This window comes from Corynebacterium endometrii, assembly GCF_004795735.1.
GTDB lineage: Bacteria > Actinomycetota > Actinomycetes > Mycobacteriales > Mycobacteriaceae > Corynebacterium > Corynebacterium endometrii.
In genome coordinates, this window is the sequence record NZ_CP039247.1 from 2,070,862 (window position 1) to 2,477,061 (window position 406,200).

Below are 406,200 nucleotides of genomic sequence, written 5' to 3' on the forward strand. Positions count from 1 at the left end.
TTGGTGTTAGAAGCAAAAATCAAAGGAGCATCCTTCATCTTCAGCTCCTTGCCGTTCATGGCCCTTGCCTCCACCGTAATCTGCGGTGGCGTGCGCCGGGCGCGCAGGTAGCCGCGGACGGCGACGGACAGGTAACGCAGCGGCGTGGCGGAAAACCCTTTTTCTCGGGCGCGGTCCACGCGGGCCAGGACGTCAGCATCGAGGCCGAAGCCCGCATTTACCGCAAACCAACGCTCATTCCACGTACCCAGGCAGATCTTGCGTGTCTGGTTACGTTCCAGCAGGCGCGCCAGCACGTGCGTCGCCTCCACCGGTGACGCCGGGAATCCCAGCGCACGAACGAAGACGTTGGCTGAGCCGGTTGGGATAATGGCTAATGCCGGAAGCTGCTCCGGTTGCGGGCGGTCACCGGGCGCGACCTTGCCGTCTTCATCCAGCTCAACGGGGCCAAGCATGCCGTTGATAATTTCGGCAACGGTGCCGTCACCGCCCACGGCCACAATGGCGTCAAAATCATCACGCGTAAGCCCGCTAACTATCTCTTCGGCATGGCGTGGATAATGCGTGTTTTTAACGAGCATCTCAACGCCTTCCACGTCCCTTAAGACTGGAATGATTTGCCTAAACAGGCCCTCATTCTGGCTGGTGGAGTTTGGATTACAGATAAGTAGGATTCGCACGGGACCATTCTAACCATGAAATACCACGCATGAATGCTTTCCCCGTCTCACTAACTGCCGCCTTCAACGCCCTCGCGCGCCTTCGCGCTGGTTTAGCGTCTTGCCCTAATCAACTACTAGGCTGGTGCGCATGACTGAAAGCAATGACAATACCCCTCGCACCGCCGATACCGCCGCGGACGCGGCGGCCGCCAATACCGGCGCTAATGGCAAGCTCAACGGCAACGACGCCGTGAACATGGCCGCGGAGGCCTGGAAGGACGCCTCCAGCCGCAATATCCCCGCCATTGATTTGGGTGATACCCCTCTGGAGGAAGACACCGCAAACCTGCGCCAAGGACCTTCCCTTCATGACGGTCTGCTTGCGCTGCTCCCGCTCGTCGGCGTGTGGCAGGGCGAAGGCCAGGCCCATGACGCCGAAGGCAATCAATACACCTTTGGCCAGCAATTGATCATTGCCCATGATGGCGGCAACTACCTCACCTATTCCTCCCGCACGTGGAAGATCGACGAGGAGGGCAAGCCATCAGGCGCCGACGTTCGCGAAAACGGTTACTGGCGCGTGTCCCTCAAGGATGAAATTGAGATGACCTACACCTCCTCCAATGGCATCGTGGAGATCTTTTACGGCGAGCCATTCAACGAGCGTGCATGGTCCCTGCAGTCCGCATCCACCATGGTCACGGAAACCGGCCCAAAGACCTTGGGCCCAGGAAAGCGTATGTACGGCCTGATGCCTAACAACAACCTTGGTTGGGTTGATGAGCGCATGGTTGACGGCGAGATGCGCCCATACATGTCCGCCGAGCTGGTGCGTATCGCCGGCTAGGAGTTCAACGCCGCGTCGATAAGGTCCCGGATTTCTTGTTCGTTATCCGGGGCCTTAAATTTATGCCCGCCCAGCTGCTTGACCCGCGTCGCTACGCGCACGGAGGACACCAGCCAGACGGAATCGGCGCCTTCCAAGTCCTTGATGGTCATCTCCTTGGACTTGCAGCGCCACCCCTCGGCAGTGGCGTGCTCGAAGAGCGCAGCTTGGGTGGTGCCTGGCAGAATCCCGGGGCTTGCCGGGGTGCGCAGCTTCTTTCCCTTGAATGACACGACGGTGGAGGTGGCCCCCTCAAGGACGTTCCCGGTTCGAGGATCCGTGAAGATCACATCATCGAAGCCCTTTTTCAAAGCCTGACGCATGGTGGCCATGGTCGCCGCGTAATTCAAGGTCTTTGCGGGCAGGTCCGCGGGAACCAGCCACCCGCGCTCGGTGACGTGGGCTTTTACCCCCTTTTCCCGCTGGTGGAGTACCTCCTCTGCGATTGGCTGAACCACGACCCAGCAGCTTGGATGCCCGGTGGATTTCCGGCCGCGGGTATACGTCCACGTGCATTTAGCCTCACCATCGCCATACTCGGCAATCGCCAGACTCGTGGCTTCTTCCCACTTTTCAAAGCTGGGAGCGGCCAGGTCCATAACCTCTGCGGAATTGCTGAAGCGTTCAAAGTGGCGTTGCAGGTTGACCGGGTGTCCATCTCGGACCAGCAGCGATTCAAAGACCCCATCACCGCGGGTTACTACCGCATCATCGAAAAACACCATGGGGAGGTTGGGGTTGTGCCAGCGGGCGGAACCACCGTATGGCTCTACGATGTAAATGACCGGCTGCTTATTGTTCATGGATCTCATTATTCCCCAAAAGGTAGGGTTGAGTCCGTGATTTACACTTCTCCTCTCCTGTCCCGCCCGTCTGCAACGGAACTCGCCGAGCCCGGCCCCCTTGATGCCGCCGGTGTGGCATGGCATTACGGCAACCCCCTGGGTGAGCAACGCGTGGTTGAACGCGGCTCCGCCATTATTGACCGTTCCCACCGCTTCGTCATCTCCGTCACCGGCCAGGACGCACCGGAGTTTCTTAATAACCTGCTCAGCCAGAAGCTCGACGATGTCCCCTCCGGTTACAGCGCCGGCGCGCTGGACCTTGACATGCAGGGGCGCATCCTGCACCACGCCAAGGTCAGCCGGACCGCCGAGGGGTTCTACCTCGATATGCCGTCCGCCCAGGGGGAATCCTTTTTGGACTTCTTAACCAAGATGGTCTTTTGGTCCCAGGTGGAAGTCAGCCAGGCCGAGGTTGCGGTCATCACCGTGCTGGGCGCGCCCTTAGACGCCCCGGACGGCGCGCTTGTTGCCCGTGACGTTGAGTGGTTGGGCAGCCCGCGCCAGGATTTTCTAGTTCCCAGCGGTCAGTTGGAAGCCAGCGTGGCGAATCTTGAATCCCAGGGTGGCAAGTTAGCCGGGCTCATGGCTTTTACCGCCGAGCGGGTTAAGGCCCTGGAGCCGGAGCGGGAAGCGGATTTGGACGATAAATCAATTCCGCACGAGGTTCCGCACTGGATTGGCCGCGGCGAGCGCCTCGGCGCCGTCCACCTGAACAAGGGCTGTTACCGAGGGCAGGAAACGGTGGCTCGCGTAGACAACCTGGGGCGTTCCCCCCGCCTGCTGGTCATGCTGCAGCTCGACGGCTCATGCCCCGTTGTGCCCCAGCCCGGCCAACCCGTCACCGCCGGCACCCGCACCGTGGGGCGCTTGGGCACCGTGGTGGAGGACTGCGACAATGGCCCCATCGCGCTCGCCTTGGTGAAGCGTTCGGCGCTGGATTCTCAGCTTAATATCGGCGAGGTAGCGGTCAGCGTCGACCCCGATTCCATCCAGGACGATGAGGGACCGAAGGCCGGCCGGGCCGCCGTGAACCGCCTTCGCGGACTTTAAAATCCCACGTCATCGCCGCCGCACCACTTTCATCTGGGGGTGGTGCGGAATTTTTTGGGGTAACAGGCTATTGTGTTCTACAGGAAGAAACTAAAATTTATAAGCCGATGGGGCATCCGAATTACCCTGGATGTGCCCTAGAACCTCAAGGGGGTCATGCACATGGGACGCGGACGCGCGAAAGCAAAGCAGACCAAGGTTGCACGCCAGCTGAAGTACAACACTCCTGACATGGATCTGGATTCTCTCCAGAAGGAGCTTGCCGCTCAGAAGCCACACCACGGCTCCGACTATGACTCTGAGGATGATGACTACAGCGACCCATACGCCGATTATGTCGACAAATGGGACGATGAGGATGAGGGTTACTCAAAGCGCTAGGCGCTAGCCCTCACTTCCGCTCACAGCTTTAAGCACCGCCCGCCTGATATTCAGGTGCAGGCGGTGCTTTTGCGTGCAAAAAGGCCCTCCCCCGCGGGGAAGGGCCAGTTGCTTAGCGCCGGTGCCGGAGCGTGATTGCTAGTAATTAGGGTGGGACCCCAGCATCTGCACGCGGGATGTATCCTCCTCGCGGCTAATGCGCACGGTGCCCAGCTCCCAGGCATCGACGTGGCGCGCGGTGAGCATGGCCATGGCGCGGTCACGGTCCTCATGGGAAACCACGGCGATCATGCCGACGCCCATGTTGAAGGTCTTTTCCATCTCTTCCAGCGCCACCTTGCCCACGGAGGAAATGGTGCGGAAGATAGGCCCTGGGGTCCACGTCGCGCGGTTGACCTCGGCTACGAGGCCCTCCGGAATGACGCGCTCCAGGTTGCCCGCCAGGCCGCCGCCGGTGACGTGGCAGAAGGTGGACACGGAGCACTCGTTGGCCAACGCTAGGCAGTCCTTGGCGTAGATGCGCGTTGGCTCCAGCAGTTCCTCGCCCAGGGTGCGGTCAAGGTCCTCCATGTGGCCGTCGAGCGGCAGGCCGGCCTGCTCCAGCAGGATGTAGCGGGCTAGGGAGTAGCCGTTGGAATGCAGGCCGGAAGACCCCATGGCGATAAGCACGTCGCCGTCTCGGACCTTGTCCGGGCCCAGCAGCGCATCCGCCTCAACGACGCCCACCGCCGTGGCGGATACGTCATATTCCTCGGGATCCATCACGCCTGGGTGCTCGGCAGTCTCGCCGCCCAGCAGCGCGCAGCCGGCCTGCACGCAGCCCTCGGCGATGCCGGCCACGATGTCCGCCACCTTTTCCGGCACCACCTTTCCGACGGCGATGTAATCCTGCAGGAACAGTGGCTCCGCGCCGCAGACCACCAGGTCATCCACGCACATTGCGACGAGATCGATGCCAATGGTGTCATGCTTATCCATCGCCTGCGCCACGGCCAGCTTGGTGCCCACTCCATCGGAACCGGCGGCGAGGATTGGCTCCTTGTATTCGCCCAGCTTGAACAGGCCGGCAAAACCGCCCAGGCCGCCCAGGACCTCCGGGCGGGTGGCCCGCTTTGCGTGGGGTGCAAACAGGGTGACCGCGCGGTCCCCCTCTTCGATGCTCACGCCCGCAGCTGCGTAGGTGTTTTCTTTGTTTTCAGCCATGTCTATCTTTCTAGAGTTGAGTTGAAGCTAGTTGTCTTCGCCGGCTTGAGCGTCCTGGTGGCCCTGGAGGGTGCGGACGGCCGCCGCGTTGGGATTGCCCTCCGGCAGGCCCAGTGGGTACTTGCCATCGAAGCAGGCGCAGCAGAGTTCGGCGCGCGGCTGCTCGGTGGCCGCGACCATCTCATCGATGGTGACAAAGCCCAAGGAATCCGCGCCGATGGCCTCACGAATGGTTTCGCAGATAACGTCCGGATCATCGCTAGGGATGACGTTGGCGATCAGCTCGCCCGGGGACGCGAAATCAATGCCGTAGAAGCATGGCCACTTAACCGGTGGCGATGCGATGCGCACGTGCACCTCGGCGGCGCCGGCCTCACGCAGCATGCGGATAAGCGCGCGCTGGGTGTTGCCGCGGACGATGGAATCATCCACGACCACCAGCTTCTTGCCCTCAATGACCTCACGCAAGGGGTTGAGTTTGAGGCGAATGCCCAACTGGCGCAGGGTCTGGGTGGGCTGGATGAAGGTGCGGCCCACATAGGCGTTCTTCACCAAACCGTGGGCAAAGGTTAGGCCCGACTCGCGGGCGTAGCCCACGGCGGCGGGGTTGCCGGATTCGGGGACCGGGATGACCATGTCCGCCTCCGGCGCCGGGTATTCGCGGGCCAGGCGCCGGCCGATGTCCACGCGGGTGGCGTTGACGCTGCGGCCCTTGATGGTCGAGTCGGGGCGGGCCAGGTAAACGTATTCAAAGACGCAGCCCTTGCGTTCGACCTCGGCGAAACGCTCGGAGCGCACGCCGGCCTCATCGATGGCAACCAGCTCGCCCGGCTCAATTTCGCGGATGAACTGCGCGCCCACAATGTCGAGTGCACAGGTCTCCGAGGCCACGACCCATCCCTGCGGCAGACGCCCCAGGCATAGCGGGCGGATGCCGGCGTTATCGCGGGCGGCATACAGCGTATGCCCATCCGTGAAGGTCAGGCAGAAGGCGCCCTTGATCCGCGGGAGGAGTTCCTTTGCGCTGGTAAAGACGTCCTTGTCCTCATCCACCCCGTGCGCGAGCAGCAGGGACATGATGGAGGAGTCTGAGATGGATTCATCGCCGCGCTTGGTCAGGCCCAGCTCGTAGACCTCTTCGCGCAGCTCCAGGTAATTGACCAGGTTGCCGTTATGCCCCAGGGCGATGTCAATGCCGGTGGAAGACGTATTGAACACCGGTTGCACGTTGCGCCATTCCTTGCCGCCGGCGGTGGAATAGCGCGTGTGCCCCACGGCCACGTTTCCCTGCAGGGAGCTTAGGATGGACTCATCGAAGATGTTGGAGACCAGGCCCTGGTCTTTGAATACCACCAGGTTGTTGTCATCGCCCACGGCGATGCCGGCGGCTTCCTGGCCGCGGTGCTGCAGGGCGAAAAGGCCAAAGTAGGTAAGCTTCGAAACTTCCTCTCCAGGCGCCCATACACCGAAGACACCGCACTCCTCGCGCGGTTCCGTCTCGCCATGGTCGTTCAGGTCAGTGATTCCGGTCGTGCCGGGAAGGTTTACTGCTACCACGGCCGCAATCATAGCCGGTTTATGCTTTCGAAACTACAGTTTGAGCCCTCCAATTACCGGTAGCCACTTTCCCACTTCGCCGACGCGCGTTCCAGAGGCGTCCACCAAGCCCCCATCCTGCGCCTCATCGAAGCTGACAAAGCCCAGCGCTAGGCGCAGCCACACGCGCGGCGCGCATTCGATGACATTGGGCGGCGTGCCGCGGGTGTGGCGCGGGCCCTCGATGCATTGAACCGCCACGAACGGCGGCACGCGCACCTCCACGCTGTGGCCGGGGGCGTCGGCTTCCAGCAAACGCGCCGTGCCCCGCACCGCGGCGGCCAGCTGCTGGCGGCTTGGGGTAGCCGCGGCCTCTTCATCACGCACCCAGTCCAGGACTTCGAGTACGGCTGCGCGGGCTGCTGCTGGGTCCACTTTCTTTTTCATAAGTGCCCATACTATCTGCATTCCCCGTTACTCTTGAGCCATGCCAAATTCGCCTGAGCTTCAAGAAAATCTCAAGTCTCCGTCCATCACGCTGCGCTTTATGGCCTCCCCCACGGATTTGCTTATCGCGGGCGCGCGCGGCATTTCCGGTGGACGCGTGCTGGAGTGGATCGATAAGGCCGCATACGCCTGCGCCGTGCAGTGGTCCGGCACCTATTGCGTGACCGCCTATGTGGGCCATATTCACTTCACCCGCCCCATCCCGTCCGGACACATCGTGGAGGTGCGTTCGCGTATCGCCATGACGGGACGCTCCTCGATGCACATTGTCAATGAGGTGCTGTCCGCGGATCCACGCGAGGGCATTTTCACCCGCGCCTGCGATTGCCTGGTCATTTTCGTGGCCATGGATCCCGATACCAAAAAGTCCCGCCCGGTTCCTCCGTTCGTTCCACAGACGGATGACCAGCGCCGCGTCATGGAGGCCGCGGAGTCCCGCATCGAGCTGCGCAAGGCCATTGAGCAGGAAATGAACAAGCAGACCTACGACGGGCCCTCGGACGCCCCGCGCATGATTAACCGCTTCCTGGCCCAACCGATGGACGTCAACTGGGGCGGTAACGTCCATGGCGGCACCGCCATGGAGTGGGTGGATGAGGCGGCTACCGCGTGCACCATGGAGTGGTCCGGCGAGCAGACCGTCGCGGTCTATGCCGGCGGCATTCGTTTCTACAACCCCATCCACATTGGCGATCTCATTGAGGTAGACGCCCGCATGATGCGCACGGATGCGCGTTCCATGCAGATGAGCGTCCACGTGCGCGCGGGCAACCCGAAGGGCGGCCGCGAACACCTCCAGACCGCCATGCATGCCACCGTTTCATACATGGCGGTGGATCATGACTGGAATACGGTCGAGGCTCGCCAGTTCACCCCGAAGACCGAAGAGGACATCCGCCTGGCTGAGCACGCCCAGACGCTGCGCAACCTGCGCAGCAAGTACACCCCTAAGCCGCTGATCGTGGCCCCGTCCGCGCAGCACATCGACTAGCGCCGCCATAGGCCCCATGGCCGCGGCGCCGGGGGAAGTCAAAGTAACTCACGGCAACCATATTTTGAGGATTCTTCAGGCCGGCTGCCGTGGGTTATTCCCGTTTTAAGCCCCCACTACCACCATCCATACGGCCACCAGGTGGACCGCGGCGGCGGCCACCGTCGCGGTGTGGAAGTGCTCATGGTAGCCATAGATGCGGGCGTTGCGGCCGGGCCACTTGAAGCCGTACATCAACGCACCCAGTGAGTAGGTGACCCCACCGGCGAAAAGCAGCCAGACCACGGTTGGGCCGGCGGAGCCCCACAGCGTGGGCAGCAAGGGCAGGATGAGCCAGCCAAGCGTCAGGTAGACCACCACGTCCAGCCATCGTGGATGGCTAATCCAGACCAGGTTCAAGATCACTCCGGCAACGGCCCCGCCCCAGGCCAGGGAAAGCATCCACGCGGCGGTGGACGGCGGCAGCACAATCAGGCACAGCGGCGTGTACGTGGCGGCGATAAAGACCGCGATTGTGGCGTGATCCGCGCGCCGCCACCACTGGACCGTCGCAGACGAGGCCCACGGGTAACGGTGATAGGCGGCGGATACGCCGAAGAGGCTCACGAATCCCACGCCGTAAACGGTTACGCCCAGCGCCTGCCACCACGGCAGGGTCATCCAGGCATACGTCGCTAGGACCGTGGAGGAAATGATAGACAGCAGCGCCGCCACCAGGTGCGTCCAGCCACGGGTAATGGGCCGCGGTCCGCGGTCAGCCACCCAAAAGGTGCGTTGGATGCGCTTGTCAGACATGACGCTCACGAGTCTCCAATCGTTGTTTTATTCCGCAAAGTTACGGTTGCGTAAGTAAGTGTATGCTGCCGAAAATCTACAGGCAATAATTTCCCATCCCCCACCCGACCCGGGCACGGAGGGCGAGCCGCCGGAATGGTCACCGGGCGGGCGGACTCCACGGCGGGTGCACCCAAGGCAAAAATGACAGGCACCCCCCTTTACAGATTGTTGAACAATCCTTAGGATGATGTGAATCACACAGAAGTGGGATACCCGTCACGAAAGGGGCGCGAAAGTGAGCGCAGAGACAGCCGCAGCGGCAAAGAATCCTCCCCGGGGCCTGGGCGCCATGGCGGGCGCCATGTTCCTCATGGCCACCTCCGCCATCGGCCCGGGCTTTTTGACCCAGACCAGTGTCTTCACGGTCCAGATGGGCGCCGCCTTTGCGTTCGCCATCTTCCTGTCCATCATCGTGGACATCGCAATCCAGCTCAATGTGTGGCGCGTGCTGGGCGTGTCCGGCCTGCGCGCCAATGAGCTGGGCAATACCGTCCTGCCTGGCCTCGGCTGGGTCATGGCCGCGTTCGTATTCATCGGCGGATTGGTGTTTAACATCGGCAACATCGCCGGCTCCGGCCTAGGCATCAATGCAATGCTGGGCATCGACGCGCGAATCGGCGGCGTCATTGCTTCCGCAATCGCCATCTTCATCTTCCTGTCCAAGCGCGCCGGCGTTGCCCTGGACCGCCTGGTGGCCGCCTTGGGCGCGATCATGATCCTGCTCATGCTTTACGTGGCCATCGTCTCCCAGCCCCCACTGGGCGAGGCATTGAAGCAGACCGTCATGCCCGAAGAGGTGGACTTCTTCGTCATCACCACCTTGATCGGCGGCACCGTCGGCGGCTATATCACCTTTGCCGGCGCGCACCGCATCATCGACAACGGGCTGACCGGCCCCGAGCATGTCAAGACCATCACCCAGACCTCCGTGTGGGGCATCGTTGTCACCGGCATCATGCGCGCGCTGCTATTCCTGGCGGTGCTGGGCGTTGTGGCAACCGGCGTTACCCTCTCCGAGGACAACACCGCCGCCGACGCCTTCCGCGTGGCCGCCGGCGAATTTGGCCTTCGCGCCTTTGGCGTGGTCCTTTTCGCCGCCGGCCTGTCCTCCGTCATTGGCGCCTCCTACACCTCCATCTCCTTCATCACGAGCCAGCAAACCAACCCGCGGACCCGCAACTTCATGACCGTGGGGCTGATCGTGGCCTGCACCATCTTGTACGTCGCCCTGAACTCGGCTCCCCAGAAGCTGCTCATCTTCGCGGGCGCCTTCAACGGCCTCATCCTGCCTATCGCCTTCGCCGTGGTGATGTGGGTTGCCTTCAAGCGCCGCGACCTGCTTATGGGTTACGCCTACCCCAAGTGGCTGCTCATCATCGGCTTCCTGGCGTGGCTGCTCACCATCTTCATCGGCGTCAACGCCTTCTCCGGCATCACGGATCTCTTTGCCTAATGCGCACGCCCGAAGAAGTCCGTAGCGCCGCCCGCGCGGGAGGCCTGCGCACCACCGCCGGCCTAGCGCCGGGGTACATGCAGGCCAACCTGATCGCGTTGCCCAGCAAATACGCCTTTGACTTCCTGCTCTTCGCCCAGCGCAACCCCAAGCCATGCCCCGTTGTGGGCGTGCTGGAGGCGGGCCAATTTACCTCAGAGCTCATCCCGGGCGGCGATATCCGCACGGATATCCCCTCCTACCGCGTCTTCCGCGACGGGATCTGCACGGAGGAGCCCACCTCAGTGGAGGGCCTGTGGGATGAGGACATGGTGGGCTTCCTCATTGGCTGCTCGTTCACGTTCGAAACGCCGCTGCTGGAGCACGGAATCCCGCTGGCCCACATCGAACAGGGCCGCAACGTCCCGATGTATAAGACCACCATCGAGACCACGCCGGCCGGCGCATTTTCCGGTCCCATGGTTGTTTCCATGCGCCCAATCCCCGCGCATCAGGTCGCGGACGCGGTGCGCATCACCTCCCGCTACCCCTCCGTCCACGGCGCGCCCGTGCACGTGGGCAACCCCGAGGAGATTGGCATCACCGATATCAACGCCCCCGACTTCGGGGATGCCGTGGACATCCCAACCGGCACCATCCCCGTGTTCTGGGCGTGCGGTGTGACCCCTCAGGCGATCGTGATGAACTCCAAGCCGGAGCTGGCCATTACCCACTCCCCCGGCCAAATGCTGGTCACTAACGCAAGGGACGCGGATTACCAGGTCCCCTAAACCCCAGAATCTTCGGCCGGGGCTTAAGGTACCTACGGCAGGTAGTGCAGGATCGCCCGGCACGTGCGCAAGAGGCTGTCACGGATGAGCGTGGCGGCCTCTTCGCGATCCCCCTCATCGATGAGCCGGGCTACGCGCGCGTTAACATCGACGTGATCGTCGTGGATCCGCGGATACTCGGGAAGCACTAGGAGGAATGTGAGCCGCATCTGCGCGAGCAGGTTCCCCATGGTCTTATCCAATGTGGGCGAGCCGATTGCCGCGACCAACGCGCGGTGGAAACGCTGATTAATGGCGCTGACTTCGGCCGCATCGCCCGCATCGCGTGCCGCGATAGCGCTTCGTGTCAGCTCCACCAGGGCCTTGCTATCTATCCCCTCTCCCCAGCGGACGGCGGAAGGCTCAATGGCTGCGCGCGCACGGTAGAGATCCCGGACGTAATCGGCGTTAGGGGTGGCGATGAAGACTCCACGGTTTTTGATGCGTTCTACCAGCCCCTCCGAATGAAGCATGGCAAAGGCCTCGCGCAGGGTATTGCGTGAGCATTCAAAGCGCTGGGAGATCTTAATCTCACTCAGCTGCTGGCCGGGCTGGAAATCGCCGTCGGAAATTGCCTCGCGGATCGCCGAAGCAACGGTCAGTGCAAGCATGCCGCTAAGCATAACCCACGCCGCCCGGTGCCCTTGACCGCGCCTTGTGGCTCCAGGTGCACGCCTTTGGCATCCCCGTCGCGCAAAGGCCGCGCGCCGGACCCGGAGCCCAGACACCCGGGCGCTAGCCGATGGTCGCGATGACCGTATCCGGATTTACCCGCTGGCCGGCCTCGACCTCGATCTTAAGGGTGCCGGACGCCGGGGCCTTGATTTTGGATTCCATCTTCATCGCCTCGATCGTGGCAATCTCCTGGCCCTGTACTACCTCGGCGCCGTCCTCGACGTCCCAGGCAATCAGGTTGCCCTCATACGGGGAGCTGACCGCCCCCTCGCCGGCGGCGCCATTGCCACCGCCTGCGTCCTGGCCGGCCGGGGCCGCGCCGCCGGCGGAGCTAGCCGCGGCCAGCAGCTCAACCGGCAGACCCAAGGTGTGGAGCTTGCCGTCTATCTCGATGGCCATGGTCTGGCGCTTGGAATAGATGGCCTCGACATGGTCGCCGCCGGCTAGCGCGGGGGCACGCCAGTTTTGATCAACCCAGTCCGTGTACACGCCAAAGCTTTCACCGTCCGCAGCCAATACGGGGTTGTCCAGCATGTCGCGGTGGAATGGGAGCACGGTGCGCACCCCGGTGATCTCGAATTCCTTGAGGGCCTGGCGGGCGCGCGTGATTGCCACCTCGCGGGTTGGGCCCCACACGACCAGCTTCGCGATCAGCGAATCGTAGTACGGCGGCACGATGGATCCGGAGCGCACGGCCGCGTCCACACGGATGCCGGGTCCGGTGGGCGGCTCAAAGGAGACCACGGTGCCCGGGCACGGCGCGAAACCGTTGAGGATGTCTTCGGCGTTGATACGGAACTCGAAGGCATGGCCATGGGCCGCGGGATCCTCGGTAATGCTCAGCGGTTCGCCGGCGGCAATGCGGAATTGCTCGGCGATGATGTCCACGCCGGTCACGGCCTCGGTCACCGGGTGCTCTACCTGCACGCGGGTGTTGACCTCAAGGAAGGAGATGGTGCCGTCCTCGGAGACTATGAACTCCACGGTGCCCGCGCCGGTGTAGCCGGAACGGGCGCAAATGTCACGGGCGCCTGAAATCAGGGAAGCGCGCTGCTCGTCGGTCAGAAAAGGGGCCGGGGCCTCCTCGATGAGCTTCTGGAAGCGGCGCTGGGTGGAGCAATCACGGGTGCCCACAACCACGACGTTGCCGTGGTTGTCAGCCAACACCTGGGCCTCCACGTGGCGCGGCTTGGTGAGGAATTTCTCTACGTAGCATTCGGCGCGGCCAAACGCCTCCATGGCCTCGCGGCCGGCGGAGTTAAAGGCCCCCTCAATCGCCTCGAGGTCATCAACCACCTTGAGCCCCCGGCCGCCTCCGCCGTACGCCGCCTTGATGGCAATGGGCAGGCCGTGTTCCTCGGCGAAGGTGCGCGCCTCCTGCCAATCATCGATGGGGTCAGAGGTTCCGGGTGCCAGCGGGGCGCCCACCTCCTCCGCCACGCGGCGGGCGGCGATCTTGTCCCCGAGGAGATCGATGGCTTCGGGGGACGGGCCAATCCAGGTCAGCCCCGCGCCGATGACGGTGCGGGCGAATTCGGAGTTTTCAGATAGGAAGCCATAACCCGGGTGCACGGCATCGGCACCGGCGCGCACGGCGATATCCAGCAGGGCGGGGACGTTCATGTACGTCTCACCGGCGGAATTGCCCGGCAGGGCGTATGCCTCATCGGCCACCACGGTGTGCAGCGCGCCCGCATCAGCCTCGGAATAAACGGCGATGGATTTGATGCCAAGGTCGCGGGCCACACGCGCGATGCGCACGGCAATCTCGCCGCGGTTGGCAATCAATACGGTTGAAATAGCCATGTCTTACTCTCCTACTAGGTCAAAAGTCACGCGCGCACCCGGCGGAAGCTGGGCCGCAATGTCCATATCCTCATCCAGCACGGTGGCGATCACCGGGTATCCTCCGGTCACGGCGTGGTCACGCATGAAAACCACGGGTTTTCCGTTCGGTGGCACCTGGATAGAGCCGGCCACCATCCCCTCAGAGGGCAGCTCTCCTTCGCGGCTGCGTTCGATGACCGTCTCGGCATCGAAGCGCAGGCCCACGCGGTTGGAATCCGGGCTGACGGTCCAGGTGGATTCCGTCAAAGCGGCGGCCCCCTTGGCGAACCAGTCATCGCGCGGGCCGGCCACGCAACGCAACACCGCCGTGGTGGTGCGCCCCTCCTGCCGTACCCGCAGGGGGTTGGACAGCTGGGTGTCCGTGTTGCCCCGGCTAAAGGGCATGGTGCCTATGACGTCCCCCACCTTGACCGGGTCTGGGCCCAGCCCGGAAAGAACGTCCGTGGCGGATGAGCCAAGTTCGATGTCCGCGACGATGCCGCCGCGCACCGCCACGTAGGAGCGCATCCCGGCCTCGGCGCGGTGGATCCTCACGGTTTGCCCGGCGGTCACCAAGATGGGGCGCGCCAAGTGAACCGGGTATCCGCCCAGCGTGACCTTGCACAACGCGCCGGTAACCGCGATGACGGTATCCGTCAGTGCGGTCAGCGTCATGCCGCCGATGTTTTCTAACACCGTGTCCCCGCGCGCGTTGCCCACCGCGATATTCGCCGTTGCCGCCGCGGCGCGATCGGCAGCGCCGGACGGGCTCACGCCAAGGTCCCCGCGGCCAGGGCGGCCTAGGTCCTGGTAGAGGGTAAGAAGGCCGGCATCCTCGACGCGCAGGCGCGGAAGGCGCGGCGGGGTCCGCTGCGCGGCGGCATCATCATCGATGAATTCGGGGAGGGAGTCCACGGCGCGGTAGCGCACGCGATCCCCCGGCTGCACCAGCGCCGGCGGCTGGGCGTGCGAGTTCCACATCGGCGTGGAGGTGCGCCCCAGCAGCTGCCAGCCGCCCGGGGAGGTACGCGGGTAGACCGCGGAGAATTCCCCGGCGATTCCCACCGCGCCGGCGGGCACCGCGGTGCGGGGGTTGGAGCGCCGCGGCACGGACCGCGCATCCTTACCGTCCGCCGCCACGCAATACGTAAAGCCCGGGGCAAATCCGCCGAAGGCGGCGGTCCACGTGGTGGACGTGTGCCAGTCGATGACGCCCTCGCGGGAGATTCCCATGAGCCCCGCCACCTCATCGAGATCCTCACCGTCGTAGAGGACGTCGATATCTACGGTCCTTGGTTCCTCGACTCGGTGCGCGGGCGGGGTGAAGTCCTTCAGGTGCTCCGCCGCCGCGGTGGCCGACATGGGCGCCTCGAAGGTCAGCAGCACGGTGGTGGCCGCCGCGATGCAGTCCACCTGGTTCTTCAAGGGGCGCTGGCTCAACGCCGCGTGCCACGCCATCACCTGATCCAGTCCGTCAAGGTCAAGCAGCAGGGCGCGGGTGCCTACCGGGTGAATACGCATCTAGGCAAAGCTCCGAATCTCAACGCCTTCCTCGGCGAGCTTGGCCACAACCCCGCGGAGCATCTCCACGGCGCCCGGGGAGTCACCATGGGTGCAGACGGACTGGGCATCGACTGACAAAACCGTCCCGTCAATCGCCGTGATGGAGCCGTTATCGGCGATCTGGAGCACGCGCTCAACCACCGCCTGCGGATCGTGCAGAACCGCCCCTTCCAGGCGGCGGGAGACCAGCGTTCCGTCCGGGTTGTAACCGCGATCGGAAAAGGCCTCGCGGATAACCGTCAGCCCCGCGGATTCCGCGATGTCTACGGCCACCCCGCCCGGCAGGAGCATGACGGGCAGATCACCGAAAGCCTTGATGCCCTCTACCACGGCCTGAGCCTGTTGCTTGTGATGGACAATCGCGTTGTAGAGCGCGCCATGCGGCTTGACATACTTAACCCGCGTGCCGGCCGCGCGCGCCAGGGCGTCCAGGGCACCGATCTGGTAAAGGGTCTCCGCGGCCAGCTCCGCCGGATCGTAGTCGATGAAGCGGCGGCCGAAGGCCGCTGGATCCCTGTAGCCGATGTGCGCGCCTACCGCTACCCCATTGTCCACGGCCGCCTTGACGGTTTGAGTAATGGAGAACGGGTCTCCGGCGTGGAAACCGGTGGCCACGTTGGCGGAGGAGACCATCTCCAGCATCGCCGCATCGTCGGCCACGGGATTGCCGGCGGTGGTCTCCCCAAGGTCAGCATTCAAATCAATAAAGGCCATAGCCGTCACTCCTCCGTACGTCACTTCAGCGTCACCGCCGCTCAGGCGCGGGACAAGCCAGGATTGTTCAACAATCTCAGGCCAGTGTAATAGTGATGCACGTCATTGTGAAGGGCAGCCTAGATACAGGCCACGCCCGCTACCCCCGCGAACCCCAGATACCCGCCGCCTACGCCACGGGCCAGCAAGCTGGCCACGCCCCCATACCGCTTACGCTAGCCAGCCTGGGAATCGCCCTATCCTCGTGCAGTTTTAGGCTATAGCTTGCGAGGAGTTGCCGGCAAACACCGCGTTAATGATAAAGATTCTTGATAGCATTTAGAGCATGAATAAACCCCGTTCATCGGTGCTATCTATCGCTACTGTTGCGGCAATGGTTATGGGCATACTCTCACTGGGTTGTGGCGCCAGCCTAGTCACGCCCGAATTGACGGGTACCGCGGTGGCCTCCGCCCAGCAAGCCCCGGCCTCGGGTGCTCGCGTGGTCTCACGCCAGCACATTGCTGGAAATTACTGGAAAATCCGGGTCTGGTCACCAGCCAACAAACGCGTAATAGTCAACAACGTCCTGCTTCCTGCCGGGGACCAACCCCGCTCAACCCTGTACCTCCTACCGGGACTTGAGGGCGGCATGCAGGGACAGAATTGGATCACCCACTCCGACGTGGAACAATTCTTCGCCGGGAAAAATGTCAACGTAGTCATGCCTTTGGGTGGCGCGCATTCCCTCTACACAGACTGGCAGCAGCGTGACCCTATTTTGGGCATCAACAAGTGGAACACGTACATGGCTGAAGAATTGCCATCTGTCATGGAACGCGAGTTCCACGGCAACGGACGCGACGCAATCGCCGGTTTATCCTCAACCGGCGCAGCCGCCCTAGATATTGCGGGGCACGCGCCACACCGGTTCAAGGCCGCCGCGTCATATTCCGGTTGCCCCATTCGGTCCAGCGGTTTTGGCCTGCCCGTATCCGCCGCCATGATGCTCTACGGCGGTGGCAATCCGCTAAACGCGTGGGGCATGCCTGGTTCCGATGCCTGGCGCGACCATGATCCGAATGCCAACCCGGCGCGGCTGCGTGGGGTCAATGTCTTCCTAGCATCCGCTTCAGGTACGCCAGGCCCCATTGACGGCCCGGTAAGCTCATCCCAGTGGGGTGGGCCGCGTGCCACGGAGATAGTTGCCAATGAGTGCACCAGGCTCTTCGCTCAGCGTGCCCGCGCGTACGGGGTCAACGTCAACCGTTACTACACCTCCACTGGTTCCCACAGCTTCCCACTGTTTGCCCATCAGCTCAAGGTCAGCTGGGCGCAGACGATTGCCCCTACGCTGGGCCTGAGCTAGCACCTGGACATCGGCTTTCCGCATCCGGCGCCCCTGGCCCGGGCAAGTCACCTACGGGCGCTTAAGAAGATGGCAGCACCGTCTCCCGCGAGGCGCGCAAAGCGCAACCCAGCTTTGCCCGCATGCACCGCCCGCACTGGGGGCGCAGGTGCACAACGACCCGCTAAACACGTACGTGGCTGCTATTTCGTCAGCCCCGTGGCCTGATTGATGGTCCAGGCGTACTCAAAAGCGCCCTGGCGCCACTTGGCGTAGCGGCCGGAGACGCCGCCGTGGCCGGCAACCATTTCGGTCTTGAGCAGGAACTCGCCGCCGGTGGCGGTGGCGCGCAGGCGGGCTATCCACTTGGCCGGCTCCACGTACAAAACCCGGGTGTCGTTGAGAGAGGTTATGGCCAGGATATTGGGATACTTCTTGGCCTCAACGTTTTCATAAGGCGCGTAGGAGGCCATGTAGTCATAGGCCTCCGGATCCTCGTACGGGTTGCCCCACTCATCCCACTCCGCCACGGTCAAGGGCAGCTCCGGCTTGGTCATGGAGGTCAGGGGATCCACGAAGGGCACCACGGCTTGGATGGCCTTGAACTTCTCCGGCGCCATGTTGGCTATAGCCCCCATGAGCAGGCCGCCGGCGGACCCGCCCTCCGCCACGAGCTGGCCATGCGTGGTCAGCCCGCGGGCCACCAAGTCATCCGCCACGTCGATAAAGTCCGTAAAGGTATTCTTCTTCTCCAGCATCTTACCGTGGTCATACCAACCGCGGCCCATTTCTCCACCGCCGCGGACGTGGGCGATGGCATAGATCATGCCCCGGTCCATCAATGACAGGCGGGTAACGGAGAATCCGGGATCGATGGAGGACTCATAGGAACCGTAGCCGTAGAGCAGCGTGCCGTGGGGTTTAGAGGTATCCAAGTCTGCGCGGTGGATGATGGAGACGGGGATGGCGGTGCCGTCGGACGCGTTGGCCCACACGCGATACGCCGTGTAGTCCGCTGCCTCGTAGCCGCCCGGAACCTCCTGCTCTTTCAGCAGGACAAATTCGCGGGAATCCACCCAGTACTGGAAAAGCTGCGAAGGCTGCGTGAATGAGGTGTAGGAGACGCGAATGACGGGGCAGTGCCATTCTGGGTTGCCAATCGGGGCCACGGTGTAGAGCTCCTCATCGAACTCCATCTCCTCGAATTCGGTAAAGCCCGCATCATCGAGGCGCATCACGGCCGCCCGGCCAATACCACCGCGGCGGTACGCCGAGACTATGAAATCCGCGTAGGTATCCACCCCCTCGATGCGCACGTCGTCACGATGGGGGATCAGCACGTCCAGCTCGCGGATGGGCACCAGGTTATCCACCGGGCATGAGCCCACCTCAAAGTTGGGGCCGGACGCGTTATGCGTAACTATCCAGCGCTCTTCACCCGCCACCACGGCATGGTCAACGTCATATTCCAGGCCCTGTTCGCGGCGCCACAGCAACTCAAATTCGCCCTCCGGATTATCCTTGTCCAACACCCAGTATTCGGAGGTGACCTTGGAACCGGAGGCAATAAGCAGGTAGCGGCGGGAGCGGGTCCCGCCCACGCCTACGTTGAAATATTCATCGTCCTCTTTAAAGACACACACGTCCTCTTCCTGCGGGGTTCCAACCTTGTGGCGCCACACGGTATCCGCCCGCCAGGCGTCATTAACGCGCTGGTAGAAGATGTAGTCCTCACCGATCCACGTCGCGCCGTAGAAGATGCCGGTGATTTTGTCCGCAAGGTGCTCCCCGGTCTCAAGATCCTTGATGACCAGGTCGAAGCGTTCGTCGCCCGTGGTGTCCGTGGAGTAGGCCAGGTAGCGGCCGGAACGGGTAACGGACGAGGCTCCTAAGGAGAAAAACTCGTGGCCCTCCGCCAATTCGTTAAGGTCCAGCAGAATCTCTTCATTGTCTGGCGCGCCGACTTCCGGAATGACCGGCGGGCGCCACGGATCCTGCCCCTCAGCCACCGGAATGCGGCAGGAGTAGCCGTAATCCTTGCCCTCTACGGAACGCCCGTAGTACCAGTAGTCACCGGCGCGGGATGGTACGGACATGTCCGTCTGCTTCACGCGGGACTTGATCTCCTCGAAGATATTCTCCGTCATCTCCTCGAGATGCGCGGTCTGCTGCTGCGTGTAAGCATTCTCCGCGTTGAGGTAATCGAGGGTGCCCTGGGATTGCTTATCCCTCAACCACTCGTAATCATCCACGAACGTCCGGCCGTGGAACTCGCGGTTAATGGGGCGCACGGGGGCCACTGGGGGCTGGATTGGTTGCTCAGTCATAGCCACCCAGTCTACGCGCTGGTCCCGCGCGGGCTCTTAGCCGCCGAGGTAATCCTCAAACTTCGCGCCGGAGAGGCGCTCGTAGGCCTCAATGTAGCGCAGGCGCGTGGCGGATACCACCTCGTCCGGAAGGCGCGGCGGGGTGGCATCGGAGGTTTGGTCCCAGCCGGATTCATCGGAGGTCAGCCAGTTGCGCACGAATTGCTTATCGAAGCTTGGCTGAACCTCTCCCTCGACGTAGGTATCGGCCGGCCAGTAGCGGGAGGAGTCCGGGGTTAGGACCTCATCGCCGAGGGTCAGCGTCCCGTCCCCGTCCAGGCCGAACTCAAACTTGGTATCGGCCAGGATGATGCCGCGTTCCTCAGCGATCCTTGCCGCCTCGGAGTAGATGCGCAGGGTCGCCTCGCGCAGCTGCTCGGCACGCTCCCGCCCCAGCCGGTCCACGACGCGATCAAAGGACACGTTTTCATCGTGCTCGCCCTGCTCTGCCTTGGTGGCCGGGGTGAAGATTGGTTCCGGCAGGCGGGAGGCTTCCTTGAGCCCCTCCGGCAGCTCGATGCCGCAGACGGTACCGGATTCCTTGTATTCCTTCAGCCCGGATCCGGTGAGGTAGCCACGGGCCACGCACTCGAAGGGGAGCATCTCGAGCTTTTTGACCACCATGGCGCGTCCCAGCACCTCTTCCGGGATCCGCTCATCATCGAGCGGCCCGGCCAGGTGATTGGGGAAATCGATGGCATCAAAGAAAAACTTGGAGGTGGCGGTGAGAACCCGCCCCTTGTCCGGGATTGCCGGGTCCAGGGCGTGGTCATAAGCGGAGATCCGGTCCGTGACCACCATGAGCAAGGTGGATTCATCAACCTCGTAGATATCGCGAACCTTGCCGGATGACAGATGCTTGTAATCATTAAGCTGTGGGCGCATGACAAAAAGCATACTTCAGCTTATGCTTCCAACGAGCTGTTTTATCAACCCATCAGGGAACTCATAAGGATTTTCATATGGCCCGCACCCGGCTTACCGCCATTGTCACCGCCACCGCCGTAACGCTCGGCGCCGTGACGGTCCCGCCCGCCACCGCCGCACCAAGCGTGACGGTGCGCGAATCCGCCCACGGCCAGCCCCTGTGCACGGTCACCCACTCCGACGAGGACCACCGCGCCGCCCAGGAGCTGGAGGCCGCGTATATCGCCACGGTGCGCCGCGCCTCGGAGCTCGGGCAGGCCGCGCTGCCGGAGCACAAGGCCGCCTTTGATGCGGTTGCCAAGATTACCCAAGCGGATCTCAACGCCGCGCTTGCCCTGCCAGACGTGACCGCGGCCGCCGCGGACCTTAAGGCCCGGGGCTATACCGACGCGGACATCACCATCATCATTCTCGGCGCCTCCCACCCCGAGCTCCTGGTGGCGGACACAGCGAGCGTGCTACTGGAGGCCTACCCCGAATCCTCCCTAAGCCGCGCGGATAAGTACCTTAAGCGGGCGCAGGGCATGAGCGGCAACCGCGCACCACAGCTGACGGATGGTAAGAATTTCTCCGAGACTTTCAGGGCCACCCTGGCCGCCGCGGAATCCGAGGCGCGGCTGCAGGAGGCCATCGCCGCATTCGAGGGCGCGGCGGGCAGGGACGCGCTGGTTAGCGCGTGGAGCGAATGCATCGCGGAGCTCGAGGCCCGCGGCGCCACCCGCGGCTCTACCCCGCTGCCGGATATTGAATACACGGTCCCCGCCCCTTCGCAGGGTGGTTCCAGCGCCGGCATCGATCCAACCACCGGCGTGATCATCGGCATCGTCGTCCTCATCATCGCGGCCGGCGTGGGCTACGTGGCACTTAACGGCGGCGAACAGTTCTCCCAGCTCATCCCGTACGCCGGCAACCTCGGCGGCAACGCAAAGCCGGTCCTGCGCCTGCCGCTGCCGGGTTTCTAGGGCTGGTTGATGACGGTGACAAAACCTCAGCAGCCCCGCCGGCGCGGGCGGAACGGCCGGCGCCCGCAGGGCATGCCCGCCGGGCGCCCTGTAAGCCTGCCCTCCCCCGGGACCGGCGCCACCTTTGGGGACCCAGGCCTCATGGTTGAATTAGGCGCGGTCCGCGAGCTGCTCGCGCTCATCCCCGCCGAGCAGCGTGATGAGGCCAGGCGGATTCTCCAGAGCGCGGCCCGGCAGCTACGTGCCCTGGCCTAAGCGGCCAGGCACGAACCTCAGCCCCCAGGCGCGCCGCCTCGGCGGGGCCTGGACCCCTTAGAGAATCTCGCCCGGGCGGTAGGCGGCCGCCTCGGGGTGGGTGTCCACGAGCTGCTTGATGCGGCCCAGGACCGCGGAAACCTGGGACTCGGCGGCACCGATGAAAGCGTGCTTATCCTCCAGCGCGGCGTCCAGGGCCGCCTTGTCCATCGGCAGGCGATCATCGGCGGCGAGGCGCTCGATCAGATCCTGCTCGCCACCGTTTTCGCGCATATTCAGCGCAACCGCCACGGCGTTTTCCTTGATCACCTCGTGCGCGGTCTCGCGGCCAACGCCGGCGCGCACGGCGGCCATCAGGATGCGGGTGGTGGCCAGGAATGGCAGGTAACGCTCCAACTCGCGGTCAATCATGGCCGGGAATGCGCCAAACTCGTCCAGGACGGTAAGGAAGGTCTCAAACTGGCCGTCGATGGCAAAGAAGGCATCCGGCAGGGCCACGCGGCGGATGACGGAGCAGAATACGTCACCCTCGTTCCACTGCTGGCCGGCCAGATCCGCGACCATCGTGAGGTATCCGCGCAGGATGACCTGGAGCCCGCCGACGCGCTCGCAGGAACGCGCGTTCATCTTGTGCGGCATGGCAGAAGAACCAACCTGGCCCTCCTTGAAGCCCTCCGTGACAACCTCGTTGCCGGCCATCAGGCGGATAGTGGTGGCCAGGGAGGACGGCGCGGCGCCCAGCTCAACCAGGGCAGAGACCGCGTCAAAATCGAGGCTGCGCGGGTAAACCTGCCCCACGGAATTAAAGATGCGGGAAAAACCTAGGTGGTCGGCGATGGTGGTCTCCAGGGAGGTCAACTTGTCCTCGGAGCCGCCCATGAGATCCAGCATGTCCTGGGAGGTGCCCATTGGGCCCTTGATGCCGCGCAGCGGGTAGCGGCCCAGCAGATCCTCAACGCGCTCGATTCCCATCAGCATTTCATCGGCGGCGGTGGCGAAACGCTTGCCCAGGGTGGTTGCCTGCGCGGCCACATTATGGGAGCGCCCCGCCATCACCAGGGACTGGTAGTTGGCGGCGTGCTCACCGATGCGGGCCACCACGGCAATCGCCTTGTCCCGGATGAGCTCCAGGGAACGGTAGATCTGCAGCTGCTCCACGTTCTCCGTCAGGTCACGGGAGGTCATGCCCTTGTGGATGTGCTCGTAGCCGGCCAGCGCGTTGAATTCCTCGATGCGGGCCTTGACGTCATGGCGGGTGACCCGCTCACGCTCGGCGATGGAGGCAAGGTCAACCTGGTCAATGGCCGCCTCGTAGGCGTTAATCGCCTCGATGGGAATGTCCACCCCCAGGTCACGCTGGGCGCGCATCACCGCGATCCAGAGCTGACGCTCCAGGACAATCTTATGTTCGGGGCTCCAGAGGTTGGACAGTTCCGCGGAGGCGTAACGGGAGGACAGGACGTTAGAAATCTTTTTCTTCTCTACCACGGCGCTTATTATTGCACGCCTAGCCCCAGCTGGAAACGGCTTCCACGATTTCTTTCACCTGCGCCACATCGGTGTCCATGACGGCGTCCTCGCCCCCGCCCGGCCCGGCGCTGCCGTAGGAATGCAGCCGGGCAGCGCAGGAGGAATGCACGGCGTCTAGCCCCAGATCCCGCAGCGCGCCCAGGTTGTGCGGGCGCACCCCGCCGCCGGCCATGACCTCCAGGTCAAGTTCCACGTAGCGCCGCAAGGCCGCCTTTCCTTCCGACGCCGCCTTTGCCCCTCCCGAGCTCAACACCCGCTTCACCCTCCCCTGCAGCTTTTCCACCTCCGGCAGCGGATGGGCCAGCGTGTCGATGACGCGGTGGACCGTGAAGTCCTTGCCCGGCGCGGCCGCCACCATGGCGTCGATCGCCTCGAGGTCGAGGTGCCCATCTGTGGTCGCCGCGCCGATGACAAAACCGGCCACCGGCAGCTCCGCGAGCTTGGCGATGTCCTGGGCCATGAGCTCTACCTCCTCGCGGCTGTAGACAAAACCTCCGGGGCGGCAGCGAATGAGCACGTGGACGGGAAGCCCCACCTCACACACTGCCTTGGTCACGGCCCAGCTTGGGGTGATACCACCCGTGGTGTGGAGGGCCTGGGCGAGCTCCAGTCGCTGCGCGCCGCCTTCCTTGGCCGCGCGGGCCCCGGCCGGATTCTCCACTGCTATTTCTACGATTGGTGCGTTCATAGCCCCCAGGTTACGCGCCAGTTTTCGAGCGGCCCTATCGCAAGTACTCGCCGAGCCTGCGGCAGGCCTCCCTCGTGTCCTCCACCGAGGCGCAGAGGGATACGCGCATCCAGTGCTTGCCTTGTTCCGGATCAAAGTCCACGCCGGGGGCGAAGGCCACGCCTATCTCGTCAATCAATTGGCGGCAGAAGGCCTCCGAATCGTCGGTGAGATGGGCGATGTTGGTCCACAGGTACAGCCCCCCGTCAGGGTCCGCGAAGGTGTCCAGGCCCATCGCGGGGAACTCCTCCAACAAGATTTCACGGGACTGCGCATACCGGGCCACGTGCCCGTCTAGTTCAGCGATGGCCTCTGGGGTAAAGGCTCCAACTGCGGCTTTCTGGGAGATAGCGGGCGGGCACAATGATAGTGAGCCCTGAAGATCGGAGAATCGCTGCACGTGCTCCTCTGGCAGGATGAGCCAGCCTACGCGCCAGCCGGTCATGGAGAAGTACTTAGATAGCGTGCCCGCCACCACCGCCTTGTCAGAAAACGCACGGGCGGTGGCGGTGGGGCGGCCGAAGGAGATGCCGTGATAGTCCTCATCGGACAGCAGCACGCATCCATTGGCCTCACACCAGCGCGCAATCTTCTCCAGTTCACCCGGATCGATAATCGTGCCCGTTGGATTGCCCGGGGAGGTCACGATGAGCAGCTTCGGGCGCTGTTCGGCCGGCAGCGCCTTAAGCATCGCCGCGGTGGGCTGGAAGCGTGTCTCCGCGGTGCAGCGCAGGTCCACGATGTTTGCGCCCAGTGACTGCAGAATTGCCCGGTACGCCGGATAGCCCGGGCAGGCAAGCGCCACATTGTCCCCGTGCTCCAGGTACACTAGGAACGCCGCCACGAACGCCGCCGAGGACCCCGTAGTAATCACCACGTTGTCCTGGCGGGTATCTACGCCATACTTTTCCCGGTGCCACGCGGCCACCGTCTCGCGCAGTTCCAAGTCACCAATGATTTCCGTGTACCCCAACGGATCGGAGTATAGGACTTTCGCGGTGGCTTCGAGGGCCGGGCGCGGCCCGCCGGTTGAGGGCTGGCCCACGCACAGCATGAGCGTGTCCAAGCCGCGGTGCTTGCGCTGATGAATAATGTCCAGCATTTGCATGACCCGGAAGGGCTCAACGTGGCTGCGGGTGGAAAGCGGGTTCATAGGACACAGATTACTCCGCGCGCCCGCCGCCACACGGCGCTGCGGAAGAAGCATTCGGGGGTACCGATAACCTTTCCCGCTGACAATTAGCATCCGCACCTATAGGTTGGTTGTTACCACCGCACCGCACGCCCACGCAGGAAAGGAACTTTCCCATGTTTTCCCCAGCCCGGAAGATAACCGCCGCCCTGGCCTCGGCCGCGGCCACCGCGGCACTATTGACCATTGGTGCAGCGACCGCCCCCGCCGCGGCCGCCGCCCCCGCAATTACCTGGGAGGACTGCCCCGAGCAGGTTACCGTGCCCGGCGCGGAATGCGGCCGCGTTGAGGTGCCTACCTACTATGACCACCCGGAACGCGGAACCATCTCCGTGGGTTTTGTCCGCGTGAAGGCTTCTAACCCCTCCGCTAAACGCGGCACATTGTTTACCAACCCGGGCGGTCCGGGCGGCGATGCGTATAGCTACGTGGGCCATGACTCGATCCCTTGGCCCGATGCGGTTACCGCCGAGTGGGACCGCGTGGCCGTGCAGCCGCGCGGCTTGCCGGGCTCCACGCCGCTTGATTGCACCAAGCCGGGCAAGGGCGCCACAGTACTAGACCAGTTGTTCCGCGGCGGCGCGTGGAACCGCGCCTCGTGTGAGGAGGGCACGCCGGGCTACACCCGCGCCATAACCACGGAAAATACCGCCCGCGATTGGGAGATGGTCCGCCAGGCGCTGCAGCTGGAGAAGATCTCCATTGTGGGCCTGAGCTACGGCACGTTCCTGGGCAGCGTGTATGCAACACTATTTCCGCACAACACCGACCGCGTGGTGCTTGATTCCGCCATGAGCCCGTCCCTGGCCTGGAACGGCGTGCTTGTTTCCCAGCAGCGCGGATACGAAAAGGCGATGGAGGATTTCTTCTCCTACGTAGCGCGCAACAATGACACCTACAAGATGGGCACCACCCCGCTCCAGGTCTACGAGCGCTGGAGTTATAAGGTTGCCAGCGAATCCGGCGTGCGACCTACCGCGCTGCCGCCGCGGGCCAAGATCGGTGACCTACCACCGGGGCTGGAGTTTGCCGGCCAGCCCGGCGTGCACATCATGAATGCCACGGGCCAACTGCGCGTTGAGGCGGAGCACCTTGCTGACAAGGCCGCCAACCCGGCCGGTAACCAGATCCTCTCCACCACCCTGTCCCTGACCCGCCAGATCATTCCCCAGCCAACCCAGTGGGAAATGCTAGCCAACCACATATCCAATCGTGAGCCGATTGACCTGGGCACCCCCAGCCAGGAGCAGGCCCTGGAGGCCTTCATGGCCCAGGCGCAGGCAACGTCCATGCAGGCCATGATCCTGTGTAATGAAAACACCGTGGCCGGCAACCCTGCGCTGTTGCCGGAGTACTACTGGTCCGCGCTGGTCACCTATGACCCGTTCCGCAGTCTTAACGCCGCCTACGGTTCCGGCCAGATGTGTGAGGGAACCCCGCCGCACACCAAGGCGCCAGCGCTGAATGGTTCTCAGCTGGCGGTGCGTCCGCTGCAGATTAGCGCCACCGGTGACCCGCAGACCCCGTACGCCTACCATGGGGAGATGGCCCGGCAGATGGGCGCCTCGGTAGTCACCGTGGACGGCCCTGGTCACGGGCACTTCGCCAACGGCAACGCCACCGTGGACGCCATCGTCACCGAGTACCTGCGCACCGGCAGCGCCACGGCCCAGACCGTACCGGGCGTCATTTAGCGCACTGCGCTCATCAAAGTCCCCCACAATCCGCCGGCGAATCCGCTGGCGGATTCTTCTTCGCCGGGGAACCAAAGGCCGCGGGCGCCGGGGATGGCGTGCGCCCGCTGCCGGGCTCACGCTGGGCTTACGCTGGGCTTACGCCCGGCCGATACTCAGCGCTTGTTTGCCTCGAGGCCGGGCGAAACGCATCGCTAGATGGAGATGCGGCCGTCCTCGGCGGCCTGGCCAATGTCCTTGCGGTAGAAGCCGCCGTCTAGCTCGATTCCTTCGAGGGTTTCATAAGCGGCGGCCCGGGCCTCGGCAAGGGTAGCGCCGTGGCCCAAAATGTTGAGGACGCGGCCGCCGTTGGCTACGACCTTGCCATCCATCACGTTGGTGCCGGCATGCAGGACCTTGTCCAGGTCACCGAGGCCGGCGCCGGTGATTGGATCCCCCTTGCGCGGGGACGCCGGGTACCCCTCGGCGGCGAGTACTACCGTCACCGCGTAGCCGTCCTTCCACTCCAGCGGGGCTAGTTCCGCAAGGCTTCCGGTGGCCACCGCGTTTAAGGTCTCGGCCAGCGGGGAGTCCAGCATGGAGAGCACCGCCTGGGTCTCCGGGTCACCGAAGCGGCAATTAAACTCGACCACCGCCGGCCCCTCCTTGCCCCACGCCAGGCCGGCATAGAGCAGCCCGGAGTAAGCACATCCACGGGCAACCAATTCCTTTGCTACCGGGACGCAGACTTCATCGACGATGCGCTGGACCCCATCTTCTGGCAGCCATGGCAGCGGGGTGTACGCGCCCATGCCGCCGGTGTTCGGGCCCTCATCGTTGTCATAGGCGCGCTTGTGGTCCTGGGCTGGCAGCAAAGGAACCACGGTTTCACCATCAACGAGGCAAAACAGTGAGACCTCCGGGCCGTCCAGGAAGGACTCCAAAAGGACCGGGCTGCCAATCTCATGCACGGCCTTTACGTGGGCTAGGGCCTCGGCGCGGTCTTCGGTGACCACAACGCCCTTGCCGCCGGCCAGTCCGTCATCTTTGACCACATAGCGCGGGCCAAAGCGGTCCAGGGCCGCGTCAATGTCTTGTTGGCTGGCTCCGGGTTCGAGCTGCTCGGCACGCGCGGTCTTGACATTTGCCGCGGCCATGACGTCCTTGGCAAAGGCCTTGGAGCCCTCAATCCGGGCGGCGTCCTTGTTGGGGCCAAAGACGGCGATGCCCTCCCCGCGCAGGGCATCGGCCACGCCGGCGACCAGCGGGATCTCCGGCCCCACGACAACCAGATCGGGCCCAAGTTCGCGGGCGAGCTCCAGCATCTGCTCAGGGTCATCGACCTTGGAGTAGTCAGGGTGCACCGTAGCGATGGTGCTCATCGCCGGGCTGCCGGGGGCCACGTGGAGATCGGAAGTTAGCTTATCGGCCGCAAGGCCCTTCAACAGGGCGTGCTCACGGCCTCCGGATCCAATAACTAGAATGCGCATGCCCCACATCTTAACTAGCCTTAGGGGCATGTCTTCTGTATTTACGAAAATCATTAACGGCGAACTCCCCGGCCGTTTCGTCTACCGCGATGAAACCGTCGCCGCGTTTTTAACCATCGAACCGCTGGCTTATGGCCACACGCTGGTGGTCCCCATTGAGGAAGTAGACAAGTGGACGGAGCTAGATTCCGCCACGTGGGCCCACCTCAATGAGGTTGCCCTAGAGGTGGGCGCCGCCATCAAGGAGGCATTCGATGCGCCGCGTTCCGGCTACATCATCGCCGGCTTCGACGTTCCGCACACCCACATCCACCTGTTCCCCACCTCCACGATGGCCGATTATGACTTCTCCCAGGCCATGGCCATGGACGCCACGGATCCGGAAAAGATGGACAAGGCGGCGGAAGCTATCCGCGCACAACTGGGCACGGACGCCGAGGGGCGCCGCTAGTCCCGCCCATGTGACGTTTCGTCATAGGCCGGCAGGCGGACGGTAAAGACTGAGCCCTCCCCCTCGGTGGACTCCACGGAGATCTCTCCCCCGTGGAGTTCAACCAAGGACTTGGCGATGGCCAGCCCCAGGCCGGAGCCGCCGGTATCACGCGTGCGTGACGCATCGGACCGGTAGAAGCGCTCAAAGACGTGGGAGGCCACCTCGGCGCTCATGCCCTTGCCGTCATCAGCCACCTCAACAACCACGCCATCCGCGCCCTCGAAGGCCTCATCGCGCAGCGTGATGCATACCTTGGCCTCGGGGCCGCCGTGGCGAAGCCCGTTGGAGACCAGGTTCAAAAACACCTGGTGAAGCCGGTCCGCATCGCCGTTTACCAATGGAATGCCCTTGGTCTTGGGGGTCACGTCGACCACGCGTTCAGGAAACGCCGCGCGCGCGGATGAAGCCACGGACATCGTAAGTTCAAGCAGGTCTACCTTGGTCATATCCAAGCGTGAGCCCTCGGCGCGGGTCAGGGCAAGCAGGTCTTCTACCAGCAGGGACATGCGCTTAGATTCGGCATCAACCTTGCCGAAAACAAAGCCCGCATCATCGGTGGCGCCGGAGCGATACAATTCCGTGTAACCCCGCAGGCTGGTCAGGGGCGTGCGCAGCTCATGGGAGGCGTCACCGACGAAGCGGCGCATCTGTTCCTCCTGGCTTTGCGCCTGCTCGATGGATTTCTGCAGGCGGGTGAGCATGATGTTCAGTGCGCTGGCCAGGCGCCCAACCTCGGTGTGCAGCGGCCACTCGGGCACGCGGCGGTCATAGTCACCACCGGCGATAGCGGAAGCGGTCTGCTCCACCACGCGCAGCGGTCTCAAGGACAGCTTAATGAGCCAATAGCCCACCGCTGCGATAACAGCCAGCACGACCGAGGAAATGATGATCTGCAGCATCACCAGGCCGCGCAGGGTAGCTTGATCATCATCCAGGCGCTTGGCGACCACGGTGACCACGCCGTTATCCTCCACGGCAAGCACGCGCCATTGGGAATCCACGGGAGAGGTGGGGATGGAACCAATGGTGGACGGCGCGGCGCCGATGACTACGTTATCCACCGCCGGGGTGGCCTCATTGATGTTAAACCAGCGCAGCGAGCCATCCGGATAGTAGTTGAGCACCGCAAAGTCCGTGGGCGGGCGCTTGGTCACGTCCGCTTCGAAGAGATCACTGCTTTGCGCCCAACCGCCAAGGGCCTCATAGAGCTCCTTATCGACCCTGTTGTAGAACACGTCGCGCATCACCGTGGATACGGCCAGGGATGAGGCGCCCATCCCCAGGCCCGAGATGATGACCAATAAAATCATCAACCAGGTACGCAGCGGCATAGCCTTGGGCTTTGACCGAAACGTGCGGCGGCGGTGCGCGGGCACGCCGGGGCCGCCCGCTGCGGTAACGGCGGACGGCCCCGGCGATGGGTTGGAGGGCGATTCTTTAGTCATAAGCTACGGAAGAGACCTTCCCCAATAGAGGACCCGCGGCGGGCAAGCGCCGGGCGGACAAGTGCTTCCAGTCTAGGCGCTTCAGCGCGGGAAGAAGACCCGCGGGGTCTAGGTGCGAGGCTTGCGCAGGACGTAGCCCACGCCGCGGACGGTGTGGATAAGAGGGGTGTCACCGGTGTCAATCTTGCGGCGCAGGTAGGAGATGTAAGACTCCACCACGTTGCCGTCACCGCCGAAATCGTAGTGCCAGACGTTATCCAGGATCTTGGACTTGGATAGCACCACTTCCTTGTTCTGCATCAGGTAGCGCAGCAGATTGAACTCCGTTGGGGAAAGGTCAATGATTTGGCCGGACTTGGTGACCTCGTGGGTGTCATCATTGAGCGTCAGATCGGCATAAGTGATGGTTGCATCGCCGCGCTCCTGGTCAGCGGACTGACTGCGGCGCAGGATGACGCGCAGGCGGGTAATGACCTCCTCGAGGCTAAACGGCTTTGTCACGTAATCATCAGCGCCGATGGTCAAACCATGGATGCGCTGGTCCACGGAATCCTTGGCGGTCAGGTAGAGCACCGGCCCATCGAGCCCCTCGGCGCGCAGCTTGCCGAGCAGCTCGAAGCCATCCATTCCCGGCATCATGACGTCCAGGATGTAGGCGTCAGGGTTGACCTCACGCGCTACGCGCAGCGCTTCGGTGCCGGAGTTGGCGCTATGAACCCTAAACCCCTGAAATTTCAGGGACACGGTGAGGAGTTCAACGATATTCGGCTCATCGTCTACCACGAGAACCTTTAACTGCTCGCTGTGCATCTCGTCCATGTGGGACACCACTTCCTTGGTTCAACGGTTTTGCTCAATGGATCTCTTAAGGATCTCTAAAGATGTTGTCTCCATTTTGGCACTCGCATCATCGAGCATACTGAACGTTAACTGTATGATTCCTGTAAACCATCGGACGGGGATTCCGGCATCACCCGCGCGGCCGGCTAGCTCACCATCCTCAATCGTGCCCGTGCTAAAACTCCCGCCCTAGCCGCGCTTTCTCGAGGCGGTGCACCGGGTAAGGCTCACGCGTCCACCGGCCAGACCCGCTCACAATCGCCGTCCACTGCGATGACCCGGGATGCCAGCGCCGGCACGAGGCACACGTGGTTGGGGATAATTTCCACGCGGCTGCCTAGGGCGGGAAGTTCCTCTTCCCACCTCACCGTCGCGTGATGTTCGGACAAAGCTACGATGCGGGCCGAGGGATGGCCCTTGATCCTGCCCATGCCATCAACCCAAGCGGGCTTGTCCGAACCAAGGTTCTTAGAGCCCGCATCCAGGATGAAGGTGCCCAGGTCCTCACGCTTGGATACCACCGTCGCCACCACGGTCAGGGCGATGTCCGCCTCCGTGCAGCGACCTAAGGCCAGCTGCTGGGCATCATAAAATGGGTAAACGCCCGGGCGGATCTCGTCGAGTTCCTCGCTCGATTCGAAGGCCGAGGGGGTGGACCCGCCAGAGATAACCAGCTCTTCAAATCCGGCATCCCCCAGGCAGGTGCGGGCGGCGGTGAGTGTGGCGAGCTCGTCCTTGGACGCGGAATGCGCCGCCACTGGGCCGTAGGAGTGGCCGGGGAATGTGAACACGCCCGCCACGCGCACCCCGCCAACCTGCGCCACGTGGGCAATGGCCGGCGCCCTTTCCGGCAGGGTTCCGGAGCGGTGATGGCCGGAATCCAGTTCAATCATCAGCTCAAGGCCCTCTACCCCGGCCCAACCGGCCGCGGCCTCGGTGGAATCAACCCCCACTCGCACCGAGCACCCCTGGTCAATGAGCGCCGCGATGCGTTCCTTGAGCTGGGCCGTGGGCCACAGCGGGAAGGCGATGAAGAGGTCCTTAAAACCGCCGGCGGCGAACACCTCGGCCTCGTCCATGGTGGCCACGGTCAGCCCGTGCGCCCCGGCGTCAAGCTGCATGGCGGCTATGGGCAGCAGCTTGTGTGTCTTTGCGTGCGGGCGCACGTGCAGGCCGCGTGCAGTGGCAAACTCCGCGAGCCGCAGCAGGTTGGCGCGCACGGTGGGCAGGTCGATACGCACGTACGGGGTTGGATATTCCATGGTGTTAAACGATAGCCTGCCCGCCCCGCACTACGTGAGCGCCGCCTAGGGCTTCGGGATGTTGCGCAGGTTGGACGCCGCCAGGCCCAGCATCTGGCCCACGCCACCGCCGAAGACCGTGCGGGTTGCGGCCTTAGAGAATCCCAGCAGCTGCGCAAGCGTCAGGCTTGGCGGGATGGACAAGGCGTTTGGGTCGGTGACCACATCGACTAAAACCGGGCCATCGTGAGCCAGTGCTTTGCGCACCGTGCTGCGCACATCCTTGGGCTTTTCCACCCGGATGGATTTGATGCCGGCGGCTGCGGCCACCGCGGCGTAATCCACCTGGGCGTGGTCCGTCTCATGCTCCGGCATCCCCTCCACCAGCATCTCCAGCTTCACCATGCCCAGCGAGGAATTGTTGAACACGAACATCTTCACCGGCAGATCGTGCTGCGCCACGGTGAGTAGCTCACCGAGCAGCATCGCGGTGCCGCCGTCGCCGGAAAACGTCACCACCTGGCGCGAGCGGTCAGCCGCCTGGGCGCCGATGGCCTGCGGGATGGCATTGGCCATGGTTCCGTGGCGGAAGGAGCCCAGCTGCTCGCGCTGCCCGTTCGGCGTGATATAACGCGCTCCCCACACGTTGCACATGCCGGTATCGACGGTAAACACGGCATCCTGCGCCGCCTCTTCATCGATGATATTGGCCACGTACTCCGGGTGGATAGGCGTGTGCTTTTCCACCTTGCTGGTGTAGGCCTCCACCACATCGGTGAGCTTGTCATGGTGAAGTTTCAGCATCCTATCCAGGAAGCCGCGGTCCGTCTTTTCCTCCACATGGGGCAGGATATTGGCGATGGTGGCGCCCACGTCACCGACCACCGGATAGCTAATCTTTGTGCGTCGGCCGATGTTGCGTCCCTCAATATCTATCTGCGCCACGTTCTTAGAGGGCAGGAAATCCGCGTACGGGAAGTCCGTGCCCACGAGGATCACCAACTCGGCCTCATCCATTGCGTCATGGGCCGCACCGTATCCCAGCAGGCCGGACATGCCCACATCGAATGGGTTGTCATACTGGATGTACATCTTGCCGCCCAAGGCATGCCCCATGGGCGCCTTGATCTTCTCGGCCAGCGCCAGGACCTCCTCACGGGCGTAGCGGGCACCGGCGCCCACAAAAAGCGCCACGGTCTTTGCCTCATTAATGGCCTGGGTCAGCGCGGCCGCCTCGGCGGGATCCGGGAAGACGATGGGCCTGCCGCGGGAGATGACGGACTCCGCAAACTTTTCCCCCTCGGCCTCAAGGGTGAACATATCGCCGGAGACCACCAGCACGGACACGCCGTTACCGGCCATCGTGGATTGGAGCGCGTGGTGCGCGACCACGGCCCCCTGCTCCGCGGAGTAAACCGTCTCACAATAGCCCGAACATTCCCTAAAATGCGCCTCCGGACGGGTCTCCTGGAAGAACTGGGAACCAATCTGGCGCGATGGAATATGGCTGGCGATGGCTAAGACCTTGCCACCGTTGCGATGGGCATCATACAAGCCCTGGATAAGGTGCGTGTTTCCCGGTCCGCACGATGCGGCGCACACGGCAAGCTCGCCGGTGATTAGCGATTCGGCGCCGGCGGCGAAAGCGGCGGATTCCTCATTGTGAACGTGTACCCATTCGATCGACGAGGTACGCACCGCGTCCACGAATGGATTCAGCGAGTCACCCACCAACCCGTAGATGCGTTTAACGCCTTGGGCTTGAAGCATTGCCACTAATTGCTTTGCAAAATTATCCGCCATGAAATTTCTCCTTCACGCGGCTTCCGTGGTGGGCCATCAGCGTGGATTTCACGCCTGAGAAAAGGCCACCTACCCAGCCATACGGCCCCAGTGTGCCACTAAACCCGTGCGCACCGCGGGGCCACAGCTCAGGCCCTAATTCTGGGGCGTGGGGCGGGGATATTGGATAACAGGGGCGGGGATTGTCCCCCTACCGAACGTTTAATACAGTTATTAACCGTGTCATCATCATCTCCCACCGAGCGCCGCATTGAGGTCAACAACCTCACCGTGGCGCACAGCACCCACACCACGGCCAGGCAGCGCTGGACCTTTTTCCTGGTCATAGCGCTGGGCCTGTTCATGATTGCGCTGGATAATTCGATCCTTTACACCGCGCTGCCGGAACTCAACGCGCAATTAGGCACTACCCCTACACAGGCGCTGTGGATCATCAACGCTTATCCCCTGGTGCTGGCGGGCCTGCTGCTTGGCACCGGCACACTGGGGGACCGCATCGGCCACCGCCTGATGTTTCTTAGCGGCCTCGCCGTCTTCGGCGCCGCCTCCCTTGCCGCGGCGTTTAGCCCCAGCGCGTGGCTGCTTGTCGCCGCCCGAGCCCTCCTGGGCGTTGGCGCCGCCGTGATGATGCCCGCCACCTTGTCACTTATCCGCCTGACCTTTCCGGATGAACGCGAACGCAATACCGCCATTGGCATCTGGGGGTCCATCGCCGTGGTGGGCGCCGCCCTGGGCCCGGTCATTGGCGGCGCGCTGCTGATGACTTTCTGGTGGGGTTCAATCTTCCTTATCAATGTCCCGATCGTGGCCGTGGCCATCATCCTGACCGTTGCCCTGGCCCCACCCAACATCCCCAACCCGGCTAAAAGCTGGGACGGGCTTTCCTCCCTTTACGCCCTGGCCACCCTGTCCGGGCTAACCATGCTCATCAAGGAGGCGGCCAATGCGCAGCGCTCCTTCATACTCCTGGGCGTTGCCGCGGCCTCCTTCCTCCTCGGCGGCGCGCTTTTCGCCGCTCGCCAAAAGCGCCTGGAAGACCCGCTGCTTACGTTCGATATATTCCGCTCGCGGATCTTTGCCGGCGGCGTCCTGGCCGCCGGTGGCGCCATGTTTGTCATGATTGGCGTTGAGCTTTTGACCACCCAGAAGCTGCAACTGGCGGACGGTTTTAGTCCGCTTATGGCCGGGCTGACGCTTGGCGCCATGGCGATTGCGGCCTTCCCCGCCTCCGCGTGGGGCGGGGCAAACCTGCACCGCGTGGGGTTCCTGCCCTTGATAGGCGGCGGCTTCGCGCTGGCCGCGGTTGCCGTTTGGACAACCGCTTGGGCAACGAGCCGGGACATCTTTGGCCTCGCAGTGGCGAGCCTCATGGTGGGCGGCCTGGCCTCCGGATTCATCATGAGCGTGTCCTCCATCGCCATCATTGGCTCCGCCCCGCTCCACCGCACCGGCATGGCCGCGGGAGTCGAGGAAGTATCCTACGAGTTTGGTTCGCTGCTTTCCGTTGCCGTCACCGGCTCCCTCATCCCCGCGTTCTTTATTGCTAACCTTCCGGAGGATCTCCGCGGGCTGGGCATGAACGCGGTCTATGACCCCGCGGCCAATGCAGCCGGCGCGGGCGCGGCCTACGAGGATGCGTACGTATCCGTGCTCTACGGCCTGTGCGCCGTGGCGGTGCTCTTGGCCCTTCTCACCACGTGGTGTTTCCGCGATAATCCTAAGTCAGGAGGCAACAGTGGCTCGCATTAGCAAGAAACAAAAGGTCCTTGACGAGGCCTACAAGCTCATCGATTCCGAGGGCTTTGAGGCGGTTACCTATGACCGCCTCTCCGCCGTGACCGGCATGTCAAAATCCGGGCTTATCTATCACTTCCCGTCGCGCCACGCGATGTTAGTCGCCATCCACACCATGGCCGCCGAGCGCTGGGAATCTGAAATCATCGACACCCTCCCTGAGGGCACCGATCTGGATTCGCTCACCGATAAGCAGCGCCGCAGGGCGGCCGTGAAATCGATGACCAAGACGGGCCCGCTGGCGGAGATGTCCCTGCAGATCCACGCGCGCACCCACCCGGATTTCTCCGCGCCGTGGCGCGCCGTGGAAGGCCGCTGGATGGTAGACCCCAGCGCGGACGCCAGCCTGGAGGAGTTAATGCTGACCATCGTGGCCTCCGGCCTGTGGTCCCATGACCACATCTTCCAACGCACGCTCTCAGACTCCAACCGCGCCAAGATCATCGAGGCCATACTGGCCCAGGAATCACAGGGCTAAGCAGGTGGCGGCCAATCGGGGCGTGCGGGCCAGCAACCGCGGATATAACTAAGCCCCTTTGCCCGGGTATCCAGGCAAAGGGGTTCTTTTCTGAGCTGGAGACGAGACTTGAACTCGCAACCTACGCATTACAAGTGCGTTGCGCTACCGATTGCGCCACTCCAGCACGCATTACCGCAAGTGGGTCCCGTACCTAAACGGGCCAGCAGCGATGCTCCGGTAAATGCTACCCGAATTCCTGACCGGTGTGGAACTTTTGGGCCTGGACTGCGTAAATGCGGCGGAATAAAAAGCCAACTAGAGTGCCCACTACAAGGTTTCACACTCGTTATAAGGACGCGATTTTGTCAATCCTCGACCGTCTTGCCGCATGGACCGGAAAGGCTCGGCCGGCCAGCGCTGCAGCGGACGCTGCCCCAACCACTTCCACGCCCGCGGTTGACGCGCTCAACTCTGAGGCCATGGGCCATGACACCATGGGCAATATCGCAACCATTGACGCCGCCAAGGCCGCTCCGCCGCCATCCCCACTGGCACCGATTGATCTCACGGACCAGTCCCAGGTAGTTGGCGTCATGGACATCGCTGCGCGCATCGGCGTCATCCTTATTACCTCGGGCACGTCCAACCCGGATGCGCGGGCGCAGGTCCACTTGGCGGCGTCGGCGTACGGCCTGCATTATTGCCACATTGACATCCTGACCTCTACGGTGACCATCCATGCAAACATGGTCACCCCGGATGGCCGCCAGCAGCCGCTGCACGTGTTCCGGGTGGCCCCGCGCATCTCCCTGAACTTCCAGAAGCTCGCCGCAGTGGATAAGCTCATCCGCTCCATACACTCCGGTGCCACCCCGCCGGCGATGGCGGAGAAGATTCTCGATGAGATTGAGTCCATGGACCCGCCGATTTCCACCTTCACCACGTTGGTTGCGTGGGGCGCCATGGGCGGATTCTTCTCCCTCATCCTGGGCGGCGGCGCCTTTCAGGCCATCGTCTCCTTCTTCGTGGCCTTTACCATCATGGGGGTCAACACGTACCTGGAGAAGTACAGGTTGCCGATCTTTTACCAGAACATCGTCGGCGGCTTCATCGCGGTGCTGCCCGCCGCCGTCCTATTCCACTTGGCCACCTATTTGGATGTGGACTTTAGCCCCAGCCAGGTAATCGGTATGGGCATCATCGTGCTGGTCGCGGGCCTCACCCTCGTCCAGTGCATCGTGGACGGCATCACGGGCGCGCCCGTGACCTCAGCCGCGCGGCTGTTGGAAGCCGTGTTTTATACCGGGGCCATCGTGGCCGGCGTGGGCATGGGCATCCAGTTCGTGGGATACATCGGATTCGAGCTGCCCCCGCTGGCCACCGTCGCGCCGCCGGTATACCTGGAGGTACCTTTTCTGATCATCTTCGGTTCCCTGGGCTCGGCCGCGTTCGCCTACGCCTGCTACGCCTCCAAGAAGGAGACGGTCATTGCAGGCTGCACCGCGGGCGCCGGCATGATCTTCTACTACTTCCTGCTGCTGGTGCTGGGCATTGGCAACGTGGTGACCGCGGGCATCGCAGCGATAGCCGTGGGCCTTGCCGGCGGTTTGATGTCCCGCCGCTTCGGCATCCCGCCGACGGTGACCATGATCATTGGCTACACCCCCATGCTGCCCGGCCTGACGCTCTACCGCGGCATGTACGCATCGCTTAATGACCAGACCATTACCGGCTTCAGGAACCTGGCCACCGCGGTTGCCATCGCGGGCGCATTGGCCGCCGGTGTGGTTTTGGGCGAGCGCGTTGCCCGCCGCCTGCGCAGGCCGCAGCGTTTCCGCCCTTACAGCGCCTTCCGCAAGATCAGCCGTTACTCCTACAACCAGGCCACCCGCTTGGCGGTGCGCACCCGCAGCATTCCTCGCGTTCCCATGTCACCGTTCGCGCCGCGCCACAACCGCCCGGTTCCGCCGCCGGAATTTGCAGGCGAACACGCGGGTGTGCGCCAAACGCTCAGCACCTCCTCTTCCCTGCCGTCCCCCACGGAGGACGCGTTCCCCGCGACCACCAGCTGGCCGGCGCAAACCCCCACGACGTATACCTCCCCGGGCACCGGCGAATGGCCCGAGATAGATCTCGAGGGGCTCGCCGCGGAGCAGCCCGGCGAACGGGCGGATGGGCAGCGAGACGATTCATCGAAGGCGCAGGACAGGGCGCAGGATACGGGGCGCGCGGACGCGTAGGGTTCCACCGGGGCCGCACCCGGGACCTAAGTGAGCGCAGCGGGGACTTTTAGCGTAAACTAGGAGATTTGTAAACGCTTATATCTCTTTCTCGCAGGAGGATTACGTGCCACCTAAGGTCACCGATACTCAGCCGGTCGCTGAAAACGCCCACGCCCTCGAGGAGAAAACCGCCCTCGATGCTCAGCGCGTGGTTGCTACTTACGCCCAGGATTTCCTGGACGGCGTGACCTTGATGTGCATGCTTGGCGTGGAGCCGGAGGGGCTCATTCACCGCAAGGTGCTGGCCGAGCAGGCGGAGTCCGAGCCCAAGAAGACCCGCAAGAAGTCCACCAAGAAGGCGGCAAAGAAGTCCTCCAAGAAGACCACTAAGAAGGCTTCCAAGAAGGCTACGAAGAAAGCCACCAAGAAGGCGACTAAGAAGGCCACGAAGAAGTCAACCAAGAAGACTGCTAAGAAGGCGTAGGCAATCCTCATGACCGGAACCACCAATACAGAAAACACTGCCAATAACAGTTTTGTTGTGGTGGCCAACCGGCTGCCTGTAGACCTGACAATCAAGCCGGACGGCTCCCTTGAATGGACCGCCTCCCCGGGCGGACTGGTCACCGCGCTTACCCCCGTCCTTGCCGCCCACCAGGGCTGCTGGGTGGGCTGGCCCGGCGTGGCGGATGAGGCCCCGGAACCGTTCCGCACCGAGGACGGCGTGCTCTTGCACCCGGTCAGGCTGTCAGATCATGACTATGAGGCATTTTATGAGGGCTTTTCCAACGCCACGCTGTGGCCGCTCTACCACGACCTGATAGTCACGCCGGTCTATGAGCGCGAGTGGTGGGACGTCTACCGCGAGGTCAATCTCCGCTTCGCCGAGGAGGTCGCCGCGGTTGCCGCCGAAGGCGCCACCGTGTGGGTGCAGGACTACCAGCTGCAGATGGTGCCGGGAATCCTGCGCCAGATGCGCCCGGACCTCACCATCGGGTTCTTCCTGCATATTCCGTTCCCCTCCGCGGATTTGTTCCGCCAGCTGCCATGGCGTGAGGAGCTGACCCGCGGCCTGATGGGGGCGGACCTGATAGGTTTCCACCTGGAGTCCAATGCCCGCAACTTCCTCGACCTTGCCCGCGAGCTGGGCCTCGAGGTAGAGGGCGAGGCGAAGATTCGCGAGGTTGGCGCCCATATCAATATGAGTGACGGCCACCGGGTGGGAGTGGCGGCCTTCCCTATCTCCATCGATTGCTCCGGACTGGTTAATTTCACCCTTGAGGACCTGGGACGCGTCGAACAGATCCGCTCTGAACTTGGCAATCCTCAACGCGTCATCCTGGGCGTGGACCGCATGGATTACACCAAGGGCATCCTGCAGCGCCTCACCGCGCTCGAGGAAATGCTAGAGACGGGTGCCGTGGACGCTGAGGACATCACCTTTATCCAGGTGGCCACCCCATCCCGTGAGCGCATTGACCACTACCGCGCCACCCGCGCGCAGGTGGAAGAGGCCGTGGGACGCATCAACGGCCGCTTCGGCAGGGTAGGGCGCCCGGTTGTCCACTACCTCCACCGCGGCATTCCCAAGGACCTGCTACGCATCTACTACCGCCTCGCGGACGTCATGCTGGTGACCCCGTTTAAGGACGGCATGAACCTGGTGGCCAAGGAGTACGTGGCCTGCCACAACGATTACTCCGGAGCGCTGGTGCTGTCCGAGTTTGCCGGCGCGGCGGACGAGCTGGTCGACGCGCACCTGTGCAACCCGTTCGATATCGAGAACATCAAGCGCACCCTGTGGACGGCCCTCAACGGCCTTGACACCGATCCGGAGGGCATGGCTGAGCGCATGAAGGCCATGCACGAGCAGGTCACTACCCATGACGTTGATTTCTGGGCTAGCTCCTTCCTGGACTCTTTGGGCGTGAAGGAGCAGGCCTAAATGGGCCTTAGCCGCGCGGCCCGGGTAAGTGCCGCCGCGTGCGCGCTCATGCTCGCGGGAACCATTGCCGCCTGCGGTTCGGACGAGCCGGCGGAACCTCAAGCACCTGGTGACGAGCGCCTGATGGACAAGACATGGCACGCCATTGGCATCTACACCTCCCCGGATGCCCCAAGCACCATCCCCGAAGAGGCCACCGACGCGCCTACCATTGTTTTTGGCCGGGATGCCGCGGTGGGCAGCACCGGCTGCGCGCGCTTCCGCGCGGACCTGTCCTTCAGCGCAAACAACCAGAAGGCCTACCCGGAGGACGCTGACACCCTGGCGATTAACGCCATTGAGTACGATGAACGCGCCGAGGGCTGCGAGGGCGAGGTGGCCTGGGCGCACTCCCGCCTCACCCAGCTGCTCACCGCCGATCATGAGTTTGGCATCACCATCGACAGCAATAATCAGCTGGTTCTCACCTTGCGCGATGGCCGCGTTGATTCCCCCGCCATCCGCTACGCCTCGTTCTAACGCGTACCCTGGATTGCATGAGTTCTGGAGACATTTTCACGCCCCCTGAGAAGGCCGCCGCCCTAATTGAGGCGGTGGCATCCACGGAACGGCTCCTGGTGGTTTCAGATTTTGATGGGACGCTGGCGGATTTTGCGACCGATATTTACGCCGTAACCCCGCACCCGGACTCCATGAAGGCCCTGGCGGCCCTGGCGCAGGCGCCCGATACTACCGCCGCGCTGCTGTCCGGGCGCCACATCGAGGGCCTCCGCAAGGTCTCCGGGGTGGATGACGCTTTCCTCCTGGGCGGGTCCCACGGCGCGGAGTCTTCCGATTCCACAGAGAACCTCACCCGGGCCATGGCCGCGCACCTGGAGCATATCGAACAACAACTACGGGAGGTCTGCGAGCGCTATCCGGGCGCAGAGGTAGAGGTCAAACCCTTCCAACGCGTATTCCACACCCGCAAGTTGGCCGAGTCCAACCCCCTAGCCGCGCAGGAGGCCCTGGCGGAGGTTGCGGGCATCGATCCGGGTGACTACCCCATGACCGTGGGCAAGGGCGTCATTGAGTTCTCGGCCACCGCGGCCACCAAGGGCACGTGGATTCAGGAGCGCCGGGAGCTATCCAGCGCCACGGCGGTTGTGTTCATTGGCGATGACACCACCGATGAGCATGGCCTAGAGGTCCTCAACCAGCCGCCGGACCTGGGCGTCAAGGTTGGCCCCGGTGAAACCGCGGCGATCATGCGCGTCGACGGGATCGAAGGCGCCGCCGCGTTTTTCACCCAGCTCGCCGAGGCGCGCTTAAGCCACCTCGCGTCAAGGAGCTAGCCTCTGGGCGGGCCCACGGTTGAGCCCGGCTCGAACTCCGTGTCCAGCAGGCGCCTGACGGGGCTGCCCTTATCCCACGGCCCGCCCTCACTGGCGGCGATGAGCTGCCTGAGCACCTCGCCCGCGGCGCGGCCCTTTTCCTTATTGGGCTGGATGACGGTGGTCAGCCCGCGAAACAGCGCGGGCTCAATGCCATCGAAACCGGTGACGGATAAATCCCCCGGTACGCTCAGCCCCTTTGACCGGGCGTATTCAAGCACGCCTAGCGCCATGGAGTCCGTGGTGCACAGCACCGCGGTGAGATCCGGGTACGCCCCCAGCAGTTCAGCGGCGGCGTCCGTGGCGTTGTCCGGGTCATTGATGTGGCGGGTGACGATGGGGATATCTGCGCAGCTAAGCCCGGCCTGTTCAAAGACATCCAGCGCGCCGAGCACGCGTGAGCGCTGCACGTGCATGTCGGCGCCGCGAAGCTCCTCGCAGCTAATCTGCCCGTCCCGACGCGCGCGCATCAGGCGGATGGCCAAGATGCCAATCCTGGTGTGCCCGGCGTCCACCAGCGCCTGCGCCGCCGGGGCGATAGCCTTGCGGTCATCGATCCCCACAAACGGCAGGCCGGTGTCCGTGGGCTGATCGCAGACCACCATCGGCAGGCCGCGTTCGCGGGCGGCTTTCAGGTACGGGTCATCCGCGGCAACGGAGTAGACCACGAACCCGTCTACCGCCGCCCCGCCAATCCGCGACGGGGCGGCTTCCGTTCCCCCATCGGGGCCCACGGGGATGAGCGTGAGGTTGCTATCCCCCGACTCGGCGGCGGCGGACATGCCCGCTAGGAAGTCGACGGTGGCCATGTCCTCGAAGGCATACGTTAAGTGGTCCGTGAGCAGGACGCCCACCGATCCGGCGAAGCGCCGGCGCAGGTTGCGCGCCGTGGGGTCCGGCCCGGAATAGCCGCGGGCGCGGGCGGCGGCAAGGATGCGTTCACGGGTCTCCGGCGCCAATTGGTCCGGGCGATTATAAGCGTTGGATACCGTGGTGCGTGAGACCCCAAGTTCCGCCGCCAGTGACGCAAGTGTTTTGCGGCCAGCACTGCGTTTTACCATGCACCCAACCCTACCCGTTGCCCTGTCTGCACAGGCGGGAACTACCTCCCATCAACCATTACGCATGTATGACTTAAGTCCTCTACCTCGATATTCAATCCTTTCCCGTTAGCATTTTCAATTCATTTTCAATTGACAACTGTTTCCATTAAGTCCAGAATGGGGACCATGAAATTTAGCCCTAGAACTTCCGCAGCAGTATTCGCGGCAGGCACCCTGGCTTTCACCACCGCCTGCTCTTCTGACACCGCAGCCGCTCCGGGCGAAGGGGGCGGCGAGGAGGGCGCAATTGAGATTGTTACCTCCACGTCGATTTGGGGCGATGTGGCCCAGGCAGTAGCCGATACGGCCACCGGCGCCAATGTCACCGTGACCCCAATCATCACCGGCAACGCCGTGGACCCCCACTCCTTTGAGCCAACCGCGGCTGACATTGCCCGCGCCGATGAGGCTGACATTGTCGTAGCCGGGGGCGGCGGCTACGACGCCTGGCTTTATGAACCACTCAGCGACCAGGACAAAGTCATTGCCCCACTGCCCCTGATCGGCCATAGCCACGATCACGACCACGGCGAGGAAGGCCACGATCACGAGGCGCATGATCACGAGGGCCATGATCACGAGGGACATGACCATGAAGGCCATGATCACGAGGGCGCCGAGCACGAATCCCACGAGCACGGCGAGGAAGGCCACGAGGGCGAGCATTCCCACGAGGTGGAAATGCTCGATGGCAATGAGCACATTTGGTATGACACCACCGCCATCACCGTGGTCGCGGAGAAGGTAGCCGAGCAGATTAATGCGGCGGTACCAGAGGCAGGCGCCAACGCGGATGCCGTCATCGAGCGCGTGGACTCCCTGCACGAGCGGATCCATGAGCTGCCAGAACTTAACTACGTGCAGTCTGAATCCATCGCGGATTACATCACCTCCCACGCCCCGATGGAGGACGTAACCCCGGAGAGCTACCGCATGGCCATCCTGAACCACGCGGAACCATCCGCAGCGGACCTCGCGGAGCTTCTGGATACCATCAAGGGTGGTGACGTCAGCGCACTTATCTACAATCCACAGACCAAGACTGACCTGACGGAGCGCATCCTCGCCGCCGCCGAGGAAGCCGATCTGCAGGTAGTAGAGATCGGCGAGACCCCGCCGGAGGATACCAACTTCCTGGATTACTATGACCAGGTGCTAGGCGAGCTCGAAGCGCTTAATCCTTAGGGCGGTTTCCGGCACTTTGGGCCGCAGGTTTACAGTATCCCTCAGTGCTTTAATCGCTTGCCACCATCGCGCGGCCAAGTAGGCAGCCGGCCTTCCGGGCCGGTTGCCGTACCCGTATCAAATAAGAAAGTCATTCATGCTTGTATCGTTTAGCGATGCGGCAGTAGAACCTCTCTGGTCCAACCTCAACCTTGAGATTGGCCCCGGAGAGTTTCTGGCCGTTTTAGGACCTAACGGGGTGGGTAAGTCCACTCTGCTGGGTAACATCCTGGGCACGCGCCGCCTAACCGGCGGCCGCGTTGATGTCAACGCACGCTTGGGATACATCCCGCAGCAACGCATGTTTCCCGCGTCCCTGCCAATGCGCGCCCGTGACCTAGTTTCGCTATCCGTAGCCCACGGCACGCTGTCCAAGCGGCGCCCGCCGAAGGGCCGCGTTGATGAACTGCTCGCCGAGGTGGGCGCTGAGGGCATCGCGGAGCGCCGCGTGGGTCAGCTCTCCGGCGGCCAGCAGCAGCTGGTCCGCCAGGCCCAGGCGCTCGCCAACGATCCGGAGCTCATCCTTGCCGATGAACCGCTGCTTTCCCTCGACCCCGCCAAGCAGCAGGCAACGGTGGCCAAGCTTGACCGCTGGCGCCGCGAGAAGGGCACCTCAATCATTTTTGTCACGCACGGGATCAATCCGGTCTTGGAGGTGGCGGACCGCGTGCTGTACCTAGCCCCGAACGGCCACATGCTGGGGACGGTAGGGGAAGTCATGCGCTCCGAGGTGCTTTCTGAGCTATATGGAACCAAGGTCACCGTGGCCGAGGTTGAGGGGCGATTGGTGGTTATCTAATGACTTTGCAGACTTTCATCGAGGACACCCAGTACCTGCTCGAGGTGGATTTTGTCCAGACCTCCATCATCGCCTGCGCGCTTCTAGGCATCCTCTCCGGCGTGATGACCTCGCTCATCGTCCTGCGCCAGATGTCCTTTTCCGTCCACGCCACCTCCGAGCTCGCACTCATGGGCGCCTCCGCGGCCCTGCTGGCCGGGCTAAACCTTGGCTTTGGAGCGGTAGTGGGTGCCATCGTCGCCGCCATCGTCCTGGCGGTCCTGGGACTCAAGGGCAACCAGGATTCCGCCATCGGCGTGGTCATGAGCTTTGGCTTGGGCCTATCCGTGCTGTTTATCCACCTATACCCAGGCAATTCCTCCACCGCGATGAGCCTGCTAACCGGCCAGATTGTGGGCGTGGGCAGCAGCAGCCTCTGGCTGCTCGCCGGAATCACCATCATCGTGGTCGGGGCCGTGGCGCTATTCTGGCGCCCCATGCTCTTCGCCTCCGCCGATCCGGTGATGGCGCAGGCGGCCGGCGTTCCGGTTCGCGCCATCGCCGTAGGCTTTGCCGTACTCGTGGGCCTTGCGGCCGCCCAATCAGTGCAAATCGTGGGCGTCTTGCTGGTCATGGCGCTGCTGATCACCCCGGGCGCGGCGGCAGTGCAGATAACGTCCTCCCCGTTTAAGGCAGTGCTGTGGTCCGTTGCCTTCGCCGAGATTTCCGCCGTGGGCGGCATTCTGTTGTCTCTCGCGCCAGGCCTTCCGGTGTCTGTCTTCGTGACCACCATTTCCTTTGTAATTTACCTTGCCTGCCGCATCATCGGCTGGGCGCAGAACCGCACCGCGAAGCGCGATGACATTGCCGCGTCGCGCTCCGGGGCACTGCCGGCCGGCGGGGCCCATATTCGCTCCCATGACCACGACTGTGAGCACCCCACCGTAGAGCCAGTCAGGGACACCCCACGCCGCTAAAAGCCGCGGCGTGACGGGCGGCTATAAGGCCGCGATTTCCGGCGCGCGGCCCGCATGGTTTTACCATCGCGTGTGCGCCCGAGTGACAGGTAGCGCCTAGAATAAGGCCTATGGAATACACGCTGCACCGCCGCACGATTGAACACCAGGGCATAGCCCGCAAGTACATTGTGGTGGAGCCGTCCACGCTGGACGCCGGGCGCGATTGCGCGCCCAACCTGTTGATTTACTTCCATGGCTCTCAGCAATCCGGCAGCGTGTCCCGCCGCTTTACGAACGGCACCTTTGATGACATGGCCCAGCGCACGGGGACCCTGCTGGTCTACCCGGACGGTTACCACAATCACTTCAATGACGCCCGCGGCATCCTGCCCGCCAAGGCGCGTGAGGAAGGCATTGATGACGTGGCCTTCACCCAACTGCTGGTTAACACCCTCCGCAAGGATTATGGGGTGGGTAACGTCTACGCCTGCGGTTATTCCAACGGCGGCCAGATGACCCTGCGCCTGCTCTTTGATGCGCCGGGGCTGCTTTCGGGCGCGGCGGTGTTCTGCTCCACCCTGGGCGCGGGCGACAATCATGCGCCAACCAATCCGGATTCCATGTATGAGCCCACGCCGGTGATGATGATTGCCGGCACGGATGATCCCATCACCCCGTTTGGCGGCGGCGCCATCGGAGCCGGCACACGCCACTACCGGGGCGAGGTGTTGTCAGCCCCGGCCACCGCAGCCCGCCTGGCGGAGCTCAACGGCGCCTCGGCATCCGATGTCTCCCGCCCCTACCCCGACGTTTCCATCACCCGTTACGGCGGCACCAACCCGGTAGAGCTCTGGGCGGTGGAGGGCATGGGCCACCTCGTCCCGTGCGGGAAAACCCTAGACCCGCGCCTGGGCACTCCCACGGAGTCCTTCCTCGCCGCGGATGCGGTTGCGGCATTTTTCGGCTTTGAGGCCCCGGCCACTAGATAACCCCGTGCTAACGCGCTGCAGATCCCCACTCCACCCGGCTAACGTTTTCATTTAGTTAAGGCTATTGAAAACGCCGAGGGAACGTTCTATAGTTAGGGCAGTTGTTGAAAATGGAATGAAAACGCCATTTGTCGAGCAGCAAACTTGAGCAGCAAACTCTCGCCCGCATCACCCCTGCAGTCAGCAGCACTGCAGGCCGTTTCCCCAAGGAGAACATCATGACTCACACCACCCACGACAATCACGAGCACGTCCACGGCGAAGGCTGCGGCCACGTCTCCTTCAAGCACGGCGATCACATCGATTACGTCCATGACGGCCACATCCACCGCGAGCATGACGGCCACTGGGATGAGTGCGAATCCGAGGCCCACGAGGTGCACGAGCACCCAGACCATGTCCACGGCCCCGATTGCGGCCACGTGGCAGTCCCCCACGGTGACCATGTTGACTACATCCACGATGGCCACCGCCACGCAGCACACGGCGATCACTACGACGAGCACTAAACCGCCCGTCACGTGACGCACGCCGCGCCGCGGCACAATAAAGGCCGGGGAGGCCCGGTACCTATTGGTACTAAGCCTCCCCGGCCTTTGGTTTTACCCCCATCGGGGATCTACCGCGCGGATTAAACGGTATTAGCGCTTAACCCGCGGGTGCAGCATTGCGGAACGGTCCGCGCGCTTGAGCTGAGACTCCTGATACTCACGGTAGATGCGGCGCTCGCGGGCGAGCTTGCGCTGGAACTTCTGGGATTCGCGGTACTCGCGGTAGATAACGTCCCCTTGCAGATCCTTAACAATCGCGAACATCAGCGCGATGATGATGATCAGGAACGGGGAGGCCGCCACGATGGTGACGTTCTGCAGGTTATCCAGCGCGTCCTCATTGGCAATCAACAGAGTCAGGCCTACGGCCGCGGTCAGCAGGCCCCAGATGGCGCTAAGCCACGGGGTAGCTACGGTGCGGCCGTTCTGGGACATGGACCCCATCACGGTCGACGCGGAATCCGCCGAGGTGATAAAGAACGTGGCCAGCAAAATCATTGCCACAACGGCGGCGATAGAGCCCATAGGCAGGGCCTGGAGCAGGTTAAACAACTCACTCTCGGTGCTCTCACCGGAGATGGAATTGCCCTGCTGCTCCATGTGAATGGCGGTGCCGCCGAAGATGGCGAACCAGATGGTGGAAACACCGGCAGGGATCAGCATGACACCCACGCAGAACTCGCGGACGGAGCGGCCGCGGGAGATGCGCGCCAGGAACATGCCTACGAATGGGGACCAGGAGATCCACCATGCCCAGTAGAAGATGGTCCAGCCAGAGAGCCACTCGCCGGCGGTGGCATCCGCAGACTCCGCGGTGCGGCCGATCATCTCCGTGAAGCTGTTGAGGTAGTTACCAATGGAGCCCGGAATCAGGTTCAGGATGGAAACGGTAGGCCCCAAGACGAACACGAAGATAGCCAGCAGCGCCGCCAGCAGCATGTTGGCATTGGACAAGTACTGAATGCCCTTGCCCACGCCGGAGAGCGCGGACAGGATGAAGGCCAGGGTCAGCACCAGGACGATGCCCACCACGACGGACTTGGTTGGGTTATCGATCAGCCCGGATGCCTGCAGGCCCGCCTGAATCTGCAGCGCGCCTAGGCCCAGGGAACATGCGGTGCCGAAGACCGTGGCAAAGATGGCCAGGATGTCGATGAGTTTGCCCAGCGGCCCTTCGGCCGCGCGCTCGCCGATGAGCGGCACGAACGCCGCGGAAAGCAGCTGCTTGCGGCCGATGCGGAAAGTCGAATACGCAATGGCCAAGCCAACAATCGCGTAGACCGCCCATGGGTGCAGGGTCCAGTGGAACATGGCCTGTGCCATCGCGGTTCCCACCTCGCGCGGCTCGTGGCCGGGCACGCCGTCACGGTAGAAGGCCAGCGGCTCCGAAGCGCCGTAGAACATCAGGCCAATGCCCATGCCCGCGGCGAACATCATCGCAATCCATGAGGGTGTGGAAAACTCAGGGGCCTCGTCAATCGCGCCGAGGCGAATGGTGCCGAATTTAGACAGCGCGATGGCCGCCACGAAGGCCACGAAGATGGTGGTAAACAGCACAAAAGCCCAACCGAAGTTGTTGACCACCAGGTTCAGCGCATTGCCTGCGAAGTTCGCGAAGTTATCCGGTGCGAACAACCCCCACGCCACGATTGCGGCGATAAGAACGCCGGTGATACCCACGATGGTCCAGTCAATCTTGGTGTCCTGGTTTTCGGCGGCGAGCTGGACCTCGTCTTCCTTGTACTCGGCCAGCGCTGCGTCGAGGGAACCGGACGTGCCATTGGTCTTATCCAACATGCCGGCCAGCTGGCCGGTGGCGGACTGGGCGCGTTTGTCAGCGCCCCGGGCGGGCACCCCGGTGCCGCGTGGTTCATCTCCTTGAATGTTCTGCTTTGAGTTCTCAGGTGTCATAGTTACTTAGGTTGTAACTGACGGCCAGCAAAATCAAACCGAAACGGGCAGAAAATCACAGGAATTCACCCTCGCGCGCCGCGGGGACCCTACGAAAAGGAAAAATTCGGGCGGTAAATACTCCCCGAATCCGCTCAAAAGCCAAGCTCATTACGCCACTGTGACCCACCGGGGCCCGGGCGGGTCCCCGAGGTACCGCCCGGGCTAACCCCCGGTCACAAAAGATTAACAATTAGCGTTTTATGAGTTGGCTCACTTTTTGGCAATGCGGCGCTGGCGGGCGAACTCTGAAAGCACGGCACCGGCGGCCACGGAGGCGTTGAGGGACTCAACCCACGCGGTCATGGGGATGGACATAATCTGATCACAGTTCTCACGGACCAGGCGGGAAATTCCCTTGCCCTCGGAGCCGATGACGATGACCACGTTCTCGGTGCCGCCGTCATAGGTATCCAGGGTGTGCTCGCCCCCAGCGTCCAGGCCCACCACCTGGTAGCCGGCCTTCTGGAACTGCTGCACGGTGCGGGTGATGTTCGTGGCGCGGGCGACCGGCAGGCGTGCCGCGGTGCCTGCCGAGGTACGCCACGCCACCGCGGTTACGGAGGCGGAGCGGCGCTCCGGGATTATCACGCCGTGGCCGCCGAAGGCGGCGACGGAGCGGATGACCGCACCTAGGTTTCGGGGATCGGTGATGTTATCCAGGATGACGAACATGCCCGGCTCGTCATTCTTGCGGGCCTCATCGATCAACGTGTCCACGTCCGCGTACTTGTATGGCGGGATCTGGAGGCCAATGCCCTGGTGCAGGCCGTTGCCGGTCATCCGGTCCATCTCATGGCGCTGGACCTCAAGGATTGGGATGTTGCGGGTGTTGCACATCGCCACGGCCTCGCTCAGGCGCTCATCGTTGCGGGTTCCCTGGACGATGTACAGGGACGTAGCCGGCACCCTGGCGTGCAAACACTCGATGACCGGGTTGCGGCCCACCACCATCTCAGCGGTTTCCTTCTGATGGCGGCCGGAGTTGCGGCGCTCGCGGGCCAGCTTGGCCTTGTGCTTCGCGTGGTAGACGCGGTCCTCAGCCTTGGGGGTAGGGCCCTTGCCCTCCAGGCCCTTCTTCTTCTGGCCACCGGTGCCCTTGATGGCGCCCTTCTTGTTGGTCTTGCGCACTCCTGCGCCGCCACGGCCGTGAATTCGTGCCATGTGTTACTTCCTTATCACAATGTGTTTGTAGAGGTGAACCGGGGTTTTCCTCTAAGACAGCTGCCAGGTGGCGCCATCAGGGGTGTCAATTACGATGATGCCTGCCGCAGCCAGGCGGTCACGGACCTCATCCGCGGTGGCCCAGTCCTTTTCGGCGCGGGCGGTGGCACGGCGATCCAGCTCGGCCTTGACCAGCGCGTCGAGGGCGGTGGCGGCGCCATCGCTGTCCGCGGAACCGGCGGAGGTCCCGCGCCATTCCAGCGGGTCTACGCCCAGGACCCCGGCCATCGCGCGGACGGACTCGGCAAGCTTACGCGCTTGCTCCTCGTTACCGCTAGCCAGGGCCTTGTTTCCGGCGCGAACCGTGGTGTGAATCTCAGCCAATGCCTTCGGAACGGCAATGTCATCATTCATGGCCGCCTCAAAGCCTTCGGTCCACTGGCCTACGGCAAGGTCCTCGAACTTACCCACAAAGTCCTCGATGCGCCGATAGCCGGCGGCGGCCTCCGTCAGAGCGCCCTCGGAATATTCCAGCACGGAGCGGTAGTTCGCGGAACCGAGGTAGTAACGCAATTCAACGGGCCGGACTATCTCCAGCATGTTGGAGATGGACAGCACGTTGCCCAGGGACTTGGACATCTTCTCGCCGGCCATGGTGACCCAGTGATTGTGCATCCAGTAGTTGGCGAACTTGTCCCCCGCGGCGTGTGACTGGGCTATCTCATTTTCATGGTGCGGGAACTGCAGATCCAGGCCGCCGCAGTGAATATCGAAGTTTCCGCCCAGGTAGTAAGTGGACATCGCGGAGCACTCGAGGTGCCAGCCTGGGCGGCCATCCCCCCAAGGCGTTGGCCAGGAGGGCTCGCCCGGCTTGGCGGCCTTCCACAGCGCAAAGTCCTGCGGGGAGCGCTTTCCGGCGTTGTCCGTCTCCCCCTGTTCCATCTCCTCGACCCGGTTGCCGGACAGGGCCCCGTAATCGGAGCCCTCAGCCTTGCCCCACGCGGCGACGTCAAAGTAGACGGAACCGTCCACGGCGTAGGCAAAGCCGTTGTCCATCAGCCGCTGCATGTAGTCAACCATCTGCGTCACAAAGCCGGTGGCGCGAGGCTCCACGGATGGCGGTAGCACGCCCAAGGTGTTGTAGGCCTTAGTGAATTCGCGCTCGTAGGTGGAGACCCACTCCCACCACGGGCGGTTATTTTCCGCCGCCTTGTTGAGGATCTTGTCATCGATATCCGTGACGTTGCGCACGAAGGCCACATCAAAGCCCTGCGCGCTCAGCCAGCGGCGCAGGATGTCAAAGGCGACACCGGAACGCAGGTGGCCAATGTGGGGCTGGGCCTGCGGAGTGGCACCACACAGGTAGATGGAGGCGTGGCCCGGCCTAATCGGCTCAAAGTCACGCAGGCTGCGGGATGCGGTGTCATAGATTCGAAGCTTTGAAGTAGTCACGCCTTCACATTCTAAGGTACTGGCTGGCTTTATTGGCACTCCCAGCAGCGTCTTTTTGCTTTCCCCCGACCAGCCGCTGGATTTAACCACGCAGACAGGCCCGCGGGGATTCGGCGGATTCCAATGAAACCCGATGGATCCACGCAATCGGGCGGGCGAATGGCTAGTCTTCCTTCCAGACCACCGCGGTGGCGATGGCGGCGCGCCCCTCGGAGCGGCCGGTAAATCCCATGTGATCGGTGGTGGTGGCGGAGATGGACACCGGCGCGCCCAGAACATCGGTCAGAACCCGCTCCGCCTCCTCGCGGCGTGGCCCCATCTTCGGGGACTGGCCAACCAACTGAGCCGCGGCATTGCCGATGACAAAACCATTAGCCTCGAGCAGCTCGCGGCACTCGCGCAGCAGCCGTTGGCCGGACACATTGTCATATTCCTTGCGCCCTACCCCCACAAAGGAGCCCAGGTCCCCCAGCTTGGAGGCGGACAGTAGGGCATCGACAAGGGCGTGGGAGACCACGTCACCATCTGAATGCCCCTCGCACCCATCCACTCCCTCGAACAATAGGCCGGCGATCCAGCACTCCTTGCCGGGTTCAATTTGGTGGGCATCGGACGCGATTCCTACGCGAGGGATAATCATTTATTCTCCAACGATGTTGTGCGAATCTCAGCAAGCAGGGCGTTAGCCAGGGTTAAATCTAGCGGCGTGGTGATTTTAAAGGCCATCACGTCACCCTCCACGCAGGCAACGGGGGTTCCATGCCATTCCATGAGGGACGCGTCATCCGTGGCAATAAAGCCCGGGGAAGGCGAGGCAAAATAAGCCTCATTCGCCGCGCGCAGGGCCGGCAGGGAAAAACCCTGCGGCGTCTGCACGGCCCGCAAACCCGCGCGGTCAGGGGTGTCCACCACCTTGGAGCCCTCAACCCGCTTGATCGTATCGGCGACCGGAATGACGGGAATTACCGCATCGTTGCCGTCCGCCACGGCCTGTGCCACCCGCGAAATCATCCCGGCCGGGGTCAGCGCGCGGGCGGCATCGTGGATGAGCACCACGGCGTCCTCATCCCCTATGGCCTTTAGGCCCGCCCAGACGGAATCCGCGCGCTCACCGCCGCCATGGACTAAGCGGACGGGGATGCCCTGCCCCATGAGGCCGCGGGCCTCCAGCAGATCTGCGGCGAAGGCCTCCATAGACGGGCTAACCGTCACGATTATCTCGTCCACGCAGCGGGAGGCGAATATGGCGCGGATGGAGCGCTCCAGCAGGGTCTGGCCCTGCAATTCAACGTAAGCTTTGGGGACCTCGGCCCCCAGCCGCGTGCCCTTGCCCGCGGCTGCAATCAGGGCAACAACGCGGCGGGGCATGGGTGATTAATCCTCATCATCGAAGGACAAATCAGCCACGTCAACGTCATTGTCCTTATCCACTTCCGTGGTCACGGAACCGTCATCCACCAGGCCTGCTGCGCGGTGACGCTCAATGGTGGCCTTAATCTCCTCCGCCATGGTGTCAGCCTTCTTCTCATCTACGGGCTGAGCCAGGGCTAGCTCACCCACCAGAATCTGGCGGGCCTTAGCCAGCATGCGCTTCTCACCGGCGGACAGGCCGCGGTCCTGGTCGCGGCGCCACAGGTCGCGAACAACCTCGGCGACCTTGTTGATGTCACCGGAAGCCAGGCGCTCCTGGTTAGCCTTGTAGCGGCGGGACCAGTTTCCGGCCTCTTCAACGTCAGTCTCACGCAGGACGGAAAAGACCTTCTCCAGGCCTTCCTTGCCAACAACCTCACGCACGCCAACGTTTTCAGCATTCTTGGACGGCACGCGGACCACAAGGTCAGACTGGTTGATGTTCAAGACCAGGTATTCCAGCGTTTCACCCATCATCTCGCGAGTTTCGATATCCGCGATGGTTGCTGCACCGTGGTGCGGGTAAACAACTACCTTGCCAACCTCAAAATCCATTGCCGCTCCTTTTATATGGCTCTCATTGCAGCGTCTTGGCTATAACGTCTTGCGTATATACGCGCTTGTGCCGCGCGCCATGCGCCGGGATCATGAGGGCCGTGCCCCCATTAGCGCACACAGACAAACAATTCTACCATGCATTACCCCAGCCTGTTCCGCCCGGACCCGGTCGCCGGGCCTCAGCCCCACCGGGTACCCCAGTTGGCGGCCCCACCGAGGGCTATACCTGTTAACGGTGAAGCCCCAAGTGATGGATGTGAAATTTCCCCGCCCGCCTCCAAACCCCCTCACCAGGCATCCCTTTGATTACCCCCGAATGGCTACTGACAACCACGCTAAATAGGGTGAAAATCCTATTAAACAGGCAGGAGAGGCAAATGTGGGGCGTACCTCACCACAGAAACTGTGTGTTAGCGGCGAAAAAATACTAGGCTAACTGGTTGATAAAGCTAACGTTGTCTCGATCAATGGAGGACGCCCGAAGTGAAGTCCCTGAAGGCCGCCGCACGCCGCGGTGCGTTAATTTCCGCCACCGCCGCTGCCGCACTGGCTCTGGTCGCCTGCTCCGGCGGCCAGGTTACCCAGACCTCTAGCCAGGTTGCCCCGGTTGACGGCACCTCTGCCGCCACTGAGGATGGCATTGTCGCAGTTCGTGACGTTGCCATTCAGGTTGACCCAGCCTCCGGCGAGGCGTCCCTGAAGTTCACCGCCGTGAACCAGGGCTACAAGGAAGAAACCGTGACCCTGGAGTCCATCGACGTTGATGGCCAGGCCGTCGCCTTTGATTCCGTGGAGCCAATCAACCGCGATGAGCGCATCGTGGGCAACTCCGCCGCCGAGCTCGAAAAGCACGAGCAGTCCGAGGGGGACTACGTGCAGTACGTTGAGACCTCCCTGGAGGATGATGATTACGGCTTCGCCGGCTACCGCCCGGTGACCTTCACCTTCTCTAACGGCACCCTGACCATGGACGCCGCCGTCACCGCACCGCAGATGGAGGCGGGCCAGTTCAACCGTGACCCAGAATCCGCTGAGGGCTACACCACTGAGGAGCCTTCCGCCCACGACGAGCATCACTAAAGCCCCCTTCATCAGGCCCGTCGGGCCCGCACGGCTTTACCCAGGTACCGCAAGGTACCTGGGTTTCTTCGTTTAGCCACCGCCCCGAGCCGAATAATGGCGTGTCCGGTGGGTGGTTTAGGGTGGAGTCTATGGCTAAGAAACAGCGCCCCACCCACCAGTGCACTGAGTGTGATTACATCTCCCCCAAGTGGCTTGGCCGCTGCCCGGAATGCGGGTCATGGGGAACGTTGAAGGAATCCCTGCCCGCCACCGCGTCCACCGGCACGGCCGCCACCGCCGCGGTGACCGGCCAGCTGACCAAGGGACTGACTCCGGCCACCCCCGCTACGCCCATCACCAAGATTGGCGCCTCTGCCACCACAACCATCCGCACCGGCATCGGTGAACTGGACCGCGTGTTGGGCAAGGGTATTGTCCCGGGCTCCGTGGTGCTCATGGCCGGCGAGCCGGGCGTGGGTAAATCCACGCTGCTGCTGGAGGTGGCCTCCCGCTGGGCCCAAGAGCAAACGGATGGGAAAAACCGCAGGGCCCTCTACGTCACCGCCGAGGAATCCGCGGGGCAGGTCCGCGCCCGCGCTGAACGCACCGGGGCGCTGCATGAGACGCTGTTCCTCGCCGCCGAATCCAATCTGGACGTGGTCTTTGGCCACGTGGAACAGGTCAAGCCCTCGCTTATCATCGTGGATTCCGTGCAGACCATGCATGCCGCGGGCGTGGAGGGCGTGGCCGGCGGCGTGGCCCAGTCCCGGGCGGTCACGGCCGCACTGACCACCCTCGCAAAGACCACCGGCATCCCGGTCATGGTCGTGGGGCACGTGACCAAGGACGGTAACGTTGCCGGGCCACGCGTGCTCGAGCACCTCGTGGATGTGGTGCTGAACTTTGAGGGCGACCGCCAGTCCAGCCTGCGCATGCTGCGCGGCATCAAGAACCGCTTCGGCGCAACGGATGAGGTGGGATGCTTCGAACAAACCGCCGGCGGCATCCGCGAGGTGACTGACCCCTCCGGCCTGTTCCTCTCCCACCGTGGCTCCACGCCCGATGGTTCAGCCGTCACCGTTGCCATGGACGGCGTGCGGCCCATCGTGGCCGAAGTCCAGGCGCTTACCGTTGACCCGGTCGCCAAGAACCCCCGCCGGGTGGTCACGGGCCTGGATAACAACCGCGTGCCCATGGTCCTCGCCGTCCTGCAGGCACGCGCCGGCCAACGCACCAATGACAAGGACGCGTACGTGGCCACCGTTGGCGGGATGCGGATCATGGAGACCGCCACCGACCTGGCCGTGGCCCTGGCCACCTGGTCCGCGCTCCACGAACGGCCCCTGCCCGCCAAGACCGTGGTCATAGGTGAGGTGGGGTTGGCCGGCGAACTAAGGCGCGTTCCCAATCTTGAACGCCGCCTCAGTGAGGCCGCACGCCTAGGCTACAAGCACGCCATAACCCCCGCGGTGGGTGACATTGACGCCGCCGGGATCCACGTCCGCCAGGCCGCCACCCTGCGCGAGGCCATTTCACTATTGGAGGGATAGGCCCGGCGCGCTGCCACCAGCGCGTGCCGGGCTACGCGAAAAGCCCAGCGAGTTTAAAAAAGACCACCACAGGCGAGTGCCTGGGGTGGTCACGTGTCTAACGCGCGGGGGAGGCTACGGCCCAAGGAAGGCCTGGGCAGTTTTTTAAGCGTCCTCACGCAGGTTGAAGGTGTGTGCGTTGGATACCTTGTCACCGATGGCGGCATAAACCAGGTAGCTATCCGCTGCGGCTGGCTGGCGGCCGTTGCACTGCTCCGGCGTGGATTCAAGGCGCGACCAGACGGCCTCGAATGCCCGTTCATCCCCCTTGGGGAAGATCTCGCGTCCGGATTCTACCGGCGGGTAGCAGTTGACGTCCGCCCAGACTGGAGAGTAGTCCTCCAGGCGGTAGACCTCGAAGCGCAGCTGATCCTCATCGAGGTTGATGTCACAGTCCGCCCCCGTTGGGTTGTCCACCGTGGCGTAGAAGGTGGGGAGCTGGCCTTGGCCGTAGGACGGGCGGTCACTTGAGACAGTGATGTCCAGATCCTGAAGCTCACAGGTGCTCTTCGGGGCCTCGCTGGATTCTTCCGGCGCCTCGGATTCCGTGGTTGACTCGGCGGCGGACTCTTGCGTAGGTGCCGCCGATTCGGATGTAGTGGGCGCCGGGGCCGGGGCTTTGGCCTCGCCCTTGCCGGAGGCTGGTTCGTCAGTACCCGGCGCGGAGGTGGCCGTTTCGGCGGCTTGGGAGGTTTGTTCCTCGCTGCTGCCGCCGCCAAGCGAGGTCAGCAGCCAGATGATGAGGGCAACTACAACTAGTACGCCGATTAGCGCGGCGACTCGGCGGCGCAAGTAGATTTCCTGGGGGAGCTTGCGCGGTTGCTCCGGGTGGGGGCGTGCGCTTTTAGCTCCCTCACTACGGCGTGGGGGGCGCGATGGTGGAGTTTGGTTAGACACACTTCACACTTTAGGCGGCATAGTGGTCTACCTGCGTGAACCTTGGCCGCGTGTCAAATACACCATGTTGAACATAAGAAACACCCGCCACATAAGTAGCGGGTGCGGTGCGAAAACCGGGTTGCTTAGCGTACGCCGTGGAGTACCAAAGGTTCTACGGATCCGTCACCAATTCCGTAGTACAGGCCAACCACGCCCAGGGAGCCCTCAACGATCTTGGTGTTCAACGCCGGCATGGAGGCTAACAGCTGGCGCACGGTCTCCTGGGTGTGCTGGCGCTCATAGTCAGCCACCTCGGCGCTGCCATTCTGGCGGGAGACCAGCGCGGACAGGGAAACCTTTTCCACGATGGTGCGCTGGAAGCCGGAAGGAAGGCGCTGGCCGTCATTGATCACGGACGCGGCGGCACCCACCGCGCCGCACGACTCATGGCCCATGACCACAATCAGGTTGCAGTCCAGATTCTCAATCGCGTACTCCAGGGAGCCCAGCACTGAATTATCGATGATATGACCCGCGGTGCGGATGACGAAGGCGTCACCCAAACCCAGATCGAAGATGAGCTCAACCGGGGAACGGGAGTCAGAGCAGGCCAGCACCACTACGCGCGGCGATTGGCCATCACGCAGGGACATGCGGCGTGAGGAATCCGCGTTGGGGCGCTGCGCGCGGTCCTCGGTAAAACGCTGGTTGCCCTCCTTCAGGGCTTCCCATACTTCCTGTGGTGATTGTTTACTATCTGTTAAAGGCACGGGCCAAATTTTACTCCCACGCGGTGCAAAGAAACAGGCTTTTGCCGGTTAAACTTGCAGGAATGAGTTCTCCCCTGGATCCCGCCCGCCTGCTCGCCTGGTTTGATAAGGCCGAGCGTCCGCTGCCCTGGCGCAGGCCAGGAACCAGCGCGTGGGGAGTGTTGGTTAGCGAAGTCATGAGCCAGCAGACCCCGGTGGCCCGCGTGGCCCCACAGTGGGAGGACTGGATGCGGCGATGGCCCACCCCCAAGGACCTCGCCGCGGCCTCCCAGGCGGAGGTGCTGCGCGCATGGGGCAAGCTAGGTTATCCCCGCCGCGCGCTACGCCTGAAAGAGTGCGCGGCGGAAATTGCCGCCCATCACGGCAACGTGGTGCCGGACGATGTGGATACCTTGCTTAGCCTGCCCGGCATCGGTGAGTACACCGCCCGGGCCGTGGCGTGCTTCCACTACGGCCAGAACGTGCCGGTGATAGATACCAACGTCCGCCGCGTCTACGCGCGGGCCGTGGATGGCCGTTTCCTGCCACCCCAGGCATCCAAACGCGAGCTTGGCCTGCTGGCGGCGCACCTTCCTTCCGGCGCTCTCACCGGCCCCCGTTTCTCCACCGCGCTGATGGAATTAGGGGCCCTGGTGTGCACCGCTAAGAACCCGGCGTGCGGCGAGTGCCCGCTGCTAGCAACGTGCGCGTGGCAGCGGGCCGGCTGCCCGCAACCAAGCGACGAGGAACTGCGCAAGGCTAAAAAGCGGGTGCAGAAATTCGCCGGGACGGACCGCCAGGTCCGCGGGCTCATCATGGACGTGCTGCGCGCGGCGGATAAACCCGTGGACAAGTCCGCGATAGACATCGTGTGGCCAGACGCAGCTCAGCGCGAGCGCGCGCTGGCCAGTCTTTTGGAAGACGGCCTTGCGGACTTCGATGATGCAGGCCGCTTCCACCTGCCCCACTAACCGCGCGCCCGCCAGGCGGTAACCGCGCTAGCGCACGTTAAAGCCTTGGGCCTTCGCGAGGGAAAAGAAGCGGTTGCGGGATGGCCGCTCCACTAGATTGTTGACCACCTGTGAGGTAAACCCGTCATCGCGGTTGTTGGTTTCACGCTGCCCGTAATACTCACGCATGGTCGCGTCATAGCCCGTCAGTGCCTCAACCCACGAATCGGGTTCGGAATACGTATCCTCCATGATCCGCAGCTCCTTGGGCATCCTGGGCTTTAGGCCAGGCTGGCTTGCCGGATGGCCGAGCATCAGGCCCACCACCGGGAAGGTGTACTCCGGGAGCTTGAGCAGGTCGATGAGCGTTTCATACTCGTTGAGCACGCAGCCTAGGTAGCACGCGCCAAGGCCCATGGATTCTGCGGCCACGGTGAGATTTTGCGCCATGATAACCGCGTCCGTGAAGCCTTCGCGGAACACGTCCGCGGACCTGGCCACCTCCGGGTCCTGTCCGAGTTCCTCCCGGATGCGCACGCTGCGGCGCGCGTCAACAATGAACACCATGAGTTCCGGGGCGGTGGCCACCCGCCGCTGGTTTCCAATGCGCGCTAGCTCCTGACGGATAGCGGGGTCCTTGATGCGGATGACCGATGCGTGCTGGAACCCCCGGGACGTGGATGCGTGCATGGCCGCATCAAACAGCGTGCCCATGGTCTCTTCCCCGACCTCTTGCTCGGTGAAGTCACGAATAGAACGGTGATTGAGCAAAGTATTCAGCGTTTCATTCATGCGGACCATGCTAACCCCGCCGCCCTATCACGTTGCTACCGGGTGCAGGTATTAGGCGCTGGCTTTCCCAGAAACCGGTCCGCGATGTAGCCCAACGCGGATACCGCATCCGTCAAATAAGGCACAACGTGATTGCCTCCAGAGCCAGGCAAAATGGACGGCTGCTGAATGCTTACCAACTGCACCGCACCGCCAGCGGCGCACATATCCGCAGCCATTTGAACGGCCTGCCCGTGTGGAATCACATCATCATTGACCGAAATGGCCACACGGATTGGCGCGCTTATGGGCGCATTATTGCCTACCCGATGTGCATCGAAAATCGCGTGCACTTCCGGATCCCTCATAGCCACGTCGTAGAGTGAAAGGCCGGACTTGGTCAACGCAGAGGTCTCCGTCCCCGCCCACCGCAACGCGGCGTCAGCGAGGCACGAATGCTTAGTATCCTCAAGGAAGGCCTGACCGCGCGCGTTGAGCACCCTATCAAATACCGGCTTCGTCCTATCCGGATCCGATTCGATGAAACTATTGATAGCGTATCCCAGCACCGCCATGATGTTCCCTCCGTCCACCGCTTGCAAAACCTGGGTTGGATGTGCCGGCGGCGCACCAGCATACGTGCCCACTACATTGAGCTCAGAACCGTAACGCGCAACCAATTCAGCTGCTGAAGCCGCGGCACCCCCACCTTGGGAATAACCAAAGAATCCCACCGGAGCCCCTTCCGGGGCTTGGCTAACGTTCAAAGCCGCACGGGCCGCGTCAATGAGGGCATGCGCCTGCTCAATGCGGTTGAGATAGGTGTGAACCCCAGGGGTGCCTAACCCTATGTAATCAGTCACCACAACGCGCATACCCTGGGCCGCAGCGGCCTGGTACATCGGAATCTCATAGTTGAGGCCAAGCGCGCCACTTGCAGGATCAAATTGTCCCGCAAGGCCCACTCCCCGGGATGGCGCGCACGCATCAGCCTGCCCGCGGGTGCCTGGGGCAAACGCCACTGTCGGAGTAGGCCCCGGCCCATCCCACTTCACGCTTGGCTCAATGACAAAGCCGGACACAGCCACCTTGTCTCCATTTTGTTTTGTGGAGGTGTATAGGATTTTTTGGGCGTAGCCAGGAAACTCAGGCCCCAGTACGTTGAGCAAATGCGGTGCCGGCTTAGTGCGAATCACCGATCCGGGTTGCTGCGGGATCTGCGAAGGCGGAATATAAAAAGCGTCATTCGCATTGTGAATACCGCTATCACCAGGGTGAGATGAAGCCCAACGAGCGCCGGCGCTCAACTGTTCAACTGACGCAGTTGGAGCCGTGGGCGGCACGGCACTTTGCGCATTTACAGCTGGGACACCGGCACCAGCAAGAACAAGTGTCACGGTCACTGCGGCGACCAATGCGCGGGCAAATGAATTTTTCACAGCAAAAAATACTAAACCACAAGCCGTACTCACCACCCCCAACGCGGACCTAGTGGAAACCGGCTAGAATCGTGGGCAACCAACCGGAGGAACCACGCAGATCGTAAGGAGTTTTAATCCCCATGGGTTTGACCTACCGCTCACGCAAGAAGCTGGGCAAGAATAGCTGGCTTAACATTTCTGGTTCCGGCGCCTCCGCCTCGACCAAGATTGGCCCGGTCACCATCAATTCCCGCGGTGGATTCTGGGTGAACCTGCCGGGCGGCTTTAACTTCCGCGGCCGCTGGCGCTAAACCCAGCCGCAGAACTTCCTTGAAGAAACAGGCGAGGCGGGTTTTCCTTATGAGAACGTGCCTGTCTCCACGCTGTTGAAGGAAGAGGGCATAAGCGTTGAGTTCCTCTATGACTTTGGCGATCATTGGGCACACACCCTAACTAGGGTTGCACTACCCACGGAGCTACCTGAGTTGACGGCTAATACCCTTCCACACGTGCATGCCGGCACCGGCGCGTGCCCGCCGGATGATATTGGCGGCGTGCTTCGCTATGACGAGGTGTCCCAGCTGTGGCGGACCAAGAAATCCATGAAGGCACTTCGCGGCACGGACCATGAAGACCTCATTGACTGGTTACCTGCTGATTTCAACCCAGATCACTTTGATGTAGAGCACGCCCAGGAGTAGCTCACACTGATTACCTCCTCCCCGTCTCCTCGGATTACCGGGTGGTTTGGGCGGAAAGTCGGCCCCGTGCTGATTGACTTCTTTGAAGAGTTGCCCGGGTATTCTGAGTCTGCCCTTGCTGTTGAGGCCGCCGCCTTGCGCCTTGGCATCACTACGTTCCCCGGTAGGGTCAATCCCCCGCAGCCTCTTACCCCACCGCAGGCCAAGGCCTTCCCATTTACCGATGAAGATCTTGAACCCAAACTGCTAGATACCCTTTGGCACCCTTTCAAGACTTTCTTGACTCTTGCCAGTGAAGGCCAGCTTGCTTTGACCGCCACGGGCAACCTGAATGGCCAGTCTATTGATTTGCTAGTCAAAGACATTGGGCCGGCCCAGTTCAATGAAAAGCGCACGCGCTATACAGAGGACACGGTCTACGCCATTGCCGAACTCCATCAGCAACTGCGTGATGCCTAGCGGGTGCACAAGTACCGCAAGGAGCTACGAATTACCCCGGCTGGCCGTAAGGTCCTCGAAAACTGGCCAACCCAAGCCAGTACACTCAAGCCAGGCATCCGCCCTACCGATGCCGTCATCACCGCGGCTTCTTCCATTACCCCGCTACTTCTGCCTAAAGAGAGCCGAAATTATGAACGTTACCTGCTTGGTCTGGGCACAGCCCTCCTTGTAGCAGGCAAGGTCCACGAGCCGCAGATCCCCTACTTACGTGCGTTTATAGACTTTGACGGACTCGGTGATTACAAGCCCTTTACCTCAATGGCGGAATATAATTCTGTAGCTCAGAGCTATGTCCACCGCGACGGTTGGCACACTGATTACGGCAATGGCCGCACTGTGCCGGCTAAGGTTTATCAGCACAGCGACCATGCCAATCTGATCAAGCTATTTTCCCGCCACGAATACGCTGATTCTTTTGCGCGAGTCATTGATGATGGTATTTTCGCCAGCCCCACAGTGGGACTGATTGCCGCTGAGCTGCTGTGGCCACGCTCTTAAACATTTTGCATACCATGGCATATAAGGTTGCATGCATATGGGTGCAGTAAACCGCCAAGGAGATTGCATTAATGTCTTTTAAGAAAAACCTCACCATCACTTCTTCCCTCACAGCGGTCACCGCAGCCGTGGGCACCGCAGTAACTGACCCGGACACACTCTGGTACAAGCTACAGCGCAAGCCACGCTGGCAACCACCTACTTGGCTCTTCCCGGTCGCATGGACCGGTCTTTATGCCAGCATTGCCGGCAGCTCCGCCCGTGTACTCACGGATATTGAAGAAAACACCCCGTCCCCAGCCAATCAGGCTCCCGAGGAGGCAAACCAGCGCGAGCGCCAAAAGTTCCTCGCCGCACTGGCCATTAACCTTGGACTTAATGCTGGCTGGTCCGCATTGTTCTGGAAAGGCCAAAACAACACGGTATCCACCATTGAGGCCGCGGCTCTGGCTGCATCCTCCATTGACTTGGCCCGCCGGGCCGGCAAGGTCAACCCCAAGGTCGGGCTCGCCCTAGTCCCTTATGCCGCGTGGACTTCTTTTGCCACCGTGCTCACCGGAGCTATTGCAAAGAAGAACTAACCCAATTACTCATCCCAGTGGACTGCCTCCGGGTGGTCCACTTTTTGCGTTCTGGACCTTCCCGTTTTCTTAACCGCCCGCTCTACACGCAACGGCTAGGAAGTTTCCAGGACAATTTCCTACACACGGTACTTTCGATAAACCGGCGAGATTTCAGCCAGCACGCCATCAAGCACCACAACCTCGTGGAATGGCTCCTCCACACCCCTAGGACTCACACTAAAGCCTCGGCCCAAAACTCTTCTAAGCTGGCGCCTTTAACGTAATCTCATTAACTGTGCGTACTAAGAAGCTTTCTCATTCCCTATCCCCTGCTAAGCGCAAACTAGCCGCGCAAGAGTTCGCCGATAAATGGGCCGGCCGCGGCTATGAAAAGGGTGATACCTCTTCCTTCTGGCTCGAGCTGCTGGAGCACGTGGTGGGCATGGAAGATGTCACCACCAACGTGCGCTTTGAAAAACGCACCGTCACCCGCGGCTTTATTGACGTGGTCATCCCGGACGCCAAGACTTTCATCGAGCAAAAGTCCCTAGGCGTTGATCTCGATAAACCGGACACCCGCCAGGGCGAGCAGGTCACCCCGTTCCAGCAGGCCCGCAATTACGCCAATACGCTGCCTAATTCCCAGCGCCCAGATTTCATCATTGTTTGTGATTTCAACATCTTCCGCATCCACGATCTCAACAAACAGGACGCGGAAAATGATTACATCCAGTTCACCCTCGAGGAGCTGCCTGAGCAGCTGCACCTGCTTGATTTCCTCATCGATCCGCAGCGCGCCCGCATCAAGCGCGAAACGGAAGTCTCCATTGCCGCCGGTACGCTCATCGGCAAGCTCTACACGCTCCTGCGCGGCCAGTACCAGGACCCGGATAGCGAGGAAAGCCAGCACTCCCTCAACGTGCTCTGCGTTCGCCTTGTCTTCTGTCTCTTCGCTGAGGACGCTGGCCTGTTCCCCAAGGATGCTTTCTACCATTATCTCAAGACCATCCCTGCCCAGCACGTGCGCAATGGTCTCAAAGAACTCTTCACGGTTCTCAACACTCCGCTTGACCAGCGCGATCCTTACCTGGCAGAAGATCTCACCCGCTTCCCATACGTCAATGGCGGCTTGTTTGCGGAAGAAGAAGAAATCCCGCCGTTTACTCAAGACATCTGTGACCTGCTCACGGACCAGGCCAGCCAGGACACGAACTGGTCCACGATCTCGCCCACCATCTTCGGCGGCGTTTTCGAGTCCACCTTGAACCCAGAGACCCGCCACGCCGGCGGCATGCATTACACCTCCCCGGAAAACATCCATAAGGTCATCGACCCGCTTTTCCTGGATGATCTCACGGCGAAACTCAAGGCCATCCTGGAGGATCCGCAGCTGTCTGAGACCAAGCGGCGTAACCGGCTGACCAAGTTCCATGACAAGCTGGCCTCCCTCACGTTCTTCGATCCGGCCTGCGGTTCCGGCAACTTCCTGACCGAGACCTACATTTCGCTGCGCCGCTTGGAGAACAAGATTGTCTCGGAGCTCCAGCGCCACGGCCAGACGGAGCTGGGCTTCCAAGACATCGAGGTCTCCCCGCTGAAGGTCTCTGTCAACCAGTTCTATGGCATCGAGATCAACGAGTTCGCCGTGCGCGTAGCCTCTACCGCCCTGTGGATTGCCCAACTCCAGGCCAACATCGAGACGGAGATGATCATCACCTCCAATATCGAGGATCTCCCGCTGAAGGATTCCCCGCACATCCACCACGGCAATGCACTCACCATGGATTGGAATGCAGTTCTGCCGCCCGACGCCGCCTCCTACGTCATCGGCAACCCACCCTTCTTGGGCGCCCGCAACCAGTCCAAAGAGCAAAAGGCGGAGCTTGTTGCAGTGTTCCCACCCAAGACCAAGAATGTGGGCAACATCGATTACGTAGCCGGCTGGTACATCAAGGCGGCTGAGTACATCCAGAACTCTGACACCCGCTGCGCGTTTGTGTCCACCAACTCCATTTGCCAGGGCGAGCAGGTCGCCAACATTTGGTACCCCATCAACCAGCTTGGCATCAAGATCAACTTTGCCCATGACACTTTCCGCTGGGCTAACGAGTCCAACGACCAAGCTCACGTGTTCTGCGTGATCGTTGGCTTCTCACGTCAGGACCTCCCGGCCACCCTCTATCACTATGCATCTCCCGACGCCCTCCCCGAGGTCCAGCGCCCCGAGCGCCTCAACGCCTACCTCGCAGACGCGCCCGACGTCTTAGTGTGGAGCCGCAGCAAGCCGTTAAGCGACGTGCCCAAGATCGGCATTGGTTCACAGCCAATCGACGGCGGTAACTTCCTCTTCACCACCGCCGAGAAAGACGACTTCCTCGCCGCTGAACCTCAAGCCGAAAAGTACTTCCACCCGTGGGTCGGCTCACGGGAGTTCATCAACGGCGAACACCGCTGGGTGCTGTGGCTCGGGGAAGTTTCTCCGGCGGAACTAAAGAAAATGCCGCTGTCGCTTGAGCGGGTCAAGGCTGTTCGGGAATTCCGACTGGCATCAAAGCGCAAACAAACGCTAAAGGCCGCTGATTCGCCAACCCGCTTTGGGACCGAAATCATTGCCGAAGGAACCTCAGTACTGATACCAAAAGTTTCTTCTGAACGGCGCCGTTATGTACCCATGGGATTTATCGGTCCCGAAACATTCTGCTCTGATCTGGTCTTTCTACTCCCGAACGCCGAGTTCTTCCACTTCGGCGTTCTCCATTCCCAGATGCACAATGCATGGATGCGCACTGTTGCTGGCCGGTTGAAGAGCGACTACCGCTACTCTGGTGGCGTCGTTTACAACAATTTCGTCTGGCCCTCCCCGAGTGAGGGGCAGCGGGCGGCGGTGGAGGCGGCGTCGGAAGAAGTGCTCGCGGCCCGGGCCGAATATGACGGTGCCACACTCGCGGACCTGTACGACCCGGACAATTACTGGCTCTACCCGCGGCTGACCACGGCACACCAGGCACTCGATGCCGCAGTGGAAGCCGCCTACGGCGTGGACTTCGGCGGCGACGAGCAGAAAATCGTAGCGCACCTGTTCGAGCTGTACGCGCAGGCCACGACTTAGGCTGACTTCTTGGCACAAGAACAGGCTGGCACAGTTTCCGCAAGGAAGGAAGGCCCCAGATGATCACAGAAGAACAGCTCAGATTAAATGTTGAGGAGGCAAAGTACTCCAATTTGTTGGAGGGACTCGTCACCGGCAAGGCCTATGACGCTGACGCCGAGCGCTATATCGCCGGCGAGATTTCTTCAGCCGAACTCGTTGAGCGAAACCGGGCGCGCTACGGGCTTGTGTAAATAATGTGAACTCGCTAAATCCGTGGCACTGCCCCAGAAGGATAAAGCAGAAATCGAGGTAGTTCAGGCCCTTGCGCTGTCCCAGCTGAAAGGGACCTACCCGTCGAGTTCTCACACTTCTGCCCACAATGACGCCCAATCTGGACAGCGCGGCAGCATCGACAGTGAGCGCCGTGCGCGCAGTGTTGTACGGTAGGCGGTGATAGATCCCCGGTCAGGCCTCTTCCCCTCGAGGATAAAGCATAAATGACCGGGGCCTTTCGTTTCTGTAGAGGCGGTTGAAGGACGCCATCACTCGAAGAGCCAGCCGCGCCCACATAGTTGCCCTCAAATTCGAATTCAGCTACCTCATGGCGGCCGCCGAAACACGGGAGCGGGAGTTCACCGCACTTGCGAACATCCCCGGCAATTTCCCTAAGACCGTACTTTCCCGGGAAAAACAATGACTTTAGCCAGCTGGGGGTTGACCACCGCAACCTCATCAACTGGCTCCTTGACTCAAGCTTCCCACTTAACTTCCCACTTAACATAACAATGTGGGAAGTTAAGTGTTAAGTTGAGTGGGAAGTTCTATCGGACCGGATTCGATAACGCTGTTTCGGGCTTCTGGCCGGTTCAGTCCTCTCAGCGAGGCCTTCTTTTATTAGGGAGTTGATGGCTTGCTGTACTGCTGAACGGCTGAGCTTTGTCTGCGCGACAATCTCGGTGGTCGATGCCGATATTGCAGTCTCAAGTCGAGCAAGCACTAGGTCACGCGCAGTACCGTATTCCTCTTGGGGAGCTACTCTGCGGCGATAAAAGGTCACGGTAAAGCTATCTAACCGGTTGGAATAATGAGGTGGAGGCATCAGAGCATCTGTCAAAGCCTTATTCATCGTGTCTATTCCGGTTCCACGATTTTCTGCAACAACTCCTCCACCGGGGAACGAAACATCCTCCAGGAGGGTAGCTATACGTTGATTACGAGTGGAACTAACCCCTGGTTCGCCGAGACTGCGCAGGGTAACACCACCATATAATCCGCCCGGATTAGATATTTCGAGTCGATCAACAAACATGTTGATATGAACTGGACTGCCCAACGATGTTGGCGAGTAGTCGCGGTGCATGAGCGCGTTGACTACAGCCTCCCGTACTGCCACGGGCGGATAGTCCGGTAAATCTCGCCGAAAAGCTCCTTCTATGAGTGCACCGGTACGCATGTTTGCTGATACTGCCTTGATAGCGGCATTCACGATTTCAGGGATACTACCGGTCAAGGTGCGACTATCGAGAAGTCGCTGCCCTTCTGTAATTTCCCCCTTTCTCGTTCCGGGAAAGAGAGCAAATGAAGCCGTAAGTCGTGGATAAAACTCTTGCGGATACTCGCCTAATACGAGAAGTGAGGCCAGAGTTGGATGGTTTTCCCTAAGGATACGGAGGCGTTTAAGTGCGGCATCATTTCCCCCGGAGAAGGTCTTGGGTCGGCGTTCACGCTGCAGGTCTAGGTAGCGTTCCAACTGTTCTGAATCGAGGTCATCAATGGTGGATTCGACCACGGGTTGTTCGTCCCACCGGGGTTGGGTTTTCTCTTCGAGGAGGCGATCAATTTCATACTTGGAGAGATGAACATCTCCATCACCCGTCCGAATATAACTGCCATTGTACTGCCCCTTTACAGTCACATAGCAGGGCTTATCGATGCTCGCTAGTTCCGGCACCTTCGCTACAAGCACAGTGGAACCTTCGAATGGAAGTAGATCAATTATTGGTCGAACGGGCGGGGATAATTGGTCACACCGTGTCTCCAATTGATCTTGCGCCCGCTTCACCTCGAAGTGCGGAACGGGTTGGAAACCATCCTTTTCGCTCAACCCAACGATGATGAGTCCACCGCTACCATTCGAAAATGCACTTAACGTCTCGAGAATATCTTTACCAACGCCACTTTTGACCTCAACGGATTGCTTATCGGTGCCAATTATGCGCAGCCCGCTGACAATCTCATCGATCGATTTTGGAGACATTGCTTCCCTTTCGGCCGCGAGCTTCATATCTAACTTCCCACTTAACATAACACTTAACTTCCCACAGTGTTATGTTAAGTGGGAAGTTGAGTGGGAAGTTGGAATAAGCCTTCTCGAAAAAGCCATTTTTAAGTAGATAAACCAGGCTTTCTACAACCGCATGACCTGTTCGGATGGTCATGACTTTTACGGAAGATGAAGAAGCCATGGCTGTTGTCATTCGGGAGAAAGAGCCCATTGGTGAGAACTTTGAGCTAGGCTGCCACATCGCCTGGAATCAGCCGATGTTTACCCATCATGACACGTTCATCATTGGGTTTAGCCACGCGAAAAAGCACATGGCCGCGGCATCGAACAATTCACGAACGAGTTCGCCAAGCACGGTATCTCCCACGGGACAATAATGTTCCTCCTGCCCTGGGATAAACCAGTGCCCTATGACCTGCTCCAGGAGATCATCGAATTCAACATTGCCGATAAGAAGGAGGTAACCACCTTCTGGCGAAAGTAGGTGCTGGTACCTGTCAGCGACGGTTAAAAAGTAGCCCAAAAACGACGGTTGAAAAGTAGCCCATCCGAGAACAATTGGATGGGTGATTTCCATGGATGATTGGGCGCAGATCAGAATCTTGCGCAATGAAGGTATGTCGATTCGTAAGATTGCCAGCACCGTTGGCTGCGCGAAGAAAACCGTCGAGCGGGCTTTAGCTTCGAATACTCCGCCTTCCTATAAGCAGCGTGTTCCTCGAAAGACAGCGTTTGATGAGTTTGAACTTGATGTACGCGCTGTGCTTGATGATGTACCGGATCTACCGGCTACGGTGCTAGCTCAACGAGTCGGTTGGACAGGGTCTATGTCTTGGTTTAGGGAAAATGTTCGCCGTATCCGGCCTGAATACATGCCAAAAGACCCGGTTGATGTGTTGGATCATAAGGCTGGTCAGCAGATTCAATGCGATCTCATGTTCCCGGATGACGGAATCACCAATGATATGGGCGTGCCAGCAAAGTTTCCGGTGTTGGTGATGGTCTCGTCTTATTCACGGTTTATGGCAGCATGCGTGCTGCCGACTAAGACCACGGGCGATTTGGTATCTGGGATGTGGATGCTGCTCCACGATCGTTTCCAAGTCGTGCCCCAGCACCTTTTATGGGATCACGAGTCGGGTATTGGGAACAAAAGGCTGGTGGATCAAGTCGTTGGTTTTTCTGGCACGTTAGGACTTAGAGTCCGCCAAGCACCGCCACGAGATCCCGAAACCAAGGGCATTGTTGAACGCCATAACGAGTACCTGCAGACTTCATTCTTTCCGGGACGGCGGTTTACCGATCCCATCGATGCCCAAGCTCAGTTGGATTCCTGGATTGATAGCATTGCTAATAAGCGTATCCACGCCACGTTGAAACAACGCCCAGTAGATCGGTGGGCAGCCGATAAGGAAGCGATGTCTGCCCTGCCGCCCTATGCGCCGCAGACTGGGCTTCGGCGCCAAGTGCGCTTGCCAAGGAACTACTATGTGTCTGTTGACTCCAACCGTTATTCGGTATCACCTGCAGCAATCGGAAAAATTGTGACTATTTTCGTTGAGCTTCATAGGGTCGTCATCACCGATAGCGCTGGAGTTATTGTTGCCGATCACCGGCGGGTGTGGGGTAAAAACGAGCGTGTCAAGTTGTTTGTGTGTGGGGTTGATTTCTTATAGATATAGGTCGAAGCGCTCGGGGTAGGCTACAGCCATTTGGTTGATGGCTTGTTTCCAGCCAGCAACTCGTGCGCCTTCAACGAGCCTGCCGGCGGTTGCTGAGGCGCGTTTTCCTTCTTTATCGCGACGAGCAGCGCGTTTGTCTTCAATGTTGCAGATCATCAACCACAGCGTCTTCAGCGCTGATTCATCGTTAGTAAACTGCACCCTGTTACGGGTGGCTTTACGCAACTCGTTGTTCAACGATTCGATGGAATTAGTCGTATAGATGACTTTCCTGGCTGCCGGCGGGAACTGCAAAAACGGCACAAACCGCTCCCACGCGTCCTGCCAGACCTTGACTGACCTTGGGTATTTCTCGCCAAGCTCAGAGGCCTCAAAATCTGCCAAGGCTGCAGCAGCACTGGATTCATCTGGGGCAGTGTAGACCTTTTTGAGCGCGGCTGATACTGCTTTGCGGTCACCGTAGGACACCCAGCGGTTAGCAGCCCGAATCAGATGCACTACACAGGTTTGAACCATTGAGCCTGGCCAGGTTGCCTCAATAGCCTCAGGCAGGCCTTTAAGCCCGTCACAGCAGACGATAAACACATCACGTACGCCGCGGTTAGCAAGGTTGGAGCATACCTGCGCCCACAACGATGCGCCTTCTTCTTTGGCAATCCACAAGCCCAGAATATGCTTAACACCGTCGATGTCCACCCCGATGGCCATGTAGGCGGATTTGTTGACCACTCGGCCGCCGTCACGGACTTTAATGCGTAGCGCATCGAGGAAGATGACGGGGTAGAACTCGTCAAGCTGGCGGTTTTGCCAGATCATGACCTCGTCAAGCACAGCGTCGGTGATTGCGGAGATGGTTTCATGAGAAATATCGACTCGCATCGCAGTGGCCAGGTGATGCTGGATATCGCGGATGGTCATTCCGCCAGCATACAGGCTAACGATCATGTCATCGACGTCTGTTAAACGCCTGGATCCTTTAGGGACCATGGTTGGGATATAGGTCCCGGCCCTGTCCCTGGGGATATCTACGGTGACCGGCCCGTAGTTAGAATCAACAGTCTTTGGATACGAGCCGTTGCGGTAATTGTCCGTACCAGCAGCGGCTTTACCATCCCGGTCACCAGCCTGGTATCCCAGGTGAGCGTCCATCTCGGCTTCCAACCCCCGCGTGATAGAAGCTTGCAACATGCCTCTGACTAGGTCATTGGCATCCGTAGTGGAGGTTCCAAGCTGATCAATAAGCTTGGCGATCTCGGGGTTGGCTAAAAGCTTTTTCTCAATCGCGTCAATCTTGGCCTTATCAGCCGGATCTCGTCGTGCCATAGTTGTCATTCTGGCTCATCTCCTTATGCGGGATAGATTCCCACACACAAACCATCTGACACTCTCGTAAAAACGTCACAGTAACCGATCCTGACCATCAACGCTTGGCTAAACAGATGCGTCAAAGCTTGGCAGCGCCGAAACCACGAGCGTGCGATATTGCTGTTGAAGCTGCTGACTTGAGTATCTACGACAAGATTGCAGGATGGGAGCAGTCAGCATGACGACTAAAGATCATCGCCAGATTGATTCTGAGTTAGCCCACATTTCCAAGGTGTTAAAAGCTCCTCGTATTCGCGCTACCTATTTCGAAACCGCCGAACAAGCTCGTGAAGATGGGTGGAGCTTTGAAGAGTACTTAGCTGCGGTGTTATCAGTTGAAGCTTCTGCCCGACAAGAATCCGGAGCCAATGCACGAATCAAGCGAGCAGGGTTTCCCCAGGTGAAGACGATTGAAGAATTCGATTTCACCATCCAGCCCAGCATCGACCGGGCAAAAATTGCGCGCCTAGAAACCTCAGCATGGATAAGCCAAGCAAGCAATGTCATTTTCCTCGGCCCACCTGGTACCGGCAAGACCCACTTAGCAATTGGACTAGGAGTAATCGCTGCCAGGCAAGGCTACAGGGTTTTGTTTGACACCGCTGCTGGCTGGGTGCAGAAACTTACCCAGGCGCATGACCAGGGGGAACTGCCAAAACTGCTGACCAAGCTGGGGCGCTACGATCTTCTTGTCGTCGATGAAGTCGGATACATTCCCATCGAGGCTGAAGCGGCCAACCTGTTTTTTCAATTGGTATCAACCAGGTATGAAAAAGCGTCGCTGATTATGACTTCGAATCTGCCGTTTTCGCGATGGGGTGAATGCTTCGGTGACCAAACAATCGCCGCAGCCATGATCGACCGCGTAGTCCACCACGCAGAGATTCTCACACACAAGGGAACCAGTTACCGCATCAACGGGCACGAAGATATCCTGCCTTCGGTAAACGCAGAACGCGGCAAAGCACTAAAGTAAACCACAAGCACAATTGGGCTACTTTTCCACCGTCAGAAGTGGGCTACTTTTCGACCGTCGCTGACAGGTACCTGTGGGTTTGTACTCCTCGGTCTGGTCTAGGCCATGCTGCTCCGTGGGCCGCGACTGTCTCCCGGTCACCCTAGGCGGTGCACAAGGCCGGGAACTATAATTGAAAACTATGTTGAATAAGACAACGTCAACGGCTACTAATTCCGTAACCAGCACGGTTGATTCCCCCTCCGGCACAGCTCATTCGGCAACCGGCACGGCCCGGGCGCGGGGGCGTGTATCCACACCAAAGTCGCGGTGGGCAGCCGGTGTTATCACATGGACGGTACAATTAGCGGCTCTGTGCCTCATTATCGGCCTGCTCCTGCGGCCGGTGGCACCCACCTTCGTGGCAGATGTTTCAGCGCTCTTTGCCTTCTTCAGCCTCCCCAGCTTCCCCACACTGTTGACCACCGCTTATACCGTGGTGGTGGCCTCAGGAATCCTGCGCGGGCATCGCGGGGCACTGCTGCTTTACCTGCTCACGCTGCAAGTACCGTCAATAATCTCCGGCGTGCTTACCCCCGTGCTGTGGTGGGAACCGGGGTATACCTCCGATCCGTGGCTCATCGCGTGGACAATCGTGCCATTCGTCTTCGCGGTATTCTTCTTCGTCATAGGGCTCATCGCCCTGCCGGAATTCCCGGCGCGCATCCACGGTCAATGGCTCATCGCGCTTGCCATCCTACTGGGTTCATTACTGGTCTCAGCGGTGGCGACATGGCTACTCATTACTACGTTTGTGCATGTCAACGGCAAAGACGTCATTGATTCTGCGCTCGCAATCGCCTTTGGTGTCTCCGAGAGGCAAGCGCAGGTGGGCCAGTCGCTCATTCCGGGCTGGATCCAGATTGTTGGTGAAGTAATCTCCGCTGTTGGTTTCATCGTGGCGCTCGCCGCTCTGCTGCGGTCGCGCCGCGTGCAGGCCACCACCCCGGCAGAACACATGTTGATTAGGCGGTTGTTGTTGCAGCCGGCGTCGGAAGATTCGTTGGGCTACTTTGCCACTAACTATGACCGCAACGCCGTAGCCAGCCCGGATGGCAAGGCCGCGGTGACCTACCGGGTCGTGGACGGCGTGGCACTCGCGGCCGGGGACCCCATAGGTGAGAAACAATCCTGGCCACAAGCCATCGCCGCCTGGCGCGAACACGCCCGCACCCACGGATGGATTATGGGCGCTGCCTCTGTGTCCGAGGAAGGTGCGCGCGCCTACGCCGAGAGCGGCATGCGCGTGATCAGCCTAGGCGATGAAGCCGTTATCGCCACGGACACGTTCCGGCTCAAAGAACTCGCCGATGTACGCCACGCCATCGCCGGGCCCAAACGCGCCGGCTATACCGTTGAGGTCCGCCGCCAAGCCGCCATCCCGCCGGCAGAACTGCAGGAGTTGGCCGCTCTGGCCAACCGGTGGCGCCGCGGCAGCGAACGCGGCTTCACCATGGCCTCAGGCCGCGTGGGCGATCCGCGCGACCAGCGCACCGTCCTGGTAGTAGCCCGGGATGCGGACGGCACACCCCAAGGCCTGCTGTCCTTCGTCCCGTGGGGGCGGGCCGGCCTGTCCCTCGACGTAATGCGCCGCTCCCCGCACGCCCACGGCGGCGTCACCGAGCTGATGGTGGCGGAACTCGCCACCCAAGCCGGCAACCTCGGCGTGGCCCAGTTCTCCCTCAACTTTGTCCCCGCCCGTGACGCCTTCTCCCGCGGAGACCGCGTGGACGCCACCCCATGGCAGCGGCTAATGATCAAGCTACTGACCTTTACCTCCCGCTGGTGGCAAATCCGCTCCCTGTACGTCTCTAACCTGAAGTACCAACCCAGATGGCAGCCACGCTACCTGTGCTTTGACTCGGGCTTCTTTGCCACCCGCGTCATCATGTCCTTCGCCGCCGCCGAGGGCTTCCTGCCGGATTTCTCCCCCGAACCACAGCCCGTAGGCGACCCAGCAGAAATCAACGCGCTCGAAGCCGAACTGCTCGCTCGCGCCCCTGAGCCACCGCGCCTGCCGGAACCCCGCCGGGCACGGCTGCGATCCCACGATGCGGCCACGCATGCCGGGGTGGTCACGTACCCGCCGAGCGTGCCGCGCACGCTGAGCATCCGCGACTTGGGACACAGGGACGAGCCGACTGGTGAGTTCTCCATCACCGGCCGTATTCTGCGGCTGCGCCGGCAGGGTGGGGTAATTTTCGCCGACGTTGCCGAGCAGCACCACCAGGTGCAGGTGCTCTGCGAGCGCTCAGCGATGGCAGATGCAGGCCCGGGGAGCTTCGAAGCTTTCCGACGTCACGCCACCCGCGGCGATATCATCTCGATTACCGGACACATGGGGGCTTCCCGCACCGGTACCCCATCCGTGGTAGCGAGCAGCTGGGCGATGGCCGCGAAATCCTTGGTACCGCTGCCTAAGGCACCGCTAACACACCCACACCAACGGGCGAAGTTCCGCCACATCGATTTTGCGCTTAACTCCACCTCCTATCACCTTTTTGAGGCGCGCGCGAAGGCCGTGGCGGCCGTGCGCCAGGAGCTATACTCCCAGGATTATTTGGAGGCCGAGACGCCGATTCTGCAGACCATTCACGGTGGCGCGAATGCCCGTCCGTTTAACACCCACATCCGCGCCTATGACCAGGATTTATACCTGCGCATTGCCCCAGAGCTCTACCTCAAGCGCTTGGTGGTGGGCGGATTCCCACGCGTGTTTGAGATTGGCCGGAACTTCCGCAATGAAGGCGTGGACGCTACCCACAATCCTGAGTTCACCGCGCTAGAGGCCTACGAGGCCTACGGCGACTGGGACACTATGCGCGAGCTGACCCAAAAGCTCATCACCGTCGCCGCACGCGCGATCCACGGCACCGCCACCTTTACCGTGCCGGGGTTGGATGGAAAGCCGGTGACCTTGGATTTGGAACAGCCGTGGCCGGTCGTGCCCGTCTATGAGGCCGTGTCCAAGGCCGTGGGTGAGACCATTTCCCCGGACCGGCCGCTGGCAGACTATGCCCACATTGCTGCACGTTTTGGCATCGACGCAGCCAACACCGGCGATTTAGTCACTGAGCTCTACGATGAGCTGGTGGAATCCACCACTGTCTTCCCTACCTTCTATACCCACTTCCCGGTGGAAACCTCACCGCTGACCATGGCGGATCCGCAGCAGCCGCTGGTGGCCCAGCGCTGGGATTTGGTGGGCCTGGGCATGGAGCTAGGCACCGCTTATACGGAGCTGGCTGACCCGATTGAGCAGCGCAAGCGCCTTACCGAGCAATCCCTTTTGGCCGCCGGCGGGGATCCTGAGGCGATGGAAATCGACGATGCCTTTCTAGACGCCCTGGCCTTCGGCATGCCGCCGACGGGCGGGCTAGGCATCGGCGTGGATCGCCTCATCATGTTTTTGACAGGCACCCAGATTCGCGACGTGCTGGCCTTCCCGTTCGTCAAGCCGGATAACGCCTAGCCGGATAACGCGTGGCCGGCCGGGCGGCGTAGCCCCAGCGGCGCAGAGCCGGCAGGCCCCGACCTTGTGGCGGAGGGATTTAGCCGGCCGCGTGGAGGCAGTGCCAGGCCGTCCACTCGGGCGCGGTCATCGGAAAGTGGTGACCGTGCCCCATGATAAGCTCCACACTCGCGCCCAGCTCGGCACCTAAGTGGCGTTGCTCGGCCACGAAATCCGAGGAATCATCATTGCCCGCCCCGACCAGCACGCGGGTGTATACATCGACTGGGACACCGGCACGCTGCCAGGCATCACGCACGCGGCGCTGCCGGGCCGCGATTGAGGCATTCTCCGCCAGAATCCGGTTGACGTCCTCCCCGGTGACGGTGACCGGCACGCCGAAACTCACCCGGGCCGCCACCGTGGCCGCAGGCGATAAAGCCCCAGCCAACCAGCCCGGCACGTGCGAGGGCGGGCGGGATACCCCGAAGACAACGTCGGGATGAAAGGGCGAGGTGGCGTCGGCAAGAATGAGCCGGTGTACCCGCAGCCCGTTGAGCACCGCATCGAGGGCTACCAACCCGCCCAACGAGTGGGCAAAGATATCGACCGGCCCGTCCGGTACCAGCTCCTCGAGATACGCACGCACCTGCGCGGCCGACGCAGCCAGCGGCACCTTCCGCGGTGAATACGCCACCGCGCCCCCATCGCCGGCTAGCACATCCCGCAGGCTATCGTACGCCTGGGGCGGGCACGCCAGGCCCGGAATGATCACCCACGTCATGACGCACGCCCACCTGCTGTGCGACTAGGCGAACTCAATATGAAACCGCTCAGTCCAATGAGCACGGCCGCCAGGAAAGTCTGCACGCGCTGGCCCAGCCCAAACAAGCGTTGGATCTCAATCTGGTACATCAACACCGCCGTGGTCACGATGAATAGAACCCCTGCTGCCGCGGCCACTGCACGCACAACCCCCGTCCGGGCGCCTTCTACCCCACGGACCCAGCGCATACGCCGGATAAACCACAAGATTGCCCCCACCGCCAACACTGCCTGGAATGTGCCCGCCAGCGAGGAACTAATGTCATGCCGGGTCAATTCCTCAGCCACCGGGCAATGGGGCAAAGACTCCGCACAACGCATGGGGCTGAAAGAATCAAACACCGTTGCGGCGGCTGAACCCACCACGCCCACGGCCGCAATCCACTGCACCCAGCTCCAACGCCGTGCCCCGGCATGCACGCCCCGGGCCCCACGGGCGGCGCGATAGAGCACAACTGCGCCCACGAAAACCAGCGCGGAGGAAGCCAAATCCGTTGCCACAAACAGCGGCCGCACCGGGCTGGCTTGCGAGGTGTACTCGGACAGGTAAGACACTGTGGGGTCAAGCGGAAACCCTAGTAGGGCCTCGGTAATAAATGAGGCATAGAAAATTCCTGCCAGCACCATCAGTACCCGGCTGAGGCGGGCCTGGCGCTTCAGCCGGTCCCGCGGCTGAGTTGTAGTCATAGCTAGACTCTAGTCCCAGCGCGAAACACCCAGCAATAATCAAGGAACTTCCATCCACGTACACAGCCACGTGGTAACTGCCTTTTAGCACGTTGCCATGCGAGGCCTAATTCTGAACCGCGCTGCCCCGAGATGTAGTGCTTCTTACCCACACGTCAGCGAGTACAGTGTCACGCCCGGGGTGGGCCGCAGGGTACTTCACCCGACACTTTCCGGATTTAGGGACAGTTTTCACCGGTCGGCGAGCGCTGTCAGCGTCGGGTCATCGCTGGTGGGTTGTTGGCGCAAGAACTGCGCGCTAGAAGCGAGATGCCGAGACGAGATGGGACGGGGATAGACGGCACGACTGCGGGACGAGGGCCTGGAAGGTTGGCAGTGGGACGGGGATAGACTGCATGAGTGCGGGACGGGTTGTTGGGATGCTAGCGGGATGGGTTGTTGGGATGGTGGTAATAGGCATGAGAAAAAGGGCTGTGCCCGGTGGGTCCGTTGAAGGGACTTACCGGGCACAGCCCTTGTTAGTGCTCGTAATGCTTAGAGCGGCTGGCCGGCGCCGGCAGGGCCGGCGGCGGGGCCGTTCGGGTTATCATCATCCGGCGCCTGAGTACGTGGGGTATCCGGGGTCAGGGTATCGCCCGGCTCATCGTCGACAGGGTCGCCCACTGGCTCGCCACCGGCGGGACCGTCAGAATCCTCACCCGGCTCGGCTGGGCCCTCAGTCTCCTCAACTTCGCGCACCTCGGCATCGTCCAGCTCCTCATCGAAGATGCCCTCCGGCAAAGGACGTGGGCGCGGGGTGAAGGTGAACGTTGCGTTTTCGTGGTCCTTGGACTCGCCATCCCAGTTCTCCACGTCAACGGTGACAATCTCGCCGGCGCCAAGCTCGCCGAAGAGAATCTTCTCAGACATGACGTCCTCGATCTCGCGCTGAATGGTCCGGCGCAGCGGGCGTGCACCCAGCACCGGATCGAAGCCACGCTTAGCCAGCAGGTCCTTGGCCTTCTGGGTCAGCTCGATGCCCATATCCTGAGCCGCCAGGGCCTTCTCGACCCGGCCAACGAGCAGCTCGACCATCTGAACGATCTGTTCCTGGGTGAGCTGATGGAAGACCACGATCTCATCGATACGGTTGAGGAACTCGGGGCGGAAGTGCTTCTTGAGCTCATCATGGACCTTGTTCTTCATGCGGTCATACTGAGCATCGGTGTCAGTCTCAGAGGAACCGGAGAAGCCCAAGCCCACGGCCTTGGAAATGTCTTGGGTACCAAGGTTGGAGGTGAAGATAAGAACGGTGTTCTTAAAGTCCACGATGCGGCCCTGGCCATCGGTCAGGCGGCCGTCCTCCAGCACCTGCAGCAAGGTGTTGTAGATCTCCTTGTGTGCCTTCTCAATCTCATCGAAGAGCACTACGGAAAATGGCTTGCGGCGGACCTTCTCGGTGAGCTGGCCGCCCTCTTCGTAGCCAACGTATCCCGGAGGGGCGCCGAAGAGGCGGGACGCGGTGAAGCGGTCATGGAACTCACCCATATCGATCTGGATGAGGTCATCATCGGAGCCGAACAGGAAGTTAGCCAGCGCCTTGGACAGCTCCGTCTTACCAACACCTGATGGGCCGGCGAAGATGAAGGAGCCGGACGGGCGGCGTGGATCCTTCAGGCCCGCACGGGTGCGGCGAATAGCACGGGATACCGCCTTGACGGCTTCTTCCTGGCCGATGATGCGCTTGTGCAGCTCATCTTCCATGTGCAGCAGACGGTTGGATTCCTTCTCAGTGAGCTTGAGAACCGGGATGCCGGTCCAGTGCGCAAGGACCTCAGCAATCTGATCCTCGCCCACCTCGGCGATGTCCTCTAGCTCACCGTTTCGCCACTGCTTTTCCTTCTCGGCACGCTCCTCACCCAGCTTGCGCTCCTTATCGCGCAAGCCGGCTGCCTTCTCGAAGTCTTGCGCGTCAATCGCGGCTTCCTTCTCACGGCGAACCTCGGCTATGCGGTCATCAACCTCACGCAGGCCCTCTGGCGCGGTCATGCGCTTGATACGCATGCGGGCGCCGGCCTCATCGAGCAGGTCAACGGCCTTATCCGGCAGGAAGCGGTCATTGATGTAGCGGTCAGACAGGGAGGCCGCAGCCTTTAGCGCCTCATCCGTGTAGGACACGCGGTGGTGCGCCTCATACTTGTCACGCAGGCCCTTGAGGATCAGGATGGTGTCCTCCATGGAAGGCTCTTCCACCTTGACCGGCTGGAAACGACGCTCCAGCGCGGCGTCCTTCTCAATGTGCTTGCGGTACTCATCCAGGGTGGTTGCACCAATGGTCTGCAGCTCACCACGGGCCAGCTTTGGCTTTAGCAGGGAGGCCGCGTCGATTGCGCCCTCGGCGGCACCCGCACCAACGAGGGTGTGAATCTCATCGATGAACAGGATGATGTCACCGCGCTGGTTAATCTCCTTGAGCACCTTCTTCAGGCGCTCCTCGAAATCACCGCGGTAACGGGAACCCGCTACCAGGGAGCCCAGGTCCAAGGAGTAGACCTGCTTATCCTTCAGGGTCTCCGGCACCTTGCCGTTAACAATGTCGAGGGCCAGGCCCTCAACAACGGCTGTCTTACCAACGCCCGGCTCGCCGATGAGCACCGGGTTGTTCTTGGTGCGGCGGGATAGGACCTGCATGATGCGCTCAATCTCAGACTCGCGGCCCACAACCGGGTCCAGCTTGCCCTCCTTGGCGGCCTGGGTCAGGTTCCGGCCAAACTGGTCAAGAACCAGGGAGTTGGAGCGCTCGCCGGGGCCACCCTGGCCCCCGCGGCCGCCCTGTGCGGCACCGGCGCCCACCGGACCGGCACCCTTGCGGCCGGAATCGCCGCCCTCTTGCTGATTGCCCTCATAACCGGACAGCAGTTGGATAACCTGCTGGCGAACGCGCGGCAGGTCCGCACCAAGCTTGGTCAGTACCTGTGCGGCTACGCCCTCACCCTCGCGGATAAGGCCCAGCAGGAGGAACTCGGTTCCGATGTACTTGTGCCCCATCTGCAGGCCCTCACGCAGGGAAAGCTCTAGAACCTTCTTAGCGCGCGGGGTAAAAGGAATATGACCGGTTGGCGGCTGAGTGCCCTTACCGATGATCTCCTCGACCTCGGTGCGCACGTCATCCAGGGAAATGCCCATGGACTCTAGGGCCTTGGCAGCCACGCCCTCACCCTCGTGGATAAGACCAAGCAGAATGTGCTCAGTGCCAATGTAATTGTGGTTGAGCATGCGTGCTTCTTCCTGCGCCAGCACAATGACGCGGCGAGCACGGTCCGTAAACCTCTCGAACATAGCTGTACCCCTTATAAGCGAATTTGTGGCTAAGTTGTCACCCACTCTAACGCGCGGCCCCCTCCCCTCATTCACCGTTTCCCCAACCCCACCAACTAAACGCGCCCTTTTCGCAGTTCAGAGCACTGTACGCCGGTAGCGAACAGCCTGTAATAGAAGGCGGTTCCCCATCCAAATTCCCCTTGAACTTAGCTCCGCCCAACTCAAGCTTGCGCTCTCCCCGACGGAAGCATCCTGCGGCACCACTAGACTGTAACGCCATAATGCAATAGCACCATGGCGTTAACCGTCCATAAAACCGTCAGAGTTGCGCCAGCACGGATGGATGGGGCCTTTCCCCATTACAGGGGAAAGATTCACCAGCCCTATGCTATATATTATTGAAGATTGAAAAGCGCTAGCAGTTCTATTTCCTCTGCTCGCGAGACCTACGATTGCTTTCCAAGGAGACTTTCCTCATGCGCAGCTCAGTACGCCTCACCGCACTTGCAGCGGTTGCAAGCACCGCAATTACCCTGGCTGCTTGTTCTTCCGATGAGGCAGCAGAGGAGCCGGTATTTTCCGCTCCTTCCACCAGTGCGGCCGCCACTACTGAAGCCACCACTACTGCCTCTGAGGAAACCACCGCCGAGGAGACTGAGGAAACGGGCTCTTCCACTGAGTCCACGGACGCTGAGGAGTCCACCTCTCCTGACGGGAAAACCCTCCGCAATGACAACGGTACTTTCCGCATCACTAAGCAAGCCCCAGGCCCAGGTGCTGTAGAGGTCATTGACGCCCGCTACCGTGACATCGATGAAACCGGCTTTTCCGCCTTGAATGTATCTGTGGACGCCGAGGGTTTCAACGGCATCATGCAGGTTCCTTTAGGAAAAGAGATTTACCTCTGGATTGGCGCCAGCGGCCTTGGTGATCCAGAGGACTACCTCGAAGATGACTTCGCGCGCGTCACTATCACCGCGGTAGACGGTGAGGGCCAGGTAGTGCTGGACTCCGATAACGACGTGGAACTCGAATACGATTCCAGGCACCCCAGCGATTCTGAGTTCTTGGGTTACGGCATTAGAAACACCATTCTCTTCCCTTCGGCCGGTGACTTTACTATGAGGGTTGAAATTGAGCAGCCCGGCTACGAGAAGTTCATCATCGAGCAGCCCATCAAGGTAGTTGCCTGATTCTTCGCGTCACTCCGGGTGGCTTAGAAACTCTCCGAATCCCGCATGGTGAGCAATTTTCGCTTTACGTGCGGGATTTCGCGTTAACAGCGCTACACTTTTATGCGAGTAAATTGACCCCAAAACTGAATGGACCCCATGAGCCCACAGGATATGACCAAAAAAGCGCTCAATCAGTTCACTGAGGACCTGATTGACCTCGGATATTCCAATATTCGCATGATCGGTCAAGGCGGCATGGGCACGGTGTTCTATGCACGCAAGGATTCACTAGGGCGTGATACCGCAATCAAAGTGGTCTCCCCTGAGCGAGTGTCCAACGAATACATCCTGGGCCGCTTTAACACGGAAATGCGCACCATGGCAGGGCTGGACCACCCGGCTATTGTGCCCATTTATGACGGCGGCGTGTCCCAGTCCGGCGTCCCGTACTTCGTCATGAAGTTCGTCAAGGGAACCAACCTTGAGGACATTATTTCCGCGCGCAGGTTCTCAAACCATAAGTTCAGCGTGGATGAGGTGGCCTACTACCTCCGCCCCATTGCGAGCGCCTTGGATTACCTAGCCGCCCTACCCAATCCTGTGGTTCACCGTGATATCAAGCCAGCCAATATCCTGGTCCCCGCCATGGATCCGCAGTCCGCTGCCACCCAAACGGCAAGCCCCACCCTGCTGACGGACTTTGGCGTGGCTATCAATGATGAGGCGACCCGCATGACCAGCGTGGGAATGCGCGTGGGCACAGATGCCTACCTGGCACCGGAACTCTACGTCACCAAATTCAATGCCTCCTCGTCAAAGCTGCCGGAACCAACGGCCGCCAGTGACCAGTATTCTTTGGCGCTCGTAGCCTTTGAGATGCTGACGCTGGTCAAGCTGCGCAATGTAGTCACCGACCAGCAGTGGGCCACAAACCGCCCAGTGCCCAAGGTCAAAAATGCTGACCTGAATCAGCTCAATGGCCCTCACGCCAGGGCCATTTCCAAGGTTATTTCCCGCGGGTTGCACCTCAATCCGGAATGGCGTCACGACTCAGCCGGCCAATTCATTGATGAACTGGTTGCTGCCGCGCATTCACAGACCTCCGCCCCAGCCGCACCCCTAGCACCTGCACAGCCAACCGCAGTTCAGGGGCCAGCGAACTTCCCGGCGGCGCAGCGCCAACCGGCGGACGAGACGCGTTTAGACCCGTCCCCCGCTCCGGCACCAAGGCCACAGCAACCCTCAAAGTCCCGCAAGGGCCTGATAGCTGCGGCCGCCGCAGCGATAGTCCTTGCCGCTGGCGGCGCCGGTGCTTGGGCGCTGCTTTCTGGGGGCAAAGCCTGGGAGGGAGCTAACGCAGATCTTGCTCAAGCCTTCCCCAAGGTAATTAGTGAGGCCAACGGTGGTACCGGATTCGACGGGCTGGAGTGCGGTGACCGCGCTCCAGAGGCCGGCCAGAAGGCTAAAATTTCCTGTTCAGGTGACAACCTGACCGTGGTCGCCGCCGATTACGGTGACGCCGGTGCGCGTGACGCAATCAGGCCTTCGGAGGGGTTGCAAGAGCTTACCGCGGAAAACTGCTCCGTGAGCGTGGCTCAACTTCCCGGAGATAGGCCAACGTACGGCGTCTATCCGAACGGCAACCTAGACCGCTACGCATTCATCCTGACCGGCCCGGAGGCCGAATCCAGTATGTACAATCTTCCTGTGTGCTAACGCTGGGGGATAAACACCATGAAGTAGCCAGCGTCCGAGCTGCACCCCAAACGCTGGGTTTCGGATTCTGGCCACCCCTCAAGGCGGTGGTAGCGGCAGTTCCATCCATCGATGTCAGCGGCACCACGGTCTGAATACGCGTCAGATTCCTTGTAGCTAGCTAGCACCGCTTTAGCGGTGTCACAGTTAGTCCCGTCCTCAACCGAGTAGATGTAGCCACGGTCGCCGCCTGGGTGAATGTATTCTCCACAGACCACACCAACGTCAGCGTTGCCATTAGCATCCTTTGTTGGAGGGAATGTATCGGAGAAGTATTCGCCACCGTCGTAGGTGAAATAGTGCCCGTCATAGTTCACCGTGACTTTGGTATCTGATTCCGCCTCCACTAGCACATCGCCGAGTTCCACGGACTCCCCGCCCTTCAGCTCGACCATTGGGATGGTTTCTCCACCGTAACGGACGAGTGGACTAAACCCTTCTCCGCTTTCGTAACCTACTGAATTGGAGCGGAAATCACGGCCCCCTACTTCAGGCATGAGTGGCGGGTCATTGAACTCGAAGTCGCAGCTGATATAGGCACCATCGTCAGTCTTTTCTGGCTGAATGAGGCATTCAATTCCAGCTGATTTCACGCCGTAGGATTCAATGTCGGCATCTTCCACGGCAAAGTCTTCAGGATCACGGCCGTCTTTAGCCTTAGTAGATTGGGACGCTTTTGGGCCCGTGGACTCCGCGGTGGAAGTTTCTCCACTGTTAATCGTGGTAAATGGCGCAGCAAGGCTGCTGGAATCCTCTGATTTATCCAACATGCTGCAGCTGGAGACAACCATCGCGCCAGCAAGAATAGGAACTAAGGACGCACGACTAAAAAGCATATTTAGATGATCTCATAGAAGCCGGCCCTAGATAATCAAAATGAGGATCATTCCCCGTCTTCCAGTCGTGACTGTTACTACCAATTAGACTGCAGGTCTTAGAATTGTTTATGTATCCAGAAGGTAGCGAAAGAAAGCCGAGCCCGTGTCTGTATTCCCTCAGTATTTCGAGTCAGCTAAATCCCTTAAATTACTGACTGTACTCAACCGGACTGGATTGTCTACCATTTTCGTGGTTGAGAATCAGTGGACGGGCAAGCAGCTATTTCTCGAGTTGTTTGCCCCTGGTGCCATTACGGACGCAGAGGCCACCGCGGATGAGCTTTCCGGGCTGAAGCACCCATCCATCGCCGCGTACCAGTCTTCAGGTGTAAGCCCCGAGGGCCAATTCTATGTGCTACGCGAGGCTGCGCCCGGCCAGGTACTCGAGCCTTTTTTCAATTCCCCCGCCCCGTGGAACCAGCCACTGCCTCCCCACTCCGCGCATTCCGTGCTAAACAACCTGGCGGACGCGGTCAATTACCTGGATAAGCATGGTCACGGCTACGCCGTAGAAAACGCGTTAAATCCTGCCCAGGTTGCGCTCTCTAGCGACATGGCTAGCGCCCAGATAATCTCTATTACTCCATCCGAGTTGTCCACACAGTCCGCGGCCCCAGCAGACGTTTTTGGTTTTATTGCGTCTAAGCTAGCCCCCGACTTTGATGCCAAGGCCGCCCTGTCAGAAAAGGTCCAGGCATCTAAGCCTGCGCCCGGCGAGCAGGATTACGTTTTTACCTCCGAGGATGCCACCGAACTGTGGACCCCAGAGGATTCCGATGAAGTAGATAGCCCGAGCCCCGAGACCACCGATGCAATCGGCGCTGCGGTTGCTACGTCTGAGGATCCAACCGAGGCGTGGGGTCCTGAAGATGAAATGGAAAACACCACGGAGATTCCTCTCGTCGGAGACGCCGCTCCCGAGGAGGACGATAATAAGGATGAATCCCACGTCCCAGGCGTGGGTGCTGCCGCGGGCCTTGCGGGCGCGGCCAGTGCCGGCGTGGGAGTCGGTGCTGGCGCTGCGGCAGTGTCCGGTAAGGACACCACCGGGGTAAAGCAGGAGGCCAAGGAAGCGTCCGATGTAGCTAAGTCGCCGGCAACCGGGCCGAATAGCGAGGACGCTACCGATGCCTTCCTGGAGAAATCAGGAGAGAAAAACCCGTATAACACCACAGATCTTCGCAATGCCTGGGCAACCCCAGAAGATGCTGATCCAAATTCCAGCGCTTTCCCCGACCACAATCCCTCCTCGGAGGCCACAACGGTAATCCCGCAGTCCCGGCAATCCGAACAATACCCACCGCAGCAGTATCCGCAGCAGCAATACCTACAGCAGCAGTATGAACCGCAAGCCCCACAGGCTTACGCCCCGCTTAGCTATGAGCCCCAGGGCTATGAACCTCAGGACTCCGAGCCTGTAAAGCCAAAGAAAAAGGGCAATAAGGGACTCATCATCACCTGCGTTGTACTTTTGCTCGCTGCGGCCGGCATCGCTGGGGGCACGTTCTGGTACACCAGCCAATATCCTTCATGGAATAGCAATGAGACCAGCCTGGCTAATGCATATAGCGGTCTCGTGAGCGAGCGCGAAAACCAAGAGGGCGCGCTAGGCACCGCGTGCACCTCCCGCCAAGTTAGGCCAGGCCAGCTTGCATTAATCGAGTGCCGAGGCGACAAGGTTAACTACTCTGTTGCATACTTCTCCAGCGTCGAGGAGAAGGAAAAGGCTTTACCTGACGTTGAAAAGGTTGAGCTGTCCGATGGCGGATGCACGATAGAAAGCTACGAACAGGCCAACGCTAATGAGCCAACCTTTCACATGACAGCCCCGGGCACCCAATCCGCTTTCATTGTCTGGGGTCCGGATGCAGAAAGCTCCCGCCTGCAGCTCCCGCTTTGCGCGCAGTAGTTTACGGGTTCGCCCCGGAGACGGCTTAGCGTGAGACTAGGGAATCCCGCGGCGGCACCCCGCGCGTGCTCAAAGATGACACACCCTACTTCAGCCCCCTGCTAAATCAGTGGGTTTTATTCCCCACTGATTAGGCGAATATCGGACCATTGCTTGATAATTTAAGTATTAGTTCAATAGTGCGATGGTCTTAACAAGTAAGAAATGGAGAAGCTCGTGAGCAAGAGCTACGACTGGGGCGCCACCAATTCCCCGGAGCCGGTGAACCCACCTACCTCGCAGTTCCCCGCCCAGGGAGTTGCCGATCAGTCTGCCGAATTTGAAACGCAGTACGCAAGCGCTAACAATTCACAGCCCGCGACTAAGAAGAGCGGCATTGGAAAAAAGGTCGGCATAGGCGCGCTAGCCTTGGCGCTGATCGCCGGTGCAGGTGTGGGCGGTTTCCAGGCCTACAAGAACATGCAGAATCCTGAGCCAAACCCTGCAGGTGTATCCGACGAAGTGGCTATGGATTTTGCGCGCGGCGACATCGAGGATTGCGAAGCGATTCCTGCTGAAGTCTTTACTTCAGTGGGCATTAAGGATTACTCGCTGAACGCGGAATCTGGCAATTGCGGGGGCACAGTCATGTCCGCCGACGGAAAAACTGAAGCTCAGGTAACTGTCAAAATCAGTTCGGGGGCTTGGGAGGCCGAGGCTTCCCCCGTTGAGGGCTGGAGTGAAGCAGTCCTCAACGATATGCCTGGCGATTCTTCCATGGAAGATGTCATTTCACTGATCAATGACGGCTCCGGGTATTCTGAACGCAGCCAGCCGTCTTGCCTCTTGAATGGTACTGAACGCGAAACTTCCGCGGTGTTTTTAGAAGCCCCAACCTGCGGCGTGCTCTATCCACTGGCTCACCAGATCAACAATCTGTACGAGCAGAATAAATACCTAACTCAGAAGACTGATTTCTTCGAGCTTAAGGAGCAGCCAACTTATACGCCGGTCGAGGTAGCAACTCTCCAAGTTCCAAAGTTCGAGGGCTTTAACGAGGCTTTCGACGCTGCCCCAGAATTCGGCACCGAAGTTACCTCCCTGCAGGAGCAATTCAACGACTCGAAGTTCGTTGTTGATGGTGCCGAAGAAGTTGGGGATGGCTACTACTGCTTCCCTGTGACGTTTACCTTGGGCCCGGAGAAGGACGAAGACTCTGACACCTTCGCGCTGCCTCGGCTATATGTGATTTCCCAATACGGCGGGTTCGAACATATAAATGATAGGGCGGGCTGGACGTCAGTGAAGGTTGGCGAGTCTGAAGAATATGAGTACTGCGGTTCCCTCCCGGTTGAGCTTATTCCAGGCCAAACGGAAACCAAGTACCTGGTCGTCTACAGTGACTTCAACGACTCCGGCGAAGCGGTATTCGATACGGACGGCGAGCTCAACACCATTGGCAAATTTACCGTAGGCGAACCAGCAGAGGGAGAGTCTGCCTAGCTCTCCTTCACGTTACAGCGCGAGACTCACGGCGACCCGAATCGGGATCAGCGTATTCCCGGTGCACCTACTTCCCGGCCACTTGGCCCGGAACAGGGGGCACCGGGATTGGTGATTATTGAGAACTCATGCTGTGAATAACAATGCCGCCTGCCCCAAATCTGGGGAGTAATCTCCAATTCCCACTTTCGTTATTAATGCAGCGCCTAGCATTCCTATGTACGCATACCGCATAGGCACTCACATCGGGAGAGAATTCCTTTCGCCCGCACCGTGACTTTACGTCTTTTTACATACAGTTTCCGCAAGGAGTTTCATCGTGAGCGATTCTTATAACTGGGGCCTACCACAGCAGCCTCAAAAGGCTCCACAACAGCAGCCGCAACCTAATCAGACGGCGAGAACTGCCTCGCCTACTCCTCAGCCTTCCGGTAACTCCGGACTAGCTAAGAAGGTTGGCATTGGCGCAGTAGCCGTGGTGGCCGTTGCAGCCCTAGGCGTTGGTGGCTTCCAGGTCTATAAATCAACGCAAGTCGGTGCGCCTAACCCACTAGGCATCACGGATGAGGTGGCTGAAGACCTAGTGCGCAGCGAGTTTGATGATTGCATGCTAACCCCAGAGCTCATCCAAGCAGCCGGAATTAAGGAGCTGAAGCAATCCGAAGATGATGACAACACCTGCGTTGGCTACTTCGAGGGGCCAAATGGCAACAATAACGTTGAAGTAAGAATCAGGGTCCAACAATCCAGTTCCGGTGAAGCGGGCCGTTCCGATATAGAGGGGTGGAAAGAATACAGCTCTGCCCCTGACTCTCAGCAAGAAGAGTTAAATTTCGTTAATTTTGTTAACTCCTTGGAGGGTGAGGTACCAGACTCCAGCGGCCATGTAAACTATTGCCGACTCGAGGGTGACGAGCGAGAGATTGAAGGTGTGCACCTGATTGGTCCCACGTGTGATTCCCTCGCACCGCTGGCAAATCAGATCATGAATGTAGTTAAGCAGGATATCTACAACAGCACTGACACCGATTTCTTTGAGATCAAGGACAAACCAACCTACGTGGAAACCCAGCCAACCACTACCGTTGATGTCGCCCTGCCTGGCTTCTACGAAGCGTATGACAATGCCCCTGAATCAGGTTCGGAGGTAGAGATTCTGGAAAGGTATTTTGAGGGCTCCACGCTGACTGTCACCGCCCCATATGCAAGCACTGAGCACGCTTATGACGTCTGCATGGACGCGGTATATACGCTTGGCACTAAGACAGACCCCGACCGGAGTGGCTATGATCTTCCTTCCATCCAGATGATTGCTTCCGACGGATCCGTATCGACAATGCTTATAGATTTTAAAGATTACGGCGACCACAGACTTTCCGCAGGCGACTCTATTGATCTCGCGTACTGCAGTACCGAATCGAACGACGACTACGTCGCGGTATTCTCAGACGAAAACCAAGACGAATACTACAGAGAGCTTCGTTATAGTCGCGAAGGAGTTCCAAATACGATTGCCAAATGGTCTCGAATTCAAGAGGAGGAGTCAGAGTCCGCCTAAACTAGGGCTCTAGCCAGACCCCTCTAGCGCGCAATTACGATTGACGGTTGGAGCAAATTGCGGCCATGCACGGGCGCCTAGTTGACCTTTGTCAGCTAGGCGTCCTTAGCTTTTCGTAGATGACTAAAGACTCCCTTCTGGCCAGCCCCCGGATATGGACCGGGCAAAGCCAATCAATCAACTAAAGGCACCGCTCTTAGACCATCCCTTTAACCCCACAAAAAGGGGCCACGAAAGGGCTAGAGTCTGCGAGCGAGTCCTAGCGGAGGACCGGCAATCACCGCTAGTCATGCGAGGCAGTCCAACGCGAAGGTAGCTAACACCTGGGATGATAGCTACTACTTAGTATGCACAGCAGCCGCAATTGCTTAAGATTAATCCGATTGGCGTATCGGGGGCTCGGATGCCGAATCGGGGTAGTTGGTACCGCGATTCCGCGTAGTTGGTACTGGTCTTTCCGGAAAGGCGGTACTAGGGCAGGGAAATGAGTGATGTTTAACAGTGGCGGCATTGCAATCCTGTGATGCCGTGACTGGTTACTCATTTCGAAGGAGGGCCGTTATGGCCAACTTCAAAGAGATCATGGCTTTGTGTGTGGAAGGCAAAAGCTATGGTCAGATTGCGGCAGCTCTTGGATGCTCCCGCAGGGATATTTCCCGTGTACAGGCGATTATCCGCGACCAGGGCATCGATAAGGAGCGCTTCGAATCATTGTCCCCGCAGTGGTTTGCTGATGTATTCGATGATGGTCGCGCATCTCGTAGTAAGGCTTATGACCAGCCTGATTTTGCGGCCATGGCCAAGCGTCTTGGCCACAACAAGCATTTGACTCGGCATAAACTCTGGTTGGACTACATTTCCACTGAGTGTGCCCCAGAGCTGGAGAAGTATCAGTACTCGCAGTTCTGCCATCATTTCTCGGGTTTTATCCGGGCCAATGACCTGCGTGATGTCATTGAGCATGCACCCGGCCAAGAACTTTACGTGGACTGGGCCGGCGACAAGATTGCCATCATCGATCAAGCCAGTGGTCATGTGGCGTTGAAGGCATCGCTGTTTCTAGCTGTGTGTCCATACTCGGGGCTGCTGTTTGCTACCGCTGCGGAGAATGAAAAGATGCCAGCGTGGCTTGAGTGTCACGTCAAAGCATTGAACTATCTGGGCAAGCTTCCGGCAATCATTGTCCCCGATAATGCTTCGACTGCCACCTACCGGCCGAAGCGCCATCAGTCCTATCGTGCTGTCACGGCTCGTTATGCCGATTTCGCTGACTTCTATGACCTGGTCATTGTTCCTACCAGGCCGGGAAAGCCTAAGGACAAAGCTGCAGTCGAGCGTGCTGTCCAGATTGCCTATAGCCGCATCCTGGGCTACTTCGATGGTGAAGTCTTCTATAGCCTCGATGAGCTCAATGAGGCGATTGCCGATCGGGTCGAAGATATCAACTGTGTGCTCACGCGTGCGGATGGAACAACCAGGCGCCAACGCTTTGACACCCATGAAGCACCGGTGATGCGCGAACTTCCCGCGCAGGCCTTTACGGAAGTGGTGTGGCGCTCACCTAAAGTCGATCGAAACTGGCACGTGTGCTGCGACTATCAGTACTACTCCGTGCCGTATGAGCTCGTCGGGAAAGTCTTGCGTGCACGGCTGACTACCACAACTGTCAGCCTGTTTGATGGCGACGAGTTAGTTGCTGAGCACGATAGGCTCCATGGCTTCCGCTACCGCTATTCCACCAACCATGCTCACGGCCCGCAGGGCAGTGACGACACTGTGGACGTGTTGACCCGTGATGAACTGCTCAAGTGGGCGAGTTCTTTTGGTCCGAATACGGTCAAGGTGATTACCACCATCTTGGATAACAACGCCGCGTCAATCCCTCGAGGACTTTCCTTGGCACGCAATGTGTTGGCCAACCTGGGGCGCAGGCACGACAAGACCAGCCTGGAACCAGCCTGTGCTGTGGTGGTGGGAAAGAAGCTGGCGGCGAACTTCGCGGTGATCAAACGCATCCAAGCTGACATTGGCCACAACCGGCAGGCGGTGCCACAACAGTCGCCTGCATCGTCATATCCGCAGGTCGTTGACATCACCAATATGAAAGATGCGGTGTTTATCCGCCCTGCCAGCCACTTCAACGACGTGGAATGGGAGGAGGCCTAACCCATGATCGAAATCAGTGACACCAACCGCGCGAAGCTTCGCGCCTTGCGCCTATCGACTTTCGCTGACGTCTACTTCGAACTCCTCAACGATGAGGCATACGAAGACAGCCTTCCTGAAGACATCTTCTTTCTTGCTGTCGACCAAGCACTAGAGTCACGCCGGCAGCGGCAGATCGAAAAAGCCATTGCTGCAGCAGGATTTGCCTACCCACACGCCAGTTTGGCCGAGGTCATTAACCCTGAAGCACGAGGAATTAGCGAACGCCAGCTTAAACGGTATGCCGCGACGAACTGGCGTGAACATCCCAACAATGTGCACATCTACGCCCCGACGGGCACAGGCAAGACCTACCTTGCCTGTGCCATCGGAATCGCAGCCTGCCACGCCGGCTACAGCGTGGCCTACTTCCGACTCGATCAGCTCGTTGCCAAGCTAGCGGCCTATTCGCCCACCGATGATCAATACACAGCACTGATGCGCAAACTGATCAACATCGACGTCCTCATCATCGATGATTTCTGCACCATCAGCGTGGATCTACGCGGACAAGAAGACCTGACCAAGATCGTAATCGAACGAGACGGCCGACTCCCCACCATCATCGCATCACAATCAACAGCCGCCTACTGGGTCGAAGTCTTACCCAGCAGAATCGGAGCCGAGTCCCTAGTCAGCCGCCTTAACAATGGCCGCAGACTCAAAATCGGTGACTTCGACATGCGCCGACACCTCGCAAAGGAGGCTGCAGCAGCCCAAGACACTGACTAACCCCTAGACCCCAACCAACACCAAGCGCCGGCCGCACACACTCAAGCGACCGGCGCTTGTCAGTACCAACAACCCGGAAAACCGCAGTACCACCTCACCGGAATGCAAGTACCATCAACCCGCTCCTGGCACTCGGATAAAGAACCTAACCCTAAGCGATTAGAAGATACGCACCACGGCATTATTACCGCCAGAGCAGCTGACCTCGTCGCCCTCGGGGCGGCAATCCATCTCGTAAGTCTCACCGGTCACCGGAGAGGATGCGATAATGGTAGCGGTGGTTTTGCCGGTCTTTAGGTACTGCCCGCGGAAGACCTCGTGGACGTTTTCTGCGAAAGGCTCTGAAGTTACATCAGTTGCCGGCTCGTAATTTTCGAACTTTTCTGGATCACCGCCGCGGCTGCGCCCAGACTCGCCGTCCGAATCGTCACCTTCATCGTCATCTTCATCACGGCTGCCGCGGCTGGAATCCTGAGCAGAATCCCCATCATCAGCATCGCGCCCGTCGCTCCCATTTTTGCGGTCCGAATCTCGATCGGATTCGCGGTCGGATTCGCGGTCAGAGCCTTCGTCGGAATCGGGGTCGGCCTCTGTATCACTATCGTCGGCCTCAGTTGAAGCGCTGACGAATCTCTCATCGGATGCGGATGAGGAATCGTCGCGGGTAAACCAGCCCTGAACTACGCCAAAGGCACCCAGCGCCACGACTAGCAGCAGGACTGTGAGCGCGATGATTAACCCAATGAGGCCCTTGTTGGACTTCTTTTGCTCCTGCGGAGGGTAATAACCCTGGTCATATGACTGCGGGTACGGATCTTGCGAGTAAGGCTGCTGGCCCTGCTGCCCTGACTGATCCCATGCCTGATACTGGGCGTCCTGCCTATCCCATTGGTTATCTTGAGAAGGAAATACCTGCTCTGGCTTGTTTGGGTCCGGTTCTGGACCCTGGCTCCACTGATTATCTGCCATTGTTTACGCTTTCGAGGAAGGAGTGGTCAGAATACGCTAAGGCTTCTATGAGTAGCTTCTTTTTATAGATTGCCATCGCGGTGACCTAGAAAGAAGTGTTTATTGGGCTTTAATTCTATAGGGGTGCTCAGTCCCGGTAACGCGACGGGGCGCGAATCGCTATTACCTAGCAGGCACTGGTTGGAAAGCGCGCTATCTCAGCGCCGAGGGCAGCCGCCATGGAGGTCAGCATTGCCTGACCATCACCATACGCACCGGAGCCTGGGATGGCCGTCATTGCGATGGCAACGTCACCCCGTGGGCCGGCTACCAACCCGAGCTGGCGGACCTGATAACCACCGGTATCGCTTGGCCCCCAGCCGCCTTTGAAGCGGGCGCCGGGCAATGTTCCCAAACCATAGGCCTGTTCACCGATAACCTGACCCATCAGGCTGACCACGTCAGCAGAACCAGCGACACACCGCAGGTTGGAGGCCAGCAATGCCTCTTGACTCGTAGTGAGCGCGGTTTGGCCGAAGGTGGAATACTCGGGGCGCAGCTTCACCGTGTTGATGGGTACGCCTACCCCGGCATCGCTCATTACGGAATCGGCGGCACCTGCGGGTAGGGCGGCAAACATGGCCTCCGCAGAGGCGTTATCGGAACGCGTGATCGCGGCGGTAGCATTGCCCAGCTGGCCCGGGTCCTGGCGCAATGCGGCGATGGCGATGGGCACCTTAATCGTGGACCACGCCGGGTACGCAGAATCATCCCCAGCGGTAAAGGATCCCTGCGGGCTTGAAATGGAAACCGCCGCGGTTCCACCGAATTTGTTAGTCGCGCCGGTTACCGCAGAGTCCAGGAGAAGCTGCAGTTCACTAGCGCTTGGGATTGGGGTACTAGCCGCAGACTCCCGTATCTCAGCGCTCCCACCGCGTTCGTCTTCGCCATCTGCCGGGCTAGATTCCGCATCCCTTGGCCCCGGATCCGATTCTTGTAGGACGCCGGGCTCTTCTATGTCACTTTCAGGAACGCTAGCGGCGGTCGTTGAGTAGACCACTGAAAACTGCGATTGGCCAACCGGCCGTTCCACGCCAACTCGGCCGCCGATAAAGCCACCAGTGATCACCGCAACCACGATGAGCACAAGCGCTATTGCTGCCGCGCCCGCCAGGACTACCAGCGTCCTGCGTTTTCTGCGCTGTACGGATGAAACTGCGTCGCGTGGACTAGTCATGGAAATGGTCCTTCTCTACACCCCGTAAGTCCTGCGGCATCGTGGGGCCACGAATTCCCCCCAACGAGCGACTAAATAGAGTGAAACCCCTACGTATGCTTACAACCTTGAGCGGTTAGCATACGCAGGGGTATGAGGTCTCACTATGGGGTGCTAATTCGTATTTCCTATAGCCACATGCTGTTCTAATCCACTAGGGACTCAGTCTCTACGGCGATGTCAATCCAGGTTACCTCCCACTCGCCATCGATGAGCCTCATTGATATGTAGCCAACTAGCTCATCGTTGCCGTCGAGGATGGCGACGTTTCCTTTGTCCTCCAACTTCTCAGCTTCAGCAAGCTCCTCGTAAGATTCACGCTCTCCCTTATAAACCAAGGAATCAGTGTGCATGGAAGAAGCGGTCTCACCAACCTTGAGATCGCGGGCATCGAATACATCTTCCGGAAGCTCAGTGGCTATATTTTCTTCGAAATATTCACGGCTATCACGTTCCACGTGCTCAGCAACCCAATCCTCAACTGCCCGCTTGCTATCGGCATCAATGTACGCCTGGGCAATATCCTTAGCACCGCCCTCATCCTTCAGGGTAGCGCCACCGCCGCCGCCCAACAGTCCGCCCAGCAGGCCGCCGACGATCAGGCCGCCCACAGCTGCCGCGATAGCGGTCACGGTGATTGCCTTCTTAGAGGACTTCTTGTATTCAGCACCAAGTTCATGAGCCTGCTTCGTAGCACCCTCACGAGCGGAGGCAAATCCCTGCTTTGCGGAAGCGAGGCCATTATCGAACTTGTCACGAATAGCTGCACCCTGGTTGGGCTGCTGGTCCTGACCCGCACCAGCTGCGGCGCCGGCGACTCCCGCGGCGCCAACACCCGCTGCACCTACCCCTGCAGGGCCACCCACGGCGGAGGTACCGGCACCAGCGGATGGGTTTGCGCCGCCGAGGTTCAACTCGGACAGCTGACGCAGGGCCGCTACATCCACATCATCGGCAGAAGGGTCATCGAGACGGGAATCGTAAAGGCCGCGCTTTTGCTCATCACCAAGGACGTTGATCGCCAGCTTTACTTCTTCCTCGCCGCCGGGGTTATCAAACTTGCCGCCCTCCAAGCGGGACTCCAGTGCGGAACGCAGGTTAGCGGAGGAGTCATTGCGGTCGAGACCCAGAGTCTCGTAAAGGTTGTAATGTGCCACGGTTTTGGCCTTTCAAAATTTTCATGGGCATTGCTGTTTCCATCATTATGCATGGGCCAGCACGTCCTCAAAGCTTAGGTAGGGAGTAGTCCCCAAATGAGGAAACATTCGGAACTTTTCCTATATTACTGCCAGCAAAGGGTTCCCTTCTCTAAACCTCAGAATTGTTTTCATTTCGACACAATTGGCAGCCTTGATAGGCCTAAAACTCGTAAAGCCGGCAACTACAGCACAAGGATGCAGTGGTTGCCGGCACTGGATAAGTTAAGAAGCCACTTGGAAGATTATCCCTAGTAGGCGGGGATTTTAACCATAGAGGAATGTGTCAGAGAAGTCTTCGGAACTACTATCGTCGTAGCTCGACTCATCCCACGATTCTCCCATCGACGGGTTCAAGTCACTTTCGCCCCGCGCGATGTTTAGCATGCTTGCAGTGCCAGCCAACTCGTCGCTGGAGAAATCCTGCTGACACTGACTTACACCACCGAGGAGCGAATAAGCGATTAATGCTAATGCCTCCTCATCACTGGCTTCGGCCAGGTCAACCCCAGTACCCAAGGCTTCATCAATCGCCTGGAGTTCCTCCTCGGCGGTGTCTTCATTTAGCTCACCCAACGCAGAATTTAAGTCGTCGACAGAATTGCTATCTGGATCTGACAGCATACCGGCTGAGGTCAAGAGTCCACTCTTCAAATCTGAGGACTCACAGAAAACATCACCGGCTTCTTTAATCGCATCCGACTCGGCGGCGACTCCTAACTCACGGTCAATTTCAAGGGCAATCTCCTCAATGAAGTCATCCGGAAGGGTTTCATACTCCACTACGAAGTCACTAAAATCTTCAGGATCGGTGAGGTCATAAGCCTCATCTTTGCCGTAGTTTGGGAAAGTGCCGTTCTGCGCATCGTTGCCACAGGCAACAAGGGAAGTGGCGGTCAGCAGGATAGCAGCGGTAGCCCCGAGGGCTTTCTTCTTCAACATTGGGGTTTCTTCCAATCGGGATGTAAAAACTCGAAACTATCTGGCAGCTCTGGCGTAGAAGGCCCAGGCTTGAACACCGTTTTCCTTCTTTTGGCAGAACTTGCTTAAAGGACAATGACTGTGGAGCCATCCATTAGCTTAGCTGGGGCTGCGTAGAAATGGCATGCTTTTTGGGATTACTCCCCACTTCGATCAACGCCGTCAGCCCCGTGATAGCTCAGCGGTATTCCTTATGCACAAAACTCCCCGCTAATTGGATTCTGATTTCTCAGTCCAACTAACGGGGAGCAGTTCAGGTCCGGCGGGGAGCCCTGAAGAAATATCCCAGCGTCTACTTGGCGCTTACTCCACCTCGCGCGCGGTGGAATCAGTTTCCACGCGCTTGACCATCGGCGCCAGGATGCAGGCCACTAAGGCGAGGCAGCCGGCGAACATGAACGCCCAGGACGCTCCTTGCGCGGTGGCGGCTGCCTCGTCCAGACCATTGGCCGCGCCGGTGGCGGTGCCGCGGGTCAAAAATACCACCAGGAATGCCGTGCCGGTGGCGCCGGCCAGCTGCTGCAGGGTATTCAGAATTGCAGAGCCGTGGCCGTACAGGTTGCCGGGCAGGGATGACAAGGCGGTGGTCATCAGTGGGGTCATCAGCAAGCCCACACCCACGGCGAAGCAGATGTGCAGCGCAATGACCATCCAGACGGCGGAGTTCTCATCAAGCAGGCTCAGGCACCACACGGCGGCGGTCATAAGCAGCACGCCTGGAATCAGCAGCGGACGCGGCCCCACGGCATCGTAGGCGCGGCCAATGAAGGGGGAAATAAGGCCCTGCATCAAACCGCCGGGCATCACCACAAGGCCCGCGGTCAAAGCGGTAACCCCCAGGGAGGTTTGCAGGTAGATGGGCAGCACGGTGGCCGCGCCGAGCAGCAGGCCGAAGGAAACCAGCAGGCCGGCCACGGCCATGGTGTAATTGCGGATCTTGAATGGACGCAGGTCCAGCAACGCCCGGCCGGCCTTGGCCAGGGACTGCTGACGCTTGACGAAGATGACCAGGGATACCGCGCCCACCACGGAGATGATGATTTGGAGCATTCCGTCACCCGCGAGGATGGTCTCAATGGAGGACAGGCCAAAGACCAGGCCGCCGAAGGCCAGGACGGACAAGACTACGGAAAGGAAGTCCAGCGGGGTCTCACGGTTTTCGCCCACGTTGCGCAGCTTGATGAGGCCGGCGATGCCAATTAGGGCAACCAAGGGAACCATCACCCAGAAGATGAAGTGCCACGTAAAGGTGTTGAGGATAAAACCGCCAACGGTTGGCCCCAGGGCCGGAGCCACGGAGATGGCCACGGAGATTATGCCCATGACGGAACCGCGGCGCTGTGCCGGCACGAGCACCATCGTCATGGTCATCAACAACGGGATGACCAGGGCTGTACCGGCTGCCTGAATGATGCGACCCAGCAGCAGGATAATAAAGCTTGGCGAGATTGCCGCCACCACCGTGCCGGTGATGAACAAGACTACGGCGGACAGGAACACCTGGCGTGAGGTGAAACGCTCCAGGATGTAACCGGTCGTTGGGATTACCACCGCCATGGTCAGCAGGAAGCCGGTGATGAGCCACTGGGCGGAGGTTGCGGGAATGCCAAACTCGGCCATGATTGCCGGCAGCGCCACGGAGAGGGATGTTTCATTAAGAATCATCACCATCGCGGCGAGGACCAGCACGCCGAGGTTGATAATTGTCTCGCCGGTCATTTTCTTAGCGGCGGGATTGCTCTTTTCGGCCGGATTATTGCCCTCCGGGTGTGCAGGCGTTGAAGCCACAGCGTTGTCCCCTATCAATAAGTACAAAAAAGTTTTTCACTATTATTTCGGCCGCTTAATTTAGGCCGAATAGCTACTCTAGCGCTAGTTATGCGGCGGGCGTAAGCCGAGGCTCAGGGGACAGGGTGTTGCGTATTTTAAGTATGTATAACTCGAGACCCTTGAACATGTGCTTGAATAGGGTATGGTTTTCACCATATCCACTTCTGACCTTGCACTTTAGTGGGTAGTTGACATGTCAACTTCACACTATGTGGTTTTTGAGGAATCTTGTACGGCAGAAGTGGGAAGGGCCATGCCAACGCATATTTTCCACACGCAGTTAGGTAGACCCGTGAGCCCGGATGATTTACTCCCGCAGCCGCCAAATCCAGATCTAGCGCCGCGCGAAACCCGCCGGCGCATTTCCATTGTCATTCCCTGCCTTAATGACGCCGAGCTCCTAGCCAGGTGCCTGCAAAGCCTTAATAACCAGACCATCCCCGCGGATGAAATCATCGTGGTAGACAACGGTTCTACTGACAATTCCGCTGACGTGGCCCGCAGCCATGGCGCCCGCGTGGTGGATGAACCGCGCCGCGGAATCACGTGGGCCACGCGCACCGGCCTCGACGCGGCCAGCGGTGACAAGATTGTCAGGACTGACGCTGACATCGTGGCACCGGATGATTTTGTGGCCAACCTCCACCGCGCGTGGGATGCCGCGGAATCATCGGAGGCCCAGGGCGGGCGCCGCGTGGCCGGGGTAACGGGCACGGCCACCTTTGAGCTACCCGCGCCATGGAACAAGCTAGCCTCCGCGCTGTATGTGGGCGCCTACCGCAGATCCACTGGATCCGCGCTGGGGCACAGCCCCTTCTTCGGCACCAATTACTGCGTCGACGCGGCCTGGTGGCGCGAGGTGCGGGACGCGGTGGATTTCTCTGACACCTTCGTCCATGAGGATCTCCACCTGTCTTATGCGGTTCGCCCCGATGAGACCGTCTGGGTAGATGACCGCATCCGCGTTTGGATGGACCCACGCGCCCTGGTGGGATGGAAGCAAGTATGGGTGCGGTTTAAGCGCGGATTCCACACCATGTTTAGCAATTGGCGCACGTCCCCACCGCAGCAGCGGCTGGTAGAGCGAGGAAAGATTTCACTGCCATGACCTCAACTAAAGATTTGATTTCCATGCCAGGCGTGGAGGACTCACTAGCGCTTATCGGCTCGTTAGTAGATGACGCTGATGCCGGCATTAAACAGTACCAATCCCCCATCCTGGACAACATCCATTACGCACTGCGCATCTTAGGCGGTGGGGGCAAGCACCTGCGCGCCCACCTAGTCCACATCGCCGCCGCGGGCGCGGACGGCCCGGCGCGCGATGCCGCTGTGGTCTTCGGCGCGGCGGTGGAAATGCTGCACTCGGCGTTCTTGGTCCACGATGACATCATCGATGGTGATGACCTGCGCCGCGGCCATGGCACCATTCACGCCCTGGCCCGCAAGTGTTTCATGGAACGCTACAGTGTGACGGATCCGGGCGCGGCGGAGCACATGGGCGCCGGCATTGGCATCGTCTCCGGCGATCTGGCCCTATCCTGGGTCTATGAGCTCCTCGCCACCGCGGAGATAGACCCGCAGGTCAAGGCCAAGGCCATCGCGGTGGTGGCGCAAACGTCCGCCGTCACCATCTACGGGGAGATGCTCGACATTGAGCACGCCGCGTACGCACACACGGACCTGGACCGCATCCGGCTCAGCAATCATTTGAAGACTAGTGACTACAGTTTCGTGGCGCCGCTTCGCCTGGGCTGCATCGCCTCCGGACGTGACCCGGAACCGTTCATTGAGATAGCCAATGAGCTGGGCCGCGCCTATCAGGCCGCCGATGATCTCCTGGGCACCCTGGGGGATAGCGCCACCACGGGCAAGAAGGAATCTGACCTCGAGCGCGGCCGCACCACGTTGCTGACCTCGCGCATGAATGAGTCCCCCAAGTCCATGACCGCGGCTGACGAGGTGGGTGCGGAGGCCCGGGCGCACCTTGACCGCGCGCGGGAGCTAACCACCGCCGCTACTATCCATGAGCTTTCCCGCGATGGGCTGCTCAGCATCGCGGACCTGATTGAGGAAATGGTGGACCGTTTTGCCTAAAGAAAAGCCCACCTCGCCCACAGCCGCCGAGTTGTTGGCGCGCTATGACAAGGCCTGTTTCAAGGCCGCGCATGAAATCATCAATTTTTACTCAACGTCTTTTTCCATGGCCACGCGCCTGTTGCGCGGGCAGGTGAAGGAGGACGTGCGCAATCTCTACGCCATGGTGCGCATCGCGGATGAGATCGTGGATGGCACCGCTGAGGGCGCGGGTCTAAGCCCCGCTGAGATTGAAAAACGGCTGGATGATTACGAGGCGGCCGTCTTGGCCGCACCCGCACAGCGCTTCCACGTGGACCCGGTCCTGCACGCGTGGGGTTATTCCGCGCGGCGTTGCGGTTTTAAGGAAGAACACGTCCGCGCGTTCTTCGCCTCCATGCGCCGGGATGTGGACCAAACCACCTATGACCAGGAATCCTTCGAGGATTACGTGTACGGATCCGCTGAGGTCATTGGCCTGATGTGCCTGGACGCGTTCCTAGTTTCCCATCCGGTGGGCGAGGAAGAATACGCCACCCTGACCCACGGCGCCCGCAGCCTGGGGGCGGCCTTCCAAAAGGTTAACTTCCTGCGCGACCTGGCCGAGGACTCTGGCCTGCTGGGCCGCACCTACTTCCCCGAGCTGCGCGAAGGCAACCTGACCGAGTCCACCAAGGACGCGCTCATAGCCGATATCCGTGTGGACTTAGACGCCGCGTACGCGTGCGTCCCGCTCCTTCCCACCGATGCCCGCCTTGGCGTCCAGGCCGCCGCGGACCTGTTCGCGGAGCTGACGGACCGCATCGACGCACGTGCTGCGTCCGATGTCGCCACCCGCCGCGTCTCCGTCCCACCGGCCCGCAAGTCCTACATCCTCGCGCGCGCCGTAAAGCGCGCCGCGTTTAGCCCGCACAATACTTCCGATTCTTCAGGAGCCCGCTCATGAGCACGTCCACCCCATCCAAGCCGCAATCAGCCGTAATAATCGGCGCGGGCGTGGCAGGCCTTGCCACCGCCGCATTGCTGGCCAAAGACGGCATTAAGGTCACGGTGGTCGAGCGCAATGACGCCACCGGCGGGCGCGCCGGCAACCTCGTGCTCGATGAGGCCCCCGGTTACCGGTGGGATACCGGCCCGTCCTGGTACCTGATGCCGGAGGCCTTCGATCATTTCTTTGAGCTCATGGGCACCTCCACCGCCGAGCAGTACGAGTTAGCGGACCTCTCCCCCGCCTACCGCTTGTACCCGGAGGGCGGTGCGCCCATCGACCTTGAGACCGGAAAGGAAGAGGTATCTGAGCTCTTTGAGTCCTTAGAGCCCGGCGCGGGCGCGCGCATTGAGCGTTACCTGGATAGCGCCTCCGACGCGTATTTCACCGCGCTTGATCACTTCTTGTACACAACGTTTAAGGACCCCCGGAAGCTGGTGCATGATGACATCCGTTCCCGCGCGGGCCGCCTGGGTTCCCTGTTGAGCAAGAATCTCAAGGATTACGTGGGAAATCAGTTCGATGACCACCGCATCCAGCAGGTGCTTACGTATCCCGCGGTATTCCTGTCCACGCAGCCGGCCAAGGCCCCGGCGCTGTATTCGTTGATGAGCCACACGGATTTGGTCGAGGGCGTGCGCTATCCCCGCGGCGGTTTTGCCGCGGTGGTCGCGGCCATCGACGCACTGGCGCGCGAAGCCGGCGTGGAAATCATCACGGGCGCCGATGCCACGGCTATCCTCACCGAGGCCACCGGCGCCACTGGCATTTCTGCCGCGCTGGCCAAGGCGGCTGGCCTGGCCAATTCCGCGTTGTCCAAGGTGGGTGTCACGCCAGCCTCTGCCGCCAAGCCCGCGCGCGCCACGGGCGTGCGCGTCCACACCCCGGAGGGCGTGCGCGATATCCACGCTGACGTGGTGGTCTCCGCGGCCGATCTGCACCATACTGAGACCGCGTTGCTCCCGCCGGAGCTGCGTACCTACCCGGAGAGCTACTGGGCCAAGCGTGACCCGGGCTTGGGCACCGTGCTGATCTTCATGGGCGTAGAAGGCGAGCTCCCGGAGCTGGCCCACCACACGCTGATGTTTTCCAAGGAATGGGACGCGGACTTCAAGGCGGTCTATGAGGGCCCGGAGCCATCCCGCCCGCTGGGTTCTTCTCGTTCCATCTACATCTCGCGCACCTCCGCTACGGATGATGATGCGGCACCCGAGGGCCATGAGAATCTCTTTGTCCTGATTCCGGTGCCGCCGGCGGAGGGCGTGGGCCAGGGCGACGCGTACGCACAGTACACCACCGGCCGCGTGGAAGCCATCGCCGATGCGGCAATCGAGCAGATTGGCCAGTGGGCCGGCATCGACAATCTCGCCGAGCGCGTGGTGGTCAGGCGCACCCTGGGCCCTGCCGATTTCGCCAATCGTTACAACGCGTGGTCCGGCGGTTCCATCGGCCCGGCCCACACGCTGGCCCAGTCCGCTTTCCTGCGCGGCGCAAACACGTCCGCCAAGGTGGACGGGCTTTATTACGCCGGCGCCACCACCGTGCCTGGCGTGGGGGTTCCCATGTGCCTGATCTCCGCGGAAAACATCCTCAAACGCATCCACGGTGACACCTCCACCGGCCCGTTGGAGAGCCTCGACGCGCTCCCGGGAAATCTCAACGGTGGTGCCTAGCGCGTGAGTTTTTTCTATCTGGGGTTTCTGGCCTTCTCACTGGCCGGCATGATCATCTGCGACCGCCGCTGGCGCCTGGCCTTCTTCCATGACGCGAAGCGCGCCTGGACCATCTGCATCATCGTGGTCATCGCGTTCCTTATCTGGGACGCGTTGGGCATCGCCACCGGCACGTTCTTCCGCGGCGGCTCGCCGTACATGACCGGCATTGAGCTGGCGCCCGAGATGCCGCTGGAGGAACCCATCTTCTTATTCTTCTTGACCTACCTGACCATAAACCTGACCAGCTTTTTCCGCAGGATGGTGGTGCGCCCATGACCTACGTGCTGATTTCACTGCCGTTTCTGGCCCTCGCACTCGTGCTGTGGGTTGTGCGCGGGCGAACCTACCCCGGCTGGATAGCCACCACCGCACTGGTCATGGCCGTGGTTGTAGTGCTCACCGCCATCTTTGACAACCTCATGATCTGGGCGGGCCTGGTTGGCTACGGCGACGCCCAGAACCTTGGGATTTACCTAGGACTGGTTCCCATTGAGGATTTTTTCTACTCCATTTTTGTAGTTCTCGTGGTGGCGGCCTTCTGGGACGGGCGCAAGTTAACCTCAACTACCCGGACGGGAGCAGACCATGACTAACGCCAAGGGGCAGATTCATTTCCACGAGGATAACGTCACGCCGCAGCCGCTAACCAAGCTTTCTACGTGGAAAGCGGTGCTGGCGGCTTCCCGCCCCATTAGCTGGATCAACACCGCCTTCCCCTTCGGCGCGGCCTACTTGCTCTTCGGCGGCAACCCGGGATGGGTGTTGTGGCTGGGGTGTTTGTTCTTCCTCATCCCGTACAACATCGCGATGTACGGGATCAATGACGTCTTTGACTACGAGTCTGACATCCGCAACCCGCGCAAGGGCGGCGTGGAAGGCGCCGTCCTGTCCAAGGCCCTGCACCCCGCGCTGTTAAAGGCATCGCTTATCACCGTCCTGCCGCTGGCCATATTCCTCTTTGCGGCGGGCACGGTCAAATCCGGCGCCTGGCTGGCCATTTCCCTATTCGCCGTGGTGGCGTACTCCATGAAATACCTGCGCTTCAAGGAGCGCCCGGTGCTAGATTCCGTCACGTCCTCCGCCCACTTTGTCACCCCGGCGCTCGTGGGCGCGGCCATGGCACCAAATGATGAGACCGGGCAGTTCTACCTGGCCATGGGCGCGTTCTTCTGCTGGGGCATGGCCTCCCACGCCTTTGGTGCGGTCCAGGACGTGCGCGCCGACCGCGAGGCCGGGCTATCTTCCATCGCCACCGCCTTCGGCGCCCGCGCGGTCACCCGCCTGACAGTGGCCTTATACGCCGCCGCGGCCGGCGCCATGTTCTTCCTGCCCAACCCGGCGTGGATAGTGGGCGTCTTTGGCCTGGGGTACGTGGCGATTACCGCCCGGTTCTGGAATATCACGGATGAGACCTGCGAGCAGTCCAATGCCTCGTGGCGCGCATTCTTATGGCTCAACTACATCGTGGGCGCCGCGGTCACCATGGCGCTTGTCTACGCCAACGTGGGCTTCTAAACCACCGGTTCACACGCTTTCCTACCCATTTCACAACGCGGCGTGAATGCGCCCGCAGCAGCTAGCATGCAGGCCTTGCTCACTCCCCTATCCACTGCCACGGGGTTTCGAGGAAACGCAAAGCCCGCTGACGCGTGGTCAGCGGGCCGGCCCACAAGGGGTATCTAGCTTTCGGTCTTAGCGGTTACTGCGCCTCAGGCTTGACGATTGGGAACAGCACCGTCTCGCGGATGCCCAGGCCGGTGACGGCCATGAGCAGGCGGTCGATGCCCATGCCGGCGCCGCCCGTTGGCGGCATGCCCTGCTCCATCGCCGCCAGGAAATCCTCATCCAGGCGCATTGCCTCATCATCGCCATTGGCGGCCAGGCGGGCCTGGTCCTCGAAGCGCTGGCGCTGGATAACCGGGTCAACCAGCTCGGAGTAGCCGGTGGCCAGCTCGAAGCCGCGGACGTAGAGGTCCCACTTCTCGGTCACGCCGCGCTGCTCGCGGTGATCGCGGGTCAGCGGGGAGGTCTCAACCGGGAAGTGCTTGACAAAGATTGGCCCCTCCAGCTGGTCCTCGCACAGGACCTCCCAGATTTCCTCAACCAGCTTGCCGTGGCCCCAGCCGCCCTTTTCGGGCACGTCAAGGCCAATGACGTCGGCAATAGCCTTGAGCTCCTCCACGGTGGAATCGACGGTGACCTCCGGCTGGCCTGGGAACTTGCGGGCCAGCGCCTCGTTGAGGGACGGGTACATCTCGATTTCGGGCCACTGGTCGCCGCCGAGGTCGTACTTCGTGCCGTCGGCAAGCGTGACCGTGGTGGAGCCGTCCTCGGACACGGCCCTGGCAACGGCCTGGATGGATTCGCGGATGAGGGTGGCGATGGTGTTGTAATCACCGTAAGCCTCATACACCTCAAGCATCGCAAACTCAGGGGAGTGAGACTTATCCACGCCCTCGTTGCGGAAGTTGCGGTTAATCTCAAAGACCTTGTCGATGCCGCCAACCACGGCGCGCTTGAGGAAGAGCTCCGGCGCGATGCGCAGGTACAGATCGATGTCCAAAGCGTTGGAGTGGGTCATAAACGGGCGCGCGGCCGCGCCGCCGTGCAGCGTCTGCAGCATAGGGGTCTCAATCTCATTGAAGCCCTCACCCTCAAGGTGGTGGCGCAGCGCGCGGATAGCCTTGATGCGGGTCATGGCGTTCTTGCGGGCATCGGCGCGCACGATCAGGTCATTGTAGCGCTGGCGCACGCGGGTATCTTCCGCCATGTCGGCGAAGGAAACCGGGAGTGGGCGCAGGGATTTCGCGGCCATGGTCCAATCCTTGGCCATGACGGAAAGCTCACCGCGGCGGGAGGCGATCACGCGGCCGGTCACAGAAATGAAATCGCCCAAGTCAACGTCCGCCTTCCAGGCGGCTAGCCGCTCCTCGCCAACCTCCGCGAGGGAGAGCATGGCCTGCAGCTGGGTACCGTCGCCGTCCTGCAGGGTGGCAAAGCACAGCTTGCCGGTGTTGCGCATGAAGATAAGGCGGCCCGCTACGGAAACCTCATCCTGGGTTTCCTCACCGGCGGTCAGGTAGGTAACACCCTGCTCAGAGCCGGTTTCATCCTCAGCCAGGACCGCATACTTAGAGCGCAGATCCTTCAGGGAGTGCGTACGCGGTACGGAAACTGGGTATGCCTCCGTGCCAGCTTCCAGCAAACGCGCGCGCTTGTCGCGGCGGATGCGCAGCTGCTCAGGAACGTCATTTACTGGGGTTTTCTTCTGCTCAGTCACGGTTTCCTAGGGTAGCCCATGCGCGCGGTTTTACCTAGTTAAATCCTTAATCCACGCGCCCCGGCGTCACTGCCGACGCCTCATACCAAACGCACGAACTAGGCCGCGTTAGGGCAATCGCGCGCGGTGCGGATCCCGCAGCGGACCTATGAGGGTCGCAAAGAGCCGGGGCGAGCCGGCAATTACCCCCAAACACCCCCAGATCACGGCAAGTGCTGACCGCCGGGTTTTCCTTTGGGGAACTGGGGGTTCACCCGCGGCGCTAGGCGCAGTCTCCGCGGTTGGCACACGCCACGGTTTCACACCAATGTGACTTATGACATACTCCAGTGGGTGCCGTTATGACGCAGCCGCCGGGGCATGCGGCTAGTTGAAGTGCATGACGCAATACCTAACCCCTAAAAGCGCCAGATCGTCCCATTCAAACACTGGAGAATCATGAACTCGCTCATCCTGATGTTTATTGGCCTAGCCATGATCCTGTCCGGGTACTTGCTCTACTCAAAGTTCCTCGGCAAGAAGATCTACAAGCTCTCCGCAGCGTATAAGACCCCGGCCCACACCATGGAAGACGGCGTGGATTACGTCCCCACCAATAAATACGTGCTGTGGGGCCACCACTTCACGTCGGTGGCGGGCGCGGCGCCCATCATCGGCCCGGCCGTGGCCGTCATCTGGGGCTGGTTGCCGGCATTCCTCTGGGTAACCCTGGGAACCGTGTTCATGGCCGGCATGCATGATCTCGGTGCACTGTGGGCCTCCCAGCGCCACCGGGGCCAGTCCATCGGCACCCTCTCAGGCCGCTACATTGGCGCGCGCGGCCGCAACATCTTCCTGATTGTCATTTTCCTGCTGCTGCTCATGGTCAACACCGCCTTTTCCGTGGTGATCGCGGGCCAGCTGGTCTCCACCCCCACCGCGGTCATCCCCACCTGGGGCGCAATCCTCGTTGCGGTCTTAGTGGGCCAGGCTATCTACCGCTTTAATTGGAACCTGCCACTCGTCTCCGTAGTGGGCGTTGTAGCCCTCTACGCGCTGATGATCATCGGTGACCGCAACCCTATCGCTCTGCCAGAAACCGTCTTGGGAATCCCCGCCGAAGGCGTCTGGATCATCTTGCTGTTCGTCTACGCATTCGCCGCATCCCTGCTGCCGGTATGGGTCCTGCTCCAGCCGCGCGACTACATCAACGGCCTGCAGCTGTTCATCGGCCTAGCGCTCCTCTACGGTTCATTCCTATTTACCTCCCCCGACCTGGTGGCGCCCACCCTGCGCTCCGAGGTCCCCGCCGGCACCCCATCCATCTTCCCGCTCCTCTTCGTCACCATCGCCTGCGGCGCCATCTCCGGTTTCCACGGCATCGTGGCCTCCGGTACGTCCTCCAAGCAGCTGGACACCGAAACGGACGCGCGTTTCGTGGGCTATTTTGGCGCGGTTGGCGAGGGCCTGCTGGCGCTGGGCACCATCATCTCCGTGACCGCCGGGTACCGCACGCTGGCCGACTGGGAGGCCGTCTACTCCGAATGGAACGCCGGCGGCGTCAACGCCTTCGTCGAGGGAGGCGGCAACCTCATCAACGAGGGCCTGGGCATTCCTACCTCCCTGTCCGCAACCATCCTGGCCACCATGGCGGTGCTATTCGCGGCGACCACCATGGACTCCGGCGTGCGCCTGCAGCGCCTCGTGGTGCAGGAAATCGGTGACATCATGGGCGTTAAGCTCAACGCGCTGGCATCCACCTTCATCGCCGTGGGCCTGGCCTTTGGCCTGACGTTTTCCACCGGCACGGATGGCTCCGGCGGCATGCTCATCTGGCCGCTATTCGGCACCACCAACCAGCTGATGGCGGCATTGACCCTGTCCATCCTGATTGTCATCCTCACCTCCCTGCGGCGCCCCACCTGGCCGGTAACCATCCCGCTGGTCTTCGTCTCCGCCATGTCCCTGTGGGCTGCAGTCCTCCAGGTGCGCACGCTCTTCGAGGCGGGCAATTGGCTGCTGCTGGTCATCGACCTGGTCATCATCGTCTGCGCCATCTGGGTCATCGTCGAGGCCGTGGCCGCCGTCAACCGGGCCCGCAAGGCGCCCGCCGTTGAGTGGCGGGACGATGATGCGGACGCCCCACTTCCGGAATACGCTCAAAAACGCTAGCGGCTACGCCGCGGGACTACCCTTTCTACCGTGACTATTCTCGACAGGCTCAAGGCCCTGCAGGAAGGACTCAACGAGTTCTATGCGGGGCCTTACCGCTCCACTTTTGCCAAGGCCGGCCAGCAGGAAGAGGATCTGTTCATGCTGCTGGTCATGGGCGAGGCGCTGGGCATCGACAACCCGGCCAGCTACTACACCATGGAGCTGCTGCCCATCATTTACGAAGACTTCCACGCCTGGCACCTGCGCATGGGCATGGAGCACTCCCCATTGGAGAATTTCTCGTGCTGCTAGAACACATCGGTCAAACCCGCGTGATCTTCTTCGGCGGCAAGGGAGGCGTGGGCAAAACCACCGTGGCTAACGCAACTGCCGTGGCACTGGCCAACGCGGGCAGGAGGATCCTGCTGGTGTCCACAGATCCAGCCCACAACCTGGGCCACCTCTGGGGCCGCGAGATCGGTGACCGCGTGGTCACCGTGCGGGAGAACCTGGATCTCGTGGAGATTGACCCCGCGGCCACCACCAAGGCCCACCTCAAGGCCGTGGGCTCCACCATGAAAAGGATGATGCCGGAACGGCTGCAGGGGGAGGTTAAAAAGCACCTCGAACTCTCCGCCAAATCCCCGGGCACCCATGAGGCGGCCGTGTTAGAACGTATCGCCATCCTCGTGGAAGAGGCCACCGGCTATGACCACATCATCTTCGATACCGCCCCGTCCGGCCACACCTCGCGCCTGATGGAACTGCCCGAGCTGATGGCGGCCTGGACCGAGGGCCTTTTGGAACGCCGCGCCAAATCGGAGCGCTTCTCCCAGCTGGTCAGGGGCCTGGAGCCACGGGGCAAGGACAAAGCCGTCAGCGCGTCGAGCGATCCGGTGGAGCGCCGCAATCAGGAGTTACGCGCCATCCTGCTGCGCAGGCGCCGCCGCTTCGAGGGGCTGCGCTCCGTGCTGCAGGATCCGGACGGGTGCGTCTTTTTCATCGTGCTCACCGCGGAACGCCTGCCCGTGTTGGAGACAGCGCAGTTCCACGCGGAGCTAACCAGCGCGGGCGTTCGCGTAGGCGGGTGCGTGGTCAACAGGCGCTCCCCGGCGGACGCCGGCGATTTCCTGGCCGGACGCCGCGCCATTGAAGACGAAGCCCTGGCGGATTTGGCTACGCGCCTGCCGGGGCTGCCGGTCATCGAACTGCCGCTGCTTGCCCACGAGGTGGGCAGCCCGGACGCGATTGCCGGCATCGCCGAACGGCTCTAAAAGGCAGCACCCGGTATGACGGGAAACTAACCCTCGTTCTCCCGGTCCCGCTCGCGGGCCAGTTCCGCCTTGGCCTCGTGTTCTTCCAGGTTCCTAAACCCAATGCCCAGCGGCAGGCCTACGTTATCGATAAGGCGCACCCCGCCGATGGTGGCCGCGATCAGCAGGCGGGCATCGCCCTCCTCCGGCGCCGGGCCCAGGTCACGCCCGCGCAACTCCAGGTATTCCGGCTCCACGCCGCTAGCCGCCAGCACCTCGCGGGCGGTCTCTACAACCTTCTCCGCGCCGGCCTCGGCCGCGTAAGCGCCAGCTGTAAGCGCGGCGGATAACGCGCCGGCGTCCTCTCGCGCGGACTCGGCAACGCCCACGTTGCGCAGGCTCATGGCCACGCCGTCCGGCATGCGCACGGTGGGCACGCCCTGGACGCGGGCCCCCAGGTGTAGGTCGTTTATCGCGTGGGAAAGCGCGAGCATGAGCTCATAGTCCTTTTCGCCTACCACCACGTGGGTGGGGCGCAGGGCGCCAACAAGCGCCACGGCCTCCGTCAGCTGTTCCCGGAGCGCCTCCCGGGGCTCGATGCAGTCACCGGCCGGCTCAATCACAATGCGCCGCCCGCGCGGCCACAGCACCTCATGGGAGTAATGGAACACCACGTCAACCCCCTCGGCGCGCAGGGCCTGGACATCGCGTTCCTCGGTGCTGCGCAGGGCTGCAACAACCACGCCACCGCGGACCATCTTCGCGGCGCGGACAAGGGCGATGTGGCCGGCGTGCACGCCATTACCTAGCGGCACTAGGACCACCGGTTTCCCGGTCTTGCGGAAGGCGGAACCCACCATGGTCAGGCGCTCTAAAGTATCGATGCGCATGGCTTGTCCGGCGCTAAAGCTCACTGTGTTTCCTCCTGCAGTGCCCACATCTCTAGGTCTTCACGGTGGTATACCTCGCCCACCCGGCGCGCGTATTCCAGGTAGGCCCGGCGCAGGCCCGGTTCCTCGATAGCCCGGTAGCCGTGGATGACGCCGTCAGTGCTGGGGGTTCCGGGGACATCGTGGACGTCCTCGGCGACTATCCGGGCCACGTCCGCCGCCGCGGAGTCATAGAGCGCGCGGAGCATCCGCGCCTGCTCCACCCGCGCCGCGGTGATGGGGCGCTGCGCGTCCGTCTGAGGGAATCCAATGATGCCGGCTTCGCCGAGGATGAGCCCGGCGATGGTCTCCCCCAGCTCATCGTGGGTGGTTATCACCCACCGTTCACTCAGCACTGGGGATAGCGCCATGACCACCGCGCCCTTGACCTCCAGGTCATCGAGGATCTGGACGCCCTCGGACAACGCGGTGTGGATGATGATCTGGCCGCGGCGGACCACCGGCTCCACGGCGGCGATGGCGCGCGGTAGCTGCGAGGCACTAGTCCCCAGGATGAGCGCGTCATAGTCCCCGGCCCGGGCCGTGTCAGCCAGCGGCTCGACCGCGTGGCCGGCGCCCGCCATGGCGGCGGCCAGGTCCGCGCCCGCGTCGCTATTTCCCAGATGGCCCACCCGCATGCGCGGTGCAGCCATTTACTTGTTTCCCTTCTTCATCTGGGCCATGAGCTCGGCCACGGATACGGAGCCCTCGCGGTGCTCGTCGCTGCGGCGGCGCCCATGCGGGGCGTTGTCCGGTACCTCCGGCTCCGGCTTGCGCCGACGCCCCACGTAAGAGGACTGCTGCGCCGCGGGCTGCTTCGCGAACTTGGCCTCAGCCTTAGTCTCGTTTGAGGATTCCGGCTTGGCGTGGTGCCCACGGCGGGCCGCCACCTTGACCTCATCGTTGCCGCCGGCGTCCCAGCGCACGGCCTGGAAGCTGCCCGTATTGAACGTGGATTCGGGGCTCTGAGGCTTCTGCTGCGGCTGTTCCTTCGCTTGCGGCTTCTCCGTAGGCTTTTTGGCTGCGGGCGCGGGCTTGTGCGGCTGCGGAGCCTGTGCCTTGGACTTTTGTGATTCCGGCTCGGCCTTGGCTTTGGTTTCCGCCTTGGCTTTGGTTTCTGCCTTGGCGGTGCGCTCATTGATGAGATCGGCCAGCGGGTTGGACTGGCGCGCGGTAGCGGACTGCGGCTGGTTGCCCACGCGGCCGGCGATGGCATCGGCGCTGGGGGCGCCGGAGGACGCCTGGGTGAACTGGACCTCCGGGGTTTCCTCTACGTCTACGGACTGCGCGGAGTAACGGTCATACGGCGAGGAGAGCTCCGCGCTCAGCGCGCGATCGGCGGCGTAGGTGCGGGCCTCAACCTCCATGATGCGGCGGGCCTCTGCGCGCAGCGCCGCGGGCTCATAGGTAAATTCGCGGCCGGAGAGGTCCTCAAGCTGGGAACGGATGGACGCCAGTTCCTTTTTAATCTCCGCCAGCACGTCCTTGTCCGCGGCCAGGTCTGCGTCGCTGCGCACCGAGGAGGCGGAGCGCTCGCGGTCCGCGGCATGCTCCGCGGCGATGCGGTCCAGCTCGCTCTGGTGGAGCTTCTCGCTCAGGGCCAGGGCCTCGGCGGAGCTTTCCGCCTCGCGGCGGTAGCGATTGACGAGGAAAAAGCCCACCACCGCGGCCCAGAGCGCGGCGAGCAGGGCGATCTTCAAAGCAGCCGTGGACCCGGCAACCAGCATGACGATGGAGGCGATGATGGCCAAAACCACCATCACCGCGAGGCCAATCTGGCCCTTATCCTGCTGCGTGGGCTCTGGTTTACGGTCGGCCGGGAGTGGCCGCCCCGCGTCCTTGATATCCGTATCGGTATCCTTTGGGTCCACCGGATTCTGCTCAGTCATGTCCTCTACCCTAACGCGTGGGAGCCGTCACTGGTAGGCGGGACTTGGCAGTGTCGCTCAAGGATCACGCCCGCCACGGACAGCGCCGCGCCACCCAGCGCGGAGGTCACCACACCAAAGACATCCTCCTGCGCCGCGACCAGCTGCGAAGAGTTCATAACCACGTAGGCGGCCATCCCGGTGTACGCGCCGCCCACGATTGCGCCGGTCCACGCCGAGGCCTTGCCCACCAGCATGAACTGGGTAACCGTCATGGGATTGAGCTGGGAATTATCAAGGCCAATGCCGTGGGCGTCATCCTTTTTAGCCTGGTAGACCTTCCACGCCAGCACCCCGCAGATGACGGTCATGATCCACAGCGTGACGGACACCGTGGGCGGGATGGACTGCATGATCCCGTAGAACCGCGAGGTCAAGATCAACGCCGCCAGCGCCATGAATACCGCGGTGCCCACGAGCCCCGCAATGGACGTCTTAGTCATGGCCCACCCCCGTTCCCCGCTGCCCGGCTAGCAGCTCCTCCAGGCTGCCCAGTTCGCGCACCCCGGCGATCTCATCCTGGTCGATGGCTGCCAACCACTGCGTTGCGGGGGCGCCCCCGAGCCGCGCGTCCGGCTCGATGGCCAGCCACGGGACAAGCACAAAGGCCCGTTGGTGTGAGTACGGATGCGGCAGGGTCAGCACCGGATCGGTTGACGTTATCTCCCGGCCGGTTTCTAAGTCCCGGACCTGAACCACGTCCACGTCGAGGGTGCGGGGCCCCCAGTGCCTTAAGCGCACGCGCTCGGCGGCCTCCTCCAAGCCCTGGCCCCGGCGCAGCAGCTCCAGCGGCGTGCAATCCACGTCCACGATAAGCGCCGCGTTTAAGAACTCATCCTGGTCCTCCACGCCCCACGGCGGGGTGGCGTAGACGGGTGAGAATGCCACGGTTTCGGACTTAAATTCCTTGGCCACGGTGGCCAGCAGCTGGAGGCGGTCATCCATATTGGAGCCGATGGACAGCACGGCGCGGATCATCTAGCTCTGGCCTTCCTACTTGTTGTGCTGGGCGTCTACTACGCTCACGGCGCTGCGCCCGCGGCCGCCGGAACGAGAGCGGCGGGCCACCACGGCCACGTCCTCGAAGGTGCGCGGGATTGGCGCCTGCGGCTTGTGGATTGTTACCTCAATCGCCAGCAGCTCTTCGAAGGAACCCATGCAGGCGTCGGCCACCTGCGCCGCCACTGCCTCGATCAGGTCGCGGGACGGCCCCTCGACGATGTTCGCGGCTAGGTCCGCCAGCTCGGCGTAGTTGATGGTCTTGGTCAAGTCATCGTCGGCCGCGGCCTCAGTGAAATCAAGCCAGCAGGTCACGTCCACGATGAAGGGCTGGCCCTCACGCTTTTCCTCGGGAAAGACGCCGTGATAGCCGTAGCAGCTCAGCCCGGTCAACTCGATGCGATCCGCCATTACTGCCCTCCCCGGTGCGGGGTCTGCGCTTCCGGGCTCTTAAACTCGGCGCCCTGGTGCCAGGCTGCGGCCACGTCCACGGCGTCGCGGGATACCGCCACCTCGTGGACGCGCACGCCCCAGGCACCCATGTGCGCGGACAGGGCCGTGACCGCGGCGGTGGCCGGATCGGCGAGGGTCGGGGTTGATTCCACGCCGCGGTCGGCGCGGATGGCGGCCAGGAAGCGCTTGCGGGAGGCCCCCACCAGCACCGGGTACTCGCCACCGATGAATTCGGGGAGCGCATGAAGAAGCGCCCAATTGTCCTGGGGCGTCTTGGCAAAGCCCAGGCCCGGATCCACAACAATGTTGTGGCCCTCCACGCCGGCCGCCAGGGCGTTATCCGCCAGGCGCTGGAGCTGATCGTGGACATCCTTGACCACGTCACCGCCGTGGTCCGCGGCGCCGGCCGCATCGCCGAATTGCACCGTGCGCCAGTGCATCAGGCACACCGGAACGCCGGCCTCCGCCATGACGCGGTACATGTCATAATCGGCCAAACCGCCGGAGACGTCATTGATCATGTCAACGCCGGCTTCCGCCGCGGCGGCGGCGACGGACGCGCGCATGGTGTCCACGGACGTGCGGATGCCCTCTTTATGCAGGGCCTCAATAACCGGAACCACCCGGCAGGCCTCCACCTCGCCGGCCACGCGGGTTGCCCCCGGGCGGGTTGATTCGCCACCTACGTCGATGATGTCCGCACCCGCGGCCACCAATGAATGCGCCTGCGCCAGCGCGGCTTCAGGCTCCAGGTACTTTCCGCCATCGGAGAAGGAATCCTCCGTGACGTTGACAATCCCCATGACCAGCGTGCGGCCGGGGACGGTGAGTTCCGTGACGCTTCGTGCTTGATTCATAGCAGCGCCTGCTCCTTAAATCCTTGCGAGTAGTCTTATGCCACTCAAGGTTAGCCGCGAATGAGGCTGAGCACCTCCGCACGGGAGGCCGGATTCTTCTTAAAACCGCCGCGAACCGCGGACGTGGTGGTCATGGCCCCCGGCTTGCGGATGCCGCGCATCGCCATGCACAGGTGCTCACACTCGAGAACCACGATGACGGACTGCGCGTGCAGCTTCTCCACCAAAGCGTCAGCGATTTGGGTGGTCAGGCGCTCCTGCACCTGCGGGCGCTTGGCGTACATGTCCGCCAGGCGCGCCAACTTGGACAGGCCGGTGACGTGCCCCTCCTTGCCCGGGATGTAGCCAATGTGGGCCTTACCGTAGAACGGCACCAGGTGATGCTCACACGTGGAATAAATGGGAATGTCGCGGACCAATACCAATTCCTGATGGTCCTCGGCAAAGGTCTTGGCCAGCACCTCGGTGGGGTCCGTGTACAGGCCCGCAAAGCATTCCGCGTAGGCGCGGGCCACTCGCGCCGGAGTTTCTACGAGCCCCTCGCGGTCCGGGTCCTCACCCACCGCGATGAGCAGCTCGCGCACCGCCGCCTCCGCCCGGGCCTGGTCGAAGGTGCCCGGGGTATGTGTCTGCTTTTTAGTCATGAGCGTTGCCGTCTTTCTTTGCGTCGGTACCGTCGCCGTAGCGGTCCCAACCTGGATGAGCTGCGTATGGATTCTTTGACGTATCGCCGCTGATCGGCGGGGCCCAGTCATTGGAGGACGGTTCCGGCTTGTGGTGGCGGCCGCGAACCTCACCCGTAACCCGCGGAATCTCCTGGGTATTTTCGGCGTCCTGCGCGCTAGCGCCGCGAGAAGTTTGATCCGCGGGCGCCTGCGATGGGGCGGAGCCCTCCGTGCGGTACTCCCGGGAGGCCTCCGGCGCGGCCGCATCGGAGTAGCCCTCCCCGGCGCGCTCAGACTCCACGGACGGGTCAACCTCTGCCGGTTGGCCCGGCGCGGCCGGGGTCTCCAGCTGCGGCGCGGACTCCGTTTCATTCCCTGGGGTCTGAGGGGTGCGCCAGGCGTTTGCAAGCTCCTGATTTTCCTGAGTTTTATCCTCACGCGGCGTTGGCTCGGCGGGCTCTGCGGCCGGCTTCGCATCGCCTACATAGTCGCCGGCGTGCTGGCCAAAGTTAAAGCCAATCTCCTCGCCCGCGGGCAGGGGCTTGCCGGTGCGCTCCGCCTCCTCGCGGCGGGCGCGCGCGGCGCGCGTGGCGTCCAGCAAGGTCATGCGCTTAGGCAGTTCCTCGCCGCGCTCCTTGGCCAGCTCGATGGGCGTCTTGACCGGTTCGCGGCCGGCCTGGCGCGGGAAGCGCTCATCCTCATTGGGGAAGACGTCAAAGGACTCGCGCGGCTCGATGCCGTCAAAGATGGCCTCAAGGTCCGGGCGGCGCAGGGTCTCCTTCTCAAGCAGCTCGGTGGCCAGCTTGTCCAGGTAGTCACGGTTGTCCGCCAGGATGTCATAGGCCTGCTGATGGGCGGAGTTGAGCAGGTAGTGAAGCTGCTCATCGATGCGCGCGGCCACGGCGTCAGACATCTCAATGACGCCACCGCCGCCACCGCCGTGGCCGAACGGATCGCCCTGCTCCTGGCCGTACTTGACGGTCCCCAGGTCTGGGCTAAAGCCGTATTCGGTGAGCATGGCGCGGGCTATCTTGGTGGCGTTTTCAATGTCTGATGAAGCGCCGGTGGTGGGCGCGCCGAAGACCAGTTCCTCCGCGGCGCGTCCGCCCATGGCGAATACCAGGCGGGCAAAGAGCTCGTCGCGGGTGTACATGCCCTTGTCATCTTCCTGGGCGGTCATGGCGTGGCCGCCGGTGCGGCCGCGGGCCAGGATGGTCACCTTGTAGACGCGCTCGATGTCTTTGAGCGCCCATGCGGCGAGAGTGTGGCCGCCCTCGTGGTAGGCCGTGACCTTCTTTTCATGCTCGGAGATCACCTTGGACTGGCGGCGCGGGCCGCCAACCACGCGGTCTGTGGCTTCTTCCAGCGCGTCCGCGGTAATCACGTTGCCGCCGATGCGCGCGGTCAGCAGCGCGGCCTCGTTGAGCACGTTGGCCAGGTCGGCGCCGGACATGCCGGCGGTGCGCTTGGCCAGCTGGGTCACGTCGACGTCCTTGCCCAGCGGCTTGTCCTTGGAGTGGACCTTAAGGATTTGCTCGCGGCCGGCCAGATCGGGGTTGGTCACCGGGATCTGGCGGTCGAAGCGGCCGGGGCGCAGCAGCGCCGGATCCAGGATGTCAGGCCGGTTGGTGGCGGCGATGAGGATAACGCCCTCGCGGTCACCGAAGCCGTCCATCTCCACGAGCAGCTGGTTGAGGGTCTGCTCACGCTCATCGTGGCCGCCGCCCATGCCGGAGCCGCGCTGGCGGCCCACGGCGTCAATCTCATCGACAAAGATGATGCACGGGCTGTTTTCCTTGGCCTGCTTGAACAGGTCACGCACGCGGGAGGCGCCCACGCCCACGAACATCTCAACGAAGTCAGAGCCGGAGATGGAGAAGAACGGCACGCCCGCCTCGCCGGCGACCGCGCGAGCCAGCAGGGTCTTACCGGTGCCCGGAGGACCGTAGAGCAGCACGCCGCGCGGGATCTTGGCGCCCAGCTCGTGGTAGCGGGTTGGATCCTCTAGGAAGTCCTTAATCTCGTGGAGTTCCTCCACCGCCTCATCCGCGCCGGCCACGTCCGCGAACGTGTTGGTTGGCATGTCCTTGGTCAGTTCCTTGGCGCGGGAACCGCCGATGCCAAACATTCCGCCGGCGCCCTGCTGCATGCGGGACATGAAGAAGAACAGCAGGGCGAAGACGATGAGCATCGGCAGCAGGAAGCCCAGCATGGACGCCAGGAAGGACTCCTGGGTCACGTTGGTCTGGTACTTATCCGCGCCGGAATCCTTAACCGCGTTGAAGATCTGCTCGGAGGCGCGGGCAGGGTATTTGGCGATGACCTCTTCAACGCCTTCCTGCTCCTCAACCGTGATGGGCTCACGCAGCTGCAGGCGCACCTGCTGCTCGCGATCATCAATCTGCGCCTCTGCGACGTTGCGGTCAGTCAGCTGCTCCAAGGCAACGGACGTGTCCACCCGCTGGAAGGAGCGGGAATCATCCGAAAAGAAGGTAAACGCGTAGAGGGCGATCAGGACAAGGGCGGCGATGCCGCCGTAGCGGAGGATGTTTTTGTTCTTCATCACCCCGTGATTCTAGTTGTTGCTATAGACATCCGGGTGAAGGGTGCCCACGTATGGCAGGTCCCGGTAGCGCTCCGCATAGTCAAGACCGTATCCAATGACAAACTCATTGGGGATGTCAAAGCCCACTTCTAGCAGGTCAATGTCCGCTTTTACCACCTCGGGCTTGCGCAGCAAGGTGATCACTTCCAGCGAACGAGGATTACGGTTGCGCAGGTTGCGCATCAACCACGAAAGGGTCAAACCGGAGTCGATGATGTCCTCCACGATGAGGACGTCGCGGCCCTCAATCTCACGGTCCAGGTCCTTTAGGATGCGCACCACGCCGGAGGACGTGGTGGAGTTGCCGTAGGAGGACACGGCCATGAACTCCACCTCGGACGGGATGGACAGCTTGCGCGCAAAGTCGGTCACGAAGTACACGGCACCCTTGAGCACGCAGATGATGATCAGATCCTGCTCGGTGTCCTTGTAGTGCTCCGAAGCCTTGTCAGCCAGCTCCTGGATGCGGGAGTTCAACTCATCTTCGGAGATGAGGATGGCTTCAATGTCATTCCCGTAGCGGTTGGCGGGAACGTCAAAGTTCTTCTTATCGTGCAAAGCCATGGTCTATCCAAGCTCTTTCTGTGTTGCAATGGGGGATTGGGGTTTCAATCCATGCCAAGTTTGCCACCTTCGCGGCGTTCATCCAACCGCTTAAGCCCACAAGGCCCGCCCCAGGTGTGCCCCGTGGGCGCCACGGCGCCTTAAGGTTGGCGTTTAAGCTCCGGTCACGCCCCTTCGATGCGAAGGTGTCCGTCCACCCGGCGTACCTGTACCCGCCCCTGCCGGGCGGTGGGGTCCTCCGCGGAGACGGCCACCGGCCCCTGGCCCCGCCACGAGGTGCACAGCGCGGCGATGGCCTCCACCGCCGCCGTGGTCACCAGCACGCCGTGGCCGCGCAGCCACAGGCCAATCGCGCGGCGCCGGACCGCCGGCTCCATCCCCGCCAGCACCGCGCAATCATCGCTGACGGCGCCGGGCTGCAGGGCCGCGTTGTCCTCGACCAGCTTGCCCGCCGCCTGCGCGAGCGCCGGGACCGCGTCGCCGCCAATGAGCTCCCCCAGCCGCGGGATGACCTCCTTGCGCAGGGCCACGCGCAGGAAGTCCACGCGTTCGTTGTGCGGGTCCCGCCACGGTTCCAAGCCCAGCTCCGCGCACGCCCCTGCGGTATCCGCCCGGCGCACCCCCAGCAGCGGGCGCACCACGGCGGCACCCTCGATTACGGCCCGCGGGGCCAGGCCCGCCGCCTGCCCGCGCAGCGCGCTGAGCAGGAGGGTCTCGCCGGCGTCGTCGGCGGTGTGGGCGATGAAGACCTCCCTGCCCGCGGCCGCATCCCGCAAGGCGGCGTAGCGGACCCGGCGCGCGGCGGCCTCCATGGAGCCGCGTGCAGGCACCTCCACGGAAATCACGCGGGCGGTGGCCCCCAGCGCGCGGGCGGTGGCCGCCGCGGCGTTCGCCACCGCGTCCGAGCCCTCCTGCAGGCCGTGATCCACCACCAACGCCTCCACCTCGGCGCCCTCCGCGCTAAGCGCCGCGCACAGGGCCAGCGAGTCCGCGCCGCCGGAAAGCCCCACGGTGACGGGTTGGCCGTTCAGGTAGGGGCGCACCGCCACGCGGCAGGCCAAAAAGTGCGGGCTGGTCCTGGGCCAAAAGGGGTAAACCATGGGCGGCTAGAACTCCGTGAGGGCGCTGGCTAGGGCGTCCTGGGCCACGCGGGTGGAGAGCAAGTCCCCGGCGTCATTGACCAGAAATGAGAACGCATAGACGTGCCCGGATTTGCCCACCGCGGTGCCCACCAGGGCGGATACCCCGGTCAGCGAGCCGGTCTTGGCGCGCACGTAGCCCTTGCCGGACTGGGTGGAATAGCGGGTGGCCAGGGTGCCCTCGCCGCCGGCCACGGGCAGGTAGCCCAGCAGGGGGCGCAGGGACTCATCCGTCACCGCCCGGGAAACCACACTGGTCAGCAGCGCCGGGGTGATGCGGTTGTTGGTGCTTAGCCCGGAATTATCGGAAAGCACGGTAGCTTCCGTATCAAAGCCTGCGCGCGCCAAGGTCTCCAGGGTGGCCCGCGTGGCTCCGGCAAAAGAGGGCTCCGCGCCTTGGGCGGCGGCCACCTCGCGGCCGATGGCCTCCGCGGCCACGTTGTCAGAATGCTTAACCATCTGCTGCATCCGCTGGGCCAGCGGCGCGGATTGGGTGCTGGCCACCACCTCCGCTCCCCCCGGCGCCGGGGCAAGGCCCGCGGTCTGCGCGCCGAGGCGCTGGGCCAACAGGTTGGCCACGTCCAAGGCCGGGGCGTGGCTGCGCGGCAGGTCCCCCTCGGTGCCGCCCAGGCGGCCGCCGTACGCCATGGCCGGTTCCATGGGCGCCACGTATCCGCCATCAACGTTGTCCGGGTCCCAGGCCGGCGCCTGGGTGTTACCGGACCACAGGCCGGTATCGATGTAGACCGCACTCGCTCCGCCGGCCGCGGTGATTTGCTCCGCGAGGTCATCGAGCTGCTCGTGCGTCATCCAGGTATCGCCGGCGGCCTTAATCACCACGGTGCCGTCCTGGGGGCCGCGGACTACCTCGGTGTTAACGCGCGCGCCCGTATCCAGGCTCAGGATGGCCGCCGCGGTGGTCAGGATCTTGGTCGCGGACGCCGGGACCGCCGGGGTACCCGCCTCGCGCTCCCACACCACATCGCCGGTGGTGGTGTCAATGACCTGCCCGCCTAGCGTGCCCAGCGCGGCGTCCCGCGCCAGGTTATCCAGGCGCGCCGAAAGGGCCTCCGCGTCGGGGGCGCCACCCGCGGCGAGCGGCACCATGACGGGTTTGGCGTGGGCCACGGTTGGGGCCGGATCATGCGTGAGGTTGCCGTTTATGTCCTGCACGGCCACGCCCAGGGTGGCCAGGCCAGCCACCGCGGCGGCGGTCACTACGGAGGCCGCGGTCCACCACACATGTTTGCTTTTCATGGTGCTTCACCCTACACCGAGTTGTGTGAGGGGTATGCTTGTAGGAGATTTTTCAAAGAACGCTCTATATGGAGGATTATTTCGTGAACGTTGATGTAACCATCGAAATCCCAAAGGGTTCCCGCAACAAGTACGAGGTGGACCACGAGACCGGCAAGCTCTACCTGGACCGCTACCTGTTTACGCCAATGGCGTACCCGGCTGACTACGGTTTCATTGACGAGACCCTCGCCGAGGACGGCGACCCAATGGACGCGCTGGTCATCCTTCCGGAGCCTGTCATCCCGGGCGCTACCGTCCGCGCGCGCATCGTTGGCGTGTTCAAGATGACCGATGAGGCCGGTGGCGATGACAAGCTGCTGTGCGTGCTCGATGACCCACGCTTCGATGACTTCCAGGATCTGGAGGACGTCTCTGAGTTCACCCGCGACGAGATTGAGCACTTCTTCATCCACTACAAGGACCTGGAAAAGGGCAAGGAAGTTCAGGGCTCCGGCTGGGGCACCAAGGAAGAGGCCGTAAAGATCTACCAGGATTCCATCGAGCGCTACAAGGGCTAATCCCCCTCCTTCCCGCCTTCCGCGTAACCCACACCGCTACCCGCATCCCGCTCTAGCCGTGTAAGTTACGCACCGTAAAGCCTAGGGCTCCGTGCGTGCACGGGGCCCTTTTTGGATCGGCCCCGCGTTTGGGCGGGCGCGAGTTTGTTCCGCAAGCGCTGCCGCCGCCAAAAGGCGCACCAATTCGGCGCGGCGGCGCGCCCGCCGCCGGCCGGGTTTTTAACGCGGGCGGGTTGCCCCAGGCCCCGCCGGGCCGGCAGGTGGGAAGCGGCTTGCTACATGCGCGACCGGGAGGCATTAGAGTGGGCAGTATGAAAGAAGTAGCAGTAAACGCAGTACCTGAAGGCGCGCAACTGGTTGATGTGCGCGAGGACTTTGAATACGCAGAGGATCACGCGGCCGGCACGGTCCACATCCCGATGCAGGAGATCCCCGCCCGCGCCGATGAGCTTGATGGCACCAAGGAGATCTACGTCATCTGCAAGGGCGGCGGGCGCAGCGCCCAGGTGTGCCAGTACCTGGAGCAGTCCCGCGGCTGGGACGTCATCAACGTTGAAGGCGGCACGGACGCCTGGCGCGCCGCCGGCCTTCCCATGGAGCGCTAACCCACCGGGGTGGCAGGCCCGTGCCGTTACGGGCCATCGAGTGATGCTGAGCATTGACTAAACATCCACCCTCGGCGAACCATGGGCCACGGCCACGGAGACTGCCACGGGCGGTAGCGGAGAATCCCCGCGGGCGCGGGCGGCTACCGCTATGCTGCGAAACCGCCAATCCTTGGTCCCATCCACTGCCCGCGCCCCAACCACTCCGGCGTGCGGCGGTGGCGTAAAACCGGGCGGCAGAAAACCCGGGCGGCGGTGGCATAACGGCCCCATTGATGGGAACCCACCCATTATTTAGATATTTAACGTTTGGGCGGTTATTGTCTTAGGCATGCCTTCGAATGCCAACTCCGCAATCCCCACCCAGCTCCTCGAGTCCCCGTGCTTCCAGCTGGACCGCCTGCGCCGCCGCACGCGCGATGCCGTTGAGCAGGCGCTGTCCGCAAAGCAGACCACCCTGCGTGAATATTGGGTGCTCACCTGTTTGGTGGACTCCACGGCTTCGTGCCAATCGGATCTGTCCGCGATTTTGGCGATTGATGCCTCCGATATGGTGCGCCTCATCGATTCCCTGGAGACCCGCGGATGGGCCAAGCGCGAACGCGATCCAAAGGACCGCCGCCGCCAGATCGTGGCGAGCACCAAGAAAGGCACCAAGGCGCAAAAGGACTTGGCCGCATTGGTCTCCGAGGCTGAGGAGTCCGCGCTGAATGACTCCACCTCCAAGCAGATGAAACACCTGCGCAAGTTAGCTACCGCCATTCTGGCCGAGCGTGATACGGCCGACGCTTAAAACACTTTAAAAAAGGGGCCCGTCCCAATGAACCAGCCCGTCACTGGTGCACAAGACTGCGCAGGCAAGCACTCCCTTGCCGCCACGCCGGCGGAATTGGCCGCCGAGGAAGCGGCGTACCGCGCCCAACCCGGCGCCGGCATAATCCACGTCCCCGAGCAGTACCTGCTGGGCGACCAGGCGCCCGCGCCGCGGACCCTGTGGGATATCATCCGGGATACCGCGCGGCGTTTCCCCGAAGCCGCGGCGATTGATGACGGTGAGATCCTGACCTATGAGGAGCTCATCGCGGACGTAGAAACCCTGGCGGATAACCTGCGCTCCCTTGGCGTACGCCGCGGTGACCGCGTGGGAATCCGGATGACCTCCGGCCAGCGCAACCTCTACCTGGCCATCCTGGCCACCATCGCCGCCGGCGCGGCCTACGTGCCGGTTGACGCCGATGACCCGCAGGAACGCGCGGATATGGTCTTCGGTGAGGCGGGAATCAACGCCGTGTTCACGGATGACGGCTTCCGGATGCTCAAGCCATCTACGGGCCCGGCCGGTGAGCCCACGCTGGAGGACCACGCCTGGATCATCTTTACCTCCGGATCCACCGGCAAGCCCAAGGGCGTTGCGGTCTCCCACCGCTCCGCCGCGGCGTTCGTGGATGCCGAGGCCCAGATGTTTCTGGCCAATCACCCCTCCGGCCCGTTGGGGCCGGAGGACCGCGTGCTGGCCGGCCTATCCGTGGCCTTTGACGCCTCCTGTGAGGAGATGTGGCTAGCCTGGGGCCACGGCGCCTGCCTGGTTCCCGCCCCGCGTTCCTTGGTCCGCTCCGGCATGGACCTTGGCCCGTGGCTGATTCGCCGCGATATCACGGTAGTCTCCACCGTCCCCACCCTGGCCGGGCTGTGGCCTGCGGAGGCGCTGGATAATATCCGCCTGCTCATCGTTGGCGGTGAGGCGTGCTCCCAGGAGCTGGTCGACCGCCTGGCCACCCCGGAGCGCGAGATGTGGAATACTTACGGCCCCACGGAGGCCACCGTCGTGGCCTGCGGCCAGCAGTTGCGGCCCGGCGCGCCGGTCTCCATTGGCCTGCCGCTGTGCGGCTGGGACCTGGTGGTTGTTGACTCAGAGGGCTTCCCGGTGCAACTGGGCCAGGTGGGCGAGTTGGTCATCGGCGGCGTGGGCCTGGCCGAATACCTGGACGAGGGCAAGGATGCGGAGAAATACGCGCCGCTCACATCCATGGGCTGGCAGCGCGCCTACCGCACCGGTGACCATGTGCGCCTAGAGGAGGACGGCCTGTACTTCGTGGGGCGTGTGGATGACCAGGTCAAGATTGGCGGGCGCCGCATCGAACTTGGTGAGGTGGAGGCCAATGTGGCCGCGCTTGCCAATGTGTATAACTCCGCGGTGGCCGTGCAGAAGACCCCGGGCGGTGAATCGGTGCTCGTGGGGTATGTCTCCCTCGAGGATGAAGCCGTGGGGTTTGACCACGAGGCGGCTTCCGCGCGGCTGGCGGAGACCATGCCGGCGGCCCTGCTTCCCCGCATCTGCGTCCTGGAGGAACTGCCCGTGCGCACCTCCGGCAAGGTGGACAAGGCCGCCCTGCCGTGGCCGCTGCCCGGAATCGGCGTGGAGGCGGACGGGCTCAATGAGACGGAGGCCTGGCTCGCGGAATTGTGGGTGGACGTCTTGGGCATATCCGTCCATGATGACAACGCTGACTTTTTCTCACTCGGGGGAACCTCCCTGGCGGCCGCAACCCTCGTGGGCCGCATCCGTGAGCGCTACCCCACCATTGCGGTGCGCGATCTCTATGACCGCCCCCGCCTGGGCTCGCTGGCTGAGCTCATCGACGCGGACACCCGCCCGGCGGCAGAAAAGGCTGAGCCGCGGCGCGTTGAGCCCGTGCCCGCCCGCGCCCGGGTCTGCCAGGTGATGATCCAAATACCCACCATGACCGTCGCCGCCACGAGTTGGGTGACGTGGCTGCTCACCGTCTCGAATATCGCCGCGGCCAGCGGAGTGGACTGGGCCGTTACCACGCCGTGGTGGCTTATCTTCGTGCTGATAGTGCTTTTCTGCACGCCGATTGGCCGCATCCCCTTGGGCGCGTGCGGCGCGCGCGTACTCACCCACGGCATCACCCCGGGTGAATACCGCCGCGGCGGGGTAGCGCACCTGCGGCTGTGGGCCGCGGAGCGGTGGGCGGATGCCACCGGATCGCGCTCCATCGCGGGCGCAACGTGGGTCAATTACTACGCGCGAATTCTTGGGATTCAGATTGGCAAGGGCGTGGACTTCCACACCCTGCCGCCCGTGACCGGATTGCTCACCGTGGGTGATTACGCCTCCATTGAGCCGGAGGTGGATCTCTCCGGCTACTGGCTCGATGGGGACATCCTTCGCGTGGGCGCCATCGAGATTGGTGAGGGCGCCCGCATTGGCGCGCGCTCAACCCTTTTGCCCGGTGCCCGCGTGGGTGCCAATGCCCATGTTGAGGCCGGCTCCACGGTCACCGCGGCCAAGAAGGTCAAGGATGGGCAGCGCTGGTCCGGCTCCCCTGCGCAGAAGGTGGGCCGCTCCAAGCACCGCTTCCCGGATCATCCCCCGGCCCGCCGCGCGTGGTGGGTGCCCATCTACGGCGTTACCTCGGCGCTTTTGGCCGCGCAGCCGTTTATCGCCGTGCTGGTCGGCGTGCTGGTTACCGTGGGGCTCGTGGCCGGAACCGGCGGAAACGCTTTTATCGGCGCGGTCTTGTTTGCCCCGCTCGGGGCGTTGGTCTCCTTCATCTTCTACGCCGCGCAGACGTGGTTGGGCGTGCGCATGCTATCCATCGGCCTACAACCCGGGGTGACCCCCGTGCGCTCCTTTAACGGTTGGCGCATCTGGGCCATCGAGCGCCTCATGGATGAGGCCCGCACCCAGCTATTTCCCATCTATGCCTCCCAGCTGACCCCGCATTGGTTCCGCTCCCTGGGCGCCACGATTGGCAAGGACGTGGAAATCTCTACCGCGGTGATGGTGCCCGTCCTCACGGAGGTCAAGGATGGCGCATTTCTTGCCGATGACACCCTGGTTGGCGGTTACGAACTCGGCGGCGGTTGGCTGCTAGCCGGCCAGGCCAAGGTGGGCAAGCGCTCATTCGTGGGCAACTCCGGAATCGTGGGTGCCGGGCGCAAGCTGGCTAAAAATTCGCTGGTGGCGGTGCTGTCTTCCACCCCGCGCAAGACCAAGGGCGGCACCAACTGGTGGGGTTCCCCACCGGAGCGCATGCGCCGCGTCGAGGCCCACGTGGACGGCCTCTCCGGCGAGGCGTTGACCTACCATCCCGGCCGCCGGGTCAAGGTGCTGCGCGCTGTGGTTGAGACCATGCGCCTGCTCGCGCCCATGACCTCTGCGATGCTCCTAGCCTTCGCCCTTGGCCTGATTTACCTTGCGGTTTCGCACCTCGGCGTGGGCGCCGGCTTCCTGTTGGGCGGGGTCATCCTCATGCTGACCGGCGCCCTGGCCATGGCCATTACCATCGCGGTGAAGTGGGTCTGCGTGGGCAGGCACCGCGCCGGCGATCATCCCCTGTGGTCCCCGTTTGTCTGGCTCAACGAGCTGCAGGACACCTTCGTGGAATCCGTGGCCACGCCGTGGTTTTTCACACACACCTTAGGCGATGCGCCACTAAACCTGGCGCTGCGCGCCCTGGGCGTTAAGGTTGGCCGCGGGGCGTGGATTGAGACCTACTGGTTCCCGGAGACTGACCTGTGCTTCGTGGGTGACGGCGCCTCCGTGGGCCCCGGCACCGTGGTGCAAACGCACCTGTTCCAGGACCGGGTCATGAGCCTGGACGCCGTGACCATAGGGCGCGGCGCAACGCTCGCCGCCCACTCCGTGGCGCTGCCGGCCTCCCGCATCAACGATGGCGCCACCGTAGCACCCGGTTCCCTGGTAATGCGCGGCGACCAGGTCCCGCCGCACACGGGGTGGCAGGGCAACCCCATCGAGCCTCGCTAGAAGCAGCCTCCTGCCCTGGGGTCATCAATTAACTCGCCTCACCCAAATCTAGAAAGACCCAGCCCCCTGTATCCAGGGGGCTGGGTCTTCAACGCTAGCGACGACGCTGCTAGCGCCTCACTAGTAGAGCCTCAATGCGCGGGCCAACGCTGGTATTCAGTCACCAATTTCGTCCCGGCCACGCTTGACGATGCTGTCATCCGGCTCACCAACCACGGAGTGGTCCTTGTTGGTGTATTCAAACTTGGACAGAACGTAGCGCATCGCATTGATGCGGGCGCGCTTCTTATCGTTGGATTTAATGGTGATCCAAGGGGACTCATCCGTATCCGTGTAGCGGAACTGCTCCTCCTTGGCGCGGGTGTAATCATCCCACTTGTCCAGGGAGGCCAGGTCCATTGGGGACAGCTTCCACTGGCGTACCGGGTCAATCTGGCGGATGGCGAAGCGGGTGCGCTGCTCCTTGCGGGTAACGGAGAACCACAGCTTGGTCAGGGAGATACCGGAGCCCAAAAGCATGTTCTCCAGCATTGGCACCTCACGCAGGAACTCCGCGTGCTGGGACTCCGTGCAAAAGCCCATGACGCGCTCGACGCCGGAGCGGTTGTACCAGGAACGGTCAAAGAAGACGATTTCTCCGCCGGCCGGGAAGTGCTGAATGTAGCGCTGGAAGTACCACGAGGTGGATTCGCGCGGGGACGGCTTTTCAAGGGCTACCGTGCGCGCACCGCGGGGGTTGAGGTGCTCATTGAAGCGCTTGATGGTGCCGCCCTTGCCGGCTGCGTCGCGGCCTTCGAAGAGGATGATGTGGCGCTGGCCGGTTTCCTTGGTCCAGTTCTGCCACTTCAGCAGCTCGATCTGCAGCGCGCGCTTGGTGGTTTCATACTCATCACGAGTCATCCGCTCGTCATAAGGATAGTTCTCACGCCACGTCTCTACCGGGGAACCATCTGGAAGGATGAGGGCCGGATCATCCTCGTCGGAGTCATCAACCACGTAACCTTCGGTTTTGGCCAGGTCGATTACTGGCAGCTCGTCGTCTTTAATATCAGCCATGCGATCAAGTTTAGTCCCCACCCCCGTTTTAGTCCTGCCAATGCACCACACCCGGAGAAAATCACCCCCAAGTGCGCACTAATCCACTTTCTCCGCAGGTCATGGCGCAAAAGACCCCCGCCACTTCACGCGGGTTTCCCCTTCACACAGCGGGCCACACCTACTCACCTAGGCCCGCCCGCCCGAAGGCCACGCCACCTCAACGCCGAAGTTCATAGGGAACCACACTCCGATGCATCGAACAACCACCCAACCACTGCGCCCCAAAGAAAACGCGATGAGCCCCGTCCACGAAGGACGGGGCTCATGGCGTATTAGCGCTTAAACGCTAGCTGCTCTTAGAGCAGGCCCAGAAGGGAGTTGACGTAGCCAGCGAGGTCGGAGAGATTGGTCAGCAGACCGAAGATCTCGCCGATCAGGCCCTCGGAGGACAAATCTACCCAGTTTTCGATGTTCTCGAATGCAGTGGTGGTGTTTTCGGTGGTGGTATCCATGGAATACTCCTAAGTCAGTGTTGGATTGTATTAGGGGTCGAGAATGTTACAGCTTCTAGTGCTGCGTTATCCTACTCGAAGATGGAAGAGGTCTGGTTAGCCCAATACTCACCATTGTTCAGCTGCGTCTTGTTATCCTCACCCAGAACTGGAACTTCAGTAGATACACCGTCTACATCCTTAGTCTCGAATGCAGGCGCAAAGAAGTCCGCGAAGTCCTGAATGAACTTAGGGAAGCCCTGGAAAAGGCCAATTGCGTTGTCTACAAAGGTAGAGAAGTCATCAAGTGCAGCCTTTACTACAGCGATATCCATATTTACTCCTTAAGAGTGCCTGACACTCCCTAGGAGGCCAGAGCTGTGAACTTGGTCTTGCAAACACCGCCACACAGTGGGGCGTCACAGGACATATTTTTACACATATTCCAGAATGTGCAACAGACATTTTAGGGCAGCCTTACCTAAAGCCGCGTAATTGAAAATGCCACCGGGGATCTCTCAGGAAAATTTTATATAGCTTTTCTTTAGAATAGAGTTTGCTTTATCCTATTTACGCCAGTGATGGCTGGACTGGCGGGCAATCAATTTGTTTCATGTTTGCTATCAATACCGTCGGTCTCAAATTTAACTGAGAAAATAATGTCATTAAAGATTTCCGAATCTGTCCCCCTTGTGGGGGTGATTTTGGGGCTTGAGGGAGCTCGAGGCGGGGCGGTTGAGCGATAGTTTTTGGACATAACTAGCGGGGCGGCGTCGGCTGAAAGCGCAGTACGGCGCTGAATTCTGGGGCGGTCCGGGATCAAGTAAACCCGCCACAGCAAAAAGGCTGCAGCGGGTTTAAGCTAGCGCGGAGGGGCTATTAGAAGCCCATGCCGCCCATGCCCTCAGCATCAGGCATAGCGGAAGCGCCGGCAGGCTGTGGCTTGTCAGCCACGACGGCCTCGGTGGTCAGGAACAGGGCCGCAATGGAGGCGGCGTTCTGCAGAGCAGAGCGGGTCACCTTCACTGGGTCGTTAATGCCCGCGGCCATAAGGTCAACGTACTCACCGGTGGCGGCGTTGAGGCCCTGGCCAGCCGGCAGGGAGGCAACCTTGTCAGCAACCACGCCAGGCTCCAGGCCGGCGTTGTGGGCAATCTGCTTCAGCGGAGCAGAGAGTGCCTCACGGACAATCTTGACGCCGGTAGCCTCATCGCCGGAAAGCTCAGACAGGGAATCCAGGGCGGATGCGGCCTGCAGCAGCGCTACGCCACCGCCGGCAACGATGCCCTCTTCCACGGCAGCCTTAGCGTTGCGCACGGCGTCCTCAATGCGGTGCTTGCGCTCCTTGAGCTCAACCTCAGTAGCGGCGCCGACCTTCAGGACTGCAACGCCGCCGGCCAGCTTAGCCAGGCGCTCCTGCAGCTTCTCCTTGTCATACTCGGAGTCGGAGCCGGCGATCTCGGCGCGGATCTGCTTGATGCGGCCGTCAATCTGCTCCTGGTTGCCAGCACCCTGAACGATGGTGGTGTCATCCTTGGTGACAACTACCTTGCGTGCCTGGCCCAGGAACTCCAGCTCGGCGGTCTCAAGGGAAAGGCCAACCTCTTCGGAGATAACCTGGCCACCGGTCAGGATGGCCATATCCTGCAGGGTAGCCTTGCGGCGGTCGCCGAAGCCCGGTGCCTTAACGGCAACGGACTTGAAGGTGCCGCGGATCTTGTTAACAACGAGGGTGGACAGTGCCTCACCCTCAACGTCCTCGGCGACAATCAGCAGCGGCTTGCCGGACTGCATGACCTTCTCCAGCAGAGGAACCAGGTCCTTGATGTTGGAGATCTTCTGGGAAGCGAACAGGATGTACGGATCCTCCAGGACTGCCTCCTGGCGCTCCATGTCAGTAGCGAAGTAGCCGGAGATGTAGCCCTTATCGAAGCGCATACCCTCAGTAACTTCCAGGTCCACGCCGAAGGTGTTGGACTCCTCAACGGTGATGACGGAATCCTTATTGACCTGGCCGTTGCCTACGGCGTACATTGCCTCGGCGATCTTCTCGCCGATGGCCGGGTCGGCGGCGGAGATGCCCGCGGTGGTGGCAATCTCTTCCTGGGTCTCTACTTCCTTAGCGGAAGACAGCAGGGACTCAACTACGGCCTTGGTGGCGGACTCGATGCCGCGCTTGATGCCCATTGGGTTGGAACCGGCGGCAACATTGCGCAGGCCCTCGCGGACCAGCGCCTGGGCCAGGACGGTAGCGGTGGTGGTGCCGTCACCGGCAACATCATCAGTCTTCTTGGCTACTTCCTTGACCAGCTCTGCGCCGATCTTCTCGTACGGATCCTCAAGCTCGATTTCACGGGCGATGGACACACCATCGTTGGTGATGGTCGGCGCGCCCCAGGACTTCTCCAGGACTACGTTGCGACCCTTAGGGCCGAGGGTTACCTTGACGGCGTCAGCCAGCTGGTTCAGGCCACGCTCGAGACCGCGGCGGGCCTCCTCATCAAAGGCGATGATCTTTGCCATGTGTTTGTGCTCCTTAAATTCGTTTAGGACGACACTCACGTCTGCACTTTCATGGACGCCCGCGACGGCATGGCTGGCGAGTGTGGGTCAGCCTCAACCATGAAAGAAAGATTCTGGCACTTGCCTCGTGCGAGTGCTAGGACCATTCTGGCACTCGAGTAGGGCGAGTGCAAGATTTTCCGCCTCGTGTGAGCAAAAGGCGCGCACCCTGTTAGCGATCAGGGCGGAACGCGCGGTGGGGGCGGTAAGGGTGGTAAGGGATAGTGGACTTCGGCGACCGCCGGTGCCTCTCATGCTATGGGATGGGGATGCGGGTAGATTATGGGGATGCGGGTAGATTGGGGAACATGACTTTTAGCATCGACACCGTCCGCAATGACCGCCCCCGCATCTTCGAACAGCTCAAGGAGATTGTGTCCTTTAACTCCGTGGGCAGCGACCCGGCGCTAGCCGGAGAATGCACCGCCGCCGCCGAGTGGGTGCAAAAGGCCTTCGCCGAGGCCGGCGTGGAACTCGAGGCCATCAAGACCGTGGATGGATCGCTAACGCTTATCGGCGAGCGCACCGGCGAAGAAGGGGCGCCAACGGTGCTGCTGTACTCCCACTATGACGTGGTGCCGGCCGGCAACCTGGACGCGTGGACCAATAGCCCGTTTGAACTGACCGAACGCGACGGGCGCTGGCACGGCCGCGGCGCGGCGGATTGCAAGGGCAACCTGGTCATGCACCTAGCCGCGCTGCGCGCGCTGGAGCAGCTGGGCGGGACCACCGCGACCATCAAGGTGCTCATCGAGGGCACCGAGGAGTGCGGCGGCGAGGGCCTGTCCACCCTTATTAAGGAGCGCCCGGAGCTCTTTGCCGCGGACGCCATCCTCATCGCCGACGCCGGCAACGTCGCCGTGGGCCAGCCAACCCTGACCACGGCGCTGCGCGGCGGCGCACAGATCAAGGTCACCATGCGCACGCTCGAGGCCGGCGTCCACTCCGGCCAGTTCGGCGGCGCGGCCCCGGACGCGGTCAAGGCCCTGATGCGCGCGCTGGATTCCCTGACCGATGAGCACGGCCGCACCGTCATCGACGGCGTGGACTGCGCCGGCACGTGGCCGGGGCTGGGCTATGACCGCGAGGCGTTCCGCGGGGACGCCCTCCTGCTGGAGGGCTCGGAGATCCTGGGCGAGGACGGCGATGAGATTGCGGACTTCCTCTGGGCCCGCCCGGCGCTGACCGTGACCGGTTTTTCCTCCACGCCGGTGGACAAGGCCGTCAACGCCATCCCGCCGGTGGCATCCGCCAACCTCAACCTGCGCGTGCCGGCGCACATGGACCCGGCCGAGGTAGCGGTCAAGGTGGAAGATCACATCCGCGCCCACACTCCTTGGGGCGCCCAGGTAGAGGTGGAAATCCGCGACGCCAACCGCGGCTTTACCGCTGACCCCACCAAGCCGGCGGCACAGCTGCTCTCCCAGTGCCTGGCGGAAGCCTACGGCAAAGAGACCGTGCAGATGGGCATGGGCGGCTCTATCCCGCTGACCGTGGAGCTGCAGGAGGCCCACCCCGACGCGGAGATCGCGCTATTTGGCGTCGAGGAGCCAAAGGCCACCATCCACTCCCCCAACGAGTCCGTGGATCCGTCCGAGATTGAGCACATCGCCATGACCGAGGCGCTGTTCCTCTCGCGCTTCGGGAAATAAGTCTTACGGGGTAAATCCGGGAGTTAAACCCGGGATTTACGACCGGGATTTACGACCGGGATTTACGACCGGGAGCAATGCGGGCCGGGCCGCGCGGTGATTCGCTACGGTAGTTACTATGACTTCCGCTTCCTCCACTCCTTCTTCCACGCCCCAGGCGCCGGCGCTTGGGGCGCCGCTGGCCCGCATCTGGGATGACCTGGCGGCGATGGTCGCCTACCACTCCGTGCACGGGGATCCCGCCCTGCGCGCCGATTATGAGTCCAATGTGGACTGGATAGTCGGCGCTTTCTCACGCCTGGGCATTGAGCTGGAAAGGATAGAGTGCGTCGATGAGTCGGTGGCCCTCGTGGGGGCTAAGCCGGCGGTCAACGGCGCGCCGACGGTGCTTTTGTACGCGCACCATGACGTGGTCCCCGCCGGTGAGCGCGGCGAATGGGAGCAGGATCCGCTCACGCTAACCCAGCGGACCCGCGAGGATGGTTCGGCCCGCTGGCACGGCCGCGGCACGGCTGACTGCAAGGGCAATATCGCCATGCACCTGGAGGCCCTGCGCCGGCTCGGCCCGCTGGACCGGGTGGATACCGGAATCAGGGTGCTCATCGAGGGCTCGGAGGAAAACGGCGGCGAGGGCCTGCACGATCTGCTGGCCAAGCGGCCGGAGTTGTTTGCCGCGGACGCCATCATCGTGGCGGATACGGGCAACGCGGCGCCGGGGCTGCCGTGCCTGGTGACGCTGCTTCGGGGCTCGGCACAGATCCGCGTGAGGTGCCAGACGCTGACCTCGCCGGCGCACTCGGGCAAGTTCGGCGGGGTGGCGCCGGATGCCACCGCGGCGCTGATGCGCACGCTGGATTCCCTGCGCGATGAGGAGGGCCGCACGCGCATCGACGGCATCGACTGCACGGGCCACTGGCACGGCGCGGGCTACGACCCGGAGCGTTTCGCGTCCGACGCCGGCGTGGTCCAAGGCGGCGAGCTCATCGGCCACCCGGACGCAGAGGAGGTGGCGGACGCGGTCTGGGCCCGCCCGGCCGTGACCGTCACCGGCTTTAGCTCCACGCCCGTCGAGGAGGCGGTCAACGCCGTGCCGGCCGAAGCCGCGGCCCAAGTCAACCTGCGCGTGCCGCCGCGCCTGAAGGACGATGAGGGCCACAGGCTAAGCACCGAGGATGCCGCGCGGCTGCTCGCCGCCCACCTCCACGAGCACGTGCCGTGGGGCGCGCGCCTCGAGGTGGATATCCAGGACACCTCGACCGGCTACCAGGCCGAGGCCGGCGGCCTTAACCTGCTGCGCGACTGCCTGACCGAGGCGTACGGCACCCCGGCGCGCGAAATTGGCACGGGCGGTTCCATCCCGCTGACCGTGGACCTGCACGAGGCCTTCCCGGAGGCGGCCATCGCGCTTTTGGGCGTGGCGGATACCTCAGCGGCCATCCACTCCCCCGACGAGTCCGTGGATCCGCAGGAAATTGTCCACATGGCCGAGGCGGAAGCCCTCTTCATCTCGCGCTACGGCCAAAAGCCGCGGGGTTAACGGGCTGAGCGCCCGGGCCGAAATGACCCTATATATAACGGAGCATTTCAAATAGTCCTTTAAAATTTGGGAGCGTGCTAGTACAGTGGCTTAATGTTGGCCGCGCCGCGATAGCGCTGCCTCAACGCAGGGGATGCGGAAATTTTCGGCGCGATTGCGCGCCAGAATTTTCACGCCCATGCGTGTTTTCCAGTGAAACACCGTGACACGTAACTTCGGTCGGGACGCGTTTGCTCACCCCACCGCTTCCTCACCCGCGCGGGCCCCACGTGGCCGTCCGGGTACCGGGGTGCGGATCTGCAAACGGTTGCGGGCCCGGGGATTAAAAGCACATAAAGGTTCTGCCGCTGGGGGCAGCACGCACGTTGATGTAGCGAAGGAGTTGTTCTTCCTCAACGCACTTGAACGCGAGGGATGACACTCCCAGGCGTAGCCCAACCCTGCCCCACGTCCACCCTTCGCCCATGGGAGAGCGCTTACTATCGTGCTATTTCTGCTTTGCGCACTGATCCTCACCACGATCATCGCCCCGGTGCTCATTAACTACCTCGGCCGCCCGGCATTTGGGCTTTTATCCCTAGTGCCCGCCGCCGGCTTTGCGTGGATCGCGAGCCTGTTTGCCTCGGGCGCGTTCGCAGATGGCCGGGCGTTGACCGCCTCAATCGAGTGGATGCCCACCGTGCACCTCGACATCGAGCTGAGGTTGGACGCGCTGGCGGGGCTCTTTAGCCTGATTATCCTGGGCGTGGGCGCATTGGTGCTCATTTACTGCTGGGGCTATTTTGATAAGACCCCGCGGCGCCTGACCATCTTCGGCGCCCAGATGGTGGGCTTTTGCATGGCCATGTACGGCCTGGTGACGTCAGATTCCTTCCTCTTGATGTACGTCTTTTGGGAGATCACGTCCCTGCTGTCTTTCATGCTGGTCAGCTACTACGGCGAGCGCGCCTCCTCCCGCCGCGCCGCCACCCAGGCCTTCATGGTCACCGTCTTAGGCGGCCTAGCCATGCTGGTGGGCATCGTCCTATTCGGACGCCAGACCGGCGTGTGGACCCTAAGCGGCATCGAGGCCTTCCAGGAAATCGCCATCACGCCGTACGTCACGGCGGCAATCGTCCTCATCCTCTGCGGCGCGCTAACCAAGTCCGCGATTGTCCCGGCGCACTTCTGGCTGCCGGGCGCCATGGCCGCTCCCACCCCGGTCTCCGCCTACCTGCACTCCGCGGCGATGGTCAAGGCCGGAATCTACCTGGTCGCCCGTCTGGCCCCGGAGTTCAACCTGATCTCCGCGTGGCACATGGTGATCATCCCGCTGGGCCTGTTTACGATGCTGCTGGGCGGCTGGATGGCGCTCAAGCAAAAGGATCTCAAGCTCATCCTGGCCTACGGCACGGTCTCCCAGCTGGGATTTATCACCGCCGTGGTGGCCATCGGCTCCCGCGAGGCCATGCTGGCGGGCCTGGCGTTGACCTTCGCCCACTCGCTGTTCAAGGCCACGCTGTTTATGATCGTGGGCGCCATCGACCACACCTCGGGCACCCGCGATATCCAGAAGCTTTCCGGCTTAGGCCGCAAGCAACCGCTAATCTACGCGCTGGCGATCATCTCCGCCCTGTCCATGGCGGGCATTCCCCCGCTGTTTGGCTTCGTCGCCAAGGAAGCGGTCTTAGAATCCGTCCTGCATGAACAGCTGCTCGTGGGCATGCCGCGCAACATGATGCTGGTGGTCATCGTCCTCGGCTCCATCTTGACCATGGCCTACGCCCTGCGCTTTTTGTGGGGCGCCTTCGCGCTCAAGCGCGGGGACCATCCCTATGCAGGACAGACCTCCGAGGCCGTGGAACAGATGCACCACATCGGCCCGCTGCTGTGGGGCGCCCCGGCCGCCCTCACCGCCCTGACGGTGGCCTTCGGCGTGTTCCCGCAGCCGCTGTCCCTGGCCATCAACCAGCACCTGGATAACGTCTTCGGCGTACCTGCCGAGGTTGGCGCGGAGGAGACCTACCTGGCGCTGTGGCACGGATTCACCATCCCGCTGGCCATCTCCACGTTCATCGTCCTCGCCGGTATCTTGGTCCACTGGCAGCGCCAGCTCATCGCCAAGGCCCAGTTTGAATACCCGGCCCTGGGTTCGGCGGACAACGCCTATGACGGCGTCATCTCCGGCCTGCGCACCCTCTCCCTGCACACCACGGCCTCCACGCAGCGCGGTTCCCTGCAGCTCAACCTCACCGTCATCTTCCTGTGCCTCATCATCTTGTCGCTGGTGGCAATCATCACCGGTGATCTCACCAACGTGCGCATGATCGTGGCGGAAAGCCCGTGGCAGGCCATCGCGGCAATGGTCATGATCATCGCGGCCATCGCCACCACGGCCATCCAAAACCGCCTCTCCGCCGTCATCGTGGTGGGCATTTCCGGATACAGCCTGGCCGCCGTCTTTGCGCTCCACGGCGCGCCGGACCTCGCGCTGACGCAGCTGTTGGTGGAGACCATCATCATGGTGCTGTTCATGCTCGTGCTGCGCAAGATGCCGGCCAACGTGGAATGGCGCCAAGATCCCAAAACCAACCGGCTGCGCGCCTGGCTGTCCGTAGCCACCGGCGTGGTCATCGCCATCCTTGGCATGTTCGCCATCAACGCGCGCGTGGCCGAGCCCATCTCCGTCTACATGCCGGATTTGGCCAAGGAGATTGGCCACGGCGCCAACGCGGTCAACGTACTGCTCGTCGATATCCGCGCGTGGGATACCTTCGGCGAAATCACCGTCTTGGTCATCGCCGGCATCGGCGTGGCCTCCCTCATCTTCCGCACCCAGTCCTTTACCCGTTCCTCCCGCCGCCCAACCCTGCGCGTGACCGGGCGCCGCTGGCTGGCCGCCGGCGTGGAGACCGAGCAGCAGCTCAACCGTTCCCTCAAGGTGGACGTGGCCACCCGCGTGCTCTTCCCGTCCATGATGGTGTTGAGCATCTACTTCTTCTTCGCCGGCCACAATGCGCCGGGCGGCGGCTTTGCCGGCGGCCTCGTTGCGGCGCTGGCGTTGACGCTGCGCTACCTGGCCGGTGGCCGCGCCGAACTCGATGAGGCGCTGCCATTGGACGGCGGCCGCGTGATGGCGGTGGGGCTGATTACGTCCACCGCGTCCGTGGTGTGGCCCATGTTGCTGGGGCAGCCGCCGCTGTCCACCGCGTACACCAAGGTCTCGGTGCCGTTGATCGGTGATGTCTCCCTGCCTTCCGCGCTGATTTTCGACGCCGGCGTGTACATGATCGTCGTGGGCCTCACGCTCTACATCCTCCATTCCTTGGGCGGCAAGCTCGATGAGGAAGAAGAGGTCCGTAAGCAGCGCGCCCGTGACCGCGCGCGCTCCCTCCAGCGCAAGCAGCGCCAGAAGGAGGCCGCCGCCAAGGAGGCCAGGGCAAAAGCCAAGGCCGGCGTCAAGGCCAAGGTCGCCGCCCAAGCGGAGGCGCGCAAGTCCACGGGCGAAAAGAAGCAGGTCCCCGGCCGCGCCAAGGGCACTGCCGAGGTCGCCGCGGAAAAGGCCGCCGCCGAAGCCGCCGCCTCCAACGCCGCCGCCAAGGAAGCCAGCGCCGACCCACCGGCGCCCGGCGATGGCGGCGCGGCCCCCGCCCCCACGGCCGCAAAATCGCCGGTAACCGAACACACAGACCATGACCACAGGGACCATCCGAGAGAGGAGAAGTAAATGGAAGCCAACCTCATGTTGCTCCTGGCCACCGCCGCTTTGATCTCCAGTGGTGTGTACCTGATGCTAGACCGGGCCATGACCAAGATGCTCCTCGGCATCTTGCTCATCGGCAACGGCGCCAACCTGCTCATCCTCCAGGCCGGCGGCCCGGCGGGCTCGCCCCCGGTGATGGGACGGGAGACAGAGCAGTACGGCGAGCAGATTGCCGATCCGCTGGCCCAGGCCATGATCCTGACCGCGATTGTCATCGCCATGGCCATGACCGCCTTCATCCTGACCCTGGCCTACCGCCAGTACCGCTACCGCACCGCGGACGTTATTGAGGATGACGCCGAGGATGCGGCAATTAAGGCCATCGCGGCCACCGCCAACCGCCCGGGTGCGGCGGCGTCCGCCCCCGACTATGACGCGACCAGCGATCCCAGCACCGGCAAAGCCACAAAAGAGGGTGACGCCTTTGGTCCCCAGTTCTTCGAGAAACCAGTAAAGGGGGCGCAGGATGACTGAAGTATTCCGTGACTTTGCGGCCTTTGTCCTGCCGTCCGTGGGATTTTTGATCCCGCTGCCGGTCCTCATCCCCGCGCTGGCCGCCGCCGTGGCCATGCTCTTTGTCAAGATGCCGGCCGTGCAGAGCCGGGTAGCGTTCTTCTCCCTCCTGGCCACGGCCGCGGTCTCCGCAACGCTTATCATCATCGCCGATTATGAGGGCATCCAGACCCTGCAGGTGGGCGGGTGGGACGCCCCGGTGGGCATCACGCTCGTGGCGGACCGCCTGTCCTCCGCGGTGATGTTCACCTCTTCCGTGGTGCTCTTCTGCGTGATGTGGTTCGGCATCGCGCAGGGCGTGCGCGATGGTGACAAGGATGAGCCCGTGGCCGTCTTTATCCCCACGTACATGCTGCTGACCATGGGCGTGAACGTGTCCTTCCTGGCCGGGGACCTGTTTAACCTCTACGTGGGCTTCGAGATCTTCCTCGTGGCGTCCTACGTCCTGCTCACCGTCGGCGCCTCCCCCGCCCGAGTGCGCGCCGGCGTGGGCTACGTCATGGTGTCCATGGCCTCCTCCATGATCTTCCTCTTCGCCCTCGGCCTGGTCTACGCCGCCGTGGGCACCGTGAACATGGCGCAAGTGGGCATGCGCATGGAGGACATCCCGGAAGGCACCCGCACCGCCATCTTCGGCGTGCTCCTCGTGGCCTTTGGCATCAAGGCGGCCGTGGTCCCACTCGACGCGTGGCTGCCGGACTCCTACCCCACCGCTCCATCCCTGGTCACCGCGGTCTTCGCCGGCCTGCTGACCAAGGTGGGTGTCTACGCGATCATCCGCATGCGCTCCTCCGTGTTTACCGATGGCAGCCTAGACACCATGCTGATGTGGGTGGCGCTGGCCACCATGATCATCGGTATCCTAGGCGCCATTGCGCAATCCGATGTCAAGCGCCTCTTATCCTTCACCCTGGTCAGCCACATCGGCTACATGATCTTCGGCGTGGCCTTGGGCACCGCCCAGGGCCTATCCGGCGCCATCTTCTACGCCATCCACCACATCCTGGTCCAGACCACGCTATTTCTGGTGGTGGGGCTCATCGAGCGCCAGGCGGGCACGTCCTCCCTGCGCAGGCTGGGCTCGCTGCTGTACTACGCGCCGCTCATCGCGATTTTGTACTTCATCCCGGCCATGAATCTGGGCGGCCTCCCGCCATTTTCCGGCTTCCTGGGCAAAGTCATGCTCCTGCAGGCCGGCGCCAATGAGGGCAGCTGGATGGCGTGGGTGCTCATCGCCGGCGCGGTGGTGACCTCCCTGCTGACCCTGTACGTCATGGTGCTGGTGTGGGCCAAGGGCTTCTTGCGTGACCGCGCGGACGCCCCCGAGGGCAACGTGGCCATCGCCCGCCCATCCCTGCTGTCCGACGTCACCGAGGAGATCGAGCTCGAAGAGCGCGCCGACGTAGGCCGCCTGCCATTCGGCATGGTCGCCTCCACCGTCACCCTGGTGGCCGCCTCCACCAGCATTTCCCTGCTGGCCGGCCCCATCTCCGGCGTGACCTCGCGCGCGGCCGAGTCCGCCCAGGACACATCCATCTACCAGTACGCCGTACTGGGGGATTCCGCCGATAACCCAACCCGCCACCTGGACCAGAAGGAACGCTACGAGGGCGGGGCGGATTCCATCGAGCAGCGCAACGCGCCGCTACCGGACCCGGCTCCAGCGGTATCCACGGCGCCGGTAACCACGGCGCCAGAGGAGACGGCGCCGGAGAAGACGTCGGAAGAGGCGGCGTCCAGTGAGCCAACCGCAGAACCGGAGGTGCGCTAATGCCACTGCGTAAAGTTTCGGCCGAGCGTTTCAACGGCTTCAAAAACCGCTTCCGCCCATGGTTTATTACCTGGATCGTCATCATGTGGGTGATGCTCATGGGGGAAATCACCATCGCCAACTTGGTGGGCGGAATCGCCGTGGGCCTCGCCGTGGTCCTCCTGCTGCCGCTGCCCGCCATGCCCGTGGCCGGGGTGACCGTGAGCTGGGGCCGGCTGGCGCTGTTTTCCCTGCACTGGCTGTGGGACTTAATGGTCGCCTCCGTCAAGGTGGGCTGGCTGGCCGTGCGGCCGGGCCCGATGGAGAAGACCGCCATCCTGAAGGTGCCGATGCGCGTGGAGAACGAATTCATCCTCTCCCTCGCCGTGACCTTCTACAACCTGCAGCCGGGCGGCGCGGTCAGCGACATTGACATCGCCAACCGCATGCTCACCATCCACGTCCTCCACGCCACAACGGAGGCGGACATTGAACGCGAAATCAACCACGTGCGCCAACTCGAACGCGCAATGATTGGCATCTTTGAAAGGAGGCCACGCTAATGGATCCGGTCATCTATAACGGCATCCTCACCTTCGCCGCGGCACTTATGATGGTGTCTTTTTTCATCATCACCTGGCGCATCGTCGTGGGCCCCAACTCCCTGGACCGCCTGGTGGGCATGGACTGCTTCGTCGCCATTTTCCAGTGCGCCATGGCCGTCTACATCTGCTGGTCGCTCAACACGACCGTGGTCAACGCCATGATCGTGGTGGCCCTGCTGGGGTTCATCTCGACCGTGTCCGTCACCAGGTTCAGGAGGAGGGATAACTAATGACCTACGCTTTCATCGCAGATGTCATCTCCCTCATCCTCATAGTGCTGGGCGCGGTTTTCGTGCTGACCGCGGCCGTGGGCGTGGCCCGCTTCAAAGACACCATGTCCAGGGTCCACGCGGTCACCAAGCCGCAGACCACGGGCCTCATCTTCATGATCCTGGGCGCTTTGATCCGCGTCACCGGCTCCGAGTCCTTCGGCGTGGCCGAGCGCAGCGACATCGGCTTTTTGGTCCTGCTCGTCCTCTTTGCCATGATCACCTCCCCGGTCACCGGTCAGCGCCTGTCCCGAGTGGCCCGCCGCGAGGGCCTCTACGGCAAAAAGGAGGACATGTCCCGCAACGACCGGCCCGGCGGCACGAGCTCGCGGAAGAAGGAAAACCGCCCGAAGCTCTAGCCCGGGTGCGGGCGCGCGGGATGGGCGCGCGCGTCACGCCGCGCAACAATTGCGTTCGATCCGCCCCTCGAACCGGCGGATCGTGGCATAATCGAACGAGATTGTTGCACTTTTAGCGCCCGGTGAGGGGTTACCGGGCGGATTGCGAGTATCGGGGGCCTTTCATGGACGAGCTTGTTGTTACCGGACTTTCGCGTTCGCAGATTTCGCGCCTCGCGGCCCAGGGGAAAATCGTGAAAATCGCGCCGGGCTTCTACCTCCGGCGCGAGCCGACGCCTTCGGAGCTCGCTGCCCTGGTGATGAAGCGTTGGCCGCGCAGCGTCTTTACCGCAGAAACCGCCCGGCGATTGCACATGGGCCAGCCCATTAGCTTTCCGCTCGATGTCACTTCAAGTACCGGAATGCCGCGCTCCGCGTACTTCTCAGTCTCACGATGCAAGCAGATGGACTTCACGCGGATAGGCGCGCTGAGGTGCCACATCCCGGTGCTGGCCGTTGATTTTCTCCAGGAGCCGGAGGCCATCGCGCTGCTGGAACACGCATACTCCGGGCGCAGGGGAAGGCAGCGGCTTGAGCAGGAGCTAAGCGGCATCAAGCGCCTCCCGGCGCGGACTAGAAAGCTGCTGGGCACCGCCTCGATAGGCTCTGACAGCGTCCCGGAGCGCGCCTTAGTCAAGGCGCTTCGCCAACGCGGTTTGACCGTGGAGACCAACAAGCAGATAGGCCCGTATTTCTGGGACGCGGTTATACCCCGGCTCAAGGTGGCGGTGGAAATTGATGGCTTCCAGTTCCATAGCCAGCGGGACACGTTGATCCGGGACCATTGGAAATCCAATGATGCCACCCTGCGCGGCTACACGGTGCTGCGCTATACCGGCAGCTGCATCAAGCACCACCTGGCCGATGTTGTTGAACAGATATCCTCCGTGGGCAGCCCAGATCTGGGCGCTAAGGTCCACGGCCCCGTCTGGCGTTGGCACTGGGTCCTCGCGCCGCTTCATCGGGACGGCTGGACCGGCCCGGGATTCGAGGAATGAGGAGGAGTGGGTCAAACCCGCAACAATCGCGTTCGTTCTCCCCCAAACCCGCCGCGTTTTAGGCCCGATCGAACGAGATTGTTGCATCGGCCACCACGGCTGCGCCGGGACCGGCTAGCGCAGCGGCCTGAGCTCCACCATCTCCCGGCAGGTCTGGTCCACCACGGCCTTCCAGTCACCGGTTTCTTCGAAGAGGCCGCGCTGGCGCTCATAGGCGGCGCCGCGGTCGATGATTTCGCGGATGAGCTGGAGTTCATCGGCGCAGCCTAGCTCCTCGGCCAGCGGGGCAAGCTCCACCATGAGGTCGGCAAGCTCGTCTTTGACCCAGCGCTCGTCGGTCTCGCGGGAGGTGATGACCAGGGCGTCCATGCCGTAGCGGGCGCCGCGCCACTTATTTTCCGCGACATGCCACGGCTGCAGCGTGGGAAGCTCTTCGCCGCGGTCAATCATGCGGTCAAAATGCACCACAAGGCAGTGGGTGAGCGCCACAATGGCGGATAGCTCGCGCAGGTTGGTGGTGGCGTCGGAGATGCGGACCTCCACGGTGCCCCACTTGGACGCCGGGCGGATATCGAAATGCATGGACCCGGTGTGGTTAATCACGCCGGAGATGGCCTGATCCCGCATGTAGGCCTGCCACTCGCCCCAGCTACCGAACTGGTACGGCATGCCCGCGGTGGGAAGCTGCTGGTATAGCATGGTGCGGTTCGACGCGTAGCCGGTATCTAGTCCCTCCCATCCCGGGGAGGATCCGGAGATGGCCAGCAGGTGCGGGTACTTGGTCATCAGAGCGTTGATGATGGGCCACACGCGGTCCTCATGGGAGATACCCACGTGGACGTGGACTCCCCACAGCAGCATCTGCTGGCCCCAGTAGCGGGTGCGGTTGATGATCTCCGCGTAGGTCTCTTTGGTGGAGACGGGGTTGAGGCGGTAATCGGAGAAGGGGTGGCCGCCGGACGCCCACAGTTTAAGGCCCATCTCTTCGCTGACCTCGCGCACCGCATCGAGGCTAAGCTGCAGGTCAGCCACGGCCTCGGGAACGGTATCGCAAACGCCGGTGACCAGCTCGACGGTATTTTGCAGGAACTCCTTTTCCAGGTGCACCTCTGGGTGGCGCCGGGCAACCTCGTCGATGACCTCCGAGGCCCGCGGAACCAGGTCGCGGGTTTCGGGGTCTACAAGGGCTACTTCCCACTCGACACCCAGGGTGGGGCGGGGGGAACGCGCAAAGTTCTCTGCCGGGATAATCACCAGTTCAGCTTACCGAGCGCGCGGCACGCCCGCTGAGATTTCATTCACCCCGCGCGCGTTGGCCTAGTTGTTGTTGGTCAGCACCACGGTCAGGCCGCGGTCGCGGGTGGCTTCCTCCGGCAGTGAGTCGATGTTCTCACGGGCGATACCGCCGATCTTGTCCGCAATGGAACGCGCCTCACGCTCGGCGGCGGCGTCCCCGGCCGGGAAGAAGACGGTGGTGTCAGGGAGGATTTCGTCGGCGAAGTTGCCCACCTCGCCCAGCTCGTAGCCCTCGGTTTCCAGGCGTTCCGAAATGTCCGCCGCGAGCCCCTGGACCATAGAGTTATTGAGCACGCTCACGCGCTTCGGGGCCTCCTCGGCGCCGGCCGGCGCACCCGGCGCCGGTGCCGGGGCCGGGGCGGGTGCCGGAGCTGGCGCGGGCGCCGGCTCGGGGGACCCGGCGGGGGCTGAACCCTCCGCGGGGGCTGAACCCTCCGCGGGCGCTGATCCCTCCGCGGGTTTGGCCCCCTCGGCCGGGGCGGCGCTTGGTGCCGGGGCGGCGGCGGAAGGCTGCTGCGTGGCGGCGGTCTCCCCCGCTAGGGAGGCCTCGGGATCGTCCTTCGTGAAGGCGTAGAGCGCCCAGAGCGCCAGCATGACCGCTACGGCGATGAGCACCATGGCAAGGCCGCGCAGGGGCAGGCCGGCGGCGGGGGCGGCCTCATTCTGGGGGCTGTCCGGAGTCTGGTTTTCCTGATTCACATTAGTCACACGCGTAACTTTAGCCACCCGCATTGCCGTTTTCGCGCGCGGCGCGCCGAACGCCCTCACGTTGTTCCCGCACCCGCCGCAGGCGCCCTACCAGCACGGGAAACTCCGCCAACGCGGCCGGCTCCTCCAGCAGCTGGTTGAGCCGCTGATGGTAACGCACCGGGGAAAAGTCGAACCGCGCCCGGATGGCCTCCTCCTTGCGGCCCACTTGACGGGGCGCGCTGGATTCAAATTCCAAGATGGCGCGGTCAAGTTCGTTTAAGACATGGGAGCTGGACATGCCTAAACTGTAGGGCATGACTATTCTTCCCATCGTTATCCACGGCGATCCGGTGCTGCACAATCCCACCGAGCCCGTGACAGAGGATATCTCCAACCCCGAGCTCCAGCAGCTCATCGCGGACATGTATGAAACCATGGAGGCCGCACACGGCGTGGGCCTCGCCGCGAACCAGGTGGGCGTGGGCAAGCGCCTATTCGTCTACCACTGCCCGGACGTGGACGGCCCTAACGGCACCGCGAAGGAAGACGGCGGCATGCGGCGCGGCTGCGTCATCAACCCGGTGCTGGAGACCTCCGAGATCCCGGAGACCATGCCGGCCGATGACGGCACCGACGATGAGGGCTGCCTGTCCGTCCCCGGCGAGGGCTTCCCCACCGGCCGCGCGGACTGGGCGCGGGTGACGGGCAAGGATGAAAACGGCCAGGACGTCACCGTCGAGGGTTATGGTTTCTTCGCCCGCTGCCTGCAGCATGAGGTGGGCCACCTGGACGGCTACGTGTACACGGACACGCTCATCGGCCGCTACAAGCGCCAGGCCAAGAAGGCCATTAAGGCCAACGGCTGGAACGTCGCAGGCCTGACCTGGATGCCAGGTGAGGACAAGGACCCGTTTGGGCATGATGATTAAATGAGTTACATCTTCCGGTCTGATTCCGTCCAGCCAGGTGAGCGGGTGGTGGCGCGCCGCAAATACTTGTCCGACGCCGCCCCAGGCGCCCAGCCCACCACCGTCTTCAGCGATGTCATTGGCCACGTGCTCAGCGTGGACCCGCTGGTCATCCGCCCGCAACAGGTGGGCGGCTATCCGTCCACCCTGGACGCCGTGACCATTTCCGAAGATGAACTCTACGTGGTCAAAAAGCTTTCGCCACGCACCGTGCGCAACTCTGACATCCGCAACGTGGAGCTGGCCTATTCCAAGGCCTTCCCGGGAATCGAGCACAGCTGGTGCGGGCAGTGGCTGCTGCGCGCCGGCGACGGCGTGACGGAGCGCTCCAACTCCGCGGCGCCCCTGGGCCCATCCGCACCGTTCGAGGCGCTGCCCGTGGAGGAGATTCGCGAGTTCTACGCGCGCCACGGATTGCCGCCGCGCGTAATGATTCCGGAACGCATCGGCAAGCCCGCCGAGGCGCTCGCCGGGCGCGAGGGCTGGGAGCTGGGCCCGGAGATCATCGTGATGACCCGCGCCCTCGGCGAGGAGGGCGATGCGCCCGTGGAGGTTGAATTGCCGGAATCCGCCGCGGCCTATGACTTTGAGGTCGCGGACCAGCCGGACCGGGACTGGCTGAAGATGTACCACTTCCGCGGCCAGCCCCTGCCGGAGCACGCGCTGAACCTTTTGCGCGAAAACATCGAGGGCACCATGGGATTCGGGCGGCTGCGCGTCGCCCGCGGAGCGGATGCCGGACGCACGGTGGCCATCACCCGCGGCACCGTGACCGAGGCCGGCCGCCACACCTATCTGGGTTATTCCGCCGTCGAGGTTGCCGAGGACCACCGCCGCCGCGGCCTGGGCACGCTCTTAGGAGCCAGGATGCTGCAGTGGGGCCGGGAAAAGGGCGCCGACCAGGCGTATCTGCAAGTCATCGCCAGCAACCAGGCCGGCATTAGCCTGTATGAGAAGCTGGGTTTTCTTGAGCACCACCGCCACCGCTACGCGACGCTGCCGCCGGTGGGTTAACGGCCCCTGCCCACGCCCGCTTCTGCGGTACCCTAGTGGGCATGCGCATCGCCACCTGGAACATCAATTCTGTACGCACCCGCGCCCAGCGCGCGGTAGACCTTCTGGTCCGCCACGACATTGACGTGTTAACGCTGCAGGAAACCAAGGTGGCCGATGATAAATTCCCCCGCGGCATCTTCGAAGAGGCCGGCTACCACGTGGCCTGCCACGGGCTGAACCAGTGGAACGGCGTGGCCATTGTCTCCCGCACCGAACCGGAGGACATCCGCACCTCGTTCCCCGGCCAGCCGGGCTTTGCCAAGGCGGCGGACAAGCCCCAGGACCTGGAGGCGCGCGCCCTGGGCGCGCGCATCGCGGGTATCGACGTCTGGTCCCTCTACGTGCCCAACGGGCGCGAGCTCACGGACCGCCACTACACCTACAAGCTGCAGTTCCTCTACGCCCTGGCCGCCTACGCTGAGAGCAATGCCAAGTCCAAGCTGCTGCTCACCGGAGATTTCAACATTGCGCCGGAGGACCGCGACGTGTGGGACATGGACGTCTTCCGCGGAAAGACCCACGTCTCCGAGCCGGAGCGCGCCGCCTTCCAACGCCTCCAGGAGGCCGGGCTGGAGGAGGTCACCCGCCGCTTTACCGAAGAGGCCCGCTACACCTACTTCGATTACAAAGGCTTCCGCTTCCAGAAGGGTGAAGGCATGCGCATCGACTTCCAACTCGCCAGCGCGCCCTTGGCGTCCACCGTCACCGGCGCCCAGGTGGACCTAGCCGAGCGCGCCGGGGAAAAGACCTCCGACCACGTCCCGCTGATCGCGGACTTCGCCGTCGCCGACTTCGATTCCGTCCGCTAACGCCGGTGCCCCAATGATTGACATCAACCTAGACTTTAGCTTCTGGCAGCTAGCGCTGCTGATCGTGGACTACGCCATCAAGATCGTAGCCATTGGTTTCGTCCCCGAAAACCGCCGCCCGTCTTCCTCCACCGCGTGGCTGCTAGCCATCTTGCTGCTGCCTTTCGTTGGCCTGCCGCTGTTTTTGCTGATGGGGTCCAACTGGATCAACGGTCGCCGGCACGAGGTGCAAAAGCGCGCCCTAGAGCGCGTGTCCAGCGTGCAGGACAACACCCCGGCCCACTCGAGCGCCAGCCTGCACCCGGAGATAGAGTCCATCATCAAGCTCAACCGGAGGCTGACCGGTTTTCCCTCGGCCGTCGGACACAACATGGGCCTGCACGCCAACTACAACCAGGCCATCGATGAGATGGTCCGCGCCATCGACGAGGCCGAATCCTACGTCTACGTGGAGATTTACATCGTCTCGTGGGATGAAGCCACCGGCGAGTTCTTCAATGCTCTCCGCCGCGCCGTGGAGCGCGGGGTCAAGGTCAAGCTGCTCTTTGACCAGATCGGCTCCTGGAAGTACCCGGGTTATTGGACGCTGGGCCGCCGCCTCGACAAGCTGGGGGTGGAATGGCGCCTCATGCTGCCGCTGCAAATCCACAAGGGCCGCTTCCGCCGCCCGGACCTGCGCAACCACCGCAAGCTCGTGGTCATCGACGGCAACCGCGGATTCATCGGCTCCCAAAACCTGATCAAGCGCCAGTACAAGACGCGCGACCGCAAGTGGATCGACTACATGGTTGAGCTCACCGGCCCCATCGTGACCTCCATTGAGACCATCTTCGCGGTGGACTGGTACCTCGAGTCCGAGGAGGCCCTAGAGATCACACCGCTGCCCGAGGACCGCGGCGACGCCCCGGATGCCAACATCTTGCAATTGGTCCCCTCCGGCCCCGGCTTTACGGCCGAGCCAAACCTGCGCCTGTTTAATTCCCTGGTCCACCACGCAAAAGAACGCCTGGTGCTGGTTTCTCCGTACTTCGTGCCGGATGAATCCCTGCTGGAGGCCGTTACCTCCGCCTGCTACCGCGGCGTGCGCGTGGAGCTGTACGTCTCCGAGGAAGCGGACCAGTTTATGGTTAACCACGCCCAGTCCTCCTACTACCAGGTGCTGCTGGAGGCTGGCGTGACCATTTATCAGTTCCCCAAGCCCTACGTCTTGCACTCGAAGTTCATGCTCGCGGACCCCGGCATCGATGGCCGGGATCCCATCGCCGCGTTTGGTTCATCCAACATGGACATGCGCAGCTTCGGCCTCAACTATGAGTCCACCATGATGGCGGTCCGCGGTGACATCATTGGCCAGCTCAACGAGCTGGCGCACAATTACCGCGCCGTGTGCCACAAGCTCACCCTGGAGGAATGGAACGAGCGCGGCTGGGGCCGCCGCTACGTGGACAACGTGATGCGCCTGACCTCGGCGCTGCAATAGCGCGCGGAATCCACCCGCGCTAGGCGGGGTGCCGCGCGGTGGAATAGAGCATCCCGGCAAGCGCCACCGCGGAGCACACAACCATGCCGGTGACCATGCCCACAGCGGGGTTGGCGGCCAGGCCCACCAGCGGGGACATGACCGCGCCCATAAGCGCCTGCGCAAACCCCATCTCGGCGGAGACGGAGCCGGAGCGCTCGCGCATGAGGCTGGTGGCCAGCGCCGTGGAGTTTGCCATGATGACCGCGGTGGGCGCGGCCACTAAGAACATGCCCACGAGCTTGAGGGCATCGGGCAGGTCCAGCATGACTATCGCGAACAGCAGCCACGAGGATACGAAGGAAGACCCCACCGCGATCCGGAGCATGGTCTTCGAGCCCAACCGCCCCACCAACCGCGCGTTGAGCAGCGAGGAGGAGAAGATGCCTAAGGAAATGAGCGCGAAAATCAGCGAGTAACCGGACGCGCTAAAGCCCATCTGCTCCTGGATGATGAACGGGCTGGATGCAACGTAGCAAAACATCGTGCCAAAACTCATGGCCATCGCCAGCAGGTAGCCCCAGATCAGCGGGCTTTTAAGCACCGCGACGTAGTTACCGGCCACCGCACCGGCGAAGGCGCGCACGCTGGCCACTTCCTTCACGCTGCCGGTTTCCGGCACAACCGCCCAGGCGATGAGCAGCTGAATGACGTGGAGGCCCGCCAGCGCCCAGTGGATTCCGCGCCAGCCCACGGGCTCGGCCAGCAGCCCGCCGATGACGGGCGCCACGGCCGGCGCCAGACCGTTGATGGCCATCAGCAGGGAAAATGCCTTGGCCGCGGAGTCGCCGCGGACCAGGTCCGGGATAATCGCGCGCGCCAGCACCACGCACGCGCCGCCGCCGAAGCCCTGGATGACGCGCGCGATGATGAGCACCCATACGCCCGGCGCCAGGGCCGCGATGACCGCCGCGAGCGCGGCCAGGACGGCACCGGCGAGCAGGAGCTTGCGCCTGCCCACCACGTCTGAGATGGGCCCAATTATCAACTGGCCCAAGCCCATGCCCGCGAAGAAGCCGGACAGGGTGAGCTGGGCGATGGACGTAGTGACGCCAAACTCCGCCGCGATGGCGGGGAGGACGGGCAGGTGCATGTCAGTTGCAAAAGGCGCTGTCGCTGTAAGAAGCGCCAACGCCATGAGCAGTGGAGTAGGAATCATAAGGAAAAAGTCTATACCCGCGCTCTACCAGCACGCGGAATCGCCAGTAGGGCTACACGTCCCGCTTCTGGAGGAGCAGCACGCCGGAAATCCACAGCACCGCTGACCACACGATGAATACCACCAGGTATCCGGTTGCCGAATCAAAAGGCGCGTCCGGCGGCGGCGCCATGTCGCTGGTCCAACGCTGGAAGGCGGTAAATGGCATGAAATTGACTATCTTTTCGCCAACCTTGGGCAGCAGCAGGATGAGACTATCGAGGCCCAAGTAAAGGATCAGGCTGATGGCCACGGTGCCCGCGGTCTGGCGCAACAGCAGGCCCAGGCCTTGGCCGAAGAGCACCAGGAGCACGGCGGCGAGCGGGGAGACCCAGAGGCTGTGGCGGCCCGCATCGGAGCCGAAGGGGTCGTAGCCCGCGGTGACTTCCTCGTTGCCGAAGAGCCCGCCAATGGCGTACGCGCCGGCCACGCCAACCAACACCAGCACGGCGGCGATAACCGCGTACAGCACGTATTTGGCCACCGGCACCTGCCAGCGGCGCGGATTGGCCATGTAGACGGTGGACTGCAGGCCGTAGCGGTACTCCGTGGTCACCACCATGATTGCCTGGATGAGCAGCACGGGCAGCGCGAGCGGGTACAGGGCTTGCACGGTCGCCTGCGGCGTAATCGGCCCCGCGGCCTCGATGCCCATGCTGTTGGCCAGTGAGGTGTTGAGCAAGGCCCAGCCCAGCAGGAAGAAGAAGAACACGCCGGTGGTCCACCAGAAAGACTTGGTGGTTCGCAGCTTGGTCCATTCGGCCTTCAAGGTTTTCATCTACTTGCCCTCCCCCTGCTCGGCCGGCTCGGAGCCGCCGCGGTACTGAACGGATTCGGCGGTCAGTTCCATGAACGCGTCCTCTAGCGAGGCCTGCTTTTCTGAAAGCTCCGTCAGCGGCACGCCCACGGAGTAAGCCAGGTTTCCAATGAAATCGGTGGTCTTATCGGCGACGGTGAAAATATCGCGGCCCTCGGAGTCCTTGCCCTTGGTGTAGGCGATGGATTCCTCATCCAGGGCGTTGCCCAGCGCATCGAGGTACTCGGAGCGCACCACCACCGAGGCCATGGAGTTGTCCTTGACGAACTCGCGGGTCGGCTGGTCCGCGATGAGCTTTCCGCGGCCGATGACCACCAGGTGGTCCGCGGTCATCGCCATCTCGGACAAAAGGTGCGAGGAGACCAGGACGGAGCGCCCCTCGGCGGCCAGCGCGCGCACCAGGGAGCGCACCCAACGGATGCCCTCCGGATCCAGGCCGTTGACCGGCTCGTCGAGGATGAGCACCTCGGGATCGCCCAGCAGCGCGCTGGCCAGGCCCAGGCGCTGGCCCATGCCCAGGGAAAAACCGCCGGCCTTCTTGCCGGCGACTTCGCTAAGGCCCACCAGGTCAAGCACCTCATCGACGCGCTTGGCGGGGATGCCGTTGGAATGGGCTATCCACTTGAGGTGATTGGCCGCGCTGCGGTTGGGGTGCACGGCCTTGGCGTCTAGCAGCGCGCCGACCTTGTGCAGCGGCTTATCTAGCTCCGCGTAGGCCTTGCCGTCAATGGTGGCGGTGCCGGCCGTGGGCCTATCCAGCCCCAGGATCATGCGCATGGTGGTGGACTTGCCCGCGCCGTTTGGACCAAGGAATCCGGTCACAATGCCGGGCTTCACGCTGAAGGTGAGGTCATCTACAGCACGGACTGACTTGTACTGTTTTGTCAGTCCCTGAACTTCAATCATGGCCTCTACACTGCCATAATTTACGCCGAATTACCCGTGGAGGCTGCGCACCCGCTCGATAATCGCCGGCAGCGACTCGCCGAAGGCGCCTAGGAGCTTGAGTTTATGCACGTCATCGAGCGGGACCCAGCGCAGCTCTTCGGACTCCTCGTTGGCGTGGGTGGCCAGGGCCTCGCCGCTGCGGGTGCGGGCGATGACGGTGGTGTACGTCCACCCGCCGGGCTCGACGGGCCCGCTGGTCACGCCGGACCAGAGGACCTCAATGTCGGTGGCGTTGAGCCCACACTCTTCCGACGCCTCCCTCACCGCCGCTTCCACCGCCGTTTCCCCCGTATCGCGGGCCCCGCCGGGAATCCCCCACGTTCCTCCCTGGTTGGTCCACCCGGCGCGCAGCTGCAGCAGCACGCTGAGCGCGCCGTCCACCCGGGCGAGGAGGAAGAGCCCGGCGGCTCCGTGGAGCCCCCACACGCGGCGCCCGCCGGGGCCCGCGGCCCAGCCGTCGCCGCTGCCGGGGATGCGGGCAGGCGGAGGGGAAGATGCATTCATACCCCTCATCCTAACCACATGGCTACACGCGCCGTCTAGACCCGGGCGAAGTGCTGGCGTGGCGGGGCGGGGTGCGGCTATCCTATGGGAATGACCGAACCCGGGACTCACACGCCGCACACTGGCCCACACGATGGGCCGCATGGCGCGCCGGATTCCGGCCAGGTCCTCGTGGCCTCCAGCGACCATTGGTTGGATGATGTCACCGCCCCGGCTAACCCCGCGCAGTCCAGGGCCACGCTGCTGGCCATGTCCACGTTCGCCGGCCCCTCACGCCTGCTGCGCCGCGTGTTGGCGTTTGTGACCACCACCCCGGGCAAGCTGTTTACGGTCACGGTCATCCTCACCCTGGCGATCGCCGCGGCAGGCATGTCCATGTCCAATTCCTCCGCGCAGCGCCAGCGCGACCTGGACGTGCTGCTCAATGTCACCGAGCCGATGAGCAACTCGGCCCACAACCTCTACACCTCGTTGTCGCTGGCGGACACGCTGGCCACCACGGGTTTCGTGCAGGCCGGGGTGGAGACTGAGAGCAACCAGCGAAGCTATTATGAGGCGGTGGACAGGGCGGCGTCGGCGGCTACGGAGTCCGTGCTGGGCACGCAGGCCTCGGACCAGCGCATCCGCAACCTGGTGGGGTTCATCCAGCGCCAGCTGCCGGTGTACACGGGCATGGTTGAATCCGCGCGCGTGAACCACCGCGGGGGCAACGCGGTGGCGGTGGCGTACATGTCCAACGCCTCGGCGCTGATGCGCGAGGACATCTTGCCGGCGGCGGCGGAACTGTTCCGCCTGACCTCCGCCAAGGTCAACGAGGAGCACGAGGCGCTGACCAAGCCGCAGTGGGTGCCGCTGTCCGGCCTGCTCGCGGCGGTGCTGTTTTTGCTCCTGGCGCAGTGGTGGCTGTTCCGGCTCACCCGCCGGCGCATCAACCGCGGCTTCGCCGCCGCGACCGTCTTCATGCTGGTGGCCATGGCCTGGGTGGCCGGATCCAACCTGGCGTCCTGGTCGGCGGGCGCGCGCGGGTTCGAGGAGGCCTCCCACCCGTGGGACGCGCTGACCGCCTCGCGGATCGAGGCGCAGCAGGCCCGCACGGAGGAAACGCTGGCGCTGGTTCGCCGCCAGTCGCGGGAGGCCTCGGAATCCAATTTCCAAACCACGGTGAGCAACATCCGCGGTGCGCTCAATGACTTCGAGGCCTCCGAGGCCATCAACCCCACCCGCTCCACCTACCGCGCCCAGCTGCTGGCGGACTCGCGCGAGTCCCTGGGGGACTGGGAGCAGGGCCATTCCTCGCTGGTCGCCGCGCTGCGCGAGGGCAATTATGACCGTGCCATCCACCTGGCCGCCTCCCGGACGCCGCTGCCGGACGAGCCGTCCACCTCAGCCAACGCGTTTAGCAACCTGGACGTGTCTTTGGCGAAGTTGATTGCCGATTCCCGCCAGGCCATGCGCTCATTCATCCAGGATTCCCTGTCCGCCATGACTATGGTGTCCACCGCCGTGTTGCTGCTCACCTTCGGGGCCATCATCGCGGTGTGGCTGGGTATCCGGGCGCGCCTTCAGGAGTACCTGTGATGAAAACGCCCGCCATCGCTACCGCCGCCCTCGCCGCGCTCGCGGTTTCACTTAGCGCCTGCGCCCCGCAGCCGCGGAACCCTAACGCCTCCGCGCCGGCGGTGATTAATGACGTGAACCCGGATAAGCCCGCCGAAGGCTACGTCCCCAACGCCGCGCCCGCCGCCGGCCCGCCGCTGCCCGCGGGTTCCGTGTTTGAGCCCGCCGGTTCGGTAGAGGCCTCGGAAATTTTGACCGAGGACCTTGAGGGCTCCCTGCGCCCCGATGACAAGGAACCTGAACAGCGCGTCCCGCCCATCCTCAAGCGCGGGCGCATCATCGTGGGGGTGGACCAGTCCCACAACCTGTTGAGTTACCGCGACGCGGCATCGGGCGAACTGCGCGGTTTCGAGGTTGACCTGGCGCATGAGATCGCCCGGGACATCTTCGGGGATCCGGGAAAGGTGGACTTTCGCTACATAGAGTCCTCGGACCGCGAGGCGGCGCTGGCCTCGGGCGCGGTGGATATCGTGATCCGGACCATGACCATTACCTCCGCGCGTCAGCGCCAGGTGGAGTTTTCCATCCCGTACCTGACCACCCAGACCCGCATGCTCGTGAGCAAGGGCTCTGAGATTACCTCCGTGTCCGAAACGGCGGGCAAGACCATCTGCGCGGCAGACGGTTCCACCGCCATTGACCGCATCCGCATCGAGGCACCGGACGCCGATATCTTGAGCACCCGCTCCTGGGGCGATTGCCTCATGGCCCTCCAGTTGCACGAGGTGGACGCGGTGGTCACGGATGACACGCTGCTGTCAGGCATGGTGGATCAGGACCCGTACACGCAGATCGTGGGGGAATCCATGGCCACCGAGACGTACGGCGTGGGCGTGCGCAAGCCGGACCGTGAGTATGATTCCTCCGGCCTGGTCCGCCAGGTCAATTCCACGCTGGAGCGCATCCGCCGGGACGGCACCTGGGCCCGCATGTACAACGAGTGGTTCGCGGCGTACCTGCCGTCCCCTAGCTTGCCGCCGATTGTCTACCGTGAGGAGGACTAGATGAACGAGCACAACCTGTCCGACGACGAGCTCGACTACATCGACGACCCGCACCCCACCCAGGCCGTGGCGTACAACCCTTTCGCCCACGATGACCCGGTATCCCAAGGCACCGCCCACCACGGGGACAGGGACCATACGCTGCACTCCGGCGAGACCGCCGAACCGGCCACGCAGGCCGTTGCCTTTGACCCCTTCGCCGATGAGGACGAACCCGGCACGGACGCGGTGGCCTTCGATCCCTTCGCCGATGACGATGAGGCTTTGGGCGATAACGAGGATGACATCGCGGCGCTCATCGCCGACCTGGGCAACCTGCGCAAGCGGCAGGACGAGGCGCGCGCCGCGCAACAAGACCCCTCCCAGCGCTCCCGCGAGCAGGCCCTGACTATTTTCCGCGAGCGCCGCGCCGCCCAGCGCACGAACCGCGAGGTGGCGGACGGCATGGTCCGCCTGCCGTTCGTCATCCCCTCAGACCCGGTCTCCGCGCTGATCGACGGCGAGGCGGCCGCCAAGGAAAAGAACATCCCCGCGCCCCAGCTCAAGGCCGGGGACATGGTGGCCAGCCAGTATGAAATCCTCGGCGTAATCGCCCACGGCGGCATGGGCTGGATATACCTGGCCAATGACCACTTTGTCTCCGGCCGCGTGGTGGTGCTAAAGGGCATGCAGGCGCACAAATCCGCCGATGAAACCGCAGCCGCCGAAGCGGAGCGCGAATTCCTCGCGGACATCACCAACCCGGGCATCGTGAAGATCTTCAACTTCGTGGACGATGCGCGCGTGCCCGGCGGCTTCATCGTTATGGAGTACGTGGGCGGGCCCTCACTGCGCCAGCGCCGCAACGCCCAGCCGGACAAGCTCCTGCCGATAGACATAGCGATCGCCTACCTCCTCGAGGTCCTGCCCGCCCTGGACTACCTGCACGCCCGCGGGGTGGTCTACAACGACCTGAAACCGGATAACATCATCATCTCCGAGGACCAGGTCAAGCTCATCGACCTGGGCGCGGTCTCCGGCATCGGCGCCTACGGTTTCATCTACGGCACTAAGGGCTTCCAGGCCCCCGAGGTGGCCACGGAGGGCCCGTCTATAGCCAGCGATATCTACACCATCGGCCGCACCCTGGCCGCGCTGACCCTGCGCCTGCCCCAGGAGGACGGCTTCTATAAGCCCGGCATCCCCTCCCCCTCCGAGGAACCGGAGCTGCGCCGCCACCTAAGCCTCTACCGCTTCTTAAAGCGCGCCACCCACGAGGACCCGAAGCGGCGCTTCCCCTCCATCTCCGCGCTGCGCACCCAGCTCTACGGCGTGCTGCGCGAGGTCATCGCGGTGCGCGATGGCATCCAGCACCCGGCGCAGCATTCCCTGTTTTCCCCGCAACGTACGACGTTTGGCACCAAACACCTGGTTTTCCGCACCGACCAGCTCATCGACGGCATCGACCGCACCGTCCGCATCACCGCGCCCGAGGTGGTCTCCGCCCTTCCCACGCCGCTACTTGACCGCGAGGACGTGGGCGCGGCCCTGCTCCAGGGCTTTTCCTACACGGAGCCGCAGGAGGCCCTGGAAACCCTGCGGCAGGCCATGCGCGCCTCCGAGTACGTGGAATCCGCGGAAATCCCGCTGGGCGTGGTGCGCTCCATGCTGGATCTGGGCTACACCGCGCAGGCCAAAAGCTGGCTGGAGTCCCTGGAGCCGCGCCTGGGTGAGGACTGGCGTTTCCAGTGGTACTCCGGGCTTATCGCCCTGTTGCTGGATGATTTTTTCACGGCCCAGAAGCACTTCGTGCAGGTGCTCTACATCCTGCCCGGCGAGGCCGCCCCCAAGCTGGCGATCGCCGCCATCAACGAGCTCATCCTGCAGCAGCTGGGCTACAACCTGGCCAGCCTCATCGAGCCGTCCGTGGCACGCGCGTGCGCAGGCATCTCCTCCTCGCTGGCGGACCTGGACAACGAGGCCTTCCAGGACCAGCCAGGCATCTGGGAACACGTCACCGATGACCCGGCCCTGCTGCGTTTTAACTCCATGCGCCTCTATGGCCTGGTGTGGGCCACGAACCCCACCACCGTGTCCTCCGCATTCGGCCTGGCCCGCCAGTTGCGCGCCGAGCACCAGGTGGAATCCGCGGTGGCCACGCTGGACAAGGTGCCCAACGCCTCGCGCCACCAGCGCATGGCGCGCCTGACCACGATCCTGCAGCTGATATCCCACTCGCTCAGCGAATCCCGCATCCGCCGCGCCGCCCGGCGCCTAGAGGAGGTCCCCACCAACGAACCGCGCTTCATGCAGGTCAAGGTGGCCGTCATCTCCGCGGGGCTAAACTTCCTGCGGGATAACGGCCTGGAGGCGGCCACCTCGCCCAATGACCTTTTCGAGTTTGCCTTCACCCAGCGCGGGCTGCAGTTTGGCCTGGCGGACTCGCTGCGGGCGCTGGCCCGCCAGGCGCCGTATTCCCGCCACCGCTACGCGCTGGTGGACCTGGCCAATCAGGTAAGGCCCACCACCTGGACGTAATCCTTCGCTTCGCTCCGGATTACGACAAGTCGACTCCGATTTACGCGAAATCGGCTTGGGGTTTACGAAAGGAACTTACCCCGGGGCCCTTAAGAGTACAGGCCCGCCTCGCGCGCCATCTCCGCGATGACCTGGGACTTTTGGGCGATGGCCAGCTCCTCGTTGGTGGGGACCACGAGGACCTTGACGGTGGAGTCATCGGTGGAGATGATGCGCGGCTCGGAGGAGCGCACGGCGTTTTTCTCCGGGTCAATCTTGATGCCGTACATCTCCAGGTCCGCCAGCGCATCCGCGCGCACGTCCACATCATTTTCGCCCACGCCAGCGGTAAATGTGATGGCGTCCACGCGGCCCAGGGCGATCATGTAGGAACCAATGAAGCGGCGCAGCTGGTGGATGTAGACGTTGTAGGCCAGCCACGCGTCATCATTTTCCTGCTCGATGAGCTCGCGCAGCGTGCGGAAATCGTTGACGCCCGCGATGCCCTTCACGCCGGACTGCTTGTTGAGCAGGTTGTCAATCTCATCGATGCTCATCCCGGCCTGGCGCGACAGGTGGAAGATCACGCCCGGGTCAATATCGCCGCAACGGGTGCCCATGGCCAGGCCCGCCAGCGGGGTCAGTCCCATGGACGTATCCAGCGGGTGGCCGTTGAGAATCGCGGCGGCGGAGGCGCCATTGCCCAGGTGCAGGGTGATCTGGTGGGTGTGCTCCGGCTCGCGGCCGATAAGGCCCGGCACCTGCTGGGAGACGAACTCGTGAGAGGTGCCGTGGAAACCGTAGCGGCGAATCGCGTTCTCGCCGGCCACCTCGTTGTTGATCGCGTACAGCGCGGCGGCGGGCGGCATGTCGTGGAAGAAGCCGGTATCGAACACCGCAACGTGCGGAACGTCCGGCAGGATGGCACGCGCCACGCGGATGCCGTCCAGGTTCGCCGGATTGTGCAGCGGCGCCAGCGGGATGAGGTCCTCGATCATGGACTCGATCTGGTCCACGATGAGCTGCGGTTCGCTAAACAGGCGGCCGCCATGCACCACGCGGTGCCCCACGGCGGAAAGCTCAACCTGGGTTGGGCCCACGCCGTGGTCCGTCATGATCTCAAACGCGCGCGCCAGGCCCGCCTTGTGATCGGGGATGTCACGCTCTTCCTTGAAGGCCTCGCCGCGCACCTTGACGGTGATTGCGCCGCCGGGCTCGCCGATCTGCTCCACCAGGCCGGATACCTCGGGCGCGTCCGTCGCGGAATTTTTCGGATTGACCAGCTGGAACTTAATGGAGGACGAACCTGAGTTGAGTACCAGGACAAACGACATTACTTGGCACCCCCTGCCTGGATAGCGGTGATAGCTACGGTGTTGACGATGTCCGGGACGGTGGCGCCGCGGGACAGGTCATTGACCGGCTTGTTGAGCCCCTGCAGGATTGGACCCACGGCCAGGGCGCCGGCGGTACGCTGGGCGGTCTTGTAGGCGATGTTGCCCGCCTCCAGGTCCGGGAAGATGAACACGTTCGCCTGGCCAGCAACCTCGCTGCCCGGCATCTTCTTCTTCGCCACGCCCATGTCGCAGGCCGCGTCGAACTGCAGGGGGCCCTCAACCTTGACCTCGGAATCCAGCGCGCGGGCGGCCGCAACCGCCTGGATGGCGCGGTCCACGTCAGGCCCGGAGCCGGAATCACCGGTGGAGTAGCTCAGGACCGCCACGCGCGGGTCGATGCCGAAGGCCGCCGCGGTCTTCGCGGACACCACGGCAATCTCGCCGAGCTGCTCGGCGGTTGGGTTGGGGTTGACCGCGCAGTCACCGAAGGCCCAGAGGCGATCACGCATGACCATCAGGAAGATGGAGGAAACCACGGACGCGCCGGGGGCGGTCTTGATGATCTGGAAGGATGGCTTGATGGTGTGCGCCGTGGTGTGCGCGGCACCGGAGACCATGCCGTCCGCCAGGCCCTTGTGCACCATCATGGTGGCGAAGTAGGAAATGTCCTTCATGGTCTCGCGGGCCTGCTCCAGGGTCACGCCCTTGGCCTTGCGCAGCTCGGCAAACTCCGCCGCGAACTCCTCCGCCAGAGGTGAGGTGAGGTGATTGATGAGGCGGGCCTCGGAAATGTCGATGGACAGTTCCTCGGCGCGGGCGAGCATGGAGTCCTTGTCACCAAGGATGGTCAGCTCGCACACGTCGTTGGCCAGCAGCTGGGAGGCGGCGATGAGGATGCGGTCATCATCGCCCTCCGGCAGCACCACGTGCGCGCGGGCCGCGCGGGCCTGCTTGATGAGCTGCTGTTCGAAAACGGGCGCGCTCATCACCGGCTCGGCGCTCAGCGCCAGCTGGCCCCTTAAGCCCTCCACGTCATCCAGGCTGCTGACCACGCCGGCCACGGTGGCCTTTTCTTCCTTCGCGTTGCGCACGGCCTGATCGGCCGCGTGGAAGCCGTCCGGGGCCACGAGCAGCAGCGGCACGCCCACCGCGGCCGCGGCTACGGCGTCAAAGTGCGGTTCGCCGATGCCCTTGATGATAGCCGGGCCGTCGGCAAGGAGATCGGCGGAGACTACCGCGGAAATGCTTGGGTCGCGGTCATCAAGGCTGGCATAACGCGAACCCAAGGCAGCCGCGAAAGCCTCCACGTCCACTCCAGAGAAGTCCTGTCCAATAACGCTAACGAGTGCGGAGCGGGATTCTGACATGCTAAGAAGGCCTCTCTTCCTTTGCCTGCTAGACAAGCATAAGATGTAGTGATTTAACTCACGCGAATAATCTATGAGTGATGTTTTCACTCTACTGCACACCTAGTCTAATTACATGCCACACCTCATTTCTTCCCCACTGACCAGCCTCAGCGCGATGGAGGTCCACCGCCTGTACAAACTCCGCGTCGACGTGTTTGTTCACGAACAGCGCTGCCCGTACCCGGAGATCGATGACATCGACGCGCGCGAGACCACCGTGCACATCCGCGCCGTCGACGGGGATAACTTGCTGGGCACGGCCCGCATCTTCCCGGCCGGCGGCTACATGCAGTTCGGCCGTTTCGCCCTCCACCCCAGCGCCCGCGGCACCGGCCTGGGCGCAGACATCATGCACGCGGCCCTGGAACTGGCCCGCCGCCAGGGGCACCCCACGGTCTTCCTCGAGGCGCAGTCCCCCCTCGTGGGTTACTACCGCGGCTTTGGGTTCGAGGTCTGCGGCGAGGAATTCATGGATGAGGGCATCCCCCATACGCCGATGATTCGGCGGGGCTAGGCGGGCTCGGACGCGGGATTGCCCACGGTGATTCGGCTGGCGGCGAGCACCGCATGATCCCGCGCCTCCTCGACGGTGGCGGCGGTTGAGGCCACCAGCCCCATGCGGCGGCCCGGGTAGGCGTTGGGCTTGCCGAAGAGGCGAACGTCCGTTTCCTCCACCGCCATGGCCTCGGCCAGGCCGGCGTAGGCTATCTCCTCCCCGCTGTCCTTGGCGTGCAGCACCACCGCCGCGCCCGGGGAGACTAACGTCACGTCGATGGGGTAGCCCAAAATGGCGCGCGCGTGCAGGTCAAACTGGCTGAAGCGCTGCGTGTAATGCGTGAGCATCGCCGTATCCGCCGGGTGCGGGGACACGGAGGAAAAGTACACGTCCTCGCCGGAGACGAACAGCTCCACGCCGTAGACGCCGCGCCCGCCCAGCGCGTTGGAGATGCGCGCCGCAACGGAGCGCGCGTTTTCGGCCGCGCGCTGATTCATGGCCATGGGCTGCCACGCCTCCACCAGGTCACCGTGCTCATGTCGGTGGCCGATGGGTTCGCTAAACCACGTGGCCAGCTTGCCGGTGGCCGGGTCGATGGAGCGCACCGCAAGGACCGTGACCTCATAATCGAAGTCAACGAAACGCTCGGCAATCACGCGCTCCTCGTCGCTGCCCACGCGGCGGACCTTGGCCCAGGCCTCCTCGATTTCCCCGGGTTCGCGGACAATCATGTGCCCCTTGCCGGAGGTGGACACGTCCGGCTTGACCACGCAGGGATAGCCCAACTCCTCTACCGCCTCGCGCAATTGCTCCGCCGACGCCGCCGGCCTGATCGCCGTGGTAGGCAACCCCAGCTCCGTGGCCGCGGCGCGCATCGCCTCACGCGTCTGCGTCAGCTCGCACGCCCGCGCGGTGGGGACCACCACGGCCGGCGAATGCTCATCCAGCTCGGCCAGCGCCTCAAAGGAGACGTTTTCTACCTCCGGGACCACGAAGTCCGGGCGGATCTCCCGGGCCAACTCGAGCACGGCGTCCTTGTCCGTAACGTCCGCGATGTGGCTAAACTGCGCCACCTGCGCCGCCGGGGAACCCTCGTAGCGCTCCACGGCGTGGACCTCCAGGCCCAGCTTGTGGAAGGCCGCGGCTAGGTCCTTGCCCAGCTCGCCGCCTCCCAAGATCATCACCTTGGTGGCGTTTGGGCTCAACGGGGTGCCAACGTTGCGTGCAAAATCCATGCGGCAATTATCGCATACAAATAGCCCAGTACCCCGCGCGGGCCGTGGGCGCGGGGCCTATTCGGGGCGGCGCCCCGCGGCCAATGGGGGCTACTCGCCCTTCATGATGTCGTGGCGGATGATGGTCTGGTCACGGCCCGGGCCCACGCCGATGTAGGAGATGCGCGTGCCGGAAAGCTCCTCCAAGCGCAGGACGTAATCCTGGGCCTTTTGCGGAAGCTCCTCGAAGGTGGTGCAGCCGGTGATGTCCTCATCCCACGCGGGCATGGTCTCAAAGATTGGCTGCGCGTGGTGGAACTCGGACTGGGTCAGCGGCATCTCATCGTAGCGCTTGCCGTCCACGTCATAGGCCACGCAAATGGGGATCTCGCCGATGCCGGTGAGCACGTCCAGCTTGGTCAGGAAGTAGTCTGTAAAGCCGTTGACCCGGGTTGCGTAGCGGGCGATCACGGAGTCATACCAACCGCAGCGGCGCTTGCGGCCGGTGTTCACGCCCACCTCGCCGCCGGTGGTCTGGAGGTATTCGCCCCACTTATCAAACAGCTCCGTGGGGAACGGGCCGGCGCCCACGCGTGTGGTGTACGCCTTGATGATGCCCAGGGATGAGGTGATCTTGGTGGGGCCGATGCCCGAGCCCACGCAGGCGCCGCCCGCGCTAGGGTTCGATGAGGTCACGAACGGGTAGGTGCCGTGGTCCACGTCCAGCATGGTGGCCTGGCCGCCTTCCATGAGCACGTGCTTGCCGGCGTCCAGGGCCTCGTTGAGGACCTGCTCCGACTCGATGACCATGGGGGCCAGGCGCTCGCGGTAGCCCAGGAAGTACTCCACCACGGTCTCGGGGTCGATGGCCTTGCGGTTGTACATCTTGACCAGCATCTGGTTCTTGACGTCAAGCGCGGACTCGATCTTCTGGCGCAGGATGGACTCATCGAAGATGTCCTGCACGCGGATGCCCACGCGGGCCACCTTGTCCGCGTACGCCGGGCCGATTCCGCGACCGGTAGTACCAATGGCGCGCTTGCCCAAGAAGCGCTCCTGCACGCGGTCCAGCACCTGGTGGTACGGCGCCACGAGGTGGGCGTTGGCGGAGATGCGCAGGCGGGACGCGTTGGCGCCGCGCGCCTCCAGGCCGTCAATCTCATCGAAGAGCGCCTCGAGGTTGATAACCACGCCGTTGCCAAGGACCGGGACCGCGTTTTCGGAAAGAATGCCGGCCGGCAGGAGCTTGAGCTCATACTTGTCGCCGCCAACCACCACGGTGTGGCCGGCGTTGTTGCCGCCGTTGGGCTTGACGACGTAATCAACGAGCCCGCCGAGGATATCCGTGGCCTTACCCTTGCCCTCATCGCCCCACTGGGCGCCCACAATGACGATTGCTGCCATGGTCTTTTAAGTCACTTCCCAAAATAATTGGTGCCAAATACGGGATAACCTTACCCTTTATTGGCTGCGCCGTGGCAATAATGTGACTTGTTCGCCACAAATGCGCGCGCCCGCGATAGGCGTGCGGCGTTGGCGGCCGGTGGCGGTAGGTTACAGTGGTGGGCATGCAGATTATCGTCGTGCGCTGCGGTGCGCCCGAAGTTGAGATTCCGGCCGGCTACCAGGTTGTGGACGTCTCGGCGGTGCCGACCCGCCAGGAGCTTCGCCCGCTCGATGAGGCGGCCGCGGCCATCCTGCCCGAGGACCCCACCCCCAGCCTGGAGGAGATATCCAAGCGGCCGGACGTGGAGCACCTGGGCGCGCCCGGGCCGGCGCCGCAGCCGGTGCCGGAGGCGCTGCGGGTCATTGTTGTGGGCACCGACGCGGCGCTGTCCGCGGTGCTCACGCGCATGATGCGCGCTGATTACATGTGGGTCGAGGTGGGCTTTGTCCCCACCGCCGCTTCCACGGCCGCGCAGAATTGGCGCATCCCCTGCGATTCGCCCGACGCCGCCTTTCAGCTCGCCCTTAACGGCACCGTCAGCCCCGTCCCCCTGATTAGGAACGATAAGGGCCTCGCGGTGGCCGGGTCCGCCACCATTTCCGAGTGGTCCAACGGCCCGCTCGCTGGGGAAATCATCGTGGATGACGAGGTGCTGATGCGCGGCGAAGCCGATTACGGCGCGCGCCTGGTGCCGATGTTGGATGCGCCCGGAATCGCCGCCGCCAAGGCCGTGGGGCCGGTGGCTACGCATGAGCAGCTGGGACTTGATGCCCCGCGCCGCGGGTTGTTTGGGTTCCTGCGCGGGCGGCCTGGGGTGGGTCAGCTGGAGCCGGCCAGCCTGGCCACGGGCCGGGCGGTCCAGGCCGGCGGCCGGGAACTGCGCGTGATTGTCGACGGAATCTCCGCCAAGCGTCCGGTCAAAGGTTCTACCTTCTACCGTCACCTGAGGGATTTGCAAATAGTGCGCCCGTAGCCTGTGGATAACCCGCACCGATTCCCACGTTGCGGGATGTGCCGCAACGTTATCCACAGCCCGCGTGTGGTGGCCTTTTGTTGGTGGGTGGTGGGTGTTTAGGGTGCGGGCATGGACACGTTAGAAGGCCTTTTTAGGCAATTATCGCGGGGTATTGAATTAATCAGCCTGGTCGAGGGCGCTAGCCCGGCAGATCTCGCCGCCTTGGGTGCCAGCGGTGAGGATGCTAAGGACTACGCCCACCTGTGGCAGGTTTATTTTGGGCCCACCGGCTCCACGCGCAAGCAGGCCGCCGCCCGGGACGCGGCGATAACCCGGGGCTTAAGCCTTGCCGATCTGCGCACCATTGAACGGTTCGTTCGCAGGATTAAAGACCGCAACAAAGCCTGGGATCTGCGCGTAGAACTTGCCTCTAGCGCCCCGGGGGAGATTGTGCGCACCGGGCGCAGGCGGGTCAAAGAACTTGTCCCGCCTAAACGCAAGCAGCCGGGTACTAGGCTGCGCAGGTCTGCTGACGGGATGTGGGATATCCGGATTACCGGCCCGTCGGAGACGATTGCCGATATCTATTCTGGCCTCGACGGGACGTTGGAGGCGTTTACGCGGGCGTATTTCACCGGCACCGGGCATAACACCGTGGTGACTAACGTGGTAGTCCAGCTTGATGAGTTAGACAAGATCATCGCCGGTGAGGGCGATGAGGTTATCTTGCAGTTAACGAACGGGGCGACGATGACGGGTGCGCAGTTTTTGCAGCGTCGGTTGGCCGGTTATGCCTATTTCGGTCTTTTTCATCCCCTTGAAGGCCCGGTCAATGCCTACCGCACGCAGCGGTTGGCGAATTTTAAACAGCACGTCTTAGCGGCGATGGAAAACCCGGTGTGCGCGTGGCCGGGGTGTTTGCGTGGGGCCGATGAATGCCAGGTCCACCACATCGATGCGTATGCCGACGGCGGGGATACCAACTCGCCGAACCTGGCTAAATTATGCGGCTACCACAACGGGGTTAATGAGGACGGGGTGGACATTCCTACCCGTCGCGGCAAAATCATCCGCCGGCGCGGGGCCACCTGTTGGCTCGCGCCCCACGCCAGGGCCTGCATCCCCACCGGCATGTATGTGGTCTAACGGCCGAAGGCTAGCGCGATGATCAACATCACGGGCAAGGAAGCAAACGTGGTGATAAATACGGTGTCCCTGGCCACGGTCTGGCCCTTGTCGAAGGTAGCCGCGTAGTTATACACATTCTGCGCGGTGGGCAACGCCGCCAAAATCACGGCGGTGTAAACAAGGTCTGCGATTAGCCAATCTCGGAGACTGACGATATCCCGCAGCTCGAGTCCCTGCACGCTTCAGCGTGGTAGGAGATGGTCGTTAACGGTTTCTCCGGAGCGTTCCAGCTGCGCACTTCAATTTTTCCACCTCGGTTCAGTGCGAATTTGGGGTCGCCGTCAGCGGAATTCACGGGAATGAACTGGTCTTCGGAAAATCCCTCAACCGTTCCCGTTAACTCGGGATCCGCAGAACCCCTTTTATTGATGAACACTCTGCCTTCGTTGTCAATGAACCCATTTTCGCCTCGCTGCAGGGTGCGAGTGACAGCAAAATCTTCATGGAGTGTCATGACGTGCTCGGTTACTTGCTCAGTGTCGAGTGTGTAGTCCCCGCTTACTCGGACTTCGAAAGCGGTGAGAAAAGTTCGGTGTCCTTCCACTCGTCCCTGGAGAATCTCGAAGAGCCCATCCCCCAGATAGTTGACGTGTGGATACTTGAAATCAGGAGAATTGACCTCGTAGCCATCTGGAAACGCTATTTCCCTGCCGTTTCCCGCGGCATCTAAGAGAAACATTCTTCTGTCACTAGCTGTTGCGTTCGGCGTATATCCAATTACGATGGCATGTTTCTCACCGACCGCAAGAGAGTGGGGAACTAACGGAAGGTCGTGACTTGAAGTGGTCCCATCGTCCTTCAGGATGATCACTTGGTGGGCGAACGCGGCTGATTGTGATGAGTTGACAATGGCAATCGCCATGGAGCCTTCGGGAGAAGATCCGAAATACGTAATGGGGTCATAGTCGTGGATCTCAACGGAACCGTTGTGCAGACCGTGCTGTTGTATTGATTCGGCGAAGTAGAGGTAGCTACCTCCACGTGTCGGGAGGGCTACCGGAGTCCAGCTACCGGAGCCTTGGACGTGGTCAATCTCTTGCCCTGTTGGTGCATGGAGGTAATAGCTGTTTGAACTGTCATTCCCAAAGGGCTCAAGCACCGGGCCGTAAGAGACAATGTAATTACCTGATTCCGACCAGGCCTGGGCCGTCGAAGCGGATGGACCTCCATCTTGTGTTGGCGAGCAACCCGCCAGCAGGGCGAGAATTCCCGAAAAAGCCGCGAAGGAAAAAACAGCCTTGATTGTCGCCACCGCACGCATACCTTTGTCTACCACACTGTATTTCAGTACGGTGAAACCTGATCGTCATCTCTGACGTCGGAGGGGTTCACGCCAAGCCCACCATCGGCATCCAGGTCGATTACCCCGTTGGTGGCGACCATGTAAGCGGCCCAAGCTAAAGAAGAGCAGGTCAAGTCCTGGGTAGTGGTGTATCTGTATTTCGAATCTGGGGTTAGTTTCATGGCGGTGGTTTAGGGGCCGTCTCGGGGATGTGGGGTGAGGGTATTCATGCGGCGTTTTCCTGGTTGTTGTCGCGGTCCTCGTCGATGACCCCAGCGGCGATGATGTCTTTGGTCTGTGTCAGGCTGGCCAGTGACATATAACGCTTCTGTTGGATCCAGTCATCGTGCTGTTCGGCCAAAACCGCCCCAACAAGGCGCACAACAGCGTCTCGGTTTGGGAAGATTCCTACGACATCGCTACGCCGGCGGATCTCCCTATTGAGCCGTTCAGTGGGGTTATTCGACCAGATTTTGCTCCACACCGCTTTCGGCGCAGCGGTAAACGCCAACAGCTCGTCGAGACACTCCTCGAGGTAGCCTGCCACGTTCGGGAACTTGTGCTGGCAGAACTCCACCACATCCCTGGCCTGGATCCACACGCTGGTGGCATCGGGTTGCTGGAAGATCGTGTGAAACATTGCTGATAGGGTCGGCCACTGGGTCTTCGGTACCTTGGCTGATAGGTTCTTCGCGAAGTGGGTGCGGCACCGCTGCCAACTAGCCTGCGGCAGGCAATCACCCACGGCTGCTTGAATACCAAGATGGGCATCACTGGTGACCAGGAATACCCCGGTGAGGCCACGGGCGATGAGGTCGCGGAAGAAACCCGTCCACGACGCGGTAGATTCCGCGGTGGCAACCTGCATGCCAAGCAGTTCGCGGTAGCCGTCAGCGTTGACACCTGTGGCCAGTAGCACGCTGGCTTTGACGACTCGGCCGCCTTCCCGCACTTTCATCGTCAACGCGTCACAGGAGAGGTAGTAATACGGGCCCTGGTCCAATGGTCTGGTACGGAATTGTTCGACCATCGTGTCAAGCTCTTTGGCCATCTCGCTGACCTGTGATTTCGATAGGTTGTTGATACCGAGTGTGGCGACTAGGTCGTTCATCCTGCGGGTGGAGACCCCCTTGAGGTAGCAGGTGGCGATAACTGTGGTCAGGGCGCGTTCGGTGCGGCTGCGGCGCTCTAGCAGCCAGTCGGGGAAAAATGAGCCGGTGCGTAGCTTCGGGATTGCCACATCAATACTGCCGACGCGGGTATCTAGCTGTCGGTGACGGTAACCATTGCGGGTGTTTGTACGATCCGGCGAGACTGTTGCATAATCTGCCCCGCAGACGGTGTCTGCCTGGGCGGAGAGAATCTGGTTGATGAAGTCAGTGAGCATTTGGCGCATCAGGTCTGGGGAGGCTTGAGTCAGTAGCTCTTCGACATACGCGGTCGGATCGATATGATTGGGGTCAGCGGCCATCGCAGGGTACTTCCTTTCGAGGATAGGTAAGAGTTGATTCGAAAGGTACCCGCGATGGTCGCCTCATTGTGCACCGGCACAAGGCCTACCGCGGGCTACAGATACACCACGCTAGCGGACGCAACCAGAAGAGCAGTTAAAGCTGTCCGCTTCGATATCTTTGTTGAACGCGAAATTGTACTCGTAACCTGCGCCAGATTTTCCATATACCGGTCCGGTCTTTCCGATTGCCCAGTCAGCGGCTTTATTACGAGCTTCCTGAGAGGTGTTAACTGTGAAATACTGCGGATTTTTCAAACGGGACTTGTAGGTGCGTCGTGGATCATTATTTTCCAAGTTCTGACGCCGTCCAACACCGGCATTTGAATCGTCTTCTCCTGAAGCTTCAACCGTGTCGTTCTTGGTGAAATCACCTGCGTTTGGACCACTAACAAATATGCCGTTGTGGCCATGGTTGACCCGGGCAGTGGTTGCATCAGAATAGAAAACCGCGGCGGTAAGCCAGACGTTGTTGCCTAAGTGGCTAGCAGTGCATATAGGCGCTATTGACTGGTGATCCTTCTGCACATAGAGCTGCCAGATCCGATCGTCGGCCGCCGGCGTGGGACTGCTGGCGAAGGGGGACCATTTCGGGCTGGGATCTTGATTGTGCTTGAGCCCAGGGGCCAAAGCAAGAACGAGAAGCAATAGAGCTAACGCAGCCAGGGAATGGATGAATCTCTCGGATGTTTGCGTTCTATATTCGTAAGTAGGAAAGCCCAGGTTAATACTGGGCTTTCCTGGGTCAGGGGAGGGACTACGTCCGATCCCTCAATTTTCTTGACAGGCGAAGATACATCAGAGTGATCGTCAGAGAGTAGATCAGCAGAAAGAGCGCGATAATCATTAGCCAGGATTCTTGTGTCATGGTTTCCTACTTACAGATGGCGTTAGTTGCCCCAGTGCAGCCCAGTGCAGCGATCAGTCCGCAGACTGATGCGCATCCGAGACCGGCCCAGCCATTCACAAACCCCAGTCCAAGGCAGACTCCATAGCAACTAGCAGCTCCACCCGTCCCACAGAGTGCACCCACGCCCCATTCGCAGGCTCCCCGGGTTTGAAAAGCCGGGTCCATCGGGCTGTCCGGGGCGGTGGTAGTATTACCTTCCTTGTCGACATGGCCATGCCACAGTAACTCGCCGTCGCTCAACATCCATGATTCATATTTGCCAGTTGCTGGGTCTAATTGCCCAATTCGGTACGTCTGCACGTTGACCACTTCGGAAAGTTCGAGGTCGACGGCAATACGGTAAAACTCAAAATTCTGAGGGGTTTCCTTGGGATCCGATACCGGAGCGACAGTAACCCAGACCTTTCCTTCAGAGGCAACCGCGACGTTCGCTTTTTCCCAATCCAGAATAGTGGCGGCATCAATCGCATACATGTGTTGCTGCGAAATTGATTTCGCTTTATTGGCTTGGTCTTTACCGAGCTGCACCGGGGTGGCTGATTCCGTCGCGTCTCCACAGGCACTTTGACGACTGGGGACGGATGTATCGGTTTCGGCTGCGGCGTTGGGAGGTGGCGTGCTACTGCCTAGGGATGATGCATGAGCTACACTGTTGGCGAGCACTAGGGCAACTACAGCAAACAAGGCGAGTGCAAGTATTCCAATGCGGAGCCAACGTAGTGATTGAACTTTCATGGTTCCTACCTTCGGGGGTCCGACCTGCTTAAGGGGGCGCTGAGAGATCAGGTCCAGCAAATCTCAATTGCCCTCACAAATAACGATATAACAGGATGATTTGACAGGCAATAGAAATTTGATGTAAGCGCACTTTCGTATAATTCCTCCGAATTTCCACCGATGGGTCGGGCTGTGTCCGTTAGCGTGGTGTATCTGTATCCCACGGTCTGGAGTGCCCCAGGTTTTGTTCCGTTTGAGTAGATGAGAAAATCTGGAACATGCCGAGGAAAATTGGTCAGGATGCGAGGGTCGCGCCGTTCGTTTGGCAAAGGATCGCATCCTGGCGGAGAACCTTTCGATGCAGGCCGCGGGTCAGGCCGTTGCCCCGAAGCTAGGTGCGTCGTGGCACACCGCCCGCCAGTGGGTTCAACAGGCCCGCCGGGATGGGTTATCACTCGTGTTGAAGAAGACGTGATTGCGGAAAACGCCAGGTTACGTCGCGAAAGCCAAGAGCTGCGAGAGACCAGTGAATTGTTGAAAGCCACGTCGGCTTTTTCGCATCGGAACTCGACCACAAGGTTGGAGTTGATCCGTTTCATTGATCAATACCCGGATCGTTTCACAGTCGAGTTCATGTGTGCGACGTTGAAAAATCATCATGTAGGCGGCTTCACGCCGCCGTCCTGGACGTCGACATGGACCAACCCGGCGCCCAGGGAGGCCACCCGGTCAACCTGTCCGCGGAATACGCGGAAAGCTCTTTTTGCTCGTCACCCGCGGCCTCGGGCCGGCATGGGTGGGAATTAACCGCTTAAGCGGCAACCTGGCGAAGCTGTGCGGCTACCACAACGGGGTTAATGAGGACGGGGTGGCAATTCCTACCCGCCGCGGCAAAATCATCCGCCGGCGCGGGGCCACCTGTTGGCTGGCACCCCACGCCAGGGCCTGCATCCCCACCGGCATGTACGCGGCCAAGGGCGTCGCTTAGATATCCTGGGTTTCTTCCTCCACGGACTCCAACCGCTCCTGGCGGCGGCGCTGACGGCGGGCGAATTCCTCGGGATCGACCTTGAGGACCTCGGACGGGTAGGCCGGATGCTGGGAGGTTGGGACCAGCGCCGCCAACGCCGATTCGTAGGACAGGCCGCAGACCATCAGCAGGTCAACGACCGCCGAACGCGTCTGGGCCAGAATGGAAAACGCGGATAGCACGGTCTTATCCTCCACCGCATCGACCGTGGCCAGCGCGCCCACGGTCTTCAGGCGGGTAATCAACCCCGGGATGACCAGCGCCTGGCTTTTGCCTGCCTTGGCGCCGAAGAGCTGCGAAAGCTCGAGCGCCACGTCGGAGAGCTCGTCGATCATGTAGACCTGCAGCTCGCTGACGCGATCGCCGTCCTCCGCCAGGACCACCGCGCGCCGCGCCAGCACGCGCACCGTGCGGATGCAGTTATCCACCTGCGGCAGGATGCGCTCCATCGATTTGACTTGTCGGCGCTGGGCGCGCAGCCACGGCGAGATAAACGTGGCCTCCTTCGAGGACTGCGCCGCTGACAGCATCGCGTTGATGACCTTCTGGGAGCCGCGCACCTCGGAGCGGGCCTCGCGGATGAGGGCGGGATCATCGGTGCGGAGGCCGCGGGAGACGTCGGAAAGAACGGAGGACGCGAGGTGCAACACCTTGGAAATCTCGGACCGCCCCGCCGCCAGCGCGGACGAGGGAATCAGCGCGATAGTGCCCAACCCCACCGTGGTACCGATGATGGCGTCAATCACGCGGTCATAGGCGCCGTGGCCCTCCGGCGGCATGATGGTGGCGATCAGAATGCAGCCGATGACCACCTGATTCGCGACCAAGACCGAGCGCGAGGCGAAGGACGCGATCAGCAACCCCACCGCCACGAACAGCGAAATCTGCCACGCGCCCGAGCCCACCAGCTGCACCAACGTGGTGCCCACCGCCACGCCGGTGATCACCCCCACGGACAGCTCGAACGCGCGCGATAGGCGGTCACCGCCGGACAGGCCCAGGATGATGACCACGGTCATCGGCGCGAAGAACGGCTGGTGGTGGCCGAAGAACTGGTCCGCCACCATGTAGGCCAGGCCCGCGCCAATCGTGGACTGCACGATGAACAACAGGCGCTTGCGCACCCTATTCCAGCGAGTATGCAGGGAATTGTCCACGCCCCGGAGGACCTCGCGGGTGGTTAATCTGCGTTCAGCCATGCCCACCAGTCTAGGGCAAAAGAAAAAACGGCCACCACACCGTCAACGGGTGCAGCGGCCGCGGAAGCCTTTACGGGCTTACTTGGTTACGGAGGTACCAACGGAGTGCAGATCCTGGCATGCCTCAACAACGCGGGCGGCCATGCCCTCCTCAGCCTTCTTCAGGTAGGAGCGTGGATCGTAGGTCTTCTTGTTGCCTACCTCGCCGTCAATCTTCAGCACACCGTCGAAGTTAGAGAACATGTGGCCGGCGACCGGGCGGGTGAACGCGTACTGGGTATCGGTGTCAACGTTCATCTTGATGACGCCGTAACGCAGGGCCTCCTCGATCTTTTCCTTCTCGGAGCCGGAACCGCCGTGGAAGACGAAGTCAAACGGCTTTGCGCCCTCTTCGAGGCCAAGCTTGGCGATGGCGGCCTTCTGGCCCTCGAGCAGGACCTCCGGGCGCAGCTTCACGTTGCCTGGCTTGTACACGCCGTGAACGTTGCCGAAGGTGGCCGCCAGCAGGTAGCGGCCCTTCTCACCGGTGCCGATTGCGTCGATGGTCTTCTCAAAGTCCTCGGTGGAGGTGTACAGGTTCGCCCCGGCCTTGGCCTGAACGCCGTCCTCCTCGCCGCCAACAACGCCGATCTCGACCTCGAGGATGATGTTCGCGTTCTTAGCCTTTTCGAGCAGCTCCTGGGCGATGACCAGGTTCTCATCGATTGGAATGGCGGAGCCGTCCCACATGTGGGACTGGAACAGCGGCAGCTCGCCGCGGTCGACGCGCTCCTGGGAGATGGCGATCAGCGGGCGCACGTACTCGTCCAGAACTTCCTTCTGGCAGTGGTCGGTGTGCAGCGCGACGTTGATGCCGTAGTGCTTTGCAGCCTCATGCGCGAAGGCGGCCAGGGCGGTGGCGCCGGCAACCTTGTTCTTGACGTTCAGGCCAGAGCCGAACTCGGCGCCACCGGTGGAGAACTGGATGATGCCGTCAGACTCAGCGTCCGCGAAACCCTTCAGAGCGGCGTTGATGGTCTCCGAAGAGGTGCAGTTGATAGCTGGGTATGCGAAGCCGCCTTCCTTAGCGGCGTCCAGCATTGCGTTGTATACCTCTGGGGTTGCAATAGGCATAGAGTAACTTCCTTAATTCTCGAAAAAGGTTTCCTACCCCAGTATGCCTTCTCGGGCCGCGTTCCGCTCACTCTGAGCGCTGTGAACTTAAACTTTTTTGGCGCTATCCGCGAGATACCGGGACACGCGCGCCGCGGCCTCGAGCAGCATCCAGCCGGACAGCTGCACGGACAGGTCGCGCTCCGCCACTCGGATAACGCCCACCTTCTGCCCCAGGGTGGACGGGGTCAGGCCGTAATTGTGTGGCAGGCGGGCATCCTCGGTCCACTCCGTGCCGAAGATCGGCAGGCCGTCTACTTCGAGGCGGTGCTCCCAGACCGAATCGGCCGAGCCGAGCACAAGGCGCGCCGCGAGCTTCTTCGTGGCGCGGTTGGCGGGAGAATCGGAGGGCAGGCGCACGGCGACGTCGGCGAGATAGCGCGCCAGGATGCCCTTGAACAGGCCGCCGTCACCCTGGCCGCCGCCCGTGATGACGCCCGCCGGGGTGGCCAGGTGCGTGGCGACCGCCTGGACGAGGCTGCGGATGCGGGTGATATAAACCATCGCCGCATCGGCGCGCTCGGCGTGCTCCACGGACTCGATCGCCTGCGATTCCCCCAGGCCGGCCTCCGCGCGCAGCGCCAGAGCAATCTCTAAGCACGCGCCCAGCACGACGCCCTGGCAGTACGGGTACACCGCCTTGATGTAGCGCGGGCCGGTCATTTCCATGCGCACGCCGTCCATGACCAGGCCGTCATCGTTGATCAGGTGGTCGTAAATCCAGTCCACGATGTGGCGGGCCTTGTCCGTGTCCCCGGTGCGCGCGGCCATGATCGCTGCGGGGCCGTTAGACGGCACGTTGAGGAAGGTCTCCCCCTCCTTCTCGCGCCACGGGAGCACGCCGACTCCGGCCACGGTGCCAGCCATGATGTTGTCCTGGAGCGCCTGCTGCGGCTTGGGCTGGCTCATCTTGTTCAGCGAGGACACCCGGCCCATGGCGAGGGCGAGCCACAGCTTGTCATCGTAGTACTTATTCGCCGTGAGCGGACCCAGGTTGCGGATGCGCACGCCCCGGAGCGTGTCCGCGATGCGCCTGCGGCGCACCTTGGTGTTGCTGCGCAACGCCGCGTCCACCAGGCAGTCCACGTAGTGGGCCTGCCACCAGTAGTGCCAAGCGACGAACAGTTTGTCCTTGGCGGTGGGCGGCCAACTTACCACCGCCAGATTGGTGCGCGGCAGGTACCACAGGCTCGAAGCGTGGCGCTCATTGATGGCGGCCTCTGCCAGGTCAGCGCGGTGCGCCCATTTTTCTTCCACGGTAGCTGTATCTCTCCAGGGGTAGGGATTGTTACTCGATGTTAACGCACGTGGTTACCAGGCCGCGTCCAGGTTCGCGTGTTGGCGGATCCAGGCGTGCATCGCGATTCCGGCCGCCACCCCCGCGTTGATCGACCGGGTGGAGCCAAACTGCGCGATGGAACAGGTCATCATCGCCGCCGCCTGGGCCTCCTCCGTCACGCCGGGGCCCTCCTGGCCAAAGAGCAGCAGGCACCGCTCCGGCAGCTGCGCCGTCTCCAGCGGCACGCAGCCGGGCGTGTTATCGATCGCCACGACCGTTAGCCCCTCGGCGGCGGCCCAGGAAATTAAGTCCGTGACCGTCTCGTGGTGGCGCAGGTGCTGGTAGCGGTCCGTGACCATGGCGCCGCGGCGGTTCCAGCGGCGCCGGCCCACGATGTGCACCGTGTCCACGGCAAACGCGTTGGCGGTGCGCACCACCGTGCCGATATTCGAGTCATTCTCGAAGTTCTCGATGGCTATGTGCAGCGGGTGGCGGCGGGTATCGATGTCCGCGACAATCGCCTCGCGCGTCCAGTAGCGGTAGGCGTCCACGACGTTGCGGCGGTCGCCCTCGGCCAGCAGCTCCGGGTCGTAACGCGGGTCCTCCGGCAGGGGTTGACCCGGGTGCGTCTGCTCCCATGGGCCTAGGCCGTGGCGGCCCTCATTCCACTCGGTAGGGCCCTTGCCGGCGGGCTCGTTAGGCAAGTCCAAGGTCATCCAGCCCCAGCAGGTAGCGGTATTCAAGGCCCTCGGCGGCGATGACGTCAGCGGCGCCGGTCGCGCGGTCAACCACGGTGGCCACGCCCACGACCTCGGCGCCGGCCTCGCGCAGCGCGGCCACGGCGGTCAGCGGGGAGTTGCCCGTGGTGGTGGTGTCCTCAACCACGAGCACCTTCTTGCCCTTCACGTCGGCGCCCTCGATGCGGCGCTGCATGCCGTGCTTCTTGGCCTCCTTGCGCACCACGAACGCGTCAATGGCGCGGCCGTCCGCATGCATCACGGAGGTGGCCACCGGGTCCGCGCCCAGGGTCAGCCCGCCCACCGCAACGAAGTCCCAGTCCGCGGTCAGCTCGCGCAGCAGCTGGCCTATCAGGCGCGACGCCTCATGCTGGAGGGTGGCGCGGCGCAGGTCAACGTAGTAATCGGCCTCCTTGCCCGAGGACAGGGTCACCCTGCCGTGCACCACGGCCAGCTCCTTGACCAGCTCTGCCAGCCGGGCCTTCTTCTCTGCGTTCAGCGTCATGGGTCCTCCAAAGTTCGCGGATTTTTAAAGCCGCGTTAAGACTAGTCCTCTTCGCCCGCACTGTCATCAAAAATGGACGGCCCCCGCGAAAGATCGCGCGGCAGGCGCGCCGTGGCCCCGTCCGGGCGCGGGCGTTCCCTGCCGTCCGCGATGGCGTCCACCTCATCCGCCCCGAGGGCGCTGTGTTCCATGGCCCCGCGGACCTCGGACTGGCGGCGGGACGGCATCTGTTGCGGCACCTCAGGGCGGTGCACCGGCGGCGCGGGGGTGTGCTCCTCCACGCCCGGGTCCGGCACTAGCCGCGGGCCGGTGGGCTCCGGGGCCTCGACGGGTGGGATCTCGCGGGATGGGTCCCTCTCCTCCAGGCCCACGGGCGCAATGGCGTGGGAGCGCGGCGGGAGGACGCGGGCGGCGTCCGCGAACAGCGCCAGCGGGGCGATCGTCGCGGTCCACGCCTCCGCGCGGGCGGACTTGGTGAATTGGGCGAGCACCCATTCCGATTCGGCCCACACGGCGGTGACCTCTTCCGGCATGTTATCCAGCGCGGTTTCCACGCGCGCGTCGATGAAGCGCTCCGCCACCGCCACGTCCGTGGCAAGCACATTAAAGCCCTCCACGTCGCGCACGTGGAATAGGTCCTCGGAGGCCTCGGCGTCCATGTGGCGCCGCGCGTCGAGCACTACGTCCGACGCCGCCCCCGTCCGCATCGCCATCACCACCACCGCGCCTAAGTCCATCAGGAGCAGCTCGTGTCCGAACTCGTTGCCCGCCACGATGTCCTTCGGCACGGCGCCGCCGGCTGCGGCGCCCCTGGTGAATTCGTCTATCAGATACGGGTCTTGCTTGGCGTATTCATAGCCGCGCTCCTGCGCCCACGCTTTGCGCTCCCGGCGCGCCGCGCCCGGGATGGACGGGCGGCGGCGTTCGGGGTCGGGCTCTGGGGCCGGCTCGGGCGCGGGCGCAGCAGTAGTCGCGGTGGTTGCGGTGGTTGCAGTGGTTGCCGTGTCGGGGGCCTCGGCGGCCTTGGCGGCCGCGCGCCACAGGAGGATGCCCGCGGCGGCGGCCAGCAGCGCCAAAACGAGGAGGATGTACGCCATCGCTATACGGCGGACTCGTTGAGGCGCAGGCGGCTGCCGTGTTCCACCGGGTTGGCCGGGTTCGCCGACCACTGTGACCATCCGCCCACGAAGTGGCGCGCGGTGGATGGCAAGCCCGCCCACTCCACAGCGGCCAACAGCAGCGCGGAGTGGTTACCGGAGCCGGAGTAGACAATGGCGTTGGCCAGCTCGTCCTCGGTGATTCCCGCGTCCTTGATGACGGCGCGGATCTCCTCCTTGGATTTCCAGGTGCGGTCCTTGTTGTGCAGGAATCGCTCCGGGATGTTTAACGCGCCCGGAATGTGGCCGGCCTTAAGGTCCAGGGCCTCGGTGCGGCCGGCGAAACGGGATGGTTCCCGCGCGTCGATGAGGACTCCGGTGTGGTTCCTAACGTCCTCGATGGAGGCCACCATCTCCGCGCGGGGGTTGACCTTTTGGTCGGATTCCACCGCGATGTTGCCCGGGCCGGTCAGCGTGGGCAGGCCCTGGGCGCGCCAGTTGGCCAGGCCGCCGTCGAGGATGTGGACGTCTTCGATGCCCGCCCAGCGCAGGATCCACCAGGTACGGCCGGCAAACAGGCCGCGGCCCTCGTCATACACGATGACCTGGTGGTCGCTGCGCAGGCCCCATTGCTCGAAGGCGATCTGCAGCTTGTCCGGCTCCGGGAGTGGGTTGCGCCCCGCCGTGGAGCCGGGGATGCCGGCCAGCGCGCGGGCGGGATCGCAGTACTGCGCGTTGGGGATGTGCATGGCCCGGAACCTATTGAAACCGCCGTCAGTGCCCGCGTCCCACTGAGACGCGATGAGAGTAAAGCGGTTGCTGTGCATGATCATGTCATACAGCTCGTGCGGCGAGATCAAAATACCCATGGGACCATATTACGGTCCCGGCACCGGCGCCGCGGGGAGGCCGGGCGGCACTGGGGGTATAGGCCTTAAACCCCGGCCGCCCGGCGCGGATTGCGGGCTAGGCGGTGGTTACCTCAAGGTCGAGGGACTCGCCGTCGGCGGCCGGGGAGACGCGGACGGTATCGCCGTCCTGGATGTCACCGGCAAGGAGCTGGCGGGCCATCTTGTCGCCAATAGCCTGCTGGATCAGGCGGCGCAGCGGGCGGGCGCCGTAGGCCGGATCGTAGCCGCGCTCGCCGAGCCAGGCCTTGGCTTCGTCGGTCACGTCGAGAGTTAGGCGCTTGGCCGCCAGGCGCTCGTTGAGGCCGCGGAGCTGAATGTCCACGATGCCTGTGAGCAGCTCCGGGCTAAGCGACTCGAACATAACCACGTCATCGAGGCGGTTAATGAACTCCGGCTTGAAGGCGCGCTTGACGGCCTCCATGGTCTCCTCGCGGGTGCCGCCGGCCCCAAGGTTCGAGGTCAAGATGATGACGGTGTTGCGGAAGTCAACGGTGCGGCCCTGGCCGTCGGTCAGGCGGCCCTCGTCGAGGACCTGCAGCAGCACGTCGAAGACGTCCGGGTGGGCCTTTTCAACCTCGTCGAAGAGGACCAGGGTGTAGGGGCGGCGCCGGACGGCCTCGGTGAGCTGGCCGCCGGCGTCGTGGCCAACGTAGCCCGGAGGGGCACCGACCAGGCGGGAGACGGAGTGCTTCTCGCCGTACTCGGACATGTCGATGCGGACCATCGCGGACTCATCGTCGAAGAGGAAGTCCGCCAGCGCCTTGGCCAGCTCCGTCTTGCCCACGCCGGTGGGGCCGAGGAAGAGGAAGGAACCGGTGGGGCGGTTTGGATCCGCAATACCTGCGCGGGAGCGGCGAACCGCATCGGACACTGCGGTCACGGCCTCCTTCTGGCCCACCACGCGGCGGCCGAGGACGGCCTCCATGTTGAGCAGTTTTTCCGTCTCACCCTCGAGCATCTTGCCGGCCGGGATGCCGGTCCACGCGGAGACCACCTCGGCGATGGTGTCCGGGGAGACCTCCTCCGTGAGCATGGTGTTTTTCTGCTCATTGGCGAGCTTTTCCGCGGCGGCCAGCTCCTTTTCCAGCTCGGGGATGCGCCCGTAACGCAGCTCGGAGGTGCGGGCCAGGTCACCGTCGCGCTCGGCGATGTCCGCCTGCGTGCGCAGCTGCTCTAGCTCCTCCTTGGCCTGCTGAACCTTGTCGATGGCGGTCTTCTCATTGGTCCAGCGCGCCTTGAGCTCGCCGAGCTTCTCACGCTCATCCGCCAGCTCCTGCTGGAGCTTTTCCAGGCGATCCTTGGAGGCGGCGTCCTTTTCCTTCTTCAGCGCCAGCTCCTCGATCTCCATGCGGCGGACGGTGCGCTCCAGCTCATCGATTTCCTGCGGGGAGGAATCAATCTCCATGCGCAGGCGGGAACCGGCCTCATCCACCAGGTCAATGGCCTTGTCCGGCAGGAAGCGGTTGGTGATGTAGCGGTTGGACAGCTCCGCGGCGGCGACCAGGGCGGAATCCTGGATGCGGATGCCGTGGTGGACCTCGTAGCGCTCCTTTAGCCCGCGCAGGATGCCAATGGTGTCCTCGACGGACGGCTCTGCGGCGTATACCTGCTGGAAGCGGCGCTCGAGTGCGGCGTCCTTTTCGATGTACTTGCGGTACTCGTCCAGGGTGGTAGCGCCCACGAGGCGCAGCTCGCCGCGGGCGAGCATGGGCTTAATCATGTTGCCCGCGTCCATGGAGCCGTCACCGGTGGCGCCGGCGCCCACGATGGTGTGCAGCTCATCGATGAAGGTGATGATTTGCCCCTCGGACGCCTTGATCTCATCGAGCACGGCCTTCAGGCGCTCCTCGAACTCGCCGCGGTACTTGGCGCCCGCGACCATGGACCCCAGGTCGAGGCTGATCAGGGTCTTGCCCTTCAGGGACTCCGGAACGTCGCCGGAGACGATGCGGCGGGCCAGGCCCTCCACGATCGCGGTCTTACCAACGCCCGGCTCGCCGATGAGCACCGGGTTATTCTTGGTGCGGCGGGATAGGACCTGGACCACGCGGCGGATTTCCTGGTCGCGCCCGATCACCGGATCGATCTTGCCCTCGCGCGCTCGGGCGGTTAAGTCAGTGGAGTACTTCTCCAGCGCCTGGAACTGGTCCTCCGGGTTTTCGCTGGTGACCTTGGCGGCGCCGCGGACGGAGGTAAATGCGCCCTTGATGGCGTCATACGTGGCGCCGCGGGAGACCAGCAGCTCGGCGGCGTCAGTCTTGGAGCCGGCGATGGCGGCAAGCAGCACCTCGGTGGAGACGTACTCATCGCCCAACTCCCCCGCCAGCTCCTGGGCGCGGGTTAAGACGTTGAGCCCGTCGCGGTTGAAGTTGGGGTTGGCCATGCCGGAGCCCTCAGCCTTGGGGTAGGAATCAACCAGGGCGCGGGCCTCGCGCGCGACGGTTTCGGGGTCCACGCCGGTGGCCTTGAGCACCGGGGCGGCGATGCCGTCCTCCTGCTCCAGGATGGCGGCCAGCAGGTGGGCCGGGCGGATATCGGGGTTGCCGTTAGAGGACGCGTCCTGCAACGCCTTCTGCAGGGCCTCTTGGGTCTTAGTGGTTGGATTGAAAGACATAAGTGTTTCTCCTTGTAAGATTCATCCCCACTCTAGGTGGTCTATTGCATACAACGCACGCAAAGTTGAGCCTGTTCCACTCAAGGGAAAATTTTTTTGAGAATTTTTCTACGAAAGTTGAGTGCCCGGTAGGCAACTTTGGCGGCGTCGGCCGCGCGAGCCGGCAAGCGGGGCGCCCCGGCGCGCGCACGCGGCCAATCGGCTTGCCCTAGACTTAAAGCCATGACTTACCCCGCCCACCCAACCACCTTGACCCAACTGGGCGCGCTGATGCGTGACAACGCGGAGGCCCTGCGCTCCGCCACGCAGGACTACCTCTATAACCACGTGGTGGAGTCCCGCCAGATTTTTGCCATCCGCGCGGCCGAGGCCCACGTCGAGCTGGCCCCGGCGGTGGCGTGGGTGCTCGAGCACGCCGAGGCGGACGGCGCCCTCGCGCAGCCGGCGCTGCGGCGCCTGTATGAGCTGGGGCGCGATCACCGCCGCCACGGTTTCCCGGAGCAGATTTACGCGGTCTTCGCCGACGCCCTGCGCGCCGGCATCAAGGCGGCCGGGTGCCCGGAAGAACTCCAGGGGAGCGCGGACAGGGCGATGCGCGCGGCATGCGCGGCGATGGCGGAGGCCACCCACGCGGCGGACCTGGCTGGCGCGGCGCCGGCGCACACCGCGACGGTGGTGGCGGTGGAGCGCCCCAACCGGCACACCGCGGTGGTGCGGCTGGAGGCGGGTTTACCCTTTGACTACCACCCGGGCCAGCACATCCCGGTGACCACGCCCCACCTGCCGGGCATGTGGCGCTACCTCACGCCCGCCTCTCCCGCCGATACCGCCGGGCAGCTCACCTTCCACATCACCGACGTTGGCGAAGCGTCCTCTATGTTGGCCAAGGCCCGCCCCGGCGACCAGTGGACGCTGGGCACCCCGCGCGGGGAGTTCGTCAACTTCCCCGGCTTCAATCTGGTGTTCATCAGTTACGGGGCCGGGTGGGCGGCGGTGAGGCCGTACTTGCTATCCCTAGTGGAGGCGGCCCGCAGGGCGGGGACTTCGGCAGGCTTTAAGGCCACCGTCTACGCCGTAGCGCCCAGCCCGGGCGAGCACTACGACACATTCTTCCAGGCCAACCTGATGGAACTGGCGCCGTGGATCACCATTCATCACGTGGTGCGCCGCGAGGAGGATCCGTGGCTGCTCGGCGCGGGCGAGCGCTCCGCGGACGTTTCCTTCATTGTCTCCGAGGAGCCCATCGATGCGGTAGTGGGGCGCGAGAAGGTATCAGTGTCTAACTTCGTCCTGGTAGGCCCCTCGGACCGCGTGCGCGTGGGCCGCGACCGCCTCATCGCGGAGGGAGTCAACCCGGATTACATCGAGGCGCACCCGTGGGAACGCGGCGGGCAATGGGCCCGCGCGGACCAGCCCCCAGCGCAGACGGAATTCTAGGGCCCCACCGCCCCGCCGTCCGGATTAGTCAGGGCACCTCCAATCCCCCCGCAGGGGTATCTGTCAGACTATCGAAATTAAACCCTGACCGGCGCTTTCCCGCCACATGGGATACTTTCTCCACGCGAATAATTTGGGATTTTCCCGGAAAACCACTGTACTTACGGCGCTAATAGTGCATATTTGTACAAACAGGTAAATCCCAATAGATGAGAAGGAGAAGGAATCCATGGCTTCCTCCCGCTTCACGCGCGCGCTGGCTCCCGCCCTCGCGCTGTCAACCGGCCTGGCGCTGACCGCGTGCGCCACCACCGATTCCGAGGGTGGCGACGCAGGCGCCGCCGGTGATGCCGGCGCGGGCATCACCATCGGCACCACGGACAAGATCACCAAGCTTGACCCGGCCGGTTCCTACGATAACGGCACCTCCCAGGTGGCCCGCCAGGTCTACGGCTATCTCATGGAGTCCGAGCCTGGTTCCGCCGAGGGCACCCCGGTTCCTTCCCTGGCCGAATCCGGCGAGTTCACCGACCCGAACACCTTCACCGTCAAGCTGCGCGAGGGGCTGACCTTCGCCAACGGCAACGAGCTAACCTCTTCTGACGTCAAGTTCTCCTTCGACCGCCAGATCGCCATCAATGACCCCAACGGCCCGGCCTCCCTGCTGGGCAACCTGGAATCCGTTGAGACCCCGGATGATCTCACCGTCGAGTTCAAGCTCAAGGTCGAAAACGACCAGACCTGGGTGGGCGTCTTGAACTCCCCGGCCGGCCCAATCGTGGACGAAGAGGTCTTCCCGGCCGACTCGATCATGGAAAACCAGGCCGTGGTTGACGCCGAGCCATTCGCCGGCCAGTACACCATCACGAACTTTACCGAGAACGAGTCCATCGCCTACCAGGCCCGCGAGGGCTACCAGGGCGCGCTGGGCGAGGCCGCCACCGATGTGGTTAACGTGAAGTACTACGCCGATGCTTCCAACATGAAGCTCGACGTTCAGCAAAACAACGTGGACGTGGTCTACCGCTCGCTGACCGCAACCGACATTGAGGACCTACGCGGCAACGAGGACGTCCAGGTCATCGAGGGCCCGGGCGGCGAGATTCGCTACATGGTATTCAACCTCAATACCCAGCCGTTCGGCGCGGAGGCAGAGGGCGCCGATGAGGACAAGGCGCAGGCGGTTCGCCAGGCCGTGGCGGCGTCCATCGACCGTTCCGCGCTGGCCAAGGACGTCTACAAAGACACCTACGCGCCGCTGTACTCCCACGTTCCTGAGGCAATGGCCGGCGCCACCGAGCCGCTGCTGGGCACCCTGCTTACCGCCGACGGCGCCCCAGACGTGGACAAGGCAAAGCAGATCCTGTCCGACGCCGGCATCACCGAGGTCGTGGACCTCAAGCTGCAGTACAACCCGGATCACTACGGCCCATCCTCCGGCGACGAGTACGCGGCCATCAAGTCCCAGCTCGAGGCCACCGGCCTGTTCACCGTGGACCTGCAGTCCACCGAATGGGTCCAGTACAACCAGGACCGAGTAGAGGACGTCTACCCGGTATACCAGCTGGGCTGGTTCCCCGATTTCCCGGATGCGGACAACTACCTGACCCCATTTTTCACCCTGGGCAACTTCGTGGGCAACCACTTCGAGGATGAGGCCGTGGACGCCGAGGTCCGCGACCAGGCAACCACCGCCGACCAGGCCGAGCGCGAGCAAAAACTGGCCGACCTGCAGACCAAGATGGCCGAGATTCTCCCGACCATCCCGCTGCTGCAGGGCAAGCAGTTCGCCATTGCCGGCAAGGACGTCAAGGGCGTGACCCTGGACGGCTCCTACCTGTTCCGCTACGGCACCATCTCTAAGTAAACGGTGATTTAAGGCATGACTATCGCAACCAGTTCGACGGTTGCGGAGGACAAGCTCGAAACGGATAAGAAACGAAACAGCGGATTCGCTCGTTACGTCCTTATCCGTTTCTTGCTGATCTTCCCAACGATCTTCATTTTGGTCTCCACCGTGTTTTTCCTCATGCGCACGACCGGCGACCCCATCACGGCCGCGCTCGGCGGGCGCCTGGGCCCGGAGGAGCTGGCCCAGCGCGTGGCGGAGGCGGGCTACGACAGGCCGTTAATCGTCCAATACTTCGAGTACCTCGGCGGCGTGCTGCGCGGTGATTTTGGCACCACGTTTACGGACGGCCGCCCGGTGGTGGAGATCCTGAAGGTATACGGCGCGGCCACGGCCGAGCTCGTGTTTTACGGCATGGTCGTGGCGCTGATCATCGGTGTGCCGCTGGGCATGGTGGCGGCCTACTTCCGCGACCGCTGGCCGGATGGCATCCTGCGCATCTTCGCCATCCTCGGCTATGCCACCCCGGTGTTCTTCGTGGGCCTGCTGCTCAAGCTGGTCTTCTCCGTCCAGCTGGGCTGGCTGCCAATTGCCGGGCGCGTGTCCACCGCCGGCGAAGCCACCCTCAATTCGATTACCAACCCCACCCCCTTCTACCTGTTAGACGCGCTGCGCCTGGGCGATGTGGCGCTGATCAAGGACGTCGCCTCTCACGCTGTGCTGCCGGCCGTGGCGCTGGGCCTGCTCACCGGCGGCGTGTTCCTGCGCCTGGTGCGCACCAACCTGATCGGCACCCTGGAGCGCCAGTACGTGGAGTCCGCGCGCTCCCGCGGCGTGAAGGAACGGCGCCTGGTGACCACGCATGCGCTGCGCCCCGCGCTCATCCCGGTCATCACCGTGATGGGCATGCAGATTGCGCTGTCCCTGGGCGGCGCGGTGCTCACCGAGACGACCTTCGAGTGGAAGGGCCTGGGATTCATCCTGGTCAACTACATGGAGGCGCGAGACTACGTGGCGGTCCAGGGCATCGTGATGCTCATGGCCGTTATCGTCGCGGTGACAAACTTCATCGTGGACATTGTGGCCGCGCTCATCGACCCGCGAGTGAGGTACTAATCATGACCAATGCACTAACGCCTTCCTCGGGAACCGCGCGGTGGAAGCGCCTGCCGATTATCAAGGACGTCATCCGCTCCGCCGGGCTGCAGCGCGCGATGCTCATCACCGGCCTGATTCTGACGGCCGCGCTGCTGCTCACCGCGCTCTTCGCGCCGCTCATCGCGCCATACACGTGGGAGCAAACGGGCGACGAATCCGGCAGCTTCGGTACCCAGCAGCCGCCATCCGCGGAGCATATCTGGGGCACCACGGTCTCCGGTTTCGACGTCTTTAGCCGAGTGGTGTGGGGCACCCGCACCGCGGTGGCCGTGATGATCGCCGCCGTCATCGCGTCCATGATTCTGGGAGTGATCCTGGGCCTTGTATCCGGCTACATCGGCGGCTGGCTGGACCGCATCATGGTCATGATCGCGGACGCCATCTACGCGTTCCCGTCCCTGCTGCTGGCCATCGTGATGTCTATCGCGCTCACCGGCGGCCAATCCTCGGCCATCGGCGGCATCGCGGCCGCGGCGCTGTCCATCACCGTGGTATTCATCCCGCAGTACTTCCGCGTCATCCGCGCGGAGACCGTGCGGCTCAAGGCCGAGCCGTTCGTGGAATCCGCGCTCGTGGTGGGCGCGTCCCACTGGCGGGTCATGGGCGTACACATCTTCAAAAACGCCACCCGCACGCTGCCGCTCATCTTCACCCTTAACGCATCGGAGGCCATCCTCACGCTCGCGGGCCTGGGCTTTATTGGCTTTGGCATCGAGCCAACCTCCGCCGCTGAATGGGGCTATGACCTCAACCGCTCCATCTCGGACGTGACCTCCGGGATCTGGTGGACGGCCATCTTCCCGGGACTAGCCATCGTGCTTTCCGTCCTTGGCGTGACCCTAGTGGGCGAGTCCCTCAACGACCTTAATGATCCACGCCTGCGCATCCGCCGCAAGGCCAAGAAGGGCGAGCGTTTCCAGCAAGCGGCGCTTAACCGCATTGATACGGTCACCACCCAGGAGGCGAACAATGTCTAAGGAAGCAGCTAACCCGCGCGTGCGCATTGACAACCTCAACGTGGGCTTCGACACGGATAATGGATTCGTGCACGCCGTGCGCGGGGTCAACCTTGAGGTCCAGCCGGGCGAGATTGTCGCGCTGGTCGGCGAATCCGGATCCGGCAAGACCGTAACCGCGCGCAGCGTGTTGGGCTTGGTGGGGGACACGGCGGCGTCGGAAGGAGTGGTGCTCGTGGAGGGCAACGACGTGGTCTCCATGAACGCCTCGCAGCTGCGCGCCATGCGCGGCAACGACGTGTCCATGGTCTTTCAGGAACCGTCCTCCTCCATGAACCCCGTGTTCCCCATCTGGTGGCAGATGGCCGAGGGGCTCAAGGCGCACGACCCAAAGATTAAGAAGAAGGAAATCAAGGCCCGCTGCGTCAAGGCGCTGCGCGCCGTGGGCATTCCGGATCCAGAAAAGCGCATCAACCGCTTCCCACACGAGTTCTCCGGCGGCCAGAAACAGCGCATCATGATCGCCATGGCGCTGGAACTGGGCGCGAAGACCATCGTCGCGGACGAGCCCACCACCGCGCTCGATGTGACCGTGCAAGCCGAGATCCTGCAGCTGCTGCGCAACCTGCGCGACGAATACGGCACCTCCATTATCATCATCACGCACAACATGGGCGTGGTGGCCGATCTGGCCGATACCGTGGCCGTGATGTACCAGGGGCAGATCATCGAAAAGGCCCCCGCGCGCGAACTGTTTGCCCACCCGCGGCAGGACTACACCAAGAAGCTACTGGCCGCGGTGCCGCACCTGGGTGAAAAGTCCCTGACCAAGGGGTTTAGTGACGCGGACTTTGCCGAGTTGGAATCCCGCGAGGTCATCGTCGAGGCGCGCGGGCTGGAGATCACCTACCCAGGCCGCCTGGGGGCGCCCGCGTTCCGCGCGGTCAAGGGCGTGGATTTCACCATCCGCAAGGGCGAGGTCTACGGACTTGTGGGCGAATCCGGCTCCGGCAAGACCACGATCGGCCGGGCCATGGTGGGCCTGGAGGAGACCACCGGCGGCTCTCTAACCGTGCTGGGAACGGAGCTCAACGGCGTAAAAGCCGCGGACCTGCAGGCCCTGCGCAAGCGCGTGGGCTTCGTCTTCCAGGACCCGGCCACCTCCTTCAACCCGTATTTCACGATTGAACAGTGCATCGCCGAACCGCTGGTAATCAACCGGCCGGAGGTCTCCGCGGCGGACCGGCTCAGGCGCGTGGAGGAATTGCTCGAGGCGGTGGAGCTGCCGAAGAGTTACGCCTCGCGCTTCCCGCACGAGCTCTCCGGCGGCCAGCGCCAGCGCGTGTCCTTGGCGCGCGCCTTGGTGCTCGACCCCGAGCTGCTCATTGCCGACGAACCAACCTCCGCGCTGGACGTCTCCGTCCAGGCGGTGGTCCTGGACCTCTTCCAGCAGCTGCAGGCCGAGCTGGGATTCGCCGCGCTATTTATCAGCCACGATCTCGCCGTGATCGACATGGTCAGCCACCAGGTGGGCGTGCTCTACCACGGCGACCTGGTGGAATCCGGCTATGGTTCGCAGGTCATGAGCGCACCGCAGCAGGCCTACACCAAGAAGCTGGTGGCCTCCCTACCCGTGCCCGACCCCGCGGAACAGGCCAAGCGCCGGGAGCAACTCGCGGCGTTGCTCTAGGCGGCCTTCGGCAGCAGTGCCTTAAAGGCGCCGCACAACGGCTGGAATCCGCGAAAACGGCCCGGAGCCCGAGGCGTGAAAGTTATATGCCCTTCGCCCCGGGCTCCGGCCCGTTTTACTTCCCCGTGCTGGTGCGCCGAGCGCTACTTGAGCACGGGCAGGGATTTGCGGGTTGTGGCCACAACCTCTGGGTCGATATCGGCATAGATAATGTCATCGTCGTAGCCGGCTTCCACGAGGCGCTCGCCGTTGGGCGCCACGATGACCGAATGCCCCAGGCCTGTGGGCCCGGAGGGCTTTCCCCCCTCGGCCGCACCACCGGGACGGGACTGGCCGGCGCAGGCGATGTACGTGGTGGAATCCAACGCACGCGTAGCGGATAGCAGGCGCCACTGCGGGAGCTTGTCCGGGCCATCCGCCCAGCTGGTGGGCACAACGATTACGTCCGCACCCCGGCGCGCCAGCTCTTTAAACTGTTCGGGGAAGCGGATGTCATAACAGATGGCCACGCCCACGGTGACCTCCCCAACCCGGAAGGTCACCAGATCCTTGCCCGGGTTGACCGTGTCAGACTCCTTGTAATCAAACGCGTCATAGGTGTGGATCTTGTCGTAACCCTTATGCACGCCTGGGCCGGTAATCAACGCGGTGTTAAAGACCCGGTTGATGACCTTGCCGTCACGCTCCACCGAATCCGACGGGCGGAACATGCCCGCAACCACATACACCCCCAGTTCCTCTGCGAGCTCGTGGAGGGCGGTGGCAAAGGGCCCGTCAAGCTCCTGGGCCTGGGTATCGAGGCGGCCGGAGGCGAAGGCCTGGGAGGTGGCCTCGGGCAGCACGACGAGCGAGGCGCCCTTCCCCGCCGCCTCTCGGATGCGTGCCTGCGCCAAGGCCAGGTTCTGTTCAATGTCTGGGCCTGAGGTTATCTGGACTGCTGCAAGTTTCATGGGCCCAGAATAAGGAACTTTGGCAAAGTTATCCACAGATTTATCCGCCGTGGACGGTTTTCCTTGACGCGGCGCGTAAATGATTTGACGATGTGGGCATGACCAGAAACGAAACGCTTATCATCAATGATCAATCCTTAGACGGCGCCCGGCGGATGCTGGGCTGGCCCACGCTGCGCTGCGAGCGCCCGGAGATGCCGGATAGCCACACGGCCAGGGCCCTGCGGGAGGCCTTGGCGCGCGTCGATGCGTCCATTAGCGGCCCGGAAAATTCTAGCGAGCACCAATCATCACAGCTACACCACTTCTTCACGGAGGCCTTCGGCCTGGATACCCACCTGGGTGAGCGCTTTAATGGGGTGAATCCATGAATCAGGAACTGGGCCAGGCTATGCGCGCGGGCGGGGCGATGCTGGCCGCTACGGCCGCCGGCGTCGATGCGCGGCGCGCCGAGCGACTGCGGGGGATCGAGGCCATTGCTAGCAGCGGGGCGCGCGGCGGGGCGGTGACCGTGGCGCTGGGCAACTTGGGCGCGTACGCGGACCAGCTCGCCCAGCCCAGCGAAACCCTGCGCGCGGTGGCGCAGACGCTATCCCAATACGGCCTGCTGCGCCAGCGGGTAGACGATCTTCTCCGGCTGGCGAGGCAGTTCCATTCCAAGGAGGCGTTGCGCGGGCCTGTCTTAATACTGACCGCGATTGGCCAGGTCATTGATTTCATGTGCGCCCGGGAAATCGATGCCTTATGCACCCCGGCGCTGGGCGATCCCCCGGCACGGCTGGAGGACTTTGAGGGTATGACCACTGCGGCCATCCACCAACTGCACATGCTCACCGCCGCCCCGGAAGTGGTGGCGCTGATGGAACGCAACCCCGATGCACGCATCCTTGAGGCCTCCGAAGGCAGGCTGGTCGCAGTGGTCGCCCCGCCGGGAGTGGAGGCGGACTCCGCGTTGACGCGGCCGGCCAGCGTAACCACGTTCGTCAACGGCGTGGGCTCCTCCGACCCGGCGGGCTGGAACGGCTCGTTGGAACGCGCCCGAACGATGGCCGCGGCCACCGGCGGGCCGGTGGTGGCATGGATGGGATACAACGCTCCCCCTACCCTTGCCCATGGCGTGGCCTCAGGCCCGGCCGCCGCGGCGGGGAAAGAACTTGGGCGCTTCCAACGCTCGCTGACCCGGCGTTACCCCTCTGCCCGGCACGTCGTGGTGGGGTACTCCTACGGCTCCCTGGTAGCGGGGAAGGCCGCCTCGCGAGGTGGCCTGCGCGCGGATGAATTAGTCCTCGTGGGGAGCCCGGGAGTTGGAGTGGATAACGCGTCTGAACTCGACGTTCGGGGCCCCGGCGGGCCGGGCCGGGTCCATGCGGTCACCGCGTTAGATGATCCCATTGCGTTGACCACGTCCACGGTGGACGGGCTCCACGGGGCGGACCCGGCGGGCTTGGGCTTCAAAGCGAAACCGTGGCCCACCCGCCTGCGCGGGGACCACGGTTCTTACTTCACCAACCCGGAGTTCCTAAGCCACCTGGGTGACTTGGCCCGGGGCCGGGGTTGAAGCCTAAGGGGCCTAGAACAGGCCGGCCTGCTCGTTGGAGTAGGACACCAGCATGTTCTTGGTCTCCTGGTAATGGCTCAGCATCATCAGGTGATTCTCGCGGCCGATGCCTGACTCCTTGTAGCCGCCGAACGCCGCGTGGGCAGGGTAATCATGGTAGTGGTTCACCCACACGCGGCCGGCCTGAATCTCGCGGCCCGCGCGGTAGCAGATGTTTTGCTGGCGGGACCAGACGCCGGCGCCCAGGCCGAAATTGGTGTCATTCGCAATCTGGATCGCCTCCTCAAAGTCCTTGAAAGTGGTCACGGACAGGACCGGGCCAAAGATCTCCTCGCGGAAGATCTTCATATCATTGGTGCCCTTGAAGACGGTCGGCTCGATGTAGTAGCCGCCCTCGAGGCCCTCGATCTTGTTGACGTGGCCGCCGGTAAGGACCTCGGCACCCTCCTTGGGGCCCAGCTCCAGGTACTCAGAGATCTTGTCCATCTGCTCCTGGGAGGCCTGGGCGCCCATCATGGTCTCGGTGTCCAGCGGATGGCCAATCTTGATCTTCTTCACACGCTCGATAGCCATCTCGATGAACTTGTCCGCGATGTCCTCATGCACCAGCGCGCGGGATGGGCAGGTGCACACCTCACCCTGGTTGAGGGCGAACATCACGAACCCCTCAACGCACTTCTGCAGGTACTCATCATCCTCATCCATGATGTCCTTGAAGAAGATGGACGGGGACTTACCGCCCAGCTCCAGGGTGACGGGGATGACCTTGTCAGCGGCGGCCTTGTTGATGATCTTGCCCACCGGGGTGGAACCGGTAAACGCAATCTTGGCGATCCGATCGGAGCCGGACAGCGCAGCGCCCGCCTCCTCGCCCAGGCCGTTGACGATGTTGAGCACGCCCGCGGGGATGAGGTCACCGATAATTTCCATCAGCAGCAGAATGGACGCTGGCGTCTGCTCCGCCGGCTTGAGGACAATGCAGTTGCCGGCGGCCAGCGCCGGCGCAATCTTCCACGCGGCCATGAGCAATGGGAAGTTCCAAGGAATAATCTGCCCCACCACGCCCAGCGGCTCGTGGAAGTGGTACGCCACGGTGTCATGGTCAATCTGGGACAGGGAGCCTTCCTGGGCGCGGATAGCACCGGCAAAATAACGGAAGTGATCCACTGCGAGCGGGATATCCGCGGCGAGGGTCTCACGCACAGCCTTGCCGTTCTCCCAGGTCTCAGCCACGGCGATCTTCTCGAGGTTCTCCTCGATGCGGTCCGCAATCCGGTGGAGGATAAGTGCGCGCTCGGCCGGGGAGGTGCGGGACCACTCTGGGAAGGCCTTCTCCGCCGCGTCGATGGCAGCATTGATGTCCGCCTCTGTACCGCGGGCGACCTGGCAGAATACCTCGCCGGTGACCGGGGTGATGTTATCGAGGTACTCCCCGCCCGCCGGCGGCACCCACTCGCCGCCGATGTAGTTGTCATAGCGCTCGCGATAATCAACAATCGCGCCTTCGGTGTTGGGGTTCGCGTACAAGGTCATATCAAGGCCCTTTCTCCGGCTCGGTCGTGACATGCAACCGCCCAGCAAGGCTGTTAGGTCACATATTCTTAATTCAGTGACGCATGCCACGCCACAATCTTTGACCATAGTAATTAGTTTTGCGGGCTCGCGCTAGAAAACTATTTGAGGCCCATCGCGCCGAACGTCAGGGGGCTGGCAACGGGGAATTCCTTACAGTTAGACGGGAATTTCCTGCGGGGATAGCTAAATTCGGGCGGCCAGGTAAAAGCGGTGGGCGCGGGATACTTAGATACGACAAACGCCCCAAGCCAGCGCTATAAATTGCCGGCTAGGGGCGTTAAACCGCTAGGACTACTGTTCGCGGCGGCCGCGCCGCGGTTTCCACATCACCACGGAGGTAGATCGCGGTACGTGGACCAGCTCGCCGCCTCGGGCGCGCTGGTCGCGTTGTTGCTGCCGGACCTTTTCCGCCCGGAGCTGGGCGACCTCCTCGACCAGGGCGTCGCGCTCGGCCTCGAGCGCGTCAACCTGATCCGTCAGCTCGATGATTGCTTTGATGCCGGCCAGGTTCACGCCCTCATCCTGGGAAAGGGCCTGAATCTTGCGCAGCATGGAGATGTCCCGGTCAGAGTAGCGGCGGCCGCCACCCTGGGTGCGCATGGGGGAAACAAGCCCCATCCGGTCATACGTGCGCAGCGTCTGCGCGTGCATCCCGGACAGCTCAGCGGCCACGGAAATCACGTACATCGTGGAAGACGGTTCCCCATGGTGTTGGCTATTTCGCTTGCTCATATGCTCACCTCCTAACTGGATGCGTTACCGGCCCAGCCCGCGCGTGGGTTAAATCCGGAATCCTTTTCCGCCTGCGCGTACGAACGCAGCGCGGAGGAAGCCGCGGCATCCAGGTTCTTTGGCACCGTCACCTGGACCGTGACCAACAGGTCGCCGGCGGTGCCACCCCGCTTGGGCACACCGCGGCCGCGCACGCGCAACGTGCGCCCGTCAGGGGTGCCCGCGGGGACCTTGACGCGGACGGGATTATCTAGGGTAGGAACAGTGATGGTATCCCCCAGTGCCAGCTCGGCAAAGGAGACCGGGACGGTCACCAGCAGGTCATCGCCTTCGCGGTCGAAGACCGGGTCGGCCTTGACGGAAACCTTGACGAAAAGATCGCCGGACGGGGTCCCGTTCGGACCGGCCTCGCCCTGGCCGGCGAGGCGCACCTTCTGGCCATCGATCACGCCCGCGGGGATGCGCACCGTAATGGAGCGGGTGCGGTGAACGGTACCGCGGCCGGAGCAGGACTTGCACGGGTTCGGGATGGTGCTGCCGGTCCCGCCGCACGTGGTGCACGGCGCGGAGAACCCAAACGCGCCGCGGTTTTCGCTAGTAAAACCTGTGCCGTTGCAATCCTTGCAGCTTTGGGTCTTACCGGTTTCCGAGCCGGAACCATGGCAATCAGTGCACGGCGCCTGGCCGGATAGCTGAATCGGGATGGTTGTTCCCTTGGCCGCTTCGCGGAAATCTAGTTCGATTTCCGTTTCCACGTCCGCCCCCCGCGACGGCTTAGCTGTGTGGCCAGCACTACCGCCGCGGTTGAAAACGCCGCCGAAGATATCCCCAAAACCACCGCCCGCAGACGGTCCTCCAGATCGTTGTCCGAAGAGGTCTGAGAGGTCGAAGTCCTGCGCCCCGCCCGACGAGCGAAACCCGCCGGGAAATCCGGCGCCTCCTCCCCGGCCGAAGATGCCTCCGCCTGCGACCATGGATTTGAAGTCATCATATTCCTTGCGCTCGGCTGGATCGCCGACCACGTCGTAAGCTTCCGCCGCGCGCTTAAAACGCTCTTCTGCAGCGGCATCACCAGGGTTTTTATCGGGGTGATTTTCACGCGCAAGCTTGCGGTACGCGCGCTTGATGTCTTCCTGGGACGCTGACTTAGAAACCCCAAGGTCAGCGTAGTAATCCTTATCCGCCCATTCTGGCTTAGCGCTCACAGGTCATCCCTCCTTTCCGAGGAAGAGTAATTGTCGAAATATTGGTTTTAGTCTTATGAAAAATGGCGCCGGGTAAAGCAGTGCTACCGGGCGCCATCGAGAAATTATTCGGCCTGAGCCTCGTCCCCCTGTGGGCTATCACCCTCAGGGGCGGAACCGTCTGCCGGGGCGGGCGTTGGTGCGTCGGCGATGATTACCATCGCGGTGCGCACTACGCGCTCGCCCACGCGGTAGCCGCGGCGAAGGACGGTGCCCAACACCTGCTCACCGCCGGAGGAAAGGTCCTGCACGGCCTCATGGATCTCCGGGTCAAACGCCTCGCCCTCTTCACCAAAAGGCTTGAGCCCTTCTGCGTCGAGCGCGGCGGCGAGCTTGTCGGAGATTGCCTTGAGCGGCCCTTCGTTCAGATCGCCGTGCTGGCGAGCCAAATCAAGATCGTCAAGAATTGGGAGGAACTTGCCCAGCACGGAGGCCTTTGCGCCGTCAATGACGCCCTGGCGCTCGCGCTCGGTGCGGCGTCGGTAGTTAGCGTATTCGGCGCCTAGGCGCTGAAGGTCCTCCGTACGCTCCGCGAGCAGCGCCTCGGTTGCATCCACTTCGCCGTCACCATCGCGGTCCGGCTCGGCTTCAGCGTCCGCGGCTACTGCGTCATCCGCGGCTTCCTTCTCGGCGAGCTCCTCGTCGATATCGGCGAGGGCTTCTTCCAAGTCGGCGTCAAGGGTTGGGTCAAGATCGTCGGCCGAAGCCTCAGGCCGCTGCGCCGCCTGGGCCTCCTCTGCCGCCGCTTCAGCACGGTCAGCCGAGGTAGCCTCTGGGTCGGTGTGCTCCGGGTCGCCTGGGTTATCTGGCATTCCGTTGTGCTGAGTCATCTTTTACTTCTCATCCTTGTTCTCGTTAGCGGAATCGGCGTCGGCGTCTTCATCGACAACCTCTGCGTCCACCACGTTTGGATCCTGGGAGCCCTGGGCTGCAGCTGCATCCGCGGCGCCAGCCTCAGCGGCCTGAGCCTCGTAGATTTCCTTGCCCATATCCTGGGATACGGTGGACAGCTTTTCTACTGCGGACTTGATTGCCTCGATGTCATCACCCTTGAGGGCCTCGTCAACGGCGTCGGCAGCTTCGGTGACCTTGGTCTTGGTGTCTTCAGAAACCTTGTCGCCGTTCTCATCGAGGAACTTGCGGGTCTGGTAAGCGGTGGTCTCCGCGGTGTTGCGGGTCTCCTGCTCCTCACGACGCTTCTTGTCCTCTTCGGCATGCTGCTCGGCGTCCTTGACCATGCGGTCAATTTCTTCCTGGGACAGGCCGGAACCGTCCTGAATCTTGATGGTGTTTTCCTTGCCGGTGCCCTTGTCCTTAGCGGTTACGTGGACAATGCCGTTGGCGTCAATGTCGAAGGTGACCTCAATCTGAGGAACGCCGCGTGGGGCTGGGGCAATGCCGCCCAGCTCGAAGGAGCCCAGCAGCTTGTTGGCGGAGGCAATCTCACGCTCGCCCTGGAAGACCTGGATCTGCACGGAAGGCTGGTTATCCTCGGCGGTGGTGAAGGTCTCAGACTTCTTCGCAGGGATGGTGGTGTTGCGCTCAATCAGCTTGGTCATAACGCCACCCTTGGTCTCAATGCCCAGGGACAGTGGGGTCACGTCCAGCAGCAGGACGTCCTTAACCTCGCCGCGCAGAACGCCGGCCTGCAACGCCGCGCCTACCGCAACTACCTCATCAGGGTTAACGCCCTTGTTTGGCTCGCGGCCGGTCAGCTCCTTGACCAGCTCGGACACGGCCGGCATACGGGTGGAACCACCAACCAGAACAACGTGGTCAACCTCGCCGACGGACATGCCGGCATCCTTGATGACCTGGTTGAACGGCTCCTTGGTGCGGTCCAGCAGGTCCTGGGTGATGCGCTGGAACTCGGTGCGGGAGAGGGTCTCATCCAAGAACAGTGGGTTCTTCTCGGAGTCAACGGTGATGTAAGGCAGGTTGATGTTTGCCTGCTGGGAAGCGGACAGCTCAATCTTTGCCTTCTCGGCGGCCTCACGCAGGCGCTGCAGGGCCATCTTGTCCTTGGTCAGGTCGATGCCGTTAGCGGACTTGAACTTGTCTACCAGCCAGTCAACGATGCGCTGATCCCAGTCGTCACCACCGAGCTGGTTGTCACCGGCGGTTGCCACGACCTCTACAACGCCGTCACCAATCTCCAGCAGGGAGACGTCAAAGGTGCCGCCGCCAAGGTCGAATACCAGGATGGTCTGCTCCTGCTCGCCCTTTTCCAGGCCGTAGGCCAGCGCCGCCGCGGTTGGCTCGTTAACGATACGCAGGACGTTCAGGCCCGCGATCTGGCCGGCTTCCTTGGTTGCCTGGCGCTGGGAGTCCTCGAAGTAAGCAGGAACGGTAATGACCGCATCGGTAACCTCATCGCCCAGGTAAGCTTCAGCGTCACGCTTCAGCTTCATCAGGGTACGAGCGGAGATTTCCTGTGGGGTGTACTTCTTGTCATCAATGTCGATGGTCCAGTCAGTACCAATGTGGCGCTTGACGGAACGGATGGTGCGGTCAACGTTGGTGACAGCCTGGTTCTTGGCGGACTGGCCAACGAGAATCTCACCATTCTTCGCGAATGCCACCACGGAAGGGGTAGTGCGGGAGCCCTCAGAGTTGGCGATAACGGTTGGCTCGCCGCCCTCGAGAACGGAAATAGCGGAGTTAGTAGTACCGAGGTCAATACCTACTGCGCGTCCCATAATGATGTCTCCTTGTGAAAAGTTGGATTTTGTTGAATTTCTTGGAAGTTGATTTATGGTGACTCAACTTCTGCCGAGTACGGATGCCACTCTAACAGAAGTCCACGCGGGCTTGCCATCAAACCTGAGCGGCGGTCACTCAACTCTTATAACGGCGCCGTGGGCAAAGTTGTTCCCGCTTCGCTCAACTTTTCACCCCACACTGTATAAAATGCCAGGTCAAAGCGCTAAAAAAATTATTTAAAAAGTTGCACCGAGCCGGCTTTTACCCTCTTTGCGCCCTCCGTAGACATCCGCGAGCGCCGGCGTCGATTCGCGGACGGCAAGTTTACGAAAACAGTTTTGCGGAGGGGCTTCTCCAACTGCCCACTTGCGGCTACAATCGGAGAGACCTTCACCACCTTGACGTTTCAATGTGCGGACAGACACAAACCCCGGCGGACATGCCACAGGCCAAGCCTTAGGTCGGGAATCTCGATGATGGTTGGATTCGGTTAGTAGGAAAGGGCGGTGAGCCCATGAATAGCGAGTTGGCGCGCAAGCGCAAGGAGGGCGACCGCCCGCCCGTCGGTCGGCACGCCTGAGGCGCACTCACGCCTCCGCGCAAGCCGATCGAGGCCTACGCCCCGCTTGCGCAGTGTTACATCGCCATGCCCGCGCCCCTTCCCCTTTTAATTCTTGTGATTCGTCGCGGCATGCACCGGCCCAATTTTGCACGCAGGGTTGTCATTTTCCATCCCCGGGAAATCCCCCGGATGCTTTAAACCCCTAATGCACCGACCTTGAAAAGAGGTTTTGCTATGTCTTCCCAGGCTTCCAATCACCCATCCGCATCCACCCCCGTACCCGAATCCCCCGACGTTGAGGCCGTCATTGAGGCCGCCGTTGAGCGCGCCAAGAACTGGCTCGCCGCCTCCGAGGGCGAAAGCGATAAGGCCACGGAGCAGCTCGCGGATCTGCTGCGCGATAAAGACGGGGTGAAGTTCACCATGGACTTCGTGGACCGCGTGATGCGCCCAGAGGACAACAGGGTTGCCGCGGAGGCGCTCAACGCCATCAATCGGAAATTCGACCCGGCCTTCCTGGGCAAGATCAACGGCCTGATGATCGGCGCGGGCGCATTCTTTGGCCCCATCCTGCCCAACCTGGTGATGCCCATCGCCCGCCTGCGCATGCGTCAAATGGTGGGCCACTTAGTCCTCGACGCAGAGTCCGACGCCTTGAATGCCACGCTGGACAGGGCCGCCGAATCCGGCGAGCAGCTCAACCTGAACCTGCTGGGCGAGGCCGTCTTGGGCGAGGAGGAGGCCACCTCCCGCGCAAACCGCACCCTTTCGCTCATCAAGAATCCCCGCGTTACCTACGTGTCCGTGAAGGCCTCCTCCATGGTGGCGCAGCTCAACGAATGGGACATTGAGGGCTCGCTGATCCGCCTGAAGGAACGCCTGCGCCCGCTCTACGACGAGGCGGTATCCCGCACCCCGCACGTCTTCATCAACCTGGACATGGAGGAATACCACGATCTACACCTGACCATCCGCCTGTTCAAGGAGCTCCTCTCCGAGGAGAAGTACAAGAAACTCGAGGCCGGCATTGTGCTGCAGGCCTACCTGCCGGACACGTTCGACGCGCTGGTGGAGCTGGCCGAGTTCGCCAAGCAGCGCGTGGCCGGGGGCGGCGCCAAGGTGAAGATTCGCCTGGTCAAGGGCGCCAACCTTTCCATGGAGCACGTGCAGTCCGAACTCCACGGCTGGGCCGCGGCGCCGTACACCACCAAGGAGGAGGTGGATGCCAACTACTTCCGGCTGCTGGATTACATCCTGCGCCCCGAGTTTGCCGATTCCGTGCGCATCGGCGTGGCCTCCCATAACTTGTACACCGCGGCCCTGGCCTATGAGCTGGGCGCAAGGCGCGGGGTGACGGACATGATGGACTCTGAGATGCTCCAGGGCATGTCTCCCGCTCAGCAGGCCGCCGTCCGCGAAGTATTTGGGGGACGCCAAATTTTGTATACCCCAGTGGTCCATGCCGAGGACTTCGATGTGGCCGTGTCCTACCTGGTGCGCCGCCTCGAGGAGAACTCAGCACCACAGAACTTCCTATACGCCCTCTTTGCCCCGGGCGAGGAGCCGCTCGCGGACCAGGAGCAGCGCTTCCGCACCGCCGTCCGCGAACGCTGGAGCACTTTCGCCGGCGCCCGGCGCACCCAAAACTGCATCGAGGAGCGGGGTGGCGGCCGCCAGGCACCGCGTCTGGGCCGCTTCACCAACGAGCCGGACACCGACCCGGCGCTCGAGGCTAACCGCGAGTGGGCGCTAGAGGTGCTGGCCACCGATCCGGGCGAACACGGCATCGAGGAAATCACCGAGATTGATGCGGTCAACGCCTCCATCGCCTCCGCCTTAGCTCAGGCCGATGAGTGGGCGGCGCGTTCCGGCGAGGAGCGGGCGGCCGTCCTTGAGACCATCGGGGACAAGCTCGCCGACGCGCGCGGCCGCCTCATCCAGGTCATGGCCTATGAGGCCAACAAGACCATCACGCAGTCCGACCCGGAAGTCTCCGAGGCCATCGACTTTGCCGCCTACTACGCGCAATCCGCCCGCGCGCTCGACGAGGCCCGCAGCATCTTCACCCCCAACCGCTTAACCGTCGTGACCCCGCCGTGGAACTTCCCGGTGGCCATCCCCGCGGGCGGCGTGCTGGCCGCACTGGCTGCCGGTTCCTCCATCATCATCAAGCCCGCACCGCAGGTGGTCCACTGCGCCAAGGCGCTGATGGAGGCCGTGCATGCCGCGTTCGACGAGCATGGCGTCTCCCGCGACCTGGCCCAGCTGGTACTCACCGATGAGGGTGACGCCGGCAAGGCACTTATTTCTTCCCCGGAGGTTGATTCCGTAATCCTTACCGGCGCCTCGGAGACCGGTCAGCTCTTCCGCTCCTGGCGCCCAGATATGAGCCTGATGGCGGAGACCTCCGGCAAGAATGCGCTGATCATCACCCCGGCGGCGGATCCCGATCTGGCTATCGCGGATTTGTATAACTCCGCGTTTGGCCACTCCGGCCAGAAGTGCTCCGCTTCGTCATTGGTCATCCTGGTGGGCGCCGCCGGCTCGTCCGAGCGCCTGCGCAACCAGCTCCTAGACGCCGTGCGGACCCTGAAACCCGGGCCGGGCTATGACATCACCACCACCATGAACGGCCTGGCGGAGCCGCCGAGCGAGAAGCTGCTGCGCGGCCTCACCCAGCTCGAGCCGGGTGAGGAGTGGCTCATCAAGCCGGAAAAGCTCAACGAGGAGGGCACCCTGTGGTCCCCAGGCATCCGCGATAACGTCAAGCCGGGTTCCTGGTTCCACCTCAACGAGTGCTTCGGCCCGGTCCTGGGCATCATGCACGCCGAGACCTTGGAGGAGGCCATCGAGTGGCAAAACTCCACCGGCTACGGCCTGACCGGCGGCATCCACTCCCTCGACGATGAGGAAATCGCTTACTGGATTGACAACGTTGAGGTGGGCAACGCCTACGTCAACCGCGGCATTACCGGCGCGATTGTCCAGCGGCAGTCCTTCGGCGGCTGGAAGAAATCGGTGATTGGTTCCGGCGCCAAGGCCGGCGGCCCCAACTACGTGGCGCAATTTGGCGCGTGGACTGACCGCCCCCTGCGCCCGGTGGACGTGGACATCAGCGCCGCGGCCAAGTCCGTGCTGGACGCGGCGGAGAACCACATCTCCCACGAGGACCTGGTATGGCTGTGGCGCGCGGCCGAGTTAGACCAGAAGGCGTGGCAGGATGAGTTTGGCCGCACCCATGACCGCTCCGGCCTGAGGTGCGAGGCCAACATCTTCCGCTACCGCACGCTGCTGCAGCCCCTGTTTATCCGCATCACCCAGGGCTACAGCCTCCGCGAGGTATTCCGCCTCCTGTTGGCGCAGGCCATCACCGGCACCGCGGTGACCCTGAGCGCGCCCGCAGACATCGCGGCGCGGCTTAACGAGGCGGGCATCCCGGCCCTGTCCCAGGACGCGTCTGCGGCGGCGGCGGACATCGCCCGCAATCAATCCTCGCGCGTCCGCGCGGTTGGGGAGGTTGAGCCGGAGCTCTACCCGGCCGCGGTGGAGTCCAACTCCGTTATTCTTGACGGTCCCGTCCTCGCCGACGGCCGCCGCGAGCTGCTCCCCTTCCTCCTGGAGCAGGCGGTGTCCGTTACCATGCACCGTTTCGGCATCATCCGCGAGGTCGGCGGAATCCAGCGCTAATCCTGCCCGCCCCAAAGATAACCAGCGGCTCATAGGTTCACATATTTCCCAATCCATGGCAGTATTGGGAAATTGTGAACACTGAAAAAGATGAAGACTTAAACGCGGCGGGCCTCCCGTCCGCGTCAGAGGACTCCCTCAAGGACAAGCTCGACCGGAAAAAGGACGAGACTGCCGAGGAAAAGAGGGAACGCAAGGATGAGGAGCGCGGCGCTCCGCTAGACCCGCGCAAGGATTCGCCGTTGGCGAGTGCCGATGAGCGCGGCGTCGGACGCAATGCTGCGGCAGACCTGGAGCATGAGGACAAGGGCCATGTGATCAAGCATGACTTCAAGGCCGTGACCTCCGTGTCGTGGCGTTTCATCCTCATCGCGGCCGCGCTAGCGATCGCCTTTTTCCTGCTGCGCTTCGTGTGGGTCGGCCTCCTGCCGGTGCTCCTGGCGTTGCTGCTGACCACGGTCCTTTTCCCCGTCGCGGCTAAGCTGCGCACCTGGAAGTTCCCGCCGGCGCTCGCCTCCGCGACGGTGCTGGTGGGCTCCTTCGCGATTATCATCGGCATATTCTCCGCCATCGCGCCCACCGTCCGTGACCAGTCCAAGCAGCTGGCCTCCCAGGCCCAGAGCGGCATCAACGAGGTGGTAAAGCTCATCCAGGATTCCGGGCTCAACGTGGACGCCGAGCGCGTTCAGACCGTCATTAACGATGTGACGGAGTGGGTCAAGGGCCAGGCTTCCAACATCGCTACGGGCGTGATGAGCGGTCTCAACATCGCCTCCTCCATAGCGCTGGCCCTGGCGATTACCCTCGTGGTCACCTTCTTCATGCTCAAGGACGGCGATACGTTCTTGCCATGGATGCGCAAGTACACGGGCCCGTCCGTGGGTTGGCATGCAACCGAGCTCTTTAGCCGCATCTGGAAGACCCTGGCCGGCTTCATCCAGGCCCAGGCTATTGTCTCCTTCGTCGATGCCGTGCTCATTGGCGCGGGCCTGCTCATCCTGGGCGTGCCGCTGGCCTTCGTGCTGGCTATCATCACGTTCTTCGCCGGCTTCATCCCGATTGTTGGCGCGATTTCCGCGGGCGTCCTGTCCGTTATCATCGCGCTGGTCTCCAACGGCCTGACCAACGCGCTGCTGGTGCTGGCGCTCATCCTCATTGTCCAGCAGATCGAGGGCAACGTGCTCTCCCCATTGCTGCAGTCCAAGGCGATGGGCCTTCACGCGGCGATTGTGCTGCTGTCCGTGACCGTGGGCTCCACCCTGGCCGGCATTGTGGGCGCGTTCCTCGCCGTGCCGGTGGCCGCGACCATCGCCGTGGTCCTGCGCTACCACGCAGAGACCGTATCCGTCCGCTCCGGCGAGATCCGGCCGGACGAGTTAGAGCTGGCCACGTCAGGTTCAGACGATCCGGATTCCCCGCGCACCCAGGTCAAGCTGGTGTTTGAGGATCTCTACCGCAGCCATCAGCGTAGCGACTCCCGCCGCGCGACCCACGGCGCTTTCTAAGGTTCTCAGCCCCGTGCGCGCGGCGCATTAAAGCCGCGTATGACGCCTCCCAGGCCCCCTGCCCCGCGATGTGCGCGGCCGCAGGGGGCCTGCCGCTGTTTTCATGCCCGGCTGATAAGACACCAAGGCGTAACCGGGCCGGGGGCTAGATAAAGCCCAGTTCCTCTACGGCCGCCGCCAATTCGCGCGCCCCGCGGTCCACCACGCCGGCCCATTGGCCGACGGACGTCTCATTGGCCGGATCGGAGACCTGCTTGAGCAAGGTCACCGGCACGCCGAAGCGTTGGCATGCGGCCGCCACCGCGTAGCCCTCCATGTCACACAGGCCGCTGGCCTGCGCCAAGCGCTCACGGGTTGCCGAATCGGAGACAAACATATCCCCGGTGGCAAGGCCCTGGACCGGGAACCGGCCAGAGGTTTCTAACTCTAAGAACTCGGGAAGCAAGTAGCGGCGAATGTCGGAGAGCACCTCGAGATGAAAATCGTGCTTGGTGACGCGGTCGATTTCAAAGACGCCGTCCAGGCCGTCGCGCAGAGCGCCGCAGGTGCCGATATTGACCACTCGTTCCGGCAGCCGCTCCGCCCGCGCAAGCGCCTCGGTGACGGCCAGGGCGGCCGGCAGCGTGCCGATTCCGGTGATTAGGACATTGGCCTCATCGGGCAGGTGTGCGGCCTCGCCGTCAACGGCGGCAACAAAAAGTATTGAGCTCATGGGCCCCTACTTTAGCCCGCGGCCAGCCGCATCTTGTTGCGGGAGTAGGCCTTAAACCCGTGGACGCCAAGATTGATACCGATGAGCAGCACGGCGCCGCGAACAAGCCACAGCACCTCTTCGGGGGCGTCTAGGGCGCCCAGGACCGTAGGCACGTTGAGCAGCACCAACAAGGTGCCCACAAAGCTGCCCAAGATGACCGGGTTGAGCCGGGTCACTGACCACGCCGCGATGGGCGCGGCGATCACCCCGCCGATGAGCAGCGCCGCGACGGTCAGGAGGTTAGACACCAGGTCTTCCCACATGCCGAAGGCAAACCCGAAGGTAGCCGCGGCGGCGATGGAAAACTCCGCGGTGCACACGGTACCCACCACCCGCCGGGGTTCGATGCGCCCGGCGGAAAGCAGCGTAGAGGTGGTAATTGGGCCCCACCCACCGCCGCCGGTGGAGTCCACAAAGCCGCCGATGAATCCCAACGCCCCCAGGAAACCGGTCCCGTGGTTGCGCTGGGAGTAGGTGCGCTGCACCCGCCCGCGGGAGAACCGCCACATGAGGTTGATGCCAATGCATAGGAGGATCGCGGCGGTAATAGGCCGGGCGGCATCCATATGCAGGTTCGCCAGCAGCGTGGCGCCGAGGAATGCCGCCACGGAACCCGGAACCGCCAGCGCCAGCGCCACCTTCCAATCCACGTTGCCAAAGCGCCAGTGGGTGGCGCCGGAGGCCAAGGTGGTTCCCAGCTGCGCGGCATGGACCGCCGCGGAGGCCTGGGCGGGCCCCAGTCCGGCCAGCGTGATGAGCAAGGTGGTGGACGTAGCGCCAAACCCCATGCCCAATCCGCCGTCCACTAGCTGGGCGGCGAACCCGGCCAGGGCGATCAGCAACAGTATGAGCATGGGGTATAAACCTCTTCGGCTTAGCCGTTAACGCAGGCGGTGGCCCACAAAACCGGCGGCCAGGGTGTTGCCCGTGGCCTGGTCGATGAGCAGGAAGTTGCCCACGGCGCCGCGCGCGGCGTAGTCCTCGACCGGCAGCTCCTGAGCCGCCTGGATGGTCACATGGGCAATCTCGTTGAGCTCCACCTGCTCCGGGGAATCCTGGTCAGCCACGCCATCGAGATCCAGGATGCGCTCGAGCTGGCCCACGCGGGCCTTGACCTGGGAGGAACCGTAGCGCAGCTGCACCATCGCCCCCGGGCGCAGGGCCTTGTCAGTCAGCGCCACGATGGTTGCGTCGAATTCGCGCACCGCCTCCGGGCGGGCGCCGCCGGCAATCATATCACCGCGGGTCAGATCGATCTCATCCGCCAGGCGAAGGACCACGGACTCGCCCGCGGTGGCGCTTTGGGCCTCGCCGTCGGTGGTGTCAATGTGGGTGACGGTGCTGGTGCGCCCCTCGGCGAGGTACACGGTGTCCCCCACGGAGACGCCGCCCGCTTGGACGCGGCCCGCGTAACCGCGGTAATCGCTGGAGTGCTCGCGGATGACGTACTGCACCGGGAAGCGGAAGTCTAGATCCGCGGCGCGGCCGCCGGCGACCGGGATGCTTTCCAGGATCTCCAGCACGGTTGGGCCCTCATACCAGCCCATGTTCGTGGACTTTTCCACTACGTTGTCACCCTTGAGCGCGGAAATGGGCACCACGAAGGTATCGGTAATGCCCAGGCGGGTGGCCACCTCGTGGAAGTCAGACTCGATGCCGCGGAAGGTCTCCTCATCGTAGTCCACCAGATCAATCTTGTTCACGCCGAGGATGACGTGGCGCACGCCCAGCAGGGCGGCAACGTTCAAGTGCCGGCGGGTCTGCTCAACCACGCCGTGGCGGGCGTCGATCAGCAGCACCACGACCTGGGAGGTGGACATGCCGGTCACCGTGTTGCGGGTGTACTGCACGTGGCCCGGGCAGTCCGCGAGGATGAACGTGCGCTTGTCGGTGGCGAAGTAGCGGTATGCCACGTCGATGGTGATGCCCTGCTCGCGCTCCGCGCGCAGGCCGTCCACCAGCAGGGAAAGGTCGAGGCCGTCAAAGCCACGGTCCTTGGAGGAACGCTCCATGGACTCCATCTGGTCCGCCAGCACGGACTTGGTATCATGCAACAGGCGGCCCACGAAGGTGGACTTGCCGTCATCGACGGAACCGGCGGTGCACAGGCGCAGGGTTTCGCGGGTCTTGAGCTGTTCTACAGGCTGATTCATCAGAAGTAGCCCTCCTTCTTGCGGTCCTCCATGGCGGACTCTGACAGTTTGTCGTCCGCGCGGGTAGCGCCGCGCTCGGACAGGGTGGAAATGGAGATTTCGGCCAGCACCTCGTCTGGCGTGGTGGCGGTGGACTCCACGGCGCCGGTGCAGGACATGTCGCCGACGGTGCGGTAGCGCACGGTCTTGGTCTCCAGCGTCTCCCCCTCGGCCGGGCCTCCCCACTCACCGGGGGCGAGCCACATGCCGTTGCGCTTGAACAGCTCGCGCTGATGCGAGTAGTAGATGGAGGGCAGCTTAAGCTCGCGTGCCCCGATGTATTCCCAAATGTCAGACTCGGTCCAGTTGGAAATCGGGAAGACGCGGACGTTCTCACCGGCCATCTTGTTGCCGTTATAGAGGTTCCACAGCTCCGGGCGCTGGCGGCGTGGGTCCCAGCCGCCGAAGGAGTCGCGGATGGAGAAGATGCGCTCCTTCGCGCGGGCGCGCTCCTCATCGCGGCGGGCTCCGCCAAGCACGGCGTCATACTGCCGCTCGGCGATGGTCTCCACTAGCGGGACGGACTGCAACGGGTTGCGGGTGCCGTCCGGCCGCTCCACCAGGTCGCCGCGGTCGATCCAATCCTGCACGTGCGCCACGTGGAGGCGCGCTCCCGTTTCGGCAACCAGGTTGTCGCGGAACTCGATGACCTCTGGGAAATTGTGCCCGGTGTCCACGTGGATGAGTTCGAAGGGCACGGTGGCCGGGGCAAACGCCCGGCGGGCCAGTTCGAATACGACCACGGAGTCCTTGCCTCCGGAAAAGAGCAGGCCAACCTTGTCGAACTGGCCTGCCACCTCGCGCAGGATGTGGATCGATTCGTTTTCTAAGTCTTTAAGGTGTGGTGAAAGAGTCATTATTCGTGCAACCCGCATTCTGTCTTGCCGTCGGCGAACACGCGGCCGGCGCGTGGATCTTCGCCCTCTTCAGTGGGGAACGTCAGTGGCGCGCAGCCAATGGACCGGTAGCCCTTAAGCGTCAGTGGGTGGATGACCAGGTCGTGTTCCGCGATGTAGCGGTCAGTGTCTTCTAAGGTCCAGGTGATAATCGGGGAGATCTTCAACCGCCCCGTGCGGTCCAGGCTGAGCGCCGGCGCTTGGGAGCGGTGCTCCGAATCGGAGCGGCGCAGGCCGGTAACCCAACCCACGTATTCGTCCATGGCCATGTTCAGCGGCTCTACCTTGCGCATGCGGTTGTACGCGGCAAGGTTGGTGTCATACAGGCGCGGGCCGTAGACCTCATCCTGCTCCTGGGGGCTGAGCAGCGGCTTGATGGTCCGCAGCTTCAGGTCTGGGTAACGCTCATCCACCGCCTTCGCCGTGTCGAGGGTCTCCTGGAAGTGGTAGCCGGTGTCAATGAAGAGCAGGTCCGCATCGAGCTTTACGCGATGGGCCAGCTCGGCGAGCACGGTGTTTTCCATGGACATGGTCACGCCCACGCGCCCGGGCGCGTGCTCAGCGGTCCATTCCATAATGTCCTCGGCAGTGGCGTCATAAAGCTTGTCCGCCCATTGCTCCACCAGCCGGGCGTTGGTGGCCGCGATGTCTTCCGGAAGCGGGGCGGTATCCCGCGTGCCCTCCGGGCTTTGGGCCGGGTCGCGGAAGTTCTTTCCCGCCCCCAGCAGATTTACGTTGTTAGTCACAGTGCACTCCTTGTTTGTTAACGCCCTCACTCTAAGTGCCCACACCGCAAAATGCAGTAATCACTTTCGGCTATTCGGTCCTTTGACCGCTCACGGGCGGTGTAAACCACGAATAAAATTAGTTGAAAATGAACAGAGTGGACTAGTTTTCTAGATAGCTCAGTCTATTAGCCCATCACACTACAAGGAGGAGAGATGCACAAAAAGGCACGTCGAGTGGCCATTATTGGGGCCGAACCCGCCGCCCTTCGCACCGCTGAACGTTTGGTTCGTGCGGGCATGTGCGTCGATTTAATCACCTCCCAGACTGCACCGCTTGGTCTACTTTCGCGGTTCGCGGGACTCTCGGGCGTCGCCGAATGCGCGGGACGCTGCCCCGCGGGCACCACCCCGCTGCTGCGCCTGATTGGCAATGTCACCGTCGGCGACGGCCCCGGCGCGGACATCACCATCCGCGAATTCCACGCCCTGGCCGCCGACGCAGACCGCGACCTGGTCATCTTGGAGCTCAAGGCCCGCGGCGTGCCGGTAACCACGTGGGAGGGCGTGTGCGCCCAGTCGCTCAGCGGCGTGGAGCCGGCCGATTGGGATGAGATCGCCGTAGCCGCGCGCCGCGTCCCCATCTGCGTCTAGCGCCCCGGCCTCGGCGCGGGACGCGCCCCACGGGCCGCTGTTGTCCCCGTGGTGTGCAACGGGACTAGAGTTTGGGTAGTTTCTGCCCACCACCGCGAGAAGGCGCCCGTGAAACTTTTCTCCATATTATTGACCCGCTCGAAGCCCTACCTTGGCTTCGTGCTCGCCGTTGTCCTCCTGCAGGCAGCCACCACCGCGGCCACGCTGTATCTACCCTCCCTCAACGCCCGCATCATCGATAACGGGGTCGCCAAGGGGGATGTCCCCTACATTTGGGATACCGGTGCGGTCATGCTCGGGGTGGCTTTCATTCAGGTACTAACTGCGGTTGCGGCCGTGTGGTTCGGTTCCCGCACGGCCATGGGGGTTGGGCGCGACCTGCGCCGCCAGGTCTTCCGGCATGTCTCCGCCTTTTCCTCCGAGGACATGGCCCGCTTCGGCGCCGCCACGTTGATTACCCGCGCCACCAATGACGTTCAGCAGGTTCAGATGGTCTACCTCATGATCCTGAATTTCATGGTCACCGCCCCCATCATGTGCATCGGCGGCATCATCATGGCCATGCGTGAGGACGCCGGGATGTCCTGGCTGGTCTGGGTTTCCGTGGCCGTCCTGCTGGGCGTGATTGCCGCCATCATCATGCGGCTTATGCCGCTATTCACGGCGATGCAGGACAAGCTGGACTCCATTAACGCAACGGTGCGTGAGCAGATCACGGGCGTCCGCGTGGTCCGCGCCTTCGGCCGCGAAGAGCATGAGACCCAGCGTTTCACGGAGGCCAACGCGGAAATCACTCACGTTTCTTTGCGCATCGGCCAGCTTTTTGTCCTGATGTCCCCACTAATCGCCATCGTCCTGCACGGGGCCACGGGCGCGGTGTTATGGTTCGGCGGCATCCGCGTGGATGAGGGCCTGGTTGAGGTGGGCGCGTTGACCGCGTTCCTCCAGTACCTTTTGCAGATCCTCGTGGCCGTCATGATGGGAACATTCATGGCCATGATGCTCCCCCGCGCCATCATTTGCGCGCGCCGCATCACGGACGTTCTGGAGCACCAGCCGTCCATTACCGGGGCGGACGGCTCAACCCACGGCACTACCCCGGTCCGGGGCACGGTCGAATTTAAGGATGTTTCCTTCACCTACGCCGGCGCGGAGCACCCCGTGCTCGAAGGCGTAACTTTCACCGCCCGGCCGGGCCAGACCACCGCAATCATCGGTTCCACGGGTTCCGGCAAATCAACGCTGTTGGGACTCATCCCGCGCCTGCACGCCGCCACCACCGGCACCGTGACCATCGACGGGGTCAACGTGGCTGAGCTCTCCCGCGACGCCCTGGTGGAACGCGTCTCCATGGTCCCGCAGAAGCCGTATCTTTTCGCCGGCACCGTGGCCTCAAACTTGCGCATGGGCAACCCCTCCGCGTCCGACGCCGCCCTATGGGACGCCCTCCACACCGCCCAGGCCACATTCGTCGAGGATCTCAACGAACCCATCTCGCAGGGCGGCACCAACGTATCCGGCGGCCAGCGGCAACGACTGTCCATCGCGCGCATGCTGGTGGCCAACCCAAAGGTGTACCTGTTTGATGATTCCTTCTCCGCGCTTGACGTCACCACGGACGCCAAGGTGCGCGAGGCGCTAGTACCCCGCCTTACCGATGCAACCACCATCATTGTGGCCCAGCGCGTTGCCTCGATTATGGACGCGGATCAGATCCTTGTCCTCGAGGAGGGCCGCATCGTGGGCCGCGGCACGCATGAGGAGCTCCTGCGCGTTAACGAAACCTACCGTGAAATCGTTGAATCCCAGCTGGAGGTGGCGTAAATGAGCACGCATCCCAACGATGAGGACGTAACCCGGCCCGAGGGGGATTCCGGCCACGGCGAGGCGCCCCGCCAGGCGAAGAATTTCTGGCCGTCGGCCAAGCGCCTGGCTTCCCTGCTCGCCCCGCATAAGGGACCGCTGATTCTGGTTGCCGCGATGAACATCATCTGCGTAATAATGGCCGTCTACGCGCCGAAGGTAACCGGCAAGGCAATGGATGTCATCTTCGCCGGCGTGATTTCCAAGCAGTTGCCTGAGGGCCTGACCAAGGAACAGGTCACCGAAGGCCTGCGGGCACAAGGCCAAGAGCAATTCGCGGACATGGCCGGCGCGATGGATTTAACCCCGGGCATGGGAATCGATTTTGAACGCCTGCGCAGCCTCATCCTCTTGGTCATTGGCCTCTACGCGGCGGCCGCGCTATTCCAGTGGTTGCAAGGCCGCATCCTCAACTCCCTGGTGATGGCGACCGTCTATAGGCTGCGCCAGGACATCGAGGCCAAGATTAACCGCCTGCCGCTCAATTACTTTGACACCCACCAACGCGGCGATCTGCTCTCCCGCACCACCAATGATGTAGACAACGTGCAGCAGGCATTGCAGCAGGCGCTGTCCCAGCTGTTTTATAACGCGCTGTTGCTCATCGGCATCATCATCATGATGTTCACGGTGTCCTGGCAGCTGGCCCTGTTGGCGCTGGTGGCGCTCCCGCTCACCGCGGTCATCCTGGCGATCATTGGCCCGCGCTCCCAGAAGCAATTCGCCGCCCAGTGGAAATCCACCGGTGAGCTCAACGGCCAGGTGGAGGAATCCTTTTCCGGCCACGATATCGTGACCGTCTTCGGCCGCGGCGAAGCGATGAATGCAGCCTTCGATGAGCGCAACGAGCAGCTCTACTCGTCCGCGACTAAGGCCCAATTCCTCGCCGGAATGATGATGCCCATCATGCAGTTCGTCTCCTACCTATCGTATGTGGCCATCGCGGTCTTCGGCGGGATCAAGGTGGCCAATGGCCACATCACCCTGGGGGATGCCACGGCGTTTATCCAGTACTCCCGCGAATTCAATCAACCGCTGGGCCAGCTCGCCGGCATGATGCAGATGGTCCAGTCCGGCGTGGCCTCCGCCGAGCGCATCTTCGAGTTCCTCGACGCCGAAGACCAAAAGCCGGATACCGCCGCCACCGAGCTGCCCGGCCGCGCCAAGGGCCTGGTGGAATTCCACGACGTGGACTTCGCCTACGGCGACGATGAGCCCCTTATCACCAACCTGAGTCTGCGGGTCGAACCGGGCCAGACCGCCGCCATCGTGGGCCCCACCGGCGCCGGCAAGACCACGCTGGTCAACCTGATCATGCGTTTTTATGAGCTCGACGGTGGCCGCATTACCTTGGATGGCAGGAATATCGCGGAGCTGTCCCGCGAGCAGCTGCGCTCCCAGGTGGGCATGGTCCTTCAAGATGCGGTTTTGTTCAAGGGCACAATCATGGACAACATCCGCTACGGGCGCCTCGACGCCACCGATGAGGAAGTCATCGCCGCGGCGAAGGCCACCTACGTGGACCGTTTCGTGCATTCGCTGCCCGAGGGCTACCAGACCCTCATCGACCAAGACGGCGGCTCCATCTCCGCGGGTGAGCGTCAGCTCATCACCATTGCGCGCGCGTTTTTGTCCCAGCCGGCGCTGTTAATCCTCGATGAGGCAACCTCATCCGTGGACACCCGCACCGAAGTCCTGGTTCAGCACGCCATGAACGCGCTGCGCTCCGACCGCACATCTTTTGTCATCGCCCACCGCCTGTCCACCATTCGTGACGCGGATCTGATTCTGGTCATGGAGGATGGCAGCATCGTGGAGCAGGGCACCCACGCCGAATTGCTTGACGCCCGCGGCGCCTACTGGCGCCTCTACCAGTCACAATTCGCCAAGGGCTAGCCTCATCCATCCGGCGGGGTGTCCCACCCGCGCCGCCCACCCCACCCAGCTCCTGGAACTAAGTCGCCGCCAGCTGGAATTCTCCACACACCTACGCTTAAAGTGAACGGAGCACGAACCGAGCACACAAATAAAGAGGCGCGCGTTGACTACCACCACCATGATTCTTGGCATCTTGGGTGTTTTACTGTCCCTACCCGCTTGGTTCATATTCATCCGCGGCGCGGTCAAGGTTTACCGTTTCATCCGCTCCGGCCAGCCGCTGCCCGCGGGCTCCCGCACCGATAGGCCCGGCGCGCGCTTTCTCCAGGTGCTCAAGGAAGTCTTTGGGCACACGCACTTCAAGGGCCGCCCGCTGGTAAATGCCGCCCACTGGTTGGTCATGGTGGGCTTTATCTTTGGCTCCATCGTGTGGTTCGAAGCCTACATCCAGGCCTTCCGCCCCGATGCCGGCTGGCCCTGGATCTCCAAGACCACCGCCTATCGCCTGGCCGAGGAGCTGCTCGCCATCGGCACGGTCCTGGGCATCTGCGTGCTCATCGCCGTGCGCCTCAACGCGGGCACCCGCGAGCGCCTGTCACGCTTCTACAATTCCAACCAGCTTTCCGCCGTCCTTATCGAGGCCATTGTCCTCATCGAGGGCCTTGGCATGCTCTTCGTCAAGGCCGGAAAGATCGCCACCTATGGCGGCGGGACGTGGGCTGACCCAATCTCTGGCCTCATCGCCCAGGCGCTGCCGTCCTCCCCGGTCATGATCAGCGCCTTTGCCTTGGTCAAGCTCCTGACCGGCATGTTCTTCCTAGTCCTCGTGGGCCGCAACCTCTCCTGGGGCGTGGCCTGGCACCGCTTCACCGCGTTTTTCAATATCTTCTTCCAGCGCAACGCCGATGGCACCAAGGCCCTGGGCGCCCTGAAACCGATGTCTTCCCAGGGCAAGGCCCTGACCATGGACAACTTCGAGGATGAGGACCGTCCCGGCGTGGGCACCCTCCAGGATGCTTCCTGGAAGATGCTGCTGGATTCCACCGTCTGCACCGAATGCGGCCGCTGCCAGGACCTGTGCCCCGCGTGGAACACCAATAAACCTCTGAGCCCAAAGAAGGTCATGCTTGATATCAAGCAAGCGGCGCTCCATGCTGACCTCACGCCGGACAACTCCCATGCCGGAGTCGATGTCCTTTCCATGGCACAGTCCATGTCTGACGTCATTACCGATGATGTCCTTTGGTCCTGCACCAACTGCGGCGCCTGCGTGGACCAGTGCCCGGTAGACATCGAACACATCGATCACCTCGCGGACCTCCGACGTTTCCGCGTGCTTCACGACTCGGAATTCCCCTCTGAACTCACGGGGTTATTTAAGAATCTCGAAACCAAGGGCAACCCGTGGGGCCGTAACTCCTCCGAGCGCAAGAGCTGGATTGAGGAGGCCCGCGCTGATGGCATTGAAGTGCCAATCGTCAGCGAAGAGGTATCCGCCGGTCGTGACCTTGATTTCGAGTACCTGTACTGGGTCGGCTGCGCCGGCGCCTACGATGATGCCGGCCGCGCCACGACCCGCGCCACCGTCGATCTCCTGCACACCGCGGGCGTGAAGTTTGCCGTCCTGGCTACCGGCGAGACCTGCACGGGCGATCCAGCCCGCCGCGCGGGCAACGAATTCTTGTTCCAGATGCTGGCCGCAGAAAACATCGCCACCCTCAATGAGGCCTTCGAAGGCGTCCCCCAGGAACAGCGCAAGATTATAACCACCTGCCCTCATTGCTTTAACACCATCCGCAACGAATACCCAGATTTCGATGGGCACTTTGAGGTCTTCCACCACACCCAGCTGCTCAACCGCCTGGTCCGCGATGGCCTGCTGACCCCGGTTCCGCGTGGACCGGAAAACCGCAAGCCGGTTACCTACCACGATCCTTGCTTCCTGGGCCGCCACAACAAGGTTTATGACCCACCGCGTGAACTCATTGAAGCCACCGGCGCGCACCTAGCCGAGATGGACAAATCTCGCGAGGAAGCCTTCTGCTGTGGTGCCGGCGGTGCCCGCATGTTCCAGGAGGAAAAACTGGGCCAGCGCATCAACGAATTCCGCACGGAGCAGGCGCTGCAGACCGGCGCCGAGGAAATTGTTACCGGCTGCCCGTTCTGCAACGTCATGATGACCGGCGGCGTGAAGTCCCTGGCTTCCAAGGCGGCTAGCAACGCAGAGAACGCAGAAAGCAAACCCCAGGCACAGGTCCAGGACGTGGCCTCCCGCCTGCGCGCTTCCATCTCCGATTCCTCCGGGGCCCTCCCCGCACCCCGCCCCAAGTCCTTCTTGGGTACGCCGGTTGTCCGCGCGTCCAAGCCGCGACCTGAGCCGCTGCCAGAGCCGCAATCGGCGGTCCAGGCTAAGGCGCCGACCCCAGCCCCGGCCCAACCACAGCCACAGGCAGCTGCCACGCCAGCGCCTAAGCAGGCAACTGCACCGGCTCCCGCTGCCCCAGGGGCTCCGCAACCACCTAAGGCAGCAACACCGCCTAAGTCTCCAGCAGCTCCGGCGGCACCCGCAGCGCCAGCTTCAAAGGCACCCGCTCCAGCGGCACCAGCAGCGCCAGCGGCACCGGCACCCACGGCACCTACTGCTCCCGCAGCACCCGCAGTGCCCACGGCACCCACTGCTCCGGCAACGGGAGCCACTCAGACACCAAGCGCAGCCCCAGCAGCACCTAGCGTGCCGGAACCGCCGAGGTCCGCTGCACCAAAGGCAGCAACTCCACCGGCACCCACGGCACCTACTGCTCCCGCAGCACCAACAGCACCGGCAACGCCAGCAGCGCCAGCCCCAAAGGCGCCGGCTCCAGCGGCACCTTCTGCTCCAGCTGCTCCCGCAGCACCTACTGTGCCGGAACCACCGAGGTCCACTGCACCACAAGCAACAACTCCACCGGCACCACCTACACCGCCAGCGCCACCGGCACCCACGGCACCTACTGCTCCCGCAGCGCCCGCAGCGCCAGCAGCTCCGGCAGCTCCGGCAACGGGAGCCCCTCAGCCACCAAGCGCAGCACCCGCAGCACCTAGTGCGCCGGAACCACCGAGGTCCACTGCGCCACAAGCAGCAACTCCACCGGCACCACCTGCACCGCCAGCGCCACCGGCTAAGTAGTTTCTGGGAAAAAGTGCGTGGTCATTTTCCGCGGATCTGGAATCCTGTGACTAGTCTTTGGTCATGCACTTGAACTCCACGCCGCTGGTGCTCGCGGCAGCCGAATCCCAGCACACCGATTCCTTGGTGTCATTCGCCATCATCATGACAGTGGCGCTCCTAGCGCCGCTAATTAGCTACATGTTCCGATGGAAGCTGCCAGCGGTGGCATTGTTGCTGATTATCGGCATGATCATCGGCCCCTCCGTCCTGGATATCGCGCAGGAGGACGCCGGCATCAGCCTTATTAAGGAATTAGGCATGGGTGCCCTTTTCCTTCTTGCAGGTTTTGAAATTGAGCTTTCCTCGCTCAAGAGCAAAGAGGCCCGCACGGCCATGTCGACGTGGGTGCTGTGCGCCATTGCCAGCGTGATAGGCGCCTACTTCCTCCTCAACGATGGCCTCCCCCTTGCCTTCGTTCTCGCCATCGCAGTGACCTCCACGGCGCTGGGAACCATCGTTCCGATGCTCAAGCAAAACGGACTGATGGACACTCGGGTGGGCCAGTCGGTCATGATTCACGGCGCCGTCGGTGAGGTTATGCCCATCGCCGCCATGGCGCTGCTGCTATCCTCCCGCGCTACCTGGGAAACAGGCCTTATCCTCCTTGCCTTCCTTGGCATAACGGTGTTGCTGGCGCTGCTGCCGGGGGTCGTCGGCAAGTTGATGCCCTTGGTGAAAGAGGCATTCCTGGAGGGGGCGGCCTCCACAAACCAGACAATCATGCGTTTGATCCTGCTGGTGCTGGCCATCCTCATGGCAGTGGCAGCGGTATTCGAGCTCGACATTGTGCTGGGCGCCTTCGCCGCCGGCATCATTTTCAACCAGATCGTGCCGGACGAGTTCCACGAACGCCTTGAGCACCGCCTAGACGTGGTGTGTTATTCCTTCCTTATTCCGGTCTTCTTTGTGGTCTCCGGCATGGCGCTGGACTGGAACGTCATCAAGGACGAGCCGCTACTGGTGCTGGCCGTGCCGCTGCTGATTCTTTTTACCCGCGGGCTGCCGGTATTCCTGCGCGAAAATGTGGGACACACCGGCTCCGATATTGAGACGGTGCGCGAGCGCCTGCAGGTATCCCTGTATTCGGCCACCGGCCTGCCGATTATCGTGGCGGTCATGGCCCTGGCGCAAGGCTCCGAGATTGTGACCAATGAACAAGCATCCATCTTCATCGCCGGCGGCGCATTGACCGTGCTCATCTTCCCTTTGATTGCGGGCTTTTTGGGGGACAATTCCGAAGTTGAAGAGGCCCCGGAACCTAAAAAGGAATTGAAGGACCTCTAGGTATTAAGATTGTTGCCATGAATAATCCGCACGGCAATGCCTTCCGTTTGTCTGACTCTGAGCGCAATGACGCCATGAATCAATTGGCGCGCGCCGTGGGGGAAGGACGCCTCACCATCGAGGAATTCGAAGAGCGCTCCGATGACATCATGGCGGCCACGACCCGCCGCGAGCTGGTTCCTATCTTCGCGGATATCCCGGCGCAAGCATCCACGGAAGTAAAAATCTACAGCCAGGGAGACATTGACCGTGCCCGCCAGGCCGGCGCCAAACCACGCCTTGCAACGGCACTGGCCACGACGTTTGTTGCGGGCCCAGCCTCCATATTCATGACGGCCGTGGCGGTTGACATGGGTTCCGTCACGCTCGGCGTAGGAGCGCTGGCGCTGGCGGTTCTGGTGCCTGTTACCTGGATTATGCTTTACGTGGCCAAGATCGGACCCGCGCACTGGTACACGCCAAGCCCGCGACAGATTGAACGCCAGCGTATGCGTGAACTTCAGGCCGCTAACGCAGAGGAGGCCGCGCAGCGCAAGGCGCTTCAGGCGCAGCTGTGGGCGGAACGCCGTCAACAGGCCAACGAGCTCACCGGCGAGGCCATGGATCTGGCCAAGCGCCAGCTGAGCAAATGGAACGGCAAAAAGTAACCGGCGGGTTAGGTGTGTATTACTCCCGTTGGGATTCGCCTCAGTGGTGCGTTGGCTCTTTGGCAGGCCCCTACGGGCTAAAAGACTGGTTGCAAAAGACTGACACCACGGTCAGAGGCCTGTGGAATTCGGGGAATCCCGGCGTTTTTCTTGATGTTGGTCGTTTGTGACCAGTCTTTTGAGATTTTCCAGCCCCTGGCCGCCTGGCCCCCAGCCGCCGAATCGCAGCACTAAACCGGCGCAACACAGGTGGTTTTGTTGTGGGGTAGCCCGGGATAATTTTCGCGGGGGCTACCACTGGGGCGGGCAAAGGTGGCACAATATTCGCCATGACACGCTCAGGATATAAACGCACTTTTGACGAAGCAGACAAACTCAAGGGCGTTGCCTATGACATCCGCGGTGAGGTTTCCGCCCTCGCGGAGCGCATGGAGCTCGATGGTCACTCCATCTTGAAGCTCAACACGGGCAACCCGGCGATCTTCGGCTTCGACGCGCCCGATGTAATCATGCGGGATATGATCGCGGCGCTCCCAACCTCCCAGGGATATTCCACGTCAAAGGGCATTATTCCTGCACGCCGTGCGATTGTGACGCGTTACGAGCTCGAGGATTTCCCGCACTTCGATATCGATGATGTCTTCCTCGGCAACGGCGTTTCGGAGCTCATCTCCATGACCACCCAGGCCCTGCTCAACAACGGCGACGAGGTGCTCATCCCCGCCCCGGATTACCCACTGTGGACTGCGGCCACCTCGCTTGCCGGCGGCACCCCGGTGCACTACATGTGCGATGAAGAGCAGAACTGGATGCCGGACCTGGAGGATATCGAATCCAAGATCACGGACAAGACCAAGGCGATTGTTGTTATTAACCCTAATAACCCAACCGGCGCGGTCTACACGCGTGAGGTGCTGGAGGGCATTGTAAAGATCGCGCGCGAGCACGGCCTGCTCATCTTGGCAGATGAAATCTACGATCGCATTCTTTACGACGACGCCAAGCACGTCTCCATCGCCTCCCTCTGCCCGGACCTGCTGTGCATCACGTACAACGGCCTGTCCAAGGCCTACCGCGTGGCCGGTTACCGAGCGGGCTGGATGGTACTCACGGGCCCCAAGGGCCACGCCAAGGGTTTCGTTGAGGGCCTGGAACTGTTGGCCGGCACCCGCCTGTGCCCCAACGTTCCGGCGCAGCACGCGATCCAGGTGGCTTTAGGCGGGCGACAGTCCATCTTCGAGTTGACCTCGGACGGCGGACGCCTGCACAAGCAGCGCAATATCACCTGGAAGAAGCTCAATGAGATCCCGGGCGTGAGCTGCGTGAAGCCAATGGGCGCGCTGTACGCGTTCCCACGCTTGGATCCGGAGGTTTATGAGATTCACGATGATTCCAAGCTGATGCTGGACGTGCTCAAGGCGACCAAGATACTGATGGTCCAGGGCACGGGCTTTAACTATCCAACCCCAGACCACTTCCGCGTGGTCACACTCCCGTGGGCCTCCCAGCTGGAAAACGCCATGGAACGCCTCGGCGACTTCCTGGTGGGGTATAAGCAGTAACCCCAAGATTTAAGCCCGCCTCCTCCTGGAGACGGGCTATTTTTTGGGCTTCAGATACGTGACTAACGGAAATTAAGGTAAGACTTCGACGGGGTTGGGCCGCGTTGCCCCTGGTACTTAGATCCCAATGCGCCGGTGCCGTATGGGCTTTCCGCCGGGGAGGTCATAGCAAACAGGGCCAGCTGGCCTACCTTCATGCCCGGATACAGCTTGATTGGCAGGTTCGCGGTGTTGGACAGCTCCAGAGTGATGTGGCCGGAGAATCCGGGGTCAATAAATCCGGCCGTGGAATGGGTCAAAAGGCCCAGGCGCCCCAGTGAGGACTTGCCCTCCAAACGCCCAGCCAAGTGGTTGGGCAACGTGAACTTCTCCAGGGTTGCGCCCAGGACGAACTCCCCGGGATGCAATACGAACGCGTCATCCTCGTCCACCTCGACCAGGCTGGTGAGATCAGGCATCTCTTCCTTTGGATCGATGTGGGTATAGCGCGAGTTGTTAAACACGCGGAAGAACTTGTCCAGGCACACGTCAATGGAGGACGGCTGAACCATCTCCGGCACATAGGGCTCGATGATGAGCTGCTGGGAGTCGATTGCTGAACGGATATCACGATCTGAAAGAAGCACGTCTGTCATACTACTAGCCCAGCTCAATACCCGCGAAAGGGTTCAGGGACAACCCCGGCCTTTCACCTATCTCCCTTCCGGGATTAAGCATATGGATCTGCCGCCGAGCCACCATCGCGAACAGGATCCCAGACGTCCTCAATCGAGTCGCTAGAGCTGCTTTCGTCAACATCATCATCCGGAAAATCATCATCCGCCGACGTTGAGACGTCTGCGTCGCTTACCGTTTCGGTTTCGGTCACGGTGGACTCCACAACCGAGGTCTCAGTGACCGTTTCGGTCACCGTGGTTTCGACCGGCTCACTCGAGCCACTGTCACCACAGGCCGCGAGCGTGGATACCGCCAGAAATCCGGCCGCCGAAGCGGCTACCAGCTTGTTCGGTCCTTTACTACGCATCGAAATCCTCGCATCCTTAAAGTAGGCAACTAACTATCCGTCACCCATTTTTAATGCCCGCCAACCAGATTTCTCATACTTTGGGGGCCGGCCCCCACTTCCAGGCCAGCAAACGAATCAACATCGCCACGCCGGAGCCCTTAACTCCGTCTAACAGGGCGTCTACCTCAAGTTTCGAATTCTACGCCCAAGATAGAGTATGATTAACCCTTAGCCAGTCCGTGGCGGTTGCGCCGCATGGACTCATCGAACGGCTAAATGCCGGCGTAGTTTAGTGGTAGAACATCAGCTTCCCAAGCTGAGAGTGCGGGTTCGATTCCCGTCGCCGGCTCCACTGAAATAATTCCCTGCCGCTACCAGCGAATCTAGGTAGCGGCAGGGAATTTTGCCGTTTAGGGTGCCGCAGGTCGCGGGGTTAGCCCCGCGACGCTGAGGTCCCAGCGGCGCCTAATGCAACAATCCCGTTCGATCGTGGCGTGCGCGGGGGTCTCGGCACGATGATCGAACGGGATTGTTGCGTTTTAGCCCGCCGCCCTGCGGGCTAGTCGAATTTAACGCCCGCCACCAACTCTTCGGGGGTGTCCTTGTCAACGCGTTCCCCGTCGACCCAGACCTGCGGGATGGAGGTAACGCCGGCCTCGGCGGCACCGGCGGTGGCGCCGTCTACCCATTCGTCGTACTCGCCGCCGGCCAGGGCGGCGCCGTCGGCGGCGGTGAGCTCAATCCCCGCGTCCTCCAGCGCCTCAATCAGCTCCGAATCGCTGAGGGTGGTAGTGGACGCCTCCGGGCGGGCGTTAAAGAGGGCCGCCTGGGCGTCGCCCAACTTGTCCGGATATTTGGAGGCTACCAAGTTAAGCGCCGCGGCGGCCCGGCCGGAGAAGTCATGCGTGGTGCGTGGGCCCAGGTAGTTGACCGGGATGATTTCCACGGAGGCGCCCTGTTCAATCCAGCGGTCAATGGAGCCGTCCTCGCTGAGCACCTTGTGCAGGTTGACGCAGTGCGGGCAGTTGAAGTCCTCGTAAATCTGAACGCTGTGCGCGGCCTCGGGGTCGCCGACAACGATTCCGGTGTCCGTCACGGTCACCGCGTGGTTACCAATCGCGGAAGAGGCATCGGCGGCAGCCGAGGCCGATGAGGTGGTGGACGACGCTGAGCCGGAAGGCTCGGCGGACTTCGTAACCGATGCCGAGGTTTCAGAGGCAGAGGAGCTCTCCCCCGGCGCGCACGCCTCCTCCGAGCCGTCCCCTCCGGCCTCATCGCCGGGGCCGCACACGCCGGCGGCGCCCTCGGAGGTGGTGGTTGTCTCGGCGACCTCAACGGTGCTCTCCGGCGCGGCGGGCTGACGGGAGTCCGGGTTGGAACAACCTGCCGCCAGGAGGGCGGCGGAGATCAAAGCGCCGGTGGTCATCACGAGCTTTGGCGAACGCATGGGCTTTACTCACTTCTCTGCGGCGAGGCAGGCTAGGAAGACGGGCTATTGGCCAATGGTAGCAACAAGCCGCCCGCTACCTGGCCATTTGTGATAAAGACCAAGGAGGGGCGGCACACTTTTGGGGTTAAAGCAGGCGCTTAGACGAGGGCCGATTCATCAGATTCTGAGCGCTCAGCGGCACGGACCAATAAGGCGTATGCGCCATCAAGGGCCATGAGCTCCTCATGGGTGCCGCGTTCGGCGATGCGGCCGCCATCGAGGACCACAATCTGGTCCGCGTCGCGCACGGTGGACAGGCGGTGGGCAATGACCAGGCGGGTGGCCTGGGATTCGATCACGGCCTCCTGGATTGCGCGCTCCGTCTCGTTGTCTAGGGCGGAGGTGGCCTCGTCCAGGATTAGGATCTGCGGATCGCGCAGCAGGGTGCGTGCCAGGGACAGGCGCTGCTGTTCGCCGCCGGAGAAGCGGTAGCCACGGGAACCAACCACGGTGTCTAGCCCCTCTGGCAGCGCCCTTACTACGCCGTCCACGTTGGCGGTGCGCAGGGCGGCCCAGATCTGGGCGTCGGACGCATCGGGGCGGGCGAAGAGCATGTTCTCACGGACCGTGGCGTGCAGCAGGTAGGTCTCCTGGGAGACCACGCCCATCCGCTCGGCGCGGTCCGCGGAAGAGATATCCCGCAGGTCCACCCCGCCAATCTCAACTACGCCGGAGGTTGGGTCCGCCAGGCGCGCCATGAGGGATGCCACTGTGGATTTACCGGAGCCGGTGTGGCCCACCAAAGCGGTGGTGGTGCCGGCGGGGATGGTGAAGCTGATGCCGGTAAGGGCGGTATCGGAAGAACCGGAGTAGCGGTAGCTGACGTTGCGGAAGCGGACGTCATTGGTGGCCGGGACCTTGGGCTGCTCAGGCTCAACTACCTCGGGCTCAAGGTCAAGGTATTCAAAGATGCGGCTGAACAAAGCCATGGAGGCCACCCATTGGGCACCCACGTTGAGCAGGCCGGTGACCGGGCGGAAAATTTGGGTCTGCAGGGTGGAAAATGCAATCAGCGTACCGATGGTCATCCCGTTGCTTGTTGCCGGCAATCCGGCAACAAGGTATACCAACGCCGGAATGACCCCGAAGATGACCTGCATGGAAGCCATGCGCCAGCGGCCCGCCAGCTGGGATTCCAACTCCAGGCCCACCAGGGATTCGGATACGGAGTTGAAACTATCGAACACGCGATCCTGGGCGCCCAGGGTCTTGGCCAGGCGCACCCCGGAGACGGACATGTTCTCAGTGATGGTCTGCTGCATCTCGGCCTGGGCTCGTTGATTCTTTTCGGTGATCTTGCGGCGCAGCAGCGCGGTCTGGCGGGTCAGCCAGATGGCCGGCGGCAGGACCACTAAGGACAGCAGGGACAGGGTTGGGCTCAGCGCCACCATCGCGACGATCGTGGCGATCGTCATAGTGACGTTCGTGGCAATAGACGTTGCGGTGGTGGTGACCACGGAGCGCATCGCGGAAATGTCATTGGTCAGGCGGGATTGCACCTCCCCGCCGCGGTTCTTGGTGAAAAACTCCAACGACTGGCGCTGCAGGTTGCCAAACACGGCGACCCGCAGTTCATGCATGATTCCCTGGCCCACGCGCGTGGACAGGTAGGTCTGAATCACGCCGATTGCCTGCGTCAGCACCGTCAGGCCAATCATGCCGCCCACCAGCCAGAGCAAGAGCTCCACGTTTTGGTTGGGAATGGCCTCATCCACGGTCCGGCGGACCAGGAACGGCTGGACCACGGTCAGGCCTGAGGTGGCCACGATGAGGACAACGATAAACAGCAGGGCCGCCTTGTGAGCGGCGAAGAGGCGGGCGATGCGGGAAAATTTAACCGGGGACGCGTCGAGCTGTTCGAGATCCTCGGGGCGCTTGACCGCGGCCGCAGGAGCGTGTGGCGTTCTCATGAGCGCCTCCCTTCGTGTCAAAAAGAATTATGTAGTTACTTCACAATGTAATCAACCTCATTAAGGGTGATATTATTCCCACGTGAGCACAAGAGACGTTGATCTGGGCGATATGGTCTCCCAAATCTCCCGCCAGATTAAGCGCAGCAGCAGGCAATTACCGCTGGCACCGCACCAAATGCGGGCCCTGCGGATCATCGCTGAGGGGGACGTGCGCCCGGCCCGCCTGGCCGAGCAGCTGAAGATCACCCCACGCGCCGTCACGGACGTCGTGGACGCGCTCACCGCGGAAGGTTTGGTGGCCACCGCCCCCGATCCGGCGGACCGGCGCGCCAAGATTGTGACCGCCACGGACGCCGGGATAAGCCACCTTGAGGCCACCCGGCAGGCGCGCGCGCGAATATCCCAGCGAATGTTCGGTGCGCTCAGCCCGGCGGAGCAAGAAGAGCTTTATACGCTGCTATCGCGCGTGCTGGAGGACAGCCCTTAAGACACGGCCCTTAAAGCGAATCCCGCGCAAGAAGCGTAGGCTGGGCGGTCCGCAAGCCCGCCGGTTTGTGGGACGCAATTTTAAGGAGTGATTTTCACTTATGTCCAGCAACCTACAAGGCAAACTCATCGCAGTTCTCTCCGTGGACGGCTTCGAAGACTCTGAGCTGACCTCCCCGCTCCAGGCAGTCAAGGACGCCGGGGCTGAGGTGCGCGTTGTCTCTAAGGAGACCGGCACCATCTCCGGCAAGAATGACACCCAAGTCACCGTAGACTCCACCTTCGCCGATGAGCGCGAGACCACCTTTGACGGCATCATCCTGCCCGGCGGCACCGGCAATGCCGACCAGATCCGCCTGGACGCGGACGCGGTGGCCATCGTGAAGGCGCACGTGGAGGCCGGCCGCCCACTCGGCGCCATCTGCCACGCGGCATGGATCCTCACCGACGCGGACGTCATCTCCGGGCGCACGCTGACCTCCTACCCATCCCTGAAGACCGACCTAACCAACGCCGGCGCTTCCTGGGTTGATGAGGAATGCGTCTGCGATAGCGGCCTGGTCACCTCCCGCACGCCGGACGATCTGCCGGCGTTTAACGCAAAGATCGTCGAGGAGTTCGCCGAGGGCGAGCACTAGGAACAAAAGCGGCGCCTGGGCGAAGCCGATGCCCCCGCGCCGTGCCCCCAGTGCGGTTCCGGATCCCCCTGGGAGATGGACCCGTTGCCGGCGCGCCCGGCGACTTACCCGTGGGCGGTGTCATCAGTGACCCCGTGGGCAACATTCTTGCCGACGGCGCCGATGTCACCGTAACCAAAAACCTCAAGGTAAAGCGCGCCCCCGCCGCGGGGCCGCAACCGCCCCTTAGCCCTCCACGCGGGCGTCGACGTGGCGCTTTGCCGGGAGTTCCTCCCCGCCGGCCCGCTCAGCGCGCTGCTGCGCTTTGAAGAATTGGCGGACCAACGGCATGGTGACAGCAACGCCCGCGATGGTCACCACGGCCCCCAGGAAGATCGCGGGGGCCTCCCACGTCTCCATGGTCCCGGCGGTAAGTGCGAGTGTGACGGCCCCGATGGGCACGCCCAGCTGACCGCCCGTCGCCACCGCCAGGGGGAAAGGCAGGCGGAGGAATCCGCTGGCGCCATGGACCAGCAGGCCCGCCAGGCCAAGCCCGAGCCCCAGGCCGATGGCCTTGGGGTGCTCGGCCAGCTGGCGCAGATCGATGGACGCGCCCAGCCAGACAAAGAACAGCGGGCCAAACAGGCCCTCGGTCAGCGCGAAGGTCTGGCGCTTGAGGCGCTTCGGCTGGCCCGCATAGGAAGCGGCGATGCCCAGCGCAAACCCGGCCAGCATCACGGATACGTTCATCGCCACCGCGATGGCCGCCAGCGAAAAGAGCACGACCAGCAGGATGCGGATCTCCAGGGCAAAACCATTCTTCTTGGAGACCTTGCGCACCTGGCGCATGTTGAAACGGTCCATGAAGATTCCGTAGGCCACGGCCACGAGGATGACGATCACCGCCCCTAGGGCGGCCCGCGCCGCGCGGGAAGGCTCAATGGCCAGCGGCAGCAAGACGATCGCCACGGCGTCGGCAATGGCGATCTGGACTAGGAACTCCACGCCCTGCCGGCCGGCGATAGGCGTGTTGCCCATGGAGGGAATCACCAGAGAGGCGGAGGAGGAGGCAAGGATAACCGCGTAGAGCAGGCCGTTATCTGACCCGAAGAGGTGGGCCAACCCAAGGCCCGCCGGTACGGATAGGGCCCCCACGAACGCCGCGCGCAGCGCACCGTTGCGCAGGGCGGGGCCCAGCAGTTCGGGGCCCAGCGGCACGTGCGCGCCGGCGGCGAACATGACTAGCGCAAAGCCAACCTCGGCCATGAAGGTGAAGGTTTCATCGGAGGCGTCGAAGATTTGCAGGCCCGTTTGGCCAACGATGATGCCCACGATGAGCTCGCCGACCACCATGGGCACGGGGAACTTGCGGTTCAAGTTCAGCAGCGGGCCAATCAGGGCCACCAAGCACAGCAGTGCCAGCAGGGAAAAGGACATGTGTTCAGTTCTTCTGTAGACAGGTTACGGCGCTTAAAATCGCGCGGAGAGACAACCAAATTTACCATAAGGTTGCCCCCAGTTAACTTACTGTTTACTTAGAACCTTCGCCGTGGGGCGCCACTGGCCTTTATGAACAGGTCACGATCGGCTGCGGGTCGTAGACCGTCGTGATGGTTTCACGTGAAATCTCGGAGCCGTAGAGATCGGAAATCACGCGGGTATCGGAGGTGGTGAAACCGGGGATTCCGGAGGTAGGGATGCAATCATCACCAGACAACTTCTGGGTCTGTGGCTGAGTCTGGGCCCAGCGTCCGCCGGAGATGGATTCCACGTTTACGGTCTTCACGCCCAACAGGCGCACGGTCACGGAGTTGCCGCTAACGAAGGACTCAATCATGACCGGGTACTGGGAGGAATTGCGGAACTGCAGGTCAATGGCACCCTCATAGACGGTGGCCTCGCGGCCCGCCGGGTAGCGGGAGATGTAATAGGAATGCGGGGTGTGCGCCACGTCCTCCATGCCCGCGAAGTAGGACGCGTTGTACAACGTGGTGGCGAACTGGGAGATGCCGCCGCCTACCGCTTCACCCGCGCGGCCGTCGATGATGATGCCGGACTCAACGAATCCCTGCGCCGTGCCACGCGGGCCGGTGTAACCATTGAGAGAGAAAACATCCCCCGGGGCCACGATGGCGCCGTTGACCATCTGCGCGGTCAGCGCAATGTTGGTGCCCGAAGGGCCCGAGAAACCGGAGGTAGTAAACTCACCCACCACCTCGTTAAAGGTGGCATTCTCTGCGTCCGCGGAGGTAAACGTTGCGGGCTCGTCCTTGTAGACCGCCTCCCACTCGCGTTCGGACTCGCCCACGACGCGCCGATAGAAATCGGCCATCGTGGCCTCCCAATCGATGACCTCACCGTCCACGTGCGGGGTGATGGACTTGACGCCGCTCGCGAAGGAAATTTGGGCATTGACCTTTTCCTTCTCGGTCACCGAGAGGATTTCCGCGAACTTCTCCCGGGCCAGTGCCTCGTCGACGTTAAGCGCCAAGCGGTCCCCCTCGGCATCCACCCGCAGGAAGGAGGAAATCTGTTCCGGGCCCAATTCGGCGACCACGTCATCGCGGCCGAATAGCTTCAGCGGGCCATCCACCGCCGCGGCGGCTTCACCCTCCGCCATGGCCTTGACCTGCTCCTCGCCGATCCGCGGCTGTTCCTCGGTAACCTCCAGCGTGATTCCCTCGGGATCAAGCCACGTGGTCTTTATGGCTTCCTCCACCTCGGCGGGATCCACCTTCTGGCCAACGATTGGCTCCGTGACCTTAACCTGGCCACCCTCAAAGCCCACCGCGCCGTCCTTGGGCTCGGCGTTGAGCTCGTTCTCGATGCGCTGCAACACGGGCAGCAACGCCGCGCGGTCCACCTGGGTATCCACCGGATACTCGGTGGTCGGCTTGAAGAATGAGTACACGCGGGCGAACGGGTTCAAGGACGCGTCCGGGATGCCCTCCACGGCCTGTTTAACATCCAGGCGCAAGCCGGCCTGATTGGGGATAAACTGGGTGGATTTCTCACCGGCGGTGACAGTTACCCGCTCGGATTCCGCACCGCCCAGCTCTTGCTGCAGCTTCGCCACCGCATCGGGGCGTTCCATGGTGGAGATGTCCACCCCGCCCACGGACACCGCTCGCGGGATCTTTCCCTGGTTTGTGGCTACATCGAAGGCGTAGGCCACGCCTGCGATCACGAAAAGACCAACCAATACACCAAGGGTGATGGCCCATCCCTTAACACCGGGCTTGCGAGTTGCGTGATTCACAACGGATTACTCTAGCGCCGGATTCGCTTAATTCCTAGTCCCAAGCGTGTCCGCTGCGCAGGACCGGAACGCTTATTGGGGCTTATTGGGCATGGAGCTGCTCCGCCACGCGCATGACCGCCGCATCGAAGCGGTGCCGGTTGATGCGCCCCTCCGTCACGGCGGCGTCTACCCGGTCAATGACGTAATTGATGTCCATTTCCGCGGACCACAGCGCCACGTCCGCACCCGCGGCGATGGCGGCAACCACCGCGTCCGCCGGGGCGTAGATATCCGTGATCGCCTTCATGCCCGTCAAATCATCCGTGTACACCAGGCCATCGAAGCCGTGGACGTTGCGCAACAGGCCGTAGGCGTGGCTGTTCAGGGAGGACGGGGTGACGCCATCGCCCAGGCCCGGGACCACCATGTGGCCCACCATCATCGCGGAGCGCGGTTCGGCCGCCGTGGCCTCGGCAAATGGCACCGCGTCAAAACCCATCACCTCCCCGAGCGGCGGGGTCACGGCTGGACCCAGGTGCGTGTCCCCGGAGGCGCGGCCATGGCCCGGGTAGTGCTTGAATACGGAATCCACGCCCGCATCCTCCAGGCCGGCCGCAAACTGCACACCCAAGGCGGCCGCCTCGTGCGGGTCGGTGGAAAAGGCCCGGTCCCCCACCACGTCCAGCCCCTGGCCGTCAATGTCCAGCACGGGCGCGAAATCCACGCTCACGCCGCGAGAAAGCAGCGCTTGGCCAATCTGGAATCCGTAGCGGCGCACGGCCTCAGGCCCCTCAGTCCCCATCTGGCGCGGGGTGGGAAATGCGCCGAAGACCTTGGTGAAACGCTGGACCCGGCCGCCCTCGAAGTCGATGGAAATATCGAACGGGCGGCCCACCATCTGGCGCAGTGCGTGCAGGTCGCGGCCCGGCTCGGTCAGCAAGGCGGGATCCGCCCAGCTCGGGATGAAAATTCCGCCCACACCCGCGTTGAGCTTATAGAGCGCGTCTTCAAAGTTGACCACCGGCGCCATCAGCAGGCTTGCCGCCCTCTCACGCTGGGTGGCCGGCAGCGGCACCGGCGGCGGGGTTGAGGTCTCGGGGGTTGGCGTCCGCGGGCTAGTCGCCGGCTCACTGGGCGCGGCCGCGGCCCCCTCGCCCGAGCCCTCCCGGGCCCCTTGCCCCACCGCCGTTTCCGGCGCGGCGCCCCCTGCGGCGTTGTCCCCCGCGCCATCCGCACACGCCGAAAGCCCCAGCGCTAGGCAAGCGGCCGGAATCAGGAGCATCGAGTGCGGGAATTTCACGCTCTTTAGTTTGCCCGATTTAGGCCGGTATCCCCAATCCAATCCCCGATTCGGCCGAAGACTCGTGGCACAATGGGGCGCATGAATAACGGTATGACAATGCTTATCGCCTACGACGGTTCCGAGCAGGCCGCCATCGCCATGGAACACGCCGCCCGCCTGCTGCGACCAGATACCGTTGAGATTCTCACCGCCTGGGAGCCCGCAGCCCGCCAGGCGGCCCGGGCGGTGTCCCGCTCCGGTTTGCACCAAGCCGCCATGGCCCCGGAGACCCCCGAGGATGATCCGGCCTATGAGGAGGCCCTAAACACCTGCCACGAGGGGGTGGCCGTGGCCGAGGGGCTGGGGCTTGCGGGCAGGGCGCACCTGGTGGAGTGCTCCACCACCATGGCCGCCGCCATCGTCGATGCCGCCGACGAGCTTAACGTGGACGTCATCGTCACCGGCACCCGCGCCCTGACCGGTTTCAAGGCACTGTGGTCATCCTCCATGGCCGATCAAATCATCCGCAACGCCGGCCGCCCGGTATTCGTGGTCCCGCCGGAGCACGATGATGAGGATGAGGAAACCGGAGACTTCCGCGGTTAACTACCGCGGAATCCCCCATACACCTGCTAGGATGACGCACCATGGCTCTTGAAAGCGATTCCCTGACTAAGCGCTCGCTTGGCCCTGCCATCGGCAGCGCCGTGGTGGGCATTGCGCTGGGCGTCATGACCGTAGTTGGGATTGCGCAATTTTCCGGTTCGGACACGGTCCCGTCCGGCAACGCCGTGCCCGCCGACCAGGCGGTCCTCGGCGGCCCTGAGTACGGTTCCCGCAACTAACCTGTGGCAACGCCCCCTCAACGCCGGACCGGGCGCGCCCACCTTCTGGGGTGGGCGCTCGGCTGCATCGTCGCCTTCACCCAGCCCTGGGGGCTCACGTCCGCCGATACCAAGCATGACCTGGTGGCGAACCCATCGCACTTCCTGGCCCAGGCCGCCGGCGTCTACAGCACCAATTTCACCATGGGCCAGCTGCAGAACCAGGCCTATGGCTACCTCTTTCCGCAGGGCCCGTTCTTCCTGGCCACCGAGGCCCTGCCCGATTGGATTGCCCAACGCCTGTGGTGGACCATCGTCCTGGGCGTGGGCTTTTCCGGCTTCTACCTCCTAGCCCGGCGCGCGGGTGTGCGCTCGAGGCTGTGGGCGGGCATCGGCGCGGTGGCATACATGCTCAGCCCGCGCGCGCTGACCACGCTCACGGCCATTTCATCCGAGACGTGGCCGGTGATGCTGGCGCCGTGGGTGGTAGTCCCGTTCCTCTCCGCGCCAAGCGGCGCCGGGAGGCACCCGGAGGTCCGCGTCGGACTAGCCGCGGCGGTACCGGTGGCGCTGATGGGCGCGGTCAATGCTACGGCCACGCTGGCGGCGTGTGTCCCGGCGCTGATCGTTGCGCTGTGCCGCAGGCGCTGGGCTGCCGCCGCCACGTGGCTGGCGGCGTGCGCGGTGGTCAGCGCCTGGTGGATCGGCCCGCTTTTGATCCTGGGCCGCTACGCCGCGCCTTTTACCGAGTTCATCGAATCGGCGTTTGTGACCACGCGCTGGCTAAACCTCCCGGAGATCCTGCGCGGGACCACCAGCTGGACGCCGTTTGTGGACACGGAGCGCCAGGCCGGGACGCTGCTGGCCACCGAGCCCGTGTTCATCATGGCGACCATCGCCGTGGCGGCGGTGGGCGTGGCCGGGCTCGCGCGGTGCCGCCGGGAATGGTCCATCATGGTGGCGGTGGGGATTGCCATCCTGGCCTGCCACTATGGTTGGTATTTAGCGGCGCTGGACGGCGCGTTGGCGCCGCTGCGCAACCTGCACAAATTTGATTCGTTGGTCCGCCTGCCGCTGTGCCTTGGCGTGGCGGTCGCCGGCCAGAGGCTGGGCCTTCCAGCGGGCAAGGCGCACTGGCTTAGGCCCACGCCCCGGCATGCGGCCGGGATGCTGGTCCTTATGGTGATCGCGGGTTCCATCGCGCCCGCGCTCAGCTCCCGGCTGTTGCCCCAGGGCGCCTATGAACGGGTGCCGGAGTATTGGCAGCGGGCCGCGGATTACGTCAATGAACACGCCGCCGGAACCCGCACGCTCATCTACCCGCCGGCGGCCTCCGCCCGGCAGGACTGGGGGTGGACCCGTGATGAACCGGCGCAGCCGCTGCTTGATGTGCCGTGGGCGGTGCGCGATGCCATTCCGTTAATCCCGCCTGAGACCATCAGGGGGCTCGATGGGCTGATGGCGGGCCTGAAGCACTCCCAATCCCAGGAAGCCGCGGCGCAGGCGCTGGCGCGTTACGGGATTGGGGCGGTAATCCTGCGCGATGACTTAGAGCCTAACCCCATCCGCACGCTCACGCCCAAGGATCTGCCCGGCACGGTTCGGGATTTCGGCGAGGTCAGCGTGGTGCTCATCGATACCCGCCCCACCATGCGCACCACCACCGATCCGGTCACCGTGGCCGGTGGCGGCGAGTCCCTGGCCATGATGGACGCGGTGGGCCTCGGCACGGGCCCGGCGCGGCTGGCCGGGACCCCGCAGGAGCGCGCCGCCGCCGAGGTGGTTACCGATACGCCGCTGCTGGTGGACCGCAATTACGGCACGCTGACCGGCCCCGTCTCGGGGCCCTTGGCCCCGCGGGACCCGTCCACGGTGAACAACCGCCTGCGGGATTACCCCTCCGCCGGCCGGGTCATTGCAGTAGAGGCCACGGGAGGCCAGGTCGCCGCGTCTTCCTCGGAATCGGACGCCTCCTCGTTCGGCGGCGCGGACCCGGCGCGGTCAGTCACCGCGGCCGTGGACGGTTATGGCCACACCGCGTGGTGGCCAACCCCCGGGCAGTTTGGCTGGATTGAGCTGCGGGCTAAAAAGGGTGAAAGCTTCCAGTCGCCGGAACTGACCATCGAGGCCACGGGGGATACCACCGTCCTCGTCGAGGCGGGTGACGCCTCCGTTGAACGGGAGGTATCCGGTGATGGCCCCACCACCATCAGGGTCCCGGGCGGCCGGGTGGATGCCGTGCGGGTCAGCCTGAAGGAAAGGGTGGGGATCGCGGAGCTTTCGCTGGCCGGCCACCCCATCCGGCGCACCATTGCCGTGCCGGACCACGGAGGTAATCCGCAGCGCTACTTCTTCCAGCGCATGGCGGTGGACACGGCGGTTATCATCCGCTCCTTTAGCGCGGCCGGCACCTTTATCATCGACGCGGAGCGTGACGTGGTCATTGACGGTGAGAGCTACTTACCGGGCGACGTGGTTACCCTCGGCGCCGGCCGGCACGAACTGCGCAGCCGAGGCTGGTGGGTCAGCCTTAGCCGCCCCGGCTATCAACCGGCCCAGCATGAGGACGTTAATCCGGCCGGGATAGGACCCGCCCCGCAGCAACGCATCCTGGCTACCGGCCTGTCCTTCAACGAGGGCCTGCGCGCGGAACTCGGCGGCCTGGAACTGGACCCGGTGCCCATCGATGCGGATATGCAAGGCTTCATCCTGCCCGCTGGGGCCTCCGGCGCGCTGAGCATCACCCACGAGGCAAACGGGCTCTACCGCGGCATGCTGGCAGGGGGCGGCGCGCTGGGGATCGCCGCGCTCCTTGCGGCCGGGTGGATCGGCCGGCGCGTCTGGGGCGCCCCGACGCCTAGCCCTAGCGACCCGGGACCCTCGGCCGCCGCCACGGCGGTTGCCATGCTGGGGGCGCTGGCCCTGGTGGGCTGGCCGGCGCTAGCTGCGGGCGCGGCCGGGCTCCTCATCGTCCGGTTCACCACGCTTAGCCGCCCGCTCCTTTCCGCGGGGCTCATCCTGGGAGCCGGCGCCATGCTGGCCCGCGCCCCGTGGCCCACCGGTAACTACGCCGGTGATTCCATTGCCCTGACGCTGCTGTGCGCGGCGGCCCTGGGCGCCTTGGTGACCCCGCGCAGCCAGCGCGCCGCCGGCGCCTCCACCAACGTGTAGCTCGCCGCGGCCACGGGGACCGTGAGCCCCACGGTGAGCGCGAGGATAACCACGAAGTTCACCCAGCCGCCGGCAAACAGGCTCACGCCCGTCAGCGGGAACGCCACGGAGATCAGCGCCATGTGCCACAGGAAGATGGAATAAGACCAGCGGCCCAGCGCCTGCGCGGGCTCGGAATCAAGCACCGCGTCCAGGCGCGTGCCGCCCGGGGCCACTGCGAAGGGCACCACCACGCACGCGGCGAAGATGGTGCCGATGAGGACGCGGCGGGAGAACTCGGACGGCGAGGGGTGCTCCAGGCCCACCGGGCCGAAAAACTCGCGGCTGGCCAGCCACATGCAGGCCGCCGCGAGCGCCAGCCACGCCCAGCGTACGCGCAGCAGGCGCTGCCAACCGGCGCTGACGTGGCCCTCCCACTCGGCCGCGAGCATGCCCACCGCAAACCACGCCGCGTACGCCGGCGGCCAGATTTGGTAATTGACCCCCTCACCGGATTCCCCGTAGGCCTGGACGAACGGCAGCCACGCCCAGCCAAGGCTGATGACCGCTACCCCGCCGATGGCGGCCACGCGCAGCCCGCGCCGGCGCCCGCGCAGCGCCCAGCTAATCAGGGGCAAGGCCAGGTAAAAGGCGATTTCCACGCACAGGGACCACAGGTGCGTGAGCCCCGGCGCCAGCGCGCCCGGCGCGTAAAGCTGCGTGGCGGTGAGATTGGACGCTACCTGAAGGGGGGTGACGGAGGCGGCCTCGGGCAGCAGCAGCAAGACCGCGAGCACGCACACCAGGTACGCCGGGGCCAGGCGCGCCACCCTGTTGCGGAAATACTCGCGGGCGCCGTGGCGGTGGCGGCGCCGGTAGAGCAGGAACGCGGACAGGGCAAAAAACACCGCCACGAAGTAATCGAAACGGTCCGCAAGCGCCCATCCCGTGCCCACTTGGAAGGAGACATGGGTGACGATGATTCCCAAGGCCGCAACGGCGCGGATACCGTCGAGCGCCGGAATGTGCTGCGCTACTATTGAACGAGGCCCACGAGGGGACCAGCCTGACGCCGGCCTAGCGGTGTGATGCACGGCGCCTCCTTGAGCGAGTTATTCCTAAGCATTTTTGGGCACAGCACTAGCTGGAACTAGACGACACTAGATACTGAACGGATCCTATCCCGCATGCGCGCTTTCTTCACTTCCCGTGACCCGCTCCGCTGGGTCATTATTGGCGCAATCATCAGCCTACTCATCGGCGCGGTGCTGCCGCCCTTGTTTGAAAACCGCAGCCGCCCGCTGGCGCTGGATATTCGCAACGCCACTGCCACCGCCCACGCGGATGCCCGGATGCTGGACGTGGCCAACGCCGCCGGCGGCGAGGAGGCGGCGCGCCCAGGAAACCCTGAGCGCCCGGGGTGCTCCACCGCACCGGCGCCGCTGCGCTGCTACCAGGTAACCGCCACGGCGCAGCTGCGGCATGAGTACGCCACCTCCCCCGACGCCGAGGATGACTCCCTGGCCAACCTTGACTCCACCATGCGGGTGGTTGTCGGCGGCCAGGATGTAGCGCGGATAGAGGAGCATTCCCTGCTCAACCGGGAATCCACTTACCCCGCCCGGGGCGAGAACAACAGCCAGTCCGTGGCTGTGGGGGATCTGGACCCGCAGGCGGCCGGGGAGGGGTCTGCCCGCGAGGGCCTGCGCTTCTTCTTCCCGTCCGCGACGGAGCAGCGATCATATCCCTACTATGACCCCATGACCGGCAGCGCGGATCCCATCGATTTTGTCCGCACGGAAAAGGTAGACGGCGTCCCGGCGTACGTCTTTTACCAGAAGGTCTCCGGCATCAACCTGGCGGAAACCGTGGGCCTTGCCCTGGAACTCGGCGAGGGCGGCGGGAACCCCGCCCTGCGGCAATCGCCGGGCGGCCCGCGAGCGGCCGCCCCGGCACGAATCTTCTATTCCGATAAGGAGCTGGCGGAATTCGGCTACCGGCGCGATGAGATAGTCGCCGTGGATCCCTGGTACGCCGTGGATCGCACCTTCTGGGTGGAGCCAACCACCGGCATCGTGCTCAACGTGGAGGAAAAGGTCTACAGCTACTTGGCCGCGGACAAGGAGCAAGCAGAGACCATGGCGCAGCGGCCGTGGTCTGAGGAGCGCACCCTTTTCGCCTCCACCTTCAATTGGGATGAGGAGTCCCGGGATAAGGCCCTGGCCGAGGTGGGCAACACGGTGACGGGCACCAAGGTGATGAGCGTTTTGAGCTGGTTGGGCAAAGGCGTGGCAATAGTGCTGCTGGCCACCGCCGGCTGGATGCTGGTGCGCCGCCGCAACGCGTCGACGGACGGACTGACCGCCGAGGCGGTCGCCGCGGACGCCCGCCCGGAGTCCGTGCGCTAAGGCCCGTGGTCTCCCGAAGCGCCGCCCGCGACCCGTTCAGCCCCGGCCAGCTCGCCGCGCTGAGCGCCTGGGGCGTGATTGCCGTTGCCGCCATCCTGTGGCCCTTCGCCGCCGGCGGGGAATTCATCTGGCGGGACATGGTGGTCATCGATCACCCCGGCCTGCACGCCTCCAACTTTGGGGGCGGGGATTTGCCCGCCCGCAATGCTCCGCAGGATGGCCTGTTGGCGCTCTTTGGCATCCTGGCGCCGGCGCCCATCCTGGTCCGGGTTATGCTGCTGTCCTCCGCCGCCGCGGCGGTGGCCGGCACCATCTGGCTCGCCCATCGCACCCCACGCCCGGGCCTGGTGGGCACCGCCGCGGCCATCGCTTTTGCCGTGGGCAATCCGTTCGTCATAGAGCGCTTCCTGCAGGGCCAATGGTCCCTGGTCATCGCGGCGTGGCTGCTGCCGCTTATCGCCGCCGCCGGGCTGTCCGGCCGCCGCATGTGGACCTGGCTGGCCATGTTCGGCGCGTCATTGACCCCCACCGGCGCGCTGCTTGGCGCCCTGGTGGCCGTGGTGTGTTTGCGGGGCCAGCGCCTGGTTACCGCCGGGATTGGCCTGCTGTATTGCCTGCCGTGGGCGCTGCCCGGGGTGATTGAAACCTTCCGTGGGGCGGCCACCATGAACGCCCCCGCCGCGGCCGCAGCCTTTGCCCCGCGCGGCGAGGCCTACGCCGGCACGCTGGGTTCCATGCTGGGCCTGGGCGGCATTTGGAATGCCGAGGCCGTGCCGGAATCGCGCACCGTGGGCTTTGCCCTTTTCGGAATCGCGGTGGCGGCGCTGGCGGCGCTGGGTTGCGCCGCGCTGAACAGGGCCACGCTGGTGCCGCTGGGCGCGCTGGCCGCCGTGGGTTTTGCCGTGGCGTGCGCCGCCTGGTTGGCCCCTGGGGCCATGGCCTGGGCCTTGGAGAATATCCCCGGCGCGGGCCTTGCCCGCGATAGCCACAAGTTGCTGATGCTGGCCATCCCGCTCTACCTCGCGGGGCTCAGCAGCGTCCGCGGCAACCGGGCGGTGGCCGCGATGCTCTGCGTCTTTCTCAGCACGCCCGACGCCCCCACCGCGCTTTCCCCCCTCACCGCCACCTCATCCGGCGTCAATGATCGCCTGGTGGCGGAAATTGACGGCCGCGATGCGCTGTTCGTGGATCGCGGCAGCCTCGTCACCGTGGACGGGCGCGTCGCGGTGGACCCGTACACCAAGGCCACCCCGGTGGTGGATTCCGGCGCGCTGGCCGTGGACGGCGCGGTGGTAGATGAGCCGTCCCCGCGCTGGGTGGCGGCCATGGAGGCCCGCCGGGCCGGCGACATGGGGCGCCTTGAGGAGTTGGGCGTGGGCGTCGTAGTCGAGGGCGGCGTGATCGTTGCCGAGACCAACGCCCCGGCCCGGCGCGCCCCCTGGGCGCTGACGGTGCTGTGGATGTTTAGCCCGCTGGCCGCGCTGGCGGTGTCCCTGCTCCTCGACGAGCGCGCGCCCCGGCGCCGCCGCGCCCGCCCCCGCGCAAGGGCACGCGTGCGGGGGCGGAAGAAGGGGAGAAAGCGCCGCTAGCTTTTATCCCCCTGGGCCAAACGGCGCAGCAAGCCCTCGAAGCGGCGGCCGGTATCCGCCCAGCTAAACTGCGCGGCGAACTCGCGCGCCCCGGCGCCCAGCTCGTCGCGGCGATCCCGGTCCGCCACGAGGCGCTGGACCGCACCGATGAACGCCTCCTTGGTCTCCACCAGCACGCCCGTGCGCCCGTCGAGCACGGAATCGCGCAGGCCAAAGCCATAGCCCACCGTGGGCACGCCATGCTGGCCCGCCTCAACCACCGCCAGGCCCCAGCCCTCCTTGTGGGAGGGCATCAAGTGCACGTCCGCGCGCGCTAAGAGGGAATGCTTGTAATCCTCCGTGACCTGGCCCCTAAAACGCACGCGCTCTTCCACGCCGGTCTCCCGCGCGTATTCGCGCAGCTGGGATTCCCACCAGCCGCTGCCAATGACGTCCAGCACGGCGCCCGGGATTTGCGCCACGGTGTCCATGGCGTGCTCAATCTGCTTGTGCGGCACCAGGCGGGAGAGGGTCACCAGGTGAATATCGGCCTCGCGCGCCAGCACGGGCACGTGTTCTGGGATGGGATCCAGCCCGTTTTCGATGATCTCGATCCGGCCGCCATCCACGCCCAGGTCCTTCAGGTCGCGGCGCGAGGCTTCAGAGACCGTCACGTACTGCGCGTTGGCGTACACCCTTGGTGCCACCTTGGACTCTAGCCACCAGCCAAAACGCCCCAGCGCCGGCCCGGCCACCTTCCATTGGTCCCTGTGGCAATGGTGGGTCAGCAGCACCACCGGTGAGCGCGCGACCAGCCGGGCGAAAAACGGGATGCCATTTTGGGTATCCACCACCGCGTCCACGCCGCGCCATCGGCCCAGCAGCAGCGCCCACAGCGCCCGCGGATACACGGAATACTTGCCGCCCGCGCGGGAATAGGCCACGCCGTTGCGCTTATCGCGCGCGGCTGCGTTCATGTGCCGCGAGGTGCGGAAGATAACCTCATGGCCCTGGGCGGCTAGGTATTCACCCACGCGCTCTAGGTAACGCTCCGAGCCCCCGCCCTGCGGGTGGGTGGAATCGCGCCAGCACAATAGAAGAATTTTCATACGGCCTACTAGCCTAGCGTGTATGGAACACACCAAGGCCATGGCCACGCTGGCCCGCTCCGTGAGGCTGCTGCGCAGTTTCAAGCACGAACAGCCACGCCCGAACATTTTCTACGGCGGCCTGGCGGAGGATACCGCGGCGCTTATCTCCGCCCTCGCGTCCGACGCCGCCGTCCCCCTCCACCGCATCCTCGACGTCGGCGGCGGCCCGGGCTATTTCGCCGAGGCCTTCGCCAGGCGCGGCGTGGACTACTTCGGGGTCGAGCCCGACGTGGGCGAAATGGCCGCCGCGGGTATCACCGTGGCCAACGCCGTCCGCGGTGACGGCACCCGCCTGCCGTTTCGCGACGCGAGCTTCGACGTAACCTACTCGTCCAACGTTGCAGAGCACATCCCCAACCCGTGGGACATGGGCGCGGAGATGCTGCGCGTGACGCGCCCCGGCGGCCTGGTGGTCATGAGCTACACCGTGTGGCTGGGGCCCTTCGGCGGCCATGAGACGGGGCTGTGGGAGCACTACGTGGGCGGGGAGTTTGCCCGCGACCGCTACACAAAGCGGCACGGCCGGGCCCCGAAGAATGTCTTCGGAGAGTCCCTGTTTGATCTCTCCTGCCGCGAGGGCCTCGACTGGGCCCGGGCCATGGGGGCCGCCGGGCACAGCATCGTCGCCACGTTCCCCCGCTACCACCCGTCGTGGGCCTGGTGGATAGTCAAGGTCCCCGGGCTGCGCGAGTTGTTCACCTCCAACCTGGTGGTCGTCCTGCGCAAGGGCTAGGCCGGGCCCTAAAAGAACAGCGCCCCCTATCCTTCCCCCACGGCTTGGGGAGGATAGGGGGCGCAATCGCAAGCGGGACTAAAGGGCGTTGTTTACGCGCTCCTTGAGCGCTGCGAACTCGTCCTTAATCTCGGAAGGCACGCGCTCGCCCAGGAACTCAAGGTAGGCCTCGTTGTCATCGAGATCCTTAGCCCAATCAACGGCGGGAGCGGTCAGGGCCTCCTTCAGATCCTCGTCGGCGATATCCAGGCCGGTGGTGTCAATGTCAGCTACCTTCGCGGTGTAGCCCACGACGGTCTCATCGGCGCCGACCCTGCCCTCGAGGCGGTCGATGATCCACTTGATGACGCGGGAGTTATCGCCGAAGCCCGGCCACAGGTAGCGGCCGTCTTCGCCGCGGCGGAACCAGTTAACCAGGAAGATGCCCGGCATCCGGTCGCCGCCCTTTTCGCCCATGTCGATCCAGTGCTGCAGGTAATCGCCGGCGTTGTAACCGATGAACGGCAGCATGGCCATCGGGTCGTGGCGCAGGGAGCCGACCTTAGCCTCAACGGAGGCGGCGGTCTGGCCGGAGGAGAGCAGGGAGCCAATCATCGCGCCGTGGTTCCAGGAGTGGGCCTGGGTGACCAGCGGAACGGTGTCCGGGCGACGGCCGCCGAAGAGGATCGCGTCGATCTTGACGCCCTTCCAATCGTCGTACTCGGGAGCCGCGGTAGGGCACTGAGCGATTGGCACGCAGTAACGGGAGTTAGGATGCGCCGCCTTATCGGAGGAGTCAGGGGTCCAGTCCTTGCCCAGCCAGTCGATGAGGTGTTCGGGCTTGTCGCCGTCCATGCCTTCCCACCACACGTCACCGTCATCGGTCAACGCGACGTTGGTGAAGATGGTGTTTCCGGCCTCCATGGTCTTCATGGCGATTGGGTTGGACTCATAGTTGGTGCCCGGCGCAACGCCGAAGAAGCCGTTTTCTGGGTTTACCGCGTACAGGCCGTCCTCACGCAGGTGCATCCACGCAATGTCATCGCCAACAACCTCGGCGCTCCAGCCCTCGATGGTTGGGGTCATCATCGCCAGGTTGGTCTTGCCGCACGCGGACGGGAACGCGGCGGCGACGTGGTACTTCTTGCCCTCTGGGTTGGTCAGCTTCAGGATGAGCATGTGCTCAGCCATCCAGCCCTCCTCCTGGGCCATCTTGGAGGCGATGCGCAGCGCGTAGCACTTCTTGGCCAAAATTGCGTTGCCGCCGTAGCCGGAGCCGTAGGACCAGATCTCCTTGGTCTCAGGGAACTGGGTGATGTACTTGGTCTCGTTGCACGGCCACAGCACATCCTCCTGGCCCTCCTCCAGCGGGTAGCCCACGGAGTGCAGGGCGGGCACGAACTCTCCGTCGGCGCCGATCTTGTCCAGGGCCTCCTTGCCCATGCGGGTCATCACGCGCATGGACAGGACTACGTACTCGGAGTCGGTGAGCTGGACGCCCAGCTTCGGCTCGGGATCGTTAATAGGACCCATGCAGAATGGGACCACATACATGGTGCGGCCCTTCATGGAACCGCGGAACGCCTCCGTCATCTCCTTCTTCATCTCAACTGGATCGGCCCAGTTATTGGTTGGGCCGGCATCCTCTTGCTTCTCGGTACAGATGAAGGTGCGGGACTCTACGCGGGCAACGTCGGACGGGTTGGAACGCGCCAAGTAGGAGTTTGGACGCTTTTCCTCATTGAGCTTAATCAGCACGCCCTTCTCAACCAGCTCAGCGGCGAGGCGATCTGCTTCTTCCTGCGAACCGTCGGCGAATACCACCTGGTTCGGCTGGAAAAGCTCAACCGCGTCATTAATCCAGTTAATCAGCTTTTCGTTGTTGGTCGGCAACTCGCCGACGAGGCCTTTGATTTCGGCGGTCATGTACGTCTCCTACTTGAGTCCTACTCGAGATTTCATCATTGGTCATCAGGGCACAAAAGTGCCCTCACGTAACGCTCCTCTTTAAGGGTAACGCCGTTTTTCACGGATTTTGGGCCATTGACCAGTACAGTGGTTATACCCAGTGGCCGAATACCAATTTCACCACTGTATACGGCGAAAATTGTGACGTTTGTTAATGTCTCCAGCACCCCATTTTGGGGGCGCAAACCTGTGCATATTGGAATTAAACCCCTGCCCGTACGGTCACCGCCCGCCCCACTGGTTATACCCGGAAGCGCCGCCGGGTGATATTCGCGGGGCGTGCAGGGCTCCGACCCGCCGCGCCCGGGCCAAATCACATAAGCCACATCCGTCACGCATGTTACGGAGTGTCGCTTGGTACCAGCGGGCAAATAGTGGACAATATCCCCTGATGAATACTTCTGATAGATCCCAAATCGGCGAGATGCCACACGGCCGACCGCCACAAACCGAATTCAATGACGGACTTGACTACCCGCGCCTGGGCCAGGTGACCTTCCGCCGCGGCACGCTCACCGAGAACCAGCAGGCCCTCTTCGATGAGCACTGGCCACGCATGGGCACCCTGCTAGAGGACCGCGTCATCGATATAGATGAGTGGTTTGGCCGCTCCGGGGCCAAGACCATCGTGGAAATCGGCTCGGGCACCGGCACGTCCACCGCGGCCATGGCGCCGCTAGAGGCTGACACCAACATTATCGCGGTCGAGCTCTATAAGCCCGGCCTGGCCAAGCTCTTGGGCTCCGCCGTGCGCGGGGGCATTGACAATATCCGCATGGTACGCGGTGACGGCATCGAGGTTTTGGCCCGCATGTTTGAGCCGGAATCCCTCGACGGCATCCGCGTGTTCTTCCCGGACCCGTGGCCGAAGGCGCGCCACCACAAGCGCCGCATCATCCAGTCCGGGCCCCTCAACCTGTTCGCCTCCCGCCTCAAGAAGGGCGGGGTGCTGCACGTGGCCACGGATCACGCCGGTTACACGGAGTGGATCAACGAACTGGTCAACGTCGAGCCGAGCCTTGAGTTCAAGGGCTGGCCGTGGCCGGAGTGCCCGCAGCTGACAGACCGCCAGGTCATCACCAAGTTTGAGGGCAAGGGCCTGGACAAGGATCACGTCATCACCGAATACCTGTGGGAGAAGATATAAATGGCCTCCCAGAAGAAGTATCTCTTGGTATGGGACGCGCCCAACATGGACATGGGGCTGGGCGCCATCCTGGGCGGGCGCCCCACCGCGGCGCACCGCCCGCGCTTCGATGCGATTGGCCGTTGGCTAGTCCACGAGGCGCTGGCCGCCGATGCCGAGCCCGAGGCGGCCGTGTTCACCAACGTCACCCCCGGTGGCGCCGAGGTCATCCGCCCATGGGTTGAGGCCATCCGCAACGTGGGCTTTTCCGTCTTCGCGAAGCCAAAACTGCGCGAGGAAGATGACGTGGACCCGGACATGCTGGACCACATCGACCTGCGCCGCGATGAACTCGCCGGCCTGGTGGTGGCGTCCGCCGACGGCCAGAACTTCCAGGACACCATCGAGCCGATCGCCGAATCCGGCGTGCCGGTTACCGTGCTGGGCTTCCACGAACACGTCTCCTGGGCGGTATCCTCGCCGTCGCTCGAGTTCGTGGACCTGGAGGACGTCCCTGGGGTCTTCCGTGAGCCACTTCCGCGCATCAGCCTGGACGCGCTGCCGGAAGGCGGCGCCTGGCTGCAGCCGTTCCGCCCGCTTACCGCACTGCTCGACGGCCGCTAAGGAGGAAACTTGTTCTACAAATGGGGCCAGTTTTCCTACGCCCATCGCAAAGTAATCCCGCTCATTATCGTGGCGGCCATTTTGGTGATCTTTGGGCTCTTTGGCACCAAGCTGGGTGACCGCATGAGCCAGGAGGGCTGGGAGGATCCCAACGCCCAGTCCACCACCGCGGCGAAGATCGAGCTGGAGAAATTCGGCCGCGATAACAACGGTGACGTGATCGTCCTGGTGGATGACCCGGACCAGAACTTCGAGGCCGCCCAGGCATACCTGACCGGCCTGCAGGAGCAGTTCCCGGATCAGATCAGCCACGTCAACTCCTACTTCGACAAGCGCAACCCCAACCTGATTAACCGGGACGCCAACGTGGCCTTCGCCGCGATTGGGCTTAAGGGCGATGCCGAGCAGACGCTGAAGGATTACCGCACCATCGAACCGGCGCTCTACGACACGGACCTGCCGGTCCAGATTGGCGGCGCCACCGCCGTCGCCGACGCGCTGGATGACGGCATGTCCAATGACATCGCCTTCGCGGAAAAGGCGGCCCTGCCGATCGTGGGCCTGCTTCTGCTCGTCGTCTTTGGTTCCGTGGTAGCGGCGTTCATGCCGCTTATCGTGGGTGGCCTGTCCATCCTGGGCTCGCTGGGCATCCTCGCCATCCTGGCGGACTTCCAGCAGGTTAACGTCTTCGCCCAGGCCGTGGTCACCCTGCTGGGGCTTGGCCTGGCCATCGATTACGGCCTGTTTATGGTCTCCCGCTTCCGCGAGGAGATGGACAAGGGCCGCGGCACGAAGGAGGCCGTGGCTATCACCACCGCCACCGCCGGCCAGACCGTGGTCTTTTCCGCGGCGATGGTCGCGGTAGCCCTGTCCGGCCTGTTCCTCTTCCCGCAGGCCTTCCTAAAGTCCGTGGCTTACGGGTCCATTTCCGCTGTGGGCCTAGCGGCGCTGCTGTCCGTGACGGTGCTGCCTTCGCTGTTTGGCCTGCTGGGCAAGAACATCGACAAGTTGGCCGTGCGCAAGACTTCCCGCACCGCCCGCCGCATTGAAGATACCTTCTGGTACAAGATCCCCGCCTGGGCCATGAAGCACGCCAAGCTCATGACCGTGGCTATCTGTGGTCTTTTGCTGGCGCTGACCCTGCCCATCGTGGGCATTAGTTACGGCGGCATCAATGAAACCTACCTGCCGCCAAGCCAGGAAACCCGCGTGGCGCAGGATCGCTTCAACGAACACTTCCCATCCTTCCGCACTGAGCCCGTCAAGCTCGTCGTGGATAACGCCACGAATGAGCAGCTGGTTGACGTCTACATGCAGGTTCGCGGCATCCAGGGCCTGACCGAGCCCATGGCTCCGTCCACCGCCACCGTTGACGGCACCACGGTGCTTGCCGCGGGCATCCAGGATCGCGATGATTACTCCCGCATCGTCCACGAGCTGGAGAATCTGGATGCCCCCGAGGGCGTGAACCTGTACGTGGGCGGAACCCCGGCCATGGAGGTTGAGTCCCTGGACGCGCTGTTTGAGACGTTGCCGTGGATGGCCCTCTACATCGTCGTGGCGACGTTTATTCTGATGGCCCTGGTCTTTGGTTCCGTGGTGCTGCCGGCCAAGGCCATTATCATGACCATCCTGACGCTCGGGGCCACCTTGGGCATCCTCACCGCGATGTTCGTCGGCGGTGTGGGCGCGGGCCTGCTGGACTTCACCCCGGGCCCGTTGATGAGCCCAATTTTGGTTCTCATCATCGCCATCATCTACGGCCTGTCCACGGATTATGAGGTCTTCTTGGTCTCCCGCATGGTTGAGGCCCGCAAGAAGGGCGCTTCTACCGACGCCGCCATCTCCTACGGCACCGCCCACACCGGCGGCATCATCACCGCGGCCGCCCTCATCATGATCGTGGTCGCCGGGGCGTTTGGTTTTTCGGACATCGTGATGATGAAGTACATCGCGTTCGGCATGATCTTCGCGCTGTTCATCGATGCCACGATCGTGCGCATGCTGCTGGTTCCGGCCGTCATGCACCTGCTGCGCGAGGACAACTGGTGGGCGCCGAAGTTCGTTCACCGCGCCTACGAGGCGATGGGCCACGGCAAGGAACCGGTAGCCGAACCCGCCGTTGCGGCTGCCCCAGCGGCCGCCGAGGCAAGCCCGATCTTCGACCACGAGGAAGAGGGCATCACCTTCCGCGAAGACCGCGTCTTAGAAGCCCAGCCCGAGCCGGCGGAACCGGATCCCACGGGCTTCGGCCAGCATGACTTCGTCGCCTACGACGAGGAAGAAGAGGAGGAAGAAGAGGGCGCCGTCCGCGGCGGCACCACCACCAACGCCAACTCCGATCTGGTGCCCTTCGCCGAGCTCATGAAGCGCCTCAAGGCCGAGGAAGCCTCCGGCGACGCACCGGAAGCCGGTCCGGATTCCTCCCGCTAGGCGCCGCCTCGATGAATCCTTCCTTTTCTAAGGGCCTGCGCTGGGTAGCCTCCCTGCTCATCCTGCTCATCTTGGGCTGGGTGTTCAGGGACGAGCTTGATTTCATCGGCGACGGCCTCCGCCGCCTCCGCAGCGCCGATCCCGTGGCCATCCTGGTGGTGATCATCGCGGCCGTGCTCGCGGTGTTCGCCATGGCCGAGGTCATGCGCCTGCTCATCCGCGCCGGCGGCGTGCCCGTTACTTTCAAGGAAACGGCGGCCATCACCTTCGCCTCCAACTCCTGGGCGACCACGCTGCCCGCGGGCACGGCATTTTCTGCAATCCTGACGTTTTGGGTGCAGCGCAGCTGGGGGGCGTCGGTCGTGTTGTGCGGCTGGTTCCTGGTGCTAAGCTCCGTGGTCTCCACGGTGTGGCTGGCCATCATTGGGCTGGGCGGGGTCATCTTCCTCAACGCGGACATGGCGCTGTGGTCGCTGGTGGCCACGCTCGCAGCGATGGTGCTCGTCTCCTGGGCCGTATTCTGGGCCGCCAACCACCCCGCCACCCTCGAATCCTGGCTCGGCCGCCAGCGGCTAATCAAGGGCAAGGCCCTAGACAACCTGTTAGCCCAGGTGCGCAACCTGCACGAGGTCCACCTGCCCGCCGGGCAGTTTGCCAGGGTTTCGCTGTTCTCGCTGCTCAACCGCCTGCTGGACATGTTTTCCCTGTGGGCCTGCGTGTGGGCCGTGACCGGCAACGTGCCGGGGCTTAGCTCCCTCGAGGACCAGACCACCCTGGCCGGCGTGGCCCTGGCCTACCTGACCGCCAAGCTCGCCGGTTCCGCGCAGGTCACCCCGGCCGGCCTGGGCACGGTGGAGGCCGCGATCATCGCCACCCTCGTGGCCACCGGCATGACCGCCGTGGACGCCACCGGCGCGGCCATCATTTACAGGCTCATCACATTTGCGCTCATCACTATCATCGGATGGGTAATCTATTTCTGGCACTACGCGCGCAAGGGCGTTAACTACGCCTCCCTCAGCGCGAAAGAATCCCAACCTTCATAGGAGTATCCATGCGCCCCGCAATCCTGCTGGACATCGTCGCCGTATTCGTCTTTGCGTTCCTCGCCCGCGTGGCCCACGGCGGTCTAGACATCGGCGCCATCCTTGGAACGTTCTGGCCTTGGGCCGTGGGCGTGCTGGTGGGCTGGGCTATCATCCTGGGCGCCAAGGTTGCCGGCAAGTGGCGGCAGGGAACCATCGCGTGGTTGAGCTCACTCATCGTGGGCATGATCATCTGGTCGCTAATGGAGGGCCGCATTGGCCACATTTCCTTCATCATCGTCGCCACCATCATGTCCGCCGTGTGCATCTACGGCTGGCGCTTGTTCGACCGGGCAAACAAGGCTACCCGCACCTCGGCCTAAACGCATCCCCCATTCCACCTTTCCTGGGGAAACGTGGCGAATCTGTGGATAACCCGCGCGGGCCGTAGCGGAGGTTATCCACAGGCCTTCTAAGCCTGGGCGGTTTTCGTTGCCCCGACGGGGCGGGCCCTTTAGCGTGACGGCCATGAAATACCTCACATCGCTCAACGCCGCGCTCGCCGCGGGCATCGACCTAGTCGGGGAGGTCACGGGCTTGTCCAAAACGGATCTCCTCAAGGCCGGCACCGCGCCCAAGATGGCCCGGGACCTGCTGGCGCTAAACGTGGTCTACTTCGGCAAGACCCGCTTTAGCCGCTTCCAACGCGAGGCGCGCTCCACGACCCATGACCTGCTAACCTTGCTCGCGATAGAGCGGCACTGCAAGAAATTGAAGAAATCGAAGGACGCGTGGGCCCTGCGCGTCGAGCTGGCCCACACGCCGGCCGGGGAGATAGGGCGGGTGGCTCGCCAACGCATTGACGAATTGCAGCCGCGCAAGGCCGAGGAACCTTCCGTCAAGATTCGGCGCGGCCCGCAGGACTGGAAGATTACCGTCACGGGTTCTTCCCATGACATTTCGCGGATCTGGGAGGGCCAGGACGGTTCTTTGGATACCTTCGTTAAAACCCATTTTTCTGATAATTCCGCCCCCACCACCACGGTGAATGTCATCGTGACGCTAGACGAAATGGATGAGATTGTAGAAAAAGGCGGCGAGGAAGTCATCCTGCGCTGCACGAATGGCTCAACCATGACGGGCGCGGAACTGGTCAACGCGACCCTGGCGGACCGGGGCTACGTTGCCCTGGTCCACCCCGTGGAGGGCGCCATCAATTTATACCGGACTGCGCGCTTCGCGAATCCAAAGCAGCGTCGCCTGGCGGAAATCATGAACTCGACGTGCAGCTGGGAGGGATGCAATAAACCCGCCAGCGAATGCCAGATGCACCACGTCGTGTCATTCAACAACGGCGGCGAGACAAATCAGGACAACATCGTGCCCGCGTGCGGCTATCACAACGGGGTTAATGAGGATGATCCGGGTTTCGCGCCCCGCGGACGAATGGCCAAGCACAGGGGCGTTGGAGGGTGGCTGCCGCCAGGTGAGACGAACCCAGCGAATATGGTCTTCAACCGCGGGGCGTATAAGCATCCGGCCGCGTAAACCGGCGGGTGCGAAAAAGCGGCGCAACCGTGAAAATCACGATCACGCCGCCTGAGGGGTTGCCTGGCCTACTGATCGGCGGCAGAAGGCTGGCACATATCGGCGGGGACTACCCACTTGTCGAACTCTTCCTCGGTGAGGAACTCGAGCTCGAGAGCGGATTCCTTCAGGGACAGGCCCTTCTTGTGAGCGTTCTTGGCGATCTTGGAGGCCTTGTCGTAGCCAATGTGGCGGTTGAGCGCCGTTACCTGCATCAGGTTGATGTCCAGGTTGTGCTGGATCTTCTCCAGGTTAGGCTCGATGCCGTACGCGCAGTTCTCATCGAAGGACACGCAGGTGTCACCCAGCAGCTGGATGGACTCCAGGATTGCCCACGCCATGACCGGCTTGTACACGTTGAGCTGGAAGTTGCCCTGGGAGCCAGCGAAACCAACGGTGGCGTTGTTACCGAATACCTTGGTTGCAACCATGGTCATAGCCTCACACTGGGTGGGGTTAACCTTACCCGGCATGATGGAGGAGCCCGGCTCGTTTTCAGGGATGATGAGCTCGCCGATGCCGTTACGTGGGCCGGAGGCGTACCAGCGAACGTCGTTGGCGATCTTCATCAGCGCGTCACCCAGAACGGTCAGAGCGCCGGAGACAAGAACCAGAGCGTCGTGCGCGCCGAGCGCGGCGAACAGGTTATCCGCCTGCTTGAACTCGATGCCGGTTTCCTCGGAGATCTTCTTAGCGCACAGCTCGCCGAACTCTGGGTGGGCGTTCAGGCCGGTGCCCACGGCGGTGCCGCCGATGGCCAGTTCGCGGGCGCGGGAGTCGGCGTACTCGATGCCCTCTAGGGCGAAATCGATCTGGGCTACCCACGACTCGAATACCTGGGACAGGCGAACCGGGGTTGCGTCCTGCAGGTGGGTGCGGCCAACCATGATGACATCGTGGTACTGCTCGGCCTTCTTGGCGAAGGTATCGCGCAGCTGGCGCACGCGCGGGTACATGTTCTGCAGCTCCTGCACAACCGCGATGTGCATTGCGGTTGGGAAGGTGTCATTGGAGGACTGGCCGCGGTTGACGTGGTCATTAGGGTGAACCGGGGTCTTGGAGCCCTTCTCCCCGCCGGCGATCTCGATGGCGCGGTTGGAGATAACCTCATTGACGTTCATGTTGGACTGGGTGCCGGAACCGGTCTGGAAGACAACCAGCGGGAAGTGCTCATCCAACTCGCCGGCGATAACCTGGTCTCCGGCCTGCTTAATGAGGTCAGCGATGTCCTGTGGCAGCTCGCCCAGCTCCGCGTTGGCCAGGGCCGCGGCCTTCTTGAGGGTGCCCAACGCCTTGATCATCGGGCGGCCCCACACAAAGGTCTCGCGGCCGATGTTGAAGTTATGCAGGGAACGCTCAGTCTGTGCGCCCCAGTAGCGGTCATCGGCGACCTGAACTTCGCCCATGGAGTCAGTTTCGATACGAGTATTAGTCACGTTTAGTCCTTCACTTGGTTCACGTTGACAGTTAGGTTTCGCCAAACAGTGTACCGGCATACCAACTGGTCATCATGCGATTCAAACGTCCACGCTGGTCATAACCACCCCCGAATAAGGGTTAGGGGCGTCAGGCCTCGAAAATGCAGCGGGCTTTGCCCAGACGCATTCGCCCGGGGAGGCCTAAGGGGCGCGTTAAACCCCGGGATCGCGAAACCGCAGCCCCAATGAAGGGTGCTGCGGTTAGGCTCGGGTCTGCTTAGCGAATTGCGGCGATGGCTTGGTTAACCAAATCGACAATCCAAAAGATGGTCTCGAGGGACAGGTCGAGAACGCTAGAGAGCATGTTTTCTCCTTCAAACGTAGAAATCTTTCACAAGCTATTGAGCATATCGCTCGGGACTGGGCCTAACGTTACGCAGCCTCGTATAAAACCACACGCCCGGTGCAACCACGGCGATAAGCAGGAGCACGACCAGCACTGGCGCGAAGATGGCCGCGCCGGTCAGGGAGGCCGCCACGATGTCCTCAGCGGTGGAGGCCACGGGGGCACCAACGCCCACCGTGCTGGTGTTAATGATCGGGCGCGAACCGGCCTTAAGCAGGTGCATGGCCAGCGCGATGATAAAGCCCACGGCCAACAAACCCCAGGTTTTTGGTTCGGCGAAGATGGAGGAATCCCCCACCGTTTCCACCCCAAACGCCGAGGCAAACATCAAGCCACCGGAGGTGGGGCGGACAAGGGTCTGGATAGCATCGTTGACGGAATCCACCGCCGGAATCTTATCGGCCACGATCTCCACGGCCAGCAGCACGCCAAGGATGACCAGCAGGATGGGGTCAGCAAGCCACGCCCAGCCGTCCGGCAGGTTGACGAAATCCGTGTACCGGGCCAGAAGGCCGTACGCGAGCAGCGGGATATAGGCATTAAGCCCAGCCGAAGATGCCAGGCCTAAAGCGGATGAAAATTCCATGGCCTAACCATACAGTGCCTAAAGGCTATTTACAGAGGCGAGATGTTGTGCTTCTTAGGCAGATCCCGCACGTCTTTAGTCTCTAGCTGACGCAGCGCGCGTCGCAGGGCCAAGCGGGACTCGTTAGGCTCAATCATCGCGTCCAGGTAGCCACGCTCGGCGGCGACGTACGGGGAGGTCATGGTCTCATCGTAGAAATCCATGAACATCTTTTTGGTCATCGCGCGGGCCTCTGGTGTCTCGGCGGCGTCCAGCTGCTTGCCCGCGATCATGACCACCGCGGCCGCGGATCCCATCACGGCGATCTGCGCGGTTGGCCACGCAAAGTTAATATCACCCGTCAGGTTCTTAGAACCCATCACCGCGTACGCGCCGCCGTAGGCCTTGCGCACGATGAGCGAGATCTTCGGCACGGTCGCTTCCACCACGGCAAACGCGAACTTGGCGCCTCGGTGGATTAGGCCCGCCTTCTCCTGGTCCACGCCCGGTAGGTAGCCCGGGGTATCCACGACGAAGATAAGCGGGATGTTGTATGCGTCGCAGATGCGGATAAATCGGGCGCCTTTATCGGCGGCGTCGGCGTCGATGCAGCCCGCCAGGTGCATAGGGTTATTGGCTACGAAACCCACGGTCTTGCCGTCAATCCGGCCGAACGCGGTGATCATGTTGGGAGCGTAGTTTTCCTGCAGCTCGATGAGCTCATCATCGTCACCCAGCTGTGCCAGTAGCTCCAGCATGTCGTAGCCAGCGTTGGAATCATCCGGCATGAACTCGTTGAGCTCTTCCGCCTCGGAGACCTCTTCGTCCGTAGGCGCCTCGAAGACCGGCGCCGGGTCGAAGCAGGTCAGCGGCAGGTGGTCCAGCAGGTCACGGACGAGATCGAAGGCCTCATCCTCGGAGCCAACCAACGCTGAGACGTTGCCGTTGAGCTCCTGCTGACGCGCGGAGCCCAGCTCCGCGGAGGTCACGTCCTCGCCGGTGACCTCCCGGATGACGTTGGGGCCGGTGACGTACATTTCCGCCTCGCCGTCCACGGCGATGACGAAGTCCGTGGTAACCGGCGCGTAGACCGCGCCGCCCGCGCACTTGCCCAGCATGATGGAAATCTGCGGGCTGCGGCCGGACAGCGGCAGCTGCCGGCGGGAAATCTCGGAGTAGATCGCCAGGGACGTCACGGCGTCCTGGATGCGCGCGCCGCCGGAATCCTGAATGCCGATGACCGGGCAGCCAATCTTGATGGCCATTTCCATCACGTTGACCACCTTCTGGCCAAAGGACACGCCCACGGAACCGCCGTAGACGGTCTTGTCATGCGCGTAGATGCAGACCGGGCGGCCGCTGATGCGCCCGTAGCCGGTGACCACGCCGTCCGAGTAGATTGCGTCCTTGTCGCCGGGGGTCTTGGCCAGCGCACCGGTTTCCACGAAGGAACCCTCATCAAGCAGTTCGTTGATGCGCTGGCGCGGCGTGGTGCGGCCGGCTTCATCACGGCGTGCGCGGGAGCGCTCGCTGCCCGGGTCCTGCGCCTTGTCCAGGCGTTCGCGCAGGTCAGCTAGTTTCTCGGCCGTAGTCGCGCGCTTAGTCACCAATCTTCTCCTCGATCCATTCGGTTATGTGCTTGCCCACGATGCCAATGGCCGGTTCGTCCGGAACGGCCAAGTGGTCACCCTGCAGCTGCACAATTTCCAGATCTTCCACGATAGCGCCCCAGCCGCCGTCCGGATCAATCTCCGCGTAGCGAGGCTCTAGCTCAATCGCGCCGTCATGCATGCGCTCCGCGCGGAACAGCAAGACGGGCAGGCCCAGGCCGGCCCAGCGCTCGAAGGAGAGCTTGCCCAGGATTTGGTTGTCCACGAAGGAGGCACGCTGGTGCTCCAGCACGCCCGCGGAGAGGCCATGCTCGGAGGCATCCGTGGTGGCCAGGAAGGTGGCCAGCATGTCCATGAGGGCGTCCTCGCCGGCGGTTTCCAGCAACTCGTAGGGGACGGGGAAGTCAAGGCCGTAGGTTTTCTTGGCGAACGCCGCGTAGCGCTCCCAGCGGGCCTTGGTTTCCTCCAGCGTGTCCGGCGCCGGGTCGGATGGCTGCGTGGTGTCCAGCAGCGCGATGAACGCCACCTCTACCGAGTCCTCCCCGCTTAACGCGCGAGCTTTTAGCTCGTGCGCCACCTCGTAGGCCAGGGCGCCGCCGAAGGACCAACCGCCCAGGACTACCTTGCGGCCGCGGGCGTAGGTGATGATGTCATCCACATACGCCTTGGCGCGCTCCTCCAGCTGGCCCTCGATGCGCTCAACGCCGTAGACCGCCACGTTTTCCGGGAGGCGGCGCATCAGCGGTTGGTAGACCACGGTGGTGCCGCCGGCGGGGTGGAACATGAACACGGCGGGGCCGTCCGCCTCGCGCAGGACGCGGATGTTGCCCTCAACCTCGGTTTCTAGGCCCTCGCGGACCAGGTCAGCCAGGGGCTCCAAGGTCTCCGCGCCCTTGACCTGCTCGGCGGATACCTCGATGCCGGCGCGCTCGGTGAGGCGCTCGGCGATCTGGGCCGCGGTCTCATCCGAGATTTCCGGCAGCGGGCTGGTTACCCCGCGCGCCGCCTTGCCCGTGAACGTGGCCCAGGTGCCAAAGACCATGCGCTCCGAGGCATCGCGCGGGGCCACTCCGACGCCGGTTCCCTCGCCTGCCGGCTCCACCCCGCCGGAGACGGCATCGACGGCTGGGGCCTCCGCCACGGGCTCCGGGTCGCTGGTGACGGGGTTGCCCGCCTGGACTCCCGCGACGGCCTCCTCGACCATGGTGATGACGTCCGCCAGGGACGCATCGCGCAGGGCTTGGACCTGAAGCGGCGGGATTTGGAAGTCATTTTCCACGCGGTTTTTAATGCGCATACCCATCAGGGAATCCAGGCCCAGGTCGATAAGCGGGAGTTCCCTCGGCAGGTCGGAGGCGTCATAGCCCATGGACTCGGACACGATGAGGGACAGGCGCTCTTCCACGGTCTCCTCTTCGGGGTTCCACCGCACCGCCTCTACGCCATCGTCGACAAAGGACGCGGGCCGCTTAGACTCGTTGACCTCGGCCACGCCAGGCAGCGACGCCGGCGCCCCGCCCAGGTCGAGGGTGGAGGCAAAGCCCTCGGCGACGAGGGTGGACACGCCGCCCTCGACGGAATAGACCGCCACGGACAGGCCACCCAGGGACTTCTTGACCAGCGTGGTGACCTCGCCGGCGGCGGGAAGGTGCCCGGGCTCCTCGGTGACCACTACCTGCGCCTCCGGATTGACGGCGGCCGCGGCGGACTCGATGAGGGCCAGCGCGGACGGCGCCTGGTCGGCATTCGTCGAGAAGGCGACGGTGGCATCCGGGAGGGTGACGCGGGCGCCGGGCAGGCCGGTAACGCCGCCGGATGGGCGGGCCGAGGTCCAGTAACGCTGGCGCTTGAACGCGGTGCCGGGCACGTCAAGCTGCTTTCCTGCGGCGCCGGCGGGCGCCGTGCCGAAGACGGCGGTGTAATCCACGGGCTGGCCGCCGACGTAGAGCTTGGCCAGAAGATCCAGGATGGACTCGGTGGGATCTACCTTGCGCTTGAGCACGTAGAGCAGCTGGGCATCGGCCTTACCCACGCTAAACGCGGTGTTCATCATGCCCATGAGCGCAACCGGATTAGGGGAGATTTCCACCAGCTGGGTGTGGCCGGCCGCGAACGCCTGCTCGGTGGCGTCCTGGAAGTAGACGGCCTGGCGGGTCATCCGCAGCCAGTACTCATCCGTGTGCACGGTAGCGCCCGGGCGGTGGACCGTGGCGCGGTCCACGGAGCTAAACAGCGGCGTGTGGATTGGGTGGGCGTCAATCCCGGCGATTTCCGCGTGGAGCTCGCCCATGAATGGCTCCACCGCCGAGGTGTGGCCGGCGCCCTTCACGTTAAGCGCGCGGGCGAACTTGCCCTCACCCTCGAGCTTGGCCACCAGATCCAAGACCTCTTGGCGCGGGCCGCCCACAGTGGTCATGCCGGGGCCGGCGTAAACGGCGGGCTCGATGTTGCCCTCGAGCGCGAGGATGTCATCCGCGGTCATCTCGACCACGGCCATGGCGCCCTGGGTCTCCTCGGTCAGGGAGGCCTCACCCTCGCCCATGAGGCGGGCGCGGTGGCAGGCGATGAGCATGGCGTCATCGGCGGTCAGGCCGCCACAGGCGTACGCCGCGCCGATTTCACCCATGGACATGCCCATCACGCCCGCCGGGCGCACGCCGAAGCTGGCCAGCAGGTCCGTCAGCGCAATCTGGATCGCGGTGATGGCCACCTGGGCGGTCTCGGTGTTGTAGGTCTGCTCATCGTCGTTGACGATGTCCAGGACCGACCAGCCGGACTCGAAGTCCACAATCTGGTCCAGCTCTTCCAGCCGGGCCCTAAACGCTGGGGATAGCTCGATTAAGTCCTTGGCCATCTTGCGGTGCTGGGAGCCAAAGCCGGAGTACACAAACACGGGTCCGGTGGGGTTTGGCGCGTCGGCCGCGGCGACGCCGATGGACACCTTGCCCTCGGCGACCTGGCGCAGGCGCTTGACGGCCTCCTCGGTATTCGAAGCCGTGATGACGGCGCGCGAGCGGCCGTGGTTGCGGCCGGCCAATGTGCGGGCTACGGCCAGCAAGTCAGGGTTGTGCTGCTCCAGGTAATCCGCCAGGTCCGCGGCCGCCTGCCTGCGGCGCGACGGCAGGAGTCCGGAGACGGGGAGGGCCACGGGGCCGTCGGTGGCCACCTGCGGCTGGCTTACCGCCGGGGTGCCGGTGTATTCCTCCAGCACGATGTGGGCATTCGTGCCGCCGAAGCCGAAGCCGGAGACGCCGGCAATCTTATGCCCCGAATACTCCGGCCACTCGCGGGGATCCTCGACGACCTCCAGGTGCTCCGCGTCAAAATCGATGTAGCGGTTTGGCTCGGTGAAGTTGATGGACGGAGGCAGGGTGTTGTTGCGGATGGACTCGATGACCTTGATCAGGCCCACCACTCCCGCGGCGGATTCGGAGTGGCCAATGTTGGACTTCGCCGATCCCAGCAGGGTTGGGTTCTCGTTGCTGCGGCCGGCGCCCAGGACCTGCCCCAGCGCCGTGGCCTCGATGGGATCACCCAGGATGGTGCCGGTGCCGTGGGCCTCCACGTAATCCACCTGGGTTGGGTCGATGCCCGCGTCCGCGTACGCGCGCTCAAGTACGTCTACCTGCGCGTCGGGGTTGGGGGCGGTTAAGCCATTGGAGTGGCCGTCCGAGTTCGTGGCGGAGCCCTTGATGACGGCGAGGATGTTGTCCCCGTCCGCCTCGGCATCGTCGAGGCGCTTGAGGACTACTACGCCGGCGGCATCGGAGCGGACGAAGCCGTCGGCGTCGTCGGAAAAGGCGTGGATGCAGCCCGTTGGGCTAATCACGCCCAGCTCGCCGAAGGCGGTGGAGACGAACGGGCTGGCCAGGATGTTCACGCCGCCGGCGATGGCCACATCAGCCTCGCCGCCGCGCAGCCCGCGGACCGCATGGTGGACGGAGACGAGGGAGGAAGAACAGGCGGTATCCACGTTCATGGACGGGCCGCGGAAGTCAAAGGCGTAGGACACGCGGTTGGGGATGACCGCCGAAGACGTGCCGGTCAGGGCGTACGGATGCGCCTCGGACGGATCGGCGCTAATGAGCATGCCGTAGTCATTGTTAGAGCTGCCCAGGTACACGCCGGTAGAGGTGCCGCGGAGCTCATTGGCGGGGATGCCCGCGTCCTCGAGAGCCTCCCAGGTCAGCTCCAGCATGATGCGCTGCTGCGGATCCATGTTGGTGGCCTCGACCGGGGACAGGCCAAAGAACTCGGCGTCGAAGCTGGAAATATCATCCAGGTAGCCGCCCTTGAGGTTTTGCTCCGCCATCTTCTGGCTCATGACCGGGTCGCCGGAATACTCTCCCCAGCGGCCCTCGGGCAGCTCACCCGTGGCGCCGCGGCCCTCGACCAGCATGTTCCAGAACTCACGGGTGTTGTTCGCTCCCGGGAAGCGGCCAGCCATGCCCACGATGGCGATGTCCGCATGCCCCTCGGCCGGCGCGGTGGCCCGGCGCGGGCTGCGCTGCGGCCGTGCGGATTCAGAGCCGTTAATCAGGTGGTCCGCCAGCTGCGCGATGGTGGGATGCTCATAGGCGACGGTGGCGTCCAGGCGGCGGCCCAGCAGGGTCTCCAGCTCGCCGGACAAGACCACGGCGTCGCGGGAGGACAGGCCAAAGTTCTCCAACGGCTTGGTATCCGTAATTTCCTCTGCGTCAACCCCAGTAGTCTCAGCTACCCAGTTGCGCAGCCAGCCGCGTAGTTCTTCTACGGTCATCAAAAAATCAGGTCCTTTTGTGTTGGTTGTGCAACCGGCTTGCCGCTTACCGCGCCGGTGCGTCCACCGACGGGGTACAGGCAGCGACAAGCCCATCACAGACATATCGTCTCATTGTCTCACCTTGTTACAGATGTCACTTGGTGTGACACTCGAGGTAAGCCGTGCGGTGTCCGTGATGGGCTGGTCGAAGGTTAGCTCGTGGTCTCAGGGGCCTTAGTGGCCTTAGGGGCCTTAGCCCTCGAGGAAGGCCTTCTTCGCGATGCGGCGGGCAATCTTGCCCGAGGAGGAACGGGAAATGCCGTGCGGCTCGAGGAACGCGATGGTATCCGGGGTCACGCCGTGGTTCTTGGTCACGGCCGCGCGGATGGCTTCCTCGGCGGCGCCGTCACCGGAAGCGTCGGCGTTATCAGCGCGCTCGACAAGCAGGATGAGCTTCTCCGTGTTGTCACCCTCAACGGAGAATGCGGCAACGGAATCCGGGCGGACGTGCTGGGATGCGCCCATGACGGTGCCCTCAATGTCCTGCGGGTAGTGATTGCGGCCGGCAATGACAATCAGGTCCTTGAGGCGGCCGGTGATATACAGGTGGCCGTCGATGATGGTGCCCAGGTCGCCGGTGGCCATCCAATTGTTGGCCTCGGGGGCACCGTCCACGCGGGAGCCCTCCGCCAGGCGCTCGCCCAGGGCATTGCGGAAGGTGTCCGCGGTTTCATTCTCGCGGCCCAGGTATCCCTGGGCCATGTTGTCTCCGTAGACCCAGATGTCACCGATATGGCCATCGGGCAGCTCCGCCTTGGTCTCCGGGTCCACGATGGTCATCCACTGCGGCCTGACCACCTGGCCGTTGGAGGCGAAAGGAACGGAAGACTCAGACTTGTCCACGATGACGGCGCGGCCTTCAGCCAGCGCCTCGCGGTCGAAGTGGGAAATCAGCGGGCGGTCCGGGGTTTGAGGGGTGGCAACCAGCAGCGACGCCTCGGCCAGGCCGTAGGACGGGCGGACCGCCTCCGAGCGCAGGCCGTGCTTGGAGAAGGTCTCCACGAAGTTATTGACCGCGGACTCGGTCACCGGCTCCGAACCGACGATGATTCCATCAACCTTGGACAGATCCATATCTTCGCCCTCGGCCGGCTGGCCGTAGCGCACGGCAAGCTCCAGCGCGAAGTTCGGCACCACGGTGTAGACGCCGCCGAGTTGTTCGTCCTGCGGATTCTTGTTCAGTTGATCCAGCCAGCGCTTCGGCTGCTGAATGAAGTCACGGGGCGCCATCAAATCGATAGGCAGGCCCAGGATGAGAACGAACGCGGCCAGGATGATGCCCATATCGTGATGCAGCGGCAGCCAGGAGACCAGGCGCATCGGCACTTTCAAATCGGCAGCACGGAAAATCTGCAGCACGTTAGTGAGGATCGACCTGTTGGTCAGCACCACGCCCGCGGGGGTGCGGGTGGAGCCGGAGGTGTACTGCAGGAAGGCCACCTGGTCGATCGGCATGGTGGTGGACGTTGCCGCCATCTGCTGTCCGGCCAGCGTGGCGGACGGATTCTGGTAGGAGGCCGCCAGGGAATCCGGCAGGGAGTCGACGGCCAGCACGCGTGGGCGCTCGCGGGAAGGGACGTTAGCGAAGAACTTGCGCACGGCGCCCGCGGACGAGGTGTTCGTCAGGACGATCCGTGGATTCGCGTCATCGAAAACCGCCTTGAGGTGGTCCGCATGCCCCGGCTCGTTGGGGTCATAGAGAGGGACCGGCACCATGCCGGCGTACAGGGCACCCAAAAAGGCGAAGACGTACTCCGGCGAGTTGCCGGCCAGGATGGCGCAGCGGTCCCCGATGGTGCCCACTTGCTGCAGGCGCGCGGCCACGGCCTTGATGCGGGTGTTGATCTCCTGGCGGGTGTAATCAACGGCCTTGCCCTCGCGGGACTCGGAGAAATCCCAGAAACGCATGCACCTGCGGTCCCCGCCTCCGGTTTGCAGATCGCCTTGGTACATCAATTCGGATAGGCCGGCCAGCGAAAGCTGCGGCGCCAGGGTGATTTCGCCCTTCTCGTTGAAGAACTGGCTCATTGCGGCATGCAGATCCATCGAGATCTCCTCACGGGTTCGTGTACGAAAGTAGTTTTATTTTGACTTTAAAAATATCAGACGCGGAGCCGTTTGTGTTACATCCCACTACACGAGCGGATCGATGATCCCCTTCGCCCAATCCACCATCCACTTGTCCGCGGTGGTGCCCGGGATGACGTTTTGGTTATAGGCATACATCGCGTGCACACCGTTGGCGTCGATCAGTGCCAGTGCGCGGTCCAAGCCGCTGCGGACGTTGAGGGGGGCGTCGCAGATGGCGTCGTCGGGCGCGCAAATCTGCCAGGTGCGGTCACTCAAGGTGCCGAAGCCCCCGGCACGCGGCCCGCGCATGGTGGCGCCGGGAACCACAGGCTGCACCAGCGCGCTGATGGGCTCCAGCGCAATCTCCGCGCCGGTGCCGCCCAGCTCGACGCCCGGGTTGATGCCCTCGCCGTTTTTGCGGCGACCGTCAGCCACCAACGCCACGCCGGCCACCGACTCGGCGGGCACAACCCCGTTACCGGAGCCAATCCGGTTCGCCACGTCACCGGCAATCACGGCGCCCTGGCTGAAACCACCGATGATGAACTTGGTCTGCGGGCAATCGGCGTGCGTTTGCTGCAGCTCCTGCTCGAGGCGGGCTAGGCCCTCATTGCGCGAATCGTCGTAGGTCATCTCCTCTTTCGAGTTGATGTTCTGGAATTGCGCGGTGTACGGCAGGGTCCACACCTTCACGTCTTCGGGCGCGTACGCCTCTTTCAGCGGATTCGAGATAGACAGCATGAATGACCGCGGATTAGCCGTGGGGTTGAGTGGATCATCATCGGCGGCGGACTCCCACGTGCCGGGCGCGGAGATGAACTCCACGGCCGGGCACCAGTCCGGTTGCACGGGTTGCGGCGCCGCTTCGTTGCTCGGGCCGGTATTGCCGCCCGTGCCTGGGGTTTTAGAGGTAGTGGACTGGAAATACTGGACTGCGCCAGCGCCAATAATGACCACTACGATGATTGCCGCGAGGGCGGTTAGAACTTTCCTCATGTGGGTTAGAGTACCCGCCCCTACTGGCAGTATCCTGTGCGTGCGGTGTCTTCAATCAGGGTAACCACTTCACCGATGGCAAGCTCGGTGCGCCCCTGCTCGATGAGCTGGCCCGCGATGGCCTGCACCGTCACCTGGTCCTCCTGATTGCAGGCCGCGCGGGCGGCGGTGATGAGCTGATCCTCTACCCCGCCCACGTTGATACCGGCCTCACCCATGGCGTCCAGCAGCTCCTGTTCGCCCTCTTCCCGAGGCGGGGCGTCAGGAATCTCCTCGATCTCCTGCGCGCCCTGGTCCTGGGGCTGCGGTTCTGCTGCGGATTCGCTGGAATCGGCCTCTTCAGGCTCCGATTCGCCCGAGGTAGCGTCCAAGTCCTTGTTGCGCTCCAGCGGTGCGACGGAGGATGGGACGGCGGAATCCGCCGCGTTGTCTGCGGAGTTGTCCACGGTGGCCGAGCTGCACGCTGACAGCACGAGTGCGGCAGCGGCCACCGAAGCTAGCGTGAGGGCGCGCATTAGTTCTTATCTTCCTGGATACGGCCGAATACCTCGCGGATGGTGCCATTCTGGAATTTCTGCTCGAGCCCGCCGGCCGGGATGGTGGCAAAATCGGCCGTAGGCCAGCCGTACTCACCCTGCTCGTAGCCCTTAGCGCCCCAGGCATTAAAGATATTGCCCTTCAGGATGTAGTGCGCACCGGAGGCTGCGGACCAGTAGATATTGCCGTTGTCGAACTCCTGGAAGAAGCCACCCTTAATCGCCCTTTCGCCGCCGACCGGGAAGCCCAGCTCGGATTCCGCCGCGCCTAGCTCCTTGTACTTAGCGCCAATCGCGCCGTGCACCACGGCATGTGAGCCGTCCGGGTTGCGGGTCAGGATGCCGCCCTGGAATTCCTGAACCAAGCCCTCACCGACGGTACGGGGCGCGGAGGTTGGGTACTTCAGATCGCCCTTCTCGTAACCGTTCTTACCCCAGGCGCCCATCATGTCCGCCGGAATTGGGTGCGCACCGGTCTGGGCGGTCCAATAGATGGAGCCGTGTTCGAAGTGCACGAAGCGGCCCTTGCCATCAGGGGCGGTGATCTCGCCGGTCTTAGGGAAGCCCAGCCAGGAGTTAGCCCCGCCCATACCCGCGTATGCCGTGTTGATGCGGCCGAACAGTACGTGTGCGCCGGTATCCGGAGACCAGTAGGCGGTGTGATCCGCGGTGAAGTCCTGCGCGCGGCCGTCACCACCGGTGACGTACTCATCATTCAGGCACTCGAGGGTCTCGAAGTTCTTGACAGCCTGGGCAATTGCGCCCGCAGGGGCGCAATTCGCGCCGCGGTCCGCCTCTGGGATTTCCAGGGCGTTGGCGATGTGTGGCCACGCCTGGTCCATCTCATACTGCCAGTACTCCCAGGAGTGCACGCCGGATGGGCGGAAGCGGACAATCGGCTCGACGCCGGCGCGTTTTGCGTAATCCACAAACGTCTGGCTCGACATGCGGGAGATAGCCTCCAGGCCGATGCCGGCAATGTTTGCCGGGCCCTTCGCCACGGAACCATCGATGCCGTAGTCATCCTTGCCGGAACCGGCGGAGACGTAAACGGTCATATCCTTTAAGTTCTCAATGCCCAGCTTTGGATCGTGATCAATCCAGTCCTGGGAGCCCTCAGGGCCCCACATGTTCGTGGTGGAGTATCCGCCCGCGTCCAACTGAGCGGCCATAATCGCCTGCGGCATGCCCTGGGTGGTGGTGTCCAGGTAGCCGGAGAAGGAGGCCACGAAATCAAACAGGTAAGGGTGACGCTCGGCGAGGTTCATCGCGGCGGTGCCGCCCATGGAGATACCCGTTAGCGCGCGGCGCTGGTTAGAGCGGAATTCATTGTCCAGGATTGGGACTAGTTCCTTGGTCAGGAAAGTCTCCCACATGTAGTGGGTGCCCTGATCCGGCTTCTGCCAGTCCGAGTAGAAGGAGGACTCGCCGCCGACCGGCATGATCACGTTGACGTTGCGGGAGGCGAACTGGTTGAGGATATTGGTCTCAATCGTCCAGCCGGACTCATCGTCGCGCGCGCGCAAGCCGTCCAGCGCCCATACCTCGGGGAAGGTTGCCTGCGGGTTTGAGTACCAATCGCGGGCCAGCTGGATCTGAACCTTCTGCTCCTTGTCTGGCATCGCCGCAGACTTGATATAAACCATCACGTGGCGTGGGGACAGGTATTCCACGCGGTTGATGTCCACGCCCTCAGGCAGACCCTCTACGTCCGGGTAGGTGGTCTCAATCGGGGTGCGCTCTACCGGCGCGCTTGGGGCGAAGGCATCGGAAAGGCTGGAGCCATTGCTGGAGCCGGAAGACTGGGCGCCCGCGTTTGGCAGGAGGGTAATTCCCAGTGCCATAGCGGTGGGCACGGCAACGATAGCGAGCTTGGTGCGGCCCTTGATCGGGGAACGCGAGCTGGAAGTACGCATAAATGTGTCCTTGGAATAGTTGAGGGTACGCCAAACCCAGTCCAGGCAGGGGTGGACGCCAAAAGCAGATCCCCAGCCCGGCGCCTATGGCCCGAGGGTTCCCCTCCTCCGGGACATACGCGGCGCAATGCTGTCTAATGTGCGCTCAAGTTTAAGTTCAACTTTAGAGTTTATGCGTCCCGACACGCTAGACCGGCCAACTCAGATTGTGACTCGCTACATCCCCGGCGGAGTCCCGGCGCCACCAGAGTTCAAGCCACGGGCGCAAATAGCGAAATCCCGGCCCTTCCGAAGAGGAACCGGGATGAGTTCTTAGGCCTCAGGGTTTATAACAGCGCTTACCACGCGTTCATGTAATTGAGAATCATTGGGCGGGTCCGGTTCAGCTGGTAGCCGAACTGGTCCCAGTTGTGGAGGCCGGTGGCCGGGTAGTTCGTGGTGAGGTTCACGCCCAACGCGCGAGCCTTGACCTCGAAGATGTGGGTGGTTGCATTGGAAAACAGCTCCAGCGCCGCGCCTGCCAGCTGATCCTTCGGCAGGTACTTGGCGTCCGCCGGGCCCGGGATGCCGGAAGCTGCGGAGATGTAGACGCTGCGGCCGGCGAAGTTAGACGCCTGGGTCAGCGGGTCGTTTTCAAAGCGGCGCGGGTTGAAGATGGAACCGTACAGCTGGTTCAGGTTGTAGCCGCCGGCATCAAGCAGGGCTAGGCGCATCAAGGTCTGACCACCTGGGATGGTGGTAGCCAAGTAGCCGGAGTAGGACAACGCCTGACGGAACTGTTCAGGGTGCTTACCGGCCAGGGTGATGGCGGCGGTACCACCCATGGACAGGCCGGCGATAGCGTTGTTGTTCGGCGCCACGCCGAAGTTGCGCTGCAGGTAGCCTGGGAGCTCGGAGGTCAGGAAGGTCTCCCACTGGTAGTTGACCGGATTGTTCAGGTCGAAGGTTGCGGGGCCCTGCCAGTCGGCGTAGAAGGAGGCCGCGCCGCCCACCGGCATCACGACGGTGATGTTGTCATTAACGAAGGTTTTGGCCGCGTTGACGTCATTGACCCAGGCGTTGGTCTTTTCAGTAGCGCGGAGGCCGTCAAGCAGGTAAAGGCCGGCATTGCCGCCGTTCTTGGCCGGCTGAATCTGCACGGTAATATTGCGGCCCATCGCCGGGGACCACACGTCGCAGCGCTGCACCCAGTATTTTACTTTGTCCCAGGTGCAGGCACCGGTCGAATCGGCGCGCAGGAAGTCGCGGTTTGCGGCCTGCGCCTGCGGTGCACCAGCCACCATTGCCATTGTCACGGCCATTACTACCGCCACTACAAACGCCACCGCGCGGTGGGTGACGGTGGCAAAGCCCTTAGTGATGCCAGTCATGAAACTCCTCAATATCCAATTCAAATGCGCCGGTTACACCTTCTGGGGTAGGTGGACCGGCACGCGCCCCGGCGCCGCTTGCACGCCGGAACTGTAAGTCGCAATAGGTCTATCGCTCCCCAACCCGTAAGCGTTAACGCTCGACGCGAAAGCGTTACGGATCAATAACAAAACGCTGATTAGCGTAGCACACTTTCGCCCAGCGTATAACGCATAACGCTTGAGAGGCCGGAGCCTTATTTGAGGTAAAATTCCGGGTCGCCGGAAAGTTGCAACGTGCGGCCATCCGTCAGCGCCCACTTCATGTTTCCAAAGAAACGCTCCACGGTGAGCGGATCGCGGTAGGTGGCAAACAGCTCTTGGAACTCGGGGGCCTCGAGCGCCTGACGGGCCCGGGCTACGGCTTGCCTGTCGAGCCATTCCGGCAAGGCCTCGATCGCCACGGCGGAATCGGCGGCCCGCCACACGAGGTCCAAGGACTTATCATGGCCGATTCGCCCGTCCTCGATGCGGGGCTGGCGCGCGGCCAGAGGGGTCGCCAGACCAATAGTGTCCAACACGCGCACGTCTAGGGGCGCGTTCATCGAGGACATGCCCAAGTTAATCAGGTACAGGGTCGGCGGATCGGTGCGCTCAGGGTCGCGGGCGGTGGACAGCCAGTTGACGCTCCACTTGTCATTCGGGTCCTCCCGGTACGTAAACGCCATCGCATCCCCGGCCGCAAGGCCCTCGAGGCCGTTGTCAAAACCGCGTAGCAGGCGCATTTTCTGGAAGTCCACTTCATTCTTCGGTGGGTTATCTGGTTCGCGGCCCGTGACGTACGTCCAGTACTCGCGCTCATCCACCACGGTAAAATCCGGCTCCTCAAATTCGGCCCAGTCCACCTGGTGCCCGCGCCACGCCACAATGAGCGCCCACAGCGCGATGATGCCAGTGCCAACGGCAACGGCCATGGACTTAAGCGGCAAGACGAAAACCGGAAGCAGCACCGCGAATAAGGGCAGCAGCAGCATGCGCCCGTGCATGAAATCCCCACCCACGCGCAAGACATACACAAAGTGCAGCAGCGCGCAGCCCACCATAATGGCGGCGGCGGTGAATTGGGAACGCACGGCACGCTCGGCCGGGTTCACCACCCGCGCGAGGGTCAGCCCCAAGGCCAGCCCCGCGAGGATGAGCAGCGGCAGCCACAGCCAATACGGGCCAACAAAATCACCCAGGTAGGCAAAGCCACTTCCCCAGGCGGAGCCGGAGGCGGACTTGGCCACCGCGGTATGCGGCGTTAACAGGCCGTAGTAGCCCATACGGAAGATCTGGTAGCCCGCGGGCAGCGGCAGCGCCACCGCTAGAATCGCCAGCCACGAGCGCCAGTTACGGTGGGCGATGAACAGGACGATTCCCGTAATCCCCCCGTAGAGCGCAAGCTCCGGGCGCACCAGCCAGGACAGGCCCGCCCAGAAGGCGAGGAGCAGGGCCCCCGCATCGAGCGCGGCGCGCCGCTCATCGCCCCGGGCGAAGACCTCAGCCCTTTGCGCCCAGCGGGTAAGCAACCACCACAGCACGGCCAGGTAGAAGATGGAAAGCCCCCACTCCAGGCCGGAGGTGAAAAAGTCGCGCGCCGGCGGAAGGGCCAGGTATACCAGGGCACCGGCCGGCAACAGCCATGGGCGCACGGGGGCAACGGCGGGCATGGAGTGGCGGCCGCCGCGGAATTGTTCCGGGCGCCCGAAGGTGGTGGCGGTGGCCCATGCGCCAATCGCCATGGCGGCGGTGGACAGGATGATGGCCAGCCACGTAGCGACCGCGGCGAGGGAGCCCCCGCCGCTTAGCCAGTGGCCCACGACGATCAGGTATTGCCACAGGGTTGAGGTATTAGCCTCCACGCGCTCGCCCGCGTTGAATACCGGGCCGTTGCCCTCGAGCAGGTTGCGGACGGTGCGCAGGACGATGAGCCCGTCATCGCTCATCCAGCGGCGGTCGATGGCCGCCCACAACGCCAAAACGCCAATACCCCCGGCAACCGCCAGGCTAGGAAGACGGTTACGAGTGGAGGTATTGGCGTTATGCATGAATGGGAATTTTAGCAGCAAAGAAGGGCGCCGCTTAAATGACCAGGCGTGATTTAAGTGACGGTTGGGATGATGTAGACCGCCACCACGATGCAGGCGATCCAGGCAAGCGCCAGGATCTGCAGGACCCGGTCCTCAAGGGCAATCTCATCCGGGGCGCCGCCGTGGCCGCGGTCCACGTCGGCCGCGTAGCGCAAGATAGCGATGGTAAACGGAACGATGGATACCTGGTAACCAATCCCGGCGATACCCTCGACGGAGTTGGACAGCTCAAACGCCCACAGCGAGTAGGACATGACCACCGCGGTTGCGGCCAGGGTCCACACGAACCGCAGGTAGGTAGGCGTGTAGCCCTCCAGGGCTTTGCGGATTTTGGCGCCGGTGCGCTCGGCCAGCAGGATTTCCGAGTATCGCTTACCGGACGCCATGAACAGGGATCCGAACGCCGCCACGAGCAGGAACCATTGGGACAGGGTAATACCCGCCGCCACGCCACCGGCCATGGTGCGCAGCATGAAGCCGGAAGAGACCAGCGCAATATCAATCACCGGCATGTGCTTCCAGCCGAAGCAGTATCCCAGCTGCAGCACGATGTACACGGCCATGACCACGGCCAGCGCCACGCCGGACGTAGCCAGCAAGGACAGGCCGATGGACAGCGCGATGAGCACGAACGCCATCGCGTACGCCATCCCCACCGGCAGCACGCCGGCCGCGATGGGGCGGAAGCGCTTAGTTGGGTGCTCGCGGTCCGCTTCCACGTCGCGCGCGTCATTGATCAGGTAGATGGAAGACGCGGCGAAGCAGAAGACCACGAAGGCCAGCGCCACGTCGAGGAGGACGCGGGTGTGGAAGAGCGCCTCGGCGCCGGCGGCCGCCGGGGCGGCCAGCACCAACACGTTTTTGACCCATTGCTTGGGGCGCAGGGCCTTGACCATGCCGTCCGCCAGGTTCTTCGGCGGCTTGCGCTTGCGCCCGGTGTCCACGCCGGAGGTGTGGGGCTCGGAGTGGAAGATACTTTGTTCGCCGTCTCCGTGGCCCACCTGGGCGGGCGCCTCGTTGGAGATGGAATCACTCATGCAGTCTTCCTTTCATAGCGGGTGACCACTTCAGCCGTGGCCGCACCCAAGGCGGCGCCGAGGGCGGTATCGGACGGGTAGTGCACTCCCAGTACCATTCGTGAGGCCATCATGACGGGCACGCCCAGCAGCGGGGCCGGGGAACCGGTCATGCGCGCCAGGGCCACCAGGAAGGCGGTCGTGGAGGTGGAGTGCGAGGATGGGAAGGATAGTTTAGACGGAGTGCCCACTCCAACGCGAACGTAATCATAGGCGGGGCGCTTGCGGCGCACCACGCGCTTTATCACTACCGACGCCGCGTGGCTCACCAGGGCGCTAGCCCCCACCGCTACCCACTGGCGGCGGCGCGGGGCATCGTTGTTCCCGTGGGCAACGGCGGCCCCGACTGCGGCGGCGCCCATCCAACCAAGCGCATGCTCACCCACGTGGGACAGGCCGCGCGCGGCCGGCAGCACCCCGGGCTTGTCATAGGCGGCCAGCTGGATCTTTTCCAAGATGCGAGATTCATACGGGGCGATCGCGTCGAGCGGCGCGGATAGCTTACTCAAAGATCTTCCTCCAGGACTCGCGGCTGGTCAGCTCGGGCAGCGCGGCCCGGTATTCGTCTTGCAGCTGCGGGAAGCGGGCCTCGATTTCGCCCAGCAGCTCGCGGGTTTGCTTAACCAGGTCCTTGGCCAGCTCGCGGTCGCGCTTGCGGAAGGCCACGCCCGTGCCGCCCGCGGTGGAAACGGTCGCGGAATCCAGGCGGGACAGGGTAAACCACCGGGCCTCCTCGGGCGTCAGGTTCAGCTGAGGCGCCTCATGGTGGGCCTTATCCTCCTGCGTCATCAGGTGACGCACGGACTTGAGCAGCCACGGAATTTTCTTGACCTTGCCCAGGCGGCCGCCGATGTTCTTGGTGGGCACGCCCGGCGCGCCGGTCGGCGCCGGCAGCTGGTCGGCGGATTCGATGATGACGGCATCGTCGAAGCCGGAACGGATCTTCGCGATGCGGGGCAGGGAGGATTCCAGGATGTCGAAGAGCTGGTCGGGGCCGGCCAGGAAATCCTTCATCGCCTCGATTTGGATGGCCATGGTGGAGTATTCCATGCACATCGTGTGCTTGAGGGTGGATTTGAAGATGGACCTGGTAATGCCCTTGGCGTCACCGCCGTGGTAGAGGGCGGCCACGATGAGGCGGTTGCGCAGGTGGAAATACGCCTGCCAGTCAATAGCATCATCCTTATCCGCCCAGGCCATGTGCCAGATGGCGGCGCCGGGCCAGGTGACGGTTGGGAAACCGTTCGCGGCGCCGCGCAGGGAATATTCCGTGTCATCCCACTTGATAAACAGCGGCAGCGGCTGGCCGATGGTCTCAGCCACCACGCGCGGGAACAGGCACATCCACCAGCCGTTGTACTCTACGTCGACGCGGCGGTGCAGCGCGCGGGAGTCATAACTGTTCGGGTTCTTGTGGCTCTGCGCGTCGCCGATGGCGCGCAGCGGGTACTTGGCAAAGTCATGGTCGTAGACGGCGTGGGGCGCCTCGCCCCACATGAAGTCTGCGCGGTTGACGCGCTCGCCGGTGGTGCGCAGCTGACTGCGTTCCTGCAGGTTGAGCATCTGCCCGCCGACGATGATTGGCTTGGCGGCGTAACGCGCCACCTGGACCGCGCGCAGGATGGAATCCGGCTCGATCGCGATGTCATCATCCATGTACAGGATGTATGGCGATTCGGTGGACTCCAGCGCCTCGAACATGATGCGGGAGTAGCCGCCGGAGCCTCCCAGGTTGCCCTGACGGAACTCGCGGAAGCGCTCACCGAAGTGCTCCACGGCCTCATCATAGCCCGGCTCATCCGCGGGGTGCTGGGTGCCTTGATCGGGCATCAGGACGTAGTCAATGATGCCGTCTACCACGGGATCTTCCTTCAGCGCATGCAGCGCCGCCACGGCGTCCTGCGGGCGGTTGAAGGTGGGAATACCCACGGCGACCTTTTTGTCCTGGACGGGGTACTGGGTGCCGTCGGGCAGAGTTTGAGGCTGGGGCGCTGCGGGAGAGCACCACGCCGCGTTGGCCAGCTGGCAGTCCGTCTCAGCGGTGATGTCAAACCACAGCCAGCCGCCGTCCTCGAAGTTTTTCAGCGGCAGCTCAAATTCATGCTGACCGGTCTCAATCTGTTCGTGGGAGATGGAGATGCGCTGGCCATTTTCCTTAGAACGGTAGAAGGAAATGGTGGCCGTTCCCTCGAACTCCAGGCTCAAAATCACGGAATCCAGCTGGGACCAGCGGCGCCAGTAGCTGGCCGGGAACGCATTGAAGTACGTCTCGAAGGAGACCTCTGCCAGGGCAGGAATGAACACGGAGGTGCGGTCCGTCCACTTCAGGCGGTGATTATTGTGCTCGGACTCGATCAGGTACAGCATGCGCACGTCATGCGGCTCCCCGCGCTTAGGCAGGATGATGCGGGCCAGAGCCTCAAAGGCTTTAGTGTCTGTAGTTGCCACGGTAGGTCAATTCTCCCGAGTTAAGTTCTACGTTCTTCGACCCTCCAGATTACTGCGGATCCATGCCCTACCCCTCCTGCACGCGCCGCGCACAGCCAGTTTCGCCCTGGCAGCGCGCAAAATTCTTGGGCGCCGGGGCATGCCAGCGGCGAATTTGCGCGGTACGCTGGGGCACATGAAATGGCTCACAGTAACCGTAGTGTCAGCGGCAGCGGCCCTCGGCGCCGCGTTTCCGGTTGCCGCCGCGCAGGAACAGCCGCCGCGTGTGGATTTCGTGGATGGCGCTGACATCCTCTCCCCGTCCGATGAGCAGCTTCTTACCACCGAGGCCACCCAGGCCCGGCTGCCTGACACCGTCAGCCACGTGACCTTCCTGACATTTGCGGACAATGAGGACAATCTCAACGACACGGTGCTGGAGTTTGGGGAGAATGAGCGCCCGGAACTGCTCAATGAATCCCAAAATAAATACGCCCCCGGCCTGCTGCTGTTGGTCGTGGGGCTAGACCCCAACCGCATGGGCGTCTACTGCGGCGATGACGTCTGCGCCAGCATGGACATGTACGGCGATGGCCGCCTGGACGGAATCTTAGACGAGATGCAGCCCGCGTTTGCCGACGGCAACTACGCCGTAGGTTTCACCGAGGGCCTGCGCGCGTCGGCGGATAACTCCATCCGCCGCGATGCTTCCGATTCCGAACCCACCAACTGGCCGCTGGTGGGCGGCGCCCTGGGCGGGGTGGGCGTTTTATTCGCCGGGGGCATTGGGCTAACGGTGGTGGGCGCGCGCCGCAAGAAGGTGGCGCGGCTGCGCGAGCGGCTGGGCTACATCCGCGAACACCACGCCGACGTGGCGCTGCGCCTCGACGAGATTGACATCCGCGCCAACTCCCTGACCTCCGCGCTGGCCAATGATTCCCTGCGCCTCGAATGGGGCCGGGTGCGCGGCGCCTTTGACCGCACCACCGACGTGGTGGGCCGCTTCGATAAAGCCGGCGATAAGCAGCTATTGGCGAACGAATCGGAGATCGATTCCGCCTACGAGTCCGTCCGGGCTGCCCAGCGCGCCGAGGAACAAATTGAGACCCTATTCAGCATCGAAAAGGGGGATGCCACCGTCCGCAGGCGCCAGCTCAGCGAGCTGCTTGAGGACGTGCGCGCCGCCGAGCTCGAGGCCGGCGATCTGGACGCAAAGGGGAACCTGCACACCGAACTGGTCTTGCTGGGCGAGCGCATTACCGCGCTGCGCGATAAATCCCCCACCGCCCCCGCCGGCGAATTCATGGATGAATACTCCGCCATCCTGCGCGATTACGGGGTGCTGATGGAGCACCTGAAGACCTCCCTGTACGCCACCACGGACGCCCCGGAGCGGGCGCACACCGCTCCCCGCCTGGGAGATGCCGGCTGGGCCCCGGGCATGGGCCATTATTACGTGCCGTACGCGCTCATCAACGAGTGGCACACCACGGACGTAACCGTCCACAGCGCAGTGGATCTCTCCACCGGTAGCGCCACGACCGGCTATTCCTCCCCCGGGTTTCCGGCGGCGGCGGTTCCCGCGGGTTCTAGCGCCTTAGACCGCCCGGGCCCTGATGGGGCGCCGGCTGAGCGCCAGATGCCTGGAGGGCAAGCGCTACCTAAGAGGCGCGCTCCTCGTTTGCCGGGCGCTGGGTTGGGACCGGCGCCCCGGTGACCGGCTCGATGCCCAGGCGGCCCAGCATGTAGAGCACGCGGTATTCAAGATCGTCCTCGGCCGCGATTGCCGAACCGCTGGTGTCCACGTGCCAGATGTGCACGTCATGCGCCGCCTGCGCCTGGGCCCCGTCCGCGGCCACGTCCGCCCCCAGGTAGACGAGGAAGTTGGGCATCTCGGCCAGCGACTTACGCCCCTCGAGGATGTGAACGGCATCCGCCTCAATGCTGGACCCGCCATGCTTGACGGTGAGCTCAACCGCGCGCTCCGCTAGGGCGTGGTTGTCACCGGCGGCGAAGCGAACGTGCGGGCGGGCGGCGCCAAAGAATTCCTCCGCCTCGCGCTGCACGAAGATTGGGATGAAGTCCTCCACCTTCGCGTTAGCGGTGTGGCTGGCGATGAGTTCATCCAGCTTTTCATCGATGACATTCTCCGCCACTCGGTGGCCGTACTTCACGTGCAGATCCTCACGCAGCTGCGCAAAGCGTTCCTGATTGCCAATCATGCCGATCCCCTTCTGGACCCCATTTAGTTAACCTGTCGTTAACTTTAAAACATTTTTGGGGGCAATCCAATTAGGGACGCCTAATTATATTGCGTCCCGAAAGGTGCGCCGCGCAACCGCGCCAAGCGCAGGGGCCTCGATGGCGCGGCTACGCGATTGCCATGAATCCCAGGATGTTGAACAGGTTGACGAAGTCAATGAACATGCCGCCCACAATCGGCAGGATGAAGAAGGCGAGGCGGGACTGCCTAAACTTAGAGACCACGGAATCCATATTGGCCATGCCGTTTGGCGTAGCGCCCATACCGAAACCGCAGTGGCCGGCGGCGAGTACGGCGGCATCGTAATCCTTGCCCATGAAGCGGAACGTGACGAAGTTGGCCCACAGCCACATCAGTATCGCCTGACCCAGCAGCAGGATAAGCAGCGGGACGGCCACGGAGGCCAGCTCCCAGAGCTTGATATTCATCAGCGCCATGGCCAGGAAGATGTTCAGGCCAACCGTGCCCACCACCTCGATCTCATCGACCGGAACCAGCTCCTTGTATTCCTTCTGCTCCCGGGAATCGTTGATGTAGCGCAGCACGATGGCCACCAGCATCGGGCCAACATAAGCCGGGAACGCGGCCTTATCGGTGAGGTTTTGCACGGCCGCATTCATGGCGTCGGAGATGTAGCTGCCCGCGAACATGGCCAGCAAAATCATGACGAAGGCGTGCATGATGCGATCCCCGCGCAGGCGCCTGTTGCTCTTTTGCAGGATGGACTCATCGATGTCCACCTCGGCGGACTTCTGCTCCATCAGCTTGTACTTGGTGATGAGGCGGTTCGCCAGCGGTCCGCCCATCAGCGATCCGGCCACGAGGCCGAAGGTTGCCGAGGTATAGGCCACCGTCTCCGCGCCCGCGGTCCCGGCCGCCTCGACCAGCGGGGCGATGCCGCCGGACACGCCGTGGCCGCCGGTCATGGACACCGAACCGCTCATCAGCGCCAAATCTGCGGGCAAGCCCACAACCGGCGCCAGCCCAAAGGCCACGGCGTTTTGGAAGATGGTCAAACCCGTGGCCAGTACCAAGAAGAGCCCCACCTTGGGACCGGCCGCCTTGAGCACCTTGATGGAAGCCCCGTAGCCCACGGTGGTGAAGAAGACGATCATGAAGAAGGACTGCAGCGTGACGTCAAACGTCAGCGTCAGGATGCCCGTCTGGTAGAACACCAGGTTCACCAGGGAGAAGAGGAATCCGCCGATTACCGGCGCAGGAATGGCGAAACGCTCGAAAATATAAATGCGATTCTTCAGCCACATGCCCAGGATGAGCAGGATCATCGCGAATCCCGCGGATTGGACCAGGGACATCTCAATGTTCATTTTTCGCCTCCAATGACAACCAACCGCCTCTCGCAAGCATCTTTCTCAAGCGCTATGTGTGCAAGTGCGGCCTTTTCTTTAGGAGGAATCTTAAACCGTTAGTAAAGACATAAAGAAAAGACGCGGGCTTTCTAAACAACCAATCACCCCCAGTGCGGCATTTCCCGGCCGCGGGATTGGTGCCCCGGCGCAAAAAATATGCCCCGGAATCCATGGGGACTCCGGGGCATGGGATGGGCCAAACCTAGGCCTTAGTGGCCGCGCTTTTGCTCGATCGCCTTTCCATCCTTCCAGAATGGGGCCAGCTTGTTGTCAAACATGCTCAGCGCGGATCCAATGGCCATGTGCATGTCCAAGTACTGGTAGGTGCCCAGGCGCCCACCAAAGAGAACTCGATTTTCCTCCGCCTCGACGGCGGCGCGCTTGCGGTACGCCTCCAGCATCGCGCGGTCCTCTGGGGTGTTGATTGGGTAGTACGGCTCATCACCCTCCTTGGCAAAGCGGGAGTATTCCTTCATGATGACCGTCTTATCGGACGGGTACTGGTTCTTGCGCTCCGGGTGGAAGTGACGGAATTCGTGGATGCGGGTGTAGTCAACGTCGGCGTCGTTGTAGTTCATCACCGAGGTGCCCTGGAAATCACCGGTGTCTAGCACCTCGAGATCGAAATCCAAGGTGCGCCAGCCTAGCCTGCCCTCGGAGTAATCGAAGTAGCGGTCCAGCGGACCGGTGTAGACCACCGGGGCCTCGGGGCTGGCGGCGCGCAGTTCCTCACGGACCTCGAACCAATCGGTGTTCAGCCGCACCTCGATGAGCTCGTTGTCCGCCATCTTCTCCAGCCACGCGGTGTAGCCGTCCACCGGCAGGCCCTCATAGGTGTCATTGAAGTAGCGGTTATTGAACGTGTAGCGCACCGGCAGGCGGGTGATGTTGCTGGCCGGCAGGTTCTTTGGATCCGTCTGCCACTGCTTGGCGGTGTAATCACGGATGAACGCCTCATACAGCGGGCGGCCGATGAGGGCGATGGCCTTTTCCTCCAGGTTCTTTGCGTCCTCGGGCGCGATTTCGCCGGCCTGCTCCGCGATGAGCTTGCGCGCCTCGTCCGGCGTGTAGTACCTGCCGAAGAACTGGTTGATCAGGCCCAGGCCCATGGGGAACTGGTAGGCGGTGCCGTTATGCATAGCGAACACGCGGTGGCGGTAGTCCGTGAACTCCGTGAACTGATTGCAGTAGTCCCACACGCGCTTATTGGAGGTGTGGAACAGGTGGGCACCGTACTTGTGCACCTCGATGCCGGTTTCTGGCTCTGCCTCGGAGTAGGCGTTGCCACCTAGGTGATTGCGGCGCTCGACGATGAGCACCTTCTTGCCCAGCTGCGATGCTGCGCGCTCGGCAACGGTCAAGCCAAAGAATCCGGATCCAACGACGATGAGGTCATAAGAAGTCATGCCCTCCAGATTAGCCGTTAATACATTCAGTACTTCGGCAACACGCAACACGCCGCATGTCACAACATGCATAAAAGTTGTCACAGAAGTAACATGGCCCCCAACTATTAACTTCCGCCTATTTTGGGTACTGTTTTAACAGGCAGGCCCGTTTACAGGCTTACATTGCGCAAAACCTAGGGAGAATGCAGTGCAACTACGACGTCGACTAGTTCCGACGCGGTCCAAGTGGCCGACCCCCGTGATCGCCGCGGTTACTTCCGTAGCGTTGGTCGCCGCTGCCGCTTTCGGTGGCAACCAAGTCCTTAAGACCCAAAGCCAAGGCTCCGGCCCTATCGATGCGACCACGGCTAGCTCTGGCTTCGGCGACGGCGAAACCATCGTCGTCGACGACCCCGCTATCGCTACCCAGGGTGGCGGCGAAGCTTCCCGTGCCGTCAAGCAGTTCCACCGCGACGAGCAATTCTCCATGTTCGCTATCACCTGGCCGGGCCAGCGCGACATCATTGCTTTCGTCCGCGCCAAGCAGGAGGACGGCTCCTGGTCCCAGTGGTACGAGATGGACACCCTCAAAAACGAAGCTGAGGGCACCAGCGGTACCGAACTGATCTGGGTTGGCCCCACCAACGACGTCCAGGTCAACGTCGGCAACGTCGATCTCTTCGAAGGCACCAACCTGGATTCCGCCGAAGCAGAATCTGGCGACGCCCCAACCGAGGTCCCCGTTGAAGAAGGCGACGAGAATGCAGCCGCAGACAACTCCCCTGCTGCTGAGCACTCCGCGGACATCGACACGCCGGATGCTTCCCAAGAAGAAGCATCCAACGATGAGGGAACCAACGAGGACTCCGAAGCTAACGACGGCGCTGTTGCTCCGTTGAACACCAACTACGGTGACATCGCTCCGGTTGCAGAGACCGAGAACACCGGTGGTACCGGTGTTGACGATCTCGAGGCAGTCTTTATCGATGGCAACGCCCAGGAAGGCGAGGTCATCGAGCCGACCGCGTTTAGCCCGAATGCACCGCGCGTTGTCTCCCGTGCTGGTTGGGGTGCGAACGAAGGCCTGCGCTGCCAGAACCCGACCTACGACCGTGGCGTGAAGGCACTGACCCTGCACCACACTGCGGGTAACAACAACTACACCCCAGCGCAGGCTCGTGCACAGCTGCGCGGTGACTACACCTACCACGCACGCACCCTGGGCTGGTGCGATATCGGATACAACGCCATCGTGGACCAGTACGGCACCATTTACGAAGGCCGTTACGGTGGCCTGGACAAGGCTGTCCAGGGCGCTCACGTCGGTGGCTTTAACTCCAACACCTGGGGTATTTCGATGCTGGGCAACTTCGAGGTCGCCCAGCCTCCGCAGGAAATGCTGAACTCCGTGGCTGAGATTGCCGGCTGGAAGGCTGCTATCTCCGGTTTCGATCCAAGCGGTCGCGCTAGCCTGCGTTCCGGCGGCTTCAGCGGCGCCCGCTATGGTGCTGGCGTTGTCGCCAACGTTCCGGCCTTCCACGGTCACGCTGACCTTCATTACACCGCCTGCCCGGGCCGCAATGTCATTAGCAAGTGGCCACAGATTCGCCAGGCCACTAAGGCTAAGTACGACGCGGTGCGCTCCGGTAGCAACTCCGGTGGCATCAACTGGGGTGACCAGAACTCCCAGCCGAGCCAGCCGTCGCAGCCATCCCGCCCGCAGCAGCCGAACCAGCCGCAGCCAGCTACAGCGAACTCCTCTGTGGGCAACGTGGACATCCCAATGCCGGTTATCCAGGCCCTGACTGTCATCGCTGGTGTCGTCTTTACCGTGCTGGTCCGCAACGACCGCATCGAGACCCCGGATGCTGACGAAGAGGTCATCGGTGGCCTGACCCTCGGTGAGATCCCGAACATCGTGTCCCGGATTGTCACCCTGACCGGTAACCCGAACCTGGAGAAGTCCTGGACTACGGCACTGAATGCCTTCGGCCCAGCACTTGGCCTGTCCGTGGGTGGTCCTGAGGTCGACGACGAATCCGGCATCATTTCCCAGATCTTCGAAAACGGCGTCATGCTCTCCTCCGAGGAGACCGGCACCCACGCCCTAATTGGTGAAATCGCCAAGGCTTGGGCCAGCGGTGAGAATGCTGCCGAGCTGGGTCTGCCAACCTCCGGTGAGGAACTGACCGGCAACGGCCAGGAGGTCAAGGTTCAGTTCCAGGGCGGCGAAATCGCCTACGACCCAGAGTCTGAAACCGTCAACGTCTTCACCGATTAAAGTCGCCGACGCGACTTTAATCGGGAGGGGGTAACCCCTTCCAGCGACTTCCGTGGTTTTGCGGAAACAAGCGCTCTAGATTCCCTAGGTCTAGAGCGCTTTTCCTCTGTTTATGACGCTGTTGGTCAGTTTGTTTTACCGCTGGTTCGTTAGAACCAGCGCTCGAGGACGTTGGCCACACCGGATTCGCTGTTGGGTGTGGTGACGAAGTCGGCGGCTTCTTTGACTGCGGGGGCTGCATTGCCCATGGCGACGCCGGTACCGGCCCACTGCAGCATTTCGATGTCGTTGGGCATATCGCCGAAGGTGATGGTTTGCTCGGCGGTGACGTTGAAGTGCTGTGCGACAGCATCCAGGCCCTTGGCTTTGGTCACACCAGGGGCGGCGACTTCGAGGATGCCTTCGTTCATGGAGTAGGTCACGTGTGCTTTGTTCTGGTCCACGTGTGGGGCCAGCACGTCGTACATTTCTGGTGCGGATAGATGCAGGTTGCGCACCAAGAGTTTCACCGCAGGTACGGAGACGAGATCGTCGAGGGCGGCGATGCCGAAGCCATCAAAGACGGGTTCTTCGGAGTAGGAATGGTCCACCACGAAGAGTTCATCGAGGGGATCGCGCACGCTTTTGCCAGCGCGTTCGACGGCGAAGGAGACCCCGCCGTGGGGTGCAAAAGCTTGTTTGGCGATGTCGACTACGTGGGACAAAACGCCGGGTGCGACTTCGTGGGCCTCCAGTACGTTGTCGGAGTCGGCATCGTAAAGCACTGCCCCATTGGCGGTCACACACAACGGGCGCAGCGGAAGCTGATCGAGTACCGGGGCAATCCAGCGGTAGGGCCGACCCGTGGCCAGGACAAAGTGCGTCCCGGCCTGGTGCGCGCGCAACACCGCATCACGGTTTCTCTTGCTCACCCGGTGGTTCGGGTCGAGAAACGTGCCATCAATATCACTAGCGATTAGCCGCGGTGCCGGCGCAGAGTCGAACATAGCCTTCCATTTTAAGGATGTTTAGAAGACGTCGTCGCCTTCTGGTGCTTCCTCCCAGTCCAGGGAGCGGCGCACGGCGCGCTTCCAGTCCTTGTAGAGGGCATCTACTTCTTCTTGTTCCATTTTTGGCTTCCAGATGGTCAGGTCGCCGCGCTGGTTGGCGATGGCCTGCAGGTCATCCCAGAAGTTGGCACCAATGCCGGCTGCAAAAGCCGCACCGGTCGCGGTGGTCTCCACATTCTTTGGACGGTGGACTTCCACGCCAAGGATGTCGGCCTGGAACTGCATGAGCAGCTCGTTGTGGGTCATACCGCCGTCCACGCGCAGTTCCTTGATGTCCACGCCGGAGTCCGCCACCATCGCATCGGCAACATCGCGGGTCTGGTAGGCGGTAGCTTCAAGCACCGCGCGGGCGAGGTGGTTGCGGTTGGCATAGCGGGTCAGGCCCACGATGACACCGCGGGCATCCGGGCGCCAGTAGGGAGCAAACAGACCCGAGAATGCCGGGACGATGTAGACGCCACCGTTGTCTTTGACCTCGCGGGCCATGTTCTCCACAGAGGCGGCGTTCGGGATGAGCTGCAGGTTATCGCGCAGCCACTGCACCAGGGAACCGCCCATGGAGACCGAACCCTCGAGTGCGTAAACCGGGCGCTCGCCTTCACGCTGGAAGCAGACAGTGGTCAGCAGGCCGTTGTCAGAGAACTTCGGGGTGGTGCCGGTGTTCAGCAGCAAGAACAGGCCGGTGCCGTAGGTGTTCTTCGCCGAACCGGAGCGGAAGCAACCCTGGCCGAACATGGCGGCTTGCTGGTCGCCCAAGATGGCGCGAATCGGGACACCCGGCAGCGCACCACGCACGCGGGCAGTGCGGAAGTCGGCCATGGAAGGACGGATTTCCGGGAGCATGGACATCGGAATGCCCATGGCTTCGCACAGTTCCTCGTCCCACTTGAGGGTCTTGATGTCCATCATCAGGGTGCGAGAAGCGTTGGTGACGTCGGTGGCGTGCAGGGCCTCTTCGCCGGCATCGCCATCCGCGCCGCCGGTGAGATTCCACAGCAGCCAGGAGTCGATGGTGCCAAAGAGCAGGTCGCCCTTCTCGGCGCGTTCGCGAGCACCCTCGACATTGTCGAGGATCCACTTCACCTTTGGGCCCGCCGGGTAGGAGTTAATCACCAGGCCGGTGCGCTGGCGCCACTTGTCCGGGCCTTCGTCGCCAGCTAACTCCTTGCAGATGCCGGTGGTGCGGGTGTCTTGCCAGACGATGGCGTTGTAGACCGGCTCACCAGTGTTTTTATCCCACACGACGGTGGTTTCGCGCTGGTTGGTGATACCCACAGCAGCGATGTCTTCAACGTTGATGTCGCCGCTGGCCATGGCCTCACCGACTGCGCGGCGGGTGTTGTTCCAAATTTCCATCGGGTCGTGTTCGACCCAGCCACGCTCGGGGAAGATCTGCTCGTGCTCAAACTGGCCGGAGCAGACCGGATCGCCGTCGTGGTTGTAGAGGATGCAGCGCGTCGAGGTGGTGCCTTGGTCGATCGCTACGACGTATTTCTTAGCGGTCATAGTTTTTCTCCTGTGTCTTTAAAGGATGCAGTAGGTGATGCTGTGGCTTATAGGACTTATAGCGCTATGGACAACAGGCCCACGGCGACAGCGGACAGCAGCGGGGCTACCACCGGCACCCAGGCATAGTTCCATTGTGCGCTTCCTTTGTCCTTAATGGGAAGGACAAACGCATACATCAGGCGCGGGCCCAGGTCACGCACCGGATTAATCGCGTAACCAGTTGGCGTACCCAGCGACAAACCGACTGCGACGACGACGAAAGCAACACCGAAGTAGCTCAGCGGGCCGAGTTCACCACCGGCAGGGCCGAAGGCGATGAACATCAACAGCACGGTTGTGGCGATGAACTCCGTGACGGCATTCCATCCGTTGTGCGGATGTGCCGGGGAGGTAAAGAAGATGCCGCCGGTGTCTTTGTTGGCACCGGTGACGTTGCCGGCGTCGTCGTAGTTGTTGGCATCGAAAAGCTGCTTGAATGCAGCCCAGGCCAGGAATGCACCCAGCATCGCGCCGAGGATTTGGCCCAAGAAGTAGAAGGGCACCAGGCCCCAGTCGAGGTCGCCGTTGACGGCCAGCATCACGGTGACCGCTGGGTTGAGGTGACCACCGGTGGGGTCCGCAACACTGGCGCCGACGAAGACGCCCAAGCCCCAGCCCAAGGCAATAACTATCCAGTCAGAGCCTTTCGCGCCAGAGGTGCGCAGGTTAACCAGGGCGCACACACCGTTACCCAATAACAGCAGCAGTGCGGTGCCGATGAACTCCCAGAGAAAAGCATCAGTTCCAGTCATGAGGCTGTACCTTTCCCGCGGGGATTATGCCTGCTGTGCCCGGGAAGCACGGACGATGATGTCGTTAGCTTCGCGGTCAGTCAGAGCAGCTTCAGCCTGGAGCTCGGCGTCGACGAAGTTCTTGAAGTTGGCAACCTCCTTCTCACGCTGTGCATCGCCCCAGTCCAGCAAAGGTGCCACGAATTCGGCGATGGCGTCTGCGGAATCCACACCGCGGTCGCCGTACTCGATGGCCACGCGGAGGCGACGGTTAATGATGTCGTCGAGGTGCTGTGCACCCTCATGCGTCACGGCGTAGCGGACCTCAGCCCACAGGTAGGACTCGGCGTTCGGGACGGTCTCGAGCAAGGAGGCATCGTCAGCAGCAGGAGCCAGCACCTCACCAATCAGGGAGCCGTAGCGGCCAAGTAGGTGCTCGATGGTTTCTTCGCTCAGGCCATAACGCTGCGCCAGGGTTGGCACCTGGTTGGCCAGGGCGTGGTAGCCATCGGCGCCCAGAATCGGGGTGTTTTCGGTGACGGATTCTGGGACCTCACGCTTGAGTTCCTTGGCTGCCAGGTCCACGGCATCCTTACCGATGACGCGGTAGGTGGTGTACTTACCACCGGCGACCGAAACCATGCCCGGGGCGACCTTGGCCACAGCGTGGTTGCGGGAAAGGTTGCTGGTGGAGTCGGACTTACCGGACAGCAGCGGGCGCAGACCGGAGTAGACGCCAACGATGTCGTCCTGGGTGATCTGGCGCTCGACGCGCTGGTTGACCTCATCCAGGATGTACTTGATATCGGCCTTGGTCGGTGCTGGCTCTGGCAGGTCCAGGCCCTTTTCCCAGTCGGTGTCGGTGGTACCGATGATCCAGTACTCACCCCACGGAATGACGAAGAGCACGGACTTTTCGGTGACGAAGCACAGTGCGGCCTCGCAATCGAGGGCATCCTTCGGCACGACGATGTGCACGCCCTTGGAAGCGTGAACGGTGAATTTGCCCTGGACACCGGCCATGTCCTGGATCTTGTCGTTCCACACGCCGGTGGCGTTGATGAAGGACTTGCCGTGAATGACGGTCTCGCGGCCGGTGGCGGTATCACGGACCTTGGCACCGGTGATGCGGCCGGAGCGGTTCTTTTCAAAGCCGATGACCTCGGTGTGCGGGCGGACGCTGGCGCCGTACTCGGCTGCGGTACGCAGCACGGTCATGGTATGGCGAGCATCGTCGACCAGGGTGTCGAAGTAACGAACGCCACCGACGACGGCATCGTCCTTTAGACCCGGTGCGCGCTTGAGCACGCCCTTGCGGGTGAGATGCTTTTGCATCGGCACGCTCTTAGCACCACCCATGAGGTCATAGAGGGTGAAGCCGCCGAACATCATGACACGCTCCCACACGTGGTGGGTCAACGGGAAGATGAACCGCAGTGGCTTGACCAGGTGCGGTGCCAGGGTGGACATGTTGAGTTCGCGCTCGTGCAGGGACTCAGCGACCAGGCGGAAGTCCAACATCGCCAGGTAACGCAGGCCGCCGTGGAACATCTTGGAGGAACGCGACGAGGTACCAGAAGCGAAATCGCGGGCCTCAATGACTGCGGTCTTCAGGCCGCGGGTGGCTGCGTCGACTGCAGCACCAGCGCCGACGGAACCGCCGCCGATGATAACGACGTCATATTCCTCGTTCTCGTAGTTGTTCCAGGCATTGTCGAAGTACTCATTGTTAAAGCCGTGATTGCTTAGCTTGGCCATTACTGACCTCATCTCCTCTCGCTAGCGGCTGCGACTCCATTCGCGGCGGTACTTCTGGTACCCCAGACGCAGCTGGTAGTTGGTTTGGTGTGCCCCTGTTCTAGTGGCGAGGCAGCGAAGAAATTTTCTCCTTATCCTTATGGTATGTTCCTCAGCCTGGCATAACCTGTGAGGTTACGCACCCGTAAGTTTCCCTATCGTAACCAGGCGATTTTGCAAGTTTCCAAAGCCAAACAAAAAGGAAAACTACCCCAATTAGGGGGAATTAGGGATCGAAAAAGGGCGCCCCGCTACGCGAGACGCCCGAACGGACTGGTTATTACTTCTTCTTGTTCTGCAGCCTAAACATGGCTTCCAGCACCTCTGCAATGCCGTTCTTATCAGCCGAATACGTCACAGATTCTGCATTCTTCACCACATCAATCGGTGCGGTTTCTAGTGCCACGACGGTGGCTTCCGTCATGAAGGTCTCATCGCCTGCTTCGCCGGCAAAGACCAACGCGTCTTCTTCTGCAGCTTCCAGGTTCTCCAGCACAACTGCCGCTGCCTTCAAGCGGGAGGCAGCAGTAATGACGACGCCGTTGACATCGTCGTTAAGCTGCAGGCCCTCAGCAGACTCACCCAAGGCTTCCCGTACGCCGTCGACGGTGCCGACTGCCAGGCCCGCTACGACCTCATCACCTTCGGTCGACCACTCAATCTGCAGGTCAGCAGCCTCAGCCGCGGCTTTGATGGCCTCGACCTGCGCGGCATCAATGCCATGTACAGCAATGACATCGCCACCTTGGCGGACGACAGCGCCGTTGTGCTCAATACGCCACAGGGCCTGCGGAATATCGGCGCCGATGGTGTCATCGTCATGCGCGGCAGCATGGGCAGACATCACGACGAGGACCTCTGCGGTCGGGTAGACATCCTCAAGCGCCTGGCGCAGACGGGAGTTGAGCTGGCCATCCTTAAACAACAACGCGGTCTCATCGACTGCCAGCACGCGCGGGATGTCCGAGTAGTTGGCCTTCATCCGGTGCGGCAGGCGGGAAACAATCAGACGCGACTGAGTTGCTGCTGAGAGTAAGCCCTGCTCCAGCGGGGAGCCGGCGAAGATTTCCTTGCTGCTCGTCGACAGCGAGGCCTGGGCTTCCGCGATGTCCGCTTTGACCGAGTTCATAATTTCGGTGACCTTGCCACGGCTTTCATCAATGCCACGGTTGGCCTCCTCAACTACTGCGTTGAGGTTGTCCTGGATCCACTCCAGGGTCTCCGGCGCGGTGCGCTTGACCTCTTCTACCTGGGCCTTCGCTGGAAGGGCCAGGCGCTCATGCACCAATTCCGAGGTGGTCTGGGAAATGCGGTCGCGCAGACCGATCAGGTCATGGCGCAGGCGACGCTCGCGGTAACGCTCAGCCTCAACCTCGCGGTCAGCAGCTTCAGCTTCCTCCAGGGTCGGCGCACCGCCGCCTAAGCGGGCCGGCACCCAGAACTCACCCTTGGGCATCTCGCCAAACTCGGCTTCGTAGAGGCCCCAAAGCTTTTCAATGCCCTCCTGCATCCGCCGGCGCAGCTCCGCCGTATCGGCCTCTGCATCACCGGTGGGGTGGAAAGGCTCGAGCACCTCAATGAAAATCGGGGTCTTAGACGGCTTAAAGTTCTTCTTCTGCCCCTTGGTCCAGATGCGCTGGGAGCCAAAGATGACCTGCGGAACAATCGGCACGCCGGCTTCATGGGCAATGCGGGCAGCACCGGTGCGCATGGAACGAATCTCAAAACTGCGCGAGATAGTGCCCTCCGCGAAGACACCCACCAGGTGTCCGGCGCGCGCGAGGTCCACCGCGTTGTAGAAAGACTCGGTACCATCCACGCGGTCGACCGGGATATGGCCCATCGCGCGCATGGCAGCACCGACACCTTTGACCTCAAAGATGCCGGCCTTGGTCAGATAGCGCACCAAGCGGTTTTGCAGTCGCGGAATGAACCCGCCGAAGACGAAGTCCATGTAGCCGGTGTGGTTAATGACCACCACGGCACCGCCCTTGGTGGGGATGTTGTCCTCACCACTGGTGCGAATCTTCCAGCCTTCTAATGCGACAAAGACGCGCGCGAGTTCAACGGCGCCACGGTAGAAGAGATTTTGAAAAACGTTGATTTTCACAAGCGCGCCTTCAAAAATCGACTGCGTTTTACTTCTTCGGGGTCAAGACATCCTTGCCCACGAATGGGCGCAGTGCTTCCGGAACCACGACAGAGCCATCGGCCTGCTGATGGTTTTCCAGAATAGCCACCAGCCAGCGGGTGGTAGCCAAGGTGCCGTTCAGCGTGGCGGCAGTCTGAGCCTTGCCATTTTCATCGCGGTAACGGATGGACAGACGACGTGCCTGGAAGGTGGTGCAGTTCGAAGTCGAGGTCAGCTCACGGTAGGTGCGCTGCGTGGGGACCCATGCCTCGTTGTCGTACTTACGTGCTGCGGAATCACCCAGGTCACCACCAGCGATATCGATGGTGCGGTACGGCAGCTCCATGGCAGCGAGCATGTCCTTTTCCATCTGCAGCAGCTGCTGGTGCTGCTCGGCTGCATCTTCTGGCTTGCAGTAGACAAACATCTCTAGCTTGTCGAACTGGTGCACGCGCAGGATGCCGCGGGTGTCCTTACCGTGCGAGCCTGCTTCACGACGGAAGCAGGAGGACCAACCGGTGTAGCGCAGCGGACCATCAGACAGATCGATGATCTCGTCCTTGTGATAACCAGCCAGAGCAACCTCGGAGGTGCCGACCAGGTAGAGGTCATCGGCAGGCAGGTAGTAGACCTCGTCGGAGTGCTGACCCAAGAAGCCGGTGCCCTGCATGATGTCCGGGCGGACCAGGACCGGCGGAATCATCAGCTGGAAACCAGCCTCGCGCGCCTTCTGCGCAGCCAGCATCAGCATGCCCATCTGCAGGAATGCGCCGTCACCGGTGAGGTAATAGAAGCGGGCGCCGCCAACCTTGGCGCCGCGCTTGACGTCAATCAGGCCCAGGGACTCGCCCAGCTCCAGGTGGTCTTTCGGCTCAAAATCGAACTCCGGGATCTCACCCACGTGCTCGAGGACCACAAAGTCATCCTCGCCGCCCGCCGGTGCACCCTCGACTACGTTGGACAGCTTCATCTGCAGATCAACTACGGCCTGCTCGGCCTCGCGCTGGGCCTCCTCGGCCTCCTTGACATTGGCCTTGAGCTCGTTGGAGCCCTCGAGCAAGGCCGGGCGGTCCTCGGGGGCGGCCTGCCCAATCTTCTTACCAAAGGCCTTCTGCTCGGAGCGCAGCTCGTCGGCGCAGGAAATGGCAGCACGGCGGGCCTCGTCAGCGGCGATGAGCTGATCTACTAGGGCCGGGTCCTCGCCACGGGTGACCTGGGAGGCACGGACAACGTCTGGGTTTTCGCGGAGGAATTTGAGATCAATCACGCCGAAGATCTTACCCCACGTACCCACCCGCGCGGGCGTGAAGACGCGGTTGATCTGGTCATAACCAGAGACTTAAGATGGTTACATGACCACTAAGCCGTCTTTGCCTGCCCGTGAGATCACTGACGGACCCGTGCCCAAGCACGCTCAGCTGCGGGATATCCTCTCTGAACTGTGCCGGACCACCCTGAAACCTGGCGATCTCCTCCCCGGGGAACGCCTGCTGGAGGAGGCCTATGGGGTCTCCCGCATCACCGTGCGACGCGCCATCGGTGACCTGGTGGCCGCGGGCCGGCTCCGCCGGGTGCGCGGCAAGGGCACATTCGTGGCCCCCAATCCCCTGGTTTCCCGCATGCACCTGGCCAGCTTCTCGGATGAGATGGGGGCCCAGGACGTCAGCGCCTCATCCAAGATCCTGCTCTCCGGCCGCGCCTCGCCGCCCGAGGAGGTCAGTGAGTTCTTTGGCACCGACCCATCCATCACGCATACCCACCTGCGCCGCCTGCGCCTGGGCGACGGCGAGCCGTATTCCATCGATGACGGCTGGTACAACGCCAACTACGTGCCCAACCTCTTAGAAAATGACGTGTACAAATCCGTCTACGCCATCCTGGACGCCGACTTTGAGGTCCCCATCACGGAGGCGGATCAGACCGTCACCGCCATCGCCGCCACCGCCGAGGTAGCCCGCCTGCTCGACGTGGCTGAGGGCACCCCGCTCCTGCACATCATCCGATACTCCCGCAGCAACGATAAACCCGTGGAATGGTGTTCCTCCGTCTACCGCACGGACCGCTACCGCCTGACCACCCGCGTCGGCCGCGCGCTGGACGTCTAAACCTCCCCGTCCCAGCCGGGGCGGGTAAGATAGGCACTCTTATGAGCACAGCTACATCTTGGCGCTCAGGCGCCGCCGTCAACACGATGCTGGTCGCCGCCCTGGCCACCGGCGTCTTCGTTGCAAGCTATGACCTTGCTAGCTCCCCGGATTCCGCCATCTTGGGCGGCACTTCAGCGGCACCCACCACCAACGCCGAAGGTGAAGTGGTTGGGACAAACGCGCCGTTTACCACCGCAGATGTGGGCACCTGCCTAAATTGGGAGGTAGCTGAGGACGGCGCCGTAGCGAATTTCCAGCAGACCCCGTGTGAGCAGGAGCATCGCTTCGAGGTCTCAAAACGTGAGGACCTAGGCATCTACCCCACCAGCGAGTTTGGGCCCGATGCTGACATGCCCGATCTGGCCCGCCAGGCCGAGCTGCGCGAAGAGCTGTGCCATTCGGCCACCATCACCTACCTGGGGGGCAAGTTCGATCCGGCCGGAAAATACGCCATCGCACCAATCCTGCCGCCGGCGTCCGCCTGGGCCAACGGTGACCGCACCTTGCTGTGCGGCCTTCAGACCACCGACGAACAGGGCACCCCGCTGCCCACATCCGGCAAGGTAGTGGACAACGATCAGGCCAATATCGCGCAAGCGGGTGACTGCCGCGCCGTAGGTGAGGATCAGGTGCTGCGCACCGTAGATTGCGCCGAACCCCACCAGCTGGAGACCACGGCGGTGGTCAATCTTGGCGAGCGTTTCCCCGAGGGCTTCCCGGAGATCGGGCAACAGGATGACTTCCTTGCCGATCGCTGCGCCCAGACCGCGGAGGAGTACATGGGCGGCGAGGAAAACCTCTACCAGTCCACGCTGCAGGTCTACTGGGGCACGGTGTTGGAGGATTCCTGGAACGGCGGCACCCGTTCAGTGAATTGCTCTTTGATGCATGCCAACCCAGCCACCAACTCCTTCTCCACGATCGTGGGTTCCGCCACCGATGGGCGCGAGGCGCTCAGCATCAATGGCGCCCCTCCCACCGCCCAGCCGAAGCGCAACCCGCTGCGGTCCGAGGCCGGTCAGCCACCGGCACCCGCCCCAGCCGAGCCAGGTCAGGCCCCGGCCGCGCCGGCGCAGTAAGCAGCGCAGGTAAGCCGTGGTCTCCGTCAGCGAAGAACGTTTCGATGAGATGGTCAACGACGCGCTTGACTGCCTCCCCGATGAATTCGTCGCGCGCATGCGCAACCTCGTGATCATGGTGGAAGATTACAACCCTGAAGACCCGGAAATCCTGGGCCTGTACGAGGGGGTGGCCTTAACGGAACGGACCTTCGATCACACGGGTTTCCTCCCGGACGCCATTTTCATTTACAAGGGCGCCCTCCAGGATTGGTGCCAGACGGAAAGCGAACTAGCCCACCAGGTCAAGGTGACTGTCTTCCACGAGCTCGGCCATTACTTTGGCATCGACGAACACGGCCTCCACGAACTGGGGTGGGGCTAACACCCCGGCCTACAGGTCCAAGTCCGCCCAGCGTTTTAGCTCCCACTCGCCGAACGGCCTGCCGCCCGGCTCGAGCACCGTAAACCGGCAATTGGCCAGGTAGCCGGTGAACGCAAAGTCAGACTCAACATCCGCGGCGTACTTGGTCAGTATGCGGATGGCCGCGCCGTGGGATACCACGATAACGTCCTCATCATCGCCCAGCTCCGCGGCGATTTCCTCGAGCACCGGGCGCCCGCGCTCCACCACGTCCACGTAGCTTTCGCCGCCAGGCATCCTGGCCTGCGCATCACCGGAGAGCCACCCGCGCAACGCCGTGGAGTACTCGCGGTGGGCGTCCTCGGAATTGTGCATTTCAAGCTCGCCCGCGAAGACCTCATGGATCCCGGCCACCACCTCTACCGACACGCTTCGCTCCGGCAGTCGGGCCTCTAACTCCAGCGCCTCCCGCAACAGCATTGCGGTCTGCTGCGCGCGCAGCGCCACGGAGCACGCAATGCCCTTTACACGCCCGGGTTCGCCGCCCCCTGCGCCCGTGACCTCGGCGAGTTCCGCGCCAACCGCGCTGGCCTGCTCGCGCCCGCGCGGGGTTAGTTCCGCGCCAGGCGGACGGGTGTCCATGAAGCGTTCAATGTTGGAAAACGTCTGCCCGTGCCGGACGAGGATGATTCTGCCGCTCATAGTCTCCCAGCCTATTGGCCGGATCGGACCTTCGCTACCCATTCGTCGGCCTGCCGGAGGCGGGACGGCTCATGCGCCGCGGGCTCGGCCTGCCCCTGCGCCGGCCAGGAGCCCACGAACGTGATTTCCTCGCACCGCAGCCACAGCGCGCGCAGCGCCTCGGCCACCTGCGCGTCATCGATGTGCCCGGAAAGGTCAACGTAGAAGCGGTACGTGCCGAACACCTTGCGCGTGGGGCGCGATTCGATGCGGGACATGGACACGCCGCGGTGGGCAAACTCCTGGAGCGCGCCCACCAGGGAGCCCGGCTCGTTCGGCAGCGTGAAGATCACGGAGGTGCAGTCATTTCCCGTGCGGGGCGTGGGCCTGCCGGCGCGGCCCACCAGGACAAAGCGGGTGGTTGCGCCGCGGACGTCGGCCACCTCGCGCGCCACAATATCCAGGCCAAACAACGACGCGGCCCGCTCCGGCGCCGCCGCCACGTCAGCCTCGCCGGCGGCCACCATCTCGGCCGCCGCGGCGTTAGAGGACGCGGGCACGAACTCCAGGTGCGGCGCGTTGTCCGCGAGCCAGCCGCGCACCTGGTTGTACGCCACGGGGTGGGTGGCGATGCGCTTGGCGCCGGCTAGGTCCTCGCCCGGGCGCAGCATGATGGCAAACGCCACCTCAATCGAGGTTTCGCGGTACACCTGCACCGGTTCGCCCTCTATGAACGCGTCGTGGGTGGTGGTCACCGCGCCGTCCACGGAATTCTCGATGGCCACGCAGGCGTACTCCGCGTCCCCGGCGCGCACGGCGGCAAAGGCGGCGGACGGGGAGCTCACGGCCAGCGGCTCAACGGCCGTTAACCCAGCCAAGTCAACGAGTTTGAGCATCGCGGCCTCAGTAAACGTGCCGGAAGGTCCCAGGTATGCAACGGTTGTCATGTGCTCCACCGTACTAGTCTTGGGCCCATGCCTGCCTCACTTTCGCCATCGCGCCTGCGCGCCGAGATTCTCATCGTGCTGGCCATTACCTTTGGCGTCTCCGGCGTCCGCTCGGTTCTCCGCCTCATCAATGCGCTGCTGTCCCCGGTCCCGCTCAACAAGCAGTCCGTGACGCTCAACGCGTCCCAGTCCAATTTTGCCTGGCTCGACGTTGCCCTCCAGCTCTGCTCCGCCGGGGTACTCTTCGCCTACGGCGCGTTGGTGTTGTTCCTGCTGGCGGGCGAGGGGATCCGCCTCCCCCGCTTCCGTGCGTCCGATACCCCCTTCGGCGCCGCTCTCGCCGCCCTCATCGGCCTGCCGGGCCTGGCGCTCTACGTCACCGCGCTGCACATGGGCTGGACCAAAGAGGTTGTTCCCACGTCCTTTGCTAATCCATTCGTCGAGGCCCCGGCGCTACTGCTGTGGTCCGCGGCGAATGCTTTCGGCGAGGAACTCGTCGTGGTCTTTTGGTTGCTCACGCGCCTGCGGCAGCTGCGCTGGTCCGTCCCCGCGGTGATTGCGGGCTCCGCCGTGCTCCGTGGGCTCTATCATTTGTACCAGGGGGTGTCCGCCGGCTTTGGCAACGTGGCCATGGGTGTGATTTTCGCGGGCTTTTACCTGCGCACCGGGCGCGTGTGGCCGCTGGTTATTGCGCATTTCCTAATCGATGCTGTGGCGTTTTTGGGATACGCGGCGATTGGGGACCTTTCATTCCTGGGGTTGTAAGGTATGGGTATGAATTCTGGAGATCGTGGCGATTACGTCCTGCGTGCCGACGGCACCCCGCTTACCGACCGTTACGGCCGTCCCGTGCGTCGCCGCCAGTCTTCAGCCCAGCAGCCGCCGCGCCAGCAGCCGCCGCGCCAGCGTCCCCCTCAGCAGCGCCCGCCGCGCCGCGAGGCTCCCTCGACGCAGCCGCGGTATCAAACGCAACACACGCGCCAGTGGCAGGCTCAGCCGCAGCAGCAGTACCAGCCGCAGCAATACCAGCCGCAGCAGCAGTACCCACCGCAGTACCAGCAGCAGTATCCACCGCAGCCGCAGTACCAGCCCAGCGTACAGGGCCAGACCTACGTCGCCCCTCGGCCGGACGCGCGCAGGTCGAAGCCGCACAGGCGGCGGAAGAAGTCCAATCCGTGGGGATGCATCGGGCTGCTGATTGCCACGGTTGTGGTGCTTAGCTTAGCGTTTGTCCTCTGGACGGACACCCGCCTGGACCGCGTGGAGGCGCTGCCGTCCCAGCAGGTTCCGGACACCGCGGGCACGAACTGGCTGCTGGTCGGCTCCGATTCCCGCCAGGGTTTGGACGCGGAGCAACAAGCCGAGCTGGGCACGGGCGGAGACGTAGGCGTGGGCCGCACGGATACCATCATGTTGCTCCACATCCCGGATTCCGGCAGGGCCAAGTTAGTCTCCTTGCCCCGCGATAGCTACGTCAACGTGCCGGGCTTCGGTGAGGACAAGATCAACTCGGCCTTCTCCTACGGCGGTCCGGCCCTGCTCGCCACCACCGTGGAACAGGCTACCGGCCTGCGCATCGACCACTACGCGGAGATCGGCATGGGGGGCCTTGCCAACGTTGTGGACTCCCTGGGCGGGATCAACATCTGCGTGCAAGAACCAATCAACGATCCGCTGGCCGGCATTAACTTGGCCGCCGGCTGCCAAGATCTGCGCGGGCCGGATGCGCTGGGCTATGTCCGCACGCGCGCCACGGCCATGGGCGATCTTGACCGGGTCGCCCGCCAGCGCGAATTCTTCAGTGCCCTGTTGGAGAAGGTCACCTCGCCAGGCACGTTTATCAATCCGTTCAAGGCCGTGTCCCTGGTTAATAACACCGCCGGTTCGTTCACCGTGAACACTGGCGATCACGTCTGGCATTTGGCTCGCGTGGCGCTCGCTATGCGCAACGGCGTGGAGACGGAAACGGTCCCCGTAGCCGGATTCTCGGATACCGTGGTGGGCAACGTGGTGTTGTGGGATGAGGCCGGCGCGCAGGCACTGTGGGACTCCATGAAGTAAAAGGCCCGCGAGTATAGAAGCAGCGGCCCCGGTTGCGCAATGGTGATGCGCCCGGGGCCGCCATTTTGTGGATAAACCCGCGCCGCCCGGCGCGGCCGCCCTGACCCCTGTGGATAACCGCCGGCAGGGGCTTGCCTTTAGCGAGTGTTGCACCCTAGCGTGAGCGCCATGCATGAGGTGTCTTCTTTTTACGCAGCGAGCGCGGCCGGCGTCGATTTCGTCGCCGCGCACGTTGGCCTGCGTGAAGAAGATTTGCTTGCCTTTGGCGCCACACCCGACCAGGCGGCTGAAGCGTTGAGCCTGTGCGCCACGTACTTTGGGCAGACCCGATTCACCGGAAAGCAGCGCTCCGCGGTGTCCAGCGCGCGCCGTTCCGGCCATGCGCTTCCGGTCCTGGTGGAAATTGAGCGCTGGGCTGCGCGGGCCAAGACCCAGAAGGACGCGTGGGACCTGCGCGTGGAGCTGTGCCGCACCCCGGCCAAGGACGTCAAGCGCGTGGCCAAGGCCCGCCTGCGCAAGCTCAACCCGCCCGCGGAGCCCAAGCCGGGCTTCCGCGTCCTGCGCAGCGCAAAGCGCCTGTGGAGGTTGTGCGTTACCGCGCCCTCTCACCTGGTGGCGGACATCGAATCCGCGGTTCGCGCCCACTCTTCCAAAGACCCCCTCGACGCCTTCCGCGCCCTCTTCTTCGAGGGCGGGGCCGCCGCGACCCAGGTCACCACCAACGTCCTGGTCACCCTCGACCAGCTCGATGAAATCCTGGACGGCGACGGGGAGGAAATCACCCTCCGGCTAACCAATGGCGCCACCATGACCGGCGCGGAGTTCCTGGCCCGCCGGTTTAGCTCCTACGCCTACGCCACGCTATTCCACCCGCTCAAGGGCCCGGTGAATATCTACCGGACGGACCGTTTTGCCTCGGACAAGCAGCGGCTCATGGCCGCCGCGGAATCCCCCGTGTGCATCTGGCCGGGCTGTAATAATCCGGCGGACCGCTCCCAGGTCCACCACATTCAGTCGTGGGAATCCGGGGGCAACACCAACGCCGCGAACCTGACTATGCTGTGCTCTTTCCACAACGGCGTCAATGAGGATTACTATCCCGGCGCGGGCCCGCCCACCAGGTGGGGCCGGATTCGCCGCATCGCGGGAACGCTCCGCTGGCAGCCGCCCGTAACTTCGCGGGCGGGCCCAGGCGCGCCGCCGCCACAACCGCTGCACGTTTAAGCTTCCAGCCGCCCTCCGCCCCGGAGGAGCGGCTAGAGGCCGTGCCCGGGCGCGGGTTTCATCGCGGCGCCAAGCCCCTACAGCAAACCCCAGGCCGCGCGGATCCCCGCAAGGCCTGGGGCCAAAGTCCCGGCTGCGCAAGCGCTTAACGCAGGGTCACCTGGCGGGACTTGATGTTTTCTAGCTGCTTGCGCTCGTCGGCGGTGAGCTGTGCGTCGTTGGACAGCTCCTCCTCGAGCGCCTTGTCCACGCGGGTGAGCTCAGCCTCGTATGAATCGTGCGGCACGGACGGGTCCAGGTCGAAGACCGGGGCGATCAGGCCGTGGGTGCGGAAAACGCCGGCGAACTTGGTGCCCTCGCCGAGATTCAGGTCACCACGGGCGGCCACGCGGGCCAGGGCATTAAGGAACGCGGACTCGTCATCGTTGGGGCGCACCCAGCGAATATGGGCCTTGCCGCCGCCTGCGTTAGCCCAGAATGCCGTGCCGGAGATTTCCTCGCCTACCTGGTGGGACGGGATGACTGAATCGTTAGCCGCCTGCATGGAGTGAGCAACCTGAGGGGTGACCTCGGTTCCCTCCGGAAGCCACCAGCTAAAGTCCTGGTAAACCTCGATATCCAGCACCTGCGCCTCGTCGAGCAGCTCGGTCAGCGCCGGCTGGGAGCCGTCCGCGACGGTGGACTCCAGCGTGGAGCCCGGGGCCGCACCCTTGGCCCAGTTCAGAGCGAACGCAAGGTCGCGGCCCGGGTTGTGGGAGTGGGACTGCACCTGCAGCGCAACGAAGGCGGCGCCGCCGAATTCCTCGTCGCGCACGAGCGCTGCCGAAGCACCCGGCAGGACGGTGGAGACGTAGACGTCCCTGTCGAAGCCCTTCACGTCCAGTTTCGCGATTGCGGAGGGAACGAATTCCTGCAGCGCTACCAGCTGCGATTCGGCGGCTAGGCCACCGTATGGGCGCGGATCCTTTTCCAGCGCGGCGCGCTCCGCGGCGCGGGCGGCGAGCTTTGCTTGGCGGCGGGACATGCCCTCAGGCAGGTTCTCAGTGTTCTTTTTCTTCTTGGCCATGGCCAAAAGGATACCTGGTTACCGTTCCTCGAGCGCGCGCAGGGCTACTTCTGGCTCATCCGTGGCCACGATCTTGACGCCGCGCTCCGCCGCCCATGCGATGTCATCGGCGTCATTGACCGTCCACAGGTACGTGGGCAGGCCCTTCGCGCCGATGTCCCCGGGCCTTAACTTGGCCCGCAGCAGGCTCATGCCGAGCCCCGTGGGCCGTGACAGCAGGAAATCCCTGGGATTTAACCGGCGTTCCCATTCCCGGCGCAGGTAGAAGCGATCAGTTTCGGGGGCCAGGCGGCGGAGCGTGCGCATCGCGGAGTGATTGAAGGAGATGATGTGCATGCGCGGATCCTCATGGAGGCCCGCATACCGCAGGCGCAGTATGACCTGTTCATCAATCTCGCTTCCGCGCAGCGCGGAGTGCTTGGTCTCAATGAAAAGGTGCTTGTCTCTGTGCGCGGGGTCCTGGAAGCGCTCGAGCACCTCGTCCAGCAGCATGGGGTGCTGGCCCGGGAATTCCGGGCCGCCGATCTCGGCGTTTTTGATCTCCGCCCAGTCCATCTTGGACACCGCGCCGCGCATGGTGGACGTGCGGTCCAGGGTTGCATCGTGATGCACCACGGTGTGGCCATCGCGGGTCAGGCGCACGTCTATCTCCACGCCGTGGATGGGCAGTTCCAATGCCTTGTCCACCGCAATGGGTGATAGTTCGGGATACTTACCGGAGTATCCCCGGTGCGCCACAATCTTCACTAGCCGAACACTTCTTCTTTGATTTTCTTCAGCGTCGCGGCCGAAGCCTCGAAACGCTCCTTTTCATGCGCGTTCAATTCTAGTTCAATGGCGCGGGCTATGCCCTGGCGGTTAATCACGGCAGGGGTACCGATATAGAGGTCCTCCACGCCGTATTCGCCGGTCAGGTACGCGGAGACTGGAAGCGCCACGCCCTGGTTTTGGATAATCGCGCGCGTGATTCGGGCAAGCCCCATGCCGATGCCATAAGAGGTTGATCCCTTCGCATCGATGATGTGGTAGGCCGCATCGCGGGTCTGCTCAAAGATCCTCTCGATGCGTTCCTCGTAGCCGGGGTGGTCTTTGGCCAAGTGGGATAGGTGGACGCCGGCAATGTTGGCGGATGAGACCACGGGGAGCTCGGAGTCGCCGTGCTCGCCGATGATGTAGGCGTGAACGGAGGACGGCGCGATTCCCTCCTCCTCGGACAGCATGTAGCGGTAGCGCGCGGAGTCCAGGATGGTCCCGGAGCCAATCACGCGCTGGTGCGGCAGCCCGGAGGCCCTCCACACCGCATACGTCAGGATGTCCACCGGGTTGGAGGCGACAAGGAAGATCCCGTCAAAGCCGGAGGCCATGACGTCCCCCACGATGGAATTCATGATGGCCACGTTTTTGTCCACCAGCTGCAGGCGGGTCTCGCCCGGCTTTTGGGCGGCGCCGGCGCAGATGACCACAATCGCGGCGTCCTCACAGTCCGCGTAGGTGCCCTTGGTCACGCGGGTGCGGGAGGGGGCCCAGACCACGCCGTGGTTGAGGTCCATGACGTTGCCCTGCAGCTTCTTCTCATCGATGTCGATGATGGCCAGGTGGTCCACCGTCCCCTGGTTGACCAGGGCGTAGGCATAGGCGACCCCCACGTCGCCGGCACCGATAAGTACGACTTTGTTTCCCGCGGAATTCCTCATACTCCCTATTGTGCCCTTTTATGCCCGATTGTGCCCGTTTTAGCCGCAGGCCACGCCCGTAGAGTGGTGCGGGCAGTACCCGCCCGGGTTTTTGTGCAGGTACTGCTGGTGTTCTTCTTCGGCGAGGAAGAACTGGGCGGCGTCGGTAGCGGAAAGCAGACGGACCTCCGTCGTGGTCTCCCCGAAACCGTGGGCCTTTAGCTTGTCCGCGTAAGCGTCCACGAGCCCCTGCACCTCCTCGCGCTCCCGCTCCGTGTGGACGTAGAACGCGGAACGGTACTGCGTTCCCACGTCGTTGCCCTGGCGAAAGCCCTGGGTTGGGTCGTGGGCCTCGAGCGCCAGGACCACAAGTTCGCGCAGGGACACCTCGGCCGGGTTGTAGACCACGCGCACCACCTCGGCGTGGTTGGTCAACCCCCGGCAGACCTCGTAATAGGTGGGGTTAGGCGTGGTCCCGCCGGCGTAGCCCACCGCCGTGGCGATAACGCCCGGCTGCTGCCAGTACATCTTTTCCGCGCCCCAGAAACAGCCGATTCCCACGTACAGCTCCGCCTGGCCCTCCTCTAGCCCGGTCAGCGGCGTGCCCAGCACGGCATGGTTGGCGGGCTCTGGGTTGATGGGCTCGGCCCGCCCCTCTAGCGCCTCCGACGCCGCCACAATCTTTGGCTCCGGTTTAAACAGAAACGACATGGTGGTTGCCTCCTTTGACGATTTTCGATATCCGCCACACTACCGTGGCCAGCAAATTTCCACATTTTGGACATAAAAACGTTGCGGAATGTTGATTTGCTCCTATCATGGGTCAGGAAATCAACGAAAGGATTTGAACCATGGCAGTATACGAACTTCCAGAACTTGACTACGCGTACGATGCTCTTGAGCCTCACATTTCCGCGGAGATCATGGAGCTGCACCACTCCAAGCACCACGCCAACTACGTAGCCGGCGCAAACGCCGCGCTTGAGGCTCTCGAGGCTGAGCGCAACGGCGAGGCCAACGCGGACAAGATCCGCGCATACACCAAGAACCTCGCGTTCAACCTGGGTGGCCACACCAACCACACCATCTTCTGGAAGAACCTTTCTCCAAACGGTGGCGGCGAGCCAACCGGCGAGCTGGCTGAGGCCATCAACCGCGACTTTGGTTCCTTCGACAAGTTCAAGGCTCAGTTCAACGCCGTAGCCCTGGGCCTGCAGGGCTCCGGCTGGGCAGTTCTTGGTTATGACCACATCGCGGGCCGCCTCATCATCGAGCAGCTGACCGACCAGCAGGGCAACATCTCCGTAAACTTCACCCCGCTGCTGATGCTCGATATGTGGGAGCACGCTTTCTACCTGCAGTACAAGAACGTTAAGGCTGACTACGTTGAGGCCGTATGGAACGTCTTCAACTGGGATGACGTAGCAGAGCGCTACGCAGCCGCACAGAAGTAATTTCGCTTCTTTTCTTTAAAAGGGGGTCGCGCCGGTGCCGGTGGCGGCCCCTTTTTCGGTGCCCTCTTCATCCGGACTAGCCCGTAACGAAGGCGCGGAACTGATCCACCGGCGGGGCAGGGGCGCCGGGTTTCCAGACCAAACCCAACTCCCTGTAGCGGGGTGGTTCAATGGGGACCAGGTTCTCCGCGCCCAAATAGGGGTCATCGAGCGGCAGCAGCGCGCACCCCAGCCCCGCGGTCACTAGCCCCGCCACGGTGGTTAGCTCCATCGATTCGAAGACGAGGCGCGGGGTAAAGCCCGCCTCGGCGGCAAGCGCGTCAAGGAGCATGCGGGTGCCATAGCCGGGGAGCATGCCAATGAAATCCTCCTCGGCCAGATCGGCCATCGCAACGCAATCGCGTCCGGCGGCCCAATGGCCCTCTGGCACCCTCACGGCCAGACGCTGGAGTTCGAGCTGGTGCCAGCCCAGGTCGGGGGCGTCAGGGCGCGGGCCAACCAGCGCTAAATCAGAGTGCCCGGCGCGGACCCGGTCCACCAGCTCCTGCGCCGCGCCCTGGTGGAGCCGGATATCGACGTGGGGATGGTGCGCCCGGTACCCGCGGAGTAGGTCGGGGACCATCCACGTGCCCAGCGAGTGCATGAAATCCAGGCGCACGGTGCCCCTTTCTGGATCCATCAGGCGGGAGACGCTGTCCGCGCCCGCTCGCCACGAGGCCAGCATGCCGCGCGCGTGCGGCAGGAATGCGTCCCCGCGGGCGTTGAGCGCCAGCTGGCGCCCGGAACGATCGAAAAGATCGGCGCCCAGCGCGGCCTCGAGCCGCTGGATGCGGCGGGTAAGCGCGGATTGGGACAGCCCCAAACGGTCTGCGGCGGCGCCAACGTGGAGGGATTCGGCCACGGCAACGAAACCGCGGACGTCGTCAAATTGCATGGGCCACCCCTCGCCTAAATCATGCATGTTTTGCATCAAACCATGGTGATTTAAACATTTTACACATTGAAGGCGTTGGGGCACCCTAGAAGGCATGAATAACCAGGCCGTATTGAGGAACCCAAACGAGGCGCAGCGTACCAAGCGTGCCATCACCGCGATGCTGTGCGTGGGCCTGGCCATCTTTTCCGGCCTGTATTCCACCCAAGCCATCCTGCCGGAGCTGGTGGGGCAGCTAAACCTCACCTTCACCGAGGCCGCGATGACCGTCTCCGCCGCCACCGGCGCGCTGGCGGTGTGCGTGGTTCCGGCCTCCATACTTTCGGAGCGCTTCGGCCGCGGCAGGCTGCTGCTCTTCTCCGTCTTCGCCGCAATGGCCGTGGGGCTGGCCGTCCCGCTGGCAAGTAACGCCTGGCAGCTCATCGCGCTGCGCGGCCTCCAGGGCGCGCTGCTCGCCGGCGCCCCGGCGACGGCCATGGCCTGGTTGGCGGAGGAGCTCGATGACAGGGTGCTCCCGCGGGCCATGGGCATCTATATCGCCGGTACGTCCATCGGCGGGCTGAGCGGCCGCCTGGTGCCAGCCGCGGTCCTGGAGTTCGCGGGCTGGCGCGCGGCCCTGCTGGGTTCCGCGTTGACCTCGCTGACGTTCGCCATCATCGCGGTCATCCTGCTGCCCCGCCAGCGTAATTTCCACGCCAAGGAGATCTACTTCCGCGCGGAATTCCAGGCCATGGTCCACCACTGGCGCAACCCCCACTTGGCGGGGCTTTTCATCATCGCGTTCTTGGCGATGGGCTCGTTCGTCTCCATCTACAACTTCGTGTCATTCCGTTTCATCGAGGACTTTGGGCTGCCGGCTTCGCTTGTGGGCATGGTATTCCTGATGTACCTGTTCGGCACCTGGTCCTCCGCACGCGCGGGGCGCTTCGTCGCGGAGTACGGCTACGGCCGCACCCTCACCGCCTCCGCCGTCTTATATTTGGCGGGCATCGTCATGATGCTCGGCGGCCTCGCCCTGACCATCGCGGGCCTGCTGCTGTTTACCATTGGCTTTTTCGCCGTCCACTCCACCGCGTCCGGCTGGGTGGGCCACCTCGCCCACGCCGATCGCGCCGAGGCCTCCTCCATGTACGTCTTCTGCTATTACTTTGGTTCATCCGTCCTGGGCACCTTCGCCGGAAGCGCCTTCGCCAATTTCAGCTGGGCCGGCTTCATCGCGCTGTTCGCCGGGCTGCTGACGCTGCTCGTGGTGATCGGCGCCGCGCTCACTCGCCGAGTCGAGGCACCCCAGTAGCCCCGGCGCTCATCCACTCACGGACCGCGAGCGTGGCCTGAACATCGTCCGCGTTGTAGGTCAGGAGGCGTTCCCGGGACTCCATGTCACCGGCCAGCGCTACGCGACGTGCGGCCACGGACTCTTCCCCATCGAAATCATCCACATCCCAGTGGAACCCGGCCACGGGCGCCACCGTCTTCAGGCTCAGGCCAAACGGCCCGGCGAAGGCGCGCTTGACGTAGGTGAAAAGGTCCACCCAATCCTCGGACGCGATAAACGCATTGACCTCCTCTAACGCCGGCGTGCCGAAGCGCTGCGCGGACATGATCATCCAATGATTCTCGCCGTGCGCGGAATAACAATAAGCCTTGAAAGTCTTGCCCTGCGCGTGCGCCTTTTCCCGCAGGCCCATAAGCCAGGTCCAGAATTCCTCAAAATTTGCCGCCTCGGCACGCCCGCCCAGCGGCTCCCACGTAACGAAGGGATAGTACTCACCCTCATACCACGCGCCCCACAGGTACGCGCCCTGGTCGAGGTAGGCCTCCATGTCCACGTCGACTTCCACGTCGGCGCGGGGGACCTCGGGCACAGCGGCGCGCTTGAGCAGCGGGACGCCCGCCCGCCACGCCGCCGCCAACTGGGACGGCTCCCCAAGCCCCGCATCGATGAGGGCCTGGACGGTGTGGATGCCCCGCTCCCGGTACTTCAAGCCGCGCTCTCCCGGCAGGAAGAGGCTCAAGTCATCGGCGGCTACGAGTTCAGGCTCGCACATGTCCCAGAACCTGCAGCTTGCGCACTCCTTTGTGCGGCGGGGCATGTCCGGTACGGGGACCGCCAGCGCGGAGTTTAAGGATTGCTCCAACGTGTCCGTAGCCTGGAAGAAGACCCTGTCGCGATCCTGGCCTACGTATCCGCCCCGGCCCGAGTCAACCCCCAGCTCGCGCAGCGCACGGGCCGCTACGGCAAGGCGCACGCTATCGGTAGCCTTATGCCGGAGCTTGTAGCCCACCTCGAGCGGCTCGGAGAGCCCCAGGCGGTATGTGGGCACCGAATAACAGGTGTGCTTAGGACTCTTACGCTCCACCCGGTGGTTGGAGACATTAATAGGCGTGTAGGCCTCCCCCTCCCGCAGCAGGATATCCACTGGCGCCACGAGATTGCCGGTCTCCAAAACCCCGCCGGTTATGTGGGTATAGCCGGCGGCCATGGCCTCAAGCGTGGACAGGTAGCGGTAGAACAGCTCCTCCTCCGGCACCGGCCCCAGCGGGCCTAAGTCGATGCGGCGGAACCGCTTGGCGCGGGAATCCGGGCGGGATGGCAGCTTGGACAGGACGGCGAGGCGGCCGGCCTCGGCACGGACGGCGCGGGCCTGGGAGAGGTGAGTGTGAGGCATATCCGGGAAGTGCCGCGCCTGCACGCGCCGGTAACGGCAGCCCACAAGATCGGAGGGCTGCAAGACATCCTCGGCCGAATAACTCACCCGCCCGAGCTTAGCGGAGCTAAAAGGGTAATGTTGAATTCAAAAGACTGTCCCCTATATAAGAGGAAAAGCACAAGTGAGCATTCTGAAGAACTTCCGCCGCACCCGCGCCGCCGCAAAAGCTGAGCTTAAGGCGGCCAAGGCCCGCACGAAGTCCCAGGTTAAGGCCGCGAACAAGGCAAACAAACGCCAGCAGAAGCTACTAGCCAAGCAGGAGAAGGCTCTCATTAAGTCCGAGGAAAAGGGCCTGAAGAAGCGGCGCAAGCACGAATACAAGATGGCCAAGAAGGAACTTGAGAAGATCAAGGCCGGCAAATTTAATGCGCAGACCATCTCCCGCTACGCCAGCGCCCTGCGCACCGCCGCCCCTCTCCTGCTGCCTCTGGTCTACCGCGGAATTACCGCGGCACGCGGCCGCGCTGAAGACACCCGCGCCAAGCAGGCCGGCGTGACCCCGTCCCAGCTGGCTTCCTTCTCCGGCCACGGCGCGTCCTTGAAGGCGCGCATTCAGGGAATCCGCAATTCCCTGGAAAATACTGCACTGCCTGCGGGTTTCCAGCGTGACGTTAAGGACCGCCTCGAGGAACTGGACGCGGCTGTTGACAACGCCGAATTCATGACCCCCCAGCAGCGCACCCGCGCGCACAACACCATCAACAATGACATTGACACCGTCACCAATGAGATTCAGCAGCGCCTGGTAAAGGAAGGCTAAACCGCGCATTCCCGCCTTAGGGATTGACGCACGACGAGCTGCACCAGCCCCCGAAACGGGGGCTTTTCCATGCCCAGGCTGGCCCTAAATTCAACGGAAGTATCGCCGCGAGTTTTTGAAATTATGGCCTATATTCTTTTGCGAAGAATCTATTGACCGCACCGCGGCTGTGGCAAGAATACCCCCGCTGTTTTAGCGGGTCTTTTTCACAGAGTGCCGGTTCAGGCCGGTTATGGGCCCGCGGCGCATCGCATGACGTCGAGGCATATTCCGTAATTACTTCGGAAAATCTTGGGGAATTTAGCGCTCCCAGCCCGATTAGTTAGCGCAGTGAAGTAGCTAGAGCATTAAATTAAATGGTGGCTTTACAAAGCGAAAATTCCGCTGTTAGCATGTCAACAACCAGAAATTTTCGCATGTGGACGCGTCTCCGCTTGCGCCTAGAGTCACGGCGAATTACCGCACGGGAATCCGCCGGAATAAAGCACCACACGCCCGCTCGCTAAGCGCCGGTTAAGGAAAGGACAGGAGCCGCTACAGTCATGGCCCGCCGCGAAGTAACCCAGTTCTATGACGATCTTGACCACACGCTTATCGCCGAAGATGAGCTGGAGGTTGTCCGCTTTAGCATCGACGGCAAAAACTATCTGATTGACCTCTCCCGCGAAAACGCCCGCAAGTTCCACGACCTTCTGGAACCTTACGTGCAGGCCGCTCGCCAGGCGCCGGAGAAGGACTACCGGCGCGTCGACCCGGCGGAGATTCGGCAGTGGGCTCGCCTGCAGGGCATCCCCGTTGCCCACCGCGGCAAGATTCCCCACAACATCATCGATGCATACAACGAGGCAAACTCCCGCTAAAAGCCTCCGATGCACCACAGGCCGCGCCGAATCAGCCCGCTTCCTGTCTATTGCTTTTGGGAAGCTGGCTTAAACCGATGCTCCCGCTATTACAGCACACCCTGCTCGCGGGCCGCCGCCACGGCGGAAGTGCGGGAGCGCACGCCCAACTTGTCATAGATGTGGACTAGGTGGGACTTCACGGTGGCCTCGGAAAGCATGAGCTCCTGGCCAATCTCGCGGTTCGAGGCACCCGAGGCCACCAGCTTAAGCACCTCCAGCTCGCGCGGAGTCAACGACGTGCGCGGCGTGCGCACCCGAGTCATGAGACGGTCAGCCACCATGGGCGAGAGGGCCGAGTCGCCCTCGGCCGCGGAACGCACCGCGGCCACGAGCTCCGCCGGCGGCGCATCCTTGAGCAAATAGCCCACCGCGCCGGATTCGATGGCGCCCAGGATGTCTGCGTCCGTGTCATAGTTCGTCACTACCAAGACCTTTGGCGGATTATCCATGGTATCGCGGATTGTCTTGGTGGCCTCCGCACCGCCCAGCACCCGGGTGCCTTCGATGCCCGCCCCGAAGCGCAGGTCCATGAGCACCACGTCGATGCTGCCGGCCTGCGCGGTGGCAATAGCAGCCTCCGCGGTGGCTACCTCACCCACGACCTCAATATCCTCTGCTTCTTCGAGGATGGCACGCAAGCCTAAGCGCACAATCTCGTGGTCATCTGCAAGCAATACCCTAATCAACGGGCGGCCCTCCTTCTAGAAGTTGGAGTCAACGGTCATCCAAAAGTTTAGTCTATGCGGAGGGCTCAAGCGGTATGGATGCTGACACCGCCGTGGGCCCACCCGGCGCGGATTCGACGGTGACGCCGCCGCCAAGCTCCGCGGCCCGGCGCTCCATGGCGGACAGGCCAATGTGCCCCAGGCCGGCGGGGCGCCCGGTGACGGCCGCTACGTCGAAGCCGCGCCCATTATCCACCACGTCCACGCGAATCTCATCCTCCGCGTAGGTGACGGTGATGCGCGCCCGAGTGGCCTGGGAATGCTTGACCACGTTGCCCACCGCGCCCTGGGCGATGCGCAGCAGCGCCGCCTCGACCTTCATGGGAAGCTGGTGCACGGGGCCTTCCGCGTCCACATCGATCGTCAAATCACCGGTGGCCGCAAACCCCTCCGCCATGCGGGTCAATGCGCCGGTCAGGGAGGTCTCCTGCAGGGACGCGGGCTGCAGCGCCGCGATCATGGCGCGGGCCTCCTGCAAGTTATCCGCCGCCGTGGTGCGCGCCAGGGCAATGCGCTCCCGAGCTTTCTCCCGCTCCCCCGCATCCACCGAACGGTCCGCGGCGTGCAATAACATCTGGATGGAGCTTAACCCCTGGGCCAGCGTGTCATGGATTTCGTGGGCGATGCGCTGCCGCTCCTCGGTTACGCCGGCGCTGCGCTCAGACTCCGCCAGCTGCTCACGCGTGCTGACCAATTCCTGGATGAGCACCTCCCGCTCCTGGGAGATGCGCTGCAGTGCGCGAAAGGCGTAGTAGATGGCCACCGTGACTATCGCAGAGACCATGGGGCCCATGATTCCGCCTAGGGTCAAACCGTCGGGTACCTGCACTCCGATGCTGATTGCGGTCAGGAAGATCACGGCCACCACGCCCCAGGTCTCCCCCAGCACGCGCAGGTAGAGGAAGAATAATGCGAAGACCAAGTAAATGCCCACCGGCGCCACCAGCAGATCGAGGAACCACACGCCGGTAAGCGCCACGAGCCAGACCAACTGCGGCACCAGGCCCCAGCGCTCCATGAACATGGAGCCGGCAAAATAGATGGCCGCGAAGGCGGACAGCAGCATCAGGTTGACCACCGCCGCGGAAAGCTCCATGCGCATGGAGGCAAAAATCGCTGCGACTAGCAGCATGGCGGTCAGGATATGGATGCCGTTGCGCAGTACATCCGCGTCCGTCGTGGGGGACTCGAGCCGTTGCTGATCAATGCTGGGGGTCATGCGTTATAGCCTAGTCCCCGGCCGGCCTGGGTCCTCACCGAAGGCGAGGCCTTCGCGCGGCCGGCCGTACAATCTGTAGTCTGTAAGTGCCCCACCCCGGCCGAAATAGAAGGGAGCACCGCCGTGCTGCTGCCATTTACGTACCCCGTATCAGGGATTATGAAGGTTTGGCACCTCATCATTGATCCCTTCCTGACCGAAGGGGTGGCGTGGCTCATCTGCATCCCGCTGCTAGTGGTCACCGTGCGCGGTCTCATTTTGCCGTTGAACTGGATGTCCATCCGCTCCGGGCGCATCGGCGCCCTCATGCGCCCCGAAATGTATGACCTGCGCGACCGGATGAAGGCGGTCAAGGACCCGGCGGAAATGCTCGCACTGCAGAAAGAGCAAAGGGCGCTTCACGAACGTTATGGGTATAAGCCATCGGTGGGCTGCATTCCGCCGCTGATCATGATCCCGGTGTTCCTGGGCCTCTACCGTGTGATTTTGCATATGGCCCGGCCGGACCAGGACGCAAGTATCGGCCTGCTCACCCCGGAGGAGGTCCTGTCATTCCGCAGCACCACTTTCCAGGGGATTCCGCTTCCGGCCTACGTGTCCATGCCCGATGACGTGGCCGCGTCGCTCGGAGTAAGCGGCGCCGACGTTAAAAACGTCATCACCCCATGGCTGATCGCCGCGATTTTATTTACCGTGGCGAACCTGGGCATTTCGCTCTATCGAGGTTTTCTGACCACCCAATTCGATGAGAAGCTCGCGCGCCGGCTGTTTTATTTCCTGATCTTTATGACCGTGGCCGTGCCGTTTTTGCTGTGGAACGCCGCCATGAATGCGCCGGTTCCCACCGCGATCATCGTCTACTGGGCATGCACCAACCTCTTCACGCTGTGTCAGACCATCGTCTTTGAGTTCATCCTGCGCAAGCGCTACGCCCTGGGCGATGCGCACCACGCGCTGCGGCGCGAATCCTGGGCGGCCTTCAGGGCCGGTAGCGCGAAGCTCACAAAGGAAGAAAAAGCCCAGCGCAAGCTCGAGCGCAAACGCCGCGGGCAGCTGATCGCCCAGGCAAGGATGCTGGCCCGCAAAGAGGCCGAGGCGAAGCAGTCCCCGGAGGAACCGGCCTAAAAGCTAGATGGAGTAATCCGCAGGGGGCTCGGCCAGCATGTGCACGGCGAGTTCCTTAGCGGTATGCAGGGGCGCAACATCGCGCTGCAGGCGGGCCCCGGCCTGTCCGCCATCGAGGAAAATGAGCATCTGGGAGGCCTGATCCTCGGATGGATAGCCATTGCGGGCGGTCAGCAGCGCGGTCATCGTGGAATGCATCCAGGCCCGGTGGGCCAGGCAGGCGGCCACTATTCCACGCTCCGCGTCCGTATCCGGGCGAGGGTATTCGCCGGCGGCGTTTAAGAAATGGGAACCGCGGAATTCCTGCTGCGGCTCGGTCTCGATGGCGAGATCGAAAAAGGCCAGCAGCTTATCCTGCGGATCCGTCATGGACTCCGTGCGCGCGGTCCATTCCGCCCGGTACTTCTCATCGAGCGCCTCGATGTACGCGATTACGAGCGCATCCTTGGAACCGAAAAGGGAATATAGGGAGGCCTTGGCGACATCGGCTTCGCGAAGGATGCGATCGATGCCGATGACGCGGATGCCTTCAGTGGTGAAAAGGTTCGTGGCCGAGTCCAGCAGGCGGCTGCGCGGACTAGGGCGGTTCCTGCGGGACTTCTTGGGGGCTGCCACGGTGTACCTCTTCTTCCTGTGGGCGTGGTGTCTATTTAGTCTGGGATCAAAAATACCGATTCATCTATGCGATATAGACAAACCGGTATGTATATTAGCCGCAGGGGCTAAACAAAGCTACTTATATTCGCCTTACTTAGCGCTCTTGGAGCGGATGAGGCCCACGATCCACAGCAGGACACAAGCGCCGACAACCGCGGTAATCAGGGACATAATCCAACCGTTGGTTGCGGTATCGATGAAGAGGCCAAGAATCCAGCCACCCAGGATTGCGCCGATAACGCCAACAATAAGGTTAGTAACCAGTCCGTGATCGCGTTTCATGATCTTCTCAGCAATGAAACCGGCCAGTGCGCCGATAACGATCCAGCCGATGAAGCCAATACCCATACCCATTTTGAAAAGTCCTTTCGATTTTTTAAGGATTACGCAATCGCGTATAGCCCCATGGTTTCACACTTTTCACACGTTTGCATTTCGGTAGTGCGAAAGTTAACAGCGAAAATTTACGCAAATCGTGCTGAGCTGTGCTAATGGAGCCTGCAAAAATTCTCCCGGAGGCCGCGAAAAGACCGGGCATCCAATGACGCCCGGTCTTATTCTCTATCGGCCCTTGAAGCCTTGTAACTCCCTAGTCCGATTCTGGGCGGACCACCATCATCGGGCACGGTGCAGCCTGGAGCAGCGCGCGAGACGTGGAGCCCAAGAGCATGCCCTTGAATCCGCCACGGCCATGGGAGCCGACAACGAGGAGCTGGGCGCCCTCGGCGGCGTCGGACAAAGCGCGCACCGGGCGGTCACGCGCAATCAGCTTCTTGACCTTTACGTCAGGATACTTCTCCACCAGCGGGGCGAGGCGCTCGTTGAGCAACTCTCCCTGTTCACGCTCGACCTCAGACCACTCGGCCTGGGCCGCGGAAAGGCCGGCGAGGGAGGCCTGGACCTGCATATCCATCCAGGTGTGGATGGCAATCAATTCCGCGCCGCGGGCCTCAGCCTCAGCGAACGCGTACTCCGTTGCCTTCTGGGACACCTCGGATCCATCGACGCCGACCACTACCGGGCCGTACTTGGTGGACTCAGTAACGGCATTGTCCTCACGAACCACAACAACCGGGCAGTTGGCGTGGGAGACTACAGAAGCGGATACCGAACCCATCACCATGCCGGACAACCCGCCCATTCCGCGGGAACCCATCACGATCATGGTGACGTCATGGGACATCTCCAAGAGCATGTCGATAGGGGAACCCTCAGCTACGGTGTGCCCAATCTTGATCTCCGGCGCCACCTCATGCGCTAGGGCGCGGGCCTCTTCAATCTTTTCCAGGGTCTCTGCCTGCAAGTCCTCAAACAGTTCCTTTGGCGGGACCATACCCTCCGCATACAGGAACTGCGGCATGGTGTAGCTCGATGCCAAACGCAGCGGGATGCCGCGCTTCATAGCAGTGTTAGCAGCCCAACGAACGGCGTTCTTTGAAGCGTCAGAACCGTCTACCGCTACTACTACAATGTCTTCCTTGGCCATGACTTCATGTCCTTTCAGCTGGGTGCGTGTACATAGACAAGTATAGCCGGTTATACCAACTTGGCTACTGGTAACTTCAGTAACACCGCAAGCGGTAAACCGGCTAAAATAAGGCTGTTTTTACGGCGCCGTTTACACCTTGGCTGCTGGGAAGGTGGTAGCCGCGTCGGCGTTGGCTGGGAACAAAATGCTGTAGACAACCTCAGCGATCTGAGCGATGACGGCGCCAATGCCGTCAGAGAAAAAGTCAATTACCGGTGCAAGAAGGGCGTTCAAATCCATGGTTAAAAATATAGCCCATCGGCGTAAAGGTTTCACCCCCCTTCCTATCCGTGACGGCCTGAACCCCACCCGGGCGCGAGTCCCTGCCGAAGAAGCCGGAATATCCGCCTGGGATTTCATCTGGCACCTGGTGCGCAGCCAGCGCCACCGCCACCCAGAAGACAATGAGGCGGCGGTAGATAGGCGCTTCGCCGCCGGCGAGGTGGTGCTGCGCGATACCACGCCCCTCGCGCCAGAGACCCCTCTCGCTGCCGGTGAAGACGTGTGGTTCTACCGCACGCCCGCAATCGAAGAAGAAGTTCCATATGACATCACCGTGATCCACGAGGACGAGAACCTCCTAGTCGCGGACAAGCCGCCCTTCATGGCCACCATGCCCCGGGCCAAGCACATTGTGCAGACCGCAACCGTCCAGCTTCGCCGCATAACCGGAATCCAAGAGCTCTCGCCCGCGCACCGACTAGACCGGCTAACCTCCGGCATCTTGGTGTTTACCAAGACCCGTGAGGTGCGCGGCGCCTATCAAACGCTCTTCGCGGAAAGGCGGGTGGAAAAAACCTACGAGGCGATCGCGGAACGCCAGGATTTTGAGACTCCCCTCCTGTGGGAGACGCGCATCGAAAAGACCCCCGGCGAAATACAGGGCCGGCTGGTGGACGGGCCGATTAACGCGATTACCACCCTGGCCGCCGTTGAGCAGCTCAACGAGGGGGAACAGGAGTTGCTTAACGCCCTCCATGGCCCCCTGGCGCCCCAAGCCCGCTACGTATTGAGGCCAAAGACCGGGAAGACTCATCAATTGCGCCTGCACATGTGGCGGGCGGGGGTTCCAATCCTCGGGGACCCGGTTTATCCGGTTATCTACCCAGCCGAGGCCGAGGACATGAGCATTCCGATGCATCTGACCGCACGCAACATTGGCTTTATCGATCCCATAACGGACAAACCCCGGGAGTTTTGGACTCAGCGGCAGATTATCGCCCCTAACAGCTAAAACACATTTGTGTAATTCATGGGTTGGTCCTACCAAAAGTTAAGCCCATCGGGGTTGGCCGATACACACAAGCATGATCCAATAACGTGTAGAGCCCATGAACTTGTCTTGGAACAAAACCATGAACTAGACCCACTAATGCCAGGACGAGATCGAGTAAGTGGGCCAATAAAATTATTCTCGATGACAAACTTAAATCTCGATGCCCAGAGAGTCCGCGCGAGGTAGATCGCTGCCCCCGGTTCGGACGCCGATGGTTTGCTAGAAACGAGGGAAAGTAGGGGGATGACAACGACCGGGCGCGAATGATTGAAAGATGAAATTTAACAAACCGCTACAGCAGAAGACTTGTCAGAGACCCGTGATGCGCCTAGCCCCTAACGCTTGGTTCGATAGCGATGTATCCAGTTAGTGTGGCCCTGGCCTAGTTCGCTAGGGATACTAAGAGGGGAACGCCGGCCTGATTGAAACTACAACCATTCAAGCAGGCTGCTCTGAAGGCAATGCTAGCCAATCCAATTTCGTGCTAAATCCCCGAAACAACATCACTTCATTGCGCAAGATTCTGATCTGCGCCCAATCATCCATGGAAATCACCCATCCAATTGTTCTCGGATGGGCTACTTTTCAACCGTCGTTTTTGGGCTACTTTTCAACCGTCGTTTCTGGGCTACTTTTCAACCGTCGCTGACAACTGCTCCATATCCAAAAAATGTTCCTACGAATACGAATTCGTGATATGCGCCTTTGGGCAAAGAAACTATCGACTAAGCCATGGCGAACTGACGCATTGGAAACATTGACGCCAAGTCCCGAATCGATGAATTATCTCAATCACGCCAGGAATCAAGTCCTATTTCAGGGGCGTGAAATCAAAAAGCAGAGATTACGTTAAGACCAGCAGATTTATTGCTTTCCTAGAGAGCCGAGGAGAGCTTCGCGAAGCTAAAGCGGAAGCTGTGTCTTACTCTTGTAATTTTCGCAATATTGCAAAAGGCCTGGTCTCATCTAGTCAGTGTCCATGTCCCACAGGAAAAGCGCCTGTCATTTAAAGATAATTAACTAGCGAACATGCGCAGGACTGGTCACCAAGCTATCAAGGTAGACATTCAATCAGCAGTCTCGATTACCGATAACCGGGACGAACAAAAAGCGGGACCTACCGGCGGCGCTACCAATGAAACGGTTGCAATTGGTTGAAAACGTGGAAAAAGGGGACCAGTGGTGTGCTGGTCCCCTTTTTTATGTAGTTGTTTATGTTTGGTGTCGGCGGTAACTTACTCTCCCACAACCTCCCGGTTGCAGTACCATCAGCGCGGGCAGGCTTAGCTTCCGGGTTCGGAATGGGTCCGGGCGTTTCCCTGCCGCTATTGACCACCGACAAGTCACCGGGGCACATGTGTGTGCTGGCCTGGTGTTGTGTCAGATACTGCATAGTGGACGCGTGCACGGCGTGCGTGTTTCTAGTTTTTGGTGTTTGTGTTGTTTATAAGTGTTTGTTTTGGTCTATTAGTACCAGTAGACTTCACATCTTGCGATGCTTCCATGTCTGGCCTATCAACCCCATAGTCTTTAGGGGACCTCGAATGAAACCTCATCTTAAAACAGGCTTCCCGCTTAGATGCTTTCAGCGGTTATCCCTTCCGTACGTAGCCAACCAGCGGTGCTCCTGGCGGAACAACTGGCACACTAGAGGTACGTCCGTCCCGGTCCTCTCGTACTAGGGACAGCCTTTTTCAAGTTTCAACGCGCGCGGCGGATAGAGACCGAACTGTCTCACGACGTTCTGAACCCAGCTCGCGTGCCGCTTTAATGGGCGAACAGCCCAACCCTTGGGACCTACTCCAGCCCCAGGATGCGACGAGCCGACATCGAGGTGCCAAACCATCCCGTCGATATGGACTCTTGGGGAAGATCAGCCTGTTATCCCCGGGGTACCTTTTATCCGTTGAGCGACACCACATCCACAAGTTGGTGCCGGATCACTAGTCCCGACTTTCGTCCCTGCTCGAGATGTCTCTCTCACAGTCAAGCTCCCTTGTGCACTTACACTCACCACCTGATTGCCAACCAGGCTGAGGGAACCTTTGGGCGCCTCCGTTACTTTTTGGGAGGCAACCGCCCCAGTTAAACTACCCACCAGGCACTGTCCCCAACCCAGATCATGGGCCAAGGTTAAGGTATCCAATCCGATCAGAGTGGTATTTCAACAACGACTCCGCCATCACTGGCGTGACGGTTTCATAGTCTCCCACCTATCCTACACAAACCGAACCGAATACCAATACCAAGCTATAGTGAAGGTCCCGGGGTCTTTTCGTCCTGCCGCGCGTAACGAGCATCTTTACTCGTAGTGCAATTTCACCGGGCCTGTGGTTGAGACAGCAGGGAAGTCGTTACGCCATTCGTGCAGGTCGGAACTTACCCGACAAGGAATTTCGCTACCTTAGGATGGTTATAGTTACCACCGCCGTTTACTGGGGCTTAAATTCTCAGCTTCGAAACCAAAGGTTTCTAACCGGTCCTCTTAACCTTCCAGCACCGGGCAGGCGTCAGTCCATATACATCAACTTAACGTCTTCGCATGGACCTGTGTTTTTGATAAACAGTCGCTTCCCTCTATTCTCTGCGACCACACAACGCTTTCAACCGCATGGGTTGTCACCTCGTGTGGTCCCCCTTCTCCCGAAGTTACGGGGGCATTTTGCCGAGTTCCTTAACCACAGTTCACCCGAACGCCTTAGTATTTTCAACCTGACTACCTGTGTCGGTTTGGGGTACGGGCCATAAACACACATCGCTAGAGGCTTTTCTCGACAGCATGGGATCACCAACTTCACCCTGTTTAGGGCTATGCGTCACGTCTGACCTACCAGGTGCGGATTTGCCTACACCATCGGCTACACGCTTACACCAACAATCCAATAAGTGGCTTGGCTACCCTCCTGTGTCACCCCATCGCTTGGACCACAGTTTAGGCCCCACGCACGCAGTAACCCACCTACTCAAAGAGTAAGGCGGGAAACATTGTGGGTGGTTAGTATCACTGCTTTACCATGGGCGCGTGTTTACGGGTACCAGAATATCAACTGGTTGTCCATCGACTACGCCTGTCGGCCTCGCCTTAGGTCCCGACTCACCCTGGGAAGACGAACTTGACCCAGGAACCCTTAGTCATCCGGCGGAACAGATTCTCACTGTTCAATTCGTTACTCATGCCTGCATTCTCACTCGTATACACTCCACGCCGCCTTACGGTAACGCTTCAACGCAGTACACGACGCTCCCCTACCCAATATAAAAATATTGCCGCGGCTTCGGCGGTGTGCTTGAGCCCCACTACATTGTCGGCGCGGAACCACTCGACCAGTGAGCTATTACGCACTCTTTCAAGGATGGCTGCTTCTAAGCCAACCTCCTGGCTGTCTTCGCGATCCCACATCCTTTTCCACTTAGCACACCCTTAGGGGCCTTAACCGGCGATCTGGGCTGTTTCCCTTTCGACTATGAAGCTTATCCCCCACAGTCTCACTGCCGTACACCACATTGCTGGCATTCGGAGTTTGGCTGACATTGCTAAGATTGTAGTCCCGCTCAATCAACCAGTAGCTCTACCTCCAACAAGCTAATACGACGCTGCACCTAAATGCATTTCGGGGAGAACCAGCTATCACGGAGTTTGATTGGCCTTTCACCCCTACCCACAGCTCATCCCCGCAGTTTTCAACCTACGTGGGTTCGCGCCTCCACGACGTCTTACCATCGCTTCACACTGGCCATGGGTAGATCACCCCGCTTCGGGTCCAGGACATGCCACTACATACACCCTTATTAGGATTCGGTTTCCCTACGGCTACCCCACACGGGTTAACCTCGCGACATGCCGCTGACTCGCAGGCTCATTCTTCAAAAGGCACGCCATCAACCACACTCACGGTCTCTGACGGATTGTAAGCACATGGTTTCAGGAACTATTTCACTCCCCTCCCGGGGTACTTTTCACCATTCCCTCACGGTACTATCCACTATCGGTCACGCTAAGTATTTAGGCTTACCGGGTGGTCCCGGCAGATTCACAGCAGATTCCACGAGCCCGCTGCTACTCGGGCAACTAGACAACCACACGATAATCACCTTCACCTACAGGGCTCTCACCTTCTCCGGCGGGTCATTCCAAACCACTTCAACTAACAATCATCCAATATGGCACCACATCAACAGCTGTGATACGCCTAGGCCCACAACACCGCATGCGCAACCCCTGTCAAGTATCACACACACACGGTTTAGCCTCATCCACGTTCGTTCGCCACTACTAGCAGAATCATTATTATTTTCTCTTCCTACGGGTACTGAGATGTTTCACTTCCCCGCGTTACCCCCACACAAGCTATGAATTCACTTGCAGGTACCTGCCCATAACGACAAGTAGGTTTCCCCATTCGGACATCCTCGGATCAACGCTTAATTGACAACTCCCCGAGGCTTAACGCAGCCTTTCACGTCCTTCATCGGCTTAGCATGCCAAGGCATCCACCATGCGCCCTTCATAACGAACACACAACGCACACCACACAACCCCCCACCAAAAAGCAGGAAGCCATGTAATGCGCGGTGAACTACACAAAACACAAAAAGAATAAAGAAATATACACTCACCACACCAACACACAATCATGTGCCAGCGCGGTGGATGCTCGCGTCCACTATACAGTTCTCACACAACACCCCCACCACACAACAACCACACACAAACGTGTCATGCGCGCCGTTACTCTAGCGGGGTTAAACCAGGAACAATAATGCCCCAGACACCCAACAATGCACCAACATACATTTAACAATCTTTTCCACAACACTTCATGCCGCACAATGGTTGACATGTTCATCGTGTGGTGTGTCTCCACCCGATTAAAAAAATACGCGCACAGTAGAACACTCGCCTACTCAATACGCACCCACACATCACTGTGCGGGACCTGCAACTGCAGGCAAAAAATAAATGCTCCTTAGAAAGGAGGTGATCCAGCCGCACCTTCCGGTACGGCTACCTTGTTACGACTTCGTCCCAATCGCCGATCCCACCTTCGACAGCTCCCTAACGAGTTTGAGCCACTGGCTTCGGGTGTTACCAACTTTCATGACGTGACGGGCGGTGTGTACAAGGCCCGGGAACGTATTCACCGCAGCGTTGCTGATCTGCGATTACTAGCGACTCCGACTTCATGGGGTCGAGTTGCAGACCCCAATCCGAACTAAGGCCGGCTTTCAGCGATTAGCTCCACCTCACGATGTCGCAACGCGTTGTACCGACCATTGTAGCATGTGTGAAGCCCTGGACATAAGGGGCATGATGATTTGACGTCATCCCCACCTTCCTCCGAGTTAACCCCGGCAGTCTCTCATGAGTCCCCACCATAACGTGCTGGCAACATAAGACAAGGGTTGCGCTCGTTGCGGGACTTAACCCAACATCTCACGACACGAGCTGACGACAACCATGCACCACCTGTATACAGACCACAAGGGAAGATACATCTCTGCACCAGTCCTGTATATGTCAAGCCCAGGTAAGGTTCTTCGCGTTGCATCGAATTAATCCACATGCTCCGCCGCTTGTGCGGGCCCCCGTCAATTCCTTTGAGTTTTAGCCTTGCGGCCGTACTCCCCAGGCGGGGCGCTTAATGCGTTAGCTACGGCACAGAAGACGTGGAAGCCCCCTACACCTAGCGCCCACCGTTTACGGCATGGACTACCAGGGTATCTAATCCTGTTCGCTACCCATGCTTTCGCTCCTCAGCGTCAGTTACTGCCCAGAGACCTGCCTTCGCCATCGGTGTTCCTCCTGATATCTGCGCATTTCACCGCTACACCAGGAATTCCAGTCTCCCCTACAGCACTCAAGTTATGCCCGTATCGCCTGCACGCCCGGAGTTAAGCCCCGGAATTTCACAGACGACGCGACAAACCACCTACGAGCTCTTTACGCCCAGTAATTCCGGACAACGCTCGCACCCTACGTATTACCGCGGCTGCTGGCACGTAGTTAGCCGGTGCTTCTTATCCAGGTACCGTCACATAACGCTTCGTCCCTGGCGAAAGGAGTTTACAACCCGAAGGCCGTCATCCCCCACGCGGCGTCGCTGCATCAGGCTTCCGCCCATTGTGCAATATTCCCCACTGCTGCCTCCCGTAGGAGTCTGGGCCGTATCTCAGTCCCAATGTGGCCGTACACCCTCTCAGGCCGGCTACCCGTCGACGCCTTGGTAGGCCATTACCCCACCAACAAGCTGATAGGCCGCGGGCTCATCCCTAACCGAAAAAACTTTCCACCACACACACTAAAGCATGGTCCTATCCGGTATTAGACCCAGTTTCCCAAGCTTATCCCGAAGTTAGGGGCAGATCACCCACGTGTTACTCACCCGTTCGCCACTCGAGTACCTCTAGCAAGCTAGAAGCCTTTCCGTTCGACTTGCATGTGTTAAGCACGCCGCCAGCGTTCGTCCTGAGCCAGGATCAAACTCTCCACAAAAATCTCTATAAGAAAAAGATTCAAGGCCGTGAAAAGCCCAATACCTAACAAAAAATAAAGACAAACTTATTCAACAAGCTCACGCTCATTGAAAAGCTGACCAAAATTACTATTACTAAAGAAAAATCAACCAAACCCATTACCCGACGGGGTCAAAGCAGGCTTGGCCGTGCAATCGAAGATTGCAGCGATTCATCCAAGTGATAGCCGATAAACAATATTCATTATTTACAGTGACGCACATATCGAAACACGCCACCCGGCACACACCAACCAACCAGACCACACAAGCCCAGCCAGCACAAACAAACCAACCACAACACAAACCATTGCAGAAAAAATTAAGTACATTGGCACACTATTGAGTTCTCAAACATCATTGCCACGCGCTCATCCACCCACACCAACAAGGCGCAAGCGAAACTCACACGAGCTAGAAAATTATTGTTGCCACCGCCCGTTTTCCTACCGCCACACTCCAGAGAACCTCTTCCCTGTGGGGCGCTGTCGGTCGCGCTGACTCAGATAAAGTTACACACCCACACAAACAAACACAAATCCCCACGTCAAACACCCTTTTAAAGCACTCAACATGGGGATAAAAATGAAGTTTAAACCGCTACCCGCTCCGCGTACGGTCAAATAACGCTTTAACCACCCGATGGGCATCTACGCGGCCGCTGAACGGTTTCGAACTCAACCAGCATCTGCGCAGGTAAGTGGTTATTTCTTTGCATTCGGTAGCTTGAGGCGCATGGGCCTGAAGAACAGGCAGTAAATGACGAAGGGTAGAAGCAGGGCGCTCATGATGAGTACATAGGCATTCATCAGCGAGGGAAATTCGATGAAATCACCCATGAGGAACCCGGCCCACACGGATAGCCCTGCCCCGCCACCGTTCCATAGCATGGCCAACGCCATGGCTATTAGGGCGAAGATGTAGATGGCTAGCCCCGCGGTCAGCGTTCCATTAAAGGCATAGCCACTAATGAGTGCCGAGATGAGCAGCAGGGCTGCATTGAGCAAGTTTCGGTTTCGCAATTCCTTGCGTGTGCGACCAAAGGCAAGCCAATTGCTGTGGTTATGTGACATGCCCAGGGGCGCGGCGGACCAGCCGAGGAGCATTGGCCAAGCGATCCAGCCAAAGGATGCGAACGGTAGGGTGCTGCGCCCCAGAAGAACCGCGGCGGGAAGAACAACGAGGGTCACCAGCGCCATCCACATGGGGCTGCGGTTGGCGAGGGTTGGCCTGGTTACCGCTTCGAATCGAAGCGTGTCACGGGCAGCTACCCCATCCTTCCTTAAGGTAAACGCGGTGTAACCGGCGAAGATGAGGACTACTAGGGCTAATTCCAGGGCCAAGAATTGCCACCTAATGAAGAACACCTGCGTCACGGTGACTAGACCCAAGGCGATGGTGAGGGCCACGGCGCTGCCGGCTATGTAATCACGCCGCTGCAGGCCAAAGGCCCTGAAATTCTCCAGGGGCAGTAGCATTACTCCGGTTAGCGCAAGCGCAAAGCCCAAACCGAAGGCCAGGGACGCCCAAGCAACGGTATCCGCCGTCAATACGGCCACGACCTGGTTAGCAATTAAGAGGGAGGCTACCCCAAGGAAGAGCCAGCCGCTACGCGCCTGGGTCCACCAAATGCTCATTGGATTGATAGTGAGGTTTTTAAACATCGCTTTCGCCTCCCGTTAGCAGGGCGACGGCGCGGTCGAGCGGGAGCGGGGTGCCGTCGGCCAAAGCGCGCGGGACAACAACCCGGGTACGCCCCAAGGCCTGTTCCACGTGGAGGGCGCGGCCAGCAAGCTCCGGGGCATTGTCAACCACCACGTAGGCGTCCTCTAACTCCTCAGCAGAGCGCTGCGTTATGCGGTGGTCCCGGAGGATGAGGAAGTCATCGATAAGCTTCGCGGATTCCTCTAGGTTGTGCGTGGCCAATACCCAGGTGCGTGGATGCGCCTCGTGGGCGGCCATGAGCTCGCGGTAGAAGATTTCACGATTCTGTGCGTCAAGACCCAGGTAAGGCTCGTCCAGCAAGGTAAGTTCCGCGTGCGCGGCCAGGGCCACGGTGATGGCCAACATCGAACGCTGGCCGCGTGAGGCCTTATCGAACCGGACATCGAGGGGGAGGCCAAAGGCTTCAACCAGGCGGCTCATCGAGCCAGCATCCCACCGCGGGTAGCGCTTCGATGCAACATCGAGAATTCCCCCGAAGTTCCACATGGGCGGGTAGGGCGTATCCACCCCGGTAAACACGGTGCGGTCCATGGTGGCGCGGTTATCCCAGGGGTCCTGCCCAAAGACCGTGAGGCTGCCCTCATAGCGCTGCTGGCCGGCCAGGATTGACAGAAGCGTTGTTTTACCGGTGCCGTTGCGACCCACGAGGCCGTAAATCAGCCCATCTTTAAGGCTGAATTCGGCCTGATCGAGCACCGGCGCCTTGAAAGTCTTGGAAACATTGGCGTGGACAATAGTTGGCGCAGTCATTTGTATAGTCCTCTGCTTTCTGCGACCCGAAGCATCAGGTCTTGTAGTGATTGCTGGTCAAAGCCAAGGCGCACGGCCTCATCAACCAAGGGAGCAACATAATCGGCGGCGAAATCCTGGCGGCGGCGTTCACGGATTAATTCCCGGGCATCATCCGCCACGAACATGCCAATTCCACGACGCTTTACCAGCACCCCGGTGTCCACCAGGAGGGACAATCCCTTGCGCGCGGTGGCTGGGTTGATTGAGTGGAAAGCGGCCAATTCATTGGTGGACGGAGCCCGCTGCCCCTCCGCTAAGCTGCCGTCCACGATGGAGTCCTCAATCAACGTGGCGATCTGCCGAAATAGCGGTTGGGTGGAATTATCCATACCCGTCTCCTTAGCTGGTTAGTTACTCTAGTAACCAACCTAGGTTATGCGACAGGCTTTCGCAAGGGTTAATCCAATGCCTAGGCGTCAAGCACCGTTTAACCTGCACATTTAGGGGTGGGGATCGACGTTTTACCGGCGATGGGGCAAACTGGGAGGCACCGAAAAATTATTTAGAACTAAACGAAACGGAATATAGGAGCCATGCTTGAACGGACAGTTGTCTTTGTTGACACTTCTTACTTGCTCGCCAGTTTTTATAACTCTTGGGAGATTGGTGCCCGCGCACAATTAGAGATCGATTTACCCGAGGTAGTCGCCACGCTTGGCAACATGATCGAAAGCCAACTTGGCCACCCTGTTCACCGCCAGAATTGGTATGACGGCATCCCCGATACCGGCCCACACCGCTACCAGCGCGCACTGCGCACGTGTGACGGTGTTCAACTGCGCACAGGCCAGCTCATCGAATGGGGCGAGCGCCGCACCCAGAAGGCCGTGGACACCCGCCTAGTCGCGGACATGGTGGTTGGCGCCATGAATAAGCAGGTCACGGACTTTGTACTCGTTTCCGGAGATGCGGACATGATCCCCGGCGTGCAGGAAGCCACTAACAACGGCATCCGCGTGCACCTCTACGGTTTTGGCTGGGATTCCATGTCCTCCGCCCTGCGCCACGCCTGTGATTCCACCACCATCTTGGATCCGCGTGAGGACTTTAGCGACGCCATGGAACTGCAGGTCCTGGAAGGCCCCCTGCCGCCAACCGTGCGCCAGCGAGCCGAAGGTGACGGCGCCGCCGAGGGCGCGGGCACCGAGGGGGACATTATCGATCCGTGCGAAGAGCCGTCCGAGGTAGAGGCCGCGCTCAACAGCCAGGTCCGCAAGAATGTGGGTACGCACGCCGCGTCCGAGTCCGCCGTCGCCCCCACCGGCAGGGATGGCGCGGCGCCCTCCCACGCTGAGGCCGATACCACGGCTGAGACACGCCCGGCCGCGCCCGCAACCCCCACCGCGGCGGCTCACGCCGGAACCACCGCGGTTCCAACCCCTAACACCGTGGCTCCGCCCAAGCCAGGACCAAAGCCCGGCCCACCGGCCGCCAGCGGGACCGAACATTCCAACGCGGGCAAGCTTCCAGAAGCGGCCGCCGGTGATAGCTCGGGCGCGGATTCCATTGCGGACGCAGACGCGGGCCAGGGCGGCGAGTCCAAGCCGCCGGCACCGAAGCCTGGTCCTAAGCCATCCATGATGGCACCGCGCCGTAAACTTCGTTCCCGCTACGTCCCACTCCCCGAAGAGGTGTGGACCTCCGCCGGCTTCCAGACCCCCTATGACGTGGGTCAGCAGTACGCCAGCTGGTGGTTCGATAACGCGGCAACGTCCGAGCAGCGCGATTCCGCGCACCTGCTCTCCGGCGGCGGGCTGCCCCCGGAAATCGACCGCCCGCTGTTGCAATTCGCGTGCGAGACCTTACATGAGTACACCCTCAGCGAGTCGCAGCGCGTGAACCTGCGTGATGGATTCCATTCCGGCATCCGCGGCGTCCTAATCAACATTAAACGCGAGCTCTAGGACCCGCACCCGCACATGCCTTGGGGCCCGGGATTGCTCCCGGGCCCCAAGGCATGTAGCGATCCCCGTGCTTAAGCGGCCGGATAAGGCCTAGGCATGGGGATTACTTTATTTCCGGCTTTGTCTCCTCGCCTGCAGTTGCATCAGCCTCAATCTCGGCGTCAGCCGGCCGTGAATCTGCAGAACCGCGAGTGTCGGCGGGGCCTGCGGTGAGCTGCTTATCCTTCGCCATAGACGCCCGGATTTCATCCAAGCGGGCCGAAGCCTTCATGTCAGCGCCGGCGGCGGCGATCTCCTGGATCCGGTCACCGCCGGTGGCCTGGTGCAGCTCTTGGGCGCCCAACGCGTCAGCGTAACGCTTTTCAATCTTGGCGCGCACGGAATCCAGGGTTGGGACGTCACCGTCCGGGGTGAGCTCATTCATGGAGTCCAGGGTCTTGGTGGTTTGTTCCTGCATGGCGGCCTGGTCAGCCTGGGCCATGAGCTCATTGACCTGAGCGAGTTGCTCCTTCAGGCGAGCCTCGGAGGCCCGCTGCTGCTGGGCGGCCTGCTCGGCCGCCTGGACCGCGGCGCTGTGCTGGGATTTGGCCTGCTCCAGTTCCTGTTCAACTGCCACCAACTGAGAGGCAAGAACCTCTGCCGCCTGGTTGTACTCGTTGGCGCGCTGCGCGTCCCCCTCGGAAACGGCCTTATCCGCCAGCTCCAGCGCGCGCTGGGTCTGGGACTGGTGATCCGCCTGGGCCTTAACGAGACGGTCAATCTGCATCTCGAGGCGGTTCTTGTTGCCGATGATCTCAGAAGCATGCTTGGTGATTTCCTGGTGCTGCTTCTTTGCACCTTCAACCGCCTGCTGAATCTGTACCTTTGGGTCCGCGTTTTCATCAATCTTCTGATCGAATGAAGACATCAGGTACTTCCAGCCCTTGCTCAGCGGATTAGCCATGGGTCACTCCTTTGGGGTGAACGGGTAAATAGCAATATGTAAGTTAAGCCCGAGTCTAACGGGAATATCCGCTAGACGTCGGGCGTGATGGTGGCCAATGAGCTGGAAACTACTCCTGCTCAGCCGCGTCAGCTGCAGCGTTCTGCTCCGCTACCTGGCGGCGAACTTCATCCATGTCAAGGCCCTTGACCTGCTGGATCAGGTCCTCAAGGGCCGCCGGTGGCAGTGCGCCGGCCTCACGGAAGACCAGGATGGAATCACGGAAGACCATCAGGGTTGGGATGGACTGAATTTGCAGCGCGGCGGCGATGCCCGGGTTTGCCTCGGTGTCCAGCTTGCCGAAGACCGCGTCCGTGTGATCCTCAGAGGCCTTCTCGAATACTGGGCCGAAGCGCTTGCATGGTCCGCACCATTCCGCCCACGCGTCAACCAGCACAATGCCGTCCTGGGAGACGGTCTGCTCAAAGTTGTCTTCAGTCAGTTCAACGGTTGCCATTAGTCGATTTACTCCTTAATAAAAGTTTCTGCTCGTCGATACGCCTTCTTCAACGGTACCTGAACCATTCCTATTCCCGCCGTGGGCGCCCGGCCGCCGCCAGCCGCGAACCTTCCCGCCCGTAACCTGCCACCCCTTAGTATCCCTTAACATCCGCAGTATCCGCCCCTGACGCAGCCTCACGAAACTGGGCTAGCCGCGTAAACTGTTAAGGCATGAGTGAAAAGAAGTACAACGTAACGGGAATGACCTGCGGCCACTGCGAGCTATCCATCCAGGAAGAGGTGTCAGAGATTGCCGGCGTGACCGCCGTGGACGCCAACCACGTCACCGGCGAGGTATCCGTTGAGGGTGATTTCACCGATGACCAGGTCATTGAGGCTATCCATGAGGCCGGCTTCGAGCTGGATCAATCCGAATCCCTGGATACCTCGAATTCCTAATTCACCAAACGGGAAGCGGAATCAAGGCACTCGGTAAGCGCTGGATGCCCTCTTGGCAGGCCCGCGCTGGACTAGTTTTATCCCCACGCGCGTTGAAGTAAATATGACCACCCCAGTTACAGAGCATCTAGAGATCCTGGTTGACGGCATGACGTGCACGTCATGTTCCTCGCGCGTCGAGCGCAAGCTCAACAAGGTCCCGGGCGTGAGCGCGGCGGTTAATTACGCAACTGAAACCGCCGCGGTGGACTATGACCCGGCTACCTCCTCCCCGGATGAGCTGATGGAGGTTGTCCGCAAGGCCGGCTACTTCCCACGCCTGCCGGCCGCCGAGGACGATGAGGCCGGGGACTCGGGCGGGGTTGGATTGGGTTGGCGCTCCGCGATTAGCGGCGCCCTGTCCCTGCCGGTCATGGCGCTGTCCATGGCACCGAGCCTGCAATTTGATTATTGGCAATGGCTGGCCTGGGCGTTGACCGTTGTGGTCTACCTTTGGGGCGGCGCCGTGTTCCATAGGGCGACCCTGACCAACCTGCGCCATGGTTCGTTCACCATGGACACGCTGGTCACGCTGGGGACCACCGCGGCCCTTGCCTGGTCCACGTTCTTGTTGTTTTTCACCGACGCCGGCGATCCGGGCATGCGGATGCAGATGAGCCTGACCCCGCAGGGGGCGCACATGCACCACATCTACCTGGAATCGGTGGGCATGGTTATCACCTTCATCCTGCTGGGCCGGTGGTTTGAGGAGCGCGCCAAGGGATCATCCTCCCAGGCGCTTCGGGCGCTAATGGACTTGGGCGTCAAGGAGGTCACGGTTCGCCGGGCGGACGGCGAGGAGGTTATCCCCGCAAGCCGGCTCCGCGTCGGGGATCTGGCCGTAGTCCGCCCGGGTGAGCGCATCCCTTCCGACGCCACCGTCCGCGAAATCGCCGGCACCCATACCGGCAGCGTTGACGAATCCATGATTACCGGCGAATCCCTGCCGCGTCAGGTGCGCGAGGGAGACAAGGTCATTGGCGCAACGATCAGCCATGAGCTGATGGTAGTGGAAATAGACAGCGTCGGCGGGAATACCGTGCTGGCCAGGATGGCGAAGCTGGTGACGGACGCGCAGGCCGCAAAGGCGCCGGTCCAAAAGCTCGTGGACAGGATTTCCCAGGTCTTTGTCCCGGCAGTGGTGGCAATCGCGCTCATTACCCTGGCCGCGCATTGGGCCGTGGCCGGCGCGGCGCAGGCCGTGGTGGCGGCGGTGTCCGTGTTGGTCATCGCCTGCCCATGCGCCATGGGTTTGGCCACCCCCACCGCAATCCTGGTGGGAACCGGACGCGGCGCGCAGCTCGGCATGCTCATCAAGGGCCCGGAGATCCTCGAATCAACCCGGCGCGTGGACACCGTGGTCGTGGACAAGACCGGCACGGTCACCACCGGTGAGATGGCCGTGGTGGGCACGCAACCCGCAGGTGGGTGGACCGAACGGGAGCTGCTTACGGCCGCGGCCAGCCTGGAGCAGGGCTCTACGCACCCCATCGCCCGGGCAATCGTCGCCGCGGCCCCAGCGCCCCTTCGCCGGTTGAGCGAGTTTGAAAACCTCACGGGCCAGGGCGTGCGCGGGCGCATCGACGGCAGGGTAGTCGAAATACGCCGGGCGCCCGCAGCCACCGGCCCTCTCACCACGGTCGAGGTGCTAGCGGACGGCAACAGCGCCGGGGTCATTCACGTACGCGATGAGGTTAAGGAAACCTCCTCGGCGGCAATCGCGCAGTTCAAGGAACTGGGACTGGAGCCGTACCTGCTCACCGGCGACAATGAGCGTGTGGCCGCCGCCGTGGCCGCGGAGGTGGGCATTGAACGCGTGCGCGCCGAGGTCATGCCGGAGGACAAGATTGCGGAGGTGCGCCGGTTGCAGGGTAAGGGCCGCGTGGTGGCCATGGTGGGTGATGGCATCAATGACGCCGCCGCACTAGCGCAGGCGGATCTTGGCATCGCCATGGCCGCGGGCACCGACGTGGCCATCGAGGCCTCAGATATCACGCTGATGAACAACGACCTGCGTACGGCTGGGGATGCGATACTCCTTTCCCGCGCCACGCTGCGGACCATCAAGGGGAATTTGCTTTGGGCCTTCGGTTACAACGTGGCGCTTATCCCGGTGGCGGCGTTGGGGCTACTCAATCCCCTCTTCGCGGGCCTGGCCATGGCCTTGAGTTCGGTACTAGTGGTGAGCAACTCGCTGCGCCTGCGCGGTTTTAACCCCAGGAACCGCTAGCCGGCGCGGGGCGCGGGGCGCCCGCAAAAGTTGGATCGCTGGCCGCCGCCCCGCACGCCGGCGTTGGCCGCCGGTAGTGGCAGCCCACGCAACCCCGGGGGGAAGTACTTGGCGCCGCCCGGCTAAACGCGGCCACGGATATGGCAAACGCGCGCCTTTTGCCCGTTACAGGGGCCCGGGGCGCGCGCCTTATGTCATTAGCCGCACTTACTTGTGGCTAACGGCCCTCAATGTAGTTGACGGCATTGGCAAAGATGTCTTGAACCTCAATGCCCGGGATGTTCTTCATGAGGCCATCGCGGAAGCGCTCGGGGTGCCCCATCTTGCCAAGGATGCGGCCGCAAGGGGAGATGATTCCCTCGATGGCGTAGGAGGAACCGTTGGGGTTCGCCGGCGCCTGCATGGTTGGGGCGCCGGAGGCATCCACGTACTGGAAGGCAACCTGGCCGGCCGCGAACAGCGCCTCGGCCTCTTGCTCGCTCACCACGAAGCGGCCCTCGCCATGGGAGACTGGGACAAACTGGCGTTGCCCCGGTGCAAACGTGGACAACCACGGCGACGCGTCCCCGCTGGTGGCCACGCGGGTCTCCGCGATGCGGGAAACGTGGCGCAGCTGGCGGTTGTGTGCCAGGGTTGGGGAGGCCTCCGTCTGCTTCGACGGGTCGCCGTAGGGCAGGAACCCGGACTTGACCAGCGCCTGGAAGCCATTGCAGATGCCCAGGACCAGTCCGTCACGCTCGGTGAACGCCTTGACCGCGGCGGAAACCTCCGGCGCACGCAGGAAAGCGGAGATGAACTTCGCTGAGCCGTCCGGCTCATCGCCCAGGGAGAAACCGCCGGAGAATGCCAAGATAGTGGTCTTGTCCTCCCGCAGCTTTTCGATGAAGGCCGCGGTGTCCTCCTCCAGCTGTTGCGCGTTTAAGTTGCGGATGACGTGGAACTCCGTGGTTGCGCCGGCGGCCTGGAACGCCTCTGCCATGTCATACTCGGAATTCGTGCCCGGGAACACCGGCAACAGGACATGGGCCTTGCGCGCGCCCGCCTCGGCCGGCTTCACGCCGTTGACGGGGGCCTCCGGCAGGGCGGTGGCGAAGTCCGGCAGCGGCTGGTCGGCGCCGGCCGTATTGAGTGGGAAGACCTCGCGGTAGCCGGCCTCCATGGCGTCCAATGCCTGCGCGACGGTAAAGGATTCATCGCCCCACGCGATAGTGCCGGAATCATTGGTGCGTCCCAGCAACGTGCCGCCGTTAACCTCGGTACCTGGCGCAACGGCGACGATGATGGAACCGGTCACTGCCGGAACTTCCGTGGTTTCAGACTCAAAGCCCAACTCGTTGCCCACAACCATGTTGACCAAGGCCGGGCCCACGCCCGACTCGCTAACGGCCTGCGCGGCGGCAACCTTGCCCGATTCAGCCAGCTCCCGCACGGTGGCGAAGTTCACGTTGAGCTGCTCATAGTTAGGCTCGGCGGTTTCCAGCGGGGTGTGCGGCAAGACGTACACCTCATGTTCCCCGGCCGGAATTGCCGCAGAGACGGACTCGGCGGCGTCCATCGCGGCCACCGCGAAGGTCACCAGCGTTGGCGGAACATGCAGATTGTCACCGTACGTGCCGGACATGGAGTCTTTACCGCCGATGGCCGCTACTTGGAATGCATCCTGCGCCTCAAGCAGGCCGAGCAGCGCCTGGGTGACCTCACCCCACAGCTGCGGGTTCTGGTCCAGGCGCTGGAAGTATTCCTGCACTGACAGCCACGCCCCGCGCGGATCGGCACCGGCCGCGGTGAGCTTTGCCAAGGCCTCAACCACCGAATAAGAGCCCATCAAAAACGGCGACTTATCCGCCAGCTGAGGGGAAAATCCCCAGGTCATCACCGAGGCGGTGGTGGAACCGCCCGGCAGGGGCAGGGTCTGGATGGAAGCCTGCTCATGGGTCTTTTGGGTGCGGCCGCCGTAAGGCATGAGCACAGTGGAACGCCCGACCGTTGCATCAAACTGCTCCACCATTCCCTCCTGGGATCCGGCGGACGCGGACTGTAATGCCTCAAGCAGGCGGACGGGCGCTTCCGCCTCCTGCGCATCCGCTTCAGAGGTAGCGGGCGCTGCGACCATCTCCACGTCCTGGGCACGGTGCGCACCGTTGGTCTCAATGAATTCACGGGAAAGGTCCATGACCACCTCATCACCCATGAACATGCGTAGGCGGCCGGTGTCAGTGATCTCCGCCAGCTGCACCGCCTCGATGTTTTCCTCGGCCGCGGCGGCAATAAACGCCTCCGCATCCTGTGGGCGCACTACCGCCGCCATTCGCTCCTGCGACTCTGAGATTGCGATCTCACGCGCGTTAAGGCCGGAGTATTTCAGCGGCACGCGGTCTAAGTGAATGTCAATGGAATCCGCCAACTCGCCCACCGCGACGGATACGCCGCCGGCGCCGAAGTCATTGCAGCGGACAATCATCTGCGCCACCTCGGGGCGGCGGAACAGGCGCTGGATCTTGCGCTCGTTGACCGGGTTTCCCTTCTGCACCTCGGCGCCCGCGGTCTGCAGGGAATCCTCATCGTGCGCCTTGGAGGAACCGGTGGCGCCGCCCACGCCATCGCGTCCGGTGCGGCCGCCGAGGTAGATGACCACGTCGCCGGCTTCCGGCTCCAGGCGCCTGACGTTGTCCACGGGTGCGGCCGCGACAACGGCGCCCAACTCCAGGCGCTTTGCAACGTAGCCCGGGTGAACCAGTTCGCGAACCCCGGTGGTGGCCAAGCCAATCTGGTTGCCGTAGGAGGAATAGCCATGCGTAGCCCGGGAGGAGATGTCCGCCTGCGGCAGCTTGCCTGGAATGGTTTCATTGCGAGGGGTGTTAATGTCACCCGCGCCGGAGATGCGCATCGCCTGGTATACCCAGGAACGGCCGGATAGCGGGTCGCGAATGGCGCCACCCAGGCAGGTGGACGCGCCGCCGAATGGCTCAATCTCGGTGGGGTGGTTGTGGGTCTCATTTTTGAACATGAGCAGCCACGGCTCCTTGTCGCCGGTGGCTGCGTTAACGGCGTCCACATAGACGGAGCACGCATTGATCTCCTCAGAGACCTCTTGGTCATCCATGACCCCGGTCCTGCGCAGCTCACGGCCCATGATGGTGCCCATGTCCATCAGCGTCTTCGGCTTGTGCGTGCGCCCGTTGAGCTCACGCAGTTCCTCATAACGTGCCAACGCGCGGTCCAGCAGTGGGCCGAAGGCGGGCACATTGTTCTCAATGGAGGTCAACTCCGTGTTGAAGGTGGTATGGCGGCAGTGGTCAGACCAGTAGGTATCCAGCGCGGAGAGCTCTACCTCGGTGGGGGTGCGCCCCTCGGAGGCGAAGTATTCCTGGGTGAGCTTGAGGTCAGCCAGGTTCATGGCCATGCCCTCTTCCTTCAGCAGGGCGGCAAGGCCGTCCTCGTCCAGCTCCAGGAAGTCCGCGTACGTCTTGAGCGGTTCCTTGTCCCCCATGGCGGGCTCACGAAGGATAGACATATCCTTCTCCCCCGCCTCAACCGGGTTGATGAGGAAGGAGTGGATGGTTTCCTTCGCCGGGTCCGTGAGCCCACCCTGCGCTGGCGCAAACAGGTACAGCTCGGCGGAGTAGATTAAAGCCCGGGACTGCGGCTGCAGCAAGCGAAGCGCCTGCACCGCAGCGTCTGCACGCTGGTCATACTGGCCTGGCAGCGGCTCCACCGCGAGGTGCGCCGGGGCCTGCGCAAGCATCTCCTGCAGTTCCCCGTCACCTATCACGTCATCGACGCGCTCGTCCGCCACCACGGACGCCTTGAGCGCTTTTAGTTCATCCTCCGTGGCGCCAAAGACGTCATAGATATTGATGAGGGTCACGCCCTCAAGGTTCACGCCATCGAGATTGTTCAGAGTCTCACGCAACGCGGATTCTTCATTACGGAACTGAGCTTTGCGGCGTACTGCAAGACGTGCATCCATTATGTTTTAACGGGCCTTCCTGACACTGGTATCCGGATTCTGGGATTTTTCCATCCACTACCCTATCCACCAAACGCGTTCCAGAGAACCCTTTTCAAGCAGTTATTTCACCGACCCGTAATTGTTTGGCAACCCCAGGGCCGCAGTTCCAGCCGGCATGACCCTTACTAACGCGGCGCTACGGGGCACGGCGAGGCGCACCCCTAAGGAGGCCAACAAAAAGCAGCACGCGCCCATCGGGCGGTGCTGCCGGTAGATCAATAGCACTGGGTTGGCCTTCCTCCCCTTCGACGGGATTCCAGCCGGGTAAACCTAGCCAAAGATGCGGGCGAAGAAGCCACGCTTCGGTGCCTGTGCGGAGATGTCCTCGATTGAACGCGGCATGTTCAGCAAAAGGGTCTTGCCTTCGGTGTGAGCCACGGTGATATCTTTGCTCAGGCTAGCCAGAGTGCCAGCGCATGCTGCGTTTGTTGCGGAGATGGTGCGGACAGTCATGGAAGCCTCCTTGTAAAGCTCTGATTCGGTATGTGTTTTTCTGTCAGTACCTACAATTGCAGGATCACCGGGCCCTGTCATCGAAGGTCAGGATTCCCTAACAAAGGACGCCCTTAGATAGGTAACACTTACTAGACACTAAAACTAGAGGTCAACGGCGGTTTTGAAATTAGCCTATTTATCTCTTAGCCTGACGGTATTGCCTTAATGTGAGGGATTTCACATTTCAACCGGCTGTGGGGAGGTTATAAGTATGACAAAATCCGCGCCTTCGCGATGGCCGCGGGCGCCCCGGACATAGGCAAACCCCACGCATCCCCCGAAACCTCAGGCAGGATCTTTTCGGGGAGCGTGGGGCGGGAGCCGAAGGTTAAGGCTAACCGTGGGCCATGTTCACAAACTTCGAGTAGTGCAGCTGGTGGGCAACCTGAACCGTATCGATTGGGCCGCCACGGTGCTTAGCCAGGATGATATCCGCCTCACCGGCGCGCTCATTGTCGCGATCCTGGGAATCCGGGCGGTAAAGGAGCATAACCATGTCCGCGTCCTGCTCGAGCGATCCGGACTCACGGAGATCGGCGAGCTGGGGGCGCTTATCGGTACGCGACTCGGGCCCGCGGTTGAGCTGGGAGATCGCAATGAGCGGGACCTCAAGCTCCTTGGCCAGCAGCTTCAGGGAACGGGAGAACTCAGAAACCTCTTGCTGGCGGGATTCAACCTTCTTACCGGAGCTCATCAGCTGCATGTAGTCCAGCACGATAAGGTCTAGGCCCTGTTGCTGCTTTAGCTTCCTGGCCTTCGAGCGAATCTCCATCATGGTGAGGTTTGGCGAGTCGTCTATATAGAGCGGGGCCTGCTCGATGCGGTCCAGGGTGTCCGTAATCTTGTGCCAGTCATCCGTGCTCAAGTTGCCGCCACGCATATCAGAAAGCTTTACCTCCGCTTCCGCGGAAAGCAGACGCATAACAATTTCAGACGCGCTCATTTCCAGGGAGAAAATGACCGAGGCCTTATTGTGCTTCAGCGAAGCAGAACGCATGAAGTCCATGGCGAGGGTGGACTTACCCACGCCGGGACGGGCCGCGATAATGATCATCTGTCCCGCGCGCAGGCCATGGGTCAGCTTGTCCAGGTCATGGAAACCGGTGGGGACGCCGGTTTCCTGCCCGTCCTTGCCCAGGGCGATGAGCTCATCGATAGTGGGCGGGATGATGTCCCCCAGGACGCGGTAATCCTCGGTGGTTTTCTTCTGGGCGACCTTGAAGACTTCCTGCTGCGCGCGGTCGATGACGTTTTCTATTTCCGTGTCCTCCGCGCCCTCGTAGCCCAGCTGCACGACGCGGGTACCCGCGTCAACCAGCTTGCGCAGCACCGCCTTCTCAGCCACGATTTCGGCGTAATAACGGGCGTTAGCCGCGGTAGGCACTACGGACATCAGGGTGTGGATATACGGCGCACCACCGGCGCGTTCCAAATTGTTTTGGCGGTCTAGGCGGCCGGCAACAATGACCGGGTCAATCTCAGAACTTTGGGAGTAGAGATCGAGCATCGCGTGGTAGATGAGCGTGTGCGCCGGGTAGTAGAAGTCATCGGGATCCAATACGTCAATGACCTCGGCCACGGTATGCGGGCTAAGCAGCATGGCGCCAAGCACGCCCTGCTCGGCCTCCTTATCCGCGGGGGGCTGGCGGAACTCGTCGTAGCGACGGGTGTCCGGCCGGTTGAAATCATCCTTGTTGTACCCGCCCTTGCCCCGTGACTTATGGCCACCCGAACTGTATCCCCCGCGTGGCGCGTCATCAAAAGCCGGCGGCGGAGCGGGCTCAAATGTCGCTAGCTCTTCGCCAATAAAGTCCTCTTCCGGAGGTTCCGGCGGAGTGTAATCATCATCAAAGCTGGCACCCGAACCCGCATTCATACCAGTTGCTCCCTACTGTTCGTTGTTTAACTAAGTTGTCTTACATTGCGCCGCTACTACCCGATTGGCAGCCCAGGACGCGGCCGTTAAGGATTCGCGCTTTGCAGTCTAGTGCAGGCGGTGGACACGCCTTCTGCCTCCCCGCCCGCGCTCCCCCGGAACGAGAGCCAAAACGGACAATCGACTTCCTACAATGCCCAGGTTCACCCCCGCCCGGGGACGCCGATGGAGCAGTTATCCACAGCCCCCTGTAGAAAACGCAGGTCGCAATAGGGCGACGTACCAAAAGCGCCGGTCAGGCCTGTGGATAACTCATTAAGGCCGTGACCTGCGATTATTAAATGCACTGGTCAGGGCGCTTTTTGAGCTGTGAATAATCCCACAAAAGCGGTGGATAAATCCCTGACCAGCGGTTTCCTTTAGGCGCCATCGCCGTGTCCGTAAGGTTTCCTAAGGGTTAATTGGCCGCAAGTTATCCACAGGTGAGCCGGTTTTATCCACAACGTCCACAATTGACTGGTGAGTTGTACACAGCCAAAGGGCCCTCCGGTGAGCAAAACCGAAACGGGATTCTGGTCACATTCACCTGCGGGTGTAGATGCGGACCGGTCGATGCCGGTTCCGCGCTGGGCGCGGGGGATCCGCGCAAGTTTAAGGCCCCACGTTCAACCCACCTCACATGGGTTGGCCGTGGGGCCCTAAAGTGCTGTTGTCTTTGGGTCTTAATTCAGACCGTCGTTATCCAAACCTTGTTATTAGGCGGAAACGACCGAGAAGTTCACCTTGCCGAGGACGTCAGCGTGCAGCTGAGCCTCAACCTGGTAATTGCCGGTCTTCTTGACCAAGCCCTTTGGCATGTTGATGATGCGCTTGTCCAGTGCAGGACCGCCGGCAGCCTTAACAGCTGCTACAACATCGTCAGCCTTAACGGAGCCGAAGAGCTTGCCAGCGTCGGAGGTCTTAACCTCTACCTTGACATCCTTCAGCTGCTCGAGCTGGTTGCGGACCTCGCGTGCGTGATCCAGGTCGCGGATAGCGCGAGCTTCCTGGGCGCGCTTGATGCCCTCGATCTGCTTCTCTGCGCCGCGGGTAGCCACGATGGCCAGACCGCGAGGAAGCAGGTAGTTACGTCCGTAGCCGTTCTTTACCTCAACAATTTCGCCTGGGGCGCCGAGGTTCTCAACGGCAGCGGTGAGGATCAGCTTCATGATCCCTGCCTTTCAATTGAGTTAAGTGTTCGGTGTTTGACTGACAGATCAGAACGGGGGTTCATCGGCACCACCGAAGCCACCGGCCGGAGGTGCGGAATTCCATGGATCGTTAGCCGGAGCGGACTGCTGGCCACCCTGGTTGCCCTGGTTGGAAGAATTTCCACCAAAGCCACCCTGGTTGCCGCCGTTGCCACCGTTGTTGCCAAAGTTGCCACCACCGGCATTGCCGCCGCCATAGTTGCCGCTACCACCCTCACGTGGATTGCGGGAAACCTGTGCGGAGGCGTACTTCAGGGATGGGCCAACCTCGTCAACGTCGATCTCAAAGACAGTGCGGTTTTCACCCTCGCGGGTTTGGTAAGAACGAGACTTCAAACGGCCATGAACAATGACGCGCATGCCCTTGGTCAGGGATTCGGCTACGTTCTCTGCCGCATTGCGCCACACATTGCAGGTCAGAAACATCGCTTCGCCGTCTTCCCACTGCTGCGTCTGGCTGTTGTAGCGACGAGGCGTGGAGGCGACGCGGAAATTAGCCACCGGTGCGCCCGATGGCGTGAATCGCAGTTCTGGATCGGCGACGATGTTGCCGACCACCGTGATTGTGGTATCTCCCTGTGCCATGTTTCTGGTTCTCCTTACATGAGTGGATTAACTGTTGTATGAACCCCAGTATCCGCTATTTGCTGTCGGTGCGCAGAACCTTGGTACGCAGGATAGAGTCGTTCAGGTTCAGACGACGGTCGAGCTCGAGTACGGATGCGGACTCGCACTCCAGGTTGACGACGGCGTAGATGCCTTCGTCCTTCTTGTTGATTGGGTATGCAAGACGACGCTTGCCCCATACATCAACGTTTTCAACCTTGCCGCCTTCAGAACGGACGGTTTCAAGGAACTTGTCCAGGGACGGGGTAACGGTGCGCTCATCCTGGGCTGGATCCAAAATGATCATTACTTCATAGTGACGCACGGACCTCATCACCTCCTATGGTCTAGTAATTGGTTCGGCCACATCACCTTTGCGGATGTGGCAGGAGGGTACGTTGCGTCAAGCAACCCCACCACAGTACCTTATGTGAGCTGCACAAACAAATCTTTTCTGGTTACTAGACCCGGCGCCAGGCCGGCCTAGCCCGCAGTCCCGCCCGCCGTGGCCGCCCAAAACACTGCCGACGTCACCGGGATCAGCGTCAGCAGCACAAAAGCCAGGGCGCCGAAGACGTAAGACAAGGTGCGGTCAGCCCGCGTGCGGAAGAAGTAAAAAGAGGCCATGACGCAGCAAAAGCCCAGGAAGATGGATACGATTCCGATAATGGTTACGGTCATGATTATGCCTTAGTGTCAGTAGTCGCTTCTCCCGGTGAGGCCGGTTCCGAAGCTGCGGCTGGGGTGGGTGCTGGGTTGGGTACGGGGGCGGCGTCGGATGAAAGGCGATGCCCGCCCCACGGGCCGGCCAGAAGATCCATGCCGGCGTGAGCCACCGCGACCTTATCCCGCGCCTTGCCCAGCATCTGCCGGATGATGATGACGGCCATCGCGATGATGAGCCCATCGCGCGCGAGCACGGCCGCGTCCAGGAATTCCTGCGGCAGACCCTTGTTTTCCGTGCCCATCATGTGGAGCATGAGGATTGGCCAGAGCAGCGCGTCCGCCACGCCCCAGGCGAATACTAAGCGCCAGCGCGGCAGCGCCAGCACGGCCGGCACCAGCAGCCATAGCGAATACTGCGGGGACCAGACCTTGTTGAACAACAGGAAGGCGGCGAGGATGAGGTACACCAGCTCCGCCACGCGAGGGGTGCGCCGCGCCTTGAGCCCGAAAATGCCAATCGCCACGCAACAGGCCAGGAACCCCAGCAGCGAGAAAGTATTGAGGAAATCCACCGGGAGGCCAACGCCCGTGACGCGGTTGAACATCGCGTAGATGGTGGTCCACTCCGCGCCACGGGTGGAATTGAGCCGGTAGAACTCGCCCCACGCCTGCGGGTAGGCCAGCGCGACCGGAAAGTTGACCACCATCCAGGACGCGGCGGCGGAGCCCACCATCACGCCCCATGGCGCGATCTTTTTGTGGCGCACCGCCAGGACCAGGTATGCGCCCAGGAGAAACAAAGGCCACAGCTTGAACGCCGTGCCCAGCCCGATAGCCACGCCGGCCCAGGCCATCTTCTTGCGCGCGGCGAGCCACATCGCCACCACGGCGAAGAAGATGGACATGAGATCCCAGTTGGTAAACGCGTGGACTATGACCAATGGGCTCGCGGCCACCAAGACTGCATCCCAGATCCTGTTGCCCAGCAGCTGGGAGACCAGTAGCACCGTGGCGACCCAGAAGACGGACATCACCAGCGCGGTCACCGCGAAGTACCACCCGGCCAGGGGCACCCCGGCCCATTCCACCACCGGGTAGCTCAGGCGCGAGGCCCAGGCCACCGCGCCTTGAAACAGGCCGGCCAGCACCGGGTATTCCATATAGCGGGTCAGATCCCCCTCAACCCACGAATAGGCATACGGGAATCCCCCCTGGTCCAGGCCGCGGCCGCCAAAGAGCGGGACAATATCGTTGTAACAAGCGGAGATGTACTGGCGATTGCCGGACCAATCCAGGTGTACTATGCCGTCATCGCCACGCCAGCCGCCGGCGCAATTGGCCTTCGATAAGAAGCCGAGGGCTAAAAACGTCCAGGCGAAGGCGGTAATCGCCAGCAGGGGCGTGCCCGCGCTCGCCCCGCCGCGGGAGAAGCGGCCCCGGGGGCCGCCCACGAAATTCACCACGCCACGGGCCATAGGCTCCGCCGAGGCCGGAACGCGGCGAGCCAACGTGACGATGTCCCTATTCCAGTGGCCCACCGCGGTCACTCCTTGGTTAACGTGCGAACTTCATCGTGATTGCCGGGTCCGGCGCACGGGACCCGAGTCTGGGCTAATGAGCCACAGCTCCCTACTGGCTAGGGAGATTCTCGATCAGGTCATCGATGGCCTGGCCCACGTCGATGGCCGGCTCCTGCGGTTGCGGCTCGGGCTCCGGCTCGGGTGCCGGGGCGGGGCTTGGCTGCTGGTTGCCCGCGCCCTCGCCTTCAGCGGGCGCATCGGTTGGTGCGGGCTCCGATGGGGCGGCATCCGTCGGCTCCTGCGACGTGTCCGCCGGGGCGGACCAGCTTGGGTCATACCAGGTGCCCGGATTCACGTCCGGGTTGCCGTAGCGGATTGCGCCAGGCACTGGGAAGGTTTGCACCTCGGTGCCCTCAAGCGCCGCGTCGAGAGTGCCCTTCCAGATCTGGGTGGCCGCGCCGGAGCCGTACATATTGCCGCCCCACGCGTTGTAGATGGCGGTGGTGTTATCCGCGGTTCCAACCCATACGGCGGCGACCAGCTGCGGGGTGCCACCCATCATCCAGGTGTCCTTGTTGGCACCGGTGTCACCCAGCTGCGCGGTGCCGGTCTTGGCCACGGTCTCACGCCCGTCGGCCAGCGCGCCATTGGACCAGGCCGCGATTGGCTTCATGGCGTCGAGCACGTTGTACGCGACCTGCTCGGAGACGCGCCGCTCGCCGCCGTCCTTTGGATGTTCGTAGAGCACCTCACCCGTGTTGGTCTCAACGCGCTCAACGAAGTAGGTGTCATGCCACACGCCACCGTTGGCCAGGGTGGCCATCGCGGTGGCCATGTCCAGCGGGCGGGACTGGTACTGGCCCAGGACGATGCCTTCATAAGGGGTCTGGCCATTTTCGGTCAGGGTCGCATCGATTCCCGGCAAGCTGCGCGCAACGCCCAGCGCGTGGGCCATATCCGCGGTGTCCTGGGTCTTGTTCTCGAGATCATCCTGCAGGCGCATGAAGGTCGTGTTGTAGGAATTCTTCAGCGCCACGCGCAGGTCACACACGCCGCAGCCGTTGCCGTCATAGTTCTCGACAATCTTGGACCCCGGCAGCTGATAGGGATCGGAGGAGTACATGGTGCTCAACGGGATACCCTGCTGCAGCGCCGCGGCAAGGGCCATCACCTTGAAGGTGGAGCCGGTCTGGAGCGGCGCATTGGCGTAGTCCCAGCCGTTAGCGTCGTGGCCGCCGAAGTAGCTGCGGACCGCGCCGGTTGCCGGTTCGATGGAGACCGCACCAGCACGGGCGTCCTCCTGCAGCGGCGCCAAGTTGGCGTCCACGGCATTGATCTGGCCGTTTTGGACCTTCATGTCAATGGTGGTGGTGATCTGCAGGCCCTGGGTGGTCACATCATCCTCGGTGATGCCAATCTCGCCGAGTTCCTTAATGACCTGGTTCTTGATGTGGCCGTTCGCGCCGGTTGCCTCCGTGTACGCGGAGTACTCGGCCGGGTTTCGGGTCTCCGGGAATACCATGCCGGAACGCGCGGCGGCGTCCAGCTCTCCCATATCCACGAGGCCGTCAAGCACATAGTTCCAGCGCTGCTCAGACTCGCCGGGGTTGTTCCATGGGTCGAGCGCCGATGGGCGCTGGATTATGGCCGCCAAGAGGCCGGACTCTTCCACGGTCAAATCACGCACGTCCTTGTTGAAGTACGCGCTGGATGCCGCCTGAATGCCGTAGGCGTTGCGGCCGAAGTACACAGTATTGAGGTAGGCGTTAAGGATTTCTTCCTTGGACCATTCGTTGGTCATCTTGATGGAATAAACCAGCTCGCGAGCCTTGCGGACGTAAGAACGTTCGTCGCCCACCAGGGTATTTTTCACATACTGCTGGGTGATGGTGGAACCGCCGCCGGCCGAAGCGTTGCCGGTGAGCTGACCGATGGCCGCGCGGCCGAAACCGGTGAAGGAAAAGCCGTTGTTGGTCCAGAACTCGCGGTCCTCGGCGGCGAGCACGGAGTTTTCAACGTGATCGGGGATCTGCTCTAAGGTCACGTGCGAACGGTTGCCCTCCGGCGGCACGATGCGTGCCAGCTGGGTCTGCCCGTCATTGGCGTAGATGGTGGAGATCTGCTTGTTGGTCAGCTCCTGCGGCTCCGGCACCTCATACTTGGCATAAGCAATGCCAAACATCACCGCGGGGATCGCCAGCAGAATAAGGAACGCGGCCAGGAGATACCATGGCCACTTGCGCTTTTCGCTCCGCTCCGCGCGACGATGCCTACGGACTGGGGTAGTCGATTCTTGATCGCTCACTGCTTCTAATACGCCTTTACTGTGTATCTAAGGTCTGGATTCACCAGCGAATCACTAGTATTCGCAGCTTACCGGCATTTTACGGCCATGCGTAAACCAAAGCACCATTCTAGCGCCCTATCGACCGTCACAATACGCAACCGCCGAGCTCAGCAGGTGATTCCAATGACACTGCGGGCATACCTCAACGCGGTGGACGGTAAATTCGAGGCCCTCGGCGGCAATCGCCGCAATCTCTTCCTCAGAACGCGCGGAACCTGAGCGCCTGCCCAGGTTTTCCCCATAGACCCACCGGGTCAATCGCAACGGGCCCACGCATACGGGGCACGGGCGCGGGGAGTCCACTCCATGGTGCTCCGCCGCCGCGCGGAGCAGGAAGTCCGCATCGCAAACCTGGGCCCGCGAAAGCCTCCCGGCGCGTAGATCCCTCAAATGTGCCGCGCGCTCCCATTCGTGGGAAACCACGTGCTTATAGCCAACGGTGCTCACCCACCCCACCATAATCGCGCCTACTTTATCGATCCACATTGCGCCGTACCCCACGGGCCGCCCATCCGTCCCTACCCTGGCAAGGTACGCACAATTCAAGGAGTTTTAAGTGACAGGAAAAGTTAAGGTAGCCATCGCCGGCGTTGGTAACTGCGCTACCTCGCTCATCCAAGGCATTGAGTTCTACCGCGATGCGGCCACCGATGAGCAGATTCCGGGCCTCATGCACGCCACCTTTGGCGGCTACCACGTAGGTGACATCGAGTTTGTCGCGGCGTTCGACGTTGACGCGGACAAGGTGGGCAAGGACCTCTCCGAGGCCACCGAGGCCTCCCGCAACTGCACCATCAAGATCGCCGATGTCCCCAACCTGGGCGTTACCGTGCAGCGCGGACCTACCCTGGACGGCCTGGGCACCCACTACCTCGCCTCCATCGAGGAATCCCCCGAGGAACCGGTGGATGTAGCCCAGGCGTTGCGCGATTCCGGCGCCGACGTGTTGGTCTCCTACCTGCCCGTTGGCTCAGAGGAGGCTGACAAGTTCTACGCGCAGGCGGCCATTGATGCCGGCGTGGCCTTTGTCAATGCGCTGCCGGTATTCATCGCCTCCGATCCGGAGTGGGCCCAAAAGTTTGTTGACGCCGGCGTTCCCATCGTCGGCGATGACATCAAGTCTCAGGTGGGCGCGACCATCACCCACCGCGTGATGGCGAAACTCTTCGAGGATCGCGGCGTACGCCTGGACCGCACCATGCAGCTCAACGTGGGCGGCAACATGGACTTTAAGAACATGCTTGACCGTTCCCGCCTGGAGTCCAAGAAGGTCTCCAAGACCCAGGCCGTGACGTCCAACCTTCACACCTCCCCGCTGGCGGGCAAGAAGGAAGACCGCAACGTGCACATCGGCCCGTCCGATTACGTTGAGTGGCTCGATGACCGCAAGTGGGCGTACGTGCGCCTCGAGGGCTCCGCGTTCGGCGAGGTCCCGCTGAACCTGGAATACAAGCTGGAGGTATGGGACTCCCCGAACTCGGCCGGCATCATCATTGACGCCGTCCGCGCGGCGAAGATCGCCCTGGACCGCGGCCTGGCGGGCCCAATCCTTCCGGCCTCCGCCTACCTCATGAAGTCCCCACCCGTACAGATGGGCGATGAGGCTGCGCGCGCCGAACTGGAGCAGTTCATCCTTGGCGACGCTTAATAGTTAAGCGCAGATCAGCGTTGCTGCGCGCGGCACAATCCTAGTCAATGTCCCGGTCCTGTGGACCGATCCTCGAGACCCACGCCGGTTAACCACAAGCGGCGTGGGTCTCGAGGTTTTTCCTTTTCTGATTACCTCTGGTTGCGGATATAGCGCGGGAAAGGCCAGGGCAAGGGGGTTGAGGGGAACGCGGCGGGCCCGGCACGTGGGGGTGCACCCATCGCGCGGAGTTTATAGGTCTATAAACTATTCAACGTTCTAACTAAAAATAGTTTTTCCAGAAACAAGCATCAAGCGCATTACCGCGCAACCGGGCGGTTCTGTTAAATTAGTTTCCATGAGTGAACCAACCCCACAGTCAGAGACGTCCCCGTCCAGCCTGGAAGAAGCGCTTGAGGTAGCTGCTCAGCTTCAGCCTTCCCTGAACAAGCTGATGGTGGTCTTCCAGCGCACAACTGAGGGTTCTTCCCTGACCACCTCGCAGGTTTCCATCATGAACCAGCTAAAGGAGCGCGGCCCGTCCCGCGTGAGCCAGGTGGCTGAAGCGGAGCTCATCCGCATGCCTACTGCATCCAACGCGCTCTACCAGCTTGAGCGCCGCGGCTTTGTAGAGCGCATGCGCGATGAAAAGGACCGCCGCGGCGTGCTCGTTGCGCTGACCCAGCTGGGCGAGGCCGAGCTTCAGATTGTCTCCCGCCAGCGCGCGGAGGCCTTAGCCGAGATCCTGCGCTGGCTGGACGCCGATGGTTTGCATACCGCGAAGCAGATCTCCCACCTGGTCCATCAGTTGGCCGTTATCTACCGCCCAACCCACATGGGCCGCAAGTAACCGGGACCATCAGAACCCACCAGCGAAACCCGTGGGTCACCGGCAACCCACGGGGCCGGAATAGGCTAACGGGTTACCTGCACACTGGGGGGCAGTTCCGTTCCCGATGCTTGTGGGCCTATAATCATAGACCTATGGTTGTCTGCCCCGCCGCGCAGGGCGGTGGGGCGCAATCACCGGCGCGCAAGTACAAAGGTCTAGAAGCAATACATGTCCAAAAAGTCTGCTGACATCCACCGCCGCGATGCGGTACGCATACTTGTTTCTTGGACCCCGGGGCATTCCGGACCGGAAGCATTGGAGTATGCGGCGTGGCTCTCGCAAAGCTCGCCCGTGCAGGTGCGCGTCATCTCCACTTTCATCCAGCCCTGGCACTCAACGTCCCTGTCCAAGCTGGGCGGCAAGTACAAAAAGTGGTTTAAACGTGAGGCCGAGGCCTGCAAGGAGGCCGTAAGGAAGGCCCTAGACGCGGCGGACTTGGACCGCGCATTCTGGGATAAGGACTTTTCCGTACTCGTTGACGGCCCCTCCAAGCCGCAGCTGCTGACCGAGGCCGCCCATGACTTCAAAGCGGACATCATCTTATTGGGTTCCAAGCAGGCGGCCTCAAAGGGCACATTCCTGGCCGGTTCCACCGCGGATGCCCTGCTGCATTACTCCCCCATCCCACTGGGGCTTATCCCTCGCTCCATCAAGCTGTCCAAGCATGGTGTTACCCGCCTGAACTTCGCGTTTACCGATGAAAACGCGCGGACCGACGATCCATCGCTGCTGGCCGCGGCCAGCTTGGCCCGCAGGTGGGACGTGCCGCTGCGCATCCTTGCGTTTAGCCCGGCCTCGATGGTTCACGCCCCGCTCAGCGAGAAGGACGACGTGGCGGCGTCTTTGACCAACGAGTGGCGCGAGCACTCCCTGGCACTCCTGGACCGCGCCGTGGACGCGATCGCGGACCGCTATTCCGACGTCGACGTGACCACCAGCATCGGTTCCGGCTCCGGTTGGGCCGGCGCGGTGGATTCTTTGAAGTGGAAGAAGGGGGATCTCATGGTGTTGGGGTCCAACCCCATGAGCCCGCTGGAGCGCGTGTTCCTTGGTTCCACCGCCACGGAGCTGCTGCCGCACCTTTCTGTGCCGATGATGGTGTATCCAGCCTCCCACCGCTAGGCTTGGGTTCATTATGGCTGGATTATTCCATGGCGAAAGCGACCCATTCGTAGACCACCCCGAAAATGACCTCCGCGCCGATGCGGACTATTCAAACCGGCCTCGGCCCCAACCCCGTAGCTTCGACGAGTTGGCGGATGAACCCGATCCCGCAGAAATAGCCGAGGCCAATCGCCGGTCCTCGCGCCAGGCCTGGATCTTCCTCTTCGCCGTGCTCATTTCCTCCGCGGTGGTGGCCGGCGTGTTGGGCATCGTCTTCCGCTCCATGGGCGGCCCGCTGTGCGAGGCCGGGGAGGCCATCTGGCTATGCACCCCAAACGCCCAGCTTATCTGGGGAATCGCGGCGCTTACCATCCCCACCGTGGGCATGCTAGCCGCCGGTTTCATCATGCTGTCCAAGTACCGCCGCTACCTGCGTTGGCGCACCTGGATGGGCGTGTTTTACATGCTGGTGCCGCACTCCATGTTCTGGCTGTTTAACGGCATCCAGATGATCTACGCCTCGACCCTGCACTAACTGCACTGATTGCCCTAAGCACTCCCGGGGCGCGCCCGGGAGCGCCTCCCTGGGCGCCTAGGCCCCCGCGCCTAGCTGCGCGGCGAGCTGGGCCGCGACCTTTTCGCATTCCGGACGGCCGCAATGCCGGGTCTCAATGTGCGCGGCGCAGTCCTCACACATAAGCGTTTGCTGGCGGCACTCGTCCTCGTTGATGCAGTTTTCAAACTTGTTGGTCGGCTTGCCGCACTTGCAGTGGCCCAACTGGATAAAGCCCGGGTCCTCCACGCCCTGGCCGAACTCGGTGTGCATGCGCTTGTCAAAGACGTAGAGGGAGCCCTCCCACAGGCCATCATTGCCGTACTTCTCGCCGTAGCGGACAATGCCGCCGTCTATCTGATAGACCTCTTCGAAGCCGCGGTTCTTCATCAGGGCTGAGAGGATCTCGCAGCGGATGCCGCCGGTGCAGTAGGAGATAACCGGCTTGTCCTTCATCCAGTCATACTTGCCGGATTCAAGCTCGCGGATGAAGTCATGGGTGGTGTTCACGTCTGGCACAACGGCGTTTTTGAACTTGCCGATCTCGGCTTCCATAGCGTTGCGGCCGTCGAAGAAGACCACCTCATCGCCGCGTTCCTCCACCATCTTGTTGACCTCTTCGGGTTTAAGGTGCACGCCGCCGCCGATAACGCCGTTGTCATCAACCTTGAGCTCACCGGGCGCGCCGAAGGCCACGATTTCGTCGCGGGCCTTGACGGATAGGCGCGGGAAATCCTCAGCGCCGCCCTCAGACCACTTGTACTCAATGCCGCGGAAGTATTCCTTGGTGCGCTTGGCATATTCCTTGCAGGCGTCGATGGGGCCGCCAACGGTGCCGTTGATGCCATGCTCCGAGATCAGGATGCGGCCGCGCAGGCCCAGGCGCTCGCACAGTTCCTTCTGCCACAGGCGCACCGCGTCCGGATCGGAAATTGGCTGGAACTTGTAGTACAGGAGGATCTTGGAGAGGGTTTGTTTCTTAGTCATGATTATCGCTTCTGGTAGAGGGCCTGTTTGCGGGCGAAGACTGGATCTGACGTTACCAGCACGCCCAGGTTGCGGAAGATTCCTTCATCGACGGAACCCAAGATGGTGGTGGTATGCGCGTCACAGCCGGCCAGTTGGTCGATGCAGGCCAGCGCTGCGCGCGCGTGCGGATCCTTGGCGGCGGAGACGGACAGGGCGATGAGTACCTCATCGGTGTGCAGGCGCGGGTTCCGGGAACCCAGCGCCCCGGTCTTGAGGGACTGGATGGGTTCAATGGCTTCCGGGGAGAGCAGATGCAAGTCATCGTCTAGCCCCGCCAGGTGTTTCAGGGCGTTGAGCAGCATAGCTGCGGAGCAGCCCAGCAGGGGGGTGGTGCGGCCGGTGATGATGGTGCCGTCGGCAAGCTGGAGAGCGGCGCCCGGGCCGTCAGTTTCTGAAGCGCGCTCACGGGCTGGCGCTACGACCGGGCGGTCGCCGGCCTTGATGCCAGCCTTCGCCATGACCACGGCTGCGCGGTCAGACCGGGTGGTATCAAGCCCGCCGCGGGCCTCTTCCACCAACGACTTGTAGTAACGGCGGATGATCTCCTGATTTGAGGCCTCACGGCACACGTCATCATCGATGATGCAATTGCCCGCCATGTTCACGCCCATATCCGTTGGGGACTGGTAGGGGGTCTCCCCAGTCAACTTCTCCAGCAGGGTCTTGAGCAGGGGGAATGCCTCTACATCGCGGTTGTAGTTGACGGTGGATACCCCGTACGCGCTCAAGTGGAAATGATCAATGACGTTTGCGTCATTCAAATCGACGGTGGCCGCCTCATAGGCCAGGTTCACCGGGTGATCCAGAGGCAGGTTCCAGATGGGGAAGGTCTCAAACTTCGCATAGCCAGCCTGAACCCCGCGGAGGTGCTCATGGTAGACCTGGCTCAGCGCGGTGGCCAGCTTGCCGGAGCCCGGCCCCGGCGCGGTGACTACCACCAGGTCGCGGGTGGTGGCGGCGTATTCATTGCGGCCCAGGCCCTCCTCGGAGACAATCAGATCCGTGTTGGACGGGTAACCGGGGATAACGCGGTGGCGCGCCACCTTGAGCCCGAGGCGCTCGAGGCGCTCAATGAAGGCCTCCGCCTGGCTGTTTCCCTCCTCCAGCTGGGTGATGACCACGTGGTCTACTAGGAATCCGCGCTCGCGGAACACGTCAACCAAGCGCAACAAGTCATCCTCATAGGTGATGCCAAGATCCGCGCGGACCTTCTGGCGGGCTACGTCTTTGGCGTTGATGCAGACCAGGATTTCCACGTCATCTTTGATGCGCTCCAGCATGGCGATCTTGTTATCCGGGGTAAAGCCGGGCAGGACGCGGGACGCATGCATGTCATCGAAGAGTTTGCCGCCCATTTCCAGGTAGAGCTTGCCGCCGATTTTTTCGCGCCGCTCGTGGATGTGCGCGGACTGCATCTCGATGTACTTTTCGCGGTCAAAACCGATCTTCTGCGTCATGGCCCTAAATTTTAGTGCCGCGCCCGAACTCGGCCAAACACTATATTGGTAGGCATGCCTGAAGGACATGTGATTCACCGCCTAGCCCGCACCCTGAACCGGGATTTCCGCCCCGAACCGGTTGCGGTCAGCAGCCCCCAGGGGCGATTTGCTGCCGAGGCCGCCCTGCTCGACGGGCACCGCCTCAACCATGCCGAGGCGCGGGGCAAGCACCTGTTTATCCACTTCGATAACCCGGAACCGGAGCACATTGTCTATGTCCATTTGGGCCTGATTGGCTCCTTCCGCTTCGAGGAGGAAGATTCCCTGTGGGGCCAAATCCGGCTGCGCTTTGAGGCGCAGGGGGATGCGGACTTGCCCACGGCGAACCTCCGCGGGCCGCAGTTTTGCCGGCTGATTACCGAGGAGGAGTATGAGGCCATGCTGGGGCGGGTGGGCGAAGATCCCATCCGCGAAGACGCCAACCCGGACGCGTTGTGGGCCAGGGTCCACGCGTCCCGCCGCTCCATTGGTTCCTTGATGATGGACCAGAAACTCTATGCGGGGGTGGGCAATATCTACCGCGCGGAAACCCTGTTTCGCCAGCATGTGTCCCCGTTCCTGCCCGGCAATAAGCTAGACCGCACGGAGTTCGATGCGCTGTGGCAGGACCTGGTTACGCTGATGCGGTACGGCGTCGAGGCCGGGCGCATCGATACCGTGGCCGATGCCCACACGCCTGAGGCCATGGGCCGGGAACCGCGCAAGGACGACCACGGCGGTGAGGTCTACGTCTACCGCCGCGCGGGGCAGCCGTGCTACGTCTGCGGCCAGCCCATTGCGCTTAAGGTTATGGAGGGGCGCAACCTGTTTTGGTGTCCGGGCTGCCAGCCGGACTAGAAGCTTTCCGGTTTTACATTGGACCAAACAGGTCTAGGCTACTTCGCATGCGTGAAGTCTTTTCCGTTTCCGATGTCCGCGCCGCAGAGGCTGCGCTCATGGAATACCAGCGCCACCCCGATGAGTTGATGCAGCTGGCCGCCCGTGGTGTTGCCGCGGCTGCCGACGTGATGATCAAGGACATCGAGGCCCCACGCGTCCTGGTCCTGGTGGGCCCGGGCGGCAATGGCGGCGACGGCCTCTACGGCACCGCATTCCTCATCGATAAACTCCTCACCGCCAGCGCCGATGCGCTACTGGTGGGCACCTCCTGCCACGAGCGGGCCAAGGAGGAGTTCAAGGCCTCCGGCGGTGAGGTCATCAACGCCCAGACCGCGATGGAACGCATCCCGGATTATGACCTGGTCATCGACGCGGTGGCCGGCCTGGCCTCCGAGAGGCACCTCTCTGAGCCCGCACGCGGCCTGTTCAGGGCCGCGCGCCACGCCAAGATTCCCGTGCTTTCCATCGACGTCCCCACCGGCATCAATGCCGATAACGGGCACCACTCTTTAAACCCCGATGATTTTGTCACCGCGGACGTTACCATCACCTTTGGTTGGCTGCGCCCCGCGCACGCCTTCGCGCCGGAGTGCGGGCAGGTAGTCCTCTGCGACCTGCAGCTGCCCAAGTCCCCGGAGTCCTTCGCCGAGTGCCTCGACCGCCTCGGCGAGCCGGTGGCCTATGCCTCCTATGAGCCATCCCTCAAGCCATCCCCGCGCATCTCCGCTACGTCCACGTACACGTGGCCAAAGCCGCTTGTCTACGGCAATCCAAAATCCGTGTGCCGCGGCGAGGCCTCCATCGGCAAGGTAACCGCGCCGCAACCCATTGGCTGCACCGGGCCGATTGCGGACCCCACGCCGGGCTACTATGACCACAAGTACTCACTGGGCGTGGTGGCCGTGTGCGCCGGCTCCGAGACGTATCCCGGCGCGGGTGTGCTGGCCGCGGCCGGCGCTTTGGGCACTTCGGGCTCCATGGTTCGCGTCATTGGCGCACCCGACGTGGTCCGCACCCACCCCGAGGTGGTCCTCCACCCCGACGTGGCATCGGCGGGCCGTGCCCAGTGTTGGGTTGTGGGTCCCGGCCGCGGCAAGGACCGCAAGGCCCGCGCCGAGGTCGCCGCGGTCTTAGCCCTGGGAATCCCCACCATTTTGGACGCCGACGCGCTTACTATCCTGGCTGAGGATGAGCTGCTGCGCGACGCGGTGCGCGCGCATCCGCTGGTTATCCTGACCCCTCACGCGGGCGAGTTTGAGCGCCTCTACCTCGCCGAGGTTGGCGAAGAGATGACCCCTAACCGGGGCGAGAATGTGCAGCGCCTGGCCAAGTCCTTGAACGCGGTGGTTCTGCAAAAGGGCCGGATTAATGTGATTTCCTTCCGCGGTGCGCCCTGCCACACGGTCAACTGTGGCAATTCTTACGCAGCCACCCCCGGTTCGGGCGACGTGCTTTCCGGGGTGCTGGGCAAGACCATTGCCCGCCTGAACTCCCCGATGAGCCACGTTGAGGATCCCGCTAACTGCGCGGAGGTGGTTACTGAGCTCCTCCACGGCGTGGCCATCCACGCCCACGCGGCGTCCGTAGCGGCCGAAACGCCAGACGGCTACGCCCCCACCACCGCGTCCCGGATCGCCTCGGCCCTGCCGCAGGCGGTGGCCCGCCTGCTTTCGATGGAGCGTTGAGCCCCAGCCCGGGATTAGTCCCTATTAAAGGGCAGCGTCATCAGGGCGAAGACGCCCAAGGCGCCAACCGCTTCACACGCGATGTACCAGGGCCACGGCGGCAGAATGTCAATGATTGACCTGCCGGCCGGGGCGTGGCTTAGAAAGCCGTAATTGCCCTTGGTGAAATGGTTAACCGTCATCGCGAATGGGACGTAACCGGCTGCCATGGCGCTAGCCCGCCTAAACCCCTTCCAGGTTGGCCTGTACCCCGCCGCCAGCTGACCCAGCGGCACGGCCAGGGCCACGATATGGAAGCACCAGTAGGTGGCAAAGCGCAGCCAACGCGGCTCCACGAAGTAGCTCAAATCAGGGGTTAACATGGCCTGCGGATTAAACACGATGCCCCAGTAGTAGCTGGCCGCCAACGCGGTCTCATTGCCGGTAACCAAGCCGAAGGCCATGATGGGGCGCAGCACGTCACACAGGTGCAGCGGCAGGGATTCCCGCGCGTCAAAGAATTTGGGCTGCAGGCAGTACACGGCCCAGGCGGCACCGGTAACCCCAAGGACCCAGCCCACCATCTGCCGCAGCCACCGCCCGCGCGGGGTACCGGCTACGCGCCGAGCGGCCAGCACGTACATACCGCAGGCGGTCACGGCCACCCCACCCATGGTCAGGTGCTGGGCGCCAAACTGCGGCATGCGGTCATACGAGGTGGGCTGTGGGCGCGGGCCACGCTTCAACAGCCGGACGGTCCTTCTCATGTTTCATAAAAATTAATAACTCCCTCAGCAAATGGCAAAAACATAGCGCCCATTTATTTAAACCTTAGGCGGCTTGGGTGACGCGCCCGTCCTCCACAACCACAGCCTCATCCGCGTAGTCCAGCAGTGAGCGGTCATGGGTAACTAGGACCGTTGCCACATTCAGTTCCTTTGTTAGCCGGTTAATCAGCTGCATCACCTCATGGCTCAGCGCGGAATCCAGCGCCGATGTGGGCTCATCCGCCAGCAGCAACCTGGGCTCGCCCATCAACGCGCGGGCGATTCCCACCCGTTGGCGCTGCCCGCCGGAAAGCTGCCGGATAGGCCGCTCCCCCAGCCCGCCAAGGCCAACGTAGCCCAGTAGCTCCTCCGCCCGCTCACCCCGCGGCTTGACCCCACGCAGGTGATCCGCGATGAGGAGTTGTTCTTTCACCCTGAGCGCGCTGAGCAGGTTGGCCTGCTGAAACACCACGCCTATGCGCTCGCGCCGGATCCTCGCACGAGCGGCCTCATTCGCGTCATCCAGGTGCTCACCGTCAATCACCACGCTTCCGCGCGTCGGGGAGATCAACCCGCCGGCAACGGATAAGAGAGTGGATTTTCCGGACCCGGACTCCCCGGTGACCGCGGTCAACATTCCCGCCTGCGCTGCGAAGTCAATTCCATCCAAGGCGAGGAGGGTCCCATCACCATCCGCATACTCAACGGTCACATCCTTCAGGCTCAGCACGTTGTGTGATTCATTTGACTGCGATGACATTTACGCGATACCTCCCATTGCCAAAAGCGGATTTGTTGCCGCAACCTTCCGAGTGGCCAAGAGGGCGCCACCCATGCCCAGAATGAAAATGCCTACGGCCGGGGCCACGACGCTGGCCCAGTCCAGCTCGAACGGAAGCGCGCCCGAGGCCAGGGCGCCTAGCCCTAGGCCCACCAGCATCCCGCCCACGGCGCCCACGCCTAGCACTATCGCGGCCTGGGCTAGCGAGTCGCGCAGGAGGTACTTTCCGGACGCCCCGAGGGCTTTGAGCACAGCCAACTCCCTGGTCCGCTGGATGGTCCACACAGCCAAAAATGCCACGGTGACCAGCGCGGAAATGGCGTACAGGAATCCCTGAATGGCCTGGAGCGAGCCCCTTTCCGAGGAATAGGACGCGAGCCCCTCGAAAGAGCCTGGCAGATCCGTGACGGTATAGCCCGCCGCCTCAGAAAGCTCCTCATTCGAGATCAATACCGTTCCATTCGTGCCCTCCGGCGCGTGCGCAACGGCCCGCCAGGCCTGTGTGGAGACCCAGACCACCGGCGAATGCGAGTATTCCAACCCCGGGACCACGCCCGCCACGGTCAGCCGGTTTCCGCCCAGGTTTATCTCTGCCCCCGGGGCAAGCCCCAGATCCCGCGCGGTTTCCTCCGGAACCAACACCCCTTCTCCCGGAATCCCGCCCACCGGGGAGGCCGTGCCCGCCGGCAAGCCGAATACGGCGACGCCGGCGGCCGCCTGGCTGGATTCAGCCCGCGTTTGGCTCACCCCCAGCGGGACCGCTCCCGGAAATGCCCGGCGGTCATCTGCGTCCATGGCGGATTCTGTGAAGGACGCATCTTCACCCTTGAAAACAACGCTGTGCGGGCCTAGCGCCTCAAGGGCTGAAGTGTTTTGCTTGCCCAGCCCATTGGTCAGCCCGGTCAGCATGATGAGCAGCACGGTTATGAGTCCCAGGACTCCCACCATGAGCGCAAACCTGCCGCGCGCATGGTTTATTTCTCTGATAGCTAAAAACATGCCCTTAATAGTCCCCCGGCAACGCGCGCAAGTAATCGCCTGCCTAGGCCATTTGCGAATCAACCACCTGGTTGATTACCCAGCTGCGATTGGTTTACTACCCTTGGAAGCCATGAACACCATCCTCGGAGCCCTTCAGGTGGGTCTGCATGTCATGGTGGCGGTCCTGCTGTTCTTCGGGCTCATACGCACCGGAGTTTCCCAGGATTTATCCCTTCCGGTCCTTGTCCTGGCCTGCTCCTTTGGCGCGGCCTACCTTGCGGGAACGGTACTTGAACGCCGGCGTGCCAGGACCAACGCTCCCCTGCCCACTGAACACAAGATCCTGTGGTTATGCACCGTAACGGCTGTGTGGGTTGCCTTGATGTGGCTTTCCCCCGATTTCATGTGGCTGGAATTCCCACTGGTGTTCCTCTTCCTCGCCCTCCTGCCCACGGTACCGGCGGTTCTTGCGGTCATCGCTCTATGGGCGGTTGCCGCCTTTCTCCCCCTCTCCCTCTACCCCGATCTGTGGACCATTGCCGCGGCCATTGGACCGGCGATTGGCACGGCATTTGCCGTAGCCATCTATTACGCCTACGTAGCCCTTCATGCGGAGGCCAATCGCTACCGCCGGGTCGCCCAGCAATTACGCGCCACGCGGGAGGAACTCATAGCCAGCGAGCGCCTCGCGGGCCGCTTGGAGGAGCGCGAACGCCTATCCCGGGAGATTCATGACACCGTGGCCCAGGGATTATCCTCCATCGTCCTGATGTCCAGAGCCATCAGGCGTCAGGATGGTGGTAACCCCCAGCTCAGCATGATTGAGGACGTTGCCTCCGCCAATCTGGAGGAGGCCCGCCGCTTCGTTAAGGATTTGGCTTCCCCGGATTCCGCCTTGCCGCTCGCCCTTGCCTTGGAGCGGATGGTTACCCGGGCCCAATCCCACGAGCAAGCGCTAGGTTCAGGCCTGGAATTGACGTTGGTGGTGGAAGGTGAGCACGCACGGTCCATCCCTAGCCCCATCGTCAATGCGTGCATCAGGGCTGCGCAGGAGGGAATCAGTAACGTCTCTAAGCACGCCAAGGCCACCCACGCAGTCCTTAGCCTCAGCTTCTTCAATAACGCAATCACCTTAGACATCGCAGATGACGGGGTGGGAACCGCGGCGGCCAAAGGCTATGGCCTGAGCGGCCTTCACCAGCGCATCGAGGACGTAGGGGGCAGCGTTGACCTGGAATCCCACGAGGGAGAAGGCACCGTTTTGGCCATCCGTATCCCGCTAGAGCCAAGGAAGGGGCTTAAGTAATGGTCAATGTCATGCTCATTGACGATCATCCGGTGGTGCGCGCCGGCCTTCGCGCCATTCTCAACAGCTTCGATGACATTGACGTCATTGCGGAAGGCGCAACCGGTGCCGCGGTTGATGAGCTGCCACCGGGCGTCGATGTCATAGTGTGCGATATCCAGATGCCTGACGTTGACGGCATCGCCGCCACTGGGCGGGTAGTAGCCGCCGGCGGTCCCCCTGTGCTCATATTGACCACCTATGACACCGCTTCAGACATTGTGTCCGCGATTGAAGCCGGCGCCATGGGATATCTCCTGAAAGACGCGCCAGAGGAAGAGCTGCGCAGGGCCGTGCTAAACACCGCCGCGGGAAGGCGGACCCTGTCCCCTGACGTTGCGGCGCTGCTTGCGGAGCATATCAGCAACCCGATGCCCCAGCTGTCCCAGCGTGAGATTGAAATCCTGCGTGCGCTAGCTACCGGCGCAACCAATAAGGAGCTGGCCAAGCGCCTGTTTATCTCCGCGGCCACGGTCAAGACCCATCTCATTCACATTTATCAGAAGCTGGGCGTGGAGACGCGTACGGCCGCGGTCACCGCGGCCCGTGAGCGCAAACTGATTCCGTAGACTTGATGGCATGAGCACCGGCACTACAACCGCGGTAGATTGCGTCATCATTGGCGGCGGGCAATCCGCGCTGGCTTGCGGCTATTACCTTCACCGCCACAACCGGCGGGCCAAAAGCCCCATCAGCTTCGTCATTGTGGATGCCAATGACCGCCCCGGCGGATCGTGGCAGCACACGTGGCCGAGCCTGACGCTGTTTAGCCCGTCTAACGCATCCAACCTGCCCGGTTGGCCAATGCCCCACTATGACGGTTTCCCGCCGGCAAGCCACGTGGTGGACTACCTCAGCGAATACGAAAGACGCTACGAGCTTCCCGTCCAACGTCCCGTGAGGGTTACTAACGTTGCCCATGACGGGACGCTTTTTACCATCAGTGGCGACACTCCCGCAGGTCAGGCCGCGTGGGTTGCACCCACTGTTGTGGCGGCCACGGGTACGTGGGAATCGCCGTTTGTCCCCCACTACCCCGGCAGATTTAACGGGGAGCAATTCCACACCGTCAATTATCCGGGGCCCGAGTATTTTCACGGCAAAAAGGTGGCCGTTGTGGGTGGCGCAAACTCTGGCGCACAAATCGCAGCCGAGCTCGCCCTTGCCCCCGCCGTCTCCTCCACCACATGGTTTACGACCTCCACGCCTCGCTGGATGCCCGATGACGTGGACGGGCGCGTGCTCTTTCAGCGCAACCGCGAACGTCTCAACGCCATGCAGCGCGGTGAGCCGGATCCTGGGTCCGAGTCCGAACTGGGCGATATTGTCATGGTCCCGCCCGTGCTCAGGGCACGTAACGCCGGCAAGCTCGAGGCTACCCCCATGTTCGCCAGCCTCGATGAGCTCAACGAAGGTGGGGCCCATCCGGTTGATTGCCTCATTTGGGCCACCGGGTTTCGCCCCGCGCTGCGCCCCCTGCGCGCCCTACTCGAACGCAACGATTCCACTGGTGAAGTGGCGTTTAACGCCACCGTCCCCCACCTTCACCTGCTGGGCTACGGCTCGTGGACCGGTCCCGGCTCAGCCACCATCACCGGCGTCTCACCCTTCGCCAAGGGCGTTGCCGAGGCGGTAATTAACGCCGTTGGGAAGACCGGCTAACCTCACCCCTGTTTCCCTCTAGCCTGCACAATCCATTGGACAAGCTCTTCCCCCGGCGCATTTGCGCTGTTTACGGTGGGTGCATGAATGATGCAGTTATTTATCGCTTAGACCTTGAAAACATCCATCCCTACTCGGAGAGGACGGTTATGGCGCAGCCGTACATCACCGTGGAGGAGATGGCGGATTACATCCACGCCGCCTTCGGCTTTGCGCCGGGCCATGGGGCCTTTATTGAAGACGGAGATGATTTTTCCGTGGATGAGATCGCCGGCACCAGCTTTGCCGGTTTCTTTGGCACCTCGCTATCCAACCTCGAAAATGAGGTCATCTACCATCCCGCAGAGGGCTGCTGGCAGGTGCACATTACCCGCCTGGCGACCAGGCAGGATTATCGTGGACAGCTTCCGCGCTTAACTGACGCGATTGGCCCCGATGCCCTCAAAAGCGCCCCGCACGCTGGCTACATGTCCCAGCTTTTAGAACTCGTGCGGATGCAGCTCACCGGCCTGGCGCTAGATTCCCGCCAGCAGGCCGCGCTGGCTACCCACTTGCCCAACTTGGACGCCGCCCAAAGTTTTGACAAGCTGACCTCGGCGGATACGGCAATCATTGCCACCCGCCTGAGCAAGGCAGCCGCCGCAAGTTACGCCGCCCCGGCGGATGGCCTTGAAGTTGACGATCCGTGGGTCAATGAGCTCATCAATCCCTCCCGCCCAGAAACCGTGCAGGACGCGGTGGGCAACGTCACCTCGATTAGTGATTTGCCAGGGTTTAATTCGCACTCCTCGGCAATGCTGCACTCCGACCGGGATGAGCTCCGCCAGGGGCTTGGCGTATTCTTCCTGCACTACCTGCGCTTCTTTCGCACGCCCCAAGCGGTGGACTCTAGCGGGCAATTCCCTGTTAAATCACTAAAGGCGCTCAAAAAGCACGTCCGGGACTACCCACTAAAGCACATCCACGCCTGCCCCAGCGGCTTTAATCCCACCCACCTCGAGGCCTTGGCAGAGCTTTTCATTGCCATGGGGGCCGTTCGGCACAATAGCCAGACCGGGACGTTAAAGCTGACGGAGAAGGGCTTTGAACTCATCGGTTGCATAGAGTGCGCCTTGGACGTCATTTTGAAGGCGCTCCCCGTGCATTCCTCCAAGGGCCAGCGCAAGGACCTGCGCCGGGCCCTGGTTAATTGCCTGGAGAATCCCCCGGAGGGCCACAGCTTGGTTTCCGGCATCGATGAACGCGGCGGCAGCTCCAACACCATCATTTTTGACTCGCTTGGGGTCTTCACCCGTGAGCCGGAGTCTGGCCAGGTCAACGGGCTCTCAGACCATGGCCAGGTGCTAATCGAGGAGATCCTGGACAAAGTTGGCGCTCCTATCACAGCGCTCTGATCCGGGAGTGTCGCCGGATTGGACTACATAAGCAGCCCTATGAGCAACAGGCATAGCCCCACTGCCGCTACGAAGCCCAGGCGATGAAGGGTCCTGGCCTGTGCTTCATAGTCGGCGCGAGCCAGCAGGACTCCGCCTAGGGCTCCGCCAATGGTATTGCAGGCCACGTCATCGATATCGCTGAATCCGAGGCCGAAGACGTATTGAGCCACCTCGATGCCTATGCTCATCGCGGCCAGAGCTACGGCGGTAAAGGCCACGCCGAAACTTACGCGCCTGCTTACCCGGCCGAGCACCGTGAGCACCGCGCCCAGCGGGAAAAACAGGGCAATGTTTCCCAGGGTGTTGGTCCATGGGCCGTACCAGACCGGCGGATTATCAAAGCCATTAAAGAATCGCAGGTCGAGGCTGCGCGTCCGGTGTGCGGAACCTTCGATCAGCCCCGGAATTTCTATAAAAGGCTTGCCCAGGGTTACCAGCACCACCACGCCAAGCATTAAGGCAAGAACCACCCACGCGTCACGGCGCAGCTTGGAGACCCGCCGGTCGTGTACGTCCTTGGCGGTGGCTCCCTGCGTAGTAGGCGTGTCAATAGTCATGGAGAGACCAATCTAGCAGGGCTACCTGAATGCTGGCGGACTGTGGCCTGTCAGACACCGCAACACCTGTGCCGCGCGCCCGCGGTACCCTCGAAAGCATGACTACCTTCATTGTTGAACGTGCCGAAGACGGTTCCATCTCCCACCGGAAAGAGGCGGACCCGCAAGCCTGGCTAGGGGAGGGGGAGCTTACTATCAATGTCAGCCATTCCTCCTTGAACTACAAGGACGCCATGGCCTTGGCCGGGGACAAAGGCGTCATGCGCATCTCGCCGCTTGTCCCAGGCATCGATGCCGTGGGCACCACGGAGGACGGAACCCTGGTGACCTGTAATGGCGCAGGGCTTGGGGAATTTCGCCATGGCGGGTACACCTCGCTGCAGCGGGTCCCGGCGGAAGCCACGGTTGAGGTTCCTCAATGCTTTTCGGCGGAACAGGCCGCGGCAATCGGCACGGCCGGTTACACGGCGGCGCTGTGCGTCAACGCCCTGTTGGACCACGGGTTGCCGCCCGCTGAGGAAGCCGCGCCCGTACTCGTCACCGGAGCCACCGGTGGCGTGGGGTCTATTGCGGTAAACCTGCTGAGCAACCTGGGCTACAAGGTTACTGCGCTTACGGGACGCCAGGATGAATTGGGGGAGTACCTCTCCGCTCTCGGCGCCCAAGACGTCCTTGACCGCGCCGCGTTCATGGATCCAGGCAAGCCACTCCAGAAGGCCCGCTTTTCCGGCGCCGTAGACACACTCGGCGGCACCCCGCTGGCCAACGTGTTGTCCCAGATCCAGTGGGGTGGGGTAGTGGCCTCAACCGGTCTGGCGTCATCGCCACAGCTGGAGACCACCGTCATGCCGTTTATCCTCCGCAATGTCACCTTGACCGGTGTTAACTCCGTCGATGCCCCTCGGCGGTACCGCGGACGTGCATGGGAATTGCTTGCTAACCATCTAGACCGCGACGTGCTCGACGGCCTGACTACTACCGTCACTCTCGACCAGGTGGCCGAGGCCGGGGCTAACCTCATTGAGGGCCGTTCCCATGGTCGCACGGTGGTTACCATCGACGCCTAAAACGAGCTAGATTAACGCCAAGGGCCGCAACCCCAGTGCTAGGATTGCGGCCCTTTCTCGACGTTTTACGTTGTTATCTGAAGCTACACACCATCTGCTACGGCATCCGGCTTAGGGGCAGGAGAGGTTTCACCAGCGTCCTCAGCCTCGGCATCATCGTTGCCGCGCATGTCTTCCACCAGGTTATGGACAAAGCCGCGCAGCCCATCAACCGTGTGATGCGCCGTGGGTACATACTCATCGAGATGCTCGAGCTGGGCATCCTGCTCATCCGGCGTGCCCTTTGCATCGATCTGCTCACGCAGCTCTTTGAGAGTCTCACTGAACTTGGACATCGGCAGGCTCCTTATGCGACAGGGAAATGAAAGGGAAAATATTACACAAACACGGTCAGGGCGATGATTACTGCTGGCAGCGCCAGGAATACTCCCAGCACCCACGCGGCAACATATAGCTTGTTCTTTGCACCAAGGTTACCCATGGTTACCGCACCATACAGCGGAATCTCTCGCAGGAATGGGACACCGAAAATGAGAATGGTGGCGAAGGTGTTGAAGAACAGGTGAACCAGCGCCGCCTGCAGCGCGAATTGAGCCTCACCACCGGTAAATGCGAACGCGGCGATCAAAGCGGTCACTGTGGTGCCAATGTTTGCGCCCAAGGTGAATGGGTAAATCTGGCGCAGCGAGAAGGTGCCGGAGCCGGCGAGCGGAACCACTAGGGAAGTGGTAGTGGAGGAGGACTGGACCAGTACGGTCATCAACATGCCGGAGAAAATGCCGGAGATCGGGCCGCGGCCAATGGCGTTGTGCAGGATGGCCTTTGCCCGGCCAACCATGACCGCCTTGAGCAGGGTGCCGATGAAGTTGATGACAGCTAGAATCAACAACACGCCGATGGCAATGAGGATAACGCCGGCCACCGCGTCGCTGAGGCCTTCAAACGGCATCGCAATCAGGTTGGCCAAAGGCTCGGTGCCTGCCTTAATCACGGAACCCACTCCGCCAACCACTGCGGCCACTGGACCACCATCCGAGCCCGCCAAGACGTTGGCTGCAGCGCCAGAAGTCTTCTCCAGCAGGCCGAACATCAGCTCCAGCGGAAGGAAGATGAGCACCGCCAAGAGATTGAAAAAGTCATGGACGCTCGCTGCGGAAAAACCGCGGCGGAACGCTTCCTTATCCTTGGCCATGCCCAGGGAAACCAGGGTAGAGGTCAAGGTGGTGCCGATGTTTGCGCCCATGAGCATCGGGATGCAGATGGACATCGGCAGGCCACCCGCGGCCAGGCCCACCACGATGGAGGTCGTAGTGGAGGAGGACTGAATCAAGGCGGTAGCAACCACACCAATCATCAGGGCAACCATTGGATTGGAGGCGAAGGCAAACAGCTCTTCCGCCCGGCCACCGGTAGCGGTCTTGAAGCCGTCACCGATAACGTTCACCGCGGTGATCAGCAGGTAGATACCCACCGCTACGGCAATCCAGTTAGCCCACTGCAGGCCCTTACCCTTAAGGCCCAGCTTGGTCAGAGGGGACTGAAGATGAGACTCTTCAGCATCAAGATGATCATTGTTGATCTCAGGCTGCTCCGGAGCCAGCTCCCGGTTCTTGGAGCGCTCTTGGTTGGAGGGCGGCACTGGGGTCATGGTCATTATTTCTCCATAAAGGTGGTTGTTCCTAGCGCCCGTAGCGGTCAATACTCACCGCCACCGGACGGCCGTGAGGGCCCCAAAGAGGAAACTCCTCGCAAACTTTCGGCAACCAAAGCACAAATAAGCGACGCGTTGGTTACCGCGGCCTTATTAACGTACTGACGTGGGGTAACACACCCGTATCCCAAAGGTTAACGGAAGGAAAACACGCGGCGACTTCCAGGTTCCACCTGGGATTTTACCCGGTTTTATGTGGTCAACTTCACGCCGCGATAGGGGTGCCTACCAGTGAAAATGCTCAAAAAGGTAACTAGATACCCTGCCTTCAACCCCTGGGACGGACCCTAAAGCTTTCACATCACCCCCTGCATTACCCCTTCCACTCATCAGGATTATCCGTATACTTTTGCCCATGAACACAACGGAGACTCAGCCAATCATCATCGTCGGCACCGGCCTAGCAGCCCTGACCGCCGGATACGAGGCTGCCAAGGCAGGTAAACAGGTCGTGTTCTTCGAACAGGAGAACCGCAACAACTTAGGCGGCCAGGCCTTCTGGTCCCTAGGCGGGCTGTTTTACGTCGACTCGCCGGAGCAGAAGATGATGCGCGTCAAGGACTCCAAGGAACTGGCGCTGCGGGACTGGTTAAACACCGCCGGCTTTGATGACGCGGACCATGACCGCTGGCCGCGCAAGTGGGCGCACGCCTACGTCGAGTTCGCGGCGGGGGAGAAGCGTGACTACCTCAAGGGCCTAGGGCTTAACGTTCTGCCCACCATCGGCTGGGCGGAGCGCGGCTCCGGTGACGCCTCCGGGCACGGCAATTCCGTGCCGCGCTTCCACCTGACCTGGGGCACAGGCCCAGAGGTGGTCCGGGTATTCCGCGAGCCGCTGGAGGAATTCGAAAGGGAGGGCCGCGTCGAGTTCCGCTTCCGCCACCAGGTCGATGAGCTCATTGTTGAGGGCGGCAAGGTGGTAGGCGTGCGTGGTTCCGTCCTCGTGCCAAGCGACCTGCCCCGCGGTGAGGCCTCATCACGTGACGTAGAAAGCCACTTCGAGGCGCGTGGTGAGGCGATAGTGATCGCCACGGGCGGCATCGGTGGCAATCTGGATAAGGTGCGCGAGATGTGGCCGGATGAACGCTGGGGCGCCTGCCCTGAGGACATGGTGACGGGCGTGCCGGCCCATGTCGACGGGCGCGGCATCGACATTGCCAAAGCCGCGGGCGCCAACCTGGTCAACACGGACCGCATGTGGCATTACCCGGAAGGCATGACCAACTGGGATCCCATCTGGCCCGGCCACGGCATTCGCATCATCCCAGGCCCGTCCTCCATCTGGTTGGACGCAGAGGGCAACCGCCTGCCCACCAACCTGTTTCCGGGTTCGGATAACCTGGCAGCACTCAGCCACATTGGCCGCACCGGACACGGTTACTCATGGTTCCTGCTCAACCAGACCATCGCGGACAAGGAATTCATCTTCTCCGGTTCCGAACAGAACCCGGATCTCACTGACAAATCCTTCAAGAAGCTAGCGGGCAAACTAGGCCCCGGCACCCACGTGGCCGTCAAGGCGTTTATGGATAACGGCATCGACTGGGTGGTGGCGGACACCATCGAGGAGCTGGTCCATGACATGAATGAGCTCACCGGTGACGGCGCCCCTCAGATTTCGCTAGAGGCTTTGCGCACGGTCCTAGAAGACCGCGATTCACAGCTGGACAACGCCTTTAGCAAAGATGCCCAGGTCAATTACATTCGCACGGCCCGCGGATTCTTAGGCGACAAGATTGTCCGCACCGCAAGCCCTCACCGCATCCTAGACGAAAAGCACGGCCCCTTGATTGCGGTGCGCCTGAAGGTTCTCACCCGCAAGACCCTAGGCGGCATCGAAACCGACCTGGACGGTCGCTGCCTGCACCCGGACGGCAGCGTGCTGGAAGGCCTCTACGCCGCGGGGGAGGCCTCCGGTTTCGGCGGTGGCGGCATGCACGGCAAGAACGCACTGGAAGGCACGTTCCTCGGCGGATGTATCCACTCCGGCAAGCGCGTGGGCGAGGCGCTCGGACGGCTCTAGGACCGGCGAAAAGGCCATAGCGATCCTAGCGTCGAACAACGCAACCGGCCCACCTAACCCAACCGCCCGCTAGGATGGGCACCATGGCTTACGACCCGTACTACGCAATCGGCTTCGACGAAGATGATTTCACCGACCTAGACCACTACCTCAAAGAGGAATTTGGGGCGAGTGACTACGAGACTGATTTCTACGACAATGTAGTCAGCCACCAGGATGAATCCGGCGTGCGCGTGAGCGTATTTGACTCAAACCTCGGCCACCCGTCCGTTGTGGCTTTCTCCACGGGCAAGCCGCTAATCGCCAGCGCGTATCGCGTCATTGACCACCTGATACTGGTCCAGCTGCGCCGCCCGGGGCAGGGCCCCGAGGGGGAGGTCTACAACCAGGTCGCCGCTTCAACGGATGAAGCCTTCCACCTTCCTCCCGGCAACCCCGTTGGCGGAGAGGCACTGTTCACGGACAAACTTGAGCTGTCCGCATGGGGCCTGGAGTACTCCCTCTTCAACGATGTGGAGCAGTGGCGCGAGCAGGGCGTGGCGACTGCTGACGGCTCCGCCACCCCGGACACCATCGTCCCCGAGGTGCTCTATTCCGAGTCGGTGGAGCGTTTCCACAAGGACTTCAATCCTCGCCGCGTGACCCCCATCGCCACCCTCGCCGCAGAGATTACCGCCGTGGAACGCCGCACCAATGGCATCACCGGCACGGACTTTTACGTCTGCGACGTGAATCTACCCACGGGCACCCTGGCCCTGATCCTCCCGGCGCGCGGCGATTCCCCTGAACCGGCCGCCGGCAATGTCTTTGCCGGGACCGCCTTCGTTTCCGCCACCGTGGGCTACTGGCAGTCCCGTTACGAGTCAGGGGAGCAATCCTAGGATTGCTCCGGCCGGCGAAGCGTTCTTAGTACTTTGCGCCACAGAAAGGCGCCCGCCCCCGCCGCGTCCCGAACGGGGACTGATGGGGAGCGGGCGCCCGACTGAAAGCACCTTCGCTAACCGAACCGGCGGCTAGCCCTTCACGACCAGGTTCACCATGCGGCCAGGGACGTAAATCTTCTTGATGATGTCCTTGCCCTCGGTGATCGCGGCGATTTTCTCATCGGCCAGGGCGGCGGCGATGACCGCATCCTGCTCAGCGTCCGTGGCAACGTTGACGCGGGCCTTCACCTTGCCGTTGATCTGGACCGGAATCTCAATCTCGTCATCCACCAGGTACTTCTCATCGAAGGTTGGGAAGGACTCAAACGTGATGGTCTCCTCGTGGCCGAGGCGCTTCCACAGTTCCTCCGCGATATGCGGGGCAACGGGGGAGACCATGATGGCAAGAGGTTCAACCGCGGCCCGCGGTGCGCCCTTACCTTGCGCGCCGCCGTAGGTGCGGGTGACGTAGTTGACGTACTCAATCAGCTTCGCGACCACGGTGTTATCACGTAGGCTGGCGTAATCATCACGCACGCCGGCGATGGTGCGGTGCAGCTGCTGGAGGTCTTCCTTGGTCAGCTCGGCATCCGTGCAGGCCAGCTCCCCGCTTGTTTCATCGATAACGAGGCGCCACAGGCGCTGCAGGAAGCGCTGCGCACCAACCACGTCCTTAGTGGCCCACGGGCGGGACGTATCCAGCGGACCCATCGCCATCTCGTAGACGCGCAGGGTGTCCGCGCCAAAGTCGCGGCAGATCTCATCCGGAGCCACGGCATTCTTCAGGGACTTGCCCATCTTGCCGTACTCCTGGTTTACCTCTTCACCGTTGTAGTAGAACTTGCCGTCCTTCTCCTCAACCTCGGCGGCAGGCACGTACACGCCACGGGAGTCCGTGTATGCGTAAGCCTGGATGTAGCCCTGGTTGAACAGGCGGTAGTACGGCTCTTTGGAGGTCACATGGCCTAGGTCGTAGAGCACCTTGTGCCAGAAACGGGAGTACAAAAGGTGCAGCACGGCGTGCTCCACGCCGCCGACGTACAGATCCACGCCGCCCGGATCCTTCTCGCCGCCGCGCTCCGGGCGGGGGCCGGTCCAGTAGCGCTCATTTTCCAGGTCCACCAGCTTGTCATCGTTGACCGGATCGATGTAGCGCAGCTGGTAGTAGGAGGAACCCGCCCATTGCGGCATGACGTTGGTGTCACGCGTGTACTTCTTCAGGCCGTCACCAAGATCGAGCTCAACCTCAACCCACTCGCGGGCCTTAGCCAGCGGTGGCTGCGGCTCCGATGAAGCATCCTCCGGGTCGAAGGATACCGGCTTGTAGTCCTCAACCTCGGGCAGCTCGATCGGCAGCATGGACTCTGGAAGGGCGTGTGCCTGGCCATTTTCATCGTAGACAATGGGGAAGGGCTCGCCCCAGTAGCGCTGACGGGCAAACAACCAGTCACGCAGCTTGAACTGAACCTTCTCGCGTCCCTTGCCGTTCTCGGCAAGCCATTCAATCGTCGCGGCAATCGCCTCAGCCTTATTCTTGCCGTTGAGATCCAGGCCCTCATCATTGGCGGAGTTCACCAGCACGCCGTCTTCAGTGTAGGCCTCCTGGGTGACGTCACCACCGGAGACTACCTCGGTAATTGGCAGGCCAAACTCGGTGGCAAACTCATAGTCGCGCGTATCGTGCGCCGGAACCGCCATGATGGCGCCGGTGCCGTATCCCGTCAGGACGTAGTCTGCGATGAAGATTGGGACCCGCTTGCCGGAAACCGGGTTCACGGCGTAGGTGCCCAGGAATACGCCTGTCTTTTCCTTGTTCTCCTGGCGCTCCAGATCAGACTTGGCGGCAATGTCCGCGCGGTACGCCTCGACGGCGTCCGCAGGATTATCATTCCCGTAGGTCCAGCGGGAATCCACATCAGCGTCGTACGTAACGGGGGAGACCAGCGCGTCGACCAGCTCATGCTCGGGCGCAAGCACCACATATTCGGCGCCGAACAGGGTGTCAGGGCGGGTGGTAAAGACTTCGATTTCGTGACCCTCCGCCGTGAAGGTCACCTCAGCACCACGGGAGCGGCCAATCCAGTTGCGCTGCATGGACTTGACCTTCTCAGGCCAATCTAGGAGCTCAAGATCATCGAGCAAGCGGTCCGTGTACGCCGTGATGCGCATCATCCACTGGGACAGGTTCTTGCGGAAGACCGGGAAGTTACCGCGCTCAGACTTACCCTCCGCGGTGACCTCCTCGTTCGCCAGCACCGTTCCCAAGCCCGGGCACCAGTTCACCGTGGAGTTAGAAAGGTAAACGAGGCGGAACTCATCCACCGCCGCGCGCTTCTGCTCCTCGCTCAACGTGGCGTAGTCTTCGCCAGCCTTGGTCTGGCGCTGGCCGGATTCCAACTCCTCAATAAGCTCCGAGACCGGACGGGCCTTTTGCTGCTCCTCGTCAAACCACGCGTTGTAAATCTGCAAGAAGATCCACTGGGTCCACTTGTAGAACTCAGTGTCAGTAGTGGCCACTGAACGGCGGGCGTCATGGCCCAGGCCCAGGATGGAAAGCTGATGGCGCATGTTTTCGATGTTCGCCATCGTGGTGGTGCGTGGATGCGTACCGGTCTGGATTGCATACTGCTCGGCCGGCAGGCCAAACGCGTCATAACCCAGGGTGTGCAGCACGTTTTTGCCCAGCATGCGGTTGTAGCGCGCGAACACGTCAGTCGCGATGTAGCCCAGCGGGTGGCCCACGTGCAGACCCGCGCCGGAAGGGTACGGGAACATGTCCTGGACAAAGAGCTTGTCCTCCGGCAGCGGCTTATCGGTGGCAAGTGCGCCAACCGGGTTCGGGGCATGGAAGGTGCCGTGTTCTTCCCAGTAGCTCTGCCAGCTCTTTTCGATCTCGGCGGCTAACTCTGGGGTGTAGCGGTGCGCAGTGGAATCACTCGGGTTAGTCATAACGCCCCAGTGTAGTAGCCGCAGGTGGATGGCAGTAACTGGGACACCATGAAGGGGGACAATTATGCCCGGAATCCCGCGGCGCGCCAACCCGCCACATACTCGGCGCGCACCACGGCCGTGGCGTGTGAAGGCCACGGCCGAATCCCCAGACCCCACCCGTAGAAGAGCATCACTACGTTTACTCGCCGAATACGGCCTTTAGCTTGGGGCCGTAAAGGCTCAACGCGTTGCCCCGCCAGAGGGAGTCGTTGAAGGCGTCACCGAGCCCGGCCCGCGGAATGTACGTCACCGAACGCGTGTACTTCTCATCCTGGAAGTACGGGTAATCGGAGCCGGTCAGCAGGTGGGAACCACCGTAGATTTCCTCGGCAAGCCGCAGGGCGCCGGGGGTGAAGTTGGCGGAGTCAAACCACAGCTCGCGCAGGGTCTGCGCCGGTGAGGTGGGGAAGGAGTCCCAATCCTCGAAATTATCCTCTAGGCGCTGGGCTAGGAAGGGGAGATCGCCGCCAAGGTGGGCGATGTGGATTGGCATCTGCGGGAATTTGCGCGGCACGTCCTGCTTCATCAACTGCAGCGCGGCAATCGCATCCTCCATGGGTGCACCGTTGACCCAATCCAGGCCCCAGGACCGCATGCCGGGGGCGTGGGCGGCCTGACCGGTGGGGTGGATGTAGAGCACGCTGCCGGTACTTGCCAGCTGCTCGTAGAGGGGGAAGTAGCGCTCCTCCGCCACGGAGGCGTCCGGGTCTTGGAAGATTGCGTTGATGGCCACGCCCACAAATCCGGGGTGCTCGGCGAGTTCCGCCGCCATCTCAGCGGCCGCCTCCGGAAAGCCGATGGGCACCGCGCCGTAGGCCAGGAACCTACCCGGGTAGGCATCGATTAATTCCGCATAGATATCGTTAACCATCCGCGCCGCGCCAACCGCCTGCGCTTGGCTAACGCCGCCCACGCCGGAAAACTCCGGGCTCTGTGGAGTAGCGGAGATGACCTGTAGGCGCACGCCGGCTTCATCCATTTGCGCCAGGCGTGCGGACATTTCAGCGGGTTCGTCGCTGGCGCGCATATTGCGGGCGATCTTCGTCGAGGCCGCGGGCACACCAAGTTCTTCCAGGTGGTCCAGGTAGCGCGCGGGGTATACGTGCGCGTGGGTATCAATGACTGTTGCTTCAGGTTGGTCTGACATGGTTGGTTTGGGTCCTCCTTATTCCTTGTTCATGCATCATTCATGCATCGCGGTTCATACGTCGCGTCTCAGCTGTCTTCCGCACCAGCCCGGCTTTCCGTGAACGCCTAGCCGGGGTGGCCCGCGCTCTCAAGGCGCCGACCTCGCGAAGGCCGTAACCCTAAGGCCAAGGCCCTGCGCCGGCCGGTTCTAGCTACCGTCGCCATTCTCGGGGCGGGCAACCGGATCGGGGTTGCGGCGGGCGCGTATGGTGGCATTCGGCAAGGTGGGGGCGGGTAGCCAGCTCATGCCCTCGGAGTTGCGGCCGGGGCCTCCGTGGCCCACGTATTCAGGGACCTGGCCGAAGCGCTCGGTGCGGTCCTGCCACTGTTGGCGGAACTCGCGAATCTCATCGTCGGTGCGGCCCACGAAGTTCCACCACATCAGAATTTCTTCGCCGAAAGGCTCGCCACCGATGAGCAGGCAGCGGGCCGTGTCCTGCCCGCCGTTGTAAACATGGAGCACCTCCGCGCCCAGTCCGGTGTAGGCCAACTCGGCGCGCTGAACCGCCACGCCTTCTAGCTCCACCTCTCCGGCATCGACCAGCAGGCCATGCTCGAATTCCGGATTGACCCCCAGCGCCATGGTCTGGCCCGGGGCAATGCGCAACTCCGCGCCCACCAGTGGGCTGAAGGTCTCCACCGGGGAATGCTCGCCGGCTAACTCGCCGAGGAAGACCAGCACCTGGCCGCCCTCAACCTCACGCAGCGGCGGCGCGTAGTGCTCAAAGTTTCGAGGCGCGGTGGAGCGGGCGGAATCCGGCAGCGCGAGCCATAGCTGCACCCCGTGCAAAGTGGTGGTCTCCGGGGTGGAGACCTCGGAGTGCGCGATGCCCGCGCCAGAAGTCATAAGGTTGAGCTCGCCCGGGCGCACCGTCCCGTGATGATCGCCGGAATCATGGTGGGAAATCTCGCCCTCGAACAGCCAGCTGACCGTCTGCAATCCCGTGTGCGGGTGAGGGGCCACGTCCATCCCGCCGGTGACCGAAACATCGTCCGGGCCGTAATGGTCCACGAAGCACCACGCCCCAATGAGAGACCGCTTCCTCTGCGGCAGGGTGCGGCGAACCGGCATCGCGCGCGGTCCGCCAAGCGGCACCTCACGGCTTGTGATGATCTCCACCGCGGCGTTGCCGGGCCGGGCGGCACATTGCATCTTTTCCGGGGCCTGCTCCGTGTTACTCATACTGTCCACCCTAGCGATATCGCTCGAAAACCTGCGGGTTTATTCCTTCCCCGAGCGCGCAGCGTAGGACAGTGCGGTTGAGACCACACCCATGGCGATGCCGATTCCGGCCAACAGGCCAAGAGCGCCCGCGGTAGGCACGTCCTCGATGGCAAGGGAGGCAGATACAGCGGCCACCATGGCGGAAGCCAGCGCCATGCCGATGGAGCGCATAAGCGCGTTGACCGCGTTGGCCTGGCCCATTTCCTCGACCGGAGCGTGCTTGACCAGCATCATAGGCAGGCCCGCGTAACCGATGCCCACGCCGAGGGATACTACCGTTGCCCACACGATGAGCACCGCGGGGTGCGGGGCGGCCACCAGTCGCAGGAGGTATCCGGCGGTGGTGATGGCCGAACCAGCTACCAGTACGATGCGGGGGCCAAAGGAGCTAGCCAGGCGCGCGGAGATAGGCGCGGTCACGAGCATCACCGCCGCGGATGGCAGCATGGCCAGACCCGCCGCGGCGGTGGCCCATCCGAAGCCGCCCTGGTCTACGGGGTTCTGCAGCTCAAGCGTGGTCAGCAAGAGGTTGGTGAACATCAAGGTTCCCAGCAGGATGGAGGCCGCGTTCGTCAGCAGCACCGGGCGCTGGGCCGTGGTGCGGAGATTGACCAGCGGATTCTGGCGGCGAAGCTCTACGAATGCCCAGCCAACCAGTACCGCTGCACCGCCGATGAGCAGGCCAATAGTTAGCGCGCTGCCCCAACCCCACTCGTTGCCCTGGGAGATGGCGGTCAGCGTGGCGCAAAGACCCAGCGCTAGGAGAATGGCGCCGGGGAAGTCAAAGGACCCGCGCGCGGGTGCGGCGCTTGCCGAAGGGACGGCCCACAGAATCAAGGCCATGCATAGCGCGGCGGCCACCGCGGCGAAGTAGAACATTGAGCGCCAACCAAAGTTCTCAATGAGCACGCCGCCCAGCGGGATGCCCACGCCACCGCCGATGCCTAGCATCGCACTCAGCAGCGCTAACGCCTGGCTCAGTCGCTGGCCCGAGAGGCTGTGGCGCATCTCGGCCATCGCCACGGGAATCAGCGCCGTGCCCATGCCCTGCAATGTGCGGCCGGCAATCAGCATGCCAATTCCGCCCAGGGGTGCGATCAGCGAACCCACCAGCACGACCGCCATGGTTACCGCCATCACCTGCTTGCGCGGGAGCCTATCCGCCAACGCTCCGACGATGGGCGTGGCCACGGCGCCGCTGAGCAGCGTTGCCGTCACTGACCAGGAAACCGCCGTGGGCGTAGCGCCCAGGATCTGCGGGAATTGCGGAATGGCCGGCACGACGAGCGACTGTAGAAGGGTCACCGTCAGGCAGGACACTCCCGCTACCGCAACCAGCAGGCCGGGCCGGTCTACCTGACCGGCCGGGGCGGGCTCGCGGCGCTCCCCCTGATTGGACGCCTGCGCCTCTTCTACTTCCGAATTTTCATTCATCTTCATTCCGCGCAGGTTAAAAGCCCGCGCGCGCGGTTAACGAAGCGATGCATAATAGTGACACAATCAGCGTTGCAACGCAGAAAGGTCTCAAGCAATGGATAAACCGCGCATTGATCCCTCATCTCCCGGCGCGCTGGACGAGGTGGATCGGCAACTAATTGCCGCGGTAATCCGCGCTCCGGTGGCCAGCTACGCGCAGTGGGCGCAGGAGCTGGGGGTCTCCGCGCACACCGTGGCGCGCAGGTACCGAAGGCTGCACAGCGGCGGGATAGTGCGCGTGGTGGGCCGTACCCTGCCCGGGTTCGGCGGGCGGCTGGCCTGGTTGATGCGCATTCAGGCCAGCCCGGACAAGCTAGAACGCGCTGCGCGCGAGCTCGCCCGAGTTCCCACCACGCGCTGGGTGCGTTTTAGCCTTGATGGCGGCGAGCTTACCTGCGGCGCGTTGACCACGCTGAATCCCGAAGCGGAGTTCCTGACCCGGCTGCGCGCCGGCCTGGGCCAGGGCGCAATTCACATGCACCAGCTGCTTACCGTGTGGGGTGCGCCCGGCGCGGTGGTCACCAGCCCTGAGCCGCTCGACGCGGCAGACCGCCACCTGCTCGAGCTCCTCTCCCGCGATGGGCGCGCTTCCACGACCGAGCTCGCGGCCCAGCTGGGCGTGGATCAAGCTACGGTCTCGCGGCGCCGCAGCAAACTGATCGCCAACGGTGTGGCGTACTTCGAGGCCGATATCCACCCGGACGCCCTGAGCCGCACCGGCGATGCCCTTTTTTGGTTCCAGGTTTCCCCGGGCCACGTTCGCGCGCTGGGGGAGTACCTCTACGCCTCGGGCGTGTGCCGCTTCGTGGCGGCCTGCAGCGGGCGCTACCAGCTGGTGGCCAACGCGATCGTCGAATCCCCACGCGGGCTGACCCGCTTCTACGACTCGCTTGCCGATGCGCCGATTCCCGCCACGGCGATCCTGGGCTGTGACATCCTACCCATGGGGCGCGCCCTCAAACGCGCCGGCTAAAACAGGGGGATTAGTTCCGGAATAAATGGGCGTAAATCAATGGGCGCGGCCGGGCTACTTTTCCTCGCTCACAATCAGGCGCACCAGGAGCCCGAGGCGTTGCCTGGCGTCATTGATAGTAAAACCCGGCGCGCGAGCGATCAGCTCGAGGGCGAGGCCGTTGGTCATAGCCAGAAGCAAGCGCGCCCCTTCGCCCGGATCAATACTGAGGGTTGCGCCTTGCTCCCGGAGCTTCATCAGCCAGCCGGTGACTATCGCTTCGCCGCTTTCGTTAAGGTCCCGCAACGCGTCCGAGCCCACGAGTTTGCCCGATTCGAATGCGGCCTGGTGGACGCTCAGGACGGTCTCTAGCTGCCCTACGCCATCATCGTTCGGCGGCAAGAACTGCATTAGGAGGCCCGTCAGGCGGTCGACCGCAGGAACAGAGGCGTCCTCAAGGCCCTCGCTCGAAAGATAATCATCGAGGTTACCGCTGGCAAGGGCCGAAAACAGATCCTTGATCGTGGGGAAGTAGTAGCGCAGCGTGCTCGCGCCGATGCCGGCGGCTGCGGCCACGCGCCGCACGCTGATTGCCTCCACGCCCTCGGTTACCGCAATCTTCCGCGCTGCCGCAACAATATCGTCTCTTCTAGACATGCCACCTCACACACTGTACTAGCACACCGTGCTAAAACCTGTTACACTCCATAGCACAGTGTACCAAACCCGCACTAAACCACCCGCGAAAGGGGACCGAGGCATGGTCGAATCTATAACCAATACAGTCTGGAATTTCACCCAGTCTTTCCCGGAGCCACTGCAGTGGGTCGCCATCCTAGTCGCGGGCGCAATCCCACTATTCGAAGGCCACGGGGCCGCCGTGCTAGGCATCGCTATTGGCGTTCAGCCCGTAGCCGCAACGATCTCCGCCATTGCCGGCAACCTCGTATCGATGCTTGTCTTTGCATCCTTGTCTAATTACCTCCGGGACAAAATCACCCCTCAACGCCAGGCGCGCAAAAAAGAGCGCATTCACCACCTTTACAACCGGTACGGCGTTCCCCTCGTTAGCCTCATCGCCGAGGTCTGGCTGCCGTCAGCACTGACCACCATCCTGCTCATATCCTTCGGCGCGACCAAACGTCAGGTCATCATATGGCAAACCGTAACCATCATCGTCTGGAGCGTTGGCATGGCGCTTATCGCCACTGGGGTAATCACGGTTCTGGTGTAAGCCCCCTGTGGAATCACCGCTACATCGCGCGCCGCGGGACGGTTTCACGTGAAACCCGGACTCGCGTTTGCTCAATCTGAAGTCCGGCCTGCCTGAGGGCAAGGGGCATCGAGATGCAGACGGACGCCGTCAATCGCCGCCGGGTACTTCTACCGATGGGTTCGCGATTGTAAAACCGCGGCGCAAATAGGCTGCCAAGCCGCGCTCCACGGCCTAAAATCCTGTACACACAGACCCGCCGCGGCCCAGGACCCAGGCACAGCCGCCGACCCGAACCGAGGTTTCACGTGAAACGTATAGCCCGCGTCATCTCCACCAACGTTGCCGCGCCGCTGGCCGATCCCGGAGGGGCGGGCCGCAAGAGCGGAATAGATAAGAGGCCGGAGCCATGCATCACGGTCTTCCGCCCGGGGCCCAACTATGGGGACGGTTCGGGCGTGGAGGGTGACTTCATTGGAGATACCAAGTGGCACGGCGGGGAGCACAAGGCCGTCTACGGGTTCGCGCGCGAGGAGCTTAACTACTGGGAGGGGCGCCTGGGCCGCGGGCTCGCGGATGGCAGCTTCGGCGAGAACCTCACAACGGAGGGCGTGGTGTGGAAGGACGCGCTCATTGGACAGCGCTTCCGGGTGGGGGAGGCGATGCTGGAGGTTTCCATCCCGCGGACCCCATGCCGCACGTTCGCCGGATGGCTAGGGGAGCGCGGTTGGCTGAAGATGTTTTCGGAGCGCGGCGACGCCGGCTCTTACTTCCGGGTTATCGAGGGTGGAACAATCGCCGCCGGCGACGAAATCACCTTTGAGGGCTCGCCAAAACATGACGTGACCATGGGCATGGCATACCGGGCAAAGATGGGGGACCTCGAGCTTGCGCGCCACATAGTAAAAGTGGGATGCCTGCCCGAGGTCCACCAGGTCCAACTCATCGAGATGCTGGACAAAAGGGGCTAGATTCCCCTACCCGTATTAATACGGATTGCGGACGTATTAATACGGGTTGCGGACGCACATGTACTGAACCTCGGTGTATTCATCGAGGCCCTCGGCGCCGCCCTCGCGGCCCATGCCGGAATGCTTGACACCACCGAACGGGGCGGCGGCGTTCGAAAATGCGCCCACGTTCGCGCCGAAGAGGCCGAACTCGAGGCCATCAGCCACGCGCCACAGGCGGTCAGAGTCCTCAGTAAAGGCGTAGGAACCCAGGCCGTATTCCGTGTCGTTGGCCATCGACAGGGCCTCGTCCTCGGTGGAGAAGGTCTGGATTGCGATAACCGGGCCAAAGATCTCCTCTTTCACCACGCGCATCTCTGGCGTGACGCCGGTAATGAGCGTTGGCTCAAAGAAGAAGCCGTCCCCCTCAAGGCGATTGCCGCCCACCACTACCTCGGCGCCCTTGTCCTTGGCGTCCGCCACCAGGGCGACCAGGTTTTCCACGGCGGACTCTTCAATCAACGGACCGCAGGTCACGGACTCATCCATGCCATTGCCCACAGTGAACTCCTTGAGCTTCGCGGCCGCCTTCTCGATAAACTCCTCGGCCACGTCCTCATGCACTAGGACGCGGTTGGCCGCGGTGCACGCCTCGCCCATGTTGCGCATCTTCGCCGCCATCAAACCGTCCACCGCCTGGTCCAGGTCGGCGTCCTCGAATACAAGAAATGGCGCGTTGCCGCCAAGTTCCATCGAGGTGCGCAGCACGTTGTCCGCGGCCTGCTTCAGCAGGGTCTTGCCCACGGAGGTGGAGCCGGTGAAGGAGATCTTGCGCAGGCGGCTATCGGACATGACGGGACCGGAGATGGCGGACGCGGACTTTCCGGTCACCACGTTAAGCACCCCGGCGGGCAGTCCCGCATCCATCATCGTCTGGGCAAAATACTGCGCCGTCAACGGGGTCAGCTTCGCGGACTTGAGCACCATGGTGCACCCGGCAGCCACGGCGGGAGCCACCTTGCGGGTGGCCATCGCCAGAGGGAAGTTCCACGGGGTAATCAGTAGGCAGGGGCCCACGGGCTTGCGGCGGGTAATGATATTGGTGGTGCCGTCGGGCGAGCGGAAAGCGTTGCCGTACTGACGCGCGGTCTCCTCGGAGAACCACCGGAGATACTCCGCGCCATAATCCACCTCGCCCCGGGCCTCGGAAAGGGGCTTGCCCATCTCGAGGGTCATGAGCGCGGCGAACTCCTCGCGGCGCTCGGTAACCAATTCAAAGGCTCGGCGCAGGATTTCCGCGCGCTCGCGCGCTGGGGTTTTCGCCCACTTGGCCTGGACCCCGGCGGCCGCATCCAGGGCCCGGCGCGCGTCTTCCTCGGACGCGGAGGCCAGGGTTGCCAGGGTTTCGCCCGTGGCCGGGTTGGTGACGTCCAGGGTCTCATTACTTACGGAGTCAACCCACCGACCGTCTATTAGGAGGCCGGTCGGGACTTTGGCTAAAACTTCAGCGGTATTAACAGTCATGGCCCCACCCTACGCGTGTGGCCGATAGGGTGCCGGGATCGCGTTGAAAGCCGACGCCTAAAACTCCGCCCCGGATACCACCGCCGCTGAGTACCGCCAGAGCAATGGGGACCCGATGCTCGCAGCCCGGTCTCCGGCCGGGGAGCGGGCCGAGGGCCAAGGCTGCTGGGCCGAAATAAACTACTGCGCATGGCACCGGCCTGTGCTAAGGTATTCGGCATGAAGTCCCATGGCACCCTCGGCAACTGGTGGTGGCGCGCGTAGAAGCGAGCCCCCTTCTTAGCTGACCCCACGGTCAACTTCCACGAATCTTTAGCTGGCTCGCTGTAGGCGGGCCATTTTTCATGCGGTGGCCCCACCTTATAGCACAGCCCGTAACGCACCTCATCCGCGAAAGGCCACCATGACCCAACCGTCACCGCAAAGCGAGGAGTTCTTTACCGCCTCGCGTGACATTAGCTATCACTTTGATGCCGCAGCGATGTTCCACACGCTGGCCGAGGAGCGCGATTCCTTGCTGCTCGAGGCCGCGGATATCGAGTCGAAGAAGAACGTCAACTGCATCGCCGTCCTCAAGGCGGCGCTGAAGGTCACCTGCAACGACCAGGTGGTTCAAGCCCAGGCCCTAACCCCCACCGGTCAGCGCATGCTAGACCGCCTGGCGCGCCAGTTAGAGCCCTTCGCGACCGAGCTCACCCCGTCCACCGCCACCTTCGCCTTCACCCGCTCCGAGGCGCACGACGAACGCGAGCGCCTGCTGGCCACCTCCACCGCAGAGGTCCTGCGCAAGCTGCAATTAGACGGAGGCTACCGGACGGACATGTTGCCTTTTGTGGGCGGCGGCTTTGCCTTCGATTACCTCCAGACCTTTGAGGAACTCCCCGAGGTTGGGGAGGGGCCAAATGAGTATCCGGATTACGAGTTCGTGGTGGCCGAGACCCTGATGCACATCGACCACTTGGCGGCCACCTCACGGGTCCTGGGAGTGGGCATTGATAGGGACGCCCTCAACGAGGAGTTGGACCGTTTGGTCGAACGCGCCGCGGATGATTATGCGGAATTCCCGGACGCTCCACAGCTAGAGAGCATCAGGGCGGTCGCGGACGTGGATGATGAAACCTTCCGCGGTCACGTCACCCAGCTGCAGGGCCATATCCACGCCGGCGATATTTACCAGGTGGTCCCCGCGCGCACCTTCAGCATGGAGTGCCCGGATACGTTTGCCGCGTACCGCCAGCTGCGTGAGACCAACCCTTCGCCCTACATGTTCTACGTGCGCGGCGCAGACTACGAACTCTTTGGGGCTTCCCCGGAATCCAACCTGAAGTTCACCGCGCACAACCGTGAAGTCATGTTGTATCCCATCGCCGGCACGCGCCCGCGGGGCCTAAACCCTGACGGCACCATCAACCATGAGCTCGACATTCGCAACGAGCTCGAGATGCGCACCGATGATAAGGAGATCGCGGAGCATTCCATGCTCGTTGACCTTGCCCGCAACGATCTTGCGCGGGTGGCCGAACCGCGAACCCGCCGTGTCGCCGACTTGCTCCAAGTGGACCGTTACTCCCGCGTGATGCACCTAGTCTCCCGCGTCACCGCCACCCTCCACGCAGACTTTGACGCCCTAGACGCCTACCGCGCCTGCATGAACATGGGCACGCTGACCGGAGCGCCGAAGTTGCGAGCCATGGAACTCATCCGCGGCATCGAAACCACACGCCGCGGTTCCTACGGCGGCGCCGTGGGGTATCTCAAGGGTGACGGCTCGATGGACAACTGCATCGTCATCCGTTCCGCATTCGTGAAAAACGGCACGGCCGTGGTGCAGGCCGGCGCCGGTGTGGTCCGCGATTCGGTCCCGCAGTCCGAGGCCGATGAAACACTGCATAAGGCGTATGCCGTCCTGCACGCAATTGCCAAAGCCCACGGCGCACAACTGGAGGTAGTCCGTTGATTGACAACAACACCAAGGTTGTCCTCATCGATAACCACGATTCCTTTGTCTACAACCTGGTGGACGCACTGGCAGGCTATGACATCACGGTCTTCCGCAATACCGTCAGCTCCGATGAGGTCTTCGACGCGAACCCTGACGTCATCTGCCTGTCCCCGGGCCCCGGCCACCCGCACGAGGCCGGCTGCATGATGGACGTCATTGACCGCGCCCTGGGCAAGGTTCCGCTGCTGGGCATCTGCTTGGGCTTCCAGGCCTTGCTGGACCACCACGGCGGCAGGGTAGAGCCCTGCGGGCCCGTCCACGGAAAATCCGTCAACATGACGCTCACGCCAGAGGGCGCGCGCCACCCGGTATTCGAGGGCCTGACCGTGGACCGCGAGCCCGATCAAGCGGACTACGTGGGCACACAGGTGCCGGTGGCCCGCTATCACTCGCTTGGGTGCGTTCAGCCACCGGCCGGGCTCGTATCGCTAGCCACCACCGCCACCGACCTTGGTGAGGTGGTCATGGCCGCCGAGACCCAGGACGGCATGGCCTTTGGAATGCAGTTCCACCCAGAGTCCATCCTTACCCCCACCGGCCCCATCATGCTTGAGCGCTGTATTGAGGCGCTGGTCCAAGCCTCGGGGCGGCGGGAATGAACCCCGGTGTGCGCGCGAGTGCGCAGACGCGACAGACTTAACCAAACCCCAAAACTCATAGCCCCAAACGACAAGGAGATTAAACAATGACCAGCCAGAACTCCCTGAAGATCCTGCAGCGCTTCCTGGATACTAAAGAACCGACGCTCGAGCAGGCGATTGAGACCTTCACCCCGCTGACCGTGGGTGACTATGATGACGTCCACATCGCGGCGCTGTTGACCTGCATCCGCACGCGCGGCGAGACCTTCGCGGACGTGGCCGGCGCGGCGCAGGCCTTCCTCAAGGCCGGACGCCCCTTCCCGATCACCGGCGAGGGCCTCATGGATACCGCCGGCACCGGTGGCGATGGAGCCAATAACATCAACATCACCACCGCGGCCTCCCTGCTGGCCGCCTCCGATGGCGTGAAGATGGTCAAGTGCGGCAACCGCTCCGTCTCCTCCAAGTCCGGCTCCGCGGATGTACTCGAGGCACTGAACATTCCCCTTGACCTTGACCCGGAGCGCGCGGTTCGCCAGTTTGAGGCCTCCAACTTCACCTTCCTCTTCGCCCCGGCCTACAACCCTTCCGTGGCGCACGTGCAGCCGGTGCGCAAATCCCTGGGTGTGACCACCTTGTTCAATACCATTGGTCCAGTGCTCGCCCCAGCCCGCCCCGAACTCCAGATCATGGGCGTGGCCAATCCTGATCACGGCCCATTAATCGCGCGGACGTTTAAGGAGATCGGCCGCGGGCGCGCCCTGGTAGTGCACGGTTGCGGCACCGATGAGATCGCCGTACACGGACCAACGACCATCTGGGAGTTGCGCGACGGCGAGATTGAAAAGTACACCGTCACCCCGGACGAACTAGGACTGCCGGAGCACCCGCTCGATTCCCTCGAAGGCGGCGACGGGGCTACCAACGCGAAGCTCATCCGCGATGTCTTCGCGGGCAACGGCGCACAGGCCCACGTCGATGCGATCGCAGCGAACGCCGGCGGCATGTTCTACCTCGCCGGACGCTTCGACACGATAGGGGAGGGCGTGGCCCACGCCAAGGAGGTCATCGCCTCCGGACAGACGCACGAATGGCTGGCCAAGCACGAGGAGGCAAACTATGGCGAAGCCTAACTCCGGCGAAACCGGGAAAGCGCTCCCCACGGTGCTCGAGGGGATCGTCGCCAAGCGGCGGACCCACCTCGAGGGAATCCGTGAACGCATTGCCCACGTGGACCTCGACTCCCTGCCTCGCTCCGAGCGTTCCCTCTATGACTCCCTCAAGGGGGGCAACCGCTTCATCATGGAGTGCAAATCCGCATCGCCCTCGCTGGGCCTGATTCGCGAGCACTACGAGCCGGGCGCCATAGCGCGCATCTATTCGCGGTACGCGGCCGGCATCTCCGTGCTCTGCGAACCGGAGCGCTTCGGAGGGGACTATGACCACCTGCAAACCGTGGCAATGTCCACCCACCTGCCGGTGCTGTGCAAGGACTTCATCATCGATCCAATCCAGGTGTACGCCGCGCGATACTATGGCGCGGACGCCATCTTGCTCATGATGTCCATCGTGGACGATGAAACCTACGCGGAGCTCAAGGCCTTGGCCGACAAGCTCGGCCTGGACGTGCTTACCGAGGCCATCACGAAGGAGGAGGTGGACCGCGCCGTGGCGTTCGGCGTGGACATCATTGGGATCAACAACCGCAACCTCCACGATCTGAGCATCGATCTGGACCGCACCGAACAGCTCGGCCACTACATACCCGAGGGAAAGATCGTGGTGTCCGAGTCCGGCATCCGCGACAATCGCACGGTCCGCCGCTTGGGCTCTCATTCCGACGCCTTCCTCGTCGGCTCCCAACTCACCGGCGAGCCTGACATTGACCTCGCCGCCCGTCGGCTCGTCTATGGCGACAACAAGGTCTGTGGGCTTACCACTCCACGCGCCGCACAAGCCGCGCGGGCGGCGGGCGCAATTTACGGCGGGCTCATCTTCGAGGAGGCGTCCCCGCGCAACGTTTCACGTGAAACCGCGCGCGAGATCATCGCCGCCGAGCCGGACCTACAGTACGTTGCGGTGTCCCGCCGCACGGACAAATTCGATGAGCTAGTCCTCGACGGCGTTCGCGCAATCCAGCTCCACGCGCCATACCAGGGCAGCCTCGAGGCGGAGAGGGCCCTCATCGCCCGGGCCCGCGCCACCGGCCTTGACGTGTGGCGCGCCGTATCCATGACGGGGGAGGGCGGCCCCGAGCACGCCCAGGGCATCGCAGAAGAAGTAGACCTTCTTGTCCTCGACGCGCGCGAGGGCGGCAGCGGCACCAGCTTCGATTGGTCAACGATCCCCGCCGAACTCAAGGAGCGCTCCCTCCTTGCCGGCGGCATCGGCCTCGACAACATCGACCAGGCGCTCGCGGTGGGCACCGCGGGCCTCGATCTCAACTCCGGCATGGAAACGACCAAGGGGGTTAAGGACACCGGAAAGATTGCCCGAGCCTTCGCTACAATTCGCGCATACACCGATTAAAGGAAAGATATGACTGATTCACGTGAAACATTGCTCCCGGCATACTTCGGGGAGTTTGGCGGGCAGTTTGTCCCCGAATCCCTGATCCCCGCCCTCGATCAACTGGAGAAGGCATTCGTCGACTCCCAGAGCGATCCGGAGTTCAAAAAGGAACTTTCGGATCTGCTCAAGGACTACCTCGGCCGCCCAACCCCGCTGACCGAAACCACAAAGCTCGGCGGCAAGGCCCGCATCTTCCTTAAACGCGAGGACCTGGTCCACGGCGGCGCCCACAAGACCAATCAGGTCTTGGGCCAAGCGCTGCTTGCCAAGCGTATGGGCAAGACCCGCATCATCGCCGAAACCGGCGCCGGCCAGCACGGCACCGCCACCGCGCTCGCCTGTGCTTTGCTCGATTTGGAATGCGTTATCTACATGGGAGCCAAGGACGTGGCCCGCCAGCAGCCAAACGTCTTCCGCATGGAACTCATGGGCGCCAAGGTGGTCTCCGTCGACTCGGGCTCCGGCACCCTCAAGGACGCTGTTAATGCCGCGCTGCGCGACTGGACCGCAACGTTCCACGAGTCCCACTACCTCTTGGGCACCGCGGCCGGCCCACACCCCTTCCCAACCATCGTGAAGGAATTCCACCGCATCATCTCCACCGAGGCCAAGGCCCAGATGCTAGAGCGCACCGGCGGGCTTCCCGACCTTGTTGTGGCATGTGTGGGTGGCGGCTCCAATGCAATTGGAATGTTCGCGGACTTCATCGACGAGGACGGCGTGGAACTCGTTGGCGCCGAACCGGGCGGCCTGGGCCTCGATTCCGGCCACCATGGCGCAACCATCAATAACGGCACCGTCGGCATCCTTCACGGTGCGCGTTCCTACCTCATGCGCAACGGGGACGGCCAGGTTGAGGAGTCATATTCCATCTCCGCCGGACTCGACTACCCGGGCGTGGGCCCGGAACACGCCTACCTCCACAAGACCGGCCGCGCCAAGTACGTAGGTATCACCGACGCTGAGGCCCTCGAGGCCTTCCAGCTCCTCTCGCGCGAAGAGGGCATCATCCCGGCGCTCGAGTCCTCCCACGCCCTGGCCTACGCGCTCAAGCGGAAGGATGAGGACATCACCATCCTCGTCTCGCTCTCCGGCCGTGGCGACAAGGACATCCCTCACGTTCGCCAGACCCTCGAAGAACATCCAGAACTAATCCTGAAGGACAATTAATGACTCGCTACGAAGAACTATTCGGGCGCCTCAGCGAACGCGGCGAGGGCGCCTTTGTCCCATTCGTCATGCTCTCCGATCCAACCCCAGACGTCTCCCTGGAGGTCATCCGCACCGTAATCGAAGCGGGCGCCGATGCGCTCGAGCTGGGCGTCCCATTCTCCGATCCGGTGGCAGACGGCCCAACCATCGAGGCCTCGCACATCCGCGCGCTCGCCGGGGGAGCTACCGTCGATGGTTGCATCGAGATCATCAAGCGCGTCCGCCAGGAATTCCCGGACATCCCCATCGGAATGCTCATCTACGGTAACGTCGCCTTCACCCGCGGCCTCGAACGCTTCTACGCGGACTTCAAAGAGGCCGGCGCGGACTCCATCCTTATCCCGGACGTCCCAGTACGCGAGGGCAAGCTGTTCGCCGATACCGCTAATGCGGCGGGGATCGATCCCATCTTCATCGCCCCAGCCCGCGCTTCGGAACGCACACTGGAAGGCGTGGCAAGGTTGTCCCAGGGGTATATCTACGCCATCTCCCGCGACGGAGTCACCGGCACGGAAAAGGCCTCAGAGACCCTGGGCCTCGATGAGGTAGTGGCTAACGTTAAGCGTTTCGGCGGCGCCCCCGTCCTTTTGGGATTCGGCATCTCAGAGCCACACCACGTGAAGGAGGCCATCGCCGCCGGCGCGGCTGGTGCCATCACCGGTTCCGCTATCACCAAGATCATCGACAGGCACGTTTCACGTGAAACCGCCGACGGCGATGCCGAGAGCACCCCGTCCCGCGTCGATGACATGGACGCCCTCAGGAAAGAATTGACGGAGTACGTATCCGCTATGAAGGCCGCTACATGCTAAAAAGCGGCCTGATGGCCGTGGGAACGGTCACCATGATCGTTGGCGCGGCCTTACTCTTCTTGGGATCCGGCGTAAGTCTTACCCCTTACTCCTTCATGGGCATCGGGCTAGTGGCTCTTATCGTGGGATTCGTTCTCCCTTACTAATAGGGCGCATCCCCGGCAAGCAATTCTGACTCACGCTAGGATTCCTCCCCGCGGGTCCGGACTCGCCGCATCGAACTTCTTTGAATCGGTGCGGCTTTTCCTTTGCTCCGCTCCAGGCCTTCACGGAGCACCCCGGGTGAATTGGCCGCCAAGGCACACCCCCAGGGGCTCGCCGCCTTTATCCACTCCGCGGGCTTTAAATCTGGGTCCATGCGCACATGCCAGGGCGTTAAAGCCAGGACGTAAAAGCCCGAATGCCGGGCGAGGAAAGACCTCTCGTAAAACCAATGACACCACCAACAAGGAAAGAACAACTTTTCCCTCCCTTCCGAAGCATGGACCTAGGTACCAAGGACTCAAACGCCTCGACTACCAATAACGTCGCGGGTTACCCAATACGCCCAGCCCGGTCTTGCATCAATGCACTGGGCGGCAAGCAGGAGCTTTGAACACAAGGTCAGGGGAGTGGTTACCCATTGGGCCGCGGTCAGGCACTCATCGGACTGCGGCGGGTTCAACCCCAATCCCCGGCGATGACAATGACGGGAGGCTCGCGGTATAGGGGCGCGGTGAACGTTAAAAAGAAAACCTGCGCCGGCCGGGCTGTACGGCATTGCGAGAACGGCCGTAAGTAGTTTAGAGAGCCTTTTCGGAAGCGGAAGAGCAATCCTCACCGATGGGCGCTGCGGCAAGGGTCGATAGCTATCGAAGCTCCGATTACCGCTCACCCTGCCGGCAAACGCGATACACGCCCTGACGTCCTCCGGTTTGATTCTCCCCGTTCCCGGCCTACGTTAATCCCCGGACGCAACCCGTTAACGTTTAGCGTTAACCCGGGGTTAAGCCAAGAACGCCGGCGCTGGCCCTTCAAGGCCGCGAACCGAAGAAGCATGGACGCTTACGGCTAAGCCGCGAGCGCCCCGCGAGGGAAGCCTATTACCCGCCCGTTCCCGTATCGAGGCAAGAAAAACCCCGGGTTTCACGTGAAACTACCACGCGCAACCCGGGGCTTAAGAAGAAAAAGAAATTAAGTCTGGGAAGGTTCTACGGAATCATCCTCGACCTCTTGGTAAGCGCCGTCCTCAGAATCGATATCCGCATTGTCCTTGCGGGCAAAGCGATCCACGATCATAGCGATGGAAGCGTCGCCGGTGACGTTGGCCGCAGTGCCAACGGAGTCGATCGCAATGTACGCCGCAATCATGAGGGCAACCATTGAGTCATCGAAGCCCATCTGCGCCTGCAGCAGACCCACGGCCACCATCACGGCGCCGCCCGGGACACCAGGGGCCGCAACCATGGAAATGCCAAGCATCAGAATGAAACCAATCACCTTGCCGATAGGCATATCCATTCCGGTCATGAACACGATCGCGAAGGCGTAGAGGGCCAGCTTGATCATCGAACCGGATAGGTGGATGGTTGCGCACAGGGGAATCACGAAGCCCGCTACCGGCTTGGAAATGCCCGCCTTGAGCGCGCATTCGTGGGTAACCGGGATAGTCGCCGCCGAGGAGGACGTACCCAGAGCGGTGAAGTAGGCAGGGGCCATGAGTTTGAGGACCCTGAAAGGGTTCTTCCCGGCGATGGCGCCCGCTACGACGAATTGGAACACCAGGTAGACCAGAGTCATGACAACGGCCAGGATGAGAACCTTAGAGAAGGCAACAAGGACGGAACCAAGATTGCCGTTGAGGCCAAGGCCCAGGAACATGCCAAAAATGTAGATGGGCAGAAGCGGAATCACAAACCCCCAGATGACCTTGATTACTACGCGCTCGATATCCTTCGTCACGCTGTAAAGGGTGTCAGACTTGACCAATGTCATGGCTACGCCGATGCAGAAGGACAGGAGCAGCGCGGTCATCACTTCGAATGGCGGCGGCATCTCAACGGAGAAATAAGGGGCCAGGGCGCCCTCATCGATGTCACTGACATTCGTGTCCAGGGTCTGACCAGATAGCAGAGTGGGGTAGAGCGTCAACGCGATGATGTAGGACAGCGCGCCGGCGAAGATTGTTGAACCGTAGGCGATGCCCGCGGTTATCCCCAGCCACTTACCCGCACCACGTCCCAGCCCCGCGATGGCTGGGGCGACGAGAGCAAAGATCAGTACCGGGATAAAGAAGTTCAAAAAGTTGCCGAAGAGACCGTTAAAGGTGACGAAGATTCTGCCGAACCATTCGGGAGCAAATAGGCTCACAATGATGCCCAGAATGATCGCCACCACGATGCGAAACAGCAACGAGCCGGTGATTTCTTTTAGTTTCATAACGTCACATTCCGTGTAGTGGAGTTGGGAACCGGCCAATGACCCTAGGGCTTGCATCGGATTGCGCACCGTAGACTGCCATGGACCGTGAACGAATAATACCGTTTTGATAGCCCACCGCGGCTTAGGAAATCACATTAGTAACAGCCGTCTCAGGAGATAAAGCGAATAGTAAGGGGAGAAAGTTCATATCCGGCCCGCCGAACACTAGACTGGGGGACATGGTCGCAGTCAGCATCGTTTATTTCGTAATCGCAGCAGTACTCATCATCGTTGGAATCATGGCTTCCATCCGCAAGCTTCCGGGCAATAGCATCATCGGCCTTCGCCTGAACGAGGTGCGCAAATCCAAGGAAACCTGGGATGTTGCACATGCAGTGGCGGGTCCGCTCTGGGCGCTTGCTGGCGTCAGTCTTGTATTCGGCGGCGTGGTTGCATGGACTGCACAGGGATGGATGTGGCTAATTCCTGTAGTTACCGCAATCGTCGCGGTGCTGGCTTTGTCCGCGGGTGGAAATCTGGGCGCCAGGGCAGCGCTTCTGCACGCAAGCCAAAACAACGACGAGGCAGGTGGCTGCGGTGAGGGCGGTTGCAATTGCGGCGATGGCGGATGCGGCTCCAGCGAACCGGCCCCTGAGGTGAACATGGACGCCCTTCGTGAGGCCGCCCGCAATGTGGATCGCGGATAAGTCTGGCGCAGATATGGTCTGGCACGCCGGGCAGCACGCGTGTCCGCCGAAGGAAAAGCGGCACAAGGACAGCTCAAAGGTTTAACACCGTGCCAACTTGAGGCATCTAATGTTGGGCCTAGCCAATAGTTGGTCAGAGCAGTAGGGGACAAAATGGAATGGCCCCGAGGCTGCGGAACAACAGCGATAGATCTCGGGTCAAGGTTCGCGGCCCGGGCACCCGGATATTGACACGGGGGAGAGGGGTGGCCGGAAGCGCCGCGCTCTATTCAATAACCATCACGGCGAAGCCTAGCGCCCCCTTGAGCCCTGACGGGACGGGCCCGGCGCAGCGCGAGAGCCTCTATCATTATCGTCACCGTGACTTTAATAATATCCGCTAATCCCCTTTAAAGCTTAACGTCACAGAAACGTCACACTACCACCCCTCGGTTCAGTGGCCGGTTGCAAACGTCAACCCCGGTACCGAGCCGCATGCACCGTATCCCACACTTGTTCGCCGGAAACAGGATAGGGGTGTGGCCGGCAAATCGGCGCGCGTAAGCGTGGAGGCATGCCACCGGCCCGACCCGAACCCAGAGGGTGCACCCTTCGGGCGGCACGCTCGGGCCAGGCACCCCGGACACCAGGGGGGTCTGGTTAGAAGCGGAAGCGGGGTAGGAAGCAGTGGCCCAGACGGCAACCATAAGCTCTACTGCAACGAAATGAGACTGCCAGGAAAATCTAAAGTTTCACGTGAAACAATGGTAATTCGTCCCATTCCGGCGTTCTCATAACGGGCTACGCCTGCCGCCCGGCTGTGAATGACGGCCGCCAAGGAATCTTTGCTGCATTCTTATTGCAACCTTCGCATGAGTTCGGGACACTTGAGTTATGACCACCTTCACCACAAAAAAGTTAGCACTTTCCACCCTGGCAGTCGCTGGACTCACACTGGCGGCATGCTCCAACGCAGAGGACGGGAACACGCAGCCCGCGACCCAGACGGTCACGGAGACCGCCACCGCAACCGAGAATGCGCAACAGACCTCGGAGGACGCCCCAGCGCAGGAAACCCAGGGCCAGCAGGATAACCAGTCCGGCAATTCTGCAACCTTCGATCAGGCGGCCATTCGCACGGCACTCGAGGGCGCGGGTTACAACTGCAATGGCGATGATTGCACAAAGGAAGAAAATGGGCTGCGCCTGGACATCGATTTCGAGAATGATTCGGTTGACACGCAGATCGAGGCGCTGCAGGACAACGCGGACGTTGAAGCCGGCTACGCCGCCGTGCTGGGCGACCTGGAGACCGCAATCGGCGATTTCGATTTCGGCGGCAACTCGTACGCGGACATCCGCTCCTGGGCTGAATCCAACGCCTCCGAACGGGATGCCCGCGAGACCTTCGGGGACTACGAGGTGCACCTTGAAAACGAGACCGATGACGGCCGCGCGGAGCGCTCCCTCGACATTGAGCATGTGCGCTCCTAATTAAACGAAGTTCACATCGGTTATCGGGACAACCGCGGCGGGAACGGGTATAAGCTGTACACATGGCTAATACTTGTTCCCGTCGTATGTTTTTGCTTGGCACCGGCACTACGTTAGCGGCGGCATATCTCGCGGCGTGCGGCAAGGAACCATCGGCGCAAATCGCCGCGAAGGAAATCCCGGTGGGCGGCGCGATCATGATCGATGAAGTGATTTTCGCGCAGCCACAGGAGGGCGTGTTCAAGGCATGGTCCCGCCGCTGCACGCACCAAAACCAGATGATCACCGAGGTAGAAGGCCTGACAGCCACGTGCACCGCACACTTTAGCCAATACAACCTAGAGGACGGCACCCCGATTCAGGGCCCCGCCCGTGGCCCGTTGCAGGAGTACGGCGTCAGCAACGACGGGGGAACGGTAGTAACCACCGCCTCCTAAGCGGTGAACTAGCCCCCGAAAGTTGGACTGGGTTAATTCTATACGGCTAGGGCCGCTAGGGTCTGACTCCGATACTCCATCGGTGTCAGACCCTTTATGCGTGCCTGCAATCGTTGAGTGTTGTACCAGAAGATGTAGTCATCAATGGCTACTGATAATTCTTCGGTACTGGCGAAGAGCTCACCGTGGAACATCTCGGCTTTAAGATGTCCAAAGAAATTCTCCATGACCGCATTGTCATAACAGTTGCCTTTACGCGACATGGACTGGATGCCGCCGCACGACGCAATAAGCTTTCGCCAACTCGAATGCTGGTAGTGGAATCCCTGATCAGTATGCACAATCAATCCTTCACCAGGGGTATGCCACGTTATCGCATCTGATAATGACTGTGCCGTCAACGCCGTAGACGGCGACGTACTCAACGTATGCGCCAAGATCGTGCGATCGTATAAATCCATAATCGGTGAAAGATAGAGCTTTCTACCTGCGACTTTAAACTCAGTTACGTCACTGACCCAGGCCGTATTCGGTGCATCTGGGGTGAAGTTACGACCCAAAATATTATCGGCTATCTTGCTGATGGTCCCCTTGTACGAGCTGTACTTAGTCGTTCGCCGAACCTTGGCTTTCCAACCGTTAGCATCCATGATCTTGTACACCAGCTTGTGGTTGACTTCAAAGCCTTGTTTGCGAAGTTCAAGCCACACGCGGCGATACCCGTAGCGTTGTTTGCTGCCGGTGTAGATTTTCTCGATTTCCTCTTCTAGCTCGGCATACTTATTAGGCCTATCGAGTCGTTGAAGGTGATAGAAGTAGGTCGAACGGGCAAGATCTGCAGCGTCAAGCAGGTCGTCGAGCCTGTGTTGTGACTTGAGGATGACGATCGCCTGGACCTTTAGGCGAGTCCCTGGTTCCTCAAGTCCCGCAATTTTTTCAGGTAAGCATTTTCCGCTTTCAGTCGCTCGACTTCGCGGCGCAGTTTGTCTTCCTCAGTCACAGGTTTTGGCTTCGCTGATCCTTTAGGCCTGCCTTTAGGCTTCGGTTTAAGCCCGTCCCAGCCATCTTTGCGGTAGCGCCGCATCCAGTCCTTAACCAGGGTCGGTGAAGACAAGTGGAATTCTTTGGCCAGTTCCATCCGGGTTGCGCCAGCGAGATGGCGTTCGATGATTTCTTTCTTGACCTCGAAAGAATAGGTTTGCTTCGTTGGTTTGTCCACAAGACATAGTCTGCCATGAAGCTGGAATCGACTAAACAGTCTCCGGGTAGTGCCACGCCCCACACCGAGGCGGTAAGCTGCGGCTACGTAACCATACCCTTCCTCAAACAAAGCAACCAACTGTTCACGCTGGGCTTCGGTTAACGAACTTCGTGCTCTCAATGAAAATACTCCCCACTAGATGGATACTGATTTCTCAGTCCAACTAATGGGGAGCAGTTCACGGCTGGGAGCGGCTAGACTTCTGCCTATGCTTGTGCACCTGAAGAAACTTGACCCGCTCATTGTGCTGATCGTCCTGGCGGTGATCATCGCCGTCATCGCCCCGGCGCGGGGAACATTCGCGGAGATTTTCTCGATCGCCACCAAGGTGGGAATCGCGTTCCTGTTCTTTCTTTATGGCGCACGCCTGTCCACGCGCCAGGCCCTTGACGGCGTAAAGAACTGGAAGCTGCACCTGACCATCCTGGCTTTTACCTTTGCGCTTTATCCTTTAGTCGGCGTGCTCCTTCGCCCGCTCACGGCCTTCATACCTGAAGACCTGTACCTGGGCATCTTGTACCTCACCCTCGTGCCATCGACGGTGCAATCCTCGGTGGCGTTTACCTCTATTGCGGGCGGTAACGTGGCGGGGGCGATTGTCTCCGCATCGGCCTCAAACCTGGCGGGCGTGGTGCTCACTCCGCTGCTAGTTATGGGGCTTATGGGCGCCGGTGATGGCATCCACATCGACAGCGGGGTGTTTGTGGAAATTTCCCTGCTGCTGCTCTTCCCGTTCATCCTGGGCCAGTTGCTGCGCAAGTGGGTTAAAAACATCGCGGCCTCCAAAGCCACCAAGATCGTGGACAGGGGCTCCATCGCCATGGTGGTCTATTCGGCATTTTCCGCGGGCGTAGTAGGCGGCGTGTGGTCACGCATGGGCGTGTGGGAAGTCATCTTCCTGGTGGCCTTCGCCGCTGCGCTGGTGGCCTTCATGCTGTGGCTGACCAGGGTAATCAGCGCAAGGTTGGGCTTTGCCCGGGCCGATGTCATAGCCATTGAGTTCTGCGGCTCAAAGAAATCTCTGGCCACTGGTCTGCCGATGGCGAGCGTGATCTTCGCGGCCGACGGCGCCCAGCTCGGCCTCCTGATTCTCCCGCTAATGATCTACCATCAGGTCCAGCTGATGATCTGTTCATGGTTGGCTGCCCGCTACGGTAGGGAAGCCGATCGGCAGAAGGTAAGCTAATCCGCATGGCTTTTCTCTACGTACGTACCGAACTTGTAATCCCCGGCGCCGGCACCGCGATCCACATCGCGGAATTAGAGGAGGCCGGCGCGCAGACCTGCACCATGCACCGCTTGATCGCGCTAGACGCCGCCGGCGTGATAATGGGACTCGCGGAGAAGGGGAAAACGGTGGGCAACGTGGATATGCCATCTAAGACCGTTCCGCATCCGGATACCTACGACCAGTTCCCGGATATCAGCGCCAGCCACATCACCCATGACGAGTTTGAGGGCCTGTGGTCCGAGGCTAAGACCAAGTTCCCGCGCTAACGCGCCTAAAACGCCTGCGGGTTAGAAGCCCAGGTTAACCAGGGCCATGTAGGCTAGGGTCCCGCCGATGATGGAGACCTCGGTCCGCTTGAACGCAATGTGGAGCGCTAGGGTGATGGCCACGCCAAGCAGCGTGACAGGGATGCCGCCGGGGGAGGAGGCTTGACCGGTGACGGTGTAGACCACAAGGACTACCATCACGCCAACGGGCATCATGCGGCCCAGCACGCCCATCAGATCGGAGTTACGCAGCTGCTTGATGAAGGAAAACGGCAGCTGGCGCAGCAACACGGTCACGATGCAGACGGGGATCAGCACTGCCCAGATCATGGGGGCGGTGACGCCATCAGGCACGGCGCACCTCCAGGAACCTGTCCAACGAAGGGGAAGCGAAGCGCGCAAGCAACACCAAGAAATAGGCGCTCAAAGCCACCATGAGGAGCTGGTCGGGGAAGAGCGCGTACGCCAGGATCCCTAAGCCTGCGGCGATGAGCGGCAGGGAAAAATCCTGATTGTTCTTAAAGGATTCCCACGCCAACACCACGAATAGGGCGGTCAGCGCGAATTCCATCCCCTGGATATTCGGCGGCACCACGGCTCCGGTCAGGGCACCGATGAGGCCGCTGCCAATCCAGAGGAGCTGACACAGGATTTGAATCGTGAGGATGCGCGTGCCGGACAGCCGCGTGCCCCGGGGGAGGGCGGAGACAATGGCGTAGGTTTCATCCGTGAGCGCGTAGGTGGAATAGGCGCGGGCGGCGCGTCCGCGGATGAGATGGCGTGGATAGGTCAGGCCGTAGAAGATGTGACGGAAGTTCACCATGAAACCCGTCAAGGCGGCGGCCGCGGGGCCCACGCCGCCGGTGATCATGGAGATGGCGAGGAATTCCATGGAGCCCGCGTAGATGACCGTGGAGAAAATGGGCACCCAATACCAGTCGAAGCCGGATTGCACCATGAGCAGGCCAAAGGCTAGACCCAGGGGGATTAGGCCTAATCCCACGGCCCAGGAATCACGGAGACCTTTGGCTACCTCGGAACTCATAGGTTAATTGTCATCAAGATCGGCAGGGAACGTGGAAAACAGTGGCAGCGGCATGGGCTGGCGCTTGAGCACGTCCGCCCACAGATCGGCGGCACCCGGGGTGATGACGTCTTGGGGCAGCGCGGGCGCCACGAACCAGTCACCGTTATCAATCTCTTCGTCGAGCTGGCCGGGGGCCCACTCGGCGATACCGGCGTAGAGACGCATGCCGTCTACTACCTCGGCGATTCCCTCCGGGTTGGCGCGCAGATCCACATGGGCCAACCGCGGGGCCAGCCGCTTGAGCTGGGGATGGGCGTCAATGTCCACGCCCTTCTTGGTCATGGCGAGGCCCACCACGGACTGCTGATTGAGCGGACCGCCGATGTAGAGCGCCTGCGGCTTGGACACGGCAGGCAACCATTCGGGCAGGACGTTAAACACCGCTACCTCGGACCGGGCGACTAGATTGACGCCAAGGGTCAAGTGAGGCGTGTGCTCCACGATAAGCACCACGGAGCGGGCGAATTCCGGGGAGAGCATGCCGGGCGCGGCGATGAGCAGCTGGCCGGGGCCGGGCTCATTGCGCTCAAGGGCATTGAAAAGACGGTCTGCGTACATTATTTATTAGCCTCCCACCAAGCACGAAGCTTTTCAATAGCTACCTCGCGGTCCAGAGGTCCTTCCTCCAGGCGCAGTTCTTTCAGGAATGCCCACGCGCGGCCCACGTCTGGGCCGGGCTTGAGATCCAGGATCTCCATGATCTCATTGCCGTCCAGGTCCGGGCGAACGCGCGCAAGGTCCTCCTTGGCGGCTATCTCCTCGATGCGTTCCATGAGGTGATCGTAGGTGCGCTGCAGGCGGCGGGCCTTCTTGGCGTTGCGGGTGGTGCAATCCGCGCGCACGAGCTTGTGCAGGCGCGGCAATAGGTCACCGGCGTCCGTGACGTAACGGCGCACGGCGGAGTCAGTCCACTGGCCCTCGCCGAAGCCGTGGAAGCGCATGTGCAGGTAGACCAGCTGGCTTACCTGCTCGATGGTGGCCTTGGGGTACTTGAGCGCGCGCAGGCGCTTGCGCACCAACTTGGCGCCTACTACCTCGTGATGGTGGAAGGAAACGCGGCCGTCGGTAAAAGCGCGCGTTGCCGGCTTGCCGCAGTCGTGGAGGAGGGCCGCCCAGCGCAGAACCAGATCGGGACCGTGCTCTTCCTGATCGATAGCCTGGCGCATGACGGTCAGGGAATGGCGGTAGACGTCCTTGTGCTGGGCGTGCTCATCCTGGGCCATCCGCATGCCCGGGATCTCCGGGAAGATGAACTCAAAGATGCCGGTGTCCGTGAGCAGGTCGATGCCCACCTCCGGGTGGGCGCCGCAGATGAGCTTGTCCAGCTCAACCTGCACGCGTTCCACGGTGATGCGCTGGATCTCTCCGGCCATATCCGCCATGGCGTCCTGGACGCGCTGGGCAACGGAGAAATCCAGCTGGGCGGCAAAACGCGCGGCGCGGAGCATGCGCAGAGGATCGTCGTGGAAGGAAATCTCCGGCCTATCCGGGGTATCCATCACGCCGGCGGCTAGATCGGCAAGGCCGTCGAGGGGGTCATGAAATTCGCGCCCGCCATCGCCCGTGAACTCAATGGCCATGGCATTGACCTTGAAGTCACGGCGGATGAGGTCCCCCTCAAGGGTGTCACCGTAGACCACCTCTGGGTTGCGGGACTTGCCGTCATAGGTGTCCGCGCGGAACGTGGTGATTTCAATCTGCTGGCCCTTATACACCGCGGATACGGTGCCAAAGTCAATGCCGGTATCCCACACGGTCTCAGCCCAGCCGTCAAGGATCTCCTTTACCACCTCGGGGCGCGCGTCGGTGGTGAAGTCAAGATCGTGGCCCAGGCGGTCCAGAAGGGCATCGCGCACGGAGCCGCCCACCAGATAAAGGCGGTGGCCGCGCTGCGTGAACTGCGTAATGAGCCCCGATAAGAGGTCACTGAGCCGGGCGGCGTGCTGGTCTGCGCGGGCAGTTAGGCCAATTAGCTGAGTGTCCTGAAAATTCACGTCTTGGAGTCTACTACGATAAGCAGGGATGACTAACCACAGCAGCCCGGATAAATCCGGGGATAAACCACGGCGCAGGCGCAGGCGTAAGCGCCCCGATGACCACCGCAAGCGCCCGCAGCGCCAGCAGCGGCCGCATACGCGCATGGAAACACGGGATGAAACCTCCGCAGGCGGGCTGGTGGTTTCCGGACTAGCGGAAGCGGTGCAGCCGGATAACCAGGTGGATCTCTCCAGGATTTACGTAGCGCTCATTGGGCGCCTGGACCGCCGCGGGCGCCTGCTGTGGTCCATGCCCAAGGGGCACGTGGAAAACGATGACTCTAAGTCCGTCACGGCTGAGCGTGAGGTGTGGGAGGAAACCGGCATCTTTGGTGAGGTGTTCGCGGAGCTGGGCACCATCGATTACTGGTTCGTTTCCGATGGCGTTCGCATCCACAAGACCGTGCACCACCACCTGCTGCGCTACGTGGACGGAATCTTGAATGATGAAGACCCGGAGGTCACGGAAGTCGCCTGGATTCCGGTCTCTGAGCTCATCGAGCACCTGGCCTACGCCGATGAGCGCAAACTGGCCCGCGTAGCGCATGATATGCTACCTGACCTGGCCCGTGAGGAGGCGCGGGCGGGAAGGACCACGCCACGGTGACAAGCAAGTGCATCCGGAATCTGCGCACGGCGCTGGCTACCGGCCTAGCCGGCGGCGCCGTGCTGCTTTCCGCTGCGCCGGTAGCCGCCCCAAGTGCCTCGGCACAGGCAAGCGACGCGCAGGCATGGTCCGGCGCCCGCTCCACGGCCCAGGACTTCGATCTCAGCTTTAACGTGGTGGATCTCCAGCCCGCTAAGGAGGGCGGGCCGCTCAGGGTCACGGTGGAAATCGCCAATCCCACCGACGCTGAGGCCCGGGACCTGCTGGTGACCACCCGGCGCGGCGACGAGGTCAACTCGACGGCGGAAGTCCGCATGGAGATGGCAGCCGGCCAATTCCCGTATTACGCCACCACGTCCACGGTGGACTCCCTGGCGCCCGGCGCCAGCACGCGCGTGGATCTGGAGGTTCCCACCGCCCTGGGTGAAGAGGCAACCCTAGCCATCGAGGAACCCGGTGTGTACCCGGTCATGCTGACGCTTTCCGGAGATCTGGGCAATGGCCCCGCGCCGCTGGCGGAAGAGCGCCTGGCCGCCACCTTCGGCGATGTGGCCGGTGAACCGCGCCGCCGGCGTGAACAGCAGGCCCGGGCCAATGGTGAACAGCAGGCCCTCAACCCAGCCAGCCCGGAGGCGCCGGGCGGCCCGCGCGGGGCGGAAGAGGGCGCCCCCAATCCGCTCACCCTTATCTATCCCATCTCCGCGCCGGTGGACATCGTTCCGGGGGAGACGGGGGAGGAGGAGCTGATCGTGGCGTCGGAAGAGTTGGCGGCGCAGCTAGCGCCTCACGGCCGCATCTCCGCACTCCTCGACGCCTACCTTGACACGGACCTAGACGGTGCCGGCTGCGTCGCGTTGGATCCCGCCCTGCTGGACGTGGCGAACCGCATGGCCGGCGGCTATACCGTCAACGCCCAGCGCCCCTCCATCACGCAACCGCCCAAGCGCCTGCGTGATTCCTGGGGCCAGGATGACGATGATGACCGCGGCGCGCCCGGCACCGGTGGCACGGACGCCCGCGCGTTCCTCGACAAGCTAGCCGGCGTGGACTGCCTCATCACCACGCCGTGGGCCAACGCGGACGTCAACACCGTAGCCGCCGCCCGGAACGAATGGCTTACCTATGAGGCTACGGAGCGCGGCGCGGAGACCGTTGAGCGCATCCTGGGCACCCCCACCGCCAGCAACCTCATCGCCCCGGGCACTGGCTACCTGACCAGGAAGATTGACGTGCCGGCACTCGTCGCGGATAACACCGCCTGGGCGGGACCCGCCGCCACCTTCGATGCTTCCCTCGGCGCGGTCCTGGCGCAGACCGGCTCCGCCCCCAACACCGTGGGGTACTCCAACCCTTCGCTGCGCTACGACTATCGCCTGGATTCCCGGCTCTCCCGTGACGTGACGGCCCGCGCGGCCCTCACGCTCGCCGCCACGCAGGGGGCCACGGTGGCGGTGCTGCCCAACAACCAGGACGCGGCCACGGGGCGGGCTGTATTGGAAACCGCGCGCGCTTTACTTGAGGCGCAGGCGGCCACGCCGCGCGAAGTGGCGGACCTGCCGCTGGAGACCACAATGACCCGCCTGGACACGCTGACCGGCCTGGGAACCCCGTTTGCGGATCCATCCGTGATCAGCCCGCAGGACGCGGCCCGCATCGAACAGCAGGCGCGCTACATTGACAAGCTCACCTCGCTGATGGTCAACGACCCGGCCATCTCCATGACCCGTTACGGGTTTACGCTGCCGCTGCGCCGCGACCTGCTCGCGGCGTCCACGCTGCACGGACGCACCACTGTGGCCGGACACCAGGGCGCGGAAGACTATACCGCCGCGGTCCTGGACGGCAATTCCACGACGCTGAGTGAACTGCGCGAATCCGTCATGCTGGTCCCGCCCGGGAACGTCTTTACCCGCGTGTCTGAATCCTCACCGCTTCTGATCGTGGCGCAAAACGGCCTGCCGCTGCCGGTGGAGGCAACCATCGAATATGACGGCCCGGCGGAGGCGCGCCTCAACACGCCGGAAACGGTACGGATCCCGGCGAAGGGCTCCATTACCGTAACCATGACCTCAGATCTGCCGCAGGGCGTGGAGCGTACCGATCTTCACCTGTGGTTGGCCACGTCAGAAAAGGACACCGTGTCCACGCCAATCACCATTGCGGTGCAGACCAGGGCCGGTATCGTCAGTTTGTACGGGCTAGGCGCCGTTGGCGTCCTGGCAGTCTTCTTCGCCCTCCTGTTCCAGATGGGGCGCAAGAAGAAAAATTCGAATAGATAGTTATGTAACTTCAATGACATCACCTCATGATGACCAGGTAACAGCCCCCGTCGGCACGCGCGGGCGCATCGTCACGCCCACACCGCCGGCGCCCGTGCCGGTTCCGCGTGCCCCGCAGCCCGCTGCCGCCGAACCGGTAGAGGACCGTTCCTCACTCCGCGCGCCCACCGCCGAGCCGGCGGGGCCAGCCGGGGAGCAGGCCGGAAACGCCGCTACGTCCGACGGCGACGTGGTCCGCGCCACCTCCACCATGGCCATTGCTACGTTGCTCTCCCGCATCACGGGATTCCTGCGCACGGTAATGATCACGTCCACCCTGGGAGGCGCGATTGCCTCCGCCTTCCAGACGGCGAACCAGCTGCCGAACCTGATTACGGAAATCGTCCTGGGCGCGGTTCTGACCTCCCTGGTGGTCCCGGTCTTAGTCCGCGCGGAAAAAGAGGATCCTGACCGCGGCGAACAGTTCATCAGGCGCCTGTTCACGCTCGCCATTTCGCTGCTGGCCACCATCACGGTGCTGGCGGTCATCTGCGCGCCGATCCTCACCACCATGATGTTGCCGGAGGACGGCCAGGTCAACACCGGCCAGGCGGTCTCCTTCGCCTACCTACTGTTGCCGCAGATCAGTTTCTATGGCCTGTTTGCGCTGTTCCAGGCCATTTTGAATACCAAGGGCGTCTTTGCCCCGGGCGCCTGGGCGCCGGTGGTCAACAACCTCATCTCCATTGGCGTCATGGCGCTTTATTGGCTGCTGCCGGGTGCGCTGCAGCCCGAGGCGGCCTCCCCAATCACGGACCCCCACGTCCTGCTGCTGGGGCTGGGCACCACCCTGGGCGTGGTGGTGCAGTGCCTGATCCTGGTGCCGTACCTCAAGCGCGCGGGCGTTAACCTGCGCCCGCTGTGGGGCCTGGACGCGCGCCTTAAGCAGTTCGGCGGCATGGCCGTGGCGATCATCGCGTACGTGGCCATCTCCCAGGCTGGCTACGTGGTCACCTCCCGCGTGGCCGCCAGCGCGGACGCTAGTGCCCCGGTGGTCTACCAAAACGCCTGGCTGCTGCTCCAGGTGCCGTACGGCGTGATTGGCGTGACCCTGCTGACCGCAATCATGCCGCGGCTGTCCCGCAACGCCGCGGACGGCGATGAGGAGGCAGTGGTCCGCGACCTGACCCTGGGCTCCAAGCTGACGTTCATCGCGCTCATCCCAATCGTCATCTTCATGACGGGCTTTGGCATCCCCATCGCCCGCGGCCTGTTCCAGTACGGCCTCTTCGACGCGAACCAGGCCGAACTTCTGGGGCTAACGCTGAGCTTCTCCGCGTTCACGCTGATCCCCTACGCCCTGGTCTTGTTGCACCTCCGCGTGTTCTACGCCCGTGAGGAGGCCTGGACGCCCACGTTCATCATCGCCGGCATCACCGGCACCAAGGTGGTGCTCACGCTGCTGGCGCCGCTGGTGGCCAACTCGCCTGAATCCGTGGTTATCCTGCTGGGTACCGCCAACGGCTTCGGTTTCATCTCCGGCGCGGTCATCGGCGCGTTCCTGCTGCGGCGCAAGCTGGGCAGCCTGGGCGGCAAGGCCGTCATGGCCACTACCACCTGGGCCGTCATAGCCTCCACCGTGGGCCTGGCCGTGGCTCTGGCGGTCAATTGGGTGACTAACCTCATCCTGCCGGAGGACATTCCTTCCGTGCTGATCCTGGTGAAGCTGGCAGTCCTGGGCGTTATCTTCCTGGTGGTCACCGGCATTGTGCTTTCCCGTTCCGGCCTGCCGGAGGTGGCCAGCCTGGGCCGCGCGCTCCAGCGCATCCCGGGCATGCGCCGTTTTATCAAGGTGCAGGACGCCCCGGTGGAGGAGCCGGCGGAGATCGCGGAGATCCAGCCGGTTTTCGCCGAGGATTCCTTCATGGCCTCCCCGGTACCGCCGCCTATGTCCGCCGGCATTGTCCGCGGCCCGTCGCTGGTGCCGGGCGCGCCTGTCTCCGACGGGCGCTTCCGCCTGCTGCAGGATTGCGGTTCCGTGGAGGGCGCGCGTTTCTGGCGCGCGCGCGAGCAGGAGACCGGCCGCACCGTGGCGTTGACCTTTGTGGATACCTCTGGCCGCGCCCCAATGGCGCCGCTTTCACGTGCCGAGGCCGCCCAGGGGGCAGCCGCCGTTTCCCGCGCCACCCGCAAGCTGGGCGAGCTGGGTCTCGCGGCCGTGGCGCCAAATATTGAGATTTTAAGTTACCGCAACGGCTGCCTGGTTGTGGCCGATTGGGTAGAGGGCACCCCGCTGCGCACCGTGGCCGAGGGCCATGGCTTGGATCCGCGTGCCGTGGCGCTGGCTACGGCGCCGCTGGCCCAATCGATGGCCACCGCGCATGCCGCGGGACTGACGCTGGGCCTAGACAATAGCTCCAGGGTGCGCATTTCTACCGATGCCACCGCCGTCCTCGCCTTCCCCGCCGTCCTCGGTGAGGCCAGCGTGGAAAAGGATCTGGGCTCCTTGAACTCCACGCTGAACCTGCTGGTGGGTTCCACCGCGGAAACCCCGGAGCAATTGCAGGCGATAGCGGACGAATCCGGCGCCGATGCCCAAACGGTGGCGGAGCGCCTGCTGGCCTTCGCCCATGACGTAGAGCTAGAGGCCGAGGCCAAGGATCCGGAAGGCTACACCGAACCGGAACCGGAGCTGATCGAAGCCGATGAGGCCAACGAGGAAGACCCGGAGCCGGCCGCGGGCTTCGGCGGCAGGGAGGTGTCCTGGACGGGCTTTATCACCATCGGCGCGCTGGCCATGCTCTTTGTTGTTGGCATGGCGGCGCTGACCGTCTGGCTGATCTCCCTAATCGGCGGGGAATCGGAGGCGGCACCGGTGGATGCCAAGTCCATTCAAGCCCCGATCCAGGGCGAGCGCGAGACCTCAACCCCAGCGCGCCCACCCGTACTTCTTGACCTCGGCGAGGCCACCGCCTACGGCGCCGCCGCGGACAACGAGGAGGCAACCTCCGGCGACGTGGCCGCTATTGCCGATGGTGACGGGAATACCTCATGGGTTATCAAAGACACGGAGGCGGGCTTTGAGCTTGCCGTGGCTGAGCCCACCCAGCTCAACCACGTATTGGTCTCCCACTCCCGTTCCACCGGCGCCGAATACGTCATCCACGGGGTCAATGACGAGGGCGAGGATAAGTTGGCCTCCGGCGAACTGACCCGCGGCCGCCACGCGGCGGAGCTTGAGATTTCTGAGGAAGAATACTCCTCAGTGATCGTGGAATTTACCTCGCTGCCCTCCGCCGGGAAGATAACTATCAGCGAAGTAGAGATCACGGGTCAGCCTTAAATACACTGGTCCGCATGACTGATGCGAACCTCACTCACGTCGAAGCTCAAGCGCGCACCCGGGCGCTTGAGCTTTCCGCGTATTACCTGCACCTTGACCTCTCTCAGGCCCCCACGGAGGAGGCCGGGTACACGGTGACCTCCCGCGTGGACTTCACCACCACGGACGCGGAGGTTTTCCTGGATTACCTGGGAGAGTCGGTCCAATCCGTTGCCATTAACGGGGAGGCGGTGGAACCCGACTTTGACGGCGGGCGCATCTACCTGCACGACCTGCCCACCGGTAACCCCTTGAGCGTGGAGGTCACCGGCACCTCGCTGTATTCCCGCACCGGCCAGGGCCTGCACCGCATGCGCGACAATGCGGATGGGCAAACGTATGTGTATTCGCACCTGGAGCCCTCGGACGCGCGGCGCATCTTTGCCTGTTTTGACCAGCCGGACCTCAAGGCCATAGTCAACGTCACCATGACCGCGCCGGAGGGCTGGACCGTGCTCTCCAACCAGCCGGCGATAAGCACGGCCGGCACCACCACTACCTTCGCGCCAACGCCGCGGCTATCCACCTACCTGACTTCCTTTGCCGCCGGCCCGTACGTGTCCAAGCAGCGCACGTGGAACGCCCCGGATGGCTCGCTATCCTCCGAACTGCGCGCCTTTGCGCGGGCGTCCATGGAGGAGTACCTGGATGACGAGATCCTTGATATCACCGCCCGCGGCATGGACTTTTTCCACGAGAACTACGGATTCCCTTACCCGTGGGGCAAGTATGATTCCATCTTTGTTCCGGAGTACAACCTGGGGGCCATGGAAAACCCGGGCCTGGTTACGTTCACGGAAAAGTACCTCTTCCGCTCCAAGGCCACCCGCTCCCAGCACGCCGGGCGCACCAACACCATCCTCCACGAAATGAGCCACATGTGGTTCGGCGATCTGGTCACCCCGCGCTGGTGGGATGACCTGTGGCTCAAGGAATCCTTCGCGGAATTCATGGGCGCGGATGCCTCCGTCGAGGCCACGCCTTATACCGAGGCCTGGACCAACTTCGCCGGCCAGCGCAAGAACTGGGCCTATTCTCAGGATCAGCTGCCAACCACGCACCCCATCAAAGCGGAGATCCCAGACGTTGACGCCGCCCGCCAGAACTTTGACGGCATCACCTACGCAAAGGGCGCCTCCGTGCTCAAACAGCTGGTCCACTACGTGGGCCGGGACAACTTCTACGCCGGCGCGCGTGACTACTTCAAAGCACACGCCTTCGACGCGGCCACCTTTGGCGATCTGCTCACCGCGCTGCGCTCCCACACGGACCGCGATCTCGACGCGTGGGCCCACGCGTGGCTGCGCACGTGGGGCCCGGATACGCTGACCCCGCGCGTGGAGGCAAACACCTTGATCATCGAGGCCACCGCGGACGATAAACTGCGCCCTCACCGCATCGATGTCACCCTCTTCGATGCCGACCTTAACCCTTACTCAACGCTGGATGTGGACGTTAACGGCGCCCGCACCGAGGTGCCTATCACCGGCGAGCCCGCCCTGGTCCTGCTCAATGACAACGACCACACTTATGCCAAGGTGCGCTTCGACAAAACCTCGCTGGCAACCCTGCGCGCCTCCTTGAGCTCCATTGACAATGAGCTCTCCCGCGCCGTGGCCTGGACCGCCCTGTGGAACCTCACGCGTGACGGCGAATGGCCGGTTGAGGATTACCTGGCGACGGTCCTGGCCCACGCCCCGGCGGAGCAGAACCCCACGCTGTTGACCACGGCGTTTGCCAATGCCGCCTACGCCGCGGGCCACTACACCCCTGAGGCTATGCGTGATGAGATCCGGGCCAAATACGCCGATGATGTGTGGGCCCTCTTAAAGGCCGCGGAGGCCGGTTCGGATACCCAACTGGTGCTGGCCCGCGCGGCCATCGGCGCCCTGGCCGCCACCCCAGAAAAGGCGGGGACGGAACGCCTGCGCTACCTCCTGGGCGGCGGCGTGGCCGGCGTGGAGCTGGACCCAGACATTCGCTGGGCGGTGCTCACGGCGCTATCCGCGCGTGACGCCGTCACCGCCGAGGAACTCGAAGAGGAAAAGCGGCGGGATAACACGCTGACCGGCGCGGCCGCATACCTCGGCGCGCGCTACGCCACGCCCGACGCGGCCACCAAGCGGGAAGTCTTCGACCTGCTCCGCGAGCCGGGCCGGTGGTCCAACGCCGAGGTGGATGCCCTACTCAGCGCCTTCAACGCGCCGCGTTCCGGTGCGTTGACCGAGCCCTTCGCTCAAGAATTCTTCGAGGTACTCGGCCAGATCTGGGAAGACCACCCCATCGAGATTGCCAACCGCCTTGTCCGGGGCCTCTACCCCGAGCTGCCCATGGCCCTGGAGGCCACGGACGCGTTCATCGCCAACGGCAAGGTTCCGGGCGCGCTGCGCCGCGTGCTCCTTGAGGTTCAAGACGCAGTCCGCCGCGCGCTGGAGGTGCAGGGCCGGCAGGGCTAAAGGCTAAGGAGATAGGGGCTGGGGCCTATCCGCGCCTCAATCCCATCCCAAATCCCCTAGAGAGCCCCGGAGCATAATCCTCCACGAACGACACGCGCCACCGCGTGGGTAACCGGCCTAGCCGGGCCCCGCGGTGGCCTTTCGCGTTTTGCGGGCTGAACTGGGGAAAGGCAAGGAGTGAATTTAAAACCAAATGAATTGTGCACGCAATTCGTGGACTTTAAATCCGTTTCGTGTTTCAAATTAAATAGGGAACATCTACCGGGTGGGGCCGGGAGATACGCCCGGGGAGATAGTACCGGGCAGAAAAAATCGGGGAAAGGATTCGGGGATGGCAGGGGAGCAGGGCCGCCGTAGCGATGAAGACTTGGTTGATGCCTTCATCGCGGGGGATACTCGGGCCTTTTCGGAAATCGTCGGGCGGCACAGGAAGCGCCTGACCTACGTGGCGCGCCGCTACACGCACAATGACACGGACGCCCAGGACATCGTGCAGGACGCGCTGCTGAAGGCTAGCACCAATATGCATTCATACCGCGGGGAGGCAAAGCTGTACACGTGGCTGCACAAGCTGGTGCTTAACAGCGGCTTCGACTACCTAAACCACCGGGCCAATAGGGAGAATGCTTCTTTAGACAGCGAGGACTTTGACCATGATCGCAACCGCGCAACCGCCCATGACCCCACCCCACATATTGAAAATTCAATCCTGCTGAAAACGGCGATGGAACAACTGCGGGAGGACCAGGTGGAGGCGCTCTACCTCACCGATATAGCCGGGTTTCCCGTCCATGAGGTGGCCAAAGCCCAGGGGGTTCGGCCGGGAACCGTCAAATCCCGGCGCTCGCGCGCGAAGGAGGTACTGCGGGCCGCGCTGGACACGCGCGGCGATTATGCAGCTCATTCCCAATAGGGCTCGGCCGCTGCGCGAGATCACGTATTCGGCGGTAGCGGGGTAGACTCTGTTCGAGTTACAGGTTTTCGGGAACGGTTGAACAACCGCCCTGGGGACCCACAATGCATTGATACGTGAGCACTACTTAGAGGAGTGAGCAATGACCATCCACGATGTTGCCATCGTTGGTTCTGGCCCAGCTGGCTACACCGCAGCGCTGTACGCAGCGCGCGCAGAGCTCAAGCCAATCGTATTTGAGGGATTCGAGTACGGCGGCGAGCTAATGAACACCACCGAGGTGGAGAACTTCCCTGGATTCCAGAAGGGCATCATGGGCCCGGAGCTCATGGAGGAGATGCGCGCACAGGCCATCCGTTTCGGCGCCGACCTGCGCATGGAAGTTGTGGATTCCGTTGAGCTCGAGGGAGAGATCAAAAAGCTCCACGTTGGCGATGAGGTCTTTGAGGCCCGCACCGTCATCCTCGCCACCGGCGCCGCCCCGCGCCACCTCGGCATCCCAGGTGAAACCGAGCTGACTGGCCGCGGCGTATCCACCTGCGCTACCTGTGATGGCTTCTTCTTCAAGGGCCACAACATTGCCGTGGTAGGCGGCGGTGACTCGGCAATGGAGGAGGCAACGTTCCTCACCAAATTCGCTGAGTCCGTGACTATCATCCACCGCTCCGAAAACTTCCGTGCCTCCAAGATTATGCTGGAGCGCGCCAAGGAAAACCCACAGATCAAGTGGGAAACCAACAAGACCGTGGAAAAGGTAGTAGAAGCTGACGGCAAGGTAGCCGGCCTGGAGTTGAAGGACACCGTCACCGGCGAGACCAAGATCCTGGACGTGACCGCAATGTTCGTGGCCATTGGCCACGATCCACGCTCCGCGTTCCTCAACGGCCAGGTAGCGCTCAATGAGGGCGGATACGTCCAGGTTGAGCAGCCAACCACCCGCACCAACATCCCTGGCGTCTTCGCCTGCGGTGACCTGGTTGACGATCACTACCGCCAGGCGATTACCGCGGCCGGTTCCGGTTGCCGCGCGGCCATCGACGCTGAGCATTACATCGCGGCCCTGGGCTAAAGGCCGCACCCTAGGCAGCCTGATTAGGCGGCCTAACCACTGATTTTATTAAAAGGAGAGACTATGAGCTCCATCAAGAACGTGACCACCAATGACTTCCGCGCTGAGGTCACCGAGGCGGACAAGCCGGTTGTAGTTGATTTCTGGGCGGAATGGTGTGGTCCATGCAAGAAGCTGGGCCCGATCCTCGAAGAAGTTGCCACTGAACTGGGCGATGACGTCAAGGTTGTCAAGGTCAACGTGGACAATGAGCGCTCGCTGGGCGCGATGTTCCAGATCATGTCCATCCCGTCCGTCCTGATCTTCAAGGGCGGCGAAAAGGTGGATGAGTTCGTGGGTCTGCGTTCCAAGAAAGACATCGTGGCGCAGATTAAGAAGCATATCTAGGTTGGTAATCTGGATAACTGATTGATCGCGTTGAACTACTTGTGCGTCTTGGGTTCCATACATCGCTTTCGCAAGGAAGGAAGGAGTGAGTAATGCTGAAGAAGGTTCTTCAGGTGGGTGATAAATCTACCCGCGTAGCTGAGGCTCGCGCCACCCTTGCCCGTTTGGGAAAGCTTTCTGACTACACCGGTGATCTTTCTGATTGGAAAAAGCAGAAGTACACCGATTCGGACAAGGTCTTTGATGAGGCACTCGCCGAGGCCCTCAAGGCCTTCCAACAATCGCGAGGAATTGTCCCGTCCGGCAATATCGATGACCTGACGCTGCGCGAACTGCGTCACGCCTCGTATTCTCTAGGCGCGCGCGTGCTGAGCTACCAGCCCAACAATGAGCTGGTGGGTGATGACGTGTCACAGTTGCAGCGTCAGCTCCAAGAGCTGGGCTTCTACCACAATCGCGTGGATGGCCACTTTGGGGAAAACACCCATGCGGCCCTGGCTGAGTACCAGCTCAATTATGGGCTTCAGGATGACGGCGTGTGCGGCCCGGCCACGATCCGTGCGCTGAGCCTGCTCGGGCGCCGCATCACCGGCGGCTCAGCCCACAACATCCAGGAACGTGAACGCGTGCGCAACGCCGGTCCTAAGCTGGCCGGCAAGCGCGTGGTCATCGACCCCACGCTGGGTGGCAATCACTCCGGCCGCGTAGTCAAGGGCCGTTTTGGCGAGATCACGGAGGAGGAAATCCTGTGGGATCTGGCCCAGCGGATTGAGGGCCGCATGATCGCCGCCGGCATGGAAACCATCATTTCGCGCACCAAGTCCGACGATCCCTCCGTCCAGGACCGTGTCGAACTTGCCAACGGATTCGGCGCTGACCTCATCATTTCCCTAGCGTGTGATGAGTACCCGAATGAAAAGGGCAACGGCGTTGCCTCCTTCTACTTTGGTACCGAGTACGGCAACTCCTCATTGATTGGCGAGACCTTGTCCGGGTTTATCCAGCGTGAGATCTCCGCCCGCACGCCTTTGGGAAATAACCGTAACCATGGCCGCACCTGGGATCTGCTGCGTTTAACGCACATGCCGGTTGTGCAGGTAGTGCTGGGTTACTTGACTAACCCCGGCGACGTGGCCGTGCTGACCAACCCGTCCCGCCGCGATGACATCGCCGAAGCGATCGTGGTGGCTGTCAAGCGCCTGTATCTCCTCGACGATGACAATGCCAAGACGGGTACGTTTAAATTCGCCGAGCTGCTCAAGGCCGAGGGCAATTAAGGCCCCTTCCGGAATCCCCTCCTAGGGGCCCGAAGTTAAAGCGGAATTAGTTTCTACTAGTTCCGCTTTTTGCATAGCAGTAAAGCCCCCGTAGCCTGGGGATTCATCCACCTTGGCTGGCGGCCGGATTCGACCTAAATCCACCGATGGCGAGCTGTTGCCCTGAGCCTTACGCCAGCGCCCTGGCTAGCAATTGCTCCACCGCGGCGGCGGTTAAGAGGTCATGGGCCGGCGGCAACTCAAGCCGCAGGCGCGGGGTCACGGGGTGGTCCGCAACCACCTCGAATCCGGCGGCCTGGAGGACGTCAACGGTCATCAGCCCAATCGACTCGGGGCGAGTACCCATGAAATGGCGGCACATGTCATAGGCCACGGGATCAGCGGTAGCTGAATCGGGGGAATGCAGGCCGGTGTAGTACCCAAAGGCCTCCACGGCGGACGCGCCGCGCTCCGTCAGATCCATGATGGCCGAATCCAGCAGGACCGCCTCAAGGCCGCGTCCGGCGCGGGCCGGATTGATGAACAGGGACGTGATGATGGCCGCATCGGGGGAGAGGGGGCCGGTAGCCATCTTGGCCACGCCTGGTGCGTCATCGCGCCCGCAAAACAGCACGGTGGCTTCCTCGCCCACCGTGTAGCCGCACTCACCGAAGCCTAGGAGCGTAGCGCTAAACCACGCCTCCTTCTCAAACTCCGGATCTGCGACGTCCTCTGCGGCAAACTCCCAAAACGTAGAACGCCGTGCCTGAGGATGGATAACAGTATTCTGCTTAACCTTTTCCAGCATGCACGGCCCCGTATTACTTCTTGCCCTCGATCAGGGACAGGATGCGCTCAAAGTCTTCCTGATCGCCGAACTCGACCACCATCTTGCCCTTGCGCTTGCCCATGGTGACGGTGACCTTCGTATCAAAGCGGTCCGCGAGGCGCTCCGCCGTGTCCGTGAAGAACTGCGGCTGCTGTGCCACCGGGCGCTTCTTCTTTTCCTCGGGCTTGCCCTCACGCTTCCACAGGGTGACGGCCTCCTCGGTGGCACGCACGGACAACCCCTCGGCCACGATGCGGTCAGCCAGCTGCTCCATAGCCGCCGGATCATCAAGCCCCAACAGCGCACGGGCGTGGCCGGAACTCAAAACTCCCGCGGCGACCCGTTTTTGCACGGAAACGGGCAGCTTTAGCAGGCGCAGCATGTTAGTGACCTGCGGGCGGGAACGGCCAATGCGGTCAGCCAGCTCATTCTGCGTGACGCCAAACTCTTCCAGCAGCTGCTGGTACGCCGCGGCCTCTTCCAGCGGGTTGAGCTGCACGCGGTGGATGTTTTCCAGCAGAGCGTCGCGGAGCAGGTCATCGTCGGACGTATCGCGGACGATGGCCGGGATAGTGGCCAAGCCGGCCTTAGAGGACGCGCGCCAACGACGCTCACCCATGATCAGCTCGAAGCCATCCTCACCCGGGCGGACAACCACCGGCTGCAGCAAGCCAAACTCGCGGATGGAGTGGACCAGCTCATTGAGGTCCTCTTCATCAAATACCGTACGGGGCTGCTTAGGATTGGGGATGATATCCCCAATGGGGATCTCCCGGTACGTGGCACCAATGGCCGCCGGCTTGGGCTGGCGCTTCTTAGAGCCGGTAGTGGCGATGGTCGGTGCGCCCTTGACGCGCTTGCCCCCAGACGCCCCAGGTGACTCGGAACCCTCACCGGCGGGCTTCTTCTGGGGAGCCCCGCCCAGGATTACGTCCGCCGCGGAATCACCCAAGCGTGGCTTGCGGGAAGGAGCGCCAGGACCAGATGGGATGAGTGCGGCCAGACCCTTGCCCAAGCCGCCTTGCTTTTTATCTTCCATGTTCTATCCTTCCAATTCCGCGTAGATCTCAGGGCTAACACCAATGGCGCCGGTGGTTGGGTGAGGCACGTAATCACCACGCCTATCCAGCTCACGCGCCGCGGCGTTATAGGCCCGCGCGCCGGCCGAGGAGGGGTCATATTCAATGACCGTCTTGCCGTAGCCCGGAGCCTCAGACACGCGGATCGAGCGCGGGATGACGTTTCCTAACACCACGGCGCCGAACTGCTCGCGGACCTCATGGGCAACCTGCTCAGCGAGCTTTGTGCGGGCGTCATACATAGTGAGCAGGATGCCGGAAATGTGCAGGTCTTCATTGAGGTGCTCGCGGATCATGGAGATATTTCCCAGCAACTGCCCCACGCCCTCCAGCGCGTAGTACTCACACTGGATGGGGATGATGACTTCTTCGGCGCACGTCATTGCGTTGATGGTCAGCAAGCCCAGGGAAGGCGGGCAGTCAATGAACACGTAATCAAAACTGTGTTCATCCAAGAAGCCGTTGTGCAACGCATCGAAGAGGCGGAACTCGCGGCGGACCAAGGAGACCATTTCAATCTCAGCGCCCGCAAGATCAATGGTGGCGGGGATGCAAAACAGGTTCTCCAGAGTCGGGGAGGCCTGCATGCACTGCTCGGCGCTGCGATCCCCCAAGAGGACCTCATAGCTGGAATCAGTGCCGGAGGTATGCTCCGCACCCACCGCGGTAGAGGCATTGCCCTGCGGGTCCAGGTCAATCACCAACACCTTTTTGCCCGCCTCGGCAAGGGCCGCGGCAAGGTTGACCGCGGAGGTGGTTTTACCCACTCCGCCCTTCTGGTTCGCGATGGTGATAAGACGTGGATTAGTCATGCCCCCCACTCTAGTTCACCCTCCGGACACGGATAATCGTGGTGCCCTTTACCGTCTCTACCGTGGGTTTTCCGGCGCCCGCCTTCTTCAAATCAGCGGCGTCCCGTTCGATCTCCTCGAAGACGGACTCGCCCTTCATAGCGATCATCTCCCCACCCTTGCGCACCAACGGCAGCGACCACTTGGCCAGCTTGCCTAGGGGCGCCACGGCGCGGGAGGTGACAATGTCCGCTCCGGCCACGGCCTTTTTCACCGGGCCTTCCTCGGCGCGACCGCGGATCACGGTGACGTTGTCCAGCCCCAGCGCCTCCTTAACCTCCGACAGGTAGGTAGAACGCTTCAACAGCGGCTCAACGAGGGTGATATCCAGATCTGGGCGCGCAATGGCCAGTGGAATACCCGGCAACCCCGCACCGGAGCCAACGTCAACAATGCGTGCGCCTTCCGGCATGACCTCACCAATAACGGCGCAGTTAATCAGGTGCCTCTCCCACAGGCGCGGTACCTCGCGAGGGCCTATGAATCCGCGAATAGAGCCATCCGTGGCAAGGGAATCATGGTAGCGCTGTGCCAGCGGCAGACGGTCCCCGAAGACCTCGGACGCCAAAGCGGGCGGCCGCTCCTGACTGTCCTGCGGGTTGTTTACTGCCACGCGCATACTCCTTAGACCGCTAATGAAATAAACCTTGTCCTAATTTAGTGCAGCGCCCGCACCTATTCCACCCACGGATCAGCAAAGCCCCGCTACCACCTACTCAAGTAGAGGGTAACGGGGCTAGGCGGCGCGCTAAACGCTAGCTCCTCTTGCGCTGCTTCTTAGTCCGCTTATCGAGCTTGCGGGCACCCGGCTTCGGGGCGGAGGTGCGCTTGAGCTCAATCTTTGCGGCCTCCTCAGCGGCCTCTTCCTTATCCATCTTGGCGTATACCCAGCGGGTCTGGAAGAAGGTCCATACCGTGTTAGACAGCATGTAGAACAGCAGACCGATCGGCCAGATGAAGCCGGAAACCACCAGCATGCCTGGCATAACCCAGAGCATCAACTTGTTCATCATGGCCATTTGCTGCTGCATCATCTCAGCGTTCTCGCCCTGTGGTGCCGCGGTCTTGCCGGACAGGCGGCGGGCCTCCTGGCGGTCGATGCTGGCCTTCGCATTCAAGTGGGTCAAGGCAGCGATGATGGCAATCAATGGGACCACGATGGGCGCCACCTGCTGCCAGCTGATGTTCTCCAGCACCGCGGAGTTTGCCTGCAAGTTAGCCACCAGTGGCACACCAAAGACCTTGGCGTTCAAAAACTCCTGGACAGCCTCAGGGCTGAAGATGTAGTTTGCCGTGTTGGCGTTTTGCTCCACGGACATCGGCTCGGAGGTGGTTCCTCCGAAGCCGCCGGCCACGGCCACGGTGCGGTCAAAGGAACGCAGAACGTGGAACAGGCCGATAAACATTGGGATCTGCGCCAGGACTGGAAGGCAGCCGGCCAAAGGACGGAAGTTATTGTCCTTGTAGATCTTCTGCATCTCTTCCGCCTGCTTGGTGCGGTCATTCGCATACTTGGTGCGAACTTCCTGCAGCAGCGGCTGGATTTCCTGCATCTTGCGCGAGGATCGCAGCTGGTTGATGGTTGGCTTGACCATGAGTGCCTTCAGCGTCCAGGTCAGCAGCACGATAGCCAGAATCCACGTAATTCCCCACGCGGGGTTCAAAACGAGGCTCAAAAGCCAATGCCAAAACCACAAAACAGCCGAGATTGGCCAATAGATGAAATTAAGCACGGGTTAATAGTTCCTATGTTTGTTTGTTCACCGGATCGAATCCGCCCGGATGCCATGGGCCGCATTTGCTGAGCCTGGCCGCCGCCATCGCGGTACCCCGAACGGCTCCATGGATGGAAATTGCTTCGAGGGCGTAGGCGCTGCAGGTCGGTTCGAATCGACAGGTAGACACCATCTTAAGGGGTGATAAGTACTTTTGGTAGAGCCGCACCACGAAAACCAGTGGTTTCGCGGCGCCGCGCGCCTTAGGGATGTCCTCCCCGGAGGAATTTACGTACCCCATATCTTGCGCAGGGCCTTCCGCATGTCTCGTTCAAGCTCCGCGCTGCTCGCCCGGCCGGACTGCGGCAGGGCCCTGATGACCAGGTCTGTGCCTGCAGGGATCTCAGGGATGAGCTTGGCGCACACATGCCGAAGCCGCCGGGAGGTGCGGTGACGTACCACCGCATTCCCGACGGCCTTAGAGACCACCAGCCCAAAGCGTGGGCCGGCGTGTCCAGTTAAATCAGCGTGTGCTTCGGCTTGCATACCACCGCTGTGATGCAGATGCACCACTAGAGTGCGGGACCCCGCACGCTTACCACCTTTGATGGTGCGCCGGAATTGCACCGGCGAAGTGAGCTTATGCTGGGTTGGAAGCACGGTTGAAAGCTTCTTGCTACTAAGCAGTCAGCTTTGCGCGGCCCTTCTTGCGGCGTGCTGCCACAATTGCGCGACCTGCGCGGGTGCTCATACGGGTACGGAAGCCATGCTTGCGAGCACGACGACGGTTGTTCGGCTGGAACGTCCGCTTGCCCTTTGCCACGGTAATTCTCCTTGAAATTTAAGCGCGGGTCCGACCCTGAACCTGTGCGACCGGGTGCAAGGTGAACCCACTAAACGAATGGATTCGTGAGAATGTGCCCTATCAAAATCCTGTTAAGCCCTCTGGCTAACGCGAGCGATGTTGAGCTCTCACGCGCAACGGACACAGATATGCCCAATGCGATAGACCATGACAGATTACGTGACAGGTAACCCCTCGAACAAATCGACACCCGGGTACCCCCAAAATTACAAAGCTGTTTTTCTGCGCAGGTAGGGGGCCAGATCTCGCCGTAGCCAGCGCTCCATCGCCCGCCGCGGGGGCACCAGTAGCGACACGCCGATGGAGGTGAAATTTCTCCCTGTCAATTTCTTGGACTCCCCTGCTCACACGCGGTAAAACTGGTTTATTAACAATCCACAGGTCGGGATCAACTGTGGATAAACCTCAATTGAAGGTTTAGACTTTCAATGTTTCCGCTGGATAAACCGGCAATTACCCGAATTGCAAGTTATCCACAAGCATGAGTTAGGCTGTGGATAACTTTTTCATCCACAGCTGTGGATAAATCTGTGGAATGCAAGGTAATGACAAAAATCTGGGTGTGATCAATCCAGTGAACAACTGTTGAAGAAAGTAAATCAGGAAAGAAGTACAA

General features: G+C 62.4%; 342 protein-coding genes, 2 tRNA genes, 3 rRNA genes and 3 pseudogenes (1 of these 350 only partly in view). 163 read left to right on the forward strand and 187 right to left on the reverse strand.

The features are described from left to right. On the reverse strand, positions 1-680 hold the 5' portion of the coding sequence (locus CENDO_RS09365) for a diacylglycerol/lipid kinase family protein (protein WP_136141782.1). It extends 385 nt beyond the left edge of the window; the window shows 680 of its 1,065 coding nt (coding positions 1-680); it begins with the start codon at positions 678-680; its stop codon lies beyond the left edge, outside the window. A gap of 238 nt (positions 681-918) precedes the next feature. Between CENDO_RS09365 and CENDO_RS09370 the strand changes: the two genes are divergently transcribed. Next, positions 919-1,509 carry a heme-binding beta-barrel domain-containing protein gene (locus tag CENDO_RS09370; protein ID WP_246014470.1) on the forward strand — a complete coding sequence of 197 codons (591 nt, stop codon included), beginning with the start codon at positions 919-921 and terminating at the stop codon, positions 1,507-1,509. Here the strand turns inward: CENDO_RS09370 and CENDO_RS09375 are convergent. Continuing rightward, entirely contained in the window at positions 1,506-2,351 is an 846-nt protein-coding gene (locus CENDO_RS09375; RefSeq protein WP_136141784.1) for an aminodeoxychorismate lyase, read from the reverse strand. The genes CENDO_RS09370 and CENDO_RS09375 overlap by 4 nt on opposite strands. A gap of 36 nt (positions 2,352-2,387) precedes the next feature. Between CENDO_RS09375 and ygfZ the strand changes: the two genes are divergently transcribed. Continuing rightward, complete coding sequence (ygfZ, locus tag CENDO_RS09380; protein ID WP_136141785.1) at positions 2,388-3,443, forward strand: CAF17-like 4Fe-4S cluster assembly/insertion protein YgfZ; 1,056 nt, start codon at positions 2,388-2,390, stop codon at positions 3,441-3,443. A 162-nt stretch (positions 3,444-3,605) separates the two neighbouring features. Continuing rightward, entirely contained in the window at positions 3,606-3,824 is a 219-nt protein-coding gene (locus CENDO_RS09385; protein WP_210726531.1) for a DUF3073 domain-containing protein, read from the forward strand. Positions 3,825-3,962: 138 nt separating this feature from the next. Here the strand turns inward: CENDO_RS09385 and purM are convergent, their stop codons facing one another. The 3 genes from purM to CENDO_RS09400 are packed head-to-tail and all read right to left on the reverse strand — an operon-like array spanning position 3,963 to position 7,010. Beyond that, a complete protein-coding gene (purM, locus tag CENDO_RS09390; protein WP_136141787.1) occupies positions 3,963-5,027 on the reverse strand; it encodes a phosphoribosylformylglycinamidine cyclo-ligase in 1,065 nt (354 codons plus the stop codon). Positions 5,028-5,054: 27 nt separating this feature from the next. Then, a complete protein-coding gene (gene purF, locus CENDO_RS09395) occupies positions 5,055-6,596 on the reverse strand; it encodes an amidophosphoribosyltransferase (protein ID WP_136141788.1) in 1,542 nt (513 codons plus the stop codon). Between the two features lie 21 nt (positions 6,597-6,617). After that, a complete protein-coding gene (locus CENDO_RS09400; RefSeq protein WP_136141789.1) occupies positions 6,618-7,010 on the reverse strand; it encodes a sterol carrier family protein in 393 nt (130 codons plus the stop codon). A 40-nt stretch (positions 7,011-7,050) separates the two neighbouring features. Here CENDO_RS09400 and CENDO_RS09405 point away from each other — a divergent pair, with 40 nt between their 5' ends. Continuing rightward, positions 7,051-8,061 carry an acyl-CoA thioesterase gene (locus tag CENDO_RS09405; protein ID WP_136141790.1) on the forward strand — a complete coding sequence of 337 codons (1,011 nt, stop codon included), beginning with the start codon at positions 7,051-7,053 and terminating at the stop codon, positions 8,059-8,061. Between the two features lie 105 nt (positions 8,062-8,166). On the opposite strand, the gene trhA is transcribed toward CENDO_RS09405, so the two are convergent. Beyond that, positions 8,167-8,856, reverse strand: a complete 690-nt coding sequence (trhA, locus tag CENDO_RS09410) for a PAQR family membrane homeostasis protein TrhA (protein ID WP_136141791.1) — start codon at positions 8,854-8,856, stop codon at positions 8,167-8,169. A gap of 331 nt (positions 8,857-9,187) precedes the next feature. On the opposite strand from trhA, the gene CENDO_RS09415 reads away from it, so the two are divergent. Continuing rightward, positions 9,188-10,351: an NRAMP family divalent metal transporter gene (locus CENDO_RS09415; protein ID WP_136142244.1), complete on the forward strand. Its 1,164-nt coding sequence runs from the start codon at positions 9,188-9,190 to the stop codon at positions 10,349-10,351. After that, entirely contained in the window at positions 10,351-11,121 is a 771-nt protein-coding gene (locus tag CENDO_RS09420; RefSeq protein ID WP_136141792.1) for a putative hydro-lyase, read from the forward strand. Before CENDO_RS09415 ends, CENDO_RS09420 begins: the two co-directional genes overlap by 1 nt. A 32-nt stretch (positions 11,122-11,153) precedes the next feature. On the opposite strand, the gene CENDO_RS09425 is transcribed toward CENDO_RS09420, so the two are convergent. From CENDO_RS09425 to CENDO_RS09440, 4 genes are all read right to left on the reverse strand, one after another. Next, complete coding sequence (locus tag CENDO_RS09425) at positions 11,154-11,771, reverse strand: GntR family transcriptional regulator (RefSeq protein ID WP_136141793.1); 618 nt, start codon at positions 11,769-11,771, stop codon at positions 11,154-11,156. A gap of 124 nt (positions 11,772-11,895) precedes the next feature. After that, entirely contained in the window at positions 11,896-13,641 is a 1,746-nt protein-coding gene (locus CENDO_RS09430) for an acetyl/propionyl/methylcrotonyl-CoA carboxylase subunit alpha (protein ID WP_136141794.1), read from the reverse strand. A 3-nt stretch (positions 13,642-13,644) separates the two neighbouring features. Then, complete coding sequence (locus CENDO_RS09435) at positions 13,645-15,183, reverse strand: 5-oxoprolinase subunit B/C family protein (protein ID WP_136141795.1); 1,539 nt, start codon at positions 15,181-15,183, stop codon at positions 13,645-13,647. Then, the gene (locus CENDO_RS09440) at positions 15,184-15,939 is read right to left on the reverse strand and encodes a LamB/YcsF family protein (protein ID WP_136141796.1); all 756 of its coding nucleotides are present in this window, start codon (positions 15,937-15,939) and stop codon (positions 15,184-15,186) included. It abuts the gene before it with no gap. A gap of 325 nt (positions 15,940-16,264) precedes the next feature. Between CENDO_RS09440 and CENDO_RS09445 the strand changes: the two genes are divergently transcribed. Beyond that, positions 16,265-17,287 carry an alpha/beta hydrolase gene (locus CENDO_RS09445; RefSeq protein ID WP_136141797.1) on the forward strand — a complete coding sequence of 341 codons (1,023 nt, stop codon included), beginning with the start codon at positions 16,265-16,267 and terminating at the stop codon, positions 17,285-17,287. Positions 17,288-17,469: 182 nt separating this feature from the next. Here CENDO_RS09445 and CENDO_RS09450 read toward each other — a convergent pair whose 3' ends face one another. After that, positions 17,470-19,593, reverse strand: coding sequence for a S9 family peptidase (locus CENDO_RS09450; RefSeq protein WP_136141798.1), 2,124 nt, complete (start codon positions 19,591-19,593; stop codon positions 17,470-17,472). Between the two features lie 36 nt (positions 19,594-19,629). Then, entirely contained in the window at positions 19,630-20,517 is an 888-nt protein-coding gene (locus CENDO_RS09455; RefSeq protein ID WP_210726532.1) for a phosphoribosylaminoimidazolesuccinocarboxamide synthase, read from the reverse strand. Between the two features lie 77 nt (positions 20,518-20,594). On the opposite strand from CENDO_RS09455, the gene CENDO_RS09460 reads away from it, so the two are divergent. Further along, positions 20,595-21,521: a hypothetical protein gene (locus CENDO_RS09460; protein WP_136141800.1), complete on the forward strand. Its 927-nt coding sequence runs from the start codon at positions 20,595-20,597 to the stop codon at positions 21,519-21,521. Between the two features lie 9 nt (positions 21,522-21,530). After that, positions 21,531-21,776 (forward strand): hypothetical protein, encoded by a 246-nt coding sequence (locus tag CENDO_RS09465; protein ID WP_136141801.1) that lies wholly within the window; start codon positions 21,531-21,533, stop codon positions 21,774-21,776. A 57-nt stretch (positions 21,777-21,833) separates the two neighbouring features. On the opposite strand, the gene purB is transcribed toward CENDO_RS09465, so the two are convergent. Genes purB through CENDO_RS09480 form a run of 3 tightly spaced genes read right to left on the reverse strand, consistent with a single transcriptional unit; the run spans position 21,834 to position 25,141 of the window. Continuing rightward, on the reverse strand, positions 21,834-23,264 hold the full coding sequence (purB, locus tag CENDO_RS09470) for an adenylosuccinate lyase (protein WP_136141802.1): 1,431 nt from the start codon (positions 23,262-23,264) through the stop codon (positions 21,834-21,836). A 19-nt stretch (positions 23,265-23,283) separates the two neighbouring features. After that, the gene (locus CENDO_RS09475) at positions 23,284-23,994 is read right to left on the reverse strand and encodes a copper homeostasis protein CutC (protein WP_136141803.1); all 711 of its coding nucleotides are present in this window, start codon (positions 23,992-23,994) and stop codon (positions 23,284-23,286) included. Between the two features lie 34 nt (positions 23,995-24,028). Further along, the gene (locus CENDO_RS09480) at positions 24,029-25,141 is read right to left on the reverse strand and encodes a pyridoxal phosphate-dependent aminotransferase (protein ID WP_136142245.1); all 1,113 of its coding nucleotides are present in this window, start codon (positions 25,139-25,141) and stop codon (positions 24,029-24,031) included. Between the two features lie 200 nt (positions 25,142-25,341). On the opposite strand from CENDO_RS09480, the gene CENDO_RS09485 reads away from it, so the two are divergent. Continuing rightward, positions 25,342-26,919: an alpha/beta hydrolase gene (locus CENDO_RS09485; RefSeq protein WP_136141804.1), complete on the forward strand. Its 1,578-nt coding sequence runs from the start codon at positions 25,342-25,344 to the stop codon at positions 26,917-26,919. A gap of 194 nt (positions 26,920-27,113) precedes the next feature. Here CENDO_RS09485 and purD read toward each other — a convergent pair whose 3' ends face one another. Further along, a complete protein-coding gene (gene purD, locus CENDO_RS09490; RefSeq protein WP_136141805.1) occupies positions 27,114-28,388 on the reverse strand; it encodes a phosphoribosylamine--glycine ligase in 1,275 nt (424 codons plus the stop codon). A 28-nt stretch (positions 28,389-28,416) separates the two neighbouring features. Between purD and CENDO_RS09495 the strand changes: the two genes are divergently transcribed. Beyond that, on the forward strand, positions 28,417-28,839 hold the full coding sequence (locus tag CENDO_RS09495; protein WP_136141806.1) for an HIT family protein: 423 nt from the start codon (positions 28,417-28,419) through the stop codon (positions 28,837-28,839). Here the strand turns inward: CENDO_RS09495 and CENDO_RS09500 are convergent. From CENDO_RS09500 to CENDO_RS09515, 4 genes are all read right to left on the reverse strand, one after another. Further along, the gene (locus CENDO_RS09500; RefSeq protein ID WP_246014266.1) at positions 28,836-30,326 is read right to left on the reverse strand and encodes a sensor histidine kinase; all 1,491 of its coding nucleotides are present in this window, start codon (positions 30,324-30,326) and stop codon (positions 28,836-28,838) included. The two genes, CENDO_RS09495 and CENDO_RS09500, sit on opposite strands and share 4 nt — an antisense overlap. Before the next feature lie 108 nt (positions 30,327-30,434). Beyond that, the gene (locus tag CENDO_RS09505; protein WP_136141807.1) at positions 30,435-31,145 is read right to left on the reverse strand and encodes a response regulator transcription factor; all 711 of its coding nucleotides are present in this window, start codon (positions 31,143-31,145) and stop codon (positions 30,435-30,437) included. 248 nt (positions 31,146-31,393) lie between these two features. Next, complete coding sequence (locus CENDO_RS09510) at positions 31,394-32,428, reverse strand: alanine racemase (RefSeq protein WP_136141808.1); 1,035 nt, start codon at positions 32,426-32,428, stop codon at positions 31,394-31,396. 45 nt (positions 32,429-32,473) lie between these two features. Continuing rightward, a complete protein-coding gene (locus CENDO_RS09515; protein WP_136141809.1) occupies positions 32,474-34,210 on the reverse strand; it encodes a pyruvate dehydrogenase in 1,737 nt (578 codons plus the stop codon). 270 nt (positions 34,211-34,480) lie between these two features. Here CENDO_RS09515 and CENDO_RS09520 point away from each other — a divergent pair, with 270 nt between their 5' ends. Further along, positions 34,481-35,959 carry an MFS transporter gene (locus CENDO_RS09520; RefSeq protein ID WP_281276168.1) on the forward strand — a complete coding sequence of 493 codons (1,479 nt, stop codon included), beginning with the start codon at positions 34,481-34,483 and terminating at the stop codon, positions 35,957-35,959. Further along, the gene (locus tag CENDO_RS09525) at positions 35,946-36,482 is read left to right on the forward strand and encodes a TetR/AcrR family transcriptional regulator (RefSeq protein WP_168707197.1); all 537 of its coding nucleotides are present in this window, start codon (positions 35,946-35,948) and stop codon (positions 36,480-36,482) included. Before CENDO_RS09520 ends, CENDO_RS09525 begins: the two co-directional genes overlap by 14 nt. A 93-nt stretch (positions 36,483-36,575) precedes the next feature. On the opposite strand, the gene CENDO_RS09530 is transcribed toward CENDO_RS09525, so the two are convergent. Then, positions 36,576-36,648 (reverse strand) — tRNA-Thr (locus CENDO_RS09530). 295 nt (positions 36,649-36,943) lie between these two features. On the opposite strand from CENDO_RS09530, the gene thrE reads away from it, so the two are divergent. The 5 genes from thrE to otsB all read left to right on the forward strand — a co-directional run bounded on the left by thrE (position 36,944) and on the right by otsB (position 41,965). After that, complete coding sequence (gene thrE / locus CENDO_RS09535; protein ID WP_136142248.1) at positions 36,944-38,704, forward strand: threonine/serine exporter ThrE; 1,761 nt, start codon at positions 36,944-36,946, stop codon at positions 38,702-38,704. Between the two features lie 106 nt (positions 38,705-38,810). Further along, positions 38,811-39,170: a hypothetical protein gene (locus CENDO_RS09540; RefSeq protein ID WP_136141811.1), complete on the forward strand. Its 360-nt coding sequence runs from the start codon at positions 38,811-38,813 to the stop codon at positions 39,168-39,170. 9 nt (positions 39,171-39,179) lie between these two features. Continuing rightward, positions 39,180-40,631 carry an alpha,alpha-trehalose-phosphate synthase (UDP-forming) gene (locus CENDO_RS09545; RefSeq protein WP_136141812.1) on the forward strand — a complete coding sequence of 484 codons (1,452 nt, stop codon included), beginning with the start codon at positions 39,180-39,182 and terminating at the stop codon, positions 40,629-40,631. Continuing rightward, positions 40,632-41,150, forward strand: a complete 519-nt coding sequence (locus tag CENDO_RS09550) for an META domain-containing protein (protein ID WP_136141813.1) — start codon at positions 40,632-40,634, stop codon at positions 41,148-41,150. It abuts the gene before it with no gap. Positions 41,151-41,167: 17 nt separating this feature from the next. After that, a complete protein-coding gene (gene otsB / locus CENDO_RS09555) occupies positions 41,168-41,965 on the forward strand; it encodes a trehalose-phosphatase (RefSeq protein WP_136141814.1) in 798 nt (265 codons plus the stop codon). Here the strand turns inward: otsB and CENDO_RS09560 are convergent. Further along, entirely contained in the window at positions 41,962-43,065 is a 1,104-nt protein-coding gene (locus CENDO_RS09560; RefSeq protein WP_136141815.1) for a LacI family DNA-binding transcriptional regulator, read from the reverse strand. The genes otsB and CENDO_RS09560 overlap by 4 nt on opposite strands. 168 nt (positions 43,066-43,233) lie before the next feature. On the opposite strand from CENDO_RS09560, the gene CENDO_RS09565 reads away from it, so the two are divergent. From CENDO_RS09565 to CENDO_RS09585, 5 genes are all read left to right on the forward strand, one after another. Further along, the gene (locus CENDO_RS09565; protein WP_136141816.1) at positions 43,234-44,292 is read left to right on the forward strand and encodes a metal ABC transporter solute-binding protein, Zn/Mn family; all 1,059 of its coding nucleotides are present in this window, start codon (positions 43,234-43,236) and stop codon (positions 44,290-44,292) included. 136 nt (positions 44,293-44,428) lie between these two features. Further along, positions 44,429-45,130 carry a metal ABC transporter ATP-binding protein gene (locus CENDO_RS09570; protein WP_136141817.1) on the forward strand — a complete coding sequence of 234 codons (702 nt, stop codon included), beginning with the start codon at positions 44,429-44,431 and terminating at the stop codon, positions 45,128-45,130. Beyond that, positions 45,130-46,086: a metal ABC transporter permease gene (locus CENDO_RS09575; protein ID WP_168707198.1), complete on the forward strand. Its 957-nt coding sequence runs from the start codon at positions 45,130-45,132 to the stop codon at positions 46,084-46,086. The genes CENDO_RS09570 and CENDO_RS09575 overlap by 1 nt, the downstream gene beginning before the upstream one ends. Before the next feature lie 110 nt (positions 46,087-46,196). Continuing rightward, positions 46,197-47,057 (forward strand): CE1 family esterase, encoded by an 861-nt coding sequence (locus CENDO_RS09580; protein WP_136141818.1) that lies wholly within the window; start codon positions 46,197-46,199, stop codon positions 47,055-47,057. Positions 47,058-47,275: 218 nt separating this feature from the next. After that, positions 47,276-47,566: a hypothetical protein gene (locus CENDO_RS09585; protein ID WP_136141819.1), complete on the forward strand. Its 291-nt coding sequence runs from the start codon at positions 47,276-47,278 to the stop codon at positions 47,564-47,566. A 132-nt stretch (positions 47,567-47,698) separates the two neighbouring features. On the opposite strand, the gene CENDO_RS09590 is transcribed toward CENDO_RS09585, so the two are convergent. The 6 genes from CENDO_RS09590 to CENDO_RS09615 all read right to left on the reverse strand — a co-directional run bounded on the left by CENDO_RS09590 (position 47,699) and on the right by CENDO_RS09615 (position 54,139). Then, positions 47,699-49,519 carry a BCCT family transporter gene (locus CENDO_RS09590; RefSeq protein WP_136141820.1) on the reverse strand — a complete coding sequence of 607 codons (1,821 nt, stop codon included), beginning with the start codon at positions 49,517-49,519 and terminating at the stop codon, positions 47,699-47,701. Between the two features lie 252 nt (positions 49,520-49,771). Further along, positions 49,772-50,722: a 23S rRNA (guanosine(2251)-2'-O)-methyltransferase RlmB gene (gene rlmB, locus CENDO_RS09595; RefSeq protein ID WP_136141821.1), complete on the reverse strand. Its 951-nt coding sequence runs from the start codon at positions 50,720-50,722 to the stop codon at positions 49,772-49,774. A 51-nt stretch (positions 50,723-50,773) separates the two neighbouring features. Beyond that, positions 50,774-52,174 carry a cysteine--tRNA ligase gene (cysS, locus tag CENDO_RS09600; protein ID WP_210726533.1) on the reverse strand — a complete coding sequence of 467 codons (1,401 nt, stop codon included), beginning with the start codon at positions 52,172-52,174 and terminating at the stop codon, positions 50,774-50,776. Positions 52,175-52,337: 163 nt separating this feature from the next. Continuing rightward, on the reverse strand, positions 52,338-52,814 hold the full coding sequence (ispF, locus tag CENDO_RS09605; protein ID WP_136141822.1) for a 2-C-methyl-D-erythritol 2,4-cyclodiphosphate synthase: 477 nt from the start codon (positions 52,812-52,814) through the stop codon (positions 52,338-52,340). Continuing rightward, entirely contained in the window at positions 52,811-53,542 is a 732-nt protein-coding gene (ispD, locus tag CENDO_RS09610; protein WP_136141823.1) for a 2-C-methyl-D-erythritol 4-phosphate cytidylyltransferase, read from the reverse strand. Before ispD ends, ispF begins: the two co-directional genes overlap by 4 nt. Before the next feature lie 6 nt (positions 53,543-53,548). Beyond that, positions 53,549-54,139 (reverse strand): CarD family transcriptional regulator, encoded by a 591-nt coding sequence (locus tag CENDO_RS09615; protein ID WP_136141824.1) that lies wholly within the window; start codon positions 54,137-54,139, stop codon positions 53,549-53,551. A 486-nt stretch (positions 54,140-54,625) separates the two neighbouring features. Between CENDO_RS09615 and CENDO_RS09620 the strand changes: the two genes are divergently transcribed. Further along, positions 54,626-55,222 carry a hypothetical protein gene (locus tag CENDO_RS09620; protein ID WP_136141825.1) on the forward strand — a complete coding sequence of 199 codons (597 nt, stop codon included), beginning with the start codon at positions 54,626-54,628 and terminating at the stop codon, positions 55,220-55,222. 131 nt (positions 55,223-55,353) lie between these two features. Further along, a complete protein-coding gene (radA, locus tag CENDO_RS09625) occupies positions 55,354-56,754 on the forward strand; it encodes a DNA repair protein RadA (protein WP_136141826.1) in 1,401 nt (466 codons plus the stop codon). A gap of 144 nt (positions 56,755-56,898) precedes the next feature. Here the strand turns inward: radA and CENDO_RS09630 are convergent, their stop codons facing one another. Next, complete coding sequence (locus CENDO_RS09630; RefSeq protein WP_246014267.1) at positions 56,899-57,690, reverse strand: hypothetical protein; 792 nt, start codon at positions 57,688-57,690, stop codon at positions 56,899-56,901. Between the two features lie 125 nt (positions 57,691-57,815). Continuing rightward, entirely contained in the window at positions 57,816-58,442 is a 627-nt protein-coding gene (locus CENDO_RS09635; RefSeq protein WP_136141827.1) for a carbonic anhydrase, read from the reverse strand. Between the two features lie 62 nt (positions 58,443-58,504). On the opposite strand from CENDO_RS09635, the gene CENDO_RS09640 reads away from it, so the two are divergent. Then, complete coding sequence (locus tag CENDO_RS09640; protein ID WP_210726534.1) at positions 58,505-59,392, forward strand: HhH-GPD family protein; 888 nt, start codon at positions 58,505-58,507, stop codon at positions 59,390-59,392. Between the two features lie 27 nt (positions 59,393-59,419). On the opposite strand, the gene CENDO_RS09645 is transcribed toward CENDO_RS09640, so the two are convergent. Together CENDO_RS09645 and CENDO_RS09650 are read right to left on the reverse strand one after the other, a co-directional pair. Continuing rightward, a complete protein-coding gene (locus CENDO_RS09645; protein ID WP_136141828.1) occupies positions 59,420-60,163 on the reverse strand; it encodes an NADPH-dependent oxidoreductase in 744 nt (247 codons plus the stop codon). Positions 60,164-60,198: 35 nt separating this feature from the next. Further along, a complete protein-coding gene (locus tag CENDO_RS09650; protein ID WP_246014269.1) occupies positions 60,199-61,224 on the reverse strand; it encodes a lipase family protein in 1,026 nt (341 codons plus the stop codon). Between the two features lie 479 nt (positions 61,225-61,703). On the opposite strand from CENDO_RS09650, the gene CENDO_RS09655 reads away from it, so the two are divergent. The 7 genes and pseudogenes from CENDO_RS09655 to CENDO_RS11200 all read left to right on the forward strand — a co-directional run bounded on the left by CENDO_RS09655 (position 61,704) and on the right by CENDO_RS11200 (position 67,168). Next, positions 61,704-61,874 (forward strand): DUF4236 domain-containing protein, encoded by a 171-nt coding sequence (locus CENDO_RS09655; protein ID WP_136141829.1) that lies wholly within the window; start codon positions 61,704-61,706, stop codon positions 61,872-61,874. A gap of 36 nt (positions 61,875-61,910) precedes the next feature. Then, positions 61,911-62,264 (forward strand): annotated as a pseudogene (locus CENDO_RS09660) (IS1096 element passenger TnpR family protein); the annotation flags it as partial. A 66-nt stretch (positions 62,265-62,330) separates the two neighbouring features. Then, positions 62,331-62,723 (forward strand): hypothetical protein, encoded by a 393-nt coding sequence (locus CENDO_RS09665; RefSeq protein WP_136141831.1) that lies wholly within the window; start codon positions 62,331-62,333, stop codon positions 62,721-62,723. 3 nt (positions 62,724-62,726) lie between these two features. Continuing rightward, the gene (locus tag CENDO_RS09670) at positions 62,727-63,263 is read left to right on the forward strand and encodes a hypothetical protein (RefSeq protein ID WP_136141832.1); all 537 of its coding nucleotides are present in this window, start codon (positions 62,727-62,729) and stop codon (positions 63,261-63,263) included. Between the two features lie 71 nt (positions 63,264-63,334). Beyond that, entirely contained in the window at positions 63,335-63,844 is a 510-nt protein-coding gene (locus tag CENDO_RS09675; protein ID WP_136141833.1) for a TspO/MBR family protein, read from the forward strand. Between the two features lie 277 nt (positions 63,845-64,121). Next, entirely contained in the window at positions 64,122-66,935 is a 2,814-nt protein-coding gene (locus tag CENDO_RS09680) for a class I SAM-dependent DNA methyltransferase (RefSeq protein WP_136141834.1), read from the forward strand. Positions 66,936-66,994: 59 nt separating this feature from the next. Next, positions 66,995-67,168, forward strand: coding sequence for an antitoxin VbhA family protein (locus tag CENDO_RS11200; protein WP_168707199.1), 174 nt, complete (start codon positions 66,995-66,997; stop codon positions 67,166-67,168). A gap of 551 nt (positions 67,169-67,719) precedes the next feature. Here the strand turns inward: CENDO_RS11200 and CENDO_RS09685 are convergent. After that, a complete protein-coding gene (locus CENDO_RS09685; protein ID WP_425456177.1) occupies positions 67,720-69,201 on the reverse strand; it encodes an ATP-binding protein in 1,482 nt (493 codons plus the stop codon). A 152-nt stretch (positions 69,202-69,353) separates the two neighbouring features. Here CENDO_RS09685 and CENDO_RS11240 point away from each other — a divergent pair, with 152 nt between their 5' ends. After that, entirely contained in the window at positions 69,354-69,578 is a 225-nt protein-coding gene (locus CENDO_RS11240; RefSeq protein ID WP_210726535.1) for a hypothetical protein, read from the forward strand. 198 nt (positions 69,579-69,776) lie between these two features. Further along, the gene (gene istA / locus CENDO_RS09695; RefSeq protein WP_246014476.1) at positions 69,777-70,877 is read left to right on the forward strand and encodes an IS21 family transposase; all 1,101 of its coding nucleotides are present in this window, start codon (positions 69,777-69,779) and stop codon (positions 70,875-70,877) included. Here the strand turns inward: istA (CENDO_RS09695) and CENDO_RS09700 are convergent. Continuing rightward, entirely contained in the window at positions 70,872-72,206 is a 1,335-nt protein-coding gene (locus CENDO_RS09700) for an IS256 family transposase (RefSeq protein WP_210726520.1), read from the reverse strand. The two genes, istA (CENDO_RS09695) and CENDO_RS09700, sit on opposite strands and share 6 nt — an antisense overlap. Before the next feature lie 220 nt (positions 72,207-72,426). Here CENDO_RS09700 and istB point away from each other — a divergent pair, with 220 nt between their 5' ends. Then, on the forward strand, positions 72,427-73,224 hold the full coding sequence (gene istB, locus CENDO_RS09705) for an IS21-like element helper ATPase IstB (RefSeq protein ID WP_136141836.1): 798 nt from the start codon (positions 72,427-72,429) through the stop codon (positions 73,222-73,224). 181 nt (positions 73,225-73,405) lie between these two features. Further along, on the forward strand, positions 73,406-76,735 hold the full coding sequence (gene lysX, locus CENDO_RS09710; RefSeq protein WP_136141837.1) for a bifunctional lysylphosphatidylglycerol synthetase/lysine--tRNA ligase LysX: 3,330 nt from the start codon (positions 73,406-73,408) through the stop codon (positions 76,733-76,735). 79 nt (positions 76,736-76,814) lie between these two features. On the opposite strand, the gene CENDO_RS09715 is transcribed toward lysX, so the two are convergent. The 3 genes from CENDO_RS09715 to CENDO_RS09725 all read right to left on the reverse strand — a co-directional run bounded on the left by CENDO_RS09715 (position 76,815) and on the right by CENDO_RS09725 (position 81,544). Then, positions 76,815-77,498: an alpha/beta hydrolase gene (locus tag CENDO_RS09715; RefSeq protein ID WP_136141838.1), complete on the reverse strand. Its 684-nt coding sequence runs from the start codon at positions 77,496-77,498 to the stop codon at positions 76,815-76,817. After that, on the reverse strand, positions 77,495-78,226 hold the full coding sequence (locus tag CENDO_RS09720) for a DUF998 domain-containing protein (protein WP_136141839.1): 732 nt from the start codon (positions 78,224-78,226) through the stop codon (positions 77,495-77,497). Before CENDO_RS09720 ends, CENDO_RS09715 begins: the two co-directional genes overlap by 4 nt. 534 nt (positions 78,227-78,760) lie before the next feature. Next, complete coding sequence (locus tag CENDO_RS09725) at positions 78,761-81,544, reverse strand: ATP-dependent Clp protease ATP-binding subunit (RefSeq protein WP_136141840.1); 2,784 nt, start codon at positions 81,542-81,544, stop codon at positions 78,761-78,763. Positions 81,545-82,002: 458 nt separating this feature from the next. Between CENDO_RS09725 and CENDO_RS09730 the strand changes: the two genes are divergently transcribed. Continuing rightward, positions 82,003-82,719, forward strand: coding sequence for a hypothetical protein (locus CENDO_RS09730; protein WP_136141841.1), 717 nt, complete (start codon positions 82,003-82,005; stop codon positions 82,717-82,719). A 138-nt stretch (positions 82,720-82,857) separates the two neighbouring features. Then, the gene (locus CENDO_RS09735) at positions 82,858-84,417 is read left to right on the forward strand and encodes a serine/threonine-protein kinase (RefSeq protein WP_168707200.1); all 1,560 of its coding nucleotides are present in this window, start codon (positions 82,858-82,860) and stop codon (positions 84,415-84,417) included. Here the strand turns inward: CENDO_RS09735 and CENDO_RS09740 are convergent. Continuing rightward, entirely contained in the window at positions 84,414-85,226 is an 813-nt protein-coding gene (locus CENDO_RS09740; RefSeq protein WP_136141843.1) for a hypothetical protein, read from the reverse strand. The genes CENDO_RS09735 and CENDO_RS09740 overlap by 4 nt on opposite strands. Positions 85,227-85,437: 211 nt before the next feature. Between CENDO_RS09740 and CENDO_RS09745 the strand changes: the two genes are divergently transcribed. From CENDO_RS09745 to CENDO_RS09765, 5 genes are all read left to right on the forward strand, one after another. Then, on the forward strand, positions 85,438-87,243 hold the full coding sequence (locus CENDO_RS09745; protein ID WP_136141844.1) for a hypothetical protein: 1,806 nt from the start codon (positions 85,438-85,440) through the stop codon (positions 87,241-87,243). 216 nt (positions 87,244-87,459) lie between these two features. After that, a complete protein-coding gene (locus CENDO_RS09750) occupies positions 87,460-88,725 on the forward strand; it encodes a hypothetical protein (RefSeq protein WP_136141845.1) in 1,266 nt (421 codons plus the stop codon). Positions 88,726-89,044: 319 nt separating this feature from the next. Next, the gene (locus tag CENDO_RS09755) at positions 89,045-90,283 is read left to right on the forward strand and encodes a hypothetical protein (protein WP_136141846.1); all 1,239 of its coding nucleotides are present in this window, start codon (positions 89,045-89,047) and stop codon (positions 90,281-90,283) included. A 561-nt stretch (positions 90,284-90,844) separates the two neighbouring features. Next, on the forward strand, positions 90,845-92,449 hold the full coding sequence (istA, locus tag CENDO_RS09760) for an IS21 family transposase (protein WP_136140252.1): 1,605 nt from the start codon (positions 90,845-90,847) through the stop codon (positions 92,447-92,449). Between the two features lie 3 nt (positions 92,450-92,452). Further along, entirely contained in the window at positions 92,453-93,220 is a 768-nt protein-coding gene (locus CENDO_RS09765; protein ID WP_136140253.1) for an ATP-binding protein, read from the forward strand. A gap of 159 nt (positions 93,221-93,379) precedes the next feature. Here the strand turns inward: CENDO_RS09765 and CENDO_RS09770 are convergent, their stop codons facing one another. From CENDO_RS09770 to CENDO_RS09790, 5 genes are all read right to left on the reverse strand, one after another. After that, a complete protein-coding gene (locus CENDO_RS09770) occupies positions 93,380-94,189 on the reverse strand; it encodes a hypothetical protein (protein WP_136141847.1) in 810 nt (269 codons plus the stop codon). A 166-nt stretch (positions 94,190-94,355) separates the two neighbouring features. Beyond that, complete coding sequence (locus CENDO_RS11330) at positions 94,356-95,405, reverse strand: serine hydrolase (protein ID WP_246014271.1); 1,050 nt, start codon at positions 95,403-95,405, stop codon at positions 94,356-94,358. 185 nt (positions 95,406-95,590) lie between these two features. Further along, complete coding sequence (locus tag CENDO_RS11205) at positions 95,591-96,601, reverse strand: hypothetical protein (protein ID WP_168707201.1); 1,011 nt, start codon at positions 96,599-96,601, stop codon at positions 95,591-95,593. A 306-nt stretch (positions 96,602-96,907) separates the two neighbouring features. After that, positions 96,908-97,582, reverse strand: a complete 675-nt coding sequence (locus CENDO_RS09785) for a hypothetical protein (RefSeq protein WP_136141848.1) — start codon at positions 97,580-97,582, stop codon at positions 96,908-96,910. A gap of 342 nt (positions 97,583-97,924) precedes the next feature. After that, on the reverse strand, positions 97,925-99,340 hold the full coding sequence (locus tag CENDO_RS09790) for an MDR family MFS transporter (RefSeq protein WP_136142256.1): 1,416 nt from the start codon (positions 99,338-99,340) through the stop codon (positions 97,925-97,927). Between the two features lie 403 nt (positions 99,341-99,743). Here CENDO_RS09790 and CENDO_RS09795 point away from each other — a divergent pair, with 403 nt between their 5' ends. The 7 genes from CENDO_RS09795 to CENDO_RS09825 are packed head-to-tail and all read left to right on the forward strand — an operon-like array spanning position 99,744 to position 105,745. Continuing rightward, positions 99,744-100,559, forward strand: a complete 816-nt coding sequence (locus CENDO_RS09795; protein WP_246014273.1) for a glycosyltransferase family 2 protein — start codon at positions 99,744-99,746, stop codon at positions 100,557-100,559. After that, on the forward strand, positions 100,556-101,548 hold the full coding sequence (locus CENDO_RS09800; protein WP_136141850.1) for a polyprenyl synthetase family protein: 993 nt from the start codon (positions 100,556-100,558) through the stop codon (positions 101,546-101,548). The genes CENDO_RS09795 and CENDO_RS09800 overlap by 4 nt, the downstream gene beginning before the upstream one ends. Further along, positions 101,541-102,473 carry a phytoene/squalene synthase family protein gene (locus tag CENDO_RS09805; protein WP_246014275.1) on the forward strand — a complete coding sequence of 311 codons (933 nt, stop codon included), beginning with the start codon at positions 101,541-101,543 and terminating at the stop codon, positions 102,471-102,473. The genes CENDO_RS09800 and CENDO_RS09805 overlap by 8 nt, the downstream gene beginning before the upstream one ends. Next, entirely contained in the window at positions 102,470-104,188 is a 1,719-nt protein-coding gene (gene crtI / locus CENDO_RS09810; RefSeq protein ID WP_136141851.1) for a phytoene desaturase family protein, read from the forward strand. The genes CENDO_RS09805 and crtI overlap by 4 nt, the downstream gene beginning before the upstream one ends. A 3-nt stretch (positions 104,189-104,191) precedes the next feature. Beyond that, positions 104,192-104,506 carry a lycopene cyclase domain-containing protein gene (locus tag CENDO_RS09815; protein ID WP_136141852.1) on the forward strand — a complete coding sequence of 105 codons (315 nt, stop codon included), beginning with the start codon at positions 104,192-104,194 and terminating at the stop codon, positions 104,504-104,506. Continuing rightward, positions 104,503-104,823, forward strand: coding sequence for a lycopene cyclase domain-containing protein (locus CENDO_RS09820; RefSeq protein WP_136141853.1), 321 nt, complete (start codon positions 104,503-104,505; stop codon positions 104,821-104,823). The genes CENDO_RS09815 and CENDO_RS09820 overlap by 4 nt, the downstream gene beginning before the upstream one ends. Next, a complete protein-coding gene (locus tag CENDO_RS09825) occupies positions 104,816-105,745 on the forward strand; it encodes a prenyltransferase (protein ID WP_136141854.1) in 930 nt (309 codons plus the stop codon). Before CENDO_RS09820 ends, CENDO_RS09825 begins: the two co-directional genes overlap by 8 nt. A gap of 184 nt (positions 105,746-105,929) precedes the next feature. Here the strand turns inward: CENDO_RS09825 and lysS are convergent, their stop codons facing one another. Beyond that, a complete protein-coding gene (gene lysS, locus CENDO_RS09830; RefSeq protein ID WP_136141855.1) occupies positions 105,930-107,510 on the reverse strand; it encodes a lysine--tRNA ligase in 1,581 nt (526 codons plus the stop codon). Positions 107,511-107,948: 438 nt separating this feature from the next. On the opposite strand from lysS, the gene CENDO_RS09835 reads away from it, so the two are divergent. The 3 genes from CENDO_RS09835 to CENDO_RS09845 are packed head-to-tail and all read left to right on the forward strand — an operon-like array spanning position 107,949 to position 110,917. After that, on the forward strand, positions 107,949-109,661 hold the full coding sequence (locus CENDO_RS09835; protein WP_136141856.1) for a carbon starvation CstA family protein: 1,713 nt from the start codon (positions 107,949-107,951) through the stop codon (positions 109,659-109,661). A 36-nt stretch (positions 109,662-109,697) separates the two neighbouring features. Continuing rightward, positions 109,698-109,955 carry a cory-CC-star protein gene (locus CENDO_RS09840; RefSeq protein WP_136142258.1) on the forward strand — a complete coding sequence of 86 codons (258 nt, stop codon included), beginning with the start codon at positions 109,698-109,700 and terminating at the stop codon, positions 109,953-109,955. Further along, complete coding sequence (locus CENDO_RS09845) at positions 109,946-110,917, forward strand: ArsA family ATPase (protein WP_136141857.1); 972 nt, start codon at positions 109,946-109,948, stop codon at positions 110,915-110,917. Before CENDO_RS09840 ends, CENDO_RS09845 begins: the two co-directional genes overlap by 10 nt. Before the next feature lie 26 nt (positions 110,918-110,943). On the opposite strand, the gene CENDO_RS09850 is transcribed toward CENDO_RS09845, so the two are convergent. The 12 genes from CENDO_RS09850 to dacB form a co-directional block, all read right to left on the reverse strand. Then, the gene (locus CENDO_RS09850; protein ID WP_168707203.1) at positions 110,944-111,810 is read right to left on the reverse strand and encodes a pantoate--beta-alanine ligase; all 867 of its coding nucleotides are present in this window, start codon (positions 111,808-111,810) and stop codon (positions 110,944-110,946) included. Continuing rightward, the gene (locus CENDO_RS09855; protein ID WP_136141858.1) at positions 111,807-112,478 is read right to left on the reverse strand and encodes a 6PGD fold domain-containing protein; all 672 of its coding nucleotides are present in this window, start codon (positions 112,476-112,478) and stop codon (positions 111,807-111,809) included. Before CENDO_RS09855 ends, CENDO_RS09850 begins: the two co-directional genes overlap by 4 nt. Further along, positions 112,479-113,714 (reverse strand): DUF6779 domain-containing protein, encoded by a 1,236-nt coding sequence (locus tag CENDO_RS09860; RefSeq protein ID WP_246014277.1) that lies wholly within the window; start codon positions 113,712-113,714, stop codon positions 112,479-112,481. A gap of 5 nt (positions 113,715-113,719) precedes the next feature. Further along, entirely contained in the window at positions 113,720-114,196 is a 477-nt protein-coding gene (locus CENDO_RS09865) for a DUF3180 domain-containing protein (protein ID WP_136141859.1), read from the reverse strand. Further along, positions 114,189-114,728, reverse strand: coding sequence for a 2-amino-4-hydroxy-6-hydroxymethyldihydropteridine diphosphokinase (gene folK / locus CENDO_RS09870; protein ID WP_136142261.1), 540 nt, complete (start codon positions 114,726-114,728; stop codon positions 114,189-114,191). Before folK ends, CENDO_RS09865 begins: the two co-directional genes overlap by 8 nt. A gap of 18 nt (positions 114,729-114,746) precedes the next feature. Continuing rightward, positions 114,747-115,163, reverse strand: a complete 417-nt coding sequence (folB, locus tag CENDO_RS09875; RefSeq protein WP_136141860.1) for a dihydroneopterin aldolase — start codon at positions 115,161-115,163, stop codon at positions 114,747-114,749. Beyond that, positions 115,163-116,062, reverse strand: a complete 900-nt coding sequence (gene folP / locus CENDO_RS09880) for a dihydropteroate synthase (protein ID WP_136141861.1) — start codon at positions 116,060-116,062, stop codon at positions 115,163-115,165. Before folP ends, folB begins: the two co-directional genes overlap by 1 nt. A gap of 50 nt (positions 116,063-116,112) precedes the next feature. Further along, positions 116,113-116,706 (reverse strand): GTP cyclohydrolase I FolE, encoded by a 594-nt coding sequence (gene folE / locus CENDO_RS09885; protein WP_136141862.1) that lies wholly within the window; start codon positions 116,704-116,706, stop codon positions 116,113-116,115. Continuing rightward, positions 116,699-119,290: an ATP-dependent zinc metalloprotease FtsH gene (gene ftsH / locus CENDO_RS09890; RefSeq protein WP_136141863.1), complete on the reverse strand. Its 2,592-nt coding sequence runs from the start codon at positions 119,288-119,290 to the stop codon at positions 116,699-116,701. Before ftsH ends, folE begins: the two co-directional genes overlap by 8 nt. 12 nt (positions 119,291-119,302) lie before the next feature. Then, a complete protein-coding gene (gene hpt / locus CENDO_RS09895) occupies positions 119,303-119,890 on the reverse strand; it encodes a hypoxanthine phosphoribosyltransferase (RefSeq protein ID WP_136142262.1) in 588 nt (195 codons plus the stop codon). Between the two features lie 170 nt (positions 119,891-120,060). Continuing rightward, positions 120,061-120,996 (reverse strand): tRNA lysidine(34) synthetase TilS, encoded by a 936-nt coding sequence (gene tilS / locus CENDO_RS09900; RefSeq protein ID WP_136141864.1) that lies wholly within the window; start codon positions 120,994-120,996, stop codon positions 120,061-120,063. 6 nt (positions 120,997-121,002) lie between these two features. Then, positions 121,003-122,292, reverse strand: a complete 1,290-nt coding sequence (gene dacB / locus CENDO_RS09905) for a D-alanyl-D-alanine carboxypeptidase/D-alanyl-D-alanine endopeptidase (RefSeq protein WP_136141865.1) — start codon at positions 122,290-122,292, stop codon at positions 121,003-121,005. 83 nt (positions 122,293-122,375) lie between these two features. Here dacB and CENDO_RS09910 point away from each other — a divergent pair, with 83 nt between their 5' ends. The 4 genes from CENDO_RS09910 (at position 122,376) to CENDO_RS09925 (ending at position 128,249) form a co-directional block, all read left to right on the forward strand. Continuing rightward, positions 122,376-122,852 (forward strand): inorganic diphosphatase, encoded by a 477-nt coding sequence (locus CENDO_RS09910; RefSeq protein WP_136141866.1) that lies wholly within the window; start codon positions 122,376-122,378, stop codon positions 122,850-122,852. 311 nt (positions 122,853-123,163) lie between these two features. Further along, on the forward strand, positions 123,164-123,457 hold the full coding sequence (locus tag CENDO_RS09915) for a rhodanese-like domain-containing protein (RefSeq protein WP_136141867.1): 294 nt from the start codon (positions 123,164-123,166) through the stop codon (positions 123,455-123,457). 331 nt (positions 123,458-123,788) lie between these two features. Further along, positions 123,789-124,250 (forward strand): MarR family winged helix-turn-helix transcriptional regulator, encoded by a 462-nt coding sequence (locus tag CENDO_RS09920; RefSeq protein ID WP_136141868.1) that lies wholly within the window; start codon positions 123,789-123,791, stop codon positions 124,248-124,250. A gap of 27 nt (positions 124,251-124,277) precedes the next feature. Continuing rightward, positions 124,278-128,249, forward strand: a complete 3,972-nt coding sequence (locus CENDO_RS09925) for a Pls/PosA family non-ribosomal peptide synthetase (protein WP_136141869.1) — start codon at positions 124,278-124,280, stop codon at positions 128,247-128,249. 156 nt (positions 128,250-128,405) lie between these two features. Here CENDO_RS09925 and ppk2 read toward each other — a convergent pair whose 3' ends face one another. The 4 genes from ppk2 to groL form a co-directional block, all read right to left on the reverse strand. Continuing rightward, positions 128,406-129,305, reverse strand: coding sequence for a polyphosphate kinase 2 (gene ppk2, locus CENDO_RS09930; RefSeq protein WP_136141870.1), 900 nt, complete (start codon positions 129,303-129,305; stop codon positions 128,406-128,408). Between the two features lie 338 nt (positions 129,306-129,643). Further along, positions 129,644-129,799, reverse strand: a complete 156-nt coding sequence (locus tag CENDO_RS11210) for a hypothetical protein (protein WP_168707204.1) — start codon at positions 129,797-129,799, stop codon at positions 129,644-129,646. Between the two features lie 71 nt (positions 129,800-129,870). Continuing rightward, positions 129,871-130,113 carry a hypothetical protein gene (locus CENDO_RS09935; RefSeq protein ID WP_136141871.1) on the reverse strand — a complete coding sequence of 81 codons (243 nt, stop codon included), beginning with the start codon at positions 130,111-130,113 and terminating at the stop codon, positions 129,871-129,873. Between the two features lie 544 nt (positions 130,114-130,657). Continuing rightward, positions 130,658-132,301: a chaperonin GroEL gene (groL, locus tag CENDO_RS09940; protein WP_136141872.1), complete on the reverse strand. Its 1,644-nt coding sequence runs from the start codon at positions 132,299-132,301 to the stop codon at positions 130,658-130,660. A 347-nt stretch (positions 132,302-132,648) separates the two neighbouring features. Between groL and CENDO_RS09945 the strand changes: the two genes are divergently transcribed. The 9 genes from CENDO_RS09945 to CENDO_RS09985 all read left to right on the forward strand — a co-directional run bounded on the left by CENDO_RS09945 (position 132,649) and on the right by CENDO_RS09985 (position 143,804). After that, complete coding sequence (locus CENDO_RS09945) at positions 132,649-133,992, forward strand: dipeptidase (protein WP_136141873.1); 1,344 nt, start codon at positions 132,649-132,651, stop codon at positions 133,990-133,992. A gap of 118 nt (positions 133,993-134,110) precedes the next feature. Beyond that, positions 134,111-135,529 carry a M20/M25/M40 family metallo-hydrolase gene (locus tag CENDO_RS09950; RefSeq protein WP_136141874.1) on the forward strand — a complete coding sequence of 473 codons (1,419 nt, stop codon included), beginning with the start codon at positions 134,111-134,113 and terminating at the stop codon, positions 135,527-135,529. A gap of 484 nt (positions 135,530-136,013) precedes the next feature. Then, on the forward strand, positions 136,014-139,235 hold the full coding sequence (locus CENDO_RS09955; protein WP_136141875.1) for a Na+/H+ antiporter subunit A: 3,222 nt from the start codon (positions 136,014-136,016) through the stop codon (positions 139,233-139,235). Next, positions 139,236-139,745 (forward strand): Na(+)/H(+) antiporter subunit C, encoded by a 510-nt coding sequence (locus tag CENDO_RS09960; RefSeq protein WP_136141876.1) that lies wholly within the window; start codon positions 139,236-139,238, stop codon positions 139,743-139,745. Then, positions 139,738-141,555, forward strand: coding sequence for a Na+/H+ antiporter subunit D (locus CENDO_RS09965; protein ID WP_136141877.1), 1,818 nt, complete (start codon positions 139,738-139,740; stop codon positions 141,553-141,555). Before CENDO_RS09960 ends, CENDO_RS09965 begins: the two co-directional genes overlap by 8 nt. Beyond that, positions 141,555-142,097, forward strand: a complete 543-nt coding sequence (locus CENDO_RS09970; protein WP_136141878.1) for a Na+/H+ antiporter subunit E — start codon at positions 141,555-141,557, stop codon at positions 142,095-142,097. Before CENDO_RS09965 ends, CENDO_RS09970 begins: the two co-directional genes overlap by 1 nt. Further along, positions 142,097-142,369, forward strand: coding sequence for a monovalent cation/H+ antiporter complex subunit F (locus CENDO_RS09975; protein ID WP_136141879.1), 273 nt, complete (start codon positions 142,097-142,099; stop codon positions 142,367-142,369). Before CENDO_RS09970 ends, CENDO_RS09975 begins: the two co-directional genes overlap by 1 nt. Further along, positions 142,369-142,767: a monovalent cation/H(+) antiporter subunit G gene (mnhG, locus tag CENDO_RS09980; RefSeq protein WP_136141880.1), complete on the forward strand. Its 399-nt coding sequence runs from the start codon at positions 142,369-142,371 to the stop codon at positions 142,765-142,767. Before CENDO_RS09975 ends, mnhG begins: the two co-directional genes overlap by 1 nt. A 164-nt stretch (positions 142,768-142,931) precedes the next feature. Beyond that, positions 142,932-143,804, forward strand: a complete 873-nt coding sequence (locus CENDO_RS09985; RefSeq protein ID WP_136142263.1) for a type IV toxin-antitoxin system AbiEi family antitoxin domain-containing protein — start codon at positions 142,932-142,934, stop codon at positions 143,802-143,804. Positions 143,805-143,918: 114 nt separating this feature from the next. Here the strand turns inward: CENDO_RS09985 and CENDO_RS09990 are convergent, their stop codons facing one another. The 3 genes from CENDO_RS09990 to CENDO_RS10000 form a co-directional block, all read right to left on the reverse strand. Continuing rightward, complete coding sequence (locus CENDO_RS09990; protein ID WP_136141881.1) at positions 143,919-145,058, reverse strand: glutamate--cysteine ligase; 1,140 nt, start codon at positions 145,056-145,058, stop codon at positions 143,919-143,921. A gap of 63 nt (positions 145,059-145,121) precedes the next feature. Then, on the reverse strand, positions 145,122-145,808 hold the full coding sequence (locus tag CENDO_RS09995; RefSeq protein WP_246014279.1) for a LytR C-terminal domain-containing protein: 687 nt from the start codon (positions 145,806-145,808) through the stop codon (positions 145,122-145,124). 10 nt (positions 145,809-145,818) lie between these two features. After that, the gene (locus CENDO_RS10000) at positions 145,819-146,088 is read right to left on the reverse strand and encodes a DUF3263 domain-containing protein (RefSeq protein ID WP_425456179.1); all 270 of its coding nucleotides are present in this window, start codon (positions 146,086-146,088) and stop codon (positions 145,819-145,821) included. Between the two features lie 16 nt (positions 146,089-146,104). On the opposite strand from CENDO_RS10000, the gene CENDO_RS10005 reads away from it, so the two are divergent. From CENDO_RS10005 to CENDO_RS10020, 4 genes are read left to right on the forward strand one after another with little or no spacing between them, the layout of a single operon-like run. Further along, positions 146,105-146,719: a peptide deformylase gene (locus CENDO_RS10005; protein WP_136141884.1), complete on the forward strand. Its 615-nt coding sequence runs from the start codon at positions 146,105-146,107 to the stop codon at positions 146,717-146,719. Continuing rightward, entirely contained in the window at positions 146,720-147,772 is a 1,053-nt protein-coding gene (locus CENDO_RS10010) for an N-acetylglutamate synthase, CG3035 family (protein ID WP_136141885.1), read from the forward strand. Between the two features lie 41 nt (positions 147,773-147,813). After that, on the forward strand, positions 147,814-148,623 hold the full coding sequence (locus CENDO_RS10015) for an exodeoxyribonuclease III (protein WP_136141886.1): 810 nt from the start codon (positions 147,814-147,816) through the stop codon (positions 148,621-148,623). A 13-nt stretch (positions 148,624-148,636) separates the two neighbouring features. Further along, on the forward strand, positions 148,637-150,103 hold the full coding sequence (locus CENDO_RS10020) for a phospholipase D-like domain-containing protein (RefSeq protein ID WP_425456181.1): 1,467 nt from the start codon (positions 148,637-148,639) through the stop codon (positions 150,101-150,103). A gap of 19 nt (positions 150,104-150,122) precedes the next feature. On the opposite strand, the gene CENDO_RS10025 is transcribed toward CENDO_RS10020, so the two are convergent. The 4 genes from CENDO_RS10025 to CENDO_RS10040 are packed head-to-tail and all read right to left on the reverse strand — an operon-like array spanning position 150,123 to position 153,609. After that, complete coding sequence (locus tag CENDO_RS10025; protein WP_136141887.1) at positions 150,123-151,301, reverse strand: multidrug effflux MFS transporter; 1,179 nt, start codon at positions 151,299-151,301, stop codon at positions 150,123-150,125. A 52-nt stretch (positions 151,302-151,353) separates the two neighbouring features. After that, positions 151,354-152,118 carry an ABC transporter permease gene (locus tag CENDO_RS10030; protein ID WP_136141888.1) on the reverse strand — a complete coding sequence of 255 codons (765 nt, stop codon included), beginning with the start codon at positions 152,116-152,118 and terminating at the stop codon, positions 151,354-151,356. Next, complete coding sequence (locus tag CENDO_RS10035) at positions 152,119-153,063, reverse strand: ABC transporter ATP-binding protein (RefSeq protein WP_136141889.1); 945 nt, start codon at positions 153,061-153,063, stop codon at positions 152,119-152,121. A 30-nt stretch (positions 153,064-153,093) separates the two neighbouring features. Beyond that, positions 153,094-153,609, reverse strand: coding sequence for an NUDIX domain-containing protein (locus CENDO_RS10040; RefSeq protein WP_136141890.1), 516 nt, complete (start codon positions 153,607-153,609; stop codon positions 153,094-153,096). Between the two features lie 90 nt (positions 153,610-153,699). Between CENDO_RS10040 and CENDO_RS10045 the strand changes: the two genes are divergently transcribed. From CENDO_RS10045 to CENDO_RS10055, 3 genes are read left to right on the forward strand one after another with little or no spacing between them, the layout of a single operon-like run. Next, positions 153,700-155,187: a hypothetical protein gene (locus CENDO_RS10045; protein WP_246014281.1), complete on the forward strand. Its 1,488-nt coding sequence runs from the start codon at positions 153,700-153,702 to the stop codon at positions 155,185-155,187. Continuing rightward, complete coding sequence (locus CENDO_RS10050; RefSeq protein ID WP_136142266.1) at positions 155,187-156,230, forward strand: glutamate ABC transporter substrate-binding protein; 1,044 nt, start codon at positions 155,187-155,189, stop codon at positions 156,228-156,230. Before CENDO_RS10045 ends, CENDO_RS10050 begins: the two co-directional genes overlap by 1 nt. Beyond that, a complete protein-coding gene (locus CENDO_RS10055; RefSeq protein ID WP_136141891.1) occupies positions 156,231-158,747 on the forward strand; it encodes a serine/threonine protein kinase in 2,517 nt (838 codons plus the stop codon). 89 nt (positions 158,748-158,836) lie between these two features. Here CENDO_RS10055 and CENDO_RS10060 read toward each other — a convergent pair whose 3' ends face one another. Together CENDO_RS10060 and pta are read right to left on the reverse strand one after the other, a co-directional pair. Continuing rightward, positions 158,837-160,060, reverse strand: coding sequence for an acetate kinase (locus CENDO_RS10060; protein ID WP_136141892.1), 1,224 nt, complete (start codon positions 160,058-160,060; stop codon positions 158,837-158,839). Further along, positions 160,060-161,430, reverse strand: a complete 1,371-nt coding sequence (gene pta, locus CENDO_RS10065; protein WP_136141893.1) for a phosphate acetyltransferase — start codon at positions 161,428-161,430, stop codon at positions 160,060-160,062. Before pta ends, CENDO_RS10060 begins: the two co-directional genes overlap by 1 nt. A gap of 115 nt (positions 161,431-161,545) precedes the next feature. Here pta and CENDO_RS10070 point away from each other — a divergent pair, with 115 nt between their 5' ends. Beyond that, positions 161,546-161,986, forward strand: coding sequence for a GNAT family N-acetyltransferase (locus tag CENDO_RS10070; protein WP_136141894.1), 441 nt, complete (start codon positions 161,546-161,548; stop codon positions 161,984-161,986). Here CENDO_RS10070 and purT read toward each other — a convergent pair. Both purT and CENDO_RS10080 read right to left on the reverse strand, forming a co-directional pair. After that, positions 161,983-163,203 (reverse strand): formate-dependent phosphoribosylglycinamide formyltransferase, encoded by a 1,221-nt coding sequence (gene purT, locus CENDO_RS10075; protein ID WP_136141895.1) that lies wholly within the window; start codon positions 163,201-163,203, stop codon positions 161,983-161,985. The two genes, CENDO_RS10070 and purT, sit on opposite strands and share 4 nt — an antisense overlap. A 90-nt stretch (positions 163,204-163,293) precedes the next feature. Continuing rightward, on the reverse strand, positions 163,294-164,586 hold the full coding sequence (locus CENDO_RS10080; protein ID WP_136141896.1) for an adenylosuccinate synthase: 1,293 nt from the start codon (positions 164,584-164,586) through the stop codon (positions 163,294-163,296). 164 nt (positions 164,587-164,750) lie between these two features. Between CENDO_RS10080 and CENDO_RS10085 the strand changes: the two genes are divergently transcribed. After that, complete coding sequence (locus CENDO_RS10085) at positions 164,751-165,602, forward strand: hypothetical protein (RefSeq protein WP_136141897.1); 852 nt, start codon at positions 164,751-164,753, stop codon at positions 165,600-165,602. Between the two features lie 111 nt (positions 165,603-165,713). After that, positions 165,714-166,730, forward strand: a complete 1,017-nt coding sequence (locus tag CENDO_RS10090; protein ID WP_136141898.1) for an HNH endonuclease signature motif containing protein — start codon at positions 165,714-165,716, stop codon at positions 166,728-166,730. On the opposite strand, the pseudogene CENDO_RS10095 reads toward CENDO_RS10090, so the two are convergent. The 5 genes and pseudogenes from CENDO_RS10095 to CENDO_RS10125 form a co-directional block, all read right to left on the reverse strand. Then, positions 166,727-166,897 (reverse strand): annotated as a pseudogene (locus CENDO_RS10095) (AEC family transporter); the annotation flags it as partial. The gene CENDO_RS10090 and the pseudogene CENDO_RS10095 sit on opposite strands and share 4 nt — an antisense overlap. Before the next feature lie 5 nt (positions 166,898-166,902). Beyond that, positions 166,903-168,024 carry a hypothetical protein gene (locus tag CENDO_RS10100; protein WP_136141899.1) on the reverse strand — a complete coding sequence of 374 codons (1,122 nt, stop codon included), beginning with the start codon at positions 168,022-168,024 and terminating at the stop codon, positions 166,903-166,905. Positions 168,025-168,280: 256 nt separating this feature from the next. Further along, positions 168,281-169,525: an IS256 family transposase gene (locus CENDO_RS10110; protein WP_136140269.1), complete on the reverse strand. Its 1,245-nt coding sequence runs from the start codon at positions 169,523-169,525 to the stop codon at positions 168,281-168,283. Positions 169,526-169,636: 111 nt separating this feature from the next. After that, positions 169,637-170,212, reverse strand: a complete 576-nt coding sequence (locus CENDO_RS10120; protein ID WP_136141901.1) for a hypothetical protein — start codon at positions 170,210-170,212, stop codon at positions 169,637-169,639. A gap of 226 nt (positions 170,213-170,438) precedes the next feature. After that, a complete protein-coding gene (locus CENDO_RS10125; RefSeq protein ID WP_136141902.1) occupies positions 170,439-171,209 on the reverse strand; it encodes a putative immunity/bacteriocin fusion bifunctional protein in 771 nt (256 codons plus the stop codon). Between the two features lie 304 nt (positions 171,210-171,513). Between CENDO_RS10125 and CENDO_RS10130 the strand changes: the two genes are divergently transcribed. Together CENDO_RS10130 and CENDO_RS10135 are read left to right on the forward strand one after the other, a co-directional pair. Then, positions 171,514-171,666: a hypothetical protein gene (locus tag CENDO_RS10130; protein ID WP_425456182.1), complete on the forward strand. Its 153-nt coding sequence runs from the start codon at positions 171,514-171,516 to the stop codon at positions 171,664-171,666. Positions 171,667-171,954: 288 nt separating this feature from the next. Then, a complete protein-coding gene (locus tag CENDO_RS10135) occupies positions 171,955-172,179 on the forward strand; it encodes a hypothetical protein (RefSeq protein WP_136141903.1) in 225 nt (74 codons plus the stop codon). Here CENDO_RS10135 and CENDO_RS10140 read toward each other — a convergent pair. From CENDO_RS10140 to clpB, 8 genes are all read right to left on the reverse strand, one after another. Next, positions 172,176-173,420: an FUSC family protein gene (locus CENDO_RS10140; RefSeq protein ID WP_136141904.1), complete on the reverse strand. Its 1,245-nt coding sequence runs from the start codon at positions 173,418-173,420 to the stop codon at positions 172,176-172,178. The two genes, CENDO_RS10135 and CENDO_RS10140, sit on opposite strands and share 4 nt — an antisense overlap. Positions 173,421-173,498: 78 nt before the next feature. Next, positions 173,499-174,533, reverse strand: a complete 1,035-nt coding sequence (fbaA, locus tag CENDO_RS10145; protein WP_136141905.1) for a class II fructose-bisphosphate aldolase — start codon at positions 174,531-174,533, stop codon at positions 173,499-173,501. 87 nt (positions 174,534-174,620) lie between these two features. Continuing rightward, complete coding sequence (locus CENDO_RS10150; RefSeq protein ID WP_136141906.1) at positions 174,621-175,829, reverse strand: glycoside hydrolase family 76 protein; 1,209 nt, start codon at positions 175,827-175,829, stop codon at positions 174,621-174,623. 54 nt (positions 175,830-175,883) lie between these two features. Next, the gene (locus tag CENDO_RS10155; protein ID WP_136141907.1) at positions 175,884-176,567 is read right to left on the reverse strand and encodes a TrmH family RNA methyltransferase; all 684 of its coding nucleotides are present in this window, start codon (positions 176,565-176,567) and stop codon (positions 175,884-175,886) included. Further along, positions 176,548-177,093, reverse strand: coding sequence for an orotate phosphoribosyltransferase (gene pyrE, locus CENDO_RS10160; RefSeq protein WP_136141908.1), 546 nt, complete (start codon positions 177,091-177,093; stop codon positions 176,548-176,550). The genes CENDO_RS10155 and pyrE overlap by 20 nt, the downstream gene beginning before the upstream one ends. Before the next feature lie 41 nt (positions 177,094-177,134). Next, the gene (locus CENDO_RS10165) at positions 177,135-178,190 is read right to left on the reverse strand and encodes a type III secretion system chaperone family protein (protein ID WP_136141909.1); all 1,056 of its coding nucleotides are present in this window, start codon (positions 178,188-178,190) and stop codon (positions 177,135-177,137) included. Between the two features lie 2 nt (positions 178,191-178,192). Next, positions 178,193-179,059, reverse strand: coding sequence for a sulfurtransferase (locus CENDO_RS10170; RefSeq protein ID WP_136141910.1), 867 nt, complete (start codon positions 179,057-179,059; stop codon positions 178,193-178,195). Between the two features lie 97 nt (positions 179,060-179,156). Then, on the reverse strand, positions 179,157-181,715 hold the full coding sequence (clpB, locus tag CENDO_RS10175; RefSeq protein WP_136141911.1) for an ATP-dependent chaperone ClpB: 2,559 nt from the start codon (positions 181,713-181,715) through the stop codon (positions 179,157-179,159). Between the two features lie 222 nt (positions 181,716-181,937). Here clpB and CENDO_RS10180 point away from each other — a divergent pair, with 222 nt between their 5' ends. The 5 genes from CENDO_RS10180 to CENDO_RS10200 all read left to right on the forward strand — a co-directional run bounded on the left by CENDO_RS10180 (position 181,938) and on the right by CENDO_RS10200 (position 188,805). Then, positions 181,938-183,152: an FAD-binding oxidoreductase gene (locus CENDO_RS10180; RefSeq protein WP_136141912.1), complete on the forward strand. Its 1,215-nt coding sequence runs from the start codon at positions 181,938-181,940 to the stop codon at positions 183,150-183,152. A gap of 229 nt (positions 183,153-183,381) precedes the next feature. Beyond that, positions 183,382-185,019: an ABC transporter substrate-binding protein gene (locus CENDO_RS10185; protein WP_136141913.1), complete on the forward strand. Its 1,638-nt coding sequence runs from the start codon at positions 183,382-183,384 to the stop codon at positions 185,017-185,019. Between the two features lie 15 nt (positions 185,020-185,034). Beyond that, the gene (locus CENDO_RS10190; RefSeq protein ID WP_136141914.1) at positions 185,035-186,117 is read left to right on the forward strand and encodes an ABC transporter permease; all 1,083 of its coding nucleotides are present in this window, start codon (positions 185,035-185,037) and stop codon (positions 186,115-186,117) included. 2 nt (positions 186,118-186,119) lie between these two features. After that, a complete protein-coding gene (locus CENDO_RS10195) occupies positions 186,120-187,136 on the forward strand; it encodes an ABC transporter permease (RefSeq protein ID WP_136141915.1) in 1,017 nt (338 codons plus the stop codon). After that, positions 187,129-188,805 (forward strand): dipeptide ABC transporter ATP-binding protein, encoded by a 1,677-nt coding sequence (locus CENDO_RS10200; protein ID WP_136141916.1) that lies wholly within the window; start codon positions 187,129-187,131, stop codon positions 188,803-188,805. Before CENDO_RS10195 ends, CENDO_RS10200 begins: the two co-directional genes overlap by 8 nt. Before the next feature lie 143 nt (positions 188,806-188,948). On the opposite strand, the gene CENDO_RS10205 is transcribed toward CENDO_RS10200, so the two are convergent. Continuing rightward, positions 188,949-189,755, reverse strand: coding sequence for a carbon-nitrogen hydrolase family protein (locus tag CENDO_RS10205; RefSeq protein ID WP_136141917.1), 807 nt, complete (start codon positions 189,753-189,755; stop codon positions 188,949-188,951). 98 nt (positions 189,756-189,853) lie between these two features. On the opposite strand from CENDO_RS10205, the gene CENDO_RS10210 reads away from it, so the two are divergent. Beyond that, positions 189,854-190,126 carry a hypothetical protein gene (locus tag CENDO_RS10210; protein ID WP_136141918.1) on the forward strand — a complete coding sequence of 91 codons (273 nt, stop codon included), beginning with the start codon at positions 189,854-189,856 and terminating at the stop codon, positions 190,124-190,126. After that, a complete protein-coding gene (locus CENDO_RS10215; protein ID WP_136141919.1) occupies positions 190,123-191,313 on the forward strand; it encodes an alpha/beta hydrolase in 1,191 nt (396 codons plus the stop codon). Before CENDO_RS10210 ends, CENDO_RS10215 begins: the two co-directional genes overlap by 4 nt. 12 nt (positions 191,314-191,325) lie before the next feature. On the opposite strand, the gene exaC is transcribed toward CENDO_RS10215, so the two are convergent. The 5 genes from exaC to dnaK form a co-directional block, all read right to left on the reverse strand. Then, positions 191,326-192,846 (reverse strand): acetaldehyde dehydrogenase ExaC, encoded by a 1,521-nt coding sequence (gene exaC, locus CENDO_RS10220; protein ID WP_136141920.1) that lies wholly within the window; start codon positions 192,844-192,846, stop codon positions 191,326-191,328. 333 nt (positions 192,847-193,179) lie between these two features. Beyond that, entirely contained in the window at positions 193,180-193,620 is a 441-nt protein-coding gene (locus tag CENDO_RS10225) for a heat shock protein transcriptional repressor HspR (protein ID WP_136141921.1), read from the reverse strand. 11 nt (positions 193,621-193,631) lie between these two features. Next, on the reverse strand, positions 193,632-194,825 hold the full coding sequence (gene dnaJ, locus CENDO_RS10230; RefSeq protein ID WP_136141922.1) for a molecular chaperone DnaJ: 1,194 nt from the start codon (positions 194,823-194,825) through the stop codon (positions 193,632-193,634). Between the two features lie 104 nt (positions 194,826-194,929). Continuing rightward, a complete protein-coding gene (grpE, locus tag CENDO_RS10235; protein WP_136141923.1) occupies positions 194,930-195,694 on the reverse strand; it encodes a nucleotide exchange factor GrpE in 765 nt (254 codons plus the stop codon). Positions 195,695-195,697: 3 nt separating this feature from the next. Then, positions 195,698-197,563, reverse strand: a complete 1,866-nt coding sequence (dnaK, locus tag CENDO_RS10240) for a molecular chaperone DnaK (protein WP_136141924.1) — start codon at positions 197,561-197,563, stop codon at positions 195,698-195,700. 800 nt (positions 197,564-198,363) lie between these two features. Between dnaK and CENDO_RS10245 the strand changes: the two genes are divergently transcribed. Together CENDO_RS10245 and CENDO_RS10250 are read left to right on the forward strand one after the other, a co-directional pair. Next, entirely contained in the window at positions 198,364-201,816 is a 3,453-nt protein-coding gene (locus CENDO_RS10245; RefSeq protein ID WP_136141925.1) for a bifunctional proline dehydrogenase/L-glutamate gamma-semialdehyde dehydrogenase, read from the forward strand. Between the two features lie 74 nt (positions 201,817-201,890). Then, entirely contained in the window at positions 201,891-203,321 is a 1,431-nt protein-coding gene (locus CENDO_RS10250) for an AI-2E family transporter (protein WP_425456183.1), read from the forward strand. A 145-nt stretch (positions 203,322-203,466) separates the two neighbouring features. Here the strand turns inward: CENDO_RS10250 and CENDO_RS10255 are convergent, their stop codons facing one another. Genes CENDO_RS10255 through CENDO_RS10275 form a run of 5 tightly spaced genes read right to left on the reverse strand, consistent with a single transcriptional unit; the run spans position 203,467 to position 207,909 of the window. Then, entirely contained in the window at positions 203,467-204,033 is a 567-nt protein-coding gene (locus tag CENDO_RS10255) for a nucleosidase (RefSeq protein ID WP_136141926.1), read from the reverse strand. Positions 204,034-204,044: 11 nt separating this feature from the next. Next, positions 204,045-204,929 (reverse strand): sulfite exporter TauE/SafE family protein, encoded by an 885-nt coding sequence (locus CENDO_RS10260; protein ID WP_136141927.1) that lies wholly within the window; start codon positions 204,927-204,929, stop codon positions 204,045-204,047. A 27-nt stretch (positions 204,930-204,956) separates the two neighbouring features. Next, a complete protein-coding gene (locus CENDO_RS10265) occupies positions 204,957-206,228 on the reverse strand; it encodes a sulfate adenylyltransferase subunit 1 (RefSeq protein WP_136141928.1) in 1,272 nt (423 codons plus the stop codon). Further along, complete coding sequence (cysD, locus tag CENDO_RS10270) at positions 206,228-207,124, reverse strand: sulfate adenylyltransferase subunit CysD (RefSeq protein ID WP_136141929.1); 897 nt, start codon at positions 207,122-207,124, stop codon at positions 206,228-206,230. The genes CENDO_RS10265 and cysD overlap by 1 nt, the downstream gene beginning before the upstream one ends. Further along, a complete protein-coding gene (locus CENDO_RS10275; RefSeq protein ID WP_136141930.1) occupies positions 207,124-207,909 on the reverse strand; it encodes a phosphoadenylyl-sulfate reductase in 786 nt (261 codons plus the stop codon). Before CENDO_RS10275 ends, cysD begins: the two co-directional genes overlap by 1 nt. A gap of 195 nt (positions 207,910-208,104) precedes the next feature. Between CENDO_RS10275 and CENDO_RS10280 the strand changes: the two genes are divergently transcribed. The 7 genes from CENDO_RS10280 to CENDO_RS10310 all read left to right on the forward strand — a co-directional run bounded on the left by CENDO_RS10280 (position 208,105) and on the right by CENDO_RS10310 (position 218,984). Continuing rightward, a complete protein-coding gene (locus CENDO_RS10280) occupies positions 208,105-208,542 on the forward strand; it encodes a methylenetetrahydrofolate--tRNA-(uracil-5-)-methyltransferase (RefSeq protein WP_136141931.1) in 438 nt (145 codons plus the stop codon). Between the two features lie 108 nt (positions 208,543-208,650). Then, positions 208,651-210,366, forward strand: a complete 1,716-nt coding sequence (locus CENDO_RS10285) for an ABC transporter ATP-binding protein (RefSeq protein ID WP_136141932.1) — start codon at positions 208,651-208,653, stop codon at positions 210,364-210,366. After that, positions 210,367-212,301 carry an ABC transporter ATP-binding protein gene (locus CENDO_RS10290; protein WP_136141933.1) on the forward strand — a complete coding sequence of 645 codons (1,935 nt, stop codon included), beginning with the start codon at positions 210,367-210,369 and terminating at the stop codon, positions 212,299-212,301. A 160-nt stretch (positions 212,302-212,461) separates the two neighbouring features. Continuing rightward, on the forward strand, positions 212,462-215,449 hold the full coding sequence (locus tag CENDO_RS10295; protein WP_136142268.1) for a (Fe-S)-binding protein: 2,988 nt from the start codon (positions 212,462-212,464) through the stop codon (positions 215,447-215,449). A gap of 63 nt (positions 215,450-215,512) precedes the next feature. After that, on the forward strand, positions 215,513-216,775 hold the full coding sequence (locus tag CENDO_RS10300) for a cation:proton antiporter (protein ID WP_136141934.1): 1,263 nt from the start codon (positions 215,513-215,515) through the stop codon (positions 216,773-216,775). A gap of 17 nt (positions 216,776-216,792) precedes the next feature. Next, positions 216,793-217,422, forward strand: coding sequence for a DUF1707 SHOCT-like domain-containing protein (locus tag CENDO_RS10305; protein WP_136141935.1), 630 nt, complete (start codon positions 216,793-216,795; stop codon positions 217,420-217,422). Positions 217,423-217,751: 329 nt separating this feature from the next. After that, a complete protein-coding gene (locus tag CENDO_RS10310; protein ID WP_136141936.1) occupies positions 217,752-218,984 on the forward strand; it encodes a pyridoxal phosphate-dependent aminotransferase in 1,233 nt (410 codons plus the stop codon). A gap of 62 nt (positions 218,985-219,046) precedes the next feature. On the opposite strand, the gene dcd is transcribed toward CENDO_RS10310, so the two are convergent. After that, positions 219,047-219,610 (reverse strand): dCTP deaminase, encoded by a 564-nt coding sequence (gene dcd, locus CENDO_RS10315; protein ID WP_136141937.1) that lies wholly within the window; start codon positions 219,608-219,610, stop codon positions 219,047-219,049. Between the two features lie 83 nt (positions 219,611-219,693). Then, a complete protein-coding gene (locus CENDO_RS10320; protein ID WP_136141938.1) occupies positions 219,694-220,008 on the reverse strand; it encodes a hypothetical protein in 315 nt (104 codons plus the stop codon). A gap of 260 nt (positions 220,009-220,268) precedes the next feature. On the opposite strand from CENDO_RS10320, the gene CENDO_RS10325 reads away from it, so the two are divergent. After that, a tRNA-Gly gene (locus CENDO_RS10325) sits at positions 220,269-220,342 on the forward strand. Between the two features lie 207 nt (positions 220,343-220,549). On the opposite strand, the gene CENDO_RS10330 is transcribed toward CENDO_RS10325, so the two are convergent. Beyond that, the gene (locus CENDO_RS10330; RefSeq protein WP_136141939.1) at positions 220,550-221,437 is read right to left on the reverse strand and encodes a DsbA family protein; all 888 of its coding nucleotides are present in this window, start codon (positions 221,435-221,437) and stop codon (positions 220,550-220,552) included. A 140-nt stretch (positions 221,438-221,577) separates the two neighbouring features. Further along, the gene (locus CENDO_RS10335) at positions 221,578-223,389 is read right to left on the reverse strand and encodes an ABC transporter ATP-binding protein (RefSeq protein ID WP_136141940.1); all 1,812 of its coding nucleotides are present in this window, start codon (positions 223,387-223,389) and stop codon (positions 221,578-221,580) included. An 82-nt stretch (positions 223,390-223,471) separates the two neighbouring features. Between CENDO_RS10335 and CENDO_RS10340 the strand changes: the two genes are divergently transcribed. Together CENDO_RS10340 and CENDO_RS10345 are read left to right on the forward strand one after the other, a co-directional pair. After that, positions 223,472-223,879 (forward strand): MarR family winged helix-turn-helix transcriptional regulator, encoded by a 408-nt coding sequence (locus tag CENDO_RS10340; protein ID WP_136141941.1) that lies wholly within the window; start codon positions 223,472-223,474, stop codon positions 223,877-223,879. 100 nt (positions 223,880-223,979) lie between these two features. Continuing rightward, positions 223,980-224,516, forward strand: coding sequence for a type 1 glutamine amidotransferase domain-containing protein (locus tag CENDO_RS10345; RefSeq protein ID WP_136141942.1), 537 nt, complete (start codon positions 223,980-223,982; stop codon positions 224,514-224,516). Positions 224,517-224,741: 225 nt separating this feature from the next. Here CENDO_RS10345 and CENDO_RS10350 read toward each other — a convergent pair whose 3' ends face one another. From CENDO_RS10350 to CENDO_RS10360, 3 genes are all read right to left on the reverse strand, one after another. Beyond that, a complete protein-coding gene (locus CENDO_RS10350; RefSeq protein ID WP_136141943.1) occupies positions 224,742-225,932 on the reverse strand; it encodes a cation:proton antiporter in 1,191 nt (396 codons plus the stop codon). Between the two features lie 130 nt (positions 225,933-226,062). Next, positions 226,063-227,754 (reverse strand): VanW family protein, encoded by a 1,692-nt coding sequence (locus tag CENDO_RS10355; protein WP_246014283.1) that lies wholly within the window; start codon positions 227,752-227,754, stop codon positions 226,063-226,065. Positions 227,755-227,836: 82 nt separating this feature from the next. Continuing rightward, a complete protein-coding gene (locus tag CENDO_RS10360) occupies positions 227,837-229,036 on the reverse strand; it encodes a glycoside hydrolase family 3 N-terminal domain-containing protein (protein ID WP_246014285.1) in 1,200 nt (399 codons plus the stop codon). A gap of 81 nt (positions 229,037-229,117) precedes the next feature. On the opposite strand from CENDO_RS10360, the gene CENDO_RS10365 reads away from it, so the two are divergent. The 3 genes from CENDO_RS10365 to CENDO_RS10375 are packed head-to-tail and all read left to right on the forward strand — an operon-like array spanning position 229,118 to position 233,013. After that, complete coding sequence (locus tag CENDO_RS10365; RefSeq protein ID WP_136141944.1) at positions 229,118-229,624, forward strand: universal stress protein; 507 nt, start codon at positions 229,118-229,120, stop codon at positions 229,622-229,624. A 41-nt stretch (positions 229,625-229,665) separates the two neighbouring features. Next, positions 229,666-229,863, forward strand: a complete 198-nt coding sequence (locus CENDO_RS10370) for a DUF2613 domain-containing protein (RefSeq protein ID WP_136141945.1) — start codon at positions 229,666-229,668, stop codon at positions 229,861-229,863. A gap of 3 nt (positions 229,864-229,866) precedes the next feature. Further along, positions 229,867-233,013 (forward strand): alpha-(1->3)-arabinofuranosyltransferase domain-containing protein, encoded by a 3,147-nt coding sequence (locus tag CENDO_RS10375; protein ID WP_210726536.1) that lies wholly within the window; start codon positions 229,867-229,869, stop codon positions 233,011-233,013. On the opposite strand, the gene CENDO_RS10380 is transcribed toward CENDO_RS10375, so the two are convergent. Then, positions 232,908-234,086, reverse strand: coding sequence for an acyltransferase family protein (locus CENDO_RS10380; protein ID WP_342773409.1), 1,179 nt, complete (start codon positions 234,084-234,086; stop codon positions 232,908-232,910). The genes CENDO_RS10375 and CENDO_RS10380 overlap by 106 nt on opposite strands. A 93-nt stretch (positions 234,087-234,179) precedes the next feature. On the opposite strand from CENDO_RS10380, the gene CENDO_RS10385 reads away from it, so the two are divergent. Together CENDO_RS10385 and CENDO_RS10390 are read left to right on the forward strand one after the other, a co-directional pair. Continuing rightward, positions 234,180-235,400, forward strand: a complete 1,221-nt coding sequence (locus tag CENDO_RS10385; protein ID WP_136141946.1) for a porin PorA family protein — start codon at positions 234,180-234,182, stop codon at positions 235,398-235,400. Between the two features lie 5 nt (positions 235,401-235,405). Then, positions 235,406-236,989 carry an MmpA family trehalose lipid delivery protein gene (locus CENDO_RS10390; RefSeq protein WP_246014287.1) on the forward strand — a complete coding sequence of 528 codons (1,584 nt, stop codon included), beginning with the start codon at positions 235,406-235,408 and terminating at the stop codon, positions 236,987-236,989. Here the strand turns inward: CENDO_RS10390 and CENDO_RS10395 are convergent. Further along, positions 236,986-238,077 (reverse strand): glycosyltransferase family 4 protein, encoded by a 1,092-nt coding sequence (locus CENDO_RS10395; protein ID WP_136141947.1) that lies wholly within the window; start codon positions 238,075-238,077, stop codon positions 236,986-236,988. The genes CENDO_RS10390 and CENDO_RS10395 overlap by 4 nt on opposite strands. Before the next feature lie 22 nt (positions 238,078-238,099). Between CENDO_RS10395 and CENDO_RS10400 the strand changes: the two genes are divergently transcribed. After that, the gene (locus tag CENDO_RS10400) at positions 238,100-238,852 is read left to right on the forward strand and encodes a class I SAM-dependent methyltransferase (RefSeq protein WP_136141948.1); all 753 of its coding nucleotides are present in this window, start codon (positions 238,100-238,102) and stop codon (positions 238,850-238,852) included. 78 nt (positions 238,853-238,930) lie between these two features. Here CENDO_RS10400 and CENDO_RS10405 read toward each other — a convergent pair whose 3' ends face one another. Next, the gene (locus tag CENDO_RS10405; RefSeq protein WP_136141949.1) at positions 238,931-240,757 is read right to left on the reverse strand and encodes a phosphoenolpyruvate carboxykinase (GTP); all 1,827 of its coding nucleotides are present in this window, start codon (positions 240,755-240,757) and stop codon (positions 238,931-238,933) included. 433 nt (positions 240,758-241,190) lie between these two features. Here CENDO_RS10405 and trmB point away from each other — a divergent pair, with 433 nt between their 5' ends. The 6 genes from trmB (at position 241,191) to CENDO_RS10435 (ending at position 247,555) form a co-directional block, all read left to right on the forward strand. Further along, entirely contained in the window at positions 241,191-241,946 is a 756-nt protein-coding gene (trmB, locus tag CENDO_RS10410; protein ID WP_136141950.1) for a tRNA (guanosine(46)-N7)-methyltransferase TrmB, read from the forward strand. Beyond that, a complete protein-coding gene (locus tag CENDO_RS10415) occupies positions 241,947-242,549 on the forward strand; it encodes an NYN domain-containing protein (protein ID WP_136141951.1) in 603 nt (200 codons plus the stop codon). Between the two features lie 9 nt (positions 242,550-242,558). Next, positions 242,559-244,982 carry an MMPL family transporter gene (locus tag CENDO_RS10420; protein ID WP_136141952.1) on the forward strand — a complete coding sequence of 808 codons (2,424 nt, stop codon included), beginning with the start codon at positions 242,559-242,561 and terminating at the stop codon, positions 244,980-244,982. Between the two features lie 11 nt (positions 244,983-244,993). Beyond that, entirely contained in the window at positions 244,994-246,028 is a 1,035-nt protein-coding gene (locus tag CENDO_RS10425) for a lysylphosphatidylglycerol synthase transmembrane domain-containing protein (protein WP_136141953.1), read from the forward strand. 8 nt (positions 246,029-246,036) lie between these two features. Next, the gene (locus CENDO_RS10430; RefSeq protein ID WP_136141954.1) at positions 246,037-246,390 is read left to right on the forward strand and encodes a DUF3054 domain-containing protein; all 354 of its coding nucleotides are present in this window, start codon (positions 246,037-246,039) and stop codon (positions 246,388-246,390) included. A 145-nt stretch (positions 246,391-246,535) separates the two neighbouring features. Beyond that, positions 246,536-247,555 carry an HNH endonuclease signature motif containing protein gene (locus CENDO_RS10435; protein WP_136141955.1) on the forward strand — a complete coding sequence of 340 codons (1,020 nt, stop codon included), beginning with the start codon at positions 246,536-246,538 and terminating at the stop codon, positions 247,553-247,555. A 68-nt stretch (positions 247,556-247,623) separates the two neighbouring features. Here the strand turns inward: CENDO_RS10435 and fumC are convergent, their stop codons facing one another. The 13 genes from fumC to CENDO_RS10500 all read right to left on the reverse strand — a co-directional run bounded on the left by fumC (position 247,624) and on the right by CENDO_RS10500 (position 268,917). Continuing rightward, complete coding sequence (gene fumC / locus CENDO_RS10440; protein WP_246014289.1) at positions 247,624-249,030, reverse strand: class II fumarate hydratase; 1,407 nt, start codon at positions 249,028-249,030, stop codon at positions 247,624-247,626. Positions 249,031-249,410: 380 nt separating this feature from the next. Continuing rightward, the gene (locus tag CENDO_RS10445; protein WP_136141957.1) at positions 249,411-250,004 is read right to left on the reverse strand and encodes a DUF4126 domain-containing protein; all 594 of its coding nucleotides are present in this window, start codon (positions 250,002-250,004) and stop codon (positions 249,411-249,413) included. Between the two features lie 29 nt (positions 250,005-250,033). Beyond that, positions 250,034-251,590 carry an acyl-CoA carboxylase subunit beta gene (locus tag CENDO_RS10450; RefSeq protein ID WP_136141958.1) on the reverse strand — a complete coding sequence of 519 codons (1,557 nt, stop codon included), beginning with the start codon at positions 251,588-251,590 and terminating at the stop codon, positions 250,034-250,036. Further along, on the reverse strand, positions 251,583-256,352 hold the full coding sequence (locus tag CENDO_RS10455; RefSeq protein ID WP_136141959.1) for a type I polyketide synthase: 4,770 nt from the start codon (positions 256,350-256,352) through the stop codon (positions 251,583-251,585). Before CENDO_RS10455 ends, CENDO_RS10450 begins: the two co-directional genes overlap by 8 nt. 234 nt (positions 256,353-256,586) lie before the next feature. Then, positions 256,587-258,440: a FadD32-like long-chain-fatty-acid--AMP ligase gene (locus CENDO_RS10460; protein ID WP_136141960.1), complete on the reverse strand. Its 1,854-nt coding sequence runs from the start codon at positions 258,438-258,440 to the stop codon at positions 256,587-256,589. 87 nt (positions 258,441-258,527) lie between these two features. Next, the gene (locus CENDO_RS10465; RefSeq protein WP_136141961.1) at positions 258,528-259,460 is read right to left on the reverse strand and encodes a cutinase family protein; all 933 of its coding nucleotides are present in this window, start codon (positions 259,458-259,460) and stop codon (positions 258,528-258,530) included. A 20-nt stretch (positions 259,461-259,480) separates the two neighbouring features. Then, positions 259,481-259,975 carry a hypothetical protein gene (locus tag CENDO_RS10470; protein ID WP_136141962.1) on the reverse strand — a complete coding sequence of 165 codons (495 nt, stop codon included), beginning with the start codon at positions 259,973-259,975 and terminating at the stop codon, positions 259,481-259,483. After that, positions 259,975-261,912, reverse strand: coding sequence for an alpha/beta hydrolase-fold protein (locus CENDO_RS10475; RefSeq protein ID WP_136141963.1), 1,938 nt, complete (start codon positions 261,910-261,912; stop codon positions 259,975-259,977). Before CENDO_RS10475 ends, CENDO_RS10470 begins: the two co-directional genes overlap by 1 nt. A 338-nt stretch (positions 261,913-262,250) precedes the next feature. Further along, complete coding sequence (locus CENDO_RS10480) at positions 262,251-263,282, reverse strand: alpha/beta hydrolase (protein ID WP_136141964.1); 1,032 nt, start codon at positions 263,280-263,282, stop codon at positions 262,251-262,253. A gap of 236 nt (positions 263,283-263,518) precedes the next feature. After that, complete coding sequence (locus CENDO_RS10485) at positions 263,519-265,351, reverse strand: arabinofuranosyltransferase AftB family protein (RefSeq protein ID WP_136141965.1); 1,833 nt, start codon at positions 265,349-265,351, stop codon at positions 263,519-263,521. 53 nt (positions 265,352-265,404) lie between these two features. After that, complete coding sequence (locus tag CENDO_RS10490) at positions 265,405-266,430, reverse strand: decaprenyl-phosphate phosphoribosyltransferase (protein WP_136141966.1); 1,026 nt, start codon at positions 266,428-266,430, stop codon at positions 265,405-265,407. Further along, entirely contained in the window at positions 266,427-266,978 is a 552-nt protein-coding gene (locus CENDO_RS10495) for a phosphatase PAP2 family protein (RefSeq protein WP_136141967.1), read from the reverse strand. The genes CENDO_RS10490 and CENDO_RS10495 overlap by 4 nt, the downstream gene beginning before the upstream one ends. Further along, positions 266,971-268,917: a glycosyltransferase gene (locus CENDO_RS10500; protein ID WP_136141968.1), complete on the reverse strand. Its 1,947-nt coding sequence runs from the start codon at positions 268,915-268,917 to the stop codon at positions 266,971-266,973. Before CENDO_RS10500 ends, CENDO_RS10495 begins: the two co-directional genes overlap by 8 nt. Positions 268,918-269,092: 175 nt before the next feature. On the opposite strand from CENDO_RS10500, the gene CENDO_RS10505 reads away from it, so the two are divergent. Next, positions 269,093-270,613 (forward strand): DUF5129 domain-containing protein, encoded by a 1,521-nt coding sequence (locus tag CENDO_RS10505; protein WP_168707205.1) that lies wholly within the window; start codon positions 269,093-269,095, stop codon positions 270,611-270,613. On the opposite strand, the gene CENDO_RS10510 is transcribed toward CENDO_RS10505, so the two are convergent. The 3 genes from CENDO_RS10510 to glf all read right to left on the reverse strand — a co-directional run bounded on the left by CENDO_RS10510 (position 270,558) and on the right by glf (position 273,935). Further along, positions 270,558-271,118 (reverse strand): three-helix bundle dimerization domain-containing protein, encoded by a 561-nt coding sequence (locus CENDO_RS10510; RefSeq protein ID WP_136141970.1) that lies wholly within the window; start codon positions 271,116-271,118, stop codon positions 270,558-270,560. The two genes, CENDO_RS10505 and CENDO_RS10510, sit on opposite strands and share 56 nt — an antisense overlap. A 148-nt stretch (positions 271,119-271,266) precedes the next feature. After that, positions 271,267-272,487, reverse strand: coding sequence for a sodium/glutamate symporter (gene gltS, locus CENDO_RS10515; protein ID WP_136141971.1), 1,221 nt, complete (start codon positions 272,485-272,487; stop codon positions 271,267-271,269). A gap of 251 nt (positions 272,488-272,738) precedes the next feature. After that, positions 272,739-273,935, reverse strand: coding sequence for a UDP-galactopyranose mutase (glf, locus tag CENDO_RS10520; RefSeq protein WP_136141972.1), 1,197 nt, complete (start codon positions 273,933-273,935; stop codon positions 272,739-272,741). 241 nt (positions 273,936-274,176) lie between these two features. On the opposite strand from glf, the gene CENDO_RS10525 reads away from it, so the two are divergent. Beyond that, complete coding sequence (locus CENDO_RS10525) at positions 274,177-276,198, forward strand: N-acetylmuramoyl-L-alanine amidase (protein WP_246014291.1); 2,022 nt, start codon at positions 274,177-274,179, stop codon at positions 276,196-276,198. 149 nt (positions 276,199-276,347) lie between these two features. Here CENDO_RS10525 and CENDO_RS10530 read toward each other — a convergent pair whose 3' ends face one another. The 6 genes from CENDO_RS10530 to serS form a co-directional block, all read right to left on the reverse strand. Continuing rightward, complete coding sequence (locus CENDO_RS10530; RefSeq protein WP_136141973.1) at positions 276,348-277,184, reverse strand: HAD family hydrolase; 837 nt, start codon at positions 277,182-277,184, stop codon at positions 276,348-276,350. Between the two features lie 21 nt (positions 277,185-277,205). Continuing rightward, entirely contained in the window at positions 277,206-278,753 is a 1,548-nt protein-coding gene (gene glpK / locus CENDO_RS10535; protein ID WP_035106313.1) for a glycerol kinase GlpK, read from the reverse strand. A 56-nt stretch (positions 278,754-278,809) separates the two neighbouring features. Next, a complete protein-coding gene (locus CENDO_RS10540; RefSeq protein WP_136141974.1) occupies positions 278,810-279,547 on the reverse strand; it encodes an MIP/aquaporin family protein in 738 nt (245 codons plus the stop codon). A gap of 24 nt (positions 279,548-279,571) precedes the next feature. Further along, entirely contained in the window at positions 279,572-281,284 is a 1,713-nt protein-coding gene (locus tag CENDO_RS10545) for a glycerol-3-phosphate dehydrogenase/oxidase (protein WP_136141975.1), read from the reverse strand. A 319-nt stretch (positions 281,285-281,603) separates the two neighbouring features. Further along, the gene (locus CENDO_RS10550) at positions 281,604-283,433 is read right to left on the reverse strand and encodes a lysophospholipid acyltransferase family protein (protein WP_246014292.1); all 1,830 of its coding nucleotides are present in this window, start codon (positions 283,431-283,433) and stop codon (positions 281,604-281,606) included. A gap of 28 nt (positions 283,434-283,461) precedes the next feature. Next, complete coding sequence (serS, locus tag CENDO_RS10555) at positions 283,462-284,721, reverse strand: serine--tRNA ligase (protein ID WP_136141976.1); 1,260 nt, start codon at positions 284,719-284,721, stop codon at positions 283,462-283,464. Between the two features lie 85 nt (positions 284,722-284,806). Here serS and CENDO_RS10560 point away from each other — a divergent pair, with 85 nt between their 5' ends. From CENDO_RS10560 to CENDO_RS10570, 3 genes are read left to right on the forward strand one after another with little or no spacing between them, the layout of a single operon-like run. After that, positions 284,807-285,559, forward strand: coding sequence for a GntR family transcriptional regulator (locus CENDO_RS10560; protein WP_136141977.1), 753 nt, complete (start codon positions 284,807-284,809; stop codon positions 285,557-285,559). 41 nt (positions 285,560-285,600) lie between these two features. Next, positions 285,601-286,680 carry a septum formation family protein gene (locus CENDO_RS10565; protein ID WP_136141978.1) on the forward strand — a complete coding sequence of 360 codons (1,080 nt, stop codon included), beginning with the start codon at positions 285,601-285,603 and terminating at the stop codon, positions 286,678-286,680. A 16-nt stretch (positions 286,681-286,696) separates the two neighbouring features. Continuing rightward, positions 286,697-287,044 carry a metallopeptidase family protein gene (locus tag CENDO_RS10570; protein ID WP_136141979.1) on the forward strand — a complete coding sequence of 116 codons (348 nt, stop codon included), beginning with the start codon at positions 286,697-286,699 and terminating at the stop codon, positions 287,042-287,044. A gap of 9 nt (positions 287,045-287,053) precedes the next feature. Here the strand turns inward: CENDO_RS10570 and CENDO_RS10575 are convergent, their stop codons facing one another. Together CENDO_RS10575 and pheA are read right to left on the reverse strand one after the other, a co-directional pair. After that, positions 287,054-287,725: a histidine phosphatase family protein gene (locus CENDO_RS10575; RefSeq protein ID WP_136141980.1), complete on the reverse strand. Its 672-nt coding sequence runs from the start codon at positions 287,723-287,725 to the stop codon at positions 287,054-287,056. An 11-nt stretch (positions 287,726-287,736) separates the two neighbouring features. After that, the gene (gene pheA / locus CENDO_RS10580; protein WP_136141981.1) at positions 287,737-288,651 is read right to left on the reverse strand and encodes a prephenate dehydratase; all 915 of its coding nucleotides are present in this window, start codon (positions 288,649-288,651) and stop codon (positions 287,737-287,739) included. Positions 288,652-288,678: 27 nt separating this feature from the next. Between pheA and CENDO_RS10585 the strand changes: the two genes are divergently transcribed. The 3 genes from CENDO_RS10585 (at position 288,679) to CENDO_RS10595 (ending at position 291,936) form a co-directional block, all read left to right on the forward strand. Next, positions 288,679-289,416: a CPBP family intramembrane glutamic endopeptidase gene (locus tag CENDO_RS10585; RefSeq protein ID WP_136141982.1), complete on the forward strand. Its 738-nt coding sequence runs from the start codon at positions 288,679-288,681 to the stop codon at positions 289,414-289,416. Positions 289,417-289,425: 9 nt separating this feature from the next. Then, a complete protein-coding gene (locus tag CENDO_RS10590) occupies positions 289,426-290,712 on the forward strand; it encodes an LCP family protein (protein ID WP_136141983.1) in 1,287 nt (428 codons plus the stop codon). A 168-nt stretch (positions 290,713-290,880) separates the two neighbouring features. Further along, positions 290,881-291,936, forward strand: coding sequence for an HNH endonuclease signature motif containing protein (locus CENDO_RS10595; protein ID WP_136141984.1), 1,056 nt, complete (start codon positions 290,881-290,883; stop codon positions 291,934-291,936). 145 nt (positions 291,937-292,081) lie between these two features. Here CENDO_RS10595 and CENDO_RS10600 read toward each other — a convergent pair whose 3' ends face one another. Genes CENDO_RS10600 through msrA form a run of 4 tightly spaced genes read right to left on the reverse strand, consistent with a single transcriptional unit; the run spans position 292,082 to position 295,386 of the window. Continuing rightward, entirely contained in the window at positions 292,082-293,002 is a 921-nt protein-coding gene (locus tag CENDO_RS10600; protein ID WP_136141985.1) for a DUF5926 family protein, read from the reverse strand. 18 nt (positions 293,003-293,020) lie between these two features. Then, complete coding sequence (locus tag CENDO_RS10605) at positions 293,021-293,749, reverse strand: glycerophosphodiester phosphodiesterase family protein (protein ID WP_136141986.1); 729 nt, start codon at positions 293,747-293,749, stop codon at positions 293,021-293,023. Beyond that, complete coding sequence (locus CENDO_RS10610; RefSeq protein ID WP_136141987.1) at positions 293,749-294,696, reverse strand: L-lactate dehydrogenase; 948 nt, start codon at positions 294,694-294,696, stop codon at positions 293,749-293,751. Before CENDO_RS10610 ends, CENDO_RS10605 begins: the two co-directional genes overlap by 1 nt. 39 nt (positions 294,697-294,735) lie before the next feature. Further along, entirely contained in the window at positions 294,736-295,386 is a 651-nt protein-coding gene (msrA, locus tag CENDO_RS10615; protein ID WP_136141988.1) for a peptide-methionine (S)-S-oxide reductase MsrA, read from the reverse strand. Between the two features lie 140 nt (positions 295,387-295,526). On the opposite strand from msrA, the gene CENDO_RS10620 reads away from it, so the two are divergent. Next, entirely contained in the window at positions 295,527-296,129 is a 603-nt protein-coding gene (locus CENDO_RS10620; protein WP_136141989.1) for a superoxide dismutase, read from the forward strand. A 76-nt stretch (positions 296,130-296,205) separates the two neighbouring features. Here the strand turns inward: CENDO_RS10620 and CENDO_RS10625 are convergent, their stop codons facing one another. Further along, the gene (locus CENDO_RS10625) at positions 296,206-297,063 is read right to left on the reverse strand and encodes a LysR family transcriptional regulator (protein WP_136141990.1); all 858 of its coding nucleotides are present in this window, start codon (positions 297,061-297,063) and stop codon (positions 296,206-296,208) included. Between the two features lie 94 nt (positions 297,064-297,157). Between CENDO_RS10625 and CENDO_RS10630 the strand changes: the two genes are divergently transcribed. Further along, a complete protein-coding gene (locus CENDO_RS10630) occupies positions 297,158-298,357 on the forward strand; it encodes an MFS transporter (protein WP_136141991.1) in 1,200 nt (399 codons plus the stop codon). On the opposite strand, the gene CENDO_RS10635 is transcribed toward CENDO_RS10630, so the two are convergent. Further along, complete coding sequence (locus tag CENDO_RS10635; RefSeq protein ID WP_136142275.1) at positions 298,329-299,732, reverse strand: TM0106 family RecB-like putative nuclease; 1,404 nt, start codon at positions 299,730-299,732, stop codon at positions 298,329-298,331. The genes CENDO_RS10630 and CENDO_RS10635 overlap by 29 nt on opposite strands. Before the next feature lie 163 nt (positions 299,733-299,895). Here CENDO_RS10635 and CENDO_RS10640 point away from each other — a divergent pair, with 163 nt between their 5' ends. Further along, positions 299,896-300,534 (forward strand): DUF6474 family protein, encoded by a 639-nt coding sequence (locus CENDO_RS10640; protein WP_136141992.1) that lies wholly within the window; start codon positions 299,896-299,898, stop codon positions 300,532-300,534. Positions 300,535-301,076: 542 nt separating this feature from the next. Next, a complete protein-coding gene (locus tag CENDO_RS10645; RefSeq protein ID WP_136141993.1) occupies positions 301,077-301,394 on the forward strand; it encodes a histone-like nucleoid-structuring protein Lsr2 in 318 nt (105 codons plus the stop codon). An 89-nt stretch (positions 301,395-301,483) separates the two neighbouring features. Here the strand turns inward: CENDO_RS10645 and CENDO_RS10650 are convergent, their stop codons facing one another. Together CENDO_RS10650 and CENDO_RS10655 are read right to left on the reverse strand one after the other, a co-directional pair. Beyond that, a complete protein-coding gene (locus CENDO_RS10650; RefSeq protein WP_136141994.1) occupies positions 301,484-302,122 on the reverse strand; it encodes a LuxR C-terminal-related transcriptional regulator in 639 nt (212 codons plus the stop codon). A 52-nt stretch (positions 302,123-302,174) separates the two neighbouring features. Continuing rightward, positions 302,175-303,380, reverse strand: a complete 1,206-nt coding sequence (locus CENDO_RS10655; RefSeq protein WP_136141995.1) for a sensor histidine kinase — start codon at positions 303,378-303,380, stop codon at positions 302,175-302,177. A gap of 159 nt (positions 303,381-303,539) precedes the next feature. Here CENDO_RS10655 and yidC (CENDO_RS10660) point away from each other — a divergent pair, with 159 nt between their 5' ends. Continuing rightward, positions 303,540-304,505, forward strand: a complete 966-nt coding sequence (gene yidC / locus CENDO_RS10660) for a membrane protein insertase YidC (protein ID WP_136141996.1) — start codon at positions 303,540-303,542, stop codon at positions 304,503-304,505. 3 nt (positions 304,506-304,508) lie between these two features. On the opposite strand, the gene CENDO_RS10665 is transcribed toward yidC (CENDO_RS10660), so the two are convergent. From CENDO_RS10665 to CENDO_RS11215, 4 genes are all read right to left on the reverse strand, one after another. Further along, a complete protein-coding gene (locus tag CENDO_RS10665; protein ID WP_136141997.1) occupies positions 304,509-305,120 on the reverse strand; it encodes a TetR/AcrR family transcriptional regulator in 612 nt (203 codons plus the stop codon). Between the two features lie 132 nt (positions 305,121-305,252). Beyond that, complete coding sequence (locus CENDO_RS10670; protein ID WP_136141998.1) at positions 305,253-305,516, reverse strand: GlsB/YeaQ/YmgE family stress response membrane protein; 264 nt, start codon at positions 305,514-305,516, stop codon at positions 305,253-305,255. A gap of 235 nt (positions 305,517-305,751) precedes the next feature. Then, positions 305,752-306,648 (reverse strand): universal stress protein, encoded by an 897-nt coding sequence (locus CENDO_RS10675; RefSeq protein WP_136141999.1) that lies wholly within the window; start codon positions 306,646-306,648, stop codon positions 305,752-305,754. 132 nt (positions 306,649-306,780) lie between these two features. Further along, the gene (locus CENDO_RS11215) at positions 306,781-306,930 is read right to left on the reverse strand and encodes a hypothetical protein (RefSeq protein WP_168707206.1); all 150 of its coding nucleotides are present in this window, start codon (positions 306,928-306,930) and stop codon (positions 306,781-306,783) included. Here CENDO_RS11215 and CENDO_RS10680 point away from each other — a divergent pair. Next, positions 306,866-307,924, forward strand: coding sequence for a pseudouridine synthase (locus tag CENDO_RS10680; protein WP_136142000.1), 1,059 nt, complete (start codon positions 306,866-306,868; stop codon positions 307,922-307,924). The genes CENDO_RS11215 and CENDO_RS10680 overlap by 65 nt on opposite strands. A gap of 1,264 nt (positions 307,925-309,188) precedes the next feature. On the opposite strand, the gene rrf is transcribed toward CENDO_RS10680, so the two are convergent. The 6 genes from rrf to CENDO_RS10710 form a co-directional block, all read right to left on the reverse strand. Beyond that, positions 309,189-309,306 (reverse strand): 5S ribosomal RNA (rrf, locus tag CENDO_RS10685). Positions 309,307-309,414: 108 nt separating this feature from the next. Beyond that, a 23S ribosomal RNA gene (locus CENDO_RS10690) occupies positions 309,415-312,484 on the reverse strand. A 453-nt stretch (positions 312,485-312,937) separates the two neighbouring features. Continuing rightward, positions 312,938-314,459, reverse strand: a 16S ribosomal RNA gene (locus tag CENDO_RS10695). Together the 16S, 23S and 5S rRNA genes form the textbook arrangement of a ribosomal RNA operon. Before the next feature lie 723 nt (positions 314,460-315,182). Next, the gene (locus CENDO_RS10700) at positions 315,183-316,142 is read right to left on the reverse strand and encodes a hypothetical protein (RefSeq protein ID WP_136142001.1); all 960 of its coding nucleotides are present in this window, start codon (positions 316,140-316,142) and stop codon (positions 315,183-315,185) included. After that, positions 316,135-316,953: an ATP-binding cassette domain-containing protein gene (locus CENDO_RS10705; RefSeq protein ID WP_136142002.1), complete on the reverse strand. Its 819-nt coding sequence runs from the start codon at positions 316,951-316,953 to the stop codon at positions 316,135-316,137. The genes CENDO_RS10700 and CENDO_RS10705 overlap by 8 nt, the downstream gene beginning before the upstream one ends. Then, entirely contained in the window at positions 316,950-317,324 is a 375-nt protein-coding gene (locus CENDO_RS10710) for a GntR family transcriptional regulator (RefSeq protein ID WP_136142003.1), read from the reverse strand. Before CENDO_RS10710 ends, CENDO_RS10705 begins: the two co-directional genes overlap by 4 nt. A 204-nt stretch (positions 317,325-317,528) precedes the next feature. Here CENDO_RS10710 and CENDO_RS10715 point away from each other — a divergent pair, with 204 nt between their 5' ends. After that, entirely contained in the window at positions 317,529-318,899 is a 1,371-nt protein-coding gene (locus CENDO_RS10715; protein WP_136142004.1) for an NYN domain-containing protein, read from the forward strand. Positions 318,900-319,002: 103 nt separating this feature from the next. Here the strand turns inward: CENDO_RS10715 and CENDO_RS10720 are convergent, their stop codons facing one another. Beyond that, positions 319,003-319,842: a PspA/IM30 family protein gene (locus tag CENDO_RS10720; RefSeq protein WP_136142005.1), complete on the reverse strand. Its 840-nt coding sequence runs from the start codon at positions 319,840-319,842 to the stop codon at positions 319,003-319,005. Positions 319,843-319,951: 109 nt separating this feature from the next. Beyond that, positions 319,952-320,338: a thioredoxin gene (gene trxA, locus CENDO_RS10725; protein WP_136142006.1), complete on the reverse strand. Its 387-nt coding sequence runs from the start codon at positions 320,336-320,338 to the stop codon at positions 319,952-319,954. A gap of 215 nt (positions 320,339-320,553) precedes the next feature. Here trxA (CENDO_RS10725) and CENDO_RS10730 point away from each other — a divergent pair, with 215 nt between their 5' ends. Both CENDO_RS10730 and CENDO_RS10735 read left to right on the forward strand, forming a co-directional pair. Beyond that, the gene (locus CENDO_RS10730; protein ID WP_136142007.1) at positions 320,554-320,781 is read left to right on the forward strand and encodes a heavy-metal-associated domain-containing protein; all 228 of its coding nucleotides are present in this window, start codon (positions 320,554-320,556) and stop codon (positions 320,779-320,781) included. A 103-nt stretch (positions 320,782-320,884) separates the two neighbouring features. Continuing rightward, on the forward strand, positions 320,885-323,050 hold the full coding sequence (locus CENDO_RS10735) for a heavy metal translocating P-type ATPase (protein ID WP_136142008.1): 2,166 nt from the start codon (positions 320,885-320,887) through the stop codon (positions 323,048-323,050). Between the two features lie 217 nt (positions 323,051-323,267). On the opposite strand, the gene CENDO_RS10740 is transcribed toward CENDO_RS10735, so the two are convergent. From CENDO_RS10740 to CENDO_RS10785, 10 genes are all read right to left on the reverse strand, one after another. Beyond that, on the reverse strand, positions 323,268-327,020 hold the full coding sequence (locus CENDO_RS10740) for a phosphoribosylformylglycinamidine synthase (protein ID WP_136142009.1): 3,753 nt from the start codon (positions 327,018-327,020) through the stop codon (positions 323,268-323,270). A gap of 312 nt (positions 327,021-327,332) precedes the next feature. Then, positions 327,333-327,515, reverse strand: coding sequence for a hypothetical protein (locus CENDO_RS10745; RefSeq protein WP_136142010.1), 183 nt, complete (start codon positions 327,513-327,515; stop codon positions 327,333-327,335). 376 nt (positions 327,516-327,891) lie between these two features. Then, the gene (gene dnaB, locus CENDO_RS10750; protein ID WP_210726537.1) at positions 327,892-329,433 is read right to left on the reverse strand and encodes a replicative DNA helicase; all 1,542 of its coding nucleotides are present in this window, start codon (positions 329,431-329,433) and stop codon (positions 327,892-327,894) included. A gap of 755 nt (positions 329,434-330,188) precedes the next feature. Then, positions 330,189-330,641: a 50S ribosomal protein L9 gene (gene rplI / locus CENDO_RS10755; RefSeq protein ID WP_136142011.1), complete on the reverse strand. Its 453-nt coding sequence runs from the start codon at positions 330,639-330,641 to the stop codon at positions 330,189-330,191. Between the two features lie 48 nt (positions 330,642-330,689). After that, positions 330,690-331,268 carry a single-stranded DNA-binding protein gene (locus tag CENDO_RS10760; RefSeq protein ID WP_136142012.1) on the reverse strand — a complete coding sequence of 193 codons (579 nt, stop codon included), beginning with the start codon at positions 331,266-331,268 and terminating at the stop codon, positions 330,690-330,692. A 55-nt stretch (positions 331,269-331,323) separates the two neighbouring features. Next, complete coding sequence (gene rpsF / locus CENDO_RS10765) at positions 331,324-331,614, reverse strand: 30S ribosomal protein S6 (RefSeq protein WP_210726538.1); 291 nt, start codon at positions 331,612-331,614, stop codon at positions 331,324-331,326. 158 nt (positions 331,615-331,772) lie between these two features. Then, positions 331,773-331,970, reverse strand: a complete 198-nt coding sequence (locus tag CENDO_RS10770) for a hypothetical protein (protein WP_136142014.1) — start codon at positions 331,968-331,970, stop codon at positions 331,773-331,775. Positions 331,971-331,972: 2 nt separating this feature from the next. Beyond that, entirely contained in the window at positions 331,973-333,430 is a 1,458-nt protein-coding gene (locus tag CENDO_RS10775) for a glycosyltransferase family 87 protein (RefSeq protein ID WP_136142277.1), read from the reverse strand. A gap of 154 nt (positions 333,431-333,584) precedes the next feature. Beyond that, entirely contained in the window at positions 333,585-335,780 is a 2,196-nt protein-coding gene (locus tag CENDO_RS10780) for a transglycosylase domain-containing protein (protein ID WP_136142015.1), read from the reverse strand. A gap of 117 nt (positions 335,781-335,897) precedes the next feature. Further along, positions 335,898-336,308 carry a DUF5318 family protein gene (locus CENDO_RS10785; protein WP_168707207.1) on the reverse strand — a complete coding sequence of 137 codons (411 nt, stop codon included), beginning with the start codon at positions 336,306-336,308 and terminating at the stop codon, positions 335,898-335,900. 70 nt (positions 336,309-336,378) lie between these two features. Here CENDO_RS10785 and CENDO_RS10790 point away from each other — a divergent pair, with 70 nt between their 5' ends. From CENDO_RS10790 to CENDO_RS10805, 4 genes are all read left to right on the forward strand, one after another. Beyond that, a complete protein-coding gene (locus tag CENDO_RS10790) occupies positions 336,379-337,470 on the forward strand; it encodes an inositol-3-phosphate synthase (protein WP_136142016.1) in 1,092 nt (363 codons plus the stop codon). A gap of 337 nt (positions 337,471-337,807) precedes the next feature. Next, positions 337,808-338,299 carry a MarR family winged helix-turn-helix transcriptional regulator gene (locus tag CENDO_RS10795; RefSeq protein WP_136142017.1) on the forward strand — a complete coding sequence of 164 codons (492 nt, stop codon included), beginning with the start codon at positions 337,808-337,810 and terminating at the stop codon, positions 338,297-338,299. Positions 338,300-338,509: 210 nt separating this feature from the next. After that, entirely contained in the window at positions 338,510-339,463 is a 954-nt protein-coding gene (locus tag CENDO_RS10800) for a universal stress protein (RefSeq protein ID WP_136142018.1), read from the forward strand. Between the two features lie 13 nt (positions 339,464-339,476). Beyond that, positions 339,477-339,980, forward strand: coding sequence for a hypothetical protein (locus CENDO_RS10805; protein ID WP_136142019.1), 504 nt, complete (start codon positions 339,477-339,479; stop codon positions 339,978-339,980). Between the two features lie 57 nt (positions 339,981-340,037). Here CENDO_RS10805 and trhO read toward each other — a convergent pair whose 3' ends face one another. Then, entirely contained in the window at positions 340,038-340,985 is a 948-nt protein-coding gene (gene trhO / locus CENDO_RS10810) for an oxygen-dependent tRNA uridine(34) hydroxylase TrhO (protein ID WP_136142020.1), read from the reverse strand. A 2-nt stretch (positions 340,986-340,987) separates the two neighbouring features. After that, on the reverse strand, positions 340,988-342,484 hold the full coding sequence (locus CENDO_RS10815) for a DUF1846 domain-containing protein (protein ID WP_136142021.1): 1,497 nt from the start codon (positions 342,482-342,484) through the stop codon (positions 340,988-340,990). A 54-nt stretch (positions 342,485-342,538) separates the two neighbouring features. On the opposite strand from CENDO_RS10815, the gene CENDO_RS10820 reads away from it, so the two are divergent. Beyond that, positions 342,539-343,363: an Fpg/Nei family DNA glycosylase gene (locus CENDO_RS10820; RefSeq protein WP_136142022.1), complete on the forward strand. Its 825-nt coding sequence runs from the start codon at positions 342,539-342,541 to the stop codon at positions 343,361-343,363. A 47-nt stretch (positions 343,364-343,410) separates the two neighbouring features. Continuing rightward, positions 343,411-345,090, forward strand: coding sequence for a bifunctional ADP-dependent NAD(P)H-hydrate dehydratase/NAD(P)H-hydrate epimerase (locus CENDO_RS10825; RefSeq protein ID WP_136142023.1), 1,680 nt, complete (start codon positions 343,411-343,413; stop codon positions 345,088-345,090). A 14-nt stretch (positions 345,091-345,104) separates the two neighbouring features. Here the strand turns inward: CENDO_RS10825 and CENDO_RS10830 are convergent, their stop codons facing one another. From CENDO_RS10830 to CENDO_RS10840, 3 genes are all read right to left on the reverse strand, one after another. Further along, a complete protein-coding gene (locus CENDO_RS10830) occupies positions 345,105-345,836 on the reverse strand; it encodes a YwaF family protein (protein ID WP_136142024.1) in 732 nt (243 codons plus the stop codon). A 64-nt stretch (positions 345,837-345,900) separates the two neighbouring features. Beyond that, on the reverse strand, positions 345,901-346,596 hold the full coding sequence (locus CENDO_RS10835; protein WP_136142025.1) for an ABC transporter ATP-binding protein: 696 nt from the start codon (positions 346,594-346,596) through the stop codon (positions 345,901-345,903). Next, positions 346,597-347,616: an ABC transporter permease gene (locus CENDO_RS10840; RefSeq protein WP_136142026.1), complete on the reverse strand. Its 1,020-nt coding sequence runs from the start codon at positions 347,614-347,616 to the stop codon at positions 346,597-346,599. Positions 347,617-347,728: 112 nt separating this feature from the next. Here CENDO_RS10840 and CENDO_RS10845 point away from each other — a divergent pair, with 112 nt between their 5' ends. The 4 genes from CENDO_RS10845 to CENDO_RS10860 all read left to right on the forward strand — a co-directional run bounded on the left by CENDO_RS10845 (position 347,729) and on the right by CENDO_RS10860 (position 351,999). Beyond that, positions 347,729-348,904, forward strand: coding sequence for a sensor histidine kinase (locus CENDO_RS10845; RefSeq protein WP_246014293.1), 1,176 nt, complete (start codon positions 347,729-347,731; stop codon positions 348,902-348,904). Continuing rightward, positions 348,904-349,512, forward strand: coding sequence for a response regulator (locus CENDO_RS10850; RefSeq protein ID WP_136142027.1), 609 nt, complete (start codon positions 348,904-348,906; stop codon positions 349,510-349,512). Before CENDO_RS10845 ends, CENDO_RS10850 begins: the two co-directional genes overlap by 1 nt. A 10-nt stretch (positions 349,513-349,522) precedes the next feature. Continuing rightward, complete coding sequence (locus CENDO_RS10855; RefSeq protein ID WP_136142028.1) at positions 349,523-350,605, forward strand: ArsO family NAD(P)H-dependent flavin-containing monooxygenase; 1,083 nt, start codon at positions 349,523-349,525, stop codon at positions 350,603-350,605. 83 nt (positions 350,606-350,688) lie between these two features. Continuing rightward, complete coding sequence (locus tag CENDO_RS10860; protein ID WP_136142029.1) at positions 350,689-351,999, forward strand: hypothetical protein; 1,311 nt, start codon at positions 350,689-350,691, stop codon at positions 351,997-351,999. 23 nt (positions 352,000-352,022) lie between these two features. On the opposite strand, the gene CENDO_RS10865 is transcribed toward CENDO_RS10860, so the two are convergent. Beyond that, positions 352,023-352,598 carry a VanZ family protein gene (locus CENDO_RS10865; RefSeq protein ID WP_246014295.1) on the reverse strand — a complete coding sequence of 192 codons (576 nt, stop codon included), beginning with the start codon at positions 352,596-352,598 and terminating at the stop codon, positions 352,023-352,025. Positions 352,599-352,696: 98 nt separating this feature from the next. Between CENDO_RS10865 and CENDO_RS10870 the strand changes: the two genes are divergently transcribed. Further along, on the forward strand, positions 352,697-353,665 hold the full coding sequence (locus CENDO_RS10870; protein WP_136142030.1) for an acrylyl-CoA reductase family protein: 969 nt from the start codon (positions 352,697-352,699) through the stop codon (positions 353,663-353,665). 83 nt (positions 353,666-353,748) lie between these two features. Here the strand turns inward: CENDO_RS10870 and CENDO_RS10875 are convergent, their stop codons facing one another. Both CENDO_RS10875 and CENDO_RS10880 read right to left on the reverse strand, forming a co-directional pair. After that, on the reverse strand, positions 353,749-354,000 hold the full coding sequence (locus CENDO_RS10875) for a hypothetical protein (RefSeq protein WP_136142031.1): 252 nt from the start codon (positions 353,998-354,000) through the stop codon (positions 353,749-353,751). A gap of 41 nt (positions 354,001-354,041) precedes the next feature. After that, positions 354,042-355,319, reverse strand: a complete 1,278-nt coding sequence (locus CENDO_RS10880; RefSeq protein WP_210726539.1) for a Na/Pi symporter — start codon at positions 355,317-355,319, stop codon at positions 354,042-354,044. 412 nt (positions 355,320-355,731) lie between these two features. Between CENDO_RS10880 and CENDO_RS10885 the strand changes: the two genes are divergently transcribed. Both CENDO_RS10885 and CENDO_RS10890 read left to right on the forward strand, forming a co-directional pair. Beyond that, the gene (locus CENDO_RS10885) at positions 355,732-357,399 is read left to right on the forward strand and encodes an FAD-binding dehydrogenase (protein ID WP_136142032.1); all 1,668 of its coding nucleotides are present in this window, start codon (positions 355,732-355,734) and stop codon (positions 357,397-357,399) included. 83 nt (positions 357,400-357,482) lie between these two features. Next, positions 357,483-358,280, forward strand: a complete 798-nt coding sequence (locus CENDO_RS10890) for a hypothetical protein (RefSeq protein WP_136142033.1) — start codon at positions 357,483-357,485, stop codon at positions 358,278-358,280. A 132-nt stretch (positions 358,281-358,412) separates the two neighbouring features. Here the strand turns inward: CENDO_RS10890 and leuS are convergent, their stop codons facing one another. The 4 genes from leuS to CENDO_RS10910 all read right to left on the reverse strand — a co-directional run bounded on the left by leuS (position 358,413) and on the right by CENDO_RS10910 (position 365,166). After that, the gene (gene leuS, locus CENDO_RS10895; RefSeq protein ID WP_136142034.1) at positions 358,413-361,271 is read right to left on the reverse strand and encodes a leucine--tRNA ligase; all 2,859 of its coding nucleotides are present in this window, start codon (positions 361,269-361,271) and stop codon (positions 358,413-358,415) included. Between the two features lie 181 nt (positions 361,272-361,452). Further along, positions 361,453-362,460: an amidohydrolase family protein gene (locus tag CENDO_RS10900; protein ID WP_136142035.1), complete on the reverse strand. Its 1,008-nt coding sequence runs from the start codon at positions 362,458-362,460 to the stop codon at positions 361,453-361,455. Between the two features lie 189 nt (positions 362,461-362,649). Next, positions 362,650-363,684: a pirin family protein gene (locus CENDO_RS10905; protein WP_136142036.1), complete on the reverse strand. Its 1,035-nt coding sequence runs from the start codon at positions 363,682-363,684 to the stop codon at positions 362,650-362,652. Positions 363,685-363,723: 39 nt separating this feature from the next. Then, entirely contained in the window at positions 363,724-365,166 is a 1,443-nt protein-coding gene (locus tag CENDO_RS10910) for an MFS transporter (protein ID WP_136142037.1), read from the reverse strand. A 91-nt stretch (positions 365,167-365,257) separates the two neighbouring features. On the opposite strand from CENDO_RS10910, the gene CENDO_RS10915 reads away from it, so the two are divergent. Further along, complete coding sequence (locus CENDO_RS10915) at positions 365,258-366,175, forward strand: Lrp/AsnC family transcriptional regulator (protein ID WP_136142038.1); 918 nt, start codon at positions 365,258-365,260, stop codon at positions 366,173-366,175. A 54-nt stretch (positions 366,176-366,229) separates the two neighbouring features. On the opposite strand, the gene CENDO_RS10920 is transcribed toward CENDO_RS10915, so the two are convergent. Further along, positions 366,230-366,811 carry a TetR/AcrR family transcriptional regulator gene (locus CENDO_RS10920; protein ID WP_136142039.1) on the reverse strand — a complete coding sequence of 194 codons (582 nt, stop codon included), beginning with the start codon at positions 366,809-366,811 and terminating at the stop codon, positions 366,230-366,232. Between the two features lie 103 nt (positions 366,812-366,914). Here CENDO_RS10920 and CENDO_RS10925 point away from each other — a divergent pair, with 103 nt between their 5' ends. Next, positions 366,915-367,388 (forward strand): hypothetical protein, encoded by a 474-nt coding sequence (locus CENDO_RS10925; RefSeq protein WP_136142040.1) that lies wholly within the window; start codon positions 366,915-366,917, stop codon positions 367,386-367,388. Between the two features lie 287 nt (positions 367,389-367,675). Beyond that, a complete protein-coding gene (locus CENDO_RS10930) occupies positions 367,676-368,338 on the forward strand; it encodes an MOSC domain-containing protein (RefSeq protein WP_246014296.1) in 663 nt (220 codons plus the stop codon). 36 nt (positions 368,339-368,374) lie between these two features. Here CENDO_RS10930 and CENDO_RS10935 read toward each other — a convergent pair whose 3' ends face one another. Then, positions 368,375-369,841 (reverse strand): NAD-dependent succinate-semialdehyde dehydrogenase, encoded by a 1,467-nt coding sequence (locus tag CENDO_RS10935; protein WP_136142041.1) that lies wholly within the window; start codon positions 369,839-369,841, stop codon positions 368,375-368,377. Between the two features lie 403 nt (positions 369,842-370,244). On the opposite strand from CENDO_RS10935, the gene CENDO_RS10940 reads away from it, so the two are divergent. From CENDO_RS10940 to CENDO_RS11220, 7 genes are all read left to right on the forward strand, one after another. Next, entirely contained in the window at positions 370,245-371,798 is a 1,554-nt protein-coding gene (locus CENDO_RS10940; RefSeq protein ID WP_136142042.1) for an anthranilate synthase component 1, read from the forward strand. Continuing rightward, the gene (locus CENDO_RS10945; protein WP_246014298.1) at positions 371,795-372,442 is read left to right on the forward strand and encodes an anthranilate synthase component II; all 648 of its coding nucleotides are present in this window, start codon (positions 371,795-371,797) and stop codon (positions 372,440-372,442) included. The genes CENDO_RS10940 and CENDO_RS10945 overlap by 4 nt, the downstream gene beginning before the upstream one ends. Before the next feature lie 86 nt (positions 372,443-372,528). Further along, the gene (gene trpD, locus CENDO_RS10950; RefSeq protein WP_136142043.1) at positions 372,529-373,557 is read left to right on the forward strand and encodes an anthranilate phosphoribosyltransferase; all 1,029 of its coding nucleotides are present in this window, start codon (positions 372,529-372,531) and stop codon (positions 373,555-373,557) included. Then, entirely contained in the window at positions 373,544-374,953 is a 1,410-nt protein-coding gene (trpCF, locus tag CENDO_RS10955; RefSeq protein ID WP_136142044.1) for a bifunctional indole-3-glycerol-phosphate synthase TrpC/phosphoribosylanthranilate isomerase TrpF, read from the forward strand. The genes trpD and trpCF overlap by 14 nt, the downstream gene beginning before the upstream one ends. A gap of 9 nt (positions 374,954-374,962) precedes the next feature. After that, complete coding sequence (trpB, locus tag CENDO_RS10960; protein WP_136142045.1) at positions 374,963-376,165, forward strand: tryptophan synthase subunit beta; 1,203 nt, start codon at positions 374,963-374,965, stop codon at positions 376,163-376,165. Next, on the forward strand, positions 376,165-377,019 hold the full coding sequence (gene trpA / locus CENDO_RS10965; protein WP_136142046.1) for a tryptophan synthase subunit alpha: 855 nt from the start codon (positions 376,165-376,167) through the stop codon (positions 377,017-377,019). The genes trpB and trpA overlap by 1 nt, the downstream gene beginning before the upstream one ends. After that, positions 377,013-377,165 (forward strand): hypothetical protein, encoded by a 153-nt coding sequence (locus CENDO_RS11220; RefSeq protein WP_168707208.1) that lies wholly within the window; start codon positions 377,013-377,015, stop codon positions 377,163-377,165. The genes trpA and CENDO_RS11220 overlap by 7 nt, the downstream gene beginning before the upstream one ends. 1,027 nt (positions 377,166-378,192) lie before the next feature. On the opposite strand, the gene CENDO_RS10970 is transcribed toward CENDO_RS11220, so the two are convergent. Next, the gene (locus tag CENDO_RS10970) at positions 378,193-379,437 is read right to left on the reverse strand and encodes a dicarboxylate/amino acid:cation symporter (protein WP_136142047.1); all 1,245 of its coding nucleotides are present in this window, start codon (positions 379,435-379,437) and stop codon (positions 378,193-378,195) included. Between the two features lie 221 nt (positions 379,438-379,658). Here CENDO_RS10970 and CENDO_RS10975 point away from each other — a divergent pair, with 221 nt between their 5' ends. From CENDO_RS10975 to CENDO_RS10985, 3 genes are all read left to right on the forward strand, one after another. Beyond that, on the forward strand, positions 379,659-380,126 hold the full coding sequence (locus CENDO_RS10975) for an SdpI family protein (RefSeq protein WP_136142048.1): 468 nt from the start codon (positions 379,659-379,661) through the stop codon (positions 380,124-380,126). A gap of 873 nt (positions 380,127-380,999) precedes the next feature. Beyond that, positions 381,000-381,599, forward strand: coding sequence for a hypothetical protein (locus CENDO_RS10980; RefSeq protein ID WP_136142049.1), 600 nt, complete (start codon positions 381,000-381,002; stop codon positions 381,597-381,599). 62 nt (positions 381,600-381,661) lie between these two features. After that, the gene (locus CENDO_RS10985) at positions 381,662-382,036 is read left to right on the forward strand and encodes a Rieske (2Fe-2S) protein (protein ID WP_246014300.1); all 375 of its coding nucleotides are present in this window, start codon (positions 381,662-381,664) and stop codon (positions 382,034-382,036) included. Positions 382,037-382,074: 38 nt separating this feature from the next. On the opposite strand, the pseudogene CENDO_RS10990 reads toward CENDO_RS10985, so the two are convergent. Next, positions 382,075-383,287, reverse strand: a pseudogene (locus CENDO_RS10990) (IS3 family transposase); the annotation flags it as partial. 218 nt (positions 383,288-383,505) lie between these two features. On the opposite strand from CENDO_RS10990, the gene CENDO_RS10995 reads away from it, so the two are divergent. Together CENDO_RS10995 and CENDO_RS11000 are read left to right on the forward strand one after the other, a co-directional pair. Beyond that, entirely contained in the window at positions 383,506-384,483 is a 978-nt protein-coding gene (locus tag CENDO_RS10995; RefSeq protein WP_136142050.1) for a bile acid:sodium symporter family protein, read from the forward strand. Between the two features lie 5 nt (positions 384,484-384,488). Continuing rightward, positions 384,489-384,794, forward strand: a complete 306-nt coding sequence (locus CENDO_RS11000; protein WP_136142051.1) for a hypothetical protein — start codon at positions 384,489-384,491, stop codon at positions 384,792-384,794. Between the two features lie 21 nt (positions 384,795-384,815). Here CENDO_RS11000 and CENDO_RS11005 read toward each other — a convergent pair whose 3' ends face one another. The 4 genes from CENDO_RS11005 to CENDO_RS11020 are packed head-to-tail and all read right to left on the reverse strand — an operon-like array spanning position 384,816 to position 387,875. After that, positions 384,816-385,124 (reverse strand): AzlD domain-containing protein, encoded by a 309-nt coding sequence (locus CENDO_RS11005; RefSeq protein ID WP_136142285.1) that lies wholly within the window; start codon positions 385,122-385,124, stop codon positions 384,816-384,818. A 16-nt stretch (positions 385,125-385,140) separates the two neighbouring features. Continuing rightward, positions 385,141-385,839, reverse strand: coding sequence for an AzlC family ABC transporter permease (locus CENDO_RS11010; RefSeq protein WP_136142052.1), 699 nt, complete (start codon positions 385,837-385,839; stop codon positions 385,141-385,143). A gap of 3 nt (positions 385,840-385,842) precedes the next feature. Further along, positions 385,843-386,439 (reverse strand): YqgE/AlgH family protein, encoded by a 597-nt coding sequence (locus CENDO_RS11015; RefSeq protein ID WP_136142053.1) that lies wholly within the window; start codon positions 386,437-386,439, stop codon positions 385,843-385,845. Further along, positions 386,439-387,875, reverse strand: a complete 1,437-nt coding sequence (locus tag CENDO_RS11020) for a CCA tRNA nucleotidyltransferase (protein WP_136142054.1) — start codon at positions 387,873-387,875, stop codon at positions 386,439-386,441. The genes CENDO_RS11015 and CENDO_RS11020 overlap by 1 nt, the downstream gene beginning before the upstream one ends. Before the next feature lie 28 nt (positions 387,876-387,903). On the opposite strand from CENDO_RS11020, the gene CENDO_RS11025 reads away from it, so the two are divergent. The 8 genes from CENDO_RS11025 (at position 387,904) to CENDO_RS11060 (ending at position 400,266) form a co-directional block, all read left to right on the forward strand. After that, a complete protein-coding gene (locus tag CENDO_RS11025; RefSeq protein ID WP_136142055.1) occupies positions 387,904-388,524 on the forward strand; it encodes an NUDIX hydrolase in 621 nt (206 codons plus the stop codon). Next, entirely contained in the window at positions 388,521-390,803 is a 2,283-nt protein-coding gene (locus CENDO_RS11030; RefSeq protein ID WP_136142056.1) for a hypothetical protein, read from the forward strand. The genes CENDO_RS11025 and CENDO_RS11030 overlap by 4 nt, the downstream gene beginning before the upstream one ends. Positions 390,804-390,816: 13 nt before the next feature. Beyond that, positions 390,817-394,125: a murein biosynthesis integral membrane protein MurJ gene (gene murJ / locus CENDO_RS11035; protein ID WP_136142057.1), complete on the forward strand. Its 3,309-nt coding sequence runs from the start codon at positions 390,817-390,819 to the stop codon at positions 394,123-394,125. 14 nt (positions 394,126-394,139) lie between these two features. Beyond that, on the forward strand, positions 394,140-396,620 hold the full coding sequence (pepN, locus tag CENDO_RS11040; protein ID WP_136142058.1) for an aminopeptidase N: 2,481 nt from the start codon (positions 394,140-394,142) through the stop codon (positions 396,618-396,620). A 331-nt stretch (positions 396,621-396,951) separates the two neighbouring features. After that, positions 396,952-397,533, forward strand: a complete 582-nt coding sequence (locus CENDO_RS11045) for an RNA polymerase sigma factor (protein WP_136142059.1) — start codon at positions 396,952-396,954, stop codon at positions 397,531-397,533. Between the two features lie 142 nt (positions 397,534-397,675). Beyond that, on the forward strand, positions 397,676-398,602 hold the full coding sequence (trxB, locus tag CENDO_RS11050; RefSeq protein WP_136142060.1) for a thioredoxin-disulfide reductase: 927 nt from the start codon (positions 397,676-397,678) through the stop codon (positions 398,600-398,602). Positions 398,603-398,665: 63 nt separating this feature from the next. Beyond that, positions 398,666-398,989: a thioredoxin gene (trxA, locus tag CENDO_RS11055; protein WP_136142061.1), complete on the forward strand. Its 324-nt coding sequence runs from the start codon at positions 398,666-398,668 to the stop codon at positions 398,987-398,989. A gap of 95 nt (positions 398,990-399,084) precedes the next feature. Next, entirely contained in the window at positions 399,085-400,266 is a 1,182-nt protein-coding gene (locus CENDO_RS11060; protein ID WP_136142286.1) for an N-acetylmuramoyl-L-alanine amidase, read from the forward strand. Positions 400,267-400,435: 169 nt separating this feature from the next. On the opposite strand, the gene CENDO_RS11065 is transcribed toward CENDO_RS11060, so the two are convergent. The 8 genes from CENDO_RS11065 to rpmH form a co-directional block, all read right to left on the reverse strand. Continuing rightward, positions 400,436-401,053: a hypothetical protein gene (locus CENDO_RS11065; RefSeq protein WP_136142062.1), complete on the reverse strand. Its 618-nt coding sequence runs from the start codon at positions 401,051-401,053 to the stop codon at positions 400,436-400,438. Between the two features lie 13 nt (positions 401,054-401,066). Next, the gene (locus CENDO_RS11070; protein ID WP_136142063.1) at positions 401,067-402,113 is read right to left on the reverse strand and encodes a ParB/RepB/Spo0J family partition protein; all 1,047 of its coding nucleotides are present in this window, start codon (positions 402,111-402,113) and stop codon (positions 401,067-401,069) included. 3 nt (positions 402,114-402,116) lie between these two features. Continuing rightward, the gene (locus CENDO_RS11075; protein ID WP_136142064.1) at positions 402,117-402,965 is read right to left on the reverse strand and encodes a ParA family protein; all 849 of its coding nucleotides are present in this window, start codon (positions 402,963-402,965) and stop codon (positions 402,117-402,119) included. 10 nt (positions 402,966-402,975) lie between these two features. Next, complete coding sequence (gene rsmG, locus CENDO_RS11080; RefSeq protein WP_136142065.1) at positions 402,976-403,623, reverse strand: 16S rRNA (guanine(527)-N(7))-methyltransferase RsmG; 648 nt, start codon at positions 403,621-403,623, stop codon at positions 402,976-402,978. A 136-nt stretch (positions 403,624-403,759) separates the two neighbouring features. Further along, positions 403,760-404,737 carry a membrane protein insertase YidC gene (yidC, locus tag CENDO_RS11085; RefSeq protein ID WP_136142066.1) on the reverse strand — a complete coding sequence of 326 codons (978 nt, stop codon included), beginning with the start codon at positions 404,735-404,737 and terminating at the stop codon, positions 403,760-403,762. A 13-nt stretch (positions 404,738-404,750) separates the two neighbouring features. Next, positions 404,751-405,020 (reverse strand): membrane protein insertion efficiency factor YidD, encoded by a 270-nt coding sequence (gene yidD / locus CENDO_RS11090; RefSeq protein ID WP_210726541.1) that lies wholly within the window; start codon positions 405,018-405,020, stop codon positions 404,751-404,753. Further along, positions 405,008-405,379 carry a ribonuclease P protein component gene (gene rnpA, locus CENDO_RS11095; protein ID WP_136142067.1) on the reverse strand — a complete coding sequence of 124 codons (372 nt, stop codon included), beginning with the start codon at positions 405,377-405,379 and terminating at the stop codon, positions 405,008-405,010. Before rnpA ends, yidD begins: the two co-directional genes overlap by 13 nt. Before the next feature lie 19 nt (positions 405,380-405,398). Beyond that, complete coding sequence (rpmH, locus tag CENDO_RS11100) at positions 405,399-405,542, reverse strand: 50S ribosomal protein L34 (protein WP_003847033.1); 144 nt, start codon at positions 405,540-405,542, stop codon at positions 405,399-405,401. Positions 405,543-406,200 lie beyond the last annotated feature (658 nt).

What these genes read in the sequence shown, in the direction of transcription:
- CENDO_RS09370 (WP_246014470.1), top strand. Translation starts at nt 919, where the DNA reads ATGGCCGCGGAGGCCTGGAAGGACGCCTCCAGCCGCAATATCCCCGCC.
- CENDO_RS09375 (WP_136141784.1), bottom strand. Translation starts at nt 2,351, where the DNA reads ATGAACAATAAGCAGCCGGTCATTTACATCGTAGAGCCATACGGTGGT.
- CENDO_RS09385 (WP_210726531.1), top strand. Translation starts at nt 3,606, where the DNA reads ATGGGACGCGGACGCGCGAAAGCAAAGCAGACCAAGGTTGCACGCCAG.
- purM (WP_136141787.1), bottom strand. Translation starts at nt 5,027, where the DNA reads ATGGCTGAAAACAAAGAAAACACCTACGCAGCTGCGGGCGTGAGCATC.
- purF (WP_136141788.1), bottom strand. Translation starts at nt 6,596, where the DNA reads ATGATTGCGGCCGTGGTAGCAGTAAACCTTCCCGGCACGACCGGAATC.
- CENDO_RS09400 (WP_136141789.1), bottom strand. Translation starts at nt 7,010, where the DNA reads ATGAAAAAGAAAGTGGACCCAGCAGCAGCCCGCGCAGCCGTACTCGAA.
- CENDO_RS09405 (WP_136141790.1), top strand. Translation starts at nt 7,051, where the DNA reads ATGCCAAATTCGCCTGAGCTTCAAGAAAATCTCAAGTCTCCGTCCATC.
- trhA (WP_136141791.1), bottom strand. Translation starts at nt 8,856, where the DNA reads ATGTCTGACAAGCGCATCCAACGCACCTTTTGGGTGGCTGACCGCGGA.
- CENDO_RS09415 (WP_136142244.1), top strand. Translation starts at nt 9,188, where the DNA reads ATGGCGGGCGCCATGTTCCTCATGGCCACCTCCGCCATCGGCCCGGGC.
- CENDO_RS09420 (WP_136141792.1), top strand. Translation starts at nt 10,351, where the DNA reads ATGCGCACGCCCGAAGAAGTCCGTAGCGCCGCCCGCGCGGGAGGCCTG.
- CENDO_RS09425 (WP_136141793.1), bottom strand. Translation starts at nt 11,771, where the DNA reads ATGCTTGCACTGACCGTTGCTTCGGCGATCCGCGAGGCAATTTCCGAC.
- CENDO_RS09430 (WP_136141794.1), bottom strand. Translation starts at nt 13,641, where the DNA reads ATGGCTATTTCAACCGTATTGATTGCCAACCGCGGCGAGATTGCCGTG.
- CENDO_RS09435 (WP_136141795.1), bottom strand. Translation starts at nt 15,183, where the DNA reads ATGCGTATTCACCCGGTAGGCACCCGCGCCCTGCTGCTTGACCTTGAC.
- CENDO_RS09440 (WP_136141796.1), bottom strand. Translation starts at nt 15,939, where the DNA reads ATGGCCTTTATTGATTTGAATGCTGACCTTGGGGAGACCACCGCCGGC.
- CENDO_RS09445 (WP_136141797.1), top strand. Translation starts at nt 16,265, where the DNA reads ATGAATAAACCCCGTTCATCGGTGCTATCTATCGCTACTGTTGCGGCA.
- CENDO_RS09450 (WP_136141798.1), bottom strand. Translation starts at nt 19,593, where the DNA reads ATGACTGAGCAACCAATCCAGCCCCCAGTGGCCCCCGTGCGCCCCATT.
- CENDO_RS09455 (WP_210726532.1), bottom strand. Translation starts at nt 20,517, where the DNA reads ATGCGCCCACAGCTTAATGATTACAAGCATCTGTCATCCGGCAAGGTT.
- CENDO_RS09460 (WP_136141800.1), top strand. Translation starts at nt 20,595, where the DNA reads ATGGCCCGCACCCGGCTTACCGCCATTGTCACCGCCACCGCCGTAACG.
- CENDO_RS09465 (WP_136141801.1), top strand. Translation starts at nt 21,531, where the DNA reads ATGACGGTGACAAAACCTCAGCAGCCCCGCCGGCGCGGGCGGAACGGC.
- CENDO_RS09475 (WP_136141803.1), bottom strand. Translation starts at nt 23,994, where the DNA reads ATGAACGCACCAATCGTAGAAATAGCAGTGGAGAATCCGGCCGGGGCC.
- CENDO_RS09480 (WP_136142245.1), bottom strand. Translation starts at nt 25,141, where the DNA reads ATGCAAATGCTGGACATTATTCATCAGCGCAAGCACCGCGGCTTGGAC.
- CENDO_RS09485 (WP_136141804.1), top strand. Translation starts at nt 25,342, where the DNA reads ATGTTTTCCCCAGCCCGGAAGATAACCGCCGCCCTGGCCTCGGCCGCG.
- purD (WP_136141805.1), bottom strand. Translation starts at nt 28,388, where the DNA reads ATGCGCATTCTAGTTATTGGATCCGGAGGCCGTGAGCACGCCCTGTTG.
- CENDO_RS09495 (WP_136141806.1), top strand. Translation starts at nt 28,417, where the DNA reads ATGTCTTCTGTATTTACGAAAATCATTAACGGCGAACTCCCCGGCCGT.
- CENDO_RS09500 (WP_246014266.1), bottom strand. Translation starts at nt 30,326, where the DNA reads ATGACTAAAGAATCGCCCTCCAACCCATCGCCGGGGCCGTCCGCCGTT.
- CENDO_RS09505 (WP_136141807.1), bottom strand. Translation starts at nt 31,145, where the DNA reads ATGGACGAGATGCACAGCGAGCAGTTAAAGGTTCTCGTGGTAGACGAT.
- CENDO_RS09510 (WP_136141808.1), bottom strand. Translation starts at nt 32,428, where the DNA reads ATGGAATATCCAACCCCGTACGTGCGTATCGACCTGCCCACCGTGCGC.
- CENDO_RS09515 (WP_136141809.1), bottom strand. Translation starts at nt 34,210, where the DNA reads ATGGCGGATAATTTTGCAAAGCAATTAGTGGCAATGCTTCAAGCCCAA.
- thrE (WP_136142248.1), top strand. Translation starts at nt 36,944, where the DNA reads ATGGGCCATGACACCATGGGCAATATCGCAACCATTGACGCCGCCAAG.
- CENDO_RS09545 (WP_136141812.1), top strand. Translation starts at nt 39,180, where the DNA reads ATGACCGGAACCACCAATACAGAAAACACTGCCAATAACAGTTTTGTT.
- CENDO_RS09550 (WP_136141813.1), top strand. Translation starts at nt 40,632, where the DNA reads ATGGGCCTTAGCCGCGCGGCCCGGGTAAGTGCCGCCGCGTGCGCGCTC.
- otsB (WP_136141814.1), top strand. Translation starts at nt 41,168, where the DNA reads ATGAGTTCTGGAGACATTTTCACGCCCCCTGAGAAGGCCGCCGCCCTA.
- CENDO_RS09560 (WP_136141815.1), bottom strand. Translation starts at nt 43,065, where the DNA reads ATGGTAAAACGCAGTGCTGGCCGCAAAACACTTGCGTCACTGGCGGCG.
- CENDO_RS09565 (WP_136141816.1), top strand. Translation starts at nt 43,234, where the DNA reads ATGAAATTTAGCCCTAGAACTTCCGCAGCAGTATTCGCGGCAGGCACC.
- CENDO_RS09570 (WP_136141817.1), top strand. Translation starts at nt 44,429, where the DNA reads ATGCTTGTATCGTTTAGCGATGCGGCAGTAGAACCTCTCTGGTCCAAC.
- CENDO_RS09575 (WP_168707198.1), top strand. Translation starts at nt 45,130, where the DNA reads ATGACTTTGCAGACTTTCATCGAGGACACCCAGTACCTGCTCGAGGTG.
- CENDO_RS09580 (WP_136141818.1), top strand. Translation starts at nt 46,197, where the DNA reads ATGGAATACACGCTGCACCGCCGCACGATTGAACACCAGGGCATAGCC.
- CENDO_RS09585 (WP_136141819.1), top strand. Translation starts at nt 47,276, where the DNA reads ATGACTCACACCACCCACGACAATCACGAGCACGTCCACGGCGAAGGC.
- CENDO_RS09590 (WP_136141820.1), bottom strand. Translation starts at nt 49,519, where the DNA reads ATGACACCTGAGAACTCAAAGCAGAACATTCAAGGAGATGAACCACGC.
- rlmB (WP_136141821.1), bottom strand. Translation starts at nt 50,722, where the DNA reads ATGGCACGAATTCACGGCCGTGGCGGCGCAGGAGTGCGCAAGACCAAC.
- ispF (WP_136141822.1), bottom strand. Translation starts at nt 52,814, where the DNA reads ATGATTATCCCTCGCGTAGGAATCGCGTCCGATGCCCACCAAATTGAA.
- ispD (WP_136141823.1), bottom strand. Translation starts at nt 53,542, where the DNA reads ATGCCCCGCCGCGTTGTTGCCCTGATTGCAGCCGCGGGCAAGGGCACG.
- CENDO_RS09615 (WP_136141824.1), bottom strand. Translation starts at nt 54,139, where the DNA reads ATGGATTTTGAGGTTGGCAAGGTAGTTGTTTACCCGCACCACGGTGCA.
- radA (WP_136141826.1), top strand. Translation starts at nt 55,354, where the DNA reads ATGGCTAAGAAACAGCGCCCCACCCACCAGTGCACTGAGTGTGATTAC.
- CENDO_RS09640 (WP_210726534.1), top strand. Translation starts at nt 58,505, where the DNA reads ATGAGTTCTCCCCTGGATCCCGCCCGCCTGCTCGCCTGGTTTGATAAG.
- CENDO_RS09645 (WP_136141828.1), bottom strand. Translation starts at nt 60,163, where the DNA reads ATGAATGAAACGCTGAATACTTTGCTCAATCACCGTTCTATTCGTGAC.
- CENDO_RS09655 (WP_136141829.1), top strand. Translation starts at nt 61,704, where the DNA reads ATGGGTTTGACCTACCGCTCACGCAAGAAGCTGGGCAAGAATAGCTGG.
- CENDO_RS09675 (WP_136141833.1), top strand. Translation starts at nt 63,335, where the DNA reads ATGTCTTTTAAGAAAAACCTCACCATCACTTCTTCCCTCACAGCGGTC.
- CENDO_RS11200 (WP_168707199.1), top strand. Translation starts at nt 66,995, where the DNA reads ATGATCACAGAAGAACAGCTCAGATTAAATGTTGAGGAGGCAAAGTAC.
- CENDO_RS09685 (WP_425456177.1), bottom strand. Translation starts at nt 69,201, where the DNA reads ATGAAGCTCGCGGCCGAAAGGGAAGCAATGTCTCCAAAATCGATCGAT.
- CENDO_RS11240 (WP_210726535.1), top strand. Translation starts at nt 69,354, where the DNA reads ATGACTTTTACGGAAGATGAAGAAGCCATGGCTGTTGTCATTCGGGAG.
- istA (WP_246014476.1), top strand. Translation starts at nt 69,777, where the DNA reads ATGGATGATTGGGCGCAGATCAGAATCTTGCGCAATGAAGGTATGTCG.
- CENDO_RS09700 (WP_210726520.1), bottom strand. Translation starts at nt 72,206, where the DNA reads ATGGCACGACGAGATCCGGCTGATAAGGCCAAGATTGACGCGATTGAG.
- istB (WP_136141836.1), top strand. Translation starts at nt 72,427, where the DNA reads ATGACGACTAAAGATCATCGCCAGATTGATTCTGAGTTAGCCCACATT.
- lysX (WP_136141837.1), top strand. Translation starts at nt 73,406, where the DNA reads ATGTTGAATAAGACAACGTCAACGGCTACTAATTCCGTAACCAGCACG.
- CENDO_RS09715 (WP_136141838.1), bottom strand. Translation starts at nt 77,498, where the DNA reads ATGACGTGGGTGATCATTCCGGGCCTGGCGTGCCCGCCCCAGGCGTAC.
- CENDO_RS09720 (WP_136141839.1), bottom strand. Translation starts at nt 78,226, where the DNA reads ATGACTACAACTCAGCCGCGGGACCGGCTGAAGCGCCAGGCCCGCCTC.
- CENDO_RS09725 (WP_136141840.1), bottom strand. Translation starts at nt 81,544, where the DNA reads ATGTTCGAGAGGTTTACGGACCGTGCTCGCCGCGTCATTGTGCTGGCG.
- CENDO_RS09730 (WP_136141841.1), top strand. Translation starts at nt 82,003, where the DNA reads ATGCGCAGCTCAGTACGCCTCACCGCACTTGCAGCGGTTGCAAGCACC.
- CENDO_RS09735 (WP_168707200.1), top strand. Translation starts at nt 82,858, where the DNA reads ATGAGCCCACAGGATATGACCAAAAAAGCGCTCAATCAGTTCACTGAG.
- CENDO_RS09740 (WP_136141843.1), bottom strand. Translation starts at nt 85,226, where the DNA reads ATGTTGGATAAATCAGAGGATTCCAGCAGCCTTGCTGCGCCATTTACC.
- istA (WP_136140252.1), top strand. Translation starts at nt 90,845, where the DNA reads ATGGCCAACTTCAAAGAGATCATGGCTTTGTGTGTGGAAGGCAAAAGC.
- CENDO_RS09765 (WP_136140253.1), top strand. Translation starts at nt 92,453, where the DNA reads ATGATCGAAATCAGTGACACCAACCGCGCGAAGCTTCGCGCCTTGCGC.
- CENDO_RS09770 (WP_136141847.1), bottom strand. Translation starts at nt 94,189, where the DNA reads ATGGCAGATAATCAGTGGAGCCAGGGTCCAGAACCGGACCCAAACAAG.
- CENDO_RS11330 (WP_246014271.1), bottom strand. Translation starts at nt 95,405, where the DNA reads ATGACTAGTCCACGCGACGCAGTTTCATCCGTACAGCGCAGAAAACGC.
- CENDO_RS09785 (WP_136141848.1), bottom strand. Translation starts at nt 97,582, where the DNA reads ATGTTGAAGAAGAAAGCCCTCGGGGCTACCGCTGCTATCCTGCTGACC.
- CENDO_RS09790 (WP_136142256.1), bottom strand. Translation starts at nt 99,340, where the DNA reads ATGACCGGCGAGACAATTATCAACCTCGGCGTGCTGGTCCTCGCCGCG.
- CENDO_RS09800 (WP_136141850.1), top strand. Translation starts at nt 100,556, where the DNA reads ATGACCTCAACTAAAGATTTGATTTCCATGCCAGGCGTGGAGGACTCA.
- crtI (WP_136141851.1), top strand. Translation starts at nt 102,470, where the DNA reads ATGAGCACGTCCACCCCATCCAAGCCGCAATCAGCCGTAATAATCGGC.
- CENDO_RS09820 (WP_136141853.1), top strand. Translation starts at nt 104,503, where the DNA reads ATGACCTACGTGCTGATTTCACTGCCGTTTCTGGCCCTCGCACTCGTG.
- CENDO_RS09825 (WP_136141854.1), top strand. Translation starts at nt 104,816, where the DNA reads ATGACTAACGCCAAGGGGCAGATTCATTTCCACGAGGATAACGTCACG.
- CENDO_RS09835 (WP_136141856.1), top strand. Translation starts at nt 107,949, where the DNA reads ATGAACTCGCTCATCCTGATGTTTATTGGCCTAGCCATGATCCTGTCC.
- CENDO_RS09855 (WP_136141858.1), bottom strand. Translation starts at nt 112,478, where the DNA reads ATGGCTGCACCGCGCATGCGGGTGGGCCATCTGGGAAATAGCGACGCG.
- CENDO_RS09860 (WP_246014277.1), bottom strand. Translation starts at nt 113,714, where the DNA reads ATGACTGAGCAGAATCCGGTGGACCCAAAGGATACCGATACGGATATC.
- CENDO_RS09865 (WP_136141859.1), bottom strand. Translation starts at nt 114,196, where the DNA reads ATGACTAAGACGTCCATTGCGGGGCTCGTGGGCACCGCGGTATTCATG.
- folB (WP_136141860.1), bottom strand. Translation starts at nt 115,163, where the DNA reads ATGGCGGATCGCATCGAGTTGACCGGGCTGAGCTGCTACGGCTATCAC.
- folP (WP_136141861.1), bottom strand. Translation starts at nt 116,062, where the DNA reads ATGAATCAAGCACGAAGCGTCACGGAACTCACCGTCCCCGGCCGCACG.
- folE (WP_136141862.1), bottom strand. Translation starts at nt 116,706, where the DNA reads ATGACTAAAAAGCAGACACATACCCCGGGCACCTTCGACCAGGCCCGG.
- ftsH (WP_136141863.1), bottom strand. Translation starts at nt 119,290, where the DNA reads ATGAAGAACAAAAACATCCTCCGCTACGGCGGCATCGCCGCCCTTGTC.
- tilS (WP_136141864.1), bottom strand. Translation starts at nt 120,996, where the DNA reads ATGGTTTACCCCTTTTGGCCCAGGACCAGCCCGCACTTTTTGGCCTGC.
- dacB (WP_136141865.1), bottom strand. Translation starts at nt 122,292, where the DNA reads ATGAAAAGCAAACATGTGTGGTGGACCGCGGCCTCCGTAGTGACCGCC.
- CENDO_RS09915 (WP_136141867.1), top strand. Translation starts at nt 123,164, where the DNA reads ATGAAAGAAGTAGCAGTAAACGCAGTACCTGAAGGCGCGCAACTGGTT.
- CENDO_RS09920 (WP_136141868.1), top strand. Translation starts at nt 123,789, where the DNA reads ATGCCTTCGAATGCCAACTCCGCAATCCCCACCCAGCTCCTCGAGTCC.
- CENDO_RS09925 (WP_136141869.1), top strand. Translation starts at nt 124,278, where the DNA reads ATGAACCAGCCCGTCACTGGTGCACAAGACTGCGCAGGCAAGCACTCC.
- ppk2 (WP_136141870.1), bottom strand. Translation starts at nt 129,305, where the DNA reads ATGGCTGATATTAAAGACGACGAGCTGCCAGTAATCGACCTGGCCAAA.
- CENDO_RS11210 (WP_168707204.1), bottom strand. Translation starts at nt 129,799, where the DNA reads ATGGATACCACCACCGAAAACACCACCACTGCATTCGAGAACATCGAA.
- CENDO_RS09935 (WP_136141871.1), bottom strand. Translation starts at nt 130,113, where the DNA reads ATGGATATCGCTGTAGTAAAGGCTGCACTTGATGACTTCTCTACCTTT.
- groL (WP_136141872.1), bottom strand. Translation starts at nt 132,301, where the DNA reads ATGGCAAAGATCATCGCCTTTGATGAGGAGGCCCGCCGCGGTCTCGAG.
- CENDO_RS09945 (WP_136141873.1), top strand. Translation starts at nt 132,649, where the DNA reads ATGACTTTTAGCATCGACACCGTCCGCAATGACCGCCCCCGCATCTTC.
- CENDO_RS09950 (WP_136141874.1), top strand. Translation starts at nt 134,111, where the DNA reads ATGACTTCCGCTTCCTCCACTCCTTCTTCCACGCCCCAGGCGCCGGCG.
- CENDO_RS09960 (WP_136141876.1), top strand. Translation starts at nt 139,236, where the DNA reads ATGGAAGCCAACCTCATGTTGCTCCTGGCCACCGCCGCTTTGATCTCC.
- CENDO_RS09965 (WP_136141877.1), top strand. Translation starts at nt 139,738, where the DNA reads ATGACTGAAGTATTCCGTGACTTTGCGGCCTTTGTCCTGCCGTCCGTG.
- CENDO_RS09970 (WP_136141878.1), top strand. Translation starts at nt 141,555, where the DNA reads ATGCCACTGCGTAAAGTTTCGGCCGAGCGTTTCAACGGCTTCAAAAAC.
- CENDO_RS09975 (WP_136141879.1), top strand. Translation starts at nt 142,097, where the DNA reads ATGGATCCGGTCATCTATAACGGCATCCTCACCTTCGCCGCGGCACTT.
- mnhG (WP_136141880.1), top strand. Translation starts at nt 142,369, where the DNA reads ATGACCTACGCTTTCATCGCAGATGTCATCTCCCTCATCCTCATAGTG.
- CENDO_RS09985 (WP_136142263.1), top strand. Translation starts at nt 142,932, where the DNA reads ATGGACGAGCTTGTTGTTACCGGACTTTCGCGTTCGCAGATTTCGCGC.
- CENDO_RS10000 (WP_425456179.1), bottom strand. Translation starts at nt 146,088, where the DNA reads ATGTCCAGCTCCCATGTCTTAAACGAACTTGACCGCGCCATCTTGGAA.
- CENDO_RS10005 (WP_136141884.1), top strand. Translation starts at nt 146,105, where the DNA reads ATGACTATTCTTCCCATCGTTATCCACGGCGATCCGGTGCTGCACAAT.
- CENDO_RS10010 (WP_136141885.1), top strand. Translation starts at nt 146,720, where the DNA reads ATGAGTTACATCTTCCGGTCTGATTCCGTCCAGCCAGGTGAGCGGGTG.
- CENDO_RS10015 (WP_136141886.1), top strand. Translation starts at nt 147,814, where the DNA reads ATGCGCATCGCCACCTGGAACATCAATTCTGTACGCACCCGCGCCCAG.
- CENDO_RS10020 (WP_425456181.1), top strand. Translation starts at nt 148,637, where the DNA reads ATGATTGACATCAACCTAGACTTTAGCTTCTGGCAGCTAGCGCTGCTG.
- CENDO_RS10025 (WP_136141887.1), bottom strand. Translation starts at nt 151,301, where the DNA reads ATGATTCCTACTCCACTGCTCATGGCGTTGGCGCTTCTTACAGCGACA.
- CENDO_RS10030 (WP_136141888.1), bottom strand. Translation starts at nt 152,118, where the DNA reads ATGAAAACCTTGAAGGCCGAATGGACCAAGCTGCGAACCACCAAGTCT.
- CENDO_RS10035 (WP_136141889.1), bottom strand. Translation starts at nt 153,063, where the DNA reads ATGATTGAAGTTCAGGGACTGACAAAACAGTACAAGTCAGTCCGTGCT.
- CENDO_RS10040 (WP_136141890.1), bottom strand. Translation starts at nt 153,609, where the DNA reads ATGAATGCATCTTCCCCTCCGCCTGCCCGCATCCCCGGCAGCGGCGAC.
- CENDO_RS10045 (WP_246014281.1), top strand. Translation starts at nt 153,700, where the DNA reads ATGACCGAACCCGGGACTCACACGCCGCACACTGGCCCACACGATGGG.
- CENDO_RS10050 (WP_136142266.1), top strand. Translation starts at nt 155,187, where the DNA reads ATGAAAACGCCCGCCATCGCTACCGCCGCCCTCGCCGCGCTCGCGGTT.
- CENDO_RS10055 (WP_136141891.1), top strand. Translation starts at nt 156,231, where the DNA reads ATGAACGAGCACAACCTGTCCGACGACGAGCTCGACTACATCGACGAC.
- CENDO_RS10060 (WP_136141892.1), bottom strand. Translation starts at nt 160,060, where the DNA reads ATGTCGTTTGTCCTGGTACTCAACTCAGGTTCGTCCTCCATTAAGTTC.
- pta (WP_136141893.1), bottom strand. Translation starts at nt 161,430, where the DNA reads ATGTCAGAATCCCGCTCCGCACTCGTTAGCGTTATTGGACAGGACTTC.
- CENDO_RS10070 (WP_136141894.1), top strand. Translation starts at nt 161,546, where the DNA reads ATGCCACACCTCATTTCTTCCCCACTGACCAGCCTCAGCGCGATGGAG.
- purT (WP_136141895.1), bottom strand. Translation starts at nt 163,203, where the DNA reads ATGGATTTTGCACGCAACGTTGGCACCCCGTTGAGCCCAAACGCCACC.
- CENDO_RS10080 (WP_136141896.1), bottom strand. Translation starts at nt 164,586, where the DNA reads ATGGCAGCAATCGTCATTGTGGGCGCCCAGTGGGGCGATGAGGGCAAG.
- CENDO_RS10085 (WP_136141897.1), top strand. Translation starts at nt 164,751, where the DNA reads ATGCAGATTATCGTCGTGCGCTGCGGTGCGCCCGAAGTTGAGATTCCG.
- CENDO_RS10090 (WP_136141898.1), top strand. Translation starts at nt 165,714, where the DNA reads ATGGACACGTTAGAAGGCCTTTTTAGGCAATTATCGCGGGGTATTGAA.
- CENDO_RS10110 (WP_136140269.1), bottom strand. Translation starts at nt 169,525, where the DNA reads ATGGCCGCTGACCCCAATCATATCGATCCGACCGCGTATGTCGAAGAG.
- CENDO_RS10125 (WP_136141902.1), bottom strand. Translation starts at nt 171,209, where the DNA reads ATGAAAGTTCAATCACTACGTTGGCTCCGCATTGGAATACTTGCACTC.
- CENDO_RS10140 (WP_136141904.1), bottom strand. Translation starts at nt 173,420, where the DNA reads ATGGCTGAACGCAGATTAACCACCCGCGAGGTCCTCCGGGGCGTGGAC.
- fbaA (WP_136141905.1), bottom strand. Translation starts at nt 174,533, where the DNA reads ATGCCTATTGCAACCCCAGAGGTATACAACGCAATGCTGGACGCCGCT.
- CENDO_RS10155 (WP_136141907.1), bottom strand. Translation starts at nt 176,567, where the DNA reads ATGACCTTGGACTTGCCTAACGAGCCCGCCGGCAAGGGCCCTACCGAG.
- pyrE (WP_136141908.1), bottom strand. Translation starts at nt 177,093, where the DNA reads ATGACGCTGAACGCAGAGAAGAAGGCCCGGCTGGCAGAGCTGGTCAAG.
- CENDO_RS10165 (WP_136141909.1), bottom strand. Translation starts at nt 178,190, where the DNA reads ATGGCGTACATCCTCCTCGTTTTGGCGCTGCTGGCCGCCGCCGCGGGC.
- CENDO_RS10170 (WP_136141910.1), bottom strand. Translation starts at nt 179,059, where the DNA reads ATGGGTATTTTGATCTCGCCGCACGAGCTGTATGACATGATCATGCAC.
- clpB (WP_136141911.1), bottom strand. Translation starts at nt 181,715, where the DNA reads ATGTCTTTCAATCCAACCACTAAGACCCAAGAGGCCCTGCAGAAGGCG.
- CENDO_RS10180 (WP_136141912.1), top strand. Translation starts at nt 181,938, where the DNA reads ATGACTTACCCCGCCCACCCAACCACCTTGACCCAACTGGGCGCGCTG.
- CENDO_RS10185 (WP_136141913.1), top strand. Translation starts at nt 183,382, where the DNA reads ATGGCTTCCTCCCGCTTCACGCGCGCGCTGGCTCCCGCCCTCGCGCTG.
- CENDO_RS10190 (WP_136141914.1), top strand. Translation starts at nt 185,035, where the DNA reads ATGACTATCGCAACCAGTTCGACGGTTGCGGAGGACAAGCTCGAAACG.
- CENDO_RS10195 (WP_136141915.1), top strand. Translation starts at nt 186,120, where the DNA reads ATGACCAATGCACTAACGCCTTCCTCGGGAACCGCGCGGTGGAAGCGC.
- CENDO_RS10200 (WP_136141916.1), top strand. Translation starts at nt 187,129, where the DNA reads ATGTCTAAGGAAGCAGCTAACCCGCGCGTGCGCATTGACAACCTCAAC.
- CENDO_RS10205 (WP_136141917.1), bottom strand. Translation starts at nt 189,755, where the DNA reads ATGAAACTTGCAGCAGTCCAGATAACCTCAGGCCCAGACATTGAACAG.
- CENDO_RS10210 (WP_136141918.1), top strand. Translation starts at nt 189,854, where the DNA reads ATGACCAGAAACGAAACGCTTATCATCAATGATCAATCCTTAGACGGC.
- CENDO_RS10215 (WP_136141919.1), top strand. Translation starts at nt 190,123, where the DNA reads ATGAATCAGGAACTGGGCCAGGCTATGCGCGCGGGCGGGGCGATGCTG.
- exaC (WP_136141920.1), bottom strand. Translation starts at nt 192,846, where the DNA reads ATGACCTTGTACGCGAACCCCAACACCGAAGGCGCGATTGTTGATTAT.
- CENDO_RS10225 (WP_136141921.1), bottom strand. Translation starts at nt 193,620, where the DNA reads ATGAGCAAGCGAAATAGCCAACACCATGGGGAACCGTCTTCCACGATG.
- grpE (WP_136141923.1), bottom strand. Translation starts at nt 195,694, where the DNA reads ATGACTCAGCACAACGGAATGCCAGATAACCCAGGCGACCCGGAGCAC.
- dnaK (WP_136141924.1), bottom strand. Translation starts at nt 197,563, where the DNA reads ATGGGACGCGCAGTAGGTATTGACCTCGGTACTACTAACTCCGCTATT.
- CENDO_RS10245 (WP_136141925.1), top strand. Translation starts at nt 198,364, where the DNA reads ATGTCTTCCCAGGCTTCCAATCACCCATCCGCATCCACCCCCGTACCC.
- CENDO_RS10255 (WP_136141926.1), bottom strand. Translation starts at nt 204,033, where the DNA reads ATGAGCTCAATACTTTTTGTTGCCGCCGTTGACGGCGAGGCCGCACAC.
- CENDO_RS10260 (WP_136141927.1), bottom strand. Translation starts at nt 204,929, where the DNA reads ATGCTCATACTGTTGCTGATCGCCCTGGCCGGGTTCGCCGCCCAGCTA.
- CENDO_RS10265 (WP_136141928.1), bottom strand. Translation starts at nt 206,228, where the DNA reads ATGAATCAGCCTGTAGAACAGCTCAAGACCCGCGAAACCCTGCGCCTG.
- cysD (WP_136141929.1), bottom strand. Translation starts at nt 207,124, where the DNA reads ATGACTCTTTCACCACACCTTAAAGACTTAGAAAACGAATCGATCCAC.
- CENDO_RS10280 (WP_136141931.1), top strand. Translation starts at nt 208,105, where the DNA reads ATGCACAAAAAGGCACGTCGAGTGGCCATTATTGGGGCCGAACCCGCC.
- CENDO_RS10290 (WP_136141933.1), top strand. Translation starts at nt 210,367, where the DNA reads ATGAGCACGCATCCCAACGATGAGGACGTAACCCGGCCCGAGGGGGAT.
- CENDO_RS10295 (WP_136142268.1), top strand. Translation starts at nt 212,462, where the DNA reads ATGATTCTTGGCATCTTGGGTGTTTTACTGTCCCTACCCGCTTGGTTC.
- CENDO_RS10300 (WP_136141934.1), top strand. Translation starts at nt 215,513, where the DNA reads ATGCACTTGAACTCCACGCCGCTGGTGCTCGCGGCAGCCGAATCCCAG.
- CENDO_RS10305 (WP_136141935.1), top strand. Translation starts at nt 216,793, where the DNA reads ATGAATAATCCGCACGGCAATGCCTTCCGTTTGTCTGACTCTGAGCGC.
- CENDO_RS10310 (WP_136141936.1), top strand. Translation starts at nt 217,752, where the DNA reads ATGACACGCTCAGGATATAAACGCACTTTTGACGAAGCAGACAAACTC.
- CENDO_RS10320 (WP_136141938.1), bottom strand. Translation starts at nt 220,008, where the DNA reads ATGCGTAGTAAAGGACCGAACAAGCTGGTAGCCGCTTCGGCGGCCGGA.
- CENDO_RS10330 (WP_136141939.1), bottom strand. Translation starts at nt 221,437, where the DNA reads ATGCGTTCGCCAAAGCTCGTGATGACCACCGGCGCTTTGATCTCCGCC.
- CENDO_RS10335 (WP_136141940.1), bottom strand. Translation starts at nt 223,389, where the DNA reads ATGAGAACGCCACACGCTCCTGCGGCCGCGGTCAAGCGCCCCGAGGAT.
- CENDO_RS10345 (WP_136141942.1), top strand. Translation starts at nt 223,980, where the DNA reads ATGTCCAGCAACCTACAAGGCAAACTCATCGCAGTTCTCTCCGTGGAC.
- CENDO_RS10350 (WP_136141943.1), bottom strand. Translation starts at nt 225,932, where the DNA reads ATGTCCTTTTCCCTGCTGGCACTGCTGTGCTTGGTGGCCCTGATTGGC.
- CENDO_RS10365 (WP_136141944.1), top strand. Translation starts at nt 229,118, where the DNA reads ATGAATAACGGTATGACAATGCTTATCGCCTACGACGGTTCCGAGCAG.
- CENDO_RS10370 (WP_136141945.1), top strand. Translation starts at nt 229,666, where the DNA reads ATGGCTCTTGAAAGCGATTCCCTGACTAAGCGCTCGCTTGGCCCTGCC.
- CENDO_RS10385 (WP_136141946.1), top strand. Translation starts at nt 234,180, where the DNA reads ATGCGCGCTTTCTTCACTTCCCGTGACCCGCTCCGCTGGGTCATTATT.
- CENDO_RS10395 (WP_136141947.1), bottom strand. Translation starts at nt 238,077, where the DNA reads ATGAAAATTCTTCTATTGTGCTGGCGCGATTCCACCCACCCGCAGGGC.
- CENDO_RS10400 (WP_136141948.1), top strand. Translation starts at nt 238,100, where the DNA reads ATGGAACACACCAAGGCCATGGCCACGCTGGCCCGCTCCGTGAGGCTG.
- CENDO_RS10405 (WP_136141949.1), bottom strand. Translation starts at nt 240,757, where the DNA reads ATGACCGCCGAAATCAAAGGCCTCGTCGGCGAGTTGCCGACCAACAAC.
- trmB (WP_136141950.1), top strand. Translation starts at nt 241,191, where the DNA reads ATGAATACTTCTGATAGATCCCAAATCGGCGAGATGCCACACGGCCGA.
- CENDO_RS10415 (WP_136141951.1), top strand. Translation starts at nt 241,947, where the DNA reads ATGGCCTCCCAGAAGAAGTATCTCTTGGTATGGGACGCGCCCAACATG.
- CENDO_RS10425 (WP_136141953.1), top strand. Translation starts at nt 244,994, where the DNA reads ATGAATCCTTCCTTTTCTAAGGGCCTGCGCTGGGTAGCCTCCCTGCTC.
- CENDO_RS10430 (WP_136141954.1), top strand. Translation starts at nt 246,037, where the DNA reads ATGCGCCCCGCAATCCTGCTGGACATCGTCGCCGTATTCGTCTTTGCG.
- CENDO_RS10435 (WP_136141955.1), top strand. Translation starts at nt 246,536, where the DNA reads ATGAAATACCTCACATCGCTCAACGCCGCGCTCGCCGCGGGCATCGAC.
- CENDO_RS10445 (WP_136141957.1), bottom strand. Translation starts at nt 250,004, where the DNA reads ATGGAATTTTCATCCGCTTTAGGCCTGGCATCTTCGGCTGGGCTTAAT.
- CENDO_RS10455 (WP_136141959.1), bottom strand. Translation starts at nt 256,352, where the DNA reads ATGACCGTAGAAGAACTACGCGGCTGGCTGCGCAACTGGGTAGCTGAG.
- CENDO_RS10460 (WP_136141960.1), bottom strand. Translation starts at nt 258,440, where the DNA reads ATGGATCTGCATGCCGCAATGAGCCAGTTCTTCAACGAGAAGGGCGAA.
- CENDO_RS10465 (WP_136141961.1), bottom strand. Translation starts at nt 259,460, where the DNA reads ATGAGGAAAGTTCTAACCGCCCTCGCGGCAATCATCGTAGTGGTCATT.
- CENDO_RS10470 (WP_136141962.1), bottom strand. Translation starts at nt 259,975, where the DNA reads ATGCGCGCCCTCACGCTAGCTTCGGTGGCCGCTGCCGCACTCGTGCTG.
- CENDO_RS10475 (WP_136141963.1), bottom strand. Translation starts at nt 261,912, where the DNA reads ATGCGTACTTCCAGCTCGCGTTCCCCGATCAAGGGCCGCACCAAGCTC.
- CENDO_RS10480 (WP_136141964.1), bottom strand. Translation starts at nt 263,282, where the DNA reads ATGACTGGCATCACTAAGGGCTTTGCCACCGTCACCCACCGCGCGGTG.
- CENDO_RS10485 (WP_136141965.1), bottom strand. Translation starts at nt 265,351, where the DNA reads ATGCATAACGCCAATACCTCCACTCGTAACCGTCTTCCTAGCCTGGCG.
- CENDO_RS10490 (WP_136141966.1), bottom strand. Translation starts at nt 266,430, where the DNA reads ATGAGTGATTCCATCTCCAACGAGGCGCCCGCCCAGGTGGGCCACGGA.
- CENDO_RS10505 (WP_168707205.1), top strand. Translation starts at nt 269,093, where the DNA reads ATGAAATGGCTCACAGTAACCGTAGTGTCAGCGGCAGCGGCCCTCGGC.
- CENDO_RS10510 (WP_136141970.1), bottom strand. Translation starts at nt 271,118, where the DNA reads ATGATTGGCAATCAGGAACGCTTTGCGCAGCTGCGTGAGGATCTGCAC.
- gltS (WP_136141971.1), bottom strand. Translation starts at nt 272,487, where the DNA reads ATGAACATTGAGATGTCCCTGGTCCAATCCGCGGGATTCGCGATGATC.
- glf (WP_136141972.1), bottom strand. Translation starts at nt 273,935, where the DNA reads ATGACTTCTTATGACCTCATCGTCGTTGGATCCGGATTCTTTGGCTTG.
- CENDO_RS10530 (WP_136141973.1), bottom strand. Translation starts at nt 277,184, where the DNA reads ATGTTCGACTCTGCGCCGGCACCGCGGCTAATCGCTAGTGATATTGAT.
- glpK (WP_035106313.1), bottom strand. Translation starts at nt 278,753, where the DNA reads ATGACCGCTAAGAAATACGTCGTAGCGATCGACCAAGGCACCACCTCG.
- CENDO_RS10540 (WP_136141974.1), bottom strand. Translation starts at nt 279,547, where the DNA reads ATGACTGGAACTGATGCTTTTCTCTGGGAGTTCATCGGCACCGCACTG.
- CENDO_RS10545 (WP_136141975.1), bottom strand. Translation starts at nt 281,284, where the DNA reads ATGGCCAAGCTAAGCAATCACGGCTTTAACAATGAGTACTTCGACAAT.
- CENDO_RS10560 (WP_136141977.1), top strand. Translation starts at nt 284,807, where the DNA reads ATGACCACTAAGCCGTCTTTGCCTGCCCGTGAGATCACTGACGGACCC.
- CENDO_RS10565 (WP_136141978.1), top strand. Translation starts at nt 285,601, where the DNA reads ATGAGCACAGCTACATCTTGGCGCTCAGGCGCCGCCGTCAACACGATG.
- CENDO_RS10575 (WP_136141980.1), bottom strand. Translation starts at nt 287,725, where the DNA reads ATGAGCGGCAGAATCATCCTCGTCCGGCACGGGCAGACGTTTTCCAAC.
- pheA (WP_136141981.1), bottom strand. Translation starts at nt 288,651, where the DNA reads ATGACAACCGTTGCATACCTGGGACCTTCCGGCACGTTTACTGAGGCC.
- CENDO_RS10585 (WP_136141982.1), top strand. Translation starts at nt 288,679, where the DNA reads ATGCCTGCCTCACTTTCGCCATCGCGCCTGCGCGCCGAGATTCTCATC.
- CENDO_RS10590 (WP_136141983.1), top strand. Translation starts at nt 289,426, where the DNA reads ATGAATTCTGGAGATCGTGGCGATTACGTCCTGCGTGCCGACGGCACC.
- CENDO_RS10595 (WP_136141984.1), top strand. Translation starts at nt 290,881, where the DNA reads ATGCATGAGGTGTCTTCTTTTTACGCAGCGAGCGCGGCCGGCGTCGAT.
- CENDO_RS10600 (WP_136141985.1), bottom strand. Translation starts at nt 293,002, where the DNA reads ATGGCCAAGAAGAAAAAGAACACTGAGAACCTGCCTGAGGGCATGTCC.
- CENDO_RS10610 (WP_136141987.1), bottom strand. Translation starts at nt 294,696, where the DNA reads ATGAGGAATTCCGCGGGAAACAAAGTCGTACTTATCGGTGCCGGCGAC.
- msrA (WP_136141988.1), bottom strand. Translation starts at nt 295,386, where the DNA reads ATGTCGTTTCTGTTTAAACCGGAGCCAAAGATTGTGGCGGCGTCGGAG.
- CENDO_RS10620 (WP_136141989.1), top strand. Translation starts at nt 295,527, where the DNA reads ATGGCAGTATACGAACTTCCAGAACTTGACTACGCGTACGATGCTCTT.
- CENDO_RS10625 (WP_136141990.1), bottom strand. Translation starts at nt 297,063, where the DNA reads ATGCAATTTGACGACGTCCGCGGTTTCGTTGCCGTGGCCGAATCCCTC.
- CENDO_RS10630 (WP_136141991.1), top strand. Translation starts at nt 297,158, where the DNA reads ATGAATAACCAGGCCGTATTGAGGAACCCAAACGAGGCGCAGCGTACC.
- CENDO_RS10635 (WP_136142275.1), bottom strand. Translation starts at nt 299,732, where the DNA reads ATGCCTCACACTCACCTCTCCCAGGCCCGCGCCGTCCGTGCCGAGGCC.
- CENDO_RS10645 (WP_136141993.1), top strand. Translation starts at nt 301,077, where the DNA reads ATGGCCCGCCGCGAAGTAACCCAGTTCTATGACGATCTTGACCACACG.
- CENDO_RS10655 (WP_136141995.1), bottom strand. Translation starts at nt 303,380, where the DNA reads ATGACCCCCAGCATTGATCAGCAACGGCTCGAGTCCCCCACGACGGAC.
- yidC (WP_136141996.1), top strand. Translation starts at nt 303,540, where the DNA reads ATGAAGGTTTGGCACCTCATCATTGATCCCTTCCTGACCGAAGGGGTG.
- CENDO_RS10670 (WP_136141998.1), bottom strand. Translation starts at nt 305,516, where the DNA reads ATGGGTATGGGTATTGGCTTCATCGGCTGGATCGTTATCGGCGCACTG.
- CENDO_RS10675 (WP_136141999.1), bottom strand. Translation starts at nt 306,648, where the DNA reads ATGGCCAAGGAAGACATTGTAGTAGTAGCGGTAGACGGTTCTGACGCT.
- CENDO_RS10680 (WP_136142000.1), top strand. Translation starts at nt 306,866, where the DNA reads ATGACGGCGCCAATGCCGTCAGAGAAAAAGTCAATTACCGGTGCAAGA.
- CENDO_RS11215 (WP_168707206.1), bottom strand. Translation starts at nt 306,930, where the DNA reads ATGGATTTGAACGCCCTTCTTGCACCGGTAATTGACTTTTTCTCTGAC.
- CENDO_RS10700 (WP_136142001.1), bottom strand. Translation starts at nt 316,142, where the DNA reads ATGTTTAAAAACCTCACTATCAATCCAATGAGCATTTGGTGGACCCAG.
- CENDO_RS10705 (WP_136142002.1), bottom strand. Translation starts at nt 316,953, where the DNA reads ATGACTGCGCCAACTATTGTCCACGCCAATGTTTCCAAGACTTTCAAG.
- CENDO_RS10710 (WP_136142003.1), bottom strand. Translation starts at nt 317,324, where the DNA reads ATGGATAATTCCACCCAACCGCTATTTCGGCAGATCGCCACGTTGATT.
- CENDO_RS10715 (WP_136142004.1), top strand. Translation starts at nt 317,529, where the DNA reads ATGCTTGAACGGACAGTTGTCTTTGTTGACACTTCTTACTTGCTCGCC.
- CENDO_RS10720 (WP_136142005.1), bottom strand. Translation starts at nt 319,842, where the DNA reads ATGGCTAATCCGCTGAGCAAGGGCTGGAAGTACCTGATGTCTTCATTC.
- trxA (WP_136142006.1), bottom strand. Translation starts at nt 320,338, where the DNA reads ATGGCAACCGTTGAACTGACTGAAGACAACTTTGAGCAGACCGTCTCC.
- CENDO_RS10730 (WP_136142007.1), top strand. Translation starts at nt 320,554, where the DNA reads ATGAGTGAAAAGAAGTACAACGTAACGGGAATGACCTGCGGCCACTGC.
- CENDO_RS10735 (WP_136142008.1), top strand. Translation starts at nt 320,885, where the DNA reads ATGACCACCCCAGTTACAGAGCATCTAGAGATCCTGGTTGACGGCATG.
- CENDO_RS10740 (WP_136142009.1), bottom strand. Translation starts at nt 327,020, where the DNA reads ATGGATGCACGTCTTGCAGTACGCCGCAAAGCTCAGTTCCGTAATGAA.
- CENDO_RS10745 (WP_136142010.1), bottom strand. Translation starts at nt 327,515, where the DNA reads ATGACTGTCCGCACCATCTCCGCAACAAACGCAGCATGCGCTGGCACT.
- dnaB (WP_210726537.1), bottom strand. Translation starts at nt 329,433, where the DNA reads ATGAATGCGGGTTCGGGTGCCAGCTTTGATGATGATTACACTCCGCCG.
- rplI (WP_136142011.1), bottom strand. Translation starts at nt 330,641, where the DNA reads ATGAAGCTGATCCTCACCGCTGCCGTTGAGAACCTCGGCGCCCCAGGC.
- CENDO_RS10760 (WP_136142012.1), bottom strand. Translation starts at nt 331,268, where the DNA reads ATGGCACAGGGAGATACCACAATCACGGTGGTCGGCAACATCGTCGCC.
- CENDO_RS10770 (WP_136142014.1), bottom strand. Translation starts at nt 331,970, where the DNA reads ATGACCGTAACCATTATCGGAATCGTATCCATCTTCCTGGGCTTTTGC.
- CENDO_RS10775 (WP_136142277.1), bottom strand. Translation starts at nt 333,430, where the DNA reads ATGGCCCGTGGCGTGGTGAATTTCGTGGGCGGCCCCCGGGGCCGCTTC.
- CENDO_RS10785 (WP_168707207.1), bottom strand. Translation starts at nt 336,308, where the DNA reads ATGTGGATCGATAAAGTAGGCGCGATTATGGTGGGGTGGGTGAGCACC.
- CENDO_RS10795 (WP_136142017.1), top strand. Translation starts at nt 337,808, where the DNA reads ATGAGTGAACCAACCCCACAGTCAGAGACGTCCCCGTCCAGCCTGGAA.
- CENDO_RS10800 (WP_136142018.1), top strand. Translation starts at nt 338,510, where the DNA reads ATGTCCAAAAAGTCTGCTGACATCCACCGCCGCGATGCGGTACGCATA.
- CENDO_RS10805 (WP_136142019.1), top strand. Translation starts at nt 339,477, where the DNA reads ATGGCTGGATTATTCCATGGCGAAAGCGACCCATTCGTAGACCACCCC.
- trhO (WP_136142020.1), bottom strand. Translation starts at nt 340,985, where the DNA reads ATGACTAAGAAACAAACCCTCTCCAAGATCCTCCTGTACTACAAGTTC.
- CENDO_RS10815 (WP_136142021.1), bottom strand. Translation starts at nt 342,484, where the DNA reads ATGACGCAGAAGATCGGTTTTGACCGCGAAAAGTACATCGAGATGCAG.
- CENDO_RS10820 (WP_136142022.1), top strand. Translation starts at nt 342,539, where the DNA reads ATGCCTGAAGGACATGTGATTCACCGCCTAGCCCGCACCCTGAACCGG.
- CENDO_RS10825 (WP_136142023.1), top strand. Translation starts at nt 343,411, where the DNA reads ATGCGTGAAGTCTTTTCCGTTTCCGATGTCCGCGCCGCAGAGGCTGCG.
- CENDO_RS10830 (WP_136142024.1), bottom strand. Translation starts at nt 345,836, where the DNA reads ATGAGAAGGACCGTCCGGCTGTTGAAGCGTGGCCCGCGCCCACAGCCC.
- CENDO_RS10835 (WP_136142025.1), bottom strand. Translation starts at nt 346,596, where the DNA reads ATGTCATCGCAGTCAAATGAATCACACAACGTGCTGAGCCTGAAGGAT.
- CENDO_RS10840 (WP_136142026.1), bottom strand. Translation starts at nt 347,616, where the DNA reads ATGTTTTTAGCTATCAGAGAAATAAACCATGCGCGCGGCAGGTTTGCG.
- CENDO_RS10845 (WP_246014293.1), top strand. Translation starts at nt 347,729, where the DNA reads ATGAACACCATCCTCGGAGCCCTTCAGGTGGGTCTGCATGTCATGGTG.
- CENDO_RS10850 (WP_136142027.1), top strand. Translation starts at nt 348,904, where the DNA reads ATGGTCAATGTCATGCTCATTGACGATCATCCGGTGGTGCGCGCCGGC.
- CENDO_RS10855 (WP_136142028.1), top strand. Translation starts at nt 349,523, where the DNA reads ATGAGCACCGGCACTACAACCGCGGTAGATTGCGTCATCATTGGCGGC.
- CENDO_RS10860 (WP_136142029.1), top strand. Translation starts at nt 350,689, where the DNA reads ATGAATGATGCAGTTATTTATCGCTTAGACCTTGAAAACATCCATCCC.
- CENDO_RS10865 (WP_246014295.1), bottom strand. Translation starts at nt 352,598, where the DNA reads ATGACTATTGACACGCCTACTACGCAGGGAGCCACCGCCAAGGACGTA.
- CENDO_RS10870 (WP_136142030.1), top strand. Translation starts at nt 352,697, where the DNA reads ATGACTACCTTCATTGTTGAACGTGCCGAAGACGGTTCCATCTCCCAC.
- CENDO_RS10875 (WP_136142031.1), bottom strand. Translation starts at nt 354,000, where the DNA reads ATGTCCAAGTTCAGTGAGACTCTCAAAGAGCTGCGTGAGCAGATCGAT.
- CENDO_RS10880 (WP_210726539.1), bottom strand. Translation starts at nt 355,319, where the DNA reads ATGACCATGACCCCAGTGCCGCCCTCCAACCAAGAGCGCTCCAAGAAC.
- CENDO_RS10885 (WP_136142032.1), top strand. Translation starts at nt 355,732, where the DNA reads ATGAACACAACGGAGACTCAGCCAATCATCATCGTCGGCACCGGCCTA.
- CENDO_RS10890 (WP_136142033.1), top strand. Translation starts at nt 357,483, where the DNA reads ATGGCTTACGACCCGTACTACGCAATCGGCTTCGACGAAGATGATTTC.
- leuS (WP_136142034.1), bottom strand. Translation starts at nt 361,271, where the DNA reads ATGACTAACCCGAGTGATTCCACTGCGCACCGCTACACCCCAGAGTTA.
- CENDO_RS10900 (WP_136142035.1), bottom strand. Translation starts at nt 362,460, where the DNA reads ATGTCAGACCAACCTGAAGCAACAGTCATTGATACCCACGCGCACGTA.
- CENDO_RS10905 (WP_136142036.1), bottom strand. Translation starts at nt 363,684, where the DNA reads ATGAGTAACACGGAGCAGGCCCCGGAAAAGATGCAATGTGCCGCCCGG.
- CENDO_RS10910 (WP_136142037.1), bottom strand. Translation starts at nt 365,166, where the DNA reads ATGAAGATGAATGAAAATTCGGAAGTAGAAGAGGCGCAGGCGTCCAAT.
- CENDO_RS10915 (WP_136142038.1), top strand. Translation starts at nt 365,258, where the DNA reads ATGGATAAACCGCGCATTGATCCCTCATCTCCCGGCGCGCTGGACGAG.
- CENDO_RS10920 (WP_136142039.1), bottom strand. Translation starts at nt 366,811, where the DNA reads ATGTCTAGAAGAGACGATATTGTTGCGGCAGCGCGGAAGATTGCGGTA.
- CENDO_RS10925 (WP_136142040.1), top strand. Translation starts at nt 366,915, where the DNA reads ATGGTCGAATCTATAACCAATACAGTCTGGAATTTCACCCAGTCTTTC.
- CENDO_RS10935 (WP_136142041.1), bottom strand. Translation starts at nt 369,841, where the DNA reads ATGACTGTTAATACCGCTGAAGTTTTAGCCAAAGTCCCGACCGGCCTC.
- CENDO_RS10940 (WP_136142042.1), top strand. Translation starts at nt 370,245, where the DNA reads ATGACCCAACCGTCACCGCAAAGCGAGGAGTTCTTTACCGCCTCGCGT.
- trpD (WP_136142043.1), top strand. Translation starts at nt 372,529, where the DNA reads ATGACCAGCCAGAACTCCCTGAAGATCCTGCAGCGCTTCCTGGATACT.
- trpCF (WP_136142044.1), top strand. Translation starts at nt 373,544, where the DNA reads ATGGCGAAGCCTAACTCCGGCGAAACCGGGAAAGCGCTCCCCACGGTG.
- trpB (WP_136142045.1), top strand. Translation starts at nt 374,963, where the DNA reads ATGACTGATTCACGTGAAACATTGCTCCCGGCATACTTCGGGGAGTTT.
- trpA (WP_136142046.1), top strand. Translation starts at nt 376,165, where the DNA reads ATGACTCGCTACGAAGAACTATTCGGGCGCCTCAGCGAACGCGGCGAG.
- CENDO_RS11220 (WP_168707208.1), top strand. Translation starts at nt 377,013, where the DNA reads ATGCTAAAAAGCGGCCTGATGGCCGTGGGAACGGTCACCATGATCGTT.
- CENDO_RS10970 (WP_136142047.1), bottom strand. Translation starts at nt 379,437, where the DNA reads ATGAAACTAAAAGAAATCACCGGCTCGTTGCTGTTTCGCATCGTGGTG.
- CENDO_RS10975 (WP_136142048.1), top strand. Translation starts at nt 379,659, where the DNA reads ATGGTCGCAGTCAGCATCGTTTATTTCGTAATCGCAGCAGTACTCATC.
- CENDO_RS10980 (WP_136142049.1), top strand. Translation starts at nt 381,000, where the DNA reads ATGACCACCTTCACCACAAAAAAGTTAGCACTTTCCACCCTGGCAGTC.
- CENDO_RS10985 (WP_246014300.1), top strand. Translation starts at nt 381,662, where the DNA reads ATGGCTAATACTTGTTCCCGTCGTATGTTTTTGCTTGGCACCGGCACT.
- CENDO_RS10995 (WP_136142050.1), top strand. Translation starts at nt 383,506, where the DNA reads ATGCTTGTGCACCTGAAGAAACTTGACCCGCTCATTGTGCTGATCGTC.
- CENDO_RS11000 (WP_136142051.1), top strand. Translation starts at nt 384,489, where the DNA reads ATGGCTTTTCTCTACGTACGTACCGAACTTGTAATCCCCGGCGCCGGC.
- CENDO_RS11005 (WP_136142285.1), bottom strand. Translation starts at nt 385,124, where the DNA reads ATGATCTGGGCAGTGCTGATCCCCGTCTGCATCGTGACCGTGTTGCTG.
- CENDO_RS11010 (WP_136142052.1), bottom strand. Translation starts at nt 385,839, where the DNA reads ATGAGTTCCGAGGTAGCCAAAGGTCTCCGTGATTCCTGGGCCGTGGGA.
- CENDO_RS11015 (WP_136142053.1), bottom strand. Translation starts at nt 386,439, where the DNA reads ATGTACGCAGACCGTCTTTTCAATGCCCTTGAGCGCAATGAGCCCGGC.
- CENDO_RS11025 (WP_136142055.1), top strand. Translation starts at nt 387,904, where the DNA reads ATGACTAACCACAGCAGCCCGGATAAATCCGGGGATAAACCACGGCGC.
- murJ (WP_136142057.1), top strand. Translation starts at nt 390,817, where the DNA reads ATGACATCACCTCATGATGACCAGGTAACAGCCCCCGTCGGCACGCGC.
- pepN (WP_136142058.1), top strand. Translation starts at nt 394,140, where the DNA reads ATGACTGATGCGAACCTCACTCACGTCGAAGCTCAAGCGCGCACCCGG.
- CENDO_RS11045 (WP_136142059.1), top strand. Translation starts at nt 396,952, where the DNA reads ATGGCAGGGGAGCAGGGCCGCCGTAGCGATGAAGACTTGGTTGATGCC.
- trxB (WP_136142060.1), top strand. Translation starts at nt 397,676, where the DNA reads ATGACCATCCACGATGTTGCCATCGTTGGTTCTGGCCCAGCTGGCTAC.
- trxA (WP_136142061.1), top strand. Translation starts at nt 398,666, where the DNA reads ATGAGCTCCATCAAGAACGTGACCACCAATGACTTCCGCGCTGAGGTC.
- CENDO_RS11065 (WP_136142062.1), bottom strand. Translation starts at nt 401,053, where the DNA reads ATGCTGGAAAAGGTTAAGCAGAATACTGTTATCCATCCTCAGGCACGG.
- CENDO_RS11070 (WP_136142063.1), bottom strand. Translation starts at nt 402,113, where the DNA reads ATGGAAGATAAAAAGCAAGGCGGCTTGGGCAAGGGTCTGGCCGCACTC.
- CENDO_RS11075 (WP_136142064.1), bottom strand. Translation starts at nt 402,965, where the DNA reads ATGACTAATCCACGTCTTATCACCATCGCGAACCAGAAGGGCGGAGTG.
- rsmG (WP_136142065.1), bottom strand. Translation starts at nt 403,623, where the DNA reads ATGCGCGTGGCAGTAAACAACCCGCAGGACAGTCAGGAGCGGCCGCCC.
- yidD (WP_210726541.1), bottom strand. Translation starts at nt 405,020, where the DNA reads ATGGGGTACGTAAATTCCTCCGGGGAGGACATCCCTAAGGCGCGCGGC.